A 455560-nucleotide genomic window follows, 5' to 3' on the forward strand; every position below is an offset into this window, starting at 1 on the left:
GGTGGAGAACGCCTCGATGATCTCCGGTACGGCCGCGAGGGCCTCGCCGACCTCGTCGAGGCGGCCCTGGGTGACCTCCAGATGGACGAAGGCCAGCACCGGGTGACCGAGCGCGGACGGCGAGAGCGACGGCCCCGTGCCGGTGATCACCCCGTCCCGTTCCAGCCGGTCCAGCCGGGCCTGGAGGGTGCCGCGTGCCACGCCGAGGATGCGCGCGTACTCCCGGACGCTGGTGCGTGGCTGCTCGATGAGCAGCCGCAGGATACGGGTGTCGAGGGCGTCCACCGCCATGTCCGGCTGCCTCCTGCCGTGTCCGGGCTCTGCCGCCCTCCTGCCGCCGGTGCAGCTTATCGGCGCCGGGGGCCGGGGGCGGACTCGCCGTGACGCGGCCGCCGGCGCGGAGGGCGAGGCATGCGGCCGGGAGCCGGGGCCGGCCGCCGGGGCACGCGCAGGGCAGGCCCCGGAGCCGGGGGCGGTGGCCGCCGTTCGCGCACCGGTGGTGCCCGGGGTTGGTCCGTTGGCTCTGCCGCGGCCGTGGGAGACGAGAGGATCATGGGCCATTGGTCCAATGAAATTGGTTTCAGTTGAACCATCAGCCCCGCGGATGCTCAGATATATCCGTCGATGGCGCTGCGCGTTCCCCTCCGGGAGCTCTGCGGCGCCTTTCTCATGTCTGCGCGGGCTTTCTGCGCGAAAGGGCGGGACACCTTGCTGAAGAGGGCGTTCGTCGCACAGGACCCGGGGCTGATGCGACTGCGGTCCGCCTCCCGGGCCGTGCTCGGCATCGGGCTCGCCGTGGCGCTGTGCGGGGCTGCCGGGCACTCGGCGGAGGCGGCCGTCACGGGCGGCCTGGCCGCGCTGCTCGCCCTGTTCACGGTGACCGACCCGACGGTGCGCGGGCAGGCGGTCACGACCGCGCTCCTTCCCGTCGCCGGCCTCCCGGTGCTCACGCTCGCCGCCGTGCTGCACGATCTGCCCCTCGCGCGTGACCTGGTGTTCCTCGCCGTCGTCGGGGCGGGGGTGTACGCCCGGCGGTGGGGGCCCCGCGGGCACGCGCTGGGCGTGTTCGGCTTCATGGCCTACTTCTCCGCCCAGTTCCTGCACATCGTGCCCGGCCGGCTGCCCGAGCTGTACGTGGCCGTACCGCTGTCCCTCCTCGCGTCGTCGGTGGTGCGCTTCGGGGTGTGGTGCTACGAGCGGCGCATCGCGGCGCCCGTGGCGGTCGCCCTCTTCGACGGGGCGACGGGGCTCGGGCGGATCACGACGCGGCAGGCCGTGCAGGCGACGGCGGGGGCGGGGTTCGCGCTCCTGGTGGGCCAGGTGCTCTCCGGCGAACGCTGGTACTGGGCGGTCGGCGCCACCTGGTGGGTGTTCGTGGCCACGACCTCGCGGGGCGAGACCGTCGTGCGCGGGTTCAGACGCTTCCTGGGTACGGTGCTCGGAATCGGTCTGGGCTTCGCGGTGGCCCTGCCGCTGCACCATGAGCCGGTGGTGGCCGCCGTGGTCGTGGCGGTGAGCGTGTTCGGCATCTTCTACACCGCCGCTGTCTCCTACACCTGGATGATGCTGGCCGTGACCGTGATGGCGAGCATGCTGTACGGGCTGCTCGGCGTGCTCGACGCGGGTCTGCTCGTGCTGCGGGTGACCGAGACGGCGGCCGGGGCGCTCGGCGCCGTGCTGGCGGTGCTGTTCGTGCTGCCGGTGACCACGCACTCGGTGACCGAGGCGTGGGTGGAGAGGGCGCTGAGGTGCGTGCGCAGCTGCACGGCGGAGGCCGCCGCCAGGCTCGCCGGGGGCGAGGACGCCGACCCGCCCTCGCGCGTCGCCGAGCTGGAGGCGATCCTCGGCCGGATGCGCCTGTCCCTCGCGCCGCTGGTGCATCCGCTCAATCCGGTGAGGGCCCGCAAGCGGCGGGCGCGGCGGGTACTGGCGCTGCTCGACGACTGCGCCCGCGAGGTGCGCGGCCTGGCCTTTGTCGCCGCCGACCCGGAGGCCTCGCACGATGCCCGGCTCGCCGCGGCCTGCCGGCGGGTGGAGACCGCCGTCGAGGCGCTCACCGACGCACCGGCTGCCGGGCGGCACCTCCTCCCCGGCGATGCGCCGGCCGCGGAGCCGGCGGGCGCATCGCCGGTGCTCGCCCACCTCCACGCGCTGGAGCGGGCCCTGCACGAGCTCGCCGTGCCCCTGCGGAGGCCCGGCCGGATTCCGGCCGGCGCCTGAGCCCGCGGACACCCCCGCACACCCGACCAATTGGTCTGGACCAAAAAGGGCTGCCTGCTACCGTCGAAGGGAAGATCACGGCGGATGCGAAGAGGGGTAGCGCGATGGATGACAGCAGTGCGGGACGGGCGTACATAGGGTCCTTCACCTCGGCCGGCGGACACGGCGTCACCGCCGCCGCCGTCGACCGCGGGACCGGACGGCTGACCCTGCTCGGGTCGACGGACGCGGTCCCCGACCCGTCCTTCCTCGCCGTCGGCGACTCGGCGGCCGGTGACCGGGTGCTGTACGCGGTCAGCGAGACCGGCGACGGTGCCGTCGCCGCGTTCGCGACCGACGAGGAGGGCGCCCCCCGGCCGCTCGGCGAGGTGCGGCCGGTGAACGGGAGCGGCCCGACCCATCTGGCCGTCACCGACGGCCATCTGCTCACCGCCAACTACGGCTCCGGGAGCGTCACCACGCTGCCCCTGCGCGGCGACGGCACGCCCGGACCGGCCGCCTGCGTGTTCCCGCACGGGGGGAGCGGCCCCGACACCGGCCGCCAGGAGGCGCCGCACGCGCACCAGGTGCTGCCGGACCCCTTCGGGGCATGGGTGCTCAGTGTGGACCTGGGCACGGACTCCGTACGCGTCTGCGCGCTCGACGCCCGCACCGGGGAGCTGAGGCTCCACGGGGAGACGGCCCTGCGGCCGGGGACCGGGCCGAGGCACCTGGCCTTTCACCCGTCCGGGCGACACGCCTACGTACTGAACGAGCTGGAGCCCACCGTCACGGTGTGCCGCTGGGACCCGGAAACCGGCGTGCTCGACCCCGTCGGTGAGACGGCGGTCCTGCCCGACGGGGCCGGGGAGGAGGTGCGCACCTACCCGTCCGAGATCGTCGTCTCCCCGGACGGGCGGTTCCTGTGGACCGCCAACCGCGGCCACGACAGCATCTCCGTCCTCACGCTCGACGAGACGGCCGAGAAGCCGGTCCTGGCGGCGACCGTGGGCTGCGGCGGGCGCTGGCCGCGCGATCTCACCCTCGACCCGACCGGGCAGTGGCTGTACGCGGCCAACGAGCGCTCCGGGAACGTCAGCTGGTTCGCCGTCGACGCGGAGACGGGCGTCCCGGTGCACACCGGTTCGGCCGAGGTCCCGGCGGCGTCCTGCGTGGTCTTCGTCTGAGCACACGGGCGGCACGGGCGGCACGGGCGGCACGGCCCCGGCGGAGCCGGGCGTGCCGCCCGGTACGGCACCGGTTCAGTGCGCCGGGGCGCCCTGCGGGGTCGCCGGGGTGATCCCGAGCGCGGTGGCGTACAGCGAGAGGACCAGCTTGCCGATGGCCGGGTAGGCGCCGAGCGGCTCGGCGGCGGAGCAGCCGGCCTCCTTCGCGGCGGCCTCCAGGAGCCCGGGGTCGACCTCCGGGCCCACCAGGTACGGAGCCAGCGCCAGCTGCGCGGAACCGGAGTTCTGCAACTGCTCGGCGACCGAGGCCACCGAGCCGTCCACGTCCAGGGCGGCGGCCATCACCGGCACCGCGAGACGGGCCGCCAGCAGCATCCCGGTGATCCCGGCGGCCCGGACGGCCTCCTCCCCGCCGACCGTGGCCAGCACGATGCCGTCGGCGGCGGTGGCCACGGTGAACAGCCTGGCGCGGTCGGCGCGCGCCAGCCCGGCCTCCGAGAGGCGCACGTGCAGTGCCTCGGCGAGCAGCGGGTGCGGGCCGAGCACATCGGTCAGCTCGACCTGCGTGCCGCTGTCCATGACGGCCTGCCGTATGCGCCGGGTGACGGCGCTGTCCGGCCCCGCGAGGAGCGGGACCACGACGGCGGACGGGCCCTCGGGGGCCGGGACCTCACGGCCGGCGGCGACGGCCTGCTCGTAGCGCGCGGTGCGCTCGGCGGCGGCGCCGGTGAGGGCGGCGGCCAGCGTGGGGTACCCGTCCTCGCCGCCGTCGAGGTAGCCGATCTGCGCGTCGAGACCGGGAAGCTCGGAACGGGCGATGCTGATGACCTCCTCGGCCAGGCTGCGCGTGGCCGAGGAAGGAGGACCGGGGACGGCGAGAACGAGCGCCGCAGCGCCTTCGGGTGCGACCACGGGCTCCGGGCGGCGGTGCCGTCCGGACTGGCGAGGTCGCGGCATTCGTACTGGCAGGCCGGAAGCGGGCCCAGTGGGGGTGCTCATGGCGCCGCATGCTACTGGTTTTGGGTACCCCTCTGTTCGGGGAGGGGGTGGTCGGGCGTCATCTGTCCGCTTATGTCTGTTGAGCGGCAAAGGCCGTGTACGGGACGCCCGTCCGCGCGGCTCCTACGCCGTGCCGGGCAGGAACAGCAGGGTGGGATGGGACGGCAGCCGCAGCCGGTCCCCGGCCAGGGCGCGGGCCGTCTCCACCGCCCCCTCCAGGGGGTCGCCGTCCGCGCGTACGACCCGGGCCTGCGGCACCTGCCGGGCGAACTCCTCGCGCAGCGGGGCCAGGAGCGGCTCACCCATCTTGAACAGTCCGCCGGTCAGGGCCACTTCGTACGGTTCGTATGTTTTGTGCGGCTCGCGCGGCCCGTGCGGGGCGGCGGGTGCGTGCGGTTCCCCGGCGGCGAGGCGCGGTCCTTTGGGGCGGGGCGGCGGGCAGACGGCGGCCGCCGCCTCGGCGATGTGCGCCGCCGCCGCCCGCAGGATGCCCGCCGCGACCCCGTCCCCGGCCGCGCAGGCCGCCACCTCGGGTGCGAAGGAGGCGAGCAGCGCGGGCCGGTCGGTACGCGGGTAGAGCAGGCCGGGCAGACCGGATGCCGGGCCGAACACCGCCTCCAGCCGGGCCAGCAGGGCTCCCGAACCGCCGCGCCGACCGTCGTGGGCGCGCATCGCCGCGTCGAGCCCGGCCCGGCCGATCCACGCGCCGCTGCCGCCGTCGCCCAGCAGATGCCCCCAGCCGTCGGCCCGGCGCCAGGTGCCGAGATCGGTGCCGAGGGCGATCAGGCCCGTACCGCCCGCGACGACCGCCCCCGGCCGCTGGCCGAGCGCGCCCGCGTACGCGGTCACCGCGTCGGCGGCCAGCGCCACCCGGCGTACGCCCAGCGCACCGGCGAGCGCGGCGGGCACCTCCGCGCGCAACCGGTCGCCCAGCGTGGCCATCCCGGCGGCGCCGACCGCCGCCGCGACGACCCTCGCGCCGGGGGCCTGACGCGCCAGCAGTTCCCGTGCCACCGGCAGCACCTGCTCCAGCAGGTGCCCGGCGTCGATGCCGGCCGGCCCCGTCCGCACGGGCCCGGCGCAGGCCGCGGTGGCGAGGGGCCGCCCGGCGCCGGTCCCCGCGAGTGCGACCCGCAGACCGGAGCCGCCGGAATCGACACCGAGGACGACCTCCTCCCCGTCCCCGGCGCTCACGCCGGCCGCCCGGCGCCGGGCGGCGGGGGAGTGGCCGGGCACGGGGTCCCCCCGTGCCCGCGTGAGCGACTGGGCGACCTCATGGACCGGCTCCGGAGGGGAAGAAGGGGCGGGACGACGAGGGCACCTTAACCCCGCTCCGCTCCGGGGGACCCGGCTGATCGTCACTGTCCTTGTGGGCCGGTAGGGTGACGGACTGTGGCAGCACGACCGTTGAACGAACTTGTCGAGCCCGGCTGGGCCGAGGCGTTGCGTCCCGTCGCCGGACAGATCGCGGCGATGGGCGATTTCCTGCGCGCGGAGATCGCGGCGGGCCGTACCTACCTCCCCGCCGGGGCGAACGTACTGCGCGCCTTCCAGCAGCCCTTCGACGACGTACGCGTCCTGATCGTGGGTCAGGACCCCTACCCCACCCCGGGGATGGCCATCGGCCTCAGCTTCGCCGTGGCGCCGGACGTGCAGCGGCTCCCGGGCAGCCTGGAGAACATCTTCAGGGAACTCCACGGCGATCTCGGCCTCCCGCGCCCGTCCAACGGCGATCTGACGCCCTGGACCCGGCAGGGCGTCCTGCTGCTCAACCGCGCGCTGACCACCGCGCCGCGCAAGCCCGGCGCGCACCGCGGCAAGGGCTGGGAGGAAGTGACGGAGCAGGCCATCCGCGCCCTGGTCGCACGCGGCAAGCCGCTGGTGTCCGTCCTGTGGGGGCGGGACGCCCGCAATCTGCGGCCGCTGCTCGGCGACCTGCCGGCGGTCGAGTCCGCCCATCCGTCCCCGATGTCGGCGGACCGGGGCTTCTTCGGCTCCCGGCCCTTCAGCCGCACCAACGACCACCTGGCCCGTGCCGGGGCGCAGCCGGTCGACTGGGCCCTGCCCTGAGGGCTGTCCCGTAGGCTCCGGACCGGCGGCGCCCGCCGCCGAGGTGGAGGGCGCCGCCGGGCTCACACCTGCGCGGCCCGCACGCACAGCACGTCCGGCAGGTGCGACAGGATCTGCCGCCAGCTGTCCCCGTCGTCGGTGCCGGCGTACACCTCGCCGTTGCGGTTGCCGAAGTAGACGCCCGCCGGATCGGCGTCGTCGGTGCACAGCGCGTCGCGCAGCACCGTGCCGTAGTGGTCGCCGTCCGGCAGCCCCCGGGTCAGCGGCTCCCAGGTCTCTCCCGCGTCCGTCGTACGGAAGACCCGGCAGCGCCGGCCGGCCGGGACGCGGTCGGTGTCGGCGTTGACCGGGAAGACGTACAGGGTGTCCGCGCGGTGCGGGTGCGCGGCGGCGGCGAACCCGAAGTCCGAGGGGAGGCCCGCCCCGATGTCCTTCCAGGTGTCCCCGGCGTCGTCGCTGCGGAACACGCCCCAGTGGTTCTGGAGGTAGAGCCGGTCGGGATCGGCCGCGTCCCGGGCGACCTTGTGCACGCACTGGCCGAACTCCGGCGCGGGGCCGGGCAGGAACACGGCGGAGACGCCCTTGTTGGACGGCCTCCAGTGCTCCCCGCCGTCCTCGGTGCGGAACACCCCCGCCGCCGAGACGGCCACCGTCACGGCCCGGGGGTCCCTCGGATCGGTCAGGACGGTGTGCAGCCCCTCGCCGCCCCCGCCGGGCACCCAGCGGGACCGCGTCGGGTGCTCCCAGAGCGGGCGGACCAGCCCGAAGGACTCGCCGCCGTCCTCGGAGCGGAACAGGGCGGCGGGCTCCGTCCCGGCGTAGACCACGCCGGGGGCCTCGGGCCCGGCCGGGTGCAGCTGCCAGACCCGCTCCAGCGACGCCCCGGTGAACCGGGGGAACTTCACGGCGGGCTGCCCGGGTTCGGTCCAGGTGGCTCCCAGGTCGTCGGAGCGGAAGACGGACGGCCCCCAGTGCGCGCTGTCCCCGCCCACCAGGATCCGGGGCGTCCTGCCCCGGGTGTCGATACCGATCGAGTAGACGGCCTGGGCGTTGAAACAGGGGTCGCCGAACTCCCAGCGCCCCCCGCGCCTGCGGCCGACGAAGAGTCCTTTACGGGTGCCTACGGTGAGCAGTACATCGGACATGGCCGGTCTCCCGAGACGTCGTTGTGCCGGATACGGCCAGTCTGCACCGCACCACTGACAACGGCCCGCAGCCGCGGCACCGGCCCGCCACGGCACCGGCCCGCCGTGGTCCGGGCACCCGCCGGCCGGCGTACCGGCGGAGACCCGGGGCACCGGGCGGCCGGCGCTCCCCGCGGGTCGCCGCGCGTAGACCCGGAGCCGGACCGCCCGGCGGCGCATGGCCCCGGCCCGTGTCCCTCCGGCCGCGGCCCGCCCCGCTCACCGGGAGGGCGGGGCCGTACTGCTGCGCTCCACCAGGCTGGTCGCCAGGTCGACCCGGGTGGTCGCGGGCCGCCTGCCGCGGCCGAGGTCGAGCACCAGGCGGGCCGCGGTCTCGGCCATCTCGATGAGCGGCTGGCGCACCGTGGTCAGAGGCGGGCCGACCCAGCGCGTCACCGGCAGGTCGTCGAAGCCGATCACGCTGAGGTCCTCCGGGATGCGCAGCCCCAGCTCGCGTGCGGCCTCGTAGACGCCGAGCGCCTGGAGGTCGTTGCCGGCGAAGATCGCGGTGGGCGGCTCCGGCAGCCGCAGCAGGTCCAGTGCCGCGCTGTAGCCGTCCTCGTGGTTGAACTCGCCCTCGCGTACCAGCGCGGGATCCATCGGCAGGCCCGAGGTCTCCAGCGCGGCGCGGTAGCCGTCCAGCCGGGCCCGGCTGCACATCATGCGCGCCGGCCCGCCGATGACGCCGATGCGCCGGTGCCCCAGGCCCGTCAGATGGCGGGTGGCGGCGAGGCCGCCCTGCCAGTTGGCGGCACCGACGGACGGGATGTCGTCACCGGGGTCGCCGGCCGGGTCGACCACGACGAACGGGATGGAACGGCTGTTCAACTGGGCGCGCTGGGCGGCGTCGAGGTCGGAGAGCACCAGGATGACTCCGGCCGGGCGGCGTGCCAGCACCCCGTCCACCCAGGTCTGGCCGGGGGTGAGCCGGCCGGCGCTCTCCGAGAGGACCAGGCTCAGCCCCTCCTCCCGGGCGACGTTCTCGACACCCCGTACGACCTCCATCGCCCACGCGCTGTCCAGTTCGTGGAAGACCAGATCGATGAGCTGGGACTGCTGGGAGGCACCTCGCCGGCGGCGGTAGCCGTGCCGGAGCAGCAGTTCCTCCACCTTCGTACGAGTGCCGGGAGCGACGTCCGCGCGGCCGTTCAGGACTTTCGAAACTGTCGGAGCGGAAACGCCGGCCGCTCGGGCGATCTCTGCCAGCGTGGCGGTGCTTTCCGACGACGGGTCGGCGGAGGCCTTCTCCTGTTGGGGCTGGACCTTTGCAGGGCTCATGCACGAATCGTAGCCGCACATCGCCCCCGGCCGGAGCCCGGACGGGGATCGCAAATCATTGTCCCCACCCTCTTGACGGGCTCGAAACGCGACCGTACGGTTCCGGCAACATTCGAAAGGCACGCCGAAACATTCGACAGAGGTGCGGTCATGCGGTCGGGTATTTTCACTCAGGGCTCACGTACGACGAGATGGGCCGCGGCGGGCGCCGCGCTGGCCATGGCGGGCATGCTGGCCGGCTGCGGCTCCGGTGACAGCGGATCGGACGGCGGCACCATCACCGCCTACGTCTACGGCGACGACGCGGTCAAGGTCCAGCAAGCCGCGGTGGACTCGTTCAACAAGACCTCGAAGGTCAAGGTCAAGCTGGTGTCGGTCCCCGGCACCGACTACGTCAACAAGCTCCGCAGCGCCATGGGTTCGCCCAACGCGCCGGACGTCTTCTTCAACTGGGGCGGCGGCTCCATCAAGCCGTACGTCGACGCCGGGCAGCTGGTCGACCTGACCGGCACGGTGAAGAAGGACGCCACGCTCAAGGAGGGCTTCCTGCCCTCGATCATGGAGGCCGGCAGCCTCGACGGGAAGATCTACGGGGTGCCGATGCGCGGCATGCAGCCCGTGATGCTCTTCTACAACAAGGCCCTGTTCGAGAAGCACGGCGTCGAGGCCCCCAAGACCTGGGAGGACCTCCAGAAGGCCATCACCACCTTCAAGGACGCCGGCATCACCCCGTTCGCGCTCGGCGGCTCCGACAAGTGGCCCGAACTGATGTGGATGGAGTACCTCCTGGACCGCATCGGCGGCCCCGAGGTCTTCCGGAAGATCCAGAACGGCGACACCGAGGGCTGGGGCGACCCGGCGGTGCTCAAGACGGCGCAGACCGTCAAGGAGCTCATCGACGACGGCGCCTTCGGCAAGAACTTCAACTCGGTCGACTACGGCAACGGCGGAGCCCCGACCCTGCTCAACAAGGGCAAGGCCGCCATGCACCTGATGGGCTCCTGGGAGTACTCCACGCAGCTCGGCAAGGCTCCCGAGTTCGCGAAGAAGGACCTCGGCTGGACCGCCTTCCCGACGGTGGCCGGCGGCACCGGCGACCCGGCGAACGTCGTCGGCAACCCGACCAACTACTGGTCGGTGAACGCCCGCAGCGACCACAAGGAGGAGGCCATCGAGTTCCTGAAGACGATGGCCTCCGAGACCTACGCCAAGGCGCTGGTGGACAACGGTGACATCCCCACCACGTCCAACGCCGCGTCCATGCTGAGCAGCTCGCCCAACCCCCAGTTCGCCCAGGACCAGTACTCCCTGGTCCAGAAGGCTCCCAGCTTCACCCTCTCCTGGGACCAGGCGCTCGAGGCCCAGTACGCCACCCCGCTGCTCACCGAGATCAGCAAGCTGTTCGCCGGCAAGACCACGCCCGAGCAGTTCGTCGAAGCGATGAAGGCCGCCAAGTAACCATGTCGCACCACGCTCCGGTAGCGAAGTCGCACGGAGGCGGGAAGGCGGCCGTCGGTGACGTCGGCCGCCCCCCGGTCGCCTGGGCCGTACCCGGGATCCTCTTCTTCGCCGTCTTCGCGATCGTCCCCCTGGCGATCGCCGTCTATCTCTCCTTCACCTCGTGGGACGGGCTCAACTCCCCGACCATGACCGGCCTGGACAACTGGACCCGGCTCTTCCAGGACTCGGAGTTCGGGCAGGCCGCCTGGCTGAGCCTCGTGCTCACCGTGATCAGCTGGGCCTTCCAGACCCCGGTCGCCCTGCTGCTGGGCGTCTGGGCGGCGGGCCGCCAGAAGAACCGCGCCCTGCTGTCGGCCGTCTTCTTCATCCCGCTGCTGCTCTCCACCACCGCCATCGCGATGCTCTTCCACGCCCTGCTCGACCCGAACTTCGGCGTGATCAAGGAGATCGGCCCCTGGATCGGCGTCGATCCCAACGTGATGGGGTCCTCCACCGGGGCGCTGCTGGTCGTGGCGTTCGTCGGCGGCTGGCAGTTCATGCCCTTCCACACGCTGATCTACCAGGGCGGCGCCCGGCAGATCCCCGAAGTCCTCTACCAGGCCGCCTCCATCGACGGTGCCGGCATGGTGCGGCAGTTCTTCCACATCACCCTGCCGCAGCTGCGGCACACGATGACCACCTCGTCGGTCCTGATGATCGTCGGTTCGCTGACCTACTTCGACACCGTGCTCATCATGACCAAGGGCGGACCCGGCACGGACACCACGATCCTCCCGTACCTGATGTACCGGACGGGGTTCCAGACCTACGACCTCGGCTACGCGGCGGCCATCGCCACCGCCCTCGTCGTCGTGGCCACCGCCATCTCGCTGATCATGGTCCGCCTCAGCGGCTTCGGGAACATGCGGTCCACCCGGGAAGGTATGTGACGCCATGTCGATCGACACCCGTCCGGCCGCGCCGCGGCGCCGCTCCGCCCCCGCCGCCCGCCCCGTGAGCCGTCCCGCCCGCCGCCGCAAGCCGCTCGGCAACCCGGTGGCCGGCCTCGGGTCCCTGGTCTGGCTGCTCATCGTCCTGGTACCGCTCTACACGCTGGTGTCCGCCTCGCTGATGCGCCAGGACCAGGCGCTGAACGGCGATCCGCTGGCGGTCCCCACGGACCCGACGTTCGAGAACTACCGCACGGTCCTGGACAGCGGCTTCCTGTCGCTGCTCGGCAACACCGCCCTCGTCGCGGTGGCCACGGTCGCCATCGTGCTGGTGCTGTCCGTGCCGGTGGCCTATGTGGCCGTCCGCACCCGCAGCCGCCTGTCCTCGCTCGCCTTCCGGACCTTCCTGCTCGGCGTGGCCATCCCGGCGCAGGCGGTGATCGTGCCGCTGTACCTGATGATCGGCAAGATGGGCCTGTACGACAGCCTCTGGGCGATCATCCTGCCCACCGCCGCGTTCGCCATGCCGGTCGCCGTCCTGGTCCTCAGCGGCACCATGCGCGACGTCTCCGAGGAGATGTACGAGGCGATGGCCCTCGACGGGGCCTCGCCCTGGCGCATGCTCTGGCAGCTGGCGGTGCCGCTCTCCAAGGCCGGCATCAGCACCGTGGCGATCTTCTCCGCGCTCCAGGCGTGGAACGGCTTCCTGTTCCCGCTGATCCTCACGCAGTCGGAGGAGAACCGCGTACTGACGCTGGGCCTCTTCAACTTCATGACCCAGTTCGGCGTGAACATCCCCGCCGTGCTGGCCGCGATCGTCCTCTCCGTCGTACCGATCTTCGCCGTGTACCTCGTGGCCCGGCGCGCGCTGATCAACGGACTGATGGGGGTGGGCGGCAAATAGCAGACACCTGCCGCCCCGCACCACCGCACTCATGAGAGGAACTCCTGCCGTCATGGCAATCCACCCCGTCCCGCATGCCCGTCAGGCCGAGCCGGCGCCCACCGCCGACGGCCCGTGGCGCGACCCGTCGCTGAGCCCCGAGGAGCGGGTGGCCGACCTGGCGGCCCGGATGACCCTCGAGGAGAAGGCCGCCCAGCTGTACGGCATCTGGGTGGGCGCCGACGCCGAGGGCGACGGAGTCGCGCCCCACCAGAACGACATGGTCGACCCGGTCGACTTCGACGAGATCACCACCCGCGGACTCGGCCAGCTCACCCGGCCGTTCGGGACCGCCCCGGTGGACCCCGGCGTCGGCGCCGTCGCGCTGGCCCGGGCGCAGGCCAGGATCGCCGAGGCGGGCCGGTTCGGCATCCCCGCCCTCGCGCACGAGGAGTGCCTGGCCGGTTTCACCGCCTGGGGCGCCACCGCCTACCCGGTCCCGCTCGCCTGGGGCGCCGCCTGGGACCCGGAACTGGTCGCCGAGATGGCCCACCGGATCGGCGGCGACATGAAGTCCGTCGGCATCCACCAGGGCCTCGCCCCGGTCCTCGACGTGGTCCGCGACCTGCGCTGGGGGCGCGTCGAGGAGACCATCGGCGAGGACCCCTACCTGGTCGCCACCATCGGCACCGCCTACGTCCAGGGCCTGGAGTCCGCGGGGATCGTCGCCACGCTCAAGCACTTCGCCGGCTACTCCGCCTCCGCCGGGGCCCGCAACCTCGCACCGGTCCGGGCGGGCGTCCGCGAGATGGCCGACGTGGTCCTGCCGCCCTTCGAGATGGCCGTCCGCGAGAGCGGCGTCCGGTCGGTGATGCACAGCTACGCCGAGATCGACGGGGTCCCCGTGGCCGCCGACCCGACACTGCTCACCGGGCTCCTCCGGGACACCTGGGGCTTCACCGGCACCGTCGTCGCGGACTACTTCGGCGTCGGCTTCCTGGAGACCCTGCACAAGGTGGCCGCCGACCGCGGCGACGCCGCCCGCCTCGCCCTGACCGCCGGCGTCGACGTGGAGCTGCCCACCGTGCGCGGGTACGGGGACGCGCTCGTCGCCGCCGTCCGCGCGGGCACCGTGGCCGAGGAACTGGTGGACCGGGCCCTGCACCGCGTCCTGCTCCAGAAGTGCGAACTGGGGCTCCTCGACGCGCAGGGCGCGGCCCTGCCCCCCGTCCTGGACGGAGTCGACCCGGAGCGGGCCCGCGGCACCGTGGACCTCGACCCGCCGCGCAACCGCGCCCTGGCGAGGCGGCTGGCCGAGCGCTCCTGCGTCCTGCTGGCCAATCCCCGGGGCGTGCTGCCGCTGGCCGGGACCGGACGGATCGCGGTCGTCGGACCGCGCGCCGACGACCCGCTGGCCATGCTCGGCTGCTACTCCTTCCCCAGCCACGTCGGTGTCTCGTACCCCGACATGCCCATGGGCATCGACATCCCGACCGTGCTGGACTCGCTGCGGGAGGAGATGCCCGGCGCCCGGGTGGACTTCGCGCCCGGCTGCGACGTCGACGGCGCCGACGACTCGCGCATCGCCGAGGCGGTGGAGCTCGCCGCCGGGGCCGATGTGTGCGTCGCCGTGCTCGGCGACCGGGCCGGGCTGTTCGGCCGCGGCACCTCCGGGGAGGGCTGCGACGCGGCCGACCTGACCCTGCCGGGGCTCCAGGGCCGGCTGCTGGACGCGCTGCTGGCGACGGGCACCCCCGTCGTCCTGGTGCTGCTCACGGGACGTACGTACGCGCTCGGCGGGTACGCGGACCGGCTGGCCGGCTGTGTGCAGGCGTTCTTCCCCGGCGAGGAGGGCGGGCCGGCGGTGGCCGGTGTGCTCTCCGGGCGGGTCAACCCCTCCGGACGCCTGCCCATCGGGGTGCCCGACGGACCCGGCGGCCAGCCCTGGACGTACCTCCAGCCGCCGCTCGGCCGGGCGAACGGGGTCAGCAACCTCGACCCGACCCCGCTCTACCCGTTCGGCCACGGGCTCTCCTACACCTCCTTCGCCTGGGAGGCGGGAGCGGACGCGCCGGAGGAGCTGGGGACCGACGCCGGGACGGACCTGGAGGTGACGGTCACCAACACCGGGGACCGCGACGGCACCGAGGTGGTCCAGCTCTACCTCCACGACCCGGTCGCCCAGACCACCCGCCCCGACGTACGGCTCATCGGCTACGCACGCGTCCCGCTGGCGGCCGGCGAGGCCCGCCGGGTCCGTTTCCGCTTCCACGCGGACCTGGCGTCCTTCACCGGGACCGGCGGGCACCGGATCGTCGAACCGGGCGACCTGGAGCTGCGCTTCGCGGCCTCCAGCGGCCCCGAGGACGTCCGGCACACCGTACGGCTGCGCCTCACCGGTCCGGAGCGCACCGTGGACCACCGGCGCACCCTGGTCTGCGCCACCTCGACCGAGCCGGCGGCCGTGGCGGACTGACGGCGGCGGGGCGGCGGCCACCGGTCCGCCGGCGGCCGCCCCACCCGCCCGCCCCGCTCCGGTGAGGAGTCCCGGCTCCTGCGGGGAGTCCCGGCCGCCGTGCCGCCCGGCCCGAAACTTTCGAAGGCAGTCCTGTGGCCCGTGGCCCATGCCCGGGCCCGCGTCAGCACGCCCTTACGGAGAGGTATCTGTCATGTTCAAGGCAACTCGTTCGGCCGCGGTCGGTTCCGCCGCCGCCGTGCTCCTCGTCTCGGCCTTCACCCTCACCAGCGCCTCCGCCGCCACCGGCGGCGCGCCGGGCCACCACGGCAAGCCGGGGCCGCACGCCTCCCAGCAGACGCTCGGCACCCTGGGCAAGAAGGCGGGCCTGCGCATCGGCACGGCCGTGAACATGGACGCCCTGGCCGACGACGCCCCCTACCGGGCCCGGGTCGCCGGGGAGTTCACCTCCGTCACCGCCGAGAACGTCATGAAGTGGGAGGCCGTCGAGCCGCGGCGCGGCACCTACGACTGGGCCGCCGCCGACGAGCTCGTCGACTTCGCCGGGAAGAACAGGCAACTGGTGCGCGGCCACACCCTGGTCTGGCACAGCCAGCTGCCGGCCTGGCTCACCGAGGACGCCTTCACCGCCGACGAGCTGCGGGAGATCCTCCACCGGCACGTCACCGAACAGGTCACGCACTTCAAGGGCAGGATCTGGCAGTGGGACGTCGTCAACGAGGCGTTCAACGAGGACGGAACCCTGCGGGACAGCATCTGGCTGCGGAAGCTGGGCCCCGGCTACATCGCGGACGCCTTCCGCTGGGCCCACGAGGCCGACCCCAAGGCCCGGCTGTTCATCAACGACTACAACATCGAGGGCGTCAACGCCAAGAGCGACGCCCTGTACGACCTGGTCAGCCGGCTGCGCAAGCAGCGCGTCCCGGTCCACGGCGTCGGCATCCAGGGCCACCTGGGCGTTCAGTACGGCGCCCCGCACGACATCGCCGACAACATGCTGCGCTTCGACGAACTCGGCCTGGAGACCGCGATCACCGAGGCCGACGTCCGTATACCGATGCCCGCCGACAGCACCGAGCTGGAGGCCCAGGCCGAGGGCTACGCCGTCATGCTGCGCGGCTGCCTCCTCACCCCGGGCTGCAACGCCTTCACCCTGTGGGGCTTCACCGACACCTACTCCTGGGTCCCGGACACCTTCCCGGGCGAGGGCGCGGCCAACGTCCTCGACGAGGACTACGCCCCCAAGCCCGCCTACGGCACCCTGCGCCAGACCCTGACGCTCGCCGCCGGCCGGCACTGACCCGCCCCACCGGCCCCGCGCGGGCGCGGCGGCGGACGTGACGGCGGCCGCCCGGAGCGCCGGAGCCCCCGGACCACCGGAGCGCCGGAGCCTTCGGACCCCCGGAGCCCCTGGAGGGCCGGTCACGTCCGCCGCCCGCCCGCGTGCCGGTGCGCCGGGCGGCCGGCGGACCGAACCGAAGCATCCGTGTGCACACAAGGGAGAGCCGCATGGACCAGCAGACCCCGCACCACACCAGCCGCAGGGCGCTCCTCGGGGCGGGCCTCGGTATCACCGCCCTGACCGCGACCCCGCTCGGATCCCTGACGGGGCTCACCCCGCAGGCGTCGGCGGCCTCCGCCGGCCTTCGGCCCACCGACCCCGGGGCGTACATCTCCTTCACCCGCCGCCCCGGCGCGTTCGCACTGGCCGAGTCCGGCCGGGCGGTACCGGTCGTCGTCTCCGGCAGCGACCACCCGGGCGTCGTCCGGGTCGCCGGCGACCTCCGGGACGACATCGAACGGGTCACCGGCGTCCGCCCCGCCCTCACCCACGACACCCCGGGCCGGGCCCGCGAGATCGTCCTGATCGGCACCATCGGCCGCAGCCCGCTGATCGACTCCCTGATCGCCGCCGGCAAGCTGGACGTCTCCGGTGTCCGGGGCGCCTGGGAGACCAGCCTGCAGACCGTCGTCGACAAGCCGCTGCCCGGTGTCGACCGCGCCTTCGTGATCGCGGGCAGCGACCAGCGCGGCACGGTCTTCGGCACGTACGACGTCTCCCGCGGCATCGGTGTCTCCCCCTGGTACTGGTGGGACGACGTCCGGCCCGTGCACCGCGACGCGCTGTACGTCCTGCGCGGCCGGTACAGCCAGGGCACCCCCGCCGTGAAGTACCGCGGCTTCTTCGTCAACGACGAGAACCCCGCGCTCGGCACCTGGGCCCCGGCCTACTTCGGGCCGGGCAAGGCCCCCGGCTTCGAAGGCGGTTTCAACGCGGACTTCTACGCCAAGGTCTTCGAGGTCATGCTGCGCCTCAAGGCCAACTACCTGTGGCCGGCGGTGTGGGGCCGCGCCTTCGCCGAGGACGACCCGCTCAACCACGCCACCGCCAAGGCGTACGGGATCGTCATGGGCACCTCCCACGAGGCGCCCATGATGCGCGGCATCGAGGAGTGGAACCGGCACGCCGTCGCGGCCGTACGCGACGGCGCGGGCGCCGTCACCACCCCCGGCCACGACCCCTACGGCGGCACCGGCGAGTGGTCCTTCCGCCGCAACGCCGACGCGATCAAGGCCTACTGGCGCGAAGGTATCCGGCGCATGGCCGACGAGGACTTCGAGGGGGTCGTCACCCTCGGCATGCGCGGCAACGGCGACGTCAGCCTGCCGGACGGCGACGGCATCGAACTGATGCAGGAGATCATCGCCGCCCAGCGCGCGATCCTCGCCGAGGAACTCGGCTCCGACTCGGCCGTCCCCCAGGTCTGGACCCTGTACAAGGAGGTCCAGCGCTACTGGGACCGCGGACTGCGGGTGCCCGACGACGTCACCGTCGTCCTCACCGACGACAACTGGGCCAACGTCCGCAAGCTGCCCGACCACGGCACCGACCCCCGCACCGGCGGCTACGGGCTCTACTACCACTTCGACTACGTCGGCGTGGGACGCAACTACAAATGGGTCGACACCGCCTCGCTGCCCAACATGTGGGACCAGCTCCACCAGTGCCACGCGTACGGCAACCACGGGCTGTGGGTCACCAACGTCGGAGACCTCAAGGGCAACGAGCTGCCCACGCAGTTCTTCCTCGAATACGCCTGGAACCCCGACCGCTGGCCCCTGGAGAAGCTCCCCGAGTGGGAGGAGTCCTACGCCCGGCAGAACTTCGGCGCGGAACAGGCCGAGGAGATCGCCGGCGTCCTGCGCGCCTACGCCGCGCTCCAGTCCCGCCGCAAGCCCGAACTGCTCAACCGGAAGATCACTCTCGACCCCGCCAAGGACCCCGCGAAGGACTCCTCGGCCGTGGTCTACGACGACCGGGCCACCCCCTTCAGCCTGGTGGACTACCGGGAGCTGGAACGCGTCACCGAGGACTGGCAGCGGCTGGACAGGGCCGCCGGACGCGTCGGACGCCGGCTCCCGGCCTCCGCCCAGGACGCCTGGTACCAGCTGGTCGGCTACGAGGTGCGGGCGAGCGCCAACCTCTACGCCCTGCGCCAGGCGCAGTTCACCAACCTGCACTACGCGCCGCAGGGCCGCGCCCTGACCAACGGACTCGCGGCCACGGCCGAGGAGCGGCTCGCCGACGACTTCGCGCTGGCACGCCGCTTCAACACCGAGGTGGCCGGCGGCAAGTGGAACGGCTTCCAGACACAGCCGCACATCGGCTACGGGGACATCGACCGCTACGGCCCCAACGCCCCCTGGCAGCAGCCCGAACGCGACAACGTCGCCCTCCCCGACGAGATCTTCCCCGCCGTCAAGCGCATCGAGCTGCCGGAGGCCGCCGAGATGGGCGTCGCCGTCGACGGTTCGGAAGACTGGTGGCCGGCGGCCGGGCAGGACGGCACCGGACCCGAACTCCCCGTCTTCAGCCCCTACCAGAGCCAGCCCGCCCAGTACGTCGAGGTCTTCAACCGCGGCCGGGAACCCTTCTCCTTCCGGATCCGCACGGGCGAACCCTGGCTGCTCGCCGACCGGACGCGCGGCCGGGTGGACACCCAGACGAGGGTCACCTTCCGGGTCGACTGGACCCGCGCCCCCAAGGGCGTCACCCGGGTTCCGGTCACCGTCACCGGCCCCGGAGGAGCCGAGGTCACCGTACGGGCCGTGGTCGACCACCCGCGGACCGACCGCAAGCGGCTCGGCGGCTTCGTCGAGGCCAACGGATACGTCTCGGCCGAGGCCGACCACTACCACCGGGCCGTCGGGGCGGGCGGCGTCACCTGGCGGCGCATCCCCGGCATCGGCCGCACCGGCTCGGGCATGGAGCCCTTCCCGGTGACCGCGGCACGGCAGAGCCCCGGCGGCCGGGGGCCCAGGCTGGAGTACAGGGTCAGCCTCTTCACCACCGGCCCGGTCACCGTCTGGGCGTACCTCTCGCCGCGCAACAGCGCGCTGGCCACCGGCGGCCTCACCTACGCCGTCTCCTTCGACGACGACGCGCCGCAGTCCGTCGACATCACGGCGGTGACCGGTTCGGACGACGGCACCATGAACCCGCAGTGGGCCCGCAACACCTCCGACAACGTCAACCGCACCAGCACCACGCACCGCATAGGGCGCGCGGGGGTCCATGTGCTGAAATTCTGGATGGTCGACCCGACGGTGGTGCTGCAGAACCTGGTGGTCGACACCGGCGGCCTCAAGCCCAGCTACCTGGGCCCGCCGGAGAGTCTCCGGATCGACTGACCGGAGCGGGACGAGGAGGCGCGGATGCTCATCCGGATCGAGGACACCGAGGGGCGGGGCGCGACCGTGGAGGTGGCACCCCGCCCGCCGGGGGAGCGGCCCGGGGTCGGGCTGCTGATCGAGGGCCCGCCGGGCCGCGCCTCCTGGGCCTGCTCACCGGAGGCGGCCAGGGAACTGGCCGCCGCGCTCGTCCGGGCGGCCGGGGACGCGGAGGACACGCTCGCCGAGCCGGTCACCGTCAAGGCCCGCGACCTGCTGCGGGGGGACGTACGGGACGGGCACCGGACGATGACGGTCGAGGCGGTCCGCACCGACGGGGCGAACGTCCAGGTGACCTGGACCTCGGGAGGCGGCCGCAGCTGGAGCCAGCTGTACGAGGCCGGGACGGACATCCGGCTGCGACGGCGGCGCCGGCCGGAATCCTGACCGCGGCCGGGATCCTGACCGCGGCCGGGGTCCGCGGGGGCCGCCGGACCCGGACGGCCCGCCGGCCCGCCGGACGGGCCGGGGCCGCCCGTTAGTACGGCAGGCTTCGTATTACGTGGGATCTCGTAGTACGGTGGATCTCGTACGAGGGTGGTTCCGGTGTGCCCGGCCGCGCCTCGTGTCCTGCCGTCGCACCCGAGGAAGCGGAGTCCCCCGTGAGCGCACTCTTCGAGCCGTACCGCCTGCGGTCGCTGACCGTCCCCAACCGTGTCTGGATGGCGCCGATGTGCCAGTACAGCGCCGCGTCCTCGGGCCCGGACACCGGTACGGCGAACCACTGGCACCTCGCCCACTACGCCTCCCGCGCCGTGGGCGGCACCGGTCTGATCCTCGTCGAGGCCACGGCCGTCAGCCCCCAGGGCCGGATCAGCCCCGCCGACCTGGGCCTCTGGAACGACCGGCAGACGGAGGCGTTCCGTCCGATCGCGGCCTTCCTCGCCTCCCAGGGCACGGTCCCCGGGATCCAGCTCGGACACGCTAGATGAACCAACTATCATGTAACACATGACATCAACTGGTGCCGCACTGAGAATCGTTGGGGCCGTACGAATCAGCAGGTACACCGACGCTTCCACATCGCCCGAGGTCCAAGAGGAGATGGTCACCGCCACCGGTGGGCGAATCGGAGGGGAGTTCGTCGGATGGGCAAGGGACTTGGACATCTCCGCGCTCAAAACCACGCCATGGGAGCGCGAGGAGCTGCGCTACTGGCTTGACCGTCCCGACGAGTGGGACGTTCTGATCTGGCAGCGCATGGATCGCGCGGTGCGCTCCATGGCCGACATGGCGGACCTGGGGCGGTACGCAAAGAAGCACGGGAAGCGGCTGGTGTTCGCATCTGGCCCCGGGGGCGACAAGCTGGAACTCGACTTCAGCTCGCCTATGTCTGAGCTGATCATGCTCATCCTGGCCTTCGCAGCCCAGCTCGAAGGCCAGACCATCATGGAGCGGAACCAAGGCGCCGCCGCACATCTTCAGTCGCTCGGCAGGTGGCCCGGGGGAGTCGTGCCGTACGGCTACAAGCCGGGCCGGCGAACGTTCGCCGACGGCAACGAAGGCTGGTGGCTCTTTGAACACACAAACGAAGATCCCACCAAATCCACGGCCGACATCCGACGCGCCATGGTCGCTCGCGCTATCTCCGGGCGGTCCTACAGCGAAATCCTGCGGTGGTTGACCGCGATGGACGCCATCACGCCGAAAAACCACCGGGGACTACTTGCCACTCCACCGCGGGAGCCGGATCCGGAAAGCACCTGGCAGCTCACCGTGGTGCGGGACATGCTTCTGTCCCCCGTAATGCGCGGGCATCTCGTCAAGAAAGACGGGACCATCGTTCGCAATGCCGACGGTTCCCCTGTACTTCAGGGGGAGGCGCTCGTCGACGACGACACATGGCACCGGTTGCAAGACGCACTGAAGGTGCTTTCCACAAACAACACTGGGCCGCGCAGGAAAGATGGGCATCCGCTCCTCGGAGTACTGGTGTGCGGCGTGTGCGACCAGAACATGTTCGTCAACTGGTACCGAGAGAAGCGGGGAAAGGAGCAGGGCGTCAAGAAGGAGGTTTTCCGGTGCTCGGGGAAACAGCATGCCCCGGGAGTTCCCGCGCTGAGCATCCAGGCTGCCGGAGTGCTGGAGTACGTGGAAACGCAATTCCTGGCCCATGTGGGGCCGTTCAGGCGCACACAGGTGGTCCGGGTACCCGGACAGGACAACCGGGCGGAGATCGCGGACCTGGAGGCCGACATCGAAGAGTTGTCGACCAGGCTCGGCATGCTCCGCGGCCCGGCGGCCGACGCTGTCGTACGGCAGCTTCAGGGACGCTCGGACAGGCTTGAGGAGCTTCGAGCTGCCCCCGTTGTCCCCGCGCGGGAGGAAACCGTCGAGCTGGATACCACGTGGGCCGACGACTGGCACGCCTGCACGGACCCCCTGGGGCGCCGGCAGATGCTCCTGGACGCGGGTGTCATCGTCGCCGTGCACCCGCCTGAGGGGTGGCGACCCCCTGTAGAAGAGCGCTTGTCGTTCACGATGGGGACTCACGTCGATCCGGAGCAGGACGCGTTGGACGATGTGGCGTACCAAGAGAGCCTGTAAAATAACGAACTGGTAACACTCTCAAGCAACTTCGCGACCCCTCTGCGGCCCGTCTGGCCCGCCCTTCGTCGCTCGCCTCCTCGTCGCCCAACGCCTCCGCCGTCCACAGGCGGGTGTGGATAACTGCGTAGGGTCACGGGAATTGCGATGTTCGTTGCAGTGAGTGGCGAAGGGGCGGCGAGATTGACCAAAGTGACAAACTAACCCCTATTTTTCATTCTCTCTAACGCGCGTTAAGGAGAAAGGAAAATAGGGGGTTAGTTTGTCACTTTGGTCATACTGGCCCGGGAGGAGGAGGCGACCAAGATCATTCCCATGCGACATCCCCCACATAACTAAGGTAGGAGGGAAACGCGACGCCGGCGAATGGCGCGGCGTCCGACCTTCCTGACGGCCGGTGGCGCTCCTGTGCTCCCGTACTCTCCTCCGGTAGAGCGCGGTTGAGCGCACCGGCCGACGTCATGCACTGCCGGACCCGCCGATTGGCGACCGGGAGCCAGCCTCTGACGTCATACCTTTCGTAGCTCAGTGGTAGAGCGGCGCGCTGTGGTCGCGCTGACCCCGGTTCGACTCCGGGCGGAGGGACAGGCTGTGTGGAGGGTTCGAAAGCGAGCGCGGATCGTGAGAGCGCGTGATGCCGCACAGAGGGCGTGGTTCCAGGTGAACCCCTGGTTCGCGACGTCAAGGTCTCGTAGCTCAGCCTGGATAGAGCACCGGATTACGGATCCGGGTGTCGGAGGTTCGAATCCTTCCGGGACCACTGACGACCCTGCACCGCCGCGGAGTGTGCTCCTCGCAGCCCTGGTACGCCAGGTGGGTCGTCACTGAGGTAGCTCCTCGGTACCTCGTCGCTCACGAACGGCGGGGAGGCGGACGGTCGCATTACCCGGAGGCATCCGGGGACCCGGCCGACGCCGAATGGGCGTAGCTCAACTGGAAGAGCAGCGGTCTCCAAAGCCGCGTGTTGGAGGTTCGAGTCCTCCCGCCTGTGCAAGGGCCGTCCCGTGCTGCGACTAGCTAGCGCGCGGCCGATGTAGCTCCATGGTGTCCTGCGGCGACCCGGCCGCCGGGCCGTGAGCGGCTGTCCGACGGCGGGACCCGGACAGTACCTTCCCCGCTGGTCCAACCGGCAGGACGCCAGGCTCTGGACCTGGAGGACGAGGTTCGAATCCTCGGTGGGGAGCTGCCCGTAGCGTGCCAGACGCATCGAAAGCCGGGACGCCTGAGCGTGGGCAGGCAGTTAGTTGACGCCGCTGGCAGGCCGAGACACCCACGCGTTGGAAGGTTGGGCACTGGCACGCCACGCGCTCTCGAAAAGCGTCACGGGGCAACCCGTTGGAGGTTCGACTCCTCCACCTTCCGCGGCTGCACGAGCGTCAGGCTCAGGTCATGGCTCCGGTGCGATTCCGGGTGCGGCTCAACGGGACATGGCGCAGCTTGGTAGCGCATCCGCTTTGGGAGCGGAGGGCCGCAGGTTCGAATCCTGCTGTCCCGACAACAGTCCCGCCAGGGAGGAGCGCCCCTCTGGCGGGACTGGACAACGTCAGGAGGTCGGAAGGGCGATCGTGAGCGATGGCGCGCTGTCTGTGATGCGGCCCCAGTAGCTGACCGTTCCACCCTTCGCCCCGACGTCCAGCACGAGCGAGCCGGTGACGGCCTGACCGGGCTTGTAGGTCGTGTTCAGATCCGGGCCGTCCAGCTCCTCCAGCGTGGAGGCGTCCTGAGCGGCTACATCGTCGCTCTCCCACTTCATCATCCCGTACGCGGAGAAGTCGCCAGGCGACCGGCCGACGTTCTTCACGGTGAGAGTGAGGCGGGCGAACTGCCCGTGCTCAGGCTCGTTCGTCGTGTCGATGTCAGCCGGCGTGACGTACTCCACGGATTTCACCGTGACGTCGAGCTGTGTGACGACGGTCGGGTTCTCCCCGTACTCGTCGGTGTCCACGACGTCAACCTTGCCGCTCTCACCGACCGCGATTACCGGTCCCGGTGAGGCAGACGGAGACGCTTCCTCCGTCGGCTGCGCGACGGGCGCTGATGCGGCCGGCTGCACGGACGCCACCGGCTCCGTGTCTGACGAACACGCCGAGAGCGAAGCCGCAGTGGCTACCAGCGCCGCGGACACGGCGACACGGCGAATGAGTGCCTTCACGGCGACCCCCCGAATTTTCAAGCGGCCTCCCCTGGCCGCGGATGGCAGCAGCGTACGCGACGGACCTAAGCGACGGAGGCGGTATGGCGTGGGAAGGAAGTACCCGCAGACAGCGCCTCCCGAAGAACTGGCCGGCCATCCGACGCCGCGTCATTCGGCGTGACGAGGGGCGCTGTACGGCCCTCTACAGCGACGGCAGACGGTGCGAGTTGCCCGGCACCGACGTGGACCACATTGTGCCCGGAGATGACCACAGAGAGGCCAATCTGAGGCTCCTGTGCCCGTGGCATCACCAGCGCAAGTCATCTGCGGAAGGCGGCACAGCAGCCGCACAGGTCCGCGTGAGCGTCCACCGACCGAAGCCTCAACATCCGGCCCTGGAGGACTGAATGAGCGCCTCTGGTGCCCGCGTAGAGATCGTGGAGACCGACCACGAGCCCGGAGGTCCGGTCACACCGACGAACGTCCGTATCAACGGTGTCGACGTTGGGCTGCTGGCGAAGGCCCCGAAGGTCGCCCTGGACGGCGACGACGTGACCACCGTGACGTTGGTCCTGATCCCCGCCTCCGTGGAGATCAAGGGCGACGACGTGCGCGAGGAGAAGAAGACCATCGGCTTCACAGCCGGCTAGCACCACAACCCCATAGACATCCGCGGCTGATCCCCGCGGACAGAAGGGCCCTGACGTTCCAAGGCGTCGGGGCCCTTCGCTATTCCTTGGAGACGAGATGCCGAACCGGACTGTTCCGCTGACTAAGACGTGTATCCGTTGCGCTATCGAGTTTTCCGCACTGCGGAAAGACGCGAAGTACTGCGGTGCCGCTTGCCGTGTAGCTGCCGCCAACGATCGGGCGAGGGCGGACGGTAGGGCTGAGCAGTGGAAGGTGGTAGCCGGAGAAAAGCGGGCTGCCGCCTCCTGCATCGAGACTCCGAAGCATGTCTTGACGTGTCAGTATGCGCCCTGTGGCGTGGGGTTCAGCGCTCCCCGGAGGCGGAAGTACTGCGTGCCCCTGTGTGAGAGACGGGCGTACAGCGCCCGGCGGAAAGCTGACGGGCGGCTCGACGTGATGCGTGTGCAGCAGCGGGACTACAACGCCGCGTACCAGAAGGCCAACGCTGACCGCTGGAAGGTCGAGCGCGAGTGCCGCGTATGCGGCGCCTCGTGGCGAACGATGCGCAGGGATGCTAAGTACTGTTCCGACGTCTGCAAGGCTGCGGCCTATGTTGGGTGGGAGACGTCCCCTACGCGCACACGTCGCGCGCTGGCTAAGCGCAAGCTGACCATAGCTGCGCGCGGCACGTGCGGGGGCGTGTGGGTGAGTGGTCACTGTGTGCGCTGTGACACCACGTTTACGGCTCGCGCGCGTGGCAGCAGGTCCGCGCAGTACTGCTCGCGTGCCTGCTACGCAGGGGACAAGGCAGCCACACGCAGGGCACGGCTGCGGGAGGTAGAGCGGGAGACCGTGCATCGTGCCAGGGTTATGGAGCGCGACGGCTGGCTGTGTCACTTGTGCGGTGAGCCAATAGACCGCACACAGACGGCGCCTGAGCCGCTCGCACCAACACTTGATCATGTCATTCCGATCGCGCGGGGCGGTGGCCACACGATGACCAACATCAAGGCGGCTCACTTCATCTGCAACTCGTCGAAGAGTGATCAGTTGGAGTGGTCGCCGGCGGCGTGACGAGACGCCCCACCCCAGGGGGGTGACCTGGGGTCGAAAAACAGGACGACCGTAACCGTGCTGGCACGCTCCCCGTGTACGGGATTGGGACTTTGAAATTGGGCCGTTGAACCGAGTCGGCTGGGAGGCCGTCAGGTGCCCGCACAGGGTTTCCTGGGGGCATCTGAGCGGCCTGGGAGGCGGTTTACCGTAACGCGCCGATGGCCTATCCGGCCTAACGGTCTAATGGGTAATCGCAGGTCAAGCTATGTTTTACCGTAACGCGCCGTGCTAGGATGGGGCCATGGAGAAGGAGAACGTAGTCTGCGCCTGGTGCCCCGAGCCGCTGAAGGCGAGCCGCTCGCACCGCGCACGCTTCTGCTCCACCCGATGCCGAATGGCGTCGCACCGCGCAGCCAAGCGCAACCCGCTGCCCCTCGAACTGACGACCCGCGACAGGTGGGTCCGACGGTCTGCGACGAAGGTCCCGCTGACGACCGGCGACATGCCGGCATCCAGCACAGACCCGCGGACGTGGAGCAGCTACAAGGACGCCTCCGCTTCGTCGGCCGGCGTCGGTCTGGGCTTCGTCCTCTCGGACGTTGACGACATCGTGTGCATCGACCTGGACCATTGCTTGAACCCGCTCACCGGCCGCTTGGCCCCGTGGGCAGCAGCCATCGTGCGCGACGCGGGCGCCACCTACGTAGAGGTGTCCCCGTCCGGCGACGGACTGCACATCTGGGGCCGCGCGGACGTCCGACAGGGACGCCGCATCCGACGCCCCGACGGTACGGCCGTAGAGATCTACGGGACCGGCCGCTACATCGCAATGACGGGCCGCCGACATGGCTCCTGCCCGTCGATCCTCGCTGACGTCGCGGATGTCATTTCTCGTCTGACGGCCAGCGCTTCTTAGCCCGGTCGTACTCGGCCATCAGGCCGTTGAACTCACGCAGCAGCCTGCGCACCTCGTGCACTACCGGTGTTGCCCTCTTCAGTAGGTCGACGACCGTGTCAAACGCCTTGTTGGTGTTCGCGTTCCACGTGTCTGCACTCATTTGATGCCCCCTCAATTCTGCGTGGACCCTAGCAGACCGCGCGAACCGTCCCTAACCCGCTTGACTAACGCGAGTACGACCGAACGGAGGAACGGATGGCCGGCCGCGGACCAGCACCGAAAGATCCATCCAAGCGCCGCCGACGCAACGCCACCGAGCCCGAGACCGTGGTCGTCCCTGACGACGAGCTTCGCGGCCCCGAACTTCCCGAAGGCGTCCTGGGCGTTAACACGAAAACCGGTGAGCTGACCGAGTGGCACCCCATGACGCTGCTCTGGTGGAACGAGTGGCGCACCTCCCCGCAGGCGCAGACCTTCACGGGGACGGACTGGAGCTTCCTCGTCGACACGGCCCTTATGCACCACGCCATGTGGGAGAAGGGCCAGTGGACGCTTGCCGCTGAAGTGCGCCTCAGAGCCGCCAAGTTCGGCGCTACGCCGGAGGACAGAGCCCGCCTGAAGCTCAAGGTCGACAACCCCACGGCAGCCCCGCAGAGGCCCGCTCAGGCCCCCGGAGGCAACGTCACGGACATCACTTCACGCAAGGCGAGGCTGACCGGCTAACCGACGAAAGGGGGCGCCGATGCCGCACGTCACAGTACGCGCCCCGAGCCACGATCGGTCCCGCTCCCTGGGTTGGCTGGCGCTGGCGTGGATGGAGTATTTCGTCGTTCACGGTCCTGGCGACGTCCAGGGCATGCCCGTCTCCCACGGCGACGAGTACAGCGGCTTCGTAGTCGACTGCTACGCGCTCGGTGAAGGCGGCAAGGACGACGGCCGACTCCTCTATGACAGCGCCTTCTTCTCCCGCCCGAAGGGCTGCGACAAGTCGGGCCTTGGCGCCCGCATCGGCCTCTTCGAGGCTCTTGGCCCCTGCCGCTTCGCCGGCTGGGCGGAGGGCGGAGAGATCTACCGGGACCCCTGGGGGCTCGGCTTCGAGTACGTCTACGAGGCCGGCGAGCCGATGGGCCGCCCGGTCACCGTGCCGTACCTCCGGATCATGGCCACGGAAGAGGGCCAGACTGGCAACGTCTACGACACGATCTACTTCAACCTGACCGACGAGGCGTCGCTCCTGAGCCACGTCCCGAACGTTGACCCCGGGCTGACGAAGATCAACCTTCCTGACGGCGGAGAGATTACGCCGTCAACCGCCTCGTCCTCCTCGAAGGACGGCGGGAAAGAAACGTGGGTCTGCTTCGACGAGACCCACCTCTACAACACCCCCGAACTGCGGCGGATGTACGCCACGGTCACGCGTAACCTCCGCAAGCGGAAGAAGGGATCCGGCACATGGTACTTGGAGACAACCACCATGTTCGCTCCGGGCCAGGACAGCGTCGCTGAGCGGACGTACGAAGAGGCCGAAGCGATCCGAGAGGCCCGCAAGAAGCGCGGGCGTGCCCGACTCCTCTACGACCACCGCTACGGCATCGTCAAGGATCTCAAGAACGAGGACGAACTCCGTGCCGCTCTCCGTGACGCTTACGGCGACGCGATGGAGTGGATCGACGAGGACACCCTCGTTGACGACTTCTACGACCTCCGTAACGACAGCGCCGACGGGAAGCGCTACTTCCTCAACTCCCGGACCTCCAGTTCCGACGCGTGGATGGACCCCGACGCCTGGAAACTGTGCCGGCGCGAAGAAGAGATCGCCCCGGGCGAGCTGATCACGCTCGGCTTCGACGGCTCGATCCGCGACGACGCCACGGCCCTTACCGCCTGCCGCGTGTCTGACGGCCATCTCCAGCTCCTCGGAGTCTGGGAGAAGCCCGAGGGCCCGGAAGGCGACGGATGGCAGGTCGATCGCGAGTCCGTCAACGCTGCCGTAGCGGACGCCTTCGCCCGCTACGAGGTCTGCGGCTTCTACTGCGATCCGCCGCACTGGCAGGACTACGTAGACGCCTGGACCCGGGACTACGGCGAGGCGCTCCAGGTCCGGGCCGTGCAGTCCCGCCCGCTGGAGTGGTGGACGAACCGCCCCACTGCGATGGAGCAGGCCCTCAACCGTTTCGTGGAGGCCGTTGGCGACAAGGGCCTCTCGTGGGCCGGCGTCGATGAAGCCGACGACGTGGACACGCCGTTTGCCCGCAAGGGCCTGGCGCTCTCTCGCCACGTACTGAACGCCAGGCGGCGCCCCATGGGGGGCAACCGCCACATCGGGATCGGCAAGGAGCACCCCAAGTCGCCGAAGAAGATCGACGCCGCGATGAGCGCGACCTTGGCCTACGAGGCTCGCGCCGACGCCGTCGCAGCAGGAATCACCAAGCGCAAAAAGCGCTCTGGCCGTCTCGTAGCCTTCTAAGGAGGTCCGCTAGTGCCTATCGATGCCTCCGTAGTGGAGTCGCCCGGGTGGTGGCTCCAGCGGCTCGGGAAGAAGCTCCTGGACGAGCGGGATGACCGGACCAGCGATGACAGCGAGGTAACTCCGGGACTGACATCCCTCCGTCACGCCGCGGAGGGGAAGCCCAAGTTGCCGCACGTGCCTGGTGTCGATCCGCGGGAGATCAGGGAATGGATGCGGGACGCCCGTACCAACTGGCTGTCCCTCGTCATCGACTCCCCGGGCGAGCGCCTTGGAGTAGAGGGTTTTCGGTTTGACGACGCCGGTAGCGGCGGGGAGTCTGCCGACGAGGCGCGTGTTTCGGACACTGAGGCAAATCGCATCTGGCAGGAGAACAGCATGGATGCTGACTCCGCCCTCGTTCACTACGGCGCGATGTCTCAGCGTCGGGCTTTCGTCCTCGTCGAACGTGGCGACGACGGCCGTCCCGTACTGACCCACGAGACGCCGACTCAGGTGTCCGTGGAGCATGAGCAGGGCAACCGTCGGAAGCTAGCTGCCGGTCTCAAGCTCTGGCGTGACGACTGGACTGGCAACACCCGGGCCACGCTGTGGACGCCCACGGAGGTCCACGAGTTCACGACGAAGACCGCTTCCCCGACGTTCACCGGGCGTGCCGCGGAACTTCGGGGGTGGGACGCCCTGGCGCTCCCGACACATCCTGACGGATCCCGTACGAACGACCTTGGTGTGGTCCCGATCGTCCCCTTTATCAACCGGCGCAACCGTCGGCCGGAGGGCTTCGCGGAGCACGAGGACGTGCTCTCGATTCAGTCGCGGATCAACCTGTCGCTAATCAACCTCATCGCAGCGATGAAGTACGGAGCTTTCAAGCAGCGTTGGGCCGCCGGCCTGGAGGTCGACGAAGACCCGATGACCGGCGAGAAGATCCAGCCGTTCCAGCTTGACATCCGGAAGCTCTGGACCGTCGACAACCCGGAGGCGCGCTTCGGCGAGTTCGCGGCCACCGATCTCATGCCGTACGTCCGAGCCGTCGAAGCGGCTGTCCAAGACCTGGCGGCGATCAGCCGAACGCCTCCCCACTACCTCATCGGCGCCGTGGTCAACGTCTCCGGTGACGCCCTGAAGGCGGCAGAGACGGGCCTGATCAGCAAGGTTCGGGACCGGCAGCGCTCCTTCGGTGAGTCGTGGGAGAACGTCATGCGCCTGGCCTTCAAGGTCACCGGCGACGACGCTCGTGCCTCTGCCTGGAGCGCGGAGACCATCTGGCGTGACCCCGAGTCGCGCACGATCTCCGAACTGGCCGACGCAGCAGTCAAGAAGGCGTCCGCCGGTGTTCCGTGGCGTCAGCGCATGGAGGACATGGGGTACACCCCTGCACAGATCTCCCGCATGGAGATCGACCGCGCGGCCGACGCCCTGAACACCGCCCCGACGGAAGACCCGCAGCCGGCGTCACTCCAGGCCAAGCGTGACTCCCGGACGCTGATCACCCGCGAGGCGGACGATGTCCCTGACGCGGCTTGACCGGCAGTACGGATCAGCGATTCAAAGCGTCTGGCGTACGACCTTGGGCCGAACCCACCGAGCGTGGGCCGGCCTCGGTTCGTGGCGGGACGCTGACGTACAGCGTTTCGAGCGGACTGCGCTCCCGGTGCTCCTCGGGGGTCAGCGCCAGGTAGCCGCCCTGACGACCTCCTATCTCGAACAGCTCTACCGCGAGCTGGACGGTCCTTCCAACCGCGTGAACATCGACTTCGACCAGGTAACCGGACGTGCGCTTCGCGACGTCGACCCCGAAGCGGTCTACCGGCGCCCGTTTAAGGAGATATGGAACGCCCTGGACAAGGACGTCGCCTTCGACGTCGCCTTCGAACGCGGTACCCACCGACTGGAGACGATCGCGAAGACCGACCTCCAGCTAGTCCGCACGCACACCGTGCGCGAGGTCGGCGAAGACATGCCCCGCTTCAGCTACACCGTCCGTGAGCTACAGGGCGAGTACGACTGCGCGCTCTGCATGATCGCGTCCACTCAGCGCTACCACAAGCGGGACCTGGCGCCGATCCATCCCGGCTGTGACTGCCTCGTCAAGCTCGTCACTGCCGACGAGGACCCGGGCCAGGTCGTCGACGAAGAGAGGCTGGAGCGCATCCACGATCTCGTCGAAGAGGCGCTTGGCAAGTCGGACCGCGGAGGGCGAGCGGTCGACTACCGAAAGATCATCGTCGCGAATTACCACGGCGAAATCGGCCCAGTCCTCGGCTACGCCGGTCAGCGCTTCACCGGCCCTGACGACATCAACCTTCCGACCTGACGCCCGCCACGGGCTGACGACTCCCGACAGGGGAAACACCTATGCCTGAGCCTGAGAACACTCCTGCCGTCAACGAGCACGGCTACCCCGACGCGACCCCCGTCGCTGAGATGGCCACCGAACATCAGGTGGCGTACTGGAAGCACCACGCCCGCAAGCACGAGGCGACCGCCAAGGCGGCCCCCGACGCTGCTGAGCTGGAGCGACTCCGGGCTGCGGAGGCCGAACTCGCCACCCGCAAGGCAGCGGACCTGACTGACGCTGAGCGGCTCCAGGCTGAGAAGGACGCCGCAGAGACCGCCCGTCAGACCGCGGAGCGCGAGCGGGACGAAGCCCGGCTGGAGGCCGTCCGCATCACCGTGGCGGCTTCGAAGGGCCTCACCCCTGCGCAGGCTGCACGGCTCCAGGGCTCCACGAAGGAGGAGCTGGAGGCGGACGCGGAAGCGCTGCTGAAGGACTTCGCCCCTGTGAGTGGCGGCACGACACACAGGGTCGGCGGAGACCGCGGATCCGACGTCGGCACCGCCGGCTCTGTGTCATCGGGCGCTGAACGCTACGCGCAGAAGTTCGGCAAGTAACAACCATCACCTACTACGGAGGGAATCCGTATGGACCTCAGCCTCAAGACTGAGAGCTTCACGCAGGACCGTCGGGATTGGCTGGGGTCCGCCCACGGCACCGACGTTCCCATCAGCGTCACTCTCGACGTCAGCAAGTTCACCGCGGGCACTCACTATCCGGATGGCTTCATCAAGTCCGGTATTCCGCTGGGGCAGATCAGCGCCACCAAGCTCTACGGGCCGTACGACGACACCGCCACCGACGGCCGGCAGACCCTTGTGGGCTTCCTCTTCACTGCGCAGGACGTCAACGCACGGCGGGTGACCTCCACGAAGGTCGTCGGCTCGATGCTCTGGCACGGCGCGATCAAGGAAGCCAAGCTCCCCGTTCCCGTCGACGCGAATGGCAAGGCGGACGTCCGCGGCGTCATCGCCTTTGTCTGAGAGGCCCTGATACATGCAGCTCATCACTGAGTACGCGACCCCCGCAGAGCTGACGGGTTACGCCCGCGCCGCGCTCCGGGACCGCGAAGAGAACCGCTTCAGTCTGAACCGGTGGCTTCCTAACCAGACGATCAACGATCTGGTCTACCGGTTCAATCGTGGAGGCGGGGGCCTTGTGGAGGCGGCTGTCTTCCGCGCCTTCGACGCTGAGTCGGACATCGGATCGCGCTCCGGCGCCGCTCGCGTGACCGGCGAACTCCCTCCGATCTCCCGCAAGTACCCGCTGGGCGAGTACGACCAGATCAAGATGCGGAACGTCGACAGCCAGAAGGCGGAGATTCGCGACGCGATGGAGGCGGACTCCATCAAGGGCGTGACGGCCATCGCGGCTCGTGCGGAACTCGCGCGCGGTGACGCCATCTTCAACGGCGGCGTGACCATCAACGAGAACCGGGTCAGCGCCGGCGTGGACTTCGGTCGCAAGGGCTCCCACTCCGTCATCGCCGGTACCGTGTGGACCGACGAGAACGCGCTCATCCTGGACGAGGCGCAGTCGTGGCTTGACGTCTACAACGACACGAACGGCGAGCTGCCAGAAGCCACCCTTCTGTCTCGGAAGATCTACCGAGCGATGCTGCGCAACAAGCAGCTCCGCGACCTGGCCTACCGTGGCGCTTCCAGCGCTCCGGGTGTCCTGCGCGGCGAGGATCTGAACGCCGTCCTGGCGGACTACGACATCCCGCCCGTGGTCATCTACGACGCGAAGGTCAGCGTCGACGGTATTGCGACTCGCGTTACCCCGGAGGACAAGCTCGCGTTCCTCCCGGCGCAGGGCGACGCTCTGGGTGCGACCCTGTGGGGCGTCCCCGTCGAGGCGAACGACCCCCGCTACGGCCTTCAGGGCGATGCTGCTGGCGTGGCCGTCGGCGCATACAAGAGCGAGGACCCGCAGACCGTCTGGACTCGCTCGACTGCGATCGTCCTTCCGGTGCTCGGTAACCCGGACCTGTCCTTCGTCGCCGACGTTCTCTGACCCGAAACGCGAGGCACTCACATGGCAACCCTGGCAACGAACGTCCACGTGGCGGACTCCGCGGGCGTGAGCCACGTGTTCGGCCCCGCGGACGAGGTCCCGGAGTGGGCACAGGCGCTCATCACCAACCCGAAGGCGTGGCAGGAGGCGCCGGTTCCACGTCAGTCGACTAGCGCGGCTCCGCCGACTGCGAAGAAGGCGACTCCCGCCAAGCGAGCGGCTTCACGTCGGAAGGCGGGCAACGATGCTCTTCCTCCTGGCTGAGCTGCGCGCTCTCCTCGGGACGCCCGTCACCGACGAGCGAGCCCAGCTCGCCCACGACCTGGCAGAGGACGCCATCATGGGCGAGGTGGGGGAGCGAATCGCTACTCCTCCGCAGCGCGGTATCAAGACGGTGGCTCTCAGCGTTGCCGCTCGCATCCTGACGAACCCCCAAGGGGTTCGGTCGGAGCAGGCGGGCGGCATGCTGATGACGTACGCCGACGATCAAACTGGCGTCGTCCTCTCTGACGACGAGCTACGCCGGCTGCGACGGGCGGTCGGGATGGCGTCCGGAGCGGGGATGCTCGACATCGCTCCGGTGGAGTCTCGGATCTCGACGTATCCGTGGCGGCAGGCATGAGCCTGATCGCCGGCGTGATGTCGGAGTCCTGGTACGTCGAGCGTCCCGGGCCCCGTGTTCGGGACTCCACCGGGTCGTGGGTGCCCGGTCCGCCTGTCCGCACTCGCGTCGACCACTGCGCGGTCATGAGCCCGTACGGCGTGACCGTGGGCTCCTCCTCCGAGAACCACGACGCCAGCGAGACCGTCACGACCCGGCGCGTGTTCGCCGGCCCTCTCGGCACCGACGTCCGTCCGTCCGACCGCATCGTCAGCCTGGACGGTTCTGAGAAGTGGGAGGTCGTCGGCCGCCCGCTGGTGTTCCCCCTGACATCGCTGGCGCGCGTCGAGGCCGCTCTCAAGGAGGTGACTGGCTGATGGCGTACCGGAGCAAGTACACCGGTAAGTACAACGGTCTCGGCCGCATGGTCAGCCGCCCGTGGCTGGCCAAGCCGTGCCGGGATGCTGCCGTAAAAATCATGCAGGTGGCACAGGCTGGCGCCCCCGTCGGAAACCCGGCGGAGGACACACACCCGGGACTCTACAAGGCGTCCTTCGACGTCGTCCCTACCGTCAAGAACGTGCCCTTCCGCGGCAAGCCCCGGCAGCGCTTCGGCGCCCAGGTGATCAACACTGCTCCGCACGCCTGGCGCGTGGAGAAGGGCGACGGTCGGGTGCCGCGCTACGCGCCGCTTCAGACGGCAGTTGACACGGTGAAGGCGGCGCACGGTGGCTGACATCGAGGCGGTTCTCGCTCCCTGGCTGGAGTCCCGCTTCGACGTCTTCAGCGCTTCCGAGACACCCGCCGACCTGGAGGACTCGCTCCCCATGATCCGGGTGGAGCGCGGAGGCGGAGGCGACGGGCGGTTCAGCCTCCACCCGCAGGTGTACGTCGACGTGTTCGCCGCAACGGCTGACGAGGCCCGCACCCTATCCAACAGCGTGCGAGATGCCCTCGTCTTCCTGCGCGGTCCCGTTAACGGCGCCGTAGTCCGTGAAGTCCGTTGCGACGCAGGCCCCTCGCGTCAGCCCTGGGCCAACGAGACGATCTATCGACGTGGCGCCACCTACACCGTGAGCCTCCGGCCCGCGTAACCCCCTTTCCTCCCGCGCTAGTCGACTAGCGCGGATCCTACGCATGCCCTGGAGGCATTCATGGCGGACACCCGCAACGCCGATCTGACTTTCGGCGCATCTGACTACCTCGTCTACGCGGCGCCGATCAACACCATCATGCCGACTGCTTTCGCGGACCCGGCAACCCCCTGGGTAAATCTGGGGTGGGTGACAACCGAAGGCGGACTCTTCACCATCGAAGAGGAATCCCAGGACGTCGAAGCGGCGGGCTCACTGGAGCCCATTCGTACCCTCATGACGAAGAGTCGGAAGAGCACGCAGGTGACCTTCCTGGAGGGCCTGAACCCATTCGTCCGGTCGCTCTACGACAACGTTCCCGTGACCAGTCTCGAACCCACCACCGACGTCGCAGAGTATGACCTGCCGGACAAGCCGAACGACCTTCGATACGCCTTCGTCTTCGACACCATGGACGGCGACAAGCGAATTCGCCTCTACATGCCGAACGGGAAGGTCACCGAAAGGGGCGACGAACAGCCGCAGACGAGTGACGTCATGGCGGTGCAGATGACCTTCACCTTCTTCAAGGGCGCCTCCAATGCGGCGGCCGTCAAGCGTGCCATCAAGTACGGCGGCGTTGACGTCACCGCGTTCTTCCCCGAGACCCCGTAAGACCAGCGACGCCCTGTACCGCGCGGGTCCGGGGCGTCGCTTCATCCTCAATTCAGCTCCACAAGACCCGCGCAGAACCACAATTCCCTGACTTAGGAGACCCGCGCGTATGACTGACATGACCCCCGCCGAGGCACAGGAGACCGAGGCGACCGAGGAGTACGGCACGGCAACGCTCAGCGGCGTTGACCTGCGGATCAAGCCGGGCAACCGGTGGAGGCCCTCGTACCTCCGTGCTCTCCGCGAGGGCGACTACGACACCTGGGCGGCTGGCGTACTGCACAAGGACGACGTGGCCGTCTTCATCGACCTGGACCCGACCTTCGACGAGATCAACGTTTTCACCACGGCCGCCATGGGGTCCACCGGGGAGGCCCCGGGAAAGTCTGGTGGACGTACCAAGTCCTCGACTCGTACGCGGAAGCGCTAGAGGCTGATATCCCGCGGTACTACCCCGGAGCCCGGCTCCTGGACGTGTATCGCGGAGGTATCTCCCTGCGGACACTGCGTATTTGGATCGAGAACCTTCCGCAGGAATCAGCGACGAAAACGCAGATGCGTAACGACGTTCCCGACGACGCTATGGCGCAGGCCAGTTCCGAGTACCGCCCCGACAAGGCGGCATGGAGCAGGATCGAAACGTTCATGGCGCAGCTCGTCGACGAGTTGCGACTCAGCCGATCCGTTGCCATCGCAGCAGCCGGCGGAAAGCCACCCGAATTCAGGCCGGTGCCACGCCCTGGAATCCCTCCGAAATCGGCATCCCCGAAGAGGATGACCGACGAAATGCGCCGCGAGCTTGACCCGCGGATGAGAGATCAGCCGAAGGAGGCGTGACAATGCCGGACCTGGATATCGTCGGTGGTGCGGCGGTCGACGTCGTCCCCGTGATCCCCCAGTTCCACACTAAGCTGAAGGCGCTGGTCCTCCCCATCGCCGACAAGGTTGGTGAGGAAGCCGGTCGGAAGATGGGGGAGGCGATCTCGAAGAACATCGTCCTCTCCATTCCGCAAGCCATTACTCAGGGCGGCAAGCTGGGGGTCCGGGCTGCCGGCAAGCAGGGTGACGACGCGGGTGGCGCGTTCGCGCGCTCCATCCGGCGCAAGCTCGAAGCGGCGTTCAAGGCCATGCCGAAGTTGGACGTCAAGCTGGGTGACACGGGCGTCGACGCCGATCTGGCCCGCATCCGGGCGAAGCTGGAACAGCTCTCCAACAAGCGCATCGGAATCGACGTCAGCGCGGAGGCTGCGGAGGCGGAGATCACCCGCCTGGAGGCTCGACTCCGGGAGTTGGGCGCTCAGCACCCGAACGTCGCTGTCCGAGCCGACACCGCCACCGCCCGAGCGGCACTGGCGGAAATCCGAGCGGAGATCGCCGCTATCGGCGGCCGACGAACCGTCGCACTGGAGGTGGACGGCAGCTTCGGAGCCCGACTTCGAGCCGCCGTCCAGCAGGCACAGGAATCCCTGCCGGAGATCAACGTCGACGCCGACACCACGCCGGCCCGTGCGGAGATCCAGGATCTTCGAACCCGTCTGGCTGCCCTCTCCGAGGTCCGCGTTGGTATCGACATGGATGCTGCCACGGCGATGGCGGAGATAGACGCGATCCAGGCCCGCCTGGCAGTTCTCTCCGCGCAGACCGCGGACATCGACGTCAGGGTGGACGCCGGCGCAGCAGCCGCTCAGCTGGCAGCCCTTCGGGCTCTGGCCGACGACAAAACCTTCAACATCCACGCCCTGGCCGACACGGCTGGTGCCTCCCAGGCACTTCTCGCGCTGGCAGCCCAGGCAGCCGCTCTTGTAGCGATTCCGCTGGGACCGGTCCTTGCCGCTGGGCTGGGAGCCGTCGTCTCGATGGCGACCGCAGCCGCCGTGGGGGTGGGTGCCGTCGGACTCGCGGCCATTCCGGCCATCAAGGGCGTGACGGAGGCCATCAAGGCGAAGACGGCCGCAGAGAAAGAGGCGACCACCGCCACCGACGACAGCGCCCGCAAGGGAGTTCAGGCTGCCCAGCGTGCCCTTCAGATGGCCGGCGCGCAGGCGTCCCTGGCTTCCGCCCACCGCAACGCCGCTCGCGCCATCGCACAGGCGAACCGTCAGGTGGAGGACGCCGAACGCGCCCTTGCGCAAGCCGGCGCCCGAGCGATGGACCAGCGGCGCCAGGCTGCGGAATCCGTGGAGCGAGCCGAGAGGTCTCTTGCCGACGCTCAGCACGCCGCCCGTCAGGCTGAGCAGGATCTGACGCAGGCGCGGAAGGACGCCACCGCACAACTTGCGGACCTGAACGACCAACTGGCCGACGGCGCCCTGGACCAGCGGGAGGCCACGCTTCGCGTCCAGCAGGCGCAGGAGGATCTCAACCGCACGTTGGCCGACGCTGCCGTCGGGAAGGCCACTCAGCTCCAGGTCGACGCTGCCCAGCTCGCGTACGACCGAGCCAAGCAGAATCAGAAGGAGCAGGCTGAGTCCTTTGCCGAGCTGAAGAAGTCCGCGGCTGCTCAAAAGAAGGCCGGCGTGGAGGGCAGCGAAGCCGTCAAGGCCGCGCACGAGCGCCTGGCCGGCGCCCAGCGGGACGTCAGCGACAACGCGAAAGCTCTCGTCGACGCACAGCGAGCCGCAGCCCGAGCCCAGGTCGACGCCGCGCAGGCCGTAGCCGACGCCCAGCGGAACCTGGCTGATGCCGTGCAGAACGCTGCCGACGCTCAGGTCTCCGCTTCGGAGCAGATCGAGGCCGCTGAGCGCGGTGTTGAATCGGCTCGCCTCTCCGGTATCGACACCACGGCGAAGGCGATCACGAAGCAGGACGAGTACCGAAAGGCACTCGCGAAACTGAGTCCGGAGGCTCGCGACCTCTTCGACGCCATCGCCGGCCCGAAGGGAATCACCACCGCATTCAAGGCGTGGAGCCGGGAACTCAGCCCGAGCATCCTGCCGCTTTTCACGCGCACAGTGGAGTCCGCGAAAAACTCGCTTCCTGGCCTGACTCCGATAGCACTTGGCGCAGCAGCCGGAATCGGCACGCTGATGGATAAGGCGTCGGCTCAGCTGAAGACGCCTTTCTGGGTGTCTTTCAAGGCAGAGCTGGAGGAGTCCGTTGAACCGGCTGTAGTCGGGTTCGGTGTCTCCTTTGGTCGGGTCGTCGAAGGTATCGCAGGCATCATCGACGCCTTTCTCCCACACATGGACGGGATCGCGCGGCACTCCGACCGAATCACCGAGCGCTTTGCGAAGTGGGGGACGAGCCTCAAGGGCAGCCCGGATTTCGAACGGTTCCTCAAGTACGTGAAGGACACGTCACCGGGGCTCGCCGAATTCCTGGGCGACGTCATGGAGGCGGCACTCGACGTCACGAAGACGCTGGCTCCGCTTTCGGAAGCCCTCTTCGATGTGGTCGGTCCGCTCTTCAAGGCTATCTCATGGCTTGCTGAGAATTGCCCGGAGTTCGTGCAGACCTTGTGGCTCCTTTATGCCGCCCAGAAGGCAATCACACTCGGAATGGCGGCTTTTGCTGGCGCCATGGTGTTGTACGAGTCGGTCATGGTCATCGCCACTATCGCAACCGCCGGCTGGGCTGTGGCGCTGAACGCGACCGGAATTGTCCCCATCATCCGGGCAATCATTCTTGTCGTCGGACTCCTCGGCGCCGGGATCGTCCTTCTCTACAAGAACTCCGAGACCTTCCGGACCATCGTCGACGCCGCCTGGCACGGCATCAAGACGACGGTCTCATTCGTCTGGAACACGATCCTCAAGCCCATCTTCGACGCCATGGCCGCCGGAATCCGCGCCATCATCGACGCCGCTATGTGGCTCTGGGACAACGCCATCGGTCCCGTCTTCGGGCTCATCGGCGGGGCGGCAAAACTCCTGTTCAAGGCTCTGGTCGTGGCTGCGCTCATCCCTGCGTATATCGCGTTCAAGGTGCTCGCCGAAATCGTGATGTGGCTCTGGGACCACGCAATCGGCCCCGTTTTCGGGTGGATCGCAGACAAAGCGACCTGGTTGTGGGAAAGCAAGCTCCGGGTAGCGTGGGACGCCATCAAGATCGGGCTGGAGTCCCTGGGGCGGAAATTCGAGCTGCTCTGGGAAGGCTGCCGCCCCGTCCTCCAGAAACTCGGAGACAAGGCGGAGTGGCTCTACGACGACGCCATCAGGCCGATGTCGGAAAACATCGACAACGCCATGAGCCACGTCGCTGACGCTTTCGAGAGCGCAAAGCGATCCATCGAGCGATCCTGGAGCCAGGTAAAGGACGTCGTCCGGGAGCCTGTTCGCTTCGTTATCGAGGAGGTCTACAACGCCGGTATCGTCCCGCTCTGGAATAACGTCGTCAAGATCGCTGGCGGCGACAAGCTCCGCACTCTCGACATCAGCGGTTTCTACACCGGCGGCATCATCCCGGGCTACTCTCCGGGAGTCGACGACCGTGTTATTGCCGTGGGTGGCGGAGAAGCTATTCTCCGCCCGGAGGTCACGCGCGCACTCGGCGCCGCACCTATTAACTCCTGGAACGCCGCCGCGCGCCAGGGTGGCGTAGGAGCGGTCCGCAGAGCCATCTCCGACGGAATGCCCGCATTCGCCAGCGGCGGCATCGTCGGTGATATCTGGGGTGCCCTGAAGTCCGTAGGCGGCTCTGTCGTCGACGGCATCAAGGACACGACCGGACTCCTCCTGAATCCCGACAAGGTTTTCAGCGAGGCCGGCGAGTGGGCCACGGCCATGATGTCCCCCTTCACGTCCTCGGCGTGGGGAACAGCGGTCTCGAAGCTGCCCGTGAAGATGCTGAAGAGCCTGGGTAATTCCATCTTCGGCGGCGACGGGACAGCCAAGGGAAGCGTCGGTAAGGCGCTGGCGTGGGCGAAGACGCAGGATCCGAAGCCGTATGTTTGGGGTGGCACCGGACCCGATGGCTTTGACTGCTCCGGGTTCATGTCCTCGATTCAAAAGGTCATCATGGGCCAGAATCCGCACGGACGCCTTTGGTCGACGTTCTCCTTCCAAGGAGACAACGCCCCAGCTGGCTGGGTGCGCAACCTGAAGAGCCCCTTCATGGTCGGTATCACCAACCAGGGCGTGGGCCACACCGCGGGAACCCTGGCCGGCGTGAACGTCGAGAGCCGCGGAGGGGACGGAGTCGTTATCGGCCCGCAGGCTCGCGGCTGGGCGGATTCCCTCTTCACCTCGCACTACGGGTTCGCCCCTGCCATTGGGAAGGTCAAGGGCTACGCGGCCGGCGGCTTCCCGGGCGTGGGCGAAACCGCATGGGTCGGCGAGAACGGACCTGAACTGCTCGAATTCCTGACGCCCACCCGCGTCTACAGCCACGCCGACTCCATGGCGATGGCCCGAGCGACGCAGAGCATCCCGGCCAGACAGACCAGCACTCCGACGATCCAGGCCGACGTGCATGTCTACGTCGGAGATCGCGAAATCACAGACATCGTCCGCGTAGAGGTCGACGCCCGCGAGGCGTTCACTGCCGCGGACCTAGAGACAGGACGGTACCTCTGATGACCAGCCCGATCTACACTCCGGAGCCCGCCGGCGAGCCCCCGCGCGACCCCGGAAGCGAGTACAGCCCAGGCTCCAACGACGGCGCCAACGGGGGAATCGGCGACGGTGGCGGCCCCGACCATGAGGGCGACGGCGAGGGTGACGGAGGGGGCGACGGCGGGTGAGCGTAGCCACCAACCTGTTGCCCTCGAACACGTCCGGCATCGAGACAGACACCAGCGGCTGGACGGCGGGGGCGAACACCACGCTGTCGAAGTCCAGCCGCTTCTACACCGGTGCAGCCTCGCTCGGCATGACCGCCACAGCCGCCGGGTCCGTCACGGCCACCACCTCCGCTCGCGTGGCGGTGGTGGCCGGGCAGGAGTACACGGCGTACAGCTACTGGGCGAACGTCGTTGCTGCTACTGGCCGGTCAGCGACGGTCCGCGTTGACTGGTACGCGGCGGTGTCCGGTGGGTCGGCCATCAGCTCCGTCACGTCGGCCGCCAGCTCGCTGCCCAACGCGACGACGTGGCAGACCCCTCCGCCGATCCTGATCGGCACTGCACCGGTCGGCGCTCAGTACGCCTCCGTTACGGTGTCGTGCTCCGGGCTGACGGCTGGTGCAACCGTCGTGACAGACGTGATCAGCCTCGGACCGCCGCAGACGCCCTCCGGAAACCTCCTGCCGTACAACACGGCGAGTGTGGAGGTCAGTACCGCAGCGTGGAGTGCGTACACCAACGCGGTTGTCAGCCGTTCGTCGGAGGCGGCATGGGAGGGCTGGCATAGTCTGGTGGCCACGTCGGTGGCAGCCGGTCCGATGGACATCGGCCAGGCCCCTCTGGTCTCGGTGACGCCCGGGGTGGAATACGTCGCCAGCGCCGTCGTCCGACCTGACGTTGCCAGCACGGTCCGCGTGGACCTGCGGTGGTACGACGCCTCGTCAGCCCTGATGTCTCAGAGCGATACGCCGTGGTCGGCCCCCGCCGGTACGTGGACCACCTGCACCACGATCGGTATCGCACCGCCAGGAGCTGCGTTTGCACGTCTGGTACTGCACCCGGTAGCCACCGACGTCGGACAGCGCTGGCTGTTCGATCGCATGGCACTTCGACCGGCGCCCACCCCCGTCGGGTCCCTCATCGGCTACAACATCGCGAGCATGGAAGTTGACGCCTCCGGGTGGTCGGCCATCGCCGGGTGCACCGTGGAGCGATCTACGGATCGGTGGTGGGAGGGGTCGGCTTCACTCAAGATCACGGCGGACGGCACCACGGATGCGTGGGTGGGTACAACAGCCGTAATCCCCGTGACGCCGCGGGTGTCGTACTCCGCTACGCCTATGGTGTGGGCTGCGGCTAGCACGGCGACCCGCATATTCGTCACGCGTCTGACGTGGCAGAACTCAGCCGGCGAAGACATCCGGATCAGCGATTTCCGGTGGCGGATTGTTGCCGGCGCAAGCGGCTGGTTTGTTTTGCCGAGTAGTGGTGCAGCTCCTGACGCAGCCTCCAGCGTCCGCGTGTCGGTGGCATTCGAGGCTCCGACCGCCGGGGATGTATACCACATCGACGCCGTCGACGTAGTGCCTGGCGGCGTCAGCGCTATCGCGGATCCACTGCCCGACCAGTACGGCGCCAGAATTACTCTCTCCGGCCTTACCACCGACGCCCATACCTACTGGGGCCTGTGGCGGGCGGATGCGACCGGCGACCGTACCCCCGTCCGGGGGTCCACCGGTGACACATCGCAGATGCTCATCACCGGGGACTCGACCATCGTAGAGGATTTCGAGGCGCCTCTCGGCGTGCCGACGACTTACGTCCTCGCTCTCTGGACGCCTGCGGGCTCCAGCCGCCGCACCACATCCGACGCCATCGTCATCCCGGAGCCGGCCCCGTCGGAGGTTGTGCTCAAGGACCCCGGATTGCCGGCCCGGCAGACGACGGCCGCCGTGTCCAAGGGCGGGCAGCCGCAGTGGACCCGACGGGCCCGACAGGGCGTCAACGCGGTCCGCGGACGCTCCCGGCCCATCGTCATCTCCGACGTTCGCACGTCCCGCGAGGGCACGATGACGCTCGTCACGGAGACGACGGAGGATCTCGCCTCGATGTGGTGGCTCCTGGAGACGGGCAACGTCCTACTGATCCAGTGGCCATCTCTCTGGGGTGAGCGTGACGTCTACGTCTCGGTCGGCGACGTCACGGAGGCTCCGATCGTCGGCTACGCGGAGTACCGCGATCGCACCTGGACGGTTCCCCTGACAGAGGTGGACCGCCCCATCGGGGGCGCTACCGGGGCGGCAGACCGTACCTGGCAAGCCGTGGCCACCGACCACACCTCGTGGACTGACGTGTCCACCACCTACAGATCGTGGCTGGGCGTCTACACCGGAGTGGAGGGGACCTGATGCAGCCGGTATCACCCGCGTACCTCCAGGCCCTGACGACGTCCCACTCCATCACGGTGACCGTGAGCGCTCATCGTGGGGCCACGACCACCGTGACCGACCTGCCCATCACGGACGGGTCGGTCACGGTGGACCGCGGGAGCAGGATCCGCCGCACGCTCTCCCTGACGGTGTCGGATCCGAAATTCCTTCCGTGGGCAGAGCTGGACCCGCTCGCGGTGTACGGACAGCGTCTCGTTGTCTCCCGCGGAATTCGTTTTGCCGGCGGTCAGGTGGAAAGCGTTCCTCTCGGAACTTTCCGCATCAACGAGCCCTCGGGGGACACCCTTTACGGTCCTGTGACGCTCACCGGCCACTCGTCGGAATGCCACATCATCGACGATAAGTTCCTCGTCCCGACATCGACCCGCGGCTACACGACGTGCGTGACGGCAATGGAATACCTCATCCGTCAGACGCTCCCGGACGCCGTGATCGTCAACGCAACGGCTGGATCTCGAAATCCCTCCTGCGCAATCGCGACGTGGAACACCGGAGCCGACCGATGGGACGCGGTTCAACAGATCGCCCTGGCGATGCAGGCGGAGATCTACGTCGATGCGCTGGATCGTTTCGTAATCGCCGACATTCCCGATCCGGTGACAGCCCCGATTGTCTGGGACATCGCGGAGGGAGAGGGCGGAACGCTCATGTCTGCCTCCCGATCGATGTCAAGAACGGCCGTTTACAACGCCGTTGTGGCGAGCGGGGAAAATACTGCGTCGGGATCGGCACCCGTGAGCGCCGTTGTGTACGACACGAACCCGCTCAGTCCGACGAGATGGGGCGGCCCGTTCGGTCGCGTCCCGAAATACATCTCGTCGGCTCTCTGGACGACCGTGGGAGCCTGTCAGGCAGCAGCTACGTACGCACTCGCAGAGGCTACAGCGAGGAATGTGCAGCTTTCCATCTCCGCAATTCCAAATGCCGCACTTGAAGCCGGAGACTGCGTTCGGGTTTCGCACACCGGGCACAAAGAGAAAGCCATCGTCCAGTCGCTCACAGTCCCTCTGACGGCCGAGGGATCGTCGTCCCTGACGCTCCGGGGCGGGAAGGAGGAGGCTGCATGACCGCACGTCAGAGCCTCACAGAGGCCGTACAGCGGGCCGCCAGTCGCGCCGTGGCACAGGAGGCCCCGGGCTGGCTCATCGCCACTGTGACGGCCACCTACGCCGACGGGACGGTGGATATCGCCACCTCCCGCGGCCCCGTGGAGAAAGTCCGCCGTCTGAAGTCCTATTCCACCCCGGCGGTGGGCGACATGGTGAAAGTGGATTACAACTCGGACGGAAATTGGATTGTCGCCGGATCCCTTGCGACGTCGTGACTATGAGGAGCATTTGAATGCCAGCACCTGACGCGTACGGGCAGGGGGTCCAGTATCCCGTTCTGTCTGATACGCCGAACATAGAATCCGCCTTCCAAACGGTGGTGAACGGCCTCGTTGGACTCTCCGTCCTCCGTTTCGCCAACGCCAACGACCGAGCGGCGAAACTTGGCGGCCCGATTGTCGCCACCCCGGGTCAGATCTGCTACCTGATCGCCGAAGATCGGTGGGACCGGTTCGAGGCTGATCGGAAATGGCGGCCGATGTCTCCGGGACCATGGAAGCCACTTACCTTCGCATCGGGATACGTGGCGAATGGCGGCTCGCCCGGATATCGAATTGTGAACGGCGACGCACAGCTTCGTGGATCCTTCGCGCGATCGACCGGAGCCGATCTCGTGGCAAACACCGAGACCACGTTCATGACCCTGCCAACGGAAGCACGTCCGAAGACCGCAGCGTCTTTCATCACGTCGGCCAATTTCTCGACGTCGGACGGGGTGTCCCGGTTCTCCGCTCGCGTGACCATCGCAACGAGCGGCGCGTGTTCCTTCCGGCTGCCCGCAGGGATGACGTCGTCTTTCGTCTACCTCGACGGGATCCGCGTCTCGCTCGACTGACGCCGCCACACACCAATTCCGCCCCGCAGCGACGGGGCTTTTTCTATGCCCGGGAGGGGAACCATGGCTACACCGATGACCGCGAGTCAGCTCGTCAAGGCGTTGCGGGACGAGGGCGTCGACGTCCAGGAGTACCGAAGCTGGCGGACGCACAACCGGAACCACAAGGGGGCATGGGGCCCGGTTCATGGCATCGTCATCCACCACACTGCCGGCGTGAACAGTCTCGCCCTCTGCTACGACGGCATGGCTGGCCTTCCCGGCCCGCTCTGTCACACGCACCTGAGCAAGGCCGGCCTGGCGACGATGGTCGGTAACGGCCGCGCGAACCACGCGGGCAGCTTCCCTTCAAACGCTTTCAACGCGATGCTGCGTGAGTCGTCCACGCACCCGCGTCCTTCCGGACCGGAGAGCGTGGACGCCAACGCGCGGACGTACGGCATCGAGATCGAGAACCTGGGCAACGGCAAGGACTTCTACCCGACGCGTCAGTACGACGCTGCCGTCCGCTGGGCTGCTGCGATCTGCCGCTTCCACGGCTGGACCGCGGACTCCGTGATCGGCCACCGGGAGGGGACGACTCGGAAGATCGACCCCAAGGGGCCGGTCGGCAGCGAGGACGGCCCGGACTTCGACATGGATCAGTTCCGCAAGGACGTGGCCGCGCGGCTGAAGCTGGAGGAGGCGCCGAAGCCCACCACGCCGTCGAAGCCGTCGAAGCCGTCGAAGCCGGCCAAGCCCGCCACTCCGGCGAAGCCCACCGTCGACCTGTCGCGTCTCGTCGCCGCTGCTCGTCGCGACCCGGGCCTCAAGCAGGGCGGTACCACGCACCCCGCTGACGTCAAGCTGGTCGAAGCGGCGCTCAAGGCGGAGAGACTGCTGCCCGCTGCCTACGCCAAGGACGGCTCCTTCGGCAGCCTGACGCGCACCGCCTACGCCGCCTGGCAGCGCCGTTGCGGCTACACCGGCTCCGCGGCCGACGGCATCCCGGGCAGGGCGTCGCTGGAGAAGCTGGGCGTCAAGCATGACTTCAAGGTCAAGGCGTGACCCATGGCACCTGAGATCATCATCGCAGTCATCACCGCTGCATCCGTCCTGGGTGCGGCAGTGGTGGCCGCCGTACCTGCCCTTCTTACCGTCCTCCGACGCACCCGCACCGCTGTGGAGAACCAGGGTGAGGAGACCCGCGCCGTCACCCTGGACGCCCTGGACGCCGTAGGAAGCCGTCTTCAGACTCGCTTCGATGCCCGCCTGGACGACGTCCGCGACGACCTGGACGAGGTCCGTGAGGGCCTCTCGCGTGTCCGTGAGTGGCAGGCCGGCCACGACGCCGAGCACCTGGTCATCGGTGCCCCTCGTCCCCGCGGAGACACCTCTTAAAAAATCATGGTGTTCCCGTGCGACATCGAGGCCGATTTCCCACATAACCAAGACAGGCACGTCGGCTATGGGGAGAGGACGCCATGCAGAACATCGGCATCATCGGACGAGCCAGGAGCGGCAAGGACACCGCCGGCCAGTGGCTCGTGGAGAACCGCGAGTACCGGCGGATCGGGTTCGCCGACCCGCTCAAGGAAGCGGCACTGAAGCTGGACCCGATCGTGTGCGCCCAGTCTCACTACTCGCTCAGCATGGTCGTGCGGGGTGACGGATGGGAACGCGCGAAGGACGAGTTCCCCGAGGTCCGCCGCATCCTCCAGGAACTCGGCGCCGCAGTCCGCGCCATCGACGAGGACTTCTGGCTCCGAGCCGCCATGAAGCGCGTTCTGGAGGCAAACGAGGCAGGCATCCCGGTCGTCATCACCGACGTCCGGTACCCCAACGAGGTCGACTCCCTCCACCGAGCCGGCTTCGCACTGCTCTACCTCCACCGGCCCGGCACGCCGCAGCTCGACCACGAGTCGGAGCGACTGGGACCGGCAGCCGCGGACCACCTGATCTGCAACGACCGCTCGATCCGTGACCTGCACGACGAGCTGGCCCTCTTCCACGACCGCGCGACGCGCGGCGCACTGCTGACGACAGGAGTCGCATGAAGACGATCCGTACCTACCTGAACGACTTGAGCCTCCGGCTGTACGTCCGGCTCCAGATCTTCGCCGCGCAGGAGCCCGTCCGACTGCGTGCGGCACTAACGTCGGTGGTACTGGCCCTGGCGTTCTTCATCCCCTCGCTCGCTCAGGCCGACATCGCGGACCACATCGTCACCGTGGGCGCCGTGGCGCTCCCGATCCTGATGGGGGAGAGCACGAGGAAGAAGGTCACGCCGGCTGAGTAGCACCCGCAGCATCCGCCCCCGGTCTCTTCGGAGCCGGGGGCTTTCGGCGTATGGAGACCAAGGAGAGTCCGCTCGCGGACAAGAAGGTCAGGATGCGGTTCAACAGGGCGATGCGGGAGAAGGGGGTGGCGGCGAAGGCTTGCGGGAAATGCTTCGTGGTGAAGGGGTACGAAGCGTTTAACCAGAACTCTACGGCGCCGGACAGTCGGCGCTCTGCGTGCAACGCTTGTCGGTCGGCCGCTAATCAGCGTCGATACGGGGAGCACGGTGAACGCCTTCGAGAGAGCGCCCGTCGCTGGTACGTGGGGAACCCTGGTTACAAGGCACGGTGGCGTAATAAAAACCCAGAACGGTATCGGGCGCTTGCCAGACACCATAGTGCTGTCCGCCGTGCCCGCAAAGCAGCCACAACCGTCATCTCTTTCACTCACGACGACATGCTTGCCGACTGGGAGGACCACGACCTCTACGGTTGCGTCTTCTGCGGTGGCCCCTTCGAGGAGATCGAGCACATCCTCCCGCTCTCCAGGGGCGGCGAACACTCCCTCGCGAACATCGTCCCGTCCTGCGTCGACTGCAACCGAGGCGCAGGAGGCAAGCACGCTCGCGACCCCTGGGAGTGGCTGGCCGAGCGCTTCCCGAACCTGGCGCCACTCCTACTCGACGTCGACGAGGCTTAACGCAGCCTTACCTCTAGGTAAAACTTCACACCGCGCACCCGGGCCCCGTACTTGCCGTAACAGGCAGGTGCGGGGCCTTTTTGCGTTCCGCGGGGGGTGGAAACGGTACGTCTGCCGCCTACACCCTGAGTTGTGTCGTCCGACACACCGCCAATACCGTGGCCGTATGACGACCTCACCCCAGCCGCTACATGACGCGCTGGACACTCTATGGGGGCACGTGCGCGACGCCCTCCCCGACCTCCCGGCCGCTCGGCTGGACGTCAGTACCGCTCCTCCATCCGCCACGCACGACGGCGCTAGTCGACTAGCGTGGGCCGGCGACGTGGTGACCGGTCTCGTGATCAGTGCGGAGACCCTGAAGGAAGGAGGCGCCTGCACAGTCGAAACGATCCTCCACGAGGCGGCGCACGTTCTGTGCTGGATTCGGGGAGTGCAGGAGACCACGATCCGCGGGGCGTATCACAACAGAGCCTTTCTGACGGCCGCCGAGGAGACCGGGCTCCACTGGCCGGCGGGCATGGTGCGAACAGGCGCTCGTGGATACGCCACTCCGGCACTGACCCCCGGGGCCCGCAACCGCTACGCCTCCGACATCGTCGCCCTGGACGACGTCATCCCGCGCACACTGCCGCTCCTCCCCGTCCCGGAGGCGCCAGCACGACACCGGACCCCAGACCGGCTGACGATGCAGTGCGGATGCACACCCCCGCGGAAGATGAAGATGTCGCCCACCGTGGCTGCGCTGGGGCCGGTCACTTGCGGTGTCTGCGGGAAGCCGTTCACGACGCAGTGATCAAGATGAGGTAAGGGCTGGCTACTGATAGTGCCTTGCGCTACGGTAGCCGTGCCCCCACTGTCTTGATGTCGAGAGGTCATGCCGTGAGCCCGAGTGAGATCGCCCGACCCGAGCGCGCTGGCGTCGAGGTCAGCGCACCTGACCTTCCGATGCTTGAGCTGGACGACATCAGGAACGAGTCGGAATCGACCCTCGTCGCTCGTGGTGCCGCATATGCACGCGAGTACGACCAGATCCAGGGCAAGTCAACGCTACTGCTGAAAAACCTCGCCATCACGCAGATCGCTCTGCGGCTCCGGTATGACGATGTGGCTGGTCGAAGTGGCCCGTACCGCGCCACAGTGGCGAGTATGTACAGCGGGCTGGGTGTGCCTGCGGACCGAATCACACAGACGCAGGCATCCGTTAGATGGCACATCAACAACCTTCTCCGCAGGTATTTGACACCGCGAGAGCTGGAGAAGTACGACCTCCAGCCGACGTCGCTTTTGGAACGGCAGCAGGATGCCCGCCAGCTCAACTCGGCGATCGTCAAAGCATCGAAGGCCGCCTCTGCCGTCGAAGAGTCCACCCCGAAGCCGGCTAAGAAGGCGGCAAAGGGGACGGCTCCCGAGCCTGCGTCACCCGGCCAGCCCGTCAAGGCGACGTCCGATCACCTTCGGCTTGCCGAGGTGGCGAAGGACATTGTGGGCAAAATGGACCGTACCGTCATCACCAAGCACATGACGGACGGACAACGAGCCAAGCTGGACAAGGAGCTAGCTGCACTGGAGCGGAAGATCGCCTCCCTGCGCAAGCTGACCCATAAGCCCAGGTCAGGAGCCTGATCGTCGGCCGACGTCAACAGGACTCCTCCGCCTCCCCGGCGGCGAGATTGACCAAAGTGACAAACTAACCCCTATTTTTCATTCTCTCTAACGCGCGTTAAGGAGAAAGGAAAATAGGGGGTTAGTTTGTCACTTTGGTCATACTGGCCCGGGAGGAGGGGGCGCCAGAAGTTTCTAAAAGATCTTGCTCACCTCGTGCGACATCGAGGCCGATTTCCCACATAACTAAGACGTAGGGACGAACGGCAGCGACGACGAGGAGGCCACATGGCCGGAGTGAGCACGATCAAGCGCGGCGGGAGCCGCTTCTATGTCGACCCGGACGACGGCAGGATCAAGGTCCCGGGTGTGACGTCCATCGCGGGCATGGCCCCGAAGGACTTCCTGACGTACTGGAACGCCAAGATCGTTGCGGAGACGGCAGTCGAGCACCGTGACACGGTCCTGAAGCTGGCGGAGCGCGATCCTGCCGGCGCCGTGGACTACCTCAAGGGCGCTCCCCGGCGGTACACGAGGGCAGCGAGCGATCTCGGGTCGGCCGCGCACGACATGTTCGAACGCCAGGCGCGTGGGGACACCATCAACCCGCGGCACGTCCACGCGGACATCAAGCCCCACGTCCGCTGGTTCGACGAGTTCCTCCAGGAGATCCAGCCGGAGTTCCTCCACCTGGAGGAGACGGTCTGGAGCGACGAGCACCTCTACGCCGGCAGCTTCGACGCCATCGCTCGCATCGACGGCGAGGTGGTCCTCCTGGACTGGAAGACGTCGAAGGCTGTCTACGACTCGGTGGCCCTCCAGCTCTCCGCCTACCGCTACGCGAACCGCATCATCCTCGCGGAGACCGGGGAGAGCGTCGACGTCCCGGCCATGACCGGCGGCGCCGTCCTCCATGTCCGCCCCGAGGGTTGGCAGTTCGTTCCCGTGGAGTGCGGCGAGGAGGTGTTCCGTGCGTTCCTCGCGCTCCGGGAGGTGTTCGACTGGGAGCGCGACGGTAAGAAGGGTGTCGTCGGCCGGCCGATCGCCAAGGGCGGGGAGCAGGAGACAGGCACGATGCGGAGGGCGGCGTGAGTACCTTGGGTGAGCTGTTTACCGCCTTCAGCAACGAGCGCACACAGCACCGAGACCCCGACACCCGAGCCATCATCGACCGGCTGGAGTCGGCCGCAGAGGCGGCTGTGTGCAAGGAGAACGAGATCGGCGGCCAGGCTCGTCAGGTCGTCGGCAACGTTGCCGTGGCGCTGGGCGTCGTCCTGGGCGACACCGGGCCGCGGATGTCGGTCTGGGATCCGGCGAACATGCGGCGGGTGGTGGGTGCTGCGGAGGCTCTCCGCAAGCGTCTCGCAGAGCTGGAGACATCCGCCGAATACTGGGGCGCCAACGCTCCTGGCGGATCGCTGATCGACGACCTCAAGAACACCATCGTCAGCCAGGCGCGGGAGATCGCGCGACTCAAGGGGGAGAGCGCATGACCGAGTTCAAGGTACGTCCTGGCGAAGAGCCGCACGAGGCTGCACAGCGACAGCTGCGGGCTTCTCTCATGGCGGGGCTGCTGCGGCTTGCCCTGCTTCCCGCACATGCCTTCATCCTGATGCTTGCCGTCGGGGCACTGCACGGCCTGACGGCCACCGTCCCCGCCATCGGGTACGGAACGATGCTGCTCCTGATGGTCGGCCTGGACTACATCGCTGGCACGATTCGCCGGCGCCGCAAGTAGCGCAAGGCACGCACGGGGGCGTCCACACAGGGCGCCCCCGCTTCGGCATGGGATGAGGAGAGAAGATGACCATGTACCCGGAAGAGATGCTGAGCGAGTACAGCGACGACGGCACGATGCCGAGCAACGTCGACGCGCTGCGAGAAGCGGTGATCGGTCATCGGATCGTGAGTGCTGAGCGCACGTCGACTCCCACGTGGTGGGGCGGTTCGTCGGACGCGCTCATCATCACGCTGGACAACGGCAAGCGCGTGGAACTTCAGGACACCGACGACTGCTGTGCGTACACCGCCCTGGAGAGCTTCCTCCTGGACCCGGACAAGGTGGATCACATCATCACCGGCGTGGGCACCACGGGCGGCTTCTCGACGTGGCACATCTACGCCGACATGGGCGACGTCCTGAAGTTGGAGGTCGGCTGGAGCAGCGGTAACCCCTTCTACTACGGCTACGGGTTCAACATCACGGTCAAGGAACTGGAGGCTGCCGCGTGAGCGACTTCAACCCCGACTTCCGCGAGTGGCCCAAGACGTCGCGCCTTTTCCGCGAGATAGTGATCACGGAGAAGATCGACGGCACGAACGCCGGCCTCCACATCAGCGAGGACGGCCAGGTCGTCGCGCAGTCCCGGAAGCGCATCATCACCCCGGACAGCGACAACTACGGCTTCGCCCGTTGGGCGGCCGACAACGCCGACGAGCTGGCGTACATCCTCGGTCCGGGCCTCCACTTCGGCGAGTGGTGGGGCCGGGGGATCCAGCGGCGGTACGGGATGGACCGGAAGGTGTTCAGCCTGTTCAACACCTCGCGGTGGCGGGAGGTTGATGAGTCCAACACGTCGCCGGAACTGCGGGCGTTGGACGCCAGCGTTGGCGCGCAGATCGACGCCGTACCGGTTCTGTACTCCGGGCAGTTCGACGAGACCGAGATCCGGCAGCAGCTCTACTACCTCCAGATGGGAGGGTCCAAGGCAGCCCCTGGGTTCATGCACCCCGAGGGCATCCGCGTGTACCACTCGCAGACCCGCAGCGTTTTCAAGGTGACTCTGGACGCGAACGACGCCGGCAAGTGGGAGGCCGCCGCATGAGACACACCCTCCGCGCCACCGAAGAGGAGATGCGCTCGCCCGACTGGTGCCACTCCCACGGGTGTCATCGATCGCGGTGCCAGCACTGACCACGCTAGTCGACTAGCGCGAACACCCTCAGCCTCCGGTTGCTTCGGCGCCGGGGGCTTTGGGCGTGTAACCACCGAGCAGAGGAGATCAGATGGCTGACGTGATGTACGTGCCGTTCCCCCGGACGAGTTCCGCAGCCCGAGCACTGAAGAAGACTCCCGACGAGGTTGCCCGGATGACCAAGTCCGAGCGGGAGCAGCGTGTTCGCGAACTCCTTGGCCTGGCGCACTGGACCGTCGACCGGGCGCTGGAGAAGTTCTTCGTCAAGCACAGCCTGGCGGCCATGGCGGTCATGTACTCCGGCGGCAACGACTCCACCACCCTGGCGCACATATTCCGGCACCGAGCGGACATGGCGATCCACGCCAATACCGGGATCGGTATCGAGCAGACCCGTCAGTTCGTACGGGAGACCTGCGCAATGTGGGGCCTGCCTCTGATGGAGAAGAGCCCCAAGGCGAAGGACTCCTACCGACAGCAGGTTCTCGACGTCGGATTCCCCGGACCGGGACAGCACTTCAAGATGTTCCAGCGCCTCAAGGAACGGTGCCTCGAACAGGCCCGGTCGGAGGTCGTGAAGAACCCCTACCGGGAGCGGATCCTCTTCCTTGGCGGCCGACGCCGGAGCGAGTCTGCACGGCGCTCCACCATCACGACGTGGGACCGGCACCGCTCCATGTGCTATGCGTCCCCGCTGACGATGTGGACGAAGCTCGACCTGAATACGTACCGGCTGATGGCCGGCGACGTACCGGTCAACCAGGTCTCAGACCTGATCCACATGTCGGGTGAGTGCCTCTGCGGTGCGTTCGCGGAGAAGGACGAGCTGGACATGATCGCGGAGTGGTTCCCCGAGATTCGCGAGCAGATCGAGGAACTGGAGGCGCTGATCGCGCACCGCGAGGACATTCCCGAGCCCCGCCGTACGTGGGGATGGGGCGCCTACCGCCGGGACCTTCAGGCGATGAAGCAGCAAGGACGATTCAAGTCAGGGGCCATGTGCGGCTCCTGCGACGACCGCGCGACAGGCGGAAAGGTGATCGCAGCATGAGGCACTTCCAGACCATCCACACCGCCGACGGCTCGTCGGTGACTATCACCCGGCGCGGGATTGAGTTCGACCTCGAAACCCGTAACGCCCGGGGCGAGACGATCTCGACCGTCGTGATGGACGAGGCTGACGTGAAGGCGCTGTTGACGTCGGCTGGCGTGCACATCCGTGCCTTCGACGACGCGTACGACCGTGGCTACCGCGCTGGCTGGCGGGACGGGGAGGCGGCGTGAGCGACACCTACCTTGATGCCTCCGGCGACCAGTGGTTCTGGGACGCGGAGAACGAGGGCTACTACGTCAATGACGGGCACTACACCCGGCCGCTCGACGAGATTCGTCGGCAGTACGGCCCCCTCCAGGTCCGCGACGCCGCCGGGCAGTGGATCCCTGAGCCCGGCTACGACGAGGAGAACCTCATTCGCCGCATCATCCGCGAGGAGTTGGAACGCCGGTTCGGGAGGTTGAAGTGATAAGCGCCCGAGAAAAGATCATAGGCCTGATTGGCGGACAAGATCCTGACGGGGGTTTGCGCCGTCTCGCGGAGGAAGTGGCGGACAAGATTCTGGCCGACCACGCTCACGAGCTGGCGGAGAGGATCCGTACCGACCGGTGCGGGGAGACGTCACCCGACGCTGAGCTGTGTCCGTGCAGTGCTGCTGCTGCCGATCTCATCGACCCGGAGGTGCCCGATGCCTGACCTGACTCACCTGGCCGTAGGCGACGAAGCCATACTCTGCGACCAGCGCGACGAGCCCCGCCCCGTCACGATCGCGACCGTCGGTCGCCTGTACCTGACCGCTCAGGGTACCCATGGGCAGTTCCGGCGGGGCACGGGCTGGAACAAAGAGGACTACGGTGCTCGACGGCTGACCACCCGGGAAGCGCTGAGCGAGGAGGCTGAGCGGGAGCAACTGCGCATCACCATGCGCAGTAAAGGGTTGCTTCAGACGGGCGTCCCGACGTTGACGACGGACCAGCTGCGGTGCATCGTCGAGATTCTGGAGGAGAGCTGATGGGAACCCACATCGGCCGCTCCTGGGACGGTCCCGGTCACGTCGAAGCGCTCTGTCCCTGCCCCAAGGCGCCCTGCGGCCTCGTCGACCGGGACAACACGAGTGACGCGTGCGGACAGCACCCGCCGGAGAACATGAGGACGATCCGAACGAGTCACCGCCTGGAGGACTGCCCGGAGGTCGGGCGGGACGTGGTCGTCGCGATGAGCCGGACCATCAGGGCGCGAGAGGCGGTCGTCAAGGCGGCCGACGAGTGGGACGGCGCCTACTTTTCGTTCGAGCTGGACGACGCCATCGACGACTACCGGGCCGCCGTGGAGCACGAGGCCGCGGAACGGATTCGGAACTCCGAGCGCCTGCGGAGCTACACCGACGACCACATGGGCGACTGCAACGCAGCTGCCGACGCCATCGACCCTGACGTGGAGGAGAGCACATGAGCGAGTGCAGCATGCCGGACGAGTTGGGTCCGGGCCTCGACGTAGAGGGCTTCATCCTCGACGAAATCCGTGGGATGGCGCTCGACTGGTGTTGCCGGAAGCACTACAACACGCGTCCGGAACAGATCCTGGCGGCCTACCGGGATCAGGTACTGCACGAAGCTGCGGAGAAGATCCGGGCGAAGGCGGACACCTTCTCGGACTGGGACTTCACCACGCGGCGCGACATGCGCGAGGCGGCTGACCTCGTCGACCACGACGTGGAGGACGAGGAAGAGGAAGGCGACGAGCTGTGACGCAGATCAACGCTGGCGAGCCCACCCCGGCGGCCGTCGCCCTGACCCGTCGCATGGACCGCTCCGACGCGTTCCGTGCGGCACACACGCTGACGCACTTGCTCGACTGGGGCGGCTACCGGCCGGACGTGATCGACGTGCTGCGGGTGGCGGAGTTCCTGACGGATGGAGAGTGCGAGTGATGAGCACTCCTGTTCCCGGGACTGGCCGGCCACGGTGGCACAGCCGGAAGAACCGCGCGGGGCGTCCCAACGGGCTGCTGTCCGCAAGTCGCATCATCCCGCACAGGTACGCCGACGAGGGCGACAAGGGGCCGTGGTTCCGTCGCATTGTACGGCGCCGTGAAGCACGTCTCTGGAAGAAGGAGGCGGACCAGTGACGGCCTACCACATCGGCCGCTCCTGGACCGGCCACGAGATCGAAGACGACTGCCCCTGTCCGCAAGTCTCGTGCGGCCTCGTCGACGTGGAGGCCGTCGCGGACGAGTGCGAGCATCACCCGCCCCTGTGCGCTAAGTCGATGCGGCAGGGACATCATGCCGAGGATTGTCAGAAGGAGGAGAGCTAATGAAGCAAGCACTATGGGATGGCGTCCTGAGCATTGTCGACGGGCTGACGAAGAGCGAACCGGGGTACTTCAGTTCGCGGCGGGCTGGAGATTTCAGCGACGACGATTCGACCGTCACGTGTGAGATGCAGATGGGCCAGGACGACGGTACGTCGCTCATTTACGACATCACGGTATCCGTGAAGGTTCGCGAAGACAGCGCTGATGACTTCTGGACCGGACACAGCCAGCACCCGGACATCTACACCCTGCCGTCCGACGCCAACGAGTCCCGTCGGGTGGTTGTCGACGGTCAGCACTATTCCATCGGCCCTGGCAACTCTGGCGGCTTCGGTGGTCGGCGCTTCGACATCGAGTTCTTCGACGGACGCAAGGTGACCACTCACGACCTCTGGTCGCAGGGAACCATCCCGCCCAAGCATCGTGAGCGCTACCCGGACAACGCCCGCTTTGCCCCGCAGCCGGAACGGTCTCGGTTCACGGCGTTCGACAACTTGCACACGGAGGAGACCTCATGAGCATGGCCGAACTCGTAGCCGCTGGCGCCCCGGAGCTGCCGGAGGGTTACTTCTACCGGATCCGAGAGACGTCGATATCCAACCTGATGGTGGAGATCCGGCAGCAGAAAGGCCGTTGGCGGTCGACGCTCGTCACCGACACGTACGTCATCCATAAGCCCGACGTCCCGGCTGGGGAGTCCGTCGTCAGGGCGTGTGAGCGCGCGTTCGAGACGTGGCAGGGTGCCGCCGCGGAGCGCGCCGCGTACAGGTCGTCGCTGCCCTTCCTCGGAGACCACGACCCGCGGGGAGGTCGTCGGTGAAGCTGCGCAAGCCACTTACTCTCGTCGACCACGGTGAGATCTTGGCCCTGATCGCCACTCTCCGAGCTTTGGGCCGCCCGCTGCACCTGGATCTGTTCTGCTGCCAGGGCGGGGCATCGAAGGGCTACGCGGACGCTGGCTTTACGGTCCTGGGCGTCGACATCGACCCCCAGCCTCGTTACGTCCATCCGGATCAGTTCGTCCAGGCGGACGCTGTGGAGTTCGTGCATCGGTACGGGCACCTTTTCAACTCGGCCAGCGCCTCACCGCCCTGCCAGCTCTACAGCAAGACGCACAGGATCCAGAAGAACGACCACCCGGACCTGATCGGCCCGACGCGGAAGGCGCTGGAGGAGACCGGCCTCCCCTGGGTCATCGAGAACGTCATGGACGCTGCCTCCGAACTCCGCACCCCGCGGATGTTGTGCGGCGCCATGTTCGGCATCGAGACCTACCGGCACCGCCTGTTCGAGCCCGGGGGCGGCTTCAGTTTCGTCCCCCCGGAGCACCCGCAGCACGTCGCCCGGACGACGAAGATGGGCCGCCCCGTGAAGCCGGGGGAGTACATGCACGTCGTCGGCAACTTCACGGGCGTCGACCTGGCGCGCGACGTCATGGGGATGCCGTGGGCGAACCGGGACGGGCTGCGCGAGGCCATCCCGCCGGCGTATACGGAGTGGATCGGTGAACGGCTCATGGCGCACGTCATGGGCGACGAGATGAGGGAGGCGGCGTGACCACCTTCGGTGAGTACCGAACCACCTACCGCAGCGACGACCGGGCCACCCTTCTCTGCGTCGGCCTGTGCCGGCGCCGCAAGCCGCGGGACGAGTTCCGCACCACTCCATGGCACGGCAAGGCAGCCTCCTGCATCCGTTGCGAGACCTTCCCCGGACCGGCCGGGCGGTCGCTCTGGCAGATCGAGCACGATGCCCGGGTGTGCCGGGACCTGGAGCAGGCCCGGGAGAAGCTCCGCATGTACCAGCGCTACGCCGCCAAACTCCGGGCGGAGCGGTACGCCAGCGCGTGGGTGGCTGCCTTCACCGCCACCTCCCCGACGTCGGCCGACGCCTTCGAAGCCCACAAGGCCCCTTTCAACCGCGCCGTGGAGACCCGTCGGCAGAAGTGGGCGCCGCTCATCGAGGAGGCGCTCAGCAAGGCACACACGCTTGTAGAGGAGGAAGCATGGCAGACCCCGACGACCTGACGGCAGACGTTCAGGACTACGCCTTGGGAACCCTGGCGGAGTGGATCAAGGGCTACACCGTTCCGGAGGAGGGACCGCAGCAGAAGTGCACCCTCCTGGCCGTGGCGGAGGATGGCCGATCGATCGACATTCAGATGGAGACCTGCGACCCCTTCCCTTACGACGCGAAGGTTTTCCGCATCTGGTTGGAGGTGGAGGCGTTGTGACCGAGCCCCTGCCCGGAGACTTCGGGCTCACGAGGATCGAGGGAATCACCGGCCGCCTCGTCGCTGCCGGCCAGGCCCTCGTTGGCGACGCTGCGCCGGTCCAGCACGCGTATGTCTATGTCGGTGACGGCATGGTCGTCCAGGCGATGCCGGGCGGGGCGGAGTTGATTCGCCTGGAGGATGCGAGCCCCGTCGTGCAGTGGTCAACGGGGCACTTCGATCTGGAAGACCAGACGCGTTTCAACATCGCCATGGAGGCGCGTTCCCTCGTCGGCACCCCGTACAGCTTCCTGGACTACGCCTCGATCGGCCTGGCCCACTACCGCATCCGTCCTGCGTGGGTGCGCGACTTCGTGGCTGACACGGGTCACATGATCTGCTCCCAGCTCGTTGACGAGGTCTATTTCCGTGCCGGCGTGCACCTCTTCGACGACGGACGGCTACCCGGGGACGTGACGCCAGGGGATCTCTGGAAGCTCATCAACCCGCGGCGCGTGTCGCCGTCGGACCGAGACCTTTGGAGGCTGGCGAATGAGTGACGAGGAAGTCTCCGCCGAGGTCTACGACCTGCGTGAGGAGCTGACGGAGGCGCACCGACAACGCGCCTTCCAGCGCGAGGAGGACGCGGGGCGAATCGAAGCTCTTCGAGCCGAGGTCCGACGCCTCTCCCGTGCCCTCCGGCTGTCCGAAGCGAAGGTGGGCGGGGCCAAGCTCCACGTAGACCAGGTGAACACACGGCTGGCCATGCTGGAGGACGTCGTCACGGCATGTGACGACCTTCTGGGAGAGCGCGACCGTTACCGGCTCGCCTGGCTCTCCGCCCGTCGACGTGCCGCGGAGGAGGCTGTCCTCGGCGCCGAGGCCGTGGAGCACCTGCGCGACGAGATCGCCCGACTCCGAGCCGCCCTGGCACGCACCGCGGATCCGCGCTAGTCGACTAACGCGGAATCGGCGCCGTCCAAGAGATTAAAAGATCTTGGAAATTCCGTGCGACATCGAGGCCGAATTCCCACATAACTAAGACGTAGGGACGAGCACCCCTACCCCACACCACTGACGAGAGGCACTCACACATGGCGAACAACATCCGCTCCATCTTCGAGACCGACCCCGACGCCAAGCCGAAGCCGAAGGCCAACTTCTCCAACGACGTCGTGGGCCGCTTCCGGTCCGGCCGGCTCGTCGGCAAGCAGCCGGAAAGCCTGAACGAGTGGCGCGTCACCACGGGTGACCCCGACGTCGCCGACACCATCGCGGCCCTGATGGGCGGCGTCAAGGAGGAGTGGGACACCGACAAGGAGGACAACCTCCAGGTGCTCACGGAGTCGAAGTCGGTGGAGGTCATCATCGAGAACTCCGACGCCATCGACGCCTCGATGAAGCTCTTCGGATTCTCCGGCCTCACCCACCACTGCGACGGCGTGAAGTACCTGTCGGACGAGGATCCGACGCTGGTCGGCACCCCGTGCGGCTGCCCTCCGCTCCTGGAGGACCGCAAGGCGCGTGCGAAGAGTGGCAAGGGGCCGAAGCCGTCGATCGACATCACGTTCAAGCTGGCGGCGAACCCGGAGCTGGGCAAGTTTCGCTTCAACAGCGGCGGTTGGTCGCTCGTCAACGTCCTCCACGAGGTCATCGAGGCGATCGATAACACGGGCGGCCGTCAGGAGGACGCGGACGGCAAGGTGACCGACCCGGGCCGCCCGGTGCGGGCCACGCTGACGATCGAGCACGTGGCCTACACGACCAAGGCGGGCCGTGACGTGGCCTACAACATGCCGGTCGTCAAGGTGCTGGGCGTCTACGAGGCCGCCCAGCCGGCTGACCTCCCGATGGCCGCCTGACCTATCGCGCGGCACACGAACGCAGCCCCTTCCGAGTAGAGGTCGGAGGGGGCTGCGTGGTCACGACTATACCCACTCACAGAGGAGAACTGACATGGCCAAGACCCGACTCACCGACTTCACCGGAGCCGAGATCCGTCCCGGCAAGCTGGTCGTCTACGCGACCCGGCGCGGAAATCGCGTCCGGCAGACGGAGGCAACCGTCATGGAGACCATGAGTGACAAGCGCGCTGGCCGGGTCGTCCCGCGGCTCAAGGTCCAGCCGACGGGCCGCGACTCCGGTTTCTCCGCCCGGTCAACGCTCGCCCCGCAGTACGTCAGCGCCGAACACGTCGTCGTCATCGGCGACGCCCCGACCGCCTGACCGACGCATCACCCGGCCTCCGCACACCGACGATGCGGGGGCCTTCGTACGGCACTCACGGAGGAGAGAGCATGGCAGAGTTCAAGGTGGGGGACAAGGTACGAGTCCTGGCCGGCGGCGAAGGCGTCATCACGTACGGCCCGGTGAACAGCACCTTCGACACCTACAAGATGTACGTCGTCAAGCAGGACGGCGACGACGAGCGGGCATTCAAGAGCGTCGACCTGGAGCCGCTCCCGGAGTTCGCCGTCGGCGACAAGGTCACGTCGACGGCTGCCTTCGCCGGCGTCGCGGGCAACCTAGTGGCCGGTCCCTTCGCCTCCGCGTACGGCGGGTCGCCGTTCTGGGTGATGGAGCTGGACGGGGTTCACCATGCGCCTGCGGAGAGTTCCCTCATCAAGGTAGAAGCCCCCGCCCTTGTCCCGGTCGGTACCCGTGTGCGGATCGATCGGGCGACGTACGCGGACAGGTGCCACGGCCGCACGGGCACGGTGACGAGCAACACGGAGACGTGGCGCGAGAGCAACGGCGACACCCACGTCTACTGCGTCCAGATCAGCGACGACGTGGACGACTGCGTCTATGTCGCCGAGGTCACCCCCGTCGACGAGCCGGCCGACGATGCCTGGACGTACAAGGGCGTGACCTACGTCCCCGGCGTCGACTACCTCGACAACAACGGCGACCTCTGGCGGTTCGCGCTCATCGACGGCGTGCTCCACGGAGACTGGGGACGGAGCCGGTACAGCGTGTCGGCCGACGCCTTCGACATCTCCGGAGCCGTCCTCAACTACGGACCCTTCGTCAAGCAGTGACCACCCCGCTCCCGGCGCCCACGTGGCCCGGGAGCGGGGTGCGTAGGAGAGAGAGGAGAGCCCATGGACATAACCCCCGCCCTACGTCGTCGGGACGTCCACGCCGTGGTGGTTGAGTTCTATCGGAGATACCGCGAAGAGGATCGACTGTCCCATGAGGAAGCGGTGGTAAGTGCCGTGGGAGTGACGGTATCTGCGTTTCGCATCATGGATGAATCGTCCGCAGCCTACGGCCTCCCACCCGCCCATCCGGTCACTGGGGACCAAGCACGCGAAGCACTTACCTACCACACGCCTTGAAACGAGGAGACCCGCATGGCAACCGCACAGTACGACACCCGCACGCGCACCCTCGAAGAGACGGTCATCGTTCTCACGCTGACGCAGGACGAGGCGGACGAGCTGCGGGAGGTTCTCGCATCCGATGCCAGCACCCGGGCGACGGTGTGCATCCTGGACGCGCTGACCCGGCCGACCCAGCCTGAGCAGTCCGCCCCGGCGGCCGACACGTACACGTCGGCTGCGGGTATCACCTACGACTTGTCGGCGTCGTATCGGGACCGGGGTGGGGACGTTTGGGAGTTCACCGGGAAGCGCACCGTGCACTCCGGTCGGCCCTTCGTGACCTACACCGGCTACATGGACAACGACGACACAGTGGACGACATCGAAGCCAACTGGGGCCCGCTGGTGAAGGTCACCCAGTGACAACCATCCACACCATCGACGCCGCCAACGCCCCGGCCCTGGGCGATATCCGGGCCGCCGGCGAGGAGGCCGTGATCCGGGTGCGGAGGAACGCGACGGAGCGCAAGGACTTCGCGAAGTACTGGGAGGCCGTCGGTGTCGCGCTCGTGCGCGGGGCTGTGGTCGAGGTGATCAATCGAGAGGGGAACTGATGATGGTCGAGGTGGGGCACTTCTACCGCGACAAGGGCGGCGACATCTACCAGGCGGTGACGCCGCTGATCGTCCAGTTCGTCGCGTTCGGTCACGGTGACCCGGACGTGGAGCCGTTCGACGTCGTACCGCTGGACAGAGCATCGGACGCCGGCGACCTTGTGGAGGTCCGGCCGACGGGTTGGGAGGCGGTCTGATGGCGACGGACGGCAGAATCGAAGACACGGAGCAGTGGCGCTCCGTCGTTGAGTACCAGACTCGGAAGTCGAATCCGGAGAGCACCTTCCAGAACCGGTTCGACGTCCCTGCGTACCTCGAAGAGTGGAACGAGGAGATCCGCACTGAGACCCGCGGTCCGTACCAGTCAGCAGGTAACGCGCGGATCCAGGCGTCCCGAGACGCCGCGAGCCGAACCAAGCAGGTGCACGGCGGCTGGGGCCCGAACCCGCGCATGACCACTGCGCGCGTCGTCCGCGTCTACGTCGAACGAGCCTCCCTCGCGTGGGAGCCGTTCGACGAGCGCGACCCGGAGACGAAGAAATGGGGCGGCTCATGAACCACGACCCCACCCTCCGCATCGTCCGGGCCGTCCCCGACGAGGAGCCTGTCACCTTCAGCCAACCGCGCAGCGTGTATGCCTTGTGGCCCTGGCTGACCGAGGAGTTCATGAGGGAGCTGGAGGAGCAGTGAGCCGCATCAACGTGCACAAGGTCAGCACCATGGCGGAGAACGGGGAGCGTGAGCATACCCGGATTCCTCCGGTCCACGAGAACACGGAGGTAGCCAGCTCCCGCGAGGGCGAAGAGTTGTCGATGGCGGCCACGATCATCGACCTCGTCGACGCCCTGGACAACGGCGAGGCCCTCGTCATCACCCGCGACATCTTCTAGGGGGAGCGAATGAGCGAGCGCACGTTGTCACCTGACGGTGACTGGGTGAGTGCGGGAACGTTCGATCTGCGGATCGTACGCAGCGACCCGATTGGTACCTTCCGCGTCCGGCCGACGTCGCCAACAGAGCCGCGCCGCTTCAAGGACTGCGACGGCGACACCTGGACGGAGTACGAGCCGGGGAGGGTGAAGCTGACCGCGCGAGCTGACGGGTCGACCATGTACCTCGGAGTCACGGACAACCTTGCCGACGTTGTCGACGAGCACGGCCCCCTCACCGAGGTCCGCTCTGACGACCTCGATCCCGCCCGCCTGGAGCGCACCCTCCGTGCGTACGTGGCGGAGCTGGACTACGGCCGTCACAAGGCGATCCAGTGCGACAAGGACGACGGCGTCGATCGGTACCCCGACGAGGTGGAGAACTTCCTTCGGTTCTGGGAGGCAGCAGCGTGAGACTTAACGCTTCCTCCAGAAAGCCATCAGATCGGCCAACGCCCTGATGATCTCTGGACGTTCCGTCGCCTCCGCCTTGTGCAGGGAGATGACGAGCGACGTCAGGATCATGACGACGAACAGGCCGACGACGTAAAGGAAGATCTCTGGCGCTCCAGACGCCACCTGTTCAAGTACTGCCCACACTGTGCGCCTCCCGGGGCGGGTTAGCCGCTGACTCCGGGAGAACTCCGCTGAGGCGGAGACCTCAACGAAGACAGACGGGTGCCTGTCGTAACACAGCGCCCGCCACTGTGCGCCGTGCAAGCACGGCTATTCGCTGAGGTCGGAAGACCTTTTGGTGCATACATCTGAGGTGCGGGCCAGCAACTCGCCGCCGTACTCGGCCGTGGGTTGCCGTGAAGCAGAGGGCCAAAAGAGGAAGGGGAAAACTGGCCCCTTCGCGCTCCCAGCTACTTCACCGACAAGCATACGGGGCGTCACATTGCCGAGCAAATGACCAGGTTAGGGGCTCAATTGAGCAATCCATCGAAGGCTAAAGGCACCGCGTGGGAATCCGCCTGGACCGCCTACATCCGGGAGCACCACAACCCGGAGGCACACCGGAACGTGCAGACGGGCGCCAAGGACATCGGCGACGTCTCGGGCTACTACCTCCACGCTGCGGAGCTGAAGGCAGAGCGGACGATCACCCTTTCCGACTACATCGCGCAAGCCAATCGCGAGGCCATTAACGCCGGCCAGCCGTACGGCTGCGCGGTCGTCAAGCGGCGGATGAAGGGCGTCGCGGACGGCTACGTCGTGCGCGACGTGGCGACGGATGTGCGGCTGATGAACCGGCTGAAGGACGCGGAGGAGATCCTCCGAGCCATCGCCCCGACGGTCTACGAGGACTTCGACCAACGGCACATGGAGGCAGCGTGACGCAGCGTATCGAGTTCAAGGGTTTCGTCACCGTCGACCAGGAAGCGCCGCTGGACGTTGGCGACGCCCGTAGGCAGGTGATCAAAGCTCTGTACCTGGGCGATCGGTTCGCCGATGGCTACACCACCACGTTGGACGAAGTGACGTTCTTCTCGACCGTCGGCGACGACGAATAGCCCCACGCTAGTCGACTAGCGCGAGTACCTGGCCCCCGGCGACCTCGGTCCCGGGGGCTGAGTGCGTAGAAGACCGCCCACCACGAGAGGAGAGCCGTGCGACTGACCGACATCCTGGGGCGCCTGAGCGGGGTCATCGATGACCACGACGGCCACCTTGCGCTTTGCCCAGCGCATCGAGACCGGACCACACCCAGCCTGAAACTGACCCTCAAGGACGACGGGCAGCTTCTGTACGTGTGTCGGGCCGGCTGCGCGCAGAAGGACGTGAGCGCCAAGATGAAGGAGCTGGGGCTCAACCCGTCCGACTTCTTCAACGTCGACAGCCAGGGCATGAAGACCATATCTGCCAAGGCCCCGGAAACTGTCGGCCCCGGTGAGATCGCCGGACTCCGGATGCTCATCGACGAGACGTCGGCCGCACTGGCGGCGTCGGACGAGGCGACGACGTACCTGGCCGGCCGTTTCGGACTCACCGTCGACCAGGCGGAGGACCTGGGCGTCGGCTATGCGGCGCCGGGCGACCGTCCGCAGCCGTGGCTGTCCCGCGGCTTCACGAGGCACCCGCGAATCACGGTGCCGCTGTACGGGTTCGACGGCGTCGCTCGTGGTCTCCAAGGTCGCGACATCGGCGGTAAATGCCCCGCCCGGTGGGTGTCCCTGACGAACCCCGACGGGCGGACGTGGGCGAAGTGGGGGCTGCTCCGCTCCGGCGCCGGCTTCGACACTGTCCTCGTCACCGAGGGCCCTGGTGATGCCTTGACCGCCGTGGGTGCCGGATACGACGCGGTGGCCGTTCGCGGTGCCGGCCTCGCCCGGAATGCCGCCCTCGTCGCCGAACTGGCCGCCGGGCTGCGGGACCTGGACGTCGTCATCTGCGGCGACCGGGACCGGGCCGGGGCCGGCTTCACCGACTCCCTTGCGGAGGCTCTCGTCAAGGCGGGCGTCATGGTGCGGCGCCTGGAGATCCCGCACGAGGGCGACGACCTGACCGACTGGAGGAAGCGGGACGCAGAGGCGTTCCCCGCGGCTTTCCATGCCGTCGTCCGCTCCGCCTCCGTCGTCGACCTGGCGCCGGAGCCCACCTCCGAGCCACCGAAGAAGGAGGTAGACATGCCCGCGACCGACGCCGCCCTGGCGGAGATGGACCTCTCCTCCCGGCAGCTCTTCGACAACTCCGACGTCGGGGTGGCCGTTCGTCTCCGCGACTTCATGGCGCGCGACGGCGGGGGGGTGCGGTACGCGGACGGACTGGGCTTCCTCGTCTGGGATGGCACGATCTGGGTTCCGGGAGCGAAGCGGGTACGAAGCTCTCTCCACCTCCTGGGCGCGGAGCTGCTGGCGTCGGGAGAGGATGCCGACCGTCGGCTGGCGCTGAAGGCGCTGACGAACCGCTCGATCGACGCCGTCATGAAGGAGCTTCCCTCCGTCCCTGGCGTGCCGGTGGAGGCGAGTGACTTCGACGCCCGTCACGATCTGCTGTCCGTGGCGAACGGGACGATCAACCTCCGCACGGGGCAGCTCCACCCACACAGCCCGGACGACATGATCACGAAGCGGCTCTCCGTCGCCTACCACCCGGACGCCCCTGCGGAGAGGTGGGGCCAGTTCCTGACGGAGGTGTTCCCCGGACACCCGGACCTGCCGGCGTACATGCAGCGCCTCGTCGGCTACGGCTGCACCGGGTCGACGTCGGAGCACTGCTTCGCCTTCATGCATGGGCAGGGGAGCAACGGGAAGTCGGTGTTCCTGGACGCTCTGATCTACGTCTTCAAGGGCGTCACGCAGGCGACGCAGTTCTCCACCTTCGAGAAGTCAGTGAGCGTCGGCCAGGCGTCGCCGGAGCTGGCCTCTCTCCGCGGAGCGCGGCTTGTGACGGCGAGCGAGACGGAGAAGTACAGCCGCCTCGCGGAGGCTCTCGTGAAGCAGCTCACGGGGGGCGATCCGATTACGTGCCGCTTCCTGAACCAGAACCCGTTCACGTACGTCCCCAGCTTCCTGCTCATGGTCGCCGGTAACTTCAAGCCGGCCATCCTGTCGCAGGACGAGGGGACCTGGCGCCGGGTCAAGCTGATCCCCTTCGACGCGACGTTCTCCTACGCGCTGGGCAACAAGGACACCACGCTCCCTGCCAAGCTCCGCGACGAGGCGGAGGGGATCCTCGCGTGGGCCGTGGCCGGCGCCGTGGAGTGGTACGCGAACGGACTGGGAGAGCCCTCCTCCGTCGCCACGGCAACTCAGGCGTACCGGGAGTCGGAGGACCGGCTCCAGGAGTTCCTGAACGCGTGCTGCGTCCGCGAGGACGGCGCACGAGTGGCTCCCATGGCAATCCGCCGGACGTACGCGGAGTGGGCGGAGGATGCCGGCCTGGACCGCAAGGAGCGGCTCTCGGGGTGGGCCCTCGCTGTCGAGCTTGAGTCCCGCGGGTTCACCAAGGACAAGCGCAAGGGCTCGTGGGGCTTCAATGGCCTCCGCCTCATGACCGACGAGGAACGCAGCATCGCGAGTCGACTCGCGGAGGACGTCGACGAGACGCCCGAAGACATCGGTTCGACGGACATCTTCAACCAGCCGAAGGAGGCAGCGTGAGGCACTACACCTTCCCCCTGTTGGGACGTGAGTTCCCTGTCTCAACCCCCGAGCGGCCGGAAGACCTGGCCCACTTCATCGCCTGGCTGTCGCGCCAGACGCAGCCCGTCGCCGTCGACTCGGAGACTCACGGCCTGGACATCCTCTCCGGCGATCCGGAGTACGTCCGCATGGTTCAGTTCGGCAGCCAGGAAGAGGCGTGGAACATCCCCACGGAACTGGGGATGTCGTTCAAGGAGGCGGCCCGGACCGCGCTGTGGATGCTCATTGACGGCGTCGGCATCACGGGCCACAACTGGGCCGCCTTCGACGCCCCTGCCCTCCATGTACACCTGGGCATCCCCTACGACGACCTGTGCAAGAACGCCGTCGACACGATGCTGTGCTCCAAGCTCGTCGACCCGCGGGCGGTCCAGGAGGGCGGCATCGGCTCCAGCCTCAAGCCGCTCTCGGACCACTACATCGACCCGACGGCAGCCGACACTCAGGGCGACCTGACGGCCGTCTTCCGGTCCCTCGGGCTGACGAAGGCAGTGGGCTTCAGCCGGATCGACCTGTGGCACCCGATCTACCAGAGCTACGGCGGCGGCGACGTGCTGCTCACCGCCCGCCTCCGGCCCAAGCTGGAAAACAAGCTCCGCCTCCTGGGCGTTCCCCAGCGCCTCGTGGACTACGAGCACGAGGTGGCTCGCATCTGCGGCCACATGCAGATACGCGGGCTCCTCCTGGACCAGGACTACACCCGGCGCCTGGCCGACGAGCTGGGGGAGGAGGAAGCCACTCAGACCGCCATCGTCCGCACCTACGGCGTGGAGAAGCTGGGCAGTCCCGCACAGATCGCGGAGGCGCTTATCGGCATGGGTGAGTCCCTCACGGAGCGAACGGCCGGCGGTGCGGTCAAGGCGGACAAGAGCGTTCTATCCGCGCTGGCGGACATGGACCTGTACGGCAACCGGCTCCACGTCCGTACGCCCAACCCGCTCGCCGTGGCCGTCATCAAGGCGAAGCGGGCGGGGAAGTGGAAGAGCGCCTACGCGGACAACTTCCTGACGTCGCTGGACCGCAACGGGCGGATCCACCCGGGCATCAGGACCATGCAGGCACGCACCGGGCGCATGTCCGTGACGAACCCTGCCGTCCAGACCCTCCCGTCAGGCGACTGGAAGATCCGGCGGTGCTTCCTGGCGGAGCCGGGGGAGCGGATCATCTCCGTCGACTTCCAGGCCGTGGAGCTGCGTGTCCTGGCGGCGCTCGCCGGCGTCAAGCGGATGAAGGAGGCGATCAGCCTCGGTCGTGACCTCCACTCCTTCACCGCGGAACTGGTCTTCGGCCCCGACTTCACTCCGAAGCACCGCAAGATTTCGAAGGCGATCGGCTTCGGAGTGGTCTACGGAGGCGGGGCGGCGACGATTCAGCGTCAGACCGGCGCCCCGATGGAGGAGGTCAAGCGGGCCGTCGCCGCGTACCACCGGACCTACCCGGAGGTGCGTCGGGCGGCGAATCGGTGGCAGCGCGAGGCGTTCTCGAACGGCATGGTGACGACGTCGGTGACCGGCCGGCGGCTCCCACTCGACCGCGACAGGACGTACGCCGTAACGAACTACCAGGTCCAGAGCGCCGCCCGGGACTGCTTGGGTCAGGCGCTGATCAACATGGAGGAGGCCGGGCTGCTGCCGTACCTCCGTCTGCCCGTCCATGACGAGGTCATCGCTTCGGCGCCGGCACGGGAGGCGGACGACATCGGTCGAGCCATCGGGAAGTGCATGACGTTCGACCTCTTTGGCGTGCCGATCGAGTCGGACCCGGAGGTCGGCGGCCGGAGCTGGGGCTCGCTGTATCTGCCTGACGACCAGCGAGCCGCCCACGACGAGTGGTACGCCAATGCGGGGTTGGCAACGTGATCACTCGGCAACTTCCGCGCCTCCCGACTGGCCGGCGCCCGACCGCAGTTGACCGGTCCCCGATGGCGGGAATCCCACCACAGGGCATCCACCCAGTGAGACGCCCGTGTCCCATTGCGCCCCCTACACCGCCTTGGACATCCCCGGGGTGTGCGAGACCCACAGTCTGGTCGCCTACCTCCTGTCCGAGATCCCTCCACGTCAGGCATACGCGCTGTGGGCGTTCTACGGCATCGGCATGATGGTGCTGCCCGACGCGGACGTGTCGGCCGATCTCCAGGTCTCCGTGCGCGGTGTGCGGGACCTGCGCAACAACGGTCTCGCATCCTGCCGTCGCATTGCGGCCCGGGACGACATCTCGTACGCCGCGTAAGTCACTACTGAACCGAAGGAACCCCGATCATGACCCGAATCCCCTCACTCGACGACTACGACGTTCAGGGCGTTCGTCCGGAGGAGGCAGCCCTTTGGGGCGGAGACGTCCTCCTGGCCGTCGAAGCGCGCACCGACGGTGATCTGATGGACGGCTACGACATCACCGACTGATCCACGCTAGTCGACTAGCGCGAATGCTGAACACGACAGGGGAGAGAGCATGACCGAGTACAAGATCGAGTGCATCGGTGACCCGCGGGACACCTTGGAGGCATTCAACGACGGCGAAGACATCATCTTCTTCAGCCGGCATGACGGTTCGACGAAGGTCAGTGTCTACGTCTCGCCCGCCGACGCCCGCACCTTCGCCCGCGGCATCCTGGCCCTGGCCGACGAGGTGGACGGGGGAGAGGCGGAGCCGGCTCCGGACAGCCGCCCGAGGGTCGGGGACCGCCTGCGCGTCACGAAGAACAATCCTAGGAGCGCCCCGGCCGAGACCGGCGACATCATCACCGTGTCGGCCGTCGACTACGACGACCCGAACAGTGAGGACTGCATCCGCTACCTGGCAGCGGGCGACGAGCCGGGTGACTACCAGTGGTTCGTCCCGCTGTCGGCCGTGGAGCCGGTCTCAGACGAGCCCGAGAGCACGTCTGAGACCGCCAAGCCCTCACGTGCCCGTCTCCTGGAGGCCGCCATGGACGCCATGAGCGGCAGCGGCACCTACACCGCGTCCGACCTGATCGAGCTGGCCGACTACCTGGCGGGAGAGAACGCATGAGCGACGTCAAGGTGGGCGACCGGGTCGAGATCACGCAGTACCGACGAAACGACGACTACGGTAACGGATGCACAGGGGTCGTCCTCCAGATCGACACGGATGACGTGCCTTTCCTTGTGAAGACGGACACCGGCGAAAAAATGTGGGCAAGTGAGGTCCGCAAGCTGGGTGCCACCGTCACCGTCGCCCGTGAAGCCCTCGTGACCCGCGCCAAGGAACTTCTGGCCGACACCCCGCACACCGTTACCGACATCATCACCATGGCCACTTTCCTGGCCGGCGAGTAGCAGCGCACCAAGTGCCCGGGGCTGCGGCTCCGGGCCGCCCACGCTAGTCGACTAGCGCGGGTTGTTGTGTCGGTCGACATATGTGTGCCATAGTGGAGTCACGCCAGCGGCTCACGGAGAGCCCGGCGGGAGGAGAGAGCCATGAACTGGACCACCGAGATCCTTCGCTCGGGAATCGCCGTCGACGTCGCGTCTGACGACCGCGGAACCCTGGGTGTACCGGGCACCTGGCACCGAGTGCGCCAGGGCTCGACCATCCTGCTCACCACCCGCAATCGGGGCGACGCGCTCCGACGCTTTCAGCACCTGGCGTTCCGAACCTCCGGAGCCTGATAGCCGAAACGCCCTCCGGGGCGTCCGCGGGGACTGGCCTACCCGCGCTGATGAGGCAGGCCGTAGGAGGAGAGATGGACAGCGAAGACCAGATGATCGACACCCTGTCGACGACCATCGACGCGTTCTTCAGGGAGGTCGACCCCGAGAACTTCGAGACCGAAGACCTTGCGTACAGCCTGCTCCGGGCCATGAGGCGGGACGGTCACGTTTCCTGATCCACCCGCCCCGCATAGGCAAGCCCACACGGCGCCCCCAGCGCCAGGGCGCGCGGTTCGAATCCGCGGCGGGGCACTTGATGAACGAAACGCAGGAGGGCGGGATATGAAGGCTCGTTGGACGCCGGCTCTGTTTCTGATGATGACCAAGGCAGAAAACGGCAACGTGGACGGTCACCGGAGAACAGTTGATGCGGCCCTGAACCGAGGGTGGGTTGAGCCCGTGCGCCAGTGGACCGAGCGGTCAGCCTCTCGGTATCACCGGCGAGCACGCGCGACGGAACACATCTGGACGGTTGTCGGGTACCGAGTGACCCTCGCGGGAGTGCAGGCGCTTGCCGACGAGCGTGAGCGCCGGAAGTACGCGTAGCCCAGCGGCATCAGAAGACAGGTAGGCGACAGTGACCGAGCGATACACCGTGGAGCAGACCGGCCCCCGTGATTGGGCGGTGTGGGACGACAAGGATGAGCGGTTCGTCCATGACACGACGACCATGGAGGCCGCAGAGGACCACGCGGCACACCTGAACACCCAGAGCTAGCACCACCCGCCCCGGAAAGGCAGTCAGGCGAGTGCGAGTCTCGCCCGGGGCACTTCGTCAAACCACGTCAGGAGTCAGCATGGCCGCCATCACCGTCCCCGCATCCGAGATCCTCCCGGATGACGTCCTGTGCAACGTCCTCGGTACGCCCTTCGCCGTCGTCGCGACCGTTATTGGTGACGAGGAGGTGGGAGTCTGGGTGTCGGCGTACACCCTGGACGGCGCGTGTTGGTTCCCCGTGACGTTCGACGTGGGGGAGGACGCGATCGTCATCCGGGCGGAGCCGGCGGCCGACACGTCTGCCGCAGTCGCGCTAGTCGACTAACGTGGATCCCTCATCGAGTGTTGTGTCGGTCGACATATGTGTGTCATGATGGTGGAACACCGCAAGGGATTCACGGAAGGGGACAACATGAAGGTCTACAAGATCAAGGGCACCACGGACGACGTCACCACCTGTGAGCTGTGCGGCCGTCCGGAACTGAAGGGCACAGTGATGCTTGTCTCGCTTGACGCCGATGGCAACGAAGACGGCGACGTTTCCTACTTCGGAACCTCCTGCGCGGCAAAAGCGACTGGTTGGACGATCCGGGAGGTAAAGGCAGGGGTCAAGGCCGCAAAGGACGAAGCGCGCGATCGCCTGCGCGCCGAGCGTGACGCCATGTGGGCCGCAGAGCGCGAGTTCTTGGCCGGCTGGTACCTGACGCACTACGGGACGACTGACCTCCACATAGCCGCAGACCGTGCGGGTGTGTCGGCGGTCAAGCTCTCTGGTGAAGCCATCCACGCGTACCGCGAGGTGCAGCGTACGGCAGAGCCCGCTCCCGCCGAGAAGCTGGCAGAGGAGTTGGAGGTCGCGGAGGAACTGACCGTCGGGTATCGAGAAACCCTTGTCCGCGTTGCCGACGCTGAGTGCGTTATTCGTACGGAGGTCGGCGGTAAGATCCGCACCTCAAAGCAGCTGGAGACGGCTCACACAAATGCCGTTAAGGCAGCCCTCATTGAGATGCGCCGGGCAAACCTCACGGCTTTCAAGGCTGCTGCGGAGGCGGCAGAGGAGAAGTCGGAGCGGGTTGGTCGTCGCTGGCTGGAGGAGAAAGACGCCAAGCGCGCCCGTGCCATCGTTCGTCGCGCTGAGCGGGGCACCTTTCACTCGCACATCTCTCCGTGGGCCACGGATCTGAAACCGTTCCCGAAGGTCAGGTTCACCGACAAGGTGCCTGTCTATCTCGTCGAGGTGGCACCGGGGCATTACGCGACCGCCGAAGCCGCGGAGCAACTCACACTTTGCTGAGAGCCTCCCCAGGAGCCCCTGCCAGTAGAGGCGGCAGGGGCTCCACCCATTCACACCAACACGCACACTCAAGGAGCACACCACGTGAGACGCATCGACCCGATCCTCCTCCAGGCCACCATTGCTGCCGCTCTGTCCTTCGCCCACATCCACGACATCGCAGCGGCTGCCGGCCAGGGCGGATGGAAGGCGTGGGCCTACCCCGTCTCCGTCGACCTCTTGATGGTCATGGCCTGGCGACGGATGCGGACGGGGGAGGGGCGTGCGAAGAAGATCGCGTGGTTCTGGTTCCTGCTGTCCCTCGCAGCCTCCCTCGGTGCGAACGTGGCGACGTCCGGCGTGATGGACATGGAAGCTCTTCCGACGTGGCTGCGCGTCCTCGTTGCGGGCTGGCCGGCGGTGGCCTTCCTCGGTGGCTCGCTCCTGGTACACAAGGCCGCTGAGGAGCCCGCTCAGGAACCACAGGAGGCCGCTGGAGAGCCTGTGGTGGAGCCGGAGCCACTGGTGGACGACGAGCCTGTGGAAGCCCCTTACGCGCCCATTCTCGTCACCTACGCAGAGGCCGCGGACCACGTCGGTCTGAGCGAGGTCACCGTCCGCGGGGCAGCCAACGGAGGTCGGCTCCAGAAGTACGACGGCGACGACCCGCGACGAGTGTACGTCGACCTGCGTGAGTGCCACACTGTGTTCAGTCAGAGCCGGCAGCGCGCCGGGGTTTGAGGAGAGATCATGAGCGTCAGGCGCGATCGTGACGTAATTGCAGCGTGGGCCGCGTCTCCGGACGGCAGAGCCCTGTTCCTGTCAGGGCTTCGGGCGGACGGGGAGTGCCGTATCTGGACTAAGCATGCCAAGCGCGGTACGTATCCGATATGGAACATCGGCGGGCGGCCGTTCTCGGCCCGGCGCATCATGTGGGAATTGCTTGGTAAGGAGCTTCCCGACGACATGGATCTTGTGAATACCTGCGGGAATCTGCTGTGTGTCGCCCACACTGTGGTGGCTCCCAACGCGCTTGCCGCCCAGACCCATTGTCTCCGCGGACATCCTCTGACCGAGGACAACCTGGTGGCGTCCGTCACCACCGAGCGACGCTGCCTCGTGTGCCACCGAATGCACAGTCGAAAGGCAGTGGCCCGATACCGCGCACGCAAGCTCGCAGCGAAGGCTTAAGGAGGAGCCATGAACTTCGAGATCAAGGGGCTGCACGAGTGTTACACCCCCTCTCAGGCTCGCGAGCTGGCCGCCGCTCTGCTCCGGGCGGCTGACGAGGCGGAGTCCGGCGTGTCGGAAGAGGCTCGTCTCCGCAAAGAGCTGGCGGCCGTCAACGACGCTCTCCGGGACGCGGGGATCGACTACCCGCTAGGTGCTCGCGGAGTACGAGATCTGGTCGCCCAACGGGATCTGGCACGCGAGGACGACTAGCCTCGTCCCATGAGCACCCAGACCGGCCCGTGCGCCAGTCACCGTCAGCCCTCACACCCTAAGGATTTAGCGTGACCACGAACCCACCGACGTGCGGCGTACTCGGATGGCTCACGGACGAGGACACGGTCCGACTCCAGAATCTCGCGTTCATGGGCTCCATCATGACGCTGGACGACAAGGAACTCCGGTGTGGAATGCCGGAGGGGCACCTTGACGCGCACGTCCAGTTCCTGATGGATCAGGCATTCACCAAGCCCGTGTACTGGTGGGCGTCGTGGCGGGACGGAGAGCTGCGGCACCACGCGGCCATGTTCACGGGGCCGGGGTGTACGGCTACGGCGCCTGGGAGCACGGACGAATGTACGCTGTTGGACGGGCACCTGGAGTTCACCCACGGGCAGCATTTGTTCGATTCCGACAGCTGAGCACCACCCGAGAGCCCTCGTCGTACGCCGACGGGGGCTCTTTGCGTTTCCGAGGTCAGTCGCCGTCGGGCAGCGTCCCGCGGCCACCGGGGCGTCACCCTGGCACAGGGGTGCGTCGCACGAATGGAAGTACGGGTTCTCCGTGCGACCGGCTCCGTCGCAATCCCAACAACGCACTGTCTGACGCACTCGAACGTTCATGGCAACAGGGTAGCGACCGACGTCCCCCTTCACGCTGCTTCCCGCGCATCAGCCAGCGCTGTCCGATACTCCACCGTCCACTGTGCCGACTGCTGGTCGGCCGGCAGACCGCTCAGCCCGGCCTGGAGATGATCCGCTGCGAGGGCGTGCTCGCGGAGTCCGAGATGCGCAAGGCCGATATTCAGCCGCTGGAAGGTCGGCGAGAGCCAATACGCCGTGCCGGGCGGGAGGTCGTCCCCGACGTGAAGGTTCGATGCCTCGTCCAGCAGTCGACGCGCCTCGTCATCGAGCCCGAGCATCGCGTACCCCTGCGCAGCCTGCGCGGCGTCGCCCATCCGCTGGGCAGGGTGGGCCCCGGGTGTGTGGTAAGCGGCAAGGAACCACCGAACTACCGCTCTCGGCCGGTGCTGCTGCCGGGCCAGGTAGCCGCGGAAGTTCAGAGCCTGAGCTGTCAGCGCCGGGACGTCGGTCTCGTCCGCCAGCTCCAGAGCCTCCGTCAGTAGCGGGACGGCCGCGGAATCCAGCCGGGCAGATGCATGAAGCCATCCCTCGAACTGCACCCACTCCGCCACAACGGCGGCCAGAGCATCGCGGTGCGGCCCTCTGGCGTTGCGGAGAACCGGCCGGAGCCGGGCCGCCTGAGCTTGGGTGGCGGGGATGAGCGACGCAGGTCCCAGGGCGTCATCCAGGCGTCTCTGCGCGGCCAGGATGCCCGCGAGCACCTTCACCGCCCCGCCGTCCAGCCGGCTCGGCCGGGAGATGACGCGCTCGATGCGACCCTCGTCGGCTGCGGTGCTCGTGATGGCGGCTAAAGCGACGAGCGTTCCCTCCGCACGAAGGAATGCGTCGAGATCCGCAGCGAGTTGCGGCGACGGGGACTGTCGGCCGGCGAGCGTTCGCGACAAGTAGGCGTGGTCGTAGGAGAGGGCGCGGGCTGCGGCTCGGATGGAGATCCCCCGCTCGCGCAGAGCCTGACGGACACTCACCCCGAATGCGTGGCTGGTCACGTCACCAGCGTAGCTCGCCGAAGCGAATAGTCACCACGCAGTCACCATTCAGATGCCTCCGGCGACGGATCAGGAGCGGCAGTATCTACGTAGCCGAAAAGTTCGGCGTACGTCCGGGAACACACGAAGAAGTGAGGACGATCATGCGTGCATGGCTCGGCACCACTCTCCTGACCGACCCCGAGGACAGCGACGGCCAGGGCGGTAACCCGCCGACCGGCGACAGCGACGACGGCCGCCAGTACTGAGCCGCTAGGCTCGCAGCTTCAGACGAACCGGGGCCGGTCTCTTGACCGTTGGGAGGCCGGCTCCTCCTGAGAGGGGCGCCAATGCACGTCGCAGATCACTGGCACGCGTACGCATGGATCGGGCACGCCAGGCCGGACGACAACGCCCGCGTTGACCCGACCCAGCCGGTGCCTCCGCTGGAGATTGTTCACTGGCTGAAGAAGCACTCCCGCCACGTCGCTGAGACCTTCGACAACACATCCGAAGGAGCGGCGTCAGCGTCGAAGTGGATGCGAGCGGGCGGGGAGGAGCATGAATTCGTCAGCGAAGCGGCGTTCCCGCTTGACGCGCGGATGCAATACGTGGAAGACGACATCCGTCGCGGGGCTGACGTCGTCTGGGGCTACTACTCAAAGACCCTGCGATACGTGAGCAGGGCTCTCATCGCCTGCCCACGGGATGGGCAGCAATGCCCATACGGTCACTGATTTTTCGGGCGGCCCGTCACGTACGAGCCCATTCCGCGCTCGGTGCGGATGGCGCCCTCCTCCCGTAGAGCACGCAGTACTTTCTGCGCCGTCACCACAGCGATGTCGAATTCGCCGCACACGGCGACGACAGAAGGTACGCGGGATCCCGGCGGGTAGGTGCCGTCTGCAATTCGCCGGCGGAGGATGTCGGCGACCTGGCGCCACTTGGGACGTGTCGGGTCCAGCTCTGTGCTCACATCGGCGACCGTAGATGATCATGGTACGTCAGTGCGATCGGTGGTCGCCTATAGACTGCCGTAGTGTTCTATAGAACACTGAAAACGTGAAAGACCCCCGCGACCGCGCGAACGGTCCGGGGGCATGGCCGACGCTACGAAGGAGCGACGACGTGGAAGAGCCTACCGGAGCAGTGCACCTGAGTGACCCCATGGGCCCGCAGTACCTGGAGCCCGCCCCTGACGTCGACTGCCGGATCTGCTGTGCGCTGGCTCGGCAGCGAACCGAGGCCCGAGCGTGCCAGGACTACTCGATGATCTCCGACTGCAATGTGGAGATCAACCAGCACCCCCACCCGCGGACGATCACCCGATGAGCCCCCGGACGGTGACTCGGCACGTGACGCACCGGATCTCGCCGCACCCGGACTTCCCGCTCATGTACTCCGCCCGCTGCCTGTCGTGCGGGTGGAACGACGAGGAGTCGTACTTCCCCGAGGCGGTAGATCTCGCGTGCATGGAGCACGCCGGGCGCAGTAACCACCGGCACTTCGAGCGGACGGCGACGTCGCAAGCGTTCGTCGTACGTGACGGAGAAGACCCCGTGCCTCCGCCCCTGACGCCCCCAGCGTCGCGGACGTAGGCACGGTTGGCACCCTGGCCGGTCCTGACTGGGAGTCCAGTGAGGTCGTCAGCCGGCCGGGTGTCCGGAGCCCCGTTTCCCCACCTGGGAGGCGGGGCTTCTCTGCGTCTGGAACACGAATGGGTGACTGTAGCTCGGTAGAGTTGGCACATGCCGGGCGCAAGGCGTCCACCGACCGCCCCTGGCGCGGCGGGGCGCCCATCGACGCGAGCGGCGAGGGCTGGCGGCCGGCCGGCCCGAGCCCGCTCGCCTACGACGACCGCCACCAGGTCCCCGCCGAACTGACCACCGACGAGATCCGGGAGATCACCGGGCAGTTCGCCGACGCCGCCCGCCGGGCGCTCGACGCCGGGTTCCAGGTCGCCGAGATCCACGGCGCCCACGGCTACCTGATCGGCGAGTTCCTCTCCCCGCACAGCAACCACCGCACCGACGCCTACGGCGGCTCCTTCGAGAACCGGACCCGCTTCGCCCTGGAGGTCGTGGACGCGGTGCGCGCCGTATGGCCCGAGGACCTCCCGCTGTTCTTCCGTATCTCCGCCACCGACTGGCTGAGCGAGAACGCCGAGGACGGCCGGGAGGGCTGGACCGCCGACGACACGGTGCGCCTGGCGCGCGAACTGCGGGCGCACGGCGTCGATCTGCTGGACGTGTCGACGGGCGGACTCGCCCCGAAGGCACGCATCCCCGTGGGGCCGGACTACCAGGTGCCGTTCGCCGAGCGGGTGCGCGAGGAGACGGACATGCCCGTGGCGGCCGTCGGACTGATCACCGAACCCGTCCAGGCCGAGAAGATCCTCACCGAGGGCCGTGCCGACGCCGTCCTGCTCGGCCGGGAACTGCTGCGCGACCCGTACTTCGCCCGCAACGCCTCCCGCGCGCTCGGCGGCGGCGCCGAGGCGCCCGAACAGTACGGCTGGGCGGTCTGAGGCCGCGCCGGGGCGGCGGCCCGACAGGCGGCCCCGGCGGACGGGGCGCATGCGGGCCGGGGCGTATGCGAGGCGGGGCGCACGGAGGAGCGGGGGCACGCGGGCCGGGGCCGCCGCGGCCCCGGACACCCGCCGGACACCGGTGCGGCCGGGGCGGCGGCCGCCGGTACGCTGGGCGGCGATGTCCACTCCCCAGGGCCCCACGCTCCGCGAACTGGCCGTCCAGGCACTGTCCTCGACGATGCGCGGATACGACCTGCTCGCCCCGAAGTTCGACCTGACGCCCTACCGGACCCCGGACCGGGTCCTCGACGCCGTCGCCCGCACCCTCCGGCCGCTCGGGCCGTTCGGCCGGGGGCTCGACGTCTGCTGCGGTACCGGGGCGGGCGTGGGCGTCCTGCGCGGGCTGTGCCGGGAGCGTGTCACCGGGGTCGACTTCAGCGCCGGCATGCTGGCCGTGGCGCGGTCGGCGTACCGCGACGCGGACGAGGGCCCGGGAGCGGACTGGGTGCGGGCGGACGCACGGGCGCTGCCCTTCGCGCCGGTGTTCGATCTCGCCCTGAGCCTCGGGGCCTTCGGCCACTTCCTGCCCGGGGAGCGCCCGGGGCTGTTCGCCCAGGTGCACGCGTCACTGCGGCCGGGCGGCAGCTTCGCCTTCCCGGTCGGCGCACCGCCCGCGGTCGGCTCGCGGGCGTACTGGTCGATGCTCGGTTTCGACGGCGCCATGCGCGTACGCAACGCGCTGTGGCGCCCGGAGTTCATCATGTACTACCGCACTTTTCCGCTCACCGGGGTGATGGACGACCTGGCGCGGGCCGGGTTCGCGGTGCGGCTGCTGCCGTTGGAGGACCTCGGCCGCCGGGCGGACGGCAGCCCCCGGGCCCGCCTGGTGGTCGCCACCCGGACCGGGTGACCCCGGCGCGGCGGCGGCCGGACCGGCCATGGCCGAAGCTACGACGTTTCTCGTACAATAGGGCTCCCCGGACGAAGTGGAGCCCCCGTGACGCCGACCGCCCGCGCGCTCGCCCACCCCTCGCGTGAGGAGATCCGCGTCGAGGGCGTGCTCCACGCGCTCTCCGACCCCATGCGGCTGCGCATCGTCCGGCGGCTCGCCGGGGCCGCCGCCGAACTGGCCTGCTCCCGCTTCGACCTCCCGGTGTCCAAATCCACCAGCACGCACCACTTCCGGGTGCTGCGGGAGAGCGGAGTGATCCGCCAGATCTACCGGGGCACGGCCAAGATGAGCGTCCTGCGCTCCGAGGACCTGGACGTCCTCTTCCCGGGTCTGCTGGACAGCGTGCTGAGCGCGGTGGACCTGCAGGCGGAACGCCTCGGCGAGGACTGACCGCCTCCCCGTCCGGTCCCCTCAGTCCAGCAGGGAACGCATCCGGTCGATCTCGACCGTCTGCTGGGCGATCACATCGGTGGCCATCTCCTCGATCTGCACGTTGTTCCCGTCCGACAGGGCCTCGGCCGCCATGGTGACCGCTCCCTGGTGATGGGTGATCATCAGCCGCAGGAAGAGCGCGTCGAAGGCCTCGCCCTCGGCGGCCCGCAACCGCTCCAGCTGGGCCTCGGTCGCCATGCCGGGCATCGTGGAGTGGTCGTGCGCCTCCTCGCGCCCGTCCCCGCCGTTGTTCGTCAGCCACCCCTGCATGGCGCCGATCTCCGGCCGCTGTCCCGCCGCGATGCGTGCCGAGAGGGCCTTGACGGTGGCGGAGGAAGCACGGTCCGGGACCAGGGAGGTGAGGACCACCGCCTGTTCGTGGTGCGCGATCATCATGCGGGCGTACCGGAAGTCCGCGGAGTTGGGGCTGTCGTTCCCGGCCTCCTTCACCGCTTCGCCGGGGGAGAGGGTCCGCGCGGGCTCGCCGGGCCTGCCGGGCGCGACGACCGCCGGCCCCCGGTCCGCCCGTGCGCCGGGGTCCGGGCCGTCCCCGTCGCAGGACGACAGGAGGAGCGCGGCGGCCGTGAGCGCCCCGAGGGCGACGAGGCCCCGCCGGAACGGGAGATGGCGGGGCGGAAGCTGACGGAGCGGGACGAGACGGGCTGTCAACGCGAGAACCTCCTGTGCCGCGCGGATGTGTGTGACCGTCCTAGCAGTTCCCCCGGAGGAGCGGCGAAAATCTTTCATTACGTGTTTGTTGCCATCTGTTGGTATGTACATGCTGAGGGTCATACTGCCGGGGTCCAGGGACAGTTCACCTGTGACGGGAGACAAGGGAGGACTCAGTGACCTCGTTGCACACCACCCGCGTGCGGCGCAGACGTCTTGGGGTGGCGGCAGCCGCTGCCGGGCTCGTCGCCGCACTGTTCACGGCCGGTCCCGCGGCCGCGACCCCCGACCCCGGCGACACCGCCACCACCGACGGCGGCGTCCCGGTGAGCCGGCAGATCGAGGCCCGGGCCGAAGCCGCCATCCGAAGCGGTGAGGTGCCGGGTGTGGACGAGATCGTCCACAGCGACAACATCGAACACCTCACCAACGTCCCCAAGAACGCGCTCAAGGGGCTCAACACGGACCTGGCCTTCCAGGGCAGGTACGCCTACGCGGGCAACTACGACGGCTTCCGCATCTTCGACATCAGCAACCCGGAGAAGCCGAGGACCGTCGCCGAGGTGCTCTGCCCCGGCTCGCAGAACGACATATCCGTGTCGGGGAACCTGCTGTTCCTGTCCACGGACTCCTCGCGCAGTGACGACTCGTGCGCGAGCACGAGCCAGCCCGCCACGGAGAAGTCCTCCTGGGAGGGCATGAAGGTCTTCGACATCAGCGACAAGCGCAACCCGAAGTACGTCGCCGCCGTCGAGACCGCGTGCGGCTCGCACACCCACACGATCATCCCCGAGCGCGGGAACGTGTACGTGTACGTCTCCTCGTACGCGCCGAACGAGGCGTTCCCGGACTGCCGGCCGCCGCACGACGGGATCTCCGTCATCAAGGTGCCGCGCAACGCCCCCGAGGACTCACGGGTCGTGAACTTCCCCGTGCTCTTCCCGGACGGCGGAAACCCCGGAGCACCGGCCAACCCCGGGGTCTCCAGGACCACCGGGTGCCACGACATCACCGTGCTGCCGTCGAAGGACCTGGCCGCCGGGGCGTGCATGGGGGACGGCCTGCTGTTCTCCATCGAGGACCCGGAGAACCCGAGGGTCATCGACCGGGTGCAGGACAACGTGAACTTCGCGTTCTGGCACTCCGCCACCTTCAACCAGAGAACCGACAAGGTCGTCTTCACCGACGAGCTGGGCGGCGGTGGCGCGGCCACCTGCAACGAGGAGACCGGCCCGAACCGTGGAGCCAACGGCGTCTACGACATCGTCGGCCGGGGCGACCACCGCAAGCTGGTCTTCCGCAGCTACTTCAAGATCGACCGCCCGCAGGCCGAGACGGAGGTCTGCGTCGCGCACAACGGGTCGCTCATCCCGGTGAAGGGCAAGGACCTGATGGTCCAGGCCTGGTACCAGGGGGGCGTCTCCGTGTGGGACTTCACCGACTCCTCGAAGCCCCGCGAGATCGCCTACTTCGAGCGCGGCCCGGTCTCCACGGACGCGGTGACCACGGCCGGGCCCTGGTCGGCGTACTACTACAACGGCTACATCTACTCCAACGACATCGCCAAGGGGCTGGACGTCCTCAAGCTGAACGACCGGCGGACGGACCCGGCGAAGAAGGTGCGGCTGGACGAGCTCAACGTGCAGACGCAGCCGGACTACTTCCGCCGCTGATCCGGTTCCCCGGTCCGGCCGCCGACAGCGGGCGTTCCGGGCCCTGCGGAAGGGTGCCCCGCCGGTCCTCACCGGTGGGGCACCGGGCTGAAGGCCGTCCCGGACGTTCTGCGGCAGCCTTCGGTACGCGGGAGAGGAATGCTGCCTGCGGCATTGACCGGCGGGCGCGGCGGGGTCATGATATGGCCCCTGGTTCCGGCGATGCGGGGGATCGCCGGAGTCAGCGACGCCCCGCGTCCCGGGGCCGTGTCAGACGGCCGGCCGTACGCTCGTCCCCGTCACGGCGGCCCACTCCACCAGAAGCCGCTGGTACTCCGTCTCGTCCTCCGGGGACAGCAGACCGCCCGAACGCTGCCACAGCTCGCGGATCTCCTCGTTGACCACGGAGGCGGGACGCGCGGAGGCGGAGCGTGCGGAAGCCGGGCGTGCGGGGACCTGGTGTGCGGGGGCGGACGTGTTCGGAGACAGGGACATGGTTCCAGATTAAGGCCGCCGAACGCCCGTTCACCGTCTTCCGGAGGGGAGATCGCTCACACCTCCTCCCGGAGATCTTCACATCCTGTGCGGGCGGTCGGACGCCGCGGGATCCTCCCGGGCGGGCGCCGCGAGGCCCTCCTGCCCGGGCGCCGCGGGGTCCTTCCGCCCGGACCGCGCCCCGTATCCGGCAGCACAGCACGCGACGACCGCCGTGCCCGCCAGGGCGCCGCCCACCACGTCGCTGAGCCAGTGCACGCCCAGATAGACACGGGTGAAGGCCACACCCGGCACCGACACGGCCACCACGGCCAGGGCGGTGGCCCACAGGGCGGGTGACGCGCCGCACAGCCGCAGCAGCCACAGGAGCAGACCGCAGGTGACCACCGCCGTCATCGCGTGGCCCGAGGGGAACGCGGCGTACTGCGCGGAGTCCACCGGATCGGGCCACTGAGGCCGTTCACGGCCCACCACGGCCTTCAGCGCCTGCTGGAGGAGGGCGGCGCACGCGGCGGTCACAGCCGTCCAGCACGCCGCCGCGCGGGCGCCCCGCCGCCAGAGGGCGACCACCACCACGGCGGTCAGCGCCCGCATCGTCCAGGGGTCCCAGATCCAGTCCGTCAGTACCCGGTTGACCCGCACCACGGCGGGCTCGGCCACCGCGTGCCGGTGCAGCGCCTCGGCCACCGCGCGGTCCACGGCCGCCAGCGGCGCCCAGTCCGCCGCCACCAGGCCGAGCAGGACCACGAACAGGGACGCGCACACGACGGCCACCGCCGCGGCCGGGCCCGGCGGCGAACGGCGGGCGGGGGGAGGGAGCGGGGGAGAGCACATGGGAAGAGATCCTGTCCGACAACCCCCGCCGCCGCCAAGCGGTGTCCGGAGCCCCGGGGCGTGACGGACGCCGCCGGGCCCGTCCTCCGGACGGACGGCGCTACTTCCGGAACACGCCCTAACCCAGAGCGCGGAGCGCCGGGACGAACGCCACCAGCAGCGGCAGCACCGGGACCATCGCCGCCGCCGCCGTCAGCCGCAGCCGGCGGGCGGCGGTGAGGCGTTCCACCGGGGAGAGCAACCGGTTCACCCGCTGCGGGACCTGCGCGTCCGGAGCCGGGCCGGGGCCGAAGACCCCGCGGTCCTCGTTGAGTTCGACCAGGGCGAGGGCGATCGTGAGGCGGCCGAAGCGGCGTGAGGCCACATCGTCCGCGGCCAGTTCCACGAGCCGGTGCATCTCGTCACGGAACGCGGCGAACACCGGCACCTGCCCGAAGCCCGTCGCGAGCGCCGCCGAACAGTGCAGCAGCCAGTCGTGGCGCGCCTGCGCGTGGCCCTGCTCGTGGGCGAGCACCGCATCGAGCTGACGCCCCTTCAGCCTGCTCAGGGCCGCGGTCGTGATGACGAGCTGGGGCGCGGAGCCCGGCAGCCACCAGGCGTCGGGCCGTTCGCCCTCCAGCACCACGAGACGGCCGCTCCCCGGCTTCTCGCCGGGCAACAGCGGGGAGCGGACCAGCAGTTCCTCGCGCCGCCGCCTGCGACGCGCGCGGGCCCGGCGGACCTCCCGTACGAGCATGACCCCCGTCCACAGGCCGCCGAGGGCGAGCAGCACCGCGATGACCGCCGACCACGGGCCGTACGCGCCCAGGGCGTACGCCTCCACCACCGCGTGCGGGGCCGGGGCGAACACATGCCCCCGGACCGCCTGCCAGGCCGCGGCGGCGCTGAAGGTCATCGACAGCGCGAACGACAGCAGCACCCCCGCCACCACGCACTGCCACACCCACAGCGCCACCACCGGCTCGCGCTCCGGCCAGCGGGCCCGGGCCATCAGGCCCGGGGCCACGACCGCGGCCAGCGCTCCGAGCAGCAGCAGCACCAGGGAGACCAACATGACACCAGCCTATGAGCCCGCGCCGCCCTCCGATACGGGCGCGCACGGCAAGTGACGCAGGACACGGTTTGCCGGATCCGCCGTCTCACATGGTGAGCAGCATCGCGAACATGGCCATGCCCATCGTCAGCCGGCAGGCCAGGGCCAGCTCGGGCCGGGTCCCCCAGGAGAGCCCCGGTCCGCCGCCGGACGGCCCGGCCGGGAGGCCCGGGGAGGCGGCGGCCACCGGTATAAGACGTCCCGCCGCGTACAGGACGTACAGCGCGTAGTACACCAGCAGGGCACCGGTCAGCAGCGGCACGCCTCCGGCGGAGGCGCCCGCGCCGTGGGCCCCGTGGGCCGTGTGCGCACCCCCCGACAGGCCCGGGGCCATCGCCAGGGCCATGTAGACCATGGCCAGCGATCCGACGAGATGGTGCACATGGTGGGCGCCGCCGCGGGCACCCGTGAGCGCGCGCAGCGACGCGGCGCCGAACACCACCGCGTACACCGCCCACGACCAGGCCGGCGGAGTGAGGACGGCGGCGGGCAGCGCCATGGCGGCCATCCCGAAGCCCATGAGGGCCTCCGCGCGGGCGGCCCCGCGTTCTCCTTCCGTGCCGCTGCGGGTACGCAGCAGGCAGTACGCGCCCGTGACCGAGCACAGCACCATCGACAGCCAGCCGGACAGCGCCGGTCCGTGCACAGCGATCCTCCCCCTACGGCGGTCGACGCCGGTTTCACTTGGTCGATGCCCGGCGCCGCGCCGCTCTAACGGGGCGCGTTGGGGTACTGGGGGAGCGCGCCGTGATCCCGCAATGAGCGGGCGGCGCCGGGGTTAACCTCGGACGGCACCGTAGGCAGCACACACCCGAAGAGAGCCCGCATGGATACCGCACCCTCCCTCGACCAGGCCCAGCTCACCTTCCGCGACGCGACCGAGGACGATGTGCCCGCACTGGTGCGGCTCGTCGAGTCGGCCTACCGCGGGGAGTCCAGCCGGGCCGGCTGGACGACCGAGGCGCACCTGCTGGAAGGGCAGCGCACGGACGCCGACGGTGTGCGCGCGGTGGTCACGGCGCCGGAGAGCCGGATGATGGTGGCCGAACGCGACGGTGAGACGGTGGCCTGCTGCCAGCTCGAACACCGCGGCGACGCGGCCTACTTCGGCATGTTCGCGGTCCGGCCGCGGATGCAGGGCGGTGGTCTCGGCAAGGCCGTGATCGCCGAGGCGGAGCGCGCGGTCCGGCAGGGCTGGGGCGTGAGTGAGATGCACATGACGGTGATCTCGGCCCGCGAGGAGCTGATCGCCTGGTACGAACGCCGCGGCTACCGCCGGACCGGGAAGATGAGCCCCTTCCCCTACGGGGACGAGCGTTTCGGAGTACCGCAGCGTGACGATCTCGCCTTCGAGCTGCTGATCAAGGAGCTGTGACCGGGGCCGGCCCCCCGGGCGCCCCCGGCGGCCGGGCACCCCACGGCCGTGGCCGGAACCCAGCCACGGCCTGTGTCCCGGCCCGCGCCCGGCCCGCGCCCCGGTGCCCGTCCGCCCCGGTGCCCGTCCGCTCCGTCCGCCCCGGCCGCCCCGACCGCCCCCGTGCTCAGGCCGTGAGCCGGGCGGCGCGGATGATCTCCGGGTGGTCCGTCGTCGCGCCGTCCAGCCCCAGTGCCCGCACCAGACGCAGATGATCAGGGGTGTTCACCACCCAGCCGATCACCTTCAGGCCCTCCGCGTGCGCCTGCTCGGCCACCTCCAGGGTCAGCCGGCGGATGTTCAGGGCCAGGGCGCCCGCGCCCGCGGCCTTCGCCCGTTCCACGACGTCGCCGCCCCAGCGGCTGCCGATGAGCACCGTCCGCACCCCCGGCACCAGCCGGGCGATCTCGGCGACCGCCTCGTCGTGGAACGAGGACACCTCGACCCGGCCGGCCAGGCCGCGCCGCAGCATCACACCGGCCAGCACGCGAGCCGCCGCCACGTCCTTGATCTCCGCCTGCAGCGGCGAACCGACCGCGTCGAGGACGTCCTCGAAGACCGGGATCCGCTCACCTTCGCCCGCGTCGAGTTCCCGCAGCTCCGCCAGCGTCCTGTCGGCGACGAGCCCGCTGCCGTCCGTCGTGCGGTCCACCGAGGGGTCGTGCATGACGGCGAGCGCGCCGTCCTTGCTCAGATGCAGATCCAGTTCGATCGCGTCCACGCCGGCGCGCTCGGCGTGTCTGAAGGAGCGCAGCGTGTTCTCCGGCTCCACGCCCATGACCCCGCGATGACCGATGATGAAAAGACTCAAGACAACCCCGCTTCCCGCGGCTCCCCGCGTGGCCGGCCGACCGCCTGCTTGCACCTGCCCAGCCAAGCAGCATCGACGTACGGGGAGCCGCAGGCCCCGAGGAAGCGGCGGAAGAAGTCGCTCAACGCAGGTGTGGCAGGAAAAAATGCGGTCAAGGTAAGGAATGGCAGAATAATTTCCAGGTCTCTGCTTGTCCGAGGGAGCAGCCCCGGATACCGTGAACGCAACGCGAGGTTCTCCTGTGAAGGAAGTGTCATGACGGAAATTCTTGAGCGGGACGCCGCTTCCGGCGCGATGGCTTCCGGTCGGCGGGTGGTCGACCACCCCGCCTGGACGGCCCTCAAGAGCGCCGTGGAAGAGCTCCGTCCCTGGCAGTCCCCGGACGGCTCCATCGACTTCACCGCGGACGGGGCGCCGGACCCCAGGGCCGCCGAGGAGACCGTCCGGCGTGTGACCGCCGCGATCGGTGAACTGTCCCCGCTGCTCCCGCACGACGCCGCCTACCACCGCGCCCTCGTGGCGGACCTGCGCCGCTGGTCCGAGGACGGCTTCGGCATACCGGACTTCCTCGACTCGCTGCTCGCCTTCCAGCCGGCGAAGAACCGCGCCGACGGCCTCCAGCACCTGGTCGTCTTCGCGATGTACACGCAGAACGGCAATCCGGACCGCAACCTCGAAGCGGTGGTGCTGCGGATGGTGTGGCCGGACTGGCTCGCCGAACTCGAGGCCACGCGGTACGACAACCCCCTGTTCTGCGGGATCACCTTCGAGGACTTCACCTCCGGCTACGACACCAACTCCGCCGTCCTCTTCCCCGAGACCATCGCCGTACGCGAAGCTCCCGAGCGGTTCAGCTGGGGCGGCATCTTCTGCGACCGCGAGGCCGCCCGGTTCCGCCGGGTGACCGAGGCCGCCGTCGGCCTGCTGGGACTCGACCTGCCCGACGACATCCGGGAGATGGTCGGTGACCAGCAGCGCTGCGAACAGGCCTTCGTGCTCTGGGACATGGTCCACGACCGCACCCACAGCCACGGTGACCTGCCCTTCGACCCCTTCATGATCAAACAGCGCCAGCCCTTCTGGATGTACGGGCTCGAGGAGCTGCGCTGCGACCTCACGGCGTTCAAGGAGGCCGTGCGGCTGGAGGCCGACGGCTTCGGCCAGGGCCGTGACGTCCAGTTCGCCGTGCTCTTCGACCGGATGTTCCGCTTCCCGGTCACCGGCGAGCGGGTCCGCAACTACGACGGCCTCGGCGGCCAGCTGCTCTTCGCCTACCTCCACAAGCACGACGTGGTGCGCTGGACCGACAACACGCTGAAGATCGACTGGGCGCGCGCCCCGCAGATCACCAACCAGCTCTGCGCCGAGATCGAGAAGCTCTACCGGGACGGCATCGACCGCCCCAAGCTGGTGCACTGGTTCGCCGCCTACGACCTGGTGTCCACCTACCTCGCGCCCCACCCCGGTTCCCGCTGGGCCAAGGGCCCGGACGCCCTGGACCTGACACTTCCCCCGCGTAAGCTCGTCGACGACGTGCTTCCGGACGAGTTTCCCCTGAGCATGTTCTATGAGGCGCTGGCCAAGAAGCTGAAGCACGTGATCGCCTCCACCAAGGGGATCACCGCGGCGAGGGCCGGACGGGCGGCGTGAGCAGAGGTTCCGAGGAGGCGGTGGTCATGAACGCAACGACCGGCAACACGGGCGGGGTCCTCGAAGGCGCGGTGGTCGCGGTGGCCGGGGCCGCGGGCCCCGCGGGCCGCGCCACCCTGCTGCGGCTGGCCGAGAGCGGTGCGACGGTGGTCGCCTGCGACGCGCACCCGGAGCGGCTCGCCGAGGCCGTCGACGCCGCGCGGTACGCCCACGGCGGCGCGACCGTCACGGGGGAGACCGTCGACCTGTTCGACGCGGACGCGGCCCGTGACTGGGCGGACCGGACGGAGAAGGAGTTCGGCCGCGTCGACGGACTGGTCCACCTGGTCGGCGGGTGGCGCGGAGGCAAGGCCCTGGACCGGACCAGCCTGGGCGACTGGGACTTCCTGGAGAAGCTGCTGATCCGCACCGTGCAGTCCACCTCGCTGGCCTTCCAGGACGCGCTCCGCCGCAGCGACCGGGGCCGCTACGTCCTGATCAGCGCCGCCGGCGCGAGCGCCCCCACCGCGGGGAACGCGGCCTACTCGGCGGCCAAGGCGGCCGCCGAGGCATGGGCCCTCGCGCTCGCCGACGCCTTCCGTAAGGCGGGGGGCGAGGACGGCCCGGCAGCCGCCTCTGCGATCCTGGTCGTCAAGGCACTGGTGCACGACGCGATGCGCGCCGAGCGCCCGAATGCGAAGTTCGCGGGCTTCACCGATGTCGGGGAACTGGCCGAGGCCATCGCCGGCGTCTGGGACCGGCCCGCCGGAGAAGTGAACGGAAAGCGTCTGTGGCTGACCCCGCAACCCTGAAGACCGACGCGCGACGCCACCACGACCCGCAGATCCGCGGATTCGCCAGTGACAACTACGCGGGCGTCCACCCGGAGGTGCTCGCGGCGCTCTCCCTCGCCAACGGCGGCCATCAGGTCGCCTACGGCGAGGACGACTACACCGGCCATCTCCAACGGGTCATGCACAGCCACTTCGGCCCCACCGCGGAGGCGTTCCCCGTCTTCAACGGGACCGGGGCCAACGTCGTCGCGCTCCAGGCGCTGACCGACCGCTGGGGCGCCGTCATCTGCGCCGAGTCCGCGCACATCAACGTGGACGAGGGAGGAGCGCCCGAGCGTGTGGGCGGACTCAAACTGCTCACCGTGCCGACCCCGGACGGAAAGCTCACCCCGGAGCTGATCGACCGTCAGGCGTACGGCTGGGACGACGAGCACCGTGCGATGCCGCAGGCCGTGTCGATCACCCAGAACACCGAACTGGGCACGGTCTACACCCCCGCGGAGATCCGTGCGATCTGCGAGCACGCCCACGAGCGGGGCATGAAGGTCCACCTGGACGGTGCGCGGATAGCCAACGCCGCGGCATCGCTGGACGTGCCGATGCGTACGTTCACCAACACGGCCGGTGTCGACGTCCTGTCCTTCGGCGGCACCAAGAACGGCGCGCTCTTCGGTGAGGCCGTCGTCGTCCTGAACCCGGACTCCGTCCGCGCGATGAAGCACCTGCGCAAGCTGTCGATGCAGCTCGCCTCGAAGATGCGGTTCGTCTCGGTCCAGCTGGAGGCGCTGCTCGCCGGGGACCTCTGGCTGCGCAACGCCCGCCACTCCAACGCGATGGCCCAGCGCCTCGCGGAGGGGGTCCGCGCGGTGGACGGGGTGGAGATCCTCCACCCCGTCCAGGCCAACGCCGTCTTCGCCCGGCTGCCGCACGCGGTGTCCGAACGCCTGCAGAAGCGCTTCCGCTTCTACTTCTGGGACGAGGTGGCGGGAGACGTGCGCTGGATGTGCGCGTACGACACCCGCGAGGAGGACGTCGACGCGTTCGTGCTGGCGATCGCGGAGGAGATGGCGGCCTGACACCGCGGGGGCCGTGCGGCCGGCCGGAGAACTCCGGCCGGCCGCACTCCCGTGTCCGGCGCGTTCCGGGGCCGGTCAGCCCTGCTCGCGGACCTCGGCGGGCGTCGGAGCCGTACCGCCGAGGTGGGCGGGCACCCACCAGGTGTCTCCCGCGTCCCTGGGGCGCACGGGATAGGCGCGCTGCGCCGCCTCGAGGAGCTCCTGCACACGTTCGCGCAGACGACGGGTGATCGCGCCCGCGTACTGGTCGGCGGGGGCCTCCACGGCCTCGCCCACGCGGATCGTGACCGGGATGTGGCTGCGCCGGAAATTGCGCGGCCGGCCCTTGGTCCACAGCCGCTGGGTGCCCCACAGCGCCATCGGGACCAGCGGGACGCCGGCCTCCTGGGCCAGCCGCGCGGCGCCCGACTTGAAGCTCTTCAGCGTGAAGGACTGGGAGATGGTCGCCTCCGGGAAGACGCCCACGATCTCGCCCGAGCGCAGTGACGCGAGCGCGTGCGCGTACGCGTCCTCGCCCTTGCTGCGGTCGACGGGGATGTGCTTCATACCGCGCATCAGAGGCCCGGAGACCTTGTGGCGGAAGACCGAGTCCTTCGCCATGAAGCGGACGAGCCGCTTCTGCGGCAGGGCGCCGAGCCCGGTGAAGATGAAGTCCAGATAGCTGATGTGGTTGCTGACCAGAACCGCCCCACCGGTCTTCGGAATGTGCTCCGAGCCCTGGGTGTCGATCTTCAGGTCGAGCGCCTTGAACATCGTGCGGGCGGCGCCGATGACCGGCCGATAGACGAGTTCTGCCATCTGGATGAGGACCCTTCGTTCATTGCCTGGGGAGGGTTCTCCCGGCGGAAGTTACGCAGCCGTAGGTTTTCGGCATTGGGGCGATCGTGCCCCATGTGCGACGCCGTGGCCAGCCCCACAGGGCCCGGAGCGGGAGATTCTCGTCACGTGGGCCCCGGGGGAATGCCGCGGGGGCCCCGGACGCTGACGCCGTGTGGAGAGTTCCCGGAAGGGACGGCGGACGGAGGACCGAAGAGCCGTGGACACACTGGACAGCGCCCAACTCGGCGTGGAACCAGGGGAGCGCGCGACCCTCGTGCAGTTCTCCACCGCTTTCTGCCAGCCCTGCCGGGCCACCCGCCGGGTCCTCGCCCAGGTGGCGGCGATGGTCGACGGGGTGGTCCACGTCGAGATCGACGCGGAGGCGCACCTCACGCTCGTGCGGCGGCTCCGGATCAGCCGCACGCCCACCGTCCTGGTGCTCGACGCGGCGGGCCGGATCGTCCGCAGGGCGGCGGGCGTGCCGCGTACCGCCGATGTGGTCGCTGCCCTGGGGCAGGCGATATGACGGACCGTGACGCTGGTCGCACTGGGTGGGACAGGACTTGACTGGGCACACCAGGCGTCATCAGGCTGAACCACATGCCGCCAGCACTTCTTCTCTTCGGCCGCGTCCACGTGGACCTCGTACGGCACGCCGGCGCGCGTTGTCCGGGTACGTGACACGTCCCTCGCCCGCGCCCGTTCCACAGAAGGAGTCCCCATGACGGCCCTGCCCGGCCTCGACACGCCCCGCACGGACACACCGGAGCTGCTGCGCTCCGTCTTCAGGCAGCACGCCGCCGGCGTCGCGGTGATCACCGCCGCCGGTGACCGCCCGGCCGGCTTCACCGCGACCTCGCTCAGCTCTGTCGCCGCCGAACCGCCGCTCGTCTCCTTCGGGGTGGGCACCTCGTCCTCCAGCTGGCCGGTGATCGCGGAGGCCGGGCACGTCGGTGTCCACCTGCTCGGCGAGGACCAGCGGGACCTCGCCGCGGTCTTCGCGCGGCGCGGTGCCGACCGGTTCGGCCCGGCCACCGACTGGCACACCGGGCCGCACGGCGTGCCGCTGCTGGAGGGCGTACTGGCACGGCTGGTCTGCCGTGTGGTGGCCAGGATCCCGGCCGGGGACCATCGCGTCGTGATCGCCGAGGTGGTCCACGGGGACCCGCCGGACGGCGGACGGCCGCTGGTCTACCACCAGGGCCGGTTCACCGCTCTGCGAGACTGAGCACGAGCAGGCGGAACGGAGGCCGGCCGCGTTGGCAAGGTCACAGTTCCAAGCGCTTGCTCATGGGTAAAACACTGGCTGTACTGGCGAGTAATATTTCGCTTGGCACATCGGTCGCCCTGACCGGAAACCGCCCGAAAAGGCGCCTATGCTGCGTGCAACAAGGCAGCCCAGAAAAGACGATGCAGTAGGAGAGCCGGCGTGAGCTTGAGGATCGTTGTCTGTGTGAAGTACGTGCCCGACGCCACCGGCGACCGGCACTTCGCCGATGACCTGACCCTGGACCGTGACGACGTCGACGGTCTGCTGTCGGAGCTCGACGAGTACGCCGTCGAGCAGGCGCTGCAGATCGCCGACGAGGCGGACGACGCGGAGATCACCGTCCTGACGGTGGGCCCCGAGGACGCCAAGGACGCGCTGCGCAAGGCGCTTTCGATGGGCGCCGACAAGGCCGTCCACGTCGAGGACGACGACCTGCACGGCACCGACGTCATCGGCACCTCGCTGGTGCTGGCCAAGGCCATCGAGAAGACCGGCTACGACCTGGTCATCTGCGGCATGGCGTCGACGGACGGCACCATGGGCGTCCTCCCGGCCCTGCTGTCGGAGCGCCTGGGCGTCCCGCAGGTCACCCTGCTCTCCGAGGTCTCCGTCGAGGACGGCACCGTCAAGGGCCGCCGCGACGGCGACAGCGCGAGCGAGCAGCTTGAGGCGTCCCTGCCGGCCGTGGTCTCCGTGACGGACCAGTCGGGCGAGGCCCGCTACCCGTCCTTCAAGGGCATCATGGCGGCGAAGAAGAAGCCGGTCGAGTCGCTGGACCTGGAGGACCTGGAGATCGAGGCGGACGAGGTCGGCCTGGAGGGTTCCTGGACCGCCGTCGACTCCGCGGCCGAGCGTCCGGCCCGTACGGCGGGCACGATCGTCAAGGACGAGGGCGAGGGCGGCAAGCAGCTGGCCGAGTTCCTCGCGGGCCAGAAGTTCATCTGAGCCCGAGGCGCCACCCGCGTCCCGCCCCCGCACACTTCGCACGCAGGAGATTGAAGTCCCATGGCTGAAGTACTCGTCTATGTCGACCACGTGGACGGTGCCGTCCGCAAGCCCACGCTGGAGCTGCTGACCCTGGCCCGCCGCATCGGCGAGCCCGTCGCCGTCGCGCTGGGCAACGGCGCCGCGGACACCGCCGCGGCGCTCGCCGAGCACGGCGCGGTCAAGGTCCTGACCGCCGACGCACCGGAGTTCGCCGACTACCTGGTCGTCCCGAAGGTGGACGCCCTCCAGGCCGCCTACGACGCGGTGTCCCCGGCCGCCATGCTGCTGCCCTCCTCCGCGGAGAGCAAGGAGATCGCGGCCCGCCTCGCGCTGCGCATCGGCTCCGGCATCATCACCGACGCCGTCGACCTGGAGGCCGGCGACGAGGGCCCGGTCGCGACGCAGTCCGCGTTCGCCGCCTCCTTCACCACCAAGTCCCGTGTCTCCAAGGGCACCCCGGTCATCACGGTCAAGCCGAACTCGGCCGCCGTGGAGGCCGCCCCGGCCGCCGGCGCGGTCGAGGCCCTCTCGGTGTCCTTCTCCGAGAAGGCCACCGGCACCAAGGTCCTCTCCCGCACGCCGCGTGAGTCGACCGGCCGTCCGGAGCTGACCGAGGCCGCGATCGTCGTCTCCGGCGGCCGTGGCGTCAACGGCGCGGAGAACTTCGGGATCATCGAGGCGCTCGCCGACTCGCTCGGCGCGGCCGTCGGCGCCTCCCGCGCCGCCGTCGACGCCGGCTGGTACCCGCACACCAACCAGGTCGGCCAGACCGGCAAGTCCGTCTCCCCGCAGCTGTACGTCGCCTCCGGCATCTCCGGCGCGATCCAGCACCGGGCCGGCATGCAGACCTCGAAGACCATCGTCGCGATCAACAAGGACTCCGAGGCCCCGATCTTCGACCTGGTCGACTACGGCGTCGTCGGCGACCTCTTCGCCGTCGTCCCGCAGCTCACCGAGGAGATCAAGGCCCGCAAGGGCTGATCCGGCGCGAGCCGTACCTCTTCCGACGGCCCGGGGCCGCGTGGTGGCGACACCACGCGGCCCCGGGCCGTTCCGGTTGCCATTGACGCCCGGGAGCGGGGCTTATAGCTTCACCATGCGGATGATCGATTCCGTTCAGTGGAAAACTGAAGTGGAGGGCATGGTCATGGGTCAGCAGGAGCAGGTGGCGACGAGCCTCACCGGCGCGGTCGGCCAGGAGATCGGCGCCTCGCTCGCGGGGGTGGACGCCGAACTCGCCCGCCGCTATCCGGGCGACCCCGGCACACGCCAGCCGGTGCACACCGTCTACGTCCCCGCCGACGCCTTCGCCGCGGACACCGTCCGCTCCTGGGGCGACCGGGCGCTCGCGGCCATGGACGAACACGCCCCCGACGCGGCCACGTTCGCCCGGGTCCTGTCCATCCCGCAGGAGCTCGCCGGACCCGTCCACGACCGCGTACGCGCCAAGCTGGAGCGCGAGCCCGTGGAGGACCTGCGGATCGACTTCGAGGACGGTTACGGGCCCCGCCCCGACGCCGAGGAGGACGAGGCCGCCGCCCGGGCCGCCCGGCTGGTGGCCGAGGCGTACGCCGACGGCACCGCCGCCCCCTACACGGGCATCCGTATGAAGTGCATGGAAGCCGCCGTACGCGACCGGGGCATCCGCACCGCGGACATCTTCCTGACCGGCCTGATGCGGGCCGGCGGCCTGCCCGACGGGCTCGTGCTGACGCTCCCCAAGGTGACCTACCCCGAGCAGGTCACCGCCTTCACGCGCCTGCTGGAGGCATTCGAGCAGACCCACGGACTCCCGGCCGGACAGCTCACCTTCGAGATCCAGATCGAGACCAGCCAGTCGATCCTGGCCGCCGACGGCACCGCCGCCGTGGCACGCATGATCGACGCGGCGCGCGGCCGGGCGACCGGCCTGCATTACGGCACCTTCGACTACAGTGCCTGCGTCGGCGTCAGCCCCGCCCACCAGGCCGGCGACCACCCGGCCGCCGACCACGCCAAGGCGGTCATGCAGGTCGCCGCGGCGGGCACCGGCGTACGGGTCTGCGACGGCTCCACCAACGTGCTGCCCGTCGGCCCCACCGAGCAGGTCCACGACGCCTGGAGGCTGCACCACGGCCTCACCCGGCGCGCCCTGGCCCGCGCCTACTACCAGGGCTGGGACATGCACCCGGGGCATCTGCCCACCCGGTACGCGGCCGTCTACGCCTTCTACCGCGAGGGCCTCGGCCAGGCCGCGTCCCGGCTCGCCGCCTACGTGGCCAGGGCGGGCGGCGACGTCATGGACGAGCCCGCCACCGCGAAGGCGCTGAGCGGCTACCTGCTGCGCGGCATCGACTGCGGGGCGCTGGACAACGAGGAGGTCACCCGGCTCACCGGCCTCGGCCGCGCGGACCTGGACGCCTTCGCCTCACCGCGGCGCGGCGGCCCGGCGGCCTGAGCCGCCGCGGGCGGGGCGCGGGCGTCCGGTCCCTCACCGGCGGGCCGCGCCCCCGATCCGCCTCGCCCGCTGGGTGAGTCTGCTGCGCAGCCGTATGCTGACGAGGGACCCGGCCAGCAGCACCAGAACGGCCAGGCTGATGACGCGCCAGGTGTTGCTCTCCAGCACGGTGACCACACCGATGAAGGCCAGCCCGAGCAGGAACATCATCTCGCGGAGTTCCTTCTTCAGCTGGTAGGTGCGGCTGCAGCGGATGCGGACCGTGGCGAGCCACTGGCCCTGGACGCCGAGACCTGCCCACAGGCGGCGGTCCAGGAACACCCACGGCAGATCGGGGTACGTGCCGAGGGCGTCGAGGGAGCTGGGGTACCGGCTGGTCAGGTCGCCGCCGTGCAGATCCTTGCGGCGTTCGATCACCTCCTCACTGGTCTGGATGGCCTTGAGCTGCAGCGTCGGCACGATGCCGTCGCTGCCGGGGAACCCCTCCACCACGACGTCGTCACCACTGCTGACGCCGAGAAGCTCCAGCGTCAGGGCGTCCAGGAGGCAGACCTCGTGCTCGGCGCTGGCCCGGTCGCCGTCCTGGACGCGGCAGGTCACGTAGTTGAGCGGTCCGAACAGGGCGTTCCGCCAGCGGCGCCGGGTGCGGGGGAGCGCCGCCGGCCTGACGGCGATGTCCTCGCCCGGCTCCACCCCGATGCATATCCGCAGCGACCGGTCCACCTGGACCGTGCGCCGGTCGTCGGGGTCGAGCTCGGGTGCGACGACCACGTTGGCGAGCGCGCCCAGCCGCTCGCGCCGGGCCGGAGGCACCTGGGCGTTCTGCAGGACCACGTGCTCGGGGTGCCGCAGGTCCGCCGCCAGCCCGGCCGACAGCCGTACGACCCCCGAGCCGCGCTGGTCGTAGGTGTCCGGGGTACGGGCCACCCGGTGTGATCCCGCGGGGAGGGGGTTGGCCGGCTGGATGTCGTCGTACACGACGGCGGCGGGCCTTTCGGGGACATGGCCCTCCAGCCCGGACGGGGTGGTCCGGCCCTCGTCCCGGAAGAGCCGGGTGCCTTTCTCGCAGAGCTGCTCGTTGCCGCGAGCCTGTGAACTGAACTGTTCGGGGGTGTCGCCGAACCACTCGCGCAGGCGCCGCGATTCGGCCAGCAGTTCCGTGAGCAGCCGCCTCTCGCCGTTGTGGGGGCGCGGTGTGCCGGTGCCGTCGTGGAGCACGCCGTACCGGTGGACGTACGCGTAGACCCCGCCCAGCAGTTCGCCGGACGGCAGCTCGAACCGGAAGTCCGTCCCCGGGAGCAGGACCCGGTCGTACTCCCCTCCCTCGGTGAAGACGCCCTCGCTGGCGTCGACGACCTCGAGCTGAGTCGCGTCGAACCAGGTGACGAACAGGTCCCGGGTGACATGAGGGGCGTGGAAGGGGGACGAGGACACGTAGCCGAGCGGGCTCACGTAGGCGGAGACCCCGATGTCGATCCCCACGGTGCGGACCTTCACCATGGGGATGGTCGAAGAGAGGCCGTGGCCGTCCATCTTGTGTTTCAGCTGCGCCGGGCAGGCGTTCGAGCCTACGGACAGCACGGGGAAGCGCTCACCGGCCAACGGTTCGTTGGCCCGCATCAGGGCGTAGTCCAGCGGTACGGCTTCGCCCGGCTCCGTGCCGCCTCCGAACCCTTCGGCGGGGCTGTCCACCAGCCACTGAGCCAGTCTGCGAGCCCGGCCGGGGCGCAGCCGCAACAGCCGGCCGCGGTACAGCAGCCCGGATTCCACAGGCCAGGCCCCCGGATAGACGAGCGGCTGGTCGCGTGGTGCCACGTGGAGGCCGAGCGCTTCGAGCGATCGATTGTCCATCTGGTTCCTGGCCTTCCCCGGATGATTCGGCGTTCGGGCGCAGTGCGTCCGATAGCGTAATGAATCACCGGCTCATCGGGATAGGCCGCTTCGGAGTGACAACGGGGCTCAGGCGGGCGGGAGTTCGCCCGAGCCGCGGGCGACGAGGCGGGTCGGGAGCGTCACCCGGGCCGGCGGACGGCCCGATCCCTCCAGCCGGCGGAAGAGGTGCTCCGCCGCCGTGCGTCCCACCGCCGCCGGGTCCTGGGAGACCACGGTGACGCCGAGGAGGTCGGCCAGCTCGATGTCGTCGAAGCCGACGAGGGCGATGTGGTCCTCGCGACGGGCGAGGACGCGCACGACGGTCACGGTCACACGGTTGTTGCCCGAGAAGAGCGCGGTGACCGGCTCCGGGCCCGCGAGCATGGCCTCGGCCGCCGCCGCGACCCGTCCGGGGTCGGTCGCGCCCTGGGAGACCCAGGACTCGCGGACGTCGATGCCCGCGTCGGCCATGGCCGCGTGGTAGCCGCGCAGACGCTCCACGGCCGTGTGGATGTGAGGACGGTCGCCGATGAAGCCGATCCGGCGGTGGCCGTGCGCCAGCAGGTGGGCGACCCCTTCACGGGCACCGCCGAAGCTGTCCGAGAGGACCGTGTCGGCCTCGATCAGACCCGCCGGCCGGTCGACGAAGACGGTCGCGACGCCCGCCTTTATCTCGGGCTCCAGATACCGGTGGTCCTCGCCCGCCGGAATCACGATGAGACCGTCCACCCGCCGGGCGCAGAGCGCCAGTACGAGCTCCTGTTCGCGCTCGGGGTCCTCGGCGCTGGAACCGTTGATCAGCAGCGCGCCGTGGTCGCGCGCGACCTCCTCCACGGCGCGGCTGAGCGGGCCGTAGAAGGGGTCCGCGAGGTCCTCCAGCACCAGGCCGATGGAGGCGGTGCGGCCCTTGCGGAGCACCCGCGCGCTGTCGTTGCGGCGGAAGCCCAGCGCCTCGATGGCCTCCTGGACGCGGCGCTCGGTGTCCGGCGTGACGCCCGGTTCGCCGTTCACCACGCGGGAGACCGTCTTCAGGCCCACCCCCGCGCGGGCCGCCACGTCCTTCATCGTCGGCCTGGTGCCGTAGCGGGGCTCGGGGTGACGGGCGGTCTCGGCCACGATGCGCTGTCCTGTCGTCGAGTGGGCGTGCCCGGCCCGCTCATGGGCGGAGCCGGGGAGGTGCCGGAGGCTGTGGCGTCGAGCATAGGCCCTGGACAACGTTGTCATAAGAATGGAGACTGGGCGGGCCGCGGACCCGGCGTCGCAGGTCCGCCCCACACCCTCCGGAGAGTCCTGACCGATGACCGACCACCTCGTCGCCGCGCTGGACATCGGCGGCACCAAGATCGCCGGCGCGCTGGCGGACGACGGCGGATCACTTCTCGTGCGGGCCCAGCGGCCGACACCGGCGGAAGGGGACGCCGAGTCGGTCATGGGGGCGGTGGACGCCGTCCTCACCGAGCTGGCGTCCTCCCCGCTGTGGCCCGGGGTGGGCGCGCTCGGTATCGGCAGCGCGGGTCCCGTGGACGCGGCGGCGGGAACGGTCAGCCCGGTCAACGTCCCCGCGTGGCGCGGCTTCCCGCTGGTGGAACGGGCCGGTGCGGCCGTCGGGGGACTGCCCGTCGTACTGGTCGGCGACGGCGTGGCCATGACGGCCGCCGAGCACCGGCTGGGTGCGGCCCGAGGGCACGACAACGCGCTCTGCCTGGTCGTCTCCACCGGTGTCGGGGGAGGGCTGGTGCTCGGCGGGAAGCTGCACGCCGGCCCCACGGGCAACGCCGGCCACATCGGCCACATCAGCGTCGATCTGGACGGCGACCTCTGCCCGTGCGGCGCCCGGGGCTGCGTCGAACGCCTCGCCAGCGGGCCCAACATCGCCCGCCGGGCCGTGGACGGCGGCTGGCGCCCCGCTCCCGGCGAGGACGCCACGGCGGCCGCCGTGGCCGCGGCCGCCCGGGCCGGCGACCCGGTCGCCATCGCCTCGTACGAACGTGCGGCACAGGCGCTCGCCGCGGGCATCGCCGCGACCGCGACCCTCACCGAGATCGACATCGCGGTGATCGGCGGAGGGGTGGCGGGCGCGGGTGACGTACTCTTCGCGCCGCTCCGCAGGTCGCTGCGGGCGTACGCCACCCTCTCCTTCGTCCGGCGGCTCACCGTGGCCCCGGCCCTCATGGGCAACGACGCGGGTCTCGTCGGCGCGGCGGTGGCGGCCGCCGCGGTGGCCGCCGGCGGCCGTTCCGGGGCCCTGCGGGCAAAGGCCGCCAGGTAACCCGCCGGGTAGCTGTCCGGCTGCCGTGCCCGCCGGGCTGCCGTGCGCCCCGGAGCGCACGGCAGCCCGGCGGAACCGCACCGCCCCGACGGGATTTCCCCGGCATGGTGTCGCGGGCAAGCCGCAGGGGGCTGAGGAAGGGGGGCCCGTGACCGTCCGGACCGACTGCGCGTCCTGGAGCCTGTCCGACGGGTCAGGAGCAGAGGCGCCCACTCAGGCCGCCATGAGGCGCTTTGTGCCCCGGTGATGGACTGGACGCGGATGCGAGGCTGCTACGGGGACACGGGGATACGAGGCGCGGAAACCCGCTTGAGCGGCCGGAGCGTCATCTGACCGGCAGGACGACCGCTCCGGGCCCGGAACACATCGCCTCCGCCGGGCCCGGAGCGCTTCGGAGGCGGGGCGACAACTGGAGGTCCGCCTGGTTCTGAACGGCCGGGTGTCCCGCCGTCCGGGGCGGCACGGACTCGACCACGACCTCAGCGGTCAGACAGGTGCCGTGCTCCTGCTCGATGACGGCCCGCAGCACGTTGCCGCCCACCGGTGCAACCGAGATCCAGGCGGGGACGTCCAGTTCCACCCAGCCTTCGAAGGAGACGGACATTCCGGTCACCATGCAGTTCGCGGTGAAGGAGTTCAGATGGGCGGCTTGGCGGACGGCTTCCAGGAGGAGCATGCCGGGAGCATGGTCGACCGGGTGGTCGAACAGTACGGTGTGGTCCAGGTCGGCGCGTAGCTGCCATCGGTCCGCGCGTCCGCTGTCCGCCAGGACCACGTTCTCGTGGTGGTGGCGTCCGACCGTGGCGGGCGGTAGCGGAGGTAAGGGGGGCAAGGCCCGGCGACGGGCCTCGGCGAGGTCGCGCTCGCCGCGTAATCGCCGGTAGACGGCGGGGGAGTGGTTGGTGAACCGGGTTCTGGCGCCGCCGACGCGACGGCCGTTCAGCCGGACCTCCGCGTGCATGGTCATCGAGGCCAGGCAGCCCTTTCTGGTCCGGACGTCGGTGCAGGCGGCCTCCAGGACCACGTCGGCCCGGCCCTGCGGGATCAGCATGGCCTGCGGATCGATCTCGAAGGAGAAGCCGTCCCAGACCAGATGACTGTCGAAGGGCACGCCGTAGGCGGCGTGGGACAGCAACGGGAACGTCTGACGCACCGTCTCGACGAAGAGCAAGGGGTCGAAGCGCCGGCAGTGGGGCTGGTAGAAGGTGTGGCAACGGGGCCACCGGGCGTGGACGGTGTGGAGGTCTCCCTCATGGGTGGTCCAGTCGGTGAGGAGCACCTCGGCCGAATCGTGTTTGTGGACGAGGTGCTGAGGGACCTTCCTGACGCTTCGTGACCCGCTCTGTCTGCCACCGTGAGTGTTGGACATGCAGCACTACCCCCCTGAATCATTGGCCCGGGTGACGGCCGTTCAGCTAACATAAATTACGTTATCTATGTCTGTCGAGGAGTGGTTCAGGGTGGCATCTGTCAAGGCGGAACGGGCTGCTCGTACGCGGCAGAAACTCCTGCTGGCGGCGGCTGAAGTCTTCGACGAAGCCGGTTACGAGCAGGCCGCGGTGACCCAGATCGTCGAACGGGCGGGATTCACCCTCGGTGCCCTCTACTTCCACTTCGGCTCGAAGCAGGGGGTGGCCAAAGCCCTGATGAACGCCCAGTCGATGACGATAGAACCCCACCTCCAGTCGACCGGACTGCAGCGCCTGGTCGACATCACCCTCGTGTGGGCGGACCGTGTGAGGCGCGATCCGATCCTGCGTGCGGGAGTCCGCCTCGCCATAGAGCAGGGCAGCCACGGCATGAACGACGCCACCTCCTTCGAGGAGTGGCGGGAGCTCATGCGCGGCCATCTCGAGGTGGCCCGGGACAGCGGTGAACTCCGCGACGGGGTCTGTCCCGACCGGCTGGCGCGTTTCGTGGTCGGCGCCTGCACCGGCATACAGGTCTACTCGAACCTGGCGACCGAACACACCGATCTGATGGAGAGGGTCTGCGACATGTGGGGACTTCTGCTGCCCAGCGTCGCGTCCGAGGCGGTGGCGCACGGCATCCTGGTCGGCCCCGTACGTGTCCCGAGAACGTGACCGCACCCGCGTCCCACGTCGTGCTCACCGGGGCCACAGGGCAGATCGCCTCGCTGATGGTCCGGCACCTCGCGGCTCGCCACCGAGTCACCCTCACCAGCCGTACTCCGCCTTCCGCGGTGCGGCCTCCCGGTGTCCGGCATGTCGCCTGCGACTACGACGCGTACGGGAGCGTCGTCGACGCGTTCCGCGGTGCTGACGCCCTCTTCGTCGTGACCGCCGACCCCATGCGTCCCGAACACGACCGGAACGTGGTGAGGGCCGCGGTCGAGGTCTCCGTGAAGCACATCGTGAAACTCTCCGCGGCGGCGGTGCTCGACGGGGCCGCGCACGACCTCGTCACCACGTGGCAGCGGAGCAACGAGGAGCGCATCAAGGCGAGCGGCATCCCCTGGACCATGGTCCAGCCGCGGTCGTTCATGTCCCACGCCTTTGGATGGGCGCCCGGCATCCGCGGCCGCGGCTCCACGTACGCCCTGTACCCCCACAGTCGCAACGCCTGTATCGCGCCCGAGGACATCGCGGAGGTCTCCGCTCTCCTCCTGGGGGACAGCAGGCACCACGGCCGGTCGTACCAGCTCACCGGGCCGCAGGCGCTCTCGGCCCACGAGCAGTCGGCGGTCCTTGCCGAACTGCTGGGGCGCCCCCTCGTCTGCCGGGCGCTTTCCCCCGGGGAAGCCCGCCTGCGCTACCTGCGGCGGTACCCGGCGGCGATGGCCGATGCCCTGCTCGCGAGCGCCAGGCGGCAGCTCGCCGGTGCCAAGGCCCACGTCACCGACACGGTCGAGCGTCTCACCGGGCGGCCCGCCACCACCTTCGCGCAGTGGGCGGCCGATCACCGGGACCGCTTCGAGTGAGACCGGGCACCCGCCGGGCACGGGTGCCGGGTGCTCCCCGGACCGCGCGGCCCGGCCCTGTCATGTGACCGGTGGGGGCGCTGTGCGGTGATCAGCGGAACAGGATCCGCCGGCGGAGCAGGGGGATCCTGTTCCGCCGCGCGTCTGCCTCATGATCTTCTTGGTCCGCGTGCCGGCGCCCCCGACGCGAGCGCTGCGGCGGGAGGCGGGTCCGGCGTCGACGGCGGCACGACGGGCCGGGTGCTCTCCGGCACGCCCTCATTCATCGAGCCCCTCACCGGACGCGCCGTCCGGGAGTGCCTGGCCGATCCCGTCGAGACCGCCCGGGCGGCCGCACGGCTCCGCTCGGACCGCCCCTCGTCGACCACCGGCGCCGTCGCCCCGGCCGGCAGCGGACGGACCGCCCGGTGAACCGCACCGCACCGGCGAACTTGCCCGGAACGTTCCGGGTTTCCTTCGTTCCCGTGCTCATCACCGACGCCCACCGTAGGGTCGGACCCCCGTCGAGCCGCTGCCGCGGGACCGCGCCACCCGCTGCCACGGGCAGCCAGAGCTGAGGACGGTACGTGAGGGACCTGGCTGGCCTCGACATCACACGGGTCAACCGCGGTGTGGCGGAGGGCGGGAGAGGAACCGGACGGTCCGGCGGCCCTGTTCCCCACGGAAGGGCCAGGTCCTGTTCGCGGGCCGTCGGACCCCCTCCCGCCCCCGGCCGGGAGGGACACGACGCCACCGGTGACTCCGGGGTCCTCCGCACCCGGCCCGCACGTCCCTTGCCGCCACAGGCGCGGCCCGGACCGTTCGGGACGTGCGGTCCGGCCGGCCCGGCCCCGGAGGCGGCCCACCGGCCCGGCGGGCCGGCCCCGCACCGTCATGCCGCGGGCGCGGCGGTCTTGTGGCGGCGCCGGGGCCCTGCCACCACCGAGAGGACGCTCAAAGAACGCCGGGCGGAGAGGCGCGTTCCTTCCCCGCGGCCCCCGCGGTGCACGGCCCGCATCCGCCGCTCCCCACCGGCGTCTCCACCGGCCGCGCGCCCTGCCCTGCCCCGCACAACTGGCGCCCTCTGATCCGGCCCGGCCTCCGAAGGGGGCCGGTCCGGTCCGGCCGGCCCGTCCGGAGCCCGCTTCCGGCGTGCCGGCTGTGCGCCCTCATTGCCGTCGCGATCCCCGAGGACTTCATGAAGAACAGTGAACGAGCCGCAAGCACCCGCGCGAACCTCGTCCTGGCAGCAGCACGCCACTTCGACCAGCACGGTTACGACGGTACGACGCTCAACAGCGTGTGCGCGGAGGTGAACGTCACACTCGGGGCCCTCACTTTCCACTTCCGCTGCAAGGCGGCGCTCGCGTCCGCGGTGGTGCAGGAGGGCGTCGAGGAACTGCGGCGCGTCAGCACGGAGTGCTCCGCCGCCGGAGCCCTTCCCGAACTGTCCCTCCTCGTCCGGCAGGTGGTGACGGCCCTCCAGCGCAACGTCCTCACCCGGGCCGCCGTACGCCTGATCCAGGAGGAGCACGTCGTCTCCGACTGGCTCGGCGTCTTCCGCGAAGAGGTTCTGCGCCTCCTCGAAAGGGCATCGGCCGCCGGTGGCCTCTTCGCCGGTGTACGGCCGGACACCGCCGTGCGTCTCGTCATGTACGTGGTGGAGGGGGCCATGGCCGAGGCCAGGAGGCCTGCGGACGGAGAAGGCCCGACGGGGCCCGACTTCGCCGAGGTCTGGCGCGCCGTGCTCAACGGTCTGGCTGCAGACGCGCGCTGAGCACCCGCTGTCGGCATGTGCCCCCGGGAACACGGCCGCCGGCCGTCAGGCAGGTGTGTGAGGCGGGCCGCCGCGCACGGGGGAGGAGTCGAGGGTGCGGCCCGTGGCCTCCTCGTACGGCCGGCCTCTGTGTGCGACCGGTCGGGCGGTGGGCGTTCCAAGGCCTCAGCCCTGGGAGCGGGTCCCGGCACCGCCCGCTGCACCGCGGCCGTCGATCCGGGAGTAGGCGAAGGCGGCGGAGACCAGCGTCGTGTGGTGATGCCACCCCGGGAACGACCGGCCTTCGAAGTCCTGGAGCCCGAAGTCCTCGTTCAGGGTGCCCACCACACTCGCGGCCAGCCGTGGCTGGCGCATCAGCGGCAGCAGTTCGGGCAGCTGCCGGTCGACCAGATTCGTCAGCCACGTCTGCGCCGGACCGTCCGGGCGGTGCCGGACGAGCAGCCGCAGCGGAACGCGTCCTGCGGATGAGCCGGGCAGGACCACCGGGAGGGATACGAGGGGGTGCTGTTCCTTCCCTGCCGCGGTCGCGGGATCCCTCAGGACCTGCCGGACGGTGAGGGGCGGTGTACCGGCCGGCGGGGGAACCGGACGTGCGACACGTGTGGCGCCGGGAACCTCCACCACGAAGGGCCGCCCGTCCCGTACCAGATGAGCCAGTAAGGCTTCCCGGTCCGGCAGCCAGGACAGTTCGGCCGTGACAGGGGCGTGCCGGCCGGGAGGCTGCAAGGGGGCCCGGCGCAGCAGCTTCGAGGCCTGTGACCACAAAGGGCCGCCGATCTCTTCCGGCACCCGCGCCTTGGCCCGCCGGGTCCTCGTCCACCCGCCGGGGATGTACAGGTCCCAGTCGACCGGCAGGGGACCGTACTTGCCCGTGGCCAGCACAGCCATTCCCAGCTGGCAGTTCGACAGCCGCCCCTGCGCGGGGTCGAACCTGCGGTGCACTCCGGCGGAGTGGTCGCCGCGCTTGGGGATGAACACCGGTACCAGCGTCCAGGCCGTCACCTCCGAGCCGGCCTGCGCCACCCAGCGCAGCAGGCCCTGACGTGCCGTCAGCCAGTCCCACGGGCTCGCGTTCACGAACTGGTGCAGAGCCTGGGAGGCGGTAGGGGAGTCGCTGACGGATTCCGCCAGCCGGCGCGGCGACTTCTTGCCCGGTGTCCGCAGGAGCGCCCTGATGTAGAACTCCGCCCACCTGCGTTGATCCGTTCGGGGGAGGGAGCCGAAGACGGTCTGGATGAAGGGGGGGAGGCGGGGAGTCCGGTCGTCTTCGGCGGACGTTCCGCACATCGGCTCGTGCGGCAGTGCCATCGGGGCTTCCTTTCCACGTGACGTACCGCTGTCCCGCTGTCCCTGGTCCGAGTGAGGGCGTTGCCGCCTCCTGGAGGACGGGGGTCCCCAGGAGGCGGGGCCGAGCTAAGCATAAAGAGCGCTATTTACGTGTGTTGCGGCGACGAGCGTAACGCGACTTCGGCACCTCCACCGGTCGCCCCCTTCCGCGGTCACGGAAGGGGGCGCGGACTCGCCGGGGTCATCCGCGCTGCCTCCAGGAGCGGGGCCCGCCCGGGGAGCGGGCTTCACCGGGCGGGAGTTCGGGCCCCCGGGGGACCCGTGTGGCACCGGCCGAACTCCCCGCCCGCCGGCGGACAGCCGCCCCGGAAACCGGGGCGCGACTGCTTCAACCCCGGCCCGGCCGGAAGGGGCCGGGGCGTCGGGCGCGCCCGGGGGCAGCCGATGGCCCGCCCGGGAACCGGCCGCCCCTGATGACGGCTCGGGTTCCGGCTCGTGGGCGGGCCGGAACCCGAGCCGGCGCTCAGCCACGGCACCGTCTCCACGCGCACGGAGGTCCGGTGCGGCAGTGGGCTTCTTCAGGTCACTTCGGCCGCCCGCCTAGTCACACGTAAATAGTGCTCTTTATGCTTGCCTCGCCTCCGGGGGACCCCCGCCCCCGGAGGCGAAAAACGCCCTCATGTGAACCGGGGGCAGCGGTACGTCACGTGGAAAGGAAGCCCCGATGACACTGCCGCACGAGCCGATGCCCGGAACGTCCACCGAAGACGACCGGTCTCTCCGCCTCCCTCCCTTCATCGAGACCGTCCTCGGCCGCCTCCCCCGGACGGACCGGCGCACAGGGGCGGAGCCGTACATCCAAGAGGTGTCGCGGACATCGGGCAGCGACCCCTGACGGCCTCCTTCCCACCCGCGGGTCCGGCCCGGCACGCGCGTCGTCGGACGACCCCCGCCGGACCCGGGCGCCCCGGCGCGCGGTCCGCCGCTTCGCACGCCATGTCCTCCGCCCTCTTCGCGGGCGTTCTGTCCATGCCCCCGACGGGCGCCCCCTTCTGCTCGTCACCTGCACGGCACGCCCTGAACCGGGATCATGCCGACCGGAGTCGTCCGCGCGTTCCCGGCCCCTGTGACCCCCACCTGTGGAAGACCGGATAGAAAGCAGACCTTCGGTGCCTTTAGACCTGGCGGACACACCGCCCTCCCCATACCTGGCAGACCACCTGGAGACGACGGCTCACGGCCTCGGGAACGTGACGGGAGGCGAGTGTTCCGACGTGGACCGGGTGCCGCTCGCCTCCCTGGCGGCCGCGGACTCACCACGTCTGGGCGGGGTGGACCGGAAGCACGTCGAAGTGCTCGCGCAGAGTGACATCGAACCGATCCTGGTCCACCGGGGCACCCGGCGCGTGGTCGACGGGATGCACCGGCTCCAAGCGGCCATGCTCCAGGGCGAGGAGACGATCCCGGTCCGCTACCTGGACGGACCGGCCGACGAGGTCTTCATCCACTCCGTGATGGCCAACGTCAGCCACGGCCTGCCGCTGACGCTCGCGGACCGGAGGGCCGCAGCCCGGCGGATCCTGGGCTCGCACCCGGACTTGTCGGACCGGGCGATCGCCCGCATCACCCGGCTGTCCCCGAAAACCGTGAGCGCCGTCCGCCGGGTTTCGACTGAGGAAGTTCCACAGTCGAAGGCCAGAATCGGGGCGGACGGCCGCTCCCGGCCGCTCGACGCGGCGCGGCGCAGGGAGGCCGTGCGCGCTTTCTTCGGCGAGCACCCGGACGCCACGCTCAATGAGGCGGCCGCCAGCGCGGGCGTGTCGGTCAGCACCGCGTGCGAGGTACGGCAGCGCATGCGGCGCGACAAGCGGGTCCCCTCGCCGCTCCCGAGCGCCGCGGGCGGGAAACCGGAAGGCGGCCGGTGCGCGGAGCGCGGCCGGCCGCGGCGCGCCGAGACCCTGGCGAAGGACCCGTCGCTCCGGCTCACCGAGTCGGGGCGCGCGTTGCTGCGCTGGCTGAACGAGCGCGCGCCCGACTTCGAGGTCGGGCGACAGCTGATGGCGGCGGTGCCGCCGCACTGCGCCGTTGTCGTCGCCGACCTGGCCAACTCCTACGCCCGGGAATGGCAGCGGTTCGCCAGTGCCCTGGACCAGGCCGTCGGTGACACCGACGAGAAGTAGGGCGCGCCGGACCGGGAGAGAGCGTCCGGTGTGTCGACGGAAAAGCCTCCTGATTTCTCCCGGACGCAGGGTGGGGCGGAGTTCCGACTCATTTTCTTGACGGTGTGGGTATGCCGCTGGACTATGAAATAGCACTCGACGGGGACCCGCCCGGAACGTGAACGGAATGTTCCCGGGTGCTCTTGCGTGAGGCATGGGAATGCCGAATGGCAGGAGGATCGGATCCTTTGGAAGTGAAAAGGATGAACCGGTCGAGAGCGCGATCTGTCCGAGCTGTTCGACCTCACGTGAGAAAGGCCTGGAGTTCAGGATGAACCGAGCGGGAGTTCGAGTGGATACGACCGCGGTCGACGCGGGGACGAGCGCGGACGTCGCTGTGGTCGGAGCGGGCCCGGCCGGTCTGTACGCCGCCTACTGCGCGGGCTTCCGGGGTCTTTCCAGCGTGCTGATCGATGCGCTGCCCGAACCGGGCGGCCAGATCGCGGCCCTGTACCCGGAGAAGAAGATCTACGACATCGCGGGACACCCGGCGGTACGGGGCAGGGAACTGGTCGACGGCCTGGTCGCCCAGGTGGAGCCGTTCCGGCCCGTGTACCTGCTCGGCCGGACGGCGGTCTCCCTGACGTCCGACGGGGGCGGGGGCTGGACGATCGGCGTCGAGGGCGGCCGGCGGGTGCGCGCCGGGGCCGTCGTCGTCGCGGCCGGACTCGGCCGCTCGACCCCTCGCACCTTGCCCTGCCTGGGGCCCTACCAGGGGCGTGGTGTGGCGTACCACGTGCCGCGTCTGGATGAGCACCGTGGCCGCGACGTGGTGATCGTGGGGGGCGGTGACAGCGCGGTCGACTGGGCCCTTGCCCTCGCGCCGATCGCGCGGTCCGTCACCGTCGTCCACCGGCGCTCGGCCTTCCGTGCCCACGAGCACGGCGTCAAGCGGATGTACGCGAGCGGTGTTCGCGTGATCACCGGTGCCGAGGTGGTGGAATGCCGCGGCGCCGGGCGTCTGGAAGAAGTGCGCGTACGTGTCGGTGAGGAGCAATGGGAATTGCCCGCCCAGGCCCTTGTCGCGGCGCTGGGATTCATCACCGATCTGGGTCCGATCGCCGACTGGGGGCTTCGGATGATGAATCGCCGGATCATGGTGGACGCGACTATGCGCACGAATGTGCCGGGGGTTTACGCAATTGGCGACATGTGTTTCTACGAGGGTCGTGTTCCGCTCATCTCGGTGGGCTTCGGAGAAGCGGCGACCGCGGCGAACCATGTGGCGGTGGAGCTGCGTCCCGGCTCCCGCCTCGCGCCGGAGCACTCCACCGGCACCGACGGCGCGTTGATGTCATGACCATGAAAAGACTGAAGATCCTTCCGACGGGAACCGAGATCCTGCTGCCCGCGGGATCCCCTCTGACCGAAGTCGAGTACGAGATCTCGCAGCAGCTCATTCCGTTCGGATGCCGCTCCGGGGCCTGCGGTGCGTGCGTCATCGAGGTCCTGGAGGGCTTCGGCTCTCTCGGGGAGCCCGACGACGACGAACTCGACTTCCTGCACGACCTCGGCCGGACCGGCGGCACGCACCGCTTGGCCTGCCAGTGCCGGCTGCAGGGCGACGCGGCCGTCCGCGTCGTCGACACCACCTGAAACCGCTCGTACAGATGTCCGAGCGCCCAAAAGAAGAGGTGAACCATGCCGAACCGCGTGACGAACGCCGGCTACGGGGACCGCTCACGGTTCCTCACCGCCACCGCCTCCGCGAAGCTGCGTGCCGAGATCGACGAGCAGCTCGACCAGCAGGTCCTCGAGTGGTACGCCAACGTTCCCGAGGCCGCTCATCTGGAGGGCAAGAACGTCGACTCCGAGTACTACAAGCGGAACCTGATCGAGACCGCGTGGCGTATCCGGCTGCTGCGCGTCTCCGAGGCCAAGGCCCTGGTCGAGATCGCCAAGCGCAGCCCGGAGGCGGCGCAGGTCTGGGCCAACTACGAGCAGGAGGAGATGCTCCACGACGAGCTCTTCATCACCGACCTGGAGAAGGTCGGCGTGTCACGCGAGGAGTTCCTGGCCACCGAGCCCTACCTGTCGACCAAGCTGCTGACCGGATACTTCTCCTACCTCCTGGACCACGAGGGCCCGCTCGGCGTCGTCGCGTACTCCTACCTCGTCGAGTACGTGAACGTGAAGCTGGAGCCCAAGAAGCTGGAGGCGCTGAAGAACTCGGTCGGCGAGAGCAACATCGGCGGCCAGATCAACCACTCGCACACCGACATCAACGACGACCACCCCGGCGAGGTCTGGGCGGCCGTCCGGCACCTGCTGCGCAACGACGACGACGTCGTCGCGTTCAAGCGGTACCTCCGCGAGCACCAGGCCATCCTGGCGCAGTACTTCGAGGAGCTCTACCTGGACACCGTCGCCAAGGCCGAACAGCAGCCTGCCTGATACCCGTCCCAGCGGGGGTGCGGCGCGGCCCGCGCCGCACCCCCGCCCGCCGGTGAGGAGACCGGATTGAGCACGGAAAATACCAGGGGGGTGCTGCTGCTCAGCCATGTCGGGTTCTCGTTCACGGAGGATCTCGTCGACGTGGTCGCGGCGCGCGGGCTGAGATGCCATGTGCTCAGCTCCCTGCCGGAGCCGCAGCACCAGGAGACCAGGCCGGCGGTGCTCGCCGGCCTCGCCGATGACGTCCGGGTGACGGACGGACACGTCCTGACCCCGCGCGACATCGAGGAGTACATCGACCACCTCCAGGACACCGGCACGGACGTACGGTGCTGTGTCACGGTGTGGGAGGGCTACCGGCACCTGATGGCGCTGGCCAACGCCCGCCTGGGAGTGCCGGACCTGGACGAGAAGCAGGTCCTGGAACTGCGCGACAAGGTGACGCTGCGCAACCGCCTCGCCGACGCGGGCCTCAGCCGGGGCCGGGCGTCCGTGCTCACCGCCGGGACGCTCGCCGAGCGACAGCGTGAGGGCGGACGCTACTTCGTGAAGCCGGTCAGGGGCATCGCCTCCTTCGGGACGTTTCCCCTCACCGCCGGCACGACCTGGGCCGACCTGGAACGCATCGCCGCGGAGGCCCGTTCCGACACGGTCTACGCGAGTGTCTTCGCCCACCGGCCGGACCCCGGCGACCCGGCGGACCCGCACAGCACCGCTCCCGGGACGGCCGCGGTCCAGGAGACCCCCGGAATGGAGTTCCTCGTCGAGGACTACGTGCCCGGGCGCGAGTTCAGTTTCGAAGTGGTCGTCGTCGACGGCGAGCCGCACGTAGTGGCCGTGCACGAGAAGTGCGAGATGACGGAGACGGCGGGAGCCGTGCTCGAGGACGCCTGTGTCAGCCCGCCCACGAGCCTGTCGCGCGAGGAGCTCGTCGCCGGGCTCCGCTGGGTGTCGAGCGTGCTGGACACCCTCGGCCTCGGCTGGGGCTGTTTCCACGTCGAGGCGCGGCACGCCCCGTCCGGCTGGGACCTGATCGAGGTCAACCCGCGCGTCGGCGGCAGCCTCATCTCGCCCAGTGTGGGGGCGCTGACCGGCGGACCGGGCCTGCTCGACCTCTGGCTGGACTCCCTGCTCACCGCCCACCGGCCGGCCGGGTTCCTCGAAGAGCTGAAGAGCCTCTCCTACACGGCGGACGGTACCCCGCAGGGAGGCAACGCGACCTTCTTCCGCGTCTTCTTCGCCGACCCCGGCACGATCCGCGGGATCCGGCTGAACGACGGCCCCCTCCGTCCGGTCCTGACACAGGTCCTCCTCAAGCCCGGTGACGTCGTGGAACCGGCCTCGCGCGAGGTGTTCCTCGGCCAGGTGCTCTGGAGCATGGGGCACGCCGGCCGCGACGCGATCCTTCCCGGACTGGTGACCGCCTCCAGGAGCGCCATCGAGGTCACGTACGAAAAGGAGCACGGATGACCAGGCCGATCCTCCTCATCGTCGACTACAACCTGAGCCGGATCGACGAGGTCCGGCACCTGCGGGACCACGCCCACGAACAGCACGGCGCGGCGGTCGTCCTGATCCGGGCCGACCCCACCGAAGCCGACCGCTCCATCGCCGACGAGGTGATCGACCTCGACCCGCTCCGCGACGACTTCGCCGAGATGGGCGAGAAGCTCCTCGGCGACCGGCGGGAACGGATCAGGGCGGGCATCGTCTTCTCCGACAACGCGGTACGCAGCGGCGCCGAACTGCTCGAACGGCTGGGCGTCCGGGTCGACTCGCCACGCTTGGCCGAAGGGGCCTTCTCCAAGTACCGCTACCGGCTCGCCGAGGCGCATGTCTCCGAACTCCTGGAGGCGCAGCGGGTCATGGTGCCCGCCTTCGCCGAGATCGCCTCGCTCGGCCAGCTGAGGGCCTTCGCGCGGGAGCATCCCGGGGGCTTCGTCGTCAAGCCCGTGGCGGAGGGCAACAACCGGGGCGTCGTCGTGGTCCGCCCCGGCGACGACCTGATGGCCGCGTTCGCCGAGGTCCTTCCCTATCTGGAGGGAGGGGTGATCTGCGAGGAGCTCATCCCGTACCGGCGGGAGTACTCCTTCGACGGACTGGGCTCGCTGGAGTTCGTGACCGAGAAGCTCAGCGCCGACGGCCGGTACCCCGTCGAGATCGCACAGGTCCTGCCCGCCCGGATCGAGGAGCACGAGCGCGCGACGCTCGAAAGGGCGGGACGCCAGGCGAACTGGCTGGTCGGTCAGTGTGACGGGCCGTTCCACAACGAGATCAAGCTGAGCGACGACGGGTTGCGCGCCGCGGTGGTGGAGCCCAACCGGCGGCCGGGCGGGATGAGGATCTGGTCACTGGCCCACTGGGTCTACGGGATCGACCTGCACCACCACTGGATCGACACGGCCTTCGGTGCGGGCACCGAAGTGGAACGGCTCGTCCCCGGCTGTTCGGCGGCGACGGTGATGCTCGGCGTCGGCACCGACCGCTCGTTCTCCCCGGCCGGCGTCACCGCCGGCGCGGACCCGCTCGGGGACGCCGTCCGGGCCACCGCGGGACGGTTCGGCCTGGCCGACGGAGAACTCACCGTCGCGGACTTCTCCTGGCTGTCGCCCGAGCGCCGCGACCTGCACGCCGTCGCCCGCGACAACGCGGACTTCGCGGCACAGGGCTGCGTGGTCCTGCGGGGTGACCGCACCGACATCCGCACCGTCGTGCACACACTGCGCGAGGCATGGCTGGACGCCCTGGACCGCGCCCTGCTCCTCCCCACCCCCGTCAGGAAAGGCCGATGAAGATCCTCGTCCTGCACCGCGTGCCCTACTTCAAGATCGAATACCACCGGGGGTTCTCCCACGACCTGCACGAAGTCACCTACTTCGGGACCGATCAAGCGCTGGAGACCCTCCCGCCCGGCCTGCGGTGCGAGCGGGTGAGCCGTCCGGGCACCCGGCCGGTCTTCGAGGAGGCCCGGGAGTGGCTGGCGCACCGGCCCCGGGATTTCGACCGGATCATCTCCGTGTCGGAGTACGAACTCCTCGACTGCGCCCGGCTGCGCGAGCACCTGGGCGTCCCCGGAGCCCTGCCCGCCCAGGTCGTGCTCGCCCGGGACAAGGTCCTGATGAAGCAGGCCGTCGAGGACGCCGGACTGCGGGTGCCGCGCTTCCTCCCGCTGCCGCGCTTCCTGGCACCGGACGGCCCGGCCCACTGGCGCGGCCGGACCGTGCTCAAGCCGCACCGGGGCGCCTCCAGCGAGGACGTGCTCGTGTTCGACACTCCGGCGCGGGCCGCGGCGGCGGTCCGGGAGGGCCGGACCGGCATCGCCCGGCTCGACGCCGGGAACGAGTGGGAGGACTACCAGGTCGAGGAGTTCGTCTCCGGGCCGATCCGGCACTTCGACGGCCTGGTGCAGGGGGGCGAGGTCCTCGTCCTCAGCGCCGGCGAATACGTCAACACCTGTCTGCAGTACGCGCAGGGCCGCCCGCTCGGATCGTTCCAGATCGAATTCTCCGACGACACGCGCGCCTGGGTGTCGCGCGTCCTGGCCGCGGTGCGGATCGAGGACGGCAGTTTCCATCTCGAAGCGATCGTCCATGAGGGGGAGCTGGTCTTCCTCGAGGTCGGCAACCGGGTCGGGGGAGCCGACGTGGTGGCCACCGTCGAACTGGCCACCGGAGTCCACCTTCCCTCGTACGAGCTGCGTGCCCTGCTGGGCGAGCCCGTCGCCGAAACGCTTCCCGAGCCCCCGGCCGGCCGGCGCCGGTACGGCTGGTTCGTCTACCCCGGCCACCACCTGGCCGGGCAGGAGTACCGGGGTCTCGACGGGGCGGCGACGTTCCGCGGCAGCCCTTCCGCGGTCGCCTGGAACGAACTGCCCTCCGGTGCGCCGCTGCCCGGCCACATCACCTACCAGACCGGGGAGACGGTGCTCACCGGGATCGTCACGGGCGACACCCCGCAGGCCGTCCGGGACTGGATCACCGGCCTGTTCGACTCGCTCTCGGTCCGCACCCGCCCGGCCGCCCCGGCGGCGTCGGACCGGGTCCTGGTACCAGGACCCGGCGCGGGGGAGAGGCCCGGCCTCTCCCCGGCGGCCGCCACCGCGGCCCCCCGCTCCCCGATGAACGGACCCCGCCCATGACCGCTCTGAGCGACCTCGCGGACCGGTATGTGGAAGAACTCGCCGGGCTGGACCCGTGCCTGGCCTCGGCGATGGGCGTCGCCGGGCAGGAGGAGCGGCTCACCGACTTCGGCCCGCAGGCCACGTGGGAACGGGCGGAGCTGGCCCGCCGTACGGCGAAGGCGGTCGAGGCCGCACCGGTCGAGGGGGACGCCGAACGGGTCGCGGCGGCGGTCCTCGGTGAGCGGCTCGACACGGAGGTGGCGCTTGCCGACGCGGACGCGTACGCCACGCTGCTGGACACCCTCGACGGGCCGGTCCAGCGGATCCGGCAGGCTGTGGGACTGCTCGACCAGGGCTCCGAGACCCCGTGGGACGCGCTGCTGGCGCGGCTGCGGGCCGTCCCGGACACCCTGGCCGGGCTGCGCGAGAGCCTGGAGGCCGCGCGACGCGGCGGGCGGGTCGCACCGTACCGCCAGGTGGTCCGCAACGCCCGGGACTGCCGGGACACGCGGCCGTACCTGGCGGGGCTGCCGGCCGGGTCCGGCGACGGTGTGCTGCGGGGCGCCCTGGAGCAGGCGGTGGCCGACGCGAACCGGGCGCTGACGTGGTTCGCCGGGTACCTGACGGAGGAACTCGCGCCGGTGGCCCCTGAGACGGACGCGCTGGGTGAGGACCGCTATCAGCTGGGGGTACGGGAGTTCCTCGGCCTCCGGCTGGACCTGCGGGAGACCTACGCATGGGGCTGGGAGGAACTGAGCCGGATCCAGCGGGACATGGCCGAGACCGCGGCGCGGATCGCGCCGGGCGAACCGGTCCCGGCCGTGCTGGCGGCACTCGACAAGGACCTCCGGTACCAGATCAAGGGCGCGGCGGCGTTCCGCGACTGGCTGCAGGAGCTCGCCGACGGAGCCGTCGCCGCCCTCGACGGGACGCACTTCGCGGTCCCGGAGGCCCTGCGGCGCATCGACTGCCGGATCTCCCCCAGCGAGGGGCCGGCCGTCTACCTGGCGCCCAGCGAGGACCTGTCGCGCCCCGGGACGATCTGGTGGACCCGGACCGCCCCGGACGCGCTGATCCCGACGTGGACGGTGCCGGGCACGATGTTCCACGAAGGCGTCCCGGGCCACCACCTGCAGCTGGGCACGACGACCCTGAACACGACCACTCTCAACCGGTTCCAGCGGCTGGCGTGCGAACTGCACCCGGGGCACTGCGAAGGGTGGGGCCTGTACGCCGAGCGGCTGATGGACGAGCTGGGACACTTCGCCGACCCCGCGCACCGGCTGGGCATGCTGGCCACCGGTCAGCTGCTGCGCGCCGCGCGGATCGTCCTCGACATCGGACTGCACCTGCGGCTGCCCGTCCCCGCGGGCACCGGGTTTTACGAGGGGGAGCGGTGGACCCCGGAACTGGGCCGCGCGTTCCTCGTCGAGCACTGCGGACTCGGTCCGGCGGGGTTCATCGACTTCGAGATCGACCGGTACCTGGGACGCCCCGGGCAGGCCCTCGCCTACAAGCTGGGGGAGAAGGTGTGGCTGGAGTCGCGGGACGAGGCCCGCCGCCGCGACGGTACCGGCTTCGACCTCAAGCGGTTCCACCAGCAGGCCCTGGACCTGGGGCCGATGGGCCTGGGCCTGCTGCGCGCCGAGCTGACGCGTGCGGACCGTGCCGGCTGATGGCAGGAGACCTGGACAGGGCGGACACGGACGGAGCACACCACATGGTGAGGGAGCGGGCGAGCGGATGATCACGGTATCGGGGCACGCCGACCTGACCCCGGACACGTGGGAACTGGTCCGGGACGAGCTGCGGAGGTGCCTGAGGGAGATGCCTGCGGACATGACCGGACTCGTGCGCGCCGGCGCCGGACTGCCGTTGGAGTTCGGACGGAGGGTGCGTGAGGCGGGGCAGCGCCTGGTGGTGCTTGTCCCGGAGCGGTCAGGGACCTTCGCGGGAGCTCTGCCCCGGGAGCGGGAGGCGCACCGGGAGCTGCTGGCGCTGGCCGAAGGGATACGGATGCTGCCCTTCGACCCGCTGGACCGGGACGCCTGTGTGAGCGCGGACGAACAACTCGTCAGCGACTGCGGCAGGCTGCTGGCGGTCTGGGACGGCTCCCCGTCCAGCGGCCGGGACGCCACCGCCCACATGGTGGCGTACGCCCGCGCCCGCGGTATCCCGGTGGAGATCGTCTGGCCCCCGGGCGCGGCCCGCGAACCGGCCGGTCCCGCGCTGTCGCTCCGGGCGCGCGGGCGCGGGCGCTGACGGCCGCCTCACGGGTTCGGGCCGGTCTTCCGCACATGGGCGGAGTCGGCTGTGAGGGGGGTCCCGTCGGCCCCGGCCGGCGCGAGGTCCGGGACGCGGACGCCCTCCCCGTCGACCAGGACGGAGTGGGGCTCGCCGGGCTCGAAGGCGTGGCGCTCCCCCCACTGGCGCAGGGCCAGGAGTACGGGGAAGAGGTCGCGGCCGCTGTCGGTGAGCACGTACTCCAGACGGCGGCCCGTGGACGCGGTCCGCTGGGCGAGGAGCCCGTGAGCACTGAGCTTCCGGAGGCGGTCGCTGAGGATGTTGCGGGCGATGCCGGTACGTCGCTGGAACTCGGTGAAGGTACGGGCACCGTCCATCGCGTCCCGGACGACCAGGAGGCTCCAGCGGTCGCCGACAAGGTCGAGGGTACGGGCGACGGGGCAGTCGGGATCGGTCCAGGCATGGTTCCGGGCGCCGGTGGAGGAGCGCGGCATGACACCTCCTGAATGAGTTGCAGATTGAGACCATCATGCCCTACCGTCAAATTAGTTTCACTTTGCTACTCATTTTTCGATTGGAGTGCGATGGACGTCTGGCGACGGTTACTGCTCGCGGTCGTGTGCGGTGTCGCGGTGGCGAGCGTTTACGCCGCGCAGCCGGTGCTCGCGCCGATGGGGGACAGCCTCGGCATCTCGGAGGGGCAGCTGGGATGGATCGTCTCGGTCGGCCAGTTCGGCTATCTGGCCGGTCTGGTGCTGCTGGTCCCGCTCGGCGACATGGTGGCCAACAGGCGACGCCTCATCGCGGGCCACCTCGTGGTCACCGCGGTCGGCCTGCTTCTGACCTCCCTGGCCTCGGCCGCCTGGATGGCCTTCGCGGGACTCGCGCTGGCCGGGATGTTCGCGGTCGTGGTGCAGACCACGGTGGCCTACGTGGCATCGGCCTCGCCCCCCGCCGAGCGTGGGCGGAACATCGGGGTCGTGACCTCCGGCGTGGTGACGGGCATCCTCGGCGCGCGGATCGTCACCGGCGTGCTCGCCGAGCAGTGGGGCTGGCGGAGCATCTACGCGGTGCTCGGCGTGCTGGCACTCGGACTTGCCGCCCTCGTCCTGCGCGCCCTGCCCCCGGAAGTGCGTTCCCACCGGCCCGCGGGGTACCGGCAGGTCGTCCTCGGGCTCTGCGCGCTGTTCGGGGAGCGGCTCTTCCTGACGCGCGGCCTCATCGCGTTCTTCCTGTTCGCGTCCTTCGGAACGCTGTGGAGCGGGCTCTCGCTGCCGCTGGCGGACGAGCCGTGGCATTTCAGCGAGAGCCAGATCGGCATGTTCGGTATCGCCGGACTCGCGGGCGCGCTGGGCGCGGCACGCGCGGGGCGCTGGGCGGACGCGGGGCGGGCGGTCCCGATGGCGGGCTTCGCGCTGGCCCTGCTCGCCGTCTCCTGGGCCGCGACCGCCCAGCTGCCCTGGTCCCTGTGGCTGCTCATCGTCGGCGTCGTGGTGCTCGACTTCGCGGTCCAGGTCGTGCACGTGAGCAACCAGCACATGCTCACCAGTGCGCACACGGAGCGCGCCAGCAGCGTCATCGGCGGCTACATGGTCTTCTACTCCCTCGGCTCCGCCCTCGGCGCGGCCGCCACCACCTCGGTCTTCACCTCCTACGGATGGGCCGGCTCCAGCATCCTCGGAGCCGGATTCGCGGCCTGCGCCCTGAGCGTCTGGGCGGCCGGCCGGGGCCGGTCCTCCGGCGTGCCCGGGGCCCTGCCCGGGGCGGCGGGAACCCGCGGCCAGGAGGAGAGGCAGAAGGCGGAAACCGCCTGAGGGCTGTTCTGCCGAGGGGTGGTCCGGGAGCCCAGAGTGCTCTCGGACCACCCCTGCCCGGAAACCGGGATTCCCGGCGCTCCGAAAACCGCTGGGAGACAGTCCCGAGGTTTATCCGAAACAAATCCGGCCAGTTGGGAACTTTATGTTTTCGATGGGCCGCCTTGACACCCGGAAATAAGCTGCTTAATCTCATCCGGGAACTGTGAAGATTGTCTGGTGGATAAAACTGCGAAACGCAGTTTCTGTCTGCGCCTCGTGAAATGCAAGAAATTCCGGACACGCATTGAGGAGTAATGGTGGATCTCTCGTACACCGCAGGCCCGGCAAGCATCGGCATCGAAGAGGCCTCGCACGGCGAGGCCGGCCCTCGGCCCTTCGACCCGAATGACTGGAATTCCGTCCGCGCGCAGTTCCTTCTCTCGCCCGACCTGGCGCACCTCTCGAATTTCTACCTGGCTTCCAATCCGAAGCCTGTCCGTGACGCCATCACGAAGTACCGGAAGGCATTCGACGAGGACCCGCACAGCTTCCTCGACGACAATATGTTCGGCCGGGAGGAGGACATGCTGTGGCGCACCGTGTGCGCCGAGGCCGCCGAATACGTCGGTGGCCGGGCCGACGAGATCGCCCTCACCACCAGCACCACCATGGGGCTGGCGCTGACCTACAACGGCCTGCGGCTGAAACCCGGCCAGGAGATCCTGACCACCACGCACGAGTTCTACCCGCATCACGAGGCGATCCGCCTGGCCACCGAGAGGTGGGGTGCGACCATGCGCGCCATCTCGCTCTACGAGTCGTCGTCCGACTTCTCCGTCGACGAAGCCGTCGCCCGCATCCGTGCTGCGATCCGCCCCGAAACCCGCGTCTTCGGCGTCGCCTGGGTCCACTCCAACACCGGCGTCCGCCTGCCGATCACCAGGGTCGCGGACGTCATCGCGGATCTGAACCGCGACCGGGACGAGGAGGACCGCGTGCTGCTCGTGGTCGACGGGGTGCACGGCTTCGGCGTGGCGGACGAGGACGTCGCGAGCATGGGCTGCGACTTCTTCTCCGCGGGCACCCACAAGTGGATCCTCGGACCGCGCGGTACGGGGATCATGTGGGCGAAGCCGGAGAACTGGGCACTCCTCCAGCCGACGATCCCCAGCCTGATGAGCAAGGAGACCTCCGCGGCCTGGCGGCAGGACCGCCGGCCGGCCGGACCCACCGAGGCCGCGTGGATCAGCCCGGGCGGATTCGCCGGGTACGAGCACCAGTGGGCCACCGCCGAAGCGTTCCGCTTCGTCCGCCGGATCGGGCGCAAGCGGATCCAGGACCGGATCGCGGAACTCAACAGCCGGATCAAGGAAGGCCTGGCCGAGATGGGCCACGTCACGCTGCACACCCCGCTCGACCCCGAAGTGTCCGCGGGGATCGTCACCTTCGATGTCGAGGGCTACGAACCGCGGAATGTCGCGAAGATCCTCCGCGAGAACCGTGTCATCGCCAACGCCACGCCGTACGGCGTTCCCCGCGTCCGCCTGTCGGCAGGCATCGTCAACTCCCCGGAGGACGTCGACCTGGCCCTGAAGGTCATCCGGTCCCTCAAGGGCGCATGAATCCCGCCTCGAACCCTCGTGAGGGGCCGCCGACCGAGTCGGCGGCCCCTCACGCGTTGCGCGGGCCGGCGGCCCGGGCGGCCCGGACGCGGTCCTCGGCCCGTGCCCGGAGCCGGTGACGGAGCTCGGACCCGGTGACCGGCCGGCCGGGGGCGCCGGTCGCGAAGCAGGTGATCCGCACGCCGTCCGCGTCCGTGGTCCTCGGCCGGGCGCCTGGTGGACCGCCGGCCGAGCAGGGGTGCCGACCGGCGGACGGCGCACCCGGGGGAGTACCCGCGCGCTCGACCGCGGAGATCCCCCGCACCACACGGCGGCACACCATCGCACCCCGCGGGCTACGGCCGGTGTCCACCGCGGGATGACGGTTCCGGGCCGCCGATTCCCTCGTGCCAGGACCCGAGTGCGCCCCCTCGGCTGCGAGGTCCCGGCACCGCACCGCCTCATCCGGGGCACCGGGTCACAGCCGCTGCGACAAGCGCGACAGCGCTCTGACGGACCGGTGACGGTGTCTTGGACAGGTGCCCCGCCCAGGAGGTGCCCCCTTGCTCCGGACCGGCTTCGGCGGCACGTGCCGCTACCCGGTCCGGAACGGAACGGATGAGCGCGTACCCCGTCCGCGCTGCGACCGGTGACCCGGCCCGGACCGGCTGCGGTGGGGGAGAGGACGGGGCAGGGGAGGGCCTCTGCCGTCTGCGGCACCGGCGCAAGGCGCGGCTGGACGAGACGGGCGGCGTTCCGCGGATGGCCGCCGAGGGCCGGACGGGCATGAGCTGCCGGGAGCGGAGGGCATGTACAGAGGGGTGGCGCTTGCCATGGAGGAGCGGATTGTGGGGTATCTCCAGGGCGTGTGGGAGAAGGAGGTGGTGGGGGCCGGTCTGTGGATGCCGCCTTTTCCCACACCTCTCCCAGATGATCTTGCGAATCCGGCTCCGCCGCTGCCCAGCGGCCTCCCAGTCTTGGAGTACGAATGATCGTCTGGATCAACGGCGCGGTCGGTGCGGGCAAGACCAGCGCCGCGTGCGAACTGGTCGACCTGATCCCGAACAGCACCTTCTACGACCCCGAGGTGACGGGGGCGCAGCTCCACCATCTGCTGCCGCGGAAGAAACTCGCCGAGGTGACCGACTTCCAGGACCTGCCGATCTGGCGGCGCATGGTGGTGGACACGGCTGCCGCGATGCTCGCCGAGATGCCCGGGGTCCTCGTGGTGCCCATGACGCTGCTGAGGCAGGAGTACCGCGACGAGATATTCGGCGGACTCGCGTCCCACCGCATCCCGGTCCGCCATGTGCTGCTCTCTCCGGAGGAAACGATCCTGCGGCAGCGGATGGCGGACCGCGCCCGGTGCGACGACGGCCCGGAGCCGGCCGGGCGGCGGGACCACGAGCACATCGGGCCCTACCGCGAGGCCCTCGACTGGATCACCGGGGACGCCCTCACGATCGACACCAGCGCGCTCACCCCCCAGGAGACGGCCGCGCGGATCGCCGAGGCCCTGCGCACCGGTGAGGCCCGTGAGTGCGGGATCGTGCAGAGCCCCGCGCCCCGTGCCGAGACCGTCGCCGCCGGAGTGCTCTTCTTCGACGACCAGGACCGGGTGCTGCTGGTCGACCCCACCTACAAGCCCGGCTGGGAGTTCCCGGGCGGGGTGGTGGAGGCCGGGGAGGCGCCCGCCGAAGCAGGCGTACGGGAGGTCGCGGAGGAACTGGGCCTCACCATGACCGCGGCCCCGAAACTGCTGCTGGTCGACTGGGAGGCCCCCAGGGCGCCCGCGCACGGGGGTCTGCGCTTCCTCTTCGACGGCGGGCGCCTGGCGGAGGCGGAGACGGGCCGCATGCTGCTGCCGGGAGCGGAACTGCGCGGCTGGCGCTTCGTCACGGAGGAGGAAGCGGCCCGGCTGCTGCCGCCCACCCGGTTCGAACGGCTGCGCTGGGCGCTGCGGGCCAGGGAGCAGGGCACCGTACTGAACCTGGAGGCGGGCGTCCCGGTGGGCTGACGGAGGCCGGCACGGGCGTCCCGGCGGACCGGGGAGAGCGGGCGCCTCCCGCCGCGGCCCTCCGGCGGGAGGGGGCCGGGGGCCCTCCTTTCACCGCTGCGCGGCTGCCCGCAGACCGGCCGCCGCGTCCGTGGTGAGCGGGGCGCCGTGACCGAAGCAGGCGATGTCCGGCGCCAGCGAGGCGAGCCGCCGCAAGGACGCCTCGGCCTCCGTACGGTCGGTGTTGAACACGCCGAGCATTACCTGCCCGGCCTCCGCCACGCTGTCCCCGGTGAACAGCACCCCGTGGCGCGGCAGATGGACACCGATGGAGCCCGGGGTGTGACCGGGGCAGTGGACCACCCGGGCGCCGCCGCCGAACGGCAGCTCGTCGCCGTCCTCCAGCTCGCGGTCGACCCGGGTGGGCGGCGCGTCGGGGACGGTCAGCGCGTGGGCCCAGAGGGGGAGCTCCCAGTCCAGCAGGACGGGGTCGGCGACCTCGCGCTCCCCCCGGATCACCGGGGCGTCCAGGCGGTGGGCCATGATCCGCGCACCGAACCGGTCGGCGAGTTCCTGGGCGGCGCCGTAGTGGTCGCGGTGGCCGTGGGTGAGGACGATCCGGCTCAGCAGGGCCGGATCGAGGCCCAGCCGGCGTATCCCGTCCTCGACCGCACCGGCGGCGTGCACATCACCCGCGTCGATCAGGGTGAGCTCCGCACCGCCGCCCGGCCCGCCGTCCGTGCTGTCGGGCGTGCCGTCACACCAGAGATACGCCTGGCCGATCGGGAAGCGGAACATGTACAGGCGCTGCGGGAGTACTTCGACGAGGTCCATACGGCGAACGTACGCACGGAGGGAGCTAAGACGCCCGGAATTCTGCTCCGGGCGACTTCGCCCAGGGCGTAGCGGACAGCACCGCCCGGCCGGACACCACCGCCCGGCCGGGCCCGTCTTCCGCCCGGAGCGCTCAGGCCTTCCTGGACTCCGCGTAGTTGCGCAGGAACAGCGCCTCGGCGACCGAGAGCCGCTCCAGCTCCTGGGGCGAGACGCTCTCGTTCACCGCGTGGATCTGCGCCTCGGGCTCGCTCAGCCCGATCAGCAGGATCTCCGCCTCCGGGTACAGCGCGGCCAGCGTGTTGCAGAGCGGGATGGAACCGCCCATGCCGGAGGTCTGCATCTCCTGGCCCGGATAGGCCGCGCGCATGGCCTCGGCCATCGACGTGTACGCGGGGCTGGTGACGTCGGCGCGGAAGGGCTGGCCCTGGCCGACCGGTTCGACCGTGACCCTGGCCCCCCACGGGGCGTGCGACTCCAGGTGCGCGGTCAGCAGCTTCGTCGCCTCGGCCGCGTCCTGGCCCGGCGGCACCCGCAGACTGATCTGCGCGCGCGCGGTCGCCTGCAACGACGGCGTGGCCCCCACCACCGGCGGGCAGTCGATGCCGATGACCGTCACCGCGGGCCGGGCCCAGATCCGGTCGGCCACGGTGCCCGTGCCGATCAGCTCCACCCCGTCGAGGACCCGGGCGTCCCGGCGGAACTCCTCCTCCGGGTACTGCAGGCCCTCCCACGCGGCGTCCGTGGTGAGCCCGTCCACCGTCGTCGTGCCGTCCTCGGCCCGCAGCGAGGCGAGCAGCTGGATCATCGCCGCCAGCGCGTCCGGGGCCGCCCCGCCGAACTGGCCGGAATGCAGGTTGCCTTCCAGCGTGTCCAGCCGCACCCGCAGCATCGTCATGCCCCGGAGGGTGGCGGTCACGGTGGGCAGGCCGACCCGGAAGTTGCCGGTGTCGCCGATGACGACGGTGTCGGCGGCCAGCAGCTCCGGGTGCGCCTCGGCGTACCGCTCCAGCCCCCCGGTGCCCTGCTCCTCCGAGCCCTCCACGACCACCTTGACGGAGACCGGCACACCGCCGTCCGCCTTGAGGGCGCGCAGCGCGAGGAGGTGCATGACGAAGCCGCCCTTGCAGTCCGCCGCGCCCCGGCCGTACCAGCGGCCGTCGCGCTCGGTCAGCTCGAACGGCGGAGAGAGCCACGCCGACTCGTCGAGCGGCGGCTGCACGTCGTAGTGCGCGTAGAGCAGCACGGTCGGCGCCCCGGCCGGTCCGGGCAGGAACCCGTACACCGACTGGGTGCCGTCGGGGGTGTCCAGCAGCGCGACGTCCTCGAAACCCTCGGTGCGCAGCGCGCCGGCCACCCAGCGGGCCGCGGCCTCGCACTCGCTCACCGGGAACTGCTCGGGGTCCGCCACCGACCGGAAGGCCACCAGCTCGGCGAGCTCCGTCTTGGCGCGGGGCATCAGCGAGGCAACGGTCTCGGAAATCGGACGGGCGGTCATGGGCACGCTCCTGGTGGGTGCGACGTTAGGACAGTGGCGCGTCGTGCAAGGGTCGTCCCGTGTCCCCGGCGGGCGTGTGACGACAGCCACGGCTCACGGACGACCCTTACGCGACCGCACGCGACACCGGTGGGTGAGGCGTCGCGTGTACGGCGGGTTCATGGCCGATCCTCCCACAGCGGATCTCGGCCACCACGCGCCGTAGGATGCCGTGAGCAACTGGGGCCAGTGGTCGGGATCGGGAGCAGAAGCACATCGTGAGCAGCGAGAACGCAGACGTCGGACGTGAGCCGGAAGAGTCGTCGACGGTATGGGACGTCGTCGTGGTGGGCGCGGGCCCGGCCGGGGCCTCCGCGGCGTACGCGGCGGCCGTCGCCGGCCGGCGGGTGCTGTTGCTGGAGAAATCCGAGCTCCCCCGCTACAAGACCTGCGGCGGCGGGATCATCGGGTTCTCCCGGGACTCGCTGCCTCCGGGCTTCGAACTCCCCCTCAAGGACCGGATCCACGCGGTGACCTTCTCGCTCAACGGGAAACTGTCCCGCACCCGCAGGTCCAAGCGCATGCTCTTCGGACTCATCAACCGCCCCGAGTTCGACGCCGGCCTGGTCGAAGCCGCGCAGAAGGCGGGCGCCGAACTGCGCACCGGGGCCACCGTGTCGCGGGTCGAGCAGCACGGCCCCGCGGTCCCCGACCGGCGCACGGTCGCCGTGGTCCTCTCCGGTGGTGAGACCGTCCTGGCCAGGGCCGTCGTCGGTGCGGACGGCAGCGCGGGGCGCATAGGGGCACATGTCGGGGTGAAGCTGGACCAGGTGGATCTCGGCCTGGAGGCCGAGATCCCCGTCCCGCGGACCGTGGCCGAGGACTGGGCGGGACGGGTGCTCATCGACTGGGGCCCGCTTCCGGGGAGTTACGGCTGGGTCTTCCCCAAGGGCGACACCCTGACCGTCGGGGTGATCGCCGCCCGCGGCGACGGCGCGGGGACGAAGCGCTACCTGGAGGACTTCGTCGGCCGGCTCGGCCTCGCCGGCTTCGAGCCCACGATCTCCTCGGGGCATCTGACGCGGTGCCGCAGCGAGGACTCGCCGCTCTCCCGCGGCCGGGTCGTGGTCTGCGGGGACGCGGCCGGCCTGCTGGAGCCCTGGACCAGGGAGGGGATCTCCTTCGCCCTGCGGTCCGGGCGGCTCGCGGGCGAGTGGGCGGTGCGGATCGCCGAGTCGCACGACGCGGTCGACGCCCGGCGCCAGGCGCTCAACTACGCGTTCGCCATCAAGGCGGGCCTGGGCGTCGAGATGGGCGTCGGCCGCCGGATGCTCAAGCTGTTCGAGCGCCGCCCGGGGCTCCTGCACGCCGTGCTGACGGGTTTCCGCCCGGCCTGGAACGCCTTCGCGGGCATCACCCGCGGGACGACCTCGCTCGCCGAACTGGTCCGTACGCATCCGCTGGCCCAGCGGGCGTTGTCGGCGATGGACCGCGGCTGAGCCCGCACCCTGCCCGGCAGGCCGGACCAGGCCTGCCGGGGCCGGCCCGCGGAGCGGGCCCGGTCCGCCGCCGCCATCCGGGCCGGCGGCCCCGCGGCGGGGGTGCCGTCCGCGGCGGGGCCCGGGTAGGTTGACCCGCCATGGACTGTGCTTCGTACCTGCGGCACCTGGGCCGGGAACACGCCGCGTTCCGGGCCTGCCTCGACGGTGACCTGTCCGCCGCCGTGGAGCACTGCGGCGACTGGACGCTGTACGACCTGGCGAACCACCTGGGCGGCCAGAACCACTGGGCGGCGGCCGCGGTGACCGAGCGGCGCGGCGACCACACCGTGCCGGCCGCGCCACGCGAGCGGACCGCGCTGGTCGGCTGGTTCGAGGATTCGTGCGCGGCGCTGACGCGGGCACTGGACACCGACCCGCTGACAGAGGCGTGGACGTTCCACCCGCCGCACACGGCGGGCTTCTGGCAGCGGCGCCGCTGCCTGGAGGCGCTCGTACACCGCTGGGACGCCGAGAACGCCCTCGGTACGCCAAGTCCGATGGACGCCGGACTCGCCGCGGAGGGAGTGGCGGAGGTCCTCGACACCATGGTGCCGAGGCAGCGGTCCAGGGGACGCGCACAGCCGCCCGCGTCCGCACTGCGGCTCGACGCCACCGACACCGCGCACACATGGACCTACGGACCGGGCGTCCCGGTCGCCAGGGTCTCCGCCACCGCGGAGGACCTCCTGCTGCTGCTGTGGGGGCGGGCCCGGGACGATGACCGGGCGTACGTGTGGGAAGGGGACCGGAGGGCGGGCCGCCTGGTCCTGGAAGGGCCGCTGACCGCCTGAGGCGGGGAGGGCCCGGCGGGTGCCCGGGACCGCGAAACCTCCCCGGAAGCCCCGGAAGCCCCGGAAGCCCCGGAAGCCCCGGAAGGGCCGGTACGGGCGGATCCCGAGGGCCGGTACGGGGCTTCGTAGGGGTAGGGCGGTACGGCCCCTCGTCCGGTCAGTCCTCCACCGTGATGCGGAAGACCGGGTGGTCGGGGCAGGCCGCCAGCAGTTCGGCGTCGGACGACTTGGCGGTGACGCCCTGGAAGTACTGGTTGACCTCCCAGCCCCACTTCTCCAGGTAGGACCGCAGGACCAGCGCTTTCTGCGCGTCGTCCGTGACCTCCTCGGCCGTGAACGCGTGGGCCCTGCGGCCCACGCGCAGCTCCCCGCAGCCCGCCGCCCGCATGTTGCGCACCCACTGGGAATGCCCGCGCGCGGAGACCAGGTACCGCGTCCCCTCATGGGTGTGGGGGTTGACGGGGATGCGCTGCATCTGTCCGCTCCTGCGGCCCCGCACCGACATCTCGGCGCTGCCCATCAGGCTGATCCCGTGACGGGCGAGCCAGCCCACCACGCTGTTCATACGGACGTTGAGCGCGCTGCCCCGGAGGTAGTACGGCTGAGACATGGGACCCCCACCACTGGATGCTTTCGAGAGCACTGCTCTCGCTTGAGATCAGTGTGCACGAGAGTGCCTGAGTAAAGCAAGAGCAGTGCTCTCGTTATTGTTCGGTGCTCTCCCGGCGTGGCAGACTGAAGGGCATGAGCAGCATCCGAGGAGCCAGGGAACGTGCCCGTGCCGAGATCACCGCGGCCATCAAGGAGGAGGCCCGGCGGCAGCTCGCGGCGGACGGAGCCGCGAAACTCTCCCTGCGCGCGGTCGCCAGGGAGCTGGGTATGGCCTCCTCCGCGCTCTACCGCTACTTCCCGAGCCGTGACGACCTGCTGACGGCCCTCATCGTCGACGCCTACGACGCGGTGGGCGAAGCGGCGGAGGCCGCCCGCTCCTCGTCCGAAGGATCCGGCGAACCGCACGCCGTCCGATGGACGGCCGTCGCCTGCGCTGTGCGCGCCTGGGCCCTGGCCCACCCTCATGAGTACGCGCTGATCTACGGTTCACCCGTACCCGGTTACAGCGCCCCCCAGGACACCGTCGGCCCCGCCTCCCGGGTCGGCCTGGTCCTGATCGGCATCGTCCGCGAGGCGTGTCCCGGCGACGGGCTCACCGCGGACGCGCTGCCGGACGGGCTGCGCACCGACGCGGAGCGGCTGGCCGCGGACCTGGCCCCCGGCCTCCCGCCCGCCACCATGACCGCGCTGATCGCCGCGTGGGCGCAGCTCTTCGGGCTGGTCTCCTTCGAGGTCTTCGGTCAGTTCAACCGGGTCGTCGAGGAGCGCGACGCCTTCTTCCGCCGGGCTGCCCGTGAACTGGCCCGTACGGTGGGCCTGCCGGACGACGCGGTGTGACGGCCCGGCGGGCGGCGCCGTCCGCCCCGTCCGTACCGCGCCCGGCCCCGCTGTCCGTACGCCCGTCTCCCCTGTCCCGCTCCCCGTGACCGGTCCGCCGTCCCCGCCGTGCGCCAGGGCGGGCCCGGGCGCACCCGCTCAGCCGCCGGTGTGCGCGGCGTGGCGGGCGCCGTGGCCCAGCACCGCGGCGACGGCGGCGAGCAGGGTCACCGTGGTCAGTGCCAGCGGCAGGGAGAACCAGTCGGCCAGGAAGCCGATGACCGGGGGCCCCAGCAGCATCCCGCCGTAGCCGAGCGTCGACGCGGTGGCCACCCCGCTCGGCCCGGCCACCTCCCCGGCCCTGCCGACCGCGACCGGGAAGATGTTGGCCAGGCCCAGGCCGGCCAGGACGAAACCCGCCAGGGCGAGCGGGACGGTGGGCGCGAGGGCGCCGAAGAGCATCCCCACCGCGGCCGTCGCCCCGCCCGCCACCAGGGTCCGGGTCTGGCCGAGACGTTCCAGCAGGGTTGTGCCGCAGAACCTGCCGACCGCCATGGCCAGCGCGAACAGGGCGTAACCGGCGGCGGCCGGCCCCGGAGCGGCGTGCAGGTCCTGGGCGAGGTGCAGGGCCCCCCACTCGGCCAGCGCGCCCTCGCCGTAGGCGGTGCAGAGGGCGATGACACCGAAGAGGATCACGGTGCGGCGCGCCCCCGCGCCCGCCCGGCCCCCGTCCGCGGGCCCCGGAGCCCCGGGGCCCGGGGCGGGCCTCGCGACGGGCGGCTCCGCGGCCCGGCGCTCCCGCAGGAGTACCGGCCCGGCGGCCGCCGTGACGAGCAGGCCCGTGCCCGCGAGGAGGAGGAGGTGGGCCGAGGGGGAGAGGCCTCCCGCGACCAGGCCCCCGAGGCCCGCGCCCGCCATGCCGCCCAGGCTGAAGGCGGCGTGGAAGCCGGGCATCACCGGGCGGCGCAGCGCCGCCACCAGATCGACGGCCGCACTGTTCATCGCCACGTTCATGCCCCCGTAGGCGGCACCGAACAGCAGCAGGACCAGGCCGAGGGCGGATGCCGAACGGGCCTGCGCGGGGAGCGAGACGCTCAGGGCCAGCAGCACCGAGCAGACCACGGTGACGGCATGGCTGCCGAAGCGGCGGCAGAGCCGCCCGGTCAGCGTCATGGTGATCACCGCACCCGCGGAGACCCCGAGCAGGGCGAGCCCCAGGGCGGAGGTACCGGCCCCGATCTGGTGCTTGATGGCGGGAATGCGGACCACCCAGCCCGCGAACACGAAACCGTCGAGCGCGAAGAAGACGGTCAGGGCGGCGCGCAGACGGGCCGCCGAAGGAGTGGTGGCGCCCTCGCCGGACCGCGCGGCCAGCGCCGACCGCAATTTGTTTAGTTGCGGCACAAAGGAAGCATAGAGTTGCCCCGACCAGGTACGCAAGACCCCCGCCCCGGCGGCCGGCCGGTGGCCGGTGGGCGACCCGGGGGCGTCGAAGGCGCTTCCGGGATCGTGGGAGACTCGCCCCCATGAACGGCAAGTCGACCACCACGCGGACCAGGTTGGAGCGAGGGCGCAGCGCGCTGGGCCCCGCCCTCGAACTGGTCCACACCGGCCGCGCGCCCACGCGCGCGGTGCTCACCTCGGAGCTCGGCGTCACCCGCGCGACCGCGGGCGCCGTGGCCGCCGAACTCGAGGCGCTCGGGCTCATCAGGGTCGACTCCAGCCCGGGTTCCGCGGCCGGTTCGCAGGGGCGCCCCTCGCACCGGCTGTCCGTCCGGGACAGCGGGCCGGTCGCCCTCGCCGCGCAGGTGCACTCCGACGGTTTCCGCGCCGCGCTGGTCGGGCTGGGCGGCAGGATCGTGGCCACCGCCCCCGGCTGTGTGACCGTCATGGCCGACCCGGCCCAGGTGCTGGGCGAAGTCGTCGAGGCGGGGGCGCAGTTGCTGCGCGAGACCGGGCTGCGCTGCGTCGGGGCCGGACTCGCCGTGCCCTCGGCGGTCGCCGAACCCGAGGGCACGGCCCTCAACCCGCTGCACCTCGCCTGGCCCGCGGGCTCCCCGGTCCGGGAGATCTTCACCGCCCAAGTACGCGCCGCCGGGATCACGGGACCCGCCTTCACCGGGAACGACGTGAACCTGGCCGCCCTCGCGGAACACCGGCACGGTGCCGGGCGAGGAGCCCAGCACCTGCTCTGCGTGGCCACCGGACACCGGGGCGTGGGTGGTGCGCTCGTCCTCGACGGCCGCCTGCACAGCGGAAGTTCGGGGCTCGCCCTGGAGGTCGGGCACCTCACCGTGAACCCCGAGGGCCGCCCCTGCCACTGCGGCGGGCGCGGCTGTCTGGACGTGGAGACGGACCCCCTCGCCTTCCTCACCGCCGCGCGCCGCGTGCCCGGCCCCGAGGAATCACTCCTCAAGCAGTCCGGCGACCTGCTGCGCACCGAGTACGCCGATCCCGCCGTGCGGACCGCCGCCGAGGAACTGATCGACCGGCTCGGGCTCGGTCTGGCCGGACTGGTCAACATCCTCAACCCGGACCGGATCATCCTCGGCGGCCTGCACCGCGACCTGCTGGAGGCCGACCCCGAAAGGCTGCGCGCGGTCGTCGCCGACCGCAGTCTGTGGGGCCGCAGCGGCAGCGTGCCGATCCTGTCCTGCACCCTCGCCCACAACAGCCTGGTCGGCGCGGCCGAACTGGCCTGGCAGCCCGTGCTGGACGACCCGCTGGCCGCGCTGGCCTGAGAGAGGCCGAAGCCACGCTCCCGCCTGATCCGGCCCTGTTCTCCCGAAGCTGCCGCGAAGTGACAAGTAGCTCTCTGTAGCGGATCCGGGGTGTGCTTGTCAGGGTTCTTGATCTTCTGGGTTCATCGGGGGCCGTGCTCGGCGAGGTCGGTCCGGTCATGACGGCCGGAGGGAGCGCGGGGTGCGGCAGGAGTGGGGACCGGAGGACCTGATCGAGGTCTGGACGCTGCTGGAGGAGGACCAGGAGCGGCTGCGGAACCGGTCGGGGGCGAACCGGTCGGGGTTCGCGCTGTTGCTGAAGTTCTTCGAGGTGGAGGCCCGGTCCCCGGAGGACGCCGGGGAGATCCCGGCATCTGCGGTGGCGTACGTCGCCCAGCAGATGAAGGTGGCCACCGAGGAGTGGGCCGCGTACGACTGGTCGGGGCGGGCGGTCAAGCGGCTATCCCGCCGATGAGGGCCGTACGCCGGCCGTCCCCCTTTAGAGTGTGCTTCTGTGCTCTACGGAAGATCTTCGGAAGTCAGTGCGCTCGACGAGGTGATCGCACAGGCCCGCGGTGGCTGCGGCGGGGCGGTGGTGCTCCGGGGCGAGGCCGGGGCGGGCAAGACCGCCCTGCTCGACGCAGCGGCCGCGCGGGGCGAGGCGATGAGGGTGCTGCGGACCGGCGGCGTCGAGTCCGAGTCGGACCTGGCGTTCGCGGCGTTGCACCAACTGTTGTGGCCGGTGGCCGGATTGCTCGACGCGCTGCCCGGACCGCAGCGCGACGCCGTGCGAGCGGCCCTGGGGCACATTGCCGGTGGCGCGGGCGACCGCTTCCTTCTTGGCGCCGGCGTGCTGTCGTTGCTGGCCGAGGCCGCCGGACCGGAGGGCCTCATCTGCGTGGTCGATGACTTCCAGTGGATCGATCGTGCCTCGGCCGACGCGATGCTGTTCGCCGCCAGGCGGCTGGGCTCCGAACGGATCGCGATGGTGCTCGCTGTCCGCGGTGACGCTCCGGTCAGGGGGGTGACGTCGACGGTGGGCGTGCGCGGCCTGCCCGAGGACGCCGCGGCCGAGCTGCTGGAGTCCAGGCACGGGGTGCCGGCCGGCCCGGTGAGAGGGGAACTCATCAGGCTGACCGGGGCGAACCCTCTGGCCCTGAATGAGATTGCCGCCTGGCTGACGCCCGCACAGCTCGCAGGCCAGGAACCGCTGCCCGACCCGTTGCCCGGTGGCGCGCGGCTTTTTGGCGATCGGGTGACCGGGTTGTCGGCCCCCGCCCGGCTGGTCGCCCTGCTCGCCGCCGTCGAGACCGACCTTGAAGTGGTCCTGAGGGCCGCCGAGCGGCTGGCGGTGGGGTCGGGGGCGGTGGCTCTGGCCGAGCTGGAGGGGAGCGGGCTGGCCGAGGTGTCAGGCTCCAGCGTGCGCTTTCGTCACCCGCTCGTGCGATCCGCGATTCACGAGGCGGCCGCCCCCGCCGAGGTCCGACAAGCGCACGCCGTCTTGGCGGAGTTGACCGGGGACGACCGCAGGGCCTGGCACCTGGCCGGAGCCGCCCTGGGCCAGGCCGAGCCGGTCGCCGTCGCGCTGGAGAGGGCTGCCGAGCGGGCTCGCGACCGCGGCGGGTACGGCGCCGCTGCCTCTGCCCTGATCAGGGCTGCCGAGCTGACCCCCGAGCCGCGCGCTCGTGCCGTCCGGCTGAAGGACGCCGCCACGGCGGCCTGGCTCGCCGGCCGGCCGGGACAGGCCGAATCGCTGCTGGCCGAGGCAGGTGAAGGGCCCGGCGGGGACAGCACACTCGCGATGGAGATCGCCCGGCTCCGGGGCCGGTTCGAGCTGAACTCGGGAAACGCGGCGGAGGCCGTGCGGATCCTGGCGGCGGGCGACAGCTTGGACATACTGGCCGATGCCGTGGAGGCGGCCTCGTACGTCGGCGACACGGCGGCCGTCGTCGAGTTCGGTCGACGGGCGGCGGCGCACCCGGAAGGATTCCTGCGGGACACGGTCGCTGGGATCGGCCTGACTCTGGACGGCGACGTTGCCGGGCCGGCCTTGCTGCGGCGGGCACTGGCGCGGGCGGACGGGCTGGAGGACGCGGCTGGCTACCTGTGGGCGGCGGCCGCGGCCAGCGCTCTGGGCGAGTCGGATGTGGCGACCGAGATGGCCGAGCGGGCCGGACGGGTAGCCAGGGTGTCGGGGATGGCCGGGCAGTTGCCCGTCGTGCTGGAGTTCGTGGCGACCGCCGAGCGCCTCGCCGGGCGGCTCGCGCGCAGCCGGGCAGTCTCCGAGGAGGGCCTGGCACTGGCGCGGGAAGCCGGATACGAGAACACGGTGGCCGCGCACCTGGCCAATCTGGCGGTGCTGGCGGCCCTGCGTGGCGAGGAGGAGCCCTGCGAGCGGCAATCCCGCGAGGCGCTGGCCATCGCCCTGCCACACCGGGTGGGGCTGTACGCGGGGGTGGCCGCGTACGCGCCGGCCATGCTCGACTTGTGTCTGGGCCGCTACCCGTCGGCCCATGACCGCTTCCGGGCGCTCGCGGTGGCGGGGCCGGGCGCGGGGCATCCGACCGTGACGTGGCGGACCATGCCGGACCGGGTGGAGGCCGCGGTGGGCGCGGGGGACGAGGCCGGTGCCCGGGCGGCGTGTTCGGCCTATGCGCGATCGACCGAACACGCCGCGACACCCGAGTCGCGCGCGCTGCTGGCCCGCTGCCGCGGCCTGGCCGAATCGGACGAGGAAGCTCTCGGTGAGGCTCTGCGGCTGCACACCAACCCGTTCGAGGCGGCCAGGACGGCCCTGCTGCTGGGCGAGCGTCAGCGCCGCGCGCAGCGGCCGGTCCAGGCGCGAGCGCATCTGCGGAGGGCGTGGGAGGTTTTCGAGCAGGCCGGCGCCCGGCCGTGGGCGCGCCGTGCGCAGGACGAGCTGCGGGCGGCGGGCGAGAACGCCAGCGCCCCGCCCCCCAGCGTGCTCGACGCGTTGACTTCGCAGGAACTGCGCATCTCCGGCTTGGTCGCCGAAGGGTTGTCGAGCAAGGAGATCGCCGCTCAGCTCTTCTTGAGCCCGCGTACGGTCGAGTACCACCTGTACAAGATCTATCCGAAGCTGGGCATCGGCTCCCGTACGGAGCTGGCACGGCTGGTGGTTCTCACGGCTGGCAGGACTCCGTCAGGTCTTTCCCGATCTTGATGTCGTGTGCGGTCTGCTGGGCAGGGGCAGGGGCAGGGGCAGGTGGGGCAGGTGCCGGTCCAGCGGTTCAGCGGGTCCTGGACGGTGCCGGGGTCCGGTGGAGGGTGAGTCCGCTGTATCGGCTTCTGGTGCCAGGCGCTGCTCGGTGAGGAATGCGCGGGCGGCGGTGACCAGGGTGACGTGGTGGTGCCGGCCGGCCCAGGAACGTCCTTCGAAGTGGTCCAGGCCGAGGCCGTGTTTGAGTTCGCGGCAGTCGTGTTCGATGCGCCGGCGGATCTTGGCCAGGCGGAACCAGTTCGGTGCTCGGGGTGTCGGCGGGAAGGCCGGACAGACAGTAGCCGGTGGGTCCATCGGCGCCTTCGGGCCATTGGGCCAGCAGTGTCACGTCGGGCGGGACGCCGTCCCAGTGGCCGTGCTCGGCGGTGGCGGCGGCCTGGGCCGGACGGCGAGCCCGGACGCCGGCCGGCCGCACTCGCAGTGCCAGGAAATGCGGGCGCCTCGGCCCGCGTGAGCCTTCACGCCAGGTCACTTCGGTGAATGCCTGCCGCCCATGGCCGACTGCCAGGGCGGCCACCGAGGACGGCTTGTCGCGGTGGCGGGGCTGCGGCCTGCGGCCGTTTCCGGACCACGTCGGGGTGGTGGGCCGTGCGTCGTGCGGGTGGATGGTCACCTCCGAACGGATGGCCACGACACAGCCGATGCCACGTCAGTCGAGGCCGTCGCGCAAGTCGGCGCTCTGCCCGTAGCCGGCGTCGGCCACCACCACCGGCGGCACCATCCCCCACCCGGCGAGCTCGTCGGGTGGGGGATGGTGCCGGGCGCCACTTCTCCCGGTGCCCGACCCCTGGCGGTATTCCGGTCTTCTGCCGCCGCACGGCGTCGTCCGACCACTCCTCGGGCACGGACAACCGCCACTGCAGCGGGCAGGAGGCGGTGCCAAAGACCGCGTGCCCGCTCACCGCGACCTGGCAGTTGGCCTGTTCACCCAGCGCACCGCAGTACTGGTGTGCGACCGTCACCGGCATCCGGCCGCCCTTGGGGAAGGACACGTCATCGACCGCCCAGGCGTCCGGGCGGATCTGCGGCACCATCCGCTCCGCGAACCGCCGTCGCACCGGCACCGGATTCCAGGTCGACCGTTTCACGAACTGCTGCAGGTTCTGCTCGTTGCCGTCCGGCAGTCGTTCCGCCGTCGGCTGGACCGACTTGCGCCGTCCGTCCAGCGTCAGTCCCCGCAGGCAGCAGTCGCCCTTCGCCCGCCGGCGCCCTTGCGCGGCACCGACGAGAACACGTCAGCCACGAATAGCGCCAACGCCGCCCGAGCACGGTTCACTTCATGTGCGTCCACACCATCACCATGCCCCGAACAGGATCGCGGGACAGACCTGACGGAGTCCTACTAGCGTGCGCGTATGAATCTTGAACCTGGAAAGAGCGTGCCCGCCGTTCCCGTTCCTCTCGACGCCGAACTCCGGGTCGCTTATGACGCCTACCTGGCGGGGGAACCGGACTTGGCGCCGATGAACCCCGAGAAGCTGTCGGTGATCCGCACGGAGACCGACGCCGCGGTGGCGGCGCTCGAGGACCTCAGCCATGGCGGGCGCTTCACCGTCTTCCAGCCTTCGGTGCCCGGCCTGGACGGCGCCCCCGAGATCCCGCTGCTGGTGTGCACACCCTCCGGCGCACCCGCATCACGGCCGGCGCTCTACTTCATACACGGCGGCGGCTTCTACTGTAGCGATCACCGCACCGAGCTCGACCAGGTACTCGAGACGGCCGAGCGGTTCGGGGCCACGCTGATCTCGGTCGGCTACCGGCTCGCGCCCGAGCACCCCTACCCCGCCCAGATCAACGACGTTCACGCCGGTCTGCTGTGGGTCGCCGACCACGCGGACGAACTCGGCATCGACTCGGAGCGCATCGTCGTCACGGGCTTCAGCGCCGGCGGCACCCTCAGCGCCGCGCTAGCTTTGACCGTGCGCGACAAGGGCGGTCCCCGCCTGCTCGGCCAGCTGCTGATCGCCCCGCTGCTCGACGACCGCAACGACAGCGCCTCGGCCCTGCAGATGGACGACGTCGAACTCTTCGACCGCAGCCGCAACAGGTTCGCCTGGAGCTCGCTGCTCGGCGACGCCCAGGGCGGACCTGATGTGCCGCAGTACGCTGCGCCCGCCCGCGCCACTGACCTGGCCGGCCTGCCACCCGCATTCCTCGACGTCGGCTCCGCCGAGTGCCTGCGCGATGAGATCCTCGCCTACGCCGACCGGATCTGGCAGGCCGGCGGCGAAGCCGAGCTGCACGTGTGGCCCGGCGGAATCCACGGATTCGACCGGAAAGCCCCCGAGGCGCGGATCAGCAAGGCCGCTCTCGCGGCACGCCGCAACTGGCTGGAGCACCTTCTCGCCACCGGCTGACGGTCTCCTCCGGCGGTAGTCGGTCGCGGGATGGACAACGTGCCGGCCAGGCGTCCGTAGTAACGAGGTCGAGGAACCTCGCGACGGAACCCAGGCGGACGGACTCAGGCGGACAGCTGCGTGACAGGGAGCCCTCCAAGGTCCTGGACCAGCAAGTGTCCGGCATCCCGGCTCCGTCAAACCCCGAGGGCATTACTGACTTCGGCTCGTCAGGGTGATCCTTTCGTCAGGGTGATCCTTCCTGAAACCTCTGCTGGGTCTGGGGTAGTGGCTGTATTTCGTGGTGTGTGAGGCAGGCGGATGGGGGCGGGCCGTCCCCTGCGGGACGTGAGCGCCGGGAGACGGTGCGGATGCAGGTGGGCTTCGCCCGGCGGCCGCCCCGGGGGCGCACCAGGGGCCGGCGCGGCCGCACCCCGGCCGTGACCGTCAGCGGGCGACGCTCAGGGCACCTGTCGGCGGCCGGGCTGATCGCGAAGCGGCCCGGCTCCCGGACCCGGCTGTGCCACCGTTCGCGCACCCGCCCCGCCGGCGAGGGCACACGCCGCAGCATGGGAGAGCGGGACTTCATCGCGCTGGTCGGCGGTGTCCACCAGCTCGTCAAGGCGCCGATCATGCTGGTCCGGGACCGGCTCAACACCCACGTCTCCCACGCCATACGTGAGCTGATCGCCGAGCGTGACTGGCTGACGGTGTTCCTGCTGCCCGCCTACTCGCCCGGCCCGAACCCTGTCGAGTGGGTAGGGGCGCACGTCAAACGCAGCCTGGCCAACCTCGCCGTCGTCGCCCTCGACCGACTCGAAGCACTCGTACGCAACCGGCCCAAACGCCTCCAGTACCGGCCCGACACCCCTGACGGCTTCACAACCAGGACCGGCCTGACCCTCGACGACCCAACCTCACCCTGACAAGCCGAAGTCAGCGGACAGCCTCCAACGAGACGTTGTGGGGGTCACATGGCAAGTGCTCCCAGCTGCGATGCTTCGATCTCCGGCAAGCCGGATCATCACGGCTCAGGGAGCACTTCCGCGTTCCGGCATCACGATCCGGGCTTGCCCGGTGAACGCGTCAGGCCAGTAGTTCTACGGAAGGCACCCGTAGCTGCGGACGACATGCTGTGAGGCATGCGAAACGTAACCATCTGGAGTGAAGAGTTCGGTGCCGAGACGGACACACCGATCCTGTTGATCATGGGCTCGATGTCGCAGGGCGTCTTGTGGCCGGACGAGTTCGTCGGCCGCCTGGCCGCCGGAGGCCGCCGGGTGATCCGGTACGACCACCGTGACACCGGCAGGTCGGGCACCGTCGACTTCGCGACCGATCCGTACACCTGGAGCGACATCAAGAACGACGTCTACCGCGTACTGGCGGCCCACGGTTTGGACAGCGCCCACCTGGTGGGCCACTCGGCGGGCGGGCTGCTCAGCCAGCTCATCGCCGTGGAGGCTCCGGAGCGGGTGCGCTCGCTGACCGTCATCGCCTCCTCGCCGCTCGGTCGCGGCGAGGGCCAGGTGCTCCTGCGCGCTCTGACGGGCCAGCCGCAGCCCAAGGGCAGCCTGCCGGAGCCGGAGCGGGAGTTCGTGGAATTCTTTCGCGCGCTGATGGCCGCCCCGCCCGCTCGGGACCGCCAAGCGCTGATCGACAGCATGATCGCCGAGCAGCGCGTGCTGCACGGCACCGGGCTGCCCTTCGACGAGGACGCGGCGCGCCGACTGCAGGAACGCGTCTACGGCCGGGCCCGCGATCTGTCGGCGGCGTCCAATCACCGGCTGGCCGCAGGGGCCGGCCCTGACTTCGAACCGGTGGACGTGCTGCACCAGGTGAAGGCGCCCACGCTGGTCATCGAGGGCAGCCACGAGCCGGTCAAACCGGGGCACGGTGCGCTCATCGCCGAACAGATCCCGGGGGCAAGGCTGATGACCGTGGCGGGCATGGGGCACACGCTGCCGCTGGAGACCCACCAGGAGCTGGCGGACGCGATCCTCACGCACACGGCCGAGTGAGGAAGTCCGTTGCAGAATCCCTCATTTGTGAGAGCCGCGGACCACCGCCAACCCGCCGATCCGGGTCGTGATGCCCGCCGGCCCGCGTCGGGCCGAAGCGAGCACGCTGGCCGGTCGACCGAGGGTGCCGCCCTGCTCCACCTCGATCGCGACCGTCTGCGCCCCTGTCGTGTCGAGCAGGTGGGCGGCCAGGCAGCCGGTGCTGTTGGCGTTGGCGACGTCCTCGTCGACACCGATCGCCGGCGCGAACATCCGCGCCGCACCCGGCCGGTCGCCCACCGGCGGTACGTACACGAAACAGCCGAGGAGCCCGTACCGCTGGCACGCCGCTGCCAGCCTGCCGAGGTGTGGGCGGACCCGCAGCAGCGCCGACCGGTCGCGGACGGGTACCAGTATGCGTGGTGCGCCGGGCGCGGCGATCCGTGGCGCGTTGGTCGGATGCGGATCGTCGGCGGTGAGCCCGAGCGCGGCGACGATCGCGGCGCGCTCGTCCGGTGCCGGGTGTCGCAGCGCGACGAGGCCTTGGTCGAACCACACCTCGATGCCGGCGGGGCGGCGGATCGCGACGGTGTCGAAGGTGCGCCCGCCGGTGTGTTGGCGGTCGTTCAGCTCGCCCAGCGCGGTGCGGGTCAATCGAGTGGCCTGCGCGGCAACGGTGCCGTGGCCGCAGCTGGACAGTTCGGCGGTGGCGGTGAAGAACCGGACCGGCCGGCCCCCGTCCGGCGTCCGCCCAGGGCCGAGGAACGCCGCGTGCGAGGTGCCGGCCGCAGCGGCGACCGTACGCCGGTCAGCGTCCGTCGCCGCCGGGTCGTCGTCGGTGACGGCCGTGGGGCTGCCGCCCCGGCCGTCGCGCCGCACGCACGCATCAACCACCGTGACATCCGGCCAGGACATCGGCCCCCCTTTGACGCTCAACGAACCGGCAACCGCGAACGGCGTTCCGGAGACAGCCGGGACCTGGCCGCAACGGCACGCTCCGAACGCGCGTCCCGGAGCGTGCCGTCCTGCCTCAGCCGGTGCCGTCCTGCACTGGATAGTCGATGACGACCAAACCGCCGGTGGCGTAGTTGCCGACATCGGCGGCCAGCCGCCGGCCTTGCGGCGACGACCGCGCCGCGGCCAGGGCGGCGGCGTCAGCGAAGTCGGCCTCGAAGACCGCGAAGTATGGCGCTTCTCCGTTGGCCGCCGCCACGTCGAAGCTGTAGCGCCACGCAAGCAGGCCGGGCCAGTCCATGACCAGCGGAAGGTGGTTGTTCACGTAGTAGTCGCGGAAGTGGTCAGGGTCGGCGGGCTTGGGATATAGGACCACCGTCTTATGCATGACGGCCTCCGTCCGGATCAGGGTCGGCGGGCTCGGAATACAGGACTACCAACTTATGCATGACGACCTGTCGCGCCTCGGGGTGCTCTCGGGCAGTGCTCATCGGTTGGTCCCGGTCGTGAGGGGGAGGAAGTCGGCGAAGCGAGGCGCGCCGGGCTCGTGCGGCACGCGCGTGGCGCGCGCGGCGAAGCTGACGGCGTGGTACCACCCGCACAGCAGAAGCAGATCGAGTAGCTGGAGCTCATCGAAGACCGACACGAGCCGTGTCCACAGCGCGTCATCGATGTCGGAACGCTCGTGCAGCGCATCGGCAGCGAGGATGAGCAGCCGTTCCCTCCCGGACGTCCAGCACTCGTCGGCGGGGGCGCCGTGCACCAGGGACGCCGCCTGCTCGCGGGTGAGTCCGACCCGCTCGGCGAACGTCATCATGTGCACGCCCCACTCGTACTCGCAGCCGCACAGCGCGCACGTCCGGTCGATGACGATCTCGCGTTCCCGCATGGTCAGGGTCAGCTGTCTGCCCAACTCGTAGCGACCCCACCCGTGCATGGCGTCGGCCATGGGGATGTTTCTGGCGAACATCCGGAACAGCCCGATCGGCGGGGCGTCCCCGGGCATCATGCGCGCGAGCAGTGCACCGGCCTGGTCGGTGTACGGCGGGTCCAGCAGGGCTATCCGCGACATCGGCTCTCCCGTCGAGTTCGTTTCGAAATCAGAAACGCCGAGTGGATGCTAGTGTTTCGAATAACGAAACGCAAGGACTAGGAGGGGCATGCCGACACCGCGCCCAGGAACACCGGTTCGTGGATCGACGACCGGCCGTCCCCTCATGGCCGCGATGGACCTGTTCGGCCGTCGGTGGGCGCTGCGAATCCTCTGGGAACTGCGTGCGGGCCCGCTCGGCGCCCGCGCGCTGCTGGCACGGTGCGAAGGGCTGTCGTCCAGCGTCCTCTACCAGCGGCTCCGTGAACTCGCATCGAGCGGGATCGTCGCCCCCTCGGCCGATGGCTACGAGCTGACTCGGCTGGGGACAGCACTCCGTGATGCCCTCCGTCCGCTCGACGAATGGGCGATCACCTGGGCGCAGGAGCAAGAGCACAACGATCAGGAGCCCACGGAGACGTGAAGGTCACGCCCGACCAGGTGGAGCGGTGATCTGACGGCCGCCGACTCGGGACACGGACTCACGCGGCCTGCGAGAACCCCTCGGTTGCTGGCTCGTCGCCGCGCAGAGGGGTGAAGTCGACGTCCAGCTCCGGGTCGTACGCGTCGGGCTGGATGCCGAGCTCGTGGGTGGAGTACTCGCCGAACCGGTTGATGTGCTCGGTCAGGTACGGTGAGACGTGGGCCAGGTCCTCCGGTTCGATCGTCCAGCCCTCTTCCAGCAGCTGCCGGACGGTCTCGGCGATGTCCAGGGCGTTGTGGAAGATGACCGCGTCGGTGAGCAGGGCGTTGGACTTCATCGCCTTTCCTGCTCGACGGGGTCGTTGTCGGCGATGACGCCGCGGTTGCCGAAGCCGATCCACTGTGAGAAGCCGTTGAATGCTTCGGTCTTGTTCGTCGCCGCGGTGACCCGCCGGCGAAGCGCCGGGTCGGAGAGGTAGCGCAGCAGCTGGATGGTGCGGATCACGCGGCCGACCTCGCGGAAGGCGGCGTAGTCGGCGTTCTTCTTGGAGCCCGAGCGCAGCCGCTTGAGCAGCGTGGACGAGGAGATGGCCCCCTCCCGTACGGAGACGGCCACCTTCATCAGGTGGCGGAACCGGGACTCGATCAGGTCCCAGTCGATGACGTTCTTTCCGGCCTCGCCGAACAGCGCGTCGATGTGCACGTACTCGGTGGTCTTGCTGGGCCGGTAGAAGGTCAGGCCCTTCCAGTTCCTGATCCTGGGCATGAGATCGAAGCCCAGCAGGCGCGCGAGCGCGAACACCGGCTGGGACTGGCCCTGGGTGTCGGCGTGCACGGTGGTCGGCTTCACCTCGGAGGAGTTCTTCAGCAGGCCCTCGATGATGTAGACGGCCTCCCACACCCCGCACGGGATGAAGCCTCGGAACGCCTGCTCGCCGTTCCCACTTGGCCGCCGCCTCGACCGAGGCCGGGGGCTGTACGCCTCCGGCTCTCTCCGAGGCGAGGGGTACGCGGGTTGTGTCCTGCACGGCGAAGACCACGGACAAGCAGAGCGGCTGGACGCGGGAGTGCGGCGCATCGCCGGCCCCGACGCATCTCGTTGCCGCGATCACCTGTGTAAGAGGCACCACCGGAACCTGCCTACCCCTATCAATGCCGGTGGTGGCTGGAAGGCTGGCCGGATGAACGCCGATGACGAATTCGCCTCGCCCGTTCGAGCGCCACGCGGAGTCACGCGCACACAGTTCGCTGCTCCCAGCCAGACCTGATCGTCGTTCCCCGGGCGGCGTTGCGACGGCGGACTGCGCAGGTGAACTCTGAATCTCTCTCCCGACCTGGCTGCGGCCGGCCGCCGAACTCAGCATCGATCTCACCGTGGTACCCCAGGACGGGGACCCCGTTTCGGCGGGTACCGCCTCGTCGGTCCCGGGACGCCGGCCGCTGTCCGTCTACATCGGGGCAGATGACCGCTGGTTCGGCGTCTCCGGCTGGGGCCAGGGGATCGAACCCATCACGGGAGCCACCTCTGACCTGGCCGGTGTCGTCAGGGCTGGTGCGGCATGGGATCAGGGCAGGAGTTTGCGGGAAGTGCGGGCCGGCCTGCCGTTTCTGCATGCCAGCGAGCGTGCCGAGGCTAACGAACACGGTCCGGCCCCGGTCGTGGGCCCCGGCGTTGGCGGCTCCAGCCTGTCTTCGCGGCAGCGGGCCACCACGGCATCCGCCAGCCGGTCTCTCGACAGCTCCACCCCGCACAGCTCCACCGCCAGCCACTCGGCGAGTCGGGCCTGGTCCTCCCTGGTGCACTCGCGGAAGCCGAACGCGCCCCGGATCTCCGTCCGGTGCCGCTTGATCGCCCGCCCCGACCAGTCGTACGCGGCCCACTCCTCGGCGGTCACCTTCACCTGCTGGGCGACGTACGACACACCCGGCACCGGGATCTCCCCGGCGTTCTCCGGAGACCGGGCCTCCACCTCGAAGAACTTCAGCAACAGCGCAAACCCCCAACCGGTTCGCCCCCGACCTGTTCCGCAGCCGTTCCTGGTCCTCCTCCAGCAGCGTCCAGACCTCGATCAGGTCCTCCGGCCCCCACTCCTCCCGCACCCCGCGCTCCCTCCGGCCGCCATGACCGGACCGACCTCGCCGAGCACGGCCCCCGATGAACCCAGAAGATCAAGAACCCTGACAAGCACACCCCGGATCCGCTGCAGAGAGCTACTTGTCACTTCGCGGCAGCTTCGGGAGAACAGGGCCGGATCAGGCGCCGGCCAGGGCGAAGGCCCGCGCCGGATTGGCGACGAACACCGCGTGGGCCGGTTCCTCGCCGAGGAACCGCTCCAGCCGGGGACGCAGCCTCCGCAGCAGATACGGCATCCCCGGCGTCTGCGGCACCGTCGTGTCACCGCCGAGCAGCAACTGCCCGCCGAACCCGGCCGAGACGAGTGCCGCCAGCTGGTCCCAGAGCCGCCAGTCCGTCGCGTGGTTGGCCCGGGACGGGCCGTCGAACGCCAGGAACGCCCCCGCCCGCGCCGCTTCGAGCTGCTGCACGGGGTCGGGCGACCGGCCGAGATGGCCGAGGATCACCCTGCTCGGATCCATCCCCTCCTCCCCGCAGAGCAGATCCAGCACATCCGCCGCGCCGGTACCGAGCTCCAGATGGACGGCGACCGGCGCGCCCGTGCGGCGGTGGGCGCGGGCGGCCGCCGTCATCGTCAGCCGCGCGTGCGCGCCGACCCCGTGGAAGTCGCCCGCCACCTTGATCAGACCCGCCCGCACCCCCGTCGCACCGATGCCCTCGGTGACCTCCGAGACGAAGAGCTCCTCCAGCTCCGGCAGGATCCGCTCCAGCGCCTTTGGAGCGTAGTGCGCGGCCTGGTGCAGCCCGGTCGCCGCCACCACGTGGACACCCGCCGCCCGGGACAGCGCCGCCAGCTCCCCGGCCCGCCTGCCCATCCCGTACGGGGTCCACTGGACCACCGAGGCGCCGCCCAGCCGCCGGAAGGCACGCAGACGCCCGTCGGCCAGGTCCACGTCGTCCAGCTCCTGGCCCGCCAGGGCGGGTGTGCGCAGGAAGAGGTGGTCATGGGCGTCGCAGACCCCCAGGCCGGACGCGGGTATGTCGCCGAGCACGGTCCTGACCTCGCTCACGCGCCCGCACCCTTCGCCAGCCGGGCGCGCTCCGGCGCCGACAGGTGCAGTACCTCGAAGCGGTCGCCCGGCACATCGGCGGGCCCGTCCGCCCAGAGGGTGAAGTGGAGCAGTTCCCAGCGGTGCGGATCGAGGGCGACCGCTGCGGCGACCACTCCCGCACAGGCGGCGAGCCGCCGGTGCTCCTCCAGCGCGGCTCCGGCCGGCGCGGCCGGACCGGTCTCCTCGGGCAACCGTGAGAGGTGGCGGACCGCGGTGCGGGGAGCGCTCCCCGCGGCCGGGCCCTCCGTGTAGTCCAGACCCGCCCAGTGCCGGACGCGAGGACGCCCGAAGTCGTTCACGACGCCCTGGAAACCGGGCCCCAGCAGGAAGTCGTTCATGCCTTCCGGTGCCGCCCACAGATACAGCGGGGCGTACTGGTTGACCGCTGACCCCTCACCGCGCTCCCGCATCAGGTACGCCTTGAGGCCGAGGCCGGGGAAGCCGTCCAGGAGATGGCCGCGGGTCGCCACCCGCTCGCGGATGATCCCCATGTCGTAATCGGCGGGCAGGGTGATTCCGTACTGCATGGCGTGCATCGTGACTCCTCGGGGCGGCCGGGCGGGGCCGGCGGCCTTCTCGCGGGTGGGCGCCGGACGCTCCGGCGGACGGCGGGGCTCCTCCCGCGGCGGACGGCGTCCTTCGGCGGGTGGACCGCCTCTTTCAGGCCGGCGGCGAGGGCCTTCGGGCGGGCGCCCGCCCGGGCGGCGGGGCGAGCAGGGCGAGCAGCCCCCGGACGGCGGCGTCGAAGGGGGCGGCCGAACCGGACGCGCGGGCCAGTACGTAACCCCCCTGGACCGTCGCCACGACCGTCGCCGCGATCTCGTCCGGCACCGTGTCCGGCCCGAACTCGCCCGCGTCCACGCCCTCCTGGACGATTTCGGCGATCCTGCCCCGGAGCCATCCGAGGGTCTCGTCGACCGGGGCGCGCAGCCGGGCGTCGGCCATGACGTCCGGGTCCGTCGTCAGCCGCCCCACCGGGCAGCCGCGCAGCACCTCACGCTCCCGCGTCAGATACGCCTCGATCCGCCCGTAGGCGGTACCGGGACCGGTCAGCGCCTGGTCCGCGGCCTCCCGCAGCAGCGCCGCCGTACGGACGATGGCGGCGAGCGCCAGCTCCTGCTTGCCCTGGAAGTGGTGGTACATGCTGCCCTGGCCGGCCCCAGCCAGCCGCTGGATCGCCTTCGGGCTGGTGCCCACGTAGCCGCGTTCCCACAGAAGATCCCGCGTGGCCTCGATCAGCCGGTCCGGAGTGCTCATGACACCACTGTACATACCAGTAGGTACAGAAGTCGCGGGCGGCTCCGCACGCCGGGGAGCGGTGTCCGGAGCCGCTCCGCTCCCGGAACGGCGGAAGTGGCGCGGCCGGCCGTGCGACGCGCCGGCCCCCGACGGGGCCGACGCGTGCGGAACGCGTGCCGGGACCGGACCCGTGCTGCCGGGGCCGGTCCCGTGAGGGGTCAGCCGACCACGGCCGACCGGGCCCGTGTCCGGGCCGGCTCCGGCGTGACGCCGGCTCCCGGGCCGAACGGCCCGTCGGTCGTCGATCCGTAGACCGGGAGGGGCGGCAGGGCGGTGGCGAAGGAGGGCGCCGCCAGGGTGAACCAGACGACTTTCCCCGCGCCGTCGCCCGGCCGTACACCCCAGCTCTCGCTGACGGCCGCGATCATCGCCAGCCCGCGGCCGGAGGTCGCGGACGGGTCGGCGTCGCGCACGGCCGGCATCCGGGAATCGCGGTCGTGGACGGAGACCGTCAGACGGTCGAGCAGCAATTCGACCTCGACGGTGCATGACTTGTCCGGCTGTGCGTGCCGGTGGACATTGGTCAGCAGTTCGGTCACGCCGAGCGCCGCATGGTCGACCAGAGGATCGAGATGCCAGTAGCGCAGTTGCGCCGAGATGATTCTGCGGACCTGACCGATCCGCGACGGCAGGGCCTGGAGCTCCACCGCGCAGTGCCTGCTTGGCTCGCTGATCACGGCTGCGACTCCCCGAAATAGGTCCGGAAGAAGACGAAGGGGGGCGGGATCCAGCAGATGGCTGACTGCTGTTTCCGGCCGGGTCATGCGTGGTCCGCCCCGAAAGGCCCGGCGGAGGCGGCTCGCGCTGTCACCGCCGGTGCACGATCAGTGACGTACGACCAGCGTGACTCAGGGGGTTGGGCTCCGCAACTCGCGGTGCCCGTACGGAACCGGTGTGTCGGCGCCGCCGCCCTGCAGAGCCTTCAGGAACCTGCGGACCGGCGCGGCACCGCCCGGCCTGCGGCTGCGCTGGCCCATCGTCAGCCGGTAACGCACCCCGTTGAGCCGCGCGACCGCCGAATCGGCTGCCAGGAACCAGTGCTTGCGCACGGTCACCGCGCTCAGCGGGGCACTGTCGATCTCACGGCCGTAACTGGTCAGCAGAACCAGCCTGCCGTCCTTCACGATGACCTGGCCCGCCCTGGTCAGGGAGCGGAACCACCGCTGGATCCTGACATCCGTCGCGTAGAACTCTGTTTCGGCCACGGCGACTTCGCCCCCCTACTCAGGCTTCTGCTGAGAAGTCTGCCCCCATTCGGGCGTCCACGCCAGACCGCAGTGGGCCCCGATGTGCCCGCCCGGCCCAAGCCGGGCCTATGGACAGTCAAAGTAAACGTTTATGCAGGTGGGGGGAATAGTCTGGGACCAGGGCGACACGTCCCGAGGAGCGAGGAGACCGCCGATGGAGACCGGGCACGACGGACACGACGGCAGGGTCATGGCGACCGTCGACACCGACCGCAGCGACCCCGGCTACCGGGCCTGGCTCAAGGAGGCCGTGCGCAAGGTCCAGGCGGACGCCAACCGCTCCGCCGACACCCACCTCCTGCGCTTCCCGCTGCCCGAGCGGTGGAACATCGACCTCTACCTCAAGGACGAGTCGACCCACCCCACCGGGAGCCTCAAGCACCGGCTGGCCCGTTCGCTGTTCCTCTACGGCCTGTGCAACGGCTGGATCCGCAGGGGCAAACCGGTCATCGAGGCGTCCAGCGGCTCCACAGCCGTCTCCGAGGCGTACTTCGCGAAGCTGATCGGCGTGCCGTTCATCGCCGTCATGCCGCGCACCACCAGCCCCGAGAAGTGCAGGCTGATCGAATTCCACGGCGGCCGGTGCCACTTCGTCGACGACGCCCGGCGCATCTACGAGGAGTCCGCCGCCCTCGCCGCCGAGACCGGCGGCCACTACATGGACCAGTTCACCTACGCCGAACGCGCCACCGACTGGCGCGGGAACAACAACATCGCCGAGTCGATCTACCAGCAACTGCGGCTGGAGCGGTATCCGGAACCCACCTGGATCGTCGCCACGGCCGGCACCGGCGGCACCTCCGCGACCATCGGCCGCTACGTCCGCTACATGCAGCACGACACCCTGATCTGCGTACCCGACCCGGAGAACTCCTGCTTCTTCGACGGCTGGACCCACCACGACCCCCGGGCCACCAGCGACTGCGGATCCCGCATCGAGGGCATCGGCAGACCCCGGATGGAGCCGAGCTTCGTCCCCGGGGCCATCGACCGCATGATGAAGGTCCCCGACGCCGCGTCCGTCGCCGCCGTACGCGTCCTGGAGCGGGCCATCGGCCGCAGGGCGGGGGGATCGACCGGCACCGGGCTGTGGAGCGCGTTCAAGCTGGTCGCCGAGATGGTCGGACAGGGCGCCACCGGCAGTGTCGTCTCACTGATCTGCGACCCGGGCGACCGCTACCTCGACAAGTACTACTCCGACGACTGGCTGGCCGGACAGGGCCTGGACATCCGCCCCTACACCGCCACCGCCGAGCGGTTCCTGGCCACCGGCACCTGGACCGACTGACGCGGGGACCCCGCACCGACGGGCCCCGCCCCTCAGCCGTCCAGCAGCGTGTCCAGCACCCGGCCGAAGACCCGCCGCCCGGCAGCCGCCAGCAGCGGATCGGCACCCCGGGGCAACAGCCGCACCCGCAGCTCCTCGACCCAGATCACATGGGAGCCCGCACCCGTCGGCCGTACGTCGATCGACGCCCGGCCCCGCACCGGCGACCCGCGTTTGACCAGCTCGCACACCCCGGCCCGGCCGACGGCCGGCGGAGTCCAGCGCACCACCTCCATCGGATCGTCGAACCCCAGCGGACCGAGGCCCGTACGTGCCACCAGGACCGTGCCCACCCCGCCGGGCGGACGGGTCGGCACACCGACCGAGGTGAAGGGGACGGCGTCGCCGTGCCGCTCCCAGTCGGTCACCCGGCGCCAGGCCTCGGCGGCGGGGAGGGGGGTGAAACGCTCGATCCGGAAGACGGCCATACCGCGATCCTAGGACGTCCGGGGCCCGCGGGCCGCTGAGCGGAACGCGCGCGGCCCGGTCAGTCCTTCCTCCGGTGCTCCTGACCGCCCGCCACCACCAGGCCCGGAAGGTGCTCCTCCATCTCCTGCCGGACACCGTCCGAGAGACCCGCGTCCGTGACGAAGGCGTCGACCTCCTCCAGGGCCGCGAACGAACTCAGCCCCACCGTGCCCCACTTGGTGTGGTCGGCGACCACCACGACCCGGCGGGCCGCCTGCACCAGCCGGCGGTTGGTCTCGGCCTCCGCGAGGTTGGGGGTGGAGAGTCCGGCCTCCACGGAGATGCCGTGCACCCCGAGGAAGAGCACGTCGAAGTGGAGCGAGTCGATCGCACGGTCCGCGACGGGCCCCACGAGCGAGTCCGACGGCGTACGGACCCCACCGGTCAGCACGACCGTGGCCGCCCCCGCCCGCCCGCTGCCCGCCGAAGGCCGCTGGGCGTCGTGGAACACATCGGCGACCCGCACCGAGTTCGTGACCACCGTCAGCCCGGGCACCTCCAGCAGGTGCCTGGCCAGCGCGAACGTGGTGGTGCCGCCCGACAGGGCGATCGCGCTGCCGGGCGCCGCCATCGCCGCGGCCACCCGTGCGATGTCCTCCTTGGCGCTGAGCTCCAGCGTCGACTTGGCCTCGAAACCGGGCTCGTGGGCACTCGCCTCGGCCACCGGGACGGCCCCGCCGTGCACCTTCTCGACCGCACCCTGCCGGGCCAGCGCGTCCAGATCCCGGCGGATGGTCATGTCGGAGACGCTCAGTCTGCGGGTCAGCTCGTTGACCCGGACACCGCCGCGCTTGCGCACCTCGTCGAGGATGAGCGCGCGCCGCTGCTCCGCGAGCAGATTGTGGTTCTCGCTCAACGCCGGGTCCGGTCCTTCCACTCGAGTCCGCACCGTCCGGCAGCCGTCCCGCCGGATCCCCCATCCTCCCACGCACCCCCGGCGGCCACGCCACCGGGGAGATTCGGTGACGACGGGTGCCGCGGACGCCTTCCGTCCGGGACAGTGGTGACGGTACGTCAGTGCGAAGTCGCGCACGGCGTCCTCGTCCCCCTTTCCTCCCCGCCGGCCCGGCCGTGTACGGGCCAGAGAGTGAGCTCCGGAAGTGACGTGTGAACACCAGGCCCCGCCCGACGGCGGGGCAGCACTGGAACTGCTCGTCCACGGCGTCGGCGGAACCACCCCGCAGGAGATGCTCGGCGACCCCCGCACCACCAGGATCACCGGGGACGCCACCGCCGCCGTCTACCGGCGCACCGAGGACGTCGGCGCGGAACAGGACCCCGGACGCCACCGGGACGGGCCCGTCGCCGAGGCGTACTGCTGGTCCAACCTCACCTCCGGCAACGCCTCCCGGGCCCTGTGGCTGCTGCTGCTCCCCTTCATGGTGGTCAACCTCGCCCACTGGATGCGGCCCACCGCCCGCTCCGCCGGCAACGCGGTCCGCCTGTACGGGGCGGTGGTGCGCCTGATAGCACTCAGCCTCACCGTGCTGCTCACCGCCGCCGCCTGCGAGGTCGCCCTCGACCTGGCGGCCTGGCAGTGCGCCGGCGCGGCCGAGTGCGTCGCGCGCCACTCCTGGCTCGGATTCCTCTCACCGGAGCAGGGCGGCTGGTGGTCCCAGCCGGGCCGCCGGCTCGCCCTCGCCACCCTCGTCCCCACCGCCCTCGTCACCCTGCTCTGGTACCTGTCCAACCGCACCTGGAGCGCCTACGAGTCGCAGCGGCCCCTGGACAGCGAGACGCCCGACGACGACCCGGCGCCCGCGGCCGGCCACGCCCCGCCGCCGCCCGCCGTCCGGCCCGCGCTCGGCCGCCCCGGGTTCTGGTACGGCCGCAGGCTGGTGGCCCGGCTGCGGGCCGCCCACACCGCCGCCGGCCTCCTCACCGTCGCCGCGGCGGTCTGGGGAGCGGCCGCCCGGTACGACGGGACCACCGGCAGCGCCGTACCCGCCCTGTACGGCCGGCTGCTCGGGGCGGCCCTCGTCCTGTGCGGGACCACCGTCGTCACGGTGGTCTGCCGCCGGGGCCGCAGCGAACGGCGCCTGGACAACCGCGTCGACCGCGCGGTCACCACCTTCCTGCCGCCCGCCGCGCTCGTCCTGCTGCTCGCCGCCGTCGTCCACGCCGCCTGGTCACGCCCCGGCTGGACGTCCACCGGCTCCTCCCTCCCCGGTGAGGCGCTGTTCGCCGCCCTCACCCTCGGCCAGGGCATCCTCGTCGTCGTGCTCGCCGCCGTCGCGCTCGGCCTGTACACCCGCGCCCCCGAAGCCCGTACCACCCTGAGAGGACTCGGCGGGCCCGCCGTGGCCATGCTCGCCTGCGCGCTGGGCGGGGTGATGACGGGCGGCGTGGCCCAGCGGGTCGCCGACTGGCTCGACGGCCCCGGCACCCCCGGCATGGGCGACGGCCCGTGGATCGAGGGCCCGCCGGTACTCCTCAGCTGGCAGGCGGCCGTCATCCCCGTCCTGCTGCTCCTGCTCCTGGCCCCCCTCACCTGGCTCGTCGTCCGTACCGTGCGGCGCGTCCGGAGGATGGAACCCGCCATCGAGGCCGAGTACGGCGCGGAGCGCCCCGACGCCGCCCGCACCCGGCAGATCGCCCGCGTCCGCGCCGCCGCCGCACTCACCGACTCCGCACCGCGCATCGTCGGGCTGGTCTCCGGGGCCACCCTGTTCCTCGGCGCCGGGGCCCTCGTGGGCGCCTGGACGGCGGGCGAGGTGCCCGGACTCGCCGTGCACGGGGCCGGGCCCTTCGTCGAATCGCTCGCCGACGCCGCCCAGGCGACGGGATCCTGGATGATCGGCTTCGGCTTCATACTGTTCGTCACCTGGGGGCGCCGGGCCTACCGCGACGTCTCCGCACGCCGCACCATAGGGATCCTCTGGGACGTCGGCACCTTCTGGCCCCGCGCCGCCCATCCCTTCGCCCCGCCGTGCTACGCCGAGCGGGCCGTCCCCGACCTGTCGTCCCGGATGTGCGCCTGGACCGGGCAGACCGGCGGACGGCTCGTCATCTCCGGCCACTCCCAGGGCAGCGTGCTGGCGGCGGCCGCCGTGTGGCAGCTCCCCGACACGGCACGGCACCAGGTGGCGCTGCTCACCTACGGCTCACCGATCGAGCGGCTGTACGGCCGCTGGTTCCCCGCCTACTTCGGGCCCGCACCGCTCGCCGGACTGCACCGGTCCGTGCACTGCTGGCGCAACCTGTGGCGCGCGACCGACCCGATCGGCGGCCCCGTCCGGATCGAGGAGGCCGACGGCCGGCCGGAGGTGGACCGGGGACCGCTCAAGGACCCGCTGGTCTACGGCCGCACCCTCGAACACCCGCTGCCCGAGCCGGTCCTCGGGCACTCCGACTACCAGGCCGACCCGGTCTTCGCGGTGGAGCGGGCCGCACTGCTGGAACGGCTCGGCCCCGTCCTGCCCCGGCAGGCCGCCGGGAAGGCTCAGGGCAGCACGGGGAGGTCCTCCGGGTAGAGCAGGGTGAGATCGTCCGTACTGGGCTGCGCCAGCTGCGCGACCCGGCCCGCGTGGCGCTCGACCATCGACTCGAACGTCTGCCGTGCGGTACGGCCGTTGCCGAAGGCGGGCCCCTTGGGCAGCGCCGTGAAGTAGGTGAGCAGCGCTGCCCCCGTCCCGTCCGCCAGACGGTACTCGTGCTCCTCGGCCTGCTGCTCGACGATCCGCAGCAGCTCCTCGGGCAGGTAGTCGCTGAAGGTGATGGTGCGCGAGAAACGGGACGCCACACCCGGGTTGACGGTGAGGAAGCGCTCCATCTCGTGGGTGTACCCGGCCACGATCACCACGACCGCGTCCCGGTGGTCCTCCATCAGCTTCACCAGGGTGTCGATGGCCTCCCGGCCGAAGTCCCGCCCCGAGTCCTCCGGTGACAGGGCGTACGCCTCGTCGACGAAGAGGACACCGCCGCGCGCCCGGTCGAACGCCTCCTGGGTCCGGATGGCGGTGGAACCGATGTGCTCACCGACCAGGTCGACCCGGGACACCTCCACCAGATGGCCGTGCTCCAGCACTCCGAGGGAGGCGAGGATCTCGCCGTACAGCCGGGCGACGGTCGTCTTGCCCGTGCCGGGGGAGCCGGTGAAGACGAGGTGCCGGCGCACCGACGCCGCCTTCAGGCCGGCCAGCCGGCGTTGCCGTCCGACCTCGATCATGTCCGTCAGCGCCCGCACCTCGCGTTTGACGCTGTCCAGGCCCACCAGCGCGTCCAGCTCGCCCAGGACGTCACCCGCCTCGCGCCGGGGCCCGTCGTGCGCCTGCGCGGGAAGAGCGGCGACGGGCGCGGAGGGGGCGGGGGAGGGCTCCGTGGTCCGCGGCCCGGGAAGCGTGCCGAGCAGCCCCGGCGAAGACCGGTCCGGGGCGGCCGGGACGGACACCGGCGGAGCGGGCGCCAGGGGCGTGGCGCGGGTCCGCAGCCCGCTCTCGTCACTCGTGCAGTCCTCGACCACCGGGCCGCCGGAACGGCCCTCGCCGTGCGGGGCGAAACCGTCGGCGAACTCGTACCCCCCGCGCGCGCAGCGCTCGGTGCGGCAGCGGCTGAGGGTGGAGCGGCAGCCGTCCATCACGTGGAAGCCGTATCCCTCGCTGCCGGTGACACGGCAGCCGCGGAAGGTGCCGCGGCCCTCGGCGGAGACGTAGAAACCGGCCTCGGCGGGCGAGGTGACCGTGCAGCGCTCGATCGTCGGGTCGGCGCCCTTGGTGACGATGACACCGGTCTGCACCGTGTCGATGGTGCAGTTGTTCAGGGTGCCGCCGCTGCCGTGGTCGCGGAACCAGGCACCCGTGGAAGCCTCCCGGATACGGCAGTCGTCGAGCTGGGCGGTCGCCCCGTCGCTCACCGAGACGGCCGTGTTGCGGATCTGCGAGAGGTCGCTGTCCACCACATCGGCGCGGGAGCCGCGGTCGAGGACGAACAGGGCGTCGGGGACGTCGTGGACCCGGCAGGCGTCGAGGACGACCGCGGCACCGTCGCTGACCCAGACCGCGGGGTAGTCGCCGGTGCTGTCGTGGATCTCGCACTGGTTGGCGTCGACCCGTGTGCCGGGGTCCCAGACCGAGAGGCCGTTGCGGCCGAACCGGCGCACGGCCGACCGGGTCAGGGTGAGCACCGACCGCGACCGCAGGTCGATGGCGTTCTCCGGGATGTCGTGGATGTCGCAGTCGGCGAGGGTGAGCACGGCGTCGGTGTCCAGTGTCACGCCGTCCGCGGAGGTCCGGTGGACCGTGCACTCGGAGAGGTGGGCCGCCCCTCGGCCGGTGACCTGCACCCCGCTCCCCTTGATCTCGTAGATCTCGCAGCCCACCGCCTCCAGCACACTGCCCTCGCCCGTCACGCTCAGACCGGCCCCCGACGCGTGGTGGACGCGGCAGCGGTCGAACCGGGGGCGGGCGCCGTCGCGTACGGAGACACCGGACTGCCCCGCCGAGACGATCTCGCACTCTTCGAACAGGCCCCCGGAGCCGTCGAGCACGGCGATGCCGACCCCGGCCGGATTGTCCACGCCGCAGCGGCGCACGGTGGGCCGCGCACCGCCCCGCACCTCGACGCCCACGGCCGACCTGGTCACGATGCGCAGGTCCGAGAGCTCCGGCGTCCCCTCCTCGACGAGCAGGGCCGGAGCCGCCGAGTCCTGGCCCTCCACATGGATGTCGCGGATCACGGCGGCGGCACGGACGGTCAGCGGCACACCGTCCACCGGCGCGATCCGCACCGAGCCGACGGACCCCTCGGGGCCGCGCAGGGTCACCGCCCGGTGGACGACCAGATTCTCCCGGTAGGTGCCCGGGGCGACCGTCAGGACGTCACCGTCGGCCGCCGCCTCCAGAGCCGCGGAGAGGGAGGCGTACTCGCCCGTGCGGCGCCGCCATCGCGATGTGCCGGTGTGCGTCACCTGGACCGTGCCCTGTGCCATGGTGCTGCTGTGCCCCCACCTCGTGCCGTGTGCGCTGCCTCGTGCCTGTCCGTACGCCGTACGGCTGCCGGCCGGCGCCTGTCGGAGCCGGTACCGGGTCAGCCTGCCGGGGAAGTCGGGCGGGCCGGACCACCGTAGCGCGCGTGGCGGCCACGGGGCGCCGGGTCCACCGCCCCGCCCCCCTTCTCCCGGTACGGGGCGGAGCGCACCGGCCCGTACGCTGCGCCCCCGGCGTCAGCTGCCCGCGCCCGTTCTGCCCCAGTCGGGGCCCGTTCTCGCCCAGGCGCGGTCGATCCGTGCGTACCGGCGCCGCGTCATGCCCCGCAGGACCACCCTGCGGGCCGCCTCCACCGCACCGGTGGTGAGCAGGGCCGCCCCCACACCCGCCAGTACGGCGTGGGTGCGCGCGGCCGTCGCGTCCATGGGCCGCGGCGCGGGACCGCCCCGGTCGTCCGTCCATATCCGGATCCGGGTGCCGGGGACGGCGCTGTCCGCGGGCGCCGGCACCGTGCCCGTACGCGCCGTGCCGTCCGGGGCCCTCCACTCGGCCACCACGGAGGTGCGGGTGCCGCCCTCGGCCACGGCGCCCTCGGAAAGGCCGTCGAAGGAGGACGCCCCGCCCGGTGACTCCCGCACCACGACGGCCGTCGCGCGGTGCCGCTGCGCGTGCTGCGCGCGCACCGTCTCCCGCAGCGCCTCGCCGGTGCGCGAGGCGCACAGGTGGCCGAGCAGAGGGGCCGCCACCAGCATCAGCAGCAGGGCGGTCAGGGCCAGCCAGGCCTCATGACGGTCCGTCGGCCGGCACAGAGGATTGTGCCGCCACCGCCGGATGCCCGCGACCGCCCTCAACGCCACACCCCCTCCGTCCCCCGCACCCCTTGCTCCTTGAGCCCCTGCTCCTCCGTATCCGCACGGGGGACCGGGGCCGCAGGGGGCCGGGGACCTCCTACGGTCAACGGCCGGAACGCCCCGGGGAGTTCCCGGATGCCGGAGGCGTCAGTCGAGGACCCGGACCGGGTCCCCGACCCTGATGACCCCGGTCGCGTCGGGGATGAGGTTCTGGCCGAAGAGCAGATGGGCGCCCGACCGGCGGTGGCGGGCGAGTGTACGCAGCGGCTCCTTCCCGCGCTCCGCGGTCCGCTGGTCGGTCGTCGTCACCACGCAGCGCCCGCACGGCTTGGCCACCCGGAAGGGGACGTCCCCGATCGCGACGCGCTTCCAGTCGTCCTCCGCCCACGGCGCCGTGCCGTCCACCACCACGTTCGGCCGGAAGCGGTCCATCGGCAGCGGGCCCTCCTCCGGGTGGTCCCCCTGTGCCACGAGGCCGTTGAGCGCGTCCAGGGAGGCGGACGAGGTGAGCAGCAGCGGAAAGCCGTCGGCGAGCGAGACGGTCTCGCCGGGCCGGGCGTACTCGGGGTCGATGAGCCGGCGGTGCGAGGGCTCGTCGAGATGGACGAGCCGGATCTCCGTACCGAGCAGTGCGCTGAACCAGGCGTGCGCCGCCGGGTCCGCCTCCACCACCTCGACGGTCCTGCGGAAGAGATCGGCGGGGACCGTCGCGGACGGCGCGGGGACCTTCACCGCCAGCGGCTCACACCCCGGCGCGGACACCAGCACCCCGCCGTCCGGCAGGGCTTCGGCACGGACCAGGGCCACCCGGGGCTCCTGTCGCTGGGTGACGGCCTTCCCCGACCCGTCGACCAGCATCCACCGGCGATCGCCCCGGAGCCCCCAGAGATCGACGACCGCCTCGTCCACCGCGACCGCGGTCAGCGACTTCACCGGGTGGATACGGAGGGCTGTGAGAACCGGGATGACCATGACCGCAATTCTGCCAGCCGCCACCGGCGCCCGGTGCCGAACCGGCCGGACGGTCCGCTCGCACTCCGTTCACCGGGCCCGCCGCCTCCGCGCGCCGGTCAGTATCCCCGGTTCTGGTAGGGGCGGTTGTACGGGTCCTCGTACGGCGCCTGGGACGGCGCGGGCGCCGGGGCGGGCCGGGGCGACATCGGCCGCATCGCCTCGTACCCGGCGGCAGGCCGCTGCTGGTACTGCGGTGGCGGCGGCGGTTGCTGCTGGTAGCCGCGCGGGGCGGCGGGCTGCTGCGGGATGTACGGGGTCGGCGCGGGCTGCAGCTGTGCGGGCTGCATCATCGGCGCCGGCTGCGTCCCCGCGTTCTGGTACTGCGGCTGCCCCGTCTGCTGCGGATAGCCGTAGGACCCGGAGGGCTGCGGTGACGGTGCCGCCGGCAGGGCCGGGAGCGCCGAAGGCAGAGCCGGCAGGTAGCTGTTGCCGGTGTCGTAGGCGGCAGGAACTCGGATCGGTGCGATCTGAGGGGTGCCCCGCTCGGCGACCAGGGAGTCGTAGATCGGGGTCTCGGGGAACGACGGCGCGGTGTGGTAACCGCCACCGTAGGTGGAGCGGGGGGAGGTCATGGCCATAAGTTAAGCCCACGATGTGCCGATTGGGGAGCCCCAATCCTGGGGACATCCGTTTTATGTTGGTTCCGGCTCCCTGACCTGGCAAAAGATCGTCAGGACCCGTCGCGGGCGGCGGACCTTTTCCGGTGGGGCGGGGCTGACGGGAAGTGGCGGACGGGCTACAAAGGGCGACCGGAAGGTCTTTTCGGCATCGCACGGGCTTTGATTCCGCCGGAGCGGTCTCCGTGTTCTTCCGTGAACTCCCGGAGAACCGGGCCCACTCCTTCATGATCCGGCCGTGGCCGATGCCCCGTCCGTGACCGGTGCGATGCACCGGGAAAGGGAATCGGGCGCCTTTTCCGCGACGCGTTTTCCCCCGCGGCGCGGACCGGGCCGCCGGCGGACAAGTGCCCCGGGGCCGGGGGCGGGCGGCGCGGTGATGAACCTCCGGGGCGCGGCCCGAGCGAGGCTTTTCGCGCCCGGAAGCCGGACGTGCCGCGGTCGCCGCCCTGCCCGGCGGCCGGCGGAGGGTGCCGGCCGTGCGGGGCGCCCGGGGGCCGCCCGGCCCCGTAGCGTGGCCGGGCCGGGCCGGGCCGAGCGCCACCGCGAAGTCCCGGCTGTGCCGGGCCCGTTCGCGGTGCGTGAGGCGCTGCGTGACGAGCCGGCCGGAACGGTCCGGACCACTGGCCGGGGGGAACCGGTGACGGCGCCTGCCCCGGGCGCGGAGGCACGCACCGCCGCGCCCGGCACCGTCGGCGCACGTGGAGCCCCGGTGCGCGGCGGCTTCGCCGGTGCCACCGCCGCGCGCCGTCCGCTCCGCGGAACCACCGGGCCCGGCGCGCTCGCCGGGCTCCGGCCCTGCCTCCGGTCACCGGCCCGGCGGAGGCCGTCGCCCGGTCCGGCCGGGACGCGCGGCCCGGCAGAGGCCGTCCCGCTCCAAAGGCCGCGCCGGCCCTGCGCGGACGGGAGGTGCGGGCCGGCCCGCACCGGTCCCTCCGGAAGGCGGTCCGACCCCTCCGGCGGGCGTGGCCCGGGAGGCGGGACCGGAGACCCGGACCGGGCGGTGCGCCGGCGGGATACGGAGCCGGGGGCGGGACACACACGCCCCCGTTCCCCGGTACGAGCGAACCCCGCCCGGAAAGCGCGCGCGAGTGTGCCGTGATCGTGTAAAAGGCCGGTGCGTAAGGGCTGCCGGCGGATCACCGTCTCCCGTACGCCGGGGTGTGGGCGCGGGGGGATCCGGGGGAATAGGTTGGCCCGAAACTCTCCGGGCAGCCGGACTCGCGTATGGGGGCGAGCATGACCATGCAAAAGGGAACCAATGTCGCGGTGCCGGCCCGGAGCGTACGGGTCGAATTGGGGTGGCGCAGCTCGCCCGGGGCGCCGGACGTCGACGCCTCGGCGCTCCTTCTCGTCTCCGGAAAGGTGCGCGACGACGCCGACTTCGTCTTCTACAACCAGCCGGAGCACCGTTCGGGGGCGGTCCGCCACGAGGGCAAAAGGACCGGCTCCGGCGGTGTCACGGACACTCTCGTGGTCGACTTCGGCCGTATGGAAGGGTCCGTAGACCGCGTCGTCGTCGCGGCGTCGGCGGACGGCGGCACCTTCGGCCGGGTGACCGGCCTCTACGTACGCGTCCTGGACCAGGCCGGCGGAGCGGAGATCGCACGCTTCGAGAGTGCCGACGCCACCGTGGAGACCGCCTTCATCCTGGGCGAGCTCTACCTGCGTCAGGGCGCCTGGAAGTTCCGCGCGGTGGGACAGGGCTACGACACCGGACTGGAGGGCCTGGCAACGGACTTCGGGATCTCCGTCGACGAACCGCAGCGGTCCGCCCCGCCCCGGCCGGCCCCCTCCGCCCCGCAGCCGCGGGTGGCCCCCCGGCCCGCCCCGGCCGCCTCCGCCCCTCAGCCCCCGGCGCCGCCCGCGCCGCCCGCCCGGCCGGTGCGGCTCACCAAGGTCACGCTGACCAAGGAAGCCCCCTCCGTCTCGCTGACGAAGCAGGGCGGCACCACGGGCACGCTGCGCGTGAACCTCAACTGGGAGGTGCGCAAGCAGTTCAAGGGCTGGGGAGCCAAGCTGGGCAGGGCCGTCGCCGTGCACGCCGACCTCGACCTCGACCTCTGCGCGCTCTACGAACTCACCGACGGGCGCAAGGGAGTCGTCCAGGCCCTGGGGAACGCCTTCGGCGCCCTCGACCGGCCGCCGTACATCCATCTCGACGGCGACGACCGCACGGGCGCCGTCTCCACCGGCGAGAACCTCACCGTCAACCTCGACCACAGGGAACGGCTGCGCCGCGTCCTGATCTTCGTCACCATCTACGAGGGCGCCCGCAGCTTCGCCGACCTCCACGCCACCGTCACCCTCCAGCCGCAGAACGGCGCCGCGATCGACTTCTCCCTCGACGAGTGCACGGTGCCCTCCACGGTGTGCGCCCTCGCCCTGATCACCAATAACGGCACCGGGGAACTCATGGTGCAGCGCGAGGCCCGCTACCTCGTACCCCAGCGAGGGGTGAGCCCCCAGCGGACCATCGACGCCGCCTACGGCTGGGGCATGAACTGGACGCCCGGCCGCAAGTGATCACCGGCTCCGCCGGCCCTCACTGTTCGGGCGCGGCCTCGGGCCGGGCGTACGTACGCCCCTTCCAGGCCGCGCCCCGCCCGCGGCGGTGCTGCACCGCCGAGTCGATCGTCATCAGGAGGTAGAGGACCGCGGTGAACGGCAGCAGCGGCGCGAGCCACAGCGACTGCCGGTAGTAGCCGAGGACCGGCATGTACGTGCCCGCCATCACGGCCCACGCGGCGCCGCCCGCCCACGCCGCCGCCGGATCACCCCTCACCAGCCCCGCCACCAGCGCGACGGGCGGGACGGCGTAGACCAGCAGCAGGCCCGCCACCGTCGCGGCGAGCAACGGCGGGCTGTGCCGGAGCTGGGCGTACGCACTCCGGGACACCATCCGCCACAGGTCGGCCAGCCCCGGATAGGGCCGCACGCTGTCCACCCGGTCCGCGAGCCCCAGCCAGATCCGCCCGCCGGAGCGCTGCACGGCGCGGGCCAGCGACACGTCGTCGATCACCGCCTGCCGGATGGACTCGGGAATCCGGGCCCGCTCGGCCGCACGGGTACGGAGCAGGACGCAGCCGCCCGCCGCCGCGGCCGTCCGCGCGCCCTTCCGGTTCACCCACCGGAAGGGGTAGAGCTGACCGAAGAAGTAGACGAAGGCCGGCACGACGAGCCGTTCCCAGGCACTCGCCACCCGCAGCCGCGCCATCTGGGAGACCAGGTCGAGGCCCTCGCCGTCCGGACCGCCGGCGCCGGCCGCCCGGACCAGCTCGCGCAGACTGTCCGGCTCGTGCGCGATGTCCGCGTCCGTCAGCAGCAGGAACTCCGGATTCCGCCGCCGTGCCGCCGCGATCCCGTGCCGCAGCGCCCAGAGCTTGCCGGTCCAGCCCGGTTCGGGTTCGCCCGGGACCACCACCGTCAGCGGCAGCCCCCCGCACCGGTCGGACAGGGCCCGTGCCAGCTCGCCCGTCCCGTCGTCGCTGCAGTCGTCGGCCAGGAAGACCTCCGCGGCCCCGGGATAGTCCTGGGCCAGCAGGGACGGCAGGCTCACCGGCAGCATCGCGGCCTCGTTCCTCGCGGGCACCACCACGGCCACCGAGGGCCAGCGCACGGGCTCGGGGCGGTCGGGCAGCCGCTGGTCGGTGCGCCAGAAGAACCCCTGGCCCAGCAGCAGCCACACCCACGCGGACAACGACACGACGGCGATCCAGGCAACGGCGCTCACCCGCCGCAGTCTGCACCACATCGAGGGCCGGGTCAGGACCGTCGACTATGGTGACCGGGTGAAGATCGCACTCATGGACTCGGGAATCGGCCTGCTCGCGGCCGCGGCCGCGGTACGCAAGCTGCGGCCCGACGCCGATCTGGTGCTGTCCTCGGACCCCGGGTCGATGCCCTGGGGGCCACGCACCCCGGAGGGGGTCGCCGAGTGCGCGCTCGCCGTGGCCCGGGTCGCCGCCGCCCACCGCCCCGACGCGCTGATCGTCGCCTGCAACACCGCCTCCGTCCACGCGCTGCCCGCGCTGCGCGACGAACTGGAGCCCGGCATCCCGGTCATCGGCACGGTGCCCGCGATCAAGCCGGCCGCGTCCGGCGGCGGACCGGTGGCCATCTGGGCGACCCCGGCGACCACCGGCAGCCCCTACCAGCGCGGGCTGATCAGCACCTTCGCCCAGGGCGTCCAGGTGACCGAGGTCCCGTGCCCCGGGCTCGCCGACGCCGTGGAGAACGCGGACGGGACGGGGATCGACCGCGCCGTCGCCGCCGCCGCCGCGCTGACCCCGCCCGGTGTGAGCGCCGTCGTCCTCGGCTGCACCCATTACGAGCTGGTGGCGGACCGCATCAGCGCCGCCGTCCGGCAGCCCGGCCGCCCGGCGCCCGTCCTGTACGGCTCCGCGGAGGCGGTCGCCGCCCAGGCGCTGCGCCGTACCGGCGCCGTGCCCGCCCCGTCGGCCGGACCCTCCGGCACCCTCACCGTGCTGCTCGGCGGACACGTCGCCGAACTGCCCGTCGCCGCACTGGCCTATCCGCAGGGCCTTCTTCTGGGAGCCGTCAGCCCGGCCCTCTGACCGGGCACGGGCGCCGCCCCCGGCCGCCCGGGACCTGCCCGGAGCGGGGAACGTGGGTACGCTGCCTCGCATGACGGACCACCCCGGCAATGCGCGGCACGGTTCGAGCCGGACCCCGGCCGCCGTCTGGACGGGCCGCGCCACCAACCGCTTCCAGTGGCTGCTCGCGGTCGCGGGCGCCGGATGCCTGGCCCTCGGCGTCAAACTCGCGGTCGACTCGGCCTGGAGCTCCGGCATCGCCCCGCTGCTGATGTCCGTCATCGGCTGCCTGGCCGCCGGACTCCTGATCCTCTTCGGGACGCTCGCCTTCGTCCATGTCGCCGTCCGCGTCGACGGCGACGCGCTCGAGGTGCGCTGCGGCCACATCGGACTGCCCCGCCGCCGCATCCTGCTGACCCAGGTGGTCGGCGCGGACTTCGTCCCGCGGGTCACCCCGCGCCAGTGGGGCGGCTGGGGCTACCGCTGGCGTCCCGAACAGGGCACCGCCGTCGTGGTGCGCCGGGGTGAGGCACTGGTGCTGAGCCTGGGCGACGGGCGTACGTTCACCGTCACCGTCGACGACGCGGAGGCGGCGGTGCGCTTCATCCGCGACCGCCTGCACCTGTCGGCCGCCGGACCGCGGGCCGGCACCCCTACCGGGTCCTGAGCTCCGCACGGACCCCGGCTCCCCGTCCGGCCCGGCTCCCCGTCCGGCCCGGCTCCCCGTCCGGCCCTGCCCCCCGTCCTGCCCTGCCCCCCGTCCGGCCCCGCTTCCCCGCAGGCCCCGGCCCCGCCGTTCCGCACGCCGCCGCCCCGCCGCCCCCGCCCGCACTGCGGCGCACTGCGGCGCACTGCGGCGCACTGCGGCGCACCGTACAATCCGCCAGGTGAGCGCCACCGTCACCACCGCCGAACCGCAGGCCGCCCCCGCGACCCCGCGCAGGAAGCCGTGGCCGCGGCTCGTCCGCCCGGCCGCCGCCGTCCTCTCGGGTGTGCTGCTGTACCTGAGCTTCCCGCCCCGCCCCCTGTGGTGGCTGGTGCTGCCGGGCTTCGCGCTGCTGGGCTGGGTCCTGTCCGCACGCGGACCGCGCGCCGCCCTGGGCCTCGGGCTCCTCGCGGGCCTCGGGTTCATGCTGCCGCTGCTGCACTGGACGGGTGAGGAGGTCGGCCCCGTCCCGTGGCTCGCGCTCGCGCTGGCCGAGGCCCTCTTCATCGCCGTCGGGTGCGTGGGCATCGCGGCCGTCTCCAGGCTCCCGTACCAGCCGTTCTGGGCGGCGGCCGTATGGACGCTGGACGAGGCCGTTCGGGCCCGGGTGCCCTTCGGCGGCTTCCCCTGGGGCAAGATCGCCTTCGGCCAGGCCGACAGCCCGTTCCTCCCGCTCGCCGCGCTCGGCGGCACCCCGCTGCTCACCTTCGCCGTGGTCCTGTGCGGCTTCGGACTCCTCGAAGCCGCACGGCAGGTCCACCGCCACCGCACCACCCGCGCCGTGCCCCGGGCCGCCGTGGCCGCGGCGGCCACCACCGTCGCCGTACCCGCGCTCGCCGCGCTCGCCGCCCTGCCGCTGGTCGACGCCTCGGCCGAGGACGGCACCGCCACCGTCGCCGCGATCCAGGGCAACGTGCCGCGGCTGGGCCTCGACTTCAACTCCCAGCGCCGGGCGGTCCTGGACAACCACGCCAAGCGCACCGAACAGCTCGCCGAGGACGTGAAGGCGGGGAGGGAACCGCAGCCCGACCTCGTGCTGTGGCCGGAGAACTCCTCCGACCTCGACCCCTACCGCAACCCCGACGCCCGCGAGGTGATCGACAAGGCCGTCAGGGCCATCGGCGCGCCCACCGTCATCGGCGCCGTGCTGTCCCCCGACACGGGCGCGCTGCGCAACACCCTGATCCAGTGGGACCCGCAGGACGGCCCCGTCGACACGTACGACAAGCGGCACATCCAGCCGTTCGGCGAGTACATGCCCATGCGGTCCTTCGTGCGGATCTTCAGCAAGGACGTCGACCGGGTCCAGCGGGACTTCGGCCCCGGCACGGAGGTCGGTGTGTTCGACCTCGCGGGGACCAGGGTCGCCCTGGTGACCTGCTACGAGGCCGCGTTCGACGACGCGGTGCGCGACACGGTGAAGCACGGGGGCCAGTTCATCGCGGTCCCCAGCAACAACGCCACCTTCGGACGCAGCGAGATGACCTACCAGCAGCTCGCGATGTCCCAGGTGCGGGCGGTGGAACACGGGCGGTCCGTGGTCGTCCCCGTCACCAGCGGGGTCAGCGCGGTGATCCGGCCGGACGGCACGATCGTGGAGAAGACCGGGATGTTCACCCCGGACGCCCTGGTCGACCAGGTACCGCTGCGGTCCTCGCTCACTCCGGCGACCCGGCTGGGCCCCCTGCCCGAAGGCGTCGTCGCACTCGTGGCCGTGGCCGGGCTCGGCTGGGTCACGGTCCGCGCCGTACGCGCCCGGCGGGACCGCGGGGCGCGGCCCCAGGACGTGCCGGCGGCCACGTAGGGTCGTGGGTATGTCCACTCCCGACTTCATCCGCGAGATCCGTGCCACCGCCGGCCATCAGCTGCTTCTGCTTCCGGGTGTCTCCGCCGTCGTCTTCGACGACGCGGGCAGGGTCCTGCTCGGCCGGCGCGCCGACACCGGCGCATGGTCGGTCGTCGGCGGTATCCCGGAGCCCGGGGAGGAGCCCGCGGCGACCGCGGAGCGCGAGGTGTACGAGGAGACGGCGGTGCGCTGTGTCGCGGAGCGGGTGGTCCTCACCCAGGCGCTGAAGCCGGTCCAGTACCCCAACGGCGACCGCTGCCAGTACCTCGACATCACCTTCCGCTGCCGGGCGACCGGTGGTGAGGCGAGGGTCAACGACGACGAGTCGCTGGAGGTGGGCTGGTTCTCCGTCGACGCGCTGCCGCCCCTGAGCGAGTTCGCGCTGTTCCGGATCAAGCAGTCCCTCGCCGACGGACCGGCCTGGTTCGCGCCGGGCACCGCGGCCACCGGGGCCTGACGGCCCCGGTGGCGCGTCCCCGTGGCGGACGTTCCCGTGCTCACGCGGCCTTGAAGCGCCGCAGGCGCAGCGAGTTGCCGACCACGAACACGGAGGAGAAGGCCATGGCCGCTCCGGCGATCATCGGGTTGAGCAGCCCCGCCGCCGCCAGGGGCAGCGCGGCGACGTTGTAGGCGAAGGCCCAGAACAGGTTCGAACGGATGGTGGCGAGCGTGCGGCGGGAGAGCCGGATGGCGTCGGCCGCCGCGTTGAGGTCACCGCGGACGAGCGTGAGGTCACCGGCCTCGATCGCCGCGTCGGTGCCGGTCCCCATGGCGAGCCCCAGATCGGCCTGGGCGAGCGCGGCGGCGTCGTTGACGCCGTCACCGACCATGGCGACGCTGCGGCCCTCGGCCTGGAGCTTCCTGACGACGTCCACCTTGTCCTCGGGCATGACCTCGGCGATCACCTCGTCGATACCGACCTCGGCGGCGACGTTCCGGGCGACGGCCTCGTTGTCGCCGGTCAGGAGGATCGGGGTGAGGCCGAGGGCGCGCAGCCGACGGACCGCCTCCGGGCTGGTCCCCTTGACCGCGTCGGCGACCTCCAGCACGGCACGGGCCTCCCCGTCCCAGGCCACCGCGATCGCGGTACGGCCGGCGGCCTCGGCGTCCCGCCGGGCGCGCGCCAGGTCCGCGGGCAGCTCCATGGACCATTCCCGCAGCAGCTTCTCGCGGCCGACGAGGACGGCGTGGCCCTCGACGACGCCCTGCACACCGAGACCGGGGACGTTGGCGAAGTCCTCCGGTACGGGCAGGGAACCGCCCGTACGCTCCACGGCGCCGGTGGCGACGGCCTGGGCGATCGGGTGCTCGGAGGCGTGCTCCAGCGCGCCCGCCAGGCGCAGCACCTCGTCCTCGGTGGCGGTGGCAGTGGTGTGGACGGCGAGGAGGGTCATCCTGCCGGTGGTCACCGTGCCGGTCTTGTCCAGCACGATGGTGTCGACGCCGCGGGTGGTCTCCAGCACCTCGGGCCCCTTGATCAGGATGCCGAGCTGCGCGCCGCGTCCGGTACCGACCATGAGGGCGGTCGGGGTGGCCAGCCCGAGGGCGCACGGGCAGGCGATGATCAGTACGGCCACGGCGGCGGTGAACGCGGCGGTCACGCCCGAGCCGTTGCCCAGCCAGAAGCCGAGGGTGGCCAGGGCCAGACCGATGACGACCGGTACGAACACGGCGGAGATCCGGTCGGCGAGCCGCTGGGCCGCGGCCTTGCCGTTCTGCGCGTCCTCCACCAGCCGGGCCATCCGGGCCAGCTGGGTGTCCGCGCCGATCCGGGTGGCCTCGACGACCAGCCGGCCGCCGGCGTTCAGCGTGGCACCGGTGACCCCGTCGCCCGCGCCGACCTCGACCGGCACCGACTCGCCCGTCAGCATGGAGGCGTCGACGGCCGACGAGCCCTCCACCACGGTCCCGTCGGTGGCTATCTTCTCGCCGGGGCGGACCACGAAGCGGTCGCCCACGCGCAGGTCCCCGGTGGGCACCCGCTGCTCGCGGCCCTCCCGGAGCACGGTGACCTCCTTGGCGCCCAGCTCCAGCAGCGCCTTCAGGGCGGCGCCCGCCTTGCGCTTGGAGCGCGCCTCGAAGTAGCGGCCGGCCAGGATGAACGCGGTGACGCCGGCCGCCGCCTCCAGGTAGATGTTCCCCGCGCCGTCACCGCGGGCGATGGTGAACTCGAAGGGGTGCGTCATGCCGGGCGTGCCGGCGGTGCCGAGGAACAGCGCCCACAGCGACCACAGGAACGCCGCCGAGGTCCCCACCGAGATCAGGGTGTCCATGGTGGCCGCGCCGTGCCGCGCGTTGGTGAAGGCGGCCCGGTGGAAGGGCCACGCGGCGTACGTCACGACCGGGGCCGTCAGCGTCAGGCTCAGCCACTGCCAGTACTCGATCTGCAGCGCCGGGACCATGGCCATCGCGATCACCGGCACGGTGAGGACCACCGCGGTGACCAGCCGCAGACGCAGGGGCCGCAGCTCCTCGTCCCCGGTGTCCTCCTGGCCGGCCCGTCCGTCGCCGGTGTCCGCCGTACGCGGCGGGGCGGGCCGGTGCGCGGTGTAGCCGGTGGCCTCGACCGTCGCGATCAGGTCGGCCACCGAGACGTCCTCGGCGAAGGTGACCTTCGCCTTCTCCGTCGCGTAGTTCACGGTGGCCTCGACGCCGTCCATGCGGTTGAGCTTCTTCTCGATACGAGCCGCGCACGAGGCGCAGGTCATCCCGCCGATGGCGAGTTCTACCGCGTCCGTGCCGACGGTCGGCGTCGGTGTGCCCATGAGGTGCTCCTCGTGTCCGCTGTGCGGAGGTCCAGGTCTCGATCATGTTCGACTATACCCCCAGGGGGTACCGTCTCGGTCTTCAGGTATACCCCCCTGGCGTACCGGAGGCAAGGGGCGGCCCGGATTGACTTTATACCCCCTGGGGGTATGTTCTTCCGGTGTGGGGCCGCTCTCCGGGCGGCCGCGGAGGAAGGAGTGGCACATGAACACCGGTCTCAGGATCACGGCGTTCGCGGCGGGGCTGGCCGCCGTGTTCGGTACGGCCTACGGGGTGGGCGGCGCCGTCGGGCCCGTCGTGGCGGAGAAGGAGCCCGTGCGGCACGGACACGAGCAGCCGGCCCCCGCCGGCACGGAGGAGGGGCGGGCTCGGGAAGCGGCCGGGAAGGCCTCACCGCCGGGCGGGCTGCAGATCGCCGACCAGGGTTTCGCCCTCGACCTGCGCACCCCCCGGGTGGAGGCCGGACGGGCGGCCGAGCTGCGCTTCGCGATCGAGGAGGAGGACTCCGGCCGGGTGGTGACCGCATACCGCAGTGAACACGGCAAGGAGCTCCATCTGATCGTCGCGTCGAGGGATCTGACGGCTTACCGCCATCTGCATCCGGTACGCGCCGCCGACGGCACCTGGTCCGCCCCCGTCGAGCTGCCGGAGGCGGGCGGCTACCGCGTCTTCGCCGACTTTGCCCCCGCCGCGAAGAAGGACGGCAGGCTCACGCTCGGCGCCGACCTGGCGGTGGCCGGCGAGGCGGACCCGGAGGAACTGCCGGACACCGGGCGGACGGTGGCGGTGGACGGTTACCGGGTGACGCTGCGGGGCGGCCTGCGCCCGGGGGCGGGGAGCGAGCTGAAGCTGGAGGTCGCCAAGGACGGCAGGCCGGTCACCGATCTCCAGCCCTACCTCGGCGCGTACGGACACCTGGTCGCCCTGCGGTCCGGGGACCTCGCGTACCTGCACGTCCACCCGAACGGAGAGCCCGGGGACGGCACGACGGAGCCCGGCCCGGAGATCTCCTTCGACGTGACGGCCCCGAGCAGGGGGGCGTACCGCCTCTTCCTGGACTTCCGGCACGAGGGGAAGGTCCGCACCGCCGCCTTCACCGTCCACGCCGGCGGGACGGACGGACAGCCGGAACGGTCCGCCGGGCGGACGGAGCCCGCGGAGCCGTCGGGGCGCGAGCCGTCCGGACACGGGCACTGACCCGGGCCGGGGCGTTCAGGCCCCGCGCGGCTCCACCGGGGTGCCGGCGGTCAGGTCGCGCGGGCCGCCACCCGCCGGCCGACCCGCCGCCGCCCGCCGGCCGACCCGCCGGCACCCCCGCGACCCGCCGGCCGGCCCCCGGCCCCGCCGGTCAGGCCCTCAGACGCGCCACCACCGACCGCATCGCGCGGAGCACGGCCTCGCGTGAGGCGTCCGTAGGGTCCAGGGTCTCGAAACCGTGGTGCCCCTCGGGGACATCGACCACCTCGATCTCCTTGCCGCACGCCCCGGCGGCCGCCATGAACTCCTCGACGGTGGCCGCGATGCCGGGCGACTCCAGCCCCACCCGGGTCAGCACGACAGGCAGGGCGCCCGCCCCCGCCACGGCCTCCGACGGCCGGAACCGGCCGTCGAACGGCCCCCACGCGGGCAGCGGCGCCAGCACCGGATAGGTGGCCGCCAGACACCGCAGCCATGACGGGGGCGCACCCAGCCAGTCGGCGGCCAGCAGTCCGCCGCCCGAGAAGAACCACACGGCGATCCGCTCCCCGTCCACCCGCGGGTGCGCCCTGACCCGCCGGACCGCGTCGGCCACGTCGTCGGCGGCACGCGGATAGTCCGCCAGGGAGTGCAGACGGTGGTCCACGGTCACCCCCACCACCCCCTGATCCGCCGCGAGGCGCGCGTACCCCTTCAGGGTCGTCCAGTCACGTGGAGTCGGGCGCGCGTCGGCCGGGACCGGGCCGCCGTGCACGAACACCACCGCAGGACACCGGGCGTCGCCCTCGGGCGCGTACAGGTCGGTGTTCCCCGACCGCTCCCGGGGGACCCGGGGAACATCGAGCAGGAAGGGCCGCAGGTGCGCGGGGGTGACCGGTCCCAGCCGGCGGCCCCCGCCCGCCGCGGCCCGCAGCAGGACCCCGGCCAGCTCCGCCGGAGCGGAGAGCATCGGCCAGTGCCCGGTGGCCAGTTCGAAGAAAGTCACCTCCGGCCCGGTGAGGAACCGCATCGCGGGGTCGCCGAAGCCGACCAGCATCCGGACCGTCTCCACGGTCGTCCCGCTGCCGGTGCACAGGACCCCGGTGGTGGGCACGGTACCGACCGGATGAGTGAGCCGGAGCGGCTGGGACAGGGTGCCCAGAGGGTGCGGTGAGGCCAGCGCGGTGAGCCGGTCCAGCGCCGCACCGCCGAGGCCCTCGGTACTGCCCCAGCGCTGCCAGCCGTCGCGGTCCGGAGCGGCCAGCACCCCGGACCCGTCCCGGGCGGGGGCCGCGGCACGCGCGGCCAGTTCCTCCCGCAGCGCCCGGTCCGGCACCGCCGCCAGGGCCGGCACCCCGTCCTGCGGCAGGCCCGAGTCCAGGTACACCACCCGGGCGACCCGCTCCCGGCGCCGGTCGGCCGCGGCGAGCGCCGGATGGATGCCGTAGTCATGGCCCACCAGCACGATGTCCCGGCACGCGCCCTCGCCGGCCTCCCGGCCGTCGCCCCCGCAGGTCTCGCCGGCCGGGCCGATCGCGTCGATCGCCCGGAGCACATCCGCCACATGCGTCTCCAGGTCCACCCCGGCCCCGGGGCTTTCGGCCCCCTCGCCGAGACCGGTCAGGGCGACCGCGCACACCCGCGCCCCCGCCCCGGACAGCCTCTCCGCCGTCTCCGCCCACACCTGCGGGCCGGTGAACATGCCGGACACCAGGACGAACGCCGTCATGGTCCTCTCCTTCGGTAGGTGACCGCCCGCGGACCGGCCCACCGGCCCGTCCGCGCTCGCCGGTACCGTAGGAACTCCCCCTGAGGGAGGTTCAAGTGCCGCCACCGCCCCCCGACGGCCTGCGCAGTATCGGTGAACTCGCCGAGCACGCGGGCGTCACCGTCAAGACCGTGCGCTTCTACTCCGACCGCGGACTGCTCCCCGAAGCCGTGCGCAGCGCCGGCGGCCACCGGCGGTACGGCCCCGGGGCGGCCGGCCGGCTCCGGCTGATCCGCTCCCTGCGCGCCCTCGGCCTGCCGCTGCCCGAGGTGGCCCGCGTCCTCGACGAGGAGCGGGAGGCGGGCCCCGCCCTGGAGGACGCCGTCGCCGGCCGGCTGCGCGTGCTCGGCTCCCAGCGCAAGGCGCTGAACTGGCAGGAAGCGGCGCTGCGGCTGGTGCAGGAGTCCCCGCCCGGCGAGCGGGCCGGCCGGCTGCGCCTCGTGGGCGCCCTCGGCGCCCCGCCGGGCACGGACCCGCTGGTCCGCTTCTGGCGCGCCTGGCTCCCGCCCCGGATGCCGGCCGGGGCGACCGCCGCGTTCCTGGAAGCGGCCGTCCCCGAGCCGCCTGACGACCCGGCCCCCGCCCAGGTCCTCGCCTTCGCCCGGCTGAACGCCCTGGTACAGCAGCCCTGTACGGGCGGGGAGCGGCCCCAGCCGCAGATCCACGGGGCCGTCGGCGCCCGTGGCTCGGTCCTGCTGTACGCGGGCCTGGCCGAGGCGTACGGCCTGGCGGGCGCGTGCCTGCGCCGGGGCGACGCGCCCCGGCCGGGGCAGGAACTGGACTGCTTCGTGGCCGCCTACGCCGGGGCGTACGGCCGCCGGGACACCCCGGACTTCCGGCGCGTGCTCACGGGGCAGCTCGCCACCGACCCCCGTATCGACCGGTACTGGCAGTGGACGGCCGAGGTGATCACCCCGGCCGGCGCGCCTCGGGAGCCGACCCCCGGCACCGCGTACGACTGGCTCCTCGCCGCGCTCGGCGCGGAGACGGCCGCAGCGGCCTGAATCCACGCGGGACACCGGACGGGCGGGACACCGGACGGCCGGGACACCGGGCGGGGGCGGCGCGCGGCAGCCGGTGTGCGCCCCTTTTCACGCTTCCCCCACGGGGATCCGGGCACCACCGGCCTCCGGGCCGCTAACTTATGGGGTCCAGGGGGAGGGTGATCGGCAGATGAAGCCACTCAACGCCACCGATCCGCAGCGCATCGGGCCCTACGCGCTGGCCGGGCGGCTGGGTTCGGGCGGGATGGGCGAGGTGTACCTCGGGCGGTCGGCCGGCGGCCGCACCGTGGCGGTGAAGGTCGTACGGCCCGATCTGGCCCAGGACCCGCCGTTCCGGGAGAGGTTCAAGCGCGAGGTCGTCGCGGCACGGCGGGTGTCGGGGGCGTTCACCGCGCCGGTGGTGGACGCCGACGTGGACGCCGAGATCCCCTGGATGGCGACGGCGTTCGTGGTGGGGCTGTCCCTCCAGAGCGTGGTCGCCGCCCACGGGCCGCTCCCCGAGGACACCTTGCGGATGCTGACGGCGGGTCTCGCCGAGGCGCTGCTGTCGGTGCACGGGGCGAAGGTGATCCACCGGGACCTCAAACCGGCCAACGTCCTGCTCGCGCTCGACGGCCCGCACATGATCGACTTCGGGATCGCGCGGGCCACCGACGGTACGGCTCTCACCTCGACGGGCGCGGTGATCGGCTCGGCGCCGTACATGTCCCCCGAGCAGGCCGTGGGGCAGCATCTCTCCGCGGCGAGCGACGTGTTCTCGCTCGGCTCGACCATCGCGTTCGCGGCGGGCGGGGCCGGGCCCTTCGGGGACGGGGTCGCCGCGGCGGTCCTGTTCCGCGTCGTCCACACCGAACCCGACCTGTCGTACGTCCCGCCCCGGCTGCGCCCGCTGATCGAGCGCTGCCTGGCCAAGGACCCCAGCGCCCGCCCCACCCCGCGGGACGTGATCGCTTACGCCGAACGGTCGGAGCGCCCGGACGGGGGCGGCGCCGGGGTCCGCCCCACCACGGGATGGCTGCCCGGACCCGTCGCGGCGGACGTGCTCGCGCTCCGGGCCGTCCTCACCTCGCTGCCGGAGCCCGCGCCGACCATCCCCCTCCCGGACGGGGCGGACGCCCCGGCGGGCAGGGCGCCGGACGGGACCACCGAAGTACTGCCGCACACCCCGGCGGAACCCCTCCCCGGCGGAACGGGCGGAGCTGACGGGCCCGGCCGCCGCAGACTGCTCCTCGGGCTGGCCGGCGGTGCCCTGGCGGCTGCCACGGGCGGCGGTGTGTGGGCCCTGATCCGTAAGGACTCGGACAAGGACCCCTCCGGCGGGGCGTCCGGCAAGGGCTCGGGGAGCACCCCGCGGCCGGACGGGAAGGAGGTCCCCGAGGCGGGACTCGCCTGGCAGCTGGACCTCCCCGCGGCCTGCGGGCAGGTCCTCTCCGCGAACGGCGTCGTCGCCTGTGTGTCCCTGAGCCAGGTCTTCGGTGTCGACGGCGGGGGCGAACGCATCTGGACGGTCGAGGCCCAGGACCACGATCTCGCGTTCGCGTCCACCGGGACCATGCCCCGTGTCGTCGCCGGAGTGGACGGCGGCCGGCTCCACGTGGGCGGGACGGCCGTGCCGACGCTGTCGGGCACGGAGGTGAGGGACGGCGGGGCGGCCGTACTCGGCGTCCGGATGTCCGACGGCGGACAGCCCGCGGTCGCCGCGCTGACGGAGACCGGCTCCCTGGGGGTGGCGTCCTTCTGCGGGGTGCGTGACGGCCGGGCCCACCTGTTCACGATGGCGGGCCAGGACGGCAAGGGCGGCGGGGTGTGGGCACTGGACCTCGCCTCCCGGCGGACGGCCTGGTTCCACCCCGGCGAGACGGAGACGCTCTTCTCGGCGGTGCCCCGCCCGGGCGAGAGCATGCTGTACTCCGGGCGGAGCCGGGTGGTCGGCCTGGACGGTGAGGGGAAGACCGTCTGGAAGAAGGAGATCACGGCCACCCTCGCCGCCGCGGGACGGTACGCCTTCCTCCACGGCACCGGGGGAGACCTGACCGCGGTGGAACCGGGGACGGGGCGGGAGGCGTGGAAGACGGAGGGCGCCGTCGGAGCGTCCGCGCGGGGCGGAGGTGTCGCCTCGGACACCGGGGGAGCCGTCGTGTTCGTGCTGCTGCGTGACGGGGACGACGGCTTCGCCCTGGCGGCCCTGGACTCCGCGACCGGCGAGGCGAAATGGCGGAAGCCGGTTCCGGCCGGCGCCGCGAAGGCCGGCGCCCGGCTCCTCCACTCCGACGGGAACGTCTACCTGATGGGAGCGGACTGCGTGGTGTGGGCCCTCGACGCGTCGAAGGGCGCCTTCCGCTGGAAGTACAGCGGCTGGAAGGGGAAGGACCCGATGGACCTGGCCTGGGACGCCGGCGACGGTCGGCTCTGCCTGTCCGCTCCGCGTACCCGTACCGTCGCCACGCTGTACGCGAACGGGGCCTGACCCGTGCCGGGACGCGGGCCCGCGGCCGTCTCCCGGAGCACGGCGGCGCCCTCGCCGCCACCGCCCGGCCACCGTGCCACGCCCCGGCGGGCCCGCGTACCCGGCGCCCGCCCAGCGCCCCTCCCGCAGCCCCTGCCCGTCCCGCAGACCTCGCCCGTCCCGCAGACCTCGCCCGTCCCGCAGACCCCGCCCACCCCGAACGGAGCCCGACCATGGCCGCACCGGACCCGCTGACCCCGTCGGACCCGCCACGGATCGGCCCCTACACCCTCCTGGGACGGCTGGGCGCGGGCGGCATGGGGGCCGTGTACCTCGGACGCTCGCCCGGCGGCCGTACCGTCGCCGTGAAGCTGGTACGGCCCGACCTCGGGCAGGACGCGGTGTTCCGGGCCCGGTTCCGGGCGGAGGTGACGGCGGCACGCGCCGTGTCGGACGCGTTCACCGCCCCGGTCGTCGACGCGGACACCGAGGGGCCGGTGCTGTGGATGGCGACGGCGTTCGTACCGGGCGTCTCGCTGGGCCAGGCGGTCCGGCTGGCCGGGCCCCTCCAGCTGTACGCCCTGGGCGCGCTCGCGGCAGGCGTAGCGGAGGCGCTCGCCTCCATCCACGCGGCCGGACTGACCCACCGGGACCTCAAACCGGGCAACATCATGCTGGCCCTGGACGGCCCGCACGTCATCGACTTCGGGATCGCGCGGGCGGCCGACGGCACGGCGCTGACCGAGACGGGCATGATCCTGGGCACGCCCGCCTACATGTCCCCGGAACAGGCGACCGCCGGGGAGACCGGCCCGGCGAGCGACGTCTTCTCCCTCGGCGCCACCCTCGCGTTCGCGGCGCGCGGCTCGGGCGTGTTCGACGGGGGCAGGGCCGTGGACGTCCTGAAGCGGGTGGTGCGGGAGGAGCCCGACCTGTCTGCCGTCCCCGAGGCGTTACGGCTGCTGGTCGCCGCGTGCCTGGCGAAGAACCCGGCGGACCGGCCGACGCCCCGGCAGATCGTCGGGTTCGTCCAGCGGATGGCGGCCCCCAGGCCCCAGGGCGCCTGGCTGCCGCCGGCCCTGATCGCGGCGATCGAGGAGGCGGCCGCCGTGATGGCGCCCTCGGTGACCGCGACACCGCCCCCGCCCGCCACCGCCCCGCCGGTCCCCTCACCACCGCCCTACGCCCCCCGCACCGGCGGACCGGAACAGCTGACGCTCCTTCAGCCGACCGGCCCGACCCGGCCCCTGCCGCCCGCCGGCCCCAGCCGCCGCACCCTGCTGATCGGGGCGGCGGGCGGCGCCGTCGCACTCGCGGGCGGAGGCACGGCGCTGGGGCTGTGGCTCGCGGGTGACGGCGAGCCCGCCCGGACGACCTCCACCGACGGCGCGAAACCTTCGGGGCACCCCCTCACCGACCCCGAGCGCTCCCTCGACACCGGCGTCACCGCGAAACCGCGGTGGACGAAGGAGGTGGCGGAACCGCTGGTGCAGATCGCGGGGGAGGACGGCACGGTGGTCGCGTTCGGCGCGAAACACGTGTGGGCCTTCGACGCGGAGGGCACCCCGCTCTGGGGCCCGGTCGGCAACATCACCGACCCGGTGGGCGGGGGTGCGCCGGGCCTGATCGCGGCGGTCGGCGACGGCATGGCGTACACGGTGGCGCGTGACGGGGAGGACAAGATGACCCGTACCTTCCGCGCGCTCAGCCTGGCCGACGGATCCGTGGCCTGGAAGGCGCGGCTGGCACAGGACTCCGTCACGGGGCTCACCGTCCCCGGCATGCTCGACGGCACGGTCTACCTGAACGCCGACGCGGCCTCCACGATCAGGCGGACCGGCGACCCGAAGAAACCCGTCGAGATCATCGGCGGACCGGCCGTCTGGGCCGTGGACACGAAGAAGCGCGCGTTCAGCTGGGGAATGATCGTGGAGGACACGGACACCAAGTACCCCAAGGGAGACCTGTTCGTCCCGTCCTTTGGCAGCCGGCTGCTGTGGGCCACCTCCGACACGGACGGCACCGCCCGCAAGATCCTCGGCCTCGACACCGGCGCGAAGGGGAGGACCGACTGGGAACAGCGCGCCCCCGGCGGCGGCGGTACGACGACCGATCTCCTCCTCCAGGGGGCCTTCGGCCCGTGGCGGGACGGCCAGCACTCCTCGGCGGGCGGCCTCTTCCTCCACATCAGCGACATCCTCTACGCCATCGACCCGGCCAACGGCCAGACCGTGTGGCGTTCCCCCAAGGTCGCCTTCAAGGCGGTGGTGGCGGACCCGGACGGCAGGACGGTCTACGCCGCGGCCAACCAGGGCCTCGGGATCGTCGTTTACGCCCTGGACGCCGCGGACGGCAAGGCCCGCTGGGCGGGAACCCTCCGGGAAGGGGTGTCAGGGGTACCCGTACTCCAGTGCGCGGACGACACGGTCTACCTGTGCTCGGGCGGCCGTCTCTGGGCCCTCGGCACCGAGGACGGCAAGGCCCGCTGGACGTACGAACTGACCACGTCCCTGACGACCGGCGCCCAGACGGCGCTCCACGCCGAGGGCGGACAGGTGTACGCCATGAATCCCGGAGGACTGGTGGCGCTCGCGGCCGGGGGCTGACACGGAGGCCGGCCGGCCCGGCGGGATCAGGGGGAGCACGGGCCGGCGTGGCCCGGCAGCGCGGGCAGCACCCGTCCCAGGCGGGCGAGCGGGGACAGGGCCATCACCACGGGGGACAGCAGCATGCACGCGGCCGTCACCAGGAGGCCGGTGCGCAGCCCCCACTCCTCCGCGAGGAATCCGCCGAGCAGAGAGCCGAGCGGGGCCAGCCCCATGCCGACGAACGTGACCGTCGCCGCCGCACGGGCCTGCATCCCGTCCGGGGTGACCGCCTGACGGACCGCCATGACCGTCACGTTCACCAGCTGGCCACCCGCCCCGAACACGAAACCGGCCGCCAGGAGCACGGGAACCGTCACCGCCGAGGAGGCGTGCAGCGCCGGTACGCACAGGAACGCGCCGTCGCCGAGCGCCGCCGCGGCCATGAGTACCGCACCGTGGCCGAACCGGCCCGGCAGGCGGGCGGCCAGCACCGAGCCCAGGAGCGCACCCGGCCCCGTCGCCGCGAGCGCCAGCCCGACGGCGGTGCCCGACAGGTGGAGTTCCCGCGGCAGGAAGAGCAGGTAGACGGTCATCGTGGCCGCGAAGAAGAACTGGAAGGCGGCCGAGGCCAGGCAGACGGCCCGCAGCGAGGCGTCGCCGGCGACGAAACGGAGGCCCTCGTGAATCCGCCGCGTCATGCGAGGGGGGCGCTCCGAGCGCTCCGGTACCGGCTCGCTGCGGCCGATCCGCCGGATCGACAGGAACGACAGGGCGAAGAGCAGTGCGCCGGAGGCGGCGGCGACCGGCGCCGACAGCAGGGACACCAGCGCACCGCCGAGGGCGGGACCGCCGGTCTGCGCCGCGGACCGGCTGCCCTCCAGCGCGCTGTTGCCCCGCACCAGCTGATCGCGTGCCACCAGCCGTACGAGGGAAGCCTGGTACGCCACGTCGAAGAAGACGGACAGGGCCCCGACGGCGAAGGCGACCAGGAACAGGGCGGGCAGGCCGAGCAGACCGAGCAGGCCGGCCACGGCCGCGGCGCCCAGCGCCAGGGCCCGGCCGGCGTCCGTGAGGACCATCACCGTGCGGGCCCGCCACCTGTCCACCCACGCGCCGACGAAGAGCGAGAGCAGCAGAACCGGCGCCTGCCCCACCGCGCGGAGGACGCCCAGCCGGCCGGCCCCGGCGTCGAGCGTCAGGACGGCGAAGAGCGGCAGGATCACCAGAGTCGCGTGCTCGCCGAGCTGGGAGGCGGTCTGGCCCGCCCAGAGCCTGCGGAAGTCGGCGTCCCGCCACAAGGACGGGACAGGACCGCCGGATCCGGACGGAGCGGAGGGGTCGTACGGCACGGAGGTCCCTCGCTGTCGACGACTGTGGCCGGCCACCGAGCATATGGACGTACGCCGACGGCTTCCACGGAAAAAGATCCGTGGCGCCGCACCGTGGCGCACGGTGCCGGCCACGGCGGACAGCCGGGAGCGGGAGGCCGAGGACGGGTCAGCGGGGAAGGGGGGACGGGTCGGTCGGGAAGGGGGGACGGGTCGGTCGGGAAGGGGGGACGGGGTGGACGGGTCAGTCGGGAAGGGGGACGCGGCGGACGGGGTCGAAGGGGCGCTTGTTGAAACCGCTGCGCACGTTGCGGCACTTCGGCGCGGTGCACATGAAGAACTCGTCGACCTTCCTGCGGCCCGTCTCATCCCTGAGCCAGACCTTCTCGTTCTCGGTGAGGGGGCGGTGGTGTTCGTCGGAGTCGCACGTGTAGCAGTACAGCTGCTGGGGCTGCACAGGACCTCCTGGGCGGACGGACGGGCGGACGCACGGGCCGAAGCGAATCGTAGGGGGACGTGCCGCACCGGGGCAGAGCGCGCGGGAGCGTGTCGCTCTGCCGTCGCACGCCGGGGAGCACACCGCCGGGGCGCGGAAGGGGGAGCGGCGGTGGGCGGACCCCGCTCCGCAGCCCCGGCCCGGCGCCTGCGCGGCGCCTCCGCCCTGCCGTGCGCCGGGGCACCCCGCCCCGCGTCCTGTGCGGATCACCCGGTCTCCGGCAGCCCCTCCTCCGGCCCGTGCGGGCCCCGAAACCGCTCCGGAGGGCCGTCCGGCAGCTCGAACAGGCGCTGGACCCGGAGGAGGTTGTGCTCCCGCCGTTCGGTGAGGCTGCGCCAGTGGTCCTCGGCGGGCAGTGCAGGACAGGCGACCCGGTGGGGGATCCGGCACCGGGTGCCGGGGAACGGCTCCGCCTCCCACAGGTTCATCGCCCTGCCGTCAGGGGTGATGATCCACCTCAGCATCGGGGGAACGGTGTGGGCGGCGAGCAGCAGGCCGGGTTCGAGCAGGATCCAGTGCCCCGCGTAGTGCGTGGGGTACCGGTCCTGGAGCAGGTCGCAGAACGGACACTCGGGCGGTGCGGGAGGGCGTGGGGCGACAGCCCCCTCCCGCAGGGCGTGCCTGGTGCCCTCGGGGCAGGCGAAGCCGTCGTCGGGCCGGTCCGGGCAGGGCCAGATGTTCTCGAAGTCCCCCATACACCAAGGTTCCGGGCGGACCGCCGGCCGTGACAGGGCGCGATCCGGCCGCACCGGGCGGGACAGGGGCCGCCCGGTGGGCCGGGGAACGCCACACGGGACACGCCGGACCCCGGACGGCTCACGCGAAACGGCCGGACCGCGGCAGGCCGGTGGTCCCGTGCCGGCGGGCAGCGGTCCGGCAGCCGGCCGCAGGCACGGAACCGCGGGTGCGGCCGGGGCCGTCGGTCCGGTCCTTGACCGGGCTCGGCTATGTGGAGAGAGTGAGTCCATCGGAAGTTCGTTCGACCGGGCTTCCTCGGACAGGGGGGATTCATATGACGGCGGTTGCGGGATCACGGGGCGTCATGGCGGTACTGGCGGCCACGGCGCTGTTGCTCGGCGGAGCGACGGCCACGGCCCGGGCCGAGCCCACGGACCCGCCGGTGCCCGCGGCACCCTGCGCCTACCCCTCGGTCTGCTTCGTCAAGGACGGCGAAGTCGTCTACGAGTACGACGAGGTGACTCCCTGGCAGTACCTGCCGGCCCTGCTGCCCGCGCCGCTCCAGGTCATCAACACGCGCCACGAGAGCATCTGGTTCGGTGACACCAAGGGCGGGGCCCAGTGCGTCGGGCCCGAGTCGATCGTCGACAAGTGGTTCGGCACGCTCGAAACCGTGCGGGTCGACGACTCGGTGGAGTGCCGGCTCACCTGATCCGGGCCGGGACGCGGCCGGCGGCCGGTCCCTCCCTCCACGCCCCTGCCGGCCCGCGGCCGTACAACGCTCCCGCGGGCCGGCTCCGTGCCGTGCGGCGGCCAGGGGGAGGCGGGGGAGGGCTCGAAGACCGGGAGAGGAAAGGTTAGGCTGGCCTAAGATGTAGCGGTCGTGCTCCGCTTCGCGGCGTGCCGCACCCCGTTGCCCGGCTCCGCACGAGCCCGTTCCTCTCCGCCGTGAAGGCGGAGCGTCCACGGAGGAATCAGATGACGATCCACCGAGCCGTTGTCGCCCGCGTCCAGCAGCTCACCGCGGCCATGACCCGGGTGACCCTCCACGGGGAGGGTGTCGCCGGCTTCGTCTCCACCGGGACCGGCGACGAGTACGTCAGGCTCTTCTTCCCGCACGGCCCCGACCGCACCGACGTCTCCCTGCCCAGGCCGGCCGGCAAGGGCCGCTGGGAAGTCGTGGAGGGGCGGCCCGTCGCCCCGGTGCGCACGTACACCGTCAGGGCGGTACGGCCGGAGGCCGGTGAGATCGACATCGACTTCGTGCTGCACGAGGGCGGGATCGCCTCCGGCTGGGCCGCCGGGGCCCGCCCCGGCGACGTACTCGGGCTCAACGATCCCACCGCGCTCTACAACCCGCCGCCGGCGCTCTCCTGGCAGGTGCTGATAGCCGACCACACCGGCCTGCCGGCCCTGGCCCGCCTGCTGGAGAACACCGAGCCCGACGTCATGACCCGGGTCGTCGTCGAGGTCCCCGATGCCACGTGCGTGCAGCCGCTGCCCGGCCCGCCCGACCTCAAGGTCACCTGGAGCTACGGTGGCAACGGCCACGGACCGAGCCGCCTGGCCGATCTGGTGACCGGTGCGGTACCGGCCGGCACCGACGTGACCGGCGGCTACATCTGGGTGGCGGGACAGACCAACGCCCTGCGCGAGGTGCGGCGTTACCTCCGCAAGGAACTCGGTCTGCCCGCGGAACGCTACAAGGCGGTCGGCTACTGGATCCCGCAGTCCGACACCTGGGCCGAGCGCTACCAGGCGCTTCCCGACTCGGTGCGCTCCGAGCTGGAAGCGCTCTGGGACAGCCCGGCCGGCGAGTCCGAGGACCGGACCATCCGCTACGAGACACGGCTCAGCGCCCTAGGGCTCTGAGGAGACGTCCCGGCCCGCCGCCGGCGGACAACGGCTTCCCGGAGTTCCGGAGTTCCGGGCGGAGGAGGGTCCGGGGCTCTCAGGGCTGCCCGGCCCCCGCGGCCCCCGCGGCCGGGCCGCCCGCCGCCCGCGCGGCACACGCCTGGTCCTCGCGGCGGGCGCGGTGCGCCATCCAGGCCGCGACCAGGGCGCCCGAGATGTTGTGCCATACGGAGAAGACGGCCGCGGGCAGCGCGGCCAGCGGGCTGAAGTGGGCGGTGGCCAGCGAGGCGGCGAGCCCCGAGTTCTGCATCCCGACCTCGAAGGCCATCGCGCGAGACGCCGGTCCGCCCAGCCGGGTGAGCTTTCCGGCGCCGTAACCGAGGGCCAGGCCGAGGCCGTTGTGCAGCACGACGGCGACCAGCACGGTGAACGCGGCCGACTTGATCGTTCCGGCGCTGCCGGCCACGACGGCACACACGATGGCCGCGATCGCCAGCGACGACAGCCACGGCATGAACCCGAGGATACGGTCGACGGCCCTGCCCGCCACGAGCCGCACCACGAGGCCGCCGACCACCGGGAGGAGCACCGTCTTGAGGATGTCCTCCACCATGGAACCGGCGTCCACCGGAAGGTAGGTGCCGGCCAGCAGCAGCGTCAGCGGCGGAGTGATCAGCGGGGCGAGCACCGTGGAGACGGTGGCGACCGAGACCGACAGGGCCACGTCGCCGCGCGCCAGGAACGTCACCACGTTCGAAGCGGTACCGCTCGGCGCGCAGCCGACCAGGATCACGCCGGCGGCCAGCTGCGGCGGCAGGCCGAGCGCGTGGGCGATGACCCAGCCCAGACCCGGCATGATCACATAGTGCGCGACCAGGCCGATCGCCACGGCCCACGGCCGCTGGGCCACGCCCTTGAAGTCCAGCGGAGTCATCGTCAGGCCCATGCAGAACATGACGACGCCCAGCAGGTACGGCACCGACCCGCCCCAGCCCGCAAAGGTCCCCGGTGCGAGAAGACCGGCCGCACCCGCCGCGAGTACGAGGACGGGGAACACCGTCACGGCGCGCCGTGCCGCTTTGTCGTCGGAGCCCGGCTGATCAGGGGTTATCTGTTCGTTCTGCACAGGTGCAACAAGACGCCGCAGGCCGGGCGGCCCGCAAACTCGTCTCGCCATACGGACGCCATATCCAGTATGTGGTAGGAGCTCCATGGTCCCGGCCGATGACCCGGAGGCTCGGCCCGCGTTCCCTGCCGCCCCCTTCCCGGCCGCCCGGCCGTGCGGACCGCTCCGGTCAGGGCCGGTAGCGCAACGGGTGATCGGCGGGCACCTCGGTGAGCACGATGCGGTGCCCGTCCGGATCGGCGATCCACATCTCGATCAGCCCCCACGGCTCCCGCACCGGCGGACGCAGCACCGGCACCCCGCGGGCCGCCAGTTCCCCGTGGGCCGCCGCGCAGTCGGCGACCTGCATCCAGAGCCGCAGCGTCGGCGTCGCGGTCTCCTCCGCGCGCCCCGACACCTCAAGGAAGCCGCCCCCGAGGAAGTAGACCGTCCCGCGCTCCGGGCCGGTGCCGAACTCCCGGTACACCTCCAGCCCCAGGGCCCCTCCGTAGAACTCCCGTGAGGCGTCGGGGTCCCGGGGCCGCAGGAGGATCCGGCTGCTCAGTACGTGAACCATGGCAGCGACCCTACGCAGCCCCGCCCCCGCACCGCTACGGCCGGGCGGCGTACGGGCCGCGCACCACGCCCCCGCCCGGCCGCCCCCGCCCGGCCGCCCCCGCCCGGCCGCCCCCGCCCGGCCGCCCCCGCCCGGCCCTCACCGCCCCTCGCGGCGCGTCCCCGCGCCATGGAGCCTGGCGGGGGCGGGTCCCCGGAGGCACCGGCTCAGGGGCGCGGCCCGATCAGCCGCCGCCCGGCACGGACCGAGATCGCCGACGCCGGGCAGGAATCCGCCGCGTCCAGCGCCCGTTCGTCCTCGGGAATGCGCTCCGCGAGCGGTTCCGCCCGGTCCTCGCCGTCCAGCCGGTACAGCTCGGGCGCGATCCCGGCACACATACCGGACCCCATGCACAGCTCCCGGTCCACCCCGGTCGTCCAGGACACCGCCCTCACCACCCCACCGGCATCTCGCTCGGACCGCGCACCAGCATCCGGTCCTTCCACCGCACGTCACCCGCCACCCTCAGATTGGGGAAGCGTCCGAGCAGCGCGCCCAGCGCCTCCTGGAGCTCCAGCCTGGCGAGCGGCGCGCCCAGGCAGTGGTGCACCCCGTGTCCGAACCCCAGATGCTGCACACCGGCCCGGGAGACGTCGAGCCGGCCGGGGCCGTCGAACTTCAGCGCGTCGCGGTTGGCTGCGCCGATCGCGACCAGCACGGGCTCACCGGCCCGGACCAGCGTGCCGCCGACCTCCACGTCCTCGGTGGCGTACCGGGGGAAGCTCGCACCGCTGCCCAGCGGCACGAAGCGCATCAGCTCCTCGACCGCCCCGCGCAGCAGGCCGGGGTCCGCGCGGAGCGCCGCCAGCTGCTCCGGGTGGTCGAGCAGCGCGTGCACGAAGTTCGGGATCTGCGTGGCGGTCGTCTCGTGCCCCGCGACGAGGATGCCGACGCACAGATCGACCAGCTCCCGCTCGCTCAGCCGGTCCCCGGTGTCCCGTGCCTCGATCAGACCCGTCATCAGGTCGGGCCGCGGGTCGCGCCGGTGGTCCTCGACCAGCCCGGCCATGTAGGCGCGCAGCTCCTCCCTGCTGCGCTGGAACTCCTCGGCCGTCAGGGAACTGGTGGAGAGCGCGGCGTCGCTCCAGGCCCGGAACCGGGGGCGGTCCTCCTCCGGTACGCCGAGCATGCGGCAGATGACGGCGACCGGGATCGGCAGCGCGTAGTGCTCCACGAGGTCGGCGGGCTGCCCCATCGCCTCCAGGCCGTCGAGCAGCCGGTGCGCCAGTTCCCGTACCGCCGGGCGCAGCTTCTCCACCTGGTGCACGGTGAACGCCTTCGCCACCAGCGTCCGCAGCCGGGTGTGCCCGGGCGGGTCCATGCTCAGGATGCCGCTGTCCTGCTGCCCCTGCGTATGGCGCGGCTCGTCGTGCCGCAGCGCCTCCGCCCGGCTGAAGCGGCGGTCGCCGAGCACCAGGCGGGCGTCGGCGTACCGGGTGGCCAGCCAGGCCGGTTCCCCGTACGCCAGCCGTACGCGTAACAGCCCCGGCCGCTCCAGTGCCTCCCGGTACGCGTCCGCCAGGCCCAGCCCGTCCGGCTCGTTGAACGGATAGGCGACGGGTGCCTGTCCGGCGGCGATCGTCATGGCGTGTCCTCCAGGTCGTTCGGTGGATGCCATTCGATGATCACGGCCGCCCGGCGACGCGGGCAACAGCGCCTTGTCGGCCACCGGCCGGGGCCCGCCGGCAGCGCCCCCGGGCGGCCGGGGACACGGCCAACGGGCGGCCGGACCTACCGTTACGCGCCCTTGCGGCCCACCGCCACATAGCCCGCGCTGATCACGTCGTCCTGGCCGGGAACCGGCTCCCCGAGCTCCGGGTGCCAGGCCTCGGCGGCCACGATGCCGGGCTCGACGATCTCCAGGCCGCGGAAGAAGGCGGCGAACTGCTCACGGCTGCGCGGTGCGAGGGTGAGCGCCTTGGCCTTGTACATCTCGTCGACCTTCCGGGCCTCCTCCGGGTGGAAGTCGGCGGTGAGGTGGGAGATCACCATGTAACTCCCCGGAGCCAGCGCGGAGACCAGCCGGTCGACGAGTTCGTAGGCGCCGTCCTCGTCGCTCACGAAGTGCAGCAGGGAGATCAGCGACAGGACGACCGGCCGGTCGAAGTCCAGCGTCTTCCCGGCCTGTCCGAGAATGGCGTCGACGTCCCGGGCGTCCGCCTGCACGTAGTCGATGGCGCCTTCCGGCGTGCCCTTCAGCAGGGCCTCGGCGTGCGCCAGCACGATCGGGTCGTGGTCGCAGTACACGACGCGGGTGGCGGGGTCCGCCTCCTGGGCCACCTGGTGCAGGTTGGGCTCGGTGGGTATCCCCGTGCCGATGTCGAGGAACTGGCGGGCGCCCTGCGCCGCCAGCCAGCGGGTCGCACGGTGCATGAACGCCCGGTTCACCCTCGCCATCACCGGCACGGCGGGTTCGACGGCGAGCATCTGACGGCCCATCGCCTCGTCCACCGGATAGTTGTCCTTGCCGCCGAGGAACCAGTCGTACATCCGCGCGGGATGCGGCCGGCTGGTGTCGATGCGCAGGGCGGTGGCGTCGTTCTCCGGTCGGGACATGCGAACTCCAGGGTGCGTCGAAGCATCGGATGATCAGCTGGCACCCAGAGTAGAGAACGCGGGAACGGAAAGGACCGGCGGCCGATGAGATCGTGGCCGCCGGTCCGTGTTCCGTACCGGGGGAAGGGCGTGGGCCCGGTGACGGTGGTGCCGCTCAGTGCCTGAAGGCGTCCTTCGTCTTCTCCTTGGCCTGGCGGGCGTCGCCCTGGGACTGGTCGACCTGGCCCTCGGCCACGAGGCGCTCGTTGCCCGTGGCGCGGCCGGCCGCCTCCTTGAGCTTCCCCTTGGCCTGCTCCGTCTTGGCGCGCGTCTTCTCGTCGGCAGACATGGTCACTCACACCTTGCTGTAGTTCGACGTCAGGAACACCTGTCGTGTGACCGTGATCCGGCTCCCCAAACCACTTCGCCCCCACGGACCCCTCCGTCCTTTCCGGAACGCACCGCCCCGGGTGAGCCATGTCTCACCCGCCCGGCGGCCCTTGTCTATGCAACGAGTTGCATAGCATCATCCGGGTATGGCGCTCGACCACGCGATCCTCGTGTCCCTCCTGGAGCAGCCGGGCTCCGGCTACGAGCTGGCCCGGCGGTTCGAGCGGTCCATCGGATACTTCTGGACCGCCACACACCAGCAGATCTACCGCGTGCTCAAGCGCATGGAGGGCGACGGCCTCCTCGACGTACGGGAGGTCCCGCAGCAGGGGCGGCCGGACAAGAAGGAGTACTCCGTCGCCGGCCCCGGCCGGGCCGCTCTCGCGCAGTGGCTGCGCGACCCGATCGAGCCCGAGAGCCTCAGGCACGACCTCGCCGTGAAGATCCGGGGCGCCGCCTTCGACGACCCGGCGGCGCTGGTGCGCGAGGTCGAGCGGCACCACCGGGCGCACAGCGGCCGGCTCGCGCACTACCTCGCGGGGGAGTCGCGCGACTTCACCGGACCCGGCGCCCCGGCACCGCTCGACGCGGGCCAGGAGCTCCAGCACGTCGTGCTGCGCGGCGGGATCGCGTACGAGCGGATGACGATCGCCTGGCTCGACGACGTACTCGAGACCCTCCACCGGATCACCGCGCGCGGTCCGGGCGCCTGACGCGCCCCGGCATCCGGAACCAGACACCGAACCCCTCACACCCGGAAGGCGCCCTCATGGCCGATCCGCTGCTGTTCCACCCGCACACCTACGACCCGGCGCACTTCGACCCCGAGACGCGCAGACTGCTGCGGGCCACCGTCGACTGGTTCGAGGACCGCGGCAGGCGCCGGCTGACCGAGGACTACCGGACCCGGGCCTGGCTGGGCGACTTCCTCGGATTCGCCGCGAAGGAACGGCTCTTCGCCACCTTCCTGACGCCCGCCTCCGCCGCGACGCGCGAGGACCAGCGCTGGGACACCGCCCGGATCGCCGCGCTCAACGAGATCCTCGGGTTCTACGGCCTCGACTACTGGTACGCCTGGCAGGTGACCATCCTCGGCCTCGGCCCGGTCTGGCAGAGCGGCAACGCAGCCGCCCGCGAGCGCGCCGCCGCCCTCCTCGCCGACGGTGAGGTGTTCGCCTTCGGCCTGTCCGAGCGGGCGCACGGCGCCGACATCTACTCCACCGACATGCTGCTGGAACCGGACGGGAACGGCGGCTTCACGGCCTCCGGCTCCAAGTACTACATCGGCAACGGCAACGCGGCGGGCCTCGTCTCCGTCTTCGGCAGGCGCACCGATACCGAGGGGCCCGACGGGTACGTCTTCTTCGCGGCCGACAGCCGCCACCCGGCTTACCACCTGGTGAAGAACGTCGTCGACTCCTCCAAGTACGTCAGCGAGTTCCGCCTCGACGCCTACCCGGTCGGCCCCGAGGACATCCTGCACACCGGACGCGCCGCCTTCGACGCCGCCCTCAACACCGTCAACGTCGGCAAGTTCAACCTGTGCACCGCCTCGATCGGCATCTGCGAGCACGCGATGTACGAGGCCGTCACCCACGCGCACCACCGCGTCCTCTACGGCCGTCCCGTGACCGCCTTCCCGCACGTCCGCCGCGAGCTGACCGACGCCTACGTACGCCTGGCCGGCATGAAGCTCTTCAGCGACCGGGCCGTCGACTACTTCCGCTCGGCCGGGCCCGACGACCGCCGCTACCTGCTCTTCAACCCGATGACCAAGATGAAGGTCACCACCGAGGGCGAGAAGGTCATCGACCTGATGTGGGACGTCATCGCCGCCAAGGGGTTCGAGAAGGACACCTACTTCGCCCAGGCGGCCGTGGAGATCCGCAGCCTGCCCAAGCTGGAGGGCACGGTGCACGTCAACCTCGCCCTCATCCTGAAGTTCCTCCGCAGCCACCTCCTGGAACCCGTCGGGTACGAGCCCGTGCCGGCCCGGCCCGACGCCGCCGACGACGCCTTCCTCTTCCGCCAGGGGCCCGCCCGGGGGCTGGGCTCCGTGCGCTTCCACGACTGGCGCCCGGCCTTCGACGCCTACGCGGGCGTGCCCAACGTCGCCCGCTTCCGCGAGCAGGCCGACGCCCTGTGCGACTTCGTACGCACGGCCGCGCCGGACGAGGAGCAGAGCCGCGACCTGGACCTCCTGCTCTCCGTCGGCCAGCTCTTCGCCCTCGTGGTGCACGGCCAGCTGATCCTGGAACAGGCCCGTGCGACGGACCTCGACGAGGACGTCCTCGACGAGCTCTTCGCGGTCCTCGTCCGCGACTTCTCCGCCCACGCCGTCGAACTGCACGGCAAGGACTCCGCCACCGGGGAGCAGCAGGCCTGGGCGCTCGGGGCCGTACGCCGGCCGGTCGCCGACGTCGCACGCTCGGCGCGGGTCTGGGCACGTGTCGAGGCGCTGGCGGGGGCCTACGAGATGGCGGAGTGACCGCCTGACGTCCCACCGGCCGGGCACGGGCCGCGGCCGGCGGGACCTGCGGCGGGAGAGCCGGCCGGGTCCGCGGACGCCCGGACCGGCCGGGCCCGGCCCGCGTGTGCGACGCGGGCCGGGCCCCCGTCCGTTCTACCGTTCTGCGATGAGGCCCGTCCCCTGGTGGATCCTGCTCTCCTCCGTGTCCGCACCCGTCCTCCTCGTCGGCGGCTGGGCCGTCTCGGCGGTCCTCCAGGGACCCGGGTACGACCCCGCCTCCGCGACGATCAGCACCCTGGCAGCCGACGGAGCCGCCGGCTACTGGGTGATGACCCCGGCCCTGGTCGGCCTGGGCGTCTGCCATGTGGTCACCGCCTGGGGCCTGCGGCCGGCCGCCCCGGCCGGCCGCGCGGCGCTGGCGGGCGGCGGGCTGACGGCGATGCTGCTGGCCCTCTTCCCGGCGCCGAGCAGCGGGGGATCGCTGGACCACGGGGTGGTGGTGACCATCGGTTTCTCCCTGCTCGCGCTGTGGCCGGTCCTGGCCGTACGCCGCCTCGCCGACGGCGGCCCGGTCCGCGGCCCAGAGGCCCCGGACCGCGCCGGCGCCCCCACCGCTCCCGCCCCGGCGGGGCCGGCGTTCGCCGGGGACGCTCCATGGGGCCTGCGCCCGGGGCCGTCCCTCGTGGCGACCGCGTTGATGTGGCTGGGCGGCGCCTGGTTCCTGCTCGCGCTGTACGCGCACGACACGGCCGGAGCCGCCGAACGCGTCGTGACCTTCGCGCAGTCGTTCTGGCCCCTGGTGGTGGTGCTCTCCTGCGTCAGGGCGTCCGGCCGCGACCGGCGCCCGCTGTGAAGGGGGCGCCCCCGCCCCGGACCGTCCCTGCTCCGGACCGCCCCCGCCCCGGCCGCGCCCGGGAGAGGCCCTCAGCGCCCGCCGGTGTACTCCTCCTGCCTCAGGCGCAGCGCCTCCGACTCCGCGTCCCGCGAGTCCGCCCCGCGCCCCAGTTCCCTGAGATCGACGGCGAGGTCGTGGAGCGTCCGGGCGAGGAAGGGGCGGTAGGTGCCGGGATCGCTCTCGCACAGAGCGCGGTAGAGGGCGACCGCCTCCCGTCCGCACTCCACCGCGTCCGGCAGCCGCCCCAGCTCCCCGAGCGGCAGCGCGATGTGGTGCAGGCTCGCCGCGAGACCGGGCACGGAGGAGGCGGGCCCGGAGACGGCCAGCGACCGGTGGAGCTCCACCGCCTCCTCGTACACCGGGAGCCAGTCCTCCCACCGGCCCGGCAGACCCCTGCGCATCGCACGGGCGTTGACGGCCCGGGCGAGCCGGTTCAGGCTTTCGGCGAGCGCCGGGAGGTGCGCCGCACGGTCCTTCGCGGCAGCCGACCGGCGGGCCCGTACCTCCTCCCGCAGAGCCGACAGCATGTCCGTCCCCGCAGTGTCCGCCCCCGCCGTCTCCACCGTGTCCGCCCCCGTCGTCCCCGCCGTGTCCACCGTGTCCGTCCCCGCCGTCGTCTCCACCGCGTCCCTTTCTGCCGCCACGGGCCCCGCGTCCAGCTGTCCGGAAGCCATCGCTCAGACCTCGCCGAGGTCCGAGCTGAGCCAGTGCTCGGGCCGCATGCGGATGACGACCTGCTCGCCGTGCTCCTTCCACGCGAAGCCGACATAGGCGTCGACCTTCTCGGCGGGGAGGTAGCGCGCCGAGATCTCCACCAGCTGTTCGCGGGTGGCGGGGGCCGTTTTGACGACGGGGCCCTCGACGGAGACGTACCGGACGGTGGGTGACACCCGGTCGACCATCAGGCTGAACCGTCCGGCGGCGGCGATGGCGACACCCTTCCGCGAGTCACGGCCCGTCATGATCCAGACCTCGCCCCCGGGTTCGTACTGGTACCAGATGGGAACGGTGAGCGGAGCCCGCCCCTCACGGCCAGGGTCCACGGCCAGCGCGGCGATGTGCGGCTCGGCGAGGAACTGCTCGCGCTCTTCACGGGTCAGTGCCATGGACGACTCCTTCGTGGGCAGGCTGTCGAGGTTCCGTGCCGCATTATGTCCCGTTGATGCGGCACACCGACCATTTCCGGCTGGACGTGACCGCGGTGTCCGCGGGCCCGGCGAAAGGAGGTTTCCAGGCCATTTGCCTAAAGGGTTTAGGTAAATGCACACTGGTATCTGCCGAACGAGGGAGAGGCTGTGGCGCGGGTAGGGCTGACCACCGAACGACTGGTGCGCGCGGGCGCGGAGATGGCCGACGAGGCCGGGTTCGACCGGGTGACCGTCTCCGCGCTCGCCCGGCAGTTCGGCGTCAAGGTCGCGAGCCTGTACTCGCACGTCAGGAGTTCGCAGGACCTCAGGACGCGTATCGCCCTGCTCGCCCTGGAAGAGCTCGCCGACCGGGGCGACGCCGCCCTGGCGGGGCGGGCGGGCAAGGACGCCCTGGCGGCCCTGGGCGACGTCTACCGCGACTACGCCCGTGAGCACCCCGGACGCTACGCCGCGGCCCGGTTGCGGCTCGACCCGGCGACGGCCGCCGGGAGCGCGGGCGTGAGGCACGCCCGGATGACACGGGCGGTCCTGCGGGGCTACGACCTGGACGAACCGGACCAGACCCATGCCGTCCGGCTGCTGGGCAGCGTCTTCAGCGGCTACGTCGGCCTGGAACTGGGCGGAGGCTTCGACCACAGCGCGCCCGACACGCAGGAGACCTGGACGCGGATCCTGGACGCCCTCGACGCGCTGCTGCGCAACTGGCCCGCGCCCTGACGGGCGGCCGGCGCCACGGCTTCCCGTACACACATCCGGACGACAGGCTGGGACGATGCACACCGAAGACCGCTGGATCACCACGCCCCTCACGGCGGGCCTCCTGCGCGGCGCCCTCGACGTGGAGCGGACCGCGCACGGACTGCTGCCGCACCGGCTGCCGGCCCGGGCCCGGGCGCAGTGCGCCGACCCGCAGCTGGCCATGGCCGAATCCCAGCCCTCCGGCGTACGGCTCGCCTTCCGTACCCGGGCCACCGCCGTGGAGCTGGACACCCTCCCCACCAAACGGCAGTACACCGGCGCCCCGACCAGGCCCGACGGCGTCTACGAACTGCTGGTCGACGGCGTCCTCACGGGCAGCGGCAGCGTCGGCGGCGGCAACGTCCTGACCATCGACATGGCCACCGGGCGCACCGGGCGCCGTGACGGCCGCGCCGGGACCCTCCGGTTCGACGGGCTGCCCGGCCGGCTCAAGGACGTCGAGATCTGGCTGCCGCACAACGAGACCACCGAACTCGTCGCCCTGCGCACCGACGCGCCGGTCGGGCCCGCCGAGGACCGGGGCCGCGCGGTGTGGCTGCACCACGGCAGTTCGATCAGCCACGGCTCCGACGCGACCGGCCCCACCGGCACCTGGCCGGCGCTGGCCGCCTCGCTCGGCGGGGTGGAGCTGATCAACCTCGGCCTGGGCGGCAGCGCGCTGCTCGACCCGTTCACGGCCCGGGCGATCCGGGACACCCCGGCCGACCTGATCAGCCTGAAACTGGGCATCAACGTGGTCAACGCCGACCTCATGCGGCGCCGGGCCTTCGGCCCCGCGGTCCACGGCTTCCTCGACACCATCCGTGAGGGGCACCCCACGGTGCCGCTGCTGGTGATCTCGCCCCTGCTGTGCCCCATGCACGAGGACACCCCGGGGCCGAGCGCGCCGGACCTCGGCGGCCTCTCCGAAGGGCGGCTGCGGTTCGCGGCCATGGGCGACCCCGCCGAGAAGGCCGCGGGCAAACTGACGCTGGGCGTGGTCCGGGAGGAACTGGCCGCCGTGGTGGAGCAGCGGTCCGCCGACGACCCCCACCTGGCCTACCTCGACGGCCGCGAGCTGTACGGCGAGGCGGACTTCGCCGAACTGCCGCTGCCCGACCAGCTCCACCCGGACGCCGCCGCCCACCGCCGTATCGGCCGGCGCTTCGCCGGACTGGTCTTCGCTCAGGGCGCCTTCGCCGGCCGTGGGACGGCCCGCGAAGGCGGCTGACACCCGGCCGGGGCCCTACCGGCCCCGGCCGAGCTCGATGCGCATGCCCAGGTCCTCGCCGGCCGGCCCGGAGGCGGACTTGTCGAGGACGTAGGCGACGCCGTCACCGGTCACCTGGACGTGGTTGGGCAGCGCGGCGGTGGCCACCCGCTCCACGACCCTCCCCGCACGCGGGTCGACGACCGACACCCCGGGGGCCAGCCGGTCGACGACCAGGACCCGGCCCGAACGCCGGTCGGTGGCCAGGGACTTCGCACCGGCGCCGGTGGGCACACTCGCGGTGACCGCTCCGGTGCGCAGGTCCACCACCGACATGGTGCCCGCCCCCTGGTCGGCGGTGTAGACGGTACGGCCGTTCGGCGAGAGCGCGACCGAGAGCGGGCCGTCGCCGGTGGGGATGAGCCGGGTGGCACCGGTACGGGGCGAGACCTGGATGATCCGGTCGTGCGTGAAGTCGGAGGCGTAGACCGCGCCGGTCCGCTCGTTCACCGTCAGCCCCGTCGGTCCCGAGCCCTCGACGGCGACCCGGTCGGTCTCACGGAACGTACGGCTGTCGAAGGCGACGATCTCACCGCTGCCGAAGGCCGTGGTCCACACCGTGTCGCGCTTCTCGTCCACGACGATCTCGCGCGCGTGGGCCACGCCGGGCAGGGTCGCCAGGTGCCGGCCCGTCGCCTGGCTGTAGACGGCGACGCTGTCGTTGCGGGAGTTGGTGACCCAGAGGGTGTTGTGCTCGTCGTCGACGTCGATGCCGTAGACGGCCTCGACGGTGCCGTCCGCCGTGTCGAGGGGGACCGGGTACGTCGCCTCGACCTCCAGGGTGTCGGGGTCGATCCGCACCAGCCGGGAACCGGTGACCGGGGCCGGCGGCTGGCCCACGGACGCGGTCGCCCAGAGCGTGTCGTTCCGCTCGGAGTAGGCGGACTGGTACAGCCCCTGCACGAGCGGCGCGGAGCTGACGGGCAGTCGGGCGGTGGCGCCGGCGTCCACGGCCGCGTCCGCCGCCCCGGCGAACGTGAGGGTGCTGACTGCCGCGAGGGCCACGGCGCTCGCGGCGGCGCGGTGGACACGTCGATGGAGCAAGGGCATGGTGTGGGATCTCCCTGAGGCGCCTGCCCGGGGGCGCCCCCCGGGGTAAAACTTAGGTAAGGCTAAGCTATTGGATGTTTCACTCGCGGGGCAACCGCCCCTCCCGCCCCCGCTGTTTGGCGCGGGCCGGGGGAGAGGGGTGAGAGGCGCCGGGGGCGCGGCCGTACGGGGCGTTTGTGGGTGATGCGGCCGGGTACTGGTGTTTTCGCCTCTCACGTCCCGCCGCCGAGGAGTGACCCATGCCCGCCCCGCCCCAGCGAACCGGTCCGTACGCCGACGGCGCGGCGACGGCCGCCGGGGCCCCGGCCCGGTGAGGCTGTGGCCCGGCCGCCCGTCGTGGTCCGTGCGCAGGCCCGACCGGTACCAGCTCGCGCAGTCGCTCAAGGCCGCCGCCGCGGCCGCCCTCGCCTGGGCGGTGACGGGATGGTGGCTGGAGGCACCGATGGCGCTCATGGCGCCGTGGGCGGCGGTGGCGCTGGTGCAGGGCACCGTGTACCGGTCGGTGCGCACCGGCGTCGAACTGGTCTCGATGATCGCCGCGGGCACCCTGCTGGCCGCCGGGGCCGCCGCCCTGACCGGGAACACCATGACGGCCATGCTGGTCGCACTGCCCCTGGCCGTCCTCCTGGGGGACTGGGCGCCGGTCGGGAACCAGGGGCTGTACGCACCGACCACCGCGCTCTTCGTCCTCGCCTACGGCTCGTACTCCCTGCCCGCCGTCGGGCACCGGCTGCTGGAGACGCTCGTCGGGGCCGCGGTGGGCGTGGTGGTGAACGCGCTCGTGCTGCCGCCGGTCCACTCGCTGGAGGTGAGGCGGCTGGCGTCCGCGCTGCCGGGCGACTGCGCCCGGCTCCTGCGGCGCATCGGTGAGGGCATCGACGAGGACTACCCGGAGGCACGGGCCGCGGAATGGTACGAATCCGCCGGCGAACTGTACGGAGTCCTCGCCGACCTGCGCACCGCGCGGGCCTGGTCCACCGAGAGCATCCGGTTCAACCCGGGGCACCGCTTCCGGCGCAAGGGCCCGCCCGTCCCGTCCGACGCGTGGGACGGCGTGTGGACCCGGGTCAGCAACCGGATCCTCACCCTCACCCTCACCCTGCTGGAGGCGGCGTCCGAACGGCGCCTCCTGCCCCGGCCGCCGGCCGGCACCCTCACCGAACTGAGCACCCTGCTCACCGCCGCCGCCGAGGTGTGCGCCGTCGAGCAGGACGTCACGGAACACGGCCCCGGCGACGAGACCGCGGCGCGCCGCCACGAGCACCTGACACGCGCCCGGGAGGCCCTCGCCAGGATGAAGCGGGGCGAGCCGGCCGCGGACCCGGACGCCAGGGCGTCGGCGGGCAGCCTGATGGCCGACGCACAGGCGCTGCTCGACGACCTCACCCCGGACGAACGGCGGCAGGCGGGCCCCGACCCCCGCTGCCTCCCGGTCCGGCCGGGACACCGGGACACCGGAAACACCTGACCCGGCGGCCCCGCGCGGGTGCCCCAGAGCCCCCGTACGGCGATGGTGGACGAGGTACCCCGGGGCACCGGACGTGACATCCGTGACACGGGGAACGAGCATCAGGACCGGACCGGGAGGAAGCCGGGAAAGGAGCGGAGATGACCTCGCACAAGGACACCCGACGACCGCAGGACGAGACGGCGCTGGACGAGGTGACGGAGGAGGCCGGGCGGGCCGCCCGCCGCCCCGTCCCGGAGAAGGACCCGGAGAAGGACGGCGACGGCGGACGGCCGGGCGAGGGCGACGCTCTCAGTCCCAGCCCTCCGGCCCAGCAGGAGACGGCCGGCCATGAGGAATGAGCCGGACGACCTACGGAAGGAACCACCGGACATGCCCATCGCGAGCTACTGCCTCGTCGCGCTCGACTGCCCCGACCCCGCGGCCCTGGCGGCCTTCTACCAGGCGGTGCTCGGCGGTGAGATCGCCCACGACAGCGACCGCTGGTACGAACTGACAGTGCCCGGCGGGGCCCGTATCGCCTTCCAGGAGGCCCCGGGCCACCGGCCGCCCCGGTGGCCGGACGCCGGCGACGGCTCGCAGCAGGCGCACCTGGACTTCGAGGTCGAGGACATCGAACGGGCCCAGGAACAGGTGCTGGCCCTCGGCGCGACCGCGCTGGACCTCGACGACCGGGGAGGGGAACGCGACTTCCGGGTCTACGCCGATCCGGCGGGCCACCCGTTCTGCCTCTGCCGCCAGTAGCGGGAGCCCCCACCGGGACCGCGGCACGCCCGCTCCCGGCCCCCACGGCACCCGCCGTGCCCCTTCCCGGCTCAGAGCCCCGGGAAGGGGCACGCCCCCCGCTGCCCGCCACCGGTCAGACGCAGCTGGAGCATCGCCACCAGCCGGTGCTCGGGGTCGTCCAGATCGAGTCCCGCCAGTGCCGAGGCCTTGCGGATCCGGTAGCGCAGGGTGTTCGGATGGATGTTCAGTTCCTTCGCCACCCTGGGCACGTCGCCGAAGGCGTCGAGGTAGCGGAGCAGGGAGTCCGCCAGCCGGGTGCCCTGCTCCGCGTCCCGGGAGACCAGGGCCGCCAGTCCGGGGTGGCGGATGTCCGTGTGCCCGTCGAGGAGTCCGAGGAGGTCACGGACCATCAGCGACGGGATCAGGACCCGGTGCGTCGCCACCGTGCGCTCCGGGGTGCGGGCCATGACCTCCAGGGCACGATGGCCGCGCAGCTTCACCGAGGGGATGTCCACCAGGCGGCCGGCCCGGCCGGCGACCACCGCCTGGACCGGGGTGCGGGTGTGCCTGCGCAGCGCCGTGACGACCTCGTCGGCCCAGCGGACCAGGGCGGCCTCCCCGGTGTCCGCCCCCTCGTGCGGGCCGGTGCGGGACACGGACGGCTCCGGCAGCATCACGTAGATCTGCCCGCAGGCCCGGGCGACCAGGGCGCCGCTCCGGTGGGCCGCGGCGTGCACCGCGGTGATCGCGGCGGCCTCGGCCAGCCTGGCCTCGTGGCCCGCGTCGTCCCCGGCGGTGTCAGGAGCCGCCGGTTCCCGCAGGTCGAAGGCGACGACGGTGGCGGCGGCGTCCGGGGTGACCCCCAGATGGGCCGCCAGGGCCGACGGGTCGAAGCGGCCCGTCAGCAGGCCGTGGGCCAGGTCGGTCCGCGACAGCGACCGCGCCGCGGCATCGCCCTCGTAGTAGTGGTCGATCAGCTGCGGCACCGCGAGCCGCGCGGCGCCGCGCAGCATCTCCTCGCTGTTCGCCGCGAGAGGCCGGTCGCCCTCCTGGACCCATATCGTGCCCAGCGGGCGCCCGCCCGCGTTGACACCGACGACCAGCCGGCGCCGCAGGCCCAGCCCGGGACGGGCGTCGACGGCGACGACCTCGCCGTCCTCGCGGGTACGCCGGTAGACACCCAGGTCACGCAGCAGTGCCAGGAACCGGTCCGGGCAGTGGCGGCCCAGCACCGACAGCCGGCGCAGCTCGTCCGCCTCCTCGGCCGGCCCCGCGTATGCCAGGACACGGTGCGCGCTGTCCTCGACGCTGGCCAGCCCGCACGTGACCGTGGCCATGGTCTGGGCCAGCGCGAACAGATCGCCCCGGCGTCCCGGGCGGGCCCGGCGGGCCTCGCGGTCGACCCGCTCCCAGGGGACCTGGCGCCCGATCCCCAGCACCGTGACACCCATGCCGAGCGAGGCGTCGAGCACGGCCCGCGGAAGGGCCTCCTCGCCCTCGTCCAGTCTGAGCACCACCCCCGCCGCCCCCGCCCGGGCGGCCGTCCGCACCATGGCCGCCGCCGCCGCCGGGCCCCGGGCCCCGACGGCCAGCACCAGGGAACCGGGCGCGGCCACCGGGGTCTCACCCGGCTCCGCTATGACGACGTCCCCGGCCTCCCGCGCACCGGCCTGCGAGACGTCGGCGCCGAGCGCGGACGCGAGCATCCGCAGATCGATCCCCCCGGTGTGCTCGGCCGGGGCCGCCCGCATGTTCATCGCCACAGGATAGGAGCTCCGGACAGGAGGGGGGCCCGGTGCCCTCCCGGCCCGGCCGGCCGCGGTGCCCCCTGGTCAGACGGCATCCAGATCCCGGTCCTTGGTCTCCGGCAGCGCCAGCACGCACACCAGGGAGAGCAGGGCCATGCCGCTCATGAACCAGCCGCCGACCGCGGGGCTGTAGCTCTCCGCCAGGGCCGTCACCACCAGCGGGGCCGCCGCACCGCCCAGCACCCCGCCGAGGTTGTAGGAGAAGCCGGCACCCGAGTACCGCACCCGGGTCGAGAACAGCTCCGGCATGTAGGCGCCGGCCGGGCCGTAGATGATGCCCATGCAGAGCAGGGCGCCGCTGAGCGCCACCGCGATCAGCGCGTAGTTCCCGGTGTCCAGCAGCGGGAAGATCACCGCGCCCCACACCACACCGAACGCCGCGCCGCCGATGATGAGCTTGCGGCGGCCGATCACGTCGGACCACTTCGCCACCGCGAAGGTGGACACCCCGAGCACCAGGACCGCGACCAGGGTCAGCGCCAGCATGTCGTTCTTCGGGATCTCCAGGGTGTCCGTCGTGTAGGTCATGCAGTAGGTCGCCGCGGTGTAGAACATCACGTACACCACGGTGATCATGCCGGCGCCGAGCAGCATCTCCTTGGGGTGCCTGCGGAACGCCTCCATGAGCGGGGTCTTCGCCGCTTCGCTCTTCTCGGCCGCCTTGACGAAGGCCGGGGACTCCGCGACCTTCAGCCGGATGAAGAGACCGACCGCGACGAGCACGAAGGAGAGCAGGAACGGAATCCGCCAGCCCCAGCCCTCGAACGCCTCGTCGCCCAGCAGACCGGACATCAGCAGGAAGGTGACGGTCGCGGCGAAGTAGCCCACGGGAGAGCCCATCTGCGCCGCGGCGGCGTACAGGCCGCGCTTCTTCGCCGGTGCGTGCTCCACGGCCAGCAGGGCCGCGCCGCCCCACTCGCCGCCCAGGCCCAGGCCCTGGATCAGGCGCAGCAGTACGAGCAGGACCGGGGCGGCGACACCGATCGTCTCGTAGCCGGGCAGGAGCCCGATCGCGCCGGTGGACAGTCCCATCATCAGCAGCGAGACGACCAGCACCGCCTTGCGCCCGATCCGGTCGCCGTAGTGCCCGAATATCGCGGCGCCCAGCGGGCGGGCCGCGAAACCCACGGCGAAGGTCGAGAGGGTGGCCAGGGTGCCCGCGGTTTTCGAAAGCCCGGGGAAGAACGCCTCGTTGAGGACGAGCGCGGCCGCGGTCCCGTAGATGTAGTAGTCGTAGAACTCGATGGCCGTGCCGATGAAACTGGCCGTCGCGACGCGGCGCATGCCCTGGGGCGCCGGAGTACCGGCTTCCGGATCGCCGGCAGGGGGAACTGTGGTGCTCATGAGGACTCCGCGAAGAGTGGGGACGGGGCACCGCCTGTCGGCGGCGAACGGATGCTGAACGCTAAACCGCAGGTGGGTGCCCGGTTCCTGTCCATCGGAACAACGTGTGGGGCCGGGCGCTGTCCGATCGGACAGCGCCCGGCCCCACACGTTGTTCACGCCCTCGCGCGGGCGTGGCGGCCGGTGTCGGCGGCCGCCGCAAAGGGGCGGGGGATCAGCGTTCCACCACGTGCCGCTTGTCGGGGACGCAGTGCGTCATGGTCAGCCCGGTGACGTCCCGCGGAGGGTTGCTGCCGAGCCGCGAGAGCCGTTCGCGCTCCTCCTCGCTGAGGTTCTGGGTGGCCAGCGGAGGGAGGTGGGCGACGTCGGAGGGGCTGATGCCGATGCCCTCGCCGACCCGGAGCCCGAGCTCGTTGTCCGCCATCAGGCAGTGCCAGACCATCCGCTCCTGCACGGGCCGGGCGCACTGGGAGAAGAGAGCGGTGAAGTTCTTGACCAGATCGTCCTGCTCCCACTCCTCCATCAGCTGGTAGCGCTGGCCGGCCTGGAGGTAGTCGTTGGTGCGGGGGATCCTGGACCGGGTGAGCCGGCCCTCGATCACCGGGCCCTGCTCGTCGTGGGTGAGGGGGCCGGCCTCCCGCAGCCCGCCGGTGATCGACGGTTCGTAGTTGACCTCCGGGTTCTCACCGCCGTGGCCGTTGTCGTAGGCCATCAGGCCGTCGCGCTGGTTGGTGGCGACACGGGCGGCCTTGGCCTGGTTGACCGGCAGCTGGAGGTAGTTCGGGCCGACCCGGTAGCGCTGGGTGTCGCTGTAGGAGAACGTACGGCCGACCAGCATCTTGTCGTCCGAGAAGTCCAGCCCGTCCACCAGGACACCGGTGCCGAACGAGGCCTGCTCGTTCTCCGCGAAGTAGTTGTCCGGCATCCGGTCGAGCACCATGCGCCCCACCGCCTTCGGCGGGAAGTCCTGCTCGGGCCAGGTCTTGGTGTCGTCCAGCGGGTCGAAGTCCAGCTCGGGGTGCTCGTCGTCGGACATCATCTGGACGACCAGTTCCCACTCGGGGTGGTCGCCGCGCCCGATGGCCTCGTACAGGTCCTTCGTCGCGTGACCCAGCTCGTCCGCCTGGATGTTCGCCGCGTCCTCCTCGGTCATGCTGCTGACACCCTGCTTGGGCAGCCAGTGGTACTTGACCAGGACCGTGCCGCCCTCGGAGTTCACCCACTTGTAGGTGTTGACGCCGAAGCCCTGCATATGGCGGTAGTCGGCCGGGATGCCCCGGGGACTGAAGAGGTTCACCAGCATGTGCATGCTCTCCGGGGTCTGCGACATGAAGTCGAAGATCCGGGCCGGTTTCTGCTCGTGGGTCACCGGGTCGGGCTTGAGCGCGTGGATGACGTCGGGGAACTTGATGGCGTCCCGGATGAAGAAGATCCCGAGGTTGTTCCCCACCAGGTCCCAGTTGCCGTCCTCCGTGTAGAACTTCACGGCGAAGCCCCGCGGGTCCCGGGCCGCCTCGGAGGAGTCGCGGCCGCCGATCACGGTGGAGAAGCGCACGGCGACGTCGGTCCGCTTGCCGGCCTCCTGGAACAGCCTGGCCCGGGTGTACCGGCCGATGGGCTCGTCGCCCCACTTGCCGTACGCCTCGAAGTAGCCGTACGCCGTCACCCCGCGCGCGTGGACGACACGCTCCGGGATGCGTTCCCGGTCGAAATGGCTGATCTTCTCCAGGAACTGGTAGTTCTCCAGAGTCGCCGGGCCACGGGCGCCGACCGTGCGCTGGTTCTGGTTGTCGTGGACGGGGTGGCCCTGGCGGTTGGTCAGGTACGGCCGCTCGTCCTTCTCGGCAGACCCCTTGTCCGCGGTCTCGCTCACAGGCTGTGCTCCTTCGCTGCGGAATGGACCCCCCGACCGTTCCCCGCGGCGCCGTCCCCCTTGCACCGGCGGACCCGTTTTCCGCCGTCCGCCGCGCGAGAGGGACCCGTCCGGCCCTTCCCGCAGCCGCCCGCCGTCCGCCCCGCCTCCAGGGGCACCGGGGCGCCCCTGGAGGCGGGCAGGTCAGGCGCGGATGGTGCAGATGGCGTCGTAGGGCCGGCCCGGACTCGGGAAGAGCTCCAGGGGCTCGGACCCGGACGGGCACTCCTCGGCCGTCTCGGTCAGGGCGGCGACCTTGCCGCCGCCGCCCGAGGCGCAGGGCACCTCCTTGGCGGAGTCGTCCACACAGTCACCCACCACCAGCTGGCCGCCACCGGCCCCGGCGTCCCCCGGGTGATCACCGGAGAGGTTGCGGCCGCAGACGGTCCTGCTGGGGATGCCGCCGCCGGCGTCGCCCGTACCGAAGGAGACCTTCACCGAGATGATGGCGTCCGTACCGGCCGGGCACTGGACGGAGTCGGCGAAGAACGAACCGTCCTGGACCTCCAGCGCCTTGATGGTCGCCCCCGGGTCGTCGCACTCCATGCTCAGGTAACCGTCCTTCGAACCCTTCTCGGGCCCGGCGCAGTCACCGGCCTTCCACTCCTTCGCCGCCTGACCGCCGCCGCTGCCGCCGGAGGTCCCGTCGCAGGCCGTCGCCGCCGCAAGTACTAACCCCGCGGCCAGCACCGCCCCCGCACCGCGAAGGGCAGCCCTGCCCCGGGTACCTCCGGTGCGAGGGCCGACGTGAAGATTCATGGTGCTGCTCCTCCGTTGTGTGCCTGTATGCGCCTGCGCGCATCGGACGCGTTCCGCGCGTACGCGCCGGGGGCGGGCGGCGCACCCGGTGGAGCGGGTGCCCGGCGCCTCGCCCGGCGGCGGACGACTGGCCTGACGACGCCGGAAGGCGGTGCCGCGGTTCCACCCGTGAGGCTCCCGCGTACCGCTCACGGCGGCCCGTGCGGGCGCTGCCCCGGGTCCGCGCTCCGGGCCGCAGCGGGGCGGCCGGTCCAGGAGGACGTCCACGCCGGCCGGCGGGCGAGCGCGCCGGGCACGGCGCGCAGCGGGAGCCCCGGCGGGCCGTGCCGTCCGGTGGGGTCCACCGGCCTGCCCACCGCCGCAGGCTTCCCGGCAGCTCCGTCCGTACCTGTACGCGTACGGAACCCCCGAGCGCCGGCCCGGGGCATACCGGAGGGTCGGGGCGGGGCAGCGGGGAGAGGCGGGAGCGAGCAGGGGGAGCGGGGGAGGGGCGACGGTGACGGACCGGGCGGGGGAGGGGCGGCCAGGCAGGAGCCGTGGTGGGCGCGGCCGGTCCCGGCCCGCCGGCAGCCCCGGCGTGGAGCCGCTGTGACGGAAGGCCGTTCCGGCTCCCGGAACGCGGGACGCGGGGCGGTGACGGCCTGGACATCCTCGCGCCCCGGCGGGGTAGGCGGACGGTACACCGTCCCGAGGAGGAGCTATGTCCGGACTGATCACCCGCCTCACTCAATTCACCCGCAGCCCCCAGGGCCGGCGGACGATCGCGTCGGCCCGGCGTGCCGCGGCCGACCCGCGTAAGCGTGCCCAGGCCCGCCGTCTGTTCGGCCGGCTGCGCGGACGCCGGTGACGCCGGCGCTCCGGCCCGGCTGACCGGGCGAGGCGAGTCCCGGTCCGAGGCGGTCGCGCGCCGTAGCGGGCTCGGCACCGCCGCCGATCTGCGCACGCCGGCGCGGCGTCGGACCGGAATCGCACCGTCGGCGTACAAACGCCGCTCCGGGCCGGAGGCGAACCGACGGCTGCTGCCCCGCCGGCTCACAGGGGATCGCGGGCGGAAGGCTCTCCCGGGTGGCCTCCGCCCGGGGCGGAGAGGGCAGGTGACCGGGTGCCGCCGGGCCGTTTCGCACGGACGGGCCGTCCGAGGACGACTCCGGTCAGGACCAGCACCAGTCCGCCCACCTGCTGGACGGTCAGCATCTCGGCGGCGAGCAGGGTACCGAGCAGCACACCGGTGACGGGGTTGAGCAGCCCGATCATGCCTACGGTGCCCGCGGGCAGGCGCCGCAGGCCTGCGAACCAGACGACGAAGGCCAGGGAGGTGGCGACCAGAGCGGTGTAGGAGAAGCCGAGGAGCGCCGGTGGGGAGAACGCGGGGGGAGCGCCCTCCACGGCCACGGCGACGGGCAGCAGGAGCAGTCCCCCCGCGGTGAGCTGCCAGGCGGTCGAGGTGAGCACGTCGGCGCCGGTGCTCCACCGTTTGGCCAGGATGTGACCGAAGGACGATACGAGCATGGCCGCGACCGAGACGAGGAGCCCCTTCGCGTGCATCTCCTCCGAGCCGGTGAGCACCATGAGACCCACCCCGGCGAGCCCGGTCACGGCCCCCGCCAGATGGGCGGACCGCGGGCGCTCGGACACCAGGCCCCAGGCCATGAGCGTCATCGCCATCGGGGACAGCGCCATGACGGTTGACGCCAGGCTCGTCGGCAGCAGCTGGGAAGCGACGTAGACGAGGACGAAGAACACGCTCATGTTGAGCAGGCCGAGCACCGCCGACCTCCACCACCACGCACCGCGTGGCAGCCGCCTGCGCAGGGCCAGCAGGAGAAGGCCCGCGGGCAGGGCCCGCAGAACGGCTCCGTACAGCGGGTGGTCGGCGGGGAGGAACTCGCGTGTGACGAAGTAGTTGGCCCCCCAGGCCACCGGCGCGATCGCGGTCAGCAGCACCCACCGCACGTTTGCTTCCATGGAAGCGAATAGTAGCTTCCCTGGAAGTTATTATGTGCGCATGGAGGAACGGCAGCCGTTGGACCGCGTAGCCCGTATCCAGGCCGACTGGCGTCACCAGCGGCCTGACGTCGACGTCTCCCCTCAGGGAGTGATCGGCCGGCTGCATCGCCTGGCTGCCCGGCTCACCGAGGAACTCTCCCGCGTGTACGACCGCTACGGCCTCAGCGAGGGGGAGTTCGACGTCCTGTGCGCACTGCGCCGTGCGGGCGCGCCCTACGAACGGGCGCCGGGTGACCTTGCCGCGCACACCATGGTCACCACCGGCGCGATGACGAAGAGGGTCGACCGTCTGGAGCGGGCCGGACTCGTCACCCGCCGCCGTTCCGACGACGACCGGCGCGGCCGGATCGTCGCCCTCACCGGTCCCGGACGGCAGCTGATCGACCAGGCGTTCACCGACCACATGCGCAACGAACGGCGCCTGCTGGACCTGCTGACGCCCTCCGAGGCCGAAGCCCTCGAACCCCTGCTCACGGCCTGGCTCTTCCGCGTCGAGCATCCACGCCCTTCCGGCGGCGGGTGACCCGCGGGCGGCCGGTGCGCGTGACGGGGGGCCGGGCGGCGCTACGGCCTCAGGGGCGCGGCCAGGGCCGGCCGCTGAGGCGCTCGATGCCCGCGTTGAACCGCTTGAGGTAGCCCGCGAAGGCGGCGACGTCCTGCTCGGGCCATTCGGCCATCACCCGCTCCAGGGTCTCGGCGGTGCGTTCGCGCTCCTCGTCCAGCAGGCGGGAGCCCTCCTCGGTGATCCGGAACTTCCGGGCCATGCCCCCGGCCGGATCGGGGATGCGCTCGGCCTGACGGGCCCGGACCACCGCGGCGGTCTGCCGGTTGAGGGTGGAGGCGTCGAGTCCCAGGGCGTCGCTCAGTTCACCGATCGACATGGGGCCCTGGACGCGGAGCCGGCTGAGCAGGACATAGGCGCTGCGCTCCAGCCTTCTGCCGCCGCCGTGTCCCGCGCGGTGCTGCTGGAGGCCGTAACGGCTCAGGAGCATCTGCTCGTACTCGACCTCGTACGTCGACGGCCTGCCCATGCCCCTGGTGCCTCCTGCTTCACAGCCGGTCCGGCGGAACGCGACCCGCGCCTGCCGGTGGCCTCCAGTCTCTCATGGCAACGTGCATCGCACACATAACATGCTCGATACATTTGGTGTGTACGATGCACAGCGCATCCGACAGATTTGCGAGGAATCCTCTTATGGAAGTACCCCAGCCCTCCGCCCGCTCGGGCGGCGTGGTCGCCACCCTGGCGTTCGCGGGCACCACGGCGGCAATCATGCAGACCCTGGTGACGCCTCTGATCCAGGATCTCCCGAAGATCCTGCACACCTCGTCCGCGAACAGCGCCTGGGTGATCACGGTCACCCTGCTCGTGGCCGGCGTCTGCGTGCCCGTCACCGGACGGCTCGGCGACCTGCTGGGCAAGCGCCGCATGCTGCTGGCGTGTTCCGTGCCGCTGATCGTGGGCTCGGTGGTCTGCGCGCTCTCCTCCTCCGTCGTCCCGATGATCGTCGGGCGCGGCCTCCAGGGCATGGGCATGGGCATGGTCCCGCTCGGCATCGCCCTGCTGCGCGACGTGGTCCCCGCGGAGAAGCTCAGCTCCTCCATCGCGCTGGTCAGCGCCTCCATGGGCATCGGCGGCGGCCTCGGCCTGCCGATCTCCGCGGCGGTCGCCCAGTACACCAGCTGGCGCGTCCTCTTCTGGGGTTCCGCCGTGCTCGCCGTCGGCATCGCCGCGTTGATCTGGTTCCTGATCCCGGACGTCCCGCCGGGCGCCAAGGGCCAGCGCTTCGACTACCCGGGCGCGGTCGGGCTCGGCATCGGGCTGGTCAGCCTGCTGCTCGCGGTCTCCAAGGGCGCGGAGTGGGGCTGGGGTTCGGCGACGACCCTCGGCCTGTTCGCCCTCGCCGTCGTGGCCCTGCTGGCCTGGGGCTTCTGGGAGACCCGCACCCGCGACCCGCTGGTCGACCTGCGCACCACGGCACGCCCGCGCGTCCTGTTCACCAACGCGGCGTCCCTCTTCGTCGGCTTCGGCATGTACGCCAGCATGCTGATCATCCCCCAGCTGCTGCAGTTCCCCGAGGCCACCGGCTACGGCCTGGGCCAGTCGATGCTCGCGGCCGGTCTGTGGATGGCCCCCGGCGGCATCATGATGATGGTCATCTCACCGCTCGGCGGGAAGCTCACCGACGCCCGGGGCCCGAAGTTCACCCTGATCTGCGGAACGCTCGTCATCGCGGCCGGATACGGCCTCTCGCTGGTCCTGATGGGCTCCGCCTGGGGCCTGATGCTGGTCATCATGGTCATCAACGGCGGTGTCGGCCTCGCCTACGGGGCGATGCCCGCCCTGATCATGAGTTCCGTGCCGCTCAACGAGACGGCGGCCGCCAACGGCTTCAACACGCTGATGCGCTCCCTGGGCACGTCGATCGGCGCCGCGGTGATCGGTGTGGTCCTCTCCCAGATGACCGTCTCCGCGGGCGGTTTCAGCCTCACCTCGGAGAGCGGCTTCCGTGCCGGTCTGGTCGTCGGCGCCGGTGTCGCCCTGGTGGCCGCGTTGATCGCCGCCCTCATCCCGGCCGCGCGCGCGGCCCGGGACGAGGCGGTGGAGGCGGCAGCCCCCACGGCCCCGGAGCCGGCCGCGGCGAAGGCCTGACCCGGCCTCCGGGTGGCCGCCCCTCCGGGACGGCCCCGTACGGCACGCGCCCCCGGCAGCACCTCGGTGCCGCCGGGGGCGCGGTCGTCCACGGGCCCCTCGGACGGTGGCGGACACGTCGTCCACGGACCCGTCGGACGGTGGCGGACATGTCCTCCGCCGGTCCGGTCAGACGGTGGCGGACGGGCCGACCAGCTCGCCCAGCACGTCCTCCATCGTCACGAACCCGATCACCGTGCCCTTCTCCCCCGTGACCGCGGCCAGGTGGGTGTCCCCGGCGCGCATGGCGGTCATCGTGTCGTCCAGCGGCGTGTCGATCTCCACCCGGATCACCGGATGGAGCGCGGCCGACGGGAAGGGCTCGTGCCGCCGCTCCGTACCGAGCGCGTCCTTGATGTGCAGGTACCCCAGGATCGCCCCTCCCGGGCCCGTCACCGGCAGCCGCGAGAACCCGCTGGCCGCCGCCGTGCGCTCCAGGCGCGCCGGAGTGATGTCGTGGCCGACGGTCACCGTCCTGCCGAGCGGCACCATCACCTCCCCGACCGGCCGGGTGCCCAGCTCCAGCGCGTCCCGCAGCCGCTCGCCGTCCGCCGGGTCCAGCAGACCGGCGTCGCTGGAGTCCTTGACCAGGCGGACGAGCTCGTCGTCCGTGAAGACGGCGGCGACCTCGCTCTTCGGCTCCACCTTCAGGAGCCTGAGGAGGGCGTTGGCGAAGGCGTTGATGCCGAAGATGACCGGACGCATGGCGCGGGTGAGCGCCACCAGCGGCGGGCCCAGCAGCAGCGCGGTCGGCGCCGGGGCGGCCAGCGCGATGTTCTTCGGCACCATCTCGCCGATGAGCATGTGCAGATACGTCGCGGCCGTCAGCGCGATCACGAACGCGATCGGGTGGATCAGCCCCTCCGGGACACCGACGGCGTGGAACGGCGGCTCCAGCAGATGCGCGATCGCCGGCTCCGCGACGGCGCCCAGCACCAGCGAGGAGATCGTGATGCCGAGCTGGGCGGTGGCCATCACCGCGGACAGGTGCTCCAGACCCCACAGGGTGGACCTGGCGCGGGCGTTGCCCTTGAGCGCGGCCGGCTCGATCTGGCTGCGGCGTACGGAGATCAGGGCGAACTCCGCGCCGACGAAGAAGGCGTTGGTCAGCAGCGTCAGCGCGCCGATCAGCAACTGGACGGCGGTCATCGGACCTCCTCGGCGATCTTCGGGGCGGGGGCGGTGATCCGGACGCGGTCGGCCCGGTGGTGCGCGACGTGCAGCACGGCGAACTGCCAGCCGTCCGCCTCGACGCGGTCGGTCAGGCGCGGGATGCGCTCCAGCCGCGCCGCGAGCAGCCCGGCCAGCGTCTCGTACGGGCCGTCGGGCGCGGTGAGGCCGATCTCCTCCAGCTGGTCCAGCCGGACGCTTCCGTCGGCCTCCCACACCGTCCGGCCGTCCGCCGACAGCTCCAGCCGCATCAGGTCGGGCCGCTCGTGCGGGTCGTGCTCGTCGCGTACCTCGCCGACGACCTCCTCCACGACGTCCTCCACCGTGGCGACACCCGCCGTACCGCCGTACTCGTCGATGACCACGGCCATCGTCCTGCTCTGCCGCAGCCGCTGCAGCATGCGGTCCACCGGGAGGGAGTCCGGCACCAGCAGCGGCGGGGTGGCGAGCTCGGTCACCGGGGTGCGCGCGCGGACGGCCTCGTCGAGCGCCAGGACGTCACGGATGTGCACCGTGCCGATGACCTCGTCCAGGCTGTCCCGGTAGACCGGGAAACGGGACAGGCCCGTGGCCAGGGTGAGGTTGGCGGCGTCCGCCGCGGTCGCGTGGGCCTCCAGGGCCTGGACGTCGACACGGGGCGTCATCACGTTCTCCGCGGTCAGCTCGCCCAGGTGCAGCGTACGGACGAACAGCTCCGCCGAGTCCTGCTCCATGGCCCCCTCCAGCGCGGAGTGCCGGGCGAGCGCCACCAGCTCCTGCGGGCTGCGCGCCGAGGCCAGCTCCTCCTGCGGATCCAGGCCGAAACGCCGCACCAGCCGGTTGGCGGTGTTGTTCAGGTGCCGGATCAGCGGACCGAAGAACGCGGTGAACGCGCGCTGCGGACCGGCCACGACCTTGGCGACGGCCAGTGGGCTGGAGATCGCCCAGTTCTTCGGGACCAGCTCACCGACGACCATCAGCACCACGGTGGCCACGGTGACCCCGAGCAGCGTCGCGACGGTGGACACCGCCCCGGAGGGCAGGCCGGCGGCCTCCAGCGGACCGCGCAGCAGCACGGCCAGCGAGGGCTCGGCGAGCATGCCGATGACCAGGGAGGTGACCGTGATGCCCAGCTGGGCACCGGACAGCTGGAAGGTCAGGCGTTTGACCGCCTCCAGCGCGCTTCCCGCTCCGCGCTCACCGGACTCGGCGGCACGCTCCAGCTCGCCGCGCTCGATGGTGGTCAGCGAGAACTCGGCCGCGACGAACACCGCACACGCGAGGGTGAGGGCGAGCGCGACGAGCAGCAGAAGTACTTCCGTCACCGTGCCACCCCCGTTCCGCGGTGTGCGGACTGCGATCGGGCCGTGGCACGGCTGGTACTACCGGATTCACCCATTGCGGGTGCTGCTCCTTCTTGGCTCGTGGACAGGGCGGACCGAGAGGTCCGGGACGGACCGGACCCGGGGCCCGGAACAGACCGGACCACCGGCCCGGAACAAAAAGTGTCCCGACTCAAGGGTAAAGGGTCCGTAAAGTACCCACGTCGGAGCCGGACCTCGGCCATGAAGGACCGCGGGGAGCCGTGGGAGGGCCGCGGAGGAGCCGGGCGGGGCCGTGAGGGCCGCGGAGCGGTCCGGGCGGGGCCGCGGGGGAATCCGCCGGCCGCGCCGCACGCGCTACAGGGGTGTGGCCGCCTTCAGTACGAAGAAGAGGGTGACCGCCGCGTTCGCCGACGACAGGGCGGAGACCGTCGTGCCGGCCGCCGCCCCCCACATGGCCAGCCCCGCGGCGGTGAAGGCGGGCGGCCACGCCCGCGCGGCCGGGGCCGGTCCCAGCAGGGCCGCGACCCGGCGCGGCACCGGGCCCGGCGCCGCGAAGTGGGCGAACGTCACCGCGGGCGCGCCCCGCGAGACCAGCGCGGCCTTGCCGATGGCCCGGGCCACCACCCGCCGGCTGCCGACCGCCGCGGCCGCGTCCTCGTCGGCCCACCGCTCGGCGGTGTACGCCACCGCCGTACGCAGCGGCCGCAGGAACGGGTTGGCCCGCGCCGCCAGCTGCGCGGTGAGCAGGAAACGGTGATGGGAACCGGCCAGATGGGACCGCTCGTGCGCGAACAGCGCCCGGCGCTCCGCCGGCTCCAGGCAGTCCAGCAGCGCCGTCGAGACGACGACCCGCCCCGGCCCGCCGGGCAGCGCGTAGGCGTACGGCACGTCGTCGGGCAGCACCGCCACCGGGGTGCGCCGCAGTCCCGCCAGCGCGCGCCCCGCGCCCCGCCGCACCCGGCGGTGACGCCACGCGGTCCAGCCGCACGAGGCGACCACCGCGCCCAGCAGCGGTATCGCCGCGCTGCCCGCCACCTCGTCGTACGGCAGTGCCTCCCGCACCTCCGGATCCGACCACCCGTCGGGCAGCGGGTTGCCGGGCAGCTGGGCCGTGCCGACCACCACCAGCAGGGCGAGGCAGAGCGTGCTGCACAGCGCCAGGACCGCGGCGACCACCGACAGCAGCCGGGTCGCGGTGCGCGGATGGAGGTGGTGCGCCGCCAGCCGGGCCACCGGCCACGCGCTCAGCGGCAGCACCAGGGGCAGGAAGACGAAGACACCCATGTCCCTAGGCTTCCGGTTCGTCGGCCGCCTGGGCCAGCAGGTCCCGCAGCAACCGCTCGTCGCCCGGCGTCAGACCGGTCAGGAAACTCGCCAGCACGGCCTCGCGGTCGCTCTCGCCGTCCAGCACCCTGCGCATCCGCAGCGCCGCCAGGCCCGCCTCGTCGGACGTCGGGGTCCACCGGAACGAACGGCCCTCCCGACGCCGCTCCACGGCCCCCTTCGCCTGGAGCCGCGTCAGGATCGTCATCACCGTGGTGTAGGCGACCCGGCCGTCCAGCCGCTCCTGCACCCAGGCCGCCGTCGCCGGACCCGGGGCCCGGCAGAGCGTGGCCAGGACCTGCGCCTCCAGCTCTCCCTGACCGCGCCGCCGCGGCTGTCCGCCGCCGGTGTCCACGTCCGTCACTTCCGGTCCCTCCCGCCGCCGTGCCCGCGTCTCGCCACGCGGCGGTCCATCGTACTGAGTCCCCGCCGGGCGGCCGCCGGCCCGCTCCCGGGGAGCCACGGCCCGGCCCGTACGGCGCCGTCCGCCCCGGCGCGCTCCCCCCAGGCGCCCCGGAGGCCGCCCCGGCGTGCCGGCGCCCCGGGCCGGAGCTCCGCCGCGCAGGGCTGTCCGCGCCCGGGAGCGGGTACCCATCCCGGTACGGAAGCCCGGTGCGGCGCCCGCGGAACGGAGCACGGAGCGCCGGACACCGGACGTCCTCAGCGATCACAGACCCCGAGGAGGCAGCAGGTGCCGTCAACCGAGGACGCCGGCAACGGAGACGACCGGGCGCAGGTCATCGTGGTGGGCGCGGGACCCGCGGGCTCGGCCGCCGCGCTGTTCCTGGCGCGGGCCGGGGTGGACGTGCTGCTCCTGGAGAAGAGCGCCTTCCCCCGGGACAAGGTGTGCGGCGACGGCCTCACCCCCCGCGGCGTCCAGCAGCTGGTGCGGATGGGCATCGACATCGACGCCCCGGGCTGGACCCGCACCAGGGGCATGCGGTGGGTGTGCCAGGGACGCCAGGTGCACATCGACTGGCCGCGCTCGGGCAGCGCCCCCGACTTCGGACTCACCCGCAGCAGGCACGACTTCGACGACCTCCTGGTCCGCCGGGCCGTGGCGGCCGGGGCGAGGCTGTGCTCCCAAACGAAGGCGACGGGGCCCCTGACCGACCGAGCCGGCCGGATCACCGGCGTGAGCGCCCTGGTGGGAGCCGACCGGCGGCCGAAGGACTTCCACGCCCCCCTGGTCGTCGCGGCCGACGGCGCCTCCGCCAGGACGGCCCTGGCCATGGGGCTCGAACGGGACCCCCGTATGCCGATCGCCACCGCGGGCCGCCGCTACTACCGCAGCGAGGCCCGCACCCACGACCCCTACCTGGAACTCTGGGCCGACCTCCTCTGCCCGCGCACCGGCCGGGACCTGCCGGGCTACGGGTGGATCTTCCCGCTGGGCGACGGGCGGGTGAACGTCGGGCTGGGGGCCCTGCCGCACCGCGGCCCCGGCGCGGTCGACCTCCGGGCCACCATGGACCGGTGGCTGGAACGGCTGCCCGGGCACTGGGGCCTTCAGGAGGCGAACGCCGACTCCCCGTTCCGCAGCGCCGCACTCCCCATGGGCTTCAACCGCAGGCCCCAGTACCACCGGGGGCTGCTCCTGGTCGGCGACAGCGCGGGCATGGTCAGCCCCTGGAGCGGCGAGGGGATCGTACAGGCCATGGAGGCGGGCGAGGCCGCCGCGGAGACGATCGCCCTCGCCCTGCACCGCGCGCCGGGCCCCGGACGTGAGCAGGTCCTGCGGCGCTACCCGCGCGAGATCGAGCGCCGCTGGGGGCGCTACTACCGGCTCGGCAACACCACCGCCGGCCTCGTGTTCGCCCGCTTCGGCTACCGGCCCCTGCTCAACCGCCACGTCATGGCCTCACCCGCCCTGGTACGCACCCTCGCCCGCCTGCTCACCCACGGTACGGACGCCCCCGCCGGCGACCTGACCGACACCGTCGTCAGCGGCCTGGTGCGCATGGTCCCCCTGCCGGGCCGGCGCGCGGGGACCGGTCCGCGCTGAGCACCCTGCGGCCCGCGGGTCCGCTCCCGGCCGGGGGCGGACCCGCCTCGCCGTGCGGGGTGGGGCAACACCCCGTAGCGCGTGGTATCTGACGGTATGTCCGTCAGGTGGACCATAGTGGGACGCTATGAGCACCACCGAGACCGCCGACCGGCCCCCGAGCGGACCGGACCCCGGGAACGCCGGCGACGCCTCCAGGCCGGACGGCCCGGTCGTCGCCGTCGGGGTCGCCGGGATCGCCGCCGTCGTCCTGTGGGCGAGCCTGGGGAAGGAGTCCTTCCGGAGCTTCTCCGGCAGCGCTCTGCCCTGGGTGCTGAAGAACTTCGCCTGGCTGTTCGTCGTGGCGGCCGACGTCTTCCTCGTCATGTGCGTGGCCATCGCCTTCAGCCGTTTCGGCCGCATCCGCCTCGGGCGCACGAGCGACGAGAAGCCGGAGTTCACCGACTTCGCCTGGGTGTCGATGATGTTCGCCGCGGGCATGGGCATCGGCCTCATCTTCTACGGCGTGGGCGAACCGGTCACCCACTACCTGACGCCACCGCCCTCGACCGGAGTGGAGGCCAGGACCCCCGGAGCGGCGGGCACGGCCCTGGAGTACTCCTTCTTCCACTGGACGCTGACCCCGTGGGCCATCTACGGGGTCGTCGGCCTCGCGCTCGCCTACACGACCTTCCGCATGGGGCGCGGCAACCGGCTGAGCGCCGTCTTCGTCCCGCTGATCGGGGAGCGGGCGGCCGACGGGATCGTGGGGCGCCTGCTCGACCTGCTGGCGGTCTTCGCCACCGTGTTCGGGACCGCGACCAGCCTCGGCGTCGGAGCCCTCCAGGTCGCCACCGGACTGCACCTGACCGCGGGCGTCGCCGACACCACCGGGCTCCAGCTGGTCATCATCGTCGCGCTCGGGGCCGCCTTCGTCGCCTCGGCCTTCACCGGCCTCCACGGCGGGGTGAAGTGGCTGAGCTCGGTGAACCTGGTGATGGCCGCGGTGCTGATGGTCTTCGTCTTCGTGGTGGGCCCCACCGTCTACATCCTGGACGCCATCCCCTCCAGCGTGGGCGGCTACCTGAACCAGCTCATCCCGATGGCCAGCCGCACCGGCGCGTTCACGGACGGCCGGTGGCTCGGCGACTGGACGATCTTCTACTGGGCGTGGTGGCTCTCCTGGGCCCCCTTCGTGGGCACCTTCATCGCCCGTATCTCCCGGGGCCGCACCATCCGCGAGTTCCTCCTCACCGTGCTGCTGATCCCCTCCGGCGCCTCCGCCCTCTGGTTCTGCGTCCTGGGCGGCACCGGTATCCGCCTCGACGCGACCGGAGCCGTCGACATGGCCCGGGAGAACGCCCGGGGGACCGAGGCGACCCTCTTCGCCATGCTCGACGCCCTGCCTGTCTCCGCCGTCACCTCCTGGTTCGCCATGATCCTGATCATGATGTACTTCATCACCAGCGCCGACTCCGCCTCCCTCGTCATGGGATCCCTCACCAGCCGCGGCGCCCTCCACCCGCGTTCCTGGCTCAACGTCACCTGGGGCATCCTGATGGCCGCCGTCGCGGCGGCCCTGCTCGTCGCGGGCGGCCTCGACTCCCTCCAGTCCGCCACCATCCTCGTCGCCCTGCCCTTCGTGGTCGTGATGCTCGGACTGTGCTGGGCCACCGTGCGCGAACTCCGGGAGGACCCGGCGGCGGGACCGCCGCGCAGCCAGGCGCTCCACGGCCTGCGCGACGCCGTCCGGAAGATGGTCGGCGAGACCGTCTCCGAGGGCGACCACACCCGCCTCACCACCCATCCCCGGCTGCGGCGGGCAGCCAGGAGCCGGGCGGAGGGCCGGACCGAGGAGGACGGGCCGGAGTAGGCGCCCGGGCCGCGGCCCGGGAGGCACCGGTACGGACCGGGCCCGCCCCGGCCGTGCCGGCGGCGGGAACGGGCCCGGCCCGCGGGTGCCGCCCGCCTACTCGGCCGGAGGGAGCGGACGGACCGCCGGGCCCTGCAGCACCTGCCCGTCGACGCCGAACCGCGAGCCGTGGCAGGGGCACTCCCACGACTTCTCCGCCCGGTTGAAGGCGACCAGGCACCCCAGGTGCGTGCACCGCGCCGAGACGGTGTGCGTCCTGCCGTCCTCGTCGCGGTACACCGCGTGGTGCCGGCCGCCGGCCCGGACCACGGCACCCGTGCCCGGCGCGATGTCCTCGGCCCGGTCGGCGTGGCCGGCCGTGAACCGGTCGCCGACGAAGTGCCGGGCGACCTCCGCCTGCTGGGACAGCAGCGCCGCGCCCTCGCGGAGGGTGCTCCTGATCCGGCGGGGGTCGTAGAGCCCGGCCCACCCGGGTTCCCCGCCGGTGATCAGCGCGCTCAGCAGCTGCCCCGCCATCGCGCCTCCGCTCATGCCCCAGCCCCCGAAACCGGTCGCGACGTACACGTGCTTCGCCCCCGCGTGGAACGGGCCGACCAGGGGGACCCCGTCGCTGACGTCGTTGTCCTGGGCCGCCCAGTGGTACGCGGTGGGCCCGGCCGCCGGGAAGTGCCGGTGCATCCACGCGTCGAGCCGCCCGAACCGCTCCCGGGCGTCACCCGTGCCGGGTGTGAAGTCCTCACCCGTGACGATCAGCAGCCGCCGCCCGTCGTCGAGGGGCGCGGTCCGCACCGACCGCTTCCCGCCCTCGTCGGTGATGTACATGTGCTCCGGCGCGGCCTTGGCCGCCAGCGGCGCCGCCACGACGAGTTCGCGGCGCGGCGACATCCTGGCGAAGAGCAGGGCCCGGTCGAAGACGGGGAAGTGGGTGGCGACGACCACGTCCCGGGCCGTCACCGTCATCCCCGTCTCCGTGGTCACCCGGCAGGGGTCGCCCTCGGAGAGTCCCGTCACCCGGGTCCGCTCGTAGACGGCCCCGCCCCGCGCGCGCAGGCCGGCCACGAGGCCCAGCAGATACCGGCGGGGGTGGAACTGCGCCTGCTGTCCGACGCCCACGGCGGCCTCCACCGGGAAGGGCAGCTCGGTCCGGTGCACCAGCGCGGCGTCGAGCCCCGCCTCCGCGGCGGCCCCGGCCTCGGCCTCGTACTCCGCGCGCCGCTCCGGGTCCGTGGTGAAGGTGAACGCGGTGGTCCGTTCGAAGTCGCACGCGATGCCCAGCGCCGCCGCGACGGCCTCGACACGCTCCACCCCCGCCTGCTGCGACCGCGCGTACAGGGCCGCCCCCTCGGCGCCGCGGGTGCGGCGGAGCCGGTCGTAGACCAGTCCGTGCGCCGCGGTCAGTTTGGCCGTGGTGTAACCGGAGACGCCCGCGGCGACACGGTCCGCCTCCAGCACCACCACGCTGCGGCCGGCCGCGGCCAGCTCCCAGGCCGTGCTGAGACCGGCCATACCTGCGCCGATGACCACCACGTCGGCGGTGGTGTGGCCGTCCAGGGGCGGGAAGGAGGGGTGCTCCGTCGTCGCCATCCAGTACGACTCGGCGGTGCCGGGAAGATCCGATCGGTGTGTCATGTCCACTCGTCTCTCAGGACGGCGGCGCGGACACCGGAGGCCCGGTGCGTACGCGCCGTGCGGCAGGGGCGCGGGCGAAGGGCCCGCGCACCCTCGGGTCGGATGTCCCACGCCCCTCGCGCGGCGGGCCTCCCCGCCCCGCGAGGGGCGACGGGGAGGCCCGCACGCGGGGGCCGCCGGATCAGCGGCCGACCGCCTTCCTGAGCTCTTCCTTGTTCATGTGCGAGCGGCCCTCGACGTTCTTCTTCCTCGCCTCTTGGTACAGCTGGTCCCGGGTGGGCCCCTTCGCCCCGCTGTGGGAGCGTCGGCCACCGCGCTCGGAGGCGGACTTCGGGTCACGGGTCGAGGTCCTGCTCGCCGTCCTCGACTCACCGGAGCGGGCCCGCTCCTTGTTGACCGTGCGCGCGGCGATCTCCTTCGCGCGCCCCTCGGACGTGCCGCGCTTCTCGGCACTGTCCTTGATGTGCTCGTACTGGCGTTCCCGCTTGGGGCTGGATCCTGCCGGCATGACACGCTCCTCGCTCTCGTCGGGCAGGCAGTGGCATGGCTGTCCCATGCGTGCCGTTCCGTACCCTGTTGCCCCTACTCCACGCCCGAAACGTGGCCCGCGCGACATGGGGGCGCCGGAGAGGGTGAGCGCCCGGAGCGGTGCGCCGTCACGCCGGGGCGTCCGCCGGGAGCCCGTCGGAGCCGAGGATGGAGATCTCCAGCTTGCGCAGCAGCCGGGCGAGCTGGCGGCGTTCGGACGGGGAGAGGCCGGTCAGCATCCGCCGCTCGTTGTCCAGGTGTTCGGCGAAGACGGTGTCCACCGTGGCCAGGCCCCGCTCGGTCAGGCGCGAGTACACGACCCGGCGGTCGTCCGCGTCGCGTTCCCGCACGATCAGGCCGTCCTTCTCCCGCCGGGTGGTGGTGGGCGAGGCTCCCGCAGACGGTGCCCCCGTTGCGTATCTGCGGGTGACCGATGTGCCCGATGGCGGCGGCCAGCAGCGGCCAGCCCTCACGCACCGCGGGATCGGCCGCGCCCGGGGCACCCTCGGCTGCGCCCTGACCTCCACCGGCACCGGCCTCCAGCCCGCCCCCGGGCCGCCCGCTCCCGCACCGGCCGTACTCGCCGCCGCCGGGGAACCCCTGGCCTCCGCCCGCCGCCCCGTCATCTGGGCCGGCGGCGGCGCGGCCACCGCCGGCGAAGAGCTGACACGGCTCCTGGAGGCCACCGGAGCAGCCCTGCTCACCTCCAACTCCGGGCGTGGTTCCGTACCCGAGGACCACCACCAGGTCATCGGCAACTTCGCCACCGCCCCTGCCTCTACCGTGCCGAGGCCGAGGCCGAGGCCGAGGCCCAGTCGACGGCCACCGCCTGACCGGACGGGGCGCCGGGCCCGTGCGGGGGTCCGGCGCCGCCCGCCCGTGCGGGGCTCAGGCGCCGGTGGCCCGGCGCCACTCCTCGGCGTACTCGTCGAAGACCGTCCGCAGATGATGGCCGATCTTCAGGTAGTCCAGGTCGTCGAGGTTGGCCAGCGAGACCCGCACCGACCACTGCGGGCCGTCGAAACCCCCGCCGTTGAGCAGCACCACCGACGTCTGCTCGGCCAGCCGGAAGAGCGGGTCGACCGGCTCGTAGTTCTCCCGCAGGAAACCGGCGAAGGCCTTCCCGTGGACCCGTTCGGCCTCCGCCAGCAGGTCCAGCTCCAGGTAGTAACCGGCCCGCGCGGGGTCCTCGGAGATCTTCATCCGGGCGCCCTCCAGCAGCAGGCCGAGCCGCTGCCGCACGATCGCGCGGACCCGGTGCTTGTACTCCTGACCCTCGTCCAGCATGTCGAAGAGCGCGAAGAGCACCATCATCATCTGCTGCGGCAGCGACAGCCCGGCCGTGTGGTTGAGCGCCACCTGCCGGGAGTCGGCGACCAGCCGGTCGATGAAGGGGATCTTCTCCGGTTCGAGCGTCAGCGACCCGTACCGCTTCGCCTGCCGCGCCTTCTCCCCGGCGCTCTGCCGCGCCAGCATCGCGTCGATCACGTTGTCGTCCTGCAGCCCGATGAGGCCCAGGCGCCAGCCGGTCGCGCCGTAGTGCTTGGAGAAGGAGTACACCAGCAGGGTGTTGCGGGGCAGACGGGCGGCCAGCGAGCAGAAGCCCTCCACGAACGTGCCGTACACGTCGTCGGTGACGACGATCAGGCCGGGGTTGTCCGTGGCGACGATCCGGGTGATCTCCTCGGCGACCTCCGGGGCGAGCGCCAGCGACGGAGGGTTGCTCGGGTTCACGCAGCAGACCATCCTGATGGACGGGTCGGAGAGTCTGGCGATCTCCTCCGGCCCGTAACGCCACTTGCGCACCCCCGTCTCCGTGAACAGGTCCGCCCTGATCTCGACCACGTCGAAGCCGTAGGTGTCCAGCCGGGGGATCTCCAGGTAAGGGGTGAAGACGGGCACCATGAGCGCGATACGGTCGCCCTTCCTCAGGATCCCGTTCTTCACCAGGGAGTCGAAGATGTAGCACATGGCCGCGGTGCCGCCCTCGGTGGCGAAGAGCCGCAGCTCCTGCGACGGCGGGCGGTGGCCGAACAGCTCGTCGGCGAGATAGCCCCGCAGGATCTGTTCGGTGTGCGGCAGGATCCGCGCCGGCACCGGGTAGTTGTCGCCGATGGAGGAGTCCGCCAGTTCGTGGACGAACGCGTCCCGGTCGAAACCGAAGCGCTTGACGGCGAGGTCCACACAGGCCGTGAGCAGCTCGATCCCGGGCAGGTCCGGGTGGGTACGGGCGAAGTGGGCGTAGCGGTCCGCGCAGCCGGCCCGTTCCGGCATGCCCCCCAGGTTGTCGGCGGTCCACACCCGGCGGGACTCCGAGAGCGCGAAGTAGCCCAGCGCGTGGTAGGCCTCCCGGGGGCCGGTGGCCACCCAGTTCGGGTTGCCGCGGCCGGCGTTGAGCATGACATGGGTGGTCTTGTCCTTCTGGCCGGGCCTGTCGGCCTGCTCCGTGCTCGCGATTCTGATGAACATGTCCTTCAGCTCGAACGGGCTGAGCTGGGCCGCGGACCTGATCTCTTCGCGGCTGAGCCGGGACTTGGTCATGATGGTGTCCGTTCCGGGGGCGGTGCGGTGGTGTGTACGGGCGGGGGCGGGCGCGTCAGGCCCCCAGGACGCCGACCAGGATCGGTCCGGTCAGCGGCAGCAGGAAGTTGGAGAGGGCGTAGGTGATCGTGTAGCCGAGCAGGGGCACCGAGCTGCGGGCCACCTGGGTGACCGCGGTGATCGCCGGGGTGGAGCACTGCTGTCCGGCGATGGCACCGATCAGCAGCGGCTTCTCGATGCCCAGCAGCTTGCGCCCCACGACCAGCGAGACGGACGCCGGTACGAGCACCATGGCGATGCCCGCCACCGGCAGCAGCGCCCCGTACTCCTTGATCAGCGGCCAGGCGTGGGGGCCGGCGGCCAGCCCGGTGCAGGCGATGAAGACCGCGAGGCCCATGTCCTTGAGGGTGGAGGCGGCCTGCGGGGGGAACGCGCCGAAGGTCTGCCTGCGGGAGCGGAACCAGCCGAAGAGGAGCCCGGCGACCAGGCATCCGCCGCCGGTCCCCAGGGACAGGGGGACATCGCCCGCCCGTACGACGACCTGGCCGAGCAGGGAACCCGCCGCGATCCCGAGCCCCAGGTAGACGAAGTCCGTCGAGTCGTTCCTGACGACCGCGCCCACCTTGGAGACCAGTCTGTTCAGTCCGCCGCGCGCCCCGGTCAGGGTGAGCACGTCGCCCCGCTGGAGTTCGGTCTGCGCCGCGGCCGGCAGATGCTGGTCGTTGCGCAGGACGTCGGTGATGTACACCCCGTCCTCCCGGAACTCCGGGTGCCGCTTCTCCAGCATCTCGATCGTCGAACCGTGGGTGGCCCTGTCGGTGACCGCGACCTGGCTGGTCGCCATCGGGGTGTCCAGACCCGGCACCGCCGGTGTCTCCGGCCCGATCAGCCGCCCCGCCTCGATGATGGCGGAACGCCGGCCGACGACCTGCACCAGATCGCTCAGGGTCAGCTCCAGATCCGGTGTGGGGGTGAGCAGTTCACTGCCGCGTTTGACGCCCTCCACGGTGACGCGCCTGCCCTGGGACCTCTCCAGGTCCCCGACCGTCCGGCCGTCGGCCAGCGTGACCAGATAGGTCCGGCCGACGGTGCCGGGCAGCGCCTCGCGCTCGTCGGCCTCCAGGCCCCGCGCCCCGCCGCGCATCTTCTCCCACAGCTCGCGGGAGGCGTCGGCCAGGTCGATGCGCAGCAGTATCGGCATGAACTGGCTGGTGAGGAGCACGATGGTGATGAGCCCGAAGAGGTAGCAGACGGTGTAGGCGGTGGCCACATGGCCCTGGTACTCCGAGATCTGGTCCGCCGTCAGCCCGCTGAGCTTCCCGATGGACTCGGTGGCCGTCCCCACGACGGCCGACTCGGTGGCCGCGCCCGCCAGGATGCCCGAGGCGGTTCCCACATCGAGGTCGAACGCCTTGGCGAGCCCGAAGGCGATGCCCAGGACACAGACCAGCTCGATCAGGCACAGGGCGAAGAAGCGCAGGCTCCGGCGGTTGAGGTTCGCGAAGAACTGAGGGCCCGCCATGTAGCCCAGGGAGAAGATGAACAGGGCGAAGAAGACGGTCTTCACGTCCTCGTCGACGCTGACGTCCCGGGTGCCGAGCAGCAGCGACACGATGAGTGTGCCGCAGATCCCGCCCAGGGTGATGGGCCCGAAACGCAGCTTGCCCACCAGGTAGCCGACGGCCAGGCAGAGGAAGAGCGCGAGCTCGGGGTTGTCGCGGAGTACGCCCATTCCGCCTCATCCACCGGTCGAAGAAAAGCCGAACAATTCAGACATGTCGGTGAAATTAGCAGCACTTCGAGCGCGGTGGTGGGCACCGTGCCGTCCCGCGCTCCTTCCGTGCCTCCGCGCTTTCTGCCCCGGCGCCGGGCCGCCGGGGCGCCGGGTACGCCCCGGCGGGGGAGGGGCTGCCCTCAGCCGGACAGCGGCCCGCGCCGGCTCCTCGCCGCCGCCACCAGCTCCGGGACCGTGGCCAGCTTCACCCGCGGGCGTCCCGCCCGGCGGCCCAGGGCGAGTTCGGCGCGGTCGATGCCGGCCAGCCCCCGGGCGTCGACGAGGCGGCGGTTGCGGCTCCGGGCCAGCCGGGTGAAGGCCTTCGCGCCGTACCCGGGCGCGGGCAGCCGGCCGGCGACGGCGTCGGCCAGCAGGGCCGTGACCGTCTCGGCGGCACAGGTCCGGTTGGCCCCGATCCCGCCGGACGGGCCGCGCTTGATCCAGCCCACGACATACGTCCCCGGCATCCCCGGCACCCGGCCGCCCTCGTGCGGGACGGTGCCGCTCTCCTCGTCGAAGGGGAGCCCGGCGACCGGGAGCCCGCGGTAGCCGACGGCCCGGAGGAGCAGGCCGGCCGGGATGCCGGTCCCCTCCGGTGAGCCCGTGCCGTCCGTGACCCGCACGGTACGGACGCGGTCCTCGCCGAGCGCCGCGAGCGGCGCCGAGTGGAAGCGGAACACGATACGGCGGCGCTTCGGCGGCGGGGCCGACCAGTCCACCGTCTCCCGGAGCGCACCGCGCAGGACCGAGGCCTTGTCCGCCGGCCCGGCGGCGTCGATCGCCGCGCCGGTCCGCGGGTCGTGGTCGTCGACGACCAGGTCCACCCCGGGCAGATGCCTGAGGGCGAGCAGTTCGGGCCGGGTGCAGGCGGCTTCCCCCGGACCGCGCCGCCCCAGGACCACCACCTCGCGTACGGGGGAGGCCCGCAGCGCGTCCAGGGCGTGGCCGGCGATGTCGCTGCCGGCCAGGGTGTCCGGGTCCGAGAGCAGGATGCGGGCCGCGTCGAGGGCGACGTTGCCGTTGCCGACGACGACCACCCGTTCCGCGGACAGGTCCACGGCGTCTGCCGGGACCTCCGGATGGGCGTTGTACCAGGCGACGAACGTACGGGCGGAGAGGCTGCCCGGCAGGTCCTCGCCGGGCACGGACAGCCGGCGGTCGGCGGACGCCCCGACCGCGTAGACGACGGCGTCGTGGTGCGCGAGGAGTTCCTCGTGCGTGAGGTCCGTGCCGACGTCGAGTCCGAGGTGCATCCGCACCCGCGGGTGCGTGTGGAAACGCCCGAAGGTGTCCTGGACCTTCTTCGTCGACGGGTGGTCGGGGGCCACGCCGTACCGGATGAGGCCGCCCGCCACCGGCAGCCGGTCGATCAGGGTCACCTCCGCGCTCGTGTGCAGCAGCAGGTCCTCGGCGGCGTACATGCCGGCCGGGCCGGTGCCGACGACGGCGACCCGGACCGGTGCGAAGTCGGACGGCAGGCTCCGCTCGAAGACCGGTTCCCCCCACGCGTGGAAGTTCGGCCCCGTGTCCGCGGGAGCGGGCTCCCGGCCCTCGTAGTACGCCGCGTTGAGCGGTCCGTACACCTTCTGCGGACCGGTGAGGTCCTCCAGCGGGAAGATCGCGTCCACCGGGCAGGCGTCCGCGCAGGCGCCGCAGTCGATGCACGACGCCGGGTCGATGTGGAGCATCTCCGTACGGCCGAAGTCGGGCTCGTCCGGCGTGGGGTGGATGCAGTTGACGGGGCACACCGCGATACAGGTGGCGTCGCTGCAGCAGGTCTGGGTGATGGCGTAGGTCATGACGTCCGCTCAGATCAGATGGGCGCGCTTGTAGAACACCAGCGCGGGCTTGGTGAGCAGGCGTGCGGAGGCGAGGAAGTCCATCAGGCCCGAACAGCTCGAACGCATCATCGCCTTGTGGTGCTCGTTGGCCTTCGCCTCGGCGAGGGCGCGTTCGCCGTCCAGCCCGGCGTTGGCGTAGACGTCCTTGTTGACCATGCTGGTCACGATCACGTAGGACGCGATCGCGATGACGAGGGCGTGTATCCGGCGCCTCAGCCACCCCGCGCGCGAGAGGTGCCTGCGTGTCTCGGCGCGGGCGAACTTCATGTGCCGCGACTCCTCGACCACGTGGATGTTGTTGATGGTCCGGACGAACGGCACGACCCGCTCGTCACGCATCCAGTCCCGCTGCATGACGTCCAGGACCTCCTCGGCGACCAGGATCGCCGCGTACGCCGCCTCGCCGAAGGCAACCGTCTTGAAGGCCCTGCCCAGTTCCATCGCCAGCCGGCGCGGGCGGTAGGCGGGCGCGTCCAGCTTCCGGGCGCCCCGGGCGAACATGATGGAGTGCCGGCACTCCTCGGCGATCTCGGTGAGCGCCCACTGCACGTCCGCGCCCGCCGGGTCCTTCGCGTAGACGTCCCGCAGGATCATCTGCTGGAGGATCATTTCGAACCAGATCCCGGTGCTGGCCACCGAGGCGGCCTCGTGCCGGGTCAGTTCCTTGCGCTGGGCGTCCGTCATCTCGCGCCAGTACGCGGTGCCGTACAGGGTGCTCCACTCCGGGCTGGTGCCGTGGAAGTCCTTGTCCAGCGGTGTCTCCCAGTCGACCTCCGTCGCCGGGTCGTACGCCAGCATCGCGGCCGAAGCGAGCAGCCGCCGGGCGACGTCGTGCTCCTCGGGCCGGTCCTCGTGCTCGGGTCGAACGGTGCTGCTTGCCATGGTGCGGCTCCTCGGTGCGCGCGTGCGGGTCCTTCGGACTGATGAGGCAGTGAGACCGGATCGTCAACTGCCCTGAGGGCGACGGGACATGGCGGCCGCCCGACAGGGCAGCACGGAAGAAGGCGGCCTGTCTCCCTCCTGTTAGACGGAAGGTATAACAAGGACGCCGCACCGCCTACCCCCCAGTAGGGATTCCGCGCCCGCCTCCGCGAAATCTCCGCTTTCCGGAGGGGTGCGGCAGGGGGTGAGGGCCTACTCGTTCGTCATGTCGAACATCGTTCGCAATTTCAGCGCTCCTCCTTGACGCCGTGATGGCGCCGCCCTACGGTCCCGTCCGAAGTGGCGAGCGGCTTTCGGTATACCGAACACGCGTACAGGCTCGCCATCCCGACTCCCCTGCCCGGAAACCGAGTTGACCCAGCCGACGCCGAGACGAGACGAGCCGCCATGCATCCACCCCACCTCAGCCGTCGCCGCGCCCTCGCGGGCGGCGCGGGCGCCCTGGCCGCCGCCGGAGCCCTCGGCTCCCTGACGGGATGCGCCGCACCCGCGACCGCCGCCGGCCCGGGGCAGACGCTGCTGCGGTTCTGGCACCTGTTCGGCGGCGGTGACGGTGTCAACATGCAGGGCATGCTGGAGGAGTTCCGGGCCGCACACCCCTCCATCGCCCTGGAGGCCACCACCCTCCAGTGGGGCGCCCCCTACTACACCAAGCTGGGCATGGCGGGAGCGGGCGGCCGGGCCCCCGAACTCGCCGTCCTGCACCTGGCCCGCCTCGCCGGCTTCGCCCCCGGCCGGCTCCTGGACCCGTTCGACCTCGGCCTGCTGGCCGAACACGGCGTCCAGGAGGAGCACTTCCCGCCGGACATCTGGCGCCGCGGCCAGGCCGGGGGCCGGCAGTACGCCGTCCCGCTCGACACCCACCCCTTCGTCCTCTACTACCAGACCGAGATCTGCGAGAAGGCCGGACTCATGTCCGGCGGGTCGCTCAGGCCGGTCAACGGGGCCGGGGAGTTCGCCGACGCCCTGCGCGCCGTCAAGAAGGCGACCGGCCGGCCCGGTCTGGTCACCGAGACCTTCGGGGCGGACTGCATCACCCCCTGGCGCCTCTTCTCCACCTTCTACTCGCAGACCGGAGGCGCCGTGCTGTCCCCCGACGGCAGACGCCTGGCGCTCGACGACACCAAGGCGCTGCGGGTGCTGGAGTACCTGACCTCCCTCGTCGAGGAGGGGCTGATGGTGCGCCGTGCCGACTACCCGGCCTGCGTGAGCATCTTCAACGAGGGGAAGACCGCCTTCCACCTCAACGGCGAGTGGGAGATCACCACGTACCGGAACGCGAAGATCCCCTTCTCCATGACCCGGGTGCCCGCCCTCTTCGGCAGCGCCTCCGCACAGGCCGACTGCCACACCTTCGTCCTGCCGCACCAGGCCGGCCGCGGCGGCGCCCCGGACGAGGCCGCCCACGCCTTCGTCGCCTGGATGCTCCGCAACTCCGTGGCCTGGGCCGAGGGCGGCCACGTCCCCGCCTACCTCCCGGTCCTCGGCACGCCGGAGTACCTCGCGCTCAAGCCGCAGTCCGAATACCGCGACGTGATCGACGACGTCGCCCTCGACGAACCCGCCTGGTTCGCCGGCTCCGCGTCCCGGATGTGGATCGAACTCGGCGCCGTCCTCTCCGGCGCCCTCACCGGCTCCCGGACCCCGCGCGGCGCCCTGGACGAGGTCAAGGCACGCCTGCGCACCCTCCTCGACACCCGCAATCCCCTTCCGGGAGCCGCGTCATGACCACCACCGCCATGGCCCCCGTCCCCGCCGGGGAACGCACCGGAGGAGGCCGGCCGCCGGCCGCCCGCACCGTCCGCCGTGCGTGGACCGAACACGGACTGGTCTTCGTCGCGCCCTTCCTGCTCGTCTACGCGCTCTTCCTGGTCTGGCCGCTGATCTCCGGCGTCGGGATGAGCCTGACCAGCGAGAACATCACCGGCGCCGGCGGGGAGTTCATCGGCCTCGACAACTACGCCGAGGCGATACGCGACCCCGAGGTGTGGTCCTCGCTCTGGAACACCGTCTGGTTCACCGTCCTGTCCACCGTCCCGCTCGTCGTCGCCGGACTCGGACTCGCCCTGCTCGCCCACCACCTGCGCGCGGTGCAGTGGCTGTGGCGGCTCAGCTGGTTCGCCCCGTACCTGCTGCCGTCCGGGGTCGTCTGCCTGCTCTTCCTCTACATGATCTACCCCTCCGACTTCGGCCTCGCCGACCAGCTGCTCGCCTCCGTCGGACTCGAACCCGGCATCGGCTGGCTCGGCGACGAGCGGTACGCGATGCTCTCCGTCGTCGCGACCACCGTCTGGTGGACCGTCGGCTTCAACTTCCTGCTCTACCTCGCCGCCCTCCAGGCCATCCCCGCCCACCTCTACGAGGCCGCGGAACTGGACGGCGCGGGGGCCTGGCACCGGCTGCGCCACATCACCCTGCCGCTGCTGCGCCGCACCACCGGACTGGTGCTGGTCCTCCAGGTACTGGCCTCCCTGAAGATCTTCGACCAGGTCTACCTGATGACCGGCGGCGGCCCCGACGACTCCACCCGGCCCATCCTCCAGTACGTCTACCAGCAGGGGTTCACGGGCTACCGCATGGGCTACGCCTCGGCCGTCTCGTACATCTTCTTCGCCCTGATCCTGACCGTCTCCCTGGTACAGCCGCTGCTGTCCCGGCGCCGAGCTGAGGAGGCCGCGAAGTGAGCGGTTCCGCCACCGTCACCAGCCGCCCCGCCCCCGCGAAGACCCCCACGGGGACGTCGGCGAGCCGCCGCCGGACCTGGACACCCGGCAGGATCGTCCTCCTCGCCGTCGCGCTCGTCCTCACCGCGCTCTGGCTCCTCCCGCTCGCCTGGGCCCTCGCCACATCCCTGAAACCGGAGGCCGAGACCGCGACGACCCCGCTGGAATGGATCGGCTCCCGCGTCACCTTCGAGGCGTACTCCAAGGTCTGGGAGTCCGGAGACGTCACACGCTGGCTGATGAACTCGGCGTACATCTCCGTGATGACCACCGTGCTGACCGTGCTGACCTGCGCGATGGCCGCCTACGGCTTCACCCGCACCGACTTCCGGGGCCGCCGGCTGCTCTACGCGCTGGTGCTGGCGGGGATCATGGTGCCCCCGCAGGTCCTGATCGCACCGCTGTTCCGCGAGATGGTCCAGCTCGGACTCGTCGACACCTACTGGGGCGTCATCCTTCCGCAGGTGGCCGTGCCCGCCATGGTGTTCATCCTGGTGAAGTTCTTCGAGGGCGTGCCCAGGGAACTGGAGGAGGCGGCCTTCGTCGACGGCGCCGGGCGGTGGCGGGTGTTCTGGACGATCGTCATGCCGCTGTCCCGCCCCGTGCTGGCGGCGGTGGCGATCTTCACCTTCATCTCCACCTGGAACAACTTCCTCTGGCCGTTCCTCGTCACCACCGACCCGAACGGCATGACGCTGCCGGTCGGCCTGGCCAACGTCCAGTCCTCCTTCGGCGTGCGCTACGCGCAGATCATGGCGTCCCTGGTGATCGCCGGGCTGCCGCTCCTGCTGGTCTTCGCCCTCTTCCAGCGGCAGATCGTGCGCGGTATCGCCCACACCGGCCTGGCCGGCCAGTGACCGCCCTCCCGGGCGCCCGCCCCCGCACCGCGCCCGGAGGTCTTCCGCGCCCTGACCCACCGCGGCCGGAACACCACCGGTGATACCGGCGCGGCGGCCGGTACGGTTCGCCCGGCCTATGGCGAAGGTGTACAAAAGGGAACATGGCCGCACGCAACGGCCGCCCGCGTCCGTTCCTCCGGATGAGAACCGTCGCCGGCCAGGTCTTCCTCCTGCAGGTGGCGATCGTCGTCCTCCTCGTCATCGCCGCCGTCTCCGCCCTCGTACTCCAGTCCAGGGCGGACGGCGAGCAGGAGGCCCGCAGCCGGTCGGTCGCCGTGGCCGGGACCTTCGCCAACTCACCGGGCATGGAAGCGGCGCTCGAGAGCCCCGATCCCACCGCGGTGCTCCAGCCCGAGGCCGAGGCGGCACGCAAGGCGGCCGAGGTCGACTTCGTCGTCGTCCTCGACCGCGACGGTGTCCGCTACACCCACCCGCTGCCCGACCGCATCGGCGGCACGTTCGTCGGGAACACCGGACCTGTGCTCAAGGGCGAGACCGTCGTCGAGGAGATCGACGGCACCCTCGGCCCGCTCGTCCAGGCGGTGGTACCGGTCTTCGGACCGGACGGCAAGGTCATCGCCATGGTGGCGGCGGGCATCACCGTCGACCAGGTCAGCGGGGCCGTCGAGCGGCAGTACGTCCTCCTCTTCGGCTCCGCCGCGGGCATCCTGCTCGTCACCACCGGCGGTACCGCGCTGGTCAGCAGACGGCTGCGCCGCCAGACCCACGGCCTCGGCCCGGCCGAGATGACCCGGATGTACGAGCACCACGACGCCGTCCTGCACGCCGTGCGCGAAGGCGTCCTCATCACCGACGGTGACGGTGTGCTGCTGCTGGTCAACGACGAGGCCCGGCGGCTCCTGGGCCTGCCCGCCGACGCGGAGGGCCGCCCGGTCACCGGACTCGGACTCGACCCGGCCACCGCCCGGCTGCTCTCCTCCGGGCAGAGCGCCACCGACGAGGTCCACTCGGTGGGCGACCGGCTGCTGGCGATCAGCCGGCGCGCCACCGACCGGGAGGGAGGGCCGCCCGGAACCGTCACCACCCTGCGTGACACCACGGAACTGCGGGCGCTCTCCGGCAAGGCCGACGTGGCACGCCAGCGCCTCAGGCTGCTCTACGACGCGGGCACCGAGATCGGCACCGTCCTCGACGTCGTACGCACCTGCGAGGAACTGGTGGACTTCGCGACGGCCAGATTCGCCGACTACGCCACCGTGGACCTCTCGGAGAACATCCTGCGCGGCGAGGAGCCCACGGAGGCACGGGCGGTCAGCGGCCTGCGCCGCACCGCCTTCAGCGGCCAGGACCGGGCCACGGGCTTCTTCCCGCTCGGCTCGGAGATCCACTTCCAGCCCGGCCTCGCGGTCGGGGCGGCCCTGCTCCGGGGCGAGGCGGTCCTGGACACCGACCTCGCGGCCCACCGCGGATGGCAGGAGTTCAGCCCCGAACGGGCCGAGCGGCTGCTCGCCCACGGATTCCACTCCATGATCGCCGTCCCCCTGCGGGCCCGCGGGCTCATCCTCGGCGTCGCCATGTTCTGGCGTGCCGAGAACCCCCACCCCTTCGAGGAGGAGGACCTGTCCGTCGCCGAGGAACTCGTCGCCCGGGCCGCCGTGAGCGTCGACAACGCCAGGCGCTACTCCCGCGAGCACGCCGTCGCGGTCACCCTCCAGCGCAGCCTGCTGCCCCGCGGCCTGCCCGAGCAGAACGCCATCGACGCCGCCTACCGCTATCTGCCGGCCCAGGCGGGGCAGGGCGGACTGGGCGGCGTCGGCGGCGACTGGTTCGACATCATCCCGCTGCCCGGCGCCCGGGTCGCCCTCGTCGTCGGCGACGTGGTGGGCCACGGCCTGCACGCCGCGGCCACCATGGGGCGGCTGCGCACCGCGGTCCACAACTTCTCCAGCCTCGACCTGCCCCCCGACGAGCTCCTGTGGCACCTGGACGAACTGGTCACCCGTATCGACCAGGACGAGTCCGCCGAGGACCCGGGCAACGCGGTCACCGGTGCCACCTGCCTCTACGCCATCTACGACCCGGCCGACGGCCACTGCACCATGGCGCGGGCCGGCCACCTCCAGCCGGTGGTCATCGGCCCGGACGGGGACGCGGCGTTCGCCCCCGTGCCCGGCGGCCCGCCCCTGGGGCTCGGCGGCATGCCCTTCGAGACCCTGGACGTACAGCTGGCCGAGAACAGCCGGCTGGTCCTCTACACGGACGGACTCGTCGAGGACCGCCGCCGGGACATCGACGAGGGGCTGGAGATCCTGCGCGGCACCCTCGACGGACACGCCGGACGGTCCCCGGAGGACACCTGCGAGGCGGTCCTCGCCGCCCTCGTGCCCGCCAGGGCCCAGGACGACATCGCCCTTCTCGTCGGCCGCACCCTCCGGCTCGACGCGGACAACGTCGCCGCGTGGGACGTCCCCTCCGACCCCGCCGCCGTCTCCGAGGTGCGGGCCGGGGTCTCCGCCAGACTCACCGAGTGGAACCTGGCCGAAGAGGCGTTCACCACCGAACTCATCCTCAGCGAACTGGTCACCAACGCGATCCGGTACGCCACCGGCCCCATCCGGGTACGCCTGATCCGCGACCGGACCCTGATCTGCGAGGTCTCCGACCGCAGCAGTACCTCCCCGCACCTGCGCCAGGCGGCCACCACCGACGAAGGCGGCCGGGGGCTCTTCCTCGTCGCCCAGCTGGCCGAACGCTGGGGCACCCGCTACACCGACGACGGCGGCAAGGTCATCTGGACGGAACAGCCCCTCCTGGACGGCACCCCGGAATGAACCCGCACCGGCCCGCCGGGGGCCGCGGAAGAGCCCTCAGCCGCGCACGCAGTGCAGGAACATCTGCGGCTCGGGCACCGCGCCGGGCCGGTCGGGCGTGAAGACCGTGCGCCGCTCCCACTCGACGGTGAGCCCGGCCGAGGCGGCCAGCGCGGCGAAGGCCTCGGGACCGAAACCGGTCACCCGCACCTCCTGGCCCATGAACACGGCGGGCACGTCCTCCACATCCAGGGTCACCGTCGCCAGCACCAGCACACCGCCGGGACGCAGCGCGCGGGCGAGCCGGTCCACCAGCCCGGCCTGTTGCGCACGGGACATCTGCAGCAGGGAGAAGTAGACGCAGACCGCGTCGAAGCCCTCCTCCTCCAGCGGGACCTCGCGGATGTCCGCGCAGCGGAACGACGCGCCGGGGACCCTGCGGGACGCCAGGTCCACCATGACCGGCGACACGTCGATCCCGAGCACCTCGTGCCCCGCGCCGGCCAGCACCGCGGCCGTCGGACGCCCCGTACCGCTGCCCACGTCCAGGACCCGGCTGCGCGGGGCGAGCCGCTCCAGCAGCCGGGCCAGCGAGGCGTGGTGCGCGGCCGAGCCGGCGAAGGCGTCTTCGTACGCGGCGCCGATCGCGTCGAACGCGGTGGCCGCGGCGGGGCGGTCGTTCCCGGTCATCCGTCTCCTCCCTGTCTACCGGACGCGCGCGACGCCGACGTACATCCCGCTGAACTCCGGCTTTGGGGCCGGTGCGGAGCGGAACCACTCCGGGGCGGTCACCAGGCCCGGCTCCACCAGGCCGAGGCCCTCGAAGAAGCGCCCGAACTCGGCGCGCGTCCGCAGCGCCAGCTGGATGCCGCCCTTGCCGTACTCCTCGGTGCCCTGCTCGCCGCCCTCGGGATTCACGTCCGACGCGCCCTGCGACAGCGCCACGTAACTGCCCGGCGCCAGGGTGGCCGTCAGGGTGCGCACGATGCCGTACGGGTCCTCGGCGTCGGGCAGGAAATGCAGCAGGCCCAGCAGGGACAGGGCGACCGGCCGGCCGAAGTCGAGGACCTCGTGCGCCGCCTCGATGATCGTGCCGGGCTCACGCACATCGGCGTGGACGTAGTCCGTGGCGCCCTCCGGGCTGCTGATCAGGAGGGCCTCCGCGTGGCGCAGGACGATGGGGTCGTTGTCGCAGTAGACCACCCGGGCCGACGGGACGATGCCCTGGGCGATCTGGTGGAGGTTCGGGGCCGTGGGTATGCCCGTACCGATGTCGAGGAACTGGTCCACGCCCTCGCCCGCCAGCCACGCCGTCGCACGGTGCATGAAGGCCCGCTGCTGGAACGCGCCGGCCCTCGCCTCGGCCGGCAGGTGCTCGGCCACCGCCTGGTCCACCGGGTAGTTGTCCTTGCCGCCCAGCAGGAAGTCGTAGACACGGGCCGGATGGGGTCTGCCGGTGTCGATCGGGGGCCGGGACGTTCCGGTGGTCATGAGGTGCTCCGTCGCAGATGGGTGAACCGCTCCGACTGCGCAGTCTGCCACAGCAACTCATACGGGAGGGGCATGAGTTGGCACGCCCGCACCAGGCCGCCCGCCGGCCCCGCACACGGGGGGCCCGTCCCCGTCCGGCCGGGCGGACCGGCACGGCGGCACGGTGCGTATATCGTCGTGCCGCCTGCGTCGGAGAGAGGGTGCACAACCAGATGGCAGACAACGCGGACCTGCTCGCCTTCGTGCGCGCACGCCTCGCCGAGGAGGAGCACATCGCCCAGGAGGCCGGAGCGGACAGCTGGAGATGCCCCGCCGGAGTACCCGGCGAGGTCCACGACCGCGCGGGCGGCATCGCCTTCGTCGTACGGTCGCGCGGCTACGACCGCCACATCGCCTTCCAGGACCCCGCACGCACCCTGCGCCGCATCGAGACGAACCGGGTCCTGCTCGACGAGTACGAGGAGATCGCCTCCCTGGACACGGACCGGCCCCGGCAGGACTTCTCCTCGGGCCGTGCGGTCGGCCTGGGTTTCGTCGTCCGGCAGATGGCGGCGGAGCACGCGGGCCACCCCGACTACCGGGTCAAGTGGCTGCCCCGCTTCTCCCACTGGGGCCCGCCGCCCGGCCGGCCCGAGGAGTGAGCCGGCCCGGCTCCGGCGGCGGCCCCGCCACACCCCGGCCGGTCACCGCACGGCGGCGGCGCCGTCCCCGGCCGGGCTGAGTATCCCGGACCCGCCGCCCTGAGTACGCCGCCCCATCCCGCGCCCTCCCGGCGGCGGTGCAATGGGACCCATGGCCACCGAAGCGCAGCGGCGCCCCCGCATCCAGAACCTCACAGCCGCCGGATCGGCACTCGCCGTGACGCTGCTCCCGCTGGCCGTGGGCGTCCTGCTCGCCAGGACCGCGGCCATGGACCCGCTGACCCCGGTGAACGCGCTGGTCACCAGCGGCGGCCAGCGTCCCCGGATCGCCCCGGCACGCCTGGTGGTCCGCGCCCGGACCCGTGGCCTGCTGGCCCGCGGCACGCAGACGCCGGTCCGGGACGGAGCCGCCGGCCTGGTCACGCGGGTCCGCGCGGCGCGCGACGGTGTGTGCGGCGGGCCCCGGCGGCGGGGCGGGGACCGGCCTCCTGAACGGCGCGGGCACGGCGCGCAGCCCCCGCCCGACGCCCCCACCAGGGCGGGCGGACCGCGTCCGGGCGGGGGGTGTGCACGAGAAGGCCGCCGGTGATGTCAGGATGGACCTATGACCATCAAGGCGTATTTCGACATCACCATCGACAAGCAGCCCGCTGGGCGGATCGTGTTCAACCTGTTCGACGACGTGGCCCCCAAGACCGCGGAGAACTTCCGCGCGCTGGCCACGGGCGAGAAGGGCTTCGGCTACGCCGGATCCCCGTTCCACCGCGTCATCCCCGGCTTCATGCTCCAGGGCGGCGACTTCACCCGCGGTAACGGCACCGGCGGCAAGAGCATCTACGGCGAGAAGTTCGCCGACGAGAACTTCACGCTGAAGCACGACAAGCCGGGTCTGCTCTCGATGGCCAACGCGGGCCCGAACACCAACGGCTCCCAGTTCTTCATCACCACCGTCCTCACCCCGTGGCTGGACGGCAAGCACGTGGTGTTCGGCGAGGTCGCCGACGAGGACTCCATGGCGCTCGTCCGCAAGATCGAGTCCTACGGTTCGCAGTCCGGCCAGACCAAGGCCGAGATCGCCGTCTCCGGCTCCGGCACTCTCTGACCTGTGCGGCGGGGCCCCGGCCGGGGCCCCGCACCGGTCCGCCGGCGCCCCCGGGGCTGGCATGATCGAGGGTATGGAAGACCGCATCATCGCCGCGTGTGACGGCGCATCGAAGGGCAACCCGGGACCTGCCGCCTGGGCGTGGGTCGTGGCCGACGCGCAGGGGCGTACGCGACGCTGGGAGGCGGGCCCGCTCGGCACCGCGACCAACAACATCGCCGAACTCACCGCGCTCCGTGAACTGCTGGCCTCCACCGACCCGGCGGTGCCCGTCGAGGTCCGCATGGACTCGCAGTACGCGATGAACGCGGTCACCAAGTGGCTGCCGGGCTGGAAGCGCAACGGGTGGAAGACGTCCGCGGGCAAGCCCGTGGCCAACCGGGAACTGGTCGTCGCGATCGACACCCTCCTCGACGGCCGTGCCGTCACCTTCCGCTACGTACCGGCGCACCAGGTGGACGGCGACCCGCTCAACGCGCTCGCCGACCAGGCCGCCAGCGAGGCCGCGGTGTCGCAGGAGGCGGCCGGGACGGCGTACGGCTCGGCGGAACCGGTGCCCGCGCCCGCCCGCGCCACGAAGGGCCGCACGGCGCAGAGGCCGGCGAGCGGGCCGGGGGCCGGCGGTGCGGGCAGGGGTCCGCGCTCCGGGGCGACCATCCGCGCGAAGTTCGCCGGCCGGTGCCACTGCGGGAAGCCGTACGCGGCCAAGGACATGATCGCCAAGAACCCGAACGGCTGGGGCCACCCCGAGTGCCGGACGGCGTCCGCCTGATCCGCTCCGTGTGCCGGGCGGCGTCCGCCTGAGCCGTGCCGTCCGGCACGGGCGTCCGCCCCGCCCGGTTCCTCCCGGCCGCCGCCGCGTCCGCACGTGCCGCCGTCGCCGCGGCGGACGGCCGTTCTGTGCTCCCGCTCCCCGTGACACGCCCGCCACGGCACTCCCGCGCCACAGGTCCACAGGACCCCGGTGGTTTCAGCGCGCTCGCGCCGGTCACCCGCACTGTGTACGGCCGCCGGAAACGGAACGGCACCACACACGGACTCCGGCACACGGAATCCGTCCGGCACAGAGGGAGAGACCGAGCATGGACAACTGGCGTATGCGCGCGGCCTGCCGCGACGAGGACCCCGACCTGTTCTTCCCCATCGGCACGACGGGCCCCGCGCTCGTCCAGGCCGAGGAGGCCAAGGCGGTCTGCCGCACCTGCCCGGTGCGGGAGCAGTGCCTGGAATGGGCACTGGAGAACAAGCAGGACTCCGGTGTGTGGGGAGGCATGGACGAGAACGAGCGCAGGGCGTACAAGCGCCGCTCCCGCCGGCAGTCCAGGACCCACGGGTGAGAGGCACGGCCGGCGGCGGAGCCGGACCGGCCGGCGGGGGAGCGGAAACAGGCGGCAGGGGACGGAAACGGGCGGCAACCTTCCGGCGTCCGGCGGCGACTGACGGGGCGTAAGCCGCCCCCCGCCGGAAGGTGCCCGTCGTGGATCCCCTGCTTTCCCGCCCCGAACCCCCCGCGCGCCGTCGACGGCGCCTCACGCGTGGCCGCTCGCTGATCGGCGTGCTGACCGCCGGTGTGCTGGCCGCCGCCGGGACCGTCGCCCTCGGGCCGGCCTCCCAGGCCGCCACCGCACGGCAGGCCGAGGCGCTCGACCGAGGAGTCGTGAGCGTCCACACCGGCAGCGGGAACCTCGTCAGCTGGCGCTGGCTCGGCACCGACCCCGACAACGTGGCGTTCAACGTCTACCGGGCCGGCACGAAGGTCAACGCCTCCCCGGTCACCGCGTCGACCAACTACTTCCACCAGGGCGCCCCCGCCACCGCCGACTACACGGTCCGCGCGGTGGTCAACGGTGCGGAGCAGGGCGACTCGGTGCACGCCGTCCAGTTCCGGGCCGGCTACAAGGACGTCCCCATCAGCGCGCCGGCCGGAGGGACCACACCCGACGGGGTCTCCTACACCTACGAGGCCAACGACGCGTCCGTCGGCGACCTCGACGGGGACGGCGCCCTCGAGTTCGTACTGAAGTGGCAGCCCACCAACGCCAAGGACAACTCGCAGTCCGGCTACACCGGCAACACCGTCGTCGACGGGATCGAACTGGACGGCACCCGGCTGTGGCGTATCGACCTCGGCCGCAACATCCGCTCCGGCGCGCACTACACCCAGTTCCAGGTGTACGACTACGACGGCGACGGGCAGGCCGAGATCGCCATGAAGACCGCCGACGGCAGCGTGGACGGCACGGGCAGGACCATCGGCAGCTCCTCCGCCGACCACCGCAACTCCTCCGGCTACGTCCTGTCCGGACCCGAGTACCTGACCATGTTCAACGGCCGGACCGGCGCGGCCATGGGGACCGTCGACTACGTCCCGGCACGCGGCAGCGTCTCCTCGTGGGGCGACTCCTACGGCAACCGGGTCGACCGCTTCCTGGCCGGGACCGCCTACCTGGACGGCTCACGGCCCTCCCTGATCATGGCCCGCGGCTACTACACCCGCAGCGTCATCGCCGCCTGGGACTGGCGCAACGGAACCTTCACCCGGCGCTGGACCTTCGACACCAACAGCTCCACCAACGCCGGCAAGGGCTACGACGGCCAGGGCAACCACCAGCTGTCGGTGGCCGACGTCGACGGCGACGGCAAGGACGAGATCGTCTACGGCGCCATGGCCGTGGACGACAACGGCAACGGGCTGTGGACCACGAAAAACGGCCACGGTGACGCCATGCACGTCGGGGACCTCGACCCCTCCCGGGCGGGACTGGAGGAGTTCAAGGTCGACGAGGACAGCTCGAAGCCGTCCTCCTGGATGGCCGACGCGAGGACCGGCCAGATCCTCTGGTCCACCCCCGCCAGCGGCGACAACGGCCGCGGCGTCTCCGCCGACATCTGGTCCGGCAGCCCCGGCGCCGAGTCCTGGTCCTCCGCCGTCTCCGGCATCCGCAACCCGCAGGGCACCCAGGTCAGCAGCCGCAAACCCTCCAGCGCCAACTTCCTGGCCTGGTGGGACGGCGACACGACCCGTGAACTCCTCGACGGCACCCACATCGACAAGTACGGCACCTCCGGCGACACCCGCCAGCTGACCGCCGCCTCGGTCCACTCCAACAACGGCACCAAGGCCAATCCCGCGCTCTCGGGGGACATCCTCGGCGACTGGCGGGAAGAGGTGGTCTGGCCGAGTACCGACAACACCGCGCTGCGGATCTACTCCACGCCGTACGAGACCGGTACGAAGATCACCACACTGCTCCACGACACCATGTACCGCACGGCGCTGGCCTGGCAGAACACCGCCTACAACCAGCCGCCGCACCCCAGCTTCGCCATCGGCAGCGGGGCGCCGGCCGCGCCCAGGCCGTCCGTCACGACGCCCTGACGCGCGGGCGGGCCGTGTCCCGGCGCAGGGACACGGCCCGCCGTGGTTCAGGACCCTCCGGGCTCCGTCAGCACCACCGGAGGCTCGCCCCAGGGCCGGGACAGCACCGCGCGCAGGTCCCGGGCGCCCGGGCCGATACGTTCCGCCAGGATCTCCTCGGCGCGGGCCAGCATCGCCTCCGCCCGCCGGTGCGTCCGGGCGCCCTGCTCGGTCCGGCGTACGACGCTGGACCGGGCGGAGGCCGGATCGGGTGTCTGCTCCAGCAGACCCATGCCGATCAGGCTGTGCACGGCCTGGTGCGCCGTCTGACGGGTGACGCCCATCCGGCGGGCCAGCTCGGAGATCGACGCGCCGTCCGCGTCGAGTGCGGCGAAGACGGCGGCCTGGGTCGCGGTGATCGGCTGCTCACCGGCGGCCCGCAGACCGGCCAGCAGCGCGTCGTCGAACCAGCGTCTGGCTTCGCCGAGCAGGTACGGCATGTTCGGTGGGGCGTCGGTCATTCTTCCTCGTCGGTCCGGCGGACTCCCGAGCATATCGACCGCCCGGCATCCGCCGTGCCGCCCGGCGGCCCCGGGAGCCTTCCGGCGCGCCCCCGCCGCGGGCCGGGCCCGCCGTCAGCGGGTGCACGCCCTGATGAACTCCACCGACCGGTCGAAGCACTCGGCGACACCCTCGTCCGAGAGCCCCACCCACAGGTGGTCCGCCCCGTCGACCAGGCGCAGATCGACCGGCACCCCCGCCCCGCGCAGGGCGTCGGCCAGGCGGACGCTCTGCCGCGCGGGCACGATGGTGTCCGCGCCGCCGTGCAGCAGCAGGAAGGCGGGAGCGTCGCCGGTGACCTGGGCGACGGGGCTCGCGGCCCGCGTCCGCTCCTCGTCGGCGGCCGGCGGCGCACCGATCAGGAGCGCCTCGAACGACGACGGGTCGGCGGCGTCGTAGCCGCCGGTGTGGTCCTCGGCCAGCGCCCCGAGATCGCTGGGCCCGTACCAGCCCACACATCCCCGGACCGGCCCGGCCCCGGTCTCCCGGGTGGTGAGCGCTGTGTGCGCGGCCAGATGGGCGCCCGCGGACGCACCCCACAGCACGGTACGGGAGGCGTCCACCCCCAGCTCGTCCGCCCGGCCCCGCAGCCAGCGCAGCGCGGCCGCGAGATCGTCCCGCTGGGCCGGGAAGCGCGCCTCTCCAGTGAGCCGGTAGTCGGGGCAGGCAACCGCGAAACCGGCCTGGGCGAGGCGGGCGAACGGACCGGGCCGCCAGTCACGGAAGCGGGGCCCCAAGTCGTCGCGGAGCCCCGTACGCCACGCGCCTCCGTGCGCGAACACGACGAGGGGCACGGGGCCTTCGGCCTCCCGGGGCAGCCACAGGTCGAGGGCGAGCGGCCGGCAGCCCGCGGGCACGTCGTAGACCACGCCGCGCAGCAGCTCCACCCCCGGCGCGGGGAAGGAAGCGCCGGGCAGCGGCAGCACGGCGGGGTCGGGCGGGGCGAGGAGCTCGAAGGGGAAGGGCGGGGCGTCGGACCGGGTCATGGAGAGAACCTTTCCACAGGGCGGGTGGTGCCGGACGGGGGCGTCCGGCGGAAGAGGAGCGCCGCTCCCGGGGCTCCGGAGGGAAGGGGCGGAGGCTTGGTGCTCTCAGCCGGTGAGACGGGGGAGCAGGGTACGGGCGTTACGCGTCGTCAGTTCCGGCCAGGAGACGCCTTCCACCGGGCCGGGGGCACCGGTGAACGAGGCGGCGTGCGCGGCGGCGGCCGGCGCGGGTGTCCAGCAGTAGTCGCTGCCGTAGAGCAGCCGGTCGGGCCGGGCGAGGTTGAGGAGGGCCGGCACCTGGCGGGGGAAGGCGGGCCCCGCGACGTCGTAGTACAGCTCCCGCAGCTGGGCGACCGCGTCGGGTGCCCCGTCCTCGGACGGCATGAACAGCCGCATGAAGCCGTTGATCCGGTCGGCCAGCACGGGCAGCGCCCCACCGCAGTGCGGGACGACGACCTTCAGGCCGGGGTGGCGCAGCAGCGTCCCGGCGAACAGCAGATCCGTCACCGTCCGCGCGGTGTCGAAGACGAACTCCACCATCGGACGCGGCCTGCCCAGCGCCGACCGCTCCCAGCACACCGGTGAGGTGGGATGGAGGAAGACCACGGCCCCGCGCCGGCCCAGCTCGGCGAAGAGCGGTTCCAGCCGGGGGTCGCCCAGGTACACGCCGTGGCTGTTGGTCTCCAGGACGACGCCGTCGGCGCCCAGCACGTCCAGGGCGTACTCCGCCTCCGCCAGGGACGCGTCGACGTCGGGGAGCGGCAGCGAGGCGAACAGGCCGAAACGGCCCGGGTGTCCGCGGACGGTCTCCGCCCCGTCCTCGTTGACCTCCCGGGCCAGCGCGCGGGCCGCGGCGGGGTCACCGAAGTGCACCCCGGGGGAGGAGACCGAGAGGACGGCGGTGTCGATGCCGCCGCGGTCCATCAGCTCCAGGTGCGCCGCGGCGGACCAGGTGGGCCAGGCGGGGACGCCGTCGGGCAGCTCATGGCCCGCGGCCCGCGCCCGGCGGACGTAGGAGTCGGTGACGAAGTGGGCGTGGACGTCGATGAGGCCGGTGCGGCCGGGCGGGGTCATGCGGATTCTCCTGGGGGTGTGCTTCGTGAGGGGGCCGGGCCGGCGGGGTGGGCCGCGTCCCGGGGCGCCGGCGGGCGGCGCGCGTCCACGCGGCGGTGCGCGCGCCTGTCCCGCCACGCGCTCGCCCCCCGTTCGCCCAGCACGATGCCGAGCAGTCCGGTGAGGCCCAGCAGCGGCGGAGCGGGGGAGACGACGCCCAGCAGTTCGTAGACGGCCCCCATCACCAGTCCCGCCGCGAGGGACACGGCCGCCGCACGCCACGCGGTGTTCCGCCGCGCCCACCGCACGGGGTTCACAGCAGGACCCCGAGCAGTGCCTGTCCCAGCACCATGCCGAGCAGGCCGGACAGCGCCGTCGGCGGCGGTGCCGGCGACTTCACCCGCACCACCGTGTACAGCACGCCCACGAGCAGGCCCGCGCCCAGAGCGGTCGCGTACGCCATGAGCACTCAGTCCTGGCCGTGCCACTGCTGTCCGGGCAGGAAGCGCACGTCGAACTCCTGGGGGACCGTACCGAACTTGTGCGGCTTCGGGACGTAGGGCTCGCGGGGGAGCGTCAGTTCCTCGGTCGGCGTGCCGAGGTTCTCGAAGAAGCGCTCGAAGGTGCCGCCGGGGCCCGACGCCACACCGATGATCCGGCTGTGGTGGCGTTCGATCCGGTAGGCGTGCGGGCAGTTCTTCGGTACGAAGCCGAAGTCGCCGACCGTCAGCAGCTTCTCGTGCTGCTCGCCCTCCAGGTCCTCGACGAAGAGCCGGACGGCACCGCTGCCGATGTAGAACACCTCGTAGGTGTCCGGGTGCATGTGGGCGGGGATGATGTCGCCCTTCGCGCCCTCGCAGGTGAAGAAGTTGAAGGTGTTCTCGGTCTGTTCACCGCCGGCGTAGACGGTGAACAGGTCACCGAAGAGATGGGCCCGGTCGCCCATGCCCTTCTCGATGAAGTACGGCTTGCCGGGCTCCGAGGGGATGTGGGAGCGGGTGCGGTACTGGGTGGCGTACTCGATGGTCATGGCGAACCTCCGGGATCGGCTCCGATTCGATTGTCAGGCTACCTGACGATTGGGGCGGGGGGAAGGGACGGCCCGGTGCGGGTCCGCCGCCCTGCGCGGGCGTTGTGGTGCGTATTCCGAAGGGTGTCCGCCCGAGGGGCGCCGCGTCCGGTCGGCGGGGCGGCGCCCGGCGGCGGGGGAGCCATGGGGGACGGGACCACCCTTGCCCCCGTGATCCGCGGGCAGGGCAGGGCGGCCGCCTGTCACCGGTCCCGGCGCGCCGGGCCGCTCTCGTCGGCGTACCGGCCGTGCGTGGCCGGTGGCGCGGACGCCGGTCCGCTCCGGGAGGTGCCCGGGTCAGTCGCGGGTGACGTCTATCCCGTGACCGTCACCGCATCCCTCGAAGATGCTCGGGGTCCCATGGGTGAGGACGAGGGCATAGGACGTGGGGACCAGGTCGCAGTCCTGCTCCGTCCACTGAAAGGCCAGGACCGTCCAGACGGCGAGCAGGATCACCAGTACATAGGTGCCCACGCTTCGAGGCGCCCGCCCGTCGCCGCCCCCGCCCCGGGGCGGGGTCCCGTCGCCGCCGTCCCCCGGAGGGGAGTTGCCGCCGTTCCCCGGAGGTAACCAGGGATATTCGCTGCCCGGAGGGCGCCACCCTCCGCCGCTGCTCGACATGGGGGCGATTATCCACCCGGGGCGCCGGTCCGTACCCCCCTCGGCGGCACATGACGTCACGGCCGGGGACCGCCGGCGGCGGTCCCCGGCTCCTCGGGACGGGTCAGCGGGTCCGGCGGGCCGTCGCGGAGGCGAAACCCAGCCAGGTGTGCCGGTTGCCCGCCCAGCACCAGCCGACCTTGGGCGCGTCGCGGCGCTCGCGGCCGTCGCGCCCGGTGCCGTTGCTGATCCAGAGCGCCGGGGTGCGGGCGTCAAGCACCCCGGTGGCCTTGCGCAGCCGGGACCCGATGGTCATGAAGCAGTGATTCCGCTCCAGGGCGGCGGGCTGTTGCAGCACCCAGTGGATGCCCTCGGTGAGCAGCAACGGGGTGCGGGCCTCGGCGGTGAGGGCGGGCAGCGCCTCGTCCGGGCTCCAGTTGGCCATCCGGTCGCCGCGGTCCACACCGGTGAGGAGGTACAGCGGCGCGTCGGGCAGCGCGACCGTGCCGAGCGGGGCGAAGAGGTCGACGTCCTGCATGTCGGTGACGACGAAGCCCGGCTTCCCGTCACGGCGGAGCAGGGGCGCGAGGGCGGACGCGGGCACGCGGTCCGGATGGACGGCGAGCAGGGCGCCCGCACCGTCCGCGAAGGCCCCGGCCGCCTCGGCGAAGCCGCGCAGCTCATCGGGGGTGAGCCCGGCGAGCTCGGGCACTCCGTGTTCGATCAGGCGCTCGGCCTGGGTGTTCAGGGACGGGAGTGCCGGGAGATCGGTGGTGGTGGCGGTGGCGGGCATGGTCTCGGGCACGAGGCTCCCCAGGGGGTGACGGCGTGTACGGGCCCAGGGTCAACGCGGGGCACCGCCGCGATGTTCCCGTCGCCGCCGCTGATCCGGTCCGTCCTCCCGGCCGGGGGCCCGCACCGTTTCCGGAGGGGGCCGGGGCGTGCGCGGAACCGTGCCCCGGAGGGCCGGGGTGCGCGGAACCGTGCCCCAGGAGGGCCGGTCACCCGTCGGCGCCCGCCCGCCCGGGCTCCGGCCCGGGGTGTTCCGGCGGTCCGAGGGACTCGGCGCTTCTGTCGGTCTCCCACAGTTCCAGGAACCCGGTGAAGTCGTCGGCCAGCCGCACCAGCGTGCGTGTGCAGACGGCCACCGGGTCGTAGTGCCCGTCCTCGCGCATCCGGTCGATGTCGAACTCCCACACCGACCCCCGGTCTTCCCCGCCCGTCTTCACCGCGAGGTAGCCGGACAGGGTGCGGGTGATCGCGGTGTAGTCGTCGGTGAACACGTCGCGGGTGCGCCGGCGGCCCTCGACCAGATCGGTGTCCGCCCGGGCGGTGCGGTACCCCCACAGCGTTTCCTCGGCGAAGATCTCGTGCTCCGGGATCCAGGCGCGCTCGGGGAACCCGGCACCGTTGGTGGCGGCGAGCCAGGCGCGGTAGTCCCCGGGCAGAACCGTCCCGAGTTCCGCCTCCAGAGCACGCAGATCCGCCTCGGTCAGCGAACCGCGCGGTGTCCATATGACGGGCATGCCGCCGCTCCCCTCGTTCTGTCCTCACCTGGCGGGGCGATTCTGCCAGGGGTGGCGGACAACGGCCGTCCGCGGAGCCGCGACACGGTGCGGATGACGCGGGGAAACCGTTGCCCTCCGCCGTCCCCGCCCGCCGGACCGAGGCCCCCCGGCCGTACCGCCGGTGCCACCGGGCCTGTTGGACGGGGGCGGACGCGTTCCCCGCGTCCGCCCCCGCCCCGCCCGTCACTTCAGGTACGTACCCGCCGTGCCGATCTTCCCCGGCGCGGCGTTCTTCCCGCCCAGGTCGAGGACGTACACCCGCAGGTTGCCCTTGCCCGGGGCCGCGACGGTGAGCTTGCCGCCGGTCACCACCTGGGTGTCCCCGGTGACGGCGTCCTTGTAGGTGCCGTTCGGGACACCGGAGTAGGTGGCGCCGCCCGAGACGGTCACCAGCGCGAAGCTGTCGGTGCCGCTCGCCGTGTCCGTGTAGCGGCGCTTGTACGCCATCGATCCGGAGATGCCCTCGGTGGAGTACTGGCCCATCTGGAGCGCCGGGATCGCACGGCGGATCTGGTTGAGCCGCTGCACGTGCTTGACCAGCGGCTTGGACAGGGTGTCCGCGACGGCGCCGCTCGCCGAGGAGACCGTACCGAAGCCGGAGGCCTTGACGTCACCGGCGATGTGGTCGCCGAAATAGGCCCGTCCGGTCGTCTCCAGCGGGCAGGTGGGACCGCAGTCGATCTTCTTGCCCGCCTGGAACTCGATCTCCGAGCCGTAGTAGAGGGTGGGGATGCCGCGGAAGGTCCACATCAGCGACATGTTCTCCGCCCAGGCGTCGGTTCCGCCCGCGTACCGCTCACTGCTCTTGTTCGGGCCGTAGTCGTGGCTGTCGACGTACACGACGTTGTAGGTGGCGTCGTTGTAACTGTCGTCGGAGTCCTTGCCGTTGCCGTAGGCGTTGTTCGCGTCACCGAAGTTCATGTGCATACGCATGTCGATGACGTTCATCCCGGAGAACCGGCTGTGGTCCGGCGTGTGGTAGCTGTTGCCCTTCAGGAAGGCGTTGTCCGAGGTCGGCTGGGAGCCGGTGCCCTGCTGCTGCTCGTAGTCGTACATCTCCAGGGCGGCCTTCTTGTCGTCCGCGCTGTACTCCTTGCGCTCCTTCCAGGTGTAGAACTGCGCCGAGTGGTTGACCGAGCCGCGGTTCCACTTGTCGTTGACGAAGGCCGCCACCTCACCGAAGACGAAGAAGTTCTTCGCGGCCTCGGCGCCGAACTGCTGGGTGACACGGTCCTGGATCGCCGGCAGGAAGCGGCGGTTCCACGTGGTGCGGGGGATGTGCACGGCCGTGTCGACCCGGAATCCGTCGACGCCCATGTCGATGTACTTGTTGTAGGCGCCGATCAGGTAGTTCTGGACGGGCGCGCTCTCGGTGTCGAAGTCGGCCAGGTCGTCGTGGAGCCAGCAGCTCCGCGAGTCCTCGCCCTCCCAGTTGCCGATCCAGCAGTTGTGGTAGTACGCCTTCGGGAACATTCCCGAAGTGGGGCTGGGCCACTGGCAGTTGTAGATCCGGTATCCCTCGGGCGAGGTGTGCTGCGTGGGCGTGCCCCAGTTGACGCAGGTGTTGCCCGACGGCTCGGCGGTCGACCACAGGTCGCCGTTGTAGTACGACTTGCCGGACTTGGTCTCGACGGTCAGGCCGTCGTACTCGAAGCCGTCGTTCTTCTCGTCGTAGTACCAGCTCCACTGGGTGTCGCGGACCCCGTACACCGTCGGGGTGAACAGGCCCTTCGCGCCCCAGCGCGAGGAGTGGTTGTACACGACGTCCTGGTAGATCTTCATGCCCTTGGCGTGGGCCGCGTCGATCAGGTCCTGGTACGAGGCCCCGGCGGACTCCAGACGGGAGTCCACCTCGTAGAAGTCGTAGCCGTGGTAGCCGTGGTAGTCGTAGTCGGAGCGGTTCAGGACCACCGGGGTGATCCAGACGGCCGACATGCCGAGGCCCTTGATGTAGTCCAGCTTGTTGATCAGGCCCTTGAAGTCGCCCCGGAACATCGGGTCGTCGTTGGCCGCGTTGCCCGACTTCTGGTGCTGGTTGCCGCCCCGGTTGTTGGAGGCGTCACCGTCGTTGAAGCGGGCGGTGAGCACGAAGTAGATCGGGTCCTTGCGGGGGTCGGTGCCCAGCGGCTTCCCGGCGGCCGGCCCCGCCGGCTTCGTCCCGGTGGTGGCGGTCGCCGCCGCCGAGGCCGCCGAGACGTTCCCGGCCGCGTCGACGGCCCTGACCGTGTAGCTGTAGGCCGTCCTCTCCTCCAGCCCGGTGTCCGAGAACACCGTGGAGCCGACATCGCTGACGACCGTTCCCCTGGTACCGCCGGTCCGCGTCACCTGGTACTTCGTCACCCCGCGGTCGTCCGTGGACGGTTCCCAGGTGAGGACGACGGACACCCCGTCGGCGCTCGCGGAGACCTTCGGCGGGGCGCTCGGCGCCTCGGTGTCGGGGGTCTCGGCCGCGCACGGGTCCGCGGCGCCGGCGGTGACCTTCCTGTCCTTCACGGTGGTGACGCCCGCGGGGACGGTGTAGTCGGCCCCGTTGTTGTTGTCCCAGATGCCGTTGCCGTTGTTGAACGCGGCCCGCAGCGAGGCCGCGGTGCCGAGGTCGACCGTCCTGCGCACCCAGCCGGTGCAGGCGGCCTCCATGCCGACACCCGGTACGGCCGTCCAGCTGCCGCCCTTCGGCTGGTAGTGCAGGTTGACGGTGCTCCAGCCGACGGTGGTGGTCGAGTAGTAGACGTCGGCGGTGCCACCCGTACCGGGGGACGGGCTGGGGCTCGGGTCCGGGCCGGTGTCCGCGCACGGGTCGCTGTGGGCCACCACGCCGTCCTTGACCGTGATGGTGCCGGTGCCCAGGGCGTAGTTCTTACCGGAGTTGTTGTCCCAGACCCCGGAGCCGTCGTTGAAGGTGGCGGCCAGACCGGAAGCGCCGCCCAGGCTGACGGTCTTCTTCACCCAGTCCGTGCAGGCGGCCTCCATCGCCACGCCGGGCACGGTGGTCCAGGAGCCGCCGTCGGGTGCGTAATGGAGCTTGTAGGCGGACCAGTTCCTGGTCTTCGTGTAGTAGAAGACGGTGGCGGTCGACTCCGAGGCTGCCACGGGCACGGCCTGTCCCGGGTCCGGAGCGCCGGGTACCGAAGTCAGGAGGCCCAGCGTCACGGTGGCGGCGAGGGCCGCCCCGAGAGGGCCTCTGAGCAGCCGTAGGCGGGTGCGTCTCATACGTGTGTCACTCCAGGGGAGGGGCCGCGGGCGGGTGAACCGCGGCTGCCGTCAGCACAGCCGTCCGGCGGACGGCCGCGAGGATCCCGCCGGAGAACCCGGACGCGCCTCGGGGTTCGGGCGAGCAGTGCGCTCCGGACAGGGCAGAGGGCGAACCGGCCCGCAACCCCTGTCTGAAGGTTGCTGAAAACTTTTGCAGGCAGAAAGTTACCGGTGCATGACAGGGGCGTAAAGGGGTGTGACCGGGTCCGTTCCCGCCCGTTCCGGCCGTTCGCCCCGGTCGCGTCCCGTGCTCCGGATCCCGTGCCCGGCTGTCCGTCCCGGCTGTCCGTCCCGGCTGTCCGTCCCGGAGTGCGCGAACCCGCGAGAAACCGCGAACCCGCGAGGAACCGCGGACGGGCACGAGGAATCGCGGACGGGCGCGAGGAACCGCCGGCGGACACAGGGCCGCCCGTGGGGCGAGGGGGCGCGCCGGAAGCGGTCACCGGGGAACGGGCGCGGCTGCCGGCCGGACACGGCGGAGAGGTGGCGCAGGAACCGGGCGTGGAGCCCTGGGCGGAGACGCGCCGGATCCTCCCGGGGCGGACAGGGGCCGTTGCCGGCCCCTCGCCCGCGGCGGACGGTTCACGGCCCGGGGTCCCGTGGGGGAGCGAACCGTTCCGGACCGGCGAGCCGTACCCGCTCCGCGCGTCGGTGCCGGTGCCCGCCCGCGCCGGTTCTCCGGTTCCGGGACCGGTCGGCGCCCCGGACGGCGGACCGTCCGGGGCGGTACGTCAGCCGCCGGGCGGCGGCGCGGTGCTGGCCCGGACCACCAGCCGGGTCGGGACCAGGGTGGTGCCGCGTTCCGCCGTCTCGTTGCGGATCTGCCGCAGGACGCCGTCCACGCACAGCCGTCCGACCTCGGCGAAATCCTGGTGGACGGTGGTCAGGGGTGGGAAGAACGAGGCGGCCTCGGGGATGTCGTCGAAGCCCACGACGCTGACCTCCTCGGGCACACGCCTGCCCTGCTCGTGCAGGGCCCGGAGGATGCCCAGCGCCATCTGGTCGTTGGCCGCGAAGACGGCGGTGCACGAGGGGTCGGCGGCCAGGGCGAGACCGGCCTCGTACCCCGAGTCCGCCGTCCAATCGCCGCTCACCACCGGCGGGACCGGACAGCCCGCTTCCTCCAGGGTCAGCCGCCATGCCTCGGCGCGGCGCTGCGCGGCGAACGACTCCGCGGGGCCCGCCACATGGACCACGCTGCGGTGGCCCAGGTCCAGGAGGTGCCGCACGGCGGCCCTGGCGCCACCGGACTGGTCGGTGTCCACGACGCTGTAACGGTCGCCCGCGTCCGAGTCGGCCACCACGACATGGGTGTGCGGCGGCAGCGATATGGCGGCGTCCAGGAGGCGGACCTCCATGATCACGATCATACCGTCCACCACCTGCTCCCCGAGCACGGTCACGGCCCCGCGGACCCCGGTGCTGGTGGGCGTCGCGACGGGAAGCAGCGTGATGGCGTAGCCCTCGTCCGCCGCCGAGGCCGAAATGGCCTCCAGGGTCCGGACGTTGCCCGTGGTGGCCAGGGTGAACAGGACGACGCCCAGGGTGCGGAACCTTCCGCTCTTGAGGGCCCGCGCGGCACTGTTGGGCCGGTAGTTCAGCTCCTGCATGGCGGACAGGACCCGGCGGCGGGTCTCCTCGGTGACCGAGGAGTGCCCGTTGGACACACGGGAGACCGTCTGCGAGGAGACCCCGGCCAGGCGTGCCACGTCGGCCATGGAGGCTTCCCTGCGCGGGGGCCGCTCCATGGCCTGCTCCGGTCCGTGCACTTCGCCGCCTCCGTTGTGGTTCAGGGTGGGCCCTTCGTCGTGTGGGGGTGTGTGACCCGGCCGCCGGGAGCGGCCGTTCCCGCGGTCCCGGCCGCTTCCCGCTCGCTCCGGCCGGACGGGCGCGGCATACGCACCGCCGGGCCGGGCGGGTGGATCACCGGCATTCTTACCACCTCCAAGCCCTGCCCGCCGACCTGCCCGCCGGGCGGCCGCGCGCCGCCGGAAACCGTTCCGCCGCCGGTGCCGGAAGCCGCCCCCGCCCCCGCGTCGGACGGCGCTGTGGTCCGTACCAACTCCCTTACGGAGAGCGGGAGGACTCGCCTTGACGCTGCGCCGAAGAGGCGTGTAGACATCACCTCACCGATCTTTGTTTACGTAAACATCGATCGGTTCCGTAAGCACAGCGCCTCCACGATGTCCGGTGTCCCCCTCCGGCCGGGGCGATGCCCGACGCCGGACCAGGAGGAGTACCCATGACGGCCGTTACGCCGCTCACGACCGGACGCCGCCCACCAGCGAAAGGGCCCGGGTCCCGGCGGGCATGGACCGGGTGGGCCTTCGTCGGCCCGTTCATGGCCGTGTTCGCCCTGGTCTTCCTCGCCCCGATCGCCTACTCCCTCTATCTGAGCTTCTTCCGCGACCAGTTGGTGGGCGGCACCTCGTTCGTCGGCCTGGACAACTTCCGGCGGGTCCTCGAGGACGAGCAGTTCTGGGCGGCGGTGGGCCGGGTGGCGGTCTTCCTCGCGGTCCAGGTGCCCGTGATGCTCGGACTCGCCCTGCTCGTCGCCCTGGCGCTCGACAGCGGCAGGCTCTACGGGAAGAGCTTCTTCCGGATCTCCGTCTTCCTGCCGTACGCCGTACCCGCCGTCGTCGCGACCCTGATGTGGGGCTTCATCTACGGCACCCGCTTCGGACTGGTGGGGAACATCAACGACACCTTCGGCGTGTCGCTGCCCGACCCGCTCTCACCCTCCCTGGTGCTCGCCGGCATCGGCAACATCGTCACCTGGGAGTTCATCGGCTACAACATGCTGATCTTCTACTCGGCACTGCGCGTCGTCCCCAAGGCCCTCTACGAGGCCGCCGAGATCGACGGTGCGGGACAGTGGCGGGTCATCACCGCCGTGAAGATCCCCGCGATCCGCGGGGCCCTGGTGATCGCGACGATCTTCTCCGTGATCGGCAGCTTCCAGCTGTTCAACGAGCCCAGCATCCTGCGGAGCCTGGCGCCCAACGCGATCACGACCTACTTCACGCCCAACCTCTACACCTTCACGCTGTCCTTCTCCGGCAGGCAGCAGAACTACGCGGCCACGGTCTCCCTCGTCATGGGCGTCGTCACGATGATCATCGCGTACGCGGTCCAGCTGCGCGGCATGCGAAAGGAGGCGTGAGCGATGGGCACACCTTCGTACACCGACGGGCCGGCCGGCCACCGCACCCCGCCGGCCCGGGGAGTCCCGCGCCGGCGCCACTTTGCCGACCGGCCGCGCCGCAGCGTCCTGCTCACCGCGCTGATGGGCCTGACCGCGCTCTACGCACTCCTGCCGCTGGCCTGGCTCGTCATCAACGCCACCAAGACGCAGAAAAGCCTCCTCGACTCCTTCGGTCTCTGGTTCAGCGGGGACTTCGCCCTCTGGGACAACATCACCCAGACCCTCACCTACGACGACGGCATCTTCGTCCGCTGGTTCCTCAACACCCTGCTGTACGTGGTCGCGGGGGCCGGCGGGGCCACCTTCCTCGCCGTTCTGGGCGGCTACGGCCTGGCCAAGTTCGACTTCCCGGGCAAGCGCGCCGTGTTCGCCACCGTCATCGGAGCGGTGGCCGTCCCCGCCACCGCGCTGGCCGTCCCCACCTTCCTCATGTTCAGCAAGGCGGGGCTCACCGACACACCGTGGGCCGTCGTCGTCCCCTCCCTCGTCTCGCCGTTCGGCCTCTACCTCATGTGGGTGTTCGCCGCCGAGGCCGTCCCCGCCGAACTGCTGGAAGCGGCCCGGGTGGACGGCTCCGGGGAACTGCGGACGTTCTTCCAGGTCGCGCTCCCGCTGCTCACCCCCGGCATCGTGACCGTCCTGCTGTTCACCATGGTGCAGACCTGGAACAACTACTTCCTGCCCCTGATCATGCTCAAGGACCCGGACTGGTACCCGCTGACCCTCGGCCTGAACGCCTGGAACGAGCAGGCGTCCACCGCGGGCGGCCACGCCGTCTTCAACCTGGTCATCACGGGCTCCCTGCTGACGATCGTGCCGCTGGTCGCCGCCTTCCTGCTGCTCCAGCGCTACTGGCGGTCCGGGCTGGCGGCGGGCAGCGTCAAGGGATGACCGCCCCGCACCCGGCCGCACCGGCCACCGCGACTCCGTGCCCCGGGGCGGGTCCGCCCAGCCCCGGCCGGCGCGGCGCCCCACCCCCTCCACCGTCCCCGCCGTGCGCGGGAACGGCCGGACGGTCTGCGTACCACCCCCATCACAACGGAGTAGAGCGATATGAGAACCATGACCAGACGCGCGATGCGTGGCGTCGGCCTGCTGTGTGCGGCCGCGCTGAGCCTCACCGCGTGCGGATCCTCCGAGGAATCCGGTTCGGACAAGGCCGTATCGACGGGTGAGCTGCGGACGGCCCTCAAGAAGGGCGGCTCGATCACGGTGTGGGCCTGGGAACCGACGCTGGAGAAGGTGGTCGACGACTTCGAGAAGAAGTACCCCGAGGTCGAGGTGAAGCTGGTCAACGCCGGTACCGGCAACGACCAGTACACCGCCCTGCAGAACGCCGTACAGGCCGGCTCCGGGGTACCGGACGTCGCGCAGATCGAGTACTACGCCCTCGGCCAGTTCGCCCTGGGCGAGTCCCTCGAAGACCTGAGCCGCTACGGCGCCGACCAGTTCAAGAACGCCTACTCGACCGGGCCGTGGAGCGCGGTCACCGCCGAGGACGCCGTCTACGCGCTGCCCATGGACTCGGGCCCGATGGCGCTCTTCTACAACAAGAAGGTGCTCGACAAGCACCGGATCGCCGTTCCCACCACCTGGGACGAATACCTGGAGGCGGCCCGTGCCCTGCACGCGGCCGACCCGAAGGCATACATAGCCAACGACACCGGTGACGCGGGGTTCACCACCAGCATGATCTGGCAGGCCGGCGGCACCCCGTTCAAGAACACCGGCACCGACGTGACCGTCGACCTCACCGGCGACAAGGGCGTCACCGCCTTCACCGAGGTATGGCAGAAGCTGCTCGACGAGAAGCTCCTGGCCCCCGTCACCAACTGGAGCGACGAGTGGTACAAGGGGCTGGCGGACGGCACCATCGCCACCCTCGCCACCGGCGCCTGGATGCCCGCCAACTTCGTCTCGGGCGTCGAGTCCGCCGCCGGTGACTGGCGCGCGGCCGCGCTCCCGCAGTGGGAGAAGGGCGCCGAGGTCAGCTCCGAGAACGGCGGCAGCTCCCTCGCGGTGATGAAGGCGGGCAAGAACAAGGACCTGGCCTACGCCTTCAACGAGTACGCCAACCACTCCGAGGGCGTCCAGGCCCGCATCGAGGCCGGGGCCTTCCCCGCCACCACCGCGGACCTGGCCTCCCCGACCTTCCTCGACACCGCCTTCCCGTACTTCGGCGGCCAGAAGGCGAACGAGATCTTCGCCCGGTCCGCCAACCAGGTGCCGGAGGGCTGGTCCTACCTGCCCTACCAGGTGTACGCGAACTCCGTCTTCAACGACTCCGTCGGCAAGGCATACGTCTCCGGCACCACGCTGGCCGACGGGCTGAAGGCGTGGCAGAAGGCAGCCGTCGACTACGGCACGGACCAGGGCTTCGACGTCAACAAGTGACGTCCGGCCACTGAACCGGCGCAGGGCGCCCCCGTTCGACGGGTGACCGCCCTGCGCCGTCCCGCACCCCGGGGCCGCCCCGGCCCGCCCCGGCGGACGTACGGCACCCCGCCGCGTCACCGGAACGCCCGCGTGTCCCCGGCGGTTTCGCCCAGAGCGCCCCGCCCCGCCCCCGCGGACGCGTACCTCGCCCCACGGCGCACCGCGCCCGGCGCCGCACGCCCCGCCGGGGCCCGCGGGACAGCCCTTCGTATCCGAGAGGATCATCATGACCCCCGCCCTGGAGCGCCGCTGGCTGCGCCCTCCCCCGGACGGCCGCCCCGCGCGATTCGCCTACGGAGCCGACTACAACCCCGAGCAATGGCCGCGCGAGGTGTGGAAGGAAGACGTCCGGCTGATGCGCGAGGCCGGGGTCACCGTCGTCTCCGTCGCCATCTTCTCCTGGGCCCGCCTCCAGCCGGCCGAGGACCGGTGGGACTTCGGCTGGCTGGACGAGATCCTCGGCCTGCTCCACGACAACGGCGTCTCGGTGGACCTCGCCACCGCCACCGCCTCCCCGCCCCCCTGGCTCACCACTCTGCACCCGGAGATCCTGCCGGTCACCCGCACCGGTGAGACCCTCTCCCAGGGCGCGCGCCAGCACTGGCGGCCCACCTCGCCCGTCTTCCGCAGGTACGCCCTGAAGCTGGTCGAGGCCATGGCCACCCGCTACGCGGACCACCCCGCCCTGGTCGCCTGGCACATCTCCAACGAGCTCGGCTGCCACAACGTCTACGACTACTCCGACGACGCCGCCGGGGCCTTCCGCGACTGGCTGCGCGCCCGCTACGGCACCGTCGAGGAGCTGAACAGGGCCTGGGCGACCTCCTTCTGGTCGCAGCACTACGGGGACTGGGCGCAGATCCAGCCTCCCCGCCTCGCCGCGAGCCACGCCAACCCCACCCAGCAGCTCGACTTCAAGCGGTTCTCGTCCGACGCGCTCAAGGACTACCTCCGGGCCGAACGCGCCGTCCTGCGCCGCATCACCCCCTCGGTCCCCGCCACCACCAACTTCATGGTCATGAGCGGGACCACCGGCATGAACTACCCCGAGTGGGCCGACGAGATCGACTTCGTCTCCAACGACCACTACGCCCACCCCGGCCCGCAGCGCCTGGACGAACTCTCCTTCTCCGCAGCCCTCACCCACTCCATCGCCCGGGGCGAGCCCTGGTTCCTGATGGAGCACTCGACCAGCGCGGTCAACTGGCAGCCCGTCAACGTCGCCAAGCGCCCCGGCGAGCTCGCCCGCGACTCCCTGGTCCACGTGGCCCACGGTGCCGACGCGGTCTGCTTCTTCCAATGGCGCCAGTCCGCCGCCGGTGCCGAGAAGTACCACTCCGCGATGGTGCCCCACGCCGGCCCGGACAGCGAGGTGTTCCGCGCGGTCGCCGCCCTCGGCCGGACCCTGGACACGCTCACCCCGGTCACCGGCTCCCTCCGGCAGCCGGCCCGGGCGGCCCTGGTGTTCGACTGGGAGTCCTGGTGGGCCGTCGAACGCGACTCCCAGCCGTCCTCCCTGCTGCGCTACCGGCAGGAGGCCCTCGACTGGTACACCGCCTTCCTCTCCCTCGGCGTCCGGGTGGACGTCGTCACCACCGGGACGGACCTCACCGGCTACGACTTCGTCGCCGCCCCCCTCCTGCACGTCGTCCCCCAGGACCTCGCCGGCCGGCTGGAGCGGTATGTGAACGGCGGGGGCCACCTCGCCACCACCTACTACTCGGGGATCGTCGACGAGGACGACCACGTCCGCCTCGGCGGGTACCCCGGCGCGCTGCGCGACCTGCTGGGCATCCGGATCGAGGAGTTCGGCCCGCTGCTCCGGGACGCCGGGGTGACACTCGACAACGGCCTGACCGGCACCCTGTGGACCGACCGGATCGACGTCACCGATCCCGAGGTCACGGTGCTCGCGCGCTACACCTCCGGCGACCAGGAAGGCCGGCCCGCCCTCACCCGGCGCGCCCCGGCCACCGGCGGCTCCGCCGCCTACGTCTCCACCCGGCTGGGCCCCCAGGGGCTGACGGCCGTACTGGGGACCCTGCTGGCCGGCGCCGGCGTGTCCAGCGAACTGCCCGCCGGCGTACGGGGACGGGTGGAGGCGGCCGTGCGCACCGACGGCTCGCACGCCTACTGGTTCCTGGTGAACCGTACGGAGGAACCCGTCGCGTGCGGCACGGTGGAGGGCGAGGTCCTGACCGGGCCCGCGCCCGCCGCCGACGGCCTGGTCCTGCCCGCCCGTGGCGTCGCGGTGCTCCGCGTGGCGGCCGGAACGACCCCCTTCCCGCCCCACGCGTAACCAGGGACACACCCCCTCGGCGGGAAGGGGCACACCCCCTCGGCGGGACCGGGGCATCCGGCGCGGCGGTTCCACGGCGCCGGATGCCCCGGGCGGTCCGCGGCGTCGTCCCGAGGCCCGCCGGACACGGCCGGGCCCCAGGGCTCCGGGCGCTGCGCCATCCGGATGACACGGCTCAAGCCGCGCCCCGGATGTGGACGAAACGTCAGGTGTCCGCACCTCACGGGCCTGTCCCGGTCCGTGGACGGTTCCCACTCCGAAGGAGAACGCATGCGCCTGCGCGCCCTCTGGGCTCCGGCCGCCCTGCTGCTGATCGCCCCGCTGGCCGGTACCGCCCCGGCCGCGGCCGGCACCGCCCCGGCCGTGTCCGACACCGGCGACACCCTCGTCCCGGTGCGGCACTCGTCCCGGGCCGTGCCCGGCCAGTACATCGTCACCCTCTCCGCGGACCGGAAGCCCGCCGCGGTCGCCGCGGACCTCGGCGTCACCCCGCTGTTCACCTACAGCGAGGTGCTCCACGGCTTCGCCGCCGAACTCACCCAGGACCAGCTGGACCGGGTGCGCGGCGTGACCGGCGTCCAGGCCGTGGAGGAGAACAGCGAGGCGTCCGTCAGCCCGCCCGCCGTGAACGCCCCGCCCACCACCCGTGCCGGTGCCGCGAGTTGGGGCCTCGACCGGATCGACCAGCGGAACCTGCCGCTGGACGGGGCCTACGGGTCCGCCGGGACGGGGCAGGGGGTGACCGCGTACATCGTGGACACCGGTATCCAGTCCGCCCACAGCGAGTTCGGAGGCCGGGTGGAGGCCGGGTACGACGCCGTCGGGGACGGCCGCGGCGGGCAGGACTGCAACGGACACGGCACACACGTCGCCGGTACCGTGGCGGGCGCGACCTACGGCGTCGCCCGCTCCGCCACGCTCGTCCCGGTGCGGGTACTCGACTGCGAGGGCTCCGGTACCTGGGCCGGCGTCATCGCCGGACTCGACTGGATCGCCCGCGACGCCGGCCGTCCGGCCGTGGTCAACGCCTCGCTCGGCGGCCCGGTGTCCTCGGCGGTCGACGACGCGTTCGACGCGCTGGAGGAACAGGGCGTCCTGTCCGTCGTCGCGGCGGGCAACGAGGACCAGGACGCCTGTGACGTCTCCCCGGCGCGTGCCACGGGTGCGGTGGCCGTCGGTGCCACGGACGACCAGGACCGGCAGACCTCCTTCAGCAACTGGGGCACCTGCGTCTCCCTCTACGCCCCCGGTGCCGCCGTCGTCTCCGCCCGGCTCGGCGGCGGATCGACCGCGCTCAGCGGGACGTCCATGGCCGCCCCGCACGTCGCCGGCGCCGCCGCCCTCCACCAGGAGGCCCACCCCGACGCGGGTCCGCAGCAGATCAGGGACTGGCTCACCGGCAGCGCGACCACGGACGTGCTGAGCGGGCTGGGCGCCGGCTCGCCGGACCGGCTGGTGTACACCGGAGGGCTCTGACCGCACACCCTTCAGACACGAGCGGGGTCCGCGCACGGCGGGCCCCGCTCCGTGCTGTGCCCGCGAACCGGAGCCGGCCGGAGCCCCGCCGGGATGTTCGCATGATTCGTAGATCTTTCGAAAGTTTCGGGATTCTGGGTCGGTTGCTCTTCCTGTCGATTCGAGGGTTCCGGGGCAATCGCTTCGAGCGGGCTTACTTATCCCGCTTCCACCTGGGGAAACGTATGAGCTGTTGCGTCGCGTTAGACCGAAGATTTCGTCAACGTGTCCGAAAGTATTGACAGTTGACGGGGGCAGGTCAACACTGTTCGCCGTTGACAGACCTCAACCACTGTCGATCCGGGACGCCACCGCGCCCCGGTTCCCAGGGCGTCGAGCGGACCGGTCGCGGCCGTGCCGCGCCCGGTGACGCGGACCTTCGCCGACACCGTCCCCAGGCCGTGGCCGGCCCCTGCCGGGAGCCGTCACGCGCCGACCGCTCGCCGTCACTCCTCAGAGGAGGAAGCCCGCACATGAACACACCCGTCCGTACGGCCGGCCGCAGAGGCGGCCGGCTCGTGTCGCTGGTCAGCGGGGCATGCGCCTTGCTGCTGGCCGGCCTGGCCGCGATGCTGCTGCCCGGAACGGCCAGCGCCGACACCGTCATCACCACGAACCAGACCGGCACCGACAACGGGTACTACTACTCGTTCTGGACCGACGGCGGCGGCCAGGTCTCCATGAACCTGGCGTCCGGCGGCAGTTACAGCACCTCGTGGAAGGACACCGGCAACTTCGTCGCAGGCAAGGGCTGGAGCACCGGCGGACGCAAGAGCGTCACCTACTCCGGCACCTTCAACCCCTCGGGCAACGCCTACCTGACCCTCTACGGATGGTCGACCAACCCGCTCGTCGAGTACTACATCGTGGACAACTGGGGCACCTACCGGCCCACGGGCACGTTCAAGGGCACCGTCAACAGCGACGGCGGCACCTACGACATCTACGAGACGACGCGGTACAACGCCCCCTCCATCGAGGGCACGAAGACCTTCAAGCAGTTCTGGAGCGTCCGGCAGTCCAAGCGGACCGGTGGCACCATCACCACCGGCAACCACTTCGACGCCTGGGCCTCGCACGGCATGAACCTCGGCACCATGAACTACATGATCCTCGCCACCGAGGGCTACCAGAGCAGCGGCAGCTCCAACATCACGGTGAGCGAGGGGGGTTCCGGCGGCGGTGGCACCGGCGGCGGCTCCGGCGGTGGCGGTGGTGGCGGTGGTTGTACCGCGACGCTGTCGGCGGGGCAGAAGTGGGGTGACCGCTACAACCTGAACGTGTCGGTGAGCGGGTCGAGCGACTGGACGGTGACGATGAACGTGCCGTCCGGGGAGAAGATCCTCTCCACCTGGAACATCGGCGCGAGTTATCCGAACGCGCAGACGCTGGTGGCCAAGCCCAACGGGAACGGCAACAACTGGGGCGCCACGATCCAGGCCAACGGCAACTGGACCTGGCCCACCGTCACCTGCACCGCGAGCTGACCCCCCGACGACCGCTGACCCCCGCCCGGCGCCGGCCGGCACCGGGCGGGACCAGGAGGACTCATCCGCATGCCCATCACACCCCGCACCAGCACCCCGGCCCCCGGCGCCGCGAACCGCCGCCGGGCGCGCACCGCGCTGGCGGGCCTCGCCGTCGCCGCGCTGGCCGTGACCAGCGGCACCGTCGCCACCGCCACCGCCACCGCCACCGCCGCCCCGTCCCGGGCCGCCGCCTGCAACGGATACGTCGGACTCACCTTCGACGACGGGCCGTCCGCGTCGACCCCGGCCCTGCTCAACGCCCTCAAGCAGAACGGCCTGCGGGCCACCATGTTCAACCAGGGGCAGTACGCCGCCTCCAGCCCCGCCCAGGTACGCGCCCAGGTGGACGCCGGCATGTGGGTCGGAAACCACAGCTACACCCACCCGCACCTGACCCAGCAGAGCCAGGCGCAGATCGACTCCGAGATCTCCCGTACCCAGCAGGCCATCGCGAACGCGGGCGGCGGTACCCCGAAGCTCTTCCGCCCGCCCTACGGCGAGACGAACGCCACCCTCCGCTCGGTCGAGGCCAAGTACGGACTGACGGAGGTCATCTGGGACGTCGACTCGCAGGACTGGAACAACGCGAGCACCGACGCCATCGTCCAGGCCGCCTCCCGTCTCACCGACGGGCAGGTCATCCTCATGCACGACTGGCCCGCCAACACCCTCGCCGCGATCCCGCGGATCGCGCAGACCCTCGCCGGCAAGGGCCTGTGCTCCGGCATGATCTCCCCGCAGACCGGCCGGGCCGTCGCCCCCGGCGGCGGCGGTTCCGGTGGTGGCGGTGGTTGTACCGCGACGCTGTCGGCGGGGCAGAAGTGGGGTGACCGCTACAACCTGAACGTGTCGGTGAGCGGGTCGAGCGACTGGACGGTGACGATGAACGTGCCGTCCGGGGAGAAGATCCTCTCCACCTGGAACATCGGCGCGAGTTATCCGAACGCGCAGACGCTGGTGGCCAAGCCCAACGGGAACGGCAACAACTGGGGCGCCACGATCCAGGCCAACGGCAACTGGACCTGGCCCACCGTCACCTGCACCACGGGCTGACCTCTCCGCGCACCCCCGGCCGCGCCTCGCCGTGTCCGGCCGGGGGCTGCGGCACAGTGGGCGCATGGATGATCTCAACGCCCTCGCCGAGGAGCACCTGGCCGCCGCCCGCGACAACGCGCACGGACGCAGCGCCCACCTGCTGCTGCGTCAGGAGCCCCTGCGGCAGACGGTGATCGCACTCACCTCCGGATCGGCCCTCGACGAGCACAACGCACCTCCGGCCGCGTCGCTGCAGGTCCTGCGCGGCGCGGTCAGGCTCACCGCCGGTTCCGGCGACGTGGAACTGACCGCTGGCACACTGCACCCCATCCCGCAGGAGCGGCACGGGCTGACCGCGCTGGAGGACGCCGTGGTGCTGCTGACAGCGGTCAACGACTGAGCGGCCGACGGCCGGGCGGCCGACGACTGAGCGGCCGACGGCCGGGCGCGCCACGCCCGCCGGGCCGGACGGGCCGCGTGCCCGGGCCCGGCGGACCGCGGCCGGGGACCCGGTGGACCGCACGCGGGCCCGGCCCGGGGACCGGTTCCCAAACAGTCCGCCCCTCCCTTGTGGGAGCGCTCCCACTCAGTCAGGATGGCTCGATGACCCATGCTGCGTACGTACGTTCCTACCGTCCGGCGGACCGGGAGGCGCTGGCGGACATCTGCGTCCGCACGGCCGACAACGGGGGCGACTCCCGCCACCTCTACCCGGACCCGGGGCTGATGCCCGCTCTGTTCGCGGAGCCCTACGCCCATCTCCACCCCGGCCTGGCCTTCGTCCTGGACGACGGGTCGGGGCGGGCGGTCGGCTATGTCCTGGGCACCGCGGACACCCGGCGTTTCGTGGAGGAGTTCCGCTCCCGCTGGCTCCCGCTGGTCACGGACCGCTTCCCCGAGCCGGAGGGGGAGCCCGTCGGGCGGACCGAGGAGATGACCGCACTGCTCTACCGGCCCGAACGGATGATCCTTCCCGAACTGGACGCCTACCCGGCCCACTTGCACATCGACCTGCTGCCGCCGTGGCAGCGCCGAGGCCACGGCCGCGCGCTGATGGACGCCTTCCTCGGTGCGCTGCGCGCGCGGGGGACGGAAGCCGTCCACCTCTCCATGCTGACCGCCAACACCCCGGCCCGGGCCTTCTACGACCGGATCGGATTCCATGAGATCGCCGTCCCCGACCCCGGGCCGCTCACCTTCCTGGGGCGCTCCACGCAGGGGTGTGCCTGAGGGGATCTGGGCAAGTAGTGGGTGCCGGTCCCGGGCGAGGCCCGGGAGGTTCGACACGGAGGGACGGATCGTTGACAGACCAGCAGAGCGCGTGGAGGTTCACGGACGACCGGGGGCAGTCGGCGGCCGCGGCGCGAAGGCCGTCGAGAGTGCTGGCGTACGTCCAGGCGGGCGCGACCCTGGAGGACTTCGGGATACGTCCGGAGGGGATATTCGGCTCCGGGCACGACGGCCCGGAGCCCGACCGGGCGAAGACCGGGGCGCTGCCCCTGGACGCGGTCGACTACCGCGGCGCGGGCGACGGCCTGGACGTGGAGACGCTGCTGCGCGGCGGGCCGGACCTGGTGGTGGCCGTCAGCTACGGACACGGCCAGATCTACGGGCTGGACCCGGACACCGCCAAGCGCCTGGAGGAACGCGTCCCGGTCGTGGTGATCGACGTGGGCCAGGCGCGCACACTGGACCGGGTCACCGACCGGTTCGCCGAGCTGGCGCGCTCGCTCGGGGGGACCCCGGACCCCGCTGCCGGCCGGACGCTGGAGGAGGCCAGGGCGCGGCTCACGAGGGCTCTCGCCGCCGCGGGGGAGGAGGGGCCCCGGGTGGTGGCCCTGTCACCGGCCGGCCAAGGGGAGGTGCACCTCGCCCGCCCCCACATGTGGCCCGAACTGCGGGTGCTGGCCGGGCTGGGCGTACGGCTCGTCGCCCCGGGGGAGGGACCCGGGATCAACTGGTCCACCGGCGGCTGGGACCGGGCGGCGGCGCTGCGGCCGGACATCGTACTCACGGACATCCGGTCCAACGCGGTCCCGCTCGACGGCATCGAGGACCCCGGCTGGGCGCCCGTGCGCGGGGGAGCGCACACCGTCGCGTGGAACCCGGAGCCGCTCTGCAGCCCCCAGGCCCACGCACGCTTCCTGCGGCTGGTCGCGGACGCGGTGGAGGAGGCGGCCCGTACGGACTGAGGGATTCCGGATTTCGCCAAATAAATTTTGCAAAAATGCTTTTGCAATAGTGGTGGCGGGCTCTAGCCTGCCGTCATGGACAACGACGACTCGCGCCGGATGCTCGACCCCGGGGGCGACCCGGCGGCACTGAAGGCGCTCACCCACCCGCTCCGCCTCAGGCTGCTCGGACTGCTGCGGCAGCACGGGCCGGCCACGGCGAGTGAACTGGCCGCCACGACGGGCGAGTCGTCGGCGTCGACCAGCTACCACCTGCGGGTACTGGCCAAGCACGCCTTCGTCCAGGAGGCGGAGCACCGCGACGGACGGGAGCGCCGCTGGAAAGCGGTGCATTCCGTCACGTCGTGGAGCAACGAGGCCGTCATGGCCCTGCCGGGCGGGGAGGAGACACTGGGCTTCTTCCGGCGCCGGCAGCTCGAACACCTGGGGAACTCGCTGGAGCGGCACCAGGCGGACATCGCGTCGGCCCGGCTGGGGCGGGAGTGGCACGAGACGTCGGGCATCGACGACCTGATGCCCAGGCTGACGCCGGAGTCGGTCGGGGAGCTGTGGGAGACGGTCCGGTCCAAGATCGCCGAACTGACGGACCGGGACCGGGACCGGCCCGGGACCGAACACGTGGTGCTGGTCGTGGCCGCACTGCCGCTGGCCGGCGGGGGACCCGCAGCCCCGGGACCGGACGAGCCGGACACCGGCACCCCGGAGCCCGGCCCCGTGCCCGCCCCGGCCCCCGGGCCCGCCGGGGAGGGGCGGCGGTGACCGGCGCCGCGCCGGAGGGCGCCGCCCACCGGAAACCGGACGTCCGGGGCCCCGCGTTCGAACGAGCCGCCCGCCGCCGCTACGCCACGGTGTCCTTCCTCTTCTGGCTGCCCATAGGACTGGCCGGCGCCTCCATGGTGCTGCTGTTCACCGAACGCGGCCTGGCCCTCGCCGCCGTCGCCGGAGCGTTCGCCGCGCACTCCCTCACCGCCGCCGCCCTCGAACTCCCCACCGGCGGGCTCTCCGACGTCATCGGCCGCCGTGCCGTCCTCGTCGCCGCGGGGGTGCTGGACCTGGCCGCCCTGCTCCTCATCGGCCTCGGCACGGCCGGCTGGGTACTCGCCTTTGGGATGGCGCTGATGGGCGCGGGCCGTGCCCTGTCCAGCGGCCCCGCCGAAGCCTGGTACGTCGACACCGTGAACGCCCACGCCGGGCCCGGGGCCGACATCCGTACCGGGCTGGCGCGCGGCAGCTCCGCCCAGTCGGCGGCACTCGCGCTGGGCATGCTGCTCGGCGGCGCCCTGCCCTGGCTCCTCGGTCCCGGCTCCGCCCCGGGCGCCGCGCTCCGCACGGCCACGTCCGGCACGGTCCTGCCGCTCTCCGTCCCCGCCCTGCTGGGCGCGGCGGTCGAGATCGCCTTCATCGGCTACGTACTGACCGCGCTGCGTGAGGCGCCCCGCCCCCGGACCACCCTGCGCGCCGTACTCACCGGCGTCCCGGCCGCCGTCGCCGACGGCGTGAAACTGGGCGGCCGGGACGCCGTGATCCGGCGTGTCCTGATGACCTCCGCGGCCGTGGGCACCGCGCTGGCGGCCCTCGAACTGCTCACCCCCGGGCGGGCCGCGGAGCTCACCGGGACCGCCGAGTCCGGTGCGGTGCTGTTCGCCGGGCTGGCCGCGACAGGATTCGTCTGTTCGGCTCTGGGCAGCCAGCTCGCCCCCTACGTCGCCAGGCGCGCCGGAAGCGGCGAGCGCGCCGTCCTGGTGAGCCTCGCCGCGGGGGTGACGGGCCTGCTGGCCCTGGGGGCCACCGTGACCTCGTCGAGCGCGTCCGCCCAGGCCGTGGCCGTCGCCGGGTACGCCCTCGTCTACCTCGCCCTCGGCGCCGCGGGCCCCAGTGAGAACGAACTGCTGCACCGCCGGGTCGAGGGGTCCGCCCGGGCGACCGCCCTGTCCGTCCAGTCGCTCTGCCTCCAGCTCGTCGCCGCGGCCGGCGGACTGGCCGTCGGCGCGCTGCCCGCGGGCCCGCTCCCGTGGCTCCTCGCCGCCGCGGTGCTGCTGGCCGGCGCCCTGCTGTGGACCCGGCGCCCCGCCCCCGCTCCCGTACCGGCCCCCGCGGCGGAGACCGGCGGCGGGTGACGGGCGGCCGGTGGAGGGCGGGGAGCGGCGGCCCGGGGCCGTGCTGCTCCGTACGGATGCCCCGGATCGCGCCGGAGGCGCCCGCCCGCGAGGCTGGGCCGGTCGATCCGAGTACCCCCAGGAGCAGACGATGCAGCAGGACAAGCACCCCGACTACCGGCCCGTGGTCTTCCGTGACCGTTCCGCCGGCTACGCCTTCCTGACCCGTTCCACCGCCTCCAGCGACCGGACCATCGACTGGGACGACGGCAACACCTACCCCGTCGTCGACGTCGAGATCTCCGCCGAGAGCCACCCGTTCTTCACCGGCAAGGCACGGGTCGTCGACACCGAGGGGCAGGTCGCGAAGTTCGAACGCCGCTACGGGGACGAAGGGCGGGAGGGCACCCCCTGATCCGTGCGCACGGCCCCGCCCGCCCGGTGCCCCCGCCTGCCCGGCGTCCGCGGCCGGGGTCCGGGGACACCGGGCAGGCGGGAGCCCACGGCCGGCGGGGGGCGGGCGCGGTGGTCTCCCGGGCACCGGGCAGAATCTGCGGCGGGGACCCGGCGGCCGACGTACCGGACCCCTGCCGCCGGCGCTTTTCCAGGAGAGACCCCCATGCCCGACCGCCCCGCCCTGCTGGTCATCGGCGAATGCGTCGCCGACGTCGTCCGGCAGCCCCCCGGGGCGGACCGGGTGCACCCCGGCGGCAGCCCCGCCAACGTCGCCCACGGCCTGGCCCGGCTGGGCCATGACACCACCCTGTTCACCCAGCTCGGCCCCGACGCCCACGGACGGCTGATCCGCGACCACCTGACCCGTGCCGGGGTCCGGGTCCGGACCGACGGGGCCACCGCCCCCACCCCGGCCGCCGCCGTCACCCTGGACGGCCACGGCCGCGCCGCCTACACCTTCGACATCGGCTGGTCCCTGTCCGGCACCGCCCCCGCCGGGCGGAGCCCGTACCGGCACGTGCACACCGGATCGGTCGCCGCCGTCATGGAACCCGGCGCGCGCACCGTCCTCGCCGCCGCCGAGGCCCTGCGGGACACCGCGACCGTCAGCTACGACCCCAACGTGCGGCCCGGGCTGATGGGGGACCGCACCGAGGCGGTCCGCCGCGTCGAACGCTGCGTGGCGCTCAGCGACGTGGTCAAGGCCAGCGACGAGGACCTGGAATGGCTCTACCCCGGCCGCCCGCCGGAGGAGTCCGCCGCGCGCTGGCTGGACTCGGGACCGGCCCTCGTCCTCGTCACCCGCGGCGCCGACGGGGCCCTGGCCCTCGCGCCCGGCACGGCCGCCCGCGCGAGCGCGCCGGCCGTGCGGGTCGCCGACACCGTGGGGGCCGGCGACGCGTTCATGTCCGGCACCCTGCACGCGCTCGCCGCGCACGGACTCCTCGGGAACGGCGGCCGGGCGCGCCTGCGCGCCCTCGGCCCGCACACCCTGGACGACGTACTGCGCCACGCGATCGCGTCCGCCGCCGTGACCGTGTCCCGGCCCGGGGCCCTGCCCCCCGGCACCGGCGAACTCGCCGAAGCGCTCGGCCGTACCCGGGGCCCTGCTCGCTGACGGTGTCCTAGGCCCCGTCCCGGTCGTTCAGCACTGTATGACCGTGACCCTTACCGAGACCGCTCCACCGTCCACCGCCGAACTGCTGACCGGGGTCCTACTCGGCAGCGGCTACCGTCGGGAACACGGGTTCTGGCAGCGGCTGATCAGCACAGAACCGTTCCGCCGCCCGGCCGGCGGAACCCCCGAGGAGCACCTGGCCCTCGCCTACGAGCGGCTGAGGGTGCTCAACCGCTCCCTCGACAGCGGGGCCCGCCTCGCCGCCGACACCCGCGCCCTGGCCGCCCTGCACGAATGGCTCGGCCCGGTGGACCCCGCCCTCGCCACCGTCGCCGGCATCCACTACAACCTCTTCCTCGGAAGCCTCCTGGACCACGACCCGGCAGGACGGCGGGACCTGTCGGACTACCTCACGATGCGGAGCATCGGCACCTTCCTCTGTACGGAGGTGGCCCACGGCAACGACGCGGCGGCGATGGAGACCACCGCCGCCTACGACCGCGAACGCGACGGCTTCGTCCTGAGCACCCCGAACGCCGGGGCGCAGAAGTTCATGCCGAACACCAGCCCGGCCGGCGGCCCCAAGTCCGGGCTCGTCGCCGCGCGTCTGACGGACGGCGGAACGGACCACGGCATCCGCCTGTTCCTGGTGGCCCTGACCGACGGCGTACGCCCCCTGCCGGGCGTCCGGGTGCGGCCGCTGCCGGCCAGGATGGGCAGCCCCGTCGACCACTGCCTGACCTGGTTCGACGATCTGTTCCTCGAACGGGACGCCCTGCTCGGGGCGTTCGAGGCGTACGGCGGCCGGAAGGAGTCCGGCGCCCTGCGGGCCGAACGCCGCCGCCACTTCCTGGCCTCCATCGGCCGGGTGACCCCCGGCAGGATTTCGATGAGCGCCTGCGCCGCCGGGTCGGCCCGGGCCAGCCTCGCCGTCGCCGTCCGCTACGGCGGCCACCGCACGGTGTCGGCGGCCCGGGGCACCCGGCAGGTGCCGGTCAACGCCTTCCGGACGCACCACGGTCCGCTCGCCTCGGCCATGGCCACGGTCTTCGCGATGAGCCTGCTGCACCGCCGGGTCCTCGACCGCTGGGAGGTCTGCACCGAGAAGGAGCGGGTGGAGGCGGAGCGCCTGGTCTCGGTCGCCAAGGCGTGGATCACCTGGCAGGCCAGGGGAGTGATCGTCCAGTGCCGCGAACGCTGCGGCGCACAGGCCCTCCTGGAGAACAACGGCATGAGCGACCGGGTCACCGGCATCGAGGGCGCCATCACCGCCGAGGGCGACAACATCGCCCTGTACGCCAAGGCGGCCGGAGAACTCCTCCTCACCCCCTCACCCGTGCGCGAGAGCGCCCGCCGCGTCCCGGGCACCGGGGACCTGGCCGACCCCCGCTTCCTGGGCGAACTCGTCGCCGCGCTGGAGGACATCTGGTTCACCCGGGCCAGGGAACGCGCGCTGCGCCACCCCGACGACGACAAGCTCGGCCGCTGGAACGCCGCCGCCGGCCCCGCCGTGCGCGGGGTGGAGGCCTACGCCTACCGGCAGGCGGCCGAGGCCTACGCACAGGCCCGCGCCCTGCTGCCGGAAGGCGCCGCCCGGGAGCGGCTGACCGAACTGGAACGGCTGTTCACCGTCGAATGGGTGGCCCGTAACAGCGGCGACCTGCTGGCCGCGGGGCTGCTGGACGCCGGACAGGTCGCGGCGCTCCCGGAGATCACCGAGGAGCTGATCGCGGCCGTCGCCGCGCACGCCCCCGAACTCGCCGAGTCCTTCGCCCTGCCCGCGGAACTGCTCGCCGACTGGCCGATCGCGGGCCCGGACCACGCCGACGCCTACGACGACCCGGACGGGTCCTGGCACCGCGGACCGGCCGCCCCCGCCGGGGAGGGAGCGGCATGAGCGCCGTAGGCCGGCGGCCCTGTGGACCGTGCCCCGGGCAGGGCGGGCTGCGTGAGGCCCTGGAGGCCGTCGGGCTGCGCGCCGTGCTGCTGGCCTACTGGGGCACGACGTCCGTGCTGGCCCGCCGGCAACCGCCCCGCCCGAAGCCCGGCGAATCGGTTCACCAGAGCTGGGGCACGGAATGCCCGACGGGAGGACACCCACGCTGACGGAACAGCACGGCACGGCCCGCGCCCGCGGGGCCCCGGTACCGGACACCTCCGTACGGGCCCCGCAGGCCCCCGGCCGCTGCGTGATAGCTTGCACGGGCCAGTCACACTCCACCTGGAGTCAGGGAATCCGGTGCGAATCCGGAGCTGACGCGCAGCGGTGAGGGGGACGGGCGGGGCCACGGCCACTGGGACACCGCATCTGTCCTGGGAAGGCGCCCCGTCCGGACGATCCCGAGTCCGAAGACCTGCTGGCCACCGCCCCCGCCCGGGGGCGGTACCCGTACCGGGCTTCGCGCAAAGAGCCCCGAGACGCAGAGGGACCCCGTGCCGTCCATACCCATCGCCGTACGCCGAACCGCCCTGCTCCCCGCGGGAATCCTCCTGCTGGCCGCCTGCACCGGCCAGGGCGCGGGCATCTCACCCGGCGCCGCACCGGACGACGGCGCCGTCGGCCACCCCGTGACGCTGAAGAACTGCGGACGCACCGTGACCGTGGAGGCCGTACCGTCCCGGGCGGTCTCCCTCAACCAGGGATCCACCGAGATCCTGCTCTCCCTCGGCCTCGCCGACCGGCTCGCCGGCACCGCCACCTGGACCGACCCGGTGATGAAGGGGCTGGAGAAGGCCAACGCCACCGTGGAGCGCATCGCCGACAACCAGCCCTCCTCCGAGAAGGTCCTCGGCCTGGAACCCGACTTCGTCAGCGCCTCGTTCGAATCCACCCTCGGCAAGGGCGGCGTCGCCTCCCGTGAACAGTTCGCGCAACTCGGCGTACCGACCTACCTCTCCCCGGCCGACTGCGGCGCGAAGGACAACAGCGGCAGCGGCGACGGCGTGCGCGCGAAGCCCGTGACCATGGACGACGTCTACGGTGAAGTACGCGACCTGGCCGAGGTGTTCGGCGTTCCCGAGCGGGGCGAGGAACTGGTCGCCGAACTCGACGGCCGCGTCGAGGCCGCGACCCGGGGCATCGACGCCTCCGGCACCACGCTGCTCTACTGGTTCGCCAACTCCGAAGCGCCCTACCTCGCCGGCTGCTGCGGGGCGCCCGGCGCCATCACCGGGGAACTCGGCGCGAAGAACGTCTTCGACGACACCCACGAGGAGTGGCCCCAGGTCAACTGGGAGACGGTCGCCGACCGCAACCCCGACGTCCTGGTCATCGGCGACCTGACCCGTGAGTCGCAGACCGCCGAGAGCGCCGCCAGGAAGATCGGGTTCCTGGAGTCCAACCCCGCCACCAGGAACATGGACGCGGTCAGGAACAAGCGCTACGTACTGCTCAGCGGCCAGGCCATGAACCCGTCGATCCGTACCGTCGAGGGCATCGAACTCGTCGCCGCCGGGCTGCGCTCCTTCGGACTCTCCGGGTGACCCTCACCGGAAGGAGGCCCGCCGTCCGCCCCCGGCCGTCGCCCGCGACGGGCCCCCGGAGCGCGCGGGCACTGCGCGACGGGCTGCTGTGGACCGCCGGGACGGCCCTGCTGCTCCTGTCCGTCGCCGTCGCCGTCACCATCGGCCCCGCGCGGATCTCCGTCCCGGACGTGTGGTCCGCCGTCGCCGCGCACCTGGGCCTCGGCGACACCCGGCTGACCCCGATCCGGGACGGCATCATCTGGAACCTGCGCATGCCCCGCACCCTGCTCGCCGCGGTCTGCGGGGCCGGGCTCGCGGTGTGCGGCACCGTCATGCAGTCACTGCTCCGCAACCCGCTCGCCGACCCCTTCGTCCTCGGCGTCTCCTCCGGGGCGTCCACCGGAGCCGTCGCCGTGGTCGTCCTGGGGGCGGGCGGGGGAGCGGTTTCGGTCCCGGCGGGCGCGTTCGCCGGCGCCCTCTGCTCCTTCGCGCTGGTCATGCTGCTCAGCCACACACTCGGCGGCACCACCGACCGGGTCGTCCTGGCCGGGGTCGCGGCCATGCAGCTCTTCTCCGCGCTCACCTCGTTCGTCGTCATGACCGCCGCCGACGCCGAGCAGACCCGCGGCGTGCTGTTCTGGCTGCTCGGCTCGCTGAGCGGGGCCGGCTGGACCGACGTCCGGGTCTGCGCCGCCGTACTGGCCGTCACCCTGCTGATCTGCCTCGGCCACGCCCGTACGCTCGACGCCTTCGCGTTCGGCCAGGACGCCGCCGCCGCACTCGGCGTGCGGGTGACCCGCACCCGGACGGTGCTGCTGTGCACCACGGCGCTGCTGACCGCGGCCCTGGTCAGCTCCGCGGGCGCCATCGGCTTCGTCGGCCTCGTCCTGCCGCACGCCGCCCGCGCGCTGGCCGGTTCCGGGCACCGGAGGCTGCTGCCCGTCACCGCCCTCGCCGGGGCGGTGTTCCTGGTCTGGGCCGACACCCTCGCCCGGACCGTGCTCGAACCCCAGGAGGTGCCCGTCGGCGTGGTCACCGCCCTCGTCGGGGTGCCCGCCTTCGTCCTCGTCCTGTACCGCACCCGGAGGACCGCATGACCGTCACCGCGGGCGGGGGGCTGCGCGCCGCACGGGTGGGGAGGGAGGCCGGCGGACGGCTCGTCCTGGACGGTGTGGACCTCGCCCCACCGCCCGGCGGCACCATGGGGCTCCTCGGCCCCAACGGCTCCGGCAAGTCCACCCTGCTGCGGATCATGGCCGGTGTCCTCACACCGCACACCGGCCGGGTCACCCTCGACGGCCGCCCCCTCACCGCAACCGGCCGCCGCACGGTCGCCCGCCGGGTGGCCGTGGTCGGCCAGCACGCCGACACCCAGGCCGAACTGAGTGTGCTGGACGTCGTACGCCTCGGACGCATCCCGCACCGCCGTGCCTGGTCGGCCCCCGGCCCCGAGGACGAAGCGGCCGTCCAGGAGGCGCTGGAAGCCACCGGACTGACCGGGCGCACCGGGCAGTCCTGGCACACCCTCTCCGGAGGGGAACGCCAGCGGGTCCAGATCGCCCGCGCCCTCGCCCAGCGGCCCCGGGAACTCCTGCTCGACGAACCGACGAACCATCTGGACATCCAGCACCAGCTGGAACTCCTGTCCCTGGTATCGGCGTTGCCCGTCACCTCGGTGATCGCCCTGCACGACCTCAACCTGGCCGCGATGTTCTGCGACCGGGTCACCGTGCTGGCCCGGGGGCGGGTCGTCGCGGCGGGCGCCCCCGCGCAGGTCATCACCGAGGAGCTGATCGCGGACGTCTACCGGGTACGCGCGGTGGTCACGCCCGACGGGCCGGACGGCCGCCCCTCGGTCCGCTTCCTGCCCCCGGGCGCCGCGCCCTCCTGACCGCCGCGGACCCGGGCCGCCGCACACGCGCGGACCGCACGGGCACGCGCACGCGGGGCGGAGAGGGAAGGGGCGACAGGCGAAGGGGCGGGCGCCCGGTACTCCGGGGTCCGCCCCTCGCGTGGGGTCGCGCGGCCCGTCACCGCCGGGGGAGGGGGCAGAAGCCGCTGTTCAGGCCCGGCCGGGCCGACGGCTTCCCGGCGATGACCGGCGGCTTCTCAACGACGGCGTCCCTTGCCGAACTCGCCGCCCGCGTCCTTGCCGCCGCCCGTCTCCTTGCCGTCCATGTAGTCGATCTTCTCCTTGCGGAGCTCGGCGGAGACCTCCTTCTGCTCGGTGACCCTGTTCGTCTCCAGACGGACCCGCTCCACCGGGACCGACTCCTTGCGTACGGTGGCGCGTTCGGCGTGCAGGGTCACCTCGACGTCCTGCTCGCCCAGCTTGCCGTCGGCCGTCCTCTCGCCCGGCTTCAGAGGCTCCCGCACCACGCGCACCTCTTCGTGGGACACGGGCACCGTCCGGGTGACGTTCTCCGTCACCACGTACTTGTGCAGCCGCGCCTTTCCGCTCTCGTACTCCTCCGTCCCGACGGAGAGCTGCTCCTCCGAACGGGTCAGCTCGTCCCGCATGCCGGTGCCGCCCGCCGACCGTTCCGCCCCGGCGCCGGCGAGCGGCCGCGAGGCATCCGCGTCCCGGTGCCTGCCGGTGCCCGCGGCGCCCATGGCACCGGTGGTGCCGGTGGTGTCCGCCGTGGCCCGGCCGGTCTGCCCGGTACGGGTGCCCGCGGCGCCCGCGGTCCCGGCCGCCGCTCCGGTGCCGGCGGCACCCATGGCGGTACCGGCACGGCCGGTGGTCTTCCGGGTCATGCCGTAGTGCCGGTAGAGCTCCTCCTCCTCGGCCACCGAGAGATGCGCGTCGGCGTCGACCCGCGGGGCCTCCTTGACGAGCTCCTTCGGGTGCGAGACGTGCAGGTCCGAGCCCACCCGCCGGGCACCGGCGAGCGGTACGAAACTCTCCTTCATGCCGAACATGCCGGTCTTGACCGTGATCCAGTCCGGCTTGCCGGTGTCGTCGTCGACGTACACCCGCCCCACCGTGCCGACCTTCTCACCGTCGCTGTCGTAGACGGTCAGACCGTCGAGTTCTCCGGAATCCGTGAAACCGTCAGCGGCTCCCATGGCCGATCCCTCCTCGCCCGGGCGCGTCCTGTGGCTGGCTCCATCAGGGAAGGCGCGTCCGGATTCCATCGCGCCTCACCCGGTTGGACGCTGCAACTTCCCGGCCCTGGCGGCGTACGGCCCCGGCCACCCCGGAAGGGCGCCCGGCCGTGTGCCACGCCGGATACGGCCGTCCTGCCGTATTACGCCATTCGGGTGAGCGACCCGTGGGGGCGCACCGGACGCGCGGGGCGGCGGGCGCGGCGCGGACGAGGTGGGAGGCGCGGCGGGGGAAGGGGTGCGTGATGCGGAAAGGGGCGCGCGTATGATCGACGCGCCGCTGCCGACCGACGGCCGGCCCGCCGACGGGGGTGCACCATCGATTCCGTACGGACCCGCCTGCCCGGACAGCGCGGGGAACTGCTCGCCCGGCAGGAGGACGGCCGGGACCTCCACCACCTGGTCTGGCGGCTGGGACCCGGCTGGCGGGTGTGCAGCAGCGCCGTCCTCGGGGGCGGGATCGGGCCGCGCGCCTGGATCCTCAACGCGCAGGTCCCCGGCGGCTACCCCCGGCTGGACCCCGACCGGCACCTCGCGGAGATCGCGGCGGCCGAAGGGCTCACGGGGCCGGGCGCCGGCCTGATGACCGCCGCCGACGTCACCGCCCGCACCACCGGGCACGACGGCCCGGTGACCGCCACCGTCACCAGTGGTCTCGGCGTACGCGGCTGGGCCGCCGCCCCCGGCCCCGGCACCGGGGGGCCGCCGGTGCCCGGCACCGTCAACATCGTCGTCACGCTTCCCGTCGCGCTCTCCGACGCCGCCCTCGTCAACGCGGTGGCCACCGCCACCGAAGCGAAGGTCCAGGCACTCCTGGACGCCGGACTCGACTGCTCGGGCACACCCACGGACGCGGTGTGCGTGGCCACACCCGAGCCCGGGGCCGGGTCCGGTGAGCCCTTCGCCGGGCCGCGCTCGCCCTGGGGATCGCGACTCGCCAGGGCCGTCCACCACGCCGTCCTCGCCGGAGCACTACGGCAGTCTTGAGGCAACGGGACCGGGCGCGGCGTTCCCGGACGCCCCGTCCTGCCCGCCCTCGGCCGCGCCACGGCACCCCGCCGCACCGCAGGACACACCCGGGCGCGGGGACACGGCCCCGTCCACCGGGAGCGCCGCCCGGACCGGGGGCGCCCCGCCGCGCACCGCGCGGCACACCGACGAAGGGAACGCAGCCATGACCACCGCATCCTCCGCGGACGCCGTCCCCGGCAAGCCGTCCGTCGCCGTCCTCGGCACCGGCATCATGGGATCCGGAATGGCCCGCAGCCTGCTCAGGGCCCGACTGCCCGTACGGGCCTGGAACCGGACCCGCGCCAAGGCCGAACCCCTGGCCACGGCCGGCGCCACCGTGACGGACACCGCGGCGGAAGCCGTACGCGGGGCCGACGTGATCCTCACCGTGCTGAACGACGGACCGGCCGTCGCCGAGACCCTCACCGCGGCGGCCGACGGCCTGCGTCCCGGACAGGTCTGGCTGCAGAGTTCCACCGTCGGACTCGACGCCACCACCGAACTCGCCCACCGGGCCGCCGGGCTGGGACTCGTCTACCTCGACGCCCCGGTCTCCGGCACCAGGCAGCCCGCCGAACAGGGCACCCTCACGGTGTTCGTCTCCGGGCCCTCCGGCGCCCGCCCCACGGTCCGGCCCGTCCTGGAGGCGATCGGCGGACGCACCGTCTGGGCCGGGGAGGACCCCGGGGCCGCCACCCGGCTCAAGCTGGTCACCAACGCCTGGGTGATCAACCTGGTCAACGGCGTCGCCGAATGCCTGAACCTCGCCGAAGGGCTGGGGACCGACCCGCGGCTCTTCCTCGACGCGGTGAAGGGCGGCCCGCTCGACACCCCCTACCTCCAGCAGAAGGCCGCCGCCGTGCTCGACGGCGACCTCACCCCCAGCTTCGCCCTCTCCACCGCTCTCAAGGACTCCCGGCTGATCCTCGACGCCGCCGGAGCCTCCGGGGTGACGCTGGACCTGATCGCCGCCTCCGCCGAGCGGTTCACCCGCGCGCAGGCGGCCGGACACGGCGACCAGGACATGATCGCGACCTACTACGCGGGACGTACCGGCTGAGCGGTGCGCACGACGGCGGCGCCCCGGCCGGCCCCGGGGCTCGCGGGGGCCGGGCGCCGGAACAGCGGCCGTCAGACGACCGTCACGGGATGCCGCACCACGGCGTCGAAGAGATAGCCCTGCGTGTTGTGAGCCGTCGTCACCGGCTGGGACCGGCCCGACCGGTCCGTCGCCCGCGCCAGCAGCACGGCGGCGCCCGGCGCCCCCGGCACCCAGTCCGCCGACCAGCGGACCCAGCTCCCGCTCCGGGGCTCGTCCCGCAGCCGCGCCGGACGCCACCGGGCCCCACCGTCCGTGCTGACCTCGACCGAACGCACCGGGGCGCCGCCCGACCAGGACCGCCCGGTGAGGAGTTGCCGCCGCCCGGCGGGGAACACGGCGCCGGGCGCGAGCTCGAACGCGCTCTTGAGGGTCTGCCGGGTCAGCGGCGCACCGCCCCCGTCCGGGTGGCCGGGGCCGAACAGCCGGTACAGCCCCGTGTTCCACGGGGTGAGGAGCGGCTGGGCGCTCACCTCGATGTCGCCCACCCACTTGATGTTGGCGATCCCGATCCAGGACGGCACGATCAGCCGTACCGGGCTCCCGTGATCGGGCGGCAACGGCTCCCCGTTCATCTCGTAGGCCAGCAGCACGTCGTCCAGCGCCTTCGCGACGGGCAGAGGTCTGCGGACCCGGCCCAGGTTCGTCCCGTCGCTGACGACCTCCGCGTCCAGCCCGCGCGGCAGGACATCGACCGCGCGGGGCCCGATACCCGCCCGGCGCAGCACCTCCGCCAGCCGTACCCCGCGCCAGCGCGCCGTACCGATCGCGCCGAGGGTCCACGCGGTACCGCTGACCTGCTGCCCCTGCTGGGAGGCGAAGAAGCTCCGGCCGTTGCCCGCGCACTCGACGAACGCCGTACGGGAGGTGGCGGGCAGCGCGCGCAGCGCGGCGTAGGAGAAGTCCACCGGGCCGCCCGTCAGCCCGTCGCCCCACACCGTCAGCTTCCAGGAGGCCTCGTCGATCACCGGGGTCGAGGTGTGGTTGCGGACGAAGAAGCGGTCGGCCGGGGTGAGCAGCCCGGTACCGCGCAGCGCCGCGAAGTTCGTCTCGGCGTTCGTCCCGCGCACCGTGAACAGTTCGGGCGGCAGCGGCTTCACCACCCCGGGCAGGGAGCCGGCCGCCAGGGCGGGAGCAGCCGCCGCCTGCACCAGGGGGACGGACACCGAAGCCGCCGCGACCAGCCGGAGCAGATCACGCCGGCCGATCCCGGCCGACCGCGCACGGCCGGCGGCCCACTGGCGCATCCGCGCCAGGTCGTACGCGGCCTCCGGGGAGACGGCCGCGGACGGCGGTGCCGGGTGCGGCGCGGCTTCGGACGGCAGGCGCCGGGACGGTGGCTGAGCAGGCATGAACGCTCCTGGAGGAGAGGGACGACGGGACACCGGCTGCTCCGGCGGCCGCCACGGACACGACGGCGCCCGGCGGACGCTGACCCGCGCCCGCCGGGAACGGCCGGCACACGGCGGCAGGCCCGTACGGACACCGTCCGGCAGGGGAGGAGGGCCGAGGCGTCAACGGCCACCGGCGGAGCGGCGGCACGCGGCCCGGCCGGGCCCGCAGCCGCAGGCCGCGAGGACGGGGCGCCCCGGACCGGTACACGGCCGCGGGAAGAGGAAGGCGGTCGCGGTCATGCCCGGGAGGCTGTCAGCGGTCCTCTTCGGCGTCAACCGGCCGCGCCCACCGCACGGTCCGCGTGTTCCCCGCCCCGGACCCGGCGCCGTCCGGCCTCCGGACCGCCTGGACACCGCGCCGGCCTGCACCGTCACCGGTACGCCCGGAGCCGTACCGCCGGTGTGGGCCGCGCCCGGGGCACGCCCGGGGGCGGTTCACGCACACGGTGATTTCATCGGGCCGCAACACGCCGCAACACGGCGCAACACACGGGCTCCGGCGGGCCGTCGGCAGCCACGGGCAGGGGCGTCCCGGAGCGCGAGCCGACCGGGCGCGCGGGCACAGACGCGGACGGAAGGGGGCTCGGACGGAGGCGGCTCAGGGGGCCAGGCGGACGCGGCCCGGGCGAGGACGCGGCTCGGCTCACTCCTCCGTGAACATCCCGGCGCGCAGCTTGAGGAGGGTCCGGCTCAGCAGCCGCGACACATGCATCTGGGAGATCCCCAGCTCGTCACCGATGCGCGCCTGCGTCATCTCCTGCCCGAACCGCATCTCGATGATCCGGCGCTCCCGGGGGGTGAGTTCCTCCAGCAGGGGCGCCAGCGCGTGCAGGTTCTCCACCGTCTCGATCGCCGGGTCCGGCTCGCCCAGGACATCCGCGAACGTCCGCCCGTTCGTCGAGCGGCCCACCGAGTCCGCCGTGTCCGCCGGTATGTCGAGTGAGCCCGCCGTGTAGCCGTTGGCGGCGACGATGCCCTCGGCGACTTCTTCCTCCTCCAGCCCGAGGTACTCGGCCAGCTCCTTGACCGTCGGGTCCCGGTCCAGGCCGGCGGCCAGCGCCTCCTTCGCCCTGGCGAGGTCGACGCGCAGCTCCTGCAACCGCCTCGGGACGTGCACGGACCAGGTGCTGTCACGGAAGAAACGCTTTATCTCGCCGACGATGTACGGCACGGCGAAGGAGGTGAACTCGACCTCCCGGCTCAGGTCGAACCGGTCGATGGCCTTGATGAGGCCGATGGTGCCGACCTGGACGATGTCCTCCATCTCGCCGCTGCCCCGGTTGCGGAAGCGGCCCGCCGCGAACCGGACCAGGGACAGGTTCATCTCGATCAGCGTGTTCCTGGCGTACTGGTACTCGGGCGTGCCCTCCTCAAGGACCTGGAGGCGGTCGAAGAACAGTTTCGACAGGGCGCGCGCGTCCCGCGGGGCGACCTGGCCCGCATCGGCGATCCACGGGAGGTCTCCCGTGACGCCCGGTCGCTCCGCGGAGCCGGAGCCCTGCTGTTCCACAGTGGAGGTTCGTGCGGTGTGCGCGGGCATTCCGTCACGCTCCCGGATCGTAGACGTCGAGGTGGAGTGCGCCTGCCCGGAAGAAGAGAACTCATGTACGGGAGAACAGAATTGTGCCAGGAACCCGAAGCATTGGCCGGAACGGGCCGGCGGCCCCGGCTCCGGCACGCACGACCGCCCCACCGGTACGGGGGAGCCCGGTGGGGCGGCCACCTCCAGAGTGCCACAGCGGAACGGGAGTTGGGGGCCGATCGGAACACCGGACCCGGGACCGCGCGCCGGACGACCGGTGAGGAGCGCGAACGAGGGCCCGGACGGCGGCGGTACCGGAGCCGGTGACGGGTCCGCGGGCGGGTCCTGGCACCCGGGAATAGGCGCAGGCCCTCATCCGCTTTTCCCAGCTGACGTCCCACAGCCCCGTCACGGCGGCCGCCGGCACCACGGCGCCGCGTCCGCCCGCCGGAGACCGTCCACCGGCGGTCCGCAGAGAGGAAAACCATGAGCACGCCCCCCGCGCCCGGCTCCCGCCCCCCGCGCCCCGGCCCGTTCCCGCCCGCCCGCAGCCGGAGCGGCGAGCAGGAAAGGGCAGCCGCGTGACCGTCCCGCACCCCGCCGGCCCCCGGCCGGTGCCGCCCGTCCTCGCCCATCCCCTGGACAGTCCGGTGCACGCCGCGCTGACCGGACCCCACGCCCACTTCGCCGAGCGCCGCGGAAGGGTGCTGCGCTACCCGGCCGACGTCACCCCCTGGAACGCCGTCCCCGACGCGCCGCTCGCCCAGGACTGGGCCGACGCCGCCGCGCTGGCGGGACCCGGCGGCTCCGTCACCCTGACCGCCTTCCACGAGCCGCCGCCCGCCGACTGGGAGATCCTCTTCCACGCGGAAGGCGTGCAGATGGTGGACGACGGTGTGGACGCGGCCCCCGACGCCGAAGCCGTCCGCCTGGGCCCCGCGGACGTCCCCGAGATGCTGGAGCTCGTCGGGCGTACCCGCCCGGGCCCCTTCCTGCCCCGGACCGTGGAACTCGGCACCTACCTCGGCATCCGCCGCCACGGGACCCTGGTGGCGATGGCGGGGGAGCGGCTGCGCCCGCCGGGCTGGACGGAGATCAGCGCCGTCTGCACGGACGAGTCCGTACGCGGGCAGGGGATGGCGAGCCGGCTCCTGAGGGCCGTCGCCCACGAGATCCGGGAGCGCGGGGAGACACCCTTCCTGCACGCCGCCTCGGCCAACACCGGGGCGATCCGGCTGTACGAGGCACTGGGCTTCCGGCTGCGCAGGCGTACCGCGTTCCTCTCCGCCCTGGTCCCGCCGGGCCTCGGCACCCGGAATCCGGACGACCGGACGGGTAGGTTGGAGCAAACGGGGCGATAGCGACAGATTGCGGGAGGCGGTCCGTGGTCAAGGGACTCCGGCGGCCGGCGGCGCGCAGAGCGGTGCTACCGGGTACGGACCCGGACGAGGCGCGGGCGGGCGCCTCCCGGATCGGCAACGCGGCACTGGCCACCGGGCTCCTGGCGCTGACGTCCGCGGTCGTCGTCCTCGACGCGCTCACCGGGGACGACCTGCGGCTGATCCCTCTCCTGGTCGTTCTGCCCGCCCTGGCCTCGGTCTTCTGCGCGGTCCGCCAGACCGTCGGCGTCGCCCTCTGGGTCACGCTCGTGGTGGTCGGCTCCAGCATCGCGGCGGGAGGCGCCTTCTGGGACGTCGTCTTCCTCATCGGCTTCACCGCGCTCGCCAGCGGCCTGGGCGTCCTCGCCTGCAGCGCACGGATCCGGCACGCCACCGAGGTGGCCCGGCTGCGCTCCGCCGCCGTCGCCCTCCAGCGGCAGATCCTGCGCCCGCTCCCGGTCGTCACCCGGGAGCTGCGGGTCCAGGGCCTCTACGAACCGATCGAGGAGGACCGCTTCGTCGGCGGCGACATCTACGAGGTCGTGCAGTCCCCCCACGGCAGCCGGGTGATCATCGGGGACGTGCAGGGCAAGGGGCTGCCCGCCATCGGGGCGGGATTCGCCGCGCTCGGGGCGTTCCGGGAAGCGGCCGTCCGGGAACCCGAACTCACGGCGGTCGCCGACGCGCTGGAGGACGCCGTCGTCCGGCACAACGCCTTCTCCGCCGAGACCGGCGAGACCGAGCGCTTCGTCACCGCCCTGCTGCTCGGATTCGGTGCGGGCGACCAGGTCGGAGCCGTGAACTGCGGTCACCTGCCGCCCCGGCTGCTCCACGACGGGACGGAGAGCACCGTCCCGCTGCGGCGGACCTCCGTACCGCTGGGCCTGGCGGCGCTCAGCGACGAGGCGCGTACCGCGGAACAGTTCACGCTCCCGCCCGGCGCGTCCCTGGTGGTCTTCACGGACGGCGTCACCGAGGCCCGGGACCCGGCGGGCGGCTTCTATCCGCTGGACGAACGGCTGGCCCGGTGGGCGCACCACCAGCCGCGTGAACTGCTGCAGGCGCTGCGGACCGACCTGGAGGAGTTCTCCGGCGGAGTGCGGCGCGACGACATCGCCGTACTCGTCATCACCCGGCGCCCGGACAGCGGCGGCCACCTCTCCCGGGTGCCGGGCAGCATCAGGAACCGGTACGCCTGAACAGGCCGCGCCCTGCAGGCCGCGCCCTCCAGGGCGCGGCCTGTCCGGGTGCGGTGGTGTCTCAGACGGCGAGGAAGTCGAGGAGGTCGGTGTTGAACTTCTCTTTGTCGCCGGGGACGAGGGCGATGCCGTGGGAGCCGCCTTCGTAGACCTTGAGGGTGGCGTCCGGGATGATTTTCGCGGATTTGCGGCCGGTGGCGTCGATGGGGACGACCTGGTCGTCGTCGCCGTGCACCACCAGGGTCGGCACGTCGAACTTCTTCAGGTCTTCGTGGAAGTCGGTGGCGGCGAAGGCGTCGACGCAGTCGACGCCGCCTTCGATGGTCTGGACCATGGCCATGTACCAGAAGGCGTCCTTGTTGCCCTGGGTGACCTTGTTGCCGTTCCGGTTGGCGCCGAAGAAGCCGACGGCGGTGTCCTTCCAGAACTGGGAGCGTTCGGCGAGGATGCCGTTCTTGATGTCGTCGAAGACGGACTGGGGGACGCCTTCGGGGTTGTCCGGGCCCTGGAGCATCAGCGGGGGGACCGCGGAGAGCAGGACGGCGGAGCGGATGCGGCTGGTGCCGTGGCGGCCGATGTAGCGGGCCAGTTCGCCGCCGCCCATGGAGTGGGCGACCAGGGTGACGTCCCTTAGGTCGAGGTGGGTGATGAGGTCGTTCAGGTCGTCGGCGAAGGTGTCGAAGTCGTATCCGTCGTAGACCGGGGTGGAGCGGCCGTGGCCGCGGCGGTCGTGGGCGATGCCGCGGAACCCGGCGTCGGCCACGGCCTTCAGCTGGTCCTGCCAGGCGTCGCCGTTGAGCGGCCAGCCGTGGATGAAGACCACGGGGCGCCCCTGGCCCCAGTCCTTGTAGAAGATCTCGACACCGTCACGCGTCGTACACACAGGCATGGATGACTTCCTCTCGCTCTGCCGCCCCGGCGGTGGGCCGCACCGGCCGGAGGGGGATGCCGCTGCCGCGGCCGGGAACGGGGAGCCGCGGTGGGCCGGAGCCCGCCTGCTCCCCTTACCGATCCTGCGAGCGGGGCGCCTTCACGCAACGGGTGCCGAGGAGGTGGCGGCCTCTTCCGCCGGGCACCGGCGGCCGCACGGCCGGTCCGCCGTACGCCCTCCCGGACGTGTGCGGGCACCCGCCGGGCATCCGCAGGATTACTCCGGACGGGTGAAGCGGCAGGCGGCCCCGCGCCTTCCGGCCCCGGATCGCTTCCGGGTGCTCACGGCCGCTCCCGGGGTGACCACGAAGTAACACCCGCAACAGTCTTGACGCATACATGGCGCTCAGGAACGCTCATGGGAGCGCTCCCGCACCCTTCGGTGGGGGCGCTCCCGCATGTTCACCGCGACCGAGGGACGGACCCATGCGCCTCAGAGCGACCCTGCTAGGAGCCCTGCCGCTCGCCTGCGCGGCGGCCCTGCTCACCGCCCCGGCCACCGCGGCCCCCGGTGCCGCGCAGGCCGGTGACGCACAGGCCGGCGCGGCCGCCGGGACGCACCGCACCCGGCTGTACGTGCCCGACGCCAACCCCGGCGCGTACCGCCAGGCCGTGGACCTGCTGCGGCAGAAGAAACTCCGGGACGCCGCCGGCATCCTGGCCATGGCGCGCACCCCGCACGCCGTGTGGTTCGGGGACCAGAGCCCGGCCGAGGTCGAGCGGGAGGCCGCACGCGTCGTCAGGGAGGCGGCCAGGCAGCGGGCCGTGCCCCTCTTCGCCCTGTACAACGTCCCCGGCCGCGACTGCGCCAACTACTCCGGCGGCGGCGCCTCCACGACCGCCGAGTACCAGGCGTGGATCGACGCCGTGGCCCGGGGCATCGGCGGCCACGACGCCATGGTCGTCCTGGAACCGGACTCGCTCGCCCTGCTGCCCTCGGACTGCGGGCAGGACGACGGCGAGGGCACGAAGACGAAAGCCCGCTACGCCGAGGTGAACTACGCGGTCGACACCCTTGAGCCGCTGGCCCGCACCAAGGTCTACCTCGACACCGGCCACCAGGGCTGGCACTCCGTCAACGACATCGTCCCCCGCCTGCTGGAGGGCGGTGTGGAGCGCGCCACCGGAGTCTTCACCAACGCCTCCAACTACCACACCGAGGACGCCAACTCCTGGTACGGAACGCTGATCTCCTCCTGCCTGGCCTACGTGGACACCGGCGGGGACAGCGCCGACTGCCCGAACCAGTGGTGGCCCCGCAACGACGCCCAGGCATGGCTGGACACCCACGTGGACACCGACCCCGCCCTGATGAAGCACTTCGTCACCGACTCCAGCCGCAACGGCCGGGGCACCTGGACCGCGCCCGCCGGCAAGTACACGGACGCCCAGGAATGGTGCAACCCGCCGGACCGGGGCCTGGGCGCCCGGCCCACCACCGCCACGGGCGACCCGCTGCACGACGCCCGGCTGTGGATCAAGATTCCCGGGGAATCGGACGGACTCTGCCTGCGGGGTACGGACGGCCCCGAGGACCCCGAGCGCGGGACGGTCGACCCGGCAGCCGGAGCGTGGTTCCCCCAGCAGGCTCTGGAGCTGGTGCGTTTCGCACAGCCCCCGCTGTTCTGACAGGGGGACGGCACGCCCGTGGGGCTGCCTGCCGCGCCGACGGCGGGCAGCCCCGCGAAGTGGCCGTCACCCCGGGAGCGGCGGGACCGGACCGGCCCCGCCGCTCCCGGGCGGGCCCGCGCGGGTCCGCCGTGAATCGGGGTACCTCCTTTCCGCCCGTGGTTACACTGAACCGCATGGGCAGGCACTACTTCTTTCTCTGAGCACCGGCCAGGACGCCGCCGTGTGACGCACGACGTCACCGGGTGACCCCGGGGGTCACTTCGCGCCGCAGTCCTTCCCGCTGTCCGACGACCCCGCCCCGCCGGGTGTCCCGCGCGCCCTTCCCGGCGCCCCGTGACGCGCGGCCGAGGGCCTGTCACCTCAGGGAAACCCCACCCATGTCCTCCCAGCGCGACCGCGCCCAGCTGTCCCTGCACGACGTCTCCAGGACGTACGGGACCCGGACCGTCCTCGACCGTGTCTCCCTCACCGTCCGCCCCGGCGAGAAGGCCGGGGTCATCGGTGAGAACGGCTCCGGGAAATCCACCCTCCTCCGCCTCATGGCGGGCGCCGAGACCCCGGACGACGGTGACGTCACCGTCCGCTTCCCCGGTGGCACCGGCTATCTCGCCCAGACCCTCGACCTCGATCCGGGCGCCACCGTCCAGGACGCCGTCGACGCGGCGATGGGCGAACTCCGCGAGATGGAACGGCGGATCAGGGCCGCCGAGACACTGATGTCCGACACCACCCCCACCGGAGCCCAGCTTGCCGCCTACGGTGACCTGCTGACCGCCTACGAGGAACGCGACGGCTACCGGGCGGACGCGAGGGCCGACGCCGCCATGCACGGCCTCGGACTCGGCCGCGTCGGCCGCGACCGGGCCCTGGGCACACTCTCGGGAGGCGAGCAGTCACGGCTGGCCCTCGCCTGTGTGCTGGCCGCAGGCCCCGAACTGCTGCTGCTCGACGAACCCACCAACCACCTCGACGCCGCGGCGGTCGGCTGGCTGGAGGACCACCTGCGCGCCCACCGCGGCACGCTGGTCGCCGTCACGCACGACCGGGCGTTCCTGGAACGGATCACGACCGTGATCCTGGAGGTGGACCGGGACCTGCGCGGTGTCACCCGGTACGGAGACGGCTGGGACGGCTACCGCACCGCCAAGGCCGCCGCCCGCCGCCGCCGGGCGCAGGAGCACCAGGAATGGCTGGACGAACTGGCCCGCACCGGGGAACTGGCCGAGGCCGCGGGCCGCCGGCTCGCGGGCACCGGCAAGGACCCCCGCCAGGGCTTCGGCAAGCACCGCAGGTCCCATGAGGCCAAACTGTCCGGGCAGGTCAGGGCGGCCAGGACCCGGCTGGAAGCCCTGCGCCGCACGCCCGTACCCGCCCCGCCCGTGCCGCTGCGCTTCACCGCGGATCTCACCCTCGCCCCGGCCCCCGTCTTTGGCCCCGCCGCGCCCCCGGGCGACGGCACCGGACCCGGGCCCGCCGGCACCGCGAGCTCCGCCGGGATGCTCGCCGCACTCGAATCGGTCGTCGTCGGCGGCCGGCCGGAGGCGCCCCGGCTGGACGTGCCCCTGCTGCGCGTCGGGCCCGGACAGCGGCTCCTGGTCACCGGGCCCAACGGCGCGGGGAAGACCACCCTGCTACGGGTCCTCGCCGGCGACCTCGCCCCCGACTCCGGCACGGTCCGCCGTGCGGCCCGGACCGGCTACCTCCCGCAGGAGCTGCCGGTCCGGCCCACCCGCCGTTCCCTGCTCGCCGTCTTCGCCGCCGGGCTGCCCGGCCCCGCCGACGAACACACCGGCACCCTGCTGGACCTCGGCCTGTTCCGCCCGGAGGACCTGGACGTCCCGGTCGCCGAGCTGTCGGCCGGACAGCGGCGCCGGCTCGCCCTGGCACGGCTGGTGACCAGGCCCGCGGACCTGCTGATCCTCGACGAGCCGACCAACCACCTCGCGCCGGACCTGGTCGAGGAACTGGAGGCGGCACTCGACCGGTACCCGGGTGCCGTGGTGGTCGTCTCCCACGACCGCAGCTTCCGAAGCCGCTTCGCCGGGGACCGCCTCGAACTGCGCGGCGGCCGGATCGCGGGAGGAACCGGCTTCCCGGCAGACCCCTACGGCCCGGAGGGCGCCCCCGCCCCGCGTACGGAGGTGTAGAGCCGCTCCACGAAGACGCGCCGGCCCGCCACCAGCCGCTCGGCGGTCTCTTCCGGTGTGCTCCGGGCGAACCGCGCGCAGAAGCTCTCCCCGCAAGGATCCACGAGGCCCGCCCCGCCTCCCCGTCCCCTCCCTCCTCGTCCCCCGGTCCGGTGTCACGGCGGACCGGGGCCCTCCGCTTCGGCGGTTGTTACGGACCGGCCCCTTGTGGGGAGCCCCGGCCGCCCCATAGGTTCCACGCCGGGGCGGCATATGGGAGCGCTCCCATCATCGGGTCCTACCGGAAGGACAGCATGAAGAGCCTCATCGCTTCCCTGCGGGGAGCGCGCACAGCCGTGACCGCGTTACTCGTGGCACTGGCCACGACCGCGGCCCTCGGCACCCTCGCCGCACCCGCCCACGCGGCCGCGCCGATCTGCGAGCAGTACGGCACGACGGTCGTCCAGGGCACCTACGTGGTCCAGAACAACCGCTGGGGAACCTCGGCCGAACAGTGCGTCGAGGCCACCGGGAGCGGCTTCACCCTCACCCGGGCCGAGGGATCCGTGCCGACCGACGGTGCACCCAAGTCGTACCCCTCGGTGTTCAACGGCTGCCACTACACGAACTGCTCACCCGGCACCGCCCTGCCGGCCCGGGTGGACACCATCAGCAGCGCGCCGAGCAGCATCGCGTACAGCTATGTCGCCAACGCGGTCTACAACGCGTCGTACGACATCTGGCTCGACCCGCAGCCGAGGACCGACGGCGTCAACCGCACCGAGATCATGATCTGGTTCAACCGGGTCGGTCCCATCCAGCCGATCGGCTCACCCGTCGGCACGGCCACCGTCGGCGGCCGCGTCTGGGAGGTCTGGACCGGCAACAACGGCGGCAACGACGTGATCTCGTTCCTGGCACCGTCCGCGATCCCCAGCTGGCAGTTCGACGTCATGGACTTCGTCGACGCGACCGTGGCGCGGGGGATGGCGCAGAACTCGTGGTACCTGACCAGCGTCCAGGCCGGTTTCGAACCGTGGCAGGGCGGCGCCGGGCTGGCGGTCGGTTCCTTCTCCTCGGTCATCGACACCGGCGGTGGGACGGGCGGGCCGGAGAACCCGGAAGAGCCGGGGAACCCGCCCGCCGGCGCCTGCCGGGTCACCTACACGGCGAACTCCTGGCAGACCGGTTTCACCGCCGACGTCAAGATCACCAACACCGGGAACGCGGCGGTCGAGGACTGGGAGCTCGGCTTCACCCTGCCGTCCGGACAGACCGTCACCCAGGCGTGGAACGCCACCCTCACCCCGGCCACGGGTGCGGTGACCGCGAGAGGTGCGGCCTTCAACGGACTGATCTCCGCGGGAGCCAGTCAGTCGTTCGGCTTCCAGGGCACGCACCCCGGTACCTTCACCGAGCCGCAGGAGTTCACGCTCAACGGTGAGAGCTGTGCCGTGAGCTGACGCTTCACCGCCCGTGGCGGCGCCGTTCGCCCCGTACCGCGCACGGGGCGAACGGCGCGGTCACACCTTGCGGTAGCCGTACGCGTCCGTGGCCGCGGCCGCCACCGTCGCCAGGTCTCCGCCCATCGACGCGGTCACCAGGGCCGCTACCGCGCCCTCGACGAACGGCGCGTCCACCAGCATGGCGCCCTCCGGCAGCCCGCCCTCCTCCGCCAGCATGGACTTCACGGTCAGTACCGCACTGCCGAGGTCCGCCAGCAGCGCCACCCCTGCGCCCCGGTCGACTTCCCTGGCGGCTTCCGCGATCAGTTCCGCGCTCGTCCCCAGACCGCCGGCCGAGGTCCCCCCGGCCGCCGCGACCGGCGCGGTCACGCCCCCGGCGGCCAGCCCCCTGGCCAGTTCGGCCACCGCCAGGGCCACCGGCCCGCTGTGCGAGACCAGGACGATCCCGACCTGCCTCTCCTCGCTCATGCCCGGTCACCGCCGTTCTCCCCGGCGGCTTCGGCGAGCGCCTCCATCAGCAGGGCGGCCGAGGCCGCCCCCGGATCCTGATGGCCGACGCTGCCCTCGCCCAGACAACTCGCCCTGCCCTTGCGCGCCCGCAGGGGGACGGTTCCCAGCGCGCCGGCCCGTGCCGCGTCGCGGGCCGCGCCGGCCGAGTCCGCCAGCGCCCGGGAAGCCGGCAGCAGCGCGTCGAGCATCGTCTTGTCCCCGGCCTTCGCCCCGCCCAGCCGAGCCACCGCCGCCACACCGGCGCCGAACGCCTCGGCCAGCTGCCCCTGACTCACCTCTCCCGACTCACCGAGCGCCTTTCCGGTACGCCGCAGCAAGGTGCCGTACAGCGGCCCCGAAGCCCCGCCCACCGTGGAGATCAGCTGCCGTCCCGCGAGAACCAGGACCGCCCCCGGCGTCGCGGGCGACTCCGACTCCAGTACGGCGGTCACCGTGCCGAAGCCCCGCCGCATGTTGCTGCCGTGATCGGCGTCCCCGATCGCCGAGTCGAGTCCGGTCAGCCGTTCCGCCTCCCGCTCGACGGCGGCCGCCGTGGCCGCCATCCAACGGCGGAAGAAGTCGGTGTCGAGCACATGACCTCCTGTTCGTCAGACGCGTCCGCTGCTCACACGTTCGCTGGTCACGTGCCCGCTGGCCACGTGTCCGCGTTCACCCGTGCTCGCCGCCCGCACGTGCTCGCCGCCCACCGTATCCACCGGCCACCGCCCGGGCCCCGCCCCGCGGGTCCGCGCCGCCCGTACCCGTGTGCGGCACGGATCCTCACCGGCGCCGGAGGACGGCGCGCACGGGCGCCCGTCCGGGAGGACAGCCCAGGGCTTGCGGGGAAGCATCACCTCGTTTCCCCGCAAGCCCTGGGCCGGGACGGGCTCGCCCGGCTCCCGCGGATCGCCGGAAGGCGTCAGCGGGAGGGCCGCCCGCCTTCTTCCCGCGCTTCCCGGGCGGCGTCCCGGCCCACTTCGCGCAGACCGGTGGCAGCGTCCTGGCCGGATTCCTGAGCCTGCTGCCTGGTCGTCTGCACCGCTTCCTCGGCCGTACTCCGCAGCGAATCGACGGCCTCCGTGGCCGGACCGCGCATCTCTTCCTTCACCTCCTGGCCCGCCTCCTGGGCGGCCTGCCTGACAGGGCCGAGCAGTTCGTCGGAGTGGTCGCGGAGCTGCGCGCCGGCCCTTTCCTCGGCCGCCGTCGTGGGCAGCAGTGCGGCGGCGAGCATGCCGGCACCGAAGGCGATGACACCCGCGGCGAGCGGGCTGCCCTGTGTCTGCTCGGTCACCTGGCCCGGGGCCGAGCGTACGGTCCCGCCGACCTGGCCGGCCGCGTGCCGGGCTGTCTCGCGTGCCTGTTCCGCTGCCCCTGAAGCGCTCTCCGAGAGACTCTGCGCGTTCTCCGCGGTGGCGTCCCGGGCACTGCCCGCCGCGCCCATCACCCGTTCACGTGCTCCCGTCAGCCGGTGCCGGGCGGCACCGGCCTTGCGGCGTGCGACCTTCCCGGGAGCGACCCTGTCGGCGAGCCGGTCCACATCACGGGCCAGATGCGCGCGGGTGTCCTCCACCTCGGCCTTCAACTCGTCGGGTTGCGAGCCCATTTCGCGTCCTCCTTCAGTGTCTGCGCGGTCCGCTCGGGCTTGACGCGCACCGCCTTGAGGCGGCTGCGGCCGGTCACGAACAGCACCGCGCCCACGACGGCCCAGAGCGCGGTCACGATGAGCGCGGCCCACGCGATGTCGACCACGTGCGCGAGGCCGAAGATGCCGGCCAGGCTGCCCAGCAGGAGTACCAGGTGTACGGCGTAGCCGGAGCCGGCGAGCATGCCGCCCGCCTTCCCCGCCTGGGCCGCTTCCTGTTTCACCTCGGCTTTCGCCAGTTCGATCTCGGTGCGCACCAGGCGTGTGAGGTCGTCGCTGATCTCGCCGACCAGCTCACCGAGGGACGGATCCGATGAGGGCGCCTGGGTGGAGCCGGCGGCCGGGGCGGCCGGCCGGGCGGTCTCGTTCTTCGCGTATGAGATGGCCACGGCTCAACCCCCTGACGGCCTCTGCGGGTCCGGATACGGATCGGCCGCGGGCATCGGGGCCGAGATCGCGCCCCCGTAGGAGGGGGTGGCGTCCTGGGGGAGCGGGGCGGAGCCGCTACCGCTCTTCTCGGCGGAGCCGCGAGGACGTGGCCCCGGCCCGCCGGTGCCGCCGTCCGCGGACTTGACGCCCTTTCCGATGCGGGCGGTGGCGAAGCCCAGGAGCGCGGCACCCGCCAGGAAGGCGCCGGGGCGCCGGCGGGCGAAGTCCTGGAGGTCGCTGACGAGGCCGTCGGGGCCGCGGTGTTCGATGCGGGACGCCGCGCGGTGCCCGCCGTCCGCGATCTGGCGCACTGCCCGTGCGGCCGACGAGTCGTTCCCGTCGCGCTCGCTCATGTCCTGGAGCTCGCCGGCCAGCCGCCGGACGTTGTCGGCCAGGCGCTGCGTCTGCGTCCGGGCCTGTTCCTGAAGCTGGCCCCGCAGTTCGCCCGCGACGTCCCGGGCCCTGGCCGAAGCCTCGCCCGCGACATCGGCCGCCTGTTCCCTGGCGGTTCCGGCCACGTCGTTCGCCTTGTCGCCGACCAGCCCCGCCCCCTCACCGACTCTGTCGCGAACAGCCGGTGGTACGGCTTGAGATGCTCTGCTGTCCGAGTGGTTCGCACCGTCGAAATCGCTCAATGTTCCTCCTCGGTCGGTCCTGCGCGAGGTGTCACATGGCAATGACGCCCGAGAACGCCACTCCTTCCATCATGGCAACCAGTGAGATATGCGCAAAAGGCGGAAATGTGCGCTTCTCCAGGCCCTGTCGAGAAGGGAGACGCGAGGCCGGAGGGGCTGGCGGCCGGACCGTGCGCGGGGCCGCCCCGGTGCTCCGTACGAAGCCGGACGGGGCGGCCTTTCAGACCAGGCCGCCGTTGGCCCGGAGCGTCTGTCCGTTGACCCAGTGCCCCTGCGGTCCGGCGAGGAAGGACACGACGTTCGCGATGTCCTCGGGCGTACCCAGCCGCTCCAGCGGCGGGATCCTGCTCAGTTCCTCGATCTGTTCCGGGGTCTTCCCGTCAAGGAAGAGATCCGTGGCCGTCGGGCCGGGGGCGACGGCGTTGACGGTGACGTCCCGGCCCCGCAGCTCGCGGGCGAGAACCAGCAGCATGGCCTCCACCGCCCCCTTGCTCGCCGCATAGGCGCCGTACGCCGGGAACTGCGTACCGACCACGGATGTCGACATCCCGACGAACGCGCCCCCGCGCCGCAGGCGCCGGGCGGCCTGCCGGGCCACGACGAAAGAACCGCGGATGTTCGTACGGTGGAGGGCGTCCAGCTCCCCCAGGTCCAGGTCCGCGATGGTGGACAGGGCCATCCGCCCCGCGGAGTGCACGACGACGTCGACGCCGCCGAACTCCCCCTCCGCGCGGTCGAACATGGCCGCCACCGCGTCTTCGTCCGCCACGTCCGCCTGGACGGGGAGCGCCCGCCCGCCTGCCGCGGTGATCGCCGCCACCGTCTCCCGGGCGGCGGCGGTGCCGCCCGCGTAGTTCACCACGACGGCCGCCCCGTCGCGTGCCAGCCGCTCGGAGACGGCTCTCCCGATACCGCGTGAGCCACCGGTGACGATCGCGACGCGTCCGGCGCTGTCCGTGCTTCCCGTCATGACCTGCCCTTTTCGTCGATATGAGATAAGCATTTCTTTGATACGACCAACATAGCACGGATAGTTTCGTTGATATTCCATGCGTTACGCTGTGTCCATGGCACAGACGAACGAGGGGCTTCGTGAGGCACTGCTCGCCGCGGCGGAGGAACAGCTCACCGCCTCCCCGGACCACGACGTCGCCACACGCGCCGTGTGCGAGGCGGTGGGTGTGACCCAGCCCGTGCTCTACCGCCTCTTCGGGGACAAACGCGGCCTCCTCGACGCCCTGGCCGAAGTGGGGCTGCACCGGTATGCGAAGCGGAAGGCCGCACTGGAGCGGACCGACGACCCGGTGGCGGACCTGCGTGCCGGGTGGGACGACCACCTGGCGTTCGCGGCCGAGAACCCCGCGGTCTACCGGCTGATGTTCTCCCCCCGCCCCTGGGCGGACACGGCTGCCCGCGAAGGCGTCAGCCGGCTCCTGACCGCCGCCCTGACCCGGTGCGCCGCCGCCGGGGCGCTGCGCGGCGACGTCGAGGACGCGGCGGCCCTGATCCTCTCCGCCAACACCGGCCTCGCGCTGAACCGCATCGCCCAGCCCGGGGTCTACGGCCGGGACACCGTGTCCGACACCCTCCGGGACGCCGTGCTCGCGGCCGTGGTGACCGCGCCGGCCCCCGCCAGGACGGATGACCCCGTGACCGAGGCCGCGCACCGGCTCGACGCGCAGCTGCGGATCGGCCCGCCCACGGCGCTGGCCTCCGAGGAGACCGCGCTCCTGCGGGTCTGGCTCGACCGCCTCGCCCGGACGGGCGCCCGGCCCGGGGACGCACCCGGGGCGGAGTGATCCCCGGGCCGCCACGGCCCCGGTCCCCCTCCCGCCCGGGCCTCTCAGGCGAGGTCCTGCCACCACCACGAAACCGTGGGCAGCCGCCGGGGATCCAGCGTCCCGGCCAGCGGGGAGCCGGCCCAGACCGGAGGGGCGGGAGCGGTACGGAGACCGCCGGACCCGGCGCCGAGGTACCGCGGCACGCTCAGGGCCCATTCGATGTTGCCGCGGATGCCGTGGGCGAGATCGTCGAGGTACCGCGCGAGCGGACGGCTCGCGTGCGCCCGTACCCGCTCGGCGAGTTCGAGGAAGCGGCACAGGACGCTGTCGCGCAGGGCGACGGCGTCGTACAGGGCCTGTTCGGGCGTGCTGCCGTCCTGGGCCATCAGCACGGTGAGGATGTTCTGGTCGGTCTGGTGGCGTCCCGACTCACGGGCGAAGGAGTGCCGGTCGTTGTCGAGGGCGTCGACACAGATGGCCATTTCGGTGAGTGCCTGGACGGCGGGCGAGTCCATCTCCCGGGCAGGCACCTCTTCGCCGTTGACGATCTCCAGCATGGCGTACGTGGGCTCCCCGCCGGCGGAGTGCAGCCGCATGGTGAGGTACTCGTCGAGCACGGGCATCCGGCCGGTGGCCCGGTTGCCCACCTGCCACTGCACCCCCGAGAGCCAGGCCCGGTGGGCGTGGTGGAAGCGCCGGTTCTGGACGGGCGTGGCGCAGGCGCGGAAGCGCTCCCCGAGATCGTGCACGGCGGCGGCGTAGCGGTCGCCGGTGTGCAGGGGGCCGGGGATCTCCAGGGCGCGCTGGGTGTGCGCGGCCATCCGGGCGAAACCGGCGGGGTCCGCGGCGAGGGGCCCCTCGTCGCAGCGCGCGTCGTCGAAGGCGAACCCCCAGTAGACCCAGCACGCGGCGAGCCAGAGGCGGTCGAGGTCGGCGTGAGGAGCGAAGCGCGCGTAGAAATCGGCGCTGTTGGTGCCCAGGGCGCGGGCGTGCTCGTCCCCGGTCCGGGCGAAGCCCATCGCGTCGATCCAGCCGACGGCACGGTGCGCGGCCTCGTCGGCCGCCGGGTGGATGGCCGGTTCGATGGGGCAGTAGAACGGCAGGGCCAGGGCGTCGGTGGTGCTCAGGGCTACCTCCAGGAAGAGCGCGGGACCACCCCGTGCGCACGAGCGGCGCGAGGGGGGTTCACGCCGTCCGGACGACCGCGCCGGCGGCGATCCGGCGCAGGGCCTCGGTCGCGTGGGGGGAGAAGGGGGAGCGGTCGAGTGCGGCGACGGCCATGCCGTACCGGTCACTGATCATCTTCTCGACGGTCGCACGCGCCCCGGTGGCCTCCAGGACGCGGCGCACCGCCATGGCCCCCTCCTCGTCCATCCGGGGGTTGCCGACCAGCCGGTCCAGCAGTTCCGCCTGCCGCGGAGCCGCAAGCCGGACGGCCAACGCCATCAGGACGGTGGCCTTGCCCGACCGCAGGTCCTCGGTGACCGGCTTGCCGGTGACCGAGGGATCGCCGAAGGTGCCGAGGAGGTCGTCCCGGAGCTGGAAGGCCTCACCCAGCGGAAGGGCGTAGGCGGAGCAGGCGTGGAGCGTCTGCGCGTCGCCCCCGGCGAGAGCGGCACCGAGCTGCAAGGGGCGCTCGACGGTGTACCGGGCCGTCTTGAGGCGGATCACGGTGAGGGCGCGGTCGATGTCGTCCGTGGGGGACCCGGCGGTGTGCAGGTCCAGGTACTGCCCGAGCACGACCTCGTTGCGCATCGTGTCGATCAGGGGGAGGACCGCGTGACGCTGCCGCTCGGTGAAGCCGGCCGTGTGCAGTATCCCGTCGCACCGTACGAGCGCGAGATCGCCCAGGAGGACGGCGAGGTTCCGGCCGAACGCGTCCGCGTCGGGCCGGCCGCGGTGGCGGGCGGCGAAAGCCCGGTGGGCGCTGGGCAGTCCGCGGCGGGTGTCGCTGTCGTCCAGGATGTCGTCGTGGATGAGCGCGAAGGCGTGGAACAGCTCCAGTGACGCCGCGAGCCGCATGACCGTCTCCTCGCCCTCGCCCTCGCCTTCGCCCCCGTCACCGCCCGCCGCCTGCCAGCCGATGACGCAGAGCAGGGGCCTGATGCGCTTTCCCGGGGCGAGGACGTAGTCGGTGAGTGCCCGGTCGAGGTCGTGCCGGTGGCCCCGGCGGTTCTGCGGCGGGACACGGGAGGAGGGGCGGCGAAGGAAGTCGGCGAGAGCGGCGTCGACGCGCTCCCGGATGCCGGCGAGGTCGAGTGCTCCGGTCGTCAGGGCCTGCGGGCTCATGGGCGGGCTCCATGGGGTGGGGGTGCGGGCGTAGAGGTGTCACCGGCTTTTCGCGTGGTGCTGCCAGAACAGGGCGGCCGCCATGGACAGCCCGATCTCCGGTGCCCCGATACGGAGTCCCGGCCGGGACTGGTTCTTCGGGCCGTTGAGGGTCATCCGCATGCCGAGGTCGCGGTTGGACAGGTCCCGGGTGACGCCGCGCAGCTGCTGGGGGGCGGCGGCGCCCGCGGTGATCAGTTCCAGCGCTGTGCGTACGGCCTGCTGGGGGGAGAGGGCCTCCCTGACCAGGTCGGTGACGATCCCGATCAGTTCCTCGGAGAAGATGTCGATCAGGGAGAGCTCGGGGCACAGATGGCGGATCGACCCCTCGATGTTGGCGAACGACTTGCCGAGGATGGCGACCATGGGGCTGGTGCGGATCCCCCGGCGGGTCGAGTGCTGGAGCACGGCGGTCAGGGTGACACCGAAGTTGAGCTCCTCCAGCGACGCCGTGGCGATCTGCGGTACGAGAGCGGCCATGTCGCCGGCGAAGGCGGCCGCGCGTGTCCACGACGTGGTGCTGCCCATGTCGATCCACGCACGGGCGGTGCCCGCGCCGTCGTTCATCGCCAGGTTCAGGAGGAGCAGCAGGATGCTGGTGCTCATGGGGCGGTCGATACGCCCGACCATGCCCCAGTCGATGAGGGTGGCGGGCTGCCCGGGGTGGACGAACACGTTGCCCGGGTGCGGATCTCCGTGGAAGATCCGGTCGACGAAGTAGCCCCGGTACATGAAGGCGAGCAGGTCCTGGCCGATCGCCCTGCGTTCCTCCACCGTGAAGGCGTCCCGGTCGGCGTCGCGGACGGACGTACCCGGCGCCAGCCCCTGGACGAGCACCCGGCCGGTCGCGTGGACGACGTCGGGCACGGCGATGTGGTCGAACCCGGTGGCCGCCTCGGCGGCCTCCGTCATGTTGCGGGCCTCCTTGCGGAAGTCGAGCTCGGGGCGCATGGCGTCGAAGACGACGCCCAGCATGGCCTCGACGTCGATGACGTCGTTGAACCGGGTCGCGCGCCGTGCCGCGAAGCGCGCCAGGGTCCGGATGAGTTTCATGTCCGCGTGCACCGACTCGCGCACACCGGGCCGCTGGATCTTCACGGCGACGTGGCGGCCGCCCGGCAGTTCGGCCCGGTACACCTGGGCCAGCGACGCGGTGCCCAGCGGGTGGTCGGTGTCGATGTCCGAGAACCGCTGGTGCCACAACGGCCCGAGCTCCTCCCTCAGCACCGGCTCGAACGCGGCGAACGGAGCGGGGGAGACGCTGTCGTGGAGCTTCTCGAACTCGGCGATCATCTCCGGGGGGACGAAGTCCGGGCGTGTGGCGAGCATCTGTCCGGCCTTGATGTAGAACGGCCCCAGGCTCTCCAGCGCCTCACGGGCGTGCCGCGCCCGGCGTGCGCCCGCGTTCTCGGCCGACGGCGCGAAACGGCCCCGGGGCAGCAGGGTGTGGGCAGCCTCGGTCCCGGCGAGCTGTGCCAGGACCCTGGCCAGCAGACGCGCACGGTGCTCGGTCATCGCCGTCCCCTCGAAGTCGTGTCACCCACGGCGGCGGTGGGGCCACCGCCACGGGCCCGCCGCGCGCCCGCGCGGCTAGCGGGCAACGTCGGAGAGCCGGTCGAGGCGGGCCGACAGCGCCGCCAGATCCGCCCGGAGCGCGTCGACGTCCTGGGCGTCACGCGGCGGGGGAACGACCCCGGGTGTCCGCATGCCTCTGCCGTCGTCCCGGTGCTGTTCCAGGCGGTCCGCCAGCAGGGAGATCCGCTCCGTGAGAGCGGACAGTCCCTCCTCCTCACGTGAGGGGGGACCGGCGCGGCGGACGGTGGTCGCCCGGGGACGGCGGTCGGGACCGTCACGGTCGCCGTCCCAGTTGCCGTCCCGGTCCCGGTGACGGTCGCGATCGCAGCCGTCGTCCCGGTCCCTGTCCCGGCCGCAGTCGCGGTCGCGATCCCGGTCGCGGTCCCGGCCCCGGTCGCGGTGCCGGTCGTCATGATCGCGGTGGTCGTGGTCGTCGTGGTCCCTGTCACGGCGACGCCTGTCGTCGTCGAGGGCGTCGCTCAGGGAATGGCGCATACCGCGCTCGAAATCCCCGGCGCGGTCGAGGGCGTCGTCGACCAGATCCTCCGTCACATGGACCATGCGACGGAGAGCGTGGCTGAGAGAGGTGCGGGAATGGCGGCGGGACACAGGGGGACCTCCAGGGGTGAAAGGACGGGCACCTTGCGGCGATCGGTCTGCCGTTCGAGGTGCCCGGGGGCGGGCGGCCGTCAGTGACGCGGTTCCGCGTCGTCCACGGGACGCAGGTACACGGCCTTGCCGTAACCGGTGTCCAGCCAGATCCTGTGTTCCCGGGCGGAGCCGGCCAGGCTCGGGTGGATGAAGCGACGACGGTAGGAAGTGTCCGGATTCACCGTCACCGAGACCCACTCCAGGCACCACGCCGGTCCGTCCCCCGCCGTCTCCACCCGCAGATAGACGGGGGAGTGGGCCAGGTCCTCCGTACTCAACGGTGGCGTACGGGGATCGTTGTAGTCGGAATACTTCACATTGCTCTCCTCGCCGAGGAGGAAGCAGGCGTCCGCGCCCCGGGAGAAGTCCACATCATGTGTGTCCAGACTGAACTCCCGTCCTCCCAGGCCCAGATAGATCCACGATCCGGTCGAGGCGTGCTCCACGTCCGCGGTCACGATGTGCGCGATGATCTGCGAGATGGCGGCCATGGGGACTCCTTCCCAGCCGGACCGGAAGGCCCGTCTGCATATATGGGCGATCTGAATGCGCTGTGCCGAATGCCGTCCGGGAGGCGGAGCCGCACCCGCTCGTCATGCCGCACGGCTCCGCTGCCGGCCGGGGCGGGGGCGCGCACGGCATGGCCCGCAGGGGGTGCGTGCGTCGCGTCGAGTGCTGGTGTCGGTACCAGCATCCCCCCTTGTTGTGACTCTATGCACCCACGTGAGCACTTACAGTTGCCATGAGGGGTGCGCCGGCGCACACCGTCGAGCCGGGGCGCACAACAGCACCTCACGGGCCGCCCGCGCGCACCCTGTCCCTGGAGCGGATCCGCCAACTCGGCAAGGAGAGCGCGCCCTTCGGACACCGGTCACCGGTCACCCGAAAGCAAAGGGCGAGAAGGCGAGGGGGTGACACAACCGCGGCGTGTGACGGACCTTTTGGCGGTACCGTCGGACTGCCGGGCTCCGGTCCGGTCGAGGCGGACCCGTCCGGACCGCCTCGACCGGGCGCCCCGGGCTGAGCGCCGTGCCAGGCCCCCGGAGCATCTCGCGGACCGGGCCCGGTGGTGGTTTCTCCCCGCGGGCCGACGCGCCGGGGCTGCTCACCACTGCCCGGATTCCTTCCGGCCGGCCGCACGGGCTGCTCTCGCGCATGAGATGCCGAGCGATCCTCAGGGCCGTTCCGCGGCAGTCCCCAGGGCCTTCTGCGACAGGGGAGGACGGGAACACACCCGGCCGGGACCTCCCGCGAACCGCGGACACGGCTCAACGCCCACGGTCCTCGCAACCCCCGCAGATCGCGGGTGTTGCGAGGACCGTCAGAACCCGAGCCGGGGCAGCCGGACCCTGGACCGTTCGCTACCGGGCCCCGGTACGCAGGCCGCCGTGACGGCCCGCCATGATCACTTGCTGACGGCGAAACGCATCAGCGCCTGCTCGTTGCCCTGCTTGATCTTGCCCGTCACGTTGATGACCTCCAGCTTCCAGGCGCTCCCCACCCGGAACGCCTTCGCCACGGCGCACGCGTTGTCGGCGGACAGCAGGCTCGGCCAGATGTCGGCGACCTGCTGCGAGCTGCCCCCGGTGGCGTCGTACACCTTGAAGCTGATGTTGCGCGCCTTCTGGAAAGAGCTGCCCTTCTTGTAGGCGGCGGCGACGAATACGAACGACGTGATGTTCTCGGGGACCTTCGCGAAGTCGACCGTCACGGTCTCGTCGTCACCGTCTCCCCGGCCGGTCTGGTTGTCGCCGCTGTGCAGCAGAGAACCGTTGCCCAGCGGGTCGAGCGAGTCGAGGCCCGCCAGGCGCACCGGGTCGGCACCCTGCATGGCGATGGCGATCAGGTCGAGATCGGTGCCGGTCTTGCGGCGGAGCACTCCCATCACCCCGCCGGAACTGCCGGAGGTGGGGTCCCAGGACACACCGATCGACAGATGGGTCACTCCGTCGAGGTCCGCCGGGCCGTCTTCCTTCTTGAGCGTGATCATGCGCAGGTCTTCCTTCAAAACGATGATGCGACACAGTGAGTGTGCCTGGAGTGGGCTCGTACGCGTGCACCCGGTATGCCCCGATGCCGTTCCGGCACGGACCGGACCCGGTGGCCGCCGTCCGCGCCGCCCGTGGTGTTCCGCCCGGACGGCCTTGAGCGGTGGGCCGGTTGACGGGCCGCGAGGCCCCGGCACGGGCTCGGCGCCGTCCGCGGGAAGCGGGAAGCAGTACCGCGGGGCGGCCCCCGCATCGTGCGGCCCTCCCGCGCAAAGGACCGGGCACGGATGACCGTGGAGATGGCGGCGCGGCTCACCCTCGGTCATCCGCGCAGTCTACGCGCGCCCTCCCAGCGGGACCGAGGGGTTCCGGAGACGGAATCCCGGTGTCCCGTCCGCCCCTCCCCACCCGCCGGCCCGCCATCCGTCACTGTGCGGTGATGCGCAGGACCCCGGTCACCGTGCCCTGGAGGTAGGCGCCGTCCCGGGTGATCGTGCCCGCCATCTGCAGGCTGTCGTAGAGCGAACCCACCCCGGTCCTCACCGAGCGGACGACCTGTCCGCTGTCCGGGTCGATCTGCGCATAGCGGTACGGGTCGAGCAGACTCGTGCCCTCGGTCCCAGGGATCAGCGGGTCACGCACCACGGTGTGGAGCAGCCCGTCGGCCGTCGACAGCTTCGGTACGGCGGCCGACCGCACCGTGTTGTCCCATACGAGGTCGCAGCCCGTACCGCCCGGCCGTACGTCCACCCGGGACAGGCCGCCCGTGAAGCCGGCGGACGCGGGCACGGCCGGACCCGCCCCCTCGGGCACAGCGGGGTACGGATAGCCGTACGTACCCGCCACGAAGACGCTGCGCCCGGCGCCCACCGGAGAGTTCTCACTGGCGGGACCGTCCGCCGCCCGGAGCACCGGCACGGAGCAGACGTCCGAACCGTCCCCCGTGCGGTAGACCTTCAGGTTCGCGGCCGTGTCGGCGTTGTCGACGATCGTCACGTACTCCGTCCCGGTGCCCGGCCCGAAGAACGTGGGGGTCGATCCGCTGCCCCAGCTCAGCAGGCCCGGCTTGCGGGCGGAGCCCCGGTCGTATTCCTTGCGCCAGACGGTCCTCGGGGCACCGGTGCCGTCCGCGGTCAGCAGATAGGTGGCATGGGTGGTGGTGACCGCGGTGCCCTCGGGGGCCGTGGAGATGCTGTTGGCGACCCGCTCACCCGCGGGCAGGGACAGGGCCCGGACGGTGCCAGTGGCGTCGTCCGCCGTGCCGACGATCCCGCCGCCGGTGGCGAACCACACCCGGCCCGACCAGTCCGGCGCCAGCCCGGTCACCGCGTCGCCCTCGGGTATGACGGAGGCCAGCGACAGGCGCCGGTCGACGGTCAGCCGCCAGTCTCCCGCGGCGTCCCGGTGATGGCCGACGCGCAGCAGGCTGCGGCTCCCGTCCGCGACGACCAGCCGGTCCAGGTGATCGATGTAGGCGTACACACCGCCCAGCAGCGACCCCTTGGTCAGTTGCAGCGAGGCCAGGGAGGAGCCGTCTCCCGGATCCAGCAGATGGACCGTCGGCACCTGGCCGAAGATCGGTGTGCACAGGGCCACCGGATAACCGTCGAAGCCGGCCAGCACGGTGGGGCACGCCGAAGCGAGCGCGGTGCGTGAGGACTTCAGGGTCCCCGCGCCGGGCCCGGCCAGTGGTGTGGTGTCCGAGGACCCGGTGTCCCCGTGCATGGTGGCGGTGCCGTCGGGCCCCGCGTAGGGGTTGTGGGGCGGCGTCGGACCGAAGGAGGCGGCGGAACCGGCCGGGGCCGGGGAGACGGCCGAGGCAGGAGTGGCGAAGCCGAGGAGGAACGCTGCCAGCAGGGCACCGGCCGCCTGGCGGCGGGCGGTCCTGCGGGAGCCGGGGGAGTGGGACACGGCGGGACGGGTCCTTTCGGAGAAGGATGAAGAAGGGAGGAAGAAGGGAGAACGGGAGGAGGAGGGAAAGGGGAGGGGAACGGCGCGGTGCGGACGTACGGACCGGATGCCTCCGCTCCCGCCCGGTGACGGCAGCGGAGGCACACAGCGCGGAGAACACCGACGGACGCGGACAGCACGGAGAACGCCGGACGGACGCGGGCAGCGCGAAGGAACCGGACGGACGAGCGGGAGCGAGCCGTCCGCGGACGGCACCCGCCGGCACCAGAACCCCGCCGGGACGGGATCACAGGTGACGGAGCATCAGCCGGTGCTTCAGGGCCGGGCGCCGGCGAACCGCCGGACGCGGGCCCGTGCGGAGCCGGGGGAGAGGGAAGGAGACGCCCTCACCGCCCGCGGGCCGTCAGCGGCCGCGGAGACAGAGCGCGCCGGCGGTACGCGCGAGATCGACATGGCGTCGTCGCGTGAGACCCGGGCAGCACTTCATGCGGGTGATCCAAGCAGCACCGGCGGCACCCGGTCAAGAGCCCGCCGCTTCCAACCGGGAAGACACCCGTCGCCGCCCCGGTGCACCTCGGCCGTCCCACCCCTCCCCGGGCCGGACGAGGGCATCTCCCGGCAGACCCGGGAGGATTCGGGGTTGCCGGGACACCCCGCACACCCTGCGGGCAGCGGTCCGTGACCGGCTGGTGGAGCGGAGGATGCCGCTCCACCAGCTCCACCAGGCGGCGGACGCCCTCGGGTTCGTCACCACTGCGGACCAGCCCCCACTACGGATACGGGACCGGCTCCCCGCGCTCCGCCGCGAAGTCGAAGCGGAACGCCCGGCCGGGCACCGCGCGCCTCGCGGTGGCGATGCGCCACCGGTACGCCCTCCACGCCCACCGGACCAGGACCGCACCGGTGGGCGTAGGTGATGCCGTTCATCCCCCACCCCAGGGCGATCACCGTGTCCGGGAGCCCCGGCAGGACCAGACGTTCGGCCGGCACACGGAAGTGCTCATCCGACTCCCCGTCCAACTCCCAGTCCGAGCCCGCCCGAAGCAGCGTCCGCACTTACCCGTCCGGAAGGCGCCCCTCGCTCCGCTCCGGCATCGGGGTGCCCGGCACGGACATCCGGTCCCGGCGGCCTTGCGCCAGGCCGCCCACGCACCGGGGAACCCGGGGCGCCCCTCGATGCTGTCCCACAGGCCGCCGGGCAGACGCCTGCGCCCGGCCCGCAGCCGGGTCCCGCCGAGCTCGAACGGCAAACGGGTGGCGGCTGAACGCATGAAATCCGCAGGGCGCTCCGCGTGCGTCTCGTCCACCAGCCGGCGGGCGGTGGCGGCGATACCCTCCCCGGCCGCCGCGAGCAGGCGCGGGGCGAACGCACGCGAGACGGTCCTGCGCAGACCGGCGTGCTCGCCGCCGTCCATGCGCACCGTGGAACTGCCGGACACGACCCCGGCCCAGCACGCAGGCTCCGGGGTGGTGACCCCCGGAGCGCTCCCGAAGACCTGCGGCAGACGGCTCGCCGCCTTCACGTCCCGTGCCTCACCAGGGCGTGGAAAGGCGGCTGCGATCCCGTGCGGGGCATGGACCGGACCGGTGCGACCAGCTGCCGGAGACGCGCGAACGCGGCGAGCCGCTTTGCCCGCGGCAGCCGCCGGAACGAGGGGCCGGCCAGATCGGCGTGCCCGTCCGGACCGTCGCGGCCCGCGGGCCCGGTGCCGTCCCCCCGGCCGGCGGATCCGGCACCCCGGACCTCGTCCCCGGTCACCCGCGACGGCGTGTTCATGCACAGCCTCCGGACGTACGGACCGCCATGCTGGTCCCGGACGGACCGCCGGCACGGCCGTGCCGGTCCGCGGATTCCCACGGCCGTGTGACGTACACCGGGAAGAGAACCGTTCGCCCGCCCTCTCGTTGCCCACACGAGAGCGATCACTTGCGCGAGAGCGATCACCCACACGAGAGCGGACGAGAGACAGGGACACCACTCATGGACCCGACCACCCCCACGACCACCGCCGGCCCCGCCGGTACGCCCCCCTCCGCACGCCGGCCGGGCCGCCGTGCCGCACTGCGCACCGTCTTCACCGCGGCCGCCGTCGCCGGAACGGCGGGCGCGCTGGCTCCCGTCCTGTTCAAGGGGACCGGAACCCCGCCCGGCGGGGACCGGCGCCAGCAGGCACCCGAACGGTTCTCGGAGCGCTACCGGGGCCGCGAGATCAAAGGCACCCTCACGGCCGTGGTCCCGGCCGGCGGCCCGGCGCGGCCGGACACGGCGGCGGCAGCCCTCGCCATGGACGCCGCCGACGTGACGATCGACGGACGGCCGCTGCACCTGATGCGGCGCGCCGACGGGAGCTACCTCAGCGCGGTCAACCACTACGAGTCGTTCCCGACGCCGCTCGAAGCGGCCCGTGCCGCGGTCGACGAACTCGGTGAAGCCCGGCTGTCCGCCACCTCCCCGCACACCATCTGAGCCCCTCATCTGAGCCGAAGGACGAGCACGGGTGTACAGCCGCAAGAACCAACGCGACCTCACACGCACGGAGAAGAAGCGCCTGGTCACAGCCATCCTGGAACTCAAGCGCACCGGACGGTACGACGAATTCGTCACCATGCACCGGGAGTTCTACGTCACCGACGCCGACAGGCGGCCCCGGGCCGCCCATATGACCCCGTCCTTCTTCCCCTGGCACCGCAGATACCTGCTGGAGTTCGAGAAGGCCCTCCAGGAGGTCGACTCCGGGGTGTCGGTCCCGTACTGGGACTGGACCCGGGACAACACCCCGGCCGCTTCCCTGTGGGCGGAGGACTTCCTCGGCGGGAACGGCAGACGGGGGGACCGGCAGGTCATGACCGGGGCGTTCGCGTACCGCGAGGGGAACTGGAGCATCAGGGCCGCGATCACCGACGACCCCTTCCTGCGGCGCGACTTCGGCCGCCCCTCCGCCCCCGTGACCCTGCCCTCCGCGGCCGACGTCGACCGCGCCCTGGCCGACCCCGTCTACGACACCGACCCCTGGAACAGCGTCACCCCCACCGGCTTCCGCAACCGGATCGAGGGCTGGGGCATCCGGGGTGTCCGGGGCGTGACCAACCACAACCGGGTCCACCGCTGGGTGGGCGGCTCCATGGCGGGCGCCGCTTCGCCCGACGACCCGGTCTTCTGGCTGCACCACGCGTACGTGGACCTGCTCTGGGACCGCTGGCAGCGGGCGCATCCCGGCTCCGGATACCTGCCGGCCCGTCCGCCCGCCGCCGGGGACCCGCAGCGAGGCCGTGTCTTCGCCCTTGACGACCCCATGCCCCCCTGGGACGTGAAACCCTCCCAACTCCTCGACCACAGCGGCCTCTACCGGTACGTCTGAGGACCGGAGCCAGGACCGTGGCCGGCCGGGAACGGGCCGGGCCCCCCTTCCCGCCGCAACGGGAAGAGGGGCCCGGGACCATCCGGTACGGACTCAGTAGCCGTAGCCGTAATCGCCCTCGTGGTGGGAGTCGCTGCCCGACACGTTCGCGCAGGCGTTACCGAAAGCCGGGTTCAGCAGGGCGATGACGTCGACGGTGTTGCCGCAGACGTTGATCGGCACGTGCACCGGCACCTGGACGGCGTTGCCCGACAGGACGCCGGGGGAGTGGGCGGCAAGGGCCTCGGCCCCGGCGTCGGCGGACGCGAAACCGGCGCCGCCGACGATGAGGGCCCCCGTACCCGCCACGACAGCGGCTGCCTTCGAGATGCGCGACATCAGTGTTCTCCTTGAAAGGTCGAAAGCCGGGCGCAGAACGTGCACCGGCATGCACTGACAACGCGGGAATCGACAGACGGTAACGGATCAGATCAAAAGTCGTAACCGGGATCTCCCTCAGCCCCGGCCCCTCCCTCTCCGTCCGCGTACTCGCCGCCTCCGCGTCACCGCCCGCGCGTACCGTTCCGGCGAGGGCGGGCGCGCGGGCAGGGGGGTGACGCGGGACCATCGGACGGCTCCCGGCCGGGCACGCCCGTACCTGTGACGCCGTGCGTACCCCGCGGTGCAGCATGACGGCGGTGCCGTGCACCCCGCGCCGCGGCTCGGCGGCCGTGCCGGGACGGCCGGGCGACGCCGGGCGAAACGCCCGCGGGCACCGGGGAGTCGCACGGGGCCGGTGCCCTGTCCCGCCCGGCTGCCGGACGGCGCGCGGCCCCCGGCCCCCGAGGCCCGGTCCGGAACCGGCCGACTCCGGGGAAACCGCCGGACTCCGGGCCGCGTCACGTGTGTACTGCGGGAGGCGGTCCCGCTGCCTGTGCGGTCGGAGGGCCCCCATCGGGTACAACTCGTGATGACCGTCAGCCCCGTGGCGGTCCGCGGAGCCGGACCGGCCGACGACGACACAAGGAGAAGCGATGGTTCACGAACGGGCCGGACAGCCGGCACAGCCCGGAGACCTGGTGGACGTGGCGCGTCTGGTGACGGCCTACTACTCCGTCCGCCCCGACCCGGCCGACCCGGCCCAGCGGGTCGCCTTCGGCACCTCCGGGCACCGCGGCTCCGCCCTCGCCGCGGCCTTCAACGAGGACCACATCGCCGCCACCACCCAGGCCATCTGCGATTACCGCAGCCGGCAGGGCACCGACGGGCCCCTCTTCCTCGGCGCCGACACCCACGCGCTGTCCGAGCCCGCCCGGGTCACCGCGCTGGAGGTGCTCGCCGCCAACGGGGCCACCGTCCTCATCGACTCCGGCGACGGATACACCCCCACCCCGGCCGTCTCGCACGCGATCCTGACCCACAACAGGGACCGCGAACAGCACCTCGCCGACGGCATCGTGGTCACGCCCTCCCACAACCCGCCCGCCGACGGCGGCTTCAAGTACAACCCCCCGCACGGCGGCCCGGCCGGCTCGGACGCCACCTCCTGGATCCAGGACCGCGCCAACGCCCTGATCGAGGGCGGCCTCAAGGAGGTCCGCCGCATCCCCTTCGCCCGGGCCCTGGCCGCGGACACCACCGGGCGGTACGACTTCCTCACCGCCTACGTCGACGACCTCCCCGCCGTCCTCGACCTGGACGCCGTGCGCGACGCGGGAATCAGGATCGGAGCGGACCCGCTCGGCGGCGCGTCCGTCGCCTACTGGGGCCGGATCGCCGAACGCCACCGCCTCGACCTGACGGTGGTCAACCCGCTCGCCGACCCGACCTGGCGTTTCATGACGCTGGACTGGGACGGGAAGATCCGGATGGACTGCTCCTCGCCGTACGCCATGGCCTCGCTGATCGAGCAGCGCGACGCCTACACGCTCGCCACCGGCAACGACGCCGACGCGGACCGGCACGGCATCGTCACCCCCGACGGCGGGCTGATGAACCCCAACCACTACCTGGCCGTCGCGATCCGCTACCTCTGCTCCCACCGTGCCGACTGGCCGGCCGGCGCCGGGATCGGCAAGACCCTGGTCTCCTCGTCCATGATCGACCGGGTCGCCGCGGACCTCGGCCGCCCCCTGGTCGAAGTCCCCGTCGGGTTCAAGTGGTTCGTCGACGGGCTCTTCGGCGGCACCCTGGGCTTCGGCGGCGAGGAATCCGCCGGGGCCTCCTTCCTGCGCCGCGACGGCCGGGTGTGGACCACCGAAAAGGACGGCATCCTCCTCGCCCTGCTGGCCTCGGAGATCACCGCCGTCACCGGCTCCACGCCCTCCCAGCACTACCGTGAACTCACCGACCGCTTCGGCGACCCCGCCTACGCCCGCGTGGACGCACCCGCCACCCGCGAGGAGAAGGCGGTGCTGGCCGCGCTCTCCCCCGAACAGGTCACCGCCGGGACCCTGGCCGGCGAGCCCGTCACCGCGGTGCTCACCGCGGCCCCCGGCAACGGCGCGGCCATCGGCGGCCTCAAGGTCTGCACCGACAGCGCCTGGTTCGCGGCCCGCCCCTCCGGCACCGAGGACGTGTACAAGGTGTACGCGGAGAGCTTCCAGGGCCCCGGACATCTGTCGGAGGTCCAGGACGAGGCCCGCGCCCTGGTCTCCGACGCACTGGGCAGGAGCTCCTGACGGAAGGGGAGTCCGGCCCGGTGCCGCGCGTCCACACCTCGGGCGACGGGCACTGGGCCGGGCCCGTCGCCCGAGGCGGCGCCGCGACCGTCCTCCACCGGACCGCCGGCCGGCGGAGGACGGAGGGCGGCCGCGGCAGCGGAAGCACCGGCGCCCCGGGAAGAAGGCGGATACAGGTGTCGCCGTGAAACACCACGCCCCCCGGACACGGAAAAGGAACGGTTCCCGGACAAGCGCGATCAGCCGAACGGGGGATGGAGGGAAATATTTGTCCGCGCCGCCAATTTCCCTGGTATGTCATCCCCTGCCCGACGTTATGCTGCCGCCGATCCAGCACCGCCACCGAAGGGACGCGCCGTGCCCGTGGGACCCGTGGAATACCTCGTCGTCACCTTTCCGGGCAGCCGGTTCGCCGACGCGATCGCACCCGTCCTGGCGGACGCGGTCAGCTCCGAGGCCGTACGGATCCTGGACCTGACGTTCGCCCGTACGGCCCAGGACGGCGCGCTGGAGCACGTCGGGCTGAGCGAGCTCGACCCCGAAGGGGCGGTCGCCTTCGAGAAGCCCGCCGACAGCGGGGTGAGGGCGCCCGACCTCACCCGCACCGGCGCCCTGGCCGGCCTGCCGGCCGGGAGCTGTGCCGCGCTGATCCTCTGGGAGGACCTCTGGTCCGTGCCCCTGACCCACGCCGTACGGGCGGCGGGCGGGCGGCTCGTCGCCCACGAACGCGTCCCGGTGGACGGCGAGGACGACGTCATCACCCTCCTCGAACGGCTCGCCGCACTCCGCGAGAAGGGCGAACTCACCGACGCCGAGTTCGCGGCGCAGAAGACCAGGATCCTCGCCGACTGACCACCGGGCCGCGGCGGGCTTCCTTTTGTCGATTCCGGCGGGCCGTGCGACGTTGTTCCTGACCTGTGCAGGCCGTCGGGAAAGAGGCAGTTCATCGTGCAGACCGCCCGGGCCGTGCCGGCCTCCACCGTCGTCAATCTGCGCGATCTGGGCGGCATCGCCCTGGGGCGTGACCGCCGTCTGCGGCAGGGGATCCTGCTGCGCTCGGGGCAGTTGAGCGACTTCGACGCGGAACACGACATCGCGGTGGCCGCGCTCGGCATCCGTACCGTCGTCGACCTGCGCACCGCCGACGAACGGCAGTGGGCCCCGGACAGACTGCCGCCCGGCGCACGGCTCTTCGTCGCCGATGTGCTCGGCGACCACCCCGGAGTGACCCAGGGCAGACTCCGGGCGCTGCTCAGCGACCCGGCGGCGGCTTTCGACGCGCTCGGCGGCGGCAAGGCGGAAGGGCTGTTCGCCCAGGTCTACCGCAAGATGGTCCTGGCCCCGGGGGCGGCCGCGGCCTACCGGGCCTTCCTGGAGACGGCGGCCGACCCCGGGGCCAGGCCCCTGCTCTTCCACTGCGCGACCGGCAAGGACCGCACGGGATGGGCGACGGCCCTGCTGCTGCTGACGGCGGGCGCCTCGCGCGAGGTCGTGCGGGCCGAGTTCCTCGCCGTGAACCGGGCGGCCCGCCGGGCCTTCGGACGGGAGGTCCACCGCTACCTCGAAGGGGGCGGGGACCCGGACATCGCGGCCGCGATCACCGAGGTCCGCCCCCGGTACCTCGACGCGGCCCTGGACGCGATGGACGAGCGCTGGGGCGGACTCGAAGGCTATCTGCACAAGGCGCTCAGGGTGCCCCAGGCCGTGGTGGACCGGCTGCGCGCGGACCTGGTGATCACCGCCTGAACCCCGGCGCGGAACCGCCGCCCCGTATCGTGGACGGCGCCGCGCGGCCACCCGGGCCGCCAGCTCCGAAAGGGGTGCACGGTGACCGAACGCAAACCCGCCGGTGTCAGCTTCGACTCCTGGGTGGACCGGCAGATCCACGAGGCGGAGCAGCGAGGGGACTTCTCCCGGCTCCCGGGGTTCGGCAAGCCGCTCCCCGGCCTCGATCGGCCGTACGACGAGGACTGGTGGATCAAGGCCAAGATGCAGCGGGAGGGCGTCTCGGTGCTCCCGCCGTCGCTGGTGCTGCGCAAGGAGGCCGAGGACGCCCGGGAGGACGCCGTGGGAGCGGCGTCGGAGGCCGAGGCACGCAGCATCCTGACCGAGGTGAACGAGAGGATCCGGGCGGCGCTGCGCAGACCGCCTCAGGGCCCGCCCCTGAAGCTCCGGCCGTTCGACGTGGAAGCGGTCCTGGCCGAACGCCGGACCCGGCGCGCCTGAACGGGGCCGGCACCCACCGGTCCGCCGGCCCCGGACATACGTAATACTCGGTGCATGAGAGCGAGCATTACGTCCCGGCGGTCTGCGGCGGGCCGCGGAATCCGCGTCCGGCGGGCCGTCGCGGGGGACGCCGGACGGCTCACCCGCCTGGTCACCACTTCACGCGCCTACGAAGGCCCCTACGCCCCGATGGTCGCGGGGTACCGGGTCGGCCCCGACTACATCGAGGCGCACCGGGTCTTCACCGCAGTGGACGCCGATGACCGGGTCCTGGGCTTCTACGCCCTGCTGCTCGATTTCGCGGAGCTCGACCTGATGTTCGTCGCCGACGCCGCCCAGGGCCTCGGCATCGGCCGCCTGCTGGCCGGCCACCTGAGGGAGGAGGCGGGCCGCGCGGGCCTGCGCCGGGTGCGGATCGTCGCGCACCCGCCCGCGGAGGGCTTCTACCTCGAGATGGGCGCCGAGCGCACGGGCACGGTACGGGCCGCTCCGCCCGCGGTCATGTGGGACAGGCCCGAACTGGCCTTCACGATCGGGAGCCCCTGAGACCGGTACCCCCGGGGGCCGGAGCCCGGGGAAGCCCCGGCCCCGGGCCTCCCGTCCGGACCGGATCCGGACGGGAGGCCCGTCCCGCTGTTCCACCGGGAACTGCGGGACGGCCCTCAGCTGCCGGGGACCACAGGGCTGCCCTCAGGCCAGCCGCCGTAAGGACGCGTGATCAGTTCCATCCCGTGACCGCTCGGATCGGGGAAGTACACCCCGCGTCCGCCGTCGTTGTGGTTGATCCGGCCCGGCAGCTTCCGGTGGGGATCCGCCCAGTAGGTGATCCCCCGCTCCTCGATCCGGGAGAAAGCGGTGTCGAACTCGGCTTCCGAGACGAGGAACGCGTAGTGCTGCACGGTGATGGACCCGGCGGGAATCGTCGCGAAGTCCAGCGTGACGCCGTTCGCGAGGACGAGCGGGATGAACGGACCCCATTCGTCTCCGGTACTCAGACCCAGGATGTGTGCCAGGAACTCGGCGGACTCGCGGTTGTCCCGGCAGTGGACGATGGTGTGGTTCAACTCGACTGACATGGTGGAATGCCTCCAGCGGGCATCTCACGGGCTACCTCCACGCCTCACCCGACCGGTGACCGACGCGCGATGCCGTGGCGGTGATCCTAGGTGAACCCGGCGCGGCGAGTCGAGGGCGTGTCCGGAAAACGCCCCCATCGCAGGGGCCGTGGTCCGCCGGGGACCCTGTCCGTGTGGTGAATCCGCAGGTGGATGCCACCATGGAGGGCATGGGAAAGCGCGCTCTCGTCGTCATCGACATGATCAACAGCTATGACCACCCGGACGCCGGACTGCTCGTCCCCTCGGCCGCGCGCATCGTGCCGGCCACGGCCCGGCTGATCGGACGGGCCCGTGCCGAGAAGGTCCCGGTGATCTACGTCAACGACAACTTCGGCGAGTGGCGTTCCCACCACGGCGAGATCGTCGACAGCGCGATGGCCGGGTCCCACCCCGAACTCGTCGAACCGCTCCTGCCCGACGAGGACTCCCTCTTCGTCGTGAAGGCCCGGCACTCGATCTTCTACGAGACACCGCTGACCTATCTGCTGGACCAGCTGTCGGTGGACCATGTCGTCCTCTGCGGCCAGGTCACCGAGCAGTGCGTCCTCTACTCGGCGCTCGACGCGCACATCCGGTACCTCGGCGTCACCGTTCCCGAGGACGCCGTGGCCCACATCCACCCGGATCTCGCCGACGCGGCACTGGAGATGATGCGGCGCAACATGGGGGCCGAGCTCAGGACCGTGGACACCGTGGAGTTCTGAACCGGCCGGGTCCCCGCAGCGGGACCGGGTTCACGAGACGGCTCCCGGGGGCACCAGTAACACCCCACGGAGTCGTACGACGGGGCGGAGGAACCCATGGGGCGGACACCAGCGGACGGCAAAGGCCGCGGCACGGCGGCGGAGGCCGGGCGGCGCAGCGGCCGGGAGGAGACGGAGGAGGAACGCGCGGACCGGAAGTGGAGCGACCTGCTGCAGGAACTGCGGGTCGCCCAGACCGGGGTGCAGATTCTGTTCGGCTTCCTGCTCGCCGTGGTCTTCCAGCCCCGGTTCGCCGACCTGTCCACCACGGACCGCAACATCTACGTCGTGACCGTGATGCTGGGATCCGCCACGGCGGCCGCGCTCATCGGACCGGTGAGCTACCACCGGCTGCTCACCGGCAAGCGGATGAAGCCGCAGACGGTCACCTGGGCCTCGGGGCTGACCAAGCTGGGCCTCGCCCTGCTCTTCTGCACGATGTGCAGCACCCTGCTGCTCATCCTGCGGGTGGCCCTCCACAACGTCGTGGCCCTGTGGCTGGTGGGAGCCATGGCCCTGTGGTTCCTGGTCTGCTGGTTCGTCTTCCCGCTGTGGGCCCTGGCCGGGAACGGCGGCACGCCGGCCGGCCGGCCGGGTCAGGACCCCGCCACGGACGACGACGAGGGCACCGGGCCCGGCCAGGGCCGCGGCTGACCCCTCCGGACCGGCCGGGGGAGGGGCCGGACACCGGCCGCCGCGGCCTCCCCGCCCCGGGCGGCCGCGGCCGTACCGGCTCAGCCGTCGTCGGAGCCGGCCGGACTGCGTACGTCCGTCACGGTGAAGTGCCCGCCGTCCGGGTCGCTCAGGGTCGCCTCACTGCCGTGCGGCACCTCGCGCAGCTCCAGCAGCGTCCCCCCGTGCCGCTCCGCCTCGCGTACCGTCGCCGCCACGTCCGCCACCGGGAACTGCACCTGCCAGTGCGGGCGCACCATCGGGTCCGGGGCCGCCTCCACGGCGCCCGAGCTGATACGGGCCAGGGGCCGGCCGCCGCAGCGCACCAGCACCTCCTCCTTGACGTACGCGACCTCGCAGGTGCCGCTCTCCCCGCTCTCCCAGCCGAGCACCTCGCCGTAGAAGATCGCCGCGTCGAAGGCGTTGCGGGTGCGCAGCCTCAGCCAGGCGTGCGACCGGTTGCCCGACGGAGCCAGGGAGGCGGCCCGCCCCGTCCACTGCCAGACGCCGAAGGAGGCCCCGTCCCGGTCGGCGGCGAACAGGGCGCGCCCCTTGCCGATCGCCAGCGGACCCACCGCCACGGTGCCGCTGCGCTCGCGGATACGGTCCGCCGCGACATCGGCGTCCTGTACGGAGAAGTACGGCATCCAGGTCACGGCCACGTGATAGGCGGAGGCGATCGCGCCGATGCCCGCCACCGGCACACCGTCCGAACGGGCGGTGAGGAAGTCCTCGCCCATGGCCCCCGGGCGGAAGGTCCAGCCCAGGACAGCACCGTAGAAGCGCTGCGCGGCAGCCAGTTCCCGGGTCACCAGATGCACCCAGCACGGCGCGGAGACGCCGGTCAGCGGTGCCGGTTCGGTTGCGCTCATGGTCCCACTGCCTTATCGGTTCTGCGGCATGACTTCTTCGGTGCCGCGGGGCCACGACCAGCGTGGTGCGCCCCGGCCGCTCCCGCAACGCGGCCGCCCGGGACCGTGGCACCACGGTCCCGGGCGGGGGATGACCGCCGGTTCAGTCACTCACGCCGGGGCTCGTCCTCCGGCGGGATCACCTCGTTGCCGTGGTCGCTGAGCTCGTACGGGGTGAGAGCCCTGCCGTCCTCGGGGAAGCGGTCCGTCCCGTGCACGTCGCGCTCCCGGATCTCCGTGCGGTGATCCGGCCTCGGCGGCTGCTCCTCGGGCCGCGGGGGGCGCGATTCCCGGTCCCGGCGCCGCATGCCCCACCAGAAGGCGGCGATCAGCAGCAGTACGACGAGAACCCCGATGACACCGAGGACCACACCCACCGTGCCCCGCCCGTCGGCGAGCGTGACGGCGAGCGCGTCCCTTGCTCCGTTCGTTACGTCCATGCTTGGCGCATACCCCGGGAATCCAGCCACAGACAGCTATTGACATGAATTCATGTTTTATGGCGATGTAACCGAAGAAAAGTTTCATATGGTTCGGAGCGGCTACACGAGGACGACCGGAAGGCGCTCCCCGCGTCCGTCACGGACCGGCCGCCGCGAAGGAGCCCGGTCCCGCTTCCCGGGCGGCCCCCCATCGCCTCCGCCCGAGGACGCCGTCCCGGCACCGCCCGTACCCCGGATTCCATCGGCGTCACCCGGGTAGACGGCCCGCCGGGACGTCCGTCCAACACGGCACCCGTTCTCGTGTCGCCGTCACGCGGCCACCGGGCGAGCCTGGAGTGGATCCCCGGACCGCTGGAGGAGGAACCCCGATGGGACCGCACAATCCGCTCGGCCGCTGGCCCGCCTACCGCCAGCTGACCGGCGCAGATCCCCTGGGCAGAGGCCACGCGGCCATGTCACCGGCCACCCGGGAACTGCGCCCGCGCACCGCGACCGCGGACCGCGTCGTCAAGTCGGTCTGCCCGTACTGCGCGGTCGGCTGCGGCCAGCAGGTGTACGTCAAGGACGACCGCGTCGTCCAGATCGAGGGCGACCCCGACTCACCCGTCAGCCGGGGCCGCCTCTGCCCCAAGGGGTCGGCGACCCTGCAGCTGACCACCGGATCCGCCCGCCGCCACCAGGTGCTCTACCGGCGCCCGTACGGCACCGACTGGGAGCCGCTCGACCTGGAGACGGCCATGGACATGGTGGCCGACCGGGTCGTCGAGACCCGGCGGAGGACCTGGCAGTGGGAGCACGAGGGGGTGCGCACGGCGCGCACCATGGGCATCGCCTCCCTCGGCGGAGCCACCCTCGACAACGAGGAGAACTACCTGATCAAGAAGCTCTTCACCGGGCTCGGCGTCGTGCAGGTGGAGAACCAGGCACGGGTCTGCCACAGCTCCACCGTGGCGGGCCTGGGCACCTCGTTCGGACGGGGCGGCGCGACCACCTTCATGCAGGACCTGCAGCACGCGGACTGCATCGTCATCCAGGGATCGAACTTCGCCGAGGCCCACCCGGTCGGCTTCCAATGGGTCATGGAGGCGAAGGCGCGGGGCGCCCGCGTCATCCATGTGGACCCGCGCTTCACCCGTACGAGTGCGGTGTCCGACCTCTTCGTACCCATCCGGGCCGGCAGCGACATCGCCTTCCTCGGCGGCATCATCAACCACGTCCTCACCGAGGAGAAGGACTTCCGCTCGTACGTACTCCACTACACCAACGCCGCCAACCTGGTCACGGACGACTTCCAGGACACCGAGGACCTCGACGGCGTCTTCTCCGGACTGGACGAGGAACGCCGCCACTACGACCCCGAGACCTGGCAGTACCGGGACTCCGAGGTCCAGGCGCCGGCCGGGGACGTCGACGAGCTGTACGACCGCCGCACCGAGGACGCGGACGAGCAGGACAGCATCCGGTCCGCCGCCGAGTCCGAGACCCACGGCTCCGGAGGCCCGAAGGCCGCCGCATGGCCGCCGCGCGACGAGACGCTGCAGGACCCCCGGTGCGTCTACCAGATCCTCAAACGCCACTACGCCCGCTACACGCCCGAGATGGTCGAGCGGATCTGCGGCATCGGACGCGAGACGTTCCTGGAGGTCTGCGACGCGCTGACCTCGAACTCCGGCCCCGACCGCACCAGCGCCTTCGCCTACGCGGTGGGCTGGACCCAGCACTCCACCGGCTCCCAGTGCATCCGCGCCGCGAGCATCCTCCAGCTGCTCCTGGGCAACATCGGCCGGCCCGGCGGCGGCATCCAGGCACTGCGCGGCCACGCCTCGATCCAGGGGTCCAGCGACATCCCCACCCTGTTCAACCTGCTGCCCGGCTACCTCCCCATGCCCCACGCCCACGCCCACGAGAACCTGGACGCCTTCATCCGGGCCAGCCGCACGGGCAAGGGCTTCTGGGGCAACATGCGGGCCTACTTCATCAGCCTGCTGAAGGCCTACTACGGGGACGCCGCGACGGCCGGCAACGACTTCTGCTTCGACCACCTGCCCCGGCTGACGGGCTCCCACGGCACCTACGAGACAGTCATGGCCCAGCTCGACGGGGAGTGCAAGGGCTACTTCCTGATGGGCGAGAACCCCGCCGTGGGATCCGCCAACGCGCGGCTCCAGCGCATGGGCATGGCCCAGCTCGAATGGCTGGTGGTCCGCGACTTCTCGCTCATCGAATCGGCCACCTGGTGGAAGGACGGCCCGGAGACCGGGACCGGTGAGATGAGGACCGAGGACATCGGGACCGAGGTCTTCTTCTTCCCCGCGGCCTCCCACACCGAGAAGTCCGGCTCCTTCACCAACACCAACCGCTGGCTGCAGTGGCACCACGCGGCGGTCGAACCGGAGGGCGACGCGCGCAGCGACCTCTGGTTCACCTACCACCTGGGCCGCCGCGTCAAGGAACGGCTCGCGGCGTCCACCGACCCGATGGACCGGGCCGTGCAGGACCTCACCTGGGACTACCCCCTCGAAGGCCCGCTGCGGGAACCCGTCGCGGCGTCCGTCCTGGCCGAGATCAACGGCCACGGCCCGGACGGGGCGCCCCTCTCGGCGTACACCGAACTCAAGGACGACGGGTCCACCCGGTGCGGGTGCTGGATCTACTGCGGGGTGTACGCGGACGGCGTCAACCAGGCCGCCCGCCGCAAGCCCCACACCGAACAGGACTGGGTCGCGGCGGAATGGGGGTGGGCCTGGCCCGCCAACCGGCGCATCCTCTACAACCGCGCTTCGGCCGCCCCCGACGGGAAACCGTGGAGCGAGCGCAAGGCGTACATCTGGTGGGACGACACCGGGAAGCGGTGGACCGGCCACGACGTACCGGACTTCGTCCCCGACCGGCCCCCCGGCCATGTGCCCCCGCCCGGCGCCGCCGGGCCCGACGCGCTGCGCGGGGACGACCCGTTCATCATGCAGGCCGATGGCAAGGGCTGGCTGTACGCCCCCGCGGGCCTGGAGGACGGCCCGCTGCCCACCCACTACGAGCCGCAGGACTCGCCGTTCGGCAACGCCCTGTACCCGTCCCGCTCCCGTTCGCCGGTACGGCAGCTGCACCCGCGCGAGGGCAACCGCTACCACCCGAGCGGGGACGAACCGGGGGCCGGCGTCTACCCGTACATCGTCACCACCCACCGGCTGACCGAGCACTTCACCGCGGGCGGGATGAGCCGCTGGTCGCCCTACCTCTCCGAACTCCAGCCGGAGTTCTTCTGCGAGGTGTCGCCCCAGCTCGCCGCCGAACGCGGCCTGGAGCACGGCGGCTGGGCCACGATCGTCACCGCGCGCAACGCCGTCGAGGCCCGGGTGGCGGTGACGCGCCGCATCACCCCGCTCACCGTCCACGGCCGGACCGTGCACCAGATCGGGCTGCCCTTCCACTGGGGGCCCAACGGGGTCTCCACCGGCGACGCCGCCAACGAACTGGTCGCCATCGCACTCGACCCCAACGGCCTGATCCAGGAGGACAAGGCGCTCACCGCCGACATCCGCCCCGGCCGCAGGCCCCGGGGCCCCGCGCTCCCCGCACTCGTCGCGGAGTACCGCAGGCGGGCGGGCGTCACGGAGACGACCGGAACACAGGAGGCACCGTGAGGGACGACCTGTTCACCGGGCCCGAACCCGACCCGGCACGGGACGCCGGCCACCAGGACGCCCCGCCGCGCGTCGGCTTCTTCACCGACACCTCGGTCTGCATCGGCTGCAAGGCGTGCGAGGTCGCCTGCAAGGAGTGGAACGCCGTCCCCGAGGACGGGATGACCCTGACCGGGATGTCGTACGACAACACCGGCGGACTCGGCGCCTCCACCTGGCGGCACGTCGCCTTCGTCGAACAGCCCGTACCGGAGGGACGCACCCGGCTGCCGCTCCTCGGACCGGACGGCGCGCCGGGCGGGGAACCGGACGGCGCGCCCGGCGGGTCCGACGTGCGGTGGCTGATGTCCTCCGACGTGTGCAAGCACTGCACGCACGCCGCCTGCCTGGACGTCTGCCCCACCGGATCGCTCTTCCGCACGGAGTTCGGCACCGTCGTCGTGCAGGAGGACATCTGCAACGGCTGCGGGGTCTGTGTACCCGCCTGCCCCTACGGGGTGATCGAACAACGCCCCGGGGACGGCCGGGCCTTCAAGTGCACGCTCTGCTACGACCGGCTGGGCGCCGGGCAGGAACCCGCCTGCGCCAAGGCATGCCCCACCGAGTCCATCCAGTTCGGGCCGCTCGACGAACTGCGCGAACGCGCGGCCCTGCGGGTGGAGCAGCTGCACGGAGCCGGGATCACCGAGGCCCGGCTCTACGGACACGAACCGGACGACGGGGTGGGCGGGGACGGGGCCTTCTTCCTCCTCCTGGACGAACCCGAGGTCTACGGGCTGCCCCCGGACCCCGTCGTCACCACCCGCGACCTGGGCGCCATGTGGCGCCACGCGGGCACGGCCGCGCTGTCGCTCGCCGCGGGGGCGGCCGTGTCCTTCGCCGTTCCCGCTCTCCTCCGGACGAAAGGACGACGATGAGTCCCGGCCCGTGCGACCCCCGCACCGACTCCTACTACGGCCGCCCGGTCGTCAAGGCACCGTCCTGGGCCCCCCGGGACATCGCCGGGTACTTCTTCCTCGGCGGACTGGCGGGAGCCGGGTCCGTCCTGGCCGCGGGTGCCCAGCTGACCGGCCGCACCACGACCGCCCACGCGATGAAGATCTCCTCACTGGCGGCCGTCGGCCTGTCCGCCGCCGCCCTCGTCCACGACCTCGGCAGGCCCTCGCGCTTCCCGCACATGCTGCGCGTCTTCAAACCGACCTCCCCGATGAGCATGGGGTCCTGGCTGCTGGCCGCCTACGGCCCCGCCGCCGGGGCCGCCGCCGCCGCGGCCGTCACCGGACGGCTGCCGAGGACGGGGGCGGCGGCCACCGCGGCGGCCGCACTGCTCGGCCCCGCCCTCGCCACCTACACAGCCGTCCTCGCCGCCGACACGGCCGTACCTGCCTGGCACGGCGCCCACCGCGAACTGCCCTATCTCTTCGCGGCGTCGGCGACCGCCGCGGCCTCCGGCATGGCGCTAGTGACCGGGCCCCTCGGCGAGAACGCCCCGGCCCGGTACGCGGCCGTGCTCGCGGCCGTCGCGGACGACACCGCCGTCCGGGCCGCCGAGCGCCGGCTGGGTTCCGTGGCGGTCACCTACCGCGACGGGCGGGCCGGGAAGCTGATGCGAGCGGCCCGTGCCCTCACCGCGGCCGGCGCCGCAGGGGCCGTCCTGCTCGGCCACCGCAGCCGCACCGCCGCCGCCGGTGCCGGACTCGCCCTGCTCGCGGGTTCCGCCTGCACCCGCTTCGGGGTCTTCCACGCCGGAATCGCCTCCGCGCAGGACCCCGCCCACACCGTCGGCCCGCAGCGCGAGGCCCTGCGGCGCCGCACGGCGCACTCCCAGTGAAAGGAAACCGGTGTGAACAACCCCGACACACACGCACAGGAACACCAGGAGAGCAACGAGGTCGTGGTGGAGGTGACCGGCTGTCCGAAGGAGGACGCGCGGACCGTGTTCGACGCGCTGTGCCGCTCCTTCGCCTCCGACCGGCCCGCGGACGACGTCCCCGAGGACGCCTCCACGACCCGGCCGACCGTATGGACGGTCACCGTCGACGTGTCCCGGACCGGCCCCGGAGGGGAGCCCGGGCGGCTCTCCGGACCCGTCACCGCCGAGGTCCAGGGCGGCTACCGGGCCGTGGACCGGCTCCGTCTGGGCCTCGCGGAGTCCTTCGCGGTCAAGGTCGTGGGCACCGCGTCCGGGGACCAGGAGCAGGAGGTCCGGCTGCGGCTGGAGAACCTCGGCGACTGACACGCCCCCGTACGAACCGACCCCCGGAAGGCACGCACCGATGGAAACCCCCCGCACGAAGGGCGGACCGGACGCCGGACAGCCGGCCTCCGACGAACACTCCACCCTCACCCTGTACGTCAACGGCACCGAGCGGACCCTGACCCTCGACCACCGCACCACCCTGCTGGACACCCTGCGGGAGCACCTCGGGCTCACCGGCGCCAAGAAGGGCTGCGACCACGGCCAGTGCGGCTCCTGCACCGTGCTCGTCGACGGCCGCCGCGCCAACAGCTGCCTGCTCCTCGCCGTGGCCCAGGACGGCGCCCGCGTCACCACGGCTGAAGGACTCGCCGACGGCGGCCGGCCGCACCCCTTGCAGGAGGCGTTCCTCGAACGGGACGCCCTGCAGTGCGGCTACTGCACCCCGGGGCAGATCTGCTCGGCGGCCGGAATGATCACCGAGGCCGCCGACGGCTTCCCCTCCCACGTCACCCCGCCCGGCGCCCCCGCGGAGGGCGCGCCCGCCGCCCTCGACGCGGACGAGGTCCGCGAACGCATGAGCGGCAACCTCTGCCGTTGCGGCGCCTATCCCCGCATCGTCGAAGCGATCCTGGACGTGGCCCTGTGAAACCCTTCGCCTACCTCAGGCCCGGCTCCGTCGCGGACGCCGTCCGGGCGAGCACCGACCACCCCGGGGCGCGGTTCCTGGGCGGCGGCACCAACCTCGTCGACCTGATGAAGCTCGGCGTGGAGACCCCCGGCCTCCTCATCGACGTCAGCAGGCTCCCACTGGACCGGGTGACCCCCACACCGCAGGGCGGCCTCCTGATCGGCGCGACCGTACGCAACAGCGATCTGGCCGCCCACCCCGCCGTGCGCGGCGGCTACCCGGTGCTCTCGCAGGCCCTGCTGGCCGGCGCCTCCGGACAACTGCGCAACAGCGCCACCACCGGCGGGAACCTGCTCCAGCGCACCCGCTGCACGTACTTCCAGGACACCTCCAAACCCTGCAACAAACGGCTCCCGGGCTCGGGCTGCCCGGCCCGCGAGGGCGTCCACCGCGACCTCGCCGTACTCGGCCACTCGCCCGCGTGCGTGGCGACCCACCCCTCCGACATGGCCGTCGCGCTGGCCGCCCTCGACGCCACCGTGCGGGTGCACGGCCCGGAGGGCGAACGCACCGTACCGGTCACCGGCCTCCACCGGCTGCCCGGCGACAGCCCCGAACGGGACACCGTCCTGGAACCCGGCGAACTGATCACCGGCGTCGAGCTGCCGCCGCCCCCCGACGGAGCCCTCTCGCTGTACCGCAAGGCCCGCGACCGCGCCTCGTACGCCTTCGCCCTGGCGTCCGTCGCCGCCGTCCTCACCGTCCGCGACGGCCGGATCGGCCACGCGTCCCTCGCCTACGGAGGGCTCGCCCACCGGCCGTGGCGGGCACACGCCGCGGAGGACGTACTGCGCGGCGCACCCGCGACCGAGGACACCTTCGCACGGGCGGCGGACGCCGGGCTCGCCGCCGCCGAACCCCTGCGCGACAACGGCTTCAAGGTCACCCTCGCCCGCAACCTGACGGCCGGGGCCCTGGCCGAGCTCACCGCACGGGCGGCGTCCGCCCCCTGAGCGCGGCCCGCCCCCACGAACCGAGGACCACCGCCATGAGCCACACCCCCCAGCCGCTGGGCGCCCCCCTCGTCCGCCGGGAGGGCCGGGAGAAGGTCACCGGCACCGCCCGTTACGCCGCGGAGCACCACCCGCCCGGCCTCCTGTACGGCTGGATCGTCCCCGCGACCGTCCCGAGCGGCCGCGTCACCGCCATCCGCACCTCCCGCGCCCTCGCCCTGCCCGGCGTGCACACCGTGCTCACCCACGAGAACGCGCCACGGCTCGGACAGGCCGACGACCCGGTGCTCCGCGTCCTCCAGGACGCCCGGGTCCCGCACCGGGGCTGGCCCGTCGCCCTGGTCGTCGCCGGGACCCTGGAAGCGGCCAGGGCCGGGGCCGACGCCGTCCACGTCACCTACGGGACCTCCCCGCACGACGTCGTGCTCACCGGAGACCACCCGGGCCTGTACACACCCGAGAAGGCCAACGGCGGCTACCCGGCGGTCCGGACGCGCGGTGACGCGGAGGCGGCCCTCGCCGCCGCGCCCGTCGGCATCGACGCCACGTACACACTCGGCGCCCTGCACAACCACCCGATGGAACCGCACGCCTCGACCGCCCGGTGGGACGACGGGCACCTGACGGTCCACGACTCCAGCCAGGGTTCCACCACGGTCCGCGACAGCCTCTGCCAGGCATTCGGGCTCGGGGAGGACCACGTCACCGTGGTCTCCGAACACGTCGGCGGCGGGTTCGGCTCCAAGGGCACCCCCCGCCCGCAGGTGGTCCTCGCCGTCATGGCGGCCCGCCACACCGGCCGGCCCGTCCAGGTCTCCGTACCCCGGCGGCACATGGCGGCACTGGTCGGACACCGCGCGCCGACCGTGCAGCGCGTCCGCCTCGGAGCCGACCGCGACGGAGTGCTCCGCGCCGTCTCCCACGAGATCGCCACCCACACCTCGCGGATCAAGGAGTTCGTCGAACAGGCCGCCGTCCCGGCCCGCGTCATGTACGCCTCGCCCCACAGCCGCACCGTCCACCGGGTGGCCCCGCTCGACGTCCCCAGCCCCTCCTGGATGCGCGCCCCGGGCGAATGCCCCGGGATGTACGCCCTGGAATCGGCCATGGACGAACTGGCCTGCGCCCTGGGGACGGACCCCGTCGAACTGCGGCTGCGCAACGAACCGGTGGCCGAACCCGACAGCGGACGCCCCTTCAGCAGCCGGGGCCTGGCCGCCTGCCTCACCGAGGGCGCCCGGCGCTTCGGCTGGTACGACAGGGACCCGCGCCCCGCCGTCCGCCAGGAGGGCGGGCAGCTGATCGGCACCGGCGTCGCCTCGGCCACCTACCCGGTGCTCCTGTCGCCCTCCACCGCCTCCGTGCACGCCGCGCCCGACGGTTCGTACACCGTCCGGGTGAACGCCACCGACATCGGTACCGGCGCCCGGACCGTGCTCGCCCAGATCGCGGCCGCGGCGCTGGAGACGGACCAGGAGAAGGTGACGGTCGAGATCGGCAGCAGCGACCTGCCCGCGGGCTCCGTCGCCGGCGGCTCCTCCGGTACGGCCTCCTGGGGGACGGCCGTGCACAAGGCGGCCACCGCCCTGGTGCGGCGACTGGCGGAACACGGCGGCACCGTACCGCCCGGAGGCATCACCGCCACCGCCGGCACCGAGGAGGAGGCGGGCCGGGAGCAGCCGTACGCCCAGCACGCCTTCGGCGCCCACTTCGCGGAGGTGGCGGTCGACTCCCTCACCGGCGAGGTACGGGTGCGCCGGATGCTCGGGGTGTTCGCCGCCGGGCGCATCCTCAACGCCCGGACCGCGCGCTCCCAGTTCATCGGGGGCATGGTCATGGGGCTCGGCATGGCCCTCACCGAAGGCAGCACCATGGACCCCGGATTCGGCGACTTCGCCGAGCGGGACCTCGCCTCCTACCACATCCCGACCTGCGCCGACGTGACGGACCTGGAGGCGCACTGGATCGAGGAGGACGACCCCCACCTCAACCCCATGGGCAGCAAGGGCATCGGAGAGATCGGCATCGTCGGCTCCGCGGCGGCCGTCGGCAACGCCGTCCGGCACGCCACCGGCGCCCGGCTGCGCTCTCTGCCGATCACCCCGGACACCCTGCTGCCCTATCTGCCGTGACCGGCGGCCCGGCGCCCAGCGGTTGCGCAACCGGCCCCCTCGGGTCACCCTGATGAGTGACCCAGAAGTGATCATTGCTCACACTTCGTGTTCGGGGGTCGTTGGTTCAACGAGGTGAAGAGTGGGCCCTCGCGGTGAGGAGCCTCGACGATGACCGATCCACTCGACCGGCGTTACCAGGTCGAACTGCAGGTGTCGGCGGAGCGTGTTCCGCAGCTGCGGCGCATCGTCGCCGCGCATCTGCGCCACTGGAGTCTCGAACCGCACGTCCGGCCGGTGTGCCGGGCCGCGGAGGAACTCCTGACGAACGTCCGGCGGCACGTCGGCGAGACCAGCCGGTGTGTCGTCGAACTCCGCTGGACCGGCCGCCACCTGACGGTGTCCGTGGCCGACGACGACGCCCGCATGCCCCGGCTGCTCGACGGCGGTGGCGGCGGCCTCAGCCGCGTCATGGCCCTGAGCGACAGCTGGGGCACCTGCCGTACCCCCGACGGCAAGGTCGTGTGGTTCACGCGCTACGCCGAGGCTCCGCGCACCACCGGCCTCCTGCCGCGTACGCCGCTCCCCGGCGGCCTGACGGCCCGGAGCCGGCCCCTCGCAGAACTCGTGTGACCCCCGCCCGGCCGACGCGGACGGCGTGCCACGGCACGCATGATCCGCACCGGCCGGGTACATGTGCGGCACGGGCCGCGTCGCAGGGCACCGGGTGGCGCGGCACGGCCGAGGAACCGACACGAAGGAGAGGCGCCATGCCCATCGCGACGGTCAACCCCGCGAACGGGGAAACGCTCAGGACGTTCGACGCGCTGGACGAACAGGAGATCGACCGGAGGATCTCCGCGGCGCACCGGGCGTTCCGCGTCCACCGCACCACCGGCTTCGCCGAACGGGCCCGTCTGCTGAACCGGGCCGCCGACCTCCTCGACGAGGACCGCGAGGACATCGCCCGCACCATGACCCTGGAGATGGGCAAGCCCCTCGGGGCCGCCCGCGCGGAGGCCGCCAAGTGCGCCAAGGCGATGCGCTGGTACGCGGCCCACGCGGAGCACCTGCTCGCCGACGAGTACCCCGACGAGGCGGACGTGAAGGACTCCGGGGCGGCCCGGGCCTGTGTGCGCTACCGCCCGCTGGGCCCCGTCCTGGCCGTGATGCCGTGGAACTTCCCGCTCTGGCAGGTGATGCGGTTCGCCGCCCCCGCGCTCATGGCCGGCAACACCGGCCTGCTCAAACACGCCTCGAACGTCCCGCAGACCGCCCTGTACCTGGAGGACCTGTTCAGCAGGGCCGGCTACCCCGAGGGATGCTTCCAGACGCTGCTGATCGGATCGGGAGCGGTCGAGGCGGTGCTGCGGGACCCCAGGGTCGTCGCGGCGACCCTCACCGGCAGCGAGCCCGCCGGCCGCTCGGTCGCCTCCGTCGCCGGTGACGAGATCAAGAAGACCGTCCTCGAACTCGGCGGCAGCGACCCCTTCCTCGTCCTGCCGTCCGCCGACGTCGCCGGGGCGGCCAGGACCGCCGTGACCGCGCGCACGCAGAACAACGGACAGTCCTGCATCGCGGCCAAACGGTTCATCGTCCACACCGACGTGTACGACGAGTTCGCCGAACGGTTCACCGCCGGCATGCGCGCGCTGACCGTCGGCGACCCGATGGAGGACTCCACCGAGGTGGGCCCGCTCTCCAGCGAACGAGGCCGCGCCGACCTGGAGGAACTGGTCGACGACGCCGTCCGCCGGGGCGCCACGGTGCTCTGCGGGGGCGGCCGCCCCGAGCACCTGGACGGGGGACTCGAACGCGGCTGGTTCTACACGCCGACCGTCCTCACCGGCATCACCCCCGCCATGCGCATCCACCGCGAGGAGACGTTCGGACCGGTCGCGACGCTCTACCGCGTCACCGGCCTGGACGAGGCGGTGGAGCTCGCCAACGACACCTCCTTCGGCCTCAGTTCCAACGTCTGGACCCGCGACGAGGAGGAGATGGACCGCTGCGTACGCGACCTGGAGGCGGGCGGGGTCTTCTTCAACGGCATGACCGCGTCCCACCCCGCCCTGCCGTTCGGCGGTGTGAAGCGCTCCGGCTACGGGCGCGAACTGGCGGACCACGGCATCCGCGAGTTCTGCAACACCACCACCGTCTGGTACGGCCCCTAGAGGTCCGAATCCCCCTTTCCCGGCCGGACCTCCGAGGAGACGCCCATGACCAGCACCCCCCGCACGCCCCCGGCGGACGTGCTCTCCGCCGCCGAGGTCGCGGACCTCGACGCCCACTGGCGGGCCGCCAACTACCTGTCCGTGGGCCAGATCTACCTGATGGCCAACCCCCTCCTGACCGAACCCCTCGCGCCGGAGCACATCAAGCCGCGCCTGCTGGGCCACTGGGGCACCTCGCCCGGACTGAACCTGGTGCACACCCACCTCAACCGGGTGATCAAGGCGCGCGGCCTGAGCGCGCTCTGCGTCTGGGGGCCCGGCCACGGCGGCCCCGCCGTGCTCGCCAACTCCTGGCTGGAGGGCAGCTACTCCGAGACGTACCCCGGCATCGGCCGCGACGCCGCCGGGATGGGCGCGCTGTTCAAGCAGTTCTCCTTCCCCGGCGGCGTCCCCAGCCACGTCGCCCCCGAGACACCCGGCTCCATCCACGAAGGCGGTGAACTGGGGTACGCGCTCACCCACGCCTACGGTGCGGCCTTCGACCACCCGGACCTGGTGGTGGCCTGCGTGATCGGCGACGGCGAGGCCGAGACGGGGCCGCTCGCGGCGTCCTGGCACTCGAACAAGTTCCTCGACCCCGTCCACGACGGCGCGGTCCTGCCGATCCTCCACCTCAACGGCTACAAGATCGCGAACCCGACGGTGCTCGCCCGGCTGCCCGAGGACGAACTCGACGCCCTGCTGCGCGGCTACGGACACGACCCGCTCCATGTCGAGGGCGACGAGCCCGAGGCCGTGCACCGCGCGCTGGCCGCGGCCCTCGACCTCGCACTCGACCGGATCGCCGCCGTCCGGCGGGCGGCCCGCGAGGACGGTGTGACCGAACGCCCCCGCTGGCCGCTGATCGTGCTCCGTACCCCCAAGGGCTGGACCGGGCCGAAGGAGGTCGACGGGCTCCCCGTCGAAGGGACCTGGCGCGCCCACCAGGTCCCGCTGCCCGGCGTCCGGGACGACCCGGACCATCTGCGCGCACTGGAGGCGTGGATGCGCTCCTACCGGCCGGAGGAACTCTTCGACCCCTCGGGCCGGCCCACCGCACAGGTCCTCAGGTACGTCCCCGAGGGACCCGCCCGGCTCGGCGCGACGCCGTACGCCAACGGCGGGCTCCTCCTGAGGGACCTGCCCCTGCCGCCCCTGGAGGACCACGCCGTGCCCATCGACCGGCCCGGCACCGCCCTGCACGAGCCGACCCGCGTCCTCGGCGGCCTGCTCGAAGAGGTCATGGCGGCCACCGCCGGACGCAGGGACTTCCGGGTCGTGGGCCCCGACGAGACCGCCTCCAACCGCCTCGACGCGCTGTACGAGGCCACCGGCAAGGCATGGCAGGCCAGGACGCTCCCCACGGACGAACACCTCTCCCGCGACGGCCGCGTGATGGAGGTGCTCTCCGAACACCTCTGCCAGGGCTGGCTGGAGGGCTACCTGCTGACCGGACGGCACGGTCTGTTCTCCTCCTACGAGGCCTTCGCCCACATCGTCGACTCGATGGTCAACCAGCACATCAAGTGGCTGCGTACCTCGCGCCGGCTCCCCTGGCGCAGGCCCATCGCCTCACTGAACTACCTGCTCACCTCGCACGTCTGGCGCCAGGACCACAACGGCTTCTCCCACCAGGACCCCGGTTTCGTCGACCACGTCCTCAACAAGTCGCCCGAGGTGGTGCGCGTCTACCTGCCGCCGGACGCCAACACCCTGCTGGTCACCGCCGGGCACGTCCTCGCCAGCCGCGACTACGTCAACGTGGTCGTCGCCGGGAAGCAGCCGGGCTTCGACTGGCTCACCCTCGACCAGGCGCGCGCCCACTGCGCGCGGGGGGCCGGGGCGTGGGAGTGGGCCGGCACCGAGGACGGCGGCCGCGAGCCCGACGTCGTGCTCGCCTGCGCCGGGGACGTCCCCACCCTGGAGACGCTGGCCGCCGCGAGCCTGCTGCGGCACCATCTGCCGGAACTGGCCGTCCGGGTGGTGAACGTGGTGGACATGACACGGCTGCTGCCGCACGGGGAGCACCCCCACGGGATGCCCGACGCGGAGTACGACGCCCTGTTCACCCGGGACAAGCCCGTGATCTTCGCCTACCACGGCTACCCGTGGCTGGTGCACCGGCTCGCCTACCGGCGGGCCGGCCACCCGCATCTGCACGTGCGCGGCTACAAGGAGGAGGGGACCACCACCACACCCTTCGACATGGTGGTCCGCAACGACCTGGACCGCTACCGGCTGGTCATGGACGTCATCGACCGGGTGCCCGGACTGGGCGTACGGGCCGTCGCCCTGCGCCAGGCGATGGCGGACGTCCGCACCCGCCACCACGACTGGATCCGGGAACACGGCACGGACCTGCCCGAGGTGGCCGACTGGTCCTGGGACGGCTGAGGCACCGTCACGGAAGAAGGGGCCGGCCCGCCCCGGTGCGCGGGCCGGCCCCGGTGCGTCCGGCGTTCCGTGATCCGCGGCCGGGGCGCCGCCCCGCGGCCCGGCGCGCCTTCGGAACCGTCAGAAGCGCAGGACGGCCGCCACGCGTCCGTGGTCGGCGAGCGAGTCGTCGGCGACGAACACCGCCTCACCGCCGTTGTCCAGCACCGTCTCGATGAGCTCGTCCACGATGTCCTCGCGGACCTCCTCGTCCCCCGGAGCGACGTCCGCCGGATCCACGGCCACCAGATGCCCCTCGGTGACCCTGACCGTCCGCTGGAAGTGCTCCTCGACCGCGACGAGTCCCACCCGCCCCTCCTTCGCGGCCGCCCAGACCTCGTCCAGGCCGCCCGCGAAGGTCTTCGCACCGCGTGCGGCGTCGAGCCGGTCCCGTACGGCTGCGGCCCCCTGCGCGCGCCAGTCCTCCAGTGCGGTCTCCAGCTCGCGGGACAGCTCCGCCGCGGTCGTCTCCGCGGTGGTCCCCTTCGCGACCTTGCAGGCAGCGGTCCGGGCGCACTCGCCGACGTCCTCCAGCAGGGAGAGCGCCTGCGGCAGACCGATGAGGAACAGCGGACGGGGATCGGCGGCCAGCACTCCGCGCAGCCTCTCGTCGACCGTGCGGAAGAAGCTGCGGGTGTCCTCGCTGACGTAGATGCTCGGCGCGTCTCCGCTGCGGGCCTGGCGCTCCGGGTCGAAGTTCTCGTGCGGAGGGCTCAGCGGGAAGCCCCGCCCCTTCTCCTCACGCAGCCCCTCGACCGTGCCGGACCACAGCGCCGCGTGCTCGGCGGAGAAGTTCAGCACCCAGAACAGCTGCGCTCCCGCCTTGGCCGCGACCAGGTTGCGCGTGAGGTAGGAGTCGCTGAGGACCACACGCTCCGGCGCGGTGCGGGGCAGCCGCCAGATCTGGTACTCGTCCGCGTCGGCCAGGACGACCAGGGACTCCAGGGCGCGGCGCTGGTCGACGTCGGTGACCGCGCGTTCCAGCTGGGCCTTCACGGCGTCCCCGGCCTCCCGGCTCACCCGGGGGTCGGCGTCCAGCCGGTTGCCGGCCTCCGCCACCAGGTTGCGCAGCCGTACCGCGTCCTGGGCGTTGTCGGGGGCCCGGCGGTGGGTCGGCATCGTCAGGGACAGGGCCGGATAGGGCCGGGTCGCCCGAAGTCTCTGCAGCGTGCCGGCGGTCAGGGCGTCCGTATCCATGTTCCCTCCGGAGGGCTCGGGGTTCGCGGAGCCGGGACCGCTCCGTGGCGGAGCGGACGGCTCGACGTGTCAATTCATACCTTTTGATCCTAATATGGGCGAATTATTCTCTTGTTCCTGCCGGGCGCTGCCATCGTCGCCGCCGCCGGGGCGCGGGAGGTCTTCGGGCGCGACGCGGAGTGACCGCACGCGCCACGGGGCCGGGGAGCGGGGCATCGCCCCGGCACCCCGGCCCCGTGCCGTGTCCGTCTACCAGATCGCCTCGACCCATTCCGGGTGGTCTATGAACGGGTTCCGGTTGTGCTGGAACCGGTCGAATATGACCTGGTTGCGGTTCTTCTCGAAGCTGTCCGGCGGGTCCTCCTGGTTCCACTGCTTCAGGACCGACAGCCGGCCGATGTACGGAGCGGACCCGTTGCCCACCCTGTCGTTCGGTTCCAGGTCGGCGAAGGCGTCGTCGCCCTCGTACCGGACGGCCATGTAGAGGATCATGCGGGCGACGTCGCCCTTGACCGCGTCGCGGGGCTCGAAGGAGTCGCCGTCGGTGTAGTTGCCGGGAGCGCCCGCCACGGCGCTCCCGCCGTTGTCGAAGTCCTTGTTGCCGCGGACCGAGTTGACCTGGACGTCCGTCGGCCGCAGATGGTGGATGTCGGTGCCGGGACCGGTCGCGGTGCCGAAGCCGCCGTGCGACTTGGCCCAGACGTGTTCCCGGTTCCAGTCGCCGACGTTGCCGCCGTTGTCGTTCTTCGACTGCGAGCGGCCGGTGTACAGGAGGATCACGCTGGAGGGGTCGGAGGGATCCTCGTCGGTGGCCTTGAGGGCGTCCCAGACCTGGGAGTAGGAGAGCTTCGTCTGGTCGCTGACGATGGTGTGCAGCGAGCTCTTGAGCGCGGCGCCGGTCCTGCCGAGCGCGTCCCGGTAGTAGGTGTCGTCGAGGGCGGCGGCGGAGTTCCCGGCGGTCGCGGCGGCCGGCGCGGCGGCCGCGAGGCCGGTGAGCACGGCGACCGAGGCGATGGCCGCCAGCAGTGGACGCGCGTAGATACGGCGGTGGACGGACATGGGGGTGTCCTCTCCGGGCAGGGGGCGGTCCGCTCCGCCGCCACCGGGGTGCGTGGGGGAGCGGTGCCGGGGGGCGGTCTGTGGTCTGCCGGGAGCTTGGCACACGCGGAGTACCGGTCGTGTGAACGTTGCGTATTCATCATGTGCAAGTCAAGTGACGCCTTCCGGCGGTCCCGGCCTCGGATGCAGGGAAGCCGTTCCGGCGCGAGAATTACCGCAAGGACGAGGAGGCGGTATGAGCGAAGAGTCCGAATCCACATCCGTATCCGGGCGGAGCGGCCCGGGGGGCACCCCCGACCGTCTGCTGCACACCGGCGGAAGCGAACAGCCCTCCGCGGAGGACCTGGTTCTCGCGTCGGGACGGGATCTGACCCCGGAAAATCTCGCGTGGGCCGAGCGCAGGCTGGCCCAGGAGGGCAGGACGGCCGTCGACAAACGGCTCCCGTGAGACCGGAGCCGCCCTCAGCGGCCCGTGCGGGACGGCCGGGGCGGGGAGCGTGCGTGACGCTCCCCGCCCTCGGCTAGCCTGGACGCGATATGAACCGTTTGACGACGTCCGCGGGCGAACTCGGCCTCGCACGCTTCCCCGAGAACCCCCGCGACCCGCTCCGTGCGTGGGACGCGGCCGACGAGTACCTGCTGCGGCGGCTGGACGGCGCGGACGGCGGTGACCCGGTCGCCGTCACGGGCACCGTCGCCGTGGTCGGCGACCGCTGGGGAGCCCTCGCCACGGCGCTGGCCGGGCACCGCCCCGTACAGATCACGGACTCCTACCTCGGGCAGCGGGCCACCTCCGCCAACCTCGCGCGCAACGGCATCGGCCCGGACGCGGTACGGATGCTCTCGGCGCGCGACACCCCGCCGGAGCGGATCGACCTCCTGCTCGTACGGGTGCCGAAGAGCCTCGCGCTGCTGGAGGACCAGCTGCACCGGCTGGCCCCGGCCGTGCACGCGGGGACCGTCGTGATCGGCACCGGCATGGTGAAGGAGATCCACACCTCCACCCTCCAGCTCTTCGAACGGCTCATCGGCCCCACCCGCACCTCGCTCGCGGTGAAGAAGGCCAGGCTCATCCTCTGCACCCCCGACCCTTCGCTGCCGCGCACCCCGAGCCCCTGGCCCCACCGCTACGAGCTGCCCGGGGACATCGGCGTCATGGCGGGCCGGACCGTCACCAACCACGCGGGCATCTTCTGCGCCGAGCGGCTGGACATCGGCACCCGGTTCTTCCTGGGCCACCTGCCCGCCCGTACCGGACCCGACCGCGTCGTGGACCTCGGCTGCGGCAACGGCGTCGTGGGCACCGCCGCCGCGCTGGCCAACCCCGGGGCCGCGCTCACCTTCATAGACGAGTCGTACCAGGCCCTCGCCTCCGCGGAGGAGACCTTCCGCGCCAACACGCCCGCCGGCGCCGAGGCACGCTTCGTGGCCGGCGACGCGATGACGGACGTACCCCCCGGGAGCGTCGACCTGGTCCTCAGCAACCCGCCCTTCCACTCGCACCAGGCGGTCACCGACGCCACCGCCCGCAGCATGTTCCACGGAGCCCGCGCCGCGCTGCGCCCCGGCGGTGAGCTGTGGGTGGTCGGCAACAGGCACCTCGGTTACCACACCCAGCTGCGGCGGATCTTCGGCAACTGCGCCACCGTGGCCGGCGACCCGAAGTTCGTCGTCCTGCGGGCCGTCCGGCGCTGAGCGGCCGCGGCCTACGCGCACCGCCGCCGCGCAGCCATACTGGGGGCGACGGCCCTCCGGGCCCCGCCGTTCCATCCCCGAGCGGAAGGCACGAGCCGATGAGCCACGCCGATCCGGGCCTGTTCGGACCCCGGTCCGTCACCTGGCAGCTGCACGCCGACCCCATGATGTGGGTCGCCGGCGTACGCGCCCTCTACCTCCAGGCCCTGCACCCGCGAGCCGTACGCGGCGTCATGGAGAACTCCGACTTCCGCGAGGACGCCTGGGGGCGGCTGATGCGCACGGCCGGTTTCGTCGGCACCCTCACCTACGGCACCACGGCCGCCGCCGAGAAGTACGGCGCACGGGTACGCGGCATCCACCGCCGGCTGAAGGCCACCGACCCGGACACCGGCGAGACCTACGGCGTCGACGAACCCGGCCTGCTGCTCTGGGTGCACTGCGCCGAGGCCGACTCCTACCTCCAGGTCCTGCGCCGCTCCGGCTACCCGCTCACCGACGCCCAGGCCGACCGCTATCTGGACGAACAGCGTGTGTCCGCGCGCCTGGTCGGCCTCGACCCGTCCGGGGTCCCCGCCACCACCGGGGCGATGCGGGCCTACTTCGCCGGGGTCCGCCCGCGACTCGCCGCCGGGGCGGACGCCCGGGAGGTCGACGACTTCCTGCACGACCCGCCCGTGCACGTTCTGCTGGCACCCGCACGGGCACTGCTGTGGCGGCGGGTGGCGGAACTCGCCTACGACTCGCTGCCCCCGTACGCCCACGCCCTGTACGGCAGGCCCGCACCGCCCCCGGCGGCCGTCGACCGCCGTCTGCGCGCCACCGGAAGGACGCTGCGCGCCGTCCCCGCACGTCTGCGGTGGTCCCTGCCGCCGGGGCACGTCCTGGGAGCGATGCGCCGGCTCGGCCCGGGCAGCCGCCCCTCCCCGCACGGGCCGCCCGGACCGGCCGCCATACTGGACGGGCCGGGGAGGGCGCGGGAGTAGGCGACACGACGGGGGCGACTGCGGGAGATGGCGGACACCAGGCTGATCCAGAGCCGGTACCGGCTGCTCGATCTGATCGGACGCGGCGGCATGGGAGAGGTGTGGCGGGCCCGCGACGAATCCCTGGGCCGCCAGGTCGCGGTCAAGTGCCTCAAACCGCTCGGCCCCCAGCAGGACCGGTCCTTCACCCGCGTCCTGCGTGAACGCTTCCGCCGGGAGGCGCGGGTGGCCGCCTCCCTCCAGCACCGGGGCGTCACCGTCGTCCACGACTTCGGGGAGTCGGAGGGGGTGCTGTACCTGGTCATGGAGCTGCTGGAGGGGCGCAACCTCAGCCAGCTCCTGGAGGACAACGCCCAGCACCCGCTGCCGGTGCCCGACGTGGTCGACATCGCCGAACAGGTCGCCGACGCCCTCGGCTACACCCACCAGCAGGGCATCGTGCACCGCGACCTCAAGCCCGCCAACATCATGCGGCTCGCCGACGGCACGGTGAAGATCTGCGACTTCGGGATCGCCCGGCTCGGCCACGACATCGGCTTCACCTCACGCCTCACCGGCACCGGCATCGCCATGGGCACCCCGCACTACATGTCGCCCGAGCAGATCAGCGGCGGCGAGGTCGACCACCGGAGCGACCTCTACTCGCTGGGCTGCGTGCTGTACGAGATCGCCACCGGCGTGCCCCCGTTCGACCAGGACGACGCCTGGGCCGTCCTCGTCGGACACCGGGACACCGTGCCCGAACCGCCGCGCGCCCACCGGGCCGAACTGCCCGGCTTCTTCGACCGCGTCGTCCTCGACCTGCTCGCCAAGAAGCCCGACGCGCGCCCCGCCGACGCGGGCGACCTGCGGCAGCGCATCGCCGTCGGCCGGACCGGCGGCCGGCCCCTGCTCCCCACCACCGGCCGGGTCGTCCTCGCCCCGCCCGTCCCCGTGCCGCACCCCGCGGTGGGCGAACCCCGGCTCCCCGGGTGGACACGCGGCATGACCACCGGTCACAAGGCGGCCGGGGCCGCGCCGGCGGCAGCGGAACCGGCCGACCCCTCGGCCGGGCTCACCGGGTCCTGGACGACCGGCACCCGGACGGCCGGTATCGGCACCGGCCCGGCCGCGCCCGAACCGCCGGCCGTCCTCGCCGGCCGGCACAGCGCCGGCCTCAACCTGGCGCGGCTGGGCCACTGGGCTGAGGCCGGCGAGGTCCACCGGTCGGTCGCCGCCGCACGTGAGCGGACCCTGGGCCCCGACCATCCCGACACCCTGGCCAGCCGGTACGAGGTGGGGTTCACCCTCAGCCGTACGGGACACGCCGCCGAGGCACTGCGCGAGTTCGGCCGGGTGGCCGAAGGCCGCGAACGCGTCCTGGGACCCGACCACCCGGAGACGCTGGCGGCCCGGCAGGAGACGGCGTACGTCCTGGGCCAGCTCGGCCGGCACTTCGAGGCCCACCAGGTGTACGCCGTGGTGCTCGCGTCCCGGGAGCGCACCATGGGCCCCGACCACCCGGACACCCTGCGCTGCCGCCACAACCTGGCCTTCAACCTCAGCCGGCTGGGCCGCCTGGAGGACTCGTACCGGATGGCCCGCGAGGTGGCCGCCGCGCGCACCCGGCTGCTCGGCGCCACGCACCCCGACACCCTGGTCACCCTGTACGAAGTCGCGTACACACTGGGGCAGATGGACCGCTGGGCGGAGGCCCTGCAGACCTACCGGGAGGTCGCGGCGGCCCGTGCCGCGGTGCTCGGTGCCGACCACCCCGACACCCTGGCCGCCCGCTACGAGACCGGCATCAGCCTCGGCAGACTGGGCCGCAGCGCCGAAGCGCTGGAGCTGTACCGCGCGCTCACCGAGGACCGCACCCGGGTCAGCGGCCCCGAAGACCCCGAGACCCTGCGCGCCCGGCACGGCCTCGGCGTCAACCTCGGACGGCTGGCCCGCTGGGAGGAGGCGCTGGCCGAGGCCCGCGAGGTGTGCGTACTGCGTGAACGCGTCCTGGGTCCCGGCCACCCCGACACCCTCGTCAGCAGACGGGAGGTGGCCGTCGGCCTCGGCTGGCTCGGCCGCTGGGCCGAGGCCCTCACCCATTACCGGGCGGTCGCCGAAGCCAGGGAACGGGTGCTGGGCCCCGGCCACCCGGACACCCTCGCCGCCCGCAACGACGAGGCGCACTGCCTGGAGCAGCTCGGACGCGACGCGGAGGCGGTCGAACTGTACCGGCGCGTCGCGTCGTTGCGCGCGCGGCCGGGGACAGGCGACTGACGTAGCGTCAAGTTTTCTGCGGAGGCGGAAGCGGAAGAGCCGGCCCGGCGGCGGGACGGCCCCTCAGGCGCGGGCCCGGTAGAGATCGCGGAGCAGGGCGATCTCGGCCCCGTGGTGCAGCACTTCCTGGTTCACCCACCACACCGTGGAGAGGAACGGGTCCTCCGGATCGCTGCCGTACGGATAGGAGCAGTACCCCACGGTGTCGAGCGCGCTGTCGTCGGCCCCGAGCAGGACCGCCCGCCAGGCGCCGGCCCCCGCCTCGAAGGCCGCGACCGCGCCGGCGGCGTCACCGGCGGTCCGGTAGTCCTCCCGGGTCGGAGAGCGGCTCCCGCCGGTGTGGTCGGCGTGCGGCGTCAGCAGCTCGGCGAGGTGGCTCAGACGCCGGGCCAAGGTGGTGAACGGAGGTGGGGACGGATGGGGAAGGCCGCCGTGTCACGGCCCCACTCGCCCGCCCCGGACAGCGAGGACGCGCCCGGCCCCGGACCCCCAAAACGGCGGCGGACCGACCAGCACCCGGGGACCGGCTCCCGGAAGAACTCCTCGTCCGTCAAGGCGGGCACGGGTACATCCGTTCCGTTGCCGCTGTCGGCGGACGGACCCGTGATCCGTTTCACCAGCCGTTCGCAGGACCGGTCAAGCAGCGGGGCCGGCCGTGCGGGCGCCGTCATGGTTCTCCAGGGGCCGGGGAGAGGATCATCCGTACGAACCCTCCCACAGCGCCCGCGCGTTCCGTACCGGTTTCCGGGGCGCGGCGGTGCCACGCGGCCTGGCCGCTCCCGGGCCCGCCGTGTTACCAAGGGGCATGTCCGCAGCAGAGACCCCCTCACCCGGCAGGCCCGCGCACGGCGGCTACGACGTGGTGGTCGTCGGAGGCGGCCACAACGGCCTGGTGGCCGCCGCCTACCTCGCCCGCGCCGGCCGGTCCGTCCTCGTCCTGGAACGCCTCGCCCGCACCGGCGGCGCGGCGGTCTCCACCCGGACGTTCCGGGGCGTCGACGCCCGGCTCTCCCGCTACTCCTACCTCGTCTCGCTGTTCCCGCGGAAGATCGTCGACGACCTCGGCCTCGGCTTCACCGTGCGCAGGCGCACCGTCTCCTCGTACACACCCGCCCTGCGGAACGGCCGGCCCGGCGGACTGCTGGCCGGGGGGCCGGGGACCAGGGAATCCTTCGCCCGGCTCACCGGCGGCGAGAGGGAGTACGAGTCCTGGCTGCGGTTCCACGCGATGACCCGGCGGGTCGCCGGGCGGGTCTTCCCGACGCTCACCGAACCCCTGCCCGGCCGCGACGCGCTGCGGGCCCGCGTCGACGACCCCGACGCCTGGCGCGCGCTGTTCGAGGAGCCCCTGGGAGCCGCCGTGGAGGAGTACTTCACCGACGACCTGGTACGCGGAGTGGTGCTCACCGACGGGCTGATCGGTACATTCGCCGACGCCCACGACCCGTCGCTGATCCAGAACCGCTGTTTCCTCTACCACGTGATCGGCGGCTCCACTGGCGACTGGGACGTCCCCGTCGGAGGGATGGGCGCGCTCACGGACGCCCTGGCCGGCGCCGCACGTACGGCGGGGGCCGAGGTCCGGGTGCTCCACGAGGCGACCCGTATCGACACCGACGGGACCCGGGCCGAGGTCACCGTGCGCTCGGAGTACGGCGAGCAGGTGATCGGTGCCCGGCAGGTCCTGGTCAACGCCTCACCGCACACCCTGTCCGCGCTGCTCGGCGAGGAACCGCCCGCCCCGGCCGAGGGCTCCCAGCTCAAGGTGAACATGCTGCTCACCCGGCTGCCGAAGCTGCGGGACCGGTCCGTCGACCCGCGGGACGCGTTCGCCGGCACCTTCCATGTGGCGGAAGGGTACGCGCAGTTGGCACAGGCGTACCGGGAGGCTGCGGCGGGCCGGCTGCCCGCCGTGCCACCGTCGGAGATCTACTGCCATTCCCTGACCGATCCGTCCGTCCTCGCCCCCGATCTGGCGGCCCGCGGCTACCAGACCCTCACCCTGTTCGGTCTGCACACCCCCGCCCGGCTCTTCGCCGAGGACAACGAGACGGCCCGCACGGCCCTGGTGGAGGCGGCCTTCGCACAGCTCGACGCCCATCTGGAGGAGCCGCTCGCCGACTGCCTGGCCCTCGACGGCGACGGCCGCCCGTGTGTCGAGGCGAAGTCGCCGCTCGACCTCGAACGCGAACTCGGCCTGCCCGGCGGCCACATCTTCCACGGCGACCTCTCCTTCCCCCACGGCACCGGGACGAGCGGGCGGTGGGGCGTGGAGAGCGCACACGCCAATGTGCTGCTCTGCGGCGCGGGGGCGGTGCGGGGCGGCGGGGTCAGCGGGGTGCCGGGCCACAACGCGGCGATGGCGGTACTCGGCCGCTGACCGGGCGCCCGCCGTGCGGGCCCCGGCCGTGACCACGGCGCGCCGCACCGCCCGGCCGGACGGCCGGACGGTGCGGACACACGGAACAGGGCACGGTGGGTGCGGGGGTCACCGCGCCCCGTCCCGGCCGGTGGGTGCCTCCCGGCCCGTCGTGGTCAGGAGGCGGTGCAGGCACCCACGACGGGGGCCGCCGTGCTGCCGTTGGAGGTGACGGTGAACCCGAAACTCGTCGAGGCCCCGGCCGCGAGCGTCCCGTTGTACGTGGGCTTCACCGTCATCACGGTGCCGCCGGCGTCCCAGGCGGGGGCACCGTTCCAGAGGGCCGACACCTTCTGCGGGGAGGGGACCGTGACCGGCACCGACCAGGTGGTGATGCCCGCGCTGCCGGCCTTGACGGTCACCTGCCCGTTGTACCCGCCGTTCCAGGTGGCGGTCTGCGTGTACGTCGCCGTGCAGGCGCCGGTGCCGCCGCCGTCACCGCCGCCGTCGGACCCGCCCAACGCGGCCAGCACCGCGCCGTACGCCGGCTTCTTGTTGTAGTCGCCGTCGAACAGCAGAGGGGTGCCGCCGCTGCGCCACGAGTACTTGTCGGTGACACCCCACACGGTGATGCCGGTGCAGCGTGACACCGCCAGACACGCGTTCACCACGGTGGTGTAGTCGGCCGCCTGGGCGGAACCGGAGCCCTCGATGTCCAGCTCCGTGATCTGGACGTCGACACCGAGGTCGGCGAAGCGCTGCAGGTTGGCCCGGTAGTCGGACGGGACGGGCGAGTTGCTGTTGAAGTGGGACTGGAAGCCCACGCAGTCGATCGGGACACCGCGCTGCTTGAAGTCCTTCACCATGGCGTAGACCGCGTTGCTCTTCGCGTTCTGGCCGTCGGTGTTGTAGTCGTTGTAACAGAGCTTGGCACCGGGATCGACCGCGCGGGCGGTGCGGAACGCCTCCTCGATGAAGCCGTTGCCGAGCTTGTCCTGGAAGGGCGAACTGCGCCGGGCGCCGCTGCCGCCGTCCTGGAACGCCTCGTTCACCACGTCCCACGAGTCGATCTCGCCCTTGTAGTGCGTCATCACCTGGGTGATGTGGTTGTTCATCGCCGCGCGCAGGTCGGTGGCGGCCAGGCCCGAGACCCACCCCGGCAGCTGCGAGTGCCACACCAGGGTGTGCCCCCGCACCTTCATGCCCTGGCCCCGGGCGTGGTCGACGATCCGGTCGGCGGCGGAGAAGTTGAAGGAGCCGCGGCTGCTCTCGAGCGCGTCCCACTTCATCTCGTTCTCGGGCGTGACCGAGCCGAACTGGGCGTTCAGCGTGGACGCGTACGGTGCTTCGCCGAGGTGGTTGGCGGCTACGGCCGCACCGAAGTACCGGCCTTTCGCGGCCGCCGCGTCACCGAGGGCACCGGTGGCCTCGGCCGTTCCGGCGAGCGAGACGACACCGGCCGCAGCCAGCACACCGGCCGTCAGGACGGAGAGCGCCCGCCGGGTCAGGCGGCCGGGGGAGCCGCCGGGAGTTTTCTGGGCCATCACGTTGTCCAGCCTCTTCTTCCGGTTGCCGGGCGTGTCGGACAGAGTGCCCGGACAGGGGGGATCGGACCGTTCGAGGTGCTGTGCAGCCGTCTGCCGGAGGCGTGCCGAAGGACACCGCGGGCAGGGGAGGAGCGGTGGAACAGGGGGGCGAGGGAGAGTATGCGCGTGCCGGGAAGAACGCGTCAACGGTAGGTTTCCGAAATATTTCCGAGCGAACAGCCGCTCATCTGAGGGAGGGCGACCGCGTGGCCTGGGCAGATGGTGTGGTTTCCGGATTCTTCCGGCAGGTGGGTCATCATCGCGCGGAGGGGGCACGAAAAGTGTCGGAGAAGGATTGCGAAACTTTCGATACCCGTCCACGGCTGCCGTGGCCCTGTGGCCTGACGGTGCGTCCGGCCCGGGCCCTGCCGCCGGCGGCCGGTGCGGCGGCGGGTACCGGCATGCCCTCGGCCCGCGCGTCCCGGTGCTCGGCGCGCGGTGCCCCGGGCGCCGGGCGTACGTCCCCGGCCCGCCCGGCCGCGGCGCACACGCGCACCGGGCCCGGCGCTGCGGACCCGCCCGCCGCGCCGGACCCGGTGCGCACCGAGAAGCCCCTGGCCGCGGGGCCCCGACCGTGCCGGCCGCCCAGCCGGCCGGGATCCGGTCAGTCGGAGGACTCGGACCATCCCGACGCCTCGAAGCGCCGTGCGTCAAAGGGCCTGCCGCCGTCGAAGAGGGTGCGGTTCCCGTCCTCGACGCGCACCCCGTCCACGTACACGCCCCGTCCGACGTACAGCTGGTCGGCCGTACAGCGCCAGCGGAGCCGGACCGCCGTGCCCCTCCACGGCGAGAGATCCGCCTCCAGCCGGTGCCAGACCCGTCCCGACCAGCCGGAGACGGAGCCCTCCGGATGCGACCGTGTCCCGCCCGGCTCCCCGCCGGAGGGCCGGGTCGTGAACGGCACCGGAAGCCAGGAGGCCCCGGCGCCGGCCGACGCCTCCAGGTACAGGAAGTCCGAGGACGGCTCGGTGTCCCACCACAGCGAGCAGCGCAGTACCGCGTCCGCGGACGCCGGCCGCAGTACGGGCAGGGCGAGGGTGGACGTGGTGGCGTTGTCCATGCCGGAGAACCACGCGGTACGCCCCCGGGCCGGGCGGACCGGCACCGCACGCGCCATCCGGTTGGCCGTGGCGACCCGCGGCGCGCTGCCCGAGCGCCAGCTGCGCACCGGGTGCACCGAGTTGCCCAGGACGATCAGGAAGGAGTCCGTGGTGGGGTCGAGGACCAGGCTGGTGCCGGTGAAACCGGTGTGGCCCGCGCTGCGCGGAGTGGCCATCGCGCCCATGTACCAGTGCTGGTAGAGCTCGAAGCCCAGGCCGTGCTCATCACCCGGGAAGGCGGTGTTGAAGTCGGTGAACAGCAGGTCCACCGACTCCGGGGACAGGATCCGGGCCCGGCCGTAGACACCGCCGTTGAGCAGGGTGCGGGCCAGCACGGCGAGGTCCCAGGCGCAGGAGAAGACCCCTGCGTGCCCGGCGACCCCGCCCAGGCTGTAGGCGTTCTCGTCGTGCACCTCGCCGCGGATCATCCCGCGGTCCAGTCCCGACCACGGCCGCCGCGCGTCCTCGGTCGCCGCGATCTTCGGCTTCCAGGAGTCCGGCGGGTTGTACCGGGTGCGGCGCATCCCGAGCGGAGCGGTGATCTCGTCGTGGAGCAGGACATCCAGGGTGCGGCCGGTGATCTCTTCCAGGACCAGCTGCAACGAGATCAGGTTGAGGTCGGAGTAGAGGTAGACCGTGCCGGGGGCGGAAGCGGGCACCTCCTCCCACAGCAGGCGCAGCTTTCCCTCGCGTGTCGGTTCCGCGTACAGCGGGATCCACGCCCGGAACCCCGAGGTGTGGGTGAGCAGCTGACGGATGGTGACGTCCTGCTTGCCGCCGCCCGCGAAGTCGGGAAGATAGGACGCGACCGCCGCCTCCAGCTCCAGCGCGCCCCGTTCGATCTGCTGCACGGCCAGGAGCGACGTGAACAGCTTCGAGACCGACGCCAGGTCGAAGACCGTGTCCCGCGCCATCGGGATCTGCTGGTCCGCGGGCAGTTCCACCCCGGTGTCGGTCTTCTCGTCGTACGCCGCGTAGCGCACCGCCGTACCGATCGGCCGGTGCAGCGCCACGGTGCCGCCCCTCCCGGCCAGCAGCACCGCCCCGGCGTACCACGGATGCCGGGGGGAGCCGGCCAGGTACCTCTCCGCGTCGGACACGAGCAGGTCGAGCTGGTCCTGCAGCAGCCCGGCGCGCGCCGCCGGGCCGCGGCGCAGCGTGGGGCCGTCCGGCCTCGATCCCATACCCGTCCCGGTCGCCGATACCGTGCCCGGGGCCCCCGTGCCCCGCTCCGCGGCGACCGCGGCTCCCGCCGTCCCCGCGAACGGGACCGGCGCGAGCGCCAGTGCGCCGCCCAGCGCCAGTATCCCGCCGCCCAGCCTCCGGCGGCTCATCCCCTCGCCCGACACGTCCCCGGTCATCGCGGTCCCCTTCCCTCGGCCGGCGGCACACCACCGGAGCGAAAGTAATTTTCGAAATCCCGTCCGATCCTGAAACTTCTTTCCGGGCAGAGGTTACTGTCACCTCCGGTGCCCCGTGGGCCCCCGGCCGCGGAAACTATGTGACGTCGCGTCAGTTCCCCTCGGGGCGCACCCGCCCCGGCGTTCGCGGCGGCGAAGCCGCGCAAGGCGCCGGAGCCGCGCGCCCCCAAAGTCGCCCACCGCGCGGACCCGGCCGAGAAGTACCGGACCGCGGCCATGTCCCGCCGGGCGTCCACCGGTCCCCTCTGGCAGCCTGTGCCCCATGGACGCGAGCGCGACGGCCCGGGGCCTGACCGGCCGGTGGACCGTCGCCGTGCCCGCGGCGGCGGTCGTGGCACTCGTCCTCAGCTGGGGCCGCGCCCTTCCCGCCTTCGCCGTCGTCATGGTCGCGCTCTGCCTCGCGGGCGCCGTCCTCGCCGCCGTCCACCACGCGGAGGTCATCGCCCACCGGGTCGGCGACCCCTACGGTTCGCTCATCCTCGCCGTCGCCGTGACCTTCATCGAAGTGGCCCTGATCGTCATCCTCATGCTCGACGGGGGCCCCGAGGCATCGGCACTGGCCCGGGACACCGTCTTCGCCGCGGTCATGATCACCTGCAACGGCATCGTCGGCCTCTGCCTCCTGGTCGGCGCCCTCCGCAGCCGGGTCGCCGTCTTCAACGCCGAGGGAACGGGCGCCGCACTGGCGACGGTGGCGACCCTGGCCACCCTCAGCCTGGTCCTGCCGACCTTCACCATCGGGAAGCCGGGCCCGGAGTTCTCCCCCGCCCAGCTCGGCTTCGCGGCTGTGGCCTCGCTGCTCCTGTACGGACTGTTCGTCGCCGTGCAGACCGTCCGGCACCGCGAGTACTTCCTGCCGCTCACCCAGGACGGCCGGCTGCGCAGGGACGACCACGCCGCACCGCCGCCCGGCCGCAGGGAGACGGTCCTCAGCCTGGTCATGCTCCTGGTCGCACTCGTCGCGGTCGTCGGCAACGCCAAGTCGGTGTCACCCGCCGTGGAGTCGGGAGTCGCCGCCGCGGGCATGCCGCAGGCGGTGGTCGGTGTGGTCATCGCCCTCCTGGTACTCCTGCCGGAGACCCTGGCCGCCGTACGGGCGGCCCGCCGGGAACGCGTCCAGACGAGCCTCAACCTCGCCCTGGGCTCGGCGATGGCCAGCATCGGCCTCACCATCCCCGTCATCGCGCTCGCCTCGGTCTGGCTGGACGGGCCCCTGCACCTGGGGCTGAACTCCACCCACCTGGTGCTCCTCGCGCTGACCGTGGTGGTGGGCGCGCTGACGGTCGTACCCGGCCGGGCCACTCTGCTCCAGGGCGGCGTCCATCTGGCGATCTTCGCCGCGTTCGTCTTCCTGGCGATCAGCCCCTGACACCCGAGCCCTCCACACGGCCCGCCCGGCCCGGAGCACACGTCCCACCCGGCCGCACCCCGCGCAAGCCCGCACCGCCGGCCCCTTGACCCCCGGCCCCCGTCGGCCCAGGATCACGCCATGAACGGTGTACGCAGCAGTACGGTCGACCAGGTCGTGACCCGCAGTGCCCGGCGCACCCCGGGGCGCACCGCCGTCCGGTACGCCTCGCGCGTCTGGACCTACGAGGCGCTGGACACGGCGGTCGGCACGGCCGCCGCCGTCCTCACCGCCGACCACGGGCTGCGCCCCGGCGACCGGGTCGCCTCCTACGCCCACAACTCGGACGTCTACCTGATCGCCTACCTGGCCTGCGCCCGGGCCGGCCTGGTCCACGTACCGGTCAACCAGAACCTCACCGGCGAGGACCTCGCGTACATCCTCGCCCAGTCCGGCAGCTCCCTCGTCCTCACCGATCCCGGCCTCGCCGGGCGCGTCCCCGCCGGCCGCCCGGTACGCGCGCTGCGCGACGCGCCCGGCTCGCTCCTCGACGCCCTGGACGACCCCCGGCCCTTCACCCCCGGACAGGCCCCCGGCGCGGACGACCTGGCGCAGCTGCTGTACACCTCCGGCACCACCGCCCAGCCCAAGGGCGCGATGATGACGCACGGCGCCCTGGTCCACGAGTACGTCAGCGCCATCACCGCGCTCGACCTGCGCGCCACCGACCGGCCCGTGCACTCGCTGCCGCTCTACCACTCCGCGCAGATGCACGTCTTCCTGCTGCCCTACCTCGCGGTCGGCGCGGAGAACACCATCCTGGACGCCCCCGACGCGGACCGGATCTTCGACCTGGTCGAGGCCGGGCAGGCGGACAGCCTCTTCGCCCCGCCGACCGTCTGGATCGGCCTCGCCAACCACCCGGACTTCGCCACCCGTGACCTCGGTGCCCTGCGCAAGGCGTACTACGGCGCGTCGATCATGCCCGTGCCCGTGCTGGAACGTCTGCGCGAACGGCTGCCGGACCTGGCGTTCTACAACTGCTTCGGGCAGAGCGAGATCGGCCCGCTCGCCACCGTCCTCGGCCCCGGCGAACACGAGGGGCGGATGGACTCCTGCGGCCGGCCGGTCCTCTTCGTCGAGGCGAAGGTCGTCGACGAGGAGGGCCGGGAGGTGCCGCACGGCACGGCCGGCGAGGTGGTCTACCGCTCGCCCCAGCTCTGCCGGGGCTACTGGGACAAGCCCGAGGAGACCGCCGAGGCGTTCCGGGACGGCTGGTTCCACTCGGGTGACCTCGCGGTGCGTGACGCCGAGGGGTACTTCACCGTCGTCGACCGGGTGAAGGACGTCATCAACTCCGGAGGCGTACTGGTCGCCTCGCGCCAGGTGGAGGACGCCCTCTACACCCACCCGGCCGTGGCCGAGACCGCCGTGGTGGGGCTCCCGGACGAGCGGTGGATCGAAGCGGTCACCGCCGTGGTCGTGCTCCGGGGCGAGGCCACCGAGGAGGAACTGATCGCGCACGCACGCCGGCGGCTCGCCCACTTCAAGGCCCCGAAGAAGGTCCTGTTCGTCGACGGCCTCCCGCGCAACGCCAGCGGGAAAATCCTCAAGAGAGAGCTGAGGGACCGTTTCTCCGCCCCGCTCACCTGATCAGCGCACCTCCGGGACGGCGAGTGGCGGGCGGCGGTCCCGCACGGCCCGCTTCGCCGAGAGCATAGAGTCCCGCACCCCGCGGCCGGTGCTGTTCGGATGGCGGCCATGCCGACCTTCACCGCCCCCGACGGGGCCGTACTCGCCTACCGCCTCCTCGGCCGGGGAGAGCCACTGATCTGCCTGCCGGGCGGCCCTCTGCGGGCCTCCGCCTACCTCGGCGACCTCGGGGGCCTCTCCCGGACCCGCCGGCTGGTCCTGCCCGACCCGCGCGGCACCGGCGGCTCGGCCGCCCCCGACGACCCGTCGGCCTACCGGTGCGACCGGCTCGTCGGTGACGTCGAGGCACTGCGCGTCCACCTCGGCCTCGGGCACATCGACCTGCTGGCCCACTCGGCGGCGGCGAACCTCGCCGTCCTCTACGCGGCGCGCCACCCCGGACGGCTGCGCACCCTCACCCTCATCACCCCGGGCACCCGCGCCGCCGGCCTCCCCGTCACCGGCCGGGAACTGCGCGAGGCGGCGGCACGCAGCGCCGGTGAACCCTGGTACGCCGAAGCCCGTGCGGCTCTGGAGGAGATCCTGGCCGGGCGGGTGACCGACGCGGCCCGGTCGGCCGTCGCGCCGCTGACCTACGGGCGCTGGGACGCCACCGCCCGGGCGCACGCCGCCGGCGCGGCAGCGCAGACCAACACGGAGGCCGCCTCCTTCCACTACGCCGAGGGCGCCTTCGACCCCGCCGCCACCGTCGCCGCCCTGGGAGAACTGGCGGCACCGGTCCTGGTCGTCGCGGGGGAGCACGACGCGGGCCCCCGCCCCGACCGGGCGGCACAGCTCGCCGCTCTCTTCCCGCACGCGGAACTCGCCGTCCAGCCCGGGGCCGGCCACTACCCGTGGATCGACGATCCCGGCACCTTCGCCCGGACCGTCGAGGCCTTCCTCGATCCCGCCGTCAGCAGTGTGCGGGCAGGCGGCATCCGCCTGGCCCACCGCACCTGGGGCGACCCCTCGGCCCCGCCCCTCGTTCTGGCACACGGGCGGGGCGGCGACAGCCGCGACTGGGCCGGCGTCGCCGCGCGGCTCGGCGCACACCACCGGGTGTACGCGCTCGACCTCCGGGGCCACGGCCTCAGCGACTGGCCCGGCCGCTACTCCTTCGAGCTCTTCCGCGACGACCTGCACGGCTTCCTGGAGGCCCGCGGCCTGGCCGGAGCGACCCTCATCGGGCACTCGGCCGGCGGGACGGCCGCGCTGCTCCTCGCCCAGCGGCACCCCGGGCTGGTCGGCCGGCTCGTCCTCGAGGAACCGCCGCCCCCGGTCCCGCTCGACCCGCCCCGCCCACCCGCCGAACGGCCGCCCGGAACGCTCGGCTTCGACTGGCCGGTGGTCCCCGCCACCGACGAATGGCTGAACGACCCGGACCCGGGGATACGCGAGCACCTCGGCCGGATCACCGCCCCCACACTCGTCATCGGCGGCACCCGCAGCCACGTCGACCAGGAACAGCTCCGCTCGCCGGCCGGACGGACACCCGGCGGCCGCTACGCCCCGGTCGACGCCGGGCATCTCGTACACGCCGACAACCCGGACGGATTCCTCGCCGCGCTCGCCTCCTTCGGGATCGGCCGGGGCTGAAACCGCCGGGGCTGAAACCGCCGGGCGGGCCGGGACGCCCGCCCGGCGGCCGTCCCGCTCAGTCCCGGTGCAGCAGCGCCGTGAGCGCGTCGTACAGCACGGTCTCCGGGTCCTCCACCGCGCCCGGCGAACGCCAGGCCACGAAGGCGTCCGGACGCACCAGCACGGCGCCGTCCGCCCCCGTACCGTGCGCGGCGGCCCAGTCGCCCCCCTCCTCGGCCTCCAGGTCCGCCCCGGCGCCCGCCCCGACGGCGTAGGCGTCCAGCCGGATCCCCAGCCGCTCCGCGACCCGTGACGCCGCCGCCCGCCACTCGGGGCGGTCCGCGTCGCAGAGCAGCACGAACGACCGCTCGTACAGATCCAGGGTCGAGACGCGCGTACCGGCCCGGCGCACCCACAGATGCGGTGCGCGGGTGCCGGGCTCGCCCGTCAGGCCCATGCGCTCCGGCACCACCGGACCGGCCGGACCGGCGCCCAGCACCGCGCCCCGCCCGTAGCGGTATCCCAGCGCCACCGTGAGCATGCCGCCCCGGGGACCGCCCGCCGGGCCCTCGGGGGCCGCGTAACCGGGGTGGCTGTGCTCCTGCGAGCGCGACGACGCCCGTGCGCTCGTGGCCCGTGCCACCGGCAGCCGTTCCGCCTCGTACGTCTCCAGAAGACCGGGACCCGCCTCCCCACGGACCACGGCGGCCAGCTTCCACGCCAGGTTGTGCGCGTCCTGGATCCCCGTGTTCGAGCCGAACGCCCCGGTCGGTGACATCTCGTGGGCCGCGTCACCCGCGAGGAAGACCCGTCCCGACCCGTACCGCTCGGCGACCCGCTCCGCCGCGTGCCACGGAGCCTTGCCGGTGATCTCCACGTCCAGGCCGGGCGCGCCGACCGCCTCCTGGATGTGCGCCACACACCGGTCGTCGGTGAAGTCCTCCATGGTCTCGCCCAGTTCGGGTTTCCACGGCGCGTGGAACACCCACCGCTCCACGTTGTCCACCGGCAGCAGCGCCCCGTCGGCCTTCGGGTTCGTCAGGTAGCAGACGATGAACCGCCGATCACCGACCACCGACGCGAGACCGCGCGAGCGGAACGTGATGCTCACGTTGTGGAACAGGTCGCCCGGACCGGTCTGCCCGATCCGCAGCTGCTCCCGGACCGGGCTGCGCGGCCCGTCGGCCGCCACCAGGTAGTCGGCGCGCACCGTGGTGTGCTCCCCGGTCTCCCGGTCCTTCACCACCGCCGTGACCCCGTCGGCGTCCTGCTCGAAACCGAGCATCTCCGCGGAGAAGCGCAGATCACTGCCCAGGGCGCGGGCGTGGCCGACCAGAACGGGTTCCAGGTCGTTCTGGCTGCACAGGCACCAGCCGCTCGGGCTGAACCGCGCCAGGCCGCCGCCCGGGTCGATCTCCTTGAACAGCCAGTCCTGTTCGCCGCCGGTGAGCGACGGGGCCTGCAGGATGCCGTGATTGCCGGACAGCACCGACGCGGCGTCCCTGATCAGCCGCTCCGCCCCCGCCGTACGGAAGATCTCCATCGTGCGGACGTTGTTGCCCCGCCCGCGCGGATGGGTCGAGGTGCCCGCGTGCTTCTCGACCAGGAGATGGCGGACACCGAGCCGGCTCAGGAAGACGGAGGCGGACAGGCCCACCAGGGAGCCGCCCACGATGAGGACCGGCACACGGTGGACGACGTTCTCGTTCATCAGCAGCTCCAGCTCGGACGCGGGACGGATGCAGTGTCCATGCCCTCGCGGAAAGGCTCCGGCCCACTCCTCACCTGAACGGTTCACAAATCTCGCGCCGTCCGTACCGGCGTTCCACGATCGGTCGCGGGAGCGATACACGGGATGCGCGGCGGGCACGCCGCATCAGCGGGGGAGGGACCCACTCCGCTTCCACCGAAACCGACGGATGGCGCCGGGCCACCGGACGTGGTCACCGCAGCGTCCTCGAAGGAGAGCGAAAAGATGACAACCCTCTCGGAACGCATATCGCAGTCCGCCTTCGACGGATCGAGGCTCCGGGTCATACTCCTGCTGGACCTGCACGACGGCGCCCAGAACCAGTTCCTCGAGGCGTACGAGCACATGCGCAACCAGGTCGCCTCGATTCCCGGGCACATCAGCGACCAGCTCTGCCAGTCCATCGAGAACCCCTCGCAGTGGCTCATCACCAGCGAATGGGAGAGCGCGCCGCCCTTCCTCGCGTGGGTGAACAGCGAGGAGCACGTCGAGACGGTACAGCCCCTGCACAGCTGCGTACGCGACACCCGTTCGCTGCGGTTCAGCGTGCTGCGCGAGACGGGTGCCGCCTTCGAGAACGTCCCCGAACCCCTCAAGGGCCGCCTCCAGTCCGCTCCCCGTCTGGGCGACGGCGTCGTACGCCACGCCCTCACCTTCACGGTGAAGCCGGGCACGGAGGACATCGTCGCGAAGATCCTCGCCGACTACGACTCCCCGCAGGCGCGCGTCGACGAGAACACCCGGCTGCGCCGTACCTCGCTCTTCATGCACGGCAACCGGGTGGTGCGCGCGGTGGAGGTCGAGGGCGACCTGATGGCCGCGCTGCGGCACGTCTCACGCCAGCCCGAGGTCAGGGCCGTCGAGGAGGCCATCAACCCCTACCTCGAACAGGACCGCGACCTCGCCGACCCCGACTCCGCCCGGATGTTCTTCACCCGGGCCGCCCTGCCGACCGTCCATCACGTCAAGGCGGGCCGGCACACGGCGGAGGAGCTCGAGCGGCACGCGCTGTTCTACCAGGCCAAGGAGGGCTGCGGCATGGCACTGGCACGACTGCTCGCCGGCCAGGACGAGGAGGCGGCAGAGGACATCGCCGGCCCCATCGAGAGCAGCACCATCTTCCAGCGGGACGACGTGGTGGTCCGCCTGCTCGAGGTGAGCGGCCCCCTCGACGCGCAGCCCGCCCAGGCACTCGGCATCGGCGGCGCCCGCAAGGCGGCCGTGTTCGGCCGGCTCCTCGAAGGCGGCGCCAACGGCCTGCCGACGACCGACCCCGAAGCCGCGCGCTTCCTCTCGCAGGCCGAGATGACCCTCGTCACGGACCGGCAGGCCCCCGATTCCTGAAACCCCGGCAGCCGGGCACCGGCCCGCGCCGCCGTCACCCGAACAACGCGCAACGCGCCCGGAGGAGAGCAGTCATGACCACGCACCGGCCTCGCATCGTGGACCTCAGCGAGACGCAGCCCAACCGCAGGCGCGGAGGAGATCTGCGCGCCATGCTCACACCCACCGCCGTGGGAGCGACCAGCGGCTTCATGGGGCTGGCCATCGTCCGCCCCGGTGAGCGCATCGGCGAGCACTACCACCCGTACTCCGAGGAGTTCGTGTACGTGGTGCAGGGCCTCCTCGAGGTCGACCTGGACGGCGAACCCCACGCCATGCGGCCCGACCAGGGCCTCCTCATCCCGCCGCACGTACGCCACCGCTTCCGCAACGTCGGCGACGAGGAGGCGCGCATGGTCTTCCACCTCGGCCCGCTCGCCCCGCGCCCCGAACTCGGACACGTGGACACCGAGATCACCGACACGGCGGTGGCCGAGCGCGGCGCGCCGCCAGAACGGACGGGGGCCGCGTCATGACCCGGCGTGTCGCCGTCACCGGAGTCGGTGTGGTCGCGCCGGGAGGCATCGGCGCCCCGGCTTTCTGGGACCTGCTGTCGAACGGCCGCACCGCGACACGAGGCATCACCCTGTTCGACCCGGCGCCCTTCCGCTCCCGGATCGCGGCCGAGGTCGACTTCGACCCCGTCGCGCACGGCCTGGACGACGGCCTGATCGCACGCTCCGACCGGTACATCCAGTTCGCCCTGGTGGCCGCGAGGGAAGCGCTCCAGGACGCCGGCCTGGACCCGGAGAGGGAAGACCCCTGGCGCGTCGGCGTCTCCCTCGGCACCGCGGTCGGCGGCACCACCCGGCTCGAACACGACTACGTCGCGGTCAGCGGGAGCGGAGCACGCTGGGACGTCGACCACCGGCCGGCCGGCGCCCATCTGGAACGCGCCTTCTCGCCCAGCACCCTCGCCTCGGCCGTCGCCGAAGAGGTCGGGGCGCACGGCCCGGTCCAGACCGTCTCCACCGGCTGCACCTCCGGTCTGGACGCGATCGGCTACGCCTTCCACTCCATCGAGGAGGGCCGCGTCGACGTCTGCGTCGCCGGAGCCTCCGACACGCCGATCACCCCCATCACCGTCGCCTGCTTCGACGCCATCAAGGCGACCTCCGCCAACAACGACGACCCGGAACACGCCTCCAGGCCCTTCGACGCCCGCCGCGACGGGTTCGTCATGGGCGAGGGCGGAGCCGTCCTGGTCCTCGAGGAGCTGGAGCACGCGCGGGCCCGCGGGGCGACCGTCTACTGCGAGATATCGGGCTACGCCACCTTCGGCAACGCCTACCACATGACCGGGCTCACCAGCGAGGGCCTGGAGATGGCCGAGGCCATCAACACGGCTCTGGCGCACTCCCGGACCGACCCCTCGCAGGTCGACTACGTCAACGCGCACGGCTCGGGCACCAAGCAGAACGACCGGCACGAGACCGCGGCCGTGAAGCGGGCCCTGGGGCAGCACGCGTACAAGGTGCCGATGAGCTCCATCAAATCCATGGTGGGGCACTCGCTCGGAGCGATCGGCGCCATCGAGATCGCCGCGTGCGTCCTGGCGCTCCGGCACCAGACCGTGCCCCCCACGGCCAACTACGAGACCGCCGACCCCGAGTGCGACCTCGACTACGTACCACGCACCGCACGGCCGCTCAAGCTGCGCAGCGTGCTCTCGGTCGGCAGCGGCTTCGGCGGGTTCCAGTCCGCCGTGGCCCTGACCCGAACAGGCGGGAGGACTCCATGAGCACCTCGGCACGCCGGAGGTCCGTCATCACGGGGATCGGCGTCGTCGCCCCCAACGGGACCGGCGCCGGCGCCTTCTGGAAGCAGACCCAGGAAGGCGTCAGCGTCCTCGACCGGGTCTCCCGCGAAGGCTGCGAGAACCTGCCTCTGCGGGTCGCGGGCGAGGTCAGGGACTTCGACCCGGTCACCGCCGTCGAGGAAAGGTTCCTCGTCCAGACCGACCGGTTCACCCACTACGCGATGGCCGCCGCCGACCTCGCCCTCGACGACGCGCGGCTGGGCCGCGCCGACTACGAGGACGCCCCCTTCAAAGTGGGCGTGGTCACCGCCGCCGGGTCCGGCGGCGGTGAGTTCGGGCAGCGCGAGCTCCAGCGGCTGTGGGGGCAGGGACCCAAGTTCGTCGGCCCCTACCAGTCCATCGCCTGGTTCTACGCCGCCAGCACCGGCCAGATCTCCATCCGCGGCGGTTTCAAGGGCCCCTGCGCCGTCGTGGCCAGCGACGAGGCGGGCGGCCTGGACGCCCTCATGCACGCCGCGCGCTCGGTCCGGGGCGGCACGGACGCGGTCGTCGTCGGCGCCGCCGAAGCGCCGCTGGCACCGTACTCCGTCGTCTGCCAGCTCGGCTACGACGACCTCAGCGTCTGCGACGACCCGGCCCGCGCCTACCGGCCGTTCACCGCGGACGCCTGCGGGTTCGTGCCTGCCGAGGGCGGCGCCATGCTGGTGGTCGAGGAGGCGTCGGCGGCGCGGGCCCGCGGCGCCCGGGCCCGCGCCGAACTCGCCGGACACGCCGCCACCTTCACCGGAGCGGGCCGGTGGGAACAGTCCCGGGAGGGACTCGCCCACGCCGTCGAGGGGGCTCTGCGCGAGGCCGGCTGCGCTCCCGAGGAGATCGACGTCGTCTTCGCCGACGCCCTCGGGGTCCCCGCCGCGGACCGGGCCGAGGCACTGGCCCTCGCCGACGCGCTCGGCCCGCACGGGCGCCGCGTACCCGTGACGGCGCCCAAGGCCGGCATCGGCCGTGCCTACTGCGGAGCGCCCGTCCTGGACGTCTCCGCGGCCGTGCTCGCCATGGAACACGGCCTCGTCCCGCCGACCCCCAACGTCTTCGAGGTGTGCCACGACCTCGACGTGGTCACCGGCCGTCCGCGCCCCGCCCGGCTCCGCACGGCACTGGTGCTCAGCCGGGGCCTCATGGGCTCGAACTCGGCCCTGGTGCTGCGGCACCCCAACGACACCACTGAGTGACAAGGAGCGATCCCCGTGTCCGACCGACTGACGTACGAAGAGCTCGCAGGACTCATGAAGAGCGGCGCGGGTCTCACCGTCGACCCCGCGCAGATGGAGAGCCGTCCCGGCTCCGCGTTCGAAGAGTACGGCCTCGACTCGCTCGGCCTGCTCGGCATCGTCGCCGCCCTCGAGAACCGCTACGGCCGCCCGCTGCCGGCCGACGCCGACCGGTGCAGGACGCCCGGAGAGTTCCTCGACCTCGTGAACACCACCCTGACAGGAGTCTGACGTGTCCGGACACACCGAGAACGAGATCACCATCGCCGCCCCCCTGGACCTGGTCTGGGACATGACGAACGATCTCGAGAACTGGCCCCGGCTGTTCAGCGAGTACGCCTCCGTCGAGGTGATCGAGCGGGAGGGCGAGACGACCACCTTCCGGCTCACCATGCACCCCGACGACAACGGCAAGGTCTGGAGCTGGGTCTCCGAGCGCACCACGGACCGCGCCGGACGCACTGTCCGCGCCCACAGGGTCGAGACCGGGCCGTTCCAGCACATGGACATCCGCTGGGAGTACTCGGAGGTCCCCGGAGGCACCCGGATGCGCTGGCGGCAGGACTTCGCGATGCGCCCCGACGCCCCGGTCGACGACGAGTGGATGACCGACAACATCAACCGCAACTCCCGCGTCCAGCTGGAACTCATCCGCGACAAGATCGAGCAGCGCGACCGGGAACGGCGGTCCGCCTCGGTCCCGGTCAACTGAGGACCGAAAGGCAGCCAGATGCATCACGCACTGATCGTCGCCCGGATGGCCCCCGACTCCGCACCGGACATCGCCGAGCTCTTCGCCGCGTCGGACGACACCGAACTCCCGCACCTGGTGGGGGTCAACAGGCGGACGCTGTTCCAGTTCGGGGACGTGTACCTGCACCTGATCGAATCCGACAGGCCCCCGGGCCCGGAGATCGCGAAGGTGACCGGACATCCGGAGTTCAAGGCCATCAGCGACCGGCTGACCGCCTTCGTCAGCCCGTACGACCCGCAGACCTGGCGCGGTCCCAAGGACGCGATGGCGCAGCAGTTCTACCGGTGGCAGCGCGACGGATCCGCCTGACCCACCGGCGACCGCCCCGGCCCGGCACCCGAGTGCCGGGCCGGGGCGGTCCGGCACCCGGGGGGAGCCGGATCAGCCCGGCACCACGCATTCGAACGCGTGGAGGTAGGCGTTGACCGGGCGGACCTCGCGGATCTTCAGGCCGGCGTCGGAGATCCGCGTGACCAGACTCTCCCTGGTGTGCTTCGCACCCCCGACGTTGAGCAGGAGCAGCAGGTCCATCGCGGTCGTGAACCGCATCGAGGGGGTGTCGTCGACGAGGTTCTCGATGACCACCACCCGGGCGCCGGGACGCGCCGCCGCGACCACGTTGCGCAGCGTCCGGCGGGTGCTCCCGTCGTCCCACTCGAGGATGTTCTTGATGATGTAGAGGTCGGCCTCGAAGGGGATCTCCTCACGGCAGTCGCCGGGCACGATCCTCGCCCGGCCGGCCAGCGGGCCGTCGTCGCGCAGCCGGGCGTCCGCCCCGGCCACCACCCCGGGCAGGTCGAGCAGGGTGCCGTGCACCGCGGGGTGCTTCTCCAGCAGACTCGCCAGCACATGGCCCTGGCCCCCGCCGATGTCGGCCACCGAGGAGACCCCGGTGAGGTCGAGCAGATCGGCGACGTCCCGGGCGGACTGCACGCTGGACGTCGTCATGGCGCGGTTGAACACCTGGGCGGACTCGCCGGCGTCCTGGTGGAGGTAGTCGAAGAAGCCCTTGCCGAACGTCTCGGGGAAGACACTCGCCCCGGAGCGCACCGCGTCGTCGAGCCGCGGCCAGACCTCCCACGTCCACGGCTCGGTGCACCACAGGCAGATGTAGCGCAGGCTGTGCGGATCGTCCTCGCGCAGCAGCCGGGACATCTCCGTGTGGGCGAACGTGCCGTCCTCGGTCTCGGCGAAGACGCCGTAGCAGCTCAGCGCGCGCAGCAGCCGCCGCAGCGGGGCCGGCTCCGCCTTCACCGCCCGGGCGAGCTCCTCGGCCGTGGCCGGTGACTCACCGAGCGCGTCGGCCACTCCCAGCCCGGCCGCGGCGCGGAGCGCGGCGGCACGGGCCGCTCCGAACGCCAGTTCCCTCAGCTGCATGGCCGGAGGGGGAGAGGCGGGAGCGGAGGAGACGGGGGCGGCGGCGAGGGGGGTGGTCTCGGGGGTGGGACTCAGGGTGGTCATACCGACTCGATTCTGCCGACGCGGCGGCCGGCCGTCACTGGGCGCACATTCCGGCCGGCACGGACGTGCCGCACTCGTTGCTGACGAAGGTGTTGCCCGTGCCGGAGGTGTCCCGGTCGGCGAGGTCGGCCGGCCGGTTGTCCCGCACGAGGTTGCCGCTGATGGTGTTGTCCGTGTTGAGGGCTCCCACGAAGCTCTTGAACAGCAGGATCCCGCCGGAATGGGCGGTGGTGCCCGCGTTGCCGCGTACGACGTTGTCCCGCACGACCGTCTTCTCACTGCCGGTCAGGACGATCCCGGACCCCTGGATCGCCGAGAGCCGCTCCGTGGCCGCGCAGAACCTGTTGTTCTCCAGGACCTGGTTGCCGCTGACCGTCATGGACCCGGCCGCGGGCCTGGACTCGTCACCGACGACGAACACCCCGCTGCAGTTGCCGGTGATGCGGTTGCCCTCGACCGCCAGGTTCCTCACACGGCGGACGGTGACCCCGATCCGGTTGTCGCTCAGGGCGTTGTCCTGGATCAGGGTGCCCCCGGTGTCGGTGGCCCCGCCTTCCTCGGTGACCGAGTTCGCGACGAAGATCCCCGCGTCCCCGTTGCCCGTCGCGGTGTTGCCCCGGAGATGGCCCCGGGTCGAACGCTCCTGGGCGATGCCCCAGGTCCCGTTCTCCTTCGACGTCACGTCGCGTACGGAGAGGGAGTCCGTCCAGGACGCCCAGACGCCGTTCCGGGCGAAACCGGAGACGGTCAGGGAGCGGATGCTGACATCGTCGACCGTGCGCGACTTCGTGCCGATGACGCAGATGCCGTTGCCGGCCTTCGCGCAGGTGCCGTCGGCCGCCCCGGCCTTCGCCACCGCCGGTGCGATCACCGTCCGGTCACCGGCGCCCTGCAGGGTCAGCCCGGGCTTCGTGATCAGGACGCTCTCGCGGTACGTGCCGGGCAGGACGACGATCGTGTCACCGGCCCGGGCCGCGTCCACCGCGCTCTGGATCGAGTCACCCGGGCGCACGACGTGGTGCCCCGGTGCGGACGCGGTGGAGGGGACCGTCGCGAGACCCAGCGCGGTGGCCGTACCGGCGGCGGCCCCCACCAGACGCGTGAGGCGCTTTCTGCTCATGTGTCGTGTACTCATGAGCCGAAGCTAGGGGCGATTCCGGGGCGCTGCCACGCAGGGTGTGCGTACGCACACATGGCGTGCCCGAATGGCTTACCGGCCCCTGTGCGGCACCCGGACGGCCGGGCCCGTGGGCCGTAACGTGGCCCCATGACCGGCGAACGCGACCTGAGGACCCTGCTGCGCGGCATGCGGCCGGAGCTGAACCCCGGCCGCTACGTCTTCACGACGCTCCCGGACGGCGGGACGCCTCCCGGGGTGGACCCCGTGGTGACCGTCGCCGAGCGTGAGGGCCTCACCCTCGTCCTCCCCGAGAGCCAGGCGGTACGGGCGGGGCTCGCCCACGACTTCGTGGCCGCCTGGATCACCCTGCGCGTGCACTCCGCCCTCGACGCCGTCGGGCTGACCGCGGCGGTCTCCCTCGCCCTCACCGACGCGGGGATGGGCTGCAACATGGTCGCCGGCTACCACCACGATCACCTGTTCGTCCCCCATGGGCGGGGGGCCGAAGCGGTGCGGGTGCTGGAGGCACTGGCGGCGGAGTCGTAGGAGCCGCCCGGCTCCGCAACGTGAGCCGGGCCACGTAACATGGCCCCCATGTCCTTCCTCCGCCGCCGTAGCGCCGCCACACCCGCGGGCCCGGACTTCGATGTCCTGGCCATGGACCCCGGGGACTGGCCCGGCAACCTCGGTGCGGGCCTGCTCCCCGCCCCGGACGGGAGCTGCCAGGGCGTCTTCCTGCGCTACGACCTGTTCGGCGGCCGCGGCCCGGCAATGATCATCGGCAACCTCCCGGAGGGCTCACCCGCCCGCGAGACCGAGGAGGGCCAGGTCCCCTTCGAGGTGGCTCAGCTCCTCCTCGCCCTCGAGAACGACGAGCCGGTCGAGGTCACCGGCACCGAGGACGTTCCCGTCATACAGAGGGACAGCCTCCTCGTCGTCCGCCGGATCAAGCTCTCCGAGAGCCGCATCTCCTGTGTCCAGTTCGACCGGAGCGACGGGGTGCTGGTCACCATCGCCAGCTGGGACCGGCCCATCACGGACGATCTGTACGCCCTGCTGAAGCCCCTGCCGGCAGAGCTGTTCCAGCAGGGCTGAAACGTCCCTGCGACAGCAGCCGGGTGATCCGCGCCGCCGACGTACCGACCCCCGTGGGACCGCCGAGGTGCCAGGGGGCTCCGGTGCCCCGCCGCAGGTCCTGCTCGCGGTAACGCCGGCAGTCCCGGTGCCAGATCAGGATGCCCGCCATCCAGTGCTGAAGCTCCACCACATAGCCGGCGAGCGTCTCCCGGGCCTCGTCGTCCAGAGCGAAGTCGTCGTACAGCACCGGCAGTTCGTGCTCGGCGACATGCTGGAACTCGCGCATCCGCGCCTTCATCAGGTCGTGCACGATCGCCACGCCCGTCGGATAGTCCACTCCGAAGAAGTTCTGCACCACCAGGACGCCGTTGTGCACCTCGCCCTCGTACTCGATCTCCTTCTGGTAGGAGAACAGGTCGTTGAGCAGGCAGGCGTAGTCCGACGCCGCGTGCTCCAGGGACCGCAGCGGGCCGCTCCGGTAGACCGCGTCCGGGACCTTCCTGCCGTGCCCCAGGCGGCACAGGCTCATCGTCAGGTCCGAGCCGAAGGTCGCGCGGCGCATCTCCATGTAGTCCACCGGATCCGGGACCCGGTTCTGCGCCTGGTTCGCCAGCTCCCACAGCCAGCTCTCGGTCATCGACTCCACCGCCGTGCGGAAGGAGCGCCGGGCCGCCGCGTCCATCGGGCCCGCGGTCCGGTGCCACAGGTCGGCGAGACCCCGCTCCAGCGCGTTCAGCGGGTCCGGCACCGCCTCACCGTCCAGCGGCATGAACAGCGACAGCCGCTCGTTGGCCAGCCGCGCCCCCGCCAGGTCCCGGGTCCTGCCGTGCACCACCGGGAACCAGTCGTCCCCGTACGTCCCCCAGGTCAGCCACCCCGACGACAGGTCGAGCTCCTCCGGCGTGGCGTCCGGGTGCAGGCCCGCCGCGCACAGCGGGAGGTCCGTGGCGACCAGCCGCTCCTCGTCCCAGATGTGGGAGCCGGGCACCCCGGGCTGTGCCTCCAGCAGGCCCATCCGCCGCGACCACTCCACGATCCGCAGCCGGGCCCCCTCCAGATAGGGGCTGAGGGTCGTGGTGAAGGGCATCTCGAACTCGGGCAGCAGGGACGGGCCGACGTGCTGGTAGGGGACATGGGAATGACGGCGCAGCCGCGCCGACTCCGAGCGGGGCGTGAGGCGGACCGACGCGGCCGCCATCCCGAAGGCGGGCACGGAGCCGGCCGTACCGCCGCCGTTCATGTAACGGCTGGAGCGCATGTGCCACTCGTGACCGCCCGACTGCCAGTCCTGCAGCCCCTTGACGTAGGCGAGAACGGCCACCGTCTCGTCGGCGGTGAGCCCCTTCTCGGCGCACAGCGGCGGCAGTTCGGTCAGCGCGGTGTGCTCGAACTGGTGCAGCCGTGAGGTCAGCAGGTCGTTGACCGCCTCCGCCGCCTCCTGCGTGGAGCACTTCAGGAACCGCTCCAGGACCAGCACGCCGTTGCTGTTCTCGCCCTCGTCCTCGACCTCGCGCTGGTACGAGAACAGGTCGTTGCGCAGATGTACGCCGTCGGAGAACGCGTCCCGCAGTACGCGCAGGGCACGCGCGCCGGCCAGGGCCGCGGGGACCTCCGCGTTCGCCGCGTACTCCACCAGGCCCGCCGACCACGGGGCGCCGCCCACCTTGCGGCGCATCTCGATGTACTCGACCGGGTTGGCGATACGGCCCTCGTTGATGTTCGAGAGCTCCCACAGCGACTCGTTGAGCAGGTTCTCCGTCGCCTCCGCGAACCGCGCCCGCCAGGCGTCCGACATGGCCGGGACCGTCCGCGTCCACAGATCGGCCAGCCCCGCTTCCACCGGATTGGCCGGCTCCGGCATCGCCGCGCCGCGGTCCATCGGCATGAACGCGGGCAGCCGGTCCAGGTACCGCTTCCCGCCCTCCCGGTCGTGGGTCCGCTTGAACAGCTCCAGGAAGTGGTCGTCGAAGAAGAAGACCCACACATACCAGTCCGTCACCAAGGACAACGCCTCGGCCGAGCAGTCGGGGTGGGTGTACGCGCACAGCAGTGCGTAGTCGTGGGACTCGAGGTCCTTCTCCTCCCAGACGCCGGACCCCTCCAGCATCCCCATCCCGCGGGCCCACCGGCGGGTGTGGCTCCGGGCGGCCTCCAGATGCGGGTTGAGACGCGCCGGGTACGGCACATAGAAGTCCGGCAGTGTGAAGGGCTGTGCCATGTACGTGTCGGCCTTTCGGAACGCGGCACGGTCCGGACGGACCGCGCCTGTCGGCGCCAGAACTACCCCTGAGCCGTTCGGGTTACACGAGAGCCCAAATAGTCATATAAGCGTGGCGATTATGGGGTGGTCGTCTCGACCGTGATCCGGCCTGCGCGCGGACGGAAGGCATGGCTCCGCCCCCCCCCGCCGGCGCCGCGGCGAGGGGGCGGGAGCGTGAGAACGCACTGTCGCGTGCTGCGGGACCCGGTGTGTCGGCACCGGTCCCGCAGCACGCGTCCCCCGTGCGTCAGCGGGTCCCTACTGCGGCGCGCACCGCCCGGCGTGCCATCGCGCAGTCGTCGTGCAGCCTGCGGAGCAGCCGCCGCTGCTCCTCGCTCGAAGTGAGGGCACCCGGCCGCACGGGACCGGCGGGTGCCGGTACCCCGTCCCGCATGGCCCGCTGCACCGCGGTCTCGTACGTGCGGATCTCCCGGGTGAGCACCAGCATGAGATTGACCAGGAAGGCGTCGCGGGCGGCGGGCCCCCTCCTCTGTGCCAGCTTGCTGATGTCACGGCGCGCCGAGGGAGCGTCCCCGAGCACCGTCCACAAGGTCGCCAGGTCGTAACCCGGCAGGTACCAGCCCGCGTGTTCCCAGTCGACCAGCACGGGGCCGGTGGGCGGCACCAGGATGTTGGAGAGCAGGGCGTCGCCGTGACAGAACTGGCCCATCCCCTGGCGCCCGCCCGCGTGCGCGAGGCCGTGGAGCAGCTTCTGCAGGTCTCCCAGGTCCCGGTCGGTGAACAGGCCCAGCTCGTGGTACCGGGCGATACGCGAGGCGTAGTCCAGCGGCGCGTCGAACAGGCCGGCCGGAGGCCGCCATTCGTTGAGCCGGCTGACCGCGTCGAGGACCGCGCGGAGATCGGCACGCGGCGGCGCCTCGGCCGGGTGCCTCGTCAGTGCCGCGACCCGGCCGGGCATCCGCTCGATCACCAGGGTGCAGTTCTCCGGATCGGCTGCGATGAGCCGGGGGACCCGCACCGGCGGGCGGTGCCGCACGAAGGCGCGGTATGCAGCTATTTCGTGCCGGAACCGTTCGGTCCAGGCGGGGGAGTGGTCCAGTAAGCACTTCGCCACGGCGGTCGCCCGGCCCGTGGTCCCCACGATGAGCACCGAGCGGCCGCTGCGCCGCAGCACCTGGACCGGATTGAACTCCGGACAGACCCGGTGCACCGAGGCGATGGCCATCCTCAGCTGCGCGCCCTGAGGACCCGAGAGGTCGAGCCGCCCGCTGAGCGGTTGGGTGCCCTGCCCCGCGGCCCGCCGGGTCCGACCCGTGCCGGACACCGGTGACACGGCGCGGGGGTCGAGATACGGCCCGCCCGCCCCCATGGGACGAAGCGGCCGGGGCGGGGCGGACACGGAGGACGATGCTGTGTACATGGGGGGAGACAGATCCCTTCGCGCGCCGACAGGTTGCGTACGCCACCCCGCCGGGCGGCCGTTCGGCACCCTGGGGAGTACCGAGGGCTGCCGGGCGGGGTGGCGCTTTCCTACTTGACACCGGGACACGGGTAGCGGACCACCGAGCGTGCCCTGGCGAAAGCCTGGCGAATTCGCATCGCGCATCTGACAGGGGGTTAGTGTCAAGTCAGCCGAGAACCTGGGGGCTTGACGTGACCGGAGAACCCAACACCCGCCTCAACACCCGTCTGTCCGACCTGTTCGGTCTGGCCGGCTGGTCCAAGGGGGAACTCGCGAGAATGGTGAACCGGAAGGCGGCGGCCATGGGCCACCCCCAGCTGGCGACCGACACCTCGCGGGTCAGGCGCTGGATCGACATGGGGGAGCGCCCCCGCGACCCCGTGCCCGAGGTGCTGGCGGCTCTGTTCACCGAGCGGCTCGGCCGTGTCGTGACCATCGAGGACCTCGGGTTCGGACGACGCGGGCGTGCGGGGAAGCGGCGGGAGCGCGGGACGGAGAAACATCCCGACGGAATGCCGTGGGCGCCCGAGCGGACGGCGGCGGTCCTCACCGAATTCACGGGAATGGACCTCATGCTCAACCGACGCGGCTTGGTGGGCGCGGGCGCAGCGCTCACCGCGGGATCAGCCATCACCGGCGCCATGCACGACTGGCTGCACACCGCTCCGGCGGCGCGCGGCCCCCGACCCGACGACCCCCTGGCCGTGGAGAACGCCGGCTTCGACCTGTACGAGGCCGCGCCCGTCGGCTCCGAGGAGATCGAGGCGCTGGAGCGCTCGGTGGAGGTGTTCCGGGCCTGGGACGCCTCCCGGGGCGGCGGTCTTCAGCGCAAGGCGGTGGTCGGCCAGCTCAACGAGGTGGGCGGCATGCTCGCCTACCGCCACCCCGACCACCTGCAGCGCCGGCTGTGGGGCGTGGCCGCCAACCTCGCGGTACTGGCGGGCTGGATGTCCCACGACGTCGGCCTCGAACCGACCGCGCAGAAGTACTTCGTCATCGCCGCCCACGCGGCGCGCGAGGGCGGCGACCGGCCGCGCGCCGGCGAGGCGCTGTCCCGTGCGGCCCGCCAGATGGTCCATCTGGGCCGTCCCGACGAAGCCCTGGACCTGATGAAGCTCGCCAAGTCCGGCTCCGGCGACTCGACCCTGCCGCGTACCCGCGCCATGCTGCACACCATCGAGGCGTGGGCGCAGGCGTCGTTGGGCCGCGGCCAGGCCATGCGGCGTACGCTCGGCGAGGCCGAGGAGCTCTTCGTCTCGGACAAGGGCGACGTGCCGTCCCCCAGCTGGATGCAGATGTTCGACGAGGCGGACCTGCACGGGATGCAGGCCCTCGCCTTCCGGACACTGGCCGAGCACGACCCGTCCGTGGCGACCACCGCGCAGCGGCACGCCAAGCAGGCACTCGATCTGCGGATGAACGGCCGCCAGCGGTCGAAGATCTTCGACTACATCTCGCTCGCGTCGGCCTGCTTCATCGCGAACGACCCGGAGCAGGCGGACCGCTACGCACGTCTGGCCCTGGTGTCGATGGGGGAGACCTCCTCGCACCGCACCTGGGACCGGCTGCGCGAGATGTACCGGCTGACCGGCCAGTTCGCCGGATACGCCAAGATCGAGGATCTGCGAGAGGAGATCGAGCACTCCTTGCCCCGCCCCGCGCCGAAGCCGTCACCGGGCACCCGGATCTGAGCGCCCCGGGATGAACCGCCCGTTTCGCTCCCCGCGGTACGCGCTGCGGCGAGAGCAGCACCGCACCCCGCGGCAACCCCTCACGTCCCGACGCGGGCCACCAGTACGCACGCGGCATCCGGACGCCCGCTTGCTCCGAACTCCTCGACGACCGCCCGGACGCACTCCTGCGCCGTTCCGGCCCGAGCGAACCGCGGGGCCAGGCCCAGCAGTCCCTCCGGGCCGCGCGCCCCGTCACCGCGACACGTCAGTCCGTCGGTGTGCAGGACGAGTACGTCCCCGGGCAGCAGGGCCTCCTGGTCCTGCTCGTAGGCGACCCCGGACGCGGCACCGAGCAGCACCCCGTCAGGGGCCGGCAGCGGGCGTCCCACGCCGTCGCGGAACAGTAACGGCGGAGGGTGTCCCGCCTGAGCCCAGGTGAGGAGGCCGGTCGCCGGGTCGAAGAAGCAGTAGAGGGCGCTGCCCAGCACGGGCCGGGCCGAGCACTCGATCAGCTGGTTGAGATGGTTCAGTACGGCACCGGGCTCGACGCCGGCCATCGCCATCCCGCGCAGCGCCCCGAGCAGCATGGCCATGGACGAGGCCGCCGCGATGCCGTGGCCGGTCAGGTCCCCGACGGTCAGGAGGGTCCGGCCGTCAGGCGTCCGCAGGGCGTCGTACCAGGCACCGCCGATCAGATCGGGGGCGTCGGCGGGGAGCCGGTGCGCGGCCACGTCCAGGCCGCCGGGGCCCGGCGGGGGGAGCGGCAGCGCACCGTGCCAGGCGGGCAGCACGGCCTCGTGCAGCTCCGCCGCCGCACGGTGCTCGGCCCGCGCCCGGCGCTCCTGGCTGCCCAGTGAGGCCCGGGTCCGCTCCACCCTGTGCTGGCTCCGCCGGAGCCGGCTCACATCGCGCAGGACCGCCCACATGGAGGCGGTACAGCCGTCGGCGTCGAGGACGGGTTCGCCTATGACGTGCAGGGTCCGCATCCCCCCGTCGGGGAGCAGCACCCGGATCTCGCCGTCCATGGGCCTGCCGTCGACCAGGCACCCCGTGACCATCGAGGTCAGCAGCGGCTGGTCCTCCGCGAGGACCACGGACGGCAGTTCGTCCAGGGAGAGGGCCCCGGCCTCCGGGGTCCTGCCGAAGATCTCGTACAACTCCTCGGACCAGCTGACCTCGTCCGTGAGCAGGTTCCACTCCGCGCAGCCGGTCCGGCTCAGGAGCGATCCGCCGTCGGTGCCGCCGTGCGGGGAGCCGTCCGCCTGCCGTTCCCCGGCGCCGTGGTCGGGCTGCGCGGGGACGCCGTCCCTGAGCTGGCCGAGCTGTGCGCCGAGGTCGTCGAGCTGGTTCACGGCGAGTTCGCACAGTGCGTGCCGCCAGCGCAGCCGGGGGTCGTCCTCGTCCAGCACGGAGGTGCCCTGCCGTACCGCCGCCACATCCCCGCGCAGCCGCCGGGTGCGGCTGATCAGCGCGTCGACCGCGCTCCGCTCGGGCTGCTGCGGGGTGGGGCGGTCCGCGGACAGATGGGACGGCATCTCGACTCCGATACAGGCACGGCACGGCCGGTTCGTGGGGTGGACCGGACACGACTGTTGCACAGCCCGGGGGTGCCCGTAAGGGGTTTGGCAACACTCGACCCGTTCTTGCTTCTGGCATATGCCTTCGGCGAGGTGGGGCCTATGGTCCGCCGAACACCCTTGCCCCCGTCGAGGAGTTGACGCAAGTCGACCGGCGCGAGTCGTCGGCCGCGCGCCCGCGCGCACGGCCTCTGCACGGCGCTCCCGGCCGGGAGCAGGGCATATGAGGGGCGCGGGGAGGGGGTGCGGGAATGCCGGCGGGTGGAGGGGTGTTGTGGCAGGCGTAATGAAAACGACATCCGTTCCCGATGAAAAGACGGGACCGGGTTTCCGTCCGGAGGTATTCATGGCACGCAGTGACACCAGGCCCGTCGTACTCCTGCGGTCGACCGCGGGCACCGGCCACACCTACGCGACGCGCAAGAACCGCCGCACCAGCCCCGACCGTCTGGAACTGCGCAAGTTCGACCCGGTCGAGGGGCGCCACGTGCTGTTCCGCGAGACGCGCTGACCCCCGCCCGGGGCCGTGGGCGGGTACGAACCCGCAGGCAGCCGTGGTGTGGATCACAGGGAGGCCCGCCCGTTCCCGGGAACGTCCAGGGGTGGTTTATCGTTCATCTATACGTGGGGCGGGCGGCGCGTATGCCGTTCCACCCACCCGTGAGCCGCCCCGGCTGGATTCCCCCGATCCGGCCGGGGCTTTCACATGGTCCGGTCCAGATCCCGCGCGTAGTACTCGATCGCCGACCGGTACGCCTTGACGCTGGGGCTGCCGCTCGTCCCGGCGACCACGTGCAGCAGGATGCGCATCGCCTCGTGGTGATCGCCGGTGTTGAAGAGCGCCATGGACAGGAAGGTCCGCAGCGCGTCGTTGTCCGGGAATTCCGACACGCCCCGCCTCAGGGTCTCGGCTGCCTGGCCGAACCTGCCGAGCACCCGGTACGTGCTGCCGAGGCCGAGCAGCGCCCCCTGGCGCTCCTCGTCGCTCAGCCCGTCCCCCTGCAGGCTCCGCTCGTAGTAGGCGACCGCTTCGGCCTCCAGGCCGAGGACGTCGTGGACCCACGCCGTCTGGTAGGCCACATCGGCCGCTTCCGGGAACCGTGCCGTGAGGGAGAGCAGGCGCTCCCTGGCCTCCTCGGGCCGGCCCTCTTCGCGCAGCCGTACGGCGTGCGCGAGCAGTTCGTCCTTGCTCTGAGCGCTCATGGGGCCATCGTCGCACCCCGCCTCCCCGCCCCCGCACCCCGCCTCCGCGCCGTCCGTCCGCGCGGCCTCCGCCCGGCTCTCACGCCGCCCTCGCGGTGGCCCCGTGGGGACGAGGAAGGGCGCGCCCGCGGCGACTCCACGCGGACGCGCCCTTGTCAGGGGGTGAAGCTGTGGCCGTCGGTCCGGTTCCGGCGGGGAAGCGATGGAACCGGACCGACACCGTGCCGGTGTCCCTCCCGGCTGGTTCCGCCCCGTCGTGCCGGAGCGGAACCAGCCGGTCGCGGCACTAGAGCGCCGGGTGGGCGTTCTTCATGAGCTCCTGGAACTGGGCGGAGAACCACTTGCCCGAGACCGGGGCGTCGGGCAGCGCCCCGGACGGGTTGTTGTTGTTGCGTGCGTTACCGCCGTAGGTCGGGTCGCACATCCGGTCGAATCCCTTGCCCTCGTCGTTCGGGATCTCCTTGCTGGATCCGTCCGACTCCCCCGGGGGCTTCATCCAGACGTACGCGTCGATCCCGGCTTCGGGTGCGGCCTGCGGCCGTTCGCCGAGACCGGCTCCCGACTGGTTGCACCAGTTGCCCAGGTGGATACGGCGGTCGTAGCGCCCGCCGTCCACGTAGGTGTCGACGCTGGTGCCGGCACCCGGGCCGGACGGCCGGTTCGCGCCGCCCCAGCCGTTGCGCGAGGTGTCGATGAGCATGCCGATGTCGGACTTGAAGCCCACCGAGACCAGCTTGTTGCGGAACGCCTGGGCGAAGGACAGCTCGTCCGTGTAGCGGTTCCAGTCGACCCACTTGGACTGGCGCACGGAGGTCCCGTTCACGGAGTCGTTGATCGAGAAGTTCTCCTCCTTCAGCGCGCTGTAGTTGGCCGTGTTGGTGATGAAGCCGTGGACGTCGCTGACGGTCGCGCCCTCGGCGGTCGCGGCCTGGTGGAAGACGTCGGCGGAGGCGCCGAAGTTGTCGTCCCAGCCGATCCAGCCGTGGTGCCCGGCGTCGATGTAGTTGTAGACGTTGGGCGCGTCGCCCAGCTTGTTGAGCGCGTAGCCGACGCCCTTGACGTAGTTGCCGTTGGCCTTCATGACGTCGCAGTTGGGCGTCGCGGTGGGCCGGCTGCCGGCGTTGGTGACCAGGTTGGGCAGCGAGTCGATCTCCACCGTGGTGACGATGCGCAGATCCGCGTACTTCTCGTCGGAGAGGATCGCCGCGATCGGGTCGATGTACTCCGTCTTGTAGCGGCCGATCTCGGTCGGGCCGAGCTCACCGTTGGAGGCGAGAGCCGCGCAGTCACGTCCGGGCAGGTTGTAGATGACGAGCTGGACGACGAGCTCGCCGTCACCCTTCTGCTGCAGGGCCTCGTCGAGGTGGTCGCGCAGGCCCATGCCGCCGTTGGCGCCCTCGATCGCGGCGATGCGGTCCAGCCACACACCGGTCGGCTGGTCGGCGATGCGGTCGCCGCCCGGCTCGGCCGCGGCGTTCGCCGACCACTCCGGGTTGACGTAGACCTTGGCGTTCGCGTACGGGTTGTCGACCTTCTCACCGGTCGGCGGGTCGGTCGGGTCCGGCGGGTCGGTGGGGCCGGGGGTGTCACCGTTACAGGTGACGCCGTTCAGCTTGAACGTCGCGGGCACGGTGCTGTTGCCGTTGCCGGTGGCGTTGAAGCCGAAGGTGGCGGATCCGCCGGTGGACAGGGAGGCGTTGTAGCCGGCGTCCTTGGCGGTGACGGCGGAGCCGCTCTGGGTGATGGTGGAGTTCCAGCCCTGGCTCACCTTCTCACCGTTGGCGAAGGCCCACTCCAGGGTCCAGCCGTTGACCGCGGCACCGTTGTTGGTGACGCTCACGGAGGCGGTCAGCCCGCCGTTCCACTGGTTCTGGATCTTGTAGTCGACGGTGCAGCCGGCCGCGGCTGCGGCGGAGGACCCGAAGGGCACCGCCGCGGCGGCGGAGCCCGCCGCGGCGGCGACGAGTGCGCCGGCGGCTATGAGTGCTGCTCTGGACCTGCGCATGGTGGTACGGCTCGTGCGGCTCATACGAATTCCGTTTCCTCAACTGTCATGGGCGCGCTGTGGACGCGCACCCGTTTCCGTACGGGTGGGGATACCGTCGTTCTCGCTGTCCGGGGACGGACCTGTGGAGCAGTCCCTGTGTTCCGGGACCGTTCCGGACAGGTAGGTCCGTGGGCGGGTGGGGACGCCGAACTCGTCGGGGGACGAGGGGACTTCGGCGGAACCCGGGCCACGGAGGTCCGGCGGCGTTCATTCGCACGGACGTGGTGGGGGTGCCGGGCCGGCGGCGGCACGACAGTGCCCGGGCGGCTGTCGCCGCTGTGCCGGCGGTTCCGGTTTCTCATGGTGACGGTCTGGCCCGCGTGGTGCGGGTCCGTGATGTGTCCAGGCCTGCGGGGACTCCTCTTCCGGGGATACGGACGGATGTGGGCGTGCCGGACCGTGTGAACGGCCGGGTCTGACCGGGCCCGGTCAGGGACCCGTGGTGCGGGCGTGCCGCCGTGCGCGGATACGCCGGACGAAGGTTCCACCGCCGCCCCCACCGCTCCGGGACACCGGACCGCCGGTGCGCGCCGCGGCGTCCCGCGGGTGCGTGGCGGAGGTGGAACCGGAAGCTGTCGCCCCGGGACCGCGAACGCCGGCGGCCGGGGCGGGCACTGCTCCGGGGAGCAGCTGGTGCAGGTGCGATACGTGCGGGGGATGTCGCATGAGCGACTCCTTACAGGTCCGGCGTGCCCCCTACGGCACGTCGTCCGGTGGAACCGCTCCCACTGGTGTGGCTTGACCGTAGAGCGTCAAGTCTCGTCGGTCAACACACCCGTTCCGAACTCTTGTTGTCGAAGATATTCGACTCTTCAAGTCTCTTGACTCTCTTTTTCCTCGTCCCCATCCTGGGAGCGCTCCCACTGGTTCAAGGCTTGTTATCAGCCCCCGCACACCCCCATGTCGCCGAGCCGCGAGGAGGTACCGCGCATGCCATCAGGTAGCGCACGAAGAACCCGGTTACCGGGAAGACCCGGCAGAACCGGAGCCGGACGCAGACGGCTGTGGACAGCATTCGTGGCGGCGTTCGCCCTCCCCCTGGGGATGACCGCCGTAGCGGGTGCCCCGGCCCAGGCCGCCGCGTTGCAGTGCAGCGTCGACTACAAGACCAGTGACTGGGGTTCGGGATTCACCGCCGAGCTCTCGCTCACCAACCGCGGCTCCGCCGCGATCAACGGCTGGACCGTGACGTACGACTACACGGGCAACCAGCAGCTCACCAACGGCTGGAGCGGCGTCTGGTCGCAGGCCGGCAAGACCGTCACCGTGAAGAACGCGGCCTGGAACGGCACCGTCGCAGCCGGTGCGGCCGTTTCGACGGGGGCTCAGTTCACCTACAGCGGTACCAACGCCGCGCCGACCGGATTCGCCGTCAACGGCACCGTCTGCGCGGGGGCCCACCAGCCGCCGATCGCGGTCCTGACCTCTCCTAAAGCCGGTTCCGTCTTCACGTCCGGCGATCCGGTGCCGCTGGCGGCGACCGCGGCGGCCGCCGACGGCGCCACGATCAGCAAGGTCGAGTTCTACGACGACACGACCCTGCTCGGCACCGACACCACCTCCCCCTACACCTACCAGGCGACGGGACTGAAGGCCGGCAGCCACTCCGTGTACGCCAGGGCCTACGACAGCCTCGGCGCCTCCGCGGAGTCACCGCCCTCCGGCATCACCGTCGTCTCCGGTCCGGCGGTCGTCGCCACCCCGGCCCAGCTCGGCGTCCAGCAGGGCAAGACGGGGACGTTCGACGTGTCGCTGTCCACGGCGCCCTCCTCGAACGTCACCGTCACGGTCGCCCGGTCCGCCGGCAACACCGGACTGAGCGTCACCGGCGGGGCTAGCCTCACCTTCACCCCCTCCAACTGGTCCACCGCCCAGAAGGTGACGATCGCCGCCGACGCCTCGGGCAGCGGCGCGGCGACGTTCACCGTGTCGGCCCCCGGCCACGGCAAGGCCGAGGTCGTCGTGACCCAGCTGGACGCGGCCAAGGAGTACGACGCCCGCTTCCTCGACCTGTACGGGAAGATCACCGACCCGGCGAACGGCTACTTCTCACCGGAGGGCATCCCCTACCACTCCGTGGAGACGCTGATCGTCGAGGCCCCCGACCACGGGCACGAGACGACGTCGGAGGCCTACAGCTACCTGATCTGGCTCCAGGCCATGTACGGGAAGCTCACCGGTGACTGGACCAGGTTCAACGGTGCGTGGGACACCATGGAGACGTACATGATCCCCACCCACGCCGATCAGCCCACCAACTCCGCCTACAACGCCTCGAAGCCGGCCACCTACGCGCCCGAGCACGACACCCCGAACGAGTACCCCGCGGTCCTCAACGGATCCGCGTCCTCCGGCGCCGACCCGATCGCGGCCGAGCTGAAGAGCGCCTACGGCACCGACGACGTCTACGGCATGCACTGGATTCAGGACGTCGACAACGTCTACGGATACGGCAACACGCCCGGGAAGTGCTCGGCCGGTCCCACCGAGACCGGACCGTCCTACATCAACACCTTCCAGCGCGGCCCGCAGGAGTCGGTCTGGGAGACCGTCACCCACCCGACCTGCGACAACTTCAGCTACGGCGGCGACAACGGCTACCTCGACCTGTTCACCGGGGACGCCTCCTACGCCAAGCAGTGGAAGTTCACCAACGCCCCCGACGCCGACGCGCGCGCCGTCCAGGCCGCGTACTGGGCGGACGTCTGGGCCGAGGAGCAGGGCAAGGAGGACGAGGTCGCCGAGACCGTCGGCAAGGCGGCGAAGATGGGCGACTACCTCCGCTACTCCATGTTCGACAAGTACTTCAAGAAGGTCGGCAACTGCGTCGGCCCGACCGCCTGCCCGGCGGGCACCGGCAAGGACAGCGCGCACTACCTGATGTCCTGGTACTACGCCTGGGGCGGAGCCACCGACACCTCGGCCGCCTGGTCGTGGAGGATCGGCTCCAGCCACGCCCACGGCGGATACCAGAACCCGATGGCGGCCTACGCCCTCAGCTCGGTCGCCGACCTCAAGCCCAAGTCGGCCACCGGACAGCAGGACTGGGCCAAGAGCCTGGACCGCCAGCTGGACTTCTACCAGTGGCTCCAGTCCGACGAAGGCGCCATCGCGGGCGGCGCGACCAACAGCTGGCAGGGCCGCTACGCCCAGCCGCCGGCCGGTACGCCGACCTTCTACGGCATGTACTACGACGAGAAGCCCGTCTACCACGACCCGCCGTCCAACCAGTGGTTCGGCTTCCAGGCGTGGTCCATGGAGCGCGTCGCGGAGTACTACCACGAGTCGGGCGACGCCCAGGCCAAGGCCGTACTGGACAAGTGGGTCGACTGGGCCCTGTCCGAGACGACCGTCAACCCGGACGGCACCTACCTCATGCCGTCGACCCTCCGGTGGTCCGGGGCGCCGGACACCTGGAACGCGTCGTCCCCGGGCGACAACGCCGGACTCCATGTCACGGTCGCCGACTACACCAACGACGTCGGTGTCGCCGGCGCGTACGCCAGGACCCTGACGTACTACGCGGCCAAGTCCGGTGACGCGGAGGCCAAGGCCACGGCCGAGGCGCTGCTCGACGGTATGTGGGAGCACTACCAGGACGACTTCGGCATCGCGGTGCCCGAGACGCGCGCCGACTACAACCGGTTCGACGACCCGGTGTATGTGCCCAACGGCTGGACGGGCGTCATGCCCAACGGCGACACCGTGGACAACGACTCGACGTTCCTGTCCATCCGCTCCTTCTACAAGGACGACCCGAACTGGCCCAAGGTGCAGGCATACCTGGACGGCGGCGCCGCCCCGGTCTTCACCTACCACCGGTTCTGGGCGCAGGCCGACATCGCACTGGCTCTGGGGGCGTACGGCGATCTCCTGGAGTGAGTGAACCGTCCGCACCGCGGGTGCCCCGGCCCACCGGCCGGGGCACCCGCTCGGCGTGCGGGCCCTGCCCCGGACCGCGGCCGTGACCGGAACGCCCCTCGCCCGGGACGGAGGGCACAGGCATGATCGGATCATGACCTGGACAGCCCCTGACGTCACCCGCACCACCGGCCCCCTCGCCGGCGGCGAACGCGAAATGCTCGCCGGATACCTCGCCTTCTACCGCGACTCCCTGCTGCTCAAGTGCGCGGGCCTGGACGGCCGGCAGCTCGCCGAAGCGACGGTCCCGCCCTCCAACCTCACCCTCCTCGGCCTCGTACGGCACATGGCCAAGGTCGAACGCTTCTGGTTCCGGCAGTCGTTCGCCGGCCTGGAGGTACCGCCGGTGTACGACCCCGCCCGGGGCAAGGACGCGGACTACGAGGATCTCGACCCCGGCCGGGCGGAGGAGGACTACACCCGCCTCGTCGAGGAGATGCGCCTCGCCGACCGGGCGGTGGCCGGTGCCGGTATGGACGACACGTTCCTGTGGCGGGGTGCGCTCTGCTCACTGCGCATGGTGCACATCCACATGATCGCCGAGTACGCGCGGCACGTCGGCCACGCCGATCTGCTCAGGGAACGCCTGGACGGTGTCACCGGGGCCTGACCGCCCGGGACCGCACGCCGGGGAATCCCACGGCATGGCGCGAACACGCCGCGCACCCGAACGGCTGCCTTTTGTCGTCGGCCGAGTGCTCACGGCGATCGAGGGAACCTCCGAACGAACCGTATCCGTACCGTACATGCCGCCCTGGGTGTGACCGCGGGACTGGTGACCACTCCCGCCGCGAGCGCGGCACCCCCAGCAGGAGCACGGGCTTCTGACGGCCGCCGCCGTCGGGCACGAGCCCGCACCGGAAAGTTCCTCGACGACGCCCGGCTGGGCCCGAGTGGCTGCCCAACCCGGCCGAGGCGCCCGTCGGCCCCCTGCTCAAGGGGTACGAGCGCACCGGCGAGCTGTCCCCTCGGCCTTCCTACGGAAGTACTGGGAAGGCGCCGAGGAGACCGGTACCTGGAAGTACCCGCCGAACGACCGCTTCGCCGAGGCCAACGGCGAGATCGACAAGGGGCCCGTCGAACTGCGCCGCGGCCGGCGCCTGGACCGTTCCGGCTCCGAGTACGGCGGCTACCTGGCGGCGTCTACGAGGTGTCCGCCCGGTACGGGAACGAGGACGCGGCCTGCCGCGCTCTGCTGCGCATGCTCCTGTGACCCGCCCGCCTGCTCACCCGCCCCGGCTCCGGCCGGCCCTGTGGACCCCGGACTTGCCGGAACGGCAACTTCACTTGTCCCGGGCGGGCGGGCGCCGAATGATCGTCACGCAGCCGGACCGAGGAAACCCGAGGAGACCCCATGCCGCAGCCCGCCGCCCCGCCGAGCCCTTCCGTGACCGTCCCCGGAGCGATCGAGCGGCTCGTGGACGTTCCCGGAGGCAGGATCCACCTGATCGAGCAGGGCACCGGCCCGCTCGTCCTCCTCGTCCACGGCTTCCCCGAGACCTCCTACTCCTGGAGGCACCAGCTCCCGGTACTGGCCGAGGCGGGATACCGTGCCGCCGCCGTCGATGTACGCGGCTACGGACGCTCGTTCGCGCCGGCTCCCGTGGAGGCGTACCGGATGACCGCCCTCGTCGCGGACAACGTCGCCGTCCTGCATGCCCTGGGGGAGCGGACGGCGACCGTCGTCGGGCACGACTGGGGGTCGTCCATCGCCGCGAACAGCGCGCTGCTGCGCCCCGACCTCTTCACCGCCGCCGCCTTCCTCAGCGTCCCCTACTCCCCGTGGAGCCCGGTGCGGCCCACCGACGGCTTCGCCCGCATCGGAGGGGACGAGGAGTTCTACGTCAGCTACTTCCAGCAGCCGGGCAGGGCCGAGGCCGAGATCGAGCCCGATGTGCGGGGCTGGCTCGCCGGCTTCTACACCTCGCTCTCGGCCGGCACCATGCCGCCGCCGGACCAGGGCAGCCCCTTCTTCGTGCCGGCCGGGGCGCGGATGCGTGACCGGTTCGCCCGCGGACCTCTGCCGTCCTGGCTCACCGAAGCCGGACTCGACGTGTACAGCGCCGAGTTCGAACGGACCGGTCTGACCGGTGCGCTCAACCGCTACCGCAACGTCGACCGGGACTGGGAGGACCTGGCCGCCTGGAACGGGGCGGTCCTCACCCAGCCCTCCCTCTTCATCGGCGGCGCGCTCGACTCGTCCACCACCTGGCTGGCCGACGCCGTCGCCGCCTACCCCACGACCCTCCCGGGCCTGGTCTCCTCGCACATCCTGGAGGGGTGCGGACACTGGATCCAGCAGGAACGCGCCACGGAGGTCGGAGCCCTGCTGACCGAGTGGCTGCACACCGTGCACGCGTGAGGACGGCCCGGTCCGGGGCCGGGCGCGTGTCGGAGCAGGGGCCCCGTCCGCCCACCGGCCATGGTGGCCGTATGAACAGCGCTGGGATTTTCGCCGACGCTTTCGGGCGCATTCGGGAAGCGGTGCACGAGACGGTCGAGGGCCTTCCGCCCGGTCTGCTCAACGCCCGCCCGGACGACGGGGCCAACTCCGTGGCCTGGCTGGTGTGGCACCTCACCCGGGTCCAGGACGACCACGTCTCGGACGCGGCCGGGACCGAGCAGATCTGGACCTCGCGCGGCTGGTCCTCCCGCTTCGCGCTGCCGCTCCCCGAGGACTCCACCGGCTACGGCCACACCGACGCGCAGGCCGGCTCCGTGCGGGTGGAGTCGGGCGACCTGCTGCTCGGTTACCACGACGCCGTCCACGAGCAGACCCTCGCCTTCGTCCACGGACTCGACGGCCGGGCCCTGGACCGTGTCGTGGACGAGTCCTGGTCGCCGCCCGTGACCCTCGGGGTACGGCTGATCAGCGTGGTCTGCGACGACCTGCAGCACGTCGGCCAGGCGGCCTTCGTCCGGGGCGTGCTGAGCCGCCGTTGAAGCGGGAGCGACCGCGCTGCGCTACGGCAAGCGCACATACGGGCACATATGTGCGAATGGGGAAGGGTGGTGCGATACTCGAACTCAGTCCGCTCGACAGGCTTGTCATCGCCCCGGAAGGGGACGCGCCATGAACTGGGCATCGTGGACCACCTGCGGTGTCTTCGCGGGATCCGGCGGAGTACGCACCGAAGAAGCAGGCGTCGTCAACGGCGACCTGACCGTACACACCACATGGTCGGACGGGCAGGCGGAGGTGGCCGTGCAGTACAGCGGTGCCTCCGACTGGTTCACCATGGCGGGCAGCCCCGTGCCGTGTCCCTCGGAAGAGGCCAGCCGCTCCTTCCACCAGAGAGTGGTCGAGGCGGTACGCACCGGGGGCGGGAGCGCCGTACCCGTGCCGCACGCCGTGGAACGGGACGGAGCGCCCGCCGTGGAGTGAGGCGGAGCGGGTGCGCCACCCCGCGCCCCGTCCCCGCCCGGCGGCCGGTTCCGCCGCCCCGGGGCGATGCCGTGCGCGCCCGTCAGCGCGCCGGCCCGAAGCGCCGTACGAAGCGGCGTTGCCACGGCGTCTCCACGGCCTTGGGGTGGTAGTGCCGCCGCACGTAGGCCACCGCCTCCCCGGCCGGGACCCCGTCGAGTACCGCCAGGCAGGCCAGTGCCGTCCCGGTCCGCCCGCGCCCGCCGCCGCAGGCCACCTCCACACGCTCCGAGGCCGAACGCGTCCACGCCTCCGCCAGCACCTCCCGGGCTGCCGCACGGTCGGAGGGGAGCCGGAAGTCCGGCCAGCGGATCCACCGGGTCTCCCACGCGAGGGGCTCCCCGGGCCTCCCCAGCAGCTGCACCGTGAAGGCGGGAACAGGGCCTTCGGGCAGGGGCCGCCGAAGCCCGCGCCCCCGGACCAGCCGTCCGGAGGGAAGCCGCATCACACCCTCGGCCCCCGCGTCCCATCCGTCACTCACCGCACACCCCTCCTCGTCCCGCGCCCGCGGAGGGTAGCACCCCGGCGGCCGCCGGGGGGCCGTACCGACCCGCGGAATCCGCCCGCCGGTCCCGGCCCTGTGCACGGGCCGGGCCCGGCGGGCGGACCTCAGTCCGCCTGTGGACCGCTTCCAGGAGCCAGCGGGCGGGCCAGCAGCGGCACGCGCGGGGCCTGGTGCCCGCCGCTGGCCAGCATGCGCACCTCACCGCGTTCGCTGATCTCCGCGCGTACGATGCCCGTCTCGTCCTCGTACACCGGGTATCCGCCCGCCCCCGACGCGGAGGTGAGGCGGACGACGACCGCGTCGTCCTCGGCCCCCGCCGTCCGGAATATCAGCTCGTAACTCTCCGGGTAATCCATGTGTGCCTCCCGACCGGGCCGGCCGTGGCCTTCGCCCGTCACCCCATTGTTTCCCATCGGCTCCCGGGGTGCATACGACGCTGACCGGCCGCGTTCATGTCACCCCGGGTGACTGCGGATGCGGATTCGGTGAGGCGGGGCGACCATCAACTGCAAGGGACCGGTCGTGTGCTGTCGTCCGCACCGGCGCCCGTGACGCCAGGCGGACCGCCGGCGCGATCGTCCTTCGCCGGCCGTGACCCCAGGGGCTCCCGGCCGCCCCGCAGAGAGGAACTGCCGTGCTGATGGCCAACCCCGCGACCCTGCGGAAACTCGTCAAGCGCTACGAGGCCCTGCGAACCGCCCACGCACGGCTCGGGACGTCGGAGAGCAGCCGCCATCTCGAGGACGTCTCCTACACGCTGTGCGTCACCACCGGGACGAGGACCGTGCCCGACGCGCTGATCGCGGCGGAGACGCAGCTGCGCGCGGCGCCGCCCGGCTTCCCGGCAGAAGTGGAACTCACCGCCTGACGGTTCGGCGAAGCCCCCTTCGACGGCGTCGGTCCTCCCCCGGGCCGGCGCCGTCCCGTGCGTGAGGGGGCCGCGACGGCGGATCACCGGCTCCCCGGGCCGCGCTCCCGGCGCCGTCGCACCGGTGCCCCGGGGCGGTGCGGAGCGGTGGTGAAGGGCGCGGCGACGGCGAACGGGCGGACCGCACGTACGAACGGGTGATAGGCCCTGCCCGCCCCACATGACTGCCCGGCCCGGCGGCTAGGCATCCGGGCATGAGATTTGAGTCCCCACCCAACAAGTCCGTCTCCCCGCGCACCCGCCGTCTCCGCGTCGTCGGCGCCGCAGCCGGTGCCGTACTCGCCGCCGCCGTGGTGACCGGCTGTGGACAGGACAGCGGTGACACCTCCGCGGCGACGTCGGAAGCCGCGAAGGTCATGCCCAACCAGTCCGCCAGCCCCTCAGGCAGTCCCACCGGCTCGGCGAAGCTGACCGAGGAGCAGAACAAGCGCAAGGAAACGCTCTCCGCCGTCAAGGTCCCCTTCGACAAGGCGGTCACGACCGCCGCCGGCGAGGTGTCCGGCGGCAAGGTGACCGAGATCGAGCTCGAAGGCGTCGACGACAGCTCCGCGAGCGCGAGCCCGAGTGCCGAGGCGTCCGGCAGCCCGAGTCCGACCGGCAGCCCGACCGGCAGCCCCAGTCCGACCGGCAGCCCCACCGGGAGCCCCAGCCCGAGCGGATCCTCGGCGGGCCCCAAGTGGATGGCGCACGTGGCCGAGGAGGACGGCACCGCCCACATCGTGACCATCGACGCGGTGTCGGGCACCGTCCTCGACTCCGCGCCGGACACCGGGCAGAGCGACGCCGACAAGAAGCAGCTGGCCGACCGGCTCGCCAAGGCGAAGCAGACGCCGCAGCAGGCGGCCAAGGCCGCCACGGCCGAGAAGAAGGGCACGGTCACCTCCGTCGACCTCGACGAGAACGACAGCCAGACCCTGGTCTGGAAGGTCGACGTGGTCACCGAGGACTGGAAGAAGACCACCTTCGACGTGGACGCGGCGAACGGCAAGATCACCGGCCAGCAGGTCGACGACGACTGACCCCTGTACCCGACCCTCAGCGGTGGCGGACCGGAACCACGGTCCGCCACCGTTCCGCGTCCCGGCGCGGTGGGCCCGTCCTCCGGCCGCGGCGGACGGGCTCAGCCGTCCTCCGGCCCCAGCCGCCTGGTCCAGGCGAGCCCGGGCCGGCCGCCCGGAAACGCCTTGCCGGCCCGTACGAATCCCGTACGGGCCAGGACCGCGAGCGAACCGTGGTTGTCGAGCGTCGTCACGGCCCTCAGCTCACGCAGCCCGTACCCGGTGTACGCCAGTGAGCAGACGGCCCGCACCGCCGAGGTGGCCAGGCCCCGGCCGGCGGCCCGCTCGGCGATCCGGTACCCGAGCTCCGCCCGGCCGGCGGCCACGTCGACGAGGTTGACCCGGCCCAGGACCGAGCCCGCCGCGTCGGTCAGGACGTGGAAGTGGTGCAGGCCCGCCTCCTGTTCGGCCAGCAGCTCCGCGTGACGCGCGTCGAAGTGCTCGAAATAGGGGTCCCCGCGATCCGGCACCGAAGCCGCGAAGTAGCCGCGGTTCTCTTGCTCGAAGGCGAGCAGGGCCGGCGCGTGGCCGGGACGCAGGCGCTGGAGGAAGGTCACCGGCCCGAAGGTAGCGGACAAGGGGCCGGGCCACCGGCGGATTTTCCGGGGGCGGCCGCTTCGGGACCACGCGCGGGCGCGGCGCGGCGCGGACCCTGCCCGGAGAACAGGGGACTCCGCACCGGAGAACAGGACTCTGTACCGGAGAGCAGGACTCCGTCCGGAGAGCAGGACTCCGGACGGCGGCCCGGGTGCCGCACGGGCCGTTGCGCGGAGCGGTGCCGTGTGGGGCGGCGCGAACCGTGTACGGGGCGGTCCGTGTGCGGTGTGCGCGGGCGAAAATCATTCCATCCGCCTCCGGCCGGGACGCGCAGTGACTTCTGAGTCGCACAAGCGTTGTACATGGCGTGCCCATGCCTTCGCCCGGCGCGCCCACCGCGCCCACCCCCACGAACACCGCTCCGCCGGTCGCGTACCTGCTGACCGAACAGCAGGGAGCCGCCGCACGCACGCTGCTCGCCTATGTGGCCTCCCTGCCGCTCCGTACGGCCGACGCACAGCTCCTCGCCGTGGTCGTCGCCATCCGCGCCGCCCGGACCGGCGTCGGCAACCTCACCGGCCAGGACCTGCGGTCCCTGCGTCTGGGCGACGCGGAGGCAGCGATCGCCGAGATCACCGGTCTGGGGTGGCAGGCACGGGGCGACCTGACCGGCGGGAATCCCGACGTGCCGGTCGGGATCGTCGTGCCCGGCCTCGGGGAAGGCCCCGGTACCGGGCTGCCGTTCGGCAAGGTGATGCGCTCCAGGGTCTCGGGCTGGACCACGCGTACCGTCAACGCGAAGCCGGTCAAGAAGGGGCCGCCCGCCATGAGGCTGGCCGCGCTGTACCTGGCCGCCCACGGAGAGGCGGGCAGGCGCCGGGCCGTCCCCGCCGGTCTGCCGGCGACCTGCCGCGCGATCCTCCCCGACCTGCTGGCCAAGGGCTTCCTGAGCGAACTGGACGGCGACGGCTACGTCCTGGGCGAGGCCGTACGGCACACGGCAGGCGACCGCACGCCTCCGCCCGCCCCGGTACGCCCACCGGACGCCCCCGCCGAGCAGCAGCTGAGCTGGGACGACTGGAAGGCACAGGCGAGTGCCGCGCTGCGCCGGCACGTGGAGAACGTCGAGGGCTGCACCCTGTGCGGACTGTCCACGGAGCGGGTCTCCGAGGCGTTCATGCGCAAGCCGGTCCCCGCACAGTTCGACGACAAGGCGCGTGCCGCGTACGCCCGGTGGCGAGAGGCCGAGCCCGATCCCGGGCCGCGCGCCGCGGAGTTCGCGGCCGCGTTCCGCGCGGAGCACCACCACGGCCCCTCGGTCAGGCAGTTCTGCCAGGGCCTCTACGCGCGCAAGCAGTCGCGGCGTCTGCGGATCCTCATCGTCCGGCAGCTGATCGCCGAAGGGTGGCTGACGAACACGGAGCCCGTCCCGTGGACCCTGCGCCCGGGCAGGGCCGCCCAGCCCGGGGTCCCGGCACCGGCCCGTGCGCGGCGCCCGGGCTGAGGTCCGGACCACCGGGTGTGCCGGAATCCCGGCGCATGGGACTCGGTCAGGAACTCGTCGCCGCGGCCGTCCGGTTGACGGAAGACCGGTGACCGGGAGGGGAACCGGGCGGTGCCGCGGCTGTACGGCTGCGGGACGGCGCGATCCTGACCGGCGTCGGACTGGACAACCTCAACGGCTCCCTGACTCTGTGCCAGGAGACCGGCGCCTTCATCCAGGCGTGCACCCGGAACATCCCCGTCACCGCTTCCGTCTGTGTGCGCCGGGACCCCGAGCGCGACCGCGTCCTGGTCCTGCCGCCGTGCGGTGTCCGCCAGGAACGGCTCGCGCTGTGGGGGGCCGGACGCCGAAGTCGCCGTACCGCACAGGGACGACCCCACAGACGGGGAGGCACGCGCCTTCGCCGAGGTGAACCCGTACTCCTGGGGGCTCCGGTTCGCCGACGGGACGCGGCCGTCGACGGCCCTGCACAGCGAGTGACACCCCGGCCGGCCGGGCGCCGGGAACGGTCCCGCCGGAGCCGGGGTCGCCGTTCACCCTTCCGGGGGAGGGGAGTTGGACGGTGCGGGGGCGGATGGGGAAAGCTGAGCGCGGGGAGGGGCCTCTTGTCTCGCTGCATTCGCTGACCGCGAGCTCTCCGAGAGGTCCTTCTCCTTCCACAGGGCCTCTCCCGCCCGGTCTCCCGGGACGCGCAGGCCGTCGCGCCCGGCTCTCCCGCACCTGAACGCCCGGTTCCGCAGCGTCCGCCTACCCACACCACTTGAGTACGCGCACTCAGGTACCCGCCCCGGACCGCTCGTAGCGTCCGGGCCATGCACACAGAGGACTCGACCCGCCGGCCCGAAAGCCGGATAGGCATCAGAGCGGCAGCCTCCAGCCTGCCGGAAGCCGCACTCGCATCCGAGCGCCTGCAGGAGCAGATCACCGCGGCTTCCGGACTGCGGCTGCCGGCCCGGACACTCGAACGCGCCACCGGCATCACCTCGCGCCGGGTGGCCGCGGAGGACGAGTACGCCTCGACGCTCGCCGTGCGCGCGGCCCGCACCGCCCTGGCCCGGGCCGCGCTGACCCCGCACGACGTGGACCTGCTGATATTCGCCTCCGCCACCCGGGACGTGGTGGAACCGGCGACCGCGCACATCGTCCAGGCCGGACTGGGGTCCCGGGCGCACGCACTGGACGTGACGAACGCGTGCAACAGCTTCGTCAACGGCATCGACACGGCTCGGGCGATGATCCTCGCCGGCCGGGCCCGCCGCGCCCTGGTGGTCACCGGGGAGACCCCGAGCCGGGCGGTGCGGCGCGCCCCGTCCGGCCCGGAGCAGCTCCGGGACGGATTCGCCGGCTACACCTTCGGCGACGCGGGAGCCGCCGTCGTCCTGGAGACGGTGGACCGGGGCGGCATCCTCGACGTGGACACGGAGACCCACTCCGAGCACTGGGCGGTCGGAGGCATCTTCGGCGGCGGCTCCCGGCACCCACGGGGTGACGAACACACCTACTTCCGCGGGAACGGCGCCGAACTGCGCGAGGTGTTCGAGAAGATCGGGACGTCCGTGCTCGACCGGATGCGGCAGCGCACCGGCATGGCGTGGAGCGACTTCCGGCACATCCTGGTGCACCAGGTCACCGTGCCGTACCTGGAGCACTTCGTGGAGCTCACCGGCGTACCCCGGGACCGCCTCGTCGTCACCGTCCCCGGACTCGGCAACATGGCCAGCGCCACCCTCGGCGTCCAGCTCGACCTCGTCCACGAGCGGCTCCGCCCCGGCGACCGGGTCCTCTTCGTGGGCCTGGGCGGAGGCGTGAGCATCATGACGATGGTCTGGGAGAAGTCGTGAACCCCCTGTGGGTGGTCCTGCCCGCGCACCAGGAGGCCGCGCGCATCGGCGACACGCTGGACGCGCTCGCGGCCCAGCACGACCGCGCCTTCACCCTCGTCGTCGTCGACAACGCCTCCACCGACGGCACAGCGGCCCTCGCCCACGGCTTCGCCCGCCGGGCGCCCTTCCCGGTCCACGTCCTCAGCGAGCCGGAGAAGGGCGTGGGCTGCGCGGTGGACACCGGCTTCCGGTACGCGATCGGCCACGGCGCGGCGCTGCTGGCACGTACCGACGCCGACTGCCTGCCCCGCCCCGGCTGGACGGCCGGAGCCCGCGCCGCCCTGGAAGCCGGAGCGGACCTGGTCTGCGGACGTGTCACGGCGCGCCGCGACGAGCACGGCCCCCTCGGGCGCGCGGCCTTCTGCCTGCTGGTCCGCGCCGCCGCGCTCTTCGGCCGGATACGCCCCGCCCACCGGCGCCACCACGGCTACCTCACCCCCTACCGGATGCACGCCGGCAACAACATGGCCGTCACCGCCGCGCTGTACGAGACCGTCGGCGGCATGCCGCGCCGCCCGTCCCCCACCGACCGGCTCTTCCTGAACCGGGTGCGCCGCCACACCACCGCCATCGTCCACGCCCGCCACATGGTCGTGGAGAACTCCACACGGCGGCTGCGCGCCTACGGGGTTCTCGGCACCGCCCGCTGGTACCTCGACAAGGGGCCGGGCCGCCACGGGGAGGACCCGCGCTGATGCTCGACACCCTCGCCCGCTCCCTGCGCGCCCACCCCGACAGGCCGGCGGTCCTGCGCGGCACCCGCACCGGAGGGGTGCGCACCGCCGCCACCCGCGGAGACCTGGCAGACCTCACCGACCGCTACGCCGCCGCCCTGCACGCACGGGGCATCACACGCGGCAGCACCGTCGGCGTCGCCGTCCGGCCCGGACCCCGCGCCCTGGCAGTGATGCTGGCCCTGTACCGCCTCGGAGCACGGGCCGCGGTGCTCGACCCCGGCGCGGGACCGGACGTGCTGCGCGCCCGGTTCGCCCTGGCGCGCCCCGACGCCGTCCTCGCCGACGCCACCGCCCAGGCCGTCGCGGGATGGGCCCGGCCGCTCGCCCGCCGGGCGCACCTGGCCCTGCCGGACCTGACGGAACTGGGCCCGGTCCTCACGGTCGGCCCCAGGGCACCGGGCTGCGCCCCCGCCCTGGACACCGGCGTCCGGACGGCGCTCCCGCCGCGCCCGGTGGACGAGGACGGGGACGCGGTCATCGTGTTCACCTCGGGCACCACCTCACGGCCCCGCGCGGTGGTGCACACCCGTTCCTCGCTCGCCGCCGGGATGGCGACGGTCGCCGGGCTCGTCCGCCCCGAGGCCGGCCGGCCCGTCCTCGGCGGCACCTTCTTCGTCCTCGTGCCGTCCCTCGCGAGCGGCGCGCCGGTCGCACTGCCCGCCCGTTCCCCCCGCGCCCTGTGCCGGCAACTGCGCCGGCTCGCCCCGCAGGCCACCTACCTGACACCGCCTCAGCTGCGGCGGGTGCTGGGGGAGGGCGGACGGTTCACGGGACGTGTGTGGACGGGGTCGGCGCCGGCCGGCGCCGGCCTGCTCACCCGCGTCAAACGGGCGGGCGCCGACGAGGCGTGGGGCGTGTACGCCCTCACCGAGCTCTTCCCCGCCGCGGCGGTCGAGCAGGCCGACAAGGCGTCCTTCACCGGCGACGGGGATCTCGTCGGAGAACCCCTGCCGGGAGTGACGGCCATGACGGACGCGGCGGGCGAACTGCTGCTGTCCGGCCCGGCCGCCCGCGACCGCTACCTGGGCGAGAGCCCCGACCCCTGGGTCGCCACCGGAGACCGGGCCCGCCTCGACACCGGCCGGATCGTGCTGGAGGGCCGCAGCAAGGACATGGTGCTGCGGCGCGCCGAGAACATCTACCCGGGGCTGTACGAACCCGCCCTGCACACGCCGGGCGTGGAACTCGCCCTGCTCGTCGGCGTACCGGCCGGTGACGGCGACGAACGGCTGGTCGCCGTCGTGCAGCCGGTCCCGGGGGCCGACCGCGCCGCGCTGCGGGCCGGTCTGGCCGGTCCGCTGAGCCGGATGGGAACGGCCAGGCCGGACGCCGTGCTCCTGGCGGACATCCCGCTGTCCGGCCGCTCCCTGAAGCCCGACCGGGCCGCCACCGCACGCCTCGCCGCCGCACGCCTCGCCTCCCGAGGGCCTGCCTCCCGAGGGCCTGCCTCCGGACGCCTCGCCTTCGGACGTCTCGCCTCCGGACGGCCGCGTCCGCCGGGTGGGGGACAGGGAACGGAGGGGAGCGGGGGATGACCACGCCGGGGTGGCGCACCGCTCCGGGCCGCGGCAACCGGGCCACGGCGGCCGGAGACCGGCACCGGAGCCGCCACCCCCCCGGCGCCCGGCGGCCCGCCGGGCGCCCCCGCTCCCCGTACCGCAGCCCTCCCCGCACCGTCGAGATCATCGCCCCCGCACCACCGCTCCCCGCCCCGACCACCGAGACCACTGACCCCGTCCCGCAGCCCCACCCGAGAGAGGCCCCCGTCCGGTGACCGGCCGACCTTCCGCCGCCCTGTCCCGCGCCCAGCGCAGGGACCGGCGCGTCTACACCCGCTCCCACCCCCTGCTGTTTGCCCTGCTCGCCGCCGCACGCCACCGGGAGGTGCTACGCATCGGCGGCACCGTGCTGGTCAACGGCACCGAGCCGTACCGCCGGGCACTCACCCGCGTCCCGCTGGACCGCACCGCAGCCGGTACCACCGGCGGCGCCGCACGCCGGCTCTCCACCGGCGACGCGCTGTTCGACCAGGAAGGCGCCGGCCACCGCGACACCCGGCGGGAGCTCACCGAGGACCTCGCCGCGGCCGGTGTGGAGCGACTGCGTCCGGTGTGGCGGGACAGCCTGGCCCGCCGGCTCGCCCCGCTCGGCACCGGCCGCACGGTCGACCTCGTACCGCTGGCCCGCGAACTGGCCGGAGTCACCGTCTCCGCGCTCCTCGGCACCACCGCCGACCCGGAAACCCTCGCCCGGGCGGCCGCCCTCGCGGCGGCCGCGGCCGTACGCGACCACCTGCCCGGACCACGCCCGCCGGGCACCCGACGGGCGGCGGCCGAGGCCACGGCGCGGCTGGAAACCCTGCTCCGCCCTCACGCCGGGCCCGGCCGGGCGGAGGGAACGGCCCTGCGAGCCGTGCTCGCGGTCGCCGCCGTCAACACCACCGTCGCGGCGCTGCCCCGCGCCGTCGCCTGGTGCGCCGACGCCCGGCTGTGGGACCAGGCGGCCGACGACCGGCTGCGCCCGGCCCTGGTCGAGGAACTGCTGCGGGTGCTCGCCCCCTCCCCCCTGCTGCCGCGTGCGGCAGCGGCCCCCGCCGACCTGGACGGCTGCCCCGTACGGGCGGGGGACCGCCTGCTCCTGGTGGCCCGGCACGCCGCGCGGGCGCACAGCGCCCCGCCGGACGCCCACCACCCCGCCCCGCCCTCCGTGGCCCGGCTCGTCTTCGGCGCGGGCCCCCATACCTGCCCCGGGGCGCGCCTGGCCCGCGCCCAGCTCGACGACACGCTCGCCGCGCTCGCCCCCCACCGGCCCGCCGTCCTGCGCGCCCGCGTCGACCGGAGCGCGGCCCTGCCCGGCTGGCGCTCCCTCACCGTCCGGGCAGCCGGAGACGCCCGGCCCCAGGACCGCCGATGACCACCGTCGCAGTCACCGGGGCGAGCGGCTTCTGCGGCTCCCACGTCGCCGTCGCGGCCGCCGCCCGCGGCGCCGGGGTCCTGTGCGTCGGACGGCGTCCCGGCCCGGTCGGCCGGCACGTCCCCTGGGACGCCGCCCGTGAGGTCCCCGACCTGTCCGGCGCCGACCTGGTCGTGCACTGCGCGGCCGCGGTCGGCGACCCGGTGCCCGGCTCGCGTGCCGAGGAGACGATGCTCTCCGTCAACGTCCACGGCACGGCGCGGCTCCTGAGGGCGGCCGCCGGCCGGCCCGTCGTATGGGTGAGCAGCGCCAGCGTCTACGCGCCCGCCGCCGGGCGTTCCCCGATCACCGAGGACCACCCCGTACGAGGGCACCTGAACGCGTACGGCCGCACCAAGGCCGCCGGTGAGGCGCTGGCGCTCGCCGCGGGGGCCGTGGTGCTGCGGCCGCGCGCGGTCTACGGTGCCGGGGACCCGCACCTGGTCCCCAGGCTGCTGTCCCGTGTCCGCCACGGCCGGATCGTGCTGCCGGGCCCCAGCGTCCCCCTCAGCCTCACGGCCGTCGAGAACCTCGCCGATGCCTGCCTCCTGGCCGCCGGCTGGCCCCCGGGCGCCTACAACATCGCCGACCCGGCCCCGTACGAACGGGACGAGGCGGTACGCGCCGTCCTCGACGCCCACGGCGTACGGGCCCGGATCAGCCACCTCCCTCTGCGGGCCGCCCATGCCGCGGCGGACGCCGCGCGCTTCCTGGCCCGCCTCCGTCCGGACGCGGAACCCTCACTCACCCGTTACGCCGTCGACCAGCTGGCCCGCTCCGTCGTCCTGGACGTCTCCGGAGCCCGGGCCCGCGGGTGGACGGCCCGCCGGACGATCAGCGACTACACCGCGGCCCTCGCCCACCGGGAGGAACGGGCCCGGCCGGCCCGGGAACGCGGCACACCGGCCGGCGGCGGGAGCGGTCCCCGGGCGGTCCGCGGTCCGGAGAGGGGCCGGCACAGTCCGATGTGATCTACAACCTTTAGCCTGGCGGTATGGAAGCGATCCTGGTCAGCGCGTGTCTGCGCGGAGTGCCGTGCCGGTTCGACGGACGCCACAAGGCATCGGCGGAGACCGAGGAGGCGGTGGCCGGACGCGAGGTCGTCTCCTTCTGCCCCGAGGTCGCGGGAGGCCTCGCGACACCGCGGAGAGCCGCCGAACTGGTGGGCGGCGACGGACACGACGTCCTCGACGGGAACGCGCGGGTCGTCGAGGACACCGGGCGCGACGTGACGGCGGAGTTCCTGGAGGGGGCGCGGCGCGCGCTCGCGGCGGCCCGGCACAAGGGCTGCACGGAGGCACTGCTGATGCCGCGCAGTCCGTCCTGCGGACGGGGCGAGGTCTACGACGGGTCGTTCGCGGGGGACCTGGTGCGGGGGGACGGGGTCACGGCTGCGCTGCTCGGACGGAACGGGATCACCGTACGGCCGGCGCCCGGCGTGTGAGTACGGGCCCGGCCCGCCCGCACCCCTCACGCGCCAGGCCGGGCCCGGCCGCCCACACCCCGGCAGCAGCCCTCGCACCCCTCGGGGACCAGGGCCCTGGACCGGAAGCCGCCGGGGCGATGACGATCCCGTTCCGTGCGCCGGAGGGGAGGGGGCGCACCGGCACATACACGCCCTGCCGGGCGGCAGCGTCCTCGTGGGCTTCCTCCCACAGCCGCCAGGGGGGTCCGGTGGGCAGGGGCGACGGCGTACGCCGAGGGTTCCGTCAGCGGGGGGTGGAGTCCCCACCACCCGCCGTGGCTGGCCCGGACGGGAAGGGCGACCCGGGGCACCGGAGCCGTCAGCTCCGTGCCGCGCCAGGCCCACACGAGCACGTACAGACGGGCCCCCGCCCCGGTTGCCCGGATCCCCGGGGGCTGCGCCTCGCCCACGGCGGAGGATCCACCGGGTTCCGGGCGGCCCGGAGCCGCTTCTCCCGGATCGGCCCGAAGCGGCCGCCGTACGGCCGGCTGACGCGGTACCGAAGAAGCGGCCCGGTACCGCGTCAGCCGGCGTCCGCCCTGTTCCGGCGGCCGGAGCCGCCTGGTAGCGTCGCCCTCTTCGGCGGGGCGGCCCGCCGGAGTTCCGACGGGACGCGCGATGACCTCTCCGTACACCTTCGCCCTCGCCGCTGCGACGGGGAGGGTCGCGACCGTCTTCGGCGGCATGACCGTCCGCACGGCCGAAGCCCTCTGCGGCCGCTGTTTCGATGAGGACGAGGCCGCGCTGCTGCGGACCCCTGACGCTCCCCTCCCGGCTGACCTCGTCCGCCGGGCCGCGGGGAAAGACCCCTTCCACTGGAGCGACCGCCCCGCGGTCATCCGCAGGATCCTGCCGCAGCTCGTCGTGATACTCGCCGAGGGCGAGGCCGAGTGCGACCTCATGGCCCGCGGACCGGCCGCGGCGGACTGGCCGCGATGGCCCCGTGAGCAGGCGGGGGCGGTGGCCGGTTTCCTGGACGCGTGGTGGACATGGACCCTGCGGACGAAGACGCCACCGATTCCGGCGGGTGCGGTGTTCGAGGCCTGTGTGACCGCGAGTTCCTCGGCCACCCCGTGGCTCGCCCGCTGGGAGACGGAGCGGGGCCCCGCCGCCCGCCGCCACCTGGCGGACGGCCTCGACCGGTGGCGGGAGGAGCTGACGTCCGGTGACTCGCCCTTCACCTGGTGGTGGGGCGCCGAGGCCGAGGAGCGGGCCGCCTGGCACGAAGTGAAGCGATGGCTGGCCGGTCGCGTACGGGCGACATGACGCGGAAAGGGCCGTGCCCGGCCGGAGACGGTGGACACCGGTACGCCCGGCACCGGCCGGATGAAGGAGCCACGGACGATGACGCCCCGCCGGGTGCCCCGGCCGGCCCGCGGAGGCAGCCGGAACGTGACACCCCTCAGCCGCACCGGTCCTCCCGGACCGCCGAACCCTCCCGGGGAGCATCATGAGGAGCATCCCGCGCCTGAAGCCCGGGCGTCCCGACCTGAGGAAGTACGCCGAGGCGTTCGACGTCCCCGAGGCAGCCGGCGAGGCACCGCTCTCCGTGACCTTCCTCGGCGTCAGCACCCTGCTGTTCGACGACGGCAGGTCCGCGCTGCTGACCGACGGCTTCTTCACCCGGCCGGGCCCGCTGTCAGTGCTCGCCCGCAGGCTCCGGCCCGACCGCGGCCTCGTCGCACGCTGCCTGGAGCGGGCGGCCCCGAGCCGGATCGAGGCCGTCGTGCCCGTCCACACACACTTCGACCACGTCCTGGACAGCGCGACCGTCGCCCAGCACACCGGCGCGGTCCTGCTGGGCGGCGCCTCCGCCGCCAACGTCGCGCGGGGCCACGGTCTGCCCGAAGCGCGGATCGAGACCGTCGGGCCCGGCCAGGACCGGAGTGCAGGGCCCTACGGCCTCACGTTCGTACCGTCGGCGCACTGCCCGCCCGACCGCTACCCGGGCACCGTCGGCGCTCCCGTCGCGCGTGAGGCGCGTGCGTCGTCGTACCGGTGCGGCGAAACCTGGTCGCTGCTGGTCCGTCACCGGCCGTCCGGACGCACCGCGCTCGTGCAGGGCAGCGCCGGCTTCGTCCCGTACGCCCTCGACGGCCGGCGGTGCGAGGTCGCCTACCTCGGCGTCGGCGGGCTCGGTCTGCGGCCCGAGTCCTACATCCGCGCGTACTGGCACCACACCGTGCGGGCGGTCGGGGCCCGCTATGTGGTGCTCACGCACTGGGACGACTTCTTCCGCCCGCTGGACCGGCCACTGCGCGCGCTCCCGTACGCCGGCGACGACTTTGACGTGACCATGCGCCTGCTCGGCCAGGAGGCGGACGCCGACGGCGCGGCGCTGCGCCTGCCGCGTGCCTGGCGGCGGGAGGACCCATGGGCCCGAGGAGGCACTCCCCGGTGACCTTCCGCCGCCTGGCCCTCGGACATGCCGTTCTGGCTGTCAGCACCGGAAGCGGAAGCGGGGGAGCCCGGGACGGGGGAGTCCGGGATGGGGAGCCCGGGATGGGGGTGCCCGGGACCGGGGAGCCGCGCTCGCGGCTCCCCGGGCGGCGCAGGCGGGAACCTCCCCCAAGCTGGAGGCCACTCGACGGCCTGTCCCTTCCGGCCCACGGAAACGCCACGCTCGGAACGACCGTCCGGAGGGTGCGGGACCCTGCCGGGCCGCCCGGCCCCAGCCGGACCGAAGCCCGGTGGAGGCCACCTTCGCGACCGGCTGACCCGGAACCACCCGCGATGCGGAGCAGCAGAGGCGTCGCCCGTGGGCAGCCCCGCCGCCCTTCCCCTGAGACATCGGGCTCCTCACCGTGTGCCGCCCGGAGGGCACCCCGCGCACCGGCTGCTCCCTCGCGACGGGAATACTGTCCGCACCCCCCACTCCGTGCGTCGCGACGCTCTCCTTGGGGGGATTCACCCGGCTATGGGATTCCTTGTCCTGTCCTGCCTGCTGCTGCTCTGGTACTGGCTCGGGTACGGTCTGCTGCCGCTGCGATGGCAGAACCCCCGCCTCGCCGGCCCGGACGCCGCGTTGCGGCGCGCGTACAGGGCAGCCGCCCTGGGGCGCTGGGAGCCCGCCGCCCGGCTCTTCGAGGACGCCGGTCAGGACTGGGAGCGCCGCTCCCTGTACGCCCAGCGGCTGGGATACCTCGCCGCGAGGAGAAGTGACCGTTGGCTCAGAGCCTGGGCGGCGGCCCGCCCCGATGATCCGGACGCCGCACTCGTGGCGGCGCGCGCCAGGGTCCTCCACGCGTGGAAACTGCGAGGCCGTGCACGTGCGCACAGCACGTCACGGCGCCAGTTCGAGGGTTTCCACCGAGAGCTGCTGGCATCACAGGACGACATCGCGCGGGCCCTGGCACTGCGACCCGACGATCCCACCCCGCTCGTCGCGGAGATCTGGAGGGCGCTCGGACTGGGCTACCCCAACCGGGAGATGCGCGCACTGTGGTCCGAGATCACGGTCCGGGCACCGCATCATTTCGAAGCGCACAGCAGTGCCCTCCAGTACTGGACCGCGAAATGGCGCGGTTCGAAACGGCACGCGTGGGAATTCGCCGAGAAGGCGGCCGCCGACGCACCGCCGGGCAGCCTGCTGGCCGTGCTGCCGGTGATGGCCTGGTACGAGAACCACGCCGACGAGCTGGGGGATTTCGGATTTCGCAGCGCGCGGGTACACGCGCTGGTCGACGCGGCGCTCGCCGATGTGGCGCTCGCCGACCCGGGCCATCCGAGACTCCCGGAAGTACGCCACCTGCTGGCGTACTTCCTGTACCGGCAAGGCCGTTACAGGGCGGCCGGAGAGCAGTTCCGCCAGGTCGACGGCTTCACGGAGGCACTCCCGTGGCGGTACTCGTACGCCAAGTCGCTCTACTACCGCGCGATCCGCACGAAGACGGCACGCAAGGCACTCACCGAACGCCGGCCCCGCTGATCACCGGAGGCGGCGGATCCGGTGACCGCTGCCATGCCCCGGCTCGTACGCCGGGGCCCGCCGGCTGCTCGGCACCTGACCGCCGCTCCACCGGACTCGGGGTGCTCGATGCCGGTGAGGCGGGCTTCCCCGCCCGGTTGTGTTCTCCGCGGTCCTGCGAGAGGGCCACCGCCCCCGGCCTCGCCTACTGCTCTGCCCCGGTGATCTCGGAGAGCAGGTCTTCGACGAGGTTTCTGATCCGGTCGCGGATGGGGCGGACGGCCTCGATGCCCTGGCCGGCCGGGTCTTCCAGTGCCCAGTCCAGGTAGCGCTTGCCGGGGAAGACGGGACAGGTGTCGCCGCAGCCCATGGTGACGCAGATGTCCGACTCGCGGACCGCGTCGGCGGTGAGGATCTTCGGCGTCTCCTGGGAGATGTCGATGCCCGCCTCTGCCATGGCCTCGACGGCGGCCGGGTTGACCTCGGCGCCCGGGTCGGAGCCGGCGGAGCGGACCTCAACGCGGCCTTCGGCCAGGTGTGTCAGCCATGCGGCGGCCATCTGGGAGCGGCCGGCGTTGTGGACGCAGACGAACAGGACGGACGGCTTGTCGGCCATGGTGGTCGTTCTCCTTCGTCGCACGGCGGAATCCGGCCGCCGGTGTCTTCAGCTCGCGCTGGTGTCAGCGGTTGGTGATGTGAAAGTATCAGCACATGCTGACTTCAGTCGATCCTGATGTGATCCGGGTGCTGGGCGATCCGCTCCGCCTGAAGATCGTGACCCTGCTGGCGCGCGAGACGCTCTGCACGACGCACCTGGTCGAGGAGACCGGAGCCAAGCAGACCAACCTGTCCAACCACATGAAGGTGCTGCGCGAGGCCGGTGTGGTGGAGACCGAGCCGTGCGGCCGTTTCACCTACTACCGGCTCAAGCCCGAGGTCCTGGCCGGCCTGTCCGGGCAGTTCGCCGCGCTGGCGGCCTCCGCCCGCACCGCTGCCGGGAACAAGAGGGCCTGTCCGTGACCTCCGTCGATCCCACCGCCGCCGCCACGGCCGCCCGGGACGGCTCGATCGTCAGGAAGCTGTCCACCCTCGACCGCTACCTCGCGGTGTGGATCCTGCTCGCCATGGCCGTCGGCCTGGGCCTGGGCCGCCTGGTCCCGGGCATGAACGATGCCCTCGCGAAGATCGAGGTCGGGGGGATCTCCCTGCCGATCGCGCTCGGCCTGCTGGTGATGATGTACCCGGTGCTGGCGAAGGTCCGCTACGACAGGCTCGACCGCGTGACCGGCGACAAGAAGCTGATGGCCTCCTCGCTGATCGTCAACTGGATCGCCGGCCCGGCGGTCATGTTCGCCCTGGCGTGGATCTTCCTGCCGGACCTGCCCGAGTACCGCACCGGACTGATCATCGTCGGCCTGGCCCGCTGCATCGCCATGGTCATCATCTGGAACGACCTCGCCTGCGGCGACCGTGAGGCCGCCGCTGTCCTCGTCGCCCTGAACTCGGTGTTCCAGGTCCTGGCGTTCGGCCTGCTGGGCTGGTTCTACCTCGACCTGCTGCCGCGCTGGATGAACCTCGGCGACGGCCAGGGCCTGGACGTCCCCGTCGGGCACATCGCCCTGAACGTCGCCGTCTTCCTCGGCGTCCCGCTGCTGGCCGGCTTCCTCACCCGCCGTATCGGCGAACGGAGGACGGGCCGCGAGAGCTACGAGGTGAAGTTCCTGCCGAAGATCGGCCCGTGGGCCCTGTACGGGCTGCTGTTCACGATCGTCGTCCTCTTCGCCCTGCAGGGGAAGGCCATCACCTCCCGGCCTCTGGATGTCGCCCGGATCGCGCTGCCGCTGCTGGCGTACTTCGCGATCATGTTCTTCGGTACGTTCCTCCTGGGCAAGGGCCTGGGGCTGGCCTACGACCGTACGGCGACCCTCGCCTTCACCGCGGCGGGCAACAACTTCGAACTGGCCATCGCGGTCGCGATCGCTACCTTCGGCGTCACCTCCGGCCAGGCGCTGTCCGGTGTCGTCGGGCCCCTCATCGAAGTCCCGGTGCTGATCGGTCTGGTACACGTCGCGCTCGCCTGGCGGAGGAAGTTCACCGCCGGTGCGGTGGCGACGGCTCCGTGACGCGGCATGCGGACGCGGCGGGGCCGGCGCCCGCCTCAGCAGGCGGGCACCGGCCCGGCAGGGGCACCGGGGGTCAGTGCCCGGCTGTGAGTCCGCCGCTGAGTCTGCCGTGCAGCCGGGCGCTGGGGGCGTTCAGACCGGTGATCTCGACGGTCTTGCCCCGCTGGGCGTACTTCGTCCCGATGGCGTCCAGAGCCGCGACGGAGGAGGCGTCCCAGACATGCGCGGCCGACAGGTCGATGACGATCCTGTCCGGGTCGCCCGCGTAGTCGAACCGGCCGACGAGGTCGTTGGAGGAGGCGAAGAACAGCTCGCCGGTCACGGAGTAGACGGCCGTGGTGCCGTCGGGGTCGGTGACGGCGGTGACGTCGGCGAGGTGGGCGACGCGCCTGGCGAAGATGACCATGGCGGTGACGGTTCCCACGACGACGCCGATGGCGAGGTTCTCGGTGGCGATCACGGTGACCACGGTGACGGCCATGACGGTGGTCTCTCCCGCGGGCATCCGCCGGAGCGTCTTCGGGGCGACGGAGTGCCAGTCGAAGGTCCCGAAGGCGACCATGACCATGACGGCGACCAGGGCGGCCATGGGGATGTCGGAGACCACGGGACCGAAGACGACGCACAGCACCATCAGGAAGGCGCCGGCGAGGAACGTGGAGAGGCGGGTGCGGGCGCCGGAGACCTTCACGTTGATCATCGTCTGTCCGATCACGGCGCAGCCGCCCATGCCGCCGAAGAAGCCGGTGACGATGTTCGCCACTCCCTGCCCGATGGACTCGCGGGTCTTGGAGGAGCGGGTGTCGGTGATGTCGTCGACCAGCTTGGCGGTCATCAGCGACTCCATCAGGCCGACCAGCGCCATCGCGAGCGCGTAGGGGGCGATCGTCGTCAGCGTGTCCAGGGTGAAGGGCACGTCGGGCAGGCCGGGCACCGGCAGGGAGGAGGGCAGTTCGCCCTTGTCGCCGACGGTGGGCACGGCGATCCCGGCGGCGACCGTGATCACGGTCAGGACGACGATGGAGACCAGGGGGGCCGGGACCACCCTGGTGATCTTCGGGAAGAACACCATCAGCGCCAGGCCGCCGGCGAGCAGCGGGTAGACCGGCCAGGGCACGTCGTGCATCTCCGGTACCTGTGCCATGAAGACCATGATGGCGAGGGCGTTGACGAAGCCGGTCATCACCGAGCGGGGTACGAACCGCAGCAGCTTGGCCACGCCCACCGCGCCGAGGATCACCTGGAAGACGCCGGCCAGGATGACGGTCGCGATCAGATAGCCCAGGCCGTGTTCACGGTTCACGGGCGCGATGACGAGCGCGACCGCGCCGGTGGCGGCGGAGATCATCGCGCGGCGGCCGCCGACGACCGAGATGGTGACGGCCATGGTGAAGGAGGCGAACAGGCCGATCGCCGGGTCGACACCGACGATGATCGAGAACGAGATGGCCTCCGGGACCAGAGCCAGGGCCACGACCAGGCCTGCCAGGATCTCGGTGCGCCAGACCTTGGGGTCGTTCAGCCAGTCGGGGCGCAGGCCGCGCAGGCGCGCGGAGGGAGTCACAGCGGTAGAGGACAAGGAGATGTGTACCTGTCGTGCTCAGGCACAGCCCACCGGTGGACCGGGGCGTGCGGGAAGGACGCGCGAGAGCCGGGCCGGCACCCCGCGGGCGGCCCGCGGGGCGGGCCGGAAGCCGGAAAGGGGAGGAACACGGGACGGAGGCGCGGGCGCGCGGGCCGGGCAGCTCACGTCCAGGGGCGAAGGGTCACGGCGGGCAGGCGGCGGCGATCGGCGTCATGGGCTCGCGCACGCTTCTCTCCTGCAAGAATCGGGGTCTTCGCCGGGATCGCCATCGTCCCCGGAACGGCGGGGGCAAGACGGCCGGGCCGCACTCGCCGCCATAGACTCTACCCTAACGTTAGGGTAGAGGTCGGTGGGGCCGTGCGGTACACGGCCCACCATGACGAGAAGGGCCAGGAGCACGGGCGTGGACGACAAGCACATGCAGATCGGCGAGGTCGCCGCGCGGACGGAGCTGTCCCTGCGCACCATCCGGCACTACGAGGAGGCCGGCCTCGTCATCCCCTCCGCCCGTTCCCAGGGCGGCTTCCGCCTCTACACCGAGAACGACGTCGCGCGCCTCATGGTCATCCGCCGGATGAAACCGCTCGGCTTCACCCTGGACCAGATGCGCGACCTGCTGGACGTCACCGACCGCCTCGACGGCCACACGGAGCTGGACGCCGGGGAGCGTGAAGCCCTGCTGGAACGTGTGCGCGCATACGAGCGGAGCGCGGCGGAGCAGGTGGAGAAGCTGCGTGTTCAGCTCTCCCGCGCCGAGGACTTCGCAGCCACGCTGCGTGCCCGCCTGCCCGAGGACGCCCCGGCCCGTCCCTGACCGGGTCGGACGTCCGGCGGCGGGGCCGCCTTTTCTCCTGCGGGGCCGCCCTTCTTCCGCGGGCCGGGCGGCGGGGCCGCGGCGCCCGGCGAGGACGTCATCGCACCGGGCGGCCGCGAGGGCGGCCGGCGCGCCTTCGCGTGCCGGTGGCGCGGGAGCGGGTGGACTGGCGGGAGGGGGAGCCGGCGGTGTTCCCGGGGGAGACCCCTGAGTGGACGGAACGGCCGGGCCGCCGCCGCTCCGGGGGGCCGGCGGGTGGTCGAGCGGTGTGGCCGCGGTCCCGCGGTCGCGGGCCATGGGGCGGGCGTGGACGGAGTGCCCGTCCGTACCCGCGTACACGTCCCGGCCCGAGGCCCTGCTCGCGAGGTCCCGCCCCGGGCCGGTCCTGTCCCGTCCGCGCCGAGGGCTCGCCGCTCACCCCGCTCCCTCACGGTCCTCAGGCCACGGAGGGCGGACCCAGCAGGCTGCCCATCGCGGCGAGCACCGACGGCTCGACCCGGTAGTACACCCAGGTGCCGCGCCGTTCGGAAGTCAGCAGCCCGGCCTCCTTCAGCTTCTTCAGGTGATGGGAGACGGTCGGCTGGGAGACACCGACATCGGAGATGTCGCACACGCACGCCTCCCCGCCCTCGTGCGAGGCCACGGCGGAGAACAGCCGCAGGCGCACCGGATCACCGAGCGCCTTGAACATCCGCGCGGCGCTCCCGGCCTCCTCGGCGGTCATCGGACGCTCGGTCAGTGGCGGGCAGCACGGAACCGCCCCCCGGGTGCCGGCGGATTCGAGCGGCGGCAGCGCCTTCGCGTTCGACATGCATCTATGTTGACACATGTCGATCCAGTGTGGGGAGGCCGGCCGAGGGTGCGAGGAGCGGTCGGAGGGGCGCCACCCGCACCGGCGGCTGCCGTCGCTCCCGGTGTGGCGGAACGCGGGTGGGGCGGGCCCGGTCCGGCCGTCCTCGGTCCCGCGATGCCGGCGTACTCCCTCTGTTTGTGCGCCCTTCAGTTTCGATAGATGTCTATGTTGACGCTCGTCAATGCAAGTGTGATGCTGGACCACACACCCCATCGACAGATGTCGAAACACATGAGGAGCCGTCGTGAACGCGCCCGCCACCACCGAGCTGCCCGTCGTCGTGATCGGGGCCGGCCCCATCGGCCTGGCCGCCGCGGCCCACCTGCTCGACCGGGGCATCGAGCCCCTGGTCCTGGAAGCCGGACCCACCGCCGGCACCGCGGTACGCGACTGGGCACATGTACGCCTGTTCTCCACCTGGAACGAGGTCGTCGACCCGGCCGCAGAGAAACTCCTCACCCCGACCGGATGGACACCCCCCGACCCGGCCGCCTACCCCTCCGGCGGTGACTGGAGCGAGCTCTACCTGCAACCGCTGGCCGACGCCCTCGGCGACCGTATCCGCTTCGGAGCCACCGTCACCGGCGTCTCACGCGCCGGCCGGGACCGGGTCGTCGACGCCGGCCGCGAACAGCAGCCCTTCGTCGTGCACATCGTCCACGCCGACGGACATGAGGAACGGAGCCCCGCCCGCGCCGTCATCGACGCCTCCGGCACCTGGGCCACACCGTCCCCGGCCGGCGGCGACGGACTGCCCGCCCTCGGCGAGAAGGCCGCCGCCGGGAAGATCACCTACCGTGTCCCGGACCTGAAGGACCCCGCCGTCCGCGCCCGGTACGCAGGCAAGCGCACCGCCGTCATCGGCTCCGGCGCCTCCGCCTTCACCGCCCTCGCCTCCCTGGCCGGCCTCGCCAGGGCCGACGACGGCGCGGGGACGAAGACGCTGTGGATCCTGCGCCGGGGCATCGTCGGTTCCACCTTCGGCGGCGGCGAAGCCGATCAGCTCCCCGCACGCGGCGCCCTGGGCCTGGCAGCGAAGGCCGCCGTCGAGAACGGTCACGCGGACGCGGTCACCGGTTTCCGTACCGAGGCGATCGACCGCGACGCCGACGGCCGCCCGGTCCTGGTCGGTGAGGACGGGCGCCGCCTGGAGGCAGCCGACGAGGTGGTCGTCCTGACCGGCTTCCGCCCCGACCTGTCCTTCCTCGGCGAACTGCGCCTGGGCCTCGACGAACGCCTCCAGGCGCCCGTCGCACTGGCCCCCCTGATCGACCCCAACCAGCACTCCTGCGGCACCGTTTACCCCCACGGCCACCGCGAACTCTCCCACCCCGAGCCCGGCTTCTACCTGGTCGGGACGAAGTCCTACGGCCGCGCCCCGACCTTCCTGGCGATGACCGGCTACGAGCAGGTCCGTTCCGTCGCCGCCGCGATCGCCGGCGACCTCGAATCCGCCGACCGCGTGGAACTCACCCTCCCCGAGACCGGTGTCTGCGGCGGCGCCGGCCTGTTCGACGCCCCCGGTACCCAGGAGGCCGACGGCGGCGGCTGCTGCGCCCCCGCGCCGCAGTCCGTCCGGCTCGCCGCCCCCGCAGCGGTCGGGGATGCTGCCGGACAGGCCCCGGCGGGCGGCTGCTGCGGCTCGTGACCGGCCCGGGCGCCCCACGCGCGGGGCCGCGGACCGGAGCAGGGGCCGGCCCGCCCGCACACTCCCCGCCCGGTCATCCCACCTCACCCCGCGGTCACGGCCGCCGCCTCTCGATTGCGGTGCAGGGCATCACGCAGACGGGCCGCCTGGGCGACCAGCCGGGAGCGGCCGGGGCGCGCCGCGGTGGCGTCGAGTCCCGCGGGCGGCTCCGCCACGGCCCGGGACTTCTCGGCGCACTCGGCGGCGGTCTCCAGCAGTTCCCCCGCACCGCGCGGATCCGCGGAGCCGGTGAACAGGGCGGGCAGGGCTCCGGAAAGGACGGCCCAGATCGTGGCGTAGGCACCGGACACGGCTGCGGTACGCAGTGCGTCGGCGAGCCGGCCGGGCTTGAGCGTGCCCAGCTCCAGCAGACCGGCGAGGTCCGCTCCAAGACGTACGGGGTCCAGCTCGCCGCGGCTCGCGAGGACGAGCAGCGCGTCGACCGACCGGAGCCGGTCCTCGGCGTGCCGGGAGCCGAGACCGGTGGCTACCGCGAGGTGGAGAGCGGGTCCGGCAGGCCCGGCGGGGCCCGAGGAGGCGAGTCCGGGCAGGATGCCGGTGCCACCGCGCTCGTCGTCGAGGGCGCAGGAGGTGACGCCCGGCAGCGACCAGGCGGCCAGGGTGTCGCGGTCCTCGGGCAGCAGTGCGATCAGGGTCTCGGGGTCCTCTCCGTCCCAGCAGCGGCCGGCCGCCTTCCGCGCCTTTCCGAGCTCACGGAACGCGGCGGGGAACTCTTCCACGACTACGGCGCGTTCGCCGGTGTCGAGGACATGGCGGCCGGGGTCGCCGCCGTGGCGGTGGCGGCCGGCCGGAGAGGTGCGGCGGGTGACGGTCGCGGGCCGTCCGGCCCCGCCGAGCCAGGCAGCCAGCCGCCGGCCCTCCGGCGTGCCCAGGGCGTCCGCTTGCGGCAGGGCGGACGTGTCGCGGCGGACCCGGAGCAGAGCCTGCGCGAAGTCGACCGGGCCGGGGACGGCACCGAGACGGGCGTATTCGGCGAGCCGGGCGACAAGGGCATGCGGGTCCAGGGTCCCGTTGGTGAAGGTGGGGGTGGCGAGCAGGAAGGGGAGCGGGCCGGTACTGGCGGTGATGGCGCAGGCGGCCTCGGCCACCCGGGCGTGGCGGGCGGCGAAGGCGTCGCTGTGATGGCAGTCGCTGCGCCAGCTGACCAGCGCCTGCGGCCTCGGCCCGGACGGCCGGGCATCCAGGACGGCGGCGGCCACATGCTCCAGGCCCGGCAGCTCGTGGGTGTAGTGGCGGCGGCGTGCCGGGTCGAGCCAGTAGCGGTCCGCCAGGGCGGGCCGCAGAGCCGCCGCCAGGGCGGCCCGGTCCCGGTGGGCGTGGCGGACCAAGGCGTCAAGGGCGCGTTCGAACTCCTCGACGGGCTCGGTGCGGGAGTTGATGACGGCCGCGACGAGCACCACGGTCTCCTCGACCGACTCCGGGGACGGAGCGAGCGGTGCGGGCAGCGGGGGCGGCGGCAGGATCTCCCGGTACGGGCCGGTGTCCTCCCCGGGGACCGCGTCCGTGCCGAAGAGGGCCACGGCCCGCGCGCGGTGTACGGGGCTGAGCAGGCGGGCGCGGCCGGCGAGCCCGGCGCGCAGGGCCCCGTCGTCACCGAGGTGTGCGGCGGCCAGTTTCAGGGCCCGCTCCTGGACATCGGTGTCCGTGTGGCCGAAGGCTTCGCCGAGCACCGGCAGCAGTTCGGGCGCGGCGGCCGGGTCACGGGCGAGCACCCTGCCGAGCAGCACCAACTGGGCCCGCAGGAGTTTCTTCTCGGGGCGGAAGAACACGGCGGCGGACATCTCCGCCAGCCGTGCGGGGGAGACGTGGCCGGCTTCGGCGAGGCGGGCCAGCACCTGCTGTGCGTGCCCGGCGACGGGGGACGGCGCGTCGGAGGTGAGCGCGATCCAGTCGGCGGTCCGCTCCCGCTCCTCCTCCGCGGTCGGGCGCAGGGCTTCCAGGACGGACCGGTACGGCTTCAGATGGAGGGCCGCGCCGCCGCGCAGCAGGCGGGCGGTGCAGGCGTCGAGGAGCGCGGCGCGGTCGAGCAGGCCCTCGGCGGCGAGGCCGGCCAGCGCGCCGGGCCAGTGACGGTGCCCGTCCGGCTCGCTGGGCCAGGTAAGGGTGGTGACCGGTTCAGGCGTCTCGAACAGGCGGGGGACGAACGCGGTGAGGTGCGGGTCGCGGCGCAGCACGTCGATGAGCTTGCCCCGTCCGGACCATGCGGCCGTCGCCCAGCCTTCGACACAGCCGTCGCTGGTGGGCATGGGGCAGCCGGTCCGTCGGACAAGTCCGAGGATGAGCGGGTAGTCCTCCTCGGAGGTGGAGGGGCGGTCCGCGAGCCGGTGGGCGAGGTCGCCGAGCCACCGGGGGGCACGGTCCGCGAGTACCTCGATGAGCTCGCGGACGGGGGGCTGCCGCCGGCGGCGCATGTCGCGGCCTCCTATCCAGGAGGCCGCCGCGGCCGCGCCGGTCTGGCAGGCGGCGCCGGCGACGAGCAGGGCGGGGCTCACCAGGTCGCGCTCCTCCCAGCGGTCCCAGCCGGAGGCCCGAAGTTCGGCGCGCAGCTTTTTCAGCCCGGCCAGCAGATCACGCCGCAGGCCACGGTCCAGCGGCGCCAGCAGGGCGGGCAGCCGGCCGGTGTCTCCGGCGCGGACGGCGGTGAGGACGTCGAGCGGGCTGGTCATCGTGCGTCTCCGGTGGCGGTGGTGGCCGCGGCGGCGCGGCGGGCCATGCGGGTGGCCAGGGTGTGTTTGCAGGGGCCGCGGCGGCCGCGGTGGTCGGCCCACCACTGGCAGGTGCAGCTGAGGGCGCCGCCGGACTCCCGGACCAGGTAACGGCGTTCGCCGGAGGCCACCTGCGCGGTGGCCGGGCCGTCGAAGGCGACGGCGCCTTCCGCCAGCAGGGCACGGGCGGCTGTGAGCCGTGGGTTGTGGCGCTCGGCGCGCCGGGCGTCGTAGGGCAGTTCGCGGTGGAAGTACGCGGCCTCGGCGAGGTCGTATCCGACCTGGCCGGCCGTGCCCAGGCGGGCGAGGGCGGCCCGGACCCGCTCGACGGGGAGGCCCGACTGCTCGGCAAGGTCGAAGGGGTCGATACGCGGTTCCCAGGCGAGCAGGACGGACACCAGGTCGGCGTCCGCTGCCGCCGTGTCCATGGCGAGGGCCTCCAGCACGCTCCCCTCACCGGAGAACCCGCGGCCGGCTTCCGGGGACAGGGTGAGGGTGAGCCTCATGCCGGGCAGGGCGATCTCCCAGGCGGAGGCGGTGGGCACGGCGCCGTCGGGTACGGGCCCGTACACACGCAGGGCGGTGGCCTGGCGCAGTACGCGCTGGAAGGCGGCGAGGCGTTCGGGGCCGGGCAGGCACACCGCTCCTGGTACCGGACGGGTGGTGGGACGCAGGGTCCGGCCCGCGGGGACCACCCACAGCGGGCCGCTGCCGGCGGCGGTGCCGCGCGGGAGGGAGCGCAGGAACCGGACGGCTTCGGTGGAGGCCAGCTCCGCACGGAGGTCGAAGCCGGTGGTGATGGCCTGGGATTCGGCGAAGCCGCGCAGCCAGCGCTCGGGCAGTGGCACCTTCTTCTCGACGACCGGCCCGTCGAGGGTGGTCACCGCGAGTTCGTCGGGGCCGATCCGCAGATGCAGCGGGTCGCCGTCGGTGAGCCGCGACAGCGCGTCGCGCAGCGGGTTGTTGACATCGACGTTGGTGGTGCCGTGGCCGGTGTCGGCCCCGCGGAGGCCTTCGGGCAGGACGTCCAGGCGGGCGTGGACCCCGCAGCATCCGGAGAAGGACTCGAAGCGCAACCTGTCGCCGTTGGCCGTGACCACGGGGTCGAGGGACGCCCGTCGGACCTGCCGGAAGTAGTGTGAGGCGGCCACGTCGGCGACGGCCAGCAGGCCGCGCGCGGCGGCCCGGGGCTCGCTCAGGAAGCCGGCGAAGAAGCGCGGGTGGACCTCGGCACCGGCCGGGGACAAGCCGCCCGCGGTCTCCAGGCCGAGGCTGCGGCCGGCGCCGGAGCCCGTCAACACGGAGGACCCTGCGTAGGCGAAGGTGTGTGCGGTGCGCGTCATGCCACAGACGTTACGAGGAGCCACTGACATCGATGCTGATGCCGAGGTTCCAACAGCGTTCCGGCGGAGGAAGGTTCGGTCCGTCACCGGAGCGCGGGCGCGGGATGTGGCCGCGTCGACCCGACGCGCTCCACCGGCTGAACCGCTACCGCAAGACGCCGTCACTCCCGCCTCGGACACCGCGGCCCGATCGCCTACGGGACGGCCTTTGCACCGGAGCCGACCACGCCGGCGCCGGCCGCGTAACCCGTGTCCGGGATCCGGGGGCAGAACCCCGTGACCCCGGTGTCCGAGGCCGCACTCCGGCGAGAGGACGCCTTCACGTCTCGGCGCGGCGGAACCTACGGCTTGTGAGTCACCCAGAGCAGTTCCGCCGGCCAGCGGTGCGCCCAGTCAGGCGGGTCGGTTTCGTTGTAGCCGTTGGGTGTTCCGCGTTCAGGCCGCGGCTCGATGAGGTCGTCGATGACGAGGCCCGCGCTGCACAGGACCTTGACCCAGTCGCCGTAGGTGAGCTGGTAGCTGGTCGCGCCGTCGCCTTCGGCGATGGAGTCCAGCCCGAAGTAGTCCTTCTGCAGCGACGTGGTCACGCGGCCGGCGGCTTCGTCGTAACAGGCTTCGAACCACGGGCTGGCGACGTTGAACACCAGGCGCCCGCCTCGGCGCAGGACGCGTGCGGCCTGCGGGACGGCCAGGTGCGGGGGCGCCCAGCTGAGCCCGCCGAAGTCGCAGAACACCAGGTCGAAGCTGCCGGTGGCGAAGGGCAGTTGCTCGGCGGCGCCTTGCACCAGCGGGTAGCGGGCCGCTCCCCTCGCGCGGGCTGCTGCCGTGAGCTGGGCTTCGGACAGGTCGAGCCCGACCACGGCGGCGCCCTCGGCGGCGAGCGCCCTGGACCACTGGCCGGCGCCGCAGCCGAGTTCGAGGACGCGCTTGCCGGTGACGTCGCCCAGGGCGCGCAGGTGCGCGTCGGGGATGGAGTACATGCCCCACAGCCGGGGCGCGGCGCCTATCTGCGGGTCGTGTTCGTGCTGGTAGGTCTTGCTGATCTTGTTCCAGAGACGCCGGTTGGCGGGGATGCTGTCCACGTGCCGACTCCAGCACTGCCTGCCGGGAGCGGTCAACACGAATCAGGGCGCCGGCCGGCCCTGACCTCGGTCCGGCCCTGGCCCGGTCCATGATCCGTCGGACGAGCCCTGAGGGCTGTCCCGCGCCTGGTTCGCCGGTCCCAGACCGGTTCCCGCCACCTCGAAGACGCTGTCTGCCCGGTGAGCACCGGACGCCGTGACCGGATGCGGCTTTCTCCGTGACCCGTGACCCGTGACCCGTGGCCCGTGGCCCGTGGCCCGTGGCCCGTGGCCCGTGGCCCGCGGTCCGTCACAGTCCGGGCCGCTGTCGGCCCTGCGGCCCGAACTGCTCCTCCACCGGGACCGCGTAACCGGGCACGGACGGCCATCGGACGGTCAGCAGCACCGAATCGTCCTCCGCGAACCACGAGTGGTCGACCCCGTGCCCCCACACGACGTAGTCACCCTGTTCCTCCAGAAGAACGCTGCGGCCGGGGAACTCGACCCGGAAACGGCCGCTGATGAGAACCAGGAGGGCTGTGCGTTTCTCGCCGTGCACCCACCGCGCCCGCTCGTCGCCACGAGGATGGACGCCCCATTTGATCTCGACGTCCTCGCTGTGGCGTGGGTCGCCGGCGTCCTTGAAGTGTCCGAGGAGCCAACCCCGGTCCAGAGCCGCGTCCTTGCCCGCGTTGCCCACGTATACGGTGTCGTTCACGCGGCCCGACGCTACCAGTCGCTCCTGCGGGGAAGGCGGGGCGAGGGGCATGGACCGCCTCCCCCCACGGCCTCCCGCGATGTGGAGTCGGTGGCACCGGCCGAGAAGGCCATGAAGCCCCTCCCGTTCCGCCGGACCACCGCCGGGTCCTCGTCGACCGTCCGGCCTCCGGCGACCCCCACGAGGTGGCCGGCCGGGCATGACCGGTCTGCCCGTGACGGCCCACGGACCGGACATCCGCGCCGTGCGGGGGTTCGTGCCGGGGCCGGTGGCCGGGCCGTTCTGCGCCCGGACGAGGTAGCGGGTGCCGTTCACGACGAAGGCCGTCGCGTCCAGGGAGGCAGGTATCGAACGGCAGCGCGATACGGCCCTTCTCCCTCCAGGTGCCCGTGACCGGATTTCCGGCGGCGCACTCCAGGACGTACGGCCTGATCGGCCGGGCGCCGCCCGCGCCCCCTGCGGTGAAGGAGGCGTACCACGTGCCGCCATGGGTTCCGCGCATGCCGCCGTCAACGCCTCTGCCGCGAGGAGGGCCCCGGCGGGGCTGTTCGGGTCCAGGGTCTGAACCGGCGGTCGGGATCGCAGGGTCCACCGAAGCCGATGGGATCGGCAACTGTTCAGATTCATGAATGTTGGTCACGTACACGTCTATTGACGTGCTCGCGTCATACACTTACTGTCCTGAACGGGTACCAGAAAGCGCTTGCCCCCCATCCGGTGAGGTATTCAGCCGCGCCGTCTGTTCAGGGACTGGACCAGACGGGCGGTCACATCGGAGCCGCGGCAGGAAGGACCGGACCCCTCGCGCGGACACGGACGTGCAGCGGGACGCTCCCGGGCCCGACCGGGCCAGGGCGCCGGCCAGTTCCTGGATTCGCCCCTCCGCCCCCCACTGGTCAGACGGACCAACCCGACCTGGAGACGAACGATGCAGAAGACCAAGCCCGCCCTCGCGTGCGCCGGCCTGCTGGCCGGCACGCTCATCGCCCTGTCCGGCCCCATGGCCCAGGCCGCGTCCTCCCCCCACGGAACCGGGACGCGCGCGGCGGCCGACTCGGTGCGGACGGCAGCCGATGCCCTGTACGTGGCCCCGGACGGCGGTGACGGCGCGGCGGGGACGCAGTCCGACCCGACGACGCTGGCCTCGGCCATCAGCCGCGTCCCGTCCGGCGGGACGATCTATCTCCGCGGCGGGACGTACTCCTACTCCGAGACGGTCACCATCCCGCCGGGCAACGACGGTACGCCGGGCGCCCGTACGACGCTGTCCGCCTACCCCGGCGAGACCCCGGTCCTCGACTTCTCGAAGATGGCGGAGGACCCGGCCAACCGGGGGCTGGCCGTGAACGGAACGTACTGGCACGTCAACGGCATCGTCGTCGAACACGCGGGGGACAACGGGATCTTCGTCGGTGGCAGTGACAACGTCATCGAACGGGTCGTGACGCGCTTCAACCACGACTCGGGCCTGCAGATCTCGCGGATCGCCTCCGACACCCCGAAGGACGAGTGGCCGGCCGGCAACCTCATCCTCAGCTCGGAGTCCCACGACAACGCCGACTCCGACGGGGAGGACGCCGACGGCTTCGCCTCGAAGCTCACCTCCGGCCCGGGGAACGTCTTCCGCTACACGGTGTCCCACAACAACATCGACGACGGCTGGGACCTCTACACCAAGTCGGAGACCGGCCCCATCGGCCCGGTGACCATCGAGGACTCCCTCTCCTACGCCAACGGCACCCTTTCCGACGGGACCGTGAACGAGGACGGCGACCGCAACGGCTACAAGCTGGGCGGCGACGGCATCGAGGTCGACCACATCGTCCGGCGCAACATCGCCTACGGCAACGGCCATCACGGGTTCACCTACAACAGCAACCCGGGCTCGATGGCGGTGTCGGACAACGTCAGCATCGACAACGCCGAGCGCAACTTCTCCTTCGACAAGGGAACTTCGGTCTTCCGCGGCAATGTCTCGTGCCGGGACGACGACGGGTCCAACGACAAGACCGTGGGCGACGCGGACGGCTCCAATCAGTTCTGGACCGGCTCGAACGGTCCGGCCTGCTCCGCGTACCCGGGTGCGATGGACTGGTCCTTCGCCGAGGACGGCTCCCTCGTCGTGACCTTCGGCGGCGACAGGGTGACGCCGTAGTCCCTTCCCGCATCCCCGCCGTTCCTCTTCGCACCTTCCCGCGCCTGTGCCGCCCCGTCCGCCGCCCCGTCCGCCGCTCCGGACGGGGCGGCACAGGCCGCGCGCCCGTTCCCGGTGAGGTCCCGGTCGGCTTCACGCGATGAAACGTGCCGGAGGCACCAGGGGGCCTGTGCTGTGGGCCCTGCTCGTGTACGTCCCCGTCGCGCACCGGGTGTGGGGCCCGGCGGGTGGATCGCGGACTCACTCGGTGCCCCGGGCTTCGCCAGGGGTCTCGTCGTGGAGATCGCGTGCGGGGCGTCGGGCCTCGCCCCCGCCCTGGTGACCGGCCCGCGCATCGGCTCCGGGAAGGACGCCATGCGGCCGCACGGCCTGTCGATGGTGATGCTCGGCGCCGGCCCGCTCCGGTGCGGCCGGCTCGCCACCGGCTCACCCGGCCCCCGCCGTCCCCGGGGCGACGGGGACGCCCAGCCGGCCGGCCACGGTGGTGAGGGCGCTTCCCAGCGGGAGGGCGACCCGGGCGAGTGCGTGCCCGTCGCCCCGGGTCGGGTCCTGGTTGACGATCAGCACCGGCTTCCCCGCCCCGGCCGCCTGGCGGACGAACCGGAGCCCGGACATCACCGTCAGCGAGGAGCCCAGGACCAGCAGGGAAGCGGCCTCACGGACCAGCCTGCGGCAGTGCTCGACCCGCGGCGGGGGAACGGCCTCGCCGAAGAACACCACATCCGGTTTGAGGACGCCGCCGCAGACCGTGCAGGGCACCACGCGGAAATCCCCGACCTGCTCGTCGGTGAGGTCGGCGTCGCCGTCCGGGTTGATCCCCGCGGCCACCGGGGCGAAGCCCGGGTTGGCCTGCTCCAGCCGCCGGGCGAGGTCGCGGCGCCGGCTGACGTCGCCGCAGGACAGGCACACGACCCGGTCCAGGCTCCCGTGGAGGTCCACGACGCCCTCGCTGCCCGCGGCCTGGTGCAGACCGTCGACGTTCTGGGTGATCACACCCGAGAGCAGGCCGTGCTCCCCGAACGCGGCCACGGCCCGGTGCCCCGCGTTGGGGCGGGCGCGGCCGAAGGTACGCCAGCCGAGGTGGCTGCGCGCCCAGTACCGGCGCCGGGCCAGGGCGTCGGCGGTGAAGTCCTGGTAGGTCATCGGTGTGTGCCGGCTCAGGCTCCCGCCCTCACCCCGGTAGTCGGGGATGCCCGACTCCGTGGAGAGGCCCGCCCCGCTGAGCACCAGCACGCCGCCGCGGCCCAGCGCGTCGGCGACCGGTTCCAGATCCGTGGTGCCCGGGGGCAGGTCCCCGGGGGGAGTCCAGCTCAGTGTGGGACGCATGCGCATAGCGCCAGGGTACGGAACGAGACGGGCCGGACGCTTCCGCACGGGACGACCGGCCCCTGTGCGACGGGTGCCGCCTGCCGCGCGTCCGGATGCCGGGGCCGCGGGTGACCCGCGCTCGGCGGGGCCGCGGACCGAGGGGGCGGCGGAACAGCGGAACGGCGCAACGACAGGACGAGGGGGCGGCGGCACCCAAGGACGCCTGGCCTCCAGTGCATTATTTTTTCTTGATGTTCATTTCATTGACGCCGTGTAAAGCAAATGGCTACGGTGACCGCAGCCACAGGGTGCAGCGCACCCACCCCGGACACATGAGGCAGGCATGAGCGTCAAGAGCAAGACCGTGAACACCGTCCTGGGCCCGGTGCCGGCCGAGGAACTGGGCGTCGTCTCCGTCCACGAGGCGCTGCTGTCGGTACTGCCGGGCGCGGAACACGCCTTCGACATCACCCTCGACCGCGCCGGGATCTTCGAGACCCTGGCCGCGAAGCTGAGGGACTTCCGCGCCCACGGCGGCGGCACGGTCGTCGACAGCACCGGCATGTTCCACGGCAGGGACCTCCCGCTGTACGAGGCCCTCTCCCGCACGACCGGCGTGCACATCGTCGCCTCGACGGGACAGGGGCCCGAGGAGCTGCTCGGCGGCTACTTCCTGACCCCTCAGACCAACCCGCCGACGCCCTGGCCCGCCGACAGGTTCGCCGGCCTCTTCACCCAGGAGATCACCGAGGGCATGGTGGTCCCCCGTGTGGAGCGCCGCGCGGCCGCCGGCCTGGTGGCCACCGCGGCCACGGCCGGCGGCATGACCGCGACCGACGAGAGCCTCTTCCGCGGTGCGGCCCGGACCGCCCTCCGTACCGGTGTCGCGCTCTCCGTCCGCTACGGCGGTGACGCCCTGCACGACCTCGGCGTCGTCCTGGAGGAGGGACTGCCGGCCGGCCGGGTCGTCGTCGGCGGGCTCGACCGCAAGGACGCCGTCGCCGCCGGCGCGCCCCTGGAGACCGCCCGCCTCGGCGCCTACGTCGCCCTCGACCACGCCGGCGCCCGGGACGGGGTCCACCTCACCGACGCCGAGCGCGCCGACCTCGTCGTCGTACTCGTGGAGGCCGGCTTCGGCGACCGGATCCTGCTCTCCGGCAACGCGACCGGCGTGGCCCAGGGCCACCCGGGCAACGACCTCCCGTACAGCCACGTCCTGACGGCTCTCGTCCCCCTCCTCACGGCACGGGGCGTCAGCGACGGCGACGTCCGGCGCCTCCTCGTCGACAACCCGCGCGAGCTGCTGTCGGTGCGCTGACCGCGCGACGCCGAACGACATCCGAGTCCCGATTTTTCTGAAGGTGAACGTTGTGTCGAAAGTGAACACCGTCCTGGGGACGATCCCGGCCGAGGAACTCGGCCTGGTGGCCGTCCACGAGCACATCGGATACGGCATGCCCGGTTCCGAGCTGGACACCAGGTGGTGGAAGACCCCCGAGCAGCGCTACGAGGAGACCGTCCCGAAACTGCGCGCCTTCCACGAGTACGGCGGCGGCACGTTCGTCGACGCGACCGGCATCTGCAACGGCCGTGACGTGGACTACTACAGGTCCCTGTCGAAGAAGACCGGCGTCCACATCATCGCCTCCACCGGCTTCGTCGGCGGCGACACCGCCCTCCCGTTCTTCGCCCGGGCGAGCGTGGAGTACCTGACCGGGCACTTCGTCCACGAGATCACCGTCGGTATCGGCGGCACCGGTGGCCGCGCCGGCGTCATCAAGGTCGGCGTGAGCCGCGGCGGCCGCATGACCGACCTGGACAAGCGCATCTACCGCGCCGCCGCCCGCGCCGCCCTGGCCACCGGCGTACCGGTCCTGACCCATCTCGCCATCGACGCCGAGAACGCGGTCGCGATCTTCGCCGAGGAGGGACTGCCTCTCGACCGCGTCCTGTTCGGGCACGTCGACGACGGCGTGAACGCGGAGAAGACCCGCGACACCTGGATCGCGGAGCAGGGCGGCCGGGTCGGCTTCGACACCTTCGGCTACGAGACCGAGCTGGAGGACCCGCCGTTCTGGGCCCGCCCGCGCAAGGAACGCCTGGACCACTTCCTCCGGTTCATCGGCGAGGGCCACCTGGACAAGGTGCTCGCCTCCGCCGACGCCAACTGCAGCCCGCTGGGCTGGCCCGGAGTGAAGGGCCACACCGTGAACTACATCTTCGAGGACCTCATCCCGGACCTCCGCGCCGCCGGCCTCGACGAGGCCGCGATCAGGACCGTCTTCGTCGACAACCCCGCCGCCTTCCTGACGATCCGGCGCTGACCGCAGCCGGTCACCGCCCCACCCCCCCCAGGACCCCAGGGCGCGACGACGCGCCCCGCCCAGAAAAGAAGTGACCATGCATCCCTCGGACCTGAAGAACCTGAAGATCGCCGTCGTCGGGGCGGGATACGGCGGCGCGGCGGCGGCCAAGGCGCTGAGCCTGCTCGGCGCGGACGTCGACGTCTACGAGCAGGCGAACCGGATCCGCGAGGTCGGCGCCGGTATCGGTCTGCGCCCCGCCACCATGAACCGCTTCCAGGAGTGGGGGATCTTCGACGCGATCGCGCGGGTGAGTTCACCGAGCGAGTACTTCGAGATCCTCACGGCCACCGCCGAACCGATCATGAAGGAGAGCTGGCCGGCCGCCGGCGGGCAGACCCGCACCCGTCTGATCCACCGCGGTGACTTCATCGAAGCCCTCCTGGGCGTGCTGCCCGAGGGCATGGTGCACCTCGGCCACAAGCTGGAGTCCGTCCAGGACAAGGGCGAGAGCTCCGTCCTCACCTTCGCGGACGGCAGGACCGCCGAGGCCGACCTGGTCGTCGGTGCCGACGGCATCAAGTCGGTGGTACGCCAGGAGCTGTTCAGCGACAAGGGCCCGGTGTTCTCCGGCGAGCACGCCTACCGCGCCGTCATCTCCGTGGACGACGCCCAGGGCATGGTCGTCGACGACAACCTGCGGATGTACATCGGCAGGGGCACGAAGGTCTACCTGCTCCCGCTGCGCCACCGCAACGCCGTGTCGTTCGACATCACGGCCCTGTGCCCGGACAGCACCTGGGCCCCGCAGGTCACCAAGGAGGACCTCCTGGCGACGGTGGAGGGCTTCGACGAGCGTCTCGTGGAGATCACCCGCAACCTCGACATGGACACCGTGAACATCCGCGCCGTCTACGACATCGACCCGGTCGACACCTGGCACTCCGGATCCGTCGTCCTGGTGGGCGACGCGGCCCACTCGATGCTGCACCACCAGGGCCAGGGCGCGAACTCGGCCATCGAGGACGCCGGCGCCCTCGCCGACGCCCTGCGGCAGGCGGACACCCCGCGGGAGGGGCTGGCCCTCTACCAGGCGACCCGTAAACCGGTCACCGACGAGCTGCAGCGCATCTCGCGCTCGGGATGGACCGAGGACGAGATCAACGACGTCTTCCCCGGGCAGAAGCCCGCGGCCGTCACGGCACGGGGCTGACACCATGGCCCTGCACCCCGAGATCGCCACGTTCCTCGCCTCCCTCCCGGCCCCGCCCGAAGGGCCCCTCGACCCGGCCGCCATGCGAGCCGGCGACGAGGCGCACCTCACCCCGCTCGGCGAGCGCCTGCCCCTCCACACGGTCCGGGACATGACCGCGCACACCGCGTCGGGCGAGGTGCCCGTGCGGATCTACACCCCGGCCGAGGCCGGCCCGTACGGCGTACTGGTCTACTTCCACGGCGGCGCGTTCTTCCTCGGCAGCCTGGAGACACACGACCACATCGCGCGCTCCCTGGCCCGGGAGACCGGACTCAGGGTCGTCTCCGTCGGCTACCGCCTCGCCCCCGAAGCCGCCTTCCCGGCCGGCCTGGACGACTGCTACGCCGTCGTGCGCTGGGTCGCCGAGGAGGCGAACGGCCTGGCCTGGGACGGCACGACGCTCGCCGTCGCCGGTGACAGCTCCGGCGGCAACTTCGCCGCGGCGGTCGCCGCCAGGGCCCACGACGACGGCTTCCACCGGATCACCCACCAGGTGCTCTACTACCCCTCCCTCGACCTGGACTTCGACGCCGGCCGCTACGCCTCGCTGCGGGAGAACGCCGTCGGCTACGGCCTGGAGACGGCCGGACTCAAGTCCTTCAACGCCTTCTACACCGACAGCGGAGCCGACCCCGCCGACCCGCTGGTCTCCCCGGTCAAGCGGGCCGACCTCACCGGGCTGCCGCCCGCCCTGATCGTCACCGCGGAGCACGACCCCCTGCGGGACGAGGGCGAACTCTACGGCCACAGGCTGGCGGAGGCCGGAGTGGAGGCGACGGTGAGCCGCTACGCGGGCGCGGGCCACGGGTTCGTCCAGCACTTCTCCCGGATCCCGGAGTACCACCGGGTCTTCGAGGAGACGCGTGACTTCCTCGGCCGGCGCTGACCCGGCCGCCCGTACCCGTTCGCAAGGAGAGCCATGACGCACGCAGCCGACGTCCACCCCCTGGTGTCGCCCTGGGGCCGGTTCGGCCTCTACAGCTTCTTCATCGACGCACCCGAACCGGCCGTCGTGGACACGGGGATCGCCTCCTCGCCCGCCGAGGGGATGGCCCCCGCCCTGGAGGCGATCGGCCGCCGTATCGAGGACGTGCGCTGGATCCTGCTGACCCATGGCCACATCGACCACATCGGAGGGGCGCACGCTCTGTGGGAACTCACCGGCCGGCGCGCCCGGGTGGTGATCCACGAGGCCGACGCACCGATGCTCCGCTCCCGCCGCGCCCATGTGGAGGAGTACCTCACCGGGCGGGGCCGGTACCTGGGCGACCCGGAGGGCGAGGCGAAGGTGAGGGCCGCCGCCGACGCCGTCATCTCCGGCGAGATGGAACCCACCCTGCTGGTCGAGGGCGGCGAGACCCTCTCCCTCGGCGGCGGCGTCGAGGTGTCGGTCCACTCCCTCCCGGGCCACACCCCCGGCTCCGTCGCCTATGTCCTCGACGGGCAGCGCGCGGCGTTCACCGGCGACGCCGTCCAGGTCCACGGGGCGGCCAACGGCTTCCCCGGCTACACCGACCCGGCCGGCTACCGCGCCGGCCTCACCTACCTGCGCGACGAGATCCGCCCCCGGCACCTGTACCTCGGCCACCCCTACCGCCGTGCCGACGGCACACCCTACGGCGTCGGACTCGACGCGGCCGAGGCCCGGGAGGCCATCACCCAGAGCCTCGCCGCCGAGAGCCGTGTCGGCGCGGCGGCCCGCGCCTGCCTGGCGGCCGGCCTCCGGGAGACCGGCTCGCCGTACTCGCCGTTCGCCCCCGTGGCCGAGGAGCTCGGCTACAGGGGCGATCCCACGCTGGAACCCTCGCCGTTCTTCACCTCGCTGCACGGCTACCGCACACAGCACGACCAGACCTCGTAGTACAGGAGTTTCGCACTCATGACCGACTTCCAGACGATCCGGGCAGGCCGGCAGGACATCGCCGTCCGCAAGGACCTCCGGGTGCCGATGCGCGACGGCGTCATGCTGGCGGCCGACGCCTACAGCGGCACCGACGACAAGCCGCGCCCGGCACTCGTGGCGCTCAGCCCCTACGGCAAGGAGCTCCAGGCCCTCGCGCTGACCACGCCGCCGCAGCGGCGCCCCAGCCCGATGTGGGACGGCTGTATCGAGGCCGGTGACATCGCCCGGGTCGTCGAGGAGGAGTACGTCCACGTCATCGGGGACCTGCGCGGCTCCGGCGCCTCCGAGGGCGAGCACATCGGCAACTACAACGCCGGCGGGGTCCCGCTCGGCCAGGACGCGTACGACTTCATCGAATGGGTCGCCGCGCAGCCCTGGTGCGACGGCAACGTCGGCATGATCGGCATCTCCTACTTCGGCTCGATGCAGGTACTGGCCGCGGCCGAGCGTCCGCCGTCCCTCAAGGCGATCTTCGTCAGCGGCGGCCACTACGACTTCTACGAGACCACCTACCACGGCGGTGTCATGTGGTTCATGCCGCGTGCCGCCCGCGAGGGCCGAGGCGGCGACTCCGGCTGGGCCTTCACCGACGGCGTCAAGTCCCGCATGCTGGAGACCTTCTCACCCGAGGAGATCAAGGAGCGCGTCGCCGAACGCCTGAAGGACCCGGACGTGGCCGCCTGGTCCAACCTGGTCCACGTGCTGAACTACCCGAAGAACCACGAGGCGTGGTTCGACATCGTGATGAACGAGGTCGACGGCCCGTGGTACGAGGAGCGCAACCCGGTCACCCTCGCACCGGACATCGGCATCCCGGTCTGGCTCCAGATCGACCAGGGCCGCGGCTGGACGATGGACGGCACCATCGAGCTCTACCACGCGCTCAAGGGCCCGAGGAAACTCGACATCGGCCCCTACCCGCCGATGCAGTCCCGGCCCTTCGTCGAAGAGCACGACAAGATGTTCCGCTGGTACGAGTACTGGCTGAAGGGCGTTGACAACGGGATCATGGACGAGCCGGCGGTGACCGTGCACGTCGAGGGCTCCCGGCAGTACGTCACCGGCGCCCAGTGGCCGCCGAAGGACGTCGAGCACCGCCCGCTCTACCTGCGCCCCCGGCACAAGCTGTCCTTCGAGCCCGAGGCGATGGGCGCCGAGCACGCGGTGCCCGACGGTTTCTACCAGGCGCCGCTGACCGTCACCGACAAGGTGGAGATCCTCAGCTGGTCCACCGAGCCGTTCACCGAGCCCACCGAGATGATCGGCCAGGGCGCGGCACACCTGTTCGCCGAGATCGACCAGCCCGACACCAACTTCATCCTGCGCCTGTGGGACGAGGCCCCCGGCGGCAGGCGGCAGCTCATCACGACCGCCTACCTCAAGGCGTCGCACCGCGAACTCGACGAGGAGCGCACCACGGAGGGCGACCCCCGCCACCCGCACACCCGCGCGGTACCGGTCGAACCGGGCAGGATCGAGGAGTACGTGCTGCGCGTCTACCCGTTCGGGGCGACGTTCCTGCCGGGTCACCGGCTGGTCGTGGAACTCTCCAACGCCGAACCACCGGCCGACGAGCACAACGCCCTGCTGCCGCCGGACGCCTTCCACCTGCCGGTGGGCCGCCCCGTCACCCACAAGATCTACCGCGACGCCGAGCACCCCTCCCGGCTCCTCCTGCCGTTCACGACGGGTCCGGCGGCTACGGCCACGGACACGGCGGCCACGGACACGGCGGCCACGGACACGGCGGCCACGGACACGGCGGCCACGGACACGGCGGCCACGGACGCGGAGGCGACACGGTAGGAGGACGCGGCGGGGGAGAGGCGCGGGGCCGCGGAAAGGGCCGGGGCCGGCGGGCGCCGTCCTCACCCGGGCAGGGCCTTACGCCGGCCCGAACTCCCTGCGTGCGTGCGTCAGCAGCTCACGCACGGCGGGGCCGGGCGCGCTCCTCCAGACCAGGGCGAGCAGGGCGGGCGTCTCGACGTCGTCGATGGTGCGGGCCACGAGCAGATCGCGGTGGTCCGCGGCCATCGACTCGCTGAGGACGGCGACGGCGAGCCCCCGGGCGGCGAGTCCGGCGACCGCGTCCGCGGCTCCGGCCTGCAGGGCGATCACGGGCCGGAGGCCCCGTACGGAGCAGGCGCCGTCGAAGGCGGCGCGCAGCCCGGTGCCGGGAGGCATGCACACGATCGGGTGGGCGACCAGGTCGCGCAGGGTGATCCGCCGCGCCTTCGCCAGGGGGTGGGCGGCGGGCATCGCCGCCACGAGCCGCTCGCTGATGACCGTCATCGCCTCCAGCCCGTCGGGGGCGGCGGCCGCCGCACCTGTCAGGGCGAGATCGTAGGCACCCGCGCGCACCCCCTCGACGAGCCGGTCGGAGTTCTCCTCCGACAGCGAGATCTCCACCCCCGGATGCGCGCGGTGGAACGCGGCCAGGGCGTCGAACAGCGGCGCGAGGGTGCAGCCCATGACCGTACCGACCGTGAGCCTGCCCCGGACCAGGCCCGCCACCTCGTCCACCGCCCGGCCGACCGCGCCGGCCGCGTCGAGCGCGGCACGCGCGTGTCCGAGGGCGGCTTCCCCCGCGACGGTCAGCGTGGCGGTACGCCCCGACCGGTCGAAGAGCTCCGCGCCGAGCTCACGTTCGAGGCGGCGGATCTGGGCGCTGACACCGGACTGGCTGATGTGCACCCGCTCGGCGGCCCGGGTGAAGTTCTGCTCCTCGGCCACCGCGACGAAGTATTCCAACTGCCTGAGATCCATGACCGGAGATTCTAGTTTCCAGCCGAACCATCTATTGGACTTCTGATTCAGGGGCGATCACGCTGGAGACACCGAACCCCGACAACAGGAGCGACCATGCCGGAGTACGAGCCGGAGTACGAGAAGGCCATGCGGCCCGAGGACATCACCCGTCTGTTCGTCGAACGGTCCAACGCCGGTGACGCGGCCGGTGTCGCCGCCCTCTACGAGGAGGACGCGGTACTGGCCTATCCGCCCGGCGGCCGGACCGTGGGACGGGAGGCGATCCGGGCGCTGTGGGAGGAAGTGCTCGCCGCCCGCCCGCACTTCGAGCAGGAACAGCCGCTGCCCACGCTGATCAGCGGCGGCATCGCCCTCACCTCGACCCCGCCGAAGGACGGCACCGGGGCCCGCGCGCAGGTCGTCCGGCGCCAGCCGGACGGAAGCTGGCTGCGCCTGCTCGACCAGCCGGAATTCGTCCCGCCCGCCGGCTGACCTCTCCGCCCGCTACTTGCCCGAGCCCACCGGATCCACCGTGATGCGGGAAGCGGTGGCGCCCGCGGCCACGTTCACGGTGAGCGGCATGGTGTGCGACCGCGTCTCGTCGGGCGGCGTCACCACCGCCGTCGTGAAGGTCACGCCGGAGCCGCCGCTGAGGTTCGGCGGGAAGTGCAGAGCGAAGTTCGACGCCTCACCCGGGGCCAGCGCGACCGTGCGGACCGTACGGTCGCTGCGCGCGGCGCTCACGGTGCCTTCCCCGCCCCTGAGGTCCAGGCCCGGGAACCCCCGCATCGAACACGGCGTGGAGCCGGTGTTCCTCAAGGTGATCAGCACCTCGCCCTCCGCCATCCCGCCCGAACTGCTGAACGCGAGCCGGGAGGTGCGGCAGATCCCCTCCGCCACGGTCGCGGACGCCGTGGCGGGGGGCGGGGCCGCCGTGCTTCCCCGGGTCGCGCCGTCGCCGCCGGAGGGGGCCTCGGGGCTGCTCTCCCCGCCCGGATCCGCCGGGGCGGAGGCGGACGGGGCCTGCGAACCCGCCCCGGGTGCGGGGCGGGAGGCGCCGTCGTGACCGTCCTCCCCCTCACAGGCGGCGAGCGAGAGAGCCGCGGCCGCTGCGGCTGCGACGAGGGCGGGCTTCCGTACACGCATGAAGTGTCCCTGGGGTGGGGGCCGGCTGCTCGCCACGAGCATTCACCCGGGCGCCGCGCGCAAAACGTCCGGTGGAGGGCGGATTCCGCGCACGGCGGTGCGCTCCCGCCCCGGTACGCGCGCCCCGCGCACGGCTCGGCCCCCGCCGGGCCGTACGTGCCCCGGAGTGCGGCCGGTCCGTACGCGCCCCGGAGCGTGCGCGGCCGCGGACCGTGCGGAACGGCGAGCGGTCCGGCCTTCCCCGGGGAAGACCGGACCGCTCGACCGGATCAGGCGGCTCTCCTCACGCAGGCCGGTCAGCCGCCGTAGGGCTCCTCCTCGCAGTCCTCGCCGTCCTTGCCGCCCTTGCCGTGCTCACCGCGCTCGTTCTCCAGCTCCACGGTGATCTCGTCGTCCTCATCGACCGTGTACGGACCGGTCACGGGGTCGGCGGGCAACTCGTACCCTTCGGGGACGTCCGTCTCGACCAGGTAGTACGTTCCCTCTTCCAGGTCACCGAAGACGCAGCTGCCGTCGGCGTCGGTGGAACATCCCGCTCCGACCCGGGTGTCGGGGCCGGCTCCGTCCTGCTGCAGGCCCTCGGTTCCGTTCGTCTCCTCCCAGAGCTCGAACACGGCGCCCGGCAGTTCCTCACCCGTCTTCGCGTCGGTCTTGACGACCTCGATGGTGCCCGTCCCGGGGTTCTGGAGCATCCGCTCGTTCGTGGCCACGACGCTCACCCCCTCCTGGGCGTTCTCCTCGGTCAGCACGAGGGGGCCGAACACGGAGGGATCCGGCAGTTCGTAGCCGTCGGGGGCGGCGGTCTCCTGCCAGTAGTAGGTGCCGGGGGGCACCACCCGTGCGCAGATGCCCAGGTCTTCCGTGGTGCAGGCGCCGCCGTCGACGCGCGTGTCCGGTGAGGTTCCGGTGGTCTGCAGGCCCTCGGTCCCGTTCGTCTCCTCCCAGAGGACGAACTCGGCGCCCGCGAGGGGCTCGCCGGTCTCCGCGTCGGTCTTCTCCACACTCACCGCTCCGTCGGAGGGGCGCGGGTCGATGGTGTCGCAGCTCAGATCGGCGTCGAACGGGAAGTAGTGGATCTCACCCGCGTTCACCGGGGCGCCCGCGCCCGTGATCGGACCGGCGACCAGCTCGCGGACGATGATGTCGCCCTCGATGTTGCTGGGGTCGAGGTCGGTCAGGAGCGCCCGAGGGGCGTAGACGGTCCCCTCCAACGAGTCGCCTTCCACGATGGTGATGTCCGTGGCGTCGGCGAAGTTCCACAGCATGTACGGGGCGTTGGCCCCGGACACGCCCGCCAGGTTGGGGACGTCCCAGGCGTAGACGCCGCCGGTCGCCGTGGTGTCGATGTTGAACAGCACCGGGGTGTCGGCGTCCGGCTCGTCGAGGAAGGTGAGGTTGCCGATGTTGTTGAGCTGTTCCCCGGTCAGCCGCACCACGTTGGTCCGGCCCTCGGTCAGGGCGATGTGGACGTCCGTACCCGGCGGGATGACATCCTGGTCGGGAAGCGGCTCGTTGTTCCCGTCGAGCAGTGTCACGGTGGTCGCGCACGTGTCCATCGTGTCGGAACGGTCGCGGTAGGTGGCGAACAGGGACGTGAAGTCCATGAGGCCGGACTGGGCGACGGAGGCGGCCGACTGCTGGGTGGTCAGTTCGATGCGCGGGGTGGAGTTGTAGGACGCGCCGTCCGCGACCACCTGGGTGTTGACGGAGGCGCCGTTCTCGTCCTGGGTGAGGATGTCGCTGGTCGTCGTGTCGCCGATCTTGACGTAGCCGCCCCGCAGGACGCGCAGGACGCCCGTCGGGCTGCTGCCCGCGTGGTTCACCGCACCGCCGACGAGCAGGGCCGTCGGCTGGGTGTCCCCGGGAGCGACGAACGTACCGGTGTCGTTCAGGGCGACGTTGTAGCCCTCGCCGTAGGTGAGGTCGCCCCCCACCGCGACCGGGCCTTCCGATTCCGTGCTGCCGAGGGTGGCGTCGTTCTCCGTGACCACCCCGAACCCGTTGTTCCCGGCGACGGGGTTGCCGATGGTCACCGGGACGCGGGCGAGGGCGGACGCCGGGCCGGCGCCGGCCAGCGCCGCGGTGGCCAGCAGACCCGAACACGCGGCACCCGCCGCGGTGAGGAGCGCGGAGCGCGCGGGGAACACCCGGGGGGCGGCGCTACGCCGTTTCGTCTTTTCCATGCCGGACAATCTAGGCATTTCGCCCATGTTGCAACGGAAACGCGCGGGTTGCCGGATTCCGGGGCACTCGTATGGCCAGGGGCGGCGTGTGTGCGGCCGGTGCGGCCCCGCCGCCCGCTGCCCGTCGCCCGCCGTCTGCTGCCCCCACGGGGCGCCGGGGGACGCGCGGATCACCGCCCCGCCGCCGGCCCCCGGCCCTGACACGGACCCCCGCCCCGCCGCCGGTCCCGGCCCCGGCCCTGACACGGATCCCCTTCCCATGATGGGATCGAGGCCCCGGCGGGTGCCGGGGGCGAGGGGGTGCACCATGGACGCGCAGGACACGGCCAGGAGGCTGCGGGCGATCGGCGACGAGCTGTCCGACCGCTTCTACGAACGGGCCGACGTGGTGCGGACCCTCGTGGTGACGCTGCTGGCCGGACAGCACTCACTCGTGCTCGGCCCGCCCGGGACCGCCAAGTCCGAGATGGCCCGGGAGCTCACGGGCAGGTTCGAGGGGGCGGCCTACTGGGAGATCCTCCTCTCGAAGTTCACCGCTCCGACAAGGATGTTCGGCCCCGTCGACGTCGCGGCCCTGGCCCGGGGCGAATACCGGCAGGTCTACGAAGGACGCGCGACGACCGCCCACATCGCGTTCATCGACGAGATATTCAAGTGCTCCACGGCGGCGCTGAACGAGACGCTGGGCTATCTCAACGAGCGGATCTACCACCCCGAGAGCGGCGGTGAACCGATCCGCTGCCCCCTGATCGGGGCCATCACCGCGAGCAACGAACTGCCCGGCGGGCAGGACACGGCCGCGATCTACGACCGGCTGCTGGTACGGATCGAGGTCGGATACCTGGCCGACCCCTCCAACTTCACCGCGCTGGTCCGTTCGGCGGTCCGCCGCCCCGCACCACCCGCGCGCACCACCCTCGGGCTGGCCGCCCTGCAGCACGCCGTCACCGAAGCCGTTCCGGCCGTGGAGGTCCCCGACGCGATCGTGGACGCCGTGTGCACACTGCGGGCCGCCCTGCGCCGCAAGGAACTCGTCGCCTCCGACCGCCGTTGGCGGCAGGCTGTGGGCCTGCTCCAGGCGTCCGCGTACCTCGACGGCCGCCCGGCGGTCACCCCGGCCGACCTGTCGGTCCTGACGCACGTGCTGTGGGATTCCCCCGCCCAACGCCCCACCGTCGAACGCGAGGTGCTGCAACTGGTCAACCCGGACGCCGGGGAAGCCCTCGACCTAGCCGACACGATCGAGGAACTGGAGGCCCAGCTCGACGCCATGGCCGGGCAGTCCCGTGAGGCGCTGAGCGAATGGGTGATCAAGAAGGCCCACAACAAGCTGGCGACGGCGGGGAGGCGGCTGGAGGAACTGCGCGTGGAGGCTGCGGGAGCCGGCCGCTCCACCGCCACCATCGACCGGGTCGCCGGCCGTCAGCGGGCCGTCCGCGCCCGCGTCCTCACCGAGGCCCTCGGTGTGGACGCGAGCACCGTGCAGGCCCGGTTCTGAGCGCGGGGAGGACCGGGGTGACGGGCGCCGCACCGGACGGGACCGGCCTCCCGGCGGACCACGCCGGGAGGCCGCCGGCCCTGCCCGCCGCTCCCGGGCGGCACACCGGGGCCGTGGCCGCCGACCGGTTCGACCGGATGACCTGGGACGACATCCGCGCGCAGGCGGCCGGGCTGCGTGACCTGGCGGCAGAGCTGGAGAAGAGCCACGACCACACCGCCGACCTCCTGGCCGATGTGTTCCTGGCCGCCTACCAGGCCGCCACACGGCTGCGCGAGCCTACGGAGATGGACCCCTCCCGGCTGGTCAACCACCGGATCGTCACCGCGCTGACCGAGGCCCCGGACTTCGCCGGACTGCGCCGGGAGACCGCCGGCGACCCGTATGCCGCCGCCATGGCCGTACTCGCCCAGGCGCCCGCGCTGCGCGGGATGCTGGAGCGCTCCCGGACGGCCCAGGAACAGGCCGAACGGGCGGAGAGGGCGCGGCGGGACGCGGAGGACGCGGCGGCGGCCGCGGACGAGGAGCTCCGGCGGGCCGCCGGGGAGGCCCGCGCGGAGGACGGTGTGCCGGACCCGCTCCCCGACGCCGTACGGCAGGCGGCCGAGAAGGCGAAGGCCGCCGAGGCCGCTGCCCGGCAGGCGGCCGCGAACGCCGCGCACGCCTTCGCCGCCGCGGCGCCGGCCATCCGCGCCGGTGCGCGGAACGCGGCGGCGAAGGCCGCCCGGGACGCCCGGCAGGAGGCGGAGACGATGCGGGCGTGGGGTGTCGGCCCGGGCGAGCTGGAGCGGATGCCGTTCGACCGGCGCGCGCGTCTCGCCGACCGCCTGCGCACCGGCCGCCTCGCGCAGTGGTCGGAACTGATCGGCCGCTTCCGGCAGATGGCCGCCGGCGAGCGTGCCCGCAAGGTGGAGGGCGCCACCGGGGAACTGGTGGGCGTCACGCTCGGCAACGACCTCACCCGGGTCGTCCCCTTCGAGCTGGCCGGCCTCGCCCTGCCCGGACCGCGCGCGGTGTTCGCCGCCCGCTACGCGGCCGGAGAGCTGATGCTCTACGACAGCCAGGGCGAACAGGACACCGGCCGGGGCGCCGTCATCGCCTGCGTGGACACCTCGCACTCCATGTACGCGGCGGGGCCGGGCGGCGTCACCCGGGAGGCGTGGGCCAAGGCGTGCGCCCTGGCCCTGCTGGACCAGGCCCGTCACACCGGACGTGACTTCGTCGGCATCCTGTTCTCCGCGGCCGACAGGATCCAGGTCTTCCGTTTCCCGGCCGGCCGGCCCGCCGGGACGGACCGGGTCCTCGACTTCGCGGAGACCTTCCTCGGCGGCGGCACCAGTTACCAGACCCCGCTGACGGCCGCCTGCGACCTGCTGGAGGAGGAGGCCGACGGTGCCGCCCGCATGCGCGGGGACATCGTGATGATCACCGACGACGAGTGCGAGGTCACCGAGGAGTGGATGCGCGTCTGGAACGACACCAAGCGCCGGCTGGGCTTCCGGGTCTTCGGCGTGGCCGTCGGCGCCCCGCGCGCCGCCGAAGCCGGCTCGGTGCTGGACGCCCTGTGCGACAACCTCCGCTCCGTGGAGCACTTCACCGACGTCCACGCCGCCGCGGACCTCTTCCGGGTGATCTGACCCGGCGCACCGGCCGGACCGGTACCGGTGCGTACGGGAGGCGGGCGGCGGGCGCAGCGGAGCTGACGGGTGATCAGCTGCATGGAGGTCCCGCCCCTCCCGGGCCGACTCGAAGCGTGCCATATATGGGCCAATCCGGTCAGAGGTGACCGGATCCTAGGACTCCTTTGACACTCTCAAAGTTTCACGTATACCTTCCATGCCCAGTTGGGCATTCTCAGTGGACGCCCGGGGTGAGTGGATAGGTGGTTCCCGTGCATTCGGAACCTGGCGGACGGATCGGGCGGCGCGGTGTCCTGCGCGCGACAGGAGCGGGCATCGGTGTGCTCGCCGTCTCGGCGATCCTGTCGGCGTGTTCGCCGCAGCGGCCCGAGGGCGCCGCCGCGGCCGGCCGGTCCCCCGCACAGGGCACCGACACCCCGGTCGACACCCTGACCCTGGCCCTGCCCTCGTCCGTCTCGACCCTGGACGTCAGCCGCGAGTCAGGCATCCTGAACTACGTGGTGGCCTGCCTGGCCCAGGAATCCCTGCTCTCCGTCGGTCCCGGCGGCAAGCTGGGTCCCGGCCTCGCCGAGAGCTGGAAGCAGCCCGACGCCACCACCTACGTCTACACCCTGCGCCGCGACGCGGAGTTCTCCGACGGCACGCCGGTCACCACCGACGACGTGCTCGCCTCCGTCGAGGCCGCCCGGGACGAGGCCAGCGCCCTGGCCTACGCCTGGGCCGACGTCGCCTCCGTCAAGGCCACCGGCGCCCGGGAGATCACCGTGCGTCTGAAGAACCCCGACGCGGCCTTCGCCTGGACCCCGACCCCCGGCACCCTGCTGATCAGCAGCAAGGCATTCCTCACCCGGAACAAGGGGAAGGTCGGCACCCCCAGGACCCTGTTGCTGGGATCGGGCCCCTACCGGGTCACCTCCTTCGCCGCCGACGACCACGTCGCCCTGGAGCGCAACGACGCGTGGTGGGGTGACCGGCCGTCGGTGCGGTCGCTGAAGCTGTCGTTCGTACCCGACGCCGGGACCCGGCTCGTCGCCATGAAGTCCGGTGCCGTCGACGGCGCGCTCGGCCTCCCCTCGGACGAGGCCCGCAGCTGGGAGACGGACGCACAGGTCACCTACACCGGTGACCGCTCGGTGGTCGCCCTGGCCTTCGACACCGCGCAGGCCCCCTTCGACGACGTGCACGTCCGCAGGGCGTTCGCCCACGCCGCCGACCGGGCCGGCATGACCCGGGGCATCCTGCACGGGAAGGCCGACGTCGCCTCCACCCTCGTCTCGCCCGACATGTGGGGCGACCTGCTCTCCGCCGGCGAGGTGCGCGAGGCGTACGACGCGCTGCCCGGCTGGGACTTCGACCTCGACCTGGCCCGGGCCGAGCTCGCGAAGTCCGCCCACAAGGACGGCTTCAGCCTCGACCTCACCTATCCGAGCAGCGGGCCCCAGCTCGGCAAGGCGGCGCTCGCGCTGGCCGCCTCGCTGAAGAAGATCGGCATCACGCTGAACGTCGAGGAAGCCACGCTGGAGCAGTGGATCGCCGGCCTCCTGCCCGGCAGGAAGCCCCTCCAGTTCCTCTGGTACTACCCGGTGACGGGCGACCCCGCGGAACTCACCAACGCCTATCTGGACGGTGGGGCCACCGCGACGAACCTGCCGCACTACGACAGCACCGCCGTCAACGAGGCGCTGGCCGCCGCCCGGAGGACGACCGACCGGGCCGCACGCGGTGAGCACCTGATGGCGGCCGTCACGGCCTCCGCCGAGGACCTGCCCTATCTGCCGCTGTGGTGGGCGCAGACCGCGACCGCGCTCTCCAAGGACCTCGTGTTCGAGGAACCTGGCCCTTTCGCGCTCGTCGGCCCCTGGGCGACCAGGGTCAAGAAGGCCGCCTCCTGAGACCGCGTGCCGGGCGGGCCACCCCCGAGCCGGCCCGGCACGCACCCCATCCGCCTGATCCCCGGGGCGAAGGCCACGGATCCGCACCACGCCGCCCCGCCGCGCTTCCCGCCCCCCGGCCCGTACACGCTCCGACGGCACCGGAGGCCGGGGCCCGGGCCGCCATGCGGAACCGGACCGCCGGAAGAACCGGACCGCCGGAAGAACCGGGACCCCGGAAGAACCGGAACCCCGACGGGACCGGACCACCGGCAGGGCCGGGCCGCCCCGCCGCCGCACGAACGGAACGCACATGCCCCACACCACCCCGGCCCCCGGCACCACCGCAGGCCCGGCCGCAGCCGTCCGCCGTGTCCGTACGGCCATGTCGGACCTGACCGTGCCGCTGGACAGCAGGATCAGCCCCGACGGCCGCCGCGTCGCGGTCACCGTCCTGGGGCCCTGGGGCAGCGACGTACTGATCGCGCCCGTCGGCGGCCCCGCGCTCCCGCTGCCCACCGCCCCGCCGGACGGCCGGCCCGTCTCCCGGCACACCCCGCGCTGGCTGCCGGACTCCCGGACCGTCCTGCTGGTGCACGAACCGCACGGGCCGGGCCTGCCCGTGCTGGCCGCCTGGGACACCCGCACCGGCGTCCGGAGCGAACTCGCCGCCGTCCCCGGGGCGGTGGAAGACCTCCTCGTCTCCGACGACGGCACCGAGGTACTGCTGCTGACGGCCGACGACGGAGCCGAACGCGACGGGATGAACCTGGGGCTGCCGGTCCGGCTCGGCCCTGACCCCCGGCCGGTCTCCTACCGCCCCGGTACCGGATGGCGCCGCCTGCTGCACGGACCGCTCCCCGTACCGGACGCGCCGGCCGGGACGGCGTCCCGCGGGCCGGTCGCCCTGCGGGACGCCGGCCCAAAGGGGCTGACCGTCTGGAACGTGGCCTGGCGCGGCGGCCGTACCGCCGTCGCGACCGTCTCCGAGGACCCGCTGCCCGCCGGCTACTACCACGCGCGCCTCGCGCGCATCGACCTCGCGGGCGGGCACCCGGTCACCCTCCACCAGCCCCTCGGCCAGCTCGCCGCGCCCGCGCTCAGCCGCGACGGACACCGGGCCGCGGCCGTCGAGGGCATCTCCATCGTGGCCGGGCGCCCCCTGCTGGTGGACCTGGCCGACGGCCGTGTCACCCCGGTCGCCGAGGCCGAGGACACCACCTGGATCCACCTCGACCCGCACGACCCGGGCCGGCTGCTCGCCGCCGGCCTGCGCGGCACGGGCAGCCGCGTCACGGACATCCGGACCGGCGGGGGAGGAGAAGGCGGAACAGCACCAGGAGCACCGGCAAAGGAAGCACCGGCGGAAACCGGAACACGAACCGCAACCGGAACGCGAACCACGGCCGCAACCGGAACCGGTGCGCCGGCCGCCCCCGGAGCCGTCGTCACCACGCTCCACGAGGAGCAGGCCGTGCTCACCGGTGCCGGTGCCCAGCCGGCCCTCAGCCTCAGCGCCGACGGACGGACCGCGGCGACCGTCCGCGAGGCGCCCGGCGCACCGCCCCAGGCCGTCGTGGCCCCGACGTCCGGCCCGGACGCCTGGTCCTGGCGGCCCGTCACCGCACCCGCACCGGCCGCCGCGCACCGCGACGGCGGACACGCCGACCTCGCCCGTGTCCGGACCCGGCAGACCGGCTGGACCGCGACGGACGGCACCCCGGTACACGGACTGCTCCTCGACGCCCCCGGCACACCGGCCCCCGCCCGCCCCGCCGACGGCACGGACCCCGGCGCGCGCCCGCTCGCCGTGGTGCTGCACGGCGGGCCCTCCTGGCAGTGGTCCGCCGGTTACGCCCCCGCCGACGTCCTGGGCCTGGCACCCGCCCTGGCCGCCGCAGGCTGGCTCGTCCTGCTCCCCAACCCCCGTGGGAGCAGCGGCTACGGCCTGGAGCACGCGCGGGCCGTCGTCGGCGCCTGCGGCGACGGCGACCTCGACGACATCCTCAGCGGCGTCGCCCACCTCGTCGGCAGCGGTGCCGCGCTCCCCGGCCGGGCAGCCGTACTGGGCCACAGCTACGGAGGCTTCCTCGCCGCCCTCGCCGCCGCCCGCACCGACGCCTTCCGCGCGGCGGTCGTGGTCTCCGCCCCCGCCGACTGGCTGAGCTTCGCCCACACCTCGGTGATCGGAGGGGGCTACGAACAGACCTACGCCATCGGCGACGCCCGCACCCCCGAGGGCCGTACCGCCCTGCTCGAACGCTCCCCGCTCTTCGCGGCCGGCGGGACCGGCACCCCCACCCTCGTCCTGCACGGCGAATACGACCGGGTCACCCCGGCCGGCCAGGCGCACGAGCTGTACCGCGCCCTGGCCCGCCGCGCCGCGGCACCCGTCGAACTCCACGTCTACCCCGCCGAGGGCCACGAGTTCACGGACCCCGCCCATCTGCTGGACGCCGCCACCCGCGCCGGGGAATGGCTGGCCCGGCACGTCACCCACGAGGCCGCGGACCACCACGGCACCACGCCCCGCCCCCGGACGCAGGACGGCGCCTCCGGCCCGAAGGAAGCACCATGACCGACCCCCGCCACCCCCGGGCCGCCCCGCCGCCCTCCCGGCGCGGCAGGCTGCGCGCCGCGCTGCCCGTGCGCTACGTGCTGCGACGGCTCGCGGGCACCGCCGGACTGCTGCTCGTCCTCTCCCTGGCCGTGTTCGCACTGCTGCGGCTCGCCCCCGGCGACCCCGCCCGCACCCTGCTCGGCACCCGCAGCGCCACCCCCGAGGCCCTGGCCTCCGTACGCGCCGCGCACCACCTCGACGAACCGCTCGTCACGCAGTACGCGCGATGGCTGACGGACGCCTTCAGCGGCGACCTCGGCACCTCGATCCGCACCGGCGAGAGCGTCGCCGCGGCCCTCGGCGACCGGCTGGCTCTCACCGGGCAGCTCGTGCTGGCCGGTTTCGCCGTGGCACTGCTGCTGGGCATCCCCCTCGGCGTCCTGGCCGGGCTGCGCGCCCGGCGCCCCGTCGACCGGGCCGTACAGAGCGCCGGAGTCCTGGCCCTCTCCACCCCGGCCTTCGCCGGCGGCCTGCTCCTCATCTACGTCTTCTCCCTCATGCTGGGCTGGCTGCCCGCGTACGGACCGGGCACCGGCGGCCCGGACCGGCTGCTCCACCTCCTGCTGCCCGGCGCCACCCTCGGCCTCGCGGTGACCGCGGTGCTGATCAAACTCGTCCGGGCCGCGGTCGTACGCGAACTGGCCCGCGACCACGTGACCTTCGCGCTGGCCCGCGGGGTACCCACCCGCACCGTGCTGTTCCGGTACGTCCTGCGCGGCACCGTCGTACCGGTCACCACCGGCATCGGGCTGGTCCTGGCCTATCTGCTGGCCGGCACCGTCATGGTCGAGCAGGTGTTCGCGCTGCCGGGGCTGGGGCAGCTCCTCGTCCAGTCCGTGACCTTCAAGGACGTGCCCGTGGTGCAGGCCGAGGCGCTCCTCATCGCCGCCCTCGTCTGTCTGGCCAACCTCGCCACCGACCTCACCCACCCCCTGGCCGACCCGCGCCTGCGCACCGACCGCCGCCGGCGCCGTCCCGGCCGCAGCACGCCGACCGCACTCACCGAGGGGCAGGCATGACCACGCGCGCCACCACAGCCGCCCGCAAGGCGTCCGGACGCCGGGGCCCGGCCGGCCCGCTCACCGCCGTCTGCGCCGTGATCGCCCTGCTGCTGCTCGCGGCCGCCGCCGCCGGACAGTGGGTGTACCCCGACTGGGACCGGCAGGACCTGATGGCCACCGCCGCGATGCCCGGCGGCGGCCACCCCCTCGGTACCGACGAACTCGGCCGCGACGTCTGGCAGATGCTGGTCGCCGGCGCGCGCAGCACACTGGCCGGGGCCGCACTCGTCGCCGTCGGTTCCATGCTGATCGGCAACCTCCTCGGCCTGACGGCCGGCTACTTCGGCGGCATCACCGACACCGCCGTGCGCCGCCTGGCCGACCTGCTGCTGGCCCTGCCCGCGCTGCTCGTCACGATCGTGGTCGCGGGCATCGGCGGCGGGGGGTACGCCCTCGCGGTCGGCGTCCTGGTGGTGCTGACCTCACCCGGGGACATCCGGCTGGTGCGCTCGGCGGTGCTGGAACAGAGCCACCGCGCCTACGTCGAGGCGGCCCGGACCCTCGGCCTGCCCTCCCGCACCATCATGGTGCGGCACATCTGGCCCAACGTCCTGCCCGTCGTCGTCGCCAACACCATGCTCAACTTCGCGGGCGCGATCGTCGCCCTGTCCTCGCTGTCCTTCCTCGGCCTGGGCGTCCCGCCCGGCGCCCCCGACTGGGGCCGCATGCTCGCCGAGAACCGCACCCTGCTCTACGACAACCCGTCAGCCGCCCTGGCCCCCGCCGTCGCGGTGATCGTCTCCGCGGTCGTGGTCAACCTGCTCGGCGACCGGCTGTTCGAGTACTTCTCCGACCGGAGGCCCTGATGACCGACGTCCACGACGCCGACCCCGCACCGGCCCCGCCCGCCGCCGCACCCCTGCTGGAGGTCACCGGCCTGCGGCTCGCCGCGACCGGTACCGGACCCGGGACCGCCACCGTCCTCGACGGGATCGCGCTGTCCGTCGCGCCGGGGGAGTGCGTCGCGGTGGTCGGGGAATCCGGCAGCGGCAAGTCCCTCGCCGTGCGCGCGGTGGCCGGCCTGCTGCCCGACGGCATCGCCGTCACCGGTGGCACCGTCCGCCTGGCCGGCCAGGACGTGCTGGACCTGCCGCGTGCCGAACGGCACGCCCTGCGCGGGCGCCGCGTCGCCCTCCTCATGCAGGACCCCTTCACCATGCTCCACCCCCAGCTCACCTGCGGACGGCAGATCGCCGACGGCATCCGCGACGACCTGCCCGCGCTCGCCGCGGCCCGCGGCAGGAGGGCCCGGCGGGCCGTCCTGCGCGCCGAGACGGCCCGCCGGCTCGCCGAGGTCGGCCTCCCGCCCGAGGTCGCCGACCACTACCCCCACGAACTCTCCGGAGGCATGCGCCAGCGCGTCGCCACCGCCGCCGCCCTGGCCGGAGACCCGGACCTGCTCATCGCCGACGAACCGACCACCGCCCTGGACGCCGCCAACCAGCGAGCCGTCCTGGACCTCCTGCGCGGCCTGCTGGAACAGCGCGCCATGGGCCTGCTGCTCATCACGCACGACCTCTCGGTCGCCTTCTCCGCCTGCGACCGGATCTACGTCCTCTACGCCGGGACCGTCCTGGAACAGGGCCCGGCGGACGACCTGCGCCGCGCCCCCCGCCACCCCTACACCGCCGCCCTGCTGGCCGCCGAGCCCTCGGCGCGCACCCGGTACGAACGGCTGCCCACGGTCCCCGGCTCCGTACCCCCGCCGGGCAGCCGCACCGGCGGCTGCCCGTTCGCCGGCCGCTGCCCGCACACGGCCGCCGCCTGCCGCACCACCCCCGTCACGCTCCGCACCCCGCCCGCCCCCCACGGGGACCCCGCCCAGGACACCCAGAAGCCCCGGGACGACCAGGGCGCCCAGGACGGGGCCCGGCTCACCGCCTGCCTGCGCCTGGACGAGATCGGCGACGACCTCACCCCGCCGGCACCCGGCCCGGCCGGGACCACCGCCACCGGGGCGCCCCCGCCGGAGCGGGACGGGGAGCCGGCCCTGCGGGTGAGCGGCGTACGCCGTACCTTCCCCGGCGACGGCACCGCCGTACCCGCGGTGCGGGACGTGACCCTGACCGTGCCGGACGGCCGGATCACCGCGCTGGTCGGGGAGTCCGGATCCGGGAAGACGACGCTGGCCCGGATCGCCGTCGGCCTGGAACGGTTCGACGAGGGCCATGTAACCGTCGGAGGACTGCCGCTGGCCTCCGGACGGCTGCCCACCCGCACCGAACGGGCCCGGCTGGCCTCCCGGGTGCAGATCGTCTTCCAGGACCCGTACTCCTCGCTGCCCCCGCTGCGTACCGTCGGAGCCACCCTGGCGGAGGCGCTGACCGCGGCCGGCCGGGTGCCCGGCGGCCCCCGCCGCGAACACCGACGGCGGGTCCGCGCGCACGTCGAGCAGGCACTCACCCAGGTCGGCCTGCCGCCCGCCTACGCCGAACGGCGCCCGGCCGGGCTCTCCGGCGGCGAACGCCAGCGCGTCGCCCTGGCACGGGCCCTGGCCGTCCGGCCCCGCCTGCTGATCTGCGACGAGGCGGTCGCCGCCCTCGACGTGTCCGTCCAGGCCCAGCTCCTCAACCTGCTGGCCGACACCCAGCGCGCCGAAGGGTTCGCGGTGCTGTTCATCACCCACGACCTGGGCGTGGTACGGCAGATCGCCGACGAGGTCGCCGTCATGGTCCGCGGTGAACTCGTCGAACAGGGCCTGGTCTCCGGTGTCCTGGACCACCCCCGGCACCCGTGGACCCGCCGGATGCTCGACGCGCTCCCCTCACCGGGCACCGGAGCCGACGCCGCCCGCTGACCCGCCGGGACCCCGGGGCCGGCCTTCCCCGGAACACCGGCCCGGCGTCCGGCACCGCCTCGCCGGACAAGCGGCTTCACCGGCACCACAGCCGGCCGAGGGCGAGGGGCCGGCCTCATGACCCCGCCGCCACGCCGGCCCCCGCCGCCGCCACGACAGCCCTCCACCGCCGCCACGCCGGCCCTCCGCCGGCGTCACCCGCGGCCGGGCGTGCGGAACACCGGCGTACGGCCTCCCGGACGGATCAGCGCAGTCCGGCGAAGAGGTCGTTCTCGGGTACGGCCGCGCCGGTGGTGTCCTTGACACGTACGAAGGTCTCCGTGCCCATCAGTTCACCGAACCGCTCCTTGCCCATCCTGAGGAAGAAGATGTTCTCGCCCTGACTGGCGTGCGCGGCCAGCGCATCGAACTTCTGGCCGCTGAACGCGGTGGTGTCCACCCATGTGGTGATCTCGTCGTCGGGGAGGCCGATCTCGGCCATCGCGGCGGCCTCGGCGGGATCCGGCTCCGGCATGTCCTCCTGGAACTCGCGCATGGTCTCCTCGAACCGCCGCATCATCGAACGGGGCGTCGTCGTCCAGTACACCTTCGGTGCCAGCGCGGTCATCTCCAGCGCGGCCATGGTGATGCGGTGGGCCTGGATGTGGTCGGGGTGGCCGTAGAAGCCGTTCTCGTCGTAGGTGACGACCACGTCGGGCCGGTAGTGGCGCATGAGTTCCGCGAGCCGGGCGGCGCCCTCCTCCACGGGGGTCTGCCAGAAGGCCCCGGGGGCGTCGTTGCCCGGCCAGCCCATCATCCCGGAGTCGGCGTAGTCCAGCGTCTCCAGGTCACTGATCCCCAGGACGTCGCAGCTCGCCTCCAGTTCACGACGGCGCATCAGGGCGACGGCCGCCGGGTCGTGCCCCCGTTCGCCCGGCTTGGCACCTCCCGGCCCGTCACCGCAGCCGCCGTCGGTACAGGTCACGAGGACCGTGCGGATGCCTTCCGCCGCGTACCGCGCGAGGACCCCTCCGGTCCCGGTGGCCTCGTCGTCGGGATGGGCGTGCACTGCCATGAGCGTCAGCGGCCGGTCAGTCATGCGACAGTCCTTCTGCAGAAAGTACGTTCTGGTCCGGACGCGCGGCGGGCGCGCCGCGTGTCCCGGGGCCGGGCCCCTGCGGGGCGGACGGCCTTGCGGTCCCCTGTCCCCGCCCGCGCGGCACCGGCCCCCCGGTGGATGCAACCGCGCCGGCCCGCCCGGCTGTTCCCGGCGCGGCCGGCCGGTCCCCGGAGCCCCGGCGCGAACGGGGTACGGGCCCCGGCGCGGAGCCGTCCGCCGCAGCCCGGCCCTCCGGCCGCCCACCACGGCAAGAGGCCGTGTGACCGACGTTTGAAAATACCGGCACGGTAAAGACGGCTCTTGACACCGTCTTCACACCCTGGACAGGAGAGGCATTATGGGCATCATCGCCTGGATCATCATCGGCTTGCTCGCGGGCCTCATCGCCAAGGCCATCATGCCGGGCAAGGACCCCGGGGGCATCATCATCACCATGCTCATCGGTATCGCGGGCGGTCTGCTCGGCGGCTGGCTCGGCAAGGTCATCTTCGGCGTCGACTCCATCGACGGCTTCTTCGACCTCTCCACATGGATCGCCGCGATCGTCGGCTCGCTCATCCTCCTCGTGCTGTACCGCGTCATCACGGGCAACCGCCGCCACGCCTGACCGGTACGCCCCTCGCCGCCAGCCCTTCGGCCGTCGCGGTGACCGGGTGGAGCGCACGCCGGCACAGCCGGCCGGGGCCCCGCCACCGCGGCGGGGCCCCGGCCGGCTGTGCCGTGTCAGGGTGTGCCGCGAACTCCCGCGCAGGCGTGTACGTGCGCCGGTGCGCACGCCGGTACGGCTGGCCGCCCCGCGAGCCGAGCGCTCGGCTGTGGGGGTGGGTTCAGGCGGAGGAAGGCTTGGCGGCCGGCCGGCCGGCGCATGAGGGAGGTGACCAGACCGGGAGTGCTCCGGTCGCTGAAAGCGGACGCCCGCCGACGGGCGTCCGGAAACTCGGGGAGTGTGCAATGAAGTTCAAGGCTGCTGCGCTGGCCGCGGCTCTCACCGCCGGGCTGACCCTGACGGCCGCTCCGGCCGGAGCGGCACCGACGGCACCGAGCGCCCGGGCCGCCGCGTGGGACTGCCCGGTGGGCAGCGTCTGCCTGTACGACTCGGCGGGCGGAGTGGGGCGCTTCTACACCGCGTCGGACGGCTGCTGGTTCGACAACATCGGTCTCTCGGGCGTCGGTGACCGGGCCACGTCCATCTACAACCGCACCAGCCACCGGGTGAATCTCGCGAACTGGAACGGCAGCGCCTGGGAGCACCTCGTCCACGCCAACCCGGGCGAGGGCTTCACCCTCCCGGCCTCCGCCGACAACAGGACCGACGCCGTCCACGTCATCTGCTGACACCGGCCGCGCCGCTCCCCGGCACGACCACCGGGCCGAGGGGTGCGGCACCCTCCCGGCACACCACGGCTCCGCCCGGCGGCACGCGGACCGTACCGTGCGTGACCGTGCCCCCGCGCTTCCGCCGGCGGGGGCACGGTCACGCACGCGGGCGGGGACGCCCCCGCCCCGGACGATCCGGCAGCGCGGCCCCGCCCCGTACGCGGACCGACGGGCCGGCGCCCCGGGGACACGGCCATAGACTGACCGACGCCGACGCAGACGGCGACCGCCGTCGCACCGACGAACCATCAGGAGGAAGGGTGTCGCCCACCGGACCCTTTGCCCAGCCGGAGGAGACGTCCACGACGTTGCCGCCCGCCGGCCTGCCGGTGCCCGCGCCCGCCGGTGAGGCGGAACCGGGCCGCCCGCCGTCCAGCGGCGGTCCGGTACGCGAGGCTCTCTCGGTCAACCTCAACCGCCGCCGCCTCGCCCAGGGATGGAGCCTGCGCGAGATGTCCGCCGCCACCGGTATCAGCAAGGCCCTGCTCTCCCAGATCGAACGCGGCGAGGCCAACCCGACCCTCGACGTCGTCACCCGCATCGCCACGGTGCTCCGGGCCGACCCCGTCGACCTGCTGCGCCGCTCCCTGCGCGAACCGGAGATCCTGCGCGCCGGCGAACTCGACGAGCCCGAGGGGGAGAGCGCCGTCAACCTGCTCTTCGCCACGCACGGCCACAGCCGCTTCGAGGTCTACCGCTCCCGCCTCCACCCGCACGCCCAGAGCCAGCTCAGCTCGCACGGAACGGACTCCGTCGAGTACGTCATGGTCATCGCGGGACGCGTCACCCTGGTCGTCGACGGGACGCCCTACGAACTCCACGCCGGTGACAGCGCCCGCTTCGACGGCCGGGCAGGCCACTACTACACGACGGAGGACAGCCCGGCCGTCACCCACAGCATCGTCGGCTACCCGCTCACCTGAACCGCCCCCGCCCGCCCGGTCCGTACGGTCAGCGGTCCTTCGCGCAGAGGGCCGCGTCCACCGCGCCCTGGAGGTGGCGCAGACCGTCCCCCTCCGCCGCCCAGGTCGTGGTGTAGACGGTGACGGTGCCCCGGCCCCCCGCGGCCCGGCCGCCGCCCACCGAGTCACCCGGCAGGTCCCCGCCGTGGCCCCAGTAGACACCGCCGCAGCTGAGCGGGACCGACGCGACACCGTAGCCGTAGCGGCTCCCGGCCGGGTAGACGTCGCGGCCCCCGACGCCGGTGGTGTCCCGGGTCATCAGCCGCACGGCCCAGGCCGGGAGCAGATCGCCCCCGAACAGGCCGTTCCAGAAGGCGTTGAGGTCCTCGGGTGTGGAGACGAGCCCGCCGGACGCCCCGAACTCGTACCCCGGGAGCTCCGTGACATCGACCCGGCCGGCCTGCGGGGCAGCCGGATGCTTACCGTAGTTACGGGCGTGCGGGCCGCGCAGGGTGAACTCACCGGGAGCCGGCCAGTAGGTGTCGTCCAGGTGCAGCGGGCGCAGGACCGTCCGTTCGACGTAGTCACGGAAGCCGGTGCCCGTCACCTCGTCGATGACCATCCCGAGCACCAGGTAGTTGGTGTTGGAATACCCCCAGCCGGTGCCGGGCTCGAACTCCGGTGCGACGGCGAGTGCCGAGGCGAGGTACTCCTCGGGCGTCCCGGCCCGGGTCCAGTCCACCAGTGCGGTGTACTCCGGCAGTCCGCTCGTCTGCTTCAGCAACTGCCGTACGGTGACGGTGCTCGTGGCGAGCTGGGGCACATGGGCGCCGGCCCGGTCGTCGAGTCCGATCCGCCCGTCCGCCACCAGCCGCATCACCGCGACGGCGGTGAACGGCTTGGTGTTGCTGGCGAGACGGAACCGGCCCTCGGAGCCGACCATCGGCCTGCCCGTGCCCAGGTCCGCGACCCCCGCGGTCCGGGTCACCCTGCCGTCGTACGCGAGAGCGCCCGGCACACCGTCCCGGGCGACCAGCTGGTCGAGCCGGCGCTGCACCGGGTCCGGCCGGTGGGCCGCCGCCGCCGGGGCGAGCGTCGCGGTGAGTGCGGTGGCGAGCAGGACCGCGGCGGCGAGTCGCTTGCGCTGCATGGATGTTCCCCCTTGGTGATCGCCCGGCCTGAGCGGGCGGTGGCTCTTCCCTCGCCGACGAGCCTGCCAGGACCGCACCGCGAGATCAGTACGTCCCGGCCCCCGGCCAGAGGTGTCACCAGGCCCCCTTGACAAGAGCGACGCACCTGCCGCCACAGCACGCTGACGCCGCGTCAGCCGCCTGTTCCCGGTATCCGTTCCGCCAGGTCCGCGAGTTCGGACGGGGTACGGGGCACCGGGGCGTCCGGCAGCCCCCGGGCCCGGAGCAGATGCGCCACCGCGACACCCCACGGCAGCCGGAGACCGGCGGCGGCGAGCAGATCGTCACGGCCGAGGACCACGGACGCCGGACCGGTGTGCGCGCCGGACGCCGTCAGCAGCGTGGCGTCGTCCGCCCAGCGCAGGGCGAGATCGACGTCATGGGTCGCCATCACCACCGTGGTGCCGGTGGCACCGAGCGAGGCGAGCGTGGCCAGCAGCCGCTCCTGGCCGTCCGGGTCGAGGCCGGCCGTCGGCTCGTCCAGGACCAGGACCCGGGGCCGCATCGCCACCGCGCCCGCGATCGCCGTCCGCTTCCGCTGCCCGTACGACAGCAGATGGGTGGGGCGGTCGGCCAGCGCACCGATGTCCAGCGCCGCCAGAGCCTCTTCCACCCGTGCCCGCACCTCCGCGTCCGGCAGTCCCAGGTTGAGCGGCCCGAAGGACACGTCCTGGCCGACGGACGCGGCGAAGAGCTGGTCGTCGGGGTCCTGCACCACCAGCTGGACGGCCGTCCGCAGCCGGGTGAGCCCCGCCCGGTCGTGACGCACCGGCTGCCCCCCGACCGTCAGCAGACCCTCCCGGGGCCGCAGACCCCCGCTGAGCAGCCGCATCAGTGTCGTCTTGCCGCTGCCGTTGCGGCCCAGCAGCGCGAGCGTACGCCCTTCGCGCACCTCGAAGTCCAGTCCGTCCAGCACGGGCGGCCCGTCCTCGTAGGAGAAGGACACCCCCCGCAGGGCGACCAGGACGGCGGACCCACTCACGGCGGACTCACTCACGGCGGACTCACTCACGACAGCGGCCTTTCCAGTACGGAGGTGAGAACGGCCAGAGCGATGAGCAGCACCGCACTGCCCGTCAGGAAGCGGGCGGACACCGGGACCTCGGGCACCAGGACCCGCAGCGTCCCGTCGTACCCCCGCCCCGCCAGCCCCGACTGGAGCCGGGCCGCCCGGTCGAAGGCCCGGACGAAAGCGGTGGCGCCGAGCCCGCCCAGCGACCGCCAGGCCGCCGCCCGCGTGGTGTGCCCGAGCCGCGCGGCCTGCGCCTGCCGGACACGGCGTACCGACTCCAGCAGCAGAAAGCTCATCCGGTACGTCACCAGAGCGACGTCCACGACCGGTGCGGGCACCCCGGCCCGCACCAGCCGGGGCAGCAGGTCCGACACCGGGGTGGTGAAGGCGAACAGCAGCACGCCCAGGGACGCGGCCGAGGTCCGCAGCAGCAGCTCCCCGGCCCGCAGGGGCCCGCCGCCGGCCAGGCCGACGAACCCTTCGGGCCCGCCGACCCGCACCAGCAGAGGGAGCGCCCCGGTCACACAGAAGCCCAGCGGGACCCGGTAGGCCCGCCACAGCCGGCGGGCCGGCACGCCCGCCGGGCCGAGCAGCACCACCAGCGCCGTGACCAGCACCAGGGCCGCCCCCGGCCAGGCCGGCAGCGAGATGGCCAGCACGGTCAGACCGAGGCCCAGGACCGCCTTGTCCACGGGATGGCGGCGGCGCCAGCGACTGCTGTGCGCCGCCTCGTCGATCGGCAGCACGGCCGGATCAGAACTCGCCGGGGCGGGAGCCGCCGGCGCCGTTCTGCCGACCCGCCGGCCCGGCACCCTGGCGCCGGCCCCGGTGCACCCCGAAGTAGTAGCCGAGGACCCCCGCGCCGAGAGCCGCCTGGAGGGCGAAGAGCGCCGACTCGATCTCGCCGGACGGCGGCTCGTACAGCGGGGAGAACCAGGGCTCGTAGTCCGGGTCGATCTCGGTGATCGCGGTCTCCGCCTCCGCGTCGGCGCCGGCGAACGGCTCCTCCTTGTGGTCGCCGAGCCCGAGGACCAGGGGCAGCACCGCCAGCGCGGCGACCGCCAGCAGGAGCAGCGCGTTGACCTTCGTGTGCTTCGTCATCGGGCCACCGCCCCGGCGGCCGTACCCGCGCCGTTCGCCCGGCGCGTCAGGAACACGCCCAGCCGGGTCAGTTCGCCCTTGCTGGACCGCACCAGCAGACGCATCACCAGCACCGTCAGCAGCCCCTCGCTGACCGCGAGCGGGATCTGGGTGAGGGCGAAGACGGAACCGAACGTACCCAGCGCCCCCAGGAACCCGCTTCCCGGATCGGGGAAGGCGAGCGCCAGCTGCACACTGGTGACGCAGTACGTCGACAGGTCCGCGACGAACGCCGCGGAGAACACCGCCGCCATCAGGGCGGCACCGCAGCGCCGCAGCAGCCGGAACACGGCGTACCCGGCCCAGGGCCCCACGACCGCCATGGAGAAGACGTTGGCGCCCAGCGTGGTCAGACCACCGTGCGCCAGCAGCAGCGCCTGGAACAGCAGGGTGATGGTGCCCAGCACCGCCATGACGGGCGGCCGGAACAGGATCGCCCCGAGCCCCGTCCCGGTGGGATGGGAACAACTCCCGGTGACGGAAGGGAGTTTCAGGGCCGACAGGACGAAGGTGAAGGCACCCGACGCACCCAGGAGCAGGGTGCTCTCCGGATGCTCTTTGACCTCACGGGTGAGCGATCTCACCCCGTGGACGACGAACGGCGCGGACGCGACACCCCAGGCGATCGCGTGCTCCGGAGGAAGAAAACCCTCGGCTATGTGCATGACTCGGCAGACCCTCTCCAGCACCTCGTGGATGGTTGAAGCGCCTTGGCCGGTCTCCTGGCTCGCGGGTACCACCGCCCGTGCTCCGCCTTCCCGGGTCGAAGGACCCAGTGGCTGCCCGTGAGGGCTGGAGCAGGACTTCCCGATCACAGTGGCGAGGGCCGCACCGGCATCACACCGGATTTCCCGTTCACCAAGGCGTGGCGACCCTAGTGCCCGCGCCCGCGTGGTGACAAGCGCGTTCCGGTGGCCGGTCCGGCCTGCCCGGCCGTCGCCCCGGGCCCGGCTGTCATCCCGGCCCGGTCCGGTCCCCTGCCGCTCCCCCCGCCGGTCGCCGTCCCGGGCCCGGCCCCCGCCTGCCGTCACCTCGGCTGCGCGGGTTGCAGCCCGGCGTACACGCCTCCCGTGGTCAGCAGTTCCTCGTGCGTACCCACCTCGACGATCCGGCCGTTCTCCATCGCCACGATGCGGTCGGCGCCCTGGACGGTGGAGAGCCGGTGGGCGACGACGAACACCGTGCGGCCGTGCACCAGCCGGGAGAGGGCCTCCTGCACCAGGGCCTCGGAACGGTTGTCCAGCGCGGACGTCGCCTCGTCGAGCACCAGGACGCGGGGATCGCGGATCAGCGCGCGGGCGATGGCCAGCCGCTGCTTCTGCCCGCCCGACAACCGCGCGCCCCGCTCCCCGACGACCGTGTCGAGACCGTGCGGCAGATCCGACACGAAATCCAGCGCGTTGGCGTCGCGCAGGGCACGCGTCAGCGTCTCCTCGTCCGTGTCCCCCATGCCGTACGCGACGTTGTCGCGGATGCTGCCCTCGAAGAGGATCGACTCCTGCGGCACCACCGAGAGGAAGCGCCGGTAGGTCCGCAGGTCCAGCCCGGCCATGTCGGTGCCGTCCAGCAGGATCCGGCCCGAGGTGGGCCGGATGAAACCGATCAGCAGGTTGAGCACCGTCGACTTCCCCGCACCCGACGCACCGACCAGCGCGATGGTCTCACCCGGCCGTGCGGACAGGGTGAAGCCGTCGACCGCCTGCTCCCCGTCGTCGTACGCGAAGCCGGCGTCCTCGAAGTCGATACGGCCGGTCACGCTCTCCACCCGCGCCTTGCCGGCGTTGTTCTCCAGGTCGGGCGCCTGCAGCACCTCTCCCGCCGAACGCACCGACTCCAGGCCCTTGGTGAGGACCGGAGCCAGGCCGAGCAGCGTGGTGACCGACCCCGTCAGTACGGTGAAGAAGGCGCTCAGCATCACCACGTCCCCCGGGGTGAGGGCCATCCAGCCGTGGTAGGCCACCAGGGCGGAACCGGAAAGGCACAGCACGCCGAGCGTGTTGAGGATCACCCAGGACAGCGAACCGAAGCGGCCGTTGATCATGTCCAGGCGCAGACCGGCCGCGAACACCTGGCGCAGGGAACCGTCGACCCGGCCGAGGGCGGTCCGCTCCAGACCGTGGGCGCGGGTGATGGGCATCAGCGCGGTCATCTCCCCGACCCGCGAGGACAGTTGTTCCACCTCGCGGCGGAAGGACTCGTTGTGGCTGCGCAGCCGCGCGCGGAGCTTCATCACGAGGAAGCCCGCCGCCGGGACCACGACGAGGAACACGGGCAGGAACTCGGGCACCCGCACCCCGATGACGACGAGCCCCCCGACCAGGGTGACGACGGCGCCGAGACCCATGTCGGAGCTCTGCTGCACCATCTGCTCCACGGCCTCGACGTCCCGGACCACCTTCGCCTGGAGCACGCTCGAACTGACCCGGGAGTGGTACCCGATGGACAACTGCTGCATCCGGCGGCAGAGCGCGGAACGCAGACTCGTGCCCATACGGCGGATACTGCCGCCGAGCAGCCGCACGTACCACTGGTGGAGCGGGTAGTTGATGACGAGGATGAACAGCAGGACGCCCGTCGACTTCCAGATCCCCGACTCCGGGCCGTGCTCCACGACCACGTCGAGAACGGTGGCGGTGATCAACGGCAGCAGCCAGATCGGGCTGTGCTTCACCACGAAGATGAGTGCGGCCAGGGCGAGGCGGCCGCGATCGGGGCGGAAGAGGAGGCCGAGGGTGCGGACGGGGTTCTCGCCGCGGTAGCGGTGATCGAGGTGGTCGAAGGGGGCCACGGGATCGGCGGCCGAGGGTGAAAGCGCTTTCTCCATAGCTCCATCCCACTGGCTCCGGACGCTTCGGACAAGCCCCCCGCCACCTGGTGGGACAGCGCCCGAAGGCGCCCGCCAGGGCGCCGGCCACCGGCGCCCTGGCGGCACCCCGCGGCCGTCGTCGAGGAGGGGCCCCGCGGCCTCAACCGCCTGTACGTGGCGCTCACCCGGGCCGTCTCCCGCCTGGACATCGTGCATTCCGAGCCGCTGCCGCCCGCGCTGGGACAGGCACCGCCGGGACAGGCGCCGGAGGAACGGACACCGCGGGGGGCGTCCCGGGCCGGGCGGGGGGCCGTCAGCGCAGCGATGCGGGCAGCGGCTCCCGGTGGAGGACACCCAGGCGCTGCGTCGCACGGGTGAGCGCCACGTACAGATCGCTGGTGCCGTACCGGCCGGGTTCCACCACCAGTACGTGGTCGAACTCCAGCCCCTTGGCCTGACGCGGGTCGAGCAGGACCACCGGCAGGGTGAGATCGGGCTCGGCGCCCGCCGTGACGTGGTCGAGCGGGGCGGCGATCTCCTCGTGCAACTCGCGCGGGGCGATCACCGCCAGACGCCCCTCACCCGGGGTCATCTCCGTGACGGCCCGGGCCACCGCGCCCGCCAGGTCCCGGCCCGCGTCCCGGATCCACGGCGCCTCGCCGGTGGAGCGCACCGAGCCGGGCGGCTCGAAGGACGGGTCCTCGGCCCGCGGCACCCGGGCGGCCAGCTCCATGACCTCCGCGGGCGTACGGTAGTTGACCATCAGCCGGACATGCTCGAAGCGGTCGCCGACGTACGGGCGCAGGATCCGGTCCCACGCACCGACACCCGCCTCCTCGGAGGTCTGCGCTGGGTCGCCGACCAGGGTCAGCGAGCGGGTGGGGGAGCGGCGCATCAGCAGCCGCCACGCCATCGGCGACAGCTCCTGCGCCTCGTCGACGATGATGTGGCCGAACGCCCAGGTGCGGTCGGCCGCGGCCCGCTCGGCCGCAGTGCGGTGGTCGGCCTCCTCGTGGCGCTCCGCCATGCGCTCGGCGTCGACGATGTCGTGGGCGGCGAGCACCTCGGACTCCTCGTCCTCGAACTCGTACGTCTCCGACCCCCGCGACAGCTCCAGCACCCCCTGGGCGTAGGCGATCCGCTCCTGGCGCTCCGCCTCGGCCGCGGCGCGCTCAGCGCTGTCGTCCACGCCCAGCAGTTCCGCCGCCTCGTCGAGCAGCGGCACGTCGGCGGGGGTCCACCGCCCGGAACCGGGCGCCCGGCGGATCGCGTCGGCGTGCTCCTGCGGTACGTGCACCGGGTCGGCCAGATAGTCCGCCAGGAAGTCCTCGGGGGTGAGGGCGGGCCACAGCTCACCGATCGCGGCATGCACCCGGGCACTGGCGGCGACCCCCTTGCCGAGCTGGGCGATGTCGTCGGCGCCCAGGAAGTTCGGGCCGCCGTAGGGGTCGGCCCCGATCCGGTCGGCGAGCTGCGCGGTGAGGGCGTCGATGATCCGGAACACGAAGTACGGGCGCGCCAGGTTGTGCGGCAGCCGGGTCTCACGGGCCGCTCGCCGGGCCTCACGGGCGATCTCCCGGTCCAGCACCAGGTCGCCGTCGTCGTGCGGCACGACCAGCGGCGCACCGGGCTCGGGCAGCCGCTGGCGGTCACGTACGGCCAGGGCCAGCGCCTCGGCCATCTCCTCGCCGCCCTTCACCGCGGCGGCCCGGGGCGTATCGGTTCCGCGCGCGTGGACACCGGGGAAGAGCTCGGCCTGGGTGGCCAGCATGACGCCGGTCTCGCCGAGCGCGGGCAGTACCTCGCCGATGTACCGCAGGAAGGCGGGGTTGGGCCCCACGACCAGCACCGCGCGCTTGGAGAGCAGCTCACGGTGCTCGTACAGTAGTAAGGCCGCGCGGTGCAGCGCCACCGCGGTCTTCCCGGTCCCGGGACCCCCCTCCACCACGAGGACCCCCCGGTGCGGCGCCCGGATGATGCGGTCCTGTTCCGCCTGGATGGTCCGCACGATGTCGCCCATGCGCCCGGTGCGCGCAGAGTTCAGCGCGGCGAGCAGCACGGTGTCACCGCTCGGGTCCTCGAAACCGGTGCGCTCACCGTCCTCGATGTCCAGGATCTCGTCGTGCAGTTCCGTCACCGTGCGGCCCTCGGTGGTGAGGTGCCTGCGCCGGCGCAGACCCATCGGCGTATGCCCGGTGGCCAGATAGAAAGGCCGCGCGACCGGGGCCCGCCAGTCGATCAGAACGGGCGTGTGCTCGGCGTCGTCCTCCCGAATTCCGATGCGGCCGATGTGATGTGTCTCCCCGCCGGCCAGGTCGATACGGCCGAAACACAGCGAGCCGTCCACAGCATTCAGAGCGGCCAGCAGCCCCGAGCGTTCGGCGACCCGCACATCGCGCTCCAGACGTGCCTGCAGACCGTTCCCCACCGGTGTCAACGCGTCCTCGACGCCTTGGGCGGCGACCCCGCGCAGCGCGTCGACACGGTCGTAGAGCCGGTTGACGAATTCCTGCTCCAGCTGCAATTCGGCGTGTTCCCGAGTTGACAAGACGGCTCCCTGCCGGATATCGTGTTTCTTGTGAGGCCCCCGATGCGGGGCCTTTTCTGTGGGCGCACAGAAACATTTAATGTACGTGACACAATGCCCGGTCCGCAATTGCGGACCGGGCATTTTTGTCGTCGGGGCGGCAGGGCCCCGGGCGCTCAGGAGGAGCAGACGCCGCCCGGGCACCCCGGGCCCGGGACCCGCAGGACGAGCACGGCCAGGTCGTCGTGCCCGTCCCCGGGATGGTGGTCGGCCAGGGCGGCGCACAAATCGTCGACCCCGTCCCCGGCGTGCCGGCCGGCGGTCGCCGCCAGTGACTCCAGCCCCCGGTCCAGCGGCTCGTCATGGCGCTCCACCAGGCCGTCGGTGTACATGACGACGGTACTGCCGGGCGGCAGGGCGTAGGTGTGGTCGGGCCTGGGCATGTCCGCATCCACGCCCAGCGGGATGCCGGGCTCGGCCTCCAGGTAGAGCACCTGCCCGTCGGGGAGCAGGACCAGGGGCGGCGGATGGCCGGCATTGCTCCAGCGCATGATCCACCCCTCGTACACGGGCTCGATGCGGGCCACACAGGCGGTGGTCACGGCGTTGCCGCCGGTGGCCAGCATGATCCGGTCCAGCCGGCTCAGCTCGGTACTGGGGGGCGTACGGCCGTCGAACGACAGGGCCCGCAGCATGTTGCGGATCTGCGACATCGAAGCGGCGGCCTCCAGGTCATGGCCGATGACGTCCCCGATGACCGCCACACAGGAACCGTCCTCCAGTTTGAAGGCGTCGTACCAGTCACCGCCCAGATGCCCCGGCGCGTTCGCCGGCCGGTAGATGGTGCACGCCTGGAAGGGGCCGAGGTCCAGCAGCCGGGGGAGCAGCAGACGCTGGAACTGCTCACTGCTGCCGCGCACCTGCTGGTACAGGCGCGCGTTCTCGATCGCCACGCCCGCCGTGCCCGCGAGCGCCCGGATCACCCCCTCGTCGTGCTCGTCGAACGGCTTCCCGTCCCGCCGGCCGGACAGGTAGAGGTTGCCGTAGACCCGCCCGCGGACGGAGATCGCGACCCCCAGCAGAGTCCGCATCGGCGGATGCCCGGGCGGGAAACCCGCCGATTCCGGATGCCGGCCGATGTCGCTCACCCGGAGGGGCTCCGGGTGGTGGATCAGGTGCCCGAGCAGCCCGCGGCCCCGGGGGAGCTCCACCCCGGACAGGTTCCTCAGCTCCACCGAGCTGAGCCCGAGGGGGATGAACTCCGAGAGGAACTCCCCGCTCTCGTCCAGCACGCCCAGCGCCCCGTAGCGCGCCCCGGCCATGTCCATCGCCGTACGGACGATCCGCCGCAGCACCGCCGGGAGCTCCAGCTCGCTGCTGATGCCGAGGACGGCCTCCAGCAGTGCCTGCAGGCTCCGCTGCGCGCGGGCCAGGGCGTGCATCTGCTCACCGATCCGGTCCAGGTCCGAACTGAGCGGCAGGTTCAGCAAGGACATGTAGGGAACCTTCGGGGAGGACTGCCTCTCCTCGTCCTCCTCGCCCACCGTGCGCTCCGCTCATCGGCCCGCGGGACGGACCGTCCGGCACGCCCCGCGGCCATGGGAACACGAGCGGGGGGCGGCGTTGTCGCACGGGTGCTCCGGGTGGGCCACATGGCGCACAAGTGCGACTCGATGGGGGGCATGAGCGAGAATCCCGGTATGCCGATCACCCCCCGCGCCCTCAACCGGTCCACACTTGCCCGGCAGTTGCTGCTGCGCCGCGAGCCGATCGGCCCGGAGGAAGCCCTGCGGAGGGTGGTGGCGCTCCAGGCCCAGCAGCCGGCCTCTCCCTACATCGCCCTGTGGAACCGTGTCGAGGGCTTCGACCCCGCCGTTCTGGACAGGGCGGTGAGGGACCGACGGGCCGTCAGATCGACACTGATGCGCCTCACCCTGCACCTGGTGCACACCGAGGACTACCGGCCGTTCCGGGAGGCGATGGAACCGGTGCTGCGCGGCTCCCGGCTGGGCGACGCGCGCTTCCGGGCGTCCGGCCTCACGGCCGACGACGTGCGGGCCCTGCTCCCGGGGCTCCTGCGCTACGCCGAACAGGACCGCAGCGCCGAGGAGTTGCGGGGCATGCTGGCCGAACTCACCGGAGCGCCGATGGAGTCCGCGGCCTGGCGGATGCTCCGGCAGTACGCCCCCCTGTGGCACGCGCCGGCCGGCGGCCCCTGGTCCTTCGGCACCCGGCAGTCGTACGCGGCGGCCGCCGGGGGATTCGTCCCGCGTACGGACCCGGGCGCCGCCGCCGAGGGACTCCGGACGATGCTCCTGCGCTACCTCCAGGGCTTCGGGCCCGCCACCGTCGCCGACATGGCGCAGTTCGCGATGGTCCCGCAGAACCGGGTCCGGCCGGCGCTCCAGGCGCTCGGCGACCGGATCGAGCGGCTGGAGGGGCCCGGGGGCGCGGTGCTCCACGACCTCCCCGGAGCCCCGCGCCCCGACCCCGGGACCCCCGCGCCTCCCCGGCTGATGGCGATGTGGGACAGCACCCTGCTGGTGTACGCCGACCGGAGCCGCGTCATACCGCCCGCCTACCGCAAGACCGTGATCCGGGTCAACGGCGACGTCCTGCCCACCGTGCTCGTCGACGGGTACGTGGCCGGGGTGTGGCGGCCCCGGGGCACGGCGGTCGAGGTCGGCGCGTTCCACCCGCTGCCCGAGGAGACCTGGCGGGCACTGGAACCGGAGGCCCGGTCGCTGGCGGCACTGCTCGCCGGCCGCGATCCCGCGGCCTACCGGCGGTACGACCACTGGTGGACCAAGGGGATACCCGCCGCCGAGGTCCGGCTGCTGGCGGCGGACTGAAACACCCGCCCGGCACCGCCGGCCCCCGGCCCCGGGCAGCGCACGCCGCGGCCCGGAGCCCCCAACCCCCCTGCCGCGGGAGCGGGTTCACGCCGCCACCTGGGGCGACCGGCCCTGCGATATGCTGGCGCACACGTGTGAAGCCGTCGACCAGGGACGCCGGCGCGAGCGGTATCCGGGCACCGGAAGGGAGACGGCGGAGATGGCGGGCCTGCGCGCCGCACAGAAGGAGATGACGCGGAAGCTCCTCCTCGCCACGGCGATGGAGCTCTTCCAGGCCCAGGGATACGCCGCGACGACGGTCAACGACATCGCCACGGCCGCCGAGACGACACGGGTGACCTTCTACGCCTACTTCCAGTCACGCAGCGACCTGGCACGCGCCCTGATCGGCGAACTGAACGAGATCCTCGGCCGGGGCGCGTCCGCCCGGCACGGCTCGACCGCCGGCGGCCTGGTCTCGGCCGTCGAACAGGGCACGTACGCCTCGCTCGCCGCCTGGCTCGGCGAGCGGGCGGAGCAGTGGGACACGATCCGCCCCTACATGAACATCACCATCGAGGCGTCGGTCGTCGACCCGGAACTGCGCGGGCTGGTCGACGAGTGGTTCGAGGAGGTCATCGCCGACATCGAGGAGGGCCTCGAACAGGCGGGGCGCTTCGACCCGGAGGTCCGGCACACCCGTGCCGTGCTCGCCTTCGCCCAGCTGCACCACGTGGCGCAGCACTGGCGCGAGGGCCGCTGGAACATCGAGCGCGACCGGCTGGTGTCGGTGCTCACCGAGAGCTGGACGGCCCTGCTGGCCGACAGCGGCACCGCGGCGGAACCGCCCGCCGAGGACTGACCGCCCGCCGCGCGGCCCGTTCCGCCGTCGGCCGGCCCCGCAGTCGGCCGGTCCCGCCGCGGGGCACGCGGGACAGCGGCGCCCGGGTGCCGCCGGGCCGGGAATCCGTACACCGGCAGCGCGTTGACCAAAGGGTGAGCCCTTTCTCCGCACCTCTCCGGTTCTCCTTCCTCGACCGCTCCCGTACCCGGCAGGGGCACGACGCCCCCCAGGCGCTGCGGGACACCGTCGCACTGGCCCGCACGGTCGAGGACCTCGGCTACCACCGCTTCTGGGTCTCCGAGCACCACTCGGTGCCCGGGGTGGCCGGCTCGGCGCCGACCGTGCTGGCCGCGGCGGTCGCCGCCGCGACCTCCACCGTCCGCGTCGGCACCGGAGGGGTGATGCTCCCCAACCACCGGCCGTTCGTCGTGGCCGAGCAGTTCGGGGTGCTCGCCTCCCTCTTCCCCGGCCGGATCGACATGGGGCTGGGGCGCTCCGTCGGATTCACCGACGGGGTGCGCAAGGCGCTGGGCCGGGACAAACAGGACGCGCGGGCGTTCGCCGGGCAGCTCGCCGAACTGCTGGGCTGGCTGGACGGCACCCAGCAGGCCCACCCCGGGGTGCACGCCCGGCCCGCGGAGGGCCTGCGGATCCCCCCGTACGTCCTGGCCACCGGTGAGGGCGCCGCCCTCGCGGCCGCCGCCGGACTCCCCCTGGTCGTCGGCGACCTCCGCACCCGCGAGAAGCTGGTACGCGCCGTCGACGGGTACCGGACGGCGTTCCGTCCGTCCGCCTGGGCCGACGAGCCCTATGTGATCGTCTCGGGAACCGTGGCCGTCGCCGGGAGCGAGGAGGAGGCCCGCAGGCTCCTGCTCCCCGAGGCATGGGCCATGGCGTACTCCCGCACCCACGGCACGTTCCCGCCGCTCGCCCCCGCCGGGGAGATCGAGAACAGGACCATGACGGACCGGGAACGCGGCTTCTTCGAGAGCGGTCTGCGCGGCCACCTGGCGGGGACCGGGGACCGGGTGGCCGCCGGGCTGGAACAGCTGGTGGAGGAGACCGGCGCCGACGAGGTCATGGTCACGACGAGCACCCACGACCGCGCCGCCCTCGTGGACTCCCTGACCCGGCTGGCCCGCCTGGCAGGGCTCACGGCGCCCGGCACCACCGCACCGGAGGGAGGCGTTCACTCACGCGGATAGATGTCACCGCTCGCCATCCAGCTGACCTGCTCGCTCTGCGCCTCCAGCCGGTCGGCCCGGTCCTGGAGGCGCTCGCGTTCCTCGGGATCCGAGGTGTGCGCGGCGCTGTCCTTGAGTTCCCTGGCCTTGTCGCGCATCTTCCGCGCGCGCCCGTGCAGCTCGTCCGACTCGCTCATGATCACTCCCTGGGGCCGTACGGAGCGGACACCTCCACGGAACCAGCCCCGCGGGGGTGTCCGCATCCCGGGAGGGGAGCGCCGGGGCCACAGGTGACCGGCGCCCCCGCCCGGAGTACGGTCACCCCTGTTCGAAGCGGGAGACGTCCCCCGCGCCCCGGCGCACGATCTCCGGCTCGCCACCGGAGAAGTCGATCACCGTGGTCGGCTCCGTACCGCAGTCACCGGAGTCCAGGACCACGTCGACGACATGGTCGAGACGCTCCTTGATCTCCCAGCCCTGCGTCAGCGGCTCCTCCTCGTCGGGCAGCAGCAGCGTGCTGGAGAGCAGGGGCTCACCCAGCTCCGCCAGGAGCGCCTGGGCGACGGCATGGTCGGGGATGCGGACACCGACCGTCTTCTTCTTGGGGTGCAGCAGCTGCCGCGGCACCTCCCTGGTGGCCGGCAGGATGAACGTGTACCGGCCGGGCGTCGCCGCCCTCAGCGCGCGGAACACGTCGTTGTCGATCTGTACGAACTGGCCGAGCTGGGCGAAGTTCTGGCACATCAGGGTGAAGTGATGGCGCTCGTCGAGGTGCCGGACGGCCCTGATCCGGTCGAGCCCCTCACGGCTGCCCAGTCTGCACCCGAGGGCGTAGCAGGAGTCCGTCGGGTAGGCCACCAGCGCGTCGGACCGGATGCTCGCGGCCACACCGCTGATCGTCCGCGGCTGGGGGTTCTCGGGGTGTACGTCGAAATACTTCGCCATCCGCCGAGTCTAACGGCCCCACCTGCGGCAGAGCGCGAAGCGGCGGCGCCGCAACCCTCGGCCGCACCCCGGCGGACCCGGCGCACGGCGCCGCGCCCCGGCCCCCGGGCGGGAGCGCCGGGGCGCGGCACCGGGAGGCTCAGGCCCCGGAGGCGTCCAGCATGGCCTCGCGCTCGACGACCTTGACGCGCTCGCGGCCCTGTTCGGCGCCCAGCGCCTGCTCGTGGGCGTCCAGGCGGTGCCAGCCCTCACGGGTGGTGTACCGCACGCCGCGCTGTTCGAGGAAGTCGACGACGGCGTCCGGGCCGGGCTCGGCCGGGGCGGGCAGCCGGCCCGCCGCGTGGTCCTCCAGCAGGCAGGCCACCGTCTCGTTGGCGTCGCCCTTGGTGTGGCCGATGAGCCCGACGGGGCCCCGCTTGATCCAGCCGGTGACGTACACCGAGGTCATGGGCTCGCCACCGGCGAGGACACGGCCCTCGGCGTGCGGGACGGTGCCGGAGACCACGTCGAAGGGCAGCTTGGGCAGCTCCTGGGAGTAGTAGCCGACCGCGCGGTAGACGCTCTGCACGTCCCAGTCGGTGAACGTACCGGTGCCCCTGACGTTGCCCGTGCCGTCCAGCTCGGTCCGCTCGGTCCGCAGCGCGGTGACCCGGCCGTCCTCGCCGACGACCTCCACCGGGGACTCGAAGAAGTGCAGGAACAGCTTGTGCGGCCGGTCGCCGACGTCACGGATCGCCCAGTTCTCCAGGGTGGAGGCGACCATGTTGGCCTGCTTGTTCTCCCGGCGGGTCGCGATGGAGCCCTCGTCGTAGTCGATGTCCTCGGGGTTGACGATGACCTCGATGTTGGGGGAGTGGTCCAGCTCGCGCAGCTCCATCGGGCTGAACTTGGCCTGGGCGGGACCGCGCCGGCCGAAGACGTGCACCTCCAGCGCCTTGTTCGCCTTGAGGCCCTCGTAGACGTTCGCCGGGATCTCGGTGGGCAGCAGCTCGTCCGCCGTCTTGGCGAGGATGCGGGCCACGTCCAGGGCCACGTTGCCCACACCGAGCACGGCGACCTTCTCCGCCTCCAGCGGCCAGGTGCGCGGGACCTCGGGGTGCCCGTCGTACCAGGACACGAAGTCGGCGGCGCCGTAGGAGCCCTCCAGGCCGATACCGGGTATGTCCAGGGCGCGGTCGGCGTCGGCGCCGGTGGAGAAGACCACCGCGTCGTAGAAGGACCGCAGATCGTCCAGGTTGATGTCGTTCGGGTAGTCGACGTTGCCGAACAGGCGGATCTGCGGCTTGTCGAGCACCTGGTGCAGCGCCTTGACGATCCCCTTGATGCGCGGGTGGTCCGGTGCCACGCCGTACCGGATGAGACCGAAGGGGGCGGGCATGCGCTCGAACAGGTCGATGGAGACACCCGGGTCCTGTGCGGCCTCCGATTTGAGCAGCGCGTCCGCCGCATAGATTCCGGCGGGACCGGCTCCGACGATGGCGACGCGGACGGGGCGTGTCATGGCGTGTTGTTCCTTAGGGCGAACGAACAGAACGAGCACGAGCAGAGTGCGGCGGGGTAAGGCTTGGCTTACTCCGCTTCCCCCACGGTATGCCCTGCGTGGGAGAGACCGGGGAGCGGGGTCGGTGGATATACCGGAAATAAGTTGATGTAAGGCATTAAGCGGCGACGGAAAAGTGCCGGAATACGTCATCGGTATCCACGGTTCGGACGCGGGCTGTCCACCGCCGGGTGTTCTTCCGTGTTCCACACCACACACGGGACCATCATGGAAACGCAGCGCACCACCGACGAGAGGAGCAGACGCCATGCCCATCGAGGGCGAGTACGAACCGAGCCCGGCCCAGTGGGTCCGTGAACAGGTCGAACTCATCGAGAGCTCCGGCGGCACCGAGGGAACCACCCTCCGGGGGAGGCCGGTCGTCCTCCTGACGACCCGGGGCGCCCGGAGCGGCAAGGTCCGCAAGACACCCCTGATGCGCGTCGAGCACGACGGGGAGTACGCGGTGGTGGCCTCGCTCGGCGGAGCCCCCCGGCACCCGGTCTGGTACCACAACGTCAAGGCCGACCCGCACGTGGACCTGCGGGACGGGACCCTGCGCCAGGACATGATCGCGCGCGAGGTCACCGGCGAGGAGAAAGCCCTGTGGTGGGACCGCGCCGTCGAGGCGTTCCCCGACTACGCCGACTACCGGGCCAAGACGGACCGGGAGATCCCCGTCTTCGTCCTCACCCCGGAGAACGGCGGCTGATCCGCCCGGACCGCACGGAGCCCGTGCGGAGGCCCGGTCGCGCCTCCGCACGGGCCGGCGCGCGGGAGCGGCGGCCGGATCAGCCGGTGCGCCGCCCGCGGGCCGGACGCCTGCCGGGGAGGTGCCGGGCGCCTGTCCGGAAGGTGCCGGGCGCCTGCCCGGGAGGTCCGTACGGAAGGGGCACCGGGGGCCGTCCGGCTCCCCTTCCGGCCGGAGCCCCTACAGTCGGCGGATGACCCGCCCGGCCCGCCCCGCGTACCTCACAGCCGTCCAGGAGTCCTACGACGCCGTCGCCGCCGACTACGCGGCCCGGGTCAAGGACCCGGCGGAACTCGACCCGCTCTCACGCGCCATGCTGCACGCCTTCGCCGAAGACGTCCGCGAGGCCGGCCCGGGACCCGTCATGGACGTGGGATGCGGCCCCGGAAAGGTGACCGCGTACCTCTCCGCCCTGGGCGTGCCCGTCTCCGGGCTCGACATCTCGCCGAAGATGGCCGGCCTGGCCCGCCGCGCCCACCCCGGTGTGCGTTTCACCGTGGGGACGTTCACCGGCCTGCCCTGCGACGACGGCAGCCTCGGCGGCGTCCTCGCGTACTACTCCACCCACCACACCCCGCCCGGCCTGCTGCCGCGGGTGTTCGCCGAGTTCCACCGGGCACTCGCCCCCGGCGGCCGGCTGATGCTCGCCGGACACGTGGGCGACGGCGAACACCTGCGCCCCACCCGGGCGTACGGCGGCCGCCCGGTGTCGTACGAGTCCCACCTGCTGCCGCCGGACCGTATCGCCGGTCTGCTGGACGGAGCCGGACTCACCGTCACGGCCCGGCTGGTGGAGGGGCCCGGGAGCGCGGCGGAGCGCGCAAGCGCCGCCTTCTTCGCGCGCAAGCCCGGCGGCCCCCGGCCCCGAACAGCTGAACAGCACGCGCGGCCCTCCACCCGTCCCGCTGCAATGGACGGGTGACCGCACCCCCCGACGACTGCCTCGCGCGCAACGAGTGGATCTGCGGCGCCTACCTCACCAGCCGGCGCGGCATCCTCTGGGACGCCACGCTCCAGCACCTCCAGCTGACCGCCCTGTCGGTCCTGCTGGGCTGCGCCGTCGCGCTGCCCCTCGCCCTCGCCGCCCGCCACCGCCGCTGGGCGGCGGCCCCCGTGCTCGGCGTCACGACCGTCCTCTACACCATCCCCTCGCTCGCGATGTTCTCCCTGCTGCTGCCGGTGTACGGCCTCTCCGCCACCCTCGTCGTCACCGGACTCGCCCTCTACTCACTGACCCTGCTCGTGCGCAACCTCCTCGCCGGACTGCGCGCCGTACCCGAGGAGACCCGGCAGGCCGCACGCGGCCTCGGCTACGGACCGCTCCGCCTCCTGCTGACCGTCGAACTGCCCCTCGCCCTGCCCGCCGCCATGGCGGGACTGAGGATCGCCACCGTCTCCGCGGTGTCCCTGGTCACCGTCGGCGCGATCGTCGGCTTCGGGGGACTCGGCAACCTCGTCTACTCCGGCATGAACACCTTCTTCAAGGCGCAGGTCCTCACCGCCTCCGTGCTCTGCGTCCTCATCGCCGTGGCCGCCGACCTGCTGCTGCTCGGCGCCCAGCGCCTGCTGACCCCCTGGGCGCGGAGAGCCGTATGACCATCCTCGCCGGCACCTGGTCCTGGCTGACCACCGCCGCCCACTGGTACGGCCCCGACGGCATCTGGACCCGGCTGGGACAGCACCTCCTCCTCACCGTCGTCTGCCTGCTGATCAGCTGCGTCCTCGCCCTCCCCGTCGCCCTCCTCCTCGGCCACCTCGGCAGGGGCGGCGCGCTCGCCGTCAACATCTCCAACACCGGCCGAGCCGTCCCCACCTTCGCCGTCCTCGTCCTGCTGCTGCTCACCCCGGTCGGCTCGTTCGGGCAGGGGCCCACCGTCATCGCCCTCGTCCTCTTCTCCGTCCCGCCCCTGCTGACCAACGCCTATGTGGGGATGCGCGAGGCCGACCCCGACGTCGTACGCGCCGCGCGGGGCATGGGCATGACGGGATGGCAGACGGTGCGCCGGGTCGAACTCCCCCTGGCCCTGCCGCTCGTGCTCACCGGCGTACGCATCGCCGCCGTACAGCTCGTCGCCACCGCCACCCTCGCCGCGCTGGTCGGCGGCGGCGGGCTCGGCCGGATCATCACGGCGGGCTTCAACCTCGCCTCCACCCCGCAGGTCGTCGCCGGAGCCGTACTCGTCGCCGCCTTCGCCCTGATCGTCGAAGGGCTCTTCGAAGCCGGCCGGCGGCTGGTGCCGTACCACTCCCGTGGAAACCGCACCGGTGCGGGGGGCACCGCGTGAGGCGGACCGGCAGGAGGGCCGGCACCCTTCCGGCGCTCCTGCTGCTGCTCACCACCGCCTGCGCCACCGGGCCCAGCCTGGAGGACCGGGGAGACCTCACGGCACCACCGGGCGACAGCAAGCACCTGACCGTCGGCTCCGCGGGCTTCACCGAGAGCGACCTGCTCGCCCGGATGTACGCCCTGCTGCTGGAACAGGCCGGGTACTCGGCGCGGATCCTGTCCGTCACCAACCGGGAGATCTACGAACCCGCCCTGGAGAACGGCCAGATCGACGTCGTCCCCGAATACGCGGCCACCTTCGCCGACTGGCTGAACGCCAGGACCCACGGCCCGGACGCCCCGCCCGCCGGGTCGCCCGACCTGGCCGCCACCATGAAGGCGCTGCGCGCGCTCACCGCGCCCCGGGGGCTCACCGTGCTCCCGCCGGGCCGGGCCGTCGACCGGAACGCCTTCGCGGTCACCGCCTCCTACGCGAAGAAGCACCGCCTGGAAACCCTCAGCGACCTGGGCGCCTCGGGACTGCCCGTCCGGCTCGCCGCCGGGGACGAGTGCGTACGGCGCCCTTACTGCGCGCCCGGCCTGAAGAAGACGTACGGCATCGACATCACCGCCGTCGACCCCAAGGGCGTCGGTACCACCCAGGCCAAACAGGCCGTGCAGAACGGCCAGGACCAGATGGTCCTCACCACGACCACCGACGCCACCCTCGACGACTTCGGCCTGGTACTCCTCGACGACGACCGCCATCTGCAGAACGCCGACCACATCGTCCCCGTGGTCAACCGCGCCCGGGCCGGGAGCGACGGCGTCCGCACGGCCCTGGAGAAGCTCAACACCGTCCTGACCACCGCCGGCCTCGCCCGGATGAACGAGCGGGTGGACAGCTGGCGCAGGCTCCCCGAGGACGTCGCGCGCGCCTACCTGGAGGCCGAGGGCCTCCTCCCCGCCGGCTGACCGCCCGGGCCCGGCGGCCGGGGCCGTCCTGCCGGGCGCGCCTCACCAGGCCAGGGCGTCCAGCCGGGCCGCGACGCGCGCGCGGTCCCACTCCCCGTCCGCGACCAGCACCCGGTAACGGCGGGTCAGGGTCGCCCCCGGCTCCAGGACCAGCTCCTCGTGGAACGCGAGCGACGGGGCGACCGCCGCGTACGGGGAGTCGCGCACGAACCAGTGCGCCGGATGCCCGCCGCCCGCGCCGGTGTGGTCGTTCTCGGGGGAGTGGGCGAAGACGAGCGTCGCGTGCCCGTCCACCCCGTCGTGCTCCCCGCAGTACGCCAGCCAGGGCGCCTGCCGCCCCATCATCCCCGGCCCCTCGGCGTCCGGGCCGAGGACGCGCCCGCCCGCGAAGGCCCGCGGGCCCCGCCAGAACAGCCCGGTGTAGCCGGCGTCCGGGCGTCCCTGCGTCGTCGGACTGCCGAAACGCAGAGGCTCCTCACGCCGGTTCGTCACGGCACACGACCAGGTCAGCGCCCAGCTTCCGTCCGCCGGGTCCACGTCGTGCACCTCGATGCGGCGCGTCTCGTCCGCCCACAGCCCGCCGCCGTACGGATGCCAGGTCAGCCGCTCGGTGAAGCGGGCCCTGCCGTCGCCCGCCGCCACCTCGTCGAAACCCGCGTGCGCCATCGAACCGACGCGTCCGGGCAGCGCGAGGTACCCCTCGCCGTGCACATAGGAGTTCCCGCCCCACAGGTTCTGGCCCGACAGGTGCGACGCGGTCATCTGCAGGCCCTTGTGCCAGCGGTGGTCGTTGGGCCGGTAGTCCGTCACCACCCGGCCCGCCAGGGTGCGCAGCGGATGTATGTACGGCTTCGGGGCCTCCCAGGCGGCCTCGGCCCGGTAGACGTAACTGAGGAGTTCGGCGCCGGTGTCCGCCACCGTCACCGTCAGGCGCTCTCCGTGCCGGTGGACGAGCCCGAGCCCGGCCGTCACGGGGCGGCCTTCGCCGCTCCGCCGGGCGCCCAGCCCGGGACACCGCCGTGCAGGGCGCTGTAGAAGGGATCGCCCGGCACGATCTCGCCGGCCTGGACGGTGGCACCGGTGAAGGCCGCCTTGTAGAGGGCGGTGACCAGTTCGAGGCTCTTGCGCCCGTCGTCCCCACTGCTGCGCGGTCTGCGCCCGGCCCGCAGATCGGCCAGCAGCCCGCGCAGCTGGACCTCGTGCGAACTGGGCTCGTCGGCGCCGAAGTCCTGCCAGGCCGCCGCCTCCCCGGCGGACACCCCCGGTGCGGGCGTGATCCGCCAGTCCGCGTTGCGGTGCCCGTACAGATGGGTGAGCTCGACCGTCGCACGCGCGCAGTCGATCCGGATCCGGCTGACCTCGTCCGGGCACAGCGCGCTGCTGACGACCGTGGCCAACGCGCCGTTCCCGAAACGGACCAGGGCCGTGGAGACGTCCTCCGTCTCGATGTCGTGCACCAGCCGCCCCGCCATCGCGCGGATCTCGGCCCACGGCCCGAGCAGGTCGAGCAGCAGGTCCATCTGGTGGATGCCGTGCCCCATCGTCGTGCCGCCGCCCTCGTCGGCCCAGGAACCCCGCCAGGGAACGGAGTAGTACGCCTGGTCCCGGTACCAGGTGGTCTGGCAGTGCACCACCAGCGGCCGCCCCAGCGCGCCCCGGGCCAGCAGCTCCCGCACATGCCGGGATCCCGAGCCGAAGCGGTGCTGGAAGACGATCGACGCGTACGGCCCGCCGTCCGCGCCCTCCGCCGCCTCGATCGCGTCGAAGTCCTCCAGCGACGGGCACGGCGGTTTCTCGCACCACACCCAGGCCCCGGCCCGCAGCGCCGCCACCGTCTGGTCACGGTGGAAGCGCGGCGGGGTGCACAGCGTCACCAGGTCGGGCCGCTGTTCGGCGAGCATCCGGTCGAGGTCCGTGTACGCGTGGGCGATACCCGCGTCCGCGCGGAAGGACTCGGCGGCGTCCGCCGACACATCGACCGCGGCGACGATCTCCAGCGGCTGCTCGGCCGCGAGTGCCGTCAGCGCGGGCAGATGGCTGACGCGCGCGATCGCGCCGGTGCCGACCACCGCGACCCGTACCGGCCCGCGGCCGGAACCATGGCTGGGCGTGACAAACACCCCCTGAGGTGCGAGGAGAAGGGCGCGCCCACCGGATGGTAAGCGCTTTCTCCGGGGAAATTTAGGCTCCTCGGCGGTATGGGTCAAGAGGGGGACGGGCCGCGCGCGGAGGTCAGGCCTTCAGCAGCCGGGGCAGCCGTGCGAGCTGTACGGCCTGCTGGAACGCGCCACCGCCCTCGTGGTCGTTGAAGTCGTACACCTCGATCTCCTTCTCCGGGTGCGCGTACGCGTTGAACGCGGCGAACACCGTGGACGGCGGGCAGGTCTGGTCCTCCAGGGCCACCGAGAACAGGGCGGGAGCCCGGCCCCGGGCCGCGAAGTGCACCCCGTCGAAGTACGCCAGCGTCCGGTCGGCCTGCTCGGTACGGCCCCGGTGGGTCTTGAGGTAGTCCCCGATCTCGCGGTAGGGCATCCGGTCCGTCATACGGGTGGCCCGGGGGAAGTCGCAGAGGAAGGGGACGTCCGGTGCGACCGCCGCCAGGTCAGGGACCAGCCCGCCGACCGCGAGGGCCAGCCCGCCCCCCTGGCTCGCGCCGACCACGGCGGTACGGGACGGATCGGCCAGCCGGTGCGAACGGGCCGCCTCCACGGCGCGCACGCCGTCCGTGATCAGCCGGCGGTAGTAGTACGTGGACGGGTCCTCTATGCCCCGGGTCATGAAGCCGGGCAGCGAGGGAGCGCTCCCAACGGGGTCCGCGGTGTGGCCGGGAGCCCAGCCGCTGCCCTGGCCCCGGCTGTCCATCACGAAGTGCGCGATACCGGCCGAGGCCCAGAGCAGGTGCGAGTGCGGCAGGCCGCGCCCCCCGCCGTAGCCGATGAACTCCACGGCGACCGGCAGGGGCCCGGTGGCGCCCGCCGGTACGAGGAACCAGCCCTTCACCGGGTGCCCGCCGAAACCCGCGAACGTCACGTCGTACACCTCGACCGTCTTCAGGCCGGTGTCCGTCAGCGGCTCGAAGCGGGCGTCCAGAGCGTGGGTCCGGGCCTCGTCGAGCGTCGCCGACCAGAACGCGTCGAAGTCCTCGGGCTCGGCCGAACGGCTGCGGTAGGTGCGCAGTTCGTCGAGGGGGAGGTCGAACAGGGCCATGCGGAACCGCCTTCTGCCAGGGGAGTGAGGAGATGATCACACCGTATGGCAGGGGGCGAGCGCAATGGCCTCTCTGTCCGTGGACGGGCCGCGGAAGCGGAGACCGGTACCGGGGCGGGGCGGCGGGCGGCGGTCGGTACCAGGGGCGGGGGACGGCGGGGGCGGGGTTCAGGTGCCGGGGGCGGCGGCCGGTACGTCCTCCCACGCCGCGGCGCACAGCGCGCGGTCGATCTCCTCGGTGTACCGGGCGGCGGCGAGCCACACGCGCGCGAACCGGCCGGCGTCGGCCGGGAGCAGACGGCCGAACGCATCGCGGGAACGGTCCGCGGCCCCCGCCCGCAACGCCTCCAGGAGCTCCGCCGCGGTGGCCAGACCGTGCGCCCGCAGACGGCGGCCGTCGCCCGCGTCGCTCCCCGGGAAAGCCAGTACCCGTCGCCCGCCGGACACCGCCTGGTGGACGCGGCGGCGCAGCAGATGCAGCGGAGCCCCGTCCGCCGCGGGCGGCACGGCCACCCCGCCCGCGGGGCGCGGGGCGGGCAGATCGGCCTGCTGGAGCCGGTCCAGCCCCATGTCCACGCGCCTGGCCCGGTCCGTGGGGTGACTGCTCGCCAGGAGCAGGGCACGCGGATACGGCGCCGGACTGAGCCGGGCGATCACCCGCAGGCGGCTCCCCACCGCGCCGGCCAGACGGCGCAGGTTGTCACGGTGGGGGAGCCCCGGGTCGTCGTGGGCGGCGGCCAGCCGCACCGTCAGCCCGCCGCAGCCGGCGAGCAGGACGTCACCCGCCGCCTCCCGTGCCGTACCGAGGACGGTGACGTCCAGGAAGAGCAGACCGTGCCCCTCGCCGTCCAGCGCGCGGGCGATCTGGCCGGCGACGGGCGCGGCCCACAGCCGGTCGAGCGGAGGCTCGTCCCAGCCGGCGCCGGACGCCCGTACCGCCCGTACCCTCGCTCCCGCCCCGAGCCTCCCCGTCGGGGACACGGTGGCGCCGGACACCACGAGACCGGCCCGGGACAGCTCACGGTGCGTCAGGGACGTGTCGCCGACACGCACGGCGCGGTCGGCCGCCCCCGTCGCCCGGCCCACACCCCCCGGCGCCACGTCCGGCACCGTGAGGAGACGCCCCTCGGCATCGGCGGTCCAGGTCACGGCCCCCGCGTACCCGGTCGCCGTGAACACGGGCTCGCAGAAGAGCCCGTACAGGCGCAGCGACCCGTCCGGCGCGTACCGCCGGCGTGCGGTACCGCGCAGGGCCGCCAGCTCAGGACCGGCGGCCGACGGCACCCGGTGGGACACGGACAGGGTCTCGCACAGCGCCGTGACGAGATCGGCGAGGCGGTAGGCCGGGTCGGCGCCACGGGCCGCGCGGAGCGCGTTGACCGCCGAGACCGCCGAGGCCGCGGGCCGGGGGAGGCCGGCCAGCCGGGCGGTGTGCGAGGCCCGCAGCAGCCCCGCCTGGAGCACCGCCCCGGAGCCGTCGGCACCCGCCTCCAGCACCGCGGCCGCCGCGTCGTACAGGGCGCCGGCCGCCTCACGCTGGTCCGGTGCGGCCACCTCCCCGGCCGCGGGGCCCGTCGCCCCGGCGGGGTCCGCCCGGTCCGTTTCCTCCGCCCGGTCCACCCGCCCCGCCGCACCCGGACGGGGCGGGGCTCCTGATACGGCGGAGGCCGGCGGGGCCCCGGCCGGCGGCATTCCGGCCGCCGGAGCACCGTTGCCGGCACCGGAGTCCGCGCTCGTGTCCGTGCCCATGTCCGTGTCCGTGTCCGTGACTGTGTCCTCGTCGGCTCCCGGCGCGGCGACCGGTGCGGCCGAGGCCGCGGCGGCGCGGTGCAGACAGGCCGGGGCCAGCAGACAGCCGCAGCGGATCGCGTCCGCGCTGCGCACGGCGCCGTCCGGCGCGTGGAGTTCGAGGCGGGTGGCGTCGTCGAGGACTATGGACACCGTGTCGCCGTCCCGGACGACGGGCAGACCGGCGAGTCTGCCGACACCCGCGTCCAGCCGCTTGCCCAGCCGGGGCGGCAGACCCGCCACCAGCTCGGCGGTCACCGACGGGGCGACGGGCGGAAGGGCCGTGTTCAAGAGATCTTCTCCCCTACCCAGCGGGCGAGTTCGAGCGGGCTGAGAGCGGCCACCGGCATGCCCGCGGCGACCAGCTGCGCGGCGACGCCGGTGGAGTACCGGGGGCGGCCCGAGTCGTCGAGACTCGCGCAGCCCAGGACATGGCACCCCGCGCCGGCCAGGGCGCGGACCTCGGCGAGCAGACCGCCGACCGGATAGCCCTCCTCGAAGTCGCTGATGACCACGACGAGGGTGCGGGAGGGCACCGTGACCAGCTCACGGGCGTGCCGCAGCCCCGCCGCGATGTGCGTCCCGCCGCCCACGCTCACCTCCAGCAGCAGGGACAGCGGATCGTCCACATGGCCGGTGAGGTCCATGACCTCGGTGGAGAAGGCCAGGAAGTGGGTGGAGAGGGCGGGTACCCCCGCCAGCACCGAAGCCGTGAGCGCGGCCCAGATCGTGGACGGCTCCATGGAACCCGACACATCGGTCACCAGCACCAGCCGCCAGTCCGCGGCGCGGCGGGCACGGGTGCGGAAGACCGGGCGGTCGGGAATCACCAGCACCGTGCCGTCCGGTCCGCGCCGTGCCGTGGCCAGGTTGGCACGGAGCGTCCGGGGCAGGTCGAGACCGCCACCGGGCCGTCTGCCCGGTCGCGGCAGCACGCTCCCGTGCAGCGCGGGGCGCAGCTGTGTGGTCAGTTGCCGGGTCAGCGCGTCGACCAGCCGGCGGACGAGCGGGCGCAGCGCGGCGAGCCGGGCCTCGGGCAGCCCTCCGGCGTGCCGGAGCACCGAGCGCAGCAGGTCGACCGACGGCCGTACACGGTCCGGGTCGAGCTCGGCGAACACGTCCCGCCGGCCCGCCGAGGCGGCCGCGGCCAGCACCTCCTCGCGGATGCCGGGCCCGAACAGGGCGGCCAGCTCCTCGGACCACTCCCGCACACCGGGGTAGGGCGCCTCGCGGCCGCCGCCGCCCCGGCCCGTGACGGACAGACCGCCCCGGCTCCCCTCACCGCGCCCGCTGCCGTAGAGCTCGTCCAGCGCGGTGGCCAGCCGCCCGGCCCGGCCCGGCAGGCCGCCGGTCCGGCGGCCCAGGACGAGGCGCCAGCGGTCGGCCGGCGCTATCCGGTGCTCCCCGTCCGGGGCGGTACGGCGTCCCCCGCCGGGGGCACACCCCCGACCGCGGACGTCCCCGTCGCCGACGGGGGAGCCGTGGTCCGTCCCCCGCGCGTGCGGCGGGAGCAGATCCAGGGCCTCCAGCACCTCGCGGGCCGTCAGGTCCGCCGCGGTCCAGGCGGCCAGGGCCGCCGGGTCGACCGGACCGGTGTCCGCCACGAGACCCTCCCCCAGACGCTCCTCGACGACGTCCAGAAGACGGTCGCGGGCAGCGGGGCTGAGTGTGTCGAAGCCGCCGCGGAGGGCGGGGAGCCGGTCGAGGAAGTCCCGGTCGGACAGTTCGGACACCCGGTCGAGCAACGGCTCCAGCGCGGGCGCCGCCGACTCCAGCAGGGGTCCCGCCGCGCTCAGGAGCCCGGTCAGCCGGGCGGTGAGGGCCGCCCGGGACTCCGGGCCGTACGCCGTGTCCAGCCAGGCCGCCGCCCGGAGTCCCAGCTCGGCCGGTTCCGCGTGGCCCAGCAGGACCCGTACGGCACCCGCGGCGCCGCGCATCAGCGGGGAGCCGTCGGCCGCGAGCCGGGCGAGGGACTCGGTGAGCCGTATCCCGCCCAACGGGTCCGCACGGTGCGCGAGTTCGAGCAGGGCGTGGGCGTCGGCGGGGTCCTCGGCGCCGGCCAGGCCGTCCACCTGGCGCACCGCCGCCGCCGTCAGCGACCCGGCCACCACGTCCGCCCGGCGGGTCCGGTCCTCGTCGGTGTCCAGCCCCGGGACGTGGCCCGCCCGCAGCCGGTCCAGCAGGCTCAGCGCGGCCAGGAGCTCGGGCAGGGTGCCCGAACCCGGCAGCACCTCGGCGACGTCGTCCAGCCGCTCGGCGGTGAGGACGGGCAGGCCGCACCCGGCGGCCCGTTCCAGACCGTCCAGGGCCTGCGCGGCGGTGGGCCCGCCCTCCGCACGCTCGGCGCGGCGCCGTCCGCGCAGCACGCCTTCGGCGGCCTGTGCGGGGGTGATGCCCCGGACACCGGCCGCGGTCAGCATGGCCGCCGTGGCCGGCGTCCAGCGCACCTCCCAGCGTGAGGTGAGAGCGTCCGCCCCGCCCGCGCCGACGACCTCCTTCGCTTCGGCGTAGGGCACCCCGCACACCGAGAGCCGGCGCAGCAGCAGCTCGCGGCGCCGGTCCAGCTCGGACCGGAGCGGATCGAGCCGCAGGTCCCGGGCCGGGCCGGACCCGGAACCGGCCGGTCCGGGGAGCCCCAGAGCGGCGGCTTCCGCCTCCACCGCGGGGGCGAGACCGCTGCGCGGTGCTTCCGGCGCGGGCCGCCCGGTCCGCGAGCCGACCAGGACCTTCTCCATCGCCAGGGCGACGGCCCGCCCCCGGCCGTACGGCTCGCCCTGGGCCAGGACCGTCTGGACCGCCTCGACCAGCTCACCCCGGCCCGCGGCGGGCAGCCCGCGCAACCGGGCCAGGTCCCCCGCGAACCGGGTGATCTCCCGGGCGTCGGCGGGGCCCGACGGATGGCCCAGTGCCCGCAGTCCGGCGCAGATCCCCACGGCCGCGCGCGTCAGCGCCTCCTCCAGCGCGGCCGGGTCACCCGCCGCCTCCAGGACCAGATGCTGCCACTCGGGATCGCGGATGCCCGCCGGATACCCGGAACGCTCGTCGAGGAGCGCGTAGGTGTAGGGGATGAGGGACGCCGTCCAGACCGGGCCGTCCCCCGG

Annotated in this window: 424 protein-coding genes, 6 tRNA genes, 1 other RNA gene, 13 pseudogenes and 2 riboswitches (2 of these 446 running past the window's edge); of the genes and pseudogenes, 287 read left to right on the top strand and 157 right to left on the bottom strand. The window is 72.2% G+C overall.

Annotated features, from left to right (window positions below):
- Window positions 1-291: the 5' portion of an Lrp/AsnC family transcriptional regulator gene (locus CP967_RS30840; RefSeq protein ID WP_150491114.1), read on the bottom strand. It extends 216 nt beyond the left edge of the window; only the first 291 of its 507 coding nucleotides appear in the window; its start codon is at window positions 289-291; the stop codon falls past the left edge of the window.
- Window positions 292-708: 417 nt separating this feature from the next.
- Here CP967_RS30840 and CP967_RS30845 point away from each other — a divergent pair, with 417 nt between their 5' ends.
- Together CP967_RS30845 and CP967_RS30850 are read left to right on the top strand one after the other, a co-directional pair.
- Window positions 709-2220 (top strand): FUSC family protein, encoded by a 1512-nt coding sequence (locus tag CP967_RS30845; protein WP_150491115.1) that lies wholly within the window; start codon window positions 709-711, stop codon window positions 2218-2220.
- Between the two features lie 104 nt (window positions 2221-2324).
- Window positions 2325-3386, top strand: coding sequence for a lactonase family protein (locus CP967_RS30850; protein ID WP_150491116.1), 1062 nt, complete (start codon window positions 2325-2327; stop codon window positions 3384-3386).
- A 75-nt stretch (window positions 3387-3461) separates the two neighbouring features.
- On the opposite strand, the gene CP967_RS30855 is transcribed toward CP967_RS30850, so the two are convergent.
- A complete protein-coding gene (locus tag CP967_RS30855; protein ID WP_150491117.1) occupies window positions 3462-4385 on the bottom strand; it encodes a sirohydrochlorin chelatase in 924 nt (307 codons plus the stop codon).
- 123 nt (window positions 4386-4508) lie between these two features.
- Complete coding sequence (locus CP967_RS30860; protein ID WP_150491118.1) at window positions 4509-5579, bottom strand: N-acetylglucosamine kinase; 1071 nt, start codon at window positions 5577-5579, stop codon at window positions 4509-4511.
- Window positions 5580-5777: 198 nt separating this feature from the next.
- On the opposite strand from CP967_RS30860, the gene CP967_RS30865 reads away from it, so the two are divergent.
- Complete coding sequence (locus tag CP967_RS30865) at window positions 5778-6455, top strand: uracil-DNA glycosylase (RefSeq protein WP_150491119.1); 678 nt, start codon at window positions 5778-5780, stop codon at window positions 6453-6455.
- Between the two features lie 62 nt (window positions 6456-6517).
- Here CP967_RS30865 and CP967_RS30870 read toward each other — a convergent pair whose 3' ends face one another.
- Window positions 6518-7600 (bottom strand): WD40/YVTN/BNR-like repeat-containing protein, encoded by a 1083-nt coding sequence (locus CP967_RS30870; protein ID WP_150491120.1) that lies wholly within the window; start codon window positions 7598-7600, stop codon window positions 6518-6520.
- Window positions 7601-7858: 258 nt separating this feature from the next.
- Complete coding sequence (locus tag CP967_RS30875) at window positions 7859-8917, bottom strand: LacI family DNA-binding transcriptional regulator (RefSeq protein ID WP_150491121.1); 1059 nt, start codon at window positions 8915-8917, stop codon at window positions 7859-7861.
- 213 nt (window positions 8918-9130) lie between these two features.
- On the opposite strand from CP967_RS30875, the gene CP967_RS30880 reads away from it, so the two are divergent.
- From CP967_RS30880 to CP967_RS30950, 15 genes and pseudogenes are all read left to right on the top strand, one after another.
- Complete coding sequence (locus tag CP967_RS30880; RefSeq protein WP_229888299.1) at window positions 9131-10375, top strand: extracellular solute-binding protein; 1245 nt, start codon at window positions 9131-9133, stop codon at window positions 10373-10375.
- Window positions 10376-10377: 2 nt separating this feature from the next.
- On the top strand, window positions 10378-11307 hold the full coding sequence (locus CP967_RS30885; RefSeq protein WP_150491123.1) for a carbohydrate ABC transporter permease: 930 nt from the start codon (window positions 10378-10380) through the stop codon (window positions 11305-11307).
- 4 nt (window positions 11308-11311) lie between these two features.
- Window positions 11312-12211 carry a carbohydrate ABC transporter permease gene (locus CP967_RS30890; protein ID WP_150491124.1) on the top strand — a complete coding sequence of 300 codons (900 nt, stop codon included), beginning with the start codon at window positions 11312-11314 and terminating at the stop codon, window positions 12209-12211.
- Window positions 12212-12263: 52 nt separating this feature from the next.
- A complete protein-coding gene (locus CP967_RS30895) occupies window positions 12264-14666 on the top strand; it encodes a beta-xylosidase/alpha-l-arabinosidase (protein ID WP_150491125.1) in 2403 nt (800 codons plus the stop codon).
- A 193-nt stretch (window positions 14667-14859) separates the two neighbouring features.
- Window positions 14860-15966, top strand: coding sequence for an endo-1,4-beta-xylanase (locus CP967_RS30900; RefSeq protein WP_150491126.1), 1107 nt, complete (start codon window positions 14860-14862; stop codon window positions 15964-15966).
- Between the two features lie 209 nt (window positions 15967-16175).
- On the top strand, window positions 16176-19358 hold the full coding sequence (locus CP967_RS30905) for a glycosyl hydrolase 115 family protein (RefSeq protein WP_150491127.1): 3183 nt from the start codon (window positions 16176-16178) through the stop codon (window positions 19356-19358).
- A 24-nt stretch (window positions 19359-19382) separates the two neighbouring features.
- A complete protein-coding gene (locus CP967_RS30910) occupies window positions 19383-19784 on the top strand; it encodes a hypothetical protein (RefSeq protein ID WP_150491128.1) in 402 nt (133 codons plus the stop codon).
- A gap of 215 nt (window positions 19785-19999) precedes the next feature.
- Window positions 20000-20323, top strand: a pseudogene (locus tag CP967_RS30915) (oxidoreductase); the annotation flags it as partial.
- Window positions 20324-20348: 25 nt separating this feature from the next.
- On the top strand, window positions 20349-21944 hold the full coding sequence (locus tag CP967_RS30920; protein ID WP_150491129.1) for a recombinase family protein: 1596 nt from the start codon (window positions 20349-20351) through the stop codon (window positions 21942-21944).
- Window positions 21945-22458: 514 nt separating this feature from the next.
- Window positions 22459-22529 (top strand) — tRNA-His (locus CP967_RS30925).
- A gap of 100 nt (window positions 22530-22629) precedes the next feature.
- A tRNA-Arg gene (locus CP967_RS30930) sits at window positions 22630-22704 on the top strand.
- Window positions 22705-22862: 158 nt separating this feature from the next.
- A tRNA-Trp gene (locus CP967_RS30935) sits at window positions 22863-22935 on the top strand.
- Window positions 22936-23055: 120 nt separating this feature from the next.
- Window positions 23056-23127: transfer RNA gene (locus CP967_RS30940), tRNA-Gln, on the top strand.
- A gap of 96 nt (window positions 23128-23223) precedes the next feature.
- A tRNA-Ser gene (locus CP967_RS30945) sits at window positions 23224-23306 on the top strand.
- A gap of 59 nt (window positions 23307-23365) precedes the next feature.
- Window positions 23366-23439: transfer RNA gene (locus CP967_RS30950), tRNA-Pro, on the top strand.
- Between the two features lie 48 nt (window positions 23440-23487).
- Here the strand turns inward: CP967_RS30950 and CP967_RS34180 are convergent.
- Entirely contained in the window at window positions 23488-23889 is a 402-nt protein-coding gene (locus CP967_RS34180; protein ID WP_167535466.1) for a DUF4352 domain-containing protein, read from the bottom strand.
- Between the two features lie 596 nt (window positions 23890-24485).
- Here CP967_RS34180 and CP967_RS30965 point away from each other — a divergent pair.
- From CP967_RS30965 to CP967_RS30975, 3 genes are all read left to right on the top strand, one after another.
- Complete coding sequence (locus CP967_RS30965) at window positions 24486-24728, top strand: hypothetical protein (protein ID WP_229888277.1); 243 nt, start codon at window positions 24486-24488, stop codon at window positions 24726-24728.
- Window positions 24729-25578: 850 nt separating this feature from the next.
- Window positions 25579-25782 (top strand): HNH endonuclease, encoded by a 204-nt coding sequence (locus tag CP967_RS35510; protein WP_150491131.1) that lies wholly within the window; start codon window positions 25579-25581, stop codon window positions 25780-25782.
- 283 nt (window positions 25783-26065) lie between these two features.
- Entirely contained in the window at window positions 26066-26680 is a 615-nt protein-coding gene (locus CP967_RS30975) for a DNA primase (RefSeq protein WP_150491132.1), read from the top strand.
- Here CP967_RS30975 and CP967_RS34185 read toward each other — a convergent pair.
- On the bottom strand, window positions 26649-26822 hold the full coding sequence (locus CP967_RS34185) for a hypothetical protein (protein WP_167535467.1): 174 nt from the start codon (window positions 26820-26822) through the stop codon (window positions 26649-26651). The genes CP967_RS30975 and CP967_RS34185 overlap by 32 nt on opposite strands.
- Before the next feature lie 95 nt (window positions 26823-26917).
- On the opposite strand from CP967_RS34185, the gene CP967_RS30980 reads away from it, so the two are divergent.
- From CP967_RS30980 to CP967_RS31250, 56 genes are all read left to right on the top strand, one after another.
- Window positions 26918-27385, top strand: coding sequence for a phage terminase small subunit (locus CP967_RS30980; protein ID WP_444545656.1), 468 nt, complete (start codon window positions 26918-26920; stop codon window positions 27383-27385).
- A gap of 91 nt (window positions 27386-27476) precedes the next feature.
- The gene (locus CP967_RS30985; RefSeq protein WP_229888278.1) at window positions 27477-29129 is read left to right on the top strand and encodes a terminase; all 1653 of its coding nucleotides are present in this window, start codon (window positions 27477-27479) and stop codon (window positions 29127-29129) included.
- A gap of 12 nt (window positions 29130-29141) precedes the next feature.
- Window positions 29142-30656 carry a phage portal protein gene (locus tag CP967_RS30990; protein WP_150491135.1) on the top strand — a complete coding sequence of 505 codons (1515 nt, stop codon included), beginning with the start codon at window positions 29142-29144 and terminating at the stop codon, window positions 30654-30656.
- 127 nt (window positions 30657-30783) lie between these two features.
- Complete coding sequence (locus tag CP967_RS30995; RefSeq protein WP_229888279.1) at window positions 30784-31446, top strand: hypothetical protein; 663 nt, start codon at window positions 30784-30786, stop codon at window positions 31444-31446.
- 41 nt (window positions 31447-31487) lie between these two features.
- Window positions 31488-32024 (top strand): hypothetical protein, encoded by a 537-nt coding sequence (locus tag CP967_RS31000; protein WP_150491137.1) that lies wholly within the window; start codon window positions 31488-31490, stop codon window positions 32022-32024.
- Between the two features lie 30 nt (window positions 32025-32054).
- Window positions 32055-32450, top strand: coding sequence for a head decoration protein (locus CP967_RS31005; protein ID WP_150491138.1), 396 nt, complete (start codon window positions 32055-32057; stop codon window positions 32448-32450).
- A 13-nt stretch (window positions 32451-32463) separates the two neighbouring features.
- Window positions 32464-33483, top strand: a complete 1020-nt coding sequence (locus tag CP967_RS31010) for a major capsid protein (protein WP_150491139.1) — start codon at window positions 32464-32466, stop codon at window positions 33481-33483.
- Window positions 33484-33727: 244 nt separating this feature from the next.
- Window positions 33728-34105 (top strand): hypothetical protein, encoded by a 378-nt coding sequence (locus CP967_RS31015; RefSeq protein WP_150491140.1) that lies wholly within the window; start codon window positions 33728-33730, stop codon window positions 34103-34105.
- Entirely contained in the window at window positions 34102-34461 is a 360-nt protein-coding gene (locus tag CP967_RS31020) for a hypothetical protein (protein ID WP_167535468.1), read from the top strand. The genes CP967_RS31015 and CP967_RS31020 overlap by 4 nt, the downstream gene beginning before the upstream one ends.
- A complete protein-coding gene (locus tag CP967_RS31025) occupies window positions 34461-34820 on the top strand; it encodes a hypothetical protein (RefSeq protein WP_229888280.1) in 360 nt (119 codons plus the stop codon). Before CP967_RS31020 ends, CP967_RS31025 begins: the two co-directional genes overlap by 1 nt.
- On the top strand, window positions 34813-35178 hold the full coding sequence (locus CP967_RS31030; RefSeq protein WP_150491141.1) for a hypothetical protein: 366 nt from the start codon (window positions 34813-34815) through the stop codon (window positions 35176-35178). Before CP967_RS31025 ends, CP967_RS31030 begins: the two co-directional genes overlap by 8 nt.
- 60 nt (window positions 35179-35238) lie before the next feature.
- A complete protein-coding gene (locus CP967_RS31035) occupies window positions 35239-35832 on the top strand; it encodes a phage tail tube protein (RefSeq protein ID WP_150491142.1) in 594 nt (197 codons plus the stop codon).
- 109 nt (window positions 35833-35941) lie between these two features.
- The gene (locus CP967_RS31040; RefSeq protein ID WP_150491143.1) at window positions 35942-36262 is read left to right on the top strand and encodes a hypothetical protein; all 321 of its coding nucleotides are present in this window, start codon (window positions 35942-35944) and stop codon (window positions 36260-36262) included.
- 125 nt (window positions 36263-36387) lie between these two features.
- Window positions 36388-36669 carry a hypothetical protein gene (locus tag CP967_RS31045; protein ID WP_229888281.1) on the top strand — a complete coding sequence of 94 codons (282 nt, stop codon included), beginning with the start codon at window positions 36388-36390 and terminating at the stop codon, window positions 36667-36669.
- Between the two features lie 2 nt (window positions 36670-36671).
- Window positions 36672-41345, top strand: coding sequence for an NlpC/P60 family protein (locus CP967_RS31050; protein ID WP_150491144.1), 4674 nt, complete (start codon window positions 36672-36674; stop codon window positions 41343-41345).
- A complete protein-coding gene (locus CP967_RS34190) occupies window positions 41345-41512 on the top strand; it encodes a hypothetical protein (RefSeq protein WP_167535469.1) in 168 nt (55 codons plus the stop codon). Before CP967_RS31050 ends, CP967_RS34190 begins: the two co-directional genes overlap by 1 nt.
- Window positions 41509-43740: a hypothetical protein gene (locus CP967_RS31055; RefSeq protein WP_229888282.1), complete on the top strand. Its 2232-nt coding sequence runs from the start codon at window positions 41509-41511 to the stop codon at window positions 43738-43740. Before CP967_RS34190 ends, CP967_RS31055 begins: the two co-directional genes overlap by 4 nt.
- A gap of 92 nt (window positions 43741-43832) precedes the next feature.
- A complete protein-coding gene (locus tag CP967_RS31060) occupies window positions 43833-44849 on the top strand; it encodes a DUF5047 domain-containing protein (protein WP_229888283.1) in 1017 nt (338 codons plus the stop codon).
- Window positions 44846-45106, top strand: coding sequence for a hypothetical protein (locus CP967_RS31065; protein WP_150491146.1), 261 nt, complete (start codon window positions 44846-44848; stop codon window positions 45104-45106). Before CP967_RS31060 ends, CP967_RS31065 begins: the two co-directional genes overlap by 4 nt.
- A gap of 17 nt (window positions 45107-45123) precedes the next feature.
- A complete protein-coding gene (locus CP967_RS31070) occupies window positions 45124-45726 on the top strand; it encodes a hypothetical protein (RefSeq protein ID WP_150491147.1) in 603 nt (200 codons plus the stop codon).
- A 63-nt stretch (window positions 45727-45789) separates the two neighbouring features.
- Window positions 45790-46773 carry an N-acetylmuramoyl-L-alanine amidase gene (locus tag CP967_RS31075; protein WP_150491148.1) on the top strand — a complete coding sequence of 328 codons (984 nt, stop codon included), beginning with the start codon at window positions 45790-45792 and terminating at the stop codon, window positions 46771-46773.
- A 3-nt stretch (window positions 46774-46776) separates the two neighbouring features.
- Window positions 46777-47106, top strand: a complete 330-nt coding sequence (locus tag CP967_RS31080; RefSeq protein ID WP_150491149.1) for a hypothetical protein — start codon at window positions 46777-46779, stop codon at window positions 47104-47106.
- Between the two features lie 83 nt (window positions 47107-47189).
- Window positions 47190-47762, top strand: a complete 573-nt coding sequence (locus CP967_RS31085) for a deoxynucleotide monophosphate kinase family protein (RefSeq protein WP_150491150.1) — start codon at window positions 47190-47192, stop codon at window positions 47760-47762.
- Window positions 47759-48004, top strand: a complete 246-nt coding sequence (locus CP967_RS31090) for a hypothetical protein (RefSeq protein ID WP_150491151.1) — start codon at window positions 47759-47761, stop codon at window positions 48002-48004. Before CP967_RS31085 ends, CP967_RS31090 begins: the two co-directional genes overlap by 4 nt.
- Before the next feature lie 50 nt (window positions 48005-48054).
- Window positions 48055-48684: an HNH endonuclease gene (locus tag CP967_RS31095; protein ID WP_150491152.1), complete on the top strand. Its 630-nt coding sequence runs from the start codon at window positions 48055-48057 to the stop codon at window positions 48682-48684.
- Window positions 48685-49117: 433 nt separating this feature from the next.
- The gene (locus CP967_RS31100) at window positions 49118-49480 is read left to right on the top strand and encodes a hypothetical protein (RefSeq protein ID WP_150491153.1); all 363 of its coding nucleotides are present in this window, start codon (window positions 49118-49120) and stop codon (window positions 49478-49480) included.
- A gap of 86 nt (window positions 49481-49566) precedes the next feature.
- Window positions 49567-50310 (top strand): hypothetical protein, encoded by a 744-nt coding sequence (locus tag CP967_RS31105; RefSeq protein ID WP_229888284.1) that lies wholly within the window; start codon window positions 49567-49569, stop codon window positions 50308-50310.
- 267 nt (window positions 50311-50577) lie between these two features.
- Window positions 50578-51381 (top strand): PD-(D/E)XK nuclease family protein, encoded by an 804-nt coding sequence (locus CP967_RS31110; protein WP_150491154.1) that lies wholly within the window; start codon window positions 50578-50580, stop codon window positions 51379-51381.
- Window positions 51378-51782 (top strand): hypothetical protein, encoded by a 405-nt coding sequence (locus tag CP967_RS31115; RefSeq protein ID WP_150491155.1) that lies wholly within the window; start codon window positions 51378-51380, stop codon window positions 51780-51782. Before CP967_RS31110 ends, CP967_RS31115 begins: the two co-directional genes overlap by 4 nt.
- A complete protein-coding gene (locus CP967_RS31120; protein WP_150491156.1) occupies window positions 51779-52027 on the top strand; it encodes a hypothetical protein in 249 nt (82 codons plus the stop codon). The genes CP967_RS31115 and CP967_RS31120 overlap by 4 nt, the downstream gene beginning before the upstream one ends.
- Before the next feature lie 65 nt (window positions 52028-52092).
- Window positions 52093-52521 (top strand): DUF7448 domain-containing protein, encoded by a 429-nt coding sequence (locus CP967_RS31125; RefSeq protein ID WP_150491157.1) that lies wholly within the window; start codon window positions 52093-52095, stop codon window positions 52519-52521.
- Window positions 52518-53114 (top strand): RNA ligase family protein, encoded by a 597-nt coding sequence (locus tag CP967_RS31130; protein ID WP_150491158.1) that lies wholly within the window; start codon window positions 52518-52520, stop codon window positions 53112-53114. Before CP967_RS31125 ends, CP967_RS31130 begins: the two co-directional genes overlap by 4 nt.
- Window positions 53115-53295: 181 nt before the next feature.
- Window positions 53296-54255 carry a phosphoadenosine phosphosulfate reductase domain-containing protein gene (locus CP967_RS31135; protein ID WP_150491159.1) on the top strand — a complete coding sequence of 320 codons (960 nt, stop codon included), beginning with the start codon at window positions 53296-53298 and terminating at the stop codon, window positions 54253-54255.
- Complete coding sequence (locus tag CP967_RS31140) at window positions 54252-54488, top strand: hypothetical protein (protein WP_150491160.1); 237 nt, start codon at window positions 54252-54254, stop codon at window positions 54486-54488. The genes CP967_RS31135 and CP967_RS31140 overlap by 4 nt, the downstream gene beginning before the upstream one ends.
- Window positions 54485-54727 carry a hypothetical protein gene (locus CP967_RS31145; RefSeq protein WP_150491161.1) on the top strand — a complete coding sequence of 81 codons (243 nt, stop codon included), beginning with the start codon at window positions 54485-54487 and terminating at the stop codon, window positions 54725-54727. The genes CP967_RS31140 and CP967_RS31145 overlap by 4 nt, the downstream gene beginning before the upstream one ends.
- 219 nt (window positions 54728-54946) lie before the next feature.
- Window positions 54947-55270, top strand: a complete 324-nt coding sequence (locus tag CP967_RS31150) for a beta barrel domain-containing protein (protein ID WP_150491162.1) — start codon at window positions 54947-54949, stop codon at window positions 55268-55270.
- Window positions 55270-55710 carry a hypothetical protein gene (locus CP967_RS31155; protein ID WP_150491163.1) on the top strand — a complete coding sequence of 147 codons (441 nt, stop codon included), beginning with the start codon at window positions 55270-55272 and terminating at the stop codon, window positions 55708-55710. The genes CP967_RS31150 and CP967_RS31155 overlap by 1 nt, the downstream gene beginning before the upstream one ends.
- Entirely contained in the window at window positions 55707-56006 is a 300-nt protein-coding gene (locus CP967_RS31160) for a hypothetical protein (protein ID WP_150491164.1), read from the top strand. Before CP967_RS31155 ends, CP967_RS31160 begins: the two co-directional genes overlap by 4 nt.
- Window positions 56003-56188 carry a hypothetical protein gene (locus tag CP967_RS31165; protein ID WP_150491165.1) on the top strand — a complete coding sequence of 62 codons (186 nt, stop codon included), beginning with the start codon at window positions 56003-56005 and terminating at the stop codon, window positions 56186-56188. Before CP967_RS31160 ends, CP967_RS31165 begins: the two co-directional genes overlap by 4 nt.
- Before the next feature lie 384 nt (window positions 56189-56572).
- The gene (locus CP967_RS31180) at window positions 56573-57091 is read left to right on the top strand and encodes a hypothetical protein (RefSeq protein ID WP_150491168.1); all 519 of its coding nucleotides are present in this window, start codon (window positions 56573-56575) and stop codon (window positions 57089-57091) included.
- The gene (locus CP967_RS31185) at window positions 57088-57393 is read left to right on the top strand and encodes a hypothetical protein (protein ID WP_150491169.1); all 306 of its coding nucleotides are present in this window, start codon (window positions 57088-57090) and stop codon (window positions 57391-57393) included. Before CP967_RS31180 ends, CP967_RS31185 begins: the two co-directional genes overlap by 4 nt.
- Window positions 57394-57434: 41 nt before the next feature.
- A complete protein-coding gene (locus CP967_RS31190; RefSeq protein WP_150492134.1) occupies window positions 57435-58130 on the top strand; it encodes a DNA cytosine methyltransferase in 696 nt (231 codons plus the stop codon).
- A complete protein-coding gene (locus tag CP967_RS31195; protein WP_150491170.1) occupies window positions 58127-58600 on the top strand; it encodes a hypothetical protein in 474 nt (157 codons plus the stop codon). Before CP967_RS31190 ends, CP967_RS31195 begins: the two co-directional genes overlap by 4 nt.
- Window positions 58579-58806 (top strand): hypothetical protein, encoded by a 228-nt coding sequence (locus CP967_RS34195; RefSeq protein ID WP_167535286.1) that lies wholly within the window; start codon window positions 58579-58581, stop codon window positions 58804-58806. The genes CP967_RS31195 and CP967_RS34195 overlap by 22 nt, the downstream gene beginning before the upstream one ends.
- On the top strand, window positions 58803-59345 hold the full coding sequence (locus CP967_RS31200; RefSeq protein ID WP_229888286.1) for a C40 family peptidase: 543 nt from the start codon (window positions 58803-58805) through the stop codon (window positions 59343-59345). Before CP967_RS34195 ends, CP967_RS31200 begins: the two co-directional genes overlap by 4 nt.
- Window positions 59338-59739 (top strand): hypothetical protein, encoded by a 402-nt coding sequence (locus CP967_RS31205; protein ID WP_150491171.1) that lies wholly within the window; start codon window positions 59338-59340, stop codon window positions 59737-59739. Before CP967_RS31200 ends, CP967_RS31205 begins: the two co-directional genes overlap by 8 nt.
- Window positions 59740-59879: 140 nt before the next feature.
- The gene (locus CP967_RS31210) at window positions 59880-60647 is read left to right on the top strand and encodes a recombination directionality factor (protein ID WP_150491172.1); all 768 of its coding nucleotides are present in this window, start codon (window positions 59880-59882) and stop codon (window positions 60645-60647) included.
- A gap of 94 nt (window positions 60648-60741) precedes the next feature.
- A complete protein-coding gene (locus tag CP967_RS31215) occupies window positions 60742-61011 on the top strand; it encodes a hypothetical protein (RefSeq protein ID WP_150491173.1) in 270 nt (89 codons plus the stop codon).
- Window positions 61012-61082: 71 nt separating this feature from the next.
- A complete protein-coding gene (locus CP967_RS31220) occupies window positions 61083-61826 on the top strand; it encodes a hypothetical protein (RefSeq protein WP_150491174.1) in 744 nt (247 codons plus the stop codon).
- Between the two features lie 315 nt (window positions 61827-62141).
- Window positions 62142-62534: a phiSA1p31-related protein gene (locus tag CP967_RS31225; RefSeq protein ID WP_150491175.1), complete on the top strand. Its 393-nt coding sequence runs from the start codon at window positions 62142-62144 to the stop codon at window positions 62532-62534.
- Window positions 62531-62725, top strand: coding sequence for a hypothetical protein (locus CP967_RS31230; RefSeq protein ID WP_150491176.1), 195 nt, complete (start codon window positions 62531-62533; stop codon window positions 62723-62725). The genes CP967_RS31225 and CP967_RS31230 overlap by 4 nt, the downstream gene beginning before the upstream one ends.
- Window positions 62725-62922: a hypothetical protein gene (locus CP967_RS31235; RefSeq protein ID WP_150491177.1), complete on the top strand. Its 198-nt coding sequence runs from the start codon at window positions 62725-62727 to the stop codon at window positions 62920-62922. The genes CP967_RS31230 and CP967_RS31235 overlap by 1 nt, the downstream gene beginning before the upstream one ends.
- Window positions 62922-63281: a hypothetical protein gene (locus CP967_RS31240; protein WP_150491178.1), complete on the top strand. Its 360-nt coding sequence runs from the start codon at window positions 62922-62924 to the stop codon at window positions 63279-63281. The genes CP967_RS31235 and CP967_RS31240 overlap by 1 nt, the downstream gene beginning before the upstream one ends.
- Window positions 63278-63415 carry a hypothetical protein gene (locus CP967_RS34200; RefSeq protein ID WP_167535287.1) on the top strand — a complete coding sequence of 46 codons (138 nt, stop codon included), beginning with the start codon at window positions 63278-63280 and terminating at the stop codon, window positions 63413-63415. Before CP967_RS31240 ends, CP967_RS34200 begins: the two co-directional genes overlap by 4 nt.
- Window positions 63412-63615, top strand: coding sequence for a hypothetical protein (locus CP967_RS31245; RefSeq protein ID WP_150491179.1), 204 nt, complete (start codon window positions 63412-63414; stop codon window positions 63613-63615). The genes CP967_RS34200 and CP967_RS31245 overlap by 4 nt, the downstream gene beginning before the upstream one ends.
- A gap of 45 nt (window positions 63616-63660) precedes the next feature.
- On the top strand, window positions 63661-64068 hold the full coding sequence (locus CP967_RS31250) for a hypothetical protein (protein ID WP_150491180.1): 408 nt from the start codon (window positions 63661-63663) through the stop codon (window positions 64066-64068).
- Between the two features lie 3 nt (window positions 64069-64071).
- Here the strand turns inward: CP967_RS31250 and CP967_RS31255 are convergent, their stop codons facing one another.
- Window positions 64072-64254: a hypothetical protein gene (locus CP967_RS31255; RefSeq protein WP_150491181.1), complete on the bottom strand. Its 183-nt coding sequence runs from the start codon at window positions 64252-64254 to the stop codon at window positions 64072-64074.
- Between the two features lie 330 nt (window positions 64255-64584).
- On the opposite strand from CP967_RS31255, the gene CP967_RS31260 reads away from it, so the two are divergent.
- The 17 genes from CP967_RS31260 (at window position 64585) to CP967_RS31325 (ending at window position 75338) form a co-directional block, all read left to right on the top strand.
- The gene (locus CP967_RS31260; protein WP_229888287.1) at window positions 64585-64992 is read left to right on the top strand and encodes a hypothetical protein; all 408 of its coding nucleotides are present in this window, start codon (window positions 64585-64587) and stop codon (window positions 64990-64992) included.
- On the top strand, window positions 64989-65168 hold the full coding sequence (locus CP967_RS31265) for a hypothetical protein (RefSeq protein WP_150491183.1): 180 nt from the start codon (window positions 64989-64991) through the stop codon (window positions 65166-65168). The genes CP967_RS31260 and CP967_RS31265 overlap by 4 nt, the downstream gene beginning before the upstream one ends.
- 267 nt (window positions 65169-65435) lie before the next feature.
- Window positions 65436-67757, top strand: coding sequence for a phage/plasmid primase, P4 family (locus CP967_RS31270; RefSeq protein WP_229888288.1), 2322 nt, complete (start codon window positions 65436-65438; stop codon window positions 67755-67757).
- Window positions 67754-69658 (top strand): DNA polymerase, encoded by a 1905-nt coding sequence (locus CP967_RS31275; protein WP_150491185.1) that lies wholly within the window; start codon window positions 67754-67756, stop codon window positions 69656-69658. The genes CP967_RS31270 and CP967_RS31275 overlap by 4 nt, the downstream gene beginning before the upstream one ends.
- Window positions 69659-69764: 106 nt before the next feature.
- The gene (locus tag CP967_RS31280; RefSeq protein WP_150491186.1) at window positions 69765-70031 is read left to right on the top strand and encodes a hypothetical protein; all 267 of its coding nucleotides are present in this window, start codon (window positions 69765-69767) and stop codon (window positions 70029-70031) included.
- A 29-nt stretch (window positions 70032-70060) separates the two neighbouring features.
- Window positions 70061-70204, top strand: a complete 144-nt coding sequence (locus CP967_RS34205; protein ID WP_167535470.1) for a hypothetical protein — start codon at window positions 70061-70063, stop codon at window positions 70202-70204.
- A gap of 49 nt (window positions 70205-70253) precedes the next feature.
- Entirely contained in the window at window positions 70254-70814 is a 561-nt protein-coding gene (locus CP967_RS31285; protein WP_150491187.1) for a hypothetical protein, read from the top strand.
- Window positions 70811-71101 carry a hypothetical protein gene (locus CP967_RS31290; RefSeq protein ID WP_150491188.1) on the top strand — a complete coding sequence of 97 codons (291 nt, stop codon included), beginning with the start codon at window positions 70811-70813 and terminating at the stop codon, window positions 71099-71101. The genes CP967_RS31285 and CP967_RS31290 overlap by 4 nt, the downstream gene beginning before the upstream one ends.
- A gap of 141 nt (window positions 71102-71242) precedes the next feature.
- Window positions 71243-71434: a hypothetical protein gene (locus tag CP967_RS31295; protein WP_150491189.1), complete on the top strand. Its 192-nt coding sequence runs from the start codon at window positions 71243-71245 to the stop codon at window positions 71432-71434.
- Between the two features lies 1 nt (window position 71435).
- Window positions 71436-71499, top strand: an RNA gene (locus CP967_RS31300) — hammerhead ribozyme type II.
- 9 nt (window positions 71500-71508) lie between these two features.
- Window positions 71509-71652: a hypothetical protein gene (locus CP967_RS34210; RefSeq protein WP_167535471.1), complete on the top strand. Its 144-nt coding sequence runs from the start codon at window positions 71509-71511 to the stop codon at window positions 71650-71652.
- Between the two features lie 401 nt (window positions 71653-72053).
- Window positions 72054-72194 (top strand): hypothetical protein, encoded by a 141-nt coding sequence (locus CP967_RS34215; protein ID WP_167535472.1) that lies wholly within the window; start codon window positions 72054-72056, stop codon window positions 72192-72194.
- Window positions 72195-72273: 79 nt separating this feature from the next.
- The gene (locus CP967_RS31305) at window positions 72274-72519 is read left to right on the top strand and encodes a hypothetical protein (RefSeq protein WP_150491190.1); all 246 of its coding nucleotides are present in this window, start codon (window positions 72274-72276) and stop codon (window positions 72517-72519) included.
- Window positions 72520-72606: 87 nt separating this feature from the next.
- Window positions 72607-73488: a hypothetical protein gene (locus tag CP967_RS31310; protein WP_150491191.1), complete on the top strand. Its 882-nt coding sequence runs from the start codon at window positions 72607-72609 to the stop codon at window positions 73486-73488.
- A gap of 84 nt (window positions 73489-73572) precedes the next feature.
- Window positions 73573-74208: a DUF2637 domain-containing protein gene (locus CP967_RS31315; protein ID WP_229888289.1), complete on the top strand. Its 636-nt coding sequence runs from the start codon at window positions 73573-73575 to the stop codon at window positions 74206-74208.
- A gap of 459 nt (window positions 74209-74667) precedes the next feature.
- Window positions 74668-74910: a hypothetical protein gene (locus CP967_RS31320; RefSeq protein WP_150491193.1), complete on the top strand. Its 243-nt coding sequence runs from the start codon at window positions 74668-74670 to the stop codon at window positions 74908-74910.
- 71 nt (window positions 74911-74981) lie between these two features.
- The gene (locus CP967_RS31325; RefSeq protein ID WP_150491194.1) at window positions 74982-75338 is read left to right on the top strand and encodes a hypothetical protein; all 357 of its coding nucleotides are present in this window, start codon (window positions 74982-74984) and stop codon (window positions 75336-75338) included.
- Between the two features lie 230 nt (window positions 75339-75568).
- On the opposite strand, the gene CP967_RS31330 is transcribed toward CP967_RS31325, so the two are convergent.
- A complete protein-coding gene (locus tag CP967_RS31330) occupies window positions 75569-76546 on the bottom strand; it encodes a helix-turn-helix domain-containing protein (protein ID WP_150491195.1) in 978 nt (325 codons plus the stop codon).
- Window positions 76547-76875: 329 nt separating this feature from the next.
- Between CP967_RS31330 and CP967_RS31335 the strand changes: the two genes are divergently transcribed.
- Window positions 76876-77262 carry a hypothetical protein gene (locus tag CP967_RS31335; RefSeq protein ID WP_150491196.1) on the top strand — a complete coding sequence of 129 codons (387 nt, stop codon included), beginning with the start codon at window positions 76876-76878 and terminating at the stop codon, window positions 77260-77262.
- Here the strand turns inward: CP967_RS31335 and CP967_RS31340 are convergent.
- The gene (locus CP967_RS31340; RefSeq protein ID WP_150491197.1) at window positions 77256-77501 is read right to left on the bottom strand and encodes a GntR family transcriptional regulator; all 246 of its coding nucleotides are present in this window, start codon (window positions 77499-77501) and stop codon (window positions 77256-77258) included. The two genes, CP967_RS31335 and CP967_RS31340, sit on opposite strands and share 7 nt — an antisense overlap.
- Window positions 77502-77653: 152 nt before the next feature.
- Between CP967_RS31340 and CP967_RS31345 the strand changes: the two genes are divergently transcribed.
- From CP967_RS31345 to CP967_RS31365, 5 genes and pseudogenes are all read left to right on the top strand, one after another.
- Entirely contained in the window at window positions 77654-77857 is a 204-nt protein-coding gene (locus CP967_RS31345) for a hypothetical protein (protein ID WP_150491198.1), read from the top strand.
- Entirely contained in the window at window positions 77854-78123 is a 270-nt protein-coding gene (locus tag CP967_RS35545) for a DUF7848 domain-containing protein (protein ID WP_150491199.1), read from the top strand. Before CP967_RS31345 ends, CP967_RS35545 begins: the two co-directional genes overlap by 4 nt.
- A 140-nt stretch (window positions 78124-78263) precedes the next feature.
- Window positions 78264-79052: pseudogene (locus CP967_RS31355) on the top strand (oxidoreductase); the annotation flags it as partial.
- Between the two features lie 181 nt (window positions 79053-79233).
- Window positions 79234-79965 carry a class I SAM-dependent methyltransferase gene (locus tag CP967_RS31360; protein ID WP_150491200.1) on the top strand — a complete coding sequence of 244 codons (732 nt, stop codon included), beginning with the start codon at window positions 79234-79236 and terminating at the stop codon, window positions 79963-79965.
- Window positions 79966-80052: 87 nt separating this feature from the next.
- Window positions 80053-80397 carry an ArsR/SmtB family transcription factor gene (locus CP967_RS31365; RefSeq protein ID WP_150491201.1) on the top strand — a complete coding sequence of 115 codons (345 nt, stop codon included), beginning with the start codon at window positions 80053-80055 and terminating at the stop codon, window positions 80395-80397.
- Between the two features lie 21 nt (window positions 80398-80418).
- On the opposite strand, the gene CP967_RS31370 is transcribed toward CP967_RS31365, so the two are convergent.
- A complete protein-coding gene (locus CP967_RS31370; RefSeq protein WP_373300344.1) occupies window positions 80419-81108 on the bottom strand; it encodes a DUF305 domain-containing protein in 690 nt (229 codons plus the stop codon).
- A 176-nt stretch (window positions 81109-81284) separates the two neighbouring features.
- On the opposite strand from CP967_RS31370, the gene CP967_RS31375 reads away from it, so the two are divergent.
- Window positions 81285-82781 (top strand): LVIVD repeat-containing protein, encoded by a 1497-nt coding sequence (locus CP967_RS31375; RefSeq protein ID WP_150491202.1) that lies wholly within the window; start codon window positions 81285-81287, stop codon window positions 82779-82781.
- A gap of 249 nt (window positions 82782-83030) precedes the next feature.
- Here the strand turns inward: CP967_RS31375 and CP967_RS31380 are convergent, their stop codons facing one another.
- From CP967_RS31380 to CP967_RS31395, 4 genes are all read right to left on the bottom strand, one after another.
- Window positions 83031-83255, bottom strand: a complete 225-nt coding sequence (locus tag CP967_RS31380) for a hypothetical protein (RefSeq protein ID WP_150491203.1) — start codon at window positions 83253-83255, stop codon at window positions 83031-83033.
- Between the two features lie 78 nt (window positions 83256-83333).
- The gene (locus tag CP967_RS31385) at window positions 83334-84089 is read right to left on the bottom strand and encodes a phosphatase PAP2 family protein (protein ID WP_150491204.1); all 756 of its coding nucleotides are present in this window, start codon (window positions 84087-84089) and stop codon (window positions 83334-83336) included.
- 118 nt (window positions 84090-84207) lie between these two features.
- Window positions 84208-85143 (bottom strand): M56 family metallopeptidase, encoded by a 936-nt coding sequence (locus CP967_RS31390; RefSeq protein ID WP_150491205.1) that lies wholly within the window; start codon window positions 85141-85143, stop codon window positions 84208-84210.
- A gap of 85 nt (window positions 85144-85228) precedes the next feature.
- Window positions 85229-85828 (bottom strand): DUF5134 domain-containing protein, encoded by a 600-nt coding sequence (locus tag CP967_RS31395; protein ID WP_150491206.1) that lies wholly within the window; start codon window positions 85826-85828, stop codon window positions 85229-85231.
- 180 nt (window positions 85829-86008) lie between these two features.
- On the opposite strand from CP967_RS31395, the gene CP967_RS31400 reads away from it, so the two are divergent.
- The gene (locus CP967_RS31400; RefSeq protein WP_150491207.1) at window positions 86009-86557 is read left to right on the top strand and encodes a GNAT family N-acetyltransferase; all 549 of its coding nucleotides are present in this window, start codon (window positions 86009-86011) and stop codon (window positions 86555-86557) included.
- 166 nt (window positions 86558-86723) lie between these two features.
- Here CP967_RS31400 and CP967_RS31410 read toward each other — a convergent pair whose 3' ends face one another.
- On the bottom strand, window positions 86724-87374 hold the full coding sequence (locus tag CP967_RS31410; protein WP_150492137.1) for a glycerophosphodiester phosphodiesterase: 651 nt from the start codon (window positions 87372-87374) through the stop codon (window positions 86724-86726).
- A gap of 288 nt (window positions 87375-87662) precedes the next feature.
- Between CP967_RS31410 and CP967_RS31415 the strand changes: the two genes are divergently transcribed.
- From CP967_RS31415 to CP967_RS31425, 3 genes are read left to right on the top strand one after another with little or no spacing between them, the layout of a single operon-like run.
- Window positions 87663-89057: a DUF6421 family protein gene (locus tag CP967_RS31415; protein ID WP_150491208.1), complete on the top strand. Its 1395-nt coding sequence runs from the start codon at window positions 87663-87665 to the stop codon at window positions 89055-89057.
- Window positions 89058-89083: 26 nt separating this feature from the next.
- Entirely contained in the window at window positions 89084-89848 is a 765-nt protein-coding gene (locus CP967_RS31420; protein WP_150491209.1) for an SDR family oxidoreductase, read from the top strand.
- Entirely contained in the window at window positions 89845-90906 is a 1062-nt protein-coding gene (locus CP967_RS31425; protein WP_190175046.1) for a threonine aldolase family protein, read from the top strand. Before CP967_RS31420 ends, CP967_RS31425 begins: the two co-directional genes overlap by 4 nt.
- 75 nt (window positions 90907-90981) lie before the next feature.
- On the opposite strand, the gene CP967_RS31430 is transcribed toward CP967_RS31425, so the two are convergent.
- Window positions 90982-91704, bottom strand: a complete 723-nt coding sequence (locus CP967_RS31430; RefSeq protein WP_150491211.1) for a lysophospholipid acyltransferase family protein — start codon at window positions 91702-91704, stop codon at window positions 90982-90984.
- A 238-nt stretch (window positions 91705-91942) separates the two neighbouring features.
- Here CP967_RS31430 and CP967_RS31435 point away from each other — a divergent pair, with 238 nt between their 5' ends.
- From CP967_RS31435 to CP967_RS31455, 5 genes are all read left to right on the top strand, one after another.
- Window positions 91943-92251, top strand: a complete 309-nt coding sequence (locus CP967_RS31435) for a thioredoxin family protein (protein WP_150491212.1) — start codon at window positions 91943-91945, stop codon at window positions 92249-92251.
- Window positions 92252-92446: 195 nt separating this feature from the next.
- Window positions 92447-92953 carry a flavin reductase family protein gene (locus CP967_RS31440; protein ID WP_150491213.1) on the top strand — a complete coding sequence of 169 codons (507 nt, stop codon included), beginning with the start codon at window positions 92447-92449 and terminating at the stop codon, window positions 92951-92953.
- A 201-nt stretch (window positions 92954-93154) separates the two neighbouring features.
- Window positions 93155-93940, top strand: a complete 786-nt coding sequence (locus CP967_RS31445; protein WP_150491214.1) for an electron transfer flavoprotein subunit beta/FixA family protein — start codon at window positions 93155-93157, stop codon at window positions 93938-93940.
- Window positions 93941-94000: 60 nt separating this feature from the next.
- Window positions 94001-94963: an electron transfer flavoprotein subunit alpha/FixB family protein gene (locus tag CP967_RS31450; RefSeq protein WP_150491215.1), complete on the top strand. Its 963-nt coding sequence runs from the start codon at window positions 94001-94003 to the stop codon at window positions 94961-94963.
- A 166-nt stretch (window positions 94964-95129) separates the two neighbouring features.
- Window positions 95130-96419 carry a DUF6986 family protein gene (locus tag CP967_RS31455; RefSeq protein ID WP_150492138.1) on the top strand — a complete coding sequence of 430 codons (1290 nt, stop codon included), beginning with the start codon at window positions 95130-95132 and terminating at the stop codon, window positions 96417-96419.
- 33 nt (window positions 96420-96452) lie between these two features.
- Here the strand turns inward: CP967_RS31455 and CP967_RS31460 are convergent, their stop codons facing one another.
- Both CP967_RS31460 and CP967_RS31465 read right to left on the bottom strand, forming a co-directional pair.
- On the bottom strand, window positions 96453-98270 hold the full coding sequence (locus tag CP967_RS31460; RefSeq protein WP_150491216.1) for a hypothetical protein: 1818 nt from the start codon (window positions 98268-98270) through the stop codon (window positions 96453-96455).
- A gap of 108 nt (window positions 98271-98378) precedes the next feature.
- Window positions 98379-99407, bottom strand: a complete 1029-nt coding sequence (locus CP967_RS31465; RefSeq protein WP_150491217.1) for a LacI family DNA-binding transcriptional regulator — start codon at window positions 99405-99407, stop codon at window positions 98379-98381.
- 181 nt (window positions 99408-99588) lie between these two features.
- Here CP967_RS31465 and CP967_RS31470 point away from each other — a divergent pair, with 181 nt between their 5' ends.
- Entirely contained in the window at window positions 99589-100560 is a 972-nt protein-coding gene (locus CP967_RS31470; RefSeq protein ID WP_150491218.1) for an ROK family protein, read from the top strand.
- 325 nt (window positions 100561-100885) lie between these two features.
- Here CP967_RS31470 and CP967_RS31475 read toward each other — a convergent pair whose 3' ends face one another.
- Window positions 100886-101929 (bottom strand): ScbA/BarX family gamma-butyrolactone biosynthesis protein, encoded by a 1044-nt coding sequence (locus CP967_RS31475; RefSeq protein WP_150491219.1) that lies wholly within the window; start codon window positions 101927-101929, stop codon window positions 100886-100888.
- Between the two features lie 91 nt (window positions 101930-102020).
- Here CP967_RS31475 and CP967_RS31480 point away from each other — a divergent pair, with 91 nt between their 5' ends.
- The 4 genes from CP967_RS31480 to CP967_RS31490 all read left to right on the top strand — a co-directional run bounded on the left by CP967_RS31480 (window position 102021) and on the right by CP967_RS31490 (window position 105257).
- Window positions 102021-102644, top strand: coding sequence for a ScbR family autoregulator-binding transcription factor (locus CP967_RS31480; RefSeq protein ID WP_150491220.1), 624 nt, complete (start codon window positions 102021-102023; stop codon window positions 102642-102644).
- Entirely contained in the window at window positions 102641-103501 is an 861-nt protein-coding gene (locus tag CP967_RS31485) for an NAD(P)H-binding protein (protein WP_229888290.1), read from the top strand. The genes CP967_RS31480 and CP967_RS31485 overlap by 4 nt, the downstream gene beginning before the upstream one ends.
- Before the next feature lie 240 nt (window positions 103502-103741).
- Window positions 103742-103912: a hypothetical protein gene (locus tag CP967_RS34220; RefSeq protein ID WP_167535473.1), complete on the top strand. Its 171-nt coding sequence runs from the start codon at window positions 103742-103744 to the stop codon at window positions 103910-103912.
- Window positions 103913-104678: 766 nt separating this feature from the next.
- Window positions 104679-105257, top strand: coding sequence for a TetR/AcrR family transcriptional regulator (locus CP967_RS31490; RefSeq protein ID WP_150491221.1), 579 nt, complete (start codon window positions 104679-104681; stop codon window positions 105255-105257).
- Window positions 105258-105422: 165 nt separating this feature from the next.
- Here the strand turns inward: CP967_RS31490 and CP967_RS31495 are convergent, their stop codons facing one another.
- Window positions 105423-106565 (bottom strand): IS701 family transposase, encoded by a 1143-nt coding sequence (locus CP967_RS31495; RefSeq protein ID WP_150491222.1) that lies wholly within the window; start codon window positions 106563-106565, stop codon window positions 105423-105425.
- A gap of 703 nt (window positions 106566-107268) precedes the next feature.
- Between CP967_RS31495 and CP967_RS34225 the strand changes: the two genes are divergently transcribed.
- From CP967_RS34225 to CP967_RS31540, 10 genes are all read left to right on the top strand, one after another.
- Window positions 107269-107439: a hypothetical protein gene (locus CP967_RS34225; protein WP_167535474.1), complete on the top strand. Its 171-nt coding sequence runs from the start codon at window positions 107269-107271 to the stop codon at window positions 107437-107439.
- A 379-nt stretch (window positions 107440-107818) separates the two neighbouring features.
- Window positions 107819-108724, top strand: a complete 906-nt coding sequence (locus tag CP967_RS31500; RefSeq protein ID WP_229888291.1) for a ParB/RepB/Spo0J family partition protein — start codon at window positions 107819-107821, stop codon at window positions 108722-108724.
- Between the two features lie 331 nt (window positions 108725-109055).
- Window positions 109056-110063: an NAD(P)/FAD-dependent oxidoreductase gene (locus tag CP967_RS31505; protein ID WP_244338983.1), complete on the top strand. Its 1008-nt coding sequence runs from the start codon at window positions 109056-109058 to the stop codon at window positions 110061-110063.
- Window positions 110060-110359, top strand: a complete 300-nt coding sequence (locus CP967_RS31510; RefSeq protein ID WP_150491224.1) for a 2Fe-2S iron-sulfur cluster-binding protein — start codon at window positions 110060-110062, stop codon at window positions 110357-110359. Before CP967_RS31505 ends, CP967_RS31510 begins: the two co-directional genes overlap by 4 nt.
- A 45-nt stretch (window positions 110360-110404) precedes the next feature.
- On the top strand, window positions 110405-111157 hold the full coding sequence (locus CP967_RS31515) for an iron-containing redox enzyme family protein (RefSeq protein WP_150491225.1): 753 nt from the start codon (window positions 110405-110407) through the stop codon (window positions 111155-111157).
- A gap of 66 nt (window positions 111158-111223) precedes the next feature.
- Window positions 111224-112627 carry an ATP-grasp domain-containing protein gene (locus CP967_RS31520; RefSeq protein WP_229888292.1) on the top strand — a complete coding sequence of 468 codons (1404 nt, stop codon included), beginning with the start codon at window positions 111224-111226 and terminating at the stop codon, window positions 112625-112627.
- Window positions 112624-113949 carry an ATP-grasp domain-containing protein gene (locus tag CP967_RS31525; RefSeq protein ID WP_150491226.1) on the top strand — a complete coding sequence of 442 codons (1326 nt, stop codon included), beginning with the start codon at window positions 112624-112626 and terminating at the stop codon, window positions 113947-113949. Before CP967_RS31520 ends, CP967_RS31525 begins: the two co-directional genes overlap by 4 nt.
- Complete coding sequence (locus CP967_RS31530; protein ID WP_229888293.1) at window positions 113946-115295, top strand: ATP-grasp domain-containing protein; 1350 nt, start codon at window positions 113946-113948, stop codon at window positions 115293-115295. Before CP967_RS31525 ends, CP967_RS31530 begins: the two co-directional genes overlap by 4 nt.
- Window positions 115292-116953, top strand: a complete 1662-nt coding sequence (locus CP967_RS31535) for a DUF885 domain-containing protein (RefSeq protein WP_150491227.1) — start codon at window positions 115292-115294, stop codon at window positions 116951-116953. The genes CP967_RS31530 and CP967_RS31535 overlap by 4 nt, the downstream gene beginning before the upstream one ends.
- 67 nt (window positions 116954-117020) lie before the next feature.
- Complete coding sequence (locus CP967_RS31540; RefSeq protein ID WP_150491228.1) at window positions 117021-117539, top strand: hypothetical protein; 519 nt, start codon at window positions 117021-117023, stop codon at window positions 117537-117539.
- 8 nt (window positions 117540-117547) lie between these two features.
- On the opposite strand, the gene CP967_RS31545 is transcribed toward CP967_RS31540, so the two are convergent.
- A complete protein-coding gene (locus tag CP967_RS31545; protein WP_150491229.1) occupies window positions 117548-118015 on the bottom strand; it encodes a winged helix-turn-helix transcriptional regulator in 468 nt (155 codons plus the stop codon).
- Window positions 118016-118105: 90 nt separating this feature from the next.
- Here CP967_RS31545 and CP967_RS31550 point away from each other — a divergent pair, with 90 nt between their 5' ends.
- Together CP967_RS31550 and CP967_RS31555 are read left to right on the top strand one after the other, a co-directional pair.
- A complete protein-coding gene (locus CP967_RS31550; protein ID WP_150491230.1) occupies window positions 118106-119335 on the top strand; it encodes an MFS transporter in 1230 nt (409 codons plus the stop codon).
- Between the two features lie 296 nt (window positions 119336-119631).
- Window positions 119632-120939 (top strand): aminotransferase class V-fold PLP-dependent enzyme, encoded by a 1308-nt coding sequence (locus tag CP967_RS31555; protein WP_150491231.1) that lies wholly within the window; start codon window positions 119632-119634, stop codon window positions 120937-120939.
- Between the two features lie 55 nt (window positions 120940-120994).
- Here CP967_RS31555 and CP967_RS31560 read toward each other — a convergent pair.
- A pseudogene (locus CP967_RS31560) lies at window positions 120995-121156 on the bottom strand (IS1380 family transposase); the annotation flags it as partial.
- 750 nt (window positions 121157-121906) lie between these two features.
- On the opposite strand from CP967_RS31560, the gene CP967_RS31565 reads away from it, so the two are divergent.
- Window positions 121907-122935 carry an NUDIX hydrolase gene (locus CP967_RS31565; protein WP_150491232.1) on the top strand — a complete coding sequence of 343 codons (1029 nt, stop codon included), beginning with the start codon at window positions 121907-121909 and terminating at the stop codon, window positions 122933-122935.
- 90 nt (window positions 122936-123025) lie between these two features.
- Here the strand turns inward: CP967_RS31565 and CP967_RS31570 are convergent, their stop codons facing one another.
- Both CP967_RS31570 and CP967_RS31575 read right to left on the bottom strand, forming a co-directional pair.
- On the bottom strand, window positions 123026-123748 hold the full coding sequence (locus tag CP967_RS31570) for an MBL fold metallo-hydrolase (protein ID WP_167535475.1): 723 nt from the start codon (window positions 123746-123748) through the stop codon (window positions 123026-123028).
- 133 nt (window positions 123749-123881) lie between these two features.
- On the bottom strand, window positions 123882-125246 hold the full coding sequence (locus CP967_RS31575) for a dipeptidase (protein WP_150491233.1): 1365 nt from the start codon (window positions 125244-125246) through the stop codon (window positions 123882-123884).
- A gap of 257 nt (window positions 125247-125503) precedes the next feature.
- Here CP967_RS31575 and CP967_RS31580 point away from each other — a divergent pair, with 257 nt between their 5' ends.
- Window positions 125504-126724 (top strand): geranylgeranyl reductase family protein, encoded by a 1221-nt coding sequence (locus CP967_RS31580; RefSeq protein WP_150491234.1) that lies wholly within the window; start codon window positions 125504-125506, stop codon window positions 126722-126724.
- Between the two features lie 140 nt (window positions 126725-126864).
- Window positions 126865-127557 carry a maleylpyruvate isomerase family mycothiol-dependent enzyme gene (locus CP967_RS31585; RefSeq protein WP_150491235.1) on the top strand — a complete coding sequence of 231 codons (693 nt, stop codon included), beginning with the start codon at window positions 126865-126867 and terminating at the stop codon, window positions 127555-127557.
- Between the two features lie 157 nt (window positions 127558-127714).
- Here the strand turns inward: CP967_RS31585 and CP967_RS31590 are convergent, their stop codons facing one another.
- Window positions 127715-128167: a nitroreductase family deazaflavin-dependent oxidoreductase gene (locus CP967_RS31590; RefSeq protein ID WP_150491236.1), complete on the bottom strand. Its 453-nt coding sequence runs from the start codon at window positions 128165-128167 to the stop codon at window positions 127715-127717.
- A gap of 134 nt (window positions 128168-128301) precedes the next feature.
- Between CP967_RS31590 and CP967_RS31595 the strand changes: the two genes are divergently transcribed.
- Window positions 128302-129006: a TetR/AcrR family transcriptional regulator gene (locus CP967_RS31595; RefSeq protein ID WP_150491237.1), complete on the top strand. Its 705-nt coding sequence runs from the start codon at window positions 128302-128304 to the stop codon at window positions 129004-129006.
- A gap of 138 nt (window positions 129007-129144) precedes the next feature.
- On the opposite strand, the gene CP967_RS31600 is transcribed toward CP967_RS31595, so the two are convergent.
- Window positions 129145-130389, bottom strand: a complete 1245-nt coding sequence (locus tag CP967_RS31600) for an MFS transporter (protein WP_150491238.1) — start codon at window positions 130387-130389, stop codon at window positions 129145-129147.
- A 122-nt stretch (window positions 130390-130511) separates the two neighbouring features.
- Here CP967_RS31600 and CP967_RS31605 point away from each other — a divergent pair, with 122 nt between their 5' ends.
- From CP967_RS31605 to CP967_RS31615, 3 genes are all read left to right on the top strand, one after another.
- Window positions 130512-131726: an ROK family protein gene (locus CP967_RS31605; RefSeq protein ID WP_150491239.1), complete on the top strand. Its 1215-nt coding sequence runs from the start codon at window positions 130512-130514 to the stop codon at window positions 131724-131726.
- Window positions 131727-131907: 181 nt separating this feature from the next.
- On the top strand, window positions 131908-132180 hold the full coding sequence (locus CP967_RS31610; RefSeq protein WP_167535476.1) for a DUF4158 domain-containing protein: 273 nt from the start codon (window positions 131908-131910) through the stop codon (window positions 132178-132180).
- Between the two features lie 39 nt (window positions 132181-132219).
- The gene (locus CP967_RS31615) at window positions 132220-134889 is read left to right on the top strand and encodes a helix-turn-helix transcriptional regulator (protein WP_150491241.1); all 2670 of its coding nucleotides are present in this window, start codon (window positions 132220-132222) and stop codon (window positions 134887-134889) included.
- Between the two features lie 90 nt (window positions 134890-134979).
- Here CP967_RS31615 and CP967_RS31620 read toward each other — a convergent pair.
- Window positions 134980-136237: pseudogene (locus CP967_RS31620) on the bottom strand (IS701 family transposase); the annotation flags it as partial.
- 64 nt (window positions 136238-136301) lie between these two features.
- Between CP967_RS31620 and CP967_RS31625 the strand changes: the two are divergent.
- From CP967_RS31625 to CP967_RS31635, 3 genes and pseudogenes are all read left to right on the top strand, one after another.
- Window positions 136302-137303, top strand: coding sequence for an alpha/beta hydrolase (locus CP967_RS31625; protein ID WP_150491242.1), 1002 nt, complete (start codon window positions 136302-136304; stop codon window positions 137301-137303).
- 314 nt (window positions 137304-137617) lie between these two features.
- Window positions 137618-138208, top strand: a pseudogene (locus tag CP967_RS31630) (transposase); the annotation flags it as partial.
- A gap of 216 nt (window positions 138209-138424) precedes the next feature.
- Window positions 138425-139303, top strand: a complete 879-nt coding sequence (locus tag CP967_RS31635) for an alpha/beta fold hydrolase (RefSeq protein ID WP_150491243.1) — start codon at window positions 138425-138427, stop codon at window positions 139301-139303.
- Window positions 139304-139324: 21 nt separating this feature from the next.
- Here CP967_RS31635 and CP967_RS31640 read toward each other — a convergent pair whose 3' ends face one another.
- The 3 genes from CP967_RS31640 to CP967_RS31650 form a co-directional block, all read right to left on the bottom strand.
- Window positions 139325-140197, bottom strand: a complete 873-nt coding sequence (locus CP967_RS31640; protein WP_150491244.1) for a PhzF family phenazine biosynthesis protein — start codon at window positions 140195-140197, stop codon at window positions 139325-139327.
- 115 nt (window positions 140198-140312) lie between these two features.
- Window positions 140313-140624 carry an EthD family reductase gene (locus tag CP967_RS31645; RefSeq protein ID WP_150491245.1) on the bottom strand — a complete coding sequence of 104 codons (312 nt, stop codon included), beginning with the start codon at window positions 140622-140624 and terminating at the stop codon, window positions 140313-140315.
- Between the two features lie 99 nt (window positions 140625-140723).
- Entirely contained in the window at window positions 140724-141308 is a 585-nt protein-coding gene (locus CP967_RS31650; protein WP_167535477.1) for a carboxymuconolactone decarboxylase family protein, read from the bottom strand.
- Window positions 141309-141453: 145 nt separating this feature from the next.
- On the opposite strand from CP967_RS31650, the gene CP967_RS31655 reads away from it, so the two are divergent.
- On the top strand, window positions 141454-141750 hold the full coding sequence (locus tag CP967_RS31655; RefSeq protein ID WP_150491246.1) for a winged helix-turn-helix transcriptional regulator: 297 nt from the start codon (window positions 141454-141456) through the stop codon (window positions 141748-141750).
- 58 nt (window positions 141751-141808) lie between these two features.
- On the opposite strand, the pseudogene CP967_RS34935 reads toward CP967_RS31655, so the two are convergent.
- The 7 genes and pseudogenes from CP967_RS34935 to CP967_RS31695 all read right to left on the bottom strand — a co-directional run bounded on the left by CP967_RS34935 (window position 141809) and on the right by CP967_RS31695 (window position 147439).
- Window positions 141809-142827 (bottom strand): annotated as a pseudogene (locus CP967_RS34935) (Tn3 family transposase).
- 487 nt (window positions 142828-143314) lie between these two features.
- The gene (locus CP967_RS31670; RefSeq protein WP_167535479.1) at window positions 143315-143737 is read right to left on the bottom strand and encodes a DUF4158 domain-containing protein; all 423 of its coding nucleotides are present in this window, start codon (window positions 143735-143737) and stop codon (window positions 143315-143317) included.
- A 265-nt stretch (window positions 143738-144002) separates the two neighbouring features.
- On the bottom strand, window positions 144003-144893 hold the full coding sequence (locus CP967_RS31675; RefSeq protein WP_150491249.1) for a phosphotriesterase family protein: 891 nt from the start codon (window positions 144891-144893) through the stop codon (window positions 144003-144005).
- The gene (locus CP967_RS31680; RefSeq protein WP_150491250.1) at window positions 144890-145471 is read right to left on the bottom strand and encodes a DUF4865 family protein; all 582 of its coding nucleotides are present in this window, start codon (window positions 145469-145471) and stop codon (window positions 144890-144892) included. The genes CP967_RS31675 and CP967_RS31680 overlap by 4 nt, the downstream gene beginning before the upstream one ends.
- Window positions 145472-145595: 124 nt before the next feature.
- Window positions 145596-146207, bottom strand: coding sequence for a TetR/AcrR family transcriptional regulator (locus CP967_RS31685; RefSeq protein WP_150491251.1), 612 nt, complete (start codon window positions 146205-146207; stop codon window positions 145596-145598).
- 185 nt (window positions 146208-146392) lie between these two features.
- Window positions 146393-146911 carry an ATP-binding protein gene (locus CP967_RS31690; protein WP_190175041.1) on the bottom strand — a complete coding sequence of 173 codons (519 nt, stop codon included), beginning with the start codon at window positions 146909-146911 and terminating at the stop codon, window positions 146393-146395.
- A 171-nt stretch (window positions 146912-147082) separates the two neighbouring features.
- Window positions 147083-147439: a hypothetical protein gene (locus tag CP967_RS31695; RefSeq protein ID WP_150491252.1), complete on the bottom strand. Its 357-nt coding sequence runs from the start codon at window positions 147437-147439 to the stop codon at window positions 147083-147085.
- Window positions 147440-147635: 196 nt separating this feature from the next.
- Here CP967_RS31695 and cds1 point away from each other — a divergent pair, with 196 nt between their 5' ends.
- Window positions 147636-148769, top strand: a complete 1134-nt coding sequence (gene cds1 / locus CP967_RS31700; protein ID WP_150491253.1) for an L-cysteine desulfhydrase Cds1 — start codon at window positions 147636-147638, stop codon at window positions 148767-148769.
- A 32-nt stretch (window positions 148770-148801) separates the two neighbouring features.
- Here cds1 and CP967_RS31705 read toward each other — a convergent pair whose 3' ends face one another.
- Window positions 148802-149236, bottom strand: coding sequence for an SRPBCC family protein (locus CP967_RS31705; RefSeq protein WP_150491254.1), 435 nt, complete (start codon window positions 149234-149236; stop codon window positions 148802-148804).
- 59 nt (window positions 149237-149295) lie between these two features.
- Window positions 149296-150132 (bottom strand): DeoR/GlpR family DNA-binding transcription regulator, encoded by an 837-nt coding sequence (locus tag CP967_RS31710; protein WP_150491255.1) that lies wholly within the window; start codon window positions 150130-150132, stop codon window positions 149296-149298.
- A 331-nt stretch (window positions 150133-150463) separates the two neighbouring features.
- Here CP967_RS31710 and CP967_RS31715 point away from each other — a divergent pair, with 331 nt between their 5' ends.
- Window positions 150464-152749 carry a hypothetical protein gene (locus CP967_RS31715; protein ID WP_229888303.1) on the top strand — a complete coding sequence of 762 codons (2286 nt, stop codon included), beginning with the start codon at window positions 150464-150466 and terminating at the stop codon, window positions 152747-152749.
- On the opposite strand, the gene CP967_RS31720 is transcribed toward CP967_RS31715, so the two are convergent.
- From CP967_RS31720 to CP967_RS31735, 4 genes are all read right to left on the bottom strand, one after another.
- Entirely contained in the window at window positions 152719-155202 is a 2484-nt protein-coding gene (locus CP967_RS31720) for a right-handed parallel beta-helix repeat-containing protein (RefSeq protein WP_150491257.1), read from the bottom strand. The two genes, CP967_RS31715 and CP967_RS31720, sit on opposite strands and share 31 nt — an antisense overlap.
- 234 nt (window positions 155203-155436) lie before the next feature.
- A complete protein-coding gene (locus CP967_RS31725; protein WP_150491258.1) occupies window positions 155437-156057 on the bottom strand; it encodes an Rv1733c family protein in 621 nt (206 codons plus the stop codon).
- A gap of 141 nt (window positions 156058-156198) precedes the next feature.
- Window positions 156199-157023 carry an MOSC domain-containing protein gene (locus CP967_RS31730; protein WP_150491259.1) on the bottom strand — a complete coding sequence of 275 codons (825 nt, stop codon included), beginning with the start codon at window positions 157021-157023 and terminating at the stop codon, window positions 156199-156201.
- A gap of 98 nt (window positions 157024-157121) precedes the next feature.
- Complete coding sequence (locus CP967_RS31735; RefSeq protein ID WP_150491260.1) at window positions 157122-157637, bottom strand: DUF6643 family protein; 516 nt, start codon at window positions 157635-157637, stop codon at window positions 157122-157124.
- A gap of 1272 nt (window positions 157638-158909) precedes the next feature.
- Here CP967_RS31735 and CP967_RS31740 point away from each other — a divergent pair.
- Complete coding sequence (locus CP967_RS31740) at window positions 158910-160208, top strand: TerD family protein (protein WP_150491261.1); 1299 nt, start codon at window positions 158910-158912, stop codon at window positions 160206-160208.
- Between the two features lie 19 nt (window positions 160209-160227).
- Here the strand turns inward: CP967_RS31740 and CP967_RS31745 are convergent, their stop codons facing one another.
- The gene (locus CP967_RS31745) at window positions 160228-161415 is read right to left on the bottom strand and encodes a glycosyltransferase (protein WP_150491262.1); all 1188 of its coding nucleotides are present in this window, start codon (window positions 161413-161415) and stop codon (window positions 160228-160230) included.
- A gap of 58 nt (window positions 161416-161473) precedes the next feature.
- Here CP967_RS31745 and CP967_RS31750 point away from each other — a divergent pair, with 58 nt between their 5' ends.
- The 4 genes from CP967_RS31750 (at window position 161474) to CP967_RS31765 (ending at window position 165247) form a co-directional block, all read left to right on the top strand.
- The gene (locus tag CP967_RS31750; RefSeq protein ID WP_150491263.1) at window positions 161474-162259 is read left to right on the top strand and encodes a glutamate racemase; all 786 of its coding nucleotides are present in this window, start codon (window positions 161474-161476) and stop codon (window positions 162257-162259) included.
- 70 nt (window positions 162260-162329) lie between these two features.
- Entirely contained in the window at window positions 162330-162905 is a 576-nt protein-coding gene (locus CP967_RS31755) for a hypothetical protein (protein ID WP_150491264.1), read from the top strand.
- A 220-nt stretch (window positions 162906-163125) separates the two neighbouring features.
- A complete protein-coding gene (gene lnt, locus CP967_RS31760; protein WP_150491265.1) occupies window positions 163126-164748 on the top strand; it encodes an apolipoprotein N-acyltransferase in 1623 nt (540 codons plus the stop codon).
- Window positions 164749-164758: 10 nt separating this feature from the next.
- Window positions 164759-165247: an NUDIX hydrolase gene (locus CP967_RS31765; RefSeq protein WP_150491266.1), complete on the top strand. Its 489-nt coding sequence runs from the start codon at window positions 164759-164761 to the stop codon at window positions 165245-165247.
- A gap of 40 nt (window positions 165248-165287) precedes the next feature.
- On the opposite strand, the gene CP967_RS31770 is transcribed toward CP967_RS31765, so the two are convergent.
- Window positions 165288-167555 carry a heavy metal translocating P-type ATPase gene (locus tag CP967_RS31770; protein ID WP_150491267.1) on the bottom strand — a complete coding sequence of 756 codons (2268 nt, stop codon included), beginning with the start codon at window positions 167553-167555 and terminating at the stop codon, window positions 165288-165290.
- A gap of 205 nt (window positions 167556-167760) precedes the next feature.
- On the opposite strand from CP967_RS31770, the gene CP967_RS31775 reads away from it, so the two are divergent.
- Window positions 167761-168753: a hypothetical protein gene (locus tag CP967_RS31775; RefSeq protein ID WP_150491268.1), complete on the top strand. Its 993-nt coding sequence runs from the start codon at window positions 167761-167763 to the stop codon at window positions 168751-168753.
- Window positions 168754-168904: 151 nt separating this feature from the next.
- On the opposite strand, the gene CP967_RS31780 is transcribed toward CP967_RS31775, so the two are convergent.
- Window positions 168905-170461, bottom strand: a complete 1557-nt coding sequence (locus tag CP967_RS31780) for an alpha/beta hydrolase (RefSeq protein WP_150491269.1) — start codon at window positions 170459-170461, stop codon at window positions 168905-168907.
- Between the two features lie 95 nt (window positions 170462-170556).
- Between CP967_RS31780 and CP967_RS31785 the strand changes: the two genes are divergently transcribed.
- The 3 genes from CP967_RS31785 to CP967_RS31795 all read left to right on the top strand — a co-directional run bounded on the left by CP967_RS31785 (window position 170557) and on the right by CP967_RS31795 (window position 176556).
- On the top strand, window positions 170557-171504 hold the full coding sequence (locus CP967_RS31785) for a helix-turn-helix domain-containing protein (protein ID WP_229888295.1): 948 nt from the start codon (window positions 170557-170559) through the stop codon (window positions 171502-171504).
- 169 nt (window positions 171505-171673) lie between these two features.
- Window positions 171674-173971, top strand: coding sequence for a protein kinase domain-containing protein (locus tag CP967_RS31790; RefSeq protein ID WP_150491271.1), 2298 nt, complete (start codon window positions 171674-171676; stop codon window positions 173969-173971).
- A gap of 212 nt (window positions 173972-174183) precedes the next feature.
- Entirely contained in the window at window positions 174184-176556 is a 2373-nt protein-coding gene (locus tag CP967_RS31795) for a protein kinase domain-containing protein (RefSeq protein WP_150491272.1), read from the top strand.
- A 26-nt stretch (window positions 176557-176582) separates the two neighbouring features.
- Here CP967_RS31795 and CP967_RS31800 read toward each other — a convergent pair whose 3' ends face one another.
- The 3 genes from CP967_RS31800 to CP967_RS31810 form a co-directional block, all read right to left on the bottom strand.
- The gene (locus CP967_RS31800; protein WP_190175042.1) at window positions 176583-177836 is read right to left on the bottom strand and encodes an MFS transporter; all 1254 of its coding nucleotides are present in this window, start codon (window positions 177834-177836) and stop codon (window positions 176583-176585) included.
- Between the two features lie 274 nt (window positions 177837-178110).
- Window positions 178111-178323, bottom strand: a complete 213-nt coding sequence (locus CP967_RS31805) for a hypothetical protein (protein ID WP_150491274.1) — start codon at window positions 178321-178323, stop codon at window positions 178111-178113.
- Between the two features lie 245 nt (window positions 178324-178568).
- Window positions 178569-179057, bottom strand: a complete 489-nt coding sequence (locus CP967_RS31810; RefSeq protein WP_190175043.1) for a DUF6083 domain-containing protein — start codon at window positions 179055-179057, stop codon at window positions 178569-178571.
- A 317-nt stretch (window positions 179058-179374) separates the two neighbouring features.
- Here CP967_RS31810 and CP967_RS31815 point away from each other — a divergent pair, with 317 nt between their 5' ends.
- Window positions 179375-179752: a hypothetical protein gene (locus CP967_RS31815; RefSeq protein ID WP_150491275.1), complete on the top strand. Its 378-nt coding sequence runs from the start codon at window positions 179375-179377 to the stop codon at window positions 179750-179752.
- Window positions 179753-180018: 266 nt separating this feature from the next.
- Window positions 180019-180912: a siderophore-interacting protein gene (locus CP967_RS31820; RefSeq protein WP_150491276.1), complete on the top strand. Its 894-nt coding sequence runs from the start codon at window positions 180019-180021 to the stop codon at window positions 180910-180912.
- A 79-nt stretch (window positions 180913-180991) separates the two neighbouring features.
- On the opposite strand, the gene CP967_RS31825 is transcribed toward CP967_RS31820, so the two are convergent.
- The 6 genes from CP967_RS31825 to CP967_RS31855 form a co-directional block, all read right to left on the bottom strand.
- Window positions 180992-182020, bottom strand: coding sequence for a bile acid:sodium symporter family protein (locus CP967_RS31825; RefSeq protein ID WP_150491277.1), 1029 nt, complete (start codon window positions 182018-182020; stop codon window positions 180992-180994).
- 169 nt (window positions 182021-182189) lie between these two features.
- Window positions 182190-182576 carry a VOC family protein gene (locus tag CP967_RS31830; RefSeq protein ID WP_150491278.1) on the bottom strand — a complete coding sequence of 129 codons (387 nt, stop codon included), beginning with the start codon at window positions 182574-182576 and terminating at the stop codon, window positions 182190-182192.
- A gap of 206 nt (window positions 182577-182782) precedes the next feature.
- Window positions 182783-183010 carry a ferredoxin gene (locus CP967_RS31840; RefSeq protein WP_150492146.1) on the bottom strand — a complete coding sequence of 76 codons (228 nt, stop codon included), beginning with the start codon at window positions 183008-183010 and terminating at the stop codon, window positions 182783-182785.
- Window positions 183007-184200, bottom strand: coding sequence for a cytochrome P450 (locus tag CP967_RS31845; protein WP_150491279.1), 1194 nt, complete (start codon window positions 184198-184200; stop codon window positions 183007-183009). Before CP967_RS31845 ends, CP967_RS31840 begins: the two co-directional genes overlap by 4 nt.
- A 152-nt stretch (window positions 184201-184352) precedes the next feature.
- Window positions 184353-185171, bottom strand: coding sequence for an SAM-dependent methyltransferase (locus tag CP967_RS31850; protein WP_150491280.1), 819 nt, complete (start codon window positions 185169-185171; stop codon window positions 184353-184355).
- Window positions 185172-185325: 154 nt separating this feature from the next.
- The gene (locus tag CP967_RS31855) at window positions 185326-185499 is read right to left on the bottom strand and encodes a CsbD family protein (RefSeq protein ID WP_150491281.1); all 174 of its coding nucleotides are present in this window, start codon (window positions 185497-185499) and stop codon (window positions 185326-185328) included.
- 187 nt (window positions 185500-185686) lie between these two features.
- Here CP967_RS31855 and CP967_RS31860 point away from each other — a divergent pair, with 187 nt between their 5' ends.
- From CP967_RS31860 to CP967_RS31870, 3 genes are all read left to right on the top strand, one after another.
- Window positions 185687-186253 carry a PadR family transcriptional regulator gene (locus CP967_RS31860; RefSeq protein WP_150491282.1) on the top strand — a complete coding sequence of 189 codons (567 nt, stop codon included), beginning with the start codon at window positions 185687-185689 and terminating at the stop codon, window positions 186251-186253.
- A gap of 56 nt (window positions 186254-186309) precedes the next feature.
- Window positions 186310-188028 (top strand): acyl-CoA dehydrogenase family protein, encoded by a 1719-nt coding sequence (locus CP967_RS31865; RefSeq protein ID WP_150491283.1) that lies wholly within the window; start codon window positions 186310-186312, stop codon window positions 188026-188028.
- Window positions 188029-188176: 148 nt separating this feature from the next.
- Window positions 188177-188863: a DUF998 domain-containing protein gene (locus tag CP967_RS31870; protein ID WP_150491284.1), complete on the top strand. Its 687-nt coding sequence runs from the start codon at window positions 188177-188179 to the stop codon at window positions 188861-188863.
- Between the two features lie 71 nt (window positions 188864-188934).
- Here the strand turns inward: CP967_RS31870 and CP967_RS31875 are convergent, their stop codons facing one another.
- On the bottom strand, window positions 188935-189579 hold the full coding sequence (locus CP967_RS31875; protein WP_150491285.1) for a tetratricopeptide repeat protein: 645 nt from the start codon (window positions 189577-189579) through the stop codon (window positions 188935-188937).
- Between the two features lie 3 nt (window positions 189580-189582).
- Window positions 189583-190011, bottom strand: a complete 429-nt coding sequence (locus tag CP967_RS31880) for a pyridoxamine 5'-phosphate oxidase family protein (protein WP_150491286.1) — start codon at window positions 190009-190011, stop codon at window positions 189583-189585.
- Between the two features lie 189 nt (window positions 190012-190200).
- On the opposite strand from CP967_RS31880, the gene CP967_RS31885 reads away from it, so the two are divergent.
- On the top strand, window positions 190201-190770 hold the full coding sequence (locus tag CP967_RS31885; protein WP_150491287.1) for a TetR/AcrR family transcriptional regulator: 570 nt from the start codon (window positions 190201-190203) through the stop codon (window positions 190768-190770).
- A 55-nt stretch (window positions 190771-190825) separates the two neighbouring features.
- On the top strand, window positions 190826-192022 hold the full coding sequence (locus CP967_RS31890) for a GDSL-type esterase/lipase family protein (protein WP_150491288.1): 1197 nt from the start codon (window positions 190826-190828) through the stop codon (window positions 192020-192022).
- Window positions 192023-192037: 15 nt separating this feature from the next.
- Here CP967_RS31890 and CP967_RS31895 read toward each other — a convergent pair whose 3' ends face one another.
- Entirely contained in the window at window positions 192038-193111 is a 1074-nt protein-coding gene (locus CP967_RS31895; protein WP_150491289.1) for a YncE family protein, read from the bottom strand.
- A 343-nt stretch (window positions 193112-193454) separates the two neighbouring features.
- Between CP967_RS31895 and CP967_RS31900 the strand changes: the two genes are divergently transcribed.
- From CP967_RS31900 to CP967_RS31910, 3 genes are all read left to right on the top strand, one after another.
- On the top strand, window positions 193455-194579 hold the full coding sequence (locus CP967_RS31900) for an FUSC family protein (RefSeq protein WP_150491290.1): 1125 nt from the start codon (window positions 193455-193457) through the stop codon (window positions 194577-194579).
- 140 nt (window positions 194580-194719) lie between these two features.
- Complete coding sequence (locus CP967_RS31905; RefSeq protein ID WP_150491291.1) at window positions 194720-194920, top strand: hypothetical protein; 201 nt, start codon at window positions 194720-194722, stop codon at window positions 194918-194920.
- A 31-nt stretch (window positions 194921-194951) separates the two neighbouring features.
- The gene (locus CP967_RS31910; protein ID WP_150491292.1) at window positions 194952-195323 is read left to right on the top strand and encodes a VOC family protein; all 372 of its coding nucleotides are present in this window, start codon (window positions 194952-194954) and stop codon (window positions 195321-195323) included.
- Between the two features lie 71 nt (window positions 195324-195394).
- Here the strand turns inward: CP967_RS31910 and CP967_RS31915 are convergent, their stop codons facing one another.
- From CP967_RS31915 to CP967_RS31940, 5 genes are all read right to left on the bottom strand, one after another.
- Entirely contained in the window at window positions 195395-197062 is a 1668-nt protein-coding gene (locus CP967_RS31915) for a PucR family transcriptional regulator (RefSeq protein ID WP_150491293.1), read from the bottom strand.
- 75 nt (window positions 197063-197137) lie between these two features.
- On the bottom strand, window positions 197138-198457 hold the full coding sequence (locus tag CP967_RS31920; RefSeq protein WP_208838885.1) for an MFS transporter: 1320 nt from the start codon (window positions 198455-198457) through the stop codon (window positions 197138-197140).
- Between the two features lie 214 nt (window positions 198458-198671).
- Entirely contained in the window at window positions 198672-200330 is a 1659-nt protein-coding gene (locus tag CP967_RS31925) for a catalase (protein ID WP_150491294.1), read from the bottom strand.
- 183 nt (window positions 200331-200513) lie between these two features.
- On the bottom strand, window positions 200514-201128 hold the full coding sequence (locus tag CP967_RS31930) for a hypothetical protein (protein WP_150491295.1): 615 nt from the start codon (window positions 201126-201128) through the stop codon (window positions 200514-200516).
- A gap of 1032 nt (window positions 201129-202160) precedes the next feature.
- A complete protein-coding gene (locus CP967_RS31940; RefSeq protein WP_190175381.1) occupies window positions 202161-203093 on the bottom strand; it encodes a DMT family transporter in 933 nt (310 codons plus the stop codon).
- 40 nt (window positions 203094-203133) lie between these two features.
- On the opposite strand from CP967_RS31940, the gene CP967_RS31945 reads away from it, so the two are divergent.
- Window positions 203134-203658 carry a MarR family winged helix-turn-helix transcriptional regulator gene (locus tag CP967_RS31945; protein ID WP_150491296.1) on the top strand — a complete coding sequence of 175 codons (525 nt, stop codon included), beginning with the start codon at window positions 203134-203136 and terminating at the stop codon, window positions 203656-203658.
- Between the two features lie 49 nt (window positions 203659-203707).
- On the opposite strand, the gene CP967_RS31950 is transcribed toward CP967_RS31945, so the two are convergent.
- Window positions 203708-204166: a MarR family winged helix-turn-helix transcriptional regulator gene (locus tag CP967_RS31950; protein WP_150491297.1), complete on the bottom strand. Its 459-nt coding sequence runs from the start codon at window positions 204164-204166 to the stop codon at window positions 203708-203710.
- A 164-nt stretch (window positions 204167-204330) separates the two neighbouring features.
- Here CP967_RS31950 and CP967_RS31955 point away from each other — a divergent pair, with 164 nt between their 5' ends.
- Window positions 204331-205788, top strand: a complete 1458-nt coding sequence (locus CP967_RS31955; protein ID WP_150491298.1) for an MFS transporter — start codon at window positions 204331-204333, stop codon at window positions 205786-205788.
- Between the two features lie 168 nt (window positions 205789-205956).
- On the opposite strand, the gene CP967_RS31960 is transcribed toward CP967_RS31955, so the two are convergent.
- The 4 genes from CP967_RS31960 to CP967_RS31975 form a co-directional block, all read right to left on the bottom strand.
- Window positions 205957-206976, bottom strand: a complete 1020-nt coding sequence (locus tag CP967_RS31960) for a hemolysin family protein (RefSeq protein ID WP_150491299.1) — start codon at window positions 206974-206976, stop codon at window positions 205957-205959.
- Complete coding sequence (locus CP967_RS31965; protein WP_150491300.1) at window positions 206973-208301, bottom strand: hemolysin family protein; 1329 nt, start codon at window positions 208299-208301, stop codon at window positions 206973-206975. The genes CP967_RS31960 and CP967_RS31965 overlap by 4 nt, the downstream gene beginning before the upstream one ends.
- 354 nt (window positions 208302-208655) lie before the next feature.
- Window positions 208656-209585 carry a M56 family metallopeptidase gene (locus tag CP967_RS31970; RefSeq protein ID WP_150491301.1) on the bottom strand — a complete coding sequence of 310 codons (930 nt, stop codon included), beginning with the start codon at window positions 209583-209585 and terminating at the stop codon, window positions 208656-208658.
- 4 nt (window positions 209586-209589) lie between these two features.
- The gene (locus CP967_RS31975; RefSeq protein WP_150491302.1) at window positions 209590-209988 is read right to left on the bottom strand and encodes a BlaI/MecI/CopY family transcriptional regulator; all 399 of its coding nucleotides are present in this window, start codon (window positions 209986-209988) and stop codon (window positions 209590-209592) included.
- Between the two features lie 327 nt (window positions 209989-210315).
- On the opposite strand from CP967_RS31975, the gene CP967_RS31980 reads away from it, so the two are divergent.
- Together CP967_RS31980 and CP967_RS31985 are read left to right on the top strand one after the other, a co-directional pair.
- Window positions 210316-211629 (top strand): geranylgeranyl reductase family protein, encoded by a 1314-nt coding sequence (locus tag CP967_RS31980; RefSeq protein ID WP_150491303.1) that lies wholly within the window; start codon window positions 210316-210318, stop codon window positions 211627-211629.
- A gap of 127 nt (window positions 211630-211756) precedes the next feature.
- Window positions 211757-213481: a BCCT family transporter gene (locus CP967_RS31985; RefSeq protein WP_150491304.1), complete on the top strand. Its 1725-nt coding sequence runs from the start codon at window positions 211757-211759 to the stop codon at window positions 213479-213481.
- Window positions 213482-213577: 96 nt separating this feature from the next.
- Here CP967_RS31985 and CP967_RS31990 read toward each other — a convergent pair whose 3' ends face one another.
- The 4 genes and pseudogenes from CP967_RS31990 to CP967_RS34950 all read right to left on the bottom strand — a co-directional run.
- A complete protein-coding gene (locus CP967_RS31990; RefSeq protein ID WP_150491305.1) occupies window positions 213578-215110 on the bottom strand; it encodes an FAD-dependent oxidoreductase in 1533 nt (510 codons plus the stop codon).
- 181 nt (window positions 215111-215291) lie between these two features.
- Window positions 215292-215618, bottom strand: coding sequence for a plasmid stabilization protein (locus CP967_RS31995; protein ID WP_150491306.1), 327 nt, complete (start codon window positions 215616-215618; stop codon window positions 215292-215294).
- Between the two features lie 148 nt (window positions 215619-215766).
- A pseudogene (locus tag CP967_RS34945) lies at window positions 215767-216012 on the bottom strand (MarR family winged helix-turn-helix transcriptional regulator); the annotation flags it as partial.
- A 46-nt stretch (window positions 216013-216058) separates the two neighbouring features.
- Window positions 216059-216115 (bottom strand): annotated as a pseudogene (locus CP967_RS34950) (hypothetical protein); the annotation flags it as partial.
- Window positions 216116-216151: 36 nt separating this feature from the next.
- On the opposite strand from CP967_RS34950, the pseudogene CP967_RS34955 reads away from it, so the two are divergent.
- Window positions 216152-216412 (top strand): annotated as a pseudogene (locus CP967_RS34955) (thiamine pyrophosphate-binding protein); the annotation flags it as partial.
- A 114-nt stretch (window positions 216413-216526) separates the two neighbouring features.
- Here CP967_RS34955 and CP967_RS32005 read toward each other — a convergent pair.
- The 4 genes from CP967_RS32005 to CP967_RS32020 all read right to left on the bottom strand — a co-directional run bounded on the left by CP967_RS32005 (window position 216527) and on the right by CP967_RS32020 (window position 222676).
- Window positions 216527-218179 (bottom strand): bifunctional aspartate transaminase/aspartate 4-decarboxylase, encoded by a 1653-nt coding sequence (locus CP967_RS32005; RefSeq protein WP_150491307.1) that lies wholly within the window; start codon window positions 218177-218179, stop codon window positions 216527-216529.
- A 55-nt stretch (window positions 218180-218234) separates the two neighbouring features.
- On the bottom strand, window positions 218235-219911 hold the full coding sequence (gene aspT / locus CP967_RS32010) for an aspartate-alanine antiporter (RefSeq protein ID WP_150491308.1): 1677 nt from the start codon (window positions 219909-219911) through the stop codon (window positions 218235-218237).
- 182 nt (window positions 219912-220093) lie between these two features.
- Window positions 220094-221752, bottom strand: a complete 1659-nt coding sequence (locus CP967_RS32015; protein WP_150491309.1) for an FAD-dependent oxidoreductase — start codon at window positions 221750-221752, stop codon at window positions 220094-220096.
- Window positions 221753-221761: 9 nt separating this feature from the next.
- Window positions 221762-222676 (bottom strand): AurF N-oxygenase family protein, encoded by a 915-nt coding sequence (locus CP967_RS32020; RefSeq protein WP_150491310.1) that lies wholly within the window; start codon window positions 222674-222676, stop codon window positions 221762-221764.
- A gap of 447 nt (window positions 222677-223123) precedes the next feature.
- Between CP967_RS32020 and CP967_RS32025 the strand changes: the two genes are divergently transcribed.
- The 4 genes from CP967_RS32025 (at window position 223124) to CP967_RS32040 (ending at window position 229150) form a co-directional block, all read left to right on the top strand.
- Window positions 223124-224464 carry an extracellular solute-binding protein gene (locus CP967_RS32025; protein ID WP_150491311.1) on the top strand — a complete coding sequence of 447 codons (1341 nt, stop codon included), beginning with the start codon at window positions 223124-223126 and terminating at the stop codon, window positions 224462-224464.
- Window positions 224461-225420: a carbohydrate ABC transporter permease gene (locus tag CP967_RS32030; RefSeq protein ID WP_150491312.1), complete on the top strand. Its 960-nt coding sequence runs from the start codon at window positions 224461-224463 to the stop codon at window positions 225418-225420. The genes CP967_RS32025 and CP967_RS32030 overlap by 4 nt, the downstream gene beginning before the upstream one ends.
- Window positions 225417-226316: a carbohydrate ABC transporter permease gene (locus CP967_RS32035; protein WP_150491313.1), complete on the top strand. Its 900-nt coding sequence runs from the start codon at window positions 225417-225419 to the stop codon at window positions 226314-226316. The genes CP967_RS32030 and CP967_RS32035 overlap by 4 nt, the downstream gene beginning before the upstream one ends.
- A 143-nt stretch (window positions 226317-226459) precedes the next feature.
- Window positions 226460-229150 carry a SpoIIE family protein phosphatase gene (locus CP967_RS32040; RefSeq protein ID WP_150491314.1) on the top strand — a complete coding sequence of 897 codons (2691 nt, stop codon included), beginning with the start codon at window positions 226460-226462 and terminating at the stop codon, window positions 229148-229150.
- 36 nt (window positions 229151-229186) lie between these two features.
- Here the strand turns inward: CP967_RS32040 and CP967_RS32045 are convergent, their stop codons facing one another.
- Window positions 229187-229819: a class I SAM-dependent methyltransferase gene (locus tag CP967_RS32045; RefSeq protein ID WP_150491315.1), complete on the bottom strand. Its 633-nt coding sequence runs from the start codon at window positions 229817-229819 to the stop codon at window positions 229187-229189.
- 15 nt (window positions 229820-229834) lie between these two features.
- Window positions 229835-230620 carry an SAM-dependent methyltransferase gene (locus CP967_RS32050; RefSeq protein ID WP_150491316.1) on the bottom strand — a complete coding sequence of 262 codons (786 nt, stop codon included), beginning with the start codon at window positions 230618-230620 and terminating at the stop codon, window positions 229835-229837.
- 212 nt (window positions 230621-230832) lie between these two features.
- Here CP967_RS32050 and CP967_RS32055 point away from each other — a divergent pair, with 212 nt between their 5' ends.
- From CP967_RS32055 to CP967_RS32080, 6 genes are all read left to right on the top strand, one after another.
- Complete coding sequence (locus tag CP967_RS32055) at window positions 230833-231261, top strand: DUF6221 family protein (RefSeq protein WP_150491317.1); 429 nt, start codon at window positions 230833-230835, stop codon at window positions 231259-231261.
- A 151-nt stretch (window positions 231262-231412) separates the two neighbouring features.
- Window positions 231413-231850 (top strand): hypothetical protein, encoded by a 438-nt coding sequence (locus CP967_RS35515; RefSeq protein ID WP_229888619.1) that lies wholly within the window; start codon window positions 231413-231415, stop codon window positions 231848-231850.
- A 15-nt stretch (window positions 231851-231865) separates the two neighbouring features.
- Complete coding sequence (locus CP967_RS32065; protein WP_150491318.1) at window positions 231866-232363, top strand: peptidylprolyl isomerase; 498 nt, start codon at window positions 231866-231868, stop codon at window positions 232361-232363.
- A 73-nt stretch (window positions 232364-232436) separates the two neighbouring features.
- Complete coding sequence (locus tag CP967_RS32070; RefSeq protein WP_150491319.1) at window positions 232437-233135, top strand: ribonuclease H family protein; 699 nt, start codon at window positions 232437-232439, stop codon at window positions 233133-233135.
- Window positions 233136-233445: 310 nt separating this feature from the next.
- Window positions 233446-233700 carry a WhiB family transcriptional regulator gene (locus CP967_RS32075; protein WP_150491320.1) on the top strand — a complete coding sequence of 85 codons (255 nt, stop codon included), beginning with the start codon at window positions 233446-233448 and terminating at the stop codon, window positions 233698-233700.
- Window positions 233701-233840: 140 nt separating this feature from the next.
- The gene (locus CP967_RS32080) at window positions 233841-235742 is read left to right on the top strand and encodes a rhamnogalacturonan lyase (protein WP_150491321.1); all 1902 of its coding nucleotides are present in this window, start codon (window positions 233841-233843) and stop codon (window positions 235740-235742) included.
- Between the two features lie 47 nt (window positions 235743-235789).
- Here the strand turns inward: CP967_RS32080 and CP967_RS32085 are convergent, their stop codons facing one another.
- The 11 genes from CP967_RS32085 to CP967_RS32130 all read right to left on the bottom strand — a co-directional run bounded on the left by CP967_RS32085 (window position 235790) and on the right by CP967_RS32130 (window position 246528).
- Window positions 235790-236242: a MarR family winged helix-turn-helix transcriptional regulator gene (locus tag CP967_RS32085; protein ID WP_150491322.1), complete on the bottom strand. Its 453-nt coding sequence runs from the start codon at window positions 236240-236242 to the stop codon at window positions 235790-235792.
- 114 nt (window positions 236243-236356) lie between these two features.
- Entirely contained in the window at window positions 236357-237268 is a 912-nt protein-coding gene (locus tag CP967_RS32090) for an alpha/beta hydrolase (protein WP_150491323.1), read from the bottom strand.
- A gap of 105 nt (window positions 237269-237373) precedes the next feature.
- Window positions 237374-238342: an amidohydrolase family protein gene (locus tag CP967_RS32095; protein ID WP_150491324.1), complete on the bottom strand. Its 969-nt coding sequence runs from the start codon at window positions 238340-238342 to the stop codon at window positions 237374-237376.
- A complete protein-coding gene (locus CP967_RS32100) occupies window positions 238339-238638 on the bottom strand; it encodes a DUF1427 family protein (protein WP_208838886.1) in 300 nt (99 codons plus the stop codon). Before CP967_RS32100 ends, CP967_RS32095 begins: the two co-directional genes overlap by 4 nt.
- Window positions 238635-238784 (bottom strand): DUF1427 family protein, encoded by a 150-nt coding sequence (locus CP967_RS32105; RefSeq protein ID WP_150491325.1) that lies wholly within the window; start codon window positions 238782-238784, stop codon window positions 238635-238637. The genes CP967_RS32100 and CP967_RS32105 overlap by 4 nt, the downstream gene beginning before the upstream one ends.
- 6 nt (window positions 238785-238790) lie before the next feature.
- Window positions 238791-239351: a quercetin 2,3-dioxygenase gene (locus CP967_RS32110; RefSeq protein ID WP_150491326.1), complete on the bottom strand. Its 561-nt coding sequence runs from the start codon at window positions 239349-239351 to the stop codon at window positions 238791-238793.
- 336 nt (window positions 239352-239687) lie between these two features.
- Window positions 239688-239864, bottom strand: a complete 177-nt coding sequence (locus CP967_RS34230) for a hypothetical protein (RefSeq protein WP_167535480.1) — start codon at window positions 239862-239864, stop codon at window positions 239688-239690.
- Window positions 239865-240114: 250 nt separating this feature from the next.
- Window positions 240115-240795: a DUF5701 family protein gene (locus tag CP967_RS32115; protein ID WP_229888618.1), complete on the bottom strand. Its 681-nt coding sequence runs from the start codon at window positions 240793-240795 to the stop codon at window positions 240115-240117.
- 196 nt (window positions 240796-240991) lie between these two features.
- Window positions 240992-241516 carry an SMI1/KNR4 family protein gene (locus tag CP967_RS32120; RefSeq protein WP_150491327.1) on the bottom strand — a complete coding sequence of 175 codons (525 nt, stop codon included), beginning with the start codon at window positions 241514-241516 and terminating at the stop codon, window positions 240992-240994.
- A 225-nt stretch (window positions 241517-241741) separates the two neighbouring features.
- Window positions 241742-244768, bottom strand: a complete 3027-nt coding sequence (locus tag CP967_RS32125; protein WP_150491328.1) for a carbohydrate binding domain-containing protein — start codon at window positions 244766-244768, stop codon at window positions 241742-241744.
- A gap of 773 nt (window positions 244769-245541) precedes the next feature.
- Complete coding sequence (locus CP967_RS32130) at window positions 245542-246528, bottom strand: LacI family DNA-binding transcriptional regulator (protein ID WP_150491329.1); 987 nt, start codon at window positions 246526-246528, stop codon at window positions 245542-245544.
- Window positions 246529-247052: 524 nt separating this feature from the next.
- Here CP967_RS32130 and CP967_RS32135 point away from each other — a divergent pair.
- The 18 genes from CP967_RS32135 to CP967_RS32225 all read left to right on the top strand — a co-directional run bounded on the left by CP967_RS32135 (window position 247053) and on the right by CP967_RS32225 (window position 268046).
- Window positions 247053-247973, top strand: a complete 921-nt coding sequence (locus CP967_RS32135) for a carbohydrate ABC transporter permease (protein WP_150491330.1) — start codon at window positions 247053-247055, stop codon at window positions 247971-247973.
- Between the two features lie 3 nt (window positions 247974-247976).
- Window positions 247977-248906, top strand: a complete 930-nt coding sequence (locus tag CP967_RS32140; RefSeq protein ID WP_150491331.1) for a carbohydrate ABC transporter permease — start codon at window positions 247977-247979, stop codon at window positions 248904-248906.
- A gap of 162 nt (window positions 248907-249068) precedes the next feature.
- Window positions 249069-250409: an ABC transporter substrate-binding protein gene (locus tag CP967_RS32145; protein WP_150491332.1), complete on the top strand. Its 1341-nt coding sequence runs from the start codon at window positions 249069-249071 to the stop codon at window positions 250407-250409.
- Window positions 250410-250677: 268 nt separating this feature from the next.
- A complete protein-coding gene (locus CP967_RS32150) occupies window positions 250678-252750 on the top strand; it encodes a beta-galactosidase (RefSeq protein ID WP_150491333.1) in 2073 nt (690 codons plus the stop codon).
- 270 nt (window positions 252751-253020) lie between these two features.
- Window positions 253021-254226, top strand: coding sequence for a S8 family peptidase (locus CP967_RS32155; protein WP_150491334.1), 1206 nt, complete (start codon window positions 253021-253023; stop codon window positions 254224-254226).
- 512 nt (window positions 254227-254738) lie between these two features.
- On the top strand, window positions 254739-255752 hold the full coding sequence (locus CP967_RS32160; RefSeq protein ID WP_150491335.1) for a glycoside hydrolase family 11 protein: 1014 nt from the start codon (window positions 254739-254741) through the stop codon (window positions 255750-255752).
- Between the two features lie 69 nt (window positions 255753-255821).
- Window positions 255822-256847: a polysaccharide deacetylase family protein gene (locus CP967_RS32165; protein WP_150491336.1), complete on the top strand. Its 1026-nt coding sequence runs from the start codon at window positions 255822-255824 to the stop codon at window positions 256845-256847.
- A 64-nt stretch (window positions 256848-256911) separates the two neighbouring features.
- The gene (locus CP967_RS32170) at window positions 256912-257229 is read left to right on the top strand and encodes a cupin domain-containing protein (RefSeq protein ID WP_150491337.1); all 318 of its coding nucleotides are present in this window, start codon (window positions 256912-256914) and stop codon (window positions 257227-257229) included.
- A 203-nt stretch (window positions 257230-257432) separates the two neighbouring features.
- On the top strand, window positions 257433-258059 hold the full coding sequence (locus tag CP967_RS32175) for a GNAT family N-acetyltransferase (RefSeq protein ID WP_150491338.1): 627 nt from the start codon (window positions 257433-257435) through the stop codon (window positions 258057-258059).
- A gap of 71 nt (window positions 258060-258130) precedes the next feature.
- Complete coding sequence (locus CP967_RS32180) at window positions 258131-259021, top strand: substrate-binding domain-containing protein (protein WP_150491339.1); 891 nt, start codon at window positions 258131-258133, stop codon at window positions 259019-259021.
- 75 nt (window positions 259022-259096) lie between these two features.
- Window positions 259097-259780 (top strand): ArsR/SmtB family transcription factor, encoded by a 684-nt coding sequence (locus CP967_RS32185; RefSeq protein WP_150491340.1) that lies wholly within the window; start codon window positions 259097-259099, stop codon window positions 259778-259780.
- A complete protein-coding gene (locus CP967_RS32190; protein ID WP_229888617.1) occupies window positions 259777-261138 on the top strand; it encodes an MFS transporter in 1362 nt (453 codons plus the stop codon). The genes CP967_RS32185 and CP967_RS32190 overlap by 4 nt, the downstream gene beginning before the upstream one ends.
- A gap of 130 nt (window positions 261139-261268) precedes the next feature.
- A complete protein-coding gene (locus CP967_RS32195) occupies window positions 261269-261532 on the top strand; it encodes a type B 50S ribosomal protein L31 (protein WP_150491341.1) in 264 nt (87 codons plus the stop codon).
- A gap of 204 nt (window positions 261533-261736) precedes the next feature.
- Window positions 261737-262690, top strand: coding sequence for a carbohydrate kinase family protein (locus tag CP967_RS32200; protein ID WP_150491342.1), 954 nt, complete (start codon window positions 261737-261739; stop codon window positions 262688-262690).
- A gap of 37 nt (window positions 262691-262727) precedes the next feature.
- Complete coding sequence (locus CP967_RS32205) at window positions 262728-264587, top strand: acyl-CoA dehydrogenase family protein (RefSeq protein WP_150491343.1); 1860 nt, start codon at window positions 262728-262730, stop codon at window positions 264585-264587.
- 293 nt (window positions 264588-264880) lie between these two features.
- Window positions 264881-265066, top strand: a riboswitch (cobalamin riboswitch).
- A gap of 57 nt (window positions 265067-265123) precedes the next feature.
- On the top strand, window positions 265124-266173 hold the full coding sequence (locus tag CP967_RS32215) for an ABC transporter substrate-binding protein (RefSeq protein WP_150491345.1): 1050 nt from the start codon (window positions 265124-265126) through the stop codon (window positions 266171-266173).
- Complete coding sequence (locus tag CP967_RS32220; protein WP_150491346.1) at window positions 266170-267252, top strand: FecCD family ABC transporter permease; 1083 nt, start codon at window positions 266170-266172, stop codon at window positions 267250-267252. Before CP967_RS32215 ends, CP967_RS32220 begins: the two co-directional genes overlap by 4 nt.
- The gene (locus CP967_RS32225; RefSeq protein ID WP_150491347.1) at window positions 267249-268046 is read left to right on the top strand and encodes an ABC transporter ATP-binding protein; all 798 of its coding nucleotides are present in this window, start codon (window positions 267249-267251) and stop codon (window positions 268044-268046) included. Before CP967_RS32220 ends, CP967_RS32225 begins: the two co-directional genes overlap by 4 nt.
- A 218-nt stretch (window positions 268047-268264) precedes the next feature.
- Here CP967_RS32225 and CP967_RS32230 read toward each other — a convergent pair whose 3' ends face one another.
- Window positions 268265-269224 (bottom strand): PRC and DUF2382 domain-containing protein, encoded by a 960-nt coding sequence (locus tag CP967_RS32230; RefSeq protein ID WP_150491348.1) that lies wholly within the window; start codon window positions 269222-269224, stop codon window positions 268265-268267.
- Between the two features lie 468 nt (window positions 269225-269692).
- Here CP967_RS32230 and CP967_RS32235 point away from each other — a divergent pair, with 468 nt between their 5' ends.
- Entirely contained in the window at window positions 269693-270250 is a 558-nt protein-coding gene (locus tag CP967_RS32235) for an adenosylcobinamide amidohydrolase (RefSeq protein WP_229888616.1), read from the top strand.
- A gap of 187 nt (window positions 270251-270437) precedes the next feature.
- Window positions 270438-271334 carry an NAD(P)-dependent oxidoreductase gene (locus CP967_RS32240; RefSeq protein WP_150491350.1) on the top strand — a complete coding sequence of 299 codons (897 nt, stop codon included), beginning with the start codon at window positions 270438-270440 and terminating at the stop codon, window positions 271332-271334.
- A 71-nt stretch (window positions 271335-271405) separates the two neighbouring features.
- On the opposite strand, the gene CP967_RS32245 is transcribed toward CP967_RS32240, so the two are convergent.
- Together CP967_RS32245 and CP967_RS32250 are read right to left on the bottom strand one after the other, a co-directional pair.
- Window positions 271406-272620: a sulfite oxidase gene (locus CP967_RS32245; RefSeq protein WP_150492152.1), complete on the bottom strand. Its 1215-nt coding sequence runs from the start codon at window positions 272618-272620 to the stop codon at window positions 271406-271408.
- A 790-nt stretch (window positions 272621-273410) separates the two neighbouring features.
- Complete coding sequence (locus CP967_RS32250; protein WP_150491351.1) at window positions 273411-274307, bottom strand: RNA polymerase sigma factor SigF; 897 nt, start codon at window positions 274305-274307, stop codon at window positions 273411-273413.
- Between the two features lie 563 nt (window positions 274308-274870).
- Here CP967_RS32250 and CP967_RS32255 point away from each other — a divergent pair.
- Together CP967_RS32255 and CP967_RS32260 are read left to right on the top strand one after the other, a co-directional pair.
- Window positions 274871-275650, top strand: a complete 780-nt coding sequence (locus tag CP967_RS32255) for a GNAT family N-acetyltransferase (RefSeq protein WP_150491352.1) — start codon at window positions 274871-274873, stop codon at window positions 275648-275650.
- Between the two features lie 23 nt (window positions 275651-275673).
- Window positions 275674-276867: a PP2C family protein-serine/threonine phosphatase gene (locus tag CP967_RS32260; protein ID WP_150491353.1), complete on the top strand. Its 1194-nt coding sequence runs from the start codon at window positions 275674-275676 to the stop codon at window positions 276865-276867.
- A gap of 61 nt (window positions 276868-276928) precedes the next feature.
- On the opposite strand, the gene CP967_RS32265 is transcribed toward CP967_RS32260, so the two are convergent.
- Window positions 276929-277756: an alpha/beta fold hydrolase gene (locus CP967_RS32265; RefSeq protein WP_150491354.1), complete on the bottom strand. Its 828-nt coding sequence runs from the start codon at window positions 277754-277756 to the stop codon at window positions 276929-276931.
- 467 nt (window positions 277757-278223) lie between these two features.
- On the opposite strand from CP967_RS32265, the gene CP967_RS32270 reads away from it, so the two are divergent.
- The 3 genes from CP967_RS32270 to CP967_RS32280 all read left to right on the top strand — a co-directional run bounded on the left by CP967_RS32270 (window position 278224) and on the right by CP967_RS32280 (window position 283018).
- A complete protein-coding gene (locus tag CP967_RS32270; protein WP_150491355.1) occupies window positions 278224-279426 on the top strand; it encodes a glycoside hydrolase family 6 protein in 1203 nt (400 codons plus the stop codon).
- 380 nt (window positions 279427-279806) lie between these two features.
- A complete protein-coding gene (locus tag CP967_RS32275) occupies window positions 279807-281576 on the top strand; it encodes an ABC-F family ATP-binding cassette domain-containing protein (RefSeq protein WP_150491356.1) in 1770 nt (589 codons plus the stop codon).
- A 293-nt stretch (window positions 281577-281869) separates the two neighbouring features.
- Window positions 281870-283018, top strand: a complete 1149-nt coding sequence (locus CP967_RS32280) for a glycoside hydrolase family 12 protein (RefSeq protein ID WP_150491357.1) — start codon at window positions 281870-281872, stop codon at window positions 283016-283018.
- A 60-nt stretch (window positions 283019-283078) separates the two neighbouring features.
- Here CP967_RS32280 and CP967_RS32285 read toward each other — a convergent pair whose 3' ends face one another.
- From CP967_RS32285 to CP967_RS32310, 6 genes are all read right to left on the bottom strand, one after another.
- A complete protein-coding gene (locus tag CP967_RS32285) occupies window positions 283079-283489 on the bottom strand; it encodes a PTS-dependent dihydroxyacetone kinase phosphotransferase subunit DhaM (RefSeq protein WP_150491358.1) in 411 nt (136 codons plus the stop codon).
- Window positions 283486-284103, bottom strand: a complete 618-nt coding sequence (dhaL, locus tag CP967_RS32290; RefSeq protein WP_150491359.1) for a dihydroxyacetone kinase subunit DhaL — start codon at window positions 284101-284103, stop codon at window positions 283486-283488. The genes CP967_RS32285 and dhaL overlap by 4 nt, the downstream gene beginning before the upstream one ends.
- Before the next feature lie 326 nt (window positions 284104-284429).
- Window positions 284430-285113, bottom strand: coding sequence for a DUF3618 domain-containing protein (locus CP967_RS32295; RefSeq protein WP_150491360.1), 684 nt, complete (start codon window positions 285111-285113; stop codon window positions 284430-284432).
- Window positions 285089-285541, bottom strand: coding sequence for a phage holin family protein (locus CP967_RS32300; protein ID WP_150491361.1), 453 nt, complete (start codon window positions 285539-285541; stop codon window positions 285089-285091). The genes CP967_RS32295 and CP967_RS32300 overlap by 25 nt, the downstream gene beginning before the upstream one ends.
- Before the next feature lie 3 nt (window positions 285542-285544).
- Window positions 285545-286216 (bottom strand): hypothetical protein, encoded by a 672-nt coding sequence (locus CP967_RS32305; RefSeq protein WP_150491362.1) that lies wholly within the window; start codon window positions 286214-286216, stop codon window positions 285545-285547.
- A 220-nt stretch (window positions 286217-286436) separates the two neighbouring features.
- Window positions 286437-287186 carry an SDR family oxidoreductase gene (locus CP967_RS32310; RefSeq protein ID WP_150491363.1) on the bottom strand — a complete coding sequence of 250 codons (750 nt, stop codon included), beginning with the start codon at window positions 287184-287186 and terminating at the stop codon, window positions 286437-286439.
- A 97-nt stretch (window positions 287187-287283) separates the two neighbouring features.
- On the opposite strand from CP967_RS32310, the gene CP967_RS32315 reads away from it, so the two are divergent.
- Window positions 287284-288015, top strand: a complete 732-nt coding sequence (locus CP967_RS32315; protein ID WP_150491364.1) for a TetR/AcrR family transcriptional regulator — start codon at window positions 287284-287286, stop codon at window positions 288013-288015.
- Window positions 288016-288059: 44 nt separating this feature from the next.
- Here the strand turns inward: CP967_RS32315 and CP967_RS32320 are convergent, their stop codons facing one another.
- The 9 genes and pseudogenes from CP967_RS32320 to CP967_RS34965 form a co-directional block, all read right to left on the bottom strand.
- Window positions 288060-289292: a terpene synthase family protein gene (locus CP967_RS32320; protein WP_167535482.1), complete on the bottom strand. Its 1233-nt coding sequence runs from the start codon at window positions 289290-289292 to the stop codon at window positions 288060-288062.
- Complete coding sequence (locus CP967_RS32325) at window positions 289183-290286, bottom strand: polyprenyl synthetase family protein (RefSeq protein ID WP_150491366.1); 1104 nt, start codon at window positions 290284-290286, stop codon at window positions 289183-289185. The genes CP967_RS32320 and CP967_RS32325 overlap by 110 nt, the downstream gene beginning before the upstream one ends.
- 39 nt (window positions 290287-290325) lie before the next feature.
- Complete coding sequence (locus CP967_RS32330; RefSeq protein ID WP_229888441.1) at window positions 290326-291840, bottom strand: ABC1 kinase family protein; 1515 nt, start codon at window positions 291838-291840, stop codon at window positions 290326-290328.
- A gap of 75 nt (window positions 291841-291915) precedes the next feature.
- On the bottom strand, window positions 291916-292461 hold the full coding sequence (locus tag CP967_RS32335; protein ID WP_150491367.1) for a hypothetical protein: 546 nt from the start codon (window positions 292459-292461) through the stop codon (window positions 291916-291918).
- A 128-nt stretch (window positions 292462-292589) separates the two neighbouring features.
- Window positions 292590-293042: a hypothetical protein gene (locus tag CP967_RS32340; RefSeq protein ID WP_150491368.1), complete on the bottom strand. Its 453-nt coding sequence runs from the start codon at window positions 293040-293042 to the stop codon at window positions 292590-292592.
- Window positions 293043-293956: 914 nt separating this feature from the next.
- Window positions 293957-294541 (bottom strand): TerD family protein, encoded by a 585-nt coding sequence (locus CP967_RS32345; protein ID WP_150491369.1) that lies wholly within the window; start codon window positions 294539-294541, stop codon window positions 293957-293959.
- Window positions 294542-294965: 424 nt separating this feature from the next.
- On the bottom strand, window positions 294966-296450 hold the full coding sequence (locus CP967_RS32350; protein ID WP_150491370.1) for a hypothetical protein: 1485 nt from the start codon (window positions 296448-296450) through the stop codon (window positions 294966-294968).
- A gap of 403 nt (window positions 296451-296853) precedes the next feature.
- On the bottom strand, window positions 296854-296937 hold the full coding sequence (locus CP967_RS35520; RefSeq protein ID WP_351748367.1) for a putative leader peptide: 84 nt from the start codon (window positions 296935-296937) through the stop codon (window positions 296854-296856).
- Window positions 296938-297685: 748 nt separating this feature from the next.
- Window positions 297686-298227 (bottom strand): annotated as a pseudogene (locus CP967_RS34965) (cytochrome P450); the annotation flags it as partial.
- Window positions 298228-298431: 204 nt separating this feature from the next.
- Here CP967_RS34965 and CP967_RS32360 point away from each other — a divergent pair.
- A complete protein-coding gene (locus CP967_RS32360; RefSeq protein WP_150491372.1) occupies window positions 298432-298917 on the top strand; it encodes a tyrosinase family oxidase copper chaperone in 486 nt (161 codons plus the stop codon).
- A gap of 31 nt (window positions 298918-298948) precedes the next feature.
- A complete protein-coding gene (locus tag CP967_RS32365) occupies window positions 298949-299809 on the top strand; it encodes a tyrosinase family protein (RefSeq protein ID WP_150491373.1) in 861 nt (286 codons plus the stop codon).
- Between the two features lie 93 nt (window positions 299810-299902).
- Here the strand turns inward: CP967_RS32365 and CP967_RS32370 are convergent, their stop codons facing one another.
- The gene (locus tag CP967_RS32370; protein WP_150491374.1) at window positions 299903-300187 is read right to left on the bottom strand and encodes a chaplin; all 285 of its coding nucleotides are present in this window, start codon (window positions 300185-300187) and stop codon (window positions 299903-299905) included.
- Between the two features lie 635 nt (window positions 300188-300822).
- On the opposite strand from CP967_RS32370, the gene pgm reads away from it, so the two are divergent.
- The 5 genes from pgm (at window position 300823) to CP967_RS32395 (ending at window position 305241) form a co-directional block, all read left to right on the top strand.
- Window positions 300823-302469 carry a phosphoglucomutase (alpha-D-glucose-1,6-bisphosphate-dependent) gene (gene pgm / locus CP967_RS32375; protein ID WP_150491375.1) on the top strand — a complete coding sequence of 549 codons (1647 nt, stop codon included), beginning with the start codon at window positions 300823-300825 and terminating at the stop codon, window positions 302467-302469.
- Window positions 302470-302826: 357 nt separating this feature from the next.
- Window positions 302827-303321: an SHOCT domain-containing protein gene (locus CP967_RS32380; RefSeq protein WP_190175127.1), complete on the top strand. Its 495-nt coding sequence runs from the start codon at window positions 302827-302829 to the stop codon at window positions 303319-303321.
- A gap of 96 nt (window positions 303322-303417) precedes the next feature.
- Window positions 303418-304215: a tyrosine-protein phosphatase gene (locus tag CP967_RS32385; RefSeq protein WP_150491376.1), complete on the top strand. Its 798-nt coding sequence runs from the start codon at window positions 303418-303420 to the stop codon at window positions 304213-304215.
- An 81-nt stretch (window positions 304216-304296) separates the two neighbouring features.
- Entirely contained in the window at window positions 304297-304695 is a 399-nt protein-coding gene (locus CP967_RS32390) for a DnaJ family domain-containing protein (RefSeq protein ID WP_150491377.1), read from the top strand.
- Between the two features lie 54 nt (window positions 304696-304749).
- Window positions 304750-305241 carry a GNAT family N-acetyltransferase gene (locus CP967_RS32395; protein ID WP_150491378.1) on the top strand — a complete coding sequence of 164 codons (492 nt, stop codon included), beginning with the start codon at window positions 304750-304752 and terminating at the stop codon, window positions 305239-305241.
- 116 nt (window positions 305242-305357) lie between these two features.
- Here CP967_RS32395 and CP967_RS32400 read toward each other — a convergent pair whose 3' ends face one another.
- Window positions 305358-305771 carry a VOC family protein gene (locus tag CP967_RS32400; protein ID WP_150491379.1) on the bottom strand — a complete coding sequence of 138 codons (414 nt, stop codon included), beginning with the start codon at window positions 305769-305771 and terminating at the stop codon, window positions 305358-305360.
- Window positions 305772-305980: 209 nt separating this feature from the next.
- On the opposite strand from CP967_RS32400, the gene CP967_RS32405 reads away from it, so the two are divergent.
- On the top strand, window positions 305981-306517 hold the full coding sequence (locus CP967_RS32405; RefSeq protein WP_190175128.1) for a cysteine hydrolase family protein: 537 nt from the start codon (window positions 305981-305983) through the stop codon (window positions 306515-306517).
- A gap of 96 nt (window positions 306518-306613) precedes the next feature.
- A complete protein-coding gene (locus tag CP967_RS32410; RefSeq protein ID WP_150491380.1) occupies window positions 306614-307210 on the top strand; it encodes a DUF6328 family protein in 597 nt (198 codons plus the stop codon).
- A gap of 80 nt (window positions 307211-307290) precedes the next feature.
- Here CP967_RS32410 and CP967_RS32415 read toward each other — a convergent pair whose 3' ends face one another.
- Together CP967_RS32415 and CP967_RS32420 are read right to left on the bottom strand one after the other, a co-directional pair.
- The gene (locus CP967_RS32415; protein WP_150491381.1) at window positions 307291-308100 is read right to left on the bottom strand and encodes a VOC family protein; all 810 of its coding nucleotides are present in this window, start codon (window positions 308098-308100) and stop codon (window positions 307291-307293) included.
- A 146-nt stretch (window positions 308101-308246) separates the two neighbouring features.
- Entirely contained in the window at window positions 308247-308579 is a 333-nt protein-coding gene (locus tag CP967_RS32420) for a DUF6479 family protein (protein ID WP_150491382.1), read from the bottom strand.
- 371 nt (window positions 308580-308950) lie between these two features.
- Here CP967_RS32420 and fdh point away from each other — a divergent pair, with 371 nt between their 5' ends.
- From fdh to CP967_RS32470, 10 genes are all read left to right on the top strand, one after another.
- On the top strand, window positions 308951-312223 hold the full coding sequence (gene fdh / locus CP967_RS32425; RefSeq protein ID WP_150491383.1) for a formate dehydrogenase: 3273 nt from the start codon (window positions 308951-308953) through the stop codon (window positions 312221-312223).
- Window positions 312220-313140, top strand: a complete 921-nt coding sequence (locus tag CP967_RS32430; RefSeq protein ID WP_150491384.1) for a 4Fe-4S dicluster domain-containing protein — start codon at window positions 312220-312222, stop codon at window positions 313138-313140. Before fdh ends, CP967_RS32430 begins: the two co-directional genes overlap by 4 nt.
- A complete protein-coding gene (nrfD, locus tag CP967_RS32435) occupies window positions 313137-314054 on the top strand; it encodes an NrfD/PsrC family molybdoenzyme membrane anchor subunit (RefSeq protein WP_150491385.1) in 918 nt (305 codons plus the stop codon). Before CP967_RS32430 ends, nrfD begins: the two co-directional genes overlap by 4 nt.
- A 12-nt stretch (window positions 314055-314066) precedes the next feature.
- A complete protein-coding gene (locus CP967_RS32440; protein ID WP_150491386.1) occupies window positions 314067-314459 on the top strand; it encodes a hypothetical protein in 393 nt (130 codons plus the stop codon).
- 40 nt (window positions 314460-314499) lie between these two features.
- A complete protein-coding gene (locus CP967_RS32445) occupies window positions 314500-315069 on the top strand; it encodes a (2Fe-2S)-binding protein (protein ID WP_150491387.1) in 570 nt (189 codons plus the stop codon).
- Entirely contained in the window at window positions 315066-316064 is a 999-nt protein-coding gene (locus CP967_RS32450; protein ID WP_150491388.1) for an FAD binding domain-containing protein, read from the top strand. The genes CP967_RS32445 and CP967_RS32450 overlap by 4 nt, the downstream gene beginning before the upstream one ends.
- 35 nt (window positions 316065-316099) lie before the next feature.
- The gene (locus CP967_RS32455) at window positions 316100-318196 is read left to right on the top strand and encodes a xanthine dehydrogenase family protein molybdopterin-binding subunit (RefSeq protein ID WP_150491389.1); all 2097 of its coding nucleotides are present in this window, start codon (window positions 316100-316102) and stop codon (window positions 318194-318196) included.
- Window positions 318197-318346: 150 nt separating this feature from the next.
- Window positions 318347-318808 (top strand): ATP-binding protein, encoded by a 462-nt coding sequence (locus CP967_RS32460; protein WP_150491390.1) that lies wholly within the window; start codon window positions 318347-318349, stop codon window positions 318806-318808.
- A gap of 137 nt (window positions 318809-318945) precedes the next feature.
- A complete protein-coding gene (locus CP967_RS32465; RefSeq protein ID WP_150491391.1) occupies window positions 318946-320349 on the top strand; it encodes an NADP-dependent succinic semialdehyde dehydrogenase in 1404 nt (467 codons plus the stop codon).
- 45 nt (window positions 320350-320394) lie between these two features.
- Window positions 320395-322782: a phosphoketolase family protein gene (locus CP967_RS32470; RefSeq protein ID WP_150491392.1), complete on the top strand. Its 2388-nt coding sequence runs from the start codon at window positions 320395-320397 to the stop codon at window positions 322780-322782.
- A gap of 120 nt (window positions 322783-322902) precedes the next feature.
- Here the strand turns inward: CP967_RS32470 and CP967_RS32475 are convergent, their stop codons facing one another.
- Complete coding sequence (locus CP967_RS32475; protein ID WP_150491393.1) at window positions 322903-324018, bottom strand: baeRF3 domain-containing protein; 1116 nt, start codon at window positions 324016-324018, stop codon at window positions 322903-322905.
- A 249-nt stretch (window positions 324019-324267) separates the two neighbouring features.
- The gene (locus CP967_RS32480; protein ID WP_150491394.1) at window positions 324268-325077 is read right to left on the bottom strand and encodes an endonuclease I family protein; all 810 of its coding nucleotides are present in this window, start codon (window positions 325075-325077) and stop codon (window positions 324268-324270) included.
- Window positions 325078-325312: 235 nt separating this feature from the next.
- Between CP967_RS32480 and CP967_RS32485 the strand changes: the two genes are divergently transcribed.
- The 4 genes from CP967_RS32485 (at window position 325313) to CP967_RS32500 (ending at window position 330014) form a co-directional block, all read left to right on the top strand.
- Window positions 325313-325525 carry a hypothetical protein gene (locus CP967_RS32485; protein WP_150491395.1) on the top strand — a complete coding sequence of 71 codons (213 nt, stop codon included), beginning with the start codon at window positions 325313-325315 and terminating at the stop codon, window positions 325523-325525.
- Window positions 325526-325614: 89 nt separating this feature from the next.
- Window positions 325615-326772 (top strand): methyltransferase, encoded by a 1158-nt coding sequence (locus CP967_RS32490; protein WP_150491396.1) that lies wholly within the window; start codon window positions 325615-325617, stop codon window positions 326770-326772.
- 98 nt (window positions 326773-326870) lie between these two features.
- Window positions 326871-327758 carry an oxygenase MpaB family protein gene (locus CP967_RS32495; RefSeq protein WP_150491397.1) on the top strand — a complete coding sequence of 296 codons (888 nt, stop codon included), beginning with the start codon at window positions 326871-326873 and terminating at the stop codon, window positions 327756-327758.
- 27 nt (window positions 327759-327785) lie between these two features.
- A complete protein-coding gene (locus CP967_RS32500) occupies window positions 327786-330014 on the top strand; it encodes a serine/threonine-protein kinase (protein ID WP_150491398.1) in 2229 nt (742 codons plus the stop codon).
- Between the two features lie 63 nt (window positions 330015-330077).
- On the opposite strand, the pseudogene CP967_RS32505 reads toward CP967_RS32500, so the two are convergent.
- Window positions 330078-330685 (bottom strand): annotated as a pseudogene (locus CP967_RS32505) (DinB family protein).
- A gap of 134 nt (window positions 330686-330819) precedes the next feature.
- Between CP967_RS32505 and CP967_RS32510 the strand changes: the two are divergent.
- Window positions 330820-332394: a phytoene desaturase family protein gene (locus tag CP967_RS32510; protein WP_150491399.1), complete on the top strand. Its 1575-nt coding sequence runs from the start codon at window positions 330820-330822 to the stop codon at window positions 332392-332394.
- Between the two features lie 155 nt (window positions 332395-332549).
- Here the strand turns inward: CP967_RS32510 and CP967_RS32515 are convergent, their stop codons facing one another.
- Both CP967_RS32515 and CP967_RS32520 read right to left on the bottom strand, forming a co-directional pair.
- Window positions 332550-333917, bottom strand: a complete 1368-nt coding sequence (locus tag CP967_RS32515; RefSeq protein WP_150491400.1) for a glycoside hydrolase family 10 protein — start codon at window positions 333915-333917, stop codon at window positions 332550-332552.
- Window positions 333918-334563: 646 nt separating this feature from the next.
- Window positions 334564-336420: a serine hydrolase domain-containing protein gene (locus CP967_RS32520; protein ID WP_150491401.1), complete on the bottom strand. Its 1857-nt coding sequence runs from the start codon at window positions 336418-336420 to the stop codon at window positions 334564-334566.
- A 322-nt stretch (window positions 336421-336742) separates the two neighbouring features.
- On the opposite strand from CP967_RS32520, the gene CP967_RS32525 reads away from it, so the two are divergent.
- The 3 genes from CP967_RS32525 to CP967_RS32535 all read left to right on the top strand — a co-directional run bounded on the left by CP967_RS32525 (window position 336743) and on the right by CP967_RS32535 (window position 341116).
- Complete coding sequence (locus tag CP967_RS32525) at window positions 336743-337849, top strand: calcium:cation antiporter (RefSeq protein WP_150491402.1); 1107 nt, start codon at window positions 336743-336745, stop codon at window positions 337847-337849.
- A 120-nt stretch (window positions 337850-337969) separates the two neighbouring features.
- Window positions 337970-339481 (top strand): acyl-CoA synthetase, encoded by a 1512-nt coding sequence (locus CP967_RS32530; RefSeq protein ID WP_150491403.1) that lies wholly within the window; start codon window positions 337970-337972, stop codon window positions 339479-339481.
- A gap of 108 nt (window positions 339482-339589) precedes the next feature.
- Entirely contained in the window at window positions 339590-341116 is a 1527-nt protein-coding gene (locus CP967_RS32535) for an alpha/beta fold hydrolase (protein WP_150491404.1), read from the top strand.
- 58 nt (window positions 341117-341174) lie between these two features.
- On the opposite strand, the gene CP967_RS32540 is transcribed toward CP967_RS32535, so the two are convergent.
- Complete coding sequence (locus CP967_RS32540; RefSeq protein WP_150491405.1) at window positions 341175-342809, bottom strand: FAD-dependent oxidoreductase; 1635 nt, start codon at window positions 342807-342809, stop codon at window positions 341175-341177.
- Window positions 342810-343073: 264 nt separating this feature from the next.
- On the opposite strand from CP967_RS32540, the gene CP967_RS32545 reads away from it, so the two are divergent.
- The 7 genes from CP967_RS32545 (at window position 343074) to CP967_RS32575 (ending at window position 348321) form a co-directional block, all read left to right on the top strand.
- Window positions 343074-344192 (top strand): TcmI family type II polyketide cyclase, encoded by a 1119-nt coding sequence (locus tag CP967_RS32545; protein ID WP_150491406.1) that lies wholly within the window; start codon window positions 343074-343076, stop codon window positions 344190-344192.
- 74 nt (window positions 344193-344266) lie between these two features.
- On the top strand, window positions 344267-344707 hold the full coding sequence (locus CP967_RS32550) for a cupin domain-containing protein (RefSeq protein ID WP_150491407.1): 441 nt from the start codon (window positions 344267-344269) through the stop codon (window positions 344705-344707).
- A complete protein-coding gene (locus CP967_RS32555; protein WP_150491408.1) occupies window positions 344704-345972 on the top strand; it encodes a beta-ketoacyl-[acyl-carrier-protein] synthase family protein in 1269 nt (422 codons plus the stop codon). The genes CP967_RS32550 and CP967_RS32555 overlap by 4 nt, the downstream gene beginning before the upstream one ends.
- Complete coding sequence (locus tag CP967_RS32560) at window positions 345969-347219, top strand: beta-ketoacyl synthase N-terminal-like domain-containing protein (protein WP_150491409.1); 1251 nt, start codon at window positions 345969-345971, stop codon at window positions 347217-347219. The genes CP967_RS32555 and CP967_RS32560 overlap by 4 nt, the downstream gene beginning before the upstream one ends.
- Before the next feature lie 15 nt (window positions 347220-347234).
- A complete protein-coding gene (locus CP967_RS32565) occupies window positions 347235-347489 on the top strand; it encodes an acyl carrier protein (RefSeq protein WP_150491410.1) in 255 nt (84 codons plus the stop codon).
- A 1-nt stretch (window position 347490) separates the two neighbouring features.
- Window positions 347491-347970, top strand: a complete 480-nt coding sequence (locus CP967_RS32570) for an SRPBCC family protein (RefSeq protein WP_150491411.1) — start codon at window positions 347491-347493, stop codon at window positions 347968-347970.
- Between the two features lie 18 nt (window positions 347971-347988).
- A complete protein-coding gene (locus CP967_RS32575; protein ID WP_150491412.1) occupies window positions 347989-348321 on the top strand; it encodes a TcmI family type II polyketide cyclase in 333 nt (110 codons plus the stop codon).
- Window positions 348322-348393: 72 nt separating this feature from the next.
- On the opposite strand, the gene CP967_RS32580 is transcribed toward CP967_RS32575, so the two are convergent.
- Complete coding sequence (locus tag CP967_RS32580; protein ID WP_150491413.1) at window positions 348394-349473, bottom strand: methyltransferase; 1080 nt, start codon at window positions 349471-349473, stop codon at window positions 348394-348396.
- Between the two features lie 34 nt (window positions 349474-349507).
- Window positions 349508-350593, bottom strand: coding sequence for a right-handed parallel beta-helix repeat-containing protein (locus CP967_RS32585; protein ID WP_150492156.1), 1086 nt, complete (start codon window positions 350591-350593; stop codon window positions 349508-349510).
- A 147-nt stretch (window positions 350594-350740) separates the two neighbouring features.
- Between CP967_RS32585 and CP967_RS32590 the strand changes: the two genes are divergently transcribed.
- On the top strand, window positions 350741-351139 hold the full coding sequence (locus tag CP967_RS32590; protein WP_150491414.1) for an ACT domain-containing protein: 399 nt from the start codon (window positions 350741-350743) through the stop codon (window positions 351137-351139).
- A gap of 48 nt (window positions 351140-351187) precedes the next feature.
- A complete protein-coding gene (locus CP967_RS32595) occupies window positions 351188-351688 on the top strand; it encodes a hypothetical protein (RefSeq protein ID WP_150491415.1) in 501 nt (166 codons plus the stop codon).
- On the opposite strand, the gene CP967_RS32600 is transcribed toward CP967_RS32595, so the two are convergent.
- Window positions 351627-353888 carry a family 2 encapsulin nanocompartment cargo protein terpene cyclase gene (locus tag CP967_RS32600; RefSeq protein ID WP_150491416.1) on the bottom strand — a complete coding sequence of 754 codons (2262 nt, stop codon included), beginning with the start codon at window positions 353886-353888 and terminating at the stop codon, window positions 351627-351629. The two genes, CP967_RS32595 and CP967_RS32600, sit on opposite strands and share 62 nt — an antisense overlap.
- A gap of 289 nt (window positions 353889-354177) precedes the next feature.
- Window positions 354178-355311 carry an aminoglycoside phosphotransferase family protein gene (locus tag CP967_RS32605; protein WP_150491417.1) on the bottom strand — a complete coding sequence of 378 codons (1134 nt, stop codon included), beginning with the start codon at window positions 355309-355311 and terminating at the stop codon, window positions 354178-354180.
- Window positions 355312-355544: 233 nt separating this feature from the next.
- On the opposite strand from CP967_RS32605, the gene CP967_RS32610 reads away from it, so the two are divergent.
- Window positions 355545-357044 carry a DNA-binding protein NsdB gene (locus CP967_RS32610; protein WP_150491418.1) on the top strand — a complete coding sequence of 500 codons (1500 nt, stop codon included), beginning with the start codon at window positions 355545-355547 and terminating at the stop codon, window positions 357042-357044.
- Window positions 357045-357124: 80 nt separating this feature from the next.
- On the opposite strand, the gene CP967_RS32615 is transcribed toward CP967_RS32610, so the two are convergent.
- Complete coding sequence (locus CP967_RS32615) at window positions 357125-358561, bottom strand: SpoIIE family protein phosphatase (RefSeq protein WP_150491419.1); 1437 nt, start codon at window positions 358559-358561, stop codon at window positions 357125-357127.
- 388 nt (window positions 358562-358949) lie between these two features.
- On the opposite strand from CP967_RS32615, the gene rpmG reads away from it, so the two are divergent.
- Complete coding sequence (gene rpmG / locus CP967_RS32620; RefSeq protein WP_150491420.1) at window positions 358950-359114, top strand: 50S ribosomal protein L33; 165 nt, start codon at window positions 358950-358952, stop codon at window positions 359112-359114.
- A gap of 191 nt (window positions 359115-359305) precedes the next feature.
- Here the strand turns inward: rpmG and CP967_RS32625 are convergent, their stop codons facing one another.
- Window positions 359306-359806, bottom strand: a complete 501-nt coding sequence (locus CP967_RS32625; protein ID WP_150491421.1) for a tetratricopeptide repeat protein — start codon at window positions 359804-359806, stop codon at window positions 359306-359308.
- Between the two features lie 286 nt (window positions 359807-360092).
- Window positions 360093-361811, bottom strand: a complete 1719-nt coding sequence (locus CP967_RS32630) for a glycoside hydrolase family 6 protein (protein ID WP_150492157.1) — start codon at window positions 361809-361811, stop codon at window positions 360093-360095.
- Between the two features lie 1086 nt (window positions 361812-362897).
- Between CP967_RS32630 and CP967_RS32635 the strand changes: the two genes are divergently transcribed.
- From CP967_RS32635 to CP967_RS32655, 6 genes and pseudogenes are all read left to right on the top strand, one after another.
- Window positions 362898-365735, top strand: a complete 2838-nt coding sequence (locus tag CP967_RS32635) for a glycoside hydrolase family 48 protein (RefSeq protein ID WP_229888451.1) — start codon at window positions 362898-362900, stop codon at window positions 365733-365735.
- Window positions 365736-365868: 133 nt separating this feature from the next.
- On the top strand, window positions 365869-366384 hold the full coding sequence (locus CP967_RS32640; protein ID WP_150491423.1) for a DinB family protein: 516 nt from the start codon (window positions 365869-365871) through the stop codon (window positions 366382-366384).
- Window positions 366385-366507: 123 nt separating this feature from the next.
- Window positions 366508-366973 (top strand): annotated as a pseudogene (locus CP967_RS34970) (hypothetical protein); the annotation flags it as partial.
- Window positions 366974-367128: 155 nt separating this feature from the next.
- Window positions 367129-368136 carry an alpha/beta fold hydrolase gene (locus tag CP967_RS32645; RefSeq protein WP_150491424.1) on the top strand — a complete coding sequence of 336 codons (1008 nt, stop codon included), beginning with the start codon at window positions 367129-367131 and terminating at the stop codon, window positions 368134-368136.
- Window positions 368137-368207: 71 nt separating this feature from the next.
- On the top strand, window positions 368208-368717 hold the full coding sequence (locus CP967_RS32650) for a mycothiol transferase (RefSeq protein WP_150491425.1): 510 nt from the start codon (window positions 368208-368210) through the stop codon (window positions 368715-368717).
- A 130-nt stretch (window positions 368718-368847) separates the two neighbouring features.
- The gene (locus CP967_RS32655; RefSeq protein WP_150491426.1) at window positions 368848-369159 is read left to right on the top strand and encodes a hypothetical protein; all 312 of its coding nucleotides are present in this window, start codon (window positions 368848-368850) and stop codon (window positions 369157-369159) included.
- A gap of 82 nt (window positions 369160-369241) precedes the next feature.
- Here the strand turns inward: CP967_RS32655 and CP967_RS32660 are convergent, their stop codons facing one another.
- Entirely contained in the window at window positions 369242-369643 is a 402-nt protein-coding gene (locus CP967_RS32660; RefSeq protein ID WP_208838910.1) for a protein-tyrosine phosphatase family protein, read from the bottom strand.
- 164 nt (window positions 369644-369807) lie between these two features.
- Entirely contained in the window at window positions 369808-370059 is a 252-nt protein-coding gene (locus CP967_RS32665; protein ID WP_150491428.1) for a DUF6296 family protein, read from the bottom strand.
- Window positions 370060-370337: 278 nt separating this feature from the next.
- Here CP967_RS32665 and CP967_RS32670 point away from each other — a divergent pair, with 278 nt between their 5' ends.
- Window positions 370338-370571, top strand: a complete 234-nt coding sequence (locus CP967_RS32670) for a DUF5133 domain-containing protein (RefSeq protein WP_150491429.1) — start codon at window positions 370338-370340, stop codon at window positions 370569-370571.
- Between the two features lie 254 nt (window positions 370572-370825).
- Window positions 370826-371650: a PepSY domain-containing protein gene (locus tag CP967_RS32675; protein WP_150491430.1), complete on the top strand. Its 825-nt coding sequence runs from the start codon at window positions 370826-370828 to the stop codon at window positions 371648-371650.
- A gap of 101 nt (window positions 371651-371751) precedes the next feature.
- Here the strand turns inward: CP967_RS32675 and CP967_RS32680 are convergent, their stop codons facing one another.
- A complete protein-coding gene (locus CP967_RS32680; RefSeq protein WP_150491431.1) occupies window positions 371752-372246 on the bottom strand; it encodes a GNAT family N-acetyltransferase in 495 nt (164 codons plus the stop codon).
- Window positions 372247-372599: 353 nt separating this feature from the next.
- Between CP967_RS32680 and CP967_RS32685 the strand changes: the two genes are divergently transcribed.
- The 10 genes from CP967_RS32685 (at window position 372600) to CP967_RS32740 (ending at window position 384695) form a co-directional block, all read left to right on the top strand.
- A complete protein-coding gene (locus CP967_RS32685) occupies window positions 372600-373730 on the top strand; it encodes a hypothetical protein (RefSeq protein ID WP_150491432.1) in 1131 nt (376 codons plus the stop codon).
- 812 nt (window positions 373731-374542) lie between these two features.
- Window positions 374543-375571, top strand: a complete 1029-nt coding sequence (locus CP967_RS32695; protein ID WP_150491433.1) for a 3-oxoacyl-ACP synthase III family protein — start codon at window positions 374543-374545, stop codon at window positions 375569-375571.
- Window positions 375568-376308: a glycosyltransferase family 2 protein gene (locus tag CP967_RS32700; protein ID WP_229888443.1), complete on the top strand. Its 741-nt coding sequence runs from the start codon at window positions 375568-375570 to the stop codon at window positions 376306-376308. The genes CP967_RS32695 and CP967_RS32700 overlap by 4 nt, the downstream gene beginning before the upstream one ends.
- Window positions 376308-377885 carry a class I adenylate-forming enzyme family protein gene (locus CP967_RS32705; RefSeq protein WP_150491434.1) on the top strand — a complete coding sequence of 526 codons (1578 nt, stop codon included), beginning with the start codon at window positions 376308-376310 and terminating at the stop codon, window positions 377883-377885. Before CP967_RS32700 ends, CP967_RS32705 begins: the two co-directional genes overlap by 1 nt.
- Window positions 377886-378120: 235 nt before the next feature.
- Window positions 378121-379263 carry a cytochrome P450 gene (locus CP967_RS32710; protein WP_208838887.1) on the top strand — a complete coding sequence of 381 codons (1143 nt, stop codon included), beginning with the start codon at window positions 378121-378123 and terminating at the stop codon, window positions 379261-379263.
- Window positions 379260-380273 (top strand): NAD-dependent epimerase/dehydratase family protein, encoded by a 1014-nt coding sequence (locus CP967_RS32715; RefSeq protein ID WP_150491435.1) that lies wholly within the window; start codon window positions 379260-379262, stop codon window positions 380271-380273. The genes CP967_RS32710 and CP967_RS32715 overlap by 4 nt, the downstream gene beginning before the upstream one ends.
- A 23-nt stretch (window positions 380274-380296) precedes the next feature.
- The gene (locus CP967_RS32720) at window positions 380297-380746 is read left to right on the top strand and encodes a 2-thiouracil desulfurase family protein (protein WP_150491436.1); all 450 of its coding nucleotides are present in this window, start codon (window positions 380297-380299) and stop codon (window positions 380744-380746) included.
- 639 nt (window positions 380747-381385) lie between these two features.
- The gene (locus tag CP967_RS32730; protein WP_150491437.1) at window positions 381386-382033 is read left to right on the top strand and encodes a hypothetical protein; all 648 of its coding nucleotides are present in this window, start codon (window positions 381386-381388) and stop codon (window positions 382031-382033) included.
- Window positions 382034-382217: 184 nt separating this feature from the next.
- Window positions 382218-383168 carry an MBL fold metallo-hydrolase gene (locus CP967_RS32735; protein ID WP_150491438.1) on the top strand — a complete coding sequence of 317 codons (951 nt, stop codon included), beginning with the start codon at window positions 382218-382220 and terminating at the stop codon, window positions 383166-383168.
- Window positions 383169-383684: 516 nt separating this feature from the next.
- On the top strand, window positions 383685-384695 hold the full coding sequence (locus CP967_RS32740) for a hypothetical protein (RefSeq protein WP_150491439.1): 1011 nt from the start codon (window positions 383685-383687) through the stop codon (window positions 384693-384695).
- 184 nt (window positions 384696-384879) lie between these two features.
- On the opposite strand, the gene CP967_RS32745 is transcribed toward CP967_RS32740, so the two are convergent.
- Entirely contained in the window at window positions 384880-385290 is a 411-nt protein-coding gene (locus tag CP967_RS32745; RefSeq protein ID WP_150491440.1) for an arsenate reductase ArsC, read from the bottom strand.
- Window positions 385291-385385: 95 nt separating this feature from the next.
- Between CP967_RS32745 and CP967_RS32750 the strand changes: the two genes are divergently transcribed.
- Window positions 385386-385694 (top strand): ArsR/SmtB family transcription factor, encoded by a 309-nt coding sequence (locus tag CP967_RS32750; RefSeq protein ID WP_150491441.1) that lies wholly within the window; start codon window positions 385386-385388, stop codon window positions 385692-385694.
- The gene (gene arsB / locus CP967_RS32755; protein WP_150491442.1) at window positions 385691-386797 is read left to right on the top strand and encodes an ACR3 family arsenite efflux transporter; all 1107 of its coding nucleotides are present in this window, start codon (window positions 385691-385693) and stop codon (window positions 386795-386797) included. The genes CP967_RS32750 and arsB overlap by 4 nt, the downstream gene beginning before the upstream one ends.
- A 73-nt stretch (window positions 386798-386870) precedes the next feature.
- Here arsB and CP967_RS32760 read toward each other — a convergent pair whose 3' ends face one another.
- Window positions 386871-388376 carry a SulP family inorganic anion transporter gene (locus tag CP967_RS32760; RefSeq protein ID WP_150491443.1) on the bottom strand — a complete coding sequence of 502 codons (1506 nt, stop codon included), beginning with the start codon at window positions 388374-388376 and terminating at the stop codon, window positions 386871-386873.
- A gap of 409 nt (window positions 388377-388785) precedes the next feature.
- Between CP967_RS32760 and CP967_RS32765 the strand changes: the two genes are divergently transcribed.
- A complete protein-coding gene (locus CP967_RS32765; RefSeq protein ID WP_190175130.1) occupies window positions 388786-389196 on the top strand; it encodes a MerR family transcriptional regulator in 411 nt (136 codons plus the stop codon).
- Window positions 389197-389632: 436 nt separating this feature from the next.
- Here the strand turns inward: CP967_RS32765 and CP967_RS32770 are convergent, their stop codons facing one another.
- The gene (locus CP967_RS32770) at window positions 389633-390007 is read right to left on the bottom strand and encodes an ArsR/SmtB family transcription factor (protein WP_150491445.1); all 375 of its coding nucleotides are present in this window, start codon (window positions 390005-390007) and stop codon (window positions 389633-389635) included.
- A gap of 286 nt (window positions 390008-390293) precedes the next feature.
- On the opposite strand from CP967_RS32770, the gene CP967_RS32775 reads away from it, so the two are divergent.
- The gene (locus CP967_RS32775) at window positions 390294-391697 is read left to right on the top strand and encodes an NAD(P)-binding domain-containing protein (RefSeq protein ID WP_150491446.1); all 1404 of its coding nucleotides are present in this window, start codon (window positions 390294-390296) and stop codon (window positions 391695-391697) included.
- 83 nt (window positions 391698-391780) lie between these two features.
- Here CP967_RS32775 and CP967_RS32780 read toward each other — a convergent pair whose 3' ends face one another.
- From CP967_RS32780 to CP967_RS32795, 4 genes are all read right to left on the bottom strand, one after another.
- A complete protein-coding gene (locus CP967_RS32780; RefSeq protein ID WP_150491447.1) occupies window positions 391781-394423 on the bottom strand; it encodes a DUF7824 domain-containing protein in 2643 nt (880 codons plus the stop codon).
- Window positions 394420-395805: an SWIM zinc finger family protein gene (locus CP967_RS32785; RefSeq protein ID WP_150491448.1), complete on the bottom strand. Its 1386-nt coding sequence runs from the start codon at window positions 395803-395805 to the stop codon at window positions 394420-394422. The genes CP967_RS32780 and CP967_RS32785 overlap by 4 nt, the downstream gene beginning before the upstream one ends.
- Window positions 395806-396146: 341 nt before the next feature.
- The gene (locus CP967_RS32790) at window positions 396147-396887 is read right to left on the bottom strand and encodes a class I SAM-dependent methyltransferase (protein ID WP_150491449.1); all 741 of its coding nucleotides are present in this window, start codon (window positions 396885-396887) and stop codon (window positions 396147-396149) included.
- 289 nt (window positions 396888-397176) lie between these two features.
- Window positions 397177-397584: a cupin domain-containing protein gene (locus CP967_RS32795; RefSeq protein ID WP_150491450.1), complete on the bottom strand. Its 408-nt coding sequence runs from the start codon at window positions 397582-397584 to the stop codon at window positions 397177-397179.
- Window positions 397585-398512: 928 nt separating this feature from the next.
- On the opposite strand from CP967_RS32795, the gene CP967_RS32800 reads away from it, so the two are divergent.
- Together CP967_RS32800 and CP967_RS32805 are read left to right on the top strand one after the other, a co-directional pair.
- The gene (locus CP967_RS32800; protein WP_150491451.1) at window positions 398513-399739 is read left to right on the top strand and encodes a right-handed parallel beta-helix repeat-containing protein; all 1227 of its coding nucleotides are present in this window, start codon (window positions 398513-398515) and stop codon (window positions 399737-399739) included.
- Window positions 399740-399911: 172 nt separating this feature from the next.
- A pseudogene (locus tag CP967_RS32805) lies at window positions 399912-400150 on the top strand (ammonium transporter); the annotation flags it as partial.
- A 15-nt stretch (window positions 400151-400165) separates the two neighbouring features.
- Here CP967_RS32805 and CP967_RS32810 read toward each other — a convergent pair.
- A complete protein-coding gene (locus tag CP967_RS32810; protein WP_150491452.1) occupies window positions 400166-401071 on the bottom strand; it encodes an NAD-dependent protein deacetylase in 906 nt (301 codons plus the stop codon).
- Window positions 401072-401390: 319 nt separating this feature from the next.
- Here CP967_RS32810 and CP967_RS32815 point away from each other — a divergent pair, with 319 nt between their 5' ends.
- The 6 genes from CP967_RS32815 (at window position 401391) to CP967_RS32840 (ending at window position 408314) form a co-directional block, all read left to right on the top strand.
- Window positions 401391-402365 carry a phosphotriesterase family protein gene (locus CP967_RS32815; RefSeq protein ID WP_150491453.1) on the top strand — a complete coding sequence of 325 codons (975 nt, stop codon included), beginning with the start codon at window positions 401391-401393 and terminating at the stop codon, window positions 402363-402365.
- A gap of 52 nt (window positions 402366-402417) precedes the next feature.
- The gene (locus CP967_RS32820; RefSeq protein ID WP_150491454.1) at window positions 402418-403371 is read left to right on the top strand and encodes a phosphotriesterase family protein; all 954 of its coding nucleotides are present in this window, start codon (window positions 402418-402420) and stop codon (window positions 403369-403371) included.
- Window positions 403372-403447: 76 nt separating this feature from the next.
- The gene (locus tag CP967_RS32825; RefSeq protein ID WP_150491455.1) at window positions 403448-404563 is read left to right on the top strand and encodes an FAD-dependent oxidoreductase; all 1116 of its coding nucleotides are present in this window, start codon (window positions 403448-403450) and stop codon (window positions 404561-404563) included.
- Window positions 404564-404567: 4 nt separating this feature from the next.
- Window positions 404568-405491: an alpha/beta hydrolase gene (locus CP967_RS32830; protein WP_150491456.1), complete on the top strand. Its 924-nt coding sequence runs from the start codon at window positions 404568-404570 to the stop codon at window positions 405489-405491.
- A 33-nt stretch (window positions 405492-405524) separates the two neighbouring features.
- On the top strand, window positions 405525-406466 hold the full coding sequence (locus CP967_RS32835; RefSeq protein ID WP_150491457.1) for an MBL fold metallo-hydrolase: 942 nt from the start codon (window positions 405525-405527) through the stop codon (window positions 406464-406466).
- A gap of 18 nt (window positions 406467-406484) precedes the next feature.
- Window positions 406485-408314: a CocE/NonD family hydrolase gene (locus tag CP967_RS32840; RefSeq protein ID WP_229888444.1), complete on the top strand. Its 1830-nt coding sequence runs from the start codon at window positions 406485-406487 to the stop codon at window positions 408312-408314.
- Window positions 408315-408392: 78 nt separating this feature from the next.
- Here the strand turns inward: CP967_RS32840 and CP967_RS32845 are convergent, their stop codons facing one another.
- Window positions 408393-409274, bottom strand: a complete 882-nt coding sequence (locus CP967_RS32845; RefSeq protein ID WP_150491458.1) for a LysR family transcriptional regulator — start codon at window positions 409272-409274, stop codon at window positions 408393-408395.
- A 96-nt stretch (window positions 409275-409370) separates the two neighbouring features.
- On the opposite strand from CP967_RS32845, the gene CP967_RS32850 reads away from it, so the two are divergent.
- Window positions 409371-409748 (top strand): YybH family protein, encoded by a 378-nt coding sequence (locus CP967_RS32850; protein ID WP_150491459.1) that lies wholly within the window; start codon window positions 409371-409373, stop codon window positions 409746-409748.
- A 12-nt stretch (window positions 409749-409760) separates the two neighbouring features.
- Here CP967_RS32850 and CP967_RS32855 read toward each other — a convergent pair whose 3' ends face one another.
- Window positions 409761-410402 (bottom strand): DUF4232 domain-containing protein, encoded by a 642-nt coding sequence (locus tag CP967_RS32855; protein WP_150491460.1) that lies wholly within the window; start codon window positions 410400-410402, stop codon window positions 409761-409763.
- Between the two features lie 296 nt (window positions 410403-410698).
- The gene (locus CP967_RS34980) at window positions 410699-412585 is read right to left on the bottom strand and encodes a choice-of-anchor A family protein (RefSeq protein WP_229888445.1); all 1887 of its coding nucleotides are present in this window, start codon (window positions 412583-412585) and stop codon (window positions 410699-410701) included.
- A gap of 307 nt (window positions 412586-412892) precedes the next feature.
- On the opposite strand from CP967_RS34980, the gene CP967_RS32865 reads away from it, so the two are divergent.
- The 7 genes from CP967_RS32865 to CP967_RS32895 all read left to right on the top strand — a co-directional run bounded on the left by CP967_RS32865 (window position 412893) and on the right by CP967_RS32895 (window position 424072).
- Window positions 412893-414083 (top strand): AAA family ATPase, encoded by a 1191-nt coding sequence (locus CP967_RS32865; RefSeq protein WP_150491461.1) that lies wholly within the window; start codon window positions 412893-412895, stop codon window positions 414081-414083.
- A gap of 137 nt (window positions 414084-414220) precedes the next feature.
- Window positions 414221-415720, top strand: coding sequence for a VWA domain-containing protein (locus CP967_RS32870; RefSeq protein ID WP_150492160.1), 1500 nt, complete (start codon window positions 414221-414223; stop codon window positions 415718-415720).
- Window positions 415721-415974: 254 nt separating this feature from the next.
- A complete protein-coding gene (locus CP967_RS32875; protein ID WP_150491462.1) occupies window positions 415975-417615 on the top strand; it encodes an ABC transporter substrate-binding protein in 1641 nt (546 codons plus the stop codon).
- A gap of 292 nt (window positions 417616-417907) precedes the next feature.
- Window positions 417908-420172, top strand: coding sequence for a S9 family peptidase (locus CP967_RS32880; RefSeq protein ID WP_229888446.1), 2265 nt, complete (start codon window positions 417908-417910; stop codon window positions 420170-420172).
- Window positions 420169-421233 (top strand): ABC transporter permease, encoded by a 1065-nt coding sequence (locus CP967_RS32885; protein ID WP_150491463.1) that lies wholly within the window; start codon window positions 420169-420171, stop codon window positions 421231-421233. The genes CP967_RS32880 and CP967_RS32885 overlap by 4 nt, the downstream gene beginning before the upstream one ends.
- On the top strand, window positions 421230-422081 hold the full coding sequence (locus tag CP967_RS32890; protein ID WP_150491464.1) for an ABC transporter permease: 852 nt from the start codon (window positions 421230-421232) through the stop codon (window positions 422079-422081). The genes CP967_RS32885 and CP967_RS32890 overlap by 4 nt, the downstream gene beginning before the upstream one ends.
- Window positions 422081-424072 carry an ABC transporter ATP-binding protein gene (locus tag CP967_RS32895; protein WP_150491465.1) on the top strand — a complete coding sequence of 664 codons (1992 nt, stop codon included), beginning with the start codon at window positions 422081-422083 and terminating at the stop codon, window positions 424070-424072. The genes CP967_RS32890 and CP967_RS32895 overlap by 1 nt, the downstream gene beginning before the upstream one ends.
- A 244-nt stretch (window positions 424073-424316) precedes the next feature.
- Here CP967_RS32895 and CP967_RS32900 read toward each other — a convergent pair whose 3' ends face one another.
- Window positions 424317-425150: a PIG-L family deacetylase gene (locus CP967_RS32900; RefSeq protein ID WP_150491466.1), complete on the bottom strand. Its 834-nt coding sequence runs from the start codon at window positions 425148-425150 to the stop codon at window positions 424317-424319.
- A 358-nt stretch (window positions 425151-425508) separates the two neighbouring features.
- Between CP967_RS32900 and CP967_RS32905 the strand changes: the two genes are divergently transcribed.
- The 3 genes from CP967_RS32905 (at window position 425509) to CP967_RS32915 (ending at window position 427471) form a co-directional block, all read left to right on the top strand.
- Window positions 425509-425778 (top strand): GlsB/YeaQ/YmgE family stress response membrane protein, encoded by a 270-nt coding sequence (locus CP967_RS32905; RefSeq protein WP_150491467.1) that lies wholly within the window; start codon window positions 425509-425511, stop codon window positions 425776-425778.
- A 344-nt stretch (window positions 425779-426122) separates the two neighbouring features.
- Entirely contained in the window at window positions 426123-426506 is a 384-nt protein-coding gene (locus tag CP967_RS32910; RefSeq protein ID WP_150491468.1) for a peptidase inhibitor family I36 protein, read from the top strand.
- Between the two features lie 302 nt (window positions 426507-426808).
- Window positions 426809-427471, top strand: a complete 663-nt coding sequence (locus CP967_RS32915; RefSeq protein WP_229888447.1) for a helix-turn-helix domain-containing protein — start codon at window positions 426809-426811, stop codon at window positions 427469-427471.
- 28 nt (window positions 427472-427499) lie between these two features.
- Here the strand turns inward: CP967_RS32915 and CP967_RS32920 are convergent, their stop codons facing one another.
- The 8 genes from CP967_RS32920 to CP967_RS32960 all read right to left on the bottom strand — a co-directional run bounded on the left by CP967_RS32920 (window position 427500) and on the right by CP967_RS32960 (window position 437621).
- On the bottom strand, window positions 427500-428600 hold the full coding sequence (locus CP967_RS32920; protein ID WP_150491469.1) for a serine hydrolase domain-containing protein: 1101 nt from the start codon (window positions 428598-428600) through the stop codon (window positions 427500-427502).
- A 173-nt stretch (window positions 428601-428773) separates the two neighbouring features.
- Complete coding sequence (locus tag CP967_RS32925; protein ID WP_150491470.1) at window positions 428774-429622, bottom strand: energy-coupling factor ABC transporter ATP-binding protein; 849 nt, start codon at window positions 429620-429622, stop codon at window positions 428774-428776.
- A 26-nt stretch (window positions 429623-429648) separates the two neighbouring features.
- On the bottom strand, window positions 429649-430398 hold the full coding sequence (cbiQ, locus tag CP967_RS32930) for a cobalt ECF transporter T component CbiQ (protein ID WP_150491471.1): 750 nt from the start codon (window positions 430396-430398) through the stop codon (window positions 429649-429651).
- A 7-nt stretch (window positions 430399-430405) separates the two neighbouring features.
- A complete protein-coding gene (locus tag CP967_RS32935) occupies window positions 430406-430753 on the bottom strand; it encodes an energy-coupling factor ABC transporter substrate-binding protein (RefSeq protein ID WP_150491472.1) in 348 nt (115 codons plus the stop codon).
- On the bottom strand, window positions 430750-431457 hold the full coding sequence (locus tag CP967_RS32940) for an energy-coupling factor ABC transporter permease (RefSeq protein ID WP_150491473.1): 708 nt from the start codon (window positions 431455-431457) through the stop codon (window positions 430750-430752). The genes CP967_RS32935 and CP967_RS32940 overlap by 4 nt, the downstream gene beginning before the upstream one ends.
- Window positions 431458-431487: 30 nt before the next feature.
- Window positions 431488-431670, bottom strand: a riboswitch (cobalamin riboswitch).
- Window positions 431671-431819: 149 nt separating this feature from the next.
- Window positions 431820-433616, bottom strand: coding sequence for an ABC transporter ATP-binding protein (locus CP967_RS32945; RefSeq protein WP_150491474.1), 1797 nt, complete (start codon window positions 433614-433616; stop codon window positions 431820-431822).
- A gap of 295 nt (window positions 433617-433911) precedes the next feature.
- Complete coding sequence (locus tag CP967_RS32950; RefSeq protein WP_150492162.1) at window positions 433912-436122, bottom strand: HelD family protein; 2211 nt, start codon at window positions 436120-436122, stop codon at window positions 433912-433914.
- Between the two features lie 179 nt (window positions 436123-436301).
- Window positions 436302-437621: a PP2C family protein-serine/threonine phosphatase gene (locus CP967_RS32960; protein WP_150491475.1), complete on the bottom strand. Its 1320-nt coding sequence runs from the start codon at window positions 437619-437621 to the stop codon at window positions 436302-436304.
- A 186-nt stretch (window positions 437622-437807) separates the two neighbouring features.
- On the opposite strand from CP967_RS32960, the gene CP967_RS32965 reads away from it, so the two are divergent.
- The 3 genes from CP967_RS32965 to CP967_RS32975 all read left to right on the top strand — a co-directional run bounded on the left by CP967_RS32965 (window position 437808) and on the right by CP967_RS32975 (window position 441008).
- A complete protein-coding gene (locus CP967_RS32965; protein ID WP_229888448.1) occupies window positions 437808-438977 on the top strand; it encodes a winged helix DNA-binding domain-containing protein in 1170 nt (389 codons plus the stop codon).
- A gap of 202 nt (window positions 438978-439179) precedes the next feature.
- Entirely contained in the window at window positions 439180-439821 is a 642-nt protein-coding gene (locus CP967_RS32970) for a TetR/AcrR family transcriptional regulator (protein WP_150491477.1), read from the top strand.
- A gap of 134 nt (window positions 439822-439955) precedes the next feature.
- On the top strand, window positions 439956-441008 hold the full coding sequence (locus CP967_RS32975; protein WP_150491478.1) for an MsnO8 family LLM class oxidoreductase: 1053 nt from the start codon (window positions 439956-439958) through the stop codon (window positions 441006-441008).
- Here CP967_RS32975 and CP967_RS32980 read toward each other — a convergent pair.
- The 3 genes from CP967_RS32980 to CP967_RS32990 form a co-directional block, all read right to left on the bottom strand.
- Window positions 440993-441184 (bottom strand): DUF6381 family protein, encoded by a 192-nt coding sequence (locus CP967_RS32980; protein ID WP_150491479.1) that lies wholly within the window; start codon window positions 441182-441184, stop codon window positions 440993-440995. The genes CP967_RS32975 and CP967_RS32980 overlap by 16 nt on opposite strands.
- A gap of 121 nt (window positions 441185-441305) precedes the next feature.
- A complete protein-coding gene (locus CP967_RS32985; RefSeq protein WP_150491480.1) occupies window positions 441306-441932 on the bottom strand; it encodes an L-threonylcarbamoyladenylate synthase in 627 nt (208 codons plus the stop codon).
- Window positions 441933-442071: 139 nt separating this feature from the next.
- Window positions 442072-443433, bottom strand: a complete 1362-nt coding sequence (locus CP967_RS32990) for an FAD-dependent oxidoreductase (protein ID WP_150491481.1) — start codon at window positions 443431-443433, stop codon at window positions 442072-442074.
- Window positions 443434-443740: 307 nt separating this feature from the next.
- Between CP967_RS32990 and CP967_RS32995 the strand changes: the two genes are divergently transcribed.
- From CP967_RS32995 to CP967_RS33015, 5 genes are all read left to right on the top strand, one after another.
- Complete coding sequence (locus tag CP967_RS32995) at window positions 443741-444184, top strand: nitroreductase family deazaflavin-dependent oxidoreductase (protein WP_150491482.1); 444 nt, start codon at window positions 443741-443743, stop codon at window positions 444182-444184.
- Window positions 444185-444416: 232 nt separating this feature from the next.
- Window positions 444417-445145, top strand: coding sequence for a class I SAM-dependent methyltransferase (locus CP967_RS33000; protein ID WP_150491483.1), 729 nt, complete (start codon window positions 444417-444419; stop codon window positions 445143-445145).
- Window positions 445142-445819: an ABC transporter permease gene (locus CP967_RS33005; RefSeq protein ID WP_150491484.1), complete on the top strand. Its 678-nt coding sequence runs from the start codon at window positions 445142-445144 to the stop codon at window positions 445817-445819. Before CP967_RS33000 ends, CP967_RS33005 begins: the two co-directional genes overlap by 4 nt.
- Window positions 445816-446508, top strand: a complete 693-nt coding sequence (locus CP967_RS33010) for an ABC transporter permease (RefSeq protein WP_150491485.1) — start codon at window positions 445816-445818, stop codon at window positions 446506-446508. Before CP967_RS33005 ends, CP967_RS33010 begins: the two co-directional genes overlap by 4 nt.
- The gene (locus CP967_RS33015; RefSeq protein ID WP_150491486.1) at window positions 446505-447464 is read left to right on the top strand and encodes an ABC transporter substrate-binding protein; all 960 of its coding nucleotides are present in this window, start codon (window positions 446505-446507) and stop codon (window positions 447462-447464) included. Before CP967_RS33010 ends, CP967_RS33015 begins: the two co-directional genes overlap by 4 nt.
- Before the next feature lie 42 nt (window positions 447465-447506).
- Here CP967_RS33015 and CP967_RS33020 read toward each other — a convergent pair whose 3' ends face one another.
- From CP967_RS33020 to CP967_RS33040, 5 genes are all read right to left on the bottom strand, one after another.
- Complete coding sequence (locus CP967_RS33020) at window positions 447507-448436, bottom strand: DUF6807 domain-containing protein (RefSeq protein ID WP_150491487.1); 930 nt, start codon at window positions 448434-448436, stop codon at window positions 447507-447509.
- Complete coding sequence (locus CP967_RS33025; protein ID WP_150491488.1) at window positions 448433-449584, bottom strand: Gfo/Idh/MocA family protein; 1152 nt, start codon at window positions 449582-449584, stop codon at window positions 448433-448435. The genes CP967_RS33020 and CP967_RS33025 overlap by 4 nt, the downstream gene beginning before the upstream one ends.
- A gap of 112 nt (window positions 449585-449696) precedes the next feature.
- The gene (locus tag CP967_RS33030; RefSeq protein ID WP_150491489.1) at window positions 449697-450671 is read right to left on the bottom strand and encodes an acetylxylan esterase; all 975 of its coding nucleotides are present in this window, start codon (window positions 450669-450671) and stop codon (window positions 449697-449699) included.
- A gap of 168 nt (window positions 450672-450839) precedes the next feature.
- A complete protein-coding gene (locus tag CP967_RS33035; protein WP_150491490.1) occupies window positions 450840-452750 on the bottom strand; it encodes a hypothetical protein in 1911 nt (636 codons plus the stop codon).
- A protein-coding gene (locus tag CP967_RS33040; RefSeq protein WP_229888449.1) for a DUF5682 family protein crosses the window boundary here: on the bottom strand, window positions 452747-455560 show its 3' portion. It continues 804 nt past the right edge of the window; 2814 of the gene's 3618 nt are visible here — the last part of the coding sequence; the start codon falls outside the window, past its right edge; the stop codon is at window positions 452747-452749. Before CP967_RS33040 ends, CP967_RS33035 begins: the two co-directional genes overlap by 4 nt.

The sequence above is a fragment of the Streptomyces nitrosporeus genome, from assembly GCF_008704555.1.
In the GTDB taxonomy this organism is placed as follows: domain Bacteria; phylum Actinomycetota; class Actinomycetes; order Streptomycetales; family Streptomycetaceae; genus Streptomyces; species Streptomyces nitrosporeus.

Bases quoted from the DNA above. Each gene is read 5' to 3' on its own strand.
- CP967_RS32665 (WP_150491428.1), bottom strand. From the start codon at position 370,059: ATGGATTACCCGGAGAGTTACGAGCTGATATTCCGGACGGCGGGGGCC.
- CP967_RS31565 (WP_150491232.1), top strand. From the start codon at position 121,907: ATGATCGTCTGGATCAACGGCGCGGTCGGTGCGGGCAAGACCAGCGCC.
- CP967_RS32850 (WP_150491459.1), top strand. From the start codon at position 409,371: ATGCCGGAGTACGAGCCGGAGTACGAGAAGGCCATGCGGCCCGAGGAC.
- CP967_RS32245 (WP_150492152.1), bottom strand. From the start codon at position 272,620: ATGCGCCAGTGGGCCGCCGGCCGTGCGCGGTCGGCCGGGATCGGCCGG.
- CP967_RS32455 (WP_150491389.1), top strand. From the start codon at position 316,100: ATGAGCCACACCCCCCAGCCGCTGGGCGCCCCCCTCGTCCGCCGGGAG.
- CP967_RS31780 (WP_150491269.1), bottom strand. From the start codon at position 170,461: ATGACGGCGTTCGTCCTGGTGTCCGGCATGTTCACCGGCCCGCAGGTG.
- CP967_RS31625 (WP_150491242.1), top strand. From the start codon at position 136,302: ATGAATCTTGAACCTGGAAAGAGCGTGCCCGCCGTTCCCGTTCCTCTC.
- CP967_RS31740 (WP_150491261.1), top strand. From the start codon at position 158,910: ATGGGGGCGAGCATGACCATGCAAAAGGGAACCAATGTCGCGGTGCCG.
- CP967_RS32015 (WP_150491309.1), bottom strand. From the start codon at position 221,752: ATGACCTACGCCATCACCCAGACCTGCTGCAGCGACGCCACCTGTATC.
- CP967_RS32705 (WP_150491434.1), top strand. From the start codon at position 376,308: ATGCTCGACACCCTCGCCCGCTCCCTGCGCGCCCACCCCGACAGGCCG.
- CP967_RS32905 (WP_150491467.1), top strand. From the start codon at position 425,509: ATGGGCATCATCGCCTGGATCATCATCGGCTTGCTCGCGGGCCTCATC.
- CP967_RS31290 (WP_150491188.1), top strand. From the start codon at position 70,811: ATGAGCGACGTCAAGGTGGGCGACCGGGTCGAGATCACGCAGTACCGA.
- CP967_RS32005 (WP_150491307.1), bottom strand. From the start codon at position 218,179: ATGACCAAGTCCCGGCTCAGCCGCGAAGAGATCAGGTCCGCGGCCCAG.
- CP967_RS31855 (WP_150491281.1), bottom strand. From the start codon at position 185,499: ATGTCTGCCGACGAGAAGACGCGCGCCAAGACGGAGCAGGCCAAGGGG.
- CP967_RS31575 (WP_150491233.1), bottom strand. From the start codon at position 125,246: ATGACCGCCCGTCCGATTTCCGAGACCGTTGCCTCGCTGATGCCCCGC.
- CP967_RS32940 (WP_150491473.1), bottom strand. From the start codon at position 431,457: ATGCACATAGCCGAGGGTTTTCTTCCTCCGGAGCACGCGATCGCCTGG.
- CP967_RS31515 (WP_150491225.1), top strand. From the start codon at position 110,405: ATGCCGAACCGCGTGACGAACGCCGGCTACGGGGACCGCTCACGGTTC.
- CP967_RS31135 (WP_150491159.1), top strand. From the start codon at position 53,296: ATGGCTGACGTGATGTACGTGCCGTTCCCCCGGACGAGTTCCGCAGCC.
- CP967_RS31475 (WP_150491219.1), bottom strand. From the start codon at position 101,929: ATGTCCAACACTCACGGTGGCAGACAGAGCGGGTCACGAAGCGTCAGG.
- CP967_RS32550 (WP_150491407.1), top strand. From the start codon at position 344,267: ATGACCACGCACCGGCCTCGCATCGTGGACCTCAGCGAGACGCAGCCC.
- CP967_RS32560 (WP_150491409.1), top strand. From the start codon at position 345,969: ATGAGCACCTCGGCACGCCGGAGGTCCGTCATCACGGGGATCGGCGTC.
- CP967_RS32745 (WP_150491440.1), bottom strand. From the start codon at position 385,290: ATGGCCGACAAGCCGTCCGTCCTGTTCGTCTGCGTCCACAACGCCGGC.
- CP967_RS30890 (WP_150491124.1), top strand. From the start codon at position 11,312: ATGTCGATCGACACCCGTCCGGCCGCGCCGCGGCGCCGCTCCGCCCCC.
- CP967_RS32145 (WP_150491332.1), top strand. From the start codon at position 249,069: ATGAGAACCATGACCAGACGCGCGATGCGTGGCGTCGGCCTGCTGTGT.
- CP967_RS32460 (WP_150491390.1), top strand. From the start codon at position 318,347: ATGACCGATCCACTCGACCGGCGTTACCAGGTCGAACTGCAGGTGTCG.
- CP967_RS31295 (WP_150491189.1), top strand. From the start codon at position 71,243: ATGAACTGGACCACCGAGATCCTTCGCTCGGGAATCGCCGTCGACGTC.
- CP967_RS31180 (WP_150491168.1), top strand. From the start codon at position 56,573: ATGAAGCAAGCACTATGGGATGGCGTCCTGAGCATTGTCGACGGGCTG.
- CP967_RS32125 (WP_150491328.1), bottom strand. From the start codon at position 244,768: ATGAGACGCACCCGCCTACGGCTGCTCAGAGGCCCTCTCGGGGCGGCC.
- CP967_RS32330 (WP_229888441.1), bottom strand. From the start codon at position 291,840: ATGACCGAGCACCGTGCGCGTCTGCTGGCCAGGGTCCTGGCACAGCTC.
- CP967_RS34205 (WP_167535470.1), top strand. From the start codon at position 70,061: ATGACCCGAATCCCCTCACTCGACGACTACGACGTTCAGGGCGTTCGT.
- CP967_RS31590 (WP_150491236.1), bottom strand. From the start codon at position 128,167: ATGTCTCAGCCGTACTACCTCCGGGGCAGCGCGCTCAACGTCCGTATG.
- CP967_RS31490 (WP_150491221.1), top strand. From the start codon at position 104,679: ATGAAGAACAGTGAACGAGCCGCAAGCACCCGCGCGAACCTCGTCCTG.
- CP967_RS32310 (WP_150491363.1), bottom strand. From the start codon at position 287,186: ATGACGGGAAGCACGGACAGCGCCGGACGCGTCGCGATCGTCACCGGT.
- CP967_RS32155 (WP_150491334.1), top strand. From the start codon at position 253,021: ATGCGCCTGCGCGCCCTCTGGGCTCCGGCCGCCCTGCTGCTGATCGCC.
- CP967_RS31450 (WP_150491215.1), top strand. From the start codon at position 94,001: ATGGCTGAAGTACTCGTCTATGTCGACCACGTGGACGGTGCCGTCCGC.
- CP967_RS32295 (WP_150491360.1), bottom strand. From the start codon at position 285,113: ATGGGCTCGCAACCCGACGAGTTGAAGGCCGAGGTGGAGGACACCCGC.
- CP967_RS32735 (WP_150491438.1), top strand. From the start codon at position 382,218: ATGAGGAGCATCCCGCGCCTGAAGCCCGGGCGTCCCGACCTGAGGAAG.
- CP967_RS32030 (WP_150491312.1), top strand. From the start codon at position 224,461: ATGACCACCACCGCCATGGCCCCCGTCCCCGCCGGGGAACGCACCGGA.
- CP967_RS32070 (WP_150491319.1), top strand. From the start codon at position 232,437: ATGGAAGACCGCATCATCGCCGCGTGTGACGGCGCATCGAAGGGCAAC.
- CP967_RS30980 (WP_444545656.1), top strand. From the start codon at position 26,918: ATGGCCGGCCGCGGACCAGCACCGAAAGATCCATCCAAGCGCCGCCGA.
- CP967_RS31875 (WP_150491285.1), bottom strand. From the start codon at position 189,579: ATGGCTTCCGGACAGCTGGACGCGGGGCCCGTGGCGGCAGAAAGGGAC.
- CP967_RS31985 (WP_150491304.1), top strand. From the start codon at position 211,757: ATGAGCACCACCGAGACCGCCGACCGGCCCCCGAGCGGACCGGACCCC.
- CP967_RS32470 (WP_150491392.1), top strand. From the start codon at position 320,395: ATGACCAGCACCCCCCGCACGCCCCCGGCGGACGTGCTCTCCGCCGCC.
- CP967_RS32160 (WP_150491335.1), top strand. From the start codon at position 254,739: ATGAACACACCCGTCCGTACGGCCGGCCGCAGAGGCGGCCGGCTCGTG.
- CP967_RS34210 (WP_167535471.1), top strand. From the start codon at position 71,509: ATGGACAGCGAAGACCAGATGATCGACACCCTGTCGACGACCATCGAC.
- CP967_RS31990 (WP_150491305.1), bottom strand. From the start codon at position 215,110: ATGACACACCGATCGGATCTTCCCGGCACCGCCGAGTCGTACTGGATG.
- CP967_RS34225 (WP_167535474.1), top strand. From the start codon at position 107,269: ATGACACTGCCGCACGAGCCGATGCCCGGAACGTCCACCGAAGACGAC.
- CP967_RS31020 (WP_167535468.1), top strand. From the start codon at position 34,102: ATGAGCCTGATCGCCGGCGTGATGTCGGAGTCCTGGTACGTCGAGCGT.
- CP967_RS32325 (WP_150491366.1), bottom strand. From the start codon at position 290,286: ATGAGCCCGCAGGCCCTGACGACCGGAGCACTCGACCTCGCCGGCATC.
- CP967_RS32270 (WP_150491355.1), top strand. From the start codon at position 278,224: ATGCGCCTCAGAGCGACCCTGCTAGGAGCCCTGCCGCTCGCCTGCGCG.
- CP967_RS31000 (WP_150491137.1), top strand. From the start codon at position 31,488: ATGCCTGAGCCTGAGAACACTCCTGCCGTCAACGAGCACGGCTACCCC.
- CP967_RS31865 (WP_150491283.1), top strand. From the start codon at position 186,310: ATGGCCGATCCGCTGCTGTTCCACCCGCACACCTACGACCCGGCGCAC.
- CP967_RS32640 (WP_150491423.1), top strand. From the start codon at position 365,869: ATGACCTGGACAGCCCCTGACGTCACCCGCACCACCGGCCCCCTCGCC.
- CP967_RS32590 (WP_150491414.1), top strand. From the start codon at position 350,741: ATGACCGGCGAACGCGACCTGAGGACCCTGCTGCGCGGCATGCGGCCG.
- CP967_RS31285 (WP_150491187.1), top strand. From the start codon at position 70,254: ATGACCGAGTACAAGATCGAGTGCATCGGTGACCCGCGGGACACCTTG.
- CP967_RS34190 (WP_167535469.1), top strand. From the start codon at position 41,345: ATGACCAGCCCGATCTACACTCCGGAGCCCGCCGGCGAGCCCCCGCGC.
- CP967_RS31320 (WP_150491193.1), top strand. From the start codon at position 74,668: ATGAACTTCGAGATCAAGGGGCTGCACGAGTGTTACACCCCCTCTCAG.
- CP967_RS32405 (WP_190175128.1), top strand. From the start codon at position 305,981: ATGGGAAAGCGCGCTCTCGTCGTCATCGACATGATCAACAGCTATGAC.
- CP967_RS30895 (WP_150491125.1), top strand. From the start codon at position 12,264: ATGGCAATCCACCCCGTCCCGCATGCCCGTCAGGCCGAGCCGGCGCCC.
- CP967_RS31605 (WP_150491239.1), top strand. From the start codon at position 130,512: ATGAACGGCAAGTCGACCACCACGCGGACCAGGTTGGAGCGAGGGCGC.
- CP967_RS31790 (WP_150491271.1), top strand. From the start codon at position 171,674: ATGAAGCCACTCAACGCCACCGATCCGCAGCGCATCGGGCCCTACGCG.
- CP967_RS32540 (WP_150491405.1), bottom strand. From the start codon at position 342,809: ATGAACGAGAACGTCGTCCACCGTGTGCCGGTCCTCATCGTGGGCGGC.
- CP967_RS32580 (WP_150491413.1), bottom strand. From the start codon at position 349,473: ATGACCACCCTGAGTCCCACCCCCGAGACCACCCCCCTCGCCGCCGCC.
- CP967_RS31510 (WP_150491224.1), top strand. From the start codon at position 110,060: ATGACCATGAAAAGACTGAAGATCCTTCCGACGGGAACCGAGATCCTG.
- CP967_RS32585 (WP_150492156.1), bottom strand. From the start codon at position 350,593: ATGAGCAGAAAGCGCCTCACGCGTCTGGTGGGGGCCGCCGCCGGTACG.
- CP967_RS32165 (WP_150491336.1), top strand. From the start codon at position 255,822: ATGCCCATCACACCCCGCACCAGCACCCCGGCCCCCGGCGCCGCGAAC.
- CP967_RS32825 (WP_150491455.1), top strand. From the start codon at position 403,448: ATGCATCCCTCGGACCTGAAGAACCTGAAGATCGCCGTCGTCGGGGCG.
- CP967_RS32575 (WP_150491412.1), top strand. From the start codon at position 347,989: ATGCATCACGCACTGATCGTCGCCCGGATGGCCCCCGACTCCGCACCG.
- CP967_RS32695 (WP_150491433.1), top strand. From the start codon at position 374,543: ATGCACACAGAGGACTCGACCCGCCGGCCCGAAAGCCGGATAGGCATC.
- CP967_RS30885 (WP_150491123.1), top strand. From the start codon at position 10,378: ATGTCGCACCACGCTCCGGTAGCGAAGTCGCACGGAGGCGGGAAGGCG.
- CP967_RS31410 (WP_150492137.1), bottom strand. From the start codon at position 87,374: ATGGGCGTGGAGCCGGAGAACACGCTGCGCTCCTTCAGACACGCCGAG.
- CP967_RS32995 (WP_150491482.1), top strand. From the start codon at position 443,741: ATGCCCATCGAGGGCGAGTACGAACCGAGCCCGGCCCAGTGGGTCCGT.
- CP967_RS32720 (WP_150491436.1), top strand. From the start codon at position 380,297: ATGGAAGCGATCCTGGTCAGCGCGTGTCTGCGCGGAGTGCCGTGCCGG.
- CP967_RS32500 (WP_150491398.1), top strand. From the start codon at position 327,786: ATGGCGGACACCAGGCTGATCCAGAGCCGGTACCGGCTGCTCGATCTG.
- CP967_RS32175 (WP_150491338.1), top strand. From the start codon at position 257,433: ATGACCCATGCTGCGTACGTACGTTCCTACCGTCCGGCGGACCGGGAG.
- CP967_RS32655 (WP_150491426.1), top strand. From the start codon at position 368,848: ATGAACTGGGCATCGTGGACCACCTGCGGTGTCTTCGCGGGATCCGGC.
- CP967_RS31420 (WP_150491209.1), top strand. From the start codon at position 89,084: ATGAACGCAACGACCGGCAACACGGGCGGGGTCCTCGAAGGCGCGGTG.
- CP967_RS32170 (WP_150491337.1), top strand. From the start codon at position 256,912: ATGGATGATCTCAACGCCCTCGCCGAGGAGCACCTGGCCGCCGCCCGC.
- CP967_RS31150 (WP_150491162.1), top strand. From the start codon at position 54,947: ATGCCTGACCTGACTCACCTGGCCGTAGGCGACGAAGCCATACTCTGC.
- CP967_RS31915 (WP_150491293.1), bottom strand. From the start codon at position 197,062: ATGAACATGCGGGCGGCCCCGGCCGAGCACACCGGGGGGATCGATCTG.
- CP967_RS31920 (WP_208838885.1), bottom strand. From the start codon at position 198,457: ATGAGCACCACAGTTCCCCCTGCCGGCGATCCGGAAGCCGGTACTCCG.
- CP967_RS32810 (WP_150491452.1), bottom strand. From the start codon at position 401,071: ATGCGCATGCGTCCCACACTGAGCTGGACTCCCCCCGGGGACCTGCCC.
- CP967_RS32225 (WP_150491347.1), top strand. From the start codon at position 267,249: ATGACCGTCACCGCGGGCGGGGGGCTGCGCGCCGCACGGGTGGGGAGG.
- CP967_RS32800 (WP_150491451.1), top strand. From the start codon at position 398,513: ATGCAGAAGACCAAGCCCGCCCTCGCGTGCGCCGGCCTGCTGGCCGGC.
- CP967_RS32445 (WP_150491387.1), top strand. From the start codon at position 314,500: ATGGAAACCCCCCGCACGAAGGGCGGACCGGACGCCGGACAGCCGGCC.
- CP967_RS31870 (WP_150491284.1), top strand. From the start codon at position 188,177: ATGAGGCCCGTCCCCTGGTGGATCCTGCTCTCCTCCGTGTCCGCACCC.
- CP967_RS31010 (WP_150491139.1), top strand. From the start codon at position 32,464: ATGCAGCTCATCACTGAGTACGCGACCCCCGCAGAGCTGACGGGTTAC.
- CP967_RS32780 (WP_150491447.1), bottom strand. From the start codon at position 394,423: ATGACCAGCCCGCTCGACGTCCTCACCGCCGTCCGCGCCGGAGACACC.
- CP967_RS32475 (WP_150491393.1), bottom strand. From the start codon at position 324,018: ATGGATACGGACGCCCTGACCGCCGGCACGCTGCAGAGACTTCGGGCG.
- fdh (WP_150491383.1), top strand. From the start codon at position 308,951: ATGGGACCGCACAATCCGCTCGGCCGCTGGCCCGCCTACCGCCAGCTG.
- CP967_RS31930 (WP_150491295.1), bottom strand. From the start codon at position 201,128: ATGAATCTTCACGTCGGCCCTCGCACCGGAGGTACCCGGGGCAGGGCT.
- CP967_RS31025 (WP_229888280.1), top strand. From the start codon at position 34,461: ATGGCGTACCGGAGCAAGTACACCGGTAAGTACAACGGTCTCGGCCGC.
- CP967_RS32525 (WP_150491402.1), top strand. From the start codon at position 336,743: ATGGACGCGAGCGCGACGGCCCGGGGCCTGACCGGCCGGTGGACCGTC.
- CP967_RS32855 (WP_150491460.1), bottom strand. From the start codon at position 410,402: ATGCGTGTACGGAAGCCCGCCCTCGTCGCAGCCGCAGCGGCCGCGGCT.
- CP967_RS31095 (WP_150491152.1), top strand. From the start codon at position 48,055: ATGGAGACCAAGGAGAGTCCGCTCGCGGACAAGAAGGTCAGGATGCGG.
- aspT (WP_150491308.1), bottom strand. From the start codon at position 219,911: ATGGGCGTACTCCGCGACAACCCCGAGCTCGCGCTCTTCCTCTGCCTG.
- CP967_RS31535 (WP_150491227.1), top strand. From the start codon at position 115,292: ATGACCGCTCTGAGCGACCTCGCGGACCGGTATGTGGAAGAACTCGCC.
- CP967_RS31050 (WP_150491144.1), top strand. From the start codon at position 36,672: ATGCCGGACCTGGATATCGTCGGTGGTGCGGCGGTCGACGTCGTCCCC.
- CP967_RS32315 (WP_150491364.1), top strand. From the start codon at position 287,284: ATGGCACAGACGAACGAGGGGCTTCGTGAGGCACTGCTCGCCGCGGCG.
- CP967_RS31495 (WP_150491222.1), bottom strand. From the start codon at position 106,565: ATGGCACTGCCGCACGAGCCGATGTGCGGAACGTCCGCCGAAGACGAC.
- CP967_RS32730 (WP_150491437.1), top strand. From the start codon at position 381,386: ATGACCTCTCCGTACACCTTCGCCCTCGCCGCTGCGACGGGGAGGGTC.
- CP967_RS31595 (WP_150491237.1), top strand. From the start codon at position 128,302: ATGAGCAGCATCCGAGGAGCCAGGGAACGTGCCCGTGCCGAGATCACC.
- CP967_RS32480 (WP_150491394.1), bottom strand. From the start codon at position 325,077: ATGTCCGTCCACCGCCGTATCTACGCGCGTCCACTGCTGGCGGCCATC.
- CP967_RS32625 (WP_150491421.1), bottom strand. From the start codon at position 359,806: ATGAGCGCTCAGAGCAAGGACGAACTGCTCGCGCACGCCGTACGGCTG.
- CP967_RS34185 (WP_167535467.1), bottom strand. From the start codon at position 26,822: ATGAGTGCAGACACGTGGAACGCGAACACCAACAAGGCGTTTGACACG.
- CP967_RS32530 (WP_150491403.1), top strand. From the start codon at position 337,970: ATGAACGGTGTACGCAGCAGTACGGTCGACCAGGTCGTGACCCGCAGT.
- CP967_RS31820 (WP_150491276.1), top strand. From the start codon at position 180,019: ATGACGATCCACCGAGCCGTTGTCGCCCGCGTCCAGCAGCTCACCGCG.
- CP967_RS31775 (WP_150491268.1), top strand. From the start codon at position 167,761: ATGAACACCGGTCTCAGGATCACGGCGTTCGCGGCGGGGCTGGCCGCC.
- CP967_RS31705 (WP_150491254.1), bottom strand. From the start codon at position 149,236: ATGGCCGTCTTCCGGATCGAGCGTTTCACCCCCCTCCCCGCCGCCGAG.
- CP967_RS35545 (WP_150491199.1), top strand. From the start codon at position 77,854: ATGAGCCCCCGGACGGTGACTCGGCACGTGACGCACCGGATCTCGCCG.
- CP967_RS35515 (WP_229888619.1), top strand. From the start codon at position 231,413: ATGGCCACCGAAGCGCAGCGGCGCCCCCGCATCCAGAACCTCACAGCC.
- CP967_RS30900 (WP_150491126.1), top strand. From the start codon at position 14,860: ATGTTCAAGGCAACTCGTTCGGCCGCGGTCGGTTCCGCCGCCGCCGTG.
- CP967_RS32750 (WP_150491441.1), top strand. From the start codon at position 385,386: ATGCTGACTTCAGTCGATCCTGATGTGATCCGGGTGCTGGGCGATCCG.
- CP967_RS31945 (WP_150491296.1), top strand. From the start codon at position 203,134: ATGGAGGAACGGCAGCCGTTGGACCGCGTAGCCCGTATCCAGGCCGAC.
- CP967_RS31335 (WP_150491196.1), top strand. From the start codon at position 76,876: ATGCACGTCGCAGATCACTGGCACGCGTACGCATGGATCGGGCACGCC.
- CP967_RS31455 (WP_150492138.1), top strand. From the start codon at position 95,130: ATGGGTCAGCAGGAGCAGGTGGCGACGAGCCTCACCGGCGCGGTCGGC.
- CP967_RS32935 (WP_150491472.1), bottom strand. From the start codon at position 430,753: ATGACGAAGCACACGAAGGTCAACGCGCTGCTCCTGCTGGCGGTCGCC.
- CP967_RS32340 (WP_150491368.1), bottom strand. From the start codon at position 293,042: ATGGCCGCCATCTCGCAGATCATCGCGCACATCGTGACCGCGGACGTG.
- CP967_RS32095 (WP_150491324.1), bottom strand. From the start codon at position 238,342: ATGACCCCGCCCGGCCGCACCGGCCTCATCGACGTCCACGCCCACTTC.
- CP967_RS32885 (WP_150491463.1), top strand. From the start codon at position 420,169: ATGACCGACCCCCGCCACCCCCGGGCCGCCCCGCCGCCCTCCCGGCGC.
- CP967_RS32065 (WP_150491318.1), top strand. From the start codon at position 231,866: ATGACCATCAAGGCGTATTTCGACATCACCATCGACAAGCAGCCCGCT.
- CP967_RS31715 (WP_229888303.1), top strand. From the start codon at position 150,464: ATGCTCGGCGACCCCCGCACCACCAGGATCACCGGGGACGCCACCGCC.
- CP967_RS31090 (WP_150491151.1), top strand. From the start codon at position 47,759: ATGAAGACGATCCGTACCTACCTGAACGACTTGAGCCTCCGGCTGTAC.
- CP967_RS32645 (WP_150491424.1), top strand. From the start codon at position 367,129: ATGCCGCAGCCCGCCGCCCCGCCGAGCCCTTCCGTGACCGTCCCCGGA.
- CP967_RS31890 (WP_150491288.1), top strand. From the start codon at position 190,826: ATGCACACCGAAGACCGCTGGATCACCACGCCCCTCACGGCGGGCCTC.
- CP967_RS32130 (WP_150491329.1), bottom strand. From the start codon at position 246,528: ATGGCCGACGTGGCACGCCTGGCCGGGGTCTCCTCGCAGACGGTCTCC.
- CP967_RS32345 (WP_150491369.1), bottom strand. From the start codon at position 294,541: ATGATCACGCTCAAGAAGGAAGACGGCCCGGCGGACCTCGACGGAGTG.
- CP967_RS31110 (WP_150491154.1), top strand. From the start codon at position 50,578: ATGGCCGGAGTGAGCACGATCAAGCGCGGCGGGAGCCGCTTCTATGTC.
- CP967_RS31755 (WP_150491264.1), top strand. From the start codon at position 162,330: ATGACGGACCACCCCGGCAATGCGCGGCACGGTTCGAGCCGGACCCCG.
- CP967_RS30850 (WP_150491116.1), top strand. From the start codon at position 2,325: ATGGATGACAGCAGTGCGGGACGGGCGTACATAGGGTCCTTCACCTCG.
- CP967_RS32880 (WP_229888446.1), top strand. From the start codon at position 417,908: ATGCCCCACACCACCCCGGCCCCCGGCACCACCGCAGGCCCGGCCGCA.
- CP967_RS34200 (WP_167535287.1), top strand. From the start codon at position 63,278: ATGAACCACGACCCCACCCTCCGCATCGTCCGGGCCGTCCCCGACGAG.
- CP967_RS31470 (WP_150491218.1), top strand. From the start codon at position 99,589: ATGACCGACCACCTCGTCGCCGCGCTGGACATCGGCGGCACCAAGATC.
- CP967_RS32630 (WP_150492157.1), bottom strand. From the start codon at position 361,811: ATGCGCAGGTCCAGAGCAGCACTCATAGCCGCCGGCGCACTCGTCGCC.
- CP967_RS31655 (WP_150491246.1), top strand. From the start codon at position 141,454: ATGGCCGCGATGGACCTGTTCGGCCGTCGGTGGGCGCTGCGAATCCTC.
- CP967_RS32485 (WP_150491395.1), top strand. From the start codon at position 325,313: ATGAGCGAAGAGTCCGAATCCACATCCGTATCCGGGCGGAGCGGCCCG.
- CP967_RS32410 (WP_150491380.1), top strand. From the start codon at position 306,614: ATGGGGCGGACACCAGCGGACGGCAAAGGCCGCGGCACGGCGGCGGAG.
- CP967_RS32205 (WP_150491343.1), top strand. From the start codon at position 262,728: ATGACCGTGACCCTTACCGAGACCGCTCCACCGTCCACCGCCGAACTG.
- CP967_RS32835 (WP_150491457.1), top strand. From the start codon at position 405,525: ATGACGCACGCAGCCGACGTCCACCCCCTGGTGTCGCCCTGGGGCCGG.
- CP967_RS32335 (WP_150491367.1), bottom strand. From the start codon at position 292,461: ATGGTCCATGTGACGGAGGATCTGGTCGACGACGCCCTCGACCGCGCC.
- CP967_RS32105 (WP_150491325.1), bottom strand. From the start codon at position 238,784: ATGGCGTACGCGACCGCTCTGGGCGCGGGCCTGCTCGTGGGCGTGCTG.
- CP967_RS30855 (WP_150491117.1), bottom strand. From the start codon at position 4,385: ATGAGCACCCCCACTGGGCCCGCTTCCGGCCTGCCAGTACGAATGCCG.
- CP967_RS32535 (WP_150491404.1), top strand. From the start codon at position 339,590: ATGCCGACCTTCACCGCCCCCGACGGGGCCGTACTCGCCTACCGCCTC.
- CP967_RS32890 (WP_150491464.1), top strand. From the start codon at position 421,230: ATGACCACGCGCGCCACCACAGCCGCCCGCAAGGCGTCCGGACGCCGG.
- CP967_RS32370 (WP_150491374.1), bottom strand. From the start codon at position 300,187: ATGTCGCGCATCTCGAAGGCAGCCGCTGTCGTGGCGGGTACGGGGGCC.
- CP967_RS32650 (WP_150491425.1), top strand. From the start codon at position 368,208: ATGAACAGCGCTGGGATTTTCGCCGACGCTTTCGGGCGCATTCGGGAA.
- CP967_RS32285 (WP_150491358.1), bottom strand. From the start codon at position 283,489: ATGAGCGAGGAGAGGCAGGTCGGGATCGTCCTGGTCTCGCACAGCGGG.
- CP967_RS32945 (WP_150491474.1), bottom strand. From the start codon at position 433,616: ATGGAGAAAGCGCTTTCACCCTCGGCCGCCGATCCCGTGGCCCCCTTC.
- CP967_RS32495 (WP_150491397.1), top strand. From the start codon at position 326,871: ATGAGCCACGCCGATCCGGGCCTGTTCGGACCCCGGTCCGTCACCTGG.
- CP967_RS32615 (WP_150491419.1), bottom strand. From the start codon at position 358,561: ATGCCGTCCCATCTGTCCGCGGACCGCCCCACCCCGCAGCAGCCCGAG.
- CP967_RS34195 (WP_167535286.1), top strand. From the start codon at position 58,579: ATGGCAGACCCCGACGACCTGACGGCAGACGTTCAGGACTACGCCTTG.
- CP967_RS32120 (WP_150491327.1), bottom strand. From the start codon at position 241,516: ATGCCCGTCATATGGACACCGCGCGGTTCGCTGACCGAGGCGGATCTG.
- CP967_RS31970 (WP_150491301.1), bottom strand. From the start codon at position 209,585: ATGGGTGTCTTCGTCTTCCTGCCCCTGGTGCTGCCGCTGAGCGCGTGG.
- CP967_RS31240 (WP_150491178.1), top strand. From the start codon at position 62,922: ATGGCGACGGACGGCAGAATCGAAGACACGGAGCAGTGGCGCTCCGTC.
- CP967_RS30870 (WP_150491120.1), bottom strand. From the start codon at position 7,600: ATGTCCGATGTACTGCTCACCGTAGGCACCCGTAAAGGACTCTTCGTC.
- CP967_RS31685 (WP_150491251.1), bottom strand. From the start codon at position 146,207: ATGTACAGTGGTGTCATGAGCACTCCGGACCGGCTGATCGAGGCCACG.
- CP967_RS31955 (WP_150491298.1), top strand. From the start codon at position 204,331: ATGGAAGTACCCCAGCCCTCCGCCCGCTCGGGCGGCGTGGTCGCCACC.
- CP967_RS32660 (WP_208838910.1), bottom strand. From the start codon at position 369,643: ATGCGGCTTCCCTCCGGACGGCTGGTCCGGGGGCGCGGGCTTCGGCGG.
- CP967_RS32960 (WP_150491475.1), bottom strand. From the start codon at position 437,621: ATGTCCTTGCTGAACCTGCCGCTCAGTTCGGACCTGGACCGGATCGGT.
- CP967_RS31140 (WP_150491160.1), top strand. From the start codon at position 54,252: ATGAGGCACTTCCAGACCATCCACACCGCCGACGGCTCGTCGGTGACT.
- CP967_RS32195 (WP_150491341.1), top strand. From the start codon at position 261,269: ATGCAGCAGGACAAGCACCCCGACTACCGGCCCGTGGTCTTCCGTGAC.
- CP967_RS32515 (WP_150491400.1), bottom strand. From the start codon at position 333,917: ATGGCCCAGAAAACTCCCGGCGGCTCCCCCGGCCGCCTGACCCGGCGG.
- CP967_RS32090 (WP_150491323.1), bottom strand. From the start codon at position 237,268: ATGACCCGGTCCGACGCCCCGCCCTTCCCCTTCGAGCTCCTCGCCCCG.
- CP967_RS31080 (WP_150491149.1), top strand. From the start codon at position 46,777: ATGGCACCTGAGATCATCATCGCAGTCATCACCGCTGCATCCGTCCTG.
- CP967_RS32275 (WP_150491356.1), top strand. From the start codon at position 279,807: ATGTCCTCCCAGCGCGACCGCGCCCAGCTGTCCCTGCACGACGTCTCC.
- CP967_RS31225 (WP_150491175.1), top strand. From the start codon at position 62,142: ATGGCAACCGCACAGTACGACACCCGCACGCGCACCCTCGAAGAGACG.
- CP967_RS32770 (WP_150491445.1), bottom strand. From the start codon at position 390,007: ATGTCGAACGCGAAGGCGCTGCCGCCGCTCGAATCCGCCGGCACCCGG.
- CP967_RS32605 (WP_150491417.1), bottom strand. From the start codon at position 355,311: ATGTACACAGCATCGTCCTCCGTGTCCGCCCCGCCCCGGCCGCTTCGT.
- CP967_RS31770 (WP_150491267.1), bottom strand. From the start codon at position 167,555: ATGGGCACACCGACGCCGACCGTCGGCACGGACGCGGTAGAACTCGCC.
- CP967_RS31960 (WP_150491299.1), bottom strand. From the start codon at position 206,976: ATGACCGCCGTCCAGTTGCTGATCGGCGCGCTGACGCTGCTGACCAAC.
- CP967_RS31680 (WP_150491250.1), bottom strand. From the start codon at position 145,471: ATGCACGCCATGCAGTACGGAATCACCCTGCCCGCCGATTACGACATG.
- CP967_RS31525 (WP_150491226.1), top strand. From the start codon at position 112,624: ATGACCAGGCCGATCCTCCTCATCGTCGACTACAACCTGAGCCGGATC.
- CP967_RS31385 (WP_150491204.1), bottom strand. From the start codon at position 84,089: ATGTGCTCTCCCCCGCTCCCTCCCCCCGCCCGCCGTTCGCCGCCGGGC.
- CP967_RS33010 (WP_150491485.1), top strand. From the start codon at position 445,816: ATGACCATCCTCGCCGGCACCTGGTCCTGGCTGACCACCGCCGCCCAC.
- CP967_RS32785 (WP_150491448.1), bottom strand. From the start codon at position 395,805: ATGACGCGCACCGCACACACCTTCGCCTACGCAGGGTCCTCCGTGTTG.
- CP967_RS31360 (WP_150491200.1), top strand. From the start codon at position 79,234: ATGTCCACTCCCCAGGGCCCCACGCTCCGCGAACTGGCCGTCCAGGCA.
- CP967_RS32980 (WP_150491479.1), bottom strand. From the start codon at position 441,184: ATGAGCGAGTCGGACGAGCTGCACGGGCGCGCGCGGAAGATGCGCGAC.
- CP967_RS32045 (WP_150491315.1), bottom strand. From the start codon at position 229,819: ATGACCGGGAACGACCGCCCCGCCGCGGCCACCGCGTTCGACGCGATC.
- CP967_RS31215 (WP_150491173.1), top strand. From the start codon at position 60,742: ATGGCCAAGACCCGACTCACCGACTTCACCGGAGCCGAGATCCGTCCC.
- CP967_RS32050 (WP_150491316.1), bottom strand. From the start codon at position 230,620: ATGACCACCGGAACGTCCCGGCCCCCGATCGACACCGGCAGACCCCAT.
- CP967_RS31810 (WP_190175043.1), bottom strand. From the start codon at position 179,057: ATGGGGGACTTCGAGAACATCTGGCCCTGCCCGGACCGGCCCGACGAC.
- CP967_RS32085 (WP_150491322.1), bottom strand. From the start codon at position 236,242: ATGACCGACGCCCCACCGAACATGCCGTACCTGCTCGGCGAAGCCAGA.
- CP967_RS32635 (WP_229888451.1), top strand. From the start codon at position 362,898: ATGACCGCCGTAGCGGGTGCCCCGGCCCAGGCCGCCGCGTTGCAGTGC.
- CP967_RS31765 (WP_150491266.1), top strand. From the start codon at position 164,759: ATGTCCACTCCCGACTTCATCCGCGAGATCCGTGCCACCGCCGGCCAT.
- CP967_RS35510 (WP_150491131.1), top strand. From the start codon at position 25,579: ATGGAGCGCGACGGCTGGCTGTGTCACTTGTGCGGTGAGCCAATAGAC.
- CP967_RS32740 (WP_150491439.1), top strand. From the start codon at position 383,685: ATGGGATTCCTTGTCCTGTCCTGCCTGCTGCTGCTCTGGTACTGGCTC.
- CP967_RS32545 (WP_150491406.1), top strand. From the start codon at position 343,074: ATGACAACCCTCTCGGAACGCATATCGCAGTCCGCCTTCGACGGATCG.
- CP967_RS32185 (WP_150491340.1), top strand. From the start codon at position 259,097: ATGGACAACGACGACTCGCGCCGGATGCTCGACCCCGGGGGCGACCCG.
- CP967_RS33000 (WP_150491483.1), top strand. From the start codon at position 444,417: ATGACCCGCCCGGCCCGCCCCGCGTACCTCACAGCCGTCCAGGAGTCC.
- CP967_RS31540 (WP_150491228.1), top strand. From the start codon at position 117,021: ATGATCACGGTATCGGGGCACGCCGACCTGACCCCGGACACGTGGGAA.
- CP967_RS32075 (WP_150491320.1), top strand. From the start codon at position 233,446: ATGGACAACTGGCGTATGCGCGCGGCCTGCCGCGACGAGGACCCCGAC.
- CP967_RS31220 (WP_150491174.1), top strand. From the start codon at position 61,083: ATGGCAGAGTTCAAGGTGGGGGACAAGGTACGAGTCCTGGCCGGCGGC.
- CP967_RS32920 (WP_150491469.1), bottom strand. From the start codon at position 428,600: ATGCAGCGCAAGCGACTCGCCGCCGCGGTCCTGCTCGCCACCGCACTC.
- CP967_RS31210 (WP_150491172.1), top strand. From the start codon at position 59,880: ATGGCGAACAACATCCGCTCCATCTTCGAGACCGACCCCGACGCCAAG.
- CP967_RS32055 (WP_150491317.1), top strand. From the start codon at position 230,833: ATGGCAGACAACGCGGACCTGCTCGCCTTCGTGCGCGCACGCCTCGCC.
- CP967_RS31550 (WP_150491230.1), top strand. From the start codon at position 118,106: ATGGACGTCTGGCGACGGTTACTGCTCGCGGTCGTGTGCGGTGTCGCG.
- CP967_RS32020 (WP_150491310.1), bottom strand. From the start codon at position 222,676: ATGGCAAGCAGCACCGTTCGACCCGAGCACGAGGACCGGCCCGAGGAG.
- CP967_RS31305 (WP_150491190.1), top strand. From the start codon at position 72,274: ATGGCCGCCATCACCGTCCCCGCATCCGAGATCCTCCCGGATGACGTC.
- CP967_RS31070 (WP_150491147.1), top strand. From the start codon at position 45,124: ATGCCAGCACCTGACGCGTACGGGCAGGGGGTCCAGTATCCCGTTCTG.
- CP967_RS32910 (WP_150491468.1), top strand. From the start codon at position 426,123: ATGAAGTTCAAGGCTGCTGCGCTGGCCGCGGCTCTCACCGCCGGGCTG.
- CP967_RS31940 (WP_190175381.1), bottom strand. From the start codon at position 203,093: ATGGAAGCAAACGTGCGGTGGGTGCTGCTGACCGCGATCGCGCCGGTG.
- CP967_RS31880 (WP_150491286.1), bottom strand. From the start codon at position 190,011: ATGGCACTGACCCGTGAAGAGCGCGAGCAGTTCCTCGCCGAGCCGCAC.
- CP967_RS32140 (WP_150491331.1), top strand. From the start codon at position 247,977: ATGGGCACACCTTCGTACACCGACGGGCCGGCCGGCCACCGCACCCCG.
- CP967_RS32845 (WP_150491458.1), bottom strand. From the start codon at position 409,274: ATGGATCTCAGGCAGTTGGAATACTTCGTCGCGGTGGCCGAGGAGCAG.
- CP967_RS32600 (WP_150491416.1), bottom strand. From the start codon at position 353,888: ATGGCACAGCCCTTCACACTGCCGGACTTCTATGTGCCGTACCCGGCG.
- CP967_RS31440 (WP_150491213.1), top strand. From the start codon at position 92,447: ATGACGGCCCTGCCCGGCCTCGACACGCCCCGCACGGACACACCGGAG.
- CP967_RS30905 (WP_150491127.1), top strand. From the start codon at position 16,176: ATGGACCAGCAGACCCCGCACCACACCAGCCGCAGGGCGCTCCTCGGG.
- CP967_RS32280 (WP_150491357.1), top strand. From the start codon at position 281,870: ATGAAGAGCCTCATCGCTTCCCTGCGGGGAGCGCGCACAGCCGTGACC.
- CP967_RS31035 (WP_150491142.1), top strand. From the start codon at position 35,239: ATGGCGGACACCCGCAACGCCGATCTGACTTTCGGCGCATCTGACTAC.
- CP967_RS32970 (WP_150491477.1), top strand. From the start codon at position 439,180: ATGGCGGGCCTGCGCGCCGCACAGAAGGAGATGACGCGGAAGCTCCTC.
- CP967_RS32815 (WP_150491453.1), top strand. From the start codon at position 401,391: ATGAGCGTCAAGAGCAAGACCGTGAACACCGTCCTGGGCCCGGTGCCG.
- CP967_RS32595 (WP_150491415.1), top strand. From the start codon at position 351,188: ATGTCCTTCCTCCGCCGCCGTAGCGCCGCCACACCCGCGGGCCCGGAC.
- CP967_RS32200 (WP_150491342.1), top strand. From the start codon at position 261,737: ATGCCCGACCGCCCCGCCCTGCTGGTCATCGGCGAATGCGTCGCCGAC.
- CP967_RS31995 (WP_150491306.1), bottom strand. From the start codon at position 215,618: ATGCCGGCAGGATCCAGCCCCAAGCGGGAACGCCAGTACGAGCACATC.
- CP967_RS31235 (WP_150491177.1), top strand. From the start codon at position 62,725: ATGATGGTCGAGGTGGGGCACTTCTACCGCGACAAGGGCGGCGACATC.
- CP967_RS31545 (WP_150491229.1), bottom strand. From the start codon at position 118,015: ATGCCGCGCTCCTCCACCGGCGCCCGGAACCATGCCTGGACCGATCCC.
- CP967_RS31730 (WP_150491259.1), bottom strand. From the start codon at position 157,023: ATGGTCATCCCGGTTCTCACAGCCCTCCGTATCCACCCGGTGAAGTCG.
- CP967_RS35520 (WP_351748367.1), bottom strand. From the start codon at position 296,937: ATGAAGTGCTGCCCGGGTCTCACGCGACGACGCCATGTCGATCTCGCG.
- CP967_RS33030 (WP_150491489.1), bottom strand. From the start codon at position 450,671: ATGGCCCTGTTCGACCTCCCCCTCGACGAACTGCGCACCTACCGCAGC.
- CP967_RS30985 (WP_229888278.1), top strand. From the start codon at position 27,477: ATGGAGTATTTCGTCGTTCACGGTCCTGGCGACGTCCAGGGCATGCCC.
- CP967_RS32040 (WP_150491314.1), top strand. From the start codon at position 226,460: ATGGCCGCACGCAACGGCCGCCCGCGTCCGTTCCTCCGGATGAGAACC.
- CP967_RS31645 (WP_150491245.1), bottom strand. From the start codon at position 140,624: ATGCATAAGACGGTGGTCCTATATCCCAAGCCCGCCGACCCTGACCAC.
- CP967_RS31400 (WP_150491207.1), top strand. From the start codon at position 86,009: ATGGATACCGCACCCTCCCTCGACCAGGCCCAGCTCACCTTCCGCGAC.
- CP967_RS32400 (WP_150491379.1), bottom strand. From the start codon at position 305,771: ATGTCAGTCGAGTTGAACCACACCATCGTCCACTGCCGGGACAACCGC.
- CP967_RS32240 (WP_150491350.1), top strand. From the start codon at position 270,438: ATGACCACCGCATCCTCCGCGGACGCCGTCCCCGGCAAGCCGTCCGTC.
- CP967_RS31650 (WP_167535477.1), bottom strand. From the start codon at position 141,308: ATGTCGCGGATAGCCCTGCTGGACCCGCCGTACACCGACCAGGCCGGT.
- CP967_RS30920 (WP_150491129.1), top strand. From the start codon at position 20,349: ATGACATCAACTGGTGCCGCACTGAGAATCGTTGGGGCCGTACGAATC.
- CP967_RS31185 (WP_150491169.1), top strand. From the start codon at position 57,088: ATGAGCATGGCCGAACTCGTAGCCGCTGGCGCCCCGGAGCTGCCGGAG.
- CP967_RS31555 (WP_150491231.1), top strand. From the start codon at position 119,632: ATGGTGGATCTCTCGTACACCGCAGGCCCGGCAAGCATCGGCATCGAA.
- CP967_RS31795 (WP_150491272.1), top strand. From the start codon at position 174,184: ATGGCCGCACCGGACCCGCTGACCCCGTCGGACCCGCCACGGATCGGC.
- CP967_RS32150 (WP_150491333.1), top strand. From the start codon at position 250,678: ATGACCCCCGCCCTGGAGCGCCGCTGGCTGCGCCCTCCCCCGGACGGC.
- CP967_RS31160 (WP_150491164.1), top strand. From the start codon at position 55,707: ATGAGCGAGTGCAGCATGCCGGACGAGTTGGGTCCGGGCCTCGACGTA.
- CP967_RS32110 (WP_150491326.1), bottom strand. From the start codon at position 239,351: ATGACCATCGAGTACGCCACCCAGTACCGCACCCGCTCCCACATCCCC.
- CP967_RS31910 (WP_150491292.1), top strand. From the start codon at position 194,952: ATGCCCATCGCGAGCTACTGCCTCGTCGCGCTCGACTGCCCCGACCCC.
- CP967_RS31075 (WP_150491148.1), top strand. From the start codon at position 45,790: ATGGCTACACCGATGACCGCGAGTCAGCTCGTCAAGGCGTTGCGGGAC.
- CP967_RS30910 (WP_150491128.1), top strand. From the start codon at position 19,383: ATGCTCATCCGGATCGAGGACACCGAGGGGCGGGGCGCGACCGTGGAG.
- CP967_RS31430 (WP_150491211.1), bottom strand. From the start codon at position 91,704: ATGGCAGAACTCGTCTATCGGCCGGTCATCGGCGCCGCCCGCACGATG.
- CP967_RS31640 (WP_150491244.1), bottom strand. From the start codon at position 140,197: ATGTCCTGGCCGGATGTCACGGTGGTTGATGCGTGCGTGCGGCGCGAC.
- CP967_RS32265 (WP_150491354.1), bottom strand. From the start codon at position 277,756: ATGCCTGTGTGTACGACGCGTGACGGTGTCGAGATCTTCTACAAGGAC.
- CP967_RS31065 (WP_150491146.1), top strand. From the start codon at position 44,846: ATGACCGCACGTCAGAGCCTCACAGAGGCCGTACAGCGGGCCGCCAGT.
- CP967_RS32135 (WP_150491330.1), top strand. From the start codon at position 247,053: ATGACGGCCGTTACGCCGCTCACGACCGGACGCCGCCCACCAGCGAAA.
- CP967_RS31850 (WP_150491280.1), bottom strand. From the start codon at position 185,171: ATGTCCCGACCGGAGAACGACGCCACCGCCCTGCGCATCGACACCAGC.
- CP967_RS32420 (WP_150491382.1), bottom strand. From the start codon at position 308,579: ATGGACGTAACGAACGGAGCAAGGGACGCGCTCGCCGTCACGCTCGCC.
- CP967_RS30875 (WP_150491121.1), bottom strand. From the start codon at position 8,917: ATGAGCCCTGCAAAGGTCCAGCCCCAACAGGAGAAGGCCTCCGCCGAC.
- CP967_RS31045 (WP_229888281.1), top strand. From the start codon at position 36,388: ATGCGTAACGACGTTCCCGACGACGCTATGGCGCAGGCCAGTTCCGAG.
- CP967_RS31155 (WP_150491163.1), top strand. From the start codon at position 55,270: ATGGGAACCCACATCGGCCGCTCCTGGGACGGTCCCGGTCACGTCGAA.
- CP967_RS31205 (WP_150491171.1), top strand. From the start codon at position 59,338: ATGAGTGACGAGGAAGTCTCCGCCGAGGTCTACGACCTGCGTGAGGAG.
- CP967_RS31015 (WP_150491140.1), top strand. From the start codon at position 33,728: ATGCTCTTCCTCCTGGCTGAGCTGCGCGCTCTCCTCGGGACGCCCGTC.
- CP967_RS32990 (WP_150491481.1), bottom strand. From the start codon at position 443,433: ATGACACGCCCCGTCCGCGTCGCCATCGTCGGAGCCGGTCCCGCCGGA.
- CP967_RS31125 (WP_150491157.1), top strand. From the start codon at position 52,093: ATGACCATGTACCCGGAAGAGATGCTGAGCGAGTACAGCGACGACGGC.
- CP967_RS31460 (WP_150491216.1), bottom strand. From the start codon at position 98,270: ATGGACAATCGATCGCTCGAAGCGCTCGGCCTCCACGTGGCACCACGC.
- cds1 (WP_150491253.1), top strand. From the start codon at position 147,636: ATGGAGACCGGGCACGACGGACACGACGGCAGGGTCATGGCGACCGTC.
- CP967_RS31415 (WP_150491208.1), top strand. From the start codon at position 87,663: ATGACGGAAATTCTTGAGCGGGACGCCGCTTCCGGCGCGATGGCTTCC.
- CP967_RS31005 (WP_150491138.1), top strand. From the start codon at position 32,055: ATGGACCTCAGCCTCAAGACTGAGAGCTTCACGCAGGACCGTCGGGAT.
- CP967_RS31530 (WP_229888293.1), top strand. From the start codon at position 113,946: ATGAAGATCCTCGTCCTGCACCGCGTGCCCTACTTCAAGATCGAATAC.
- CP967_RS32985 (WP_150491480.1), bottom strand. From the start codon at position 441,932: ATGGCGAAGTATTTCGACGTACACCCCGAGAACCCCCAGCCGCGGACG.
- CP967_RS32895 (WP_150491465.1), top strand. From the start codon at position 422,081: ATGACCGACGTCCACGACGCCGACCCCGCACCGGCCCCGCCCGCCGCC.
- CP967_RS32395 (WP_150491378.1), top strand. From the start codon at position 304,750: ATGAGAGCGAGCATTACGTCCCGGCGGTCTGCGGCGGGCCGCGGAATC.
- CP967_RS31845 (WP_150491279.1), bottom strand. From the start codon at position 184,200: ATGACGATCGCCGCCGGACAGGCACCCGTCGCCTATCCGTTCAACGAG.
- CP967_RS31635 (WP_150491243.1), top strand. From the start codon at position 138,425: ATGCGAAACGTAACCATCTGGAGTGAAGAGTTCGGTGCCGAGACGGAC.
- CP967_RS32025 (WP_150491311.1), top strand. From the start codon at position 223,124: ATGCATCCACCCCACCTCAGCCGTCGCCGCGCCCTCGCGGGCGGCGCG.
- CP967_RS31735 (WP_150491260.1), bottom strand. From the start codon at position 157,637: ATGACCTCCCCCCGCTCCACCTACGGTGGCGGTTACCACACCGCGCCG.
- CP967_RS32415 (WP_150491381.1), bottom strand. From the start codon at position 308,100: ATGAGCGCAACCGAACCGGCACCGCTGACCGGCGTCTCCGCGCCGTGC.
- CP967_RS32870 (WP_150492160.1), top strand. From the start codon at position 414,221: ATGACCTGGGACGACATCCGCGCGCAGGCGGCCGGGCTGCGTGACCTG.
- CP967_RS32685 (WP_150491432.1), top strand. From the start codon at position 372,600: ATGCCTTCGCCCGGCGCGCCCACCGCGCCCACCCCCACGAACACCGCT.
- CP967_RS31310 (WP_150491191.1), top strand. From the start codon at position 72,607: ATGAAGGTCTACAAGATCAAGGGCACCACGGACGACGTCACCACCTGT.
- CP967_RS32490 (WP_150491396.1), top strand. From the start codon at position 325,615: ATGAACCGTTTGACGACGTCCGCGGGCGAACTCGGCCTCGCACGCTTC.
- nrfD (WP_150491385.1), top strand. From the start codon at position 313,137: ATGAGTCCCGGCCCGTGCGACCCCCGCACCGACTCCTACTACGGCCGC.
- CP967_RS31390 (WP_150491205.1), bottom strand. From the start codon at position 85,143: ATGTTGGTCTCCCTGGTGCTGCTGCTGCTCGGAGCGCTGGCCGCGGTC.
- CP967_RS32520 (WP_150491401.1), bottom strand. From the start codon at position 336,420: ATGACCGGGGACGTGTCGGGCGAGGGGATGAGCCGCCGGAGGCTGGGC.
- CP967_RS31570 (WP_167535475.1), bottom strand. From the start codon at position 123,748: ATGGACCTCGTCGAAGTACTCCCGCAGCGCCTGTACATGTTCCGCTTC.
- pgm (WP_150491375.1), top strand. From the start codon at position 300,823: ATGGTTCACGAACGGGCCGGACAGCCGGCACAGCCCGGAGACCTGGTG.
- CP967_RS32675 (WP_150491430.1), top strand. From the start codon at position 370,826: ATGAGATTTGAGTCCCCACCCAACAAGTCCGTCTCCCCGCGCACCCGC.
- CP967_RS32250 (WP_150491351.1), bottom strand. From the start codon at position 274,307: ATGCCCGCGCACACCGCACGAACCTCCACTGTGGAACAGCAGGGCTCC.
- CP967_RS32840 (WP_229888444.1), top strand. From the start codon at position 406,485: ATGACCGACTTCCAGACGATCCGGGCAGGCCGGCAGGACATCGCCGTC.
- CP967_RS32865 (WP_150491461.1), top strand. From the start codon at position 412,893: ATGGACGCGCAGGACACGGCCAGGAGGCTGCGGGCGATCGGCGACGAG.
- CP967_RS32555 (WP_150491408.1), top strand. From the start codon at position 344,704: ATGACCCGGCGTGTCGCCGTCACCGGAGTCGGTGTGGTCGCGCCGGGA.
- CP967_RS32510 (WP_150491399.1), top strand. From the start codon at position 330,820: ATGTCCGCAGCAGAGACCCCCTCACCCGGCAGGCCCGCGCACGGCGGC.
- CP967_RS31720 (WP_150491257.1), bottom strand. From the start codon at position 155,202: ATGGCACAGGGCACGGTCCAGGTGACGCACACCGGCACATCGCGATGG.
- CP967_RS32715 (WP_150491435.1), top strand. From the start codon at position 379,260: ATGACCACCGTCGCAGTCACCGGGGCGAGCGGCTTCTGCGGCTCCCAC.
- CP967_RS31950 (WP_150491297.1), bottom strand. From the start codon at position 204,166: ATGGGCAGGCCGTCGACGTACGAGGTCGAGTACGAGCAGATGCTCCTG.
- CP967_RS31585 (WP_150491235.1), top strand. From the start codon at position 126,865: ATGGACTGTGCTTCGTACCTGCGGCACCTGGGCCGGGAACACGCCGCG.
- rpmG (WP_150491420.1), top strand. From the start codon at position 358,950: ATGGCACGCAGTGACACCAGGCCCGTCGTACTCCTGCGGTCGACCGCG.
- CP967_RS32900 (WP_150491466.1), bottom strand. From the start codon at position 425,150: ATGACTGACCGGCCGCTGACGCTCATGGCAGTGCACGCCCATCCCGAC.
- CP967_RS31040 (WP_150491143.1), top strand. From the start codon at position 35,942: ATGACTGACATGACCCCCGCCGAGGCACAGGAGACCGAGGCGACCGAG.
- CP967_RS32465 (WP_150491391.1), top strand. From the start codon at position 318,946: ATGCCCATCGCGACGGTCAACCCCGCGAACGGGGAAACGCTCAGGACG.
- CP967_RS31085 (WP_150491150.1), top strand. From the start codon at position 47,190: ATGCAGAACATCGGCATCATCGGACGAGCCAGGAGCGGCAAGGACACC.
- CP967_RS32360 (WP_150491372.1), top strand. From the start codon at position 298,432: ATGGACCCGACCACCCCCACGACCACCGCCGGCCCCGCCGGTACGCCC.
- CP967_RS30975 (WP_150491132.1), top strand. From the start codon at position 26,066: ATGGAGAAGGAGAACGTAGTCTGCGCCTGGTGCCCCGAGCCGCTGAAG.
- CP967_RS31815 (WP_150491275.1), top strand. From the start codon at position 179,375: ATGACGGCGGTTGCGGGATCACGGGGCGTCATGGCGGTACTGGCGGCC.
- CP967_RS31860 (WP_150491282.1), top strand. From the start codon at position 185,687: ATGGCGCTCGACCACGCGATCCTCGTGTCCCTCCTGGAGCAGCCGGGC.
- CP967_RS30965 (WP_229888277.1), top strand. From the start codon at position 24,486: ATGAGCGCCTCTGGTGCCCGCGTAGAGATCGTGGAGACCGACCACGAG.
- CP967_RS31380 (WP_150491203.1), bottom strand. From the start codon at position 83,255: ATGTCCCTGTCTCCGAACACGTCCGCCCCCGCACACCAGGTCCCCGCA.
- CP967_RS32230 (WP_150491348.1), bottom strand. From the start codon at position 269,224: ATGGGAGCCGCTGACGGTTTCACGGATTCCGGAGAACTCGACGGTCTG.
- CP967_RS34980 (WP_229888445.1), bottom strand. From the start codon at position 412,585: ATGGAAAAGACGAAACGGCGTAGCGCCGCCCCCCGGGTGTTCCCCGCG.
- CP967_RS32830 (WP_150491456.1), top strand. From the start codon at position 404,568: ATGGCCCTGCACCCCGAGATCGCCACGTTCCTCGCCTCCCTCCCGGCC.
- CP967_RS31905 (WP_150491291.1), top strand. From the start codon at position 194,720: ATGACCTCGCACAAGGACACCCGACGACCGCAGGACGAGACGGCGCTG.
- CP967_RS31895 (WP_150491289.1), bottom strand. From the start codon at position 193,111: ATGCCCTTGCTCCATCGACGTGTCCACCGCGCCGCCGCGAGCGCCGTG.
- CP967_RS31830 (WP_150491278.1), bottom strand. From the start codon at position 182,576: ATGGTTCACGTACTGAGCAGCCGGATCCTCCTGCGGCCCCGGGACCCC.
- CP967_RS32965 (WP_229888448.1), top strand. From the start codon at position 437,808: ATGAGCGAGAATCCCGGTATGCCGATCACCCCCCGCGCCCTCAACCGG.
- CP967_RS31120 (WP_150491156.1), top strand. From the start codon at position 51,779: ATGACCGAGTTCAAGGTACGTCCTGGCGAAGAGCCGCACGAGGCTGCA.